We start from the raw sequence: 454556 nt of genomic DNA, 5'->3' as shown, positions 1-454556 counted from the left end.
TAGGCGACCGTGCCCATCATCCCGGCCCCCGCGTCCTCCTCGTCCTCGTTGCGATCCTTCGCATCGTCGACGGCGGTGTAGAAGTCGTATTCAGGGGTCGCCTCGTGCACGCTGATCGCGTGGGCCACCTGGCACGCGGCGTCCACGTTCAGGTCGGAGGAATCGGCGATCATCCGGCCGAAGAGCGCGATGTCGATGGAGTGGTCGGCGTCGACGAGTTGCTTCACCTTCGCCGCTTTCATCGCGTTCAGGGGGTCGGCCTCGTCGCTCACGGCGACGGCGGCCTCCGCGAGCGACTCGATCTGGCGCTGAGATAGGAAGACAAGATACCCGGTCTCCGGCTGTCCCTCGGACTCACCCTTGCGACGAGTCTTGGGCACCGGCCTCTTGAAGCCCGCGGCCTCCATCGCCGCCACCGCCAGGTCCTGCGCGCGATCGGACAGGTCGGGTCGACGCTCCTCGATGGCGGTTGCGATCGAGCCGACGATCATCCGGCTGCGCGTGCCGACCTCAAGCGGATCCAGCGTCTCGTTGAAGTCCTCGCGGATCGCCCGCTTCCAGGACTGGCTGGAGACGCGTGAGCGGGTGGCCCCGCCATAGACCGCCGTCTTCGGTGCCCCGGAGTCGTCGCGATTAATGTTCGATGGGGGGACGGTCTGGAGGGCGTGGAATTCGATGTAAGTGGTCATGTCAGTTGTCTCCTTCGACGGCGGTGGAATCGGTGGTGGTCTGGGTAGGGAGGCGGTGGAAGTCACGACCCCAAGTGCGGCGGACCTCGGCGTTGCGGCCGGCGTCCTGCAGCAGGAGCAGGTTCCGAGTGAAGCGACCGTAGTCGAATGCGATGTCGTAGCTGCGCAGCTGCGTGACGAGGCTGCCCAGCTGGCTCCGGATGCCCGGCAGGTTGGTCGTGGTCGACAGCGTCGTGAACCGGCGGTAGACCGGGCTTTCGTACGGCTCCGAGCCAGGCGACGTCGCCTCGGCCAGTCGTCTGATCGCGCGGCCGAAGGGCTGTCCCGCGTCGTGCATGCAGTGCGATCGTGCCTGTTGATGCACCGCGAACTGTGTGAGGGCCATGTGGATGGCAGTCTCGATGCGGTTCAGCTGCAGGCCGGTGATGTCGTCCGGGATGCCCTCGCTAGTGATCGGCCAGATCGACGGGACGGTCCCGGGCTCCTTGTCGGCCGCCTGCCGCAACTGCGCCAGCTGCGCGCGAGAGGCGGGGCTCAGGTTGGTCGGATCCTTGCCGACCAGGCGATAGATGCGTTCGGTCACGAAACGGCTGGGGGAGAACTTCTCCTGTTCGCTCATGCTGACTCCTCCTTCTTGGTCGGGTAGGCAAGGGGAAGCTCCTTGCGCAGGGTGTGGCGGAAGAAGCCCTCCGCCTTGCCGACGGTCATGAACCCGTTCCTGGTGTTCCTGCCCGCGTAGGCCGCCGGTGGCGCCGCATCGGCGACGGCGTCGGCGATCGGTTCGAGGGTCGACCGCACGAGCTCCTGCCAGGCTCGGTTCTCCGCGATCGTGTCCGAAGAGCTCGTCAGCTGGGCGATCCAGCGGGGCGCTACCTCGTCGAGGGCTGCCCATGCTTGGAGACGTGCTCGTTCCGCCGCCCCCTCCAGCCCGTCGAAGTCTCCGGCCGACGCCGCGACGTTGCTTGCCATGCGGCCGAGCGCCCACACGCAGGTATCTGCCGTCCGTACCGAATCCTGGATCATGACGGCCACAGCCCCCGCGTCGGGCCCCAGCATCGAGACTCTCAGGTCCACCGCGTCGCTGACCAATTCGGCGACGGTGGCCTCCTGTGGCCCGTAGTCGATGCCCACGGCCTCCAGGCGCACCTGCTCGAGGGCAGCTGGCAGGAGGTCCTCCACCTGGCTGAGGTGTTCAGCGACGCGCGAGCGCATCGTTGCCTCGTTGCCGTCGATGTCGGTGGGGTGGCTGGGCAGCTGCGCGGGGAGCCCGCGCCAGAAGGCGCGCGTCGGGTCGTGCTTCTGCGGCATGTAGACAGCCATCTTCAGCTTCGCGGACTGCGGCTTGGAATACCGCCACCCCGTCATGGGTTCGAGGTCGTGCCGGTTCTGCGGCGTCATCCGATCGCCCTGTGCAAGGACGACGCCGGTGACGCCGTCACGGTCGCCCACCAGCCGCACGCGGCGGGTCTGCCACACCAGCAGTTCGACGGGCCCGTTCGGGCGCGGCTCGAGCTGGCGCTGCTCGGTCTGTGGCTTCTCGTGCGCCCAGACGGGACGATCCGCGTCGTTGCGCTCCGTGGGGACGATGTTGAACGCGAGGGTCTGGGCCAGGGAGTCGCCGTGATAGAGCAGCCCGCCGATCTGGCCGGCCCACCCGGGGCCGATGGGGTAGCCCTTCCCGCCCTTGGTCTCCGGGTCGCCGACGGCCGCCGAGCGGATGCCGCTCGGGTCAAACGCATGGACGTGGATCAGCCATCGCGCGGCCTCGGCGGCGGAGATCCGCTCGAGTCCCCGCCCGGTGCGCACGGTCAGGAACGGCGTCCCGTTGGGCACGTCGCTGATCAGCTTCTCAAGGCCTGCCACCTCGCCCTTGGCTGTGCGCAGGTCAGCTACCTGCATGAAAGGCCGCTGCGGGTGGAAGAGTTCGAACCGGTCCGCGTAGTCGTCGAGATAGGCGAGCACGCGTGCCGTGTCGAGCCCGGTCCTGAGCAGCTGCTTCGTGTCGGCGAGCGAGTGGAAGCCGATCGCGTCGTGGCAGATCGCCAGGAGTACCCGCAGGATCGCGAAGCCCTGCGTGGGCAGGTCGCCATTGATCCGGCGCACATCGTCGGCGCGCGTGAAACAGTCGCGCAGCGACAGATCGGCAGCGGTGCCGTCGCGGACGAGCACGGGGATCCACGGCTCGTCAAGCAGGTTGTAGCTCATGCGTCGCTCACCTCCAGTCCGCGTGTGGGCGAGTAGGTCAGCCGGTAGTGCTTCCTGCCCGCGGAGAGTTCGGTCATCAAGGTGGTGCTCCCTTCTTCGGGTTGGTTCATGGGCAAGAACAGCTCGCCCTTGAGGAGGGGGTGTTGCCGCCAGGCCCATCTGCGGGTGGCGGGGTCTCGATCGAGCGCGGTCACCACGTCGTCGAGGTCCCAGCGCGTCATCGCGGTGGGGAGCCGCACCGCCCAGCCGGCGACCTCGCGCGCCACCTCGTCGGATGGCCGCGTGGACGTGTCGAGGGTCTCCACCTGGCTGGGGTTCTTGGTGAGCCACGGGGGCCGAACGGCGGAGCCCGCGGGGGCGATCGGAACGACGATGACCTCGAGGGTGGGGTCGGTGTCGCGGACAGCGATCCCCATCGCGATTTCGCTGCTATCTGGAGCAACGGTCAGCCAGTCGCCCAGCGAGGTGCGCGGGTCGCCGTCGGGGTTCCACGGCACGACACACCATTTTGCAGCTTTCTCGCGCTGCTTCTCGATCTCGCGTTCGTGGTTCGCCCTCGCCTCACTCAGCATCGCTTGCCAAGCCTCCCGACCGACGTGCCCCGATCCGAGCGCGCGCTCGACGAGGCGCGCGACGTCGTCCGGGATGCGAATCGTGGGGCCGTGCTCGACGAGCGTCGCAGCCGTGCGGAGCAGCAGATGGGAGCCGTATACCGCCAGCGAGCCGGGCGTCGCGGAAGGGAGAGCGTCATCGGAGGGAAGATCGGCTAGGAGGAAGAGGCGTGCGGTGGCGTGCCTGTGCGGGCGGATACGGGCGTGGCGATGCAGCCGACCTACGCGCTGCAGCAGCAGGTCGACCGGGGCGAGATCGGTGTAGAGGACGTCGAAATCTACGTCGAGGCTCTGCTCGACCACCTGGGTGGACACCACCGCGATCCGATCGGGACGCTCTACGCCGTCCTTTCCGAAGAGGTAGCGCAACTCCTCGTCGTTGCCCGCGCGGTCGACTGCGAGGAAGCCCGCATGGGTCAGCAGCACGGCGATACCCGCCTCCTCGAGCGCCGCGGCGGTGGCCTGGGCATCCTTGACCGTGTTGCGCACGACAAGGGCGCAGCCGCCATGGGCGAGGTCGTCGCGCACGCTGGCCACGATCCTGTCGAGGGCCGTCGGGTGCCATGTCCATTGCACCGATCTGCCGGGTCTGTTCTCTGCGACCACCCTGGCCGTGATCGGTGCTTCGTCACGCGGCAGGATGGTGAGCAACGGGTAGTCGTCCTCCGCGAACGACAGCTTCTCGGCCTCGGCCGCCCTGCCGGGGCGATACGCGGAGAGGAAGCGGCGGCGGCGCTCGGCGGTCAGCGTCGCGGACAGCAGGATCACGGGCACGTCGTAGGCGCCGAGCCAGCTGAGTGCCGAGTCCAGGTAGACGTTCATGAAGTCGTCCGACGCATGCGCCTCGTCGATGATGACGACCTTACCGCCGAGCGCCAGATGATCGAGCATGAGGTGCTTGCGCTGCAGCGCCGCGCGGAGCACCTGGTCGATGGTCACCACCGCGAAGTTCGACAACAGCCGCCGTTTCGCGCCCAGGAACCACTGATGGACGACGGCGTTGCAGAGGGCGGGCGTCTCCTCGCCTTCGAAGATCGGCGCGTGCTCCTCCGTACGCGCGAGTCTCCGCTCGAAGGCCTTCACTGCCTCGTTCAGCTTCGCGAATTCCTGGTTCAGCTGGCTCTTCCCGTGGCCGAGAGTGAGCGCCCACGCGCCGACCTCCGCCGGCGGCTCGGGCAGGTCGTCGATCCAGCGCGCGACCCTGCTGAACATCGCGTTGGTCGTGGCCTGCGTGGGCAGCGCGATCACGATGCCCTGCGATCCCCGCCGGCTCGCGATGGACTCGGCGGCGGCCAGCGCGGCCTCGGTCTTGCCGCCGCCCGTCTCCGTCTCGATCAGCATGAGGCCGATGTCGACGGTGCGGGCGGCGTCCAGGGCCGCCGTCTGCATCGCGTGAGGCGTGACGGTGGGCTCCCAGCCGAAACGCGAGCGGAAGAAGTCTGGCGCGGGTGAGTCGTCCCGCGGCGGCTGCCATGGCGGGGGCATCGCGATCTCGCCCCACGCGACTGCGGTCCGGGCGGGCATGTCGGCCTCGACCTCGCCGCTGCGCCCCCGCGGCCGGAGCGGAAAGAGTGCGGTGTTGGACGCCAACCAGTCCGCCACGATGACGAAGCCGGTGATCTCGATCAGCGTCGGCAGGGACACGGAGAGTTGGCCTCCTGCACGTAGCAGCTCGTCGAAGCCGGTCTCACGGGCCTGCCAGTCCAGCAGGCCGAACCGCACCTTCTCCCAGGCGTCGCGCCCCATCCCATTGGGCCGCTTGCTGTGAAGCCGGGGCGCATGCTGGACGGGGCGGCCGTGGTGAGCGCCGATGACAGAGGCGAGGCCTTTGGCGGCGTCCTCGTCCACGCCCTTCGTCTCCAACCAGCGCGTGGCGGCGTGCTGTCCGATGAGCGAGTGAGGCAGCTCCCTCCTGTCATCGCGCAGCTCCTGGATGGTGTGACACGTGAGCCCGGTGTCCCGCGCGAGTTGGGCCAGCGGCTCCGATTGGGCCACGAACGCCGGAGCGGCCTTGCCCACGTCGTGCGTCGCGGCCAGGAACAGCGCGATTGTGCGCATACCGTCCGCGCCAGGAGGCTCGGCCACCCACCTCTCCTTCACGGACCTCGACAGCCAATGCTCGTAGAGCAACTCGGCCACCGTACGTGTGTCTGCGAGATGCTGGGGGAGGGACTGCCAAAAGTCAGCGCCTCCGGTCTTAGCCCAGACCGAGGTTGAGAGCGGTGGTGGGTGCGTGATGTTTGGAGCCGATCCCCACCCGTCGGTGGCGAGTCCTGAGGTCATGGCACGACCTTAGGATGTTGGGCCGACAAAAACGCCGATGTACGCAGAGGTGGGTAGCTCTGTACCCTCCGTGATGAGGACCGCCCCTCATTACAGAAGCGTGAGGCCCTGACCTATGGTGTCACCCCAGGGCGATGTCCAGGGCCTTCCAGTCGATGTCGGCCGGGGCCAGGGACAGGACCGAGGCGAGCAGGGACTGGCGCGCTGCGCGCACCGACTCGTCCTCAGCGTTGACCAGGATCTCGTCGAAGAACCGTGCTGCTGCTGCGACCACGTGCTCGGTGCTGCCCAGGATGACCTTGATGGGTTGTGCGGCGGTGTCGGGGTCGACGGCGTCGACAGCGGCGGCGAGTTCCAGCTCGGCAGCCTCGGTCAGGACCTTTCGAGACGCTCCTTCGTCGCTCCTCAAGGAACGGTTGTCATCGACCTCGGACAAGACGTTTCGAGACGTCGCTCGTTCCTCCCTCCTCCTCAACGAGCGGTGGCTGGCCCCTTCCTCGCTCCTCGCCGAGTCGACAACGTCGTCGGGGAGGATCCGGGTGATGCGGACGAGGGTCGCGACGAGGTTGTGGAGGCGGGAGTCGTCGGACGTAGCCGACAGCTCGGACAGCAGGCGGGCGGCGCGGCCGGGGGCGTCGGCGGCGGGGAGGATCGCCGACACGAGGTCCGCGGACGTTCCCTCGTCGCGCAGCAGCTGCGCGAAACGGCCGACGGTGAACTCCAGCGCGGCGTCGACCGCGTCCGGGGCCACGTCCACGCCTTGTTCCGCCAGGCGCGCGACGGCGTCCTCCAGGCCGGCGCGGATGGTCAGCGACTCCAGCGGGGTGCCCGCCGACTCGCGCAGGATCCGCACCACGCCCAAGGCCGCGCGGCGCAGGCCGAACGGGTCCGAGGAACCGGTGGGCTTGGCGCCCAACGCGAACATCGCGGCGAGGAGGTCGAAGCGGTCGCCGAGCGCCAGCAGCGCGCCGGGAACGGACGCGGGTACCGGGTCGGCGGACGTGTGCGGCTGCTCCATCTCGAACAGCGCGTCGGCCACCGCATGGGTCTCGCCCATGCGGACGGCGTACTCGCGCGCGATGAACCCGGCCAGCGAGCTCATCTCCACCACCATCTGCGTGGCCAGGTCGAACTTCGCCAGCTCGCCGGCGCGCTTCAGCGTCACCAGGTCCTCGCCGGAGACGCCCACGCGCTCGCCGAGCCGGGTCGCGACGTCGGCGATGCGCCGCGCGCGCAGCCCGACTGAGCCCAACCGGTCCTCGAATGTCAGCTTGTCCAGCCCGGGCACGAACTCGTCAGCTGCGGCGGTCTGCAGATCGGCATTCCAGAAGAACAGCGCGTCCTCGTAGCGCGCGCGGATCACCGACTCGTTGCCGGCACGCACCGTGTCGTCGTCGCACAGGCCGTTGGCCATCGTGACGAAGTGCGGCGCGAGCTTCCCGTCGCGGTACACCGGCAGGTAGCGCTGGTGCTTGCGCATCACCGTGGTGAGGATGCGCTCGGGCAGGTCGAGGTAGCGCTCATCGAAGTTGCCCAGCACGCCGTGCGGATCCTCGACAAGGTTGGTGATCTCATCCACGACGGCGGACTCCGCATCGAACGCGATCGTGCCGCCAACGCCGGACGCCAGCGCGGTGGCCTGCTCGATGATGGCCGCACGCCGCGCGTCGGTGAACAGCTCGATAGAGCCCGCGGCGATGGTCGGCAGCAGGTCGTCGGCAGAGGCGACCTCGACGCGCCCGACCAGCGCGCCGTCGGAACGCCTGCCGGACTCCTCGCCGGCTACGGGCCGCTGCAGGTAGGTGGTGCGCCCGGCGGTCAGCTCAGAGACCTGAACAGGGACGACGATGTCGCCCCACAGCGCGACGATCCACCGGATCGCGCGCGAGAACGACAGCTTCGGGTCGTTCCAGCGCATGTTCTTCTCCGCGCGCAGACCGGAGACGACGTCGGCGAGGATGACGCCCATGACGTCGAGCACGTCGCGCCCCTTCACGGCGACGCGCACCACGGCATGCTCGTTGCCGCCGAAATCGGCCTTCTCGATCTGCTCGACGGCAGCGTCCTGGCCGCGCATGAAGCCCTGGAGCGCCTTGGTCGGGTTGCCGTCGCCGTCGAACGCCGCGGCCCACTTCGGCCCCTTGCGGAGTTGCTCGGTGTCGGGCTCGCTGGCCGCGAGGTCGGCGATGGTGGCGACGATGCGGCGCGGGGTGCCTTCGACGGTGATCTCTCCGTGGGCCAGTCGGGTGGCAGCCAGCTTCTCGGTCAGCGCGGCGCGGACGGCGTCGATGGTCTGCGGGACTACGTGGGGCGGGAGTTCTTCCACGCCGATCTCGAACGCGAGGGTCTGGGGGGCGAGATTGCGGTCGGCCGCGGGACCTTTCGACACGGACCCGGGCGCTTCGCGCCGGGGGTCCGGCTCAAGGAACAAGGTCTCCCGGTTCAGGGGGAAGCCCAGCTCTTCGCGGCGCTCGATCCACAGGGCGGCGGTGTCGCGCATCAGGCGGCGCATGGTGGCGAACGCCTTCGCGCGCTCCGTCGTCGAGATGGCGCCGCGGGCGTCGAGCACGTTGAACGCGTGGCTCGACTTCAGGATGTAGTTGTGTGCAGGCACGGGCAGGCGCTTCTCGACCATGCGCGTCGCCTCGCCGACATACGTCTCATACAGGCGGCGGTTGGCCTCGACGTCGGCGTCGTCGAGGTAGTACCGGCTCATCTCGTACTCCTGCTGGCCGAGCGCCTCGCCGTACGTGACGGGGCGGCCGTCGGAGGCGATGGAGTAGACGATGTCCTTGAAGTGCGTCACGCCCTGCTGTGCCATCAGGATGCGCTCGACGCCATAGGTGAGCTCGACCGGAATCGGGTCGAGGTTCTGCCCGCCCACCTGCTGGAAGTAGGTGAACTGCGTGATCTCCATGCCGTCCAGCCACACCTCCCAGCCGAGGCCCCACGCGCCGATGGCCGGCTGCTGCCAGTTGTCCTCGACGAAGCGCACGTCGTGCTTGGAGAGGTCGATGCCGAGCGCCTCGAGCGAGCCGAGATACAGCTCCTGCGGGTCCCCGGGCTCCGGCTTCAGGATCACCTGGAACTGGGTGTGCGTCTGCAGTCGGTTCGGGTTCTCGCCGTAACGGGAGTCGTCCGGGCGCACCGACGGCTCGACGTAGGCCACGTCCCACGGCTCAGGCCCGAGCACCCGCAGCACCGTCGCGGGATTCATCGTGCCCGCGCCGACCTCCGTGTTGAACGGCTGCCACGTCAGGCAGCCCTTGTTGGTCCAATAGTCGGAGAGTCGTCGCAGAGCGTCTTGCATCGTCAGCACCCGCGCATTGTATCCACGCACGCATCGGGCGTCAGATCGGCGACGGTGTGCCATGCTGGGGAGAACCGATTCCTGCGGAGGTGTTCCCATGAAGGTCCTTGTCCCGGACACGTACAAGGGCGCGTTGCCCGTGATCGAGGGCGTTGAGATCGTCGTCCTCCCCGCGCGCGAGCTCGTTCCGGAGGAACACATCGACGCCGACGTGTTCGTCGCCTGGGCCCAACCGGAGGAGGTGCTCCGCGACGCGGCGGCCCGGATGAAGGACCTGCGGCTGGTGCAGGGCTTCCAGGCAGGACCTGACGGTGTGCTCGCCGCCGGCTTCGACCCGCGCGTCCCCATCTGCTCCGGCGTCGGCCTGCACGACGGCCCCGTCGCCGAGCACGCGCTCGGCCTCACCATCGCGCTGCTGCGCAACCTGCCCCTCGCGCTCGCCCGCCAAGCTGAGCGCCAGTGGGACGGCAGGCTCGGCGGGACGCTGCGGCCGCGCGCCTACGACGGCCGGGTCACAACGCTCGACGGCGCCAACGTCGTCATTTGGGGCTTCGGCTCCATCGCCGCGACGCTCGCCCCGCTGCTCACCGCGCTCGGCGCGCACGTCACCGGCGCGGCGCGCACGGCGGGGGAGAGGCACGGCTACCCGGTCGTCGACGACGCCGGCCTCGCCGAGATCCTCCCCACCACCGACATCCTCATCATGATCCTCCCGCACTCGACCGAGACCGCCGCAGCCCTGAACGCCGATCGGCTGGCGCAGCTGCGGCAGGGCGCGCTGGTGGTGAACGTCGGTCGCGGCACGACCATCGACGAGGAGGCGCTCGTCGCCGCCCTTGAGTCTGGTCACGTCGCCGGGGCCGCGCTGGACGTCACCGCCGTCGAACCGCTGCCTGCGGACTCCCCGCTGTGGTCGGCGCCGAACCTGATCCTCACCCCGCACACCGCCGGCGGCCGCCCGCGAGGCGCGGACGTGTTCCTGGCCAACCAGATCGCCGCCCTCCGCGCCGACCGTCCGCTGAGGAACTTCATCCCGCGCTGACCGCCTCCCCAGACGCCAGCGCTGCGCGCTTGCACGCCGCGACGCCAGCCTTCCATCGCGTCGCCTGGCTTCCACTTCGCGATGCCTGGCGTCCACCGCGTCGCCTGGCTTCCACTTCGCGATGCCTGCCCTTCACCCGTAGCGCCAGTCATCCGCCGTAACGCCTGCCCTGTCACACCTTGTAAGGCAGGCGACACGATGTAGGGCTGGCGACGTCGTCAGGAGGCTGGCATCACGGGTCATTAGGCTGGCGTCGCGGTGGACGGCTGGCGTCACGGGTCATTAGGCTGGCGTCGCGGTGGACGGCTGGCGTTACGGGCTATAAGGCAGGCGTCACGGGCGGGCACAGGCCCTCGTGGCGGACTAGTGCAAGGATGGGGCGGTGAGCTCGACCCGTACCGATCTGACCAAGTTCGCGTGGCTGTCCATCGCGGCCGCCCTCGTGACCATCGCCTTGAAGACCGGGGCGTGGCTCATCACAGGATCGGTCGGCCTGGCATCCGACGCGGCGGAGTCCGTCGTCAACCTCGTCGCCGCGATCGTCGCGCTGATCGCGCTGCGCGTCGCCGCGAAGCCCGCCGACAAGAACCACCACTACGGACACACCAAGGCGGAGTACTTCTCCGCCATCGTCGAGGGCGTCATGATCTTCGTGGCCGCCGCCGCGATCCTCGTCATGGCCGTTCAACGACTCCTCGCCCCGCAGCCGTTGGAGCGCGTCGGGATCGGCCTGCTGATCACGGTCGTCGCATCCCTCATCAACGGCGCCGTCGCGCTCGTCCTGCTCCGCGCGGGAAGGCAACACAACTCCATCACGCTCCGCGCCGACGGCCACCACCTCATGACCGACGTCGTCACCTCAGCAGGCGTCCTCGTCGGCGTCGGCCTCGTCGCGCTGACAGGCTGGCTGTGGCTCGACCCGGTGATCGCCATCATCGTCGGCCTCAACATCATCGTCACCGGATGGCGGCTCATCGCCGAGTCGTCCCGCGGCCTGATGGACGAGTCGCTGCCGAAGGAGACCAACGACCGCCTCCGCGAGATCCTCGCCGAGCACACTTCCGACGGCGTGGAGTTCCACGCCCTGCGCACCCGCGTCTCCGGGGCTCGCGCGTTCATGGAGATGCACATGCTCGTCCCCGGTGAATGGACCGTCAAGCGCGGCCACGATGCCCTCGAGGACCTGTCCGACCTGATCCGAGCCGAGTTCCCGGAACTCCACGTCACCGGCCATCTCGAACCCATCGGCGACCCGCGCAGCTACGAGGACGAGCACCTGGACTGACGGGACCTTTCGACTCGGCGCTCGGCTGGCGCCTCGCGGCCGGCTCAAGGAACGGTGTGGCGGGCGCTCGGCCGGCGCCTACGACATCAGGGCAAGGAGGACGCCACCGGCCACGACCGAGGCGACCTGGCCCGCGGCGTTGGCGCCCATCGCGTGCATCAGCAGGAAGTTGTCGTGGTTCTCGCGCTGCCCCTCGCGCTGGACGACGCGCGCCGCCATGGGGAAGGCCGAGATGCCCGCGGCGCCGATCAGCGGGTTGAACCGGCCCCGGGAGAACACGTTCAGCAGCTTCCCGAACGCCACACCCATCACGGTGTCGAGGCAGAACGCGACAAGGCCCAGCGCAAGGATCAGCAACGTCGCGGTGTTCAGGAACGTCGGGCCCACCATCGTCGAGCCGATCGCCAGGCCCAGGAACAGCGTCACCACATTGGCGAGCTCGTTCGACGACGCCCCCACCAGCCGCTCGACGACCTTCGACTCGCGCATCAGGTTGCCGAGCATCAGCATCCCGATCAGTGGCGTCGCGAACGGCACGAGGACGCCGACGACGATCGTCACCACGATCGGGAACAGGATGCGGGTGCGCTGCGAGATCTCGCGGCTTGTGTAGGGCATCACGATCGCGCGCTCCTTGCGCGTCGTCATGAGCCTCATGATTGGCGGCATGATGATCGGCACGAGGCTCATGTACGAGTACGCCGCCACGGTGATCGGCGCCAGGAGCTCCGGAGCGAGCTTGTTCGCCACGTAGATCGACGTCGGCCCATCGATGGCGCCGATGATGCCGATCGACGCCGACTGATCCCGCGTGAACCCCAGACCGAGCGCCAACAGCAGCGTCAGGAAGATGCCGAACTGTCCGGCGGCGCCGAGTAGAACCATCTTCGGGTTCTCCAGCAGGGGGCCGAAGTCGGTCATGGCGCCGATGCCGATGAAGATCAGCAGCGGGAACAGCTCGTTGCCGACCCCCATCTCGTACAGCAGCGTCAGCATCCCTTCCTCGCCGACCATCGGCGAGAACGGCAGGTTCGCAAGGACCGCGCCCGCACCGATGGGCAGGAGGAGCAGCGGCTCGTACTCCTTCTTGATCGCCAGCCAGATCAGCGTCAGTCCGACGGCGATCATCACGCCGCCCTGCCATGTCAGCCCCGCGAGGCCCTGCAGCAGGTAAGAGAAGGAGTCAGGGCTCACGGCGCGTCCTCGATCCTGGCCAGCGCGTCGCCGTAGCTCACCTGATCGCCGGCGGTCACGTGAACCTTCGTGACCACGCCGCCCCGCGGCGCCCGCACCTGGTTGACCATCTTCATGGCCTCGAGGGTGATGATCGCGTCGCCGCGCTCGACGGTGGCGCCGACCCCCGCGTCGATGGCCAGCACCAGCCCCGGCATCGGCGCGGTCAGGTCTATCGGACCCGACGGCGCGGCCCCGTCCTGCGGCGACGACGCTGGCTCTGCAGGACGGGGCGTGTCAACGGAGCGCACGGCGACGACGGGGGTGATCGTGGCGGGACGGCCGTCGCGGCCTAGCGTCACATCCACCATCTTCCCGTCGAGCTGCGCGCGGTAGCGGCGGCCGCCGAGCGGCCGCAGGTCGATGACCAGTTCCTTGTCGTCGACGGCGATCGTGTAGCGCCGCATTCCTGCCGGCGTCGGGTGTTCGCGCCCCTTCGTCGGCTCGGGTTCCCGCGCCGGGGTGGCGCTGTCGTCGGCCCCGGCGGGTGCGCGCCGGGCATCCCAGCGCCCGAGGAGGAGCAGGACGGCCATCAGGATCAGCAGCAGTGCGAACACCGTGCCCATACCGACGGCCATCATGGTCAGGCCCCACGTGAGATCGGCCATGACTCCAGGCTATCGGGTGGGTCAGTCGAGCCGACGGGCGGGTCCCCCTGGGCGCGTGACGAGCGTCGACGCGGTGTCGGCGACGGCGGGGAACTCCCCGAGGTAGCGCTCCAGCCAGCGCGCGGCAAAGGCGTCGGCGTCGACCGCGGGGACCAGCGCCCACACCGAGCCGCCGAACCCGGCGCCGAAGCCGGCGGCGGCGAAAGCTCCCATCTCGCGCGCGAGTCCCTGGAGGCGGTTGGTCTCCGGGATCTGGTTGCCGAGGGCCTCGTCGGCGCTGCGGTGGGACAGGTCGGCGGCGCGGCCGAACGCCGCGAGGTCGCCGTCGGCGAGTGCCGCGATGGCCTGCGGGATGGCGACCTCGGACTCCGTCACGAAGGCGGTAAGGCGCGCCGCCAGCGCGGGGTCGTGCGCGGCGACGGCGCGCAGCCCCTCCCAGGCGTCCTCGTCGCTGGCGAGGGCGTCGGCAAGGACCGGGTGCGCGCTGCCGGTGGCGGCATTCCACGCGTCGACCAACGCGCGTGCGGTGAGCGACGCCCGGTTGTACGACGCGAGCGCCGCGCCGGTCTTCTCCGCGAGGACACCGCTGACGGCGACGACGAACGCGAGATCGTCGGGAAACGGCACCTCACGGCGCCGCACGATGGGACAGAACGTGAACTCGGTCAGCGTGTCGGCCGCGCAGCACAGCATCGCCGTGTGGTCCTCGGACCCGCCGAACGTGCCGACCCCGCGCAGGCCGGGAAGGTCCTTGAACGTGAGCCCGTTCTCGATGGTGGCGAGGTAGCCGGCGAGGTCGAGGTCGTCGTGGATGTTCGCCTTCCACGCCGGGTGCTCGCGCAGGTCGTTGTCGTCGACGACGGCCAGCGCCGCCGCGACGACCAACGCCGACGACGAGCTCATACCGGATGCCAGCGGGAGGTTCGAGTCGAAGGTGATCCGCGCGGGCTTGAGGGCACCGAAGTTCAGCGTCAGCCGGTCCAACGCCGCCTGGACGTAGTTCCCCCAATGCCCCGCGGGCAGCTCGGGGTCGACCCCAGGAACGAGCGTGAGCTCCCCGGGGATCGCCGTGGTCGAGATTGTGAACGAGGCGCGGGACCTTTCGTCACGGGCTACGGCTCCATCGTCGCCGTTGCCTCGGGATCCAAGGAACGATGTGGGGCGCTCCGCGCGGGGGACCGGCTCACCCAGGGGGGTGAGCGTGATGGTGATCCCGCGGTCGACCGCGGCGAGCAGCGAGCGGCCGCCCATGTAGTCCGTGTGCTTGCCCAGCACCTCGAGGCGGCCGGGGACGAACCACTTCACAGCCGTACCCCGCGGTCCTCGAGCGCGGCCGCGACCGAGGCGATGTCGCCGCGGGCGCTCATGTCCAGCACTCCTTCATCCGAGACGACGACGGCGTAGGGGTCGCCGGCGGCGATGGCCGCGCGCACGGCGTCTGTGATCTCGTACTCGCCGCGGGCTGACTTCGGGATGGTCCGCGCGGCGGTGAAGATCGCGGGGCCGCACAGCCAGCAGTTCATCGAAACGACGGCATCAGGACCGAGGCGCGCCGCGGTCTCCGCGTCGGGTTTCTCGACCAGCTCCGCGAGGTTGCCCGCGTCGTCGGCCGTCGCCAACGCGAATGCGGCGATCTTCTCCGGGGCGATGTTCGACCTCGTCAATAGCCCTTCGCGGGTGAAGCCGACGAGCGCGGAGCCGGGGACGTCGGCGAGGAGCCGGAGCGCCGAGGAGGGGTAGTAGTTGTCGGAGTTGATGACGAGCACGCGGTCGTCACCGGCGAAGTCCTCGGCGGCGAGGACGGCGTTGGCCGTGCCCAGCGGCTCGACCTGGACGGCGTAGGCGATGTTCACGCGCTCCTTGGGAAGCGCGTCGTAGTAGTCGCGGATCATGTCGTGCTCGGGGCCGATCACGAGGCAGATGTCGGTGAACCCGGCGTCGGCGAGCGCGGAGATGACATGGTCGAGAAACGGCCGCCCGACGGAGATCATCGCCTTGACACCGGAGTCTGCGGCTTTGGCCTGTTCCGCGCTCAGTGCGACACCCTCGGCCTCCTTCCGCATTCGCGAACCGAGTCCGCGTGCCAGAATCACTGCCTTCGTAGGTGCGCCATAGGTCATGCGGGAAGAGTATTGAACGCCGCCGCGCGACACACGGAGAGCCATCGATCCGCGCGGAGTCCGTGCGCGCTAACGCAGGCCGCGGAGGAAGTCCTCGTCGTCGTCTGGGGCGCGATCCGTGTGGTGGGGGCGGGTGTGTCCGCTGACGGGGCGGCCGAAGAACAGCCACAGCACCGGGCCGACAACCGGGACGCAGATCACGAAGAACGCCCACAGCCAGCGAGGCATGGCACGCACGACGCGTCCCCGTGACTGGGCCACTTCCACGACGCAGTACACGGTGAGCATGACCACGGCGACGATCAGCAGCACCCGTAACATGCCGCCATTCTACCGCTCGCCACGCCGCTCCCAACCCCGCGGATAGGCTGATCTCGTGCAACGCGTCCAGGATCTGCTCAGCCGCGGGGTCGGGTTGTGGCTGGCCGACGGCGCAGGAGCGGCACCGGCGGGAACGGCGGTCGTGGGCACGTCCGGATCGACGGGCGAACCGAAGCTCGTCGTCCTCCGCAGGGAGGCGCTTGTGGCCGCGGCGGAGGCTGCTACCGCGCGGCTCGGGTTCACAGCCACGTGGCATCTCGCTCTCGAACCGCGCTACGTCGCGGGGCTGATGGTCCTCGTCCGCGGGCTGCTCGGCGACGGCGTGGCCGAGGCAGGAGGAGACCTGAGCCGCCTCCGGCCCCGCGACGGGCGCAACGCCGTCTCCGTGGTGGCGACCCAGCTCTACCGCGGGCTGCGCGTGCCCGAGACCAGGCGGGCGCTTGCCGCCATGGACGCGGTCCTCGTCGGGGGAGCGCCGCTCGGGGCGAGCCTCCGCGCCCGCGCCGAGGCCGCAGGCATCCGAGTGATCGAGACCTACGGCATGAGCGAGACCTGCGGCGGCGTCGTCTGGGACGGCGTGCCCCTCCCGGGCGTCTCGGTGCGGCTGGGGAAGCGCGGCGTTGGCGTCCGGGTCGGGGAGTGCGGCCGCATAGAGCTCGCCGGCCCCACGCTGTTCGACGGCTACCTCGGCCGCCCCGAGCTCACCGCCGCCGTGCTGCGCGACGGCGCGGTCCTGACCGGCGACCGGGGCCACTTCGCGCCCGACGGCCGCCTCGTGGTGGACGGGCGCTTGGACGACGTCGTGATCAGCGGCGGCGTCAACGTCGACCTCGCCGCGGTGCGCGCGGCGGCAGTCGCCCTCGATCCCGAGACGGCCGTGCTCGCCGTCGACGACGAGGAGTGGGGCGCGCGCGTGGTCCTCGTCGCCACCGCGGGGACCCTCGGCGACTGGCGGGAACGCCTGCGAACCGCGCTGCCGGCCGCATGCCTGCCCCGGCAGCTGACCATCGTCGACCGCATCCCGCGGGGAGCGGGCGGCAAGCCGGACCGCGCGTCCCTGGCCGCGCTCGTCGCCGCCACGGAGGGCTAGAGTGACCCGGTCATGAGTACTTCCCTCTCCGCCTGGATGGCGGGCGCCCGTCCCCGCACGCTGCCCGCCGCCGTCGCCCCCATCCTCGCAGGCACCGCCAGCGCCGCGGCCGGGACCGGCATCATCGGCCCCTGGGACGACGGCACCGTCACCCTCGGGCCGCGCGAGATCCTGATCGCCGCGCTCTGCCTCGCGGTGGCGCTCGCGCTCCAGGTGGGCGTCAACTACGCCAACGACTACTCCGACGGCGTCCGCGGCACCGACGACGAGCGCGTCGGGCCGACGCGGTTGGTGGCCTCCGGCCTCGCCTCGCCCCAGGCCGTCAAGGCGGCGGCGTTCGTCTCGTTCGGCGTCGGCGCCGTCGCGGGAGTGGGCGTGGTGGCGCTGAGCGGGCAGTGGTGGCTGCTGCTGGTCGGCGCGGCGTGCATCGTCGCGGCCTGGTTCTACACCGGCGGGAAGAAGCCGTACGGCTACCTCGGCCTCGGCGAGCTGATGGTGTTCGTCTTCTTCGGGCTGGTCGCCACCGTCGGCACCGCCTATGTGATCTGCGGGGCCGCGCCGCTCCACGCCTGGCTGGCGGGCACCGCCGTCGGCGCGCTGGCCAGCGCGATTCTCGTGGCCAACAATCTGCGCGACATCGAGACGGACCGGGTAGCGGGGAAGATGACGTTGCCGGCGCGCCTCGGCGATCGCAACGCGCGCCTCTTCTATGCGGGGCTGTGTGGGCTGGCGGGGCTGGCTGTCGTCGTGTTCGCCGCGCTGACGACGTGGTTCGCTCTTGTCGCGTTGGTGGCGGTGGTGCTGCTCATCGACCCGCTGCGTCGCGTGCTGGGCGGTGCGCTGGGCCGCGATCTCATCCCGGTGATCCAGGCGACAGGGTTCGCGGAGATCGGCGTGGGGCTCGGGCTGCTCGTCGGGGTGCTGGTGGGATGACCGTGCATGTGTTCGACATCGCGTTGATGGTCCCGTTCCGGGGATTGACGCGGAGGTCGGGCGTGCTGGTCGAGGGCCCGGCGGGCTGGGCCGAGTGGAGCCCGTTTCCCGAGTACGACGATGAGGAGGCCGCAGCTTGGCTGCGCGCGCGGCCCGTGAGGTCGCGGAGGCTGGCCTGCCCGTCCCGGTGCGCGGAGCCGTCGAGGTGAACGGGATCGTTCCCGCGCTCCCGCCTGCTGAGGCCGCGGCGCGTGCCGTCGCCTCGGGATGCGCGACGGTGAAGATCAAGGTGGCCGCCATAGGACAGTCGCTGGACGACGACGTGGCCCGCGTTGCCGCGGTGCGGGAGGCGCTGCCGTCGGCGCGGATCAGGGTCGACGCGAACGGTGGCTGGGAGCTACCGGAGGCGGTCGACGCGGTGCGTGAGTTGGGGGCGTTCGGGCTCGAGTACGTCGAACAGCCCTGCGCGACGGTCGAGGAGTTGGCCACGCTCCGGGCCGGGGACCTCGGCGTCCCGATCGCGGCGGATGAGTCCATCCGGCGCGCCGCCGACCCGCTCCGGGTCAAGGTCGCAGGGGCCGCGGACATCGCCGTGTTGAAGGTGCAGCCGCTGGGCGGGCCGCGGGCGTGCCTGCGGCTGGCCGAGGAGTTGGGGTTGCCGGTGGTGGTGTCGAGCGCGGTGGAGACGTCGGTTGGGCTGCGCGCCGGCGTCGCGCTGGCCGCGGCGCTGCCCGACCTGCCGTACGCCTGCGGGTTGGAGACCGCGCGGCTGCTGGCCGGGGACGTGGTGCGCGCCCCGCTGGCGCCGCGTTCCGGGGAGATTCCCGTACGCGACGTCGAGGTGGACGCCGACCTGCTGCGGGAACACGCGGCAGGGCCGCAGCTGACGCGGTTCTGGTTGGATCGGTTCGAGCGGGTGAGCCGGGTCCTGGAGGGAGAGCGGTGAGCAGTATCGAGCTGGGCGCGGTCGTCGTCGACGCGCTACGCGGCGCGGGCGTCACCGACGTCGTGCTTGCGCCGGGCTCGCGCAGCGCCGCCCTCGCGCTGGCCGCCGACCGCGCCGACCGGGCGGGCGACCTGCGGCTGCACGTGCGGATCGACGAGCGCGTGGCCGGCTTCACGGCCTTGGGTTTGGCGAAGGCGAGCGGTCGTCCCGTCGCGGTGGTCACCACCTCGGGAACCGCCGTCGCGAACCTCGGACCCGCGGCCATGGAGGCGACCGCGGCGGGCGTGCCGCTGCTGTTCGTCACCGCGGACAGGCCCGCGCACCTCGTCGGGACGGGTGCGAACCAGTGCGGAGACCAGGCCGGCGCATTCGGCCCGGCGGCGTTGGCCGTCATCAGGCTGTCGTCCGAGTCGGGCAGTGCAGCCGCGTGGGCGGCGGGGGTGCACCGCGCGCTCGCCGTCGCCTCCGGCGCCCGGACCCGGCAGCCCGGAGCCGTGCAACTGAACATCGAGTTCGCCGAGCCGCTGGTGGGCGAGCTGCCGGCGCCCCGGGAGTTCGCGTTCGAGATCGCGGAGTCGTCGGGGCACCGCGTCGCCGAGCTCGACGCCCGCCGCACCGTGGTGCTCGTGGGCGACGCCACGCCGGAGGTGGGGGCCGAGGCCCGGGCGCTCGCCGAGGTGAGCGGCGCGCCGCTGCTGGCCGAGCCGTCATCCAACGCGCGGGCCGGCGCGAACGCCGTCGCCGACTATCGACTGCGGCTTGCCGATCTCGGACCGCGGATAGAACGCGTGATCGTGTTCGGGCACCCGACGCTCTCCCGCCCCGTCTCGCGGCTGCTCGCCCGCGACGACGTCGAGCTCGTCGTCGTGACCGACCGCGCCACGTGGCCCGACCCCGGACACCGGGCCGCGCTCGTCGCCGACCGCGTGCTGCTCGCCCCCCAGGACGCCTCCTGGCTGGGGGAGTGGACCAACCGTTCCTTGGATCCCGAGGCCGCAAGCGAAGCGCCCGCCCGTGTGATCGCGCTTCGCGCGGCAACACCTTCCTCGGCCTCGGCAATTGAGCAAGCTCGATTGCCCTCGGCCTTCGTCGGTGTCGAAAGGTCCGAAACCCTCACGCAGACTGTCCTCGCCGCGACTGTCCTCGCGGCCCTCGGACCTGGCGACGACCTGGTGCTCGGGGCCAGCTCCATCATCCGTGCCGCCGACCTCGCGCCCGTCGCCGAACGACCCCCGCGCATTTTCGCCAACCGGGGCCTGGCGGGCATCGACGGCACCGTCGCGACGGCGACCGGGATCGCACTGGCCACCGGCCGCCCGACGACGGTGCTGCTCGGCGACCTGACAGCTCAGCACGACCTCGGCGGCCTCGTCCGCCCGCCGTCGGAGCCGTGGCCGCGCCTGCGGGTGGTGGTGGCCGACGACGGCGGCGGCTCGATCTTCCGCACCCTCGAGCAGGGTGCTCCCGAGTACGCGGCCAGCTTCGAGCGCGTCTTCGGAACGCCGCAAGGCCTAGACCTTGCCGCCGTCGCCGCGGCCATGGGGTGGCGGACGACGGTGGTCGAGACGGCCGCCGAACTCACCGCCGCGCTGGAGGGCGAGGCCGGCTTCGTCGTCGCGAAGCTGGTCCCGCGCTTGGGCCTGTTGCGGAAGCGGTGGCCGTAGCGAGCAGTGTCCTGGTGCGTCGTATGCACGGCGCAGGAGGAAGACGCTAGTTGGCCCTCCCGTCGACGAGTGCAACGAAGCAGACGGCGTGCCAGGGCGCTGCGTAGTAGGCCATCTTCCGCTTTCGTAGCAGGTCCTAGATCGTGACGGAGGTCCCGCCCTGCATGTCGGTGATCGGGTCGTACGGGCCCGGCACCAGGGGAGGGAGCAGGTCGCTCTTCGCCGAGACGAGGTAGACCTCGAACGGGCCGTACAGGCAGCGCCGCTCCTTGTCCGGGTTCCATTCGCAGGGGCGCGGCGTCGGTACATCAGGCAGGCAGGGCCGCGGCTGTCGGATGTCCGACGGCGACGCCGGCTTGAGGCAGGGGCGCGGCGCGGGGACGATCCGGTCGCCGGGAGATCCGCTGCCCGGCCCGGTGATCGTCGCGCTCGCGGGGCCTGCGATCAGAGCCATCGCGGCAGCCGTCGTGGTGACGAGCGCCAGTGTGACGCGCAGTCGTGTTGTCATGGGTTCCTCCTCGGATAGCTGGTGCATCCAGCTTCCCGGAGGGCGAGGGGCCGGCGCGTCGGCCGGTGACGGTCATCGCGGTACCGCATCGGGATGACTGCTCAGGAGGGAATGGGATCCTCCGGGTGTACGAAGCCGCTGCGATAGGACAACGCGACGGCCGCCGCGCGGTCGCGTGAGCCGGTCTTCAGCAGGATCCGGGCGACGTGGGTCTTCACCGTCGCCTCGCTGAGGACGAGCCGGTCCCGGATCTCGGCGTTCGAAAGGCCGGCGGCGACCATCCGCAGCACCTCTTGTTCCCGCGGAGTCAGGAGCGCGGCCACGTCGGTCCGGTCGGCGCCGCGCGGCCGCAGCCGCTCGACCAGCCGCGTCGCGGCGGTGGCGTCCAGCCAGGTGTCGCCGGACGCGACCCGGCGGACGGCGTCGGCGATCTCGGTCGGCGAGGCATGCTTGAGCAGGTAGCCGCTGGCCCCCGCCTGGAGCGCCTCGACCACGATGTCCTCGTCGTTGAAGGTGGTCATCACCAGCACCCTGACCAGCTGATCCGACCCCGTGTCGGCGACCAGCTCACGGGTGGCGGTGACTCCGTCCATGCCGGGCATCCGCACGTCCATCAACACGACGTCGGGCCGCAGCTGGCGCACCCTCGGAAGGGCTTCGATCGCGGACGGCGCCTCGCCGACCACTTCGATGCCCTGCTCCCCGGAGAGCAGCATGGTGATGCCCGCCCGGACGAGTGGCTGGTCGTCGACGATGAAGACGGTGGTCATGGGCGCTCCTTGGAGGCGTGTCGGGTGTTCGTCGGCAGAGTGGCGTGTAACAGGTAACCGTTGGCGGTCGGGCCGGCCTCCAGGGTGCCGCCGCTGACGCTCACGCGTTCGCGCAGACCGACGAGGCCGAAGCCGCCGCTGGGCGCGGAGGAGGAACCGAGGCCCGCGCTGTTGCGTACCGTGACCGCGAGGGCGTCCGGGAGCCAGTCGCAGGTCACCTCGATCCTCGCGCCGGCGCCGCCGTGCTTCATCGCGTTCGACAGGCCCTCCTGCACCACCCGGTACACCGTGTGCGCGATGCTCGGGTCCAGCTCGACCGGCTCGCCGGAGGCCTGCGACACGACGTCGACCCCCGACATCCGCGCGGCGTCGATCAGCTGGCCGATCTCGCCGATCCCGTCGCCTCGCGCCTCGGTCTCATCCGTCTCCCGCAGCATGCCCAAGAGGCGGTGTAGCTCGCGCATGCTCTGCTCGCCCGCGGACTGGATGCTCTCGAGCGCGCGGTCGATGTCCTGCCTCGACGCCGTGTCGCGCGCGAGGCCCGCCCGCGCGCCCGCGGCCTGCAGGACGATCCCGGTGAGGCTGTGCGCGACGATGTCGTGGATGTCCCGGCTGATCCGCAGCCTTTCGACGGCGAGCGCCTCCGAGCGGGCGTCGTCGGCCCATTGACGCTCGGTCGTCAGGCGGCGGTCGCTGCGCGCGAGCACCCGGCCGATCGTCCAGGTGGCGAGCATGAGCAGCGTCCACAGGCCGGCATTGGTCAGGAGGAAGACGAGGTCTGCGCCGGGGTGGAAATGGGAGGCGGTCAGGGTATTGACGGCGATCGGTGCCGCAGAGCCGACGAGCGCCATCAGCGCCACCGGACGGGGCATGGTCCGTGCCATCAGGAACAGCGCCACGAGGTAGCCGGCGAAGGTGTCGATGGAGGGCACGAGCATTCCCGCGAAGGACAGCGGCCACAGGGCGAGGTAACCCGGCAGCGCCGAGCGCCACACGGCGAGGCAGGAGTAGGCCGCGACGGCGACCGCGACGATCACCGCTGCCGAGGCCTGTCCACCCGAGAACATCTCGGTGTCGCCGCCCCATACCCAGAGGTCGACGGCCAGCGCGCCCGCGGCGACCGCTGACCGGACCAGGTGCCATCGGGTGGCGCCTGGTCCAACGGTCAGTGGCATCCCCTCAGTTGCGGGAACACGAGGCACCAGAACGCGACCCGGGCTCCCAGGGTCCGCACGCGGTCGCCGTCGCCGGGCGGCGCGGGCCGCGGCGCTGCGGGAAGCGTCGGCGGGTGGTACTCGCCGACGACGTCGAGCGTGCCGTCGGGGAGTTCGAGCGCGGTCCACGGCTGGTCGTCGGCGGGGTCCCGTGTCGTCTCGTGGACGATCTCGGCCTGTACCTGGACGCCGTCGACCGTCACGCTGATCGGCTGCTTCAGCCCGCCCGCCTGCACCACGACGAGATCTCGGCGCACCACCCAGCCAGGGACGCGAACCCCGTCGACAGTGGTGACGGGGACCTGCGGGGCCCGACCCGGCGCGTCGATCTCTGGCATGTGTGACCTCCTCGAAGGACCAGCCCCGCCAACCGGGGTGGATGCGACACTATCTTGAAGGTCGCGTCGGGTTTCCGCATCGTCCGAACGCGGTATCTCAGGTAACGCCGAGGGGGGACGACGGATGCAGCAGCGCCGCGTAGTGCCCGCCGCGGGCGACGAGCTCCGCCGGGCTTCCCCGTTCGACGAGGCGGCCACGGCGGTCGATCATCCACAGCTCGTCAGCGTCGGAGACCACGCCGAGGCGATGGGTGATGATCACGCGGGTGATCCGGAGGTCGGCGAGCACGGCGTCGATCAGTCGTTCGGTGTGCGCGTCCAACGCGCTGGTGGCCTCGTCGAGGATGAGGATCGCCGGGTTGGAGAGGAGGGCGCGAGCCAAAGCAAGGCGCTGGCGCTGCCCGCCGGAAAGACCCTGACCACCGGACGACAGCCGGGTCTCAAGGCCCAGCGGCAGGCAGGCCAGCTCCTCTGCGATCTGCGCCTGGGCGAGCGCGCGCCAGACGTCGTCGTCGGAATAGCGCTCGCGTCCCGCGAGCACCGCCTCACGGATGGTCCCTGAGCAGAGCCAGTTGTCCTGGAACACCACCCCGACCTGCCGGCGGACGGACGCGAGGTCGAGACCGCTGAGTTCTCTGCCGTCCAGCAGGATCGTGCCGGCGGTGGGCTCGTAGAGGCCGCACAGCAGGTGTGCGAGGGTGCTCTTTCCGCAGCCGGTCGGCCCGAGCACGCCGATCTTGGCGCCCGGACGCACGTCCACGTCGATCGGGCCCAGCACGTCGTCGGAGAAGCGGTCGTAGCGGAACCGGACGCCGCGCAGGGAGAGCCCTCCACGGAGTTGATCGGGGGACGCGCCGCCGCGGCGATCGCCGTCGGCCGTCTCGAGGTCCTCGATCCGGTCGAGCATGGGGCGGAGGTCCGCGGCCTGGACGAGTTGCGCCGCGAGCGAGCTCACGGGCGCGAGGGTCGCGCTGGCGAGCGCCATCAGGCCGAGCGCGGCGCCCGCCGTGAAGCCGTCCGACGAGGACGCCACGACCAGCACGACCAACGGCGTGCCGACGATGACGCCGGATAGCAGGCTGAGCGACAGCGCGCTCAGTCGCGCGCGTCGCCTGGTGAGGGCGAGGCGGCGGTCCAGCAGCGCCGTCCACCCCGCGAGGATGTGCGGCTCCGCGCCGTATGCGCGCAGTGTCGCGATCCCGGCGATGCTGTCGACCATCGTGGTCGACGCCTCGGCCGCGACGAGGATTTCCTCGCGGCGTAGGCTCGCACAGGCCCGGGCGATGGCCAAGGTGACGAGGAGGGAGACCCCGACACCCGTCACTGCGATCCCCGCAAGGGTCGGCGCGATCACGGCAAGGGCCGAGAGATAGCCGATTGTGAGGACAGCGTCGAGGACCGTGCCGAGTAGGGTGACGCTGAGGAGGGCGTGCACGGCGTGCGCCGACTCGACCCTCCCGAAGAGATCTCCCACCGAGCGGCGGTCGAAGAACCGCAGGTGTCGGCTGAACAACGTGCCTGCGACCCGCGTGCTGAGGGAGCCTGCGAGCCGCTGCTGCAGGCGGGCGAGCACGAGATACCTGGCCAACGACAGCAGCCCCACCACGAACGCCAGCGCGATGCCACCGGCCAGCCACGTGCCGTGCCCGGATGAGTCAGCGACCACCCCGTCGACGATCAACGCGGTCATGACGGGCAGGCCGAGCCCGCTGAGGGCGAGCAGCGTCGAGAGGGCGCCGGCGCCCGCGAGATCGCCGCGGGCGGTGCGCAGCACCTGCAAGAGGGTCGCCGGTCGCTTCGGCGGGACGGGCGGGGGATCGTGGACCTCCGACGGCTCCGCCACAAGCACGAGGCCGCTCGCCTGTTCCCGCAGCTCGTCGCGGCCGAATGTGCGCCGGCCGACGGCAGGATCCATCACGCGAACGCTCCCGTCGCGCCGGACCTTGTCGGCCACCACGTAGTGCTGCCGGGAGAGGTGGATGACCGACGGCAGCGGCAGCTCGCCTATCCTCTCCGCCACCTCGTCGGGCGTTGCCAGGAGGGCATTCAGCTGCACGCCCCATGGCCCGGCGGCGTCTCTCAGCGCGAGCGCGGTCGTGCCGTCCCTGCCGGGGTCCAGTTGCGTGCGTAGCTGCGGGAGCGCAGCGCGGTGCCCGAACGCGCGCGCGAGCGCGGCGAGGCAGGCCGGGCCGCAGTCGGTTTCGGCAGTCTGCAGGACGACGGGTACTCGGGGCATGCGGGCTCCTCCTCTCGACCGGGCAAGAGGCCCCCGCGCCCGCGGCGCGAGAGCCTCTTGCCCCGGGTACGTCAGGCCTGGACGACCACGTTGACGTTGGAGCAGGTGGTGCCGCTCGTCTCGACCTTGATGACCTTGCCGTTGTTGTCGCGGGTGATGGTGACGGTGCAGTAGCCGCCGCTGAACTCGGCCAGCTCGGCGTCGGTGAGGCTCTTGCCGAAGGCGATGTTGCTCATGGTTTTCTCCTGTCGGGGAATTGGGGCGACCCTTTGTCGTCCGCTGAGGCAATCGTTTCCGGTCCGTGCATCGCGGTCATCGGCCCGACGGGGACACCTCGCTACCGCATGTGCGGTAGGCCGAATACCTTCAGAGACGATCGACGGTGACGGGCACCGGGCGCGAAAGAGGCCCAGGCGCCATCCGCGCCCGGGCCTCGTGGTGCAACGCTCAGCGCTCCTTGATCACGACGTCCTTGCAGTCGCCGCTCTTCTTCACCTCGCCCTCCTTGGTGATGGTGATGGTGCACGTGCCGCCGTGGAACGTCGCCAGTTCCTTGTCTTTCAGGTCTCGGCCGAATGTGTACGTTCCCATGTCAGGTCCTCCTCTGGGATTGCGGCGGCCCGGTGCCGCCGTCTACTGGATAGGTTGTCTCGTCTCGCGGCCGTGGTCATCGGCCTGGGGCGGTCGCCGTCGTACCGCATCGGATGTACAGCACGACGGGCCACTAGGCTCGGTCGGACACACGGCTTCAGGAGGATGCATGGTCGACATCGGGATCATCGGCACCAACTTCATCAGTGACTGGTTCGTCGAGGCGTGTCGGCGCGGGTCCGGGCGGCTGCGGCCGGCGGCTGTGCTCTCCCGTGACCCGGATCGGGGGCAGGAGTTCGCGCATCGCAACGACGTGCCGCGGGCATTCACCGACCTGGCGGACATGATCGATGCCGTCGACGCCGTCTACGTCGCCTCGCCCACATCGGCCCACCACGGGCAGGCGATGGCGGCGATCGAGGCGGGCCGGCACGTCCTGATCGAGAAGACGATGACCTCCTCAGCCACGCAGGCCGAGGAGATCTTCGCCGCGGCGTCGGCGCGCGGCGTCGTCGCGATGGAGGCCGCGCGGCACGTGCATACGCCCGCGTTCCGCGCGTTCGTCCAGGCGATCGGGGAGCTCGGCACCCTGCGCTACGCGCACGTCGAGATGCTGCAGTACTCGTCGCGCTACGGCCGCTTCCTCGCGGGCGAACACGTCAACGCCTTCGATCCGACGCTCGGCAACTCAGCGCTGATCGACATCGGCTTCTACCCGCTCACGGCGGCCCTGGCGTGCTTCGGCACTGCCCCGCGGGCACAGACCGGCGGCAGCTTCCTCCTGGACAACGGCTTCGAGGCCGGCGGCGGCATCCAGCTGGACTACGACGGGCTGCTGGTCGACGTCGCCTACTCCAAGATCGTCGCCGGGGTCGGCCCCTGCACGGTGCACGGCGAGGAGGGCACGGTGACGATCAACAGCGTCGCGGAGCCGTCGCGCATCGTGCGCTATCGCCGCGGCGCCGAGCCGGAGTTCCTCCTCGACGAGCCGGCCGTCACCCCCGTCGACACGATGGTCCACGAGCTCGATGTCTTCGCCGACCAGGTCGACTCCGGTGCCGTCGACCCCCGCTGGCGCGATCTGAGCCTCGCCGTCCGGCGGACCATGGACATTCATCTCGACCGGCAGTAGGTACTCCGGGGATGGCTCGCCTTCGGGGGGAGGGCGCTAGGAGCCGATGCGAGGGAACGGGCGCAGAGCGAACACGATCTCGACAGGAACCTCGAAGTACTCGGCGATCTGCAGCGCCAGCGTCAACGACGGGGAGTACTCGCCACGCTCGAGGTAACCGACCGTCTGGTAGTGCACGCCGAGCGCATCCGCCAGTTGGCGACGCGAGATCCCCCGCTCCATGCGCAGCATGGCGATCCGGTTGTAGATTGCGTCGCTCACCGGGATAGTCTCTCAGTCCGTCGCCGCATCAGTAGCCCTGGGTCAGGAGACGTTCGCGCGCCGCCGTCACCTTGGAGCCGGACTCGCCGTGAATCATGCGGCGCAGCACGACCGGCGCGAGCAGGAGGCCAACGACGGCCCATGCGCCGAGGACCGCGAACGTCTCGACGAGACGCCACGACTCGCCGATCTCGATGACAGCCGCAGCGTCGGGCAGCAGGGCGGCGCGCATGCCCAGGGCGAGCCAGTACGCGGGCAGCGCCTGAACGATCACCTGAACCCAGACCGGGAACACCGTGATGGGGAAGAAGACGCCTGAGACGATCAACAACCCATAGACGCCGAGCACAGGCAGCATCAAGCCCACGGGGGTCTTGACGGCGGCGCCGACGATGGCGCCCCACGGCACCGTCGCCGCCATTCCCAAGAGCCCGAACGCGACGAGCAGCACCCAGCTGCGCAGGCCGGACGGCCCGATGCCCTCGAAGAGGAGGCTGCCCAGCACGAGGGTCGCTCCGACGAGGAGGAAGGTGGTGAGGGTCGTCGAGATGGTCTTACCCGCCAGGTAGCCCATGAGGCCGCACGGCACGCACTTCATCCGCAGGACCGTGCCCTGGTCGCGTTCCTGGTACAGCTCGCCGGCCACGCTGGAGAATCCGCCGATCAGGAGCATCGCACCCAGCAACGACGGCACCATGAGCTGCGCGAGGCTGACGGTGGACTCGTCGATCAGCGAGTTGCGCTGGAACCAGGCGATCACCAGCAACACGATCGGTAGCGAGAGGGAGAGGAGGACTTCCGGTGTCAACAGCGTGGTGCGCAGGTCGATCTTCGCCTGCGTCCACGCGCTGCGCAGTGTGTTTCTCATCGCTCCTCCTCCTGGGGCGATCCTGCAGCCAGCCGGGCCGCGGAGCGCTCAGGTGTCTCGGTCTCATCGCCCTGCTCGACTCGCCGCACAAGGCTCAGGTACACGTCCTCGAGGGTGGACCTCCGAACCTCCAGATCATCCATCCGCGCGGTCGGATCGGCGAGCTGCGAGCGGAGGAACGCGGTGGGATCCACGCCGACGTGGACGTGGCGGCCGACGTCGTCGGTCCACGTGATCTCGGTGGTGCTGTTCAGCCGCGACCGCAGTCGGTCCGGCGAGCCGTCGGCGACGATGCGGCCATCGGCGAGGATCAGGATGCGGTCTGAGATCTTCTCTGCCTCGTCGAGGTCGTGCGTGGTGACAAGGATCGTCGCGCCCTCGTCTGCAAGACGGCCGATGAGATCCTGGAAGTCCCGCCGAGCCTCGGGATCGAAGCCGGCGGTGGGCTCGTCCAGGAAAAGCAGCTCCGGGCGCCCGACGATGCCGACGGCGACATCGAGTCGGCGGCGTTGACCGCCGGAAAGCCGGCGCAGCTGCTTGTCGCTGGAGTCGGCGAGCCCGACGATCTTCAACAGCTCATCCGTCGGCCACGGGCGGACGGTGTCGGTTGTGGCATAGGGGCGGTAGTAGGAGCCGAGATAGTTCAGGAACTCCTCAACCCTCCACTTCGCGTGGTCCCGCCACGACTGCTGCACGATGCCGACGCGCGCCCGCCACGCCTCGTCCCCGGAGGTAGGTGCCTCGCCCAGCACGCTGACCTCGCCGGAGCTCGGCCGCCGGAAACCCTCCAGGATGTCCATGGTCGTCGTCTTGCCTGCGCCGTTCGGCCCGAGAAGGCCCACGACCTCGCCGCGATGCACCGAGAACTCGATGCCGGTGAGGACCTGGGTGTCGCCATACGCCATGTGTAGCCCGCGCACGTCGATCAGTGGAGTGCTCATGCCCCAAAATATAGTAGATGTACTACAGACCGACAAGGGTGTGCTGACTAGCGAGTCCAGATTGGCGCCGTCGATTCACTGACTCGACCTCAGCCCCGCCGTCCGGCGGACCATGGACATTCACTTGGGCACGCTCCTAGGCGCCGCCCAGACCCGACGAGGAAAGGCCGTCGATGAACCGCCGCTGCAGCGCGAGGAACAGCAGGAGCATCGGGGCGATCATGATGAAGCCCGCCGCGCTGATCAGCGTGTAGTCCTGCGAGAACCCCTGGCGGAACGAGAAGAACGTCGTCGATAGCGGCATGAGCGCGTCGTTCTGGATGAACGTGACGGCGAAGAGGAACTCGTTGTACGCGCTCAGCCCCGTCGTCAAGGCGATGGTCAGGAGACCGGGCAGCGCGTTGGGCAGGATCACGCGGAAGAGCACGGCGAGCTCGCCGGCACCGTCCATCCGAGCGGCCTCCTCGAACTCCTTCGGGATCGTCAGCAGGAACGAGCGGAGCAGCAGGGTGGCGAAGGGCGAGAAGAGCCCGCAGTAGATGACGATCAGGCCCAAGTAGGTGTCATACAGGCCCATCCGCGTCCACAGGAAGAAGAGCGGGACGAGGAACATCTGCGCGGGCAGCGAGCTCGCGACGAGCAGGTAGGTGATGAAGACGCTCCCGCCCCGGACCTCGAGGCGGGCGAGACCGTAGGCGGCGCACCCCGCCACCAGCACCGTCAGCGCCACCGTGCCGCTCACGATGACGACGGAGTTCTTGAGGCCCGCCGCCATGTTGGCCTGCGTCCAGGCGGTCAGGAAGTTGCCCCACTGCCAGCTGCTCGGCAGCCCGATCGAGTCCGCGGCGTACTCGGCCGGGGTCTTCAGCGCGTTGAAGGTGAAAAGCAGGATCGGGCCGACGGAGAAGATCGCCAGCAACGTGAGCAGCACGTAGGTGACGGTTCCCGCGGACCGGAAGGACCGACGCCGCGAGGCCCGGCTGGGCTGGGTCAGGCTCATGGCGGTCACTAGATGTCCCACTTTCTGACGTGGCGGATGGTCAGGTAGGCCGCGACGACGATCCCGCTGATCGGGGCCATAACGACGCTGATCGCGGACGCGTAGCCGGCCTCGAGATCCTGGAATGCGCGCCGGTAGAGCACCGTCGACAGCAGGTCGGTCGAGCCGGCGGGACCGCCCTGGGTCATGATGTAGACGTAGTCGAAGGCCAGGAACGACCAGATGATCGTCATCAGCCCGAGGAACGCGAACGTGGGTCGGATGCTGGGAAGCGTGATCGCGAAGAACTGGCGCCACGGGCCCGCGCCGTCGAGAGCCGACGCCTCGTACAGGCTCGGGTTGATCCCCTGCATGGCGGCGAGGAAGACGACGACGAGGAAGCCCCACCAGGCCCAGTTGTTCACGAAGGCCACGCCCCAGAGAGCCGTGTCCGGATTCCCCAGGATGTTGATCCCGGTCAGCTGGCCCAGGCCGCCCGCGGGCGAGAGGATGGACTGCCAGATCGCGGCGTTCACCACGCTGGCGACGATGTAGGGGATGAAGTAGAGCACGCGGAACAGCAGCCGGAAGCGACGGATGCGGGTCAGGGCGTACGCGCCGTATAGGCCGAGGCCCATCGGGACGATGAGGAAGAACAGTGTCCAGAGCAGGTTATGGCCCAGCGCGTTCAGGAACTCCGGGTCGCCGAGCAGGCGGGCGTAGTTCTCGAGGCCGACGAACTCCGCCTCCCCGATCCCCGACCAGTCGGTGAACGAGTAGTACACCGAAGAGAGGCTCGGGACGAAGACGACGAGTGCGTTCACCACGATCAGCGGCAGCACGAACAGCCACCCCTTCACGCGCCAGTCCCGCAGGGGCGGGCGCCGACGCCTCACCGCCGGAGGGGCCGTGGCCAGCGCGCTCACTCGCTGTGCCCCGTCGGAGCGGGGATCGGCGGCACGGCGCCCGCCGCGAACTCCTTCGCGAACTGCTCCTGGATGCCCGCGCAGTAGTCGGCGGGCGAGAGCTTGCCGGTCAGCACCTGCTCGAAGTAGTCGATGAGATACGTCTCCGTCTTGGGCGGGAAGAACGTCCAGGTGGTGTACCCGATGGTAGTCGCCTGGGACATCGACGAGTACAGCCGTACCGTGCGCTCGTCGGCAGCTGCGCTGAAGTCGGAGGCCTCGATATGGATTGGGCTCGGCTGGAAGTTGACGGCCTCCACGGCGGCGATGATGGTGTCGACGTCGGTCGTCAGCCAGTTCAGGTACTCGGCCGTCGCGTCGAGGTCGCTCGCCTTCGCGTTGATGCCGAGCGACTGCCCGATGGCCAGGTCCCAGATGTCCGACGGCGTGTTGTCGCCCAACGCGGGGATCTGCGCGAAGTCCCACGTCGCCTCGTTGCTCGCCGCCTCGCCGAAGTACGGGGCGAGATTCGCGAAGTCCCACGTGCCTGACATCATGCCCCCGGCGGTGCCGTCGGCCAGCTGGCCGTAAGCCATCGGGAAGGTGGTGGTGAAGTAGCTCTCGACACTGCCGCCGAACCAGCCGTTCGCGAAGTAGCCTGCCATCCGCGTGATCGCGTCGACGAACGCCGCGTCGGTGAACGGAGTCTCGCCCGTGAGCGCGGAGTACACCGCCTCGGGCCCGGCGCCATGGTTGAAGGCGTGGCCGACGTACCACTCGTTCGCGCCCTTCCAGTCCGCGTTGCCCGCCGCGACCGGGATCTTGCCCGCACCCTTGAGGTCGGTGCAGAAGGCCTCGAACTCATCCTTCGTCGTCGGAACCTTCAGGCCTGCCGCATCCAGCGTGCCGGGGTTGTAGAAGAAAACCATCGTCTCGTAGGCGGTGGGGACGGTGACCAGCTTGCCGTCGACGCGGGACGTGTCCAGCGCCCAGCTGGCGAAGGCGTCGTCCCAGCCGAACAACTCCTCGTAGGGGGTCAGGTCGGCGAGGAAGCCGGCCTTGTTGAACTCGGAGACGGCTGTCGAGGGGCCGGGGGTCACGATGATGTCCGGGCCGCTGCCGGCCGCAAGCGAGGTCTGAGTGAGCCGGTCCAGGTTCGGCTTCTGGGTGAAGACGACCTTCGCGCTACCGGGATACGCGTCGACGAAGTGCGCGGTGAAGTACTTCAGCTGCTGCTCGTCGGGCAGGTTGTTCCAGAAGACGATCTCCTTGGCCGCCGCCGTGCCGGAAGACCCGGGGGAGGGCGATCCGGAGCACGCGCTGAGCGCGGCGACGAGGCTGGTGGATCCGGTTGCGGCGAGGAAGCCGCGACGTGTGAATGCCATGTGAGTTCTCCTATGAAGTGGTGGCGGTTAGCGGTTGAAGTCGGAGGCGACGCGGATGGTCCGGGCCGCCAGATCGGAGATGGAGGAGTTGTCGAATCCGAAGAGGGCAGATCGGGTCCGGTCCTGCAGGGGATCGATGAACCGGGCGGGAAGGCCCGGGGAGCCGGCGAGGATCGCGGCGACGGAGCCGACGGTCGCGCCGTTGGAATCTGTGTCCCACCCGGTCATGACGACGCGGGTGGTCGCCGTCGTCCAGTCGTCCTCGCCCCACAACAGGGCGGCGACGACGGCAGCGGCGTTGTTGATGGTGTGCACCCACGAGTAGACGGCGAACTGCTCCCGGATCTCAGAGACGGCCGCCTGCCAGGAGACGCCCGCGTCGCGCAGCTCGGTCACGAAGGTGACGGCATCCGCGAGGCGGGATCGGCGGGGGACGACGGTGAGCGACAGGTCGACGGCCTCCCGCGCCGTCGATGCGGTGAAAGCGCCCGCGACCAGCGCGGCGGCCCACATCTCGCCGTAGATGCCGTTGCCCGTATGCGAGAGCGCCGCGTCACGGTAGGCGAGACGTGCGGCCGACACGACGTCGCCTGGGTGCACGTAGCCGAAGATGTCGGCGCGGATCTGGGCGCCGATCCACTCGCGGTAGGGATTGCGGCGGCGGGCCGTCTCCGGGGCGCGGAAACCATCGACGATGTTGATGTAGGCGGCGCGCTCCGCGGTGTAGACCTGCTCGAGCGGGAAGAGCGTCGTCCAGGCGCGGGCGACGTCGTCGGTTGCAAGAGCAGGCCCGTGCCGCTCCAGCAGGTGCAGGCCGAGGATGGTGTAGTCGATGTCGTCGTCGCGGGCCGACCCGGCCACGTTGCCGCGGGTGGTCTCCGGCCAGTTGTCGACCAGCTCGAACCCGTCGGGCATGGGGTCGAGCCGGGGCACGTAGTCGGCGAGCGGGTAGGCGTCCGCGAGCTCGAGGTACTCCCGGATGCGTTCCGGCGTCCACGTCCAGCCGAACTCGATCGGCTTGCCTAGGTTGCAGCCGGCGATGCGCCCGTACCAGGCGGCTCGGATGCCGTCGGCGACGACGGCCTCGCTCACCTGCTCAGCCGGTGCCGGGTCGCCCGCGGACGCGAGGATGTCCTCCAGGGCGTCGGGCTCCTCGTATTCCCAGCTCTTCGTCCGGGCTGCGCCGGCCATCTCGTCGACGAGGGTGAGGAGGGCTCCGCGGTCGCCCGGGTCGGTGTCGTTCGCGGAGCGGACGAACCCCTCGACATCGTGGCCGGTCTCGCGGAGCTGCTGGATCTCGTCGGCCACCAGGTCGGCAGGGCGGAGGGCGTCGAAACGGCTGTTTTGGTAGGCCTCGGCCAGTTCGAGGCGTGGGGGAAGCGTCATGGGTGCTCCTTGCGGATGTGCGACGGGTGTCGTGAGGGAGGCCGCGAGCGGGTGCTTGCGGGCGGAGTGCGGCTTAAGCCGTGCCGCGGACGATGAGGCGGGTAGGGATGTCGATGCGCAACGGCGGCGCCGCGCGGTCATCGATGCGGCGGATGAGGGCTTCGGCGCAGGCGAGCCCGGTCGCCACCGCCGGGTTCTCGATGGTGGTGAGCTTCGGCGAAACGAGGCGTGCGAGGTCGATGTCGTCGAAGCCGATCACCGACAGGTCGTCCGGCACCGTGAGCCCTGCGGCGCGGGCGGCCTCGACGACGCCGACCGCGATGAGGTCGTTGGCGCACATGATCGCGCGGGGCCGTCCGGTGGGCGCGCCGAGCAGCGTGCCACCGCCGACGATGCCCCCGTCGTGCGTGAACGGGGTATGCGTGATCCACTCCTCGCGCACCTCGATCCCCGTCTCCCCGCACGCACGACGGAAGGAGTCGAGCCGGACGACGCTGGGAAGCTCGCCTTCCGGGCCGCTTACGAACCCGATGTCGCGAATGCCGCGGCCCGCGAGGTACTCGACGGCATGCAGGATGCCCCGGGCGTCGTCGCTGCCGACGTGGTCAGCGCCGACGTCCGACGCGTCGGTCCCGCCGCCGATGATCGGCAGGTCGGGACCGACGATCTCGCGGATCCGGGCGCTGCCGAGCGCGGTCACCGTCATGATCATCCCGTCGACGCCGCGGGCGACCATGTCCTGCAGGAAGCGTTCCTCGGTGGCCGCGTCGCCATTGGTGTTGCAGATGAGCGTGACGTAGCCCTCAGGGTCGAGGCGGTCGTGAATGGCTCGGGCGAGCGAGGGGTAGTAGGGATTGGCGATATCGGAGACGATCAGCGCGACCGAATAGCTCTTCCTGCTGCGAAGGCTCTGCGCCGCGATGCTCGGCCGGTAGTTGAGCTCCTTGATCGCCTGGTGGATGCGCTTCTTCGTTTCCTCGGCGACGGCGCGCCTACCGCTGAGCGCGTGGGAGACGGTCGTTGTGCTGACGCCTGCCGCTGCGGCGACGTCCGAGATGCGGTAACCGGCCATTCACGCCTCCTCTGGCTGCCGACTAGGGATACAAATCGATTTGCATTCCGGCAATACGATTGCAAATCGATTTGCGGGTTTGCGTTGGGTTCATCGAAACACAGCCGCAAGAGGCCAGTCAATAGATTCGATAATGCAAAGATATTTGCATGCCGAGACCGCCGGAATGGGCACAGCGCTAGTGGTCTGTCGCTCCTAAGGCTTGGGATAGGGAGCGGCGGTGTGCGGAGTGCCAGGCGAGGCGGAGGAGTGAGGCGATGCGGTGCCATCGTCGATCGACGACAACGAAGCATGGTGCCCGCACGGCGTCGCGAGCCCAGGACTGAGGGGCGACAGGCCACTAGTGACCGGCAGATGAGTCCTGGGCGGTGAGCCAGCGGCGGACGGCGAGCGTGGCGCGGACATCGTCCTCGTTGTAGTCGAGCACGCGCGCGCGGGCGGCGGCGCGGGCCGCGTCGGTGGAACCGGAGACGGCCTCGTTGAACCACGATTGCGAATTCAGGCCGCCTGCCTCCTCGTCGCGCCAGTGGAATCCCACGCCCCGCGACGCGACGATTTTCAGCCCCAGGCCGTCCACACCGACGAAGTTGTCGCGCACATACCCGAAGAGGTCGACAAAGTGGTCCCGGATCAGGACGCTTGCCGCGACGAGAGACGGGTGGTCGCTGCGAGCGGCGAGCCGACGCAGGTGGACCGTCTCGTAGTCGCTGTAGTGGTAGACGCGGAGATCAGGGTGCCGCTCGGCCAGGTCGAGCAGCCAGTCGGCGAACTCGACGGCGAGCTCGATCTCCGCCGCCTGGTTCAGCCGCTCGAACCGGCTGAAATGACGGAACTCGCCGTCGGACTCACCGCCGACGAGCACGCCCCACAGGTAGATGGTGCCGTCGTCGGCCGTCTCGATGTCCAGGTCGACCTCGACGGGTGACCGCGGGACGGCGATGGGATCCACGCTCACGCGTTCGAGGTCGACGCCGTGCGCGAGCATCCGCGCCCGCCGCGCCGCCTGGCGCAGCCGATCCTCGGACCGGTCGCGGTGCCCGGTCTCGGGCAGGTAGCGGGGGAGGATCTCGTCGACGTCGGCCTCGGCCAGCTCCGCGACGGTCTTGATGCCCAACGAGAGCAGCGTCTGCAGCTCGCGGACGTCGAGCGGCGCCTTGGAGATCCGCAGGGAGAGGTCGTCGTCGTCGATCTGCGTGCGGCATACCTCCCACCAGGCGCACCACTCGCACTCCTTGACACGGATCGGACGCACGGCCGGCTCAGGGTCGTCGACGCCGGTGCGGGCGGCGGCCTGCTCGGCCACATGCACGCGGAATCGGTGCTCGTGGTCGTAGCGTTCGAGCGGCGAACGGAGCTTGTGGCCCGCGGTGCGGGAGAACGTGCGGATGAACTTGTACGAGAGGTCGACCCACGTGGCCGTCGGTTCGCCGCCCGGGCTGCGGTCGTCGCCGACCACGGCGGCCACCGGCGCGCCCGCCGCGAACCCGCACGACTCGAGCAGCCGCCAATGATGGGCCAGCTCCAGCAGCGTTCCCTCGCGGAAGACGCGGTAGCGGAGGTCCGGTAGCGGCGCGAGGTCGCCGATGGCCGCGAGCCGCGAGGTCCGCAGGGAGGTGCTGCCCGACTGCTTCTCCCGGACGCGGTACGGCTTGACCTTCAGCGGCCAGTAGCCCGGCGCGCCCGACGCGGTGTCGTCGCCGCGGACCAGCGCGTCGGGCCGGCCGCTGCGATGCCCATCGAGGTCCAGCGGCAGCACGCCCCCGAGGATGACGGGCGCGCCCGCACCCATCTCCGCAAGGCACGCGGCCTCCCGCTCCTCCCAGGTGAGGCCCGCCTCGTGCTGGCCGCGCAGGTCGACGGCCCCGGGTGTCTTCGCGATCCGGTCGAGGACTCCCTGCCGGAAGTCCGACCCGCCCTGGAAAGACTCGCGCAGCGACTCGTCCAGCGGCTGGTCCGGCTTTCCGAGGGTCGGGTCGAACGCGTTGAAGGTCTTCACCGGGCAGCTACGCGCGGCGTAGGCATCCAACACGAACTGGTTCATTCGGCCTTCCAGCCCCGATGGACGGCGACGATGCCGCCGGCGTGGTCCTGCCACTCGACGTCGGCCCAGCCGCACGCGCCCATGAGATCGGCGAGGCCGTGCTGATCCGGCCACGCCAGGATCGACTCGGCGAGGTAGCCGTAGGCGACGGGGTTGCTCGACAGCTTCGCGATGCGCGGCAGCGCGGCCATCAGGTAGTTGTTGTAGATGTGGCGGAACGGGCCCCAGGTGGGTGTCGAGAACTCCGCGATCACCACGCGCCCGCCCGGCCGGGTCACCCGCAGCATCTCGGTCAGCGCCGCACCGGTGTCCTCGACGTTGCGCAGGCCGTACGAGATGGTCACCGCGTCGAAGGTGTCGTCGGGGAAGGGGAGCGCGAGCGCGTCGCCGGCCACGAAGTCGATACCGGGCTGCTGGATCCGGCCCTGCTGCAGCATCCCCAACGAGATGTCGCTCGCCACCACGAACGCGCCGTGCTCCGCGAGCGCCGCCGCCGACGTGCCCGTGCCTGCCGCGAGATCGAGGATGCGCTGACCGGGACGCGGCGCGACGGCGGCCACCGTCGCGCGCCGCCAGCGGTGCACCTGGCCGAGGCTGAGGACGGTGTTGAACAGGTCGTAGCGCTTGGCCACGCCGTCGAACATCGCCGCGACATCCGCGCGCTGCTTGTCCAACCCGGCACGTTGCTGGTTTTGCATGCGGGCCAGCCTAGTAGGAACCACCGACAGCCTGGGGGGCGAGTCAGATCGTCAGTGCTTCGGCGATAGGGGACAATGGCGCCGTGGCTAAGAAAGACGTCGTGCTCCAGGTGGACAACCTCAAGAAGGGCTATGGGCCCGTGACCATCGTGGAGGGCTTCTCCATGAAGGTCCACGCGGGAGAGGCCGTCGCTCTGACCGGGCGCAACGGCGCGGGCAAGTCGACCGTGCTGCGGTGCCTCGTCGGCGCCGACCGGCCGGACGAGGGCAGCGTCACCGTCAAGGGAGTGAAGGTCAGCGAGACCAATCCCAACATCCGCCGCGACGTGGCCACGGTCATCGACGACCTCGACTTCTTCCCCGATCTCTCGGTGGTGGAGCATCTCGACCTGCTTGCCCGCGCGCACGGGCTCGTCGACCCGGATGCGCTGGTCGACGAGGTGCTCGAGGAGGTGCAGCTCGTGCCGCAGGCCGGCCAGCTGCCCTCGACCCTTTCCTCCGGCCAGCGCCGGCGCCTCGCCCTTGCGACGGCGTTCGTGCGACCTCGCTCGCTGCTGGTGCTGGACGAGCCCGAGCAGCGCCTCGACGTCGAGGGCGTCGAGTGGCTCGGCCGTCGGCTGAAGCAGGAGATCGACGGCGGCCTTGCGATCGTGCTGGCCAGCCACGAGCCGAGCCTCCTCGAGGCCATCGGCGCGCGGCAGATGCGGCTGGGCGTCTGATGTCGGTCTCGGATCCGCGCTTCGGCGAGTTGGGCCAGGTCGACGAGCGGCAGCTCGCGCTGCTGATGCGCGACTGGCGCCGTGGCCGTGCCGACCGCAACCTCTGGCAGGCCCTCTCCGACGGTTATGTCATGGTGTTCTCGCTCGTGATGATCGGCGCCATGCTGGTGTCGTCCATCGTGCAGGCGCAGCAGGTGGTCGCGGTCTGCGACACCGCCGGCTGTCTCGCCGCGCGGGGCTTGCTGCCCTGGGCGTCGGTGGCCGGCATCCTCGCGTTCACGATCGTGCTCTCGCGCATGTTCGGGCCGGTGCTGGCGTCGTCGGCGGAGGGTTTCTGGCTCATGGACGGCCCCACGGATCGACGGCGCATCCTCGCCAAGCGACTCCTGGCGGCCATCGCGCTCGCGTTCGTGGCCGGGCTCCTCTTCGGTGCGCTCATCGCCGCACTGACCGGCTCGCCGCTGATCCAGGTGGGCATCTGGGCGCTGGCCGGCGGCTTCGGGGCTGCGGGTCTCGTGGCGCTCGCCGCCGCGGAGCAGGGCGCCGACCGGCGCTGGATCCTGCTCACCATCCAGTGGCTCATCGGGTTGGCGGCGATCGGGACCATGGTCCTGCTCGTCGGCGGCGCCGCGGGCTGGTTCGCGCTGGGCGGCCTGAGCGAGCTGTCCGTCGAGCTCGCGCTCATCATCGCCGGGGTGGGCGCCGTCCTGATTCTCCTCGCGGGTCTCATCGCTCGGGCCCGGTTGAATAACATCCGGCGCCAGCGCCTCACCTCCGGGGGGTCGCTGCTGAGCGGTCTGCAGGGCGCGGCGTTCGCGCTGGAGTTCGCGCTGATCCGCGACATCCTGATCGAGGCCAAGTCCAAGGAACGCGGCCACGTGAACCCCACCCGTGGCGTGGGCTCGGGCATGCAGGCCCTCGTGATGCGCGACGTTCAGCGCCTCTGGCGCCAGCCGCTGCCGCTGCTCACGCTGGCCGGCAGCGCCGTCGTTCCTTACGCCGTGCAGGCGTTGGGACTGACCAGCCTCAACCCGCCGATCTCCGCGCTCGTGCTCATGGTCGCGCTGATCCCGTTCATGAACTCGCTGCGCGTGCTGACCCGCACCAAGGGCCTGCAGCGGTGCTTCCCGTACAGCGTGGCGCACGTCAAGCAGGCAGCCATGGTCGTTCCCGCCGTCCTTGCTCTGCTGTGGGTGATCGCGGTCTTCCCGGCGTTCCTCGGCCTCGCCGGGGGAGTGAAGGTGCCGCCGGTCGACGCCGCCGGCGCGGCGTTGGTGACCGGCATCGCGGGCATCCTCGCCGCGGTCCGCTGGGTCGCTGCGAAGCCGGCCGACTATTCGGGTCCGATCGTCGCCACCGGCATGGGCGCCATGCCGCCCGGGCTGATGTTCTCGCTGCTGCGCGGCTTCGACATGGTGGCGCTGATCACACTCCCGATCGTGTTCAACCTCCCCATCTGGGTGTCGCTGGTCATCGCGCTCATCGCGTTCTCGTTCCTGCGCAGCGGCTTCGACCGCGAGGCGCTGATGGACCAGCAGGCGGAGCAGAAGCGCCTGCTCGACGAGGAGAAGGCCCGCCGCGCAGGCGCGACCGCGTCCCCGGCGGCGAAGCAGAAGGTCCAGATCCAGCGCAAGAAGCGGTAGTCCTGCGGGTTGAGCCGACGCGCGAGCGCGCGTTCGCCCGCCCGCCGATCGGCAGCGCAGTGGGTTGGATAGAGTGCCCGTGCCGCGCTGACGATCTGAAAGTGACTCCATGAGCGATCCAGACGAGTACCCCGCGCCGCCGCGCCCGGAGGACCTGCCGGAAATGGGGACGTCACGCGGCCCGAGGGCGAGATGGGCCTGGGTCTGGGTGGCTCTAGGGTCGGCGCTGGTGACCGCGCTGGTCATGTTTCTGATCATGCGCCCCTACCTGACGCTGCCTTCGTCGAACGCCGGGCAGACGACCGTCGCGCCCACGCCCGTTGCCGAGACCTCAAGCGCGTCACCCTCTGCGGCTCGGTGGACCGCTCCGCCCGCTGCTGCCCCGCTGCCGAGTGATCCGCCGACGCCGACGCCGGAGCCGGCGACCTCCCAAGACGCGGCGTGCCCGGAGCTCGACGGGAGGTGGGTCACGGATGAAACGGTCATCTGGGAGCCGGAGCATCTGGACGAGCTTGTTGACGCTCCGGATGGCTTCGCCGCGTTCGTCGAAGCCCAGTTGGGCGTCGATGACTACGGCTGCACGACCCAGTTCACGATCCTCGGGACGCATCCGGAGGGATTCGCCGTCGGCACGATGGAGTCTCCCGAGTGGGACGATGGCTGCGGAGGCGGTGCCTGGTTCATCTGGAGCGACCAGGGTGGAGAGTGGGGCGAGCTGTTCATGATTCAGGACATCCTGGACTGCAGCGACCTCGCCGACGCCGAGGTACCGGAGAACTCGGGCCTGATCGAGTGCTTCGCCGACGACCAGACCTGGTGGTGGTGATCACGCGACATCGGTCTGAGGTGACAACCACCGCTCGTTGAGCCGGGTGCGTCGACGGAGTCGACCGCGACCGTGTCGAAGCGGCCCGCGCCCGGTTTGAGGACTTGGTCCAGGACCGCTGAGCGTGGGCGTGCGCTCGGTGTGTCAACTGCAGCTCGCCGGGTCCCGGGACGCCAGTCCAGGATCAGTGTGGCTGCAAACGTTCGATCTGGCCGAGCGACGGCGTCATTGTGGCGGCGAAAGTCAGCGTGCTGACTCTGACGTACACGCTAAGCGGTTCCGTGGTGTGGATCGAACGTTTGTAGCCATGTTGACGCTGGTGGGCGTCGGCGCTGCCCGACGGTGAGGTGTGGCGCTCGCCGCTGGGCTCCGCTGAAGGAGTGCGTCGTCGCTCGTTGGCCGATTCCGCGGGGGGCGCTCGGGCCGTGGCAGCCGTTTCTTGAGCCGTGCCGAAGGTGCGGCGGTCGTCGTTCCTTGAGCCGCGCTCTAGGAGCGCAGCGACGCAGCGCGCGTCGAAAGGTCCCGCGCTTTCCGCAGGTTCGTGCCCACGGTTTCGGGCCTTTCGACGCGGGCCCGGCGCTGCGCGCGGGGGCCTGGCTCAAGGAACGGGTGGGTGCTCCGCGCCGGGGGACCGGTGGGCGAGCGGGGTCGTGTCGTCACTTTCGAGGACACAGGCGCTGGTTGCCGCGTGAATGTCCTTGTCGGGGGTGTACGGAGTCGTATGGACTGGTCGATTTGTTGCGGGGTCGGGGTGAGCGTCTGGGAGAGTGTCAGGCGGTACCCGCAGGTTGGGTCGTTTGATGAAGGGGTGGGACATGGTCAAGGTTGACGACGACGTTGCGGTCGAGGGCCGGCGGCGAGGGGTGGTGAGTCGCTGGGTCGCGGTGTGGGTGGCGCTGGCGCTCGCGCTGGTGGGGAGCATCGTCGCTCCCGCAGTTCCCGCGGTCGCTGCCTCGGGAGACTTCCTCGCGAAGGGGCAGCAGTACTGCGCCGATACCTACAGCGCCCACAGCCACGATGGGCGGCCGGCAACGTGGTTGGTGGATATCAACTTCCCCGGTGACGGCGGAGCGCCGCTGTACGCGCCCGGTGCTGGCACCGTCACATCGGGCTGGGCTAAAGGCCCCGGGAACTTTGTGTGGTGGACGAGTGCCGACGGGGTGGAGAGTATCTATCTCGGTCATCTCGCGACGTTTGGCAAGACGGGCGCCGTCAACGGCGGCGAACAGATCGGCACGATTGGCGACACCGGAGATTGGGCGAGCGGTGCGCATCTTCATGTGCACCGCAACGTCAACGGCAAGGCTGCGCCCGTGGTCCTCTCGGGCGTCACGATCAATCCAGTCCTCGATCCCGGCGTATACGGAAAGTGGCCGTGCAACGGCACGACCTACACGTCGGCTGGCCCGTCGGGAGCGGCTCCTGCTGTGATCGACTCTGATGGCGACGGCGTTCCAGACGCTGTCGATCAGTGCCCGTTCAAGAATGGTGAGGGCAGCGACAGCGGGTGTCCTGACCGTCGAGTGTTGCTCAAGTCGAAGTGGGGGCCGGCGGACTGCAGCCGAGTGGGTACGACCTCGTCCCAGAAGTTGCTCTGTGAGATCCAGACATCCTCAGGGTGGATCAAGTTCGCGAGTCCAGCAGGTGACTGGGGATACGCGCATACCCGTGGATGGCTAGCTAATGCTGATGGGACGGTGTCCCACTGTGGTGCGGTGGGCACGGGGAATCAGGTTCGCTGTGACACGTTCAACGGGACTGGCTGGGAGTCGAAGACGTCCAGTGCGACTGATCTCGGCTATCGCGACCAGGCCGATGGTCGGGTGTTTTTGCCGACGAAGTGGGGTCCGGCGCAGTGTGGCCGTGCGGGGGATCAGGCGAGCCAGGCGTTGGTGTGCAACATCCAGACCTCATCGGGATGGAAGCGATACTCGAGTCCCCGTATTGACTGGGGCTACGACCACACTCGCGGCTGGGTAGCGAACGTTGATGGCACGGTCTCTCACTGCGGTGCCGTAGGTACGGGGATTCAGGTTCGCTGTGACACGTTCAACGGGACTGGCTGGGAGTCGAAGACGTCCAGTGCGACGGACCTGGGTTACCGCGACCAGGCCGATGGTCGGGTGTTTTTGCCGACGAAGTGGGGTCCGGCGCAGTGTGGCCGCGCTGGGGATCAGGCGAGCCAGGCGTTGGTGTGCAACGTCCAGACATCCTCGGGGTGGAAGCGGTACTCGAGTCCTCGCATTGACTGGGGCTACGACCACACTCGCGGCTGGGTAGCGAACGTTGATGGCACGGTCTCTCACTGCGGCGCCGTCGGCACGGGGAACCAGGTGCGTTGCGACACCTTCAATGGGACCGGGTGGGAGTCGAAGACCTCCAGCGCGACGGACCTGGGTTACCGCGAGCAGAACGATGGTCGGGTGTTTTTGCCGACGAAGTGGGGACCGGCTCAGTGTGGCCGTGCGGGGGATCAGGCTGTCCAGGCGTTGGTGTGTAACGTCCAGACGTCGTCGGGCTGGAAGCGGTACTCCAGTGGCAAGGGCGACTGGGGTTACAGCGACACGCGTGGCTGGGTTGCCAACTCTGATGGAACAGTCTCCCACTGTGGCGCGGTGGGCACAGGGAATCAGGTGCGCTGTGACACGTTCAATGGGACGGGCTGGGAGTCCGAGACCTCGGTGACCAACGCCGCGAGCTTCGCCGGTTGGGTGAAATCCGCGACGCCGACGCTCGCGGGGACCATGACCGTAGGTAAGACACTGACCGCCGCCCCCGGCGCATGGGCGGACGGCGCGGCCTTGAGTTATCAGTGGCGTGCCGATGGGAAGGTGCTGGAGGGAGCGACGACCTCAAGTCTGGCGTTGGTGACTGCTCACGTCGGAAAGAAGCTCTCCGTTACAGTCACGGGCTCGAAGTCGGGATACGTGGCCGTGAGCAAGACGTCGGCGCAGACCGCCGCTGTGGCCGCGGCGCCGTCGCCGAAGCCACCCGCACCGTCGCTGAATCCAACACCTACGCCGTCGCCGGTGCCGACCACGCCGTCGCCGAGTCCGGAGCCTACGACGCCGTCGGTGAAGAGGCTGACCGCGACTCCTGTTCCGGTGATCACTGGGTCCGTGGAGGTGGGGAAGAAGCTCACCGCCGCAGCGGGGGAGTGGAAGTCTTCCGGGGTGGTGTTGTTGTATCAGTGGTACCGGTCAGGGCAGAAGATCGCGAAGGCAACCGGTCAGACATACAAGCTGACGGCGGCGGACAAGGGCGCGACGATCTCGGTGAAGGTGAGTGGGAAGAAGTCGGGCTACATCACAGTGACGAAGATGTCGGCTGTGACGAAGAAGGTTGCGGCGGGGACGTTGTCGGCGACGCCGAAGCCGAAGATCAGCGGGTCCGTGAAGGTGGGTGAGAAGCTGATCGTGAAGCCGGGGTGTGGAAGCCGGTGACGGTGAAGCTGTCGTATCGGTGGTTGCGGAACGGGAAGGCTGTCAAGGGGGCGGCGAAGTCGACTTACAAGCTCAAGAAGGCGGATAAGGGCAAGAAGATCACCGTCAAGGTGACCGGCAAGAAGTCCGGCTACACCACCGTCGCGAAGACGTCGAAGGCGACGAAGAAGGTCGCCTGAGTCGTCGGCCGTCTGCGAGGTTAATTCCGTTCAGTTGCTCGACTGCTCGGGATTGCGCAGGTTACGGATGTCAGCATGCTGACATCCGTAACCTGGCTGACTGGCTGGGACGCCTGGATGTGACGGATAGAACCTGAGAGACCGTTCCGGCTGACCGATACAACCTTGGTAAATCGCTCCGCCCCACCCGTCAGCGGAGCCGCGGCGCCGGGCGGGCTATCCGCCTGTGACGCCTGTGTTGGACCGTGGCGCCTGCCATCCGACGGTGACGCCAGCCTTGGGCGGTGGCGCCTGCCGTCCGACTCGTGGCGCCAGCCCCGAGCGGTGGCGCCTGGGTTCCGACTCGTGGCGCCAGCGCTCCCACCATGTCGCCAGCGTTACGTCGTGACGCCTGCCCTTTCGGGCCTTCAAGGGCAGGTACCACGGTGTAACCCAGGCGTCTTGCTCCGGGGGCAGGCGTCACGGTGCGGACGGCAGGCGGCATGACACAGAGCAGGCGTCACGGTGGCGAGGGCAGGTGTCACGGAGTGGGGCAGGCGTGACGGGGGAGGGCAGGCGTCAGGGCTCGAGGCCGAGGGCCTGGAGCATCGGAATGAACTTCGCCGCTGTCTCCTCGAGCTCGACCGCGGGGTCGGAGTCGGCGACGACACCGGCGCCGGCGAACAGCTGGATCTCGTTCGGCGTGTCGGGACGGACGCAGCCGCCGCGAAGCGCGATGGCCCACTCGCCGTCGCCGCCCATGTCGACCCAGCCGACAGGGCCGGCGTAGCGGCCGCGGTCCATCGACTCCAGCTCGCTGATGATGTCCATCGCCAGGTGTGTCGGCGTCCCGCACACGGCGGCGCTCGGGTGAAGGGCCGCGGCCAGCGCGACTGAGCTCGCCCCCGGCAGCGCCACGCCCGTGATGTCGGTGGCCAGATGCATGACGTTGGGCAGCTTCAGCACCGACGGCGCCTCGGGCACGTTCATCGCGGCGCAGTACGGTGCCAGCGCGTGGGCCACGGACTCGACGGCGAACTCGTGCTCCGCGCTGTCCTTGTGCGACTGCGCCAGTTCGGCCGCGAGCAGCAGGGGGTCGCTGCCCTCGGGGTCGTGCCAGATGGTGCCTGCCAACACGCGTGAGGTGACCAGGCCGCCCTGACGGCGTAGCAGCAGCTCGGGCGTCGCGCCGACCATCCCGTCGACCAGGTATGTCCATGTCATGGGGTAGCGATCGATCAGCCGCGACAGCAGATAGCGCAGGTCCAGCGGTGCGTCGGCTCGGACCCTGAGGTCGCGCGCCATCACGACCTTGCTCACCTCGCCCCGCCTGATGAGGGACACGACCTCGCCGACGATGCGCTGCCACACGCCCTCGCCCATGGCGCCGCCCAGGGAGGCGACACCCGACGGCGCGCGCGTCGGTTCGCCGACGGGTGGAACGGTGGCCGCGAACGGGCCGTTGCCCAGCTTCGTCATCCAGGAGATGTCGCCCCTGCGTCCGAGGATGACCTCGGGCACCGTCAGGACGGAGCGTTCCTCGGAGCGATCGGGGTCGAACGTGAAGGAGCCGACGGCGAGTGGGCCGGTGCCGAACTCGCCCGGCATCTCGGAGTCGTGGTCGATCTGGCTGGAGATCTGGTCCCACCAGACGTCGGCGGCGGCCAGGCGGTCGGTGTCGAAGCGGGCAACCTCGCCGATCGTCACGAATCCCTCGCCGCGGCGGATGAAGGCCCCGCCAGGTCCGCTCTCCGGAAGGAAGCGCTCCAACGGCCCCGGGTCGTCGATCGCGACGGTGGTGGCACGCAGACGCGCGGAGCCGAAGTCGAGGATCACTCTCGCGAGCATAGCCATGGCGCGCGGGATGGGCTACTCGCGGCCACTCAGCCGCCAGTCTCCGTTTCGGGCTCCCGCGAACTGACCCCGACCCCGATTTTTACGCAATGTAGTAGTGACGAAATTAAGGCCAAAAGCCCTTGTCGCTTGCCAGTAGCGGAAGCGTGGGTTGGGTTGGCCGAACTGTCGGCGCACCCCTAGACTGACCCGGAGAATTGCCCCGCGCATATGGAATAACAGGAGACCGAATGTCGTTCGCCAAGCCCAAGGGCGAGGGTGCTGCCGAGTCCGACGTCGTCGTCGTCGGGGCCGGTCCCGGCGGATCGACCGCCGCTGCGTACCTCGCCAGGCACGGTTTGAACGTCACGCTGCTGGAGAAGTCTCACTTCCCGCGGGAGAAGGTGTGCGGCGACGGCCTCACCCCGCGCGCGACGCGCGCCCTCACCCGCCTCGGCATCGATACGTCGAAGGAAGCGGGCTGGATCCACAACTACGGCCTGCGCGTCTATGGCGGCCGCACCGAGCCATTCGAGCTGCCCTGGCCGGACCTGACCGACTTCCCGCCGCACGGCCTGCAGCGCCCGCGCGCCGATTTCGACAACATCCTCGCCCAGGAGGCCGTCCGCAGCGGCGCGAACCTCGTCGAGGGGGCGAACGTCGATGGCGGCATCCTCGACGACCGCACGGGCCGCATCACCGGCGTCACCACGAAAGACGGCCGCAGCTTCACCGCGCCGATCGTCGTCGCCGCCGACGGCAACTCCTCGCGCCTCTCGATCTCCCTGGGTCTGAACAAGCGCGACGACCGGCCCATGGGCGTGGCGGTGCGCACCTACTACACGAGCCCGCGCACGAACGACGACTACCTCGAGAGCTGGCTGGAACTCTGGGACGGCAAGCCACACGAGTCGACGCTGATGCCCGGCTACGGCTGGGTCTTCGGCATGGGCGACGGCACGAGCAACGTCGGCCTCGGCGTCCTCAACACCTCCAAGAGCTTCGGCCAGACGGACTACCGCGCGCTCCTGAAGCGCTGGGTCGACAACACGCCGGAGGAGTGGGGCTTCCGCGATCAGAACATGGTGGGCAAGGTGCAGGGCGCCGCGCTTCCCATGGCCTTCAACCGGCAGCCGCACTACGGCCGCGGGCTGGTGCTGGTCGGCGACGCCGGCGGCATGGTCAACCCGTTCAACGGCGAGGGCATCCCTTACGCGATAGAGTCAGCGGAGATGGCCGCGGAGGCCATCGCGGAGGCGCGGTCGCGCGGCTTCGGCACCACTTCGGCGGAGAAGGCGATGCGCGCCTACCCCGAGCGGCTGAAGGCGGAACTGGGCGGCTACTACCGCCTCGGCACGATCTTCGTGAAGCTGATCGGCGACCCGCGGATCATGCATCTTTGTACCCAATATGGCCTGCCGCGCAAGACGCTCATGCGATTCGTGCTTAAGTTGCTAGCCAACCTCACCGACAAGCACGACGGTGACGCCATGGACCGCATCATCAACGCGCTCTGCAAGGTCGCCCCGTCGGCCTGACCGGAAGGAATGAGTAAACGATGAATCCTTACATCCCGATCCTGGGCATGGTGCTTCTTGCCTCGCTGTTCGTCCTGGTCTCCATGGGGCTCAGCGCGGTCGTCGGTCCCGGCCGCTACAACCGCGCGAAGTACGACAGCTACGAGTGCGGCATCCAGCCCACCCCGCAGCCCGTCGGCGGCGGTCGGTTCCCGGTCAAGTACTACATCACCGCAATGATGTTCATCGTCTTCGACATCGAGGTCGTTTTCCTCCTGCCCTGGGCGGTCGCCTTCAACCAGCTCGAATGGTTCACGAAGATCGCGATGGTCATCTTCATCGTCCTCTTCTTTGTCCCCTACTTCTACGTCCTGCGCCGCAAGGGCCTCGACTGGGAATGATTGGAAGTCACTGATATGGGTATCGAAGACAAGCTCCCCAGCGGCATCCTCTTGACCACCGTCGAGGGGATCTTCGGTTGGGTGCGCAAGGCGTCGTTCTGGCCCGCCACCATGGGTCTCGCCTGCTGCGCGATCGAGATGATGGCCTACGGCACGCCGCGGTTCGACGCCGGCCGCTGGGGCCAGGAGGTGTTCCGCGCCTCGCCGCGCCAGGCCGACCTCATGATCGTCTCCGGCCGCGTCTCGCAGAAGATGGCGCCGGTCGTTCGCCAGGTCTACGACCAGATGCCGAACCCGAAGTGGGTCATCGCGATGGGTGCCTGCGCCTCCTCGGGCGGCATGTTCAACAACTACGCCGTCGTCCAGGGCTGCGACCACTTCCTTCCCGTCGACATGTACCTGCCGGGCTGCCCGCCGCGCCCCGACATGCTGATCGACGCCATGTTCAAGCTCCGCGAGCGTGTTCAGCACCGCCCGATCGGCCCGAACGAGGCCGCGGCGATCGAAGAGGCAGAGCAGCTGGCACTGGCCGCGCCTGCCAAGATCGAGATGAAGGGCCTCATGCGATGAGCGAGCAGACCCCCGACAACCTCCCGGTCGCCGACGGCGCCTCCGTCGAGCGCCCGGTGATCCGCACCAAGCAGGGCATGTGGGCGGCCGGCGGCCCCGGCGACACCTCCGGTTACGGCGGCCTCGTCCGCGAGTACGCGATGCCCGGCCAGACCGTCGGGCCGTTCGGCGATCCGTTCGACGCCATTCACAGCCGCGCGCTGCAGGTCGTCCCGGAGCTTGAGGGCCAGCTGGTCCTCTTCGACCGCGGAGAGCTGACCATCTACGTGCCGCGCGAGCACCTCTTGAAGACGGTGCAGGCGTTCCGCGACGACCCGTTCCTTCGCTTCGAGATCTGCGTGTCGGTCTCCGGCGTGAACTACCCGGGAGACACCGGCCACGAGCTGCATTCGGTCTACCACCTGCTGAGCTACACCCACAACCGAAGGGTGCGCCTCGAGGTGAGCTGCCCCGACGATGACCCGCACATCCCCTCAATCGTTGCCGTGTACCCGATGGCGGACTGGCACGAGCGCGAGACCTGGGACATGTTCGGGATCCTCTTCGACGGCCACCCGTCGCTGACCCGCATCCTGATGCCGGACGACTGGCGCGGACACCCACAGCGCAAGGACTACCCGCTCGGCGGCGTCGACGTCGAGTACAAGGGCGCGAAGGTGCCCGCTCCCGATCAGAGGAGGAACTACTCCTAATGAGCACGCACGCAGCTACCGAGGACATCTTCGCGGGGACCGGCGACGAGAAGGTCGACCGCGTCTACCTGGCGCAGGGCGGCGACTGGGCCGACATCGCGAGCGAGCAGGCCGAGCGCGGCGACGAGACCGTCGTCGTCAACATGGGCCCGCAGCACCCGTCGACCCACGGCGTGCTCCGCCTCATCCTCGAGATGGACGGCGAGACCGTCGTCTCCATCCGCCCCGGCATCGGGTTCCTCCACACCGGCATCGAGAAGAACATGGAGTACAAGACGTGGACCCAGGGCGTGACGTATTGCACGCGCATGGACTACGTCGCCCCCCTGTTCAATGAGGTCGCCTACTGCCTGGCCGTCGAAAAGCTGCTCGGCATCACCGACGATGTCCCCGAGCGCGCCAGCATCATCCGCGTGCTCGTGATGGAGCTGAACCGCATCGCGTCGCACCTGGTGGCCATGGGCACCGGCGGCATGGAGATCGGCGCGCTGACCGTCATGACGATCGGCTTCCGCGAGCGCGAGATGATCCTCGACTACCTTGAGGGCCTGACCGGCCTGCGCATGAACCACGCGTACGTACGGCCTGGTGGCGTGGCGAACGACCTCCCTGAGGATGGCCTCAGCCACCTGCGCATCGTCATCGACTGGCTGAAGAAGCACCTGCCCGAGTACGCGCTGTTCTGCAACGAGAACCCGATCTTCATCGGCCGTCTCTCCGACGTCGGCGTCCTCGACCTGACTGCCAGCATGATGCTCGGCACGTCCGGACCGCCGCTGCGCGCCACCGGCTACGACTGGGACCTCCGCAAGATGCAGCCGTACTGCGGCTACGAGACCTACGACTTCGACACGGTCACCTGGGCGTCGAACGACGCCTACGGCCGGTTCCGGATCCGCCTGCAGGAGTGCTGGGAGTCGCTGAAGATCGTCGAGCAGTGCTACGAGCGCCTCGAGCGCACCCAGGGCCAGCCGGTCATGGTGGCGGACAAGAAGATCGCGTGGCCCGCGCAGCTGTCGGTCGGCTCGGACGGCCAGGGCAACTCCAACGAGCACATCAAGCACATCATGGGCGAGTCCATGGAGGCGCTGATCCACCACTTCAAGATCGTCACCGAGGGCTTCAAGGTGCCGGCCGGCCAGGTCTACCAGGCGATCGAGTCGCCCAAGGGCGAGCTGGGCGTGCACCTGGTCTCCGACGGCGGCACCCGCCCGTTCCGGGTCCACTTCCGGGACCCGGGCTTCAACCACCTGCAGTCCATCCCCGCCATGTGCGAGGGCGGCATGATGTCCGACGTCGTCGTCGCGGTCGCGAGCCTCGACCCCGTTCTTGGAGGTGTGGACCGATGAGCGGCCACTTCGAAAGTCACTTCCCCGAGTCCGGCTCGGTCGACTACTCGGATCAGTCGACCAACATCGACGACGCCGCGATCGCCGATCTGCGGGAGCTCGCGGACCGCTACCCGCAGGCGCGCTCGGCGCTGCTGCCGATGCTGCACCTGGTGCAGTCGGTCGACGGCCGGGTCAGCCCGCGGGGCATCGAGGTGTGCGCCGAGATCCTCGGCATCAGCACCGCGCAGGTGTCCGGCGTCGCGACGTTCTACACCATGTATAAGCGCCGCCCGGCGGGCAAGCACCACCTGGGCGTCTGCACCACCGCGCTGTGCGCTGTCATGGGCGGCGACATCCTGCTGCAGCGCGCCAAGGACCGCCTCGGCATAGACGAGGGCCAGACGACGCCGGACGGCCAGGTCTCCCTGGAGCGCCTCGAATGCAACGCGGCCTGCGACTTCGCTCCGGTCATGATGGTCAACTGGGAGTTCTTCGACAACATGGACCCCAGGAAGACCGACGAGCTGATCGAGCGGCTGCTGAACGACGAGGAGGTCGTCTCCACACGCGGCGCCGTCCTCACGTCGTGGAAGGGCGCCGAGCGCGTGCTCGCCGGCTTCCCGGACGGCCGCGCCGACGAGGGCCCGTCCGCGGGCGACGCCTCGCTGCTCGGCCGGCGCATCGCGGCGGAGAACAACTGGACAGCCCCGGACGCTGAGGAGGAGAAGTGACCGACCTGCTTACCCCGGTCCTCAGCGCCCAGTGGGGCGAGGACAAGTCCTGGAAGCTCAGCCGCTACGAGGCAACCGGCGGCTACCGGGCCCTGCGCAAGGCGCTCGACATGCACCCCGACGAGCTGATCACGCTGGTCAAGGATGCCAACCTTCGCGGCCGTGGCGGCGCGGGCTTCCCGACCGGCATGAAGTGGTCCTTCGTCCCGCAGGACAACCCGAACCCGAAGTACCTCGTCGTCAACGCCGACGAGTCGGAGCCGGGCACCTGCAAGGACATCCCGCTGATGATGGCCACGCCGCACACGCTGGTCGAGGGAATCATCATCGCGTCGTACGCCATCCGCGCGAAGCACGCCTTCATCTACTGTCGCGGCGAGGTCCTCCACGTGATCCGCCGCCTGCAGCAGGCGGTGCGCGAGGCCTACGCCGCCGGCTACCTCGGCCGCAACATCCTCGGCACCGGCTACGACCTGGACATCATCGTCCACGCCGGTGCGGGCGCCTACATCTGCGGCGAGGAGACGGCGCTGCTCGACTCGCTAGAGGGCCGTCGTGGCCAGCCGCGGCTGCGGCCGCCGTTCCCCGCCGTCGCGGGCCTCTACGCGTCGCCGACGGTGATCAACAACGTCGAGTCCATCGCGTCCGTGCCTGCGATCGTCGCCAACGGCGCGGCCTGGTTCTCGTCGATGGGCACCGAGCGGTCGAAGGGCTTCACGATCTACTCGCTGTCCGGGCACGTCAAGAGCCCCGGCCAGTTCGAGGCGCCCATGGGCATCACGCTGCGTCAGCTGATCGAGCTGGGCGGCGGCATGCGCGAGGGCCACGAGCTGAAGTTCTTCACGCCGGGCGGCTCGTCGACCCCGATCCTGACGGCCGAGGGCCTCGACATCCCCCTCGACTACGAGGGCATGGCAGGCGCGGGCACCATGCTGGGCACGAAGGCCCTGCAGGTGTTCGACGACACCACCTCGATCGTGCGCACGACGCTGCGGTTCGTCGAGTTCTACAAGCACGAGTCCTGCGGCAAGTGCACGCCCTGCCGCGAGGGTTCGTGGTGGCTCGCGCAGATGTTGATGAGGTTCGAGGCGGGAACCGCCGAGGAGGGCGACGTCGACAAGATGCTCGACGTGTGCGACAACATCGGCGGCAAGTCGTTCTGCGCGCTGGCCGACGGTGCGGTGGCGTGCGTGACCTCCGCGGTCCGTCACTTCCGCGCGGAGTTCGAGCAGGGCTACCACACGCCCGCCTGGGAGCTGTTCCCCTACGAGAAGAGCGCCCTGTTCAACGTGGAAGGAGACCTGTGATGAGCGTCGACGCGAAGACGACCTCGGCGGAGGTGACGCCGAAGCCGGACCTCGTCACCCTGACCATCGACGGCACTCAGGTCAGCGTCCCGAAGGGCACGCTGATCATCCGCGCCGCCGAGATGATCGGCACCGCCATCCCGCGATTCTGCGACCACCCGCTGCTCGACCCCGTCGGCGCGTGCCGCCAGTGCATGGTCGAGATCCCCGATGCCGGCAACGGCCGCGGCTTCCCGAAGCCGCAGGCCTCCTGCACCATGCCGGTCGCCGAGGGCATGAAGGTCAACACCCAGCTCAGCTCCGCCGTCGCCAAGAAGGCGCAGGAGGGCATGCTGGAACTGCTGCTGATCAACCACCCGCTCGACTGCCCCATCTGTGACAAGGGCGGCGAGTGCCCCCTGCAGAACCAGGCGCTCAGCAACGGCCGCGGCGAGAGCCGGTTCACGGACCTCAAGCGCACGTTCCCGAAGCCGGTCAGCGTCTCGGCGCAGATCCTGCTCGATCGGGAGCGCTGCGTGCTCTGCGCGCGCTGCACCCGGTTCTCTGAGCAGATCTCCGGCGATCCGTTCATCGCGCTCGTCGAGCGCGGCGCGCTGCAGCAGGTCGGCATCTACGAGCAGGATCCCTACGACTCGTACTTCTCCGGCAACGTCGTCCAGATCTGCCCGGTCGGCGCGCTGACGTCGGCCGCGTATCGCTTCCAGTCGCGCCCGTTCGACCTCGTGTCGACGACGACGACCTGCGAGCACTGCGCGTCCGGCTGCGAGCTGCGCACCGATCACCGGCACCACCAGGTCAAGCGTCGCCTCGCGGGCAACAAGCCCGAGACCAACGACGAGTGGAACTGCGACAAGGGCCGCTTCGGCTTCATGTACGGCCGCGGCGACGACCGGGTCACCCGGCCGCTCGTCCGCAGGAACGGCGTCCTCGAGCCGGCGTCCTGGCCCGAGGCCATCGACGCCGCCGTCCACGGCCTCCGCGCCGCGGGCGCATCTGTCGGTGTGCAGACCGGCGGCCGACTGACCGTCGAGAACGCCTACGGATACGCCAAGTTCGCCCGCGCGGTGCTCGGCACCAACAGCGTCGACTTCCGCTCGCGTCCCGGCTCCGGTGAGGAGGCGGGATTCCTGGCCGCGCGCGTCGCGGGCAGGGGCCTGATCGAGTCGGTGACCTTCGCCGACCTCGAGGCCGCCTCCCGCGTTGTGCTCGTCGCCTTCGAGCCCGAGGACGAGGCGCCCAGCATCTTCCTTCGCCTCCGCAAGGCCGTCCGCAAGAACCGCCTGCAGGTGACCACCATCGCTCCGTTCGCGTCCCGTGGCTCCGCGAAGCTCTCGGCGACCGTCGTGCCCACCGCCCCCGGCGGCGAGGCCGCGGCCCTCGGGTCGCTCCCCGACCTGGACGCCGGCACGATCATCCTGGTGGGGGAGCGGGCCGCGGTGCTGCCGGGCCTCCTCAGCGCCGCCGCCGCGAAGGCCGACGCCACGGGCGCCCGCCTCGCATGGATCCCGCGCCGTGCCGGTGACATGGGCGCCATCGAGGCCGGCTGCCTCCCCGGGCTGCTGCCCGGCGGTCGCCCCGCCACCGATGCGGCCGCCCGCGTCGACGTCGCGTCCCACTGGGGCGTCGACTCGCTACCGACGGCTCCTGGCCTCACCGCCGACGAGCAGTTTGCGGCACTGACCGACGGTTCGCTCGCGGCGCTCGTCGTCGCAGGCGTCGATCCGTCGGACCTCGCCAACCCGGCCGCAGCCCTCGCGGGCCTTGAGGCCGCGGACTTCGTCGTCAGCATCGAGCAGCGCCAGAGCGCAGTGACCGAGCGCGCCGACGTCGTGTTCCCCGCCGCGCTCCTCGAGGAGCAGGGCGGGCACTTCCTCAACTGGGAGCACCGCGACGGCAGGGTCCGCATCATCAACAAGGCGACCCCTTCGCCGATGACAGACCTCCGGATCCTCGCCGCCCTCGCCGACGCCCTTGGCTCCGACCTCGGCTTCCGCAACGCGACGCAGGCCTGGAACGACTTCACCGAGCTCGGTGCCTGGGACGGCGACCGCCCCGCGGCCCCCGCGGTCACGTCCGACGGCCCGGCCGACGGCCTGCTGCTCGCCGGCTGGCGCGAGCTGCTCGATGCCTCGCAGGGCAACGACTACGAGATCGCGCTGCGCGCCACGGCCCGCCCTGTGGTCGCGCGGGTGTCGACCGCCACCGCCGAGCGCCTCGGCCTCGGTGAGGTCGTCGCCGTCGGGGTGGGCGAGCGGTCCGCGCTGCTGCCCCTCGACGTCGTCGACGGGATGGTCGACGACGTGATCTGGGTGCCGCTCAATCCAGGCCCCGAACAGCGGCTCTACACGGTCCCGGGCACCCCCGTGGCCGTCTCGCCTGTCTCCGTGGACGAAGGGGAGTGACTCCAATGGGCATCTTTCTGAACGACCCGTGGTGGCTGGTCCTGATCAAGGTGGTGGCGCTCTTCGTGGTGCTGCTGCTGTGGACCATCTTCAACGTCTGGTACGAGCGCCGCCTCGTCGCCAAGATGCAGCACCGCCTCGGCCCCATCATGAACGGCCCGTTCGGCCTCGGGCAGGCCCTCGCGGACGGCGCGAAGCTGATCGCCAAGGAGGACTTCCGGCCGAAGAACGCCGACAAGTGGGTCTTCAACCTGGCGCCTCTCCTGACCGGCGTCGCCGCGTTCACCTGCTGGACGGTCATCCCGTTCAGCGGCGAGCTCGAGCTGTTCGGCGTGACCACCCGGCTGCAGGTCTCGGACCTGCCCGTGTCGGCCATCTTCATCCTGGCCTCGGCCTCGATCGGCATCTACGGCATCGTGCTCGCCGGCTGGGCGGGCAACTCCACCTACTCGTTCCTCGGCTCCATCCGGTCGACGGCGCAGATGATCTCCTATGAGATCGCGATGGGCCTCTCCATGGTGGCGGTGTTCCTGATGGCGGGCTCGATGTCGACGTCGCAGATCGTCGAGGCGCAGCGCAAGCCGATCATGTTCGCGTTCCCCTGGGACCGCGCGTCCTCCATCGAGGTCGGCATTCAGGGCTGGTACTTCCTGCTGCTTTTCCCGTCCTTCATCATCTACGCCATCGCGATGGTCGGTGAGACGAACCGCGCCCCGTTCGACCTGCCTGAGTGTGAGTCCGAGTTGGTCTCCGGCTACCTGACCGAGTACTCCGGCTTCCGCTACGCAATGTTCTTCCTCGCCGAGTACATCAACATGGCCACCGTTTCGGCCGTGTGCACGACGCTGTTCCTCGGCGGCTACCTGGCGCCGTGGCCGCTGAACCTGATCCCGCTCTTCCAGAACCCCTGGTTCGGCCCGATCTGGTTCATGCTCAAGGTGCAGCTGCTGATCTCGGTGTTCGTCTGGCTGCGCGGCACGCTGCCGCGCCTCCGCTACGACCAGTTCATGGGCTTCGGCTGGAAGATCCTGATCGAGGTCTCCCTGCTCTGGATCATCATGGTGGCGCTCGCGCCGCAGTACACGCTGCCGCTCGCCGTCGTCCTCGTCGCCGTGTTCATCCTGATCTTCGGCAACACGAAGGCAGCGGCGACAAAGCCTGAGGTCAAGGTCTCGGCGGACTTCGATCCGTTCGCCGGCGGCTACCCCGTTCCCCCCATGCCGGGGCAGGTCCTGCCCGAGTTGGTGGGCGTCGTCGCGGGTACGCCGCAGGCGGATCAGGACGACGAGTCCGACGCCGAAGAAGCGCAAGGGAAGGACGCCTGATGGGATTCCTCAAGCAGTGGGCCGGGTTCGGCGTCACGTTCAACACGATCTTCCGCAAGACCTTCACCCAGGGCTACCCGGAGAAGGGCAAGGAGAAGGTCACGATGCCGCGCTTCCACGGCCGGCACCAGCTGAACCGCTGGCCCGACGGCCTGGAGAAGTGCGTCGGCTGCGAGCTGTGCGCGTGGGCGTGCCCCGCGGACGCGATCTACGTCGAGGGCGCGGACAATACCGAGGAGGACCGCTTCTCGCCCGGTGAGCGCTACGGCCGCGTCTACCAGATCAACTACCTGCGCTGCATCTTCTGCGGCCTCTGCATCGAGGCCTGCCCGACGCGCGCGCTGACCATGACCAACGAGTTCAAGCTCGCCGACGAGACCCGCGCCAGCCTCATCTACGAGAAGCAGGAACTGCTCGCCCCGCTGCTGCCGGGCATGGAGCAGCCCCCGCACGCGCGTCGCCTCGGCGACGACGAGAAGGACTACTTCCTCGGGCTGCCCGCCACCGGGCAGCCCGATACCCGAACCGCCTCGACCTCAGGAGCGGCCAAATGATCCCCCTGATCCCGCTGGTGACCGCCAGTGAGGTGGCCTTCTGGGTGTGCGCTCCGTTCGCGGTGTTCTGCGCCCTCGGGCTCCTTTTCTCGCGTAAGCCGGTCCATTCGGCCATCGCGATGGCCGGGGTGATGATCGCCATCGCCGTGCTGTACGCGGCGCAGGACGCCCCGTTCCTGTTCGTGGTGCAAATCGTCGTCTACACCGGCGCCATCCTGATGCTGTTCCTGTTCGTGGTCATGCTGATCGGCGTCGACGCGCAGGACTCCGTCGTCGAGACGCTCAAGGGTCACCGCATCGCGGCCTCGCTCGTGGCGCTGGGCGTCGGCATCCTGCTGATCTCCGCCGTCGGCCAGTTCACGCAGGGCGGCATGCCCGCGGGCCTCGCTGACGCCAACGCGGAGCATGGCGGCAACATCGAGTCGATCGCCGCGATGCTGTTCAGCAAGTACGTTTTCCTGTTCGAGGCGACCGCCGCGCTCCTGATCACCGCCGCCGTCGGCGCCGTGGTGCTCGCGCACGGCGAGGAGCTGAAGAAGAAGGTCACGCAGCCCGAGCAGATGCTCCAGCGGACCCGCGACTACGCCGAGCTCGGCGAGCATCCCGGACCGCTGCCGAACTCGGGCGTGTTCGCGCGGCACAACGCGATCTCGACGCCGGCGCTGCTGCCCGACGGCTCGGTCGCCGAGAAGTCGGTGTCTCAGACGCTCGCGATGCGTGGCGTGATCGTGGACGTCGACGAGCTCCGCGCCCCCACCACCTCGGCCTACGCGGCGCTCGACGCCCGCGACGAGGAGATCGAAGGAGACGACGAATGAACCCCGAGGGTTTCCTGGTCCTTTCGGCGATCCTGTTCGCGATCGGCATCGCGGGGTTTCTGCTCCGTCGCAACGCGATCATCGCCTTCATGAGCATCGAGCTGATGCTGAACGCCACCAACCTGGCGTTCGTCTCCTTCGCCCGTTTCCACGGCAATCTCGACGGGCTCATCGCGGCCTTCTTCGTGATGGTCGTGGCGGCCGCAGAAGTGGTGGTGGGTCTGGCGATCATCGTCGCCGTGTACCGCGCCCGCCGCTCCGCCTCGGTCGACGACGCCAACCTGATGAAGTTCTAAGGGGACGAGAAGCGTGCAACTCCTCGAGACTTATTCCGCCCTCTCCGGCCAGGGGATGATGATCTGGCTGCTCATCGCGGTGCCGTTGGCCTCTGCCGCCCTCCTGCTGCTGGCAGGGAAGGCGAGCGACGGCTGGGGCCACCTGCTGGGCACTCTCGCGCCCATCGTCTCCTTCGTGCTCGGGCTCGTGCTGTTCGTGATCCTGCTGGGCTCGGCCCCCGAGGCCCGCTCGATGGGCGTCGCGGTCTACGAGTGGATGGCCACCGGCGCCTGGTCGGTGAGCTTCGGCCTGCTCGTCGACCCGCTGTCGATCCTTTTCGTGCTGCTGATCACCGGCGTGGGTTCGCTGATCCACGTCTACTCGATCGGCTACATGTCCCACGACGACCGCCGGCGCCGGTTCTTCGCCTACCTGAACCTGTTCGTCGCCGCGATGCTGACGCTGGTGCTTGCCGACAACTACCTCGTGCTGTTCCTCGGATGGGAGGGCGTGGGCCTCGCCTCGTACCTCCTGATCAGCTTCTGGGCGCACAAGCCGTCGGCCGCCCGCGCGGGCAACAAGGCGTTCATCGTCAACCGCGTCGGCGACCTCGGCCTGATGATGGCCATCTTCACGATGTTCGCGATGTTCGGCTCGGTCAGCTACGCCGACGTCAACGCGGGCGCGGAGGGCCTCACCCCGTTCTGGGCGACGATGATCGGCGTCTTCCTGCTCGTCGGCGCGTGCGGCAAGTCCGCGCAGGTCCCGCTGCACTCCTGGCTGCTGGACGCGATGGAGGGCCCGACCCCCGTGTCGGCGCTCATCCACGCAGCCACGATGGTCACCGCGGGCGTCTACCTCGTCGTCCGCTCCAACGTGATCTACGCGCAGTCGGAGTTGGCGCTGACGGCCGTCGCGATCGTCGGAACCGTCACGCTGCTGGCCGGCGCGATCATCGGCTCGGCGAAGGACGACATCAAGAAGGTCCTCGCCGGCTCGACGATGTCGCAGATCGGCTACATGATGCTGGCGGCGGGCCTCGGCCCGATCGGCGCCTCGTTCGCGATCTTCCACCTGATCACGCACGGCTTCTTCAAGGCCAACATGTTCCTCGGCGCCGGCTCCGTGATGCACGGCATGGGCGACGACGTGAACATGCGTCACTACGGTGCCCTTGCCAAGCCGATGCGGATCACGTTCCTGACCTTCGCGATGGGCTACCTGGCCATCATCGGGTTCCCGTTCACCGCGGGCTTCTACTCGAAGGACCACATCATCGAGGCCGCCTTCCACCACAACACGGTGATCGGCGTGCTCGCGCTCATCGGCGCCGGCGTGACCGGCTACTACATGACGCGCCTCATGATGATGACGTTCTTCGGCGAGAAGCGCTGGGAGGACGGCGTGCACCCGCACGAGTCCCCGCGGGTGATGACGGTCCCGCTCATCGTGCTTGCCGTGCTCTCGGTTATCGCGGGCCTGCTGATGAACGGCTGGATCCAGGGGTGGCTGGAGTCGTCCACGGGTCAGGACGCGCATGAGACCCCTCTGCTGAACTTCACCCCGGTCGGCCTGCTGACGCTCGGCGTCGTCGCCGTCGGCGTGCTGCTCGGATGGTGGCTGCACAAGGGCCGCATTCCGCGGGACGAGCCGGCCACCGGCAACCTCCTGCTGCTCGCGGGCCGCAACGACCTCTACGGCGACGCGTTCAACGAGCACGTCGTCATCCGCCCAACGGTCGGCCTGGCCGCCGGTGTCGCCGCGTTCGATCGCGCCGCCGTCGACGGCGTCGCGATGGGATCGGCCACCGCGGCATCCGGGTTGGGGGAGTGGCTGCGCAAGGCCCAGAACGGCAACGTGCGCACCTACGGCCTCATCCTCGGCGCTGGTGTGATCGTGCTCGCCCTCGTCGCGTTGCTCGGGCAGCTGGGCTAAGGAGTAGGAAACAACAATGTCAATGCTTCTGACCATCCTGGCCCTCGTGCCGATCGCCGGCGCGGTGGTGGTGTTCTTCCTGAAGGGACACGTCGCCAAGCTCGTCGGCTACGGCGTGGCGCTCACCACCGCGGTGCTCGGCGTCCTGGCCTTCGTCCTGCACACGCAGGGCGCAGTCCTCGCGCAGAACGTGCCCTGGATCCCCGCCGTCGGCGCGCACTACGCGCTCGACCTCGACGGCATGGGCGCCATCCTCGTCCTGATGACCGTGGTCCTCGTTCCTGTCGTGCTGCTCGCGGAGTGGCACGTGGGCGACGCCGAGACGGCGCGCTGGGGATCCTCGGTGTTCTTCGCGCTCGCGCTGCTGCTCCAGGGCTTCGCGCTGTTCGTGTTCATGGCCTCGGACGTGCTGCTGTTCTACATCGCTTTCGAGGCGACGCTGATCCCGACATACTTCCTGATCGCCGGCTACGGCGGCCCGAAGCGCCGCGCCGCGGCGCTCAAGTTCCTGATCTACTCGCTGGCCGGCGGCCTCGTCATGCTGGTCGCGGTCGCGGGCCTCTACGCGGTCACGTCCGCGCAGGGGACGCCGAGCTTCCTGCTGAGCGATCTGCAGGGCGTCGAGATGTCGCAGGGAATCGGCCGCTGGCTGTTCGTCGGCTTCTTCTTCGCGTTCGCGGTGAAGGCGCCGATGGCGGGCCTGCACACATGGCTGCCCGACGCGGCCGAGCAGTCGACGGCGGGAACGTCCACGCTGCTCGTCGGCATCCTGGACAAGATCGGCACCTTCGGCATGATCAAGATCTGCCTGCTGGTGTTCCCGGAGGCCAGCGCCTGGGCCACCCCCGTGATCCTGGTCTGGGCCATCGTCTCGGTGCTCTACGGCGCGCTGATGGCGATCAACGCCCGCGATCTCCTGCGGCTGGTTTCCTACACGTCCATCAGCCACTTCGGCTTCATGGTGTTCGGCATCTTCGCGCTGACCACGCAGTCGCTCAGCGGCTCCATCTTCTACATGCTGAACCACGGACTCTCGACGGCGGCCATGTTCCTCGTCGTCGGGTTCATGATCCGGCGCCGCGGCTCCGCCGACATCGACGCCTTCGGCGGCGTGCAGAAGGTGGCCCCGGTCCTGGCCGGCGTGCTGCTGACCTCCGGCCTCACCGCGCTGGCGCTGCCCGGCATGGGCAGCTTCGTCTCGGAGTTCCTGGTCATGGCCGGCGCGTGGGGCCGCTACCCGGTCCACACCGCGATCATCACGATCGGCACCGTGCTTGCGGCCGTCTACGTGATGCGCATGTACCTGCGCACCATGACCGGACCGGTCACAGAGCAGGTCTCCACCCACGTCACCACAGACCTGACGTCTCGCGAGAAGGCCGTCATCGCCCCGCTCCTCATCCTCCTGATCGTGTTCGGCTTCTTCCCGAAGCCGGTACTGGCCGTCGCTGACGACGCGGCGACCCAGGTGATGGCGATCGTTGGCGCGGTCGATCCCGCTCCGCAGGTTCAGGAAGGCAAGTGATGAGCACCTTGTTGGAACTTCCCACGGCGACCATCGAGTGGGCGCTGCTGTCGCCGCTCATCGTCCTGTTGGGCGTCGGCTGTGTCGGCATCGTGCTCGAGGGCGTCGTCCCGCGTGGGTGGCGGTACCTTGCGCAGACGGCGCTCACCGCCGTCGGCCTCATCGTCGCTCTCGGCTTGACCATCCTCGACTGGGTGAAGGGCGAGAAGCGGCTGACAGCTGAGGGCCTCCTCGCGCTCGACGGTCCGACCTACGTGTTCTGGAGCCTCCTCCTGGTCGTGGGCCTCGGCGGCATGGCGCTCTTCGCGGAGCGCCAGCTCGGCGGCGGCCACTCCGCCTTCGCCGCGTCGGCGTCGACGGTGCCCGGCTCGCCCCTGGAGCGCGAGGCGGAGCGCCTGCGCCGCGAGCACACCGAGGTCTTCCCGCTGCTGGTGTTCGCGATCTTCGGCATGATGCTGTTCTCCGCGGCCAACAACCTGCTCGTGCTTTTCGTGGCCGTCGAGATCCTCTCGCTGCCGCTGTACCTGCTGACCGCGATGGCCCGCCGTCGCCGCCTGCTCAGCCAGGAGGCCGCGCTGAAGTACTTCCTGCTCGGCTCGTTGGCGTCGGCCATCATGCTCTACGGCATCGCGCTGCTCTACGGCTATGCCGGCAGCCTTGGCCTCGCCCAGCTCGACGCGGCCATCACGGCAGACAAGGGAGCCCACGGCCTGCTGCTGGCCGGCATGGTGCTGACCTCGGTCGGCCTGCTGTTCAAGATCGGCGCCGTGCCGTTCCACGCCTGGACCCCCGACGTGTACATGGGTGCCCCGACCCCGGTCACCGGCTTCATGGCCATCGCCACGAAGACCGCCGCGGTCGCTGCGCTGCTGCGCGTGTTCTACGTGGGTCTCGGCGGTGCCGCGTGGACCTGGCAGCTGGTGTTCGCGATCGTCGCCATCGCATCGATGGGCCTCGGCTCCGTGGTTGCCATCGCGCAGAACGACATCAAGCGCCTCCTGGCCTACTCGTCCATCGCGCACGCCGGCTTCATCCTCGTGGGTGTCGTCGGCGCGGTCGCGGCGGGCACGAACGTCCGGGTGTCATCGGTGAGCGCCATCGCGTTCTACCTGCTGACCTACGGCATCGCCACCCTCGGCGCGTTCGCCATCGTCACGATGGTGCGGCGCGCGGGCGGCGAGGCGAACTCGCTGGACGCCTGGAAGGGCCTCGGCAAGCGCAACCCGGTCATCGCGCTTGTCATGACGCTGTTCATGCTCAGCTTCGCGGGCATCCCGCTGACCGCCGGTTTCGTCGGCAAGCTCGCGGTGTTCGCCGCGGCGTGGGCCGGCGGCTTCGGTTGGTTGGTGCTGGTCGCGGTCGTGATGAGCGTCATCGCCGCGTTCTTCTACCTGAAGGTCATCGTGGCGATGTGGTTCCGTGACGAGGACCCGGAGGTCGTCGGCACGGTGGAGTCGCCGTCGCTGTGGACCTGGAGCGTGCTGGTCATCTCCGCGGTCGCTACGCTGGTGCTCGGCCTCATTCCGGGCGGCCTGCTCGAGCTGCTCGGGAGCGCGGCCCAGTTCATCCGCTGACCCTGACCTTTTAGGAGTAGCGCCGTGGCGGCAACCCCGCTCGACGAGACGTTGACCACGCTCCTCGACCAGTTCGAGGAGCGTTTGGTCGACGTCGCCGTCGCCTCGTCCCCGTTCGTGACCGAGGCGGCTCGGCACATCATCAACGCCGGTGGCAAGCGCTTCCGCCCGTTGCTGGTGTTCCTCGCCTCGCAGTTCGGCGGTGAGGCAGATGTCGACGACGTCATGCGGGCCGCGATGGTGATGGAGCTGACGCATGTCGCCAGCCTCTATCACGACGACGTCATGGACGACGCGGACCTGCGCCGCGGCGCGCCTTCCGCGAACCGGCTGCTGGGCAACTCCGTCGCCATCCTCGTCGGCGACTTCCTCTTCGCCCGCGCGTCGTCGACGGTCGCCGAGCTGGGCGTCGAGTACGTCTCGCTTCAGGCCGAGACGTTCTCGCGCCTCGTGCAGGGTCAGATCGCCGAGACAAAGGGCCCGGGGGAGGACGACGACCCTCTGGCGCACTACATCCAGGTGATCGCGGACAAGACCGGCTCGCTGATCGCGGCGTCGGCCCGCTTCGGCGGCATGGTCGCAGGCGCGACGCCGGAGATCCTCGACGCGCTCGCCGCGTTCGGCGAGGAGGTCGGCCTGGTGTTCCAGCTGTCCGACGACCTGATCGACATCACCTCGACCACCACGGGTAAGACCCCGGGCACCGACCTCCGCGAGGGCGTGCCGACGCTGCCCGTTCTCATGCTCCGCGCTGAGAAGAACCCCGCCGACGCCGAGCTTCTCGCTCTCATCGACGGCGACCTCAGCTCCGACGAGGCGCTCACCACGGCCTTGGAGGGCTTGCGCGCCCACCCGGTCCTTGCCCGCACGAAGGCGGAGGTCGAGCGCCACGCAGAGATCGCCCGCGCCCATCTCGCCCCGCTGCCCGATGGCCCGGCGAAGGACGCCCTGCTCCGCGTCTGTGCGGAACTCGTCGACCGCACGACATGATCGATTACTCCCTCACGCGCGACGATTTCCTCTCCGCCTTCGCAGCCCTCGCAGCGCAGAGCCCCAAAGGCAAACTGGCCGGAGCCGCTATGTATGGCGGCCCAAGGCAGCAGGTGGGGTTCGCAACGAAGGCAGGCGTGTTCCCGGTCGGCAGGCGAAGGGTCTGGGCCGACGACGCAGGACTGCACGAGCAGTGGGACGGGGCCGAGCAGGTGTACCGCTGGCCTGCGTTGGGCCGGAGCATCGACGTCGGCGACTTCATCGGCGTCCCGCTCGCGGGCCTTGCCGACGACGCTCCTGCGTTCGCCTCCTTCGCGCTGTTCATCCCCCGCGCCACGCCCGGGCTGGCTGAGCTCCGCGCCGAACTCGATGCGCGGGCGCTCAGGTCAGCCGACGAGGCGCTTCCCCCGCCCGGCGAGGAAAGGCCGTCGGGCGCCGCCGGCCACAAGGACGTGGTTGCGCCCGATGACTACCTGACGGTGAACCGTGCGGCGTACAGCACCCGCGCGGGGTGGATGCCGCTGGTCGTCACGGTCGTGGTGGGCTTGGCGCTCGGTGTCGTCGTCGGCCTGCTGCTGGCGAGCCTCTCCTGGTTCCCATTGCCGCCGCTCCTTTCGGCGGTGCTCGGCGCGGCGGTCGGCGCGCTGGGAAGCACGGCGCTGCTCTTCGTGATCGTGAAGCTCACGGCGCGGAGCCTCGTGGAGTCCGGCGTCTACAAGATCGGTCCGGGTGCGTGGTGGTGCGGTCGGGACGGGTTCCACGAGGAGATCGGTGGCCGGGTCTACTCCGTAGCCTGGAGGAAGATCGAGCGCGTCCAGAGGGCCGACGACATCGCGATCCTGTGGTTGGACAGCGCCTCGGCCATCCTCGTCCCATGCCGCGACGACTGCGGCCGCGCGTTCATCGACGCCGTTGAGCGCTACGCCGCCCGTGAGTCTCCCAGCGTCAGATGAGGTGACGCGCGGCGTCGCGCCAGCGTGGCCGGAAGGCATAGACGCAGGCCAGGCGTGCCGCGGTCGCGCACTCGTAGGCCCGTACCCGGTCGTGGTCGATTCCGGCCTGCTGCGCCGCGTCGTCGACCTCTCGGCGCACGGCGTCGGCCTCCTGCGGCGACCATAGCCCTTGCATGGCGCGCCAACGCGCATGGGCTCGCAGGTTGCCGAGGTCCACGCCTGGGTCGCCCTCGCACACGGTGTCCAAGTCGATCACGCCGGGGCCGGACTCGGGATGCCAGAAGAGCTGCTTGTCGTGCAGGTCGCGATGGATCACGGCATAGCGATCGGCGTCGACGAGCTCCGCGAGCATCCGTGCGGCGGCGGCGCATGCCTGCCGACGGCGCGGGTCTGGGACGGTCTCGTCGGCCCGTTGGGCCCACTGCTCGAGCACGGCCCGCTCCGCGTCGTGGTCGTGCGGCTGGGCCGTCGTGGCCGCAGCCGGTTCCACGGTCACCACCAACCAGGCCTGCAGCGCCGCGTGCCAGGCCTCTTGCCAGGAGTCCGGGGAGAAAGCCGCGGGCATGTGGAGGTCGTGTCCCGGTACGACGCTGAGGGTGACGGCGTCGTCGTCGGCGGCGAGGATCCGCGGCACCTGGAACGTGGCGGCGAAGCGCTCACCACGTCGGGCCGCCGCGACGACATCACTTCCACGCCCGCGCCGGACCACCTTCACGAAGGTGCCGTCCGCTCGCCTCAGAACGGCGCGCCGCCCCGGCCGATGCGAGAGGACGACCGCGCCTTCATCGACGGCGCGTGCCAAGCCCGGCAGCCGGGGATCGGTGCCGGGCGGGAACAGCCGCACCCTTCCACGGTCGATGCGCGCTCCTCGGATGATGCCGGCCTCGTCGACGAGTTCCAGCGACAGTCCGTGCGCGTCCAGCGGCCAGGCCCGGCGGACACGCAAGGACGCGCCGTCGGCCTGCACCTCGGCGGGAATCTCGACGCTCATTCGTCTCGCTCCTTTGCACCGGCCGGGTTGAGAGCCCGCTCGGCACGCGCGAGGCACTCGGCCACCTGGACCGGCCAGGAGACCTGACACGACTTCAACGGCTCCAGCGCCCGGGAGAAATGGGCCCGCGCCACCCAGTAGCGCCGCTCATCGGCCGGGACGGCGCCGTAGCCGGCGCGGAACGCCTCGGCCAGTTCCGGCGTGCCGAGCTCCTCGCATGCGGCCTCCCATGTGCCCAGGTCCGCGCCCGCGGGTCCGAGCGCGGCACGGTCGAAGTCGATGAGCCTGATCGACCGCTCGTCGTGCAGCACCTGATCGGGGGAGAGGTCGCCGTGCAGTGGCACGCCCGGCCCCCGGACGACGGGCGTCCGCGCGCTCAGCTCCTCGTACAGCGCACGCACACGCTCCTCCCACGCGGGCCGAACGCCGACGAGCTGCCTGGCGACGGGAAGGAGGTCGGGGAGTGGGCGAGCGGCCGGCCACGCGGCGGGATCGGCGGCGTGCAGCGCGGCGATCGCGCGCCCGGCCCTCCGCGCGCCCTGTGCCATCCGGGTGCGCGCGAGGTCGCCGTCGCCCCAATGCGGGGTGGCCGTGACGGTGTTCCGATGCCCCCAAGGCGTGACGTCGAGCGTCGGCACCGACGCATCTCCACATGCCTGAGCGATCCTCGTCAGCCGGGTCATCGGGGAGCCGGCCACCCGCAGCACCACGCCCCGCCGGGGAAGGTGCACCGTGGCGCGGACCGCGGGCTTGTAGGCGAGCACACGCATCGCTTCATTCGGAGCCGTGCGGTCTGACACCACCGTGAGCGGACGAGTGAGCTGCGGGTCGGAGCCCAGCCCGCCCGCGAGCACCGCGGAAGACGCGCTCGGATGCGCGAGGAGCGCGGCTCCGGAACGCTCGGCGCGCCGGATCGCGCCGCGCACCTTGTCAGCCGAGGAGTACAGCGCCGCCCAGCCGTGGTTCGAGGGTGCTTCCGCTCGCTCGTCGTCGGACCGCAGGCCCGCATGCCGCCAGGCCACCGCCACGCTCGCGCCCGGCTTGACCCTCAGCCGGAGCAGGATCACGGGGAAGCCGCAGAGCGTGCCAAGGCTGTCAGGATCGAGGATTCGCTCGGCCTCGTCGAGGCCCGAGTAGCGCAGCAGGTCGGGGGTGATCACGCGGATGCCCTGCGCTGCCGGGCGAGCCACCGCGCATATGTGCTCCGAGGATCCGCGGCCAGCGCCGCGGGGCTGCCATCCTCTCTGATCCGGCCATCCTCCAACCAGACGATGCGGTCAACACCACCCAGCGTCTCGAGATCGTGCGCGATCACGATCGCGGTTCGCTGAGCGGTCAGCTCGCCGAGGGAGTCGAGCACCTGCCGCTTCGAGACCGGGTCGAGCCCGGCCGTCGGCTCGTCAAGGATCACGACCTCGGCATCGCGCACGAGAGCGCGTGCGATCGCCAGCCGCTGACGTTGGCCGCCGGACAACGTGTCGCCGCGCTGTCCGAGCACGGTGTCGTATCCGTCCGGCAGCGCCGTGACGAAGTCGTGGGCCCCCGCGCGTCGGCACGCGCGTTCGATCTCGGCATCGCTCACGTCGGGGAGGCCGAAGCGAATGTTCTCCCGGACCGTGGTGGCGAACAGCACCGACTCCTGCAGCACGACGGCGACGTGCGCGCGCAGGTCGGAGCGGCGCACCGTCGTCGTGTCGTGTCCGCCCACCCGGATCGTGCCATGGTCAGGGTCGGCGAGACGCAGCAGGTAGGAGGTGAGCGTGGTCTTCCCGGATCCGGACGGCCCGAGCAGACCGACCTTCTCACCCGGGCGAATGTGCAGGTCCAGACCGCGGAACAGCGGTTCGCCCCGACCGTCGCGGGCGTGCACGTTCACGACGTCGACGGAGCCCTCGATCTGCCCCATCGGCACGGGGCGCGCCGGATCGGGCAGCTCGTTCGTCTCGTCCATCAGGTCGGCGATTCGTTCGCCGCTCGCGGCCGCGCGCGCGATGCGTCCGGTGTATTTGGCCATGTCGCGCAGCGGCTTCATGGCGATCTTCAGGTACATGAGGAAGAGAACCAGGTCTCCGGGTGTCATCCGCCCGTTCAGCACCTGATATCCGCCGAAGGCCAGGACGACCGCCTGGGCGAGTCCCACGAGCACATCGGTGGACCGCTCGAGGCGCGCCGCCAGCCTCCTCGCCCTGATACCTGCCTTCATGGCGCGCGCGTTGCCGTCGGCGAAGTCCTTCGCGACGGTGTTCTCGAGGTTGTACGCCTGGACCACGCGGATCGCGGCGAGCGCTTCGGCAGCGGATCCCACGAGTTGCCCTTCGCCGCGGCGGGTCGAGCGCGAGGCCTGAGTGATTCTGGGGGTCGCCAGGCGGGAGATCAGGAGATAGAGCCCGGCTGTGGCGAGGACGATGAGGCTCAGGATCGGGTCGAGGATGACCATCACCGCGAGCAGGACGGTGACGGTGGCGACGTTGCCCACCAGGGGGAGACCGGCCGTCACCGCCACCTCCTGCAACCTGCCGACATCGCCGACGAGCCGCTGCGAGGTGTCTCCGATCGATGCGCGGCCGTGGTACCGCAGCGGCAGGTCCTGGACGTGGGCGAAGACGCGGGATCGGAGTTCGGTCGCGACCCGCGCGCCGGTGAGGGCGAAGGCGACGGTGGCACCGTAGTTCGCAAGGGCGCGGCCTGCGATGATGATGCCGATCGCGAGCGCCGCTGTGACCAGCGTGGTCGCGGGGTCGGCGCTGAGGCCCGTGGCGTCGGCGAGGTGCGCGCCCAGCGCGACGGAGACGGCGTCGATGGCGAACTTGACCGGCCAGGGCTCGAGAACCCGGAGAACGACGTCGGCGCTGAGGGCGAGCAGGCCGCCCGCGATCAGCGGCAGGTGTTGCCGGAGGTGCGGGCGTAGGAGCCGCAGCGTGCGTCGCAGCGGCGAGACCTCGTGGGTGCCGCTCATGTCGTCCCCACCGCCCCGAGGAGTTGTTCGCAACGCGCGCGCCAGGTGTGCTGCGTCACGGCCGCCTCGCGGGCGCGCCGCCCGATCGCCTCCCGCCGGGCCGGGTCCCGGGCGAGCATGTCGAGCCGTCGCGCGAGCGCCGCTACGTCGCCGGGAGGGACGAGTTCCCCGAGCCGGCCCTGCTCCAACACCTCAGGCAGCGTCCCGATGGCCGAGGCGACCACGGGGAGCCCGGCGGCGAGGTACTCGTAGACCTTCAGCGGGGAGAAGTAGTGCGGACCGGCGGGGTACGGGGCAACAGCCAGATCGAACCCCTGCAGGATGCCCGGCACGTCTGCTGGCGCAACCGCGCCGAGGAACCGGACCCGATCGGCTATCCCGAGCTCGTCGGCCAGATCGACCAACTGGGCCAACTCGGGACCCGTGCCGAGGATCTCGAGCCGCAGGTCCGACGTCGTGCGGGCGAGCGCGCGCAGCAGGACATCGGTGCCGTGCCAGGGCTTCAGTGTTCCGGCGAATCCGACTGTGACAGGTCCTGATGTCGCGCTTGGCGGTGAGCGGCGCGGCCGGATCCGGTCGGTGTTGACCCCGTTGGGGAGGACGTGAATGCGCCCAGGCGCGGCGCAACGCGCCGCCGCCCAGGCGGCGACCGGCTCGCTGACGCACACCACGGCTGTCGCCGCGTCGAGCTGTCGGGCGGTCGCCTGCTCCGCGGCGGACGCGTCGACGAGGGTGCGGTGCGTCTGCTGCTCGTCGATCAGGGGCGAGTTGACCTCGAGCACGAGGGGGACGGCGACGCCGGCCTCCCTGAACCGTTCCCTCGCCTGGGCGCCGGCGTCGCTGAACAAGGAGTAGCGCTCGAGGAGCAGGTCGAAGCCGTCCCGGGTCACCGCTTCGGCCACGCGAGCGGCGGCCGCGGCGATCTCCTTCTCCCGCTCGGCGGGACCCGCGACGGACGGAAGGGGGAGATGCCTGACGTCGAGATCGCCCAGGTCGTCCGGCACGTGGGAACCGCGCCGGGTGCAGAAGACCGACACATGGTGTCCGCCCTCGCGGAGGGCCCGGACGATCTCCTGGACGTGCACCGACGCGCCCTTGATGCCGAACACCTCGATCCCCGGATCGAGCAGGAGGTAGCCGACTCTCATGCGGTCACCTCCCCGCCGAGGGCGGGGCCGACCCTGTCGAGGATCGTTCGCAACTGTCGCGCCTGGCGCGCGCTGTCGTAGTCCTCGACGACGAGGGCCCGCGCCCGGTCGGTGATCTCGGAGAGCCTCGCGCCGGAACGGAGCGCCTCTTCGATCGCCGCGGCGAGCGCCTCCACGTCGCCGCTGGGAGTCAGCCAGCCCGTCTCGCCGGATCGCACCACCTCGGACACGCCGGTCACGTCGGCCGCCACGCAGGGTATGCCTGAGGCCATGGCCTCAAGCAGCACCGTGGGAAGGCCGTCCGCGTTGCCGTCGGCCGCGACGATGAACGGCGCCACGAAGAGGTCGTGTCCGGCCAGGAGTTCCCGCACCTCGTCCTGGGTGTGCGGCCCGGCCAGGTGAACGACGTCGCCCATCTCCTCGGCGTCGATCTGCGCGGCGAGGGCGGAGTGCAAGGGACCGTCACCCACGATGTCGACCGTGCAGGGGACCCCGCGGTCGCGCAGCAGGCCGACGGCGTCGATCAGGAGGGCGAAGCCCTTCTTCTCGACAAGACGGCCGACCGCGAGCAGCTTCGGCACCGCGCGCCGCGGGCGACGGCCGCGGTACGGGAACCGCTCCACCTCGATCCCGTTCCGCACGAGGTGAAGACGGTCGCAGGCCGATGGGCCGAAGCGGTCGCGGAGGTGTTCGACGTTGTAGTCGCTGATGGTGATCGCGTGGTGCGCGTCGCTCAGCTTCTCCTGCAGGTCCGCTGCGCTCACCTCGTCGTGGAAGATGTCCTTCGCGTGTGCGGTGAACGAGTACGGCACCCCTGTCAGGAGGGAGGCCAACCTTGCGACGGTGGTGGCCACCGAGGCGAAGTGCGCGTGCAGATGGCGCACGCCGAGGCGCCGGACCTGGCTCGCCAGGAGGAGGGCCTGCTCGACGTCGTCGGAGCCCGCGTGAGCGAGGTGCGCCGCGGTGCTGCCGACCAGGGACTCATCCGTGAGGGTCTCCGTCCAGCTGCGCCAGAACCCTCGTGGGCTCGCCGAGCGCCCGATCTGGACCACCGGTGCGCGAACCTCCGCGAGGAACGGGTGGAAGCGCGGGTCGGCAGGCGGGCGCAGGGAGAAGACGACGATGTCCTCGCCGGCCCGTTCCCGGGCGAGGATCTCGGAGACCACGAACGTCTCCGAGAACCGGGGATACATCTTGAGCACGTACCCGATCGGGCCAGGTCGGGCGGACGGTTCATACGGCATGAGGGGCCTCCTGTCGGGCGTAGGTGGCGTCGAGCAGGTCAGCGGCGAAGCTCGCGGCGTGGCGCAGTCCGTCGCGGGCGATCCGCGATCGGTCCGCAGGCCGGCCCGCGGCCTGGCGCCACCAGCGGGAGATCGTCTCGGGGTCGAGGGTGTCGAGGGACCTGGTGTCGACCGCACCCGCCCGCGCCAGTGCGTGAGCGCGAACCCGCTGCTCCTGCCGGCGCCGCACGCGCGGCACCATCAGCGCCGGAGCCGAGGAGGCGAGCACTTCGCATGCCGTGTTGTATCCGCACATCGACACCACCGCCGCCGCGGAGGCGATCAGCTCGGGAACGTCGGGGGCGCTGTCGAGGACCCGGACCCCTGGCCGCGCCGTCGAGCGCAGAAGGCGGACCTGGGCGCCCGGCATCTGCGGCCCCGTCACGACGATGTGCTCGTGCCCGGCCGGCGGCTGCGCGACGACGGCGTGGCGGGCGAGTTCGTAGCCGTCGGACCCGCCGCCGAGCACCGTCAGTACGTACGGGCCGTCCGTCTCTGTGCGGGACCCCGCCCTTGCCGTGCCGCCGTCGGAGGCCGGGCGTCCCGACGCGAGGTAACCGGTGGGTTCGGCGATGGAGGCGAGGCTGGCCGGGAGCTCTCCGCTGCGCCGCTGGTCGTGGACGGCGGGGTCGCCGTACAGCCAGATCGCGTCGAAGTGGTGACGCACCTGGTCGACGATGCCCACTCGCTCCCATTCCCGCGCGGCCGCCTCCGGTGCGTCGAGCACGTCGCGGAGGCCGAGCACCGTCGCGCACCCAGTGGAGCGCAAATGACGCAGGGCGGGTAGCAACTCGCCGTGGACCCCGAGGGGATGCCTGTCGATGACGAAGAGATCGGGCCGCCACGCCCCGAGCATCGCCTGAATGGTGGCCGACCGCATCCGGATGACCTCTGTGGTCGATGCGCGGACGGATCGTGGCGCGTATCCGGCGTCGTGCGCGGTGACGCCGGGGAGGATCAGCCAGTCCCAGCCGATGGGCAGGGAGTCCCGGGCGACGTCGGGGCTTCCCGCGATGAGGATCCCGCGCGTCGGCATCCCGGTGTGCTCAGGCAGCCGCTCCGCGAGCGCGAACGCGAGAGCGCGGTTGCGGCGCGCGTGCCCCAGCCCCACGGAGTCGTGGGAGTACAGGGCGATCGTTGTCTCCATCGGGTCCTCCGTCGCATCGGTCGATCTACCGATCCTGTCCGGCGTCCGTGAGGAGGCGATGAGAGTTGAATGAGAGAATTCTCAGACTCAGCCTCGGAACCAGTAGAGCGCGCCGGCGAGCAACCCCGCCGCGGCGATGATCAGCAGCGGCATGGTCATCCCCTCGAGAAGGGGACTGCCGCCGGCGTCGCCGCTCGGACTCGGCTCGGGACTGGTGGCCGGTTGCGGCCCTGCGCTCGTCGGCCGCGGTTCTGGACTGCTCGGTTCTGCCGTTCCCGGGATGGGCGTCGGCTCGCCGAGCGCCGCGAGGGCGTACCCGTCGCCCTCGGGTCCGGTGCCACTGCACAGGTTGGTGTGCCAGCCCTCGCCGTCGTCAGTGGCGAACACCGTGATCACCATGCCTTCGGCGATGCCCTCGATCCCGCACGAGGCGCCGCTGATCGCGGACCGCACCGCGATCGTCCGGTCGGGCTCGCCCTTCCAGACGTCGGTCAGCTCCATCGTGTAGGTCGCGTCGGCGGCGCTCGACTGAGGGTTTGCGGGGATCTCGATCTTGACCACGGTGCCCTTGGCGACGAGTTCCGCCCAGCCGGCGTACTCCTCAGCGGTGCTGAGCGCGCAGCTACAGGCCACCGCGCGCGGCGCCTGCTGCCAGGAGATGACGACGGTTCCCGCCAGCAGCGCGAGGACCATGCCCCAGACCTTGAATCTCATCCCCCAAGTTTGTCCGTGCCGGGCAGCCCGCACAAGGGAATGTCCTGTCTCCCGCTCGTGAGCTTCAGAGAAGGACCAGGTGCGCGGGCGGCGCCCCATGGACCATCGAGGCATCGATGCGGCGGTCCAGCGTGACGAAGCGCCCGCCGTGTGCGACGGCGAGCGCGAAGAGGAAGACGTCGGTGATCTGATTCGGCCCCAGGATGCGCTCCTGAATGATCGAGGGGTCGGTGAGGGGTAGGTCGCAGGGCCAGAACTCGTGTCTTGGGTGCTGTGTGGCGCCGCGAAGCAACTCGACGGCCGCTGGCGTCGAGACCGCGTTCGGGTAGCGCGGCTGGCTCAGGATACGGACGAGGCCGTTCTGCGTGATGGCACAGGTCGACCAGCCGCCATCGAGCTCGTCGGTCGCCCAGTCGTGAACCCGGCCATGCTGCGTGTGGTTCGGATCCAGCAGCGCGATCAGAACGTTCACGTCGAGCAGCGCCGTGGTCACAGGTTCTCTTCCTCGCGCAGCTGGTTCACGAGGTCGTTGCTGACCACCTTGCCTGCCCGCGGCAAGAGAGGCAGGCCATTACGCGTGCGCGTGTCGTCTGCGGCGGGCTGCCGGGTGAGCTCACGTCGCGCCAGGGCAGAGAGCACGTCGCCCGCGCTACGTCCCTCCTGGCGCGCGCGTTCCTTGACGGCGAGGAGCACGTCGTCATCGATCGTCAATGTAGTGCGCATGCATCTGATGTTATCGCATCATTGACGAGTTATCCACAGGGAGGAGTTGGGTGGCTGTTTTGTCGGTGCGGTGTTGGTTTGGTGATGGCAGCGCGTTTGCAGATGCACGACGCAGAGGAGGAGAGCGCCATGCCCATCGTTCGTGAAGAGGGTCGTCGGCTTGCGACGGTCGAGCGGATCACCGGGTTCGAGCCGATCCCGGATGCCGACGCCATCGTCCAGGCCCGCGTGCGAGGCTGGACCGTCGTGGTGAAGCGGCCGAGCGATGGTCTCGGCGGCGTGGCCTGGCGCGACGAACTGGACGGCACCCGCAGTCGAGCCCGATGTGGCTGAGGATGGCGAACGGGTTTCGGCCGGAGACGCCGAACTCGCGGCCGAGCGCTTCACGGGTCTCCACCCGGTCGGGAAGTAGCCCGTCCAGGTAAGGCTGCACAACACGGTTCTTGTGTTGGCGCAGTGTCAGGGGCATGGAGAGCGAGACCGGGGTGCTGCCGGGGTCGTCTGAGTAGGTGAGGATATGCTGCCCTCCGCGGGTCTCTTCGAGGATGCCAGCCTGTCGTCCGTAGAGCAGTACAGCAAGCTCCTTGGCGCTCATCCCCGTCGCTCCGCGAGGAGTTGCAGCAGTTCGGCCTCCGATTGGTCAGGCTGGGGAAGCGCGGCGGGAGATAGACCCCGTCCCACGGCGGCGAAGACGCCGAACACCTTCGACAGCTCGGCCCCCGGGGTCTTCCCTGACTCGAACTGCACCACCCAACGCAGGGATACTCCTGCGAGGTCAGCAAGTTGTGCCTGGGTCAGCGCTGCGTCGAGCCGCAGCTGTCGCAGCGCAGCGCCCAACTCCGAGCCGTTCGTCGTCACCCTGTGCATCGTGATGTGATTGCACGTGCACATTCATGGATGTGCAAGATCCTGCGCATGTCGTGCTCTGGGTCGGTAGTAGCGCAAGCGCCGCCGGTCAGTCGACGAAGCCGATGCAGAAGGGGTGCCCCACCGGGTCGAGGAAGATCGTGTACTCCGGGTAGTGCTGCACGGGAGAAAGCGTCGCGCCGCACGCCACCGCGTGACGTTCCACGGCTTCCTTGTCGCCCGGCGAGGCGGAGAAGTCCAGGTGCATCATCTGCTGTTGCTTGCCCTCCTTGGACGGCCAGGCCGGCGGGATGTAGTCCTTCGACCCCTGGAAGAGGAGGGAGAACCGGCCCTCGGGAGGCGCAACGGCCAGCCACTCGTCGCTGATCCGGTTCTTGGCCCATCCCAGGAGGACGGAGTAGAAGTCGGCGAGCTCCTCCGGGTCCGGGCAGTCAAGGGTCACGTACGCGAGGTTGATCGTGGGTCCTGGCATTCCTGAGCGTCCCTCTCGACTCGCGGATGTCATCCGCAAGCCTACGTGTCGCTCTGCATGAAAAAGACAGAAAAACACAGCGAGATGGGTACTTCAGGCCCCGTTTGGGGCAGAGTGCCCGTCTTGCCGCACTTATCCGTCAGCGGCGGAGACGCAGGCGCGACCGGGTCGGCTCACCAGATGGTGACGCGGTCCTCGGGCGCGAGCCAGAGGCCGTCGTCCTCCGTGACCCCGAACGCGGAGTAGAACGCGTCGAGGTTGCGGACGATCTGGTTGCAGCGGAACTCCGCAGGGGAGTGCGGATCGACGGCGAGCAGCATCTTCGCCGCCTCGGGGCGGCGCTTGCCGCGCCAGGCCTGGGCCCAGCCGAGGAAGAGGCGCTGGGCCGGAGTGTAGCCGTCGATCTCCTCGCCGTCGGGGTCGCCGCCGGCCAGGAGCCAGGCGTCGTAGGCGATGCCGAGGCCGCCAAGGTCGCCGATGTTCTCGCCCACCGTCAACTCGCCGTTGACCGTGCCGTCGACGCCTTCAGGGGAGAGGCCGTCGTACTGCGCGACCAGACGCGCGGCGAGCGCCTCGAACGCCTCGCGGTCCGCGGGCTGCCACCAGTCGCGGAGGCGGCCATCGCCGTCGCAGGTCGAGCCCTTGTCGTCGAAGCCGTGGCCGATCTCGTGCCCGATCACCGCGCCGATCGCGCCGTAGTTGACGGCGTCGTCGGCGTCGGCGTTGAAGAACGGCGGCTGCAGGATGGCCGCGGGGAAGACGATCTCGTTGCGCAGCGGGTGGTAGTAGGCGTTGACCGTCTGCGGGTACATCTGCCATTCGTCCTTGTCGACGGGCTTCCCGACGCGACCCAGCGTCCAGTCGAGCTCGAACGAGTTGGCGGCCAACACGTTGGCGATGAGGTCATCGGTGAGCTGGAGCGCGGAGTAGTCGCGCCAACGAACCGGATAGCCGATCTTCGGCGTGAACTGCGCCAGCTTCCGCAGCGCCTCCTCGCGGGTCTCCTCCGTCATCCAGGACAGCTTCTCGATCGAGTTGCGGTACGCCTCCAGCAGACGGCCGACAAGGCGGTCCATCGCCTCCTTCTTCTCCGGCTGGAAGTGCCGCGCGACGTAGGCCCGGCCGACGGCCTCGCCCAGCACGCCCTCGACGAGCGCGACGCCCCTCTTCCAGCGCGGGCGCTGCTCCTCGTTGCCCGACAGCGTCTTCTCATAGAAGTCGAACCGCGCGTCGACGAAAGGGCTGGAAAGGTAGCCCGAGAGGCCGGAGATGGCCTTCCATCGCGCCCAACTGCGCCAGGCCTCCAGCGGCAGTTCGGTCAGCAGAGGCGCCGCGCCCTCGACGAACGAGGGCTGCGACACGATCAACTGGTCCAGCGTCGTGCGTTCGATGCCCGCGCCGTCCAGGTACGCGTCCCAGTCGAAGCCGGGGGAGAGGGCGACCACGTCGGCCAGCGTCATCGGGTTGTACATCGCGCGGAGGTCACGCAGGCGCACGCGGTCCCAGTGATGCGCGGCGATCCTCGTCTCTACGTCGAACACCGCCTCCGCCTGGGAGTCGCTGTCGTCGAAGCCCGCGAGCGCGAAGACGCGGGCGAGGTGCGCGCGATACTTCTCGCGGATCTCCGCGTGCTCGTCGAGGCGGTAGTAGGCCTCGTCGGGCAGGCCGAGGCCGCTCTGGTCGAGGAACGCGGCGTAGCGGGTGGGGTCGCCGGGGTCGGCCTCTTCCGCGAGGTGGATGAGCGGGCTCAGGCCGTGCCGCAGTGACCACCCGAGGTGCCGGGCCAGCGCGCCGGGGGAGTCGACGGCGTCGATGGCCGCGAAGATCGGCGCGAGCGGCGCGGCACCCAACTCCTCCACGCGGTCGGCGTCCATGAACGAGCCGTACAGCGCGGCGATGCGCCCCTCGTCATCCGCGCCGCCCGGCGCGCACGCCTCGATCAGGTCGCGCACGTCACGCTCCGCGGCGTTGTGCAGGTCCACGAACCCGCCCGCCGACGACTGATCCGGCTCGATCTGCGCGGTGCGCAGCCAGGCGCCGTTCATGAAACGGAACAGGTCGTCCTGGGGGCGAAGGGAGGTGTCGGCGTGCGCGAACTCGATGGCGGCAGTCATGCGCGCCAGCCTAGTGGTGCGAGGCAACCCCCGATACTGGCGGTATTCGCGCCGTTTCACCCCCATAGCGGGGGATCCGAGAGAGAATCCACGTGAGATCCGCGGGCAGCGCCCGGAAGAGCTCCCCGCGGCTCTCACGAAGGAGGCGCCACATGACGATCGCGGCGAAGGCGAAGTCCTGGGTCGCTGAACGCATGCCGTCGCGAAAGACGGCGAAGAAGGACGCGGTCGCAGGACTCGTCCTCGGGGTCGAGAGTGTCCCCGACGGCCTGGCTCTCGGGGTGCTGGCGGGCGTGAACCCGCTCGCGGGCCTGTACGGCTACATGTTCGGGACCTTCGGCGGCGCGCTGGCGACCAGCACGCCGCTGCTCGCGGTCCAGGTCACCGGGGCGACGGGCGTCATGGTCGCCGACGCCGGGCTTCATCGCATGGCCGATCCGGAGCGCGCCCTCTACACGCTCTCGGTCATGGTGGGTGCCATCATGATCGCCGCGGGCCTGCTCCGCCTCGGCAACGTGCTGAGGTTCGTGCCCCGCGCCGTCATGGTGGGGTTCATCTCCGGCATCGGTGTGAACACGGTGCTCGGCCAGTTGAGCAACTTCACCGGCTACTCCGCCGAAGGAGCGCACCGGTTGCTGCGCACCTTCGACCTGCTGACCCACTTCTGGCAGATCCACCTCCCGACCCTCGGCGTCGGGGTGCTCACGCTTGTCCTCATCGTGGTGCTGCAGCGCACGAAGCTCGGCGCGCTCGGGCTCGTGGTTGCCATCGTCGTCGGATCCGGTGTCGCCGTGGCGCTCGCGCGCCTCGGCTATCCGATCGCCGTCGTCGGGGACGTCGCCAGCGTGGGCGGCGGGTTACCCGCCCCTGTGCTGCCCGACTTCCGCCTCCTGCGGGAGCTCCTGATCCCGGCGGCCGCCATCGCCTTCGTCGCCATGGTGCAGGGAGCCGGGATCGCGACGGCGTTCCCGGACCCGTCGGGTCGCCCGGCCCGCCCGTCGAGGGACTTCATCGGTCAGGGAATCGGCGCGGTCATCTCAGGTCTGTTCCGCGGCATGCCGTCCAGCGGATCGATGTCGGCCACGGCCCTCAACGTGCAGGCGGGCGCCCGGACCCGGCTGTCGCTGTTCATCGCCGGAGTGGTGATGGCGATCGTCGTGCTCCTGCTCGGCCCGCTGGTCGGCCACGTCGCATTCGCGGCGCTGTCCGCGCTGCTCATCGTCGTCGGCGTCGGCACCATCCGCCCCGCCCAGATGCTTCTGGCGATCCGTTCGGGTGTCCGGCAGCGCGTCGTGCTCCTCACGACCTTCGTGCTCACGGTCCTGATCCCCGTGCAGTACGCGGTGATCATCGGCGCCGTGCTCGGGATCCTGCTCTTCGTCATCCATCAGGCCAACCAGCTCACCGTGCGGCAGCTCATCATCGGAACCCCGCACCTGCGCGAACTCGATCCGCCGGAGCAGGTGCCGCCCGACGACGTTCTGATCCTGCAGCCGCACGGGAACCTGTTCTTCGCCAGCGCGACTGCCTTCGCGACGCAACTTCCCGCCGTCACCGCGGACAGCCGCAACGCCGTCGTCCTCCTGCGGTTGCGCGACGTCGACGACCTCGGCGTGAGCGTGGCGCAGATCGTCGTTGACTACGCCCTCGAGCTGCGCGGAGTCGGCTCCCGGCTGATTGTCAACGGGGGAGCGAAGCTGCAGGAGAGGCTTCGACGCACCGGGTTCCTCGAGCAACTCGGCGAAGAGAACTACTACCGGAGCAACGAATGGCGCGGCAGCGTGCTCGCCGAGGCGAGCGAGGACGCCCGCGCCTGGGTGGAAGCCCACCGCGAGTCCCCGGATCCTGAGCCGCCGGCCACGCCGCCCTCAGCGGGCGACCGTGCTACGACGAGTGAGACCGTCAGGGCGACGACGACCGCATTGAAGAGGAACGCGAGCAGCGTGTGCGTCCGCTGAGCCTGCAGCGCCGGCCGCGTCCGGGGCGTCGCCGCCGAGCCGCCGAGCGTCGAGATCATCAACGAGTGCGAGAGGTAGTCGACGAACCGCAGCGGGCGCTCGACGACGAACTCGAAGCAGGCGCTCTGGGCATCGAGGCGCAGGTAGCGCAACGCGAATGCGTAGGCCATCGCGAGCCACGACGACACCGCCATGCCGATGGCCAGCAGCGGCGCGACGAGGTGAGGAAGCCGGTCCGAAAAGAGCATCAACGCGACGGACCCGACGACGGCGGTGCCTGCGGCGTTCACCGACCACGACGATGCCCCGCCCAAGCCTGTCAGCTCGTCGCTCAGCCGTGTCCGGGCCTGCCCCTGTGTAGCCGCGACGGCCTGCAGCCGGGCCGGTGACATGCGCGCGAAGATCCGGTGCGTCCACACGAGATACAGCCCGGCGAAGACCACCCACATCAGTGCGAACACCACGAGCAACAGGTCGACGACCGCGACCATCCGTGCAGCCGCGTCGGCGCCTTCGGCGCGGAGCCGACTCCCGGGGATCAGGATCGCGGGAGGCAGGATGAGCACGAGCGACGCCGCGGATGCCCACTGCGCGCGCATCGAGTCCTGGTACACGCGGGGCAACTGAACGTCGTCGGCCATGCCCCCACCCTAGTGCCGCGTGTCGTAAGTCCTCTTCTCCGCGTGAGCGGTGCCGAGGGTGCTGGTGCGGGCGCGGAGGACGGGCTCCAGGGTGATGCGGGCGTGCAGCATCGCGCCGCCCTTGGCGCGGGTCGCCAGCAGTTGGCCCGCCCAGGAGCCGAGTTCCTCGCTGGGCTGCTCGATCACGCTGACCTGCGGCTCGCCGCGGTCCTGGGCGCCCGGACGGTGGTCGCCGACTCGGGTGGCACCCTGAACGCCGCCCTCCTTCGCGCGGGTCTGGTCGACGAGATCGACGTCGTCACGCTGCCCGGCCTGGTTGGCGGCCTCGGCACCCCGTCGATCATGGACGGCGCACAACTCGACGACACCCAGCTGCCGATTCGGGCGGAGCTCATCGACTGCCAGGTCACTTCGGAGCGGCTCGTTCGCACGAGGTATCGAGTCATCAACCAGGCCGGTCCGAAGCGCCGGCGTCTTTGAATCGGGTAGTACGCGCTCACCGCTGGCTATTCCACCAGATTTGGTGGAATAGCCAGCGGTTAAGGGCTTCACTTCGGGCGGAGTGTTGTCCGATCGGCCATAGGTGTTGTCCGTGGCGCCGGAAAGCGTGCGCTTGGGGCCCGATGCTCAAAGACTGGCGGAATGCCATCACGACAGCCTCTGCCGCCCAGCGTGGCGCAGCTCCTCAACCATCAACATGGCGTGCTCACGGTCGCACAGCTACTCGACGCGGGCCTCACCCGACGGGTATGTGAGCGCGTCACGGCGGACTGGGACCGGCTGGCCCGGGGGCTCTACCTGGCGCGAACCCCAACGTTCGAGTCCGCCGCGTGGGCGGCATCGCTCTACACGGGGCCCAATGCAGTGCTCGGCTCTTCGGCCGCTGCGTATCTGAACGGTGTCCTGCGCGACCCGCCATCGGAAATCGTGGTGTGGGACGGCGGCGACCACGAACCGATCAACGTCGGGGCTTGGCGCACCCGGCCGCGGCGCGGGGTGCGGGCCGGGCGGGGAGCACCGGCAAGGCTGGCCGTCGAGCAGAGCCTGCTCGACCTGACACGTGACAACAGCGAGATAGGCACCGTCGACGCCGTTGCGCGCGCTCTCTCCCGCCGGCTCACGACGCCGGAGCGCCTGCTCGCCGCGCTGGACGACCGCACGCGCACGCGACACGGCGCGCGGATCCGTGGTTTGTGTTCGGCCGGCAAGGCGGGGATCGAGAGCGCGCTCGAATGGCTCTTCGGTGAGGTGGTGCTCGCCGCGCACCGGCTGCCGACCCCAGAGCGGCAGGTCACTTCCAGCGAGGGGCGCATCGACTGCAGGTTCAGCGAGTTCGGTGTGATCGTGGAACTCGACGGCATCCGCGACCACACCGAGTGGTCGAAGGACATGTTCCGCGACAACGCACACGCGATCCGCCTGGACTCGGTCACGTTGCGCTACGGCTGGCATGCGGTGGTGTATCAGGCTTGTCTCGCCGCGGAGCAGTTGGAGGAGGCCCTCGCGCTCCGTGGCTGGAAGGGGCGGCGACGTCGATGCCGTCGCTGTCCCGAGCGCTCACCGCTGGCTATTCCACCAGATCTGGTGGAATAGCCAGCGGTTAAGGACTTAGCGGCGAGCTACGCCTGGGAGCCGGTCTCGTCGGCCAGCCAAGTGGAGGGGCCGGTGATGATCGACTGCAGCGTCTTGCCGTTGCTGCCCGACTGCGCGAGCGCGATCTGGTCCCGGGTCAGGTCGTCGTAGGACGGGCGCTCGACGCGGCGGAAGATGCCGACAGGGGCCTGGTCGAGGTGGCCGCTCTCGGTTAGCCGCGAGATCGCGAAGGCCTGCGACGGGTCGGGGCGCGTCTCGTCGTGGATCACGATCTGCGACGGCTCGGCCTCGGCGGCGGGCACGATGGCCAGGTCGCCGTCGGCCTTCCGGATCAGGGCCCGGGGGTTCTCGACGCCCCACGTGACCGGCTCGCCGTGCTTCAGCCGGATCAACGTCTCCTCCGCACGGGGACCCTTCAGATCCTCGAAGGCGTCGTCGTTGAAGATGGGGCAGTTCTGGTAGATCTCGACAAGGGCCGCGCCGCGATGGTTGGCGGCAGCGGTCAGGATCTCGGTGAGCTGCGCCCGGTCCGAGTCGACGGTGCGGGCCACGAAGGTCGCCTCCGCGCCCAGCGCCAGCGAGATCGGGTTGAACGGCTCATCCAGTGAGCCGTACGGGCTCGACTTCGTGACCTTGCCGATCTCCGACGTCGGCGAGTACTGGCCCTTCGTGAGGCCGTAGATGCGGTTGTTGAACAACAGGATGGTGATGTTCACGTTGCGGCGCAGCGCGTGGATCAGGTGATTGCCGCCGATCGACAGCGAGTCACCGTCACCCGTGATCACCCACACGTTCAGGTCCGGCCGCGACATCGCGATGCCCGTCGCGATCGCCGGCGCGCGGCCGTGGATCGAGTGCATGCCGTAGGTGTCGACGTAGTACGGGAAGCGCGAAGAGCAGCCGATGCCGGAGACGATCACGCTGTTCTCGCGCCGCAGCCCCAGGTCGGCGATCATCCCCTGGAACGCCGACAAGACGACGTAGTCACCGCAGCCCGGGCACCAGCGGACCTCCTGGTCGCTGGTGAAGTCCTTGCGGGTCAGCGGCTCGATGGCGAGCGGGACGCCGGCCAGGCCAGTTGCGGTCATGACAGCTCCTCCGCGGTGATGGGGTCGATGACGTCGAGCTCGGCGATCAGGTCCGCCTCGAGGTCGACGATGGAGATGGGCAAGCCACGGATGCGACCGTAACCCGACACGTCGACAAGCGTACGCGCGCGCAGCAGCGCCGCCAGCTGGCCGAGGTTCATCTCCGGCACGATGATCTTCTCGTAGCCGCGCAGCACCTCGGCGAGGTTCGGCGGCATCGGGTTCAGGTGACGCAGGTGCGCGGTGGCGATCTTGCGGCCCGTCTTACGCACGCGGCGCGAGGCCGCGGTGATCGGGCCGTAACTCGAACCCCAGCCGATGACGAGGATCCTCGCCTCGCCGGAAGGATCCTCCACCTCGAGATCCGGGATGTCGCGCGCGATGCCCTTGATCTTGGCGTGGCGCGTCTTCGTCATCAGCTCATGGTTGTCGGGATCGTAGGAGACGTTGCCCGTGCCGTCGGCCTTCTCGATGCCGCCGATGCGATGCTCAAGGCCGGGCGTGCCCGGAATCGCCCACTCGCGCGCGAGGGTCTCGGGGTCGCGCAGGAAGGGGAGGAAGACAGGCTGGCCCTTCTCGTCCACGCCGTTCGGCCCCGTCGCGAAGTTGGGGTCGATGGGCTCGATGTCGTCCAGGTTAGGGATCTTCCACGGCTCGGCGCCGTTGGCCAGGTACCCGTCGGACAGCATGATCACCGGGGTGCGGTACTTGATCGCGATCCGGCACGCCTCCAACGCGGTGTCGAAGCAGTCGGTCGACGACTTGGCCGCGATCACCGGGACCGGAGACTCTCCGTTGCGGCCGTAGAGGGCCTGCAGGAGGTCCGCCTGCTCCGTCTTTGTCGGCATGCCCGTCGACGGGCCCGCGCGCTGCACGTTCACGACGACGAGTGGAAGCTCGGTCATCACGGCGAGGCCGATCGCCTCGGCCTTCAGCGCCATGCCGGGACCCGATGTCGTGGTCACGCCCAGCGCGCCCGCGAACGACGCCCCGACCGCGGCGCCGACACCGGCGATCTCGTCCTCGGCCTGGAACGTCATGACGCCGACGTCCTTGCGGCGCGACAGCTCGTGCAGGATGTCTGAGGCCGGTGTGATGGGGTAGGAACCGAGGAACAGCTGAAGCCCTGCCTTGTGTGCGCCGGCCATCAGGCCGTACGCCGTCGCAAGGTTGCCGGAGACCTGGCGGTAGCGGCCCTTGGGCATCGGTGCCTTGTCGACGTGGTACTGCACCTCGAAGGTCTCTGTGGTCTCGCCGTACGCGTAGCCGGCCTTGAAAGCCGCGGTGTTCGCGTCGCGGTAGAGCGGCTTGCTCGCGAACTTCTCCGCGAGGAAGTCGATGGTGCCCTCGACGGGTCGCGAGTACAGCCAACTGAGCAGGCCGAGCGCGAACATGTTCTTCGTGCGGGAGGCGTCCTTGCGGGTCAGCCCGAACTCGGCGACGGCGCCCGTCGCCAGCCCGGTGAGGTCCAAGGCATGCACGGAGTAGTTGCTGAGGGTGCCGTCCTCGAGCGGGTTGTGCAGCCAGCCGATCTTGGCGAGGTTGCGCTTGGTGAAGTCCGCCGTGTCGACGATGATCGTCCCGCCGCGCGGCACGTCGCGCAGATTCGCCTTCAGGGCCGCGGGGTTCATGGCGACCAGCACGTCAGGCACGTCGCCCGGCGTGACGATGTCGAAGTTCGCGAAGTGCAGCTGGAAGCTGGAAACGCCGGGCAGCGTGCCCTGTGGCGCGCGGATCTCGGCCGGGAAGTTGGGCAGGGTGGCGATGTCGTTGCCGAAACTGGCCGTCTCCGCCGTGAAGCGGTCGCCGGTCAGCTGCATGCCGTCGCCGGAGTCCCCGGCGAAACGGATCACAACTCGTTGTAGCTGATGCTGCTTGGGCACGAATAAAACCTTCAGTCCTGTCGATCGCAAACCTTGCCCATTCTAGGCCTGGCCGCCGGCCCCGAGGACCCGAGTTCCTTGCGCCATCGGTGAACGCCACCGCCGCAGACCTCTTGACCGGGGTGGGAAGGAGGGACACGATGGCCCCATGGCGCGCCGTGCGGCGCGCACCCGGGGGAGGGGCCATGGCCGAGCCGGATGCAGGGACGCCTCTGCCGGTCGAGCGGAAGGCGCCACGAAAGCGGCGGAGGGTGCTGCGCGTGCTCGCCTGGGTCGTCGCGGTTGTCGTCGTGCTCGCACTCGCGGGCGTCGGTTACGGCGTCTGGACGGTGCGGCGGTCGTTCCCGACGACGAGCGGAACCGTCACGCTCGCCGGCCTCACTCACGATGCGACGGTGCAGCGCGACGCGCGCGGCATCCCAACGATCACCGCCGAGACCTCCGAGGACCTCTTCTTCGCGCAGGGCTACGTGCATGCCCAGGACCGCTTCTGGGAAATGGACTTCCGGCGGCACCTGACCAGCGGGAGGCTCTCGGAGCTGTTCGGGGAGGGGCAGGTCGCCACCGATACCTTCCTGCGGACGCTCGGCTGGCGTCGCGTCGCCGAGAAGGAGGTCGAGGCCCTGCCGCCGGCGATCCGCGGCTACTACGAGTCCTATGCGGCAGGCGTGAACGCCTACCTCGCGGACCACGCGGGCGCCAGTCTCTCGCTCGAGCACGCGCTGCTCGGGTTCCAGAACCCGGGCTACGCGCCCGAGCCGTGGGAGCCTGCCGACTCTGTCGCCTGGATGAAGGCGATGGCCTGGGACCTGGTCTCCAACGTCGGAGACGAGGAGACGCGCGCGCTCGAGGCGCGGTTCCTCGACGCCGAACGGCTCGCCGAGCTCTACCCGGGCTATCCGTTCGACGAGCATCCCGTCATCCTCGCCGACGACCCCGCGGGCAGGAAGGTCCTGGCGACGGCGGTCGTCGAGGGCGGCGGCGCCACCGCGGGCGAACGCATCCGGTCCGCGATCGAGACCTTCCAGCGCACCCCGCTCGCCGAGCTCATCGCCCAGGCGGACAAGCTCCTCGGGAGCAAGGGTGAGGGCATCGGCTCCAACTCCTGGGTGGTCTCCGGGGCACACACGACGACGGGCCGGCCGCTGCTCGCCAACGACCCGCACCTGGGCGCGGCGCTGCCATCGGTCTGGACGCAGGCGCAGCTGCGCTGCAGGGCGGTCACCGAGGCGTGCCCGTTCGACGTCGCGGGCTTCAGCTTCTCGGGGCTGCCGGGCATCGTCATCGGGCACAACCCGCACATCGCCTGGGGCTTCACGAACCTGACCACCGACGTCGCCGACCTTTTCGTCGAGAACGTCGACGGCGACCGCTACCTCTACGACGGACAGTGGAAGGACATGGCCGTTCGGCAGGAGACGATCAAGGTCGCCGGTGGTGAGGACGTCACCATCACGATCCGCGAGACAGGGCACGGACCCGTGGTCTCCGACCTCGGCTACGGCTGGGGCGAGATCGCCGAGGGAGCGAAGGAACCCGCGAAGGCGGCGCTGTCGCTGCGCTGGACCGCGCTGGATCCCGGCACCACCACCGAGGCGATCTTCGGGCTGAACCTCGCGAGCGACTTCGCGGAGTTCCGCGAGGCCGCCGCGCTGTTCGCCGTTCCCGCACAGAACCTGATCTATGCCGACGCGGAAGGCAACATCGGCTACCAGACGCCGGGCCGGCTGCCGATCCGCGCCACCGGTCGGGACGGCTCCCTGCCCACGCCGGGATGGGGCAGTGAGTACGACTGGCAGGGCTTCATCCCGTTCGAGGAGCTGCCCTGGACGTACAACCCGGAGGCGGGCTACATCGTCACGGCCAACAACGCCATCGTGAACGACGACTACCGCTACCACCTGACCGACGACTGGGACTACGGCTACCGCGCCGCCCGCATCGTCGAGTTGCTGGAGACCAAGCTCGCCGACGGCCCTGTGAGCGCCGCCGACCTCGCCGCGATCCAGCTGGACAACCAGATGCCCGCCGCGGCCTCGCTCAAGAAGGCGTATGAAGGTGCCGCGCCCGGCGACGAGCGCCTGCGGACCGCGCTCGGCATGCTCGCCGACTGGGACGGCCAGAACGCGCCCGACTCGGCGGCCGCCGCCTTCGCGAACGTGCTGTGGGAGCACCTGACGGCCCGGCTCATGGAGGGCCACGGCGGCGAGATCGGGCGCGGGGACCAGGCCCGGCTGGCCCGCTTCCTCGAACTGCAGCTAGCCGCACCGGACTCGCCGTGGTGGACCCAGGACGGGGCGACGACCCGGCAACAGCTCCTCGACGGCGCGGCCGCGGACGCGCTCGCCGAGATCACCGCGCTGCAGGGGACGGATCCGGCCGGGTGGAACTGGGGTCGGCTGCACGCCATCACCCTGACTCATGCCACGTTCGGCACGAGCGGCATCGGCCCGGTCGAGGCGCTGTTCAACCGCGGCCCTTACCCCGTCGGCGGAGGCTCCAGCGTCGTGAACGCGACCGGCTGGAACCTCGGCCAGGGCTATGCGACGGTGACCGTGCCATCGATGCGGATGGTGGTCGACGTCGCGGACTGGGACGCCTCGACCTGGCAGAACCTCACCGGCCAGAGCGGGCATCCGTTCCACCCCGACTACGTGGACCAGACCGAGGGCTGGGCGCGCGGCGAGCAGTACCTGTGGGCGTTCACGCCGCAGGCGGTCGCGTCCACGACCACCGCGACGCTGACCCTTACCCCCGCGGATTGACCCCCGCTGGCTGAGCCGGGCCGCGACGAGGGAGCGCCGTGTCGAAGCCCATGACCGGCACATGTCCATGGACTGGATACGGTTCATTGGCGACGACCAGGAGACGCGGTCGACGTCGTCGACGCGTCTCGGCTCGACCAGCCGTGGCCTGGCTCAACCGGCGTCAGGTATCCAGCAGGCCGAGGATCTCGTCGGCCGAGAGCGGGGCGGCCACGTCGGAGCCGGTGCCGACGACGGCGTCGAACAGGTGGCGCTTTCGCGCCTGGAGCTCGACCACCTTCTCCTCGATGGTGTCGCTCGCGACGAGCCGGTAGACGTTGACGGGCTTGTCCTGGCCGATTCGGTGCGTGCGGTCGATCGCCTGGCTCTCCGCCGCGGGGTTCCACCACGGATCGAGGATGAACACGTAGTCCGCCTCGGTCAGGGTCAGCCCGAAGCCGCCGGCCTTGAGGCTGATCAGGAAGACGGGCGCGTCGCCCTCGCGGAAGCCGTCGATGGCGCCGGCGCGGTCGCGGGTGCGGCCGTCGAGATACTCGTACGCGATGCCGTCCGCGGCGAACCGCTCCCGGACGAGGCCGAGGAAGCCGGTGAACTGCGAGAACACCAGCGCGCGGTGGCCCTCGGCGATGACCTCGCCCAGCATCTCCACCAGGGTGTCGATCTTCGCCGACGCCGCGGGGTGCGCATCGTCGATCAGCGCGGGGGAGAGGCTGAGCTGGCGCAGCAGCGTGAGCGAGCGCAGGATCGTGATGCGGTTGCGGCCGAGGTCGCCGAGCAGGCCCAGCACCTTCTGGCGCTCACGGGCCAGGTGCCGGTCGTAGAGCCTGCGGTGGCCGGGTGACAGCTCGACAGGGACGATCTGTTCCTGCTTCTCCGGCAGCTCCGCAGCGACGGCCGCCTTCGTGCGGCGCAGGATCAGCGGACGGATGCGGCGGTGGAGCCGGGCCAACGCCTCGGTGTCCCCGCCCTCGATGGGGCGGCGGAACGCGGTGGTGAAGGCCTTCGGGTCCGGGAAGAGGCCGGGGGCCGTGATCGAGAGCAGTGACCACAGGTCCATCAGGTTGTTCTCCAGCGGCGTGCCGGTCAGCGCGATCTTCACGCCCGCGTTCAGCTTCCGCACCGCCTGGTAAGCCTTCGAGGCGTGGTTCTTCACGAACTGCGCCTCGTCCAGCAGCACGGCGCCCCAGCCGACCTCGCGGTACTGCTCCGACTCCAAGCGCAGCAGCGTGTAGGACGTGACGACGACGTCGGCGCCGTCGATGCTGGCGGCGAGGGGCTCGTTGCGCTTGGCCGCGGTCGCTGTCACCGTGACGGTGCGGAGACTCGGTGCGAACCGGGCAGCCTCCGCCGCCCAGGTGCCGATCACCGACGTCGGCGCCACCACGAGGATCGGTCCCTTCAGGGCTCCGCGCTCCTTGGCCGACAGGGCGAGCGCCAGTGCCTGGACCGTCTTGCCGAGCCCCATCTCGTCGGCGAGGATGCCGCCCAGGCGGGACGCGAGCAGGAAGCTCAGCCACTCGAAGCCTGTCGCCTGGTAGGGACGCAGCTCCGCCTCGAGGCTGTCTGGCACGGGCACCTCGGGCAGCGACGAAGGGTCGAGCAGCGCGCCGACGGCCGACCGCCACGACTCCGCCTGCTCGGTGATCACGCCCAGCGAGACGAGTTCCTCCCAAAGACCTGCGTGCTCGGGGCGCAGCCGGAAGGTGTCGCCGTCGACATCGACGATCAGCTTCGCCTCCTCGACGAGGATCCGCAGCTCGGTCAGCTCCGGCGCGTCGAGCGAGAACCAGGTGCCGGAGTCCAGCATCAGATGGTCGTCGCCGGCGGCGAGCGCGGCAAGCAGGTCCGCCAGCGGCACCTTCTCCTCGCCGACGGTGACCTCGACGTGGAGATCGAACCAGTCGCCGGCCTCGGCCTCGCCGACCGACAGCCTCACAACGGGGTCATCGTCGGCCAGCGTGAAGACCGGGGCGTCGCGGTTCAGCTCGAGGACGACGTCGTCGCGGCCCTCCAGCGCGGGCAGCACCTCGGACACGAAGGAGATCAGCGGGCGGCCGGTGAGGAACGCCGGGCGCAGCTCGGCGCCGGTCAGGCCTGTCTCGACCCACGGGCCGTGCGGGACCTTGTCGGCGAGCCGCGCCTCGGCGGCACGGTCGCGCGCGACGCCCGCGGCCGGGGCGAGCCCGACGTCGTGGCTCGTCGTCCCGACCTGGTAGCGGAAGCCCCACCGCACGCTAGCCGTGCGTTCGCCGAAGTCGACCCGGCACAGCAGGCGGGGAGGCTCGGGCTCGGGCAGGACGACGCCGTCGCCCAGCTCGACGGCGACCGCGCGCCGCAGCTGGGGAAGGTAGCCGGCGGCGAACGTCTCGGCCTCGTCCGTCGGGATGCGGACCTCGCCCTGGCGGAAGAGGCCTGCGGCGGCCGGGGAGAGCGCCCGGGTGAGCGGACCGATCAGCAGTTCGTCGTCCTGGACCAGCCACGCCCCGTGGGCAGGAAGGCCGAGGAACGACCGCCCGGGCAGGACGACGTCCCGGCCCTCCACGCGGGCGAGGGTCCGCACAGCGAGCGCGTCGCCGTCGAGAGAGATGCCCAGCACCGGCTCGATGCCGGACAGCAGTCGCGGCTCGGCCATCGGGCGTCCGGAGTAAGAGGTGCCCGGCAGCAGGGTCACTCCCGCGGCGACGGCGTCGGCGAGCGCCGCCCAGCCCGAAGGCAGCATCTCGGCCATCGAGAGGGTCTCGCGGCGGCCGTAGCCGTTGGCGTTGTCGGCGGCGCGGAGCGCACCCAGCGCGACGCGGTGTGCCTCCCTGATCCCGGCGTTGGGGTAGGCGACGTCGTCCCAGCTGATGCCGGAACGGATCCAGTTCTCGCGCTTGCCCGGCCGCAGCAGGCGCAGAGTCAGCGTGCCCACCTCCTCGGCGACCTGCAGCGCAAGAGGGGCGCCGTCGTCGGCCTTCGGGAGGAACTGGGCGAGTGCCGTCTGCCAGCGGATGACCCGCGGCTGCGCGCCCGGCTTCATCAGCGTGAGCACGAGAGCCACGCAGTGCTTGCAGTCGCGTTGCATGGGGCACGAGCAGGTGGCCCGCATGGTGGAGGGGCCGCCGTGGACCGTGCAGTGGTAGGAGCGGTAGTTGCTCCCGCGGACCGTCGCCGTGGCCAGCTCGCCGACGGTCTTGATCGACGAGACCCTCCCCAGGTTCGCGTACTGCCGCCCGCGCGCCACCGTCGCCGCACCGAAGATCCGGTTTAGGTCGGCGTCGGTCAGGCTCCCGACCCAGGAAGGTAGTTTCGTCATCGCGCCAAGGATTCTACGACGCCTCGCCGGCAAACCCATCCGGCAACGGCCACGTAGACTGAGCGGCATGCTCAGGGCGAGGGATTGGTTCGACGATGGATCGGTCTTCGTGGTCGACATCCCGCTCGCCTGCTGCGCCCTGGAGACCGAGGCCGCGGCGGAGGGCCGCGGCGAGCGCGACGCCCGCGACATCCCCGCCGACGCCCGCGTCGTCGTCACGCTCTCCGGCACCCTGACCACTCCCGCCCTGCCCGCCGTGCGGCACGCGCTCGACGGGCTCGGCCGGCCCGCCGTTGTCGTCGCCTTCGGTGCCTGCGCGTGTGTCGGCGGCCCCTACTGGGACTCCTACGCGGTGGTCAACGGGGCCGAGTCGCTGGTGGCGGTCGACCACTTCATCGCGGGATGTCCGCCTCCGCCGTCGGCCCTCGACGACCTCCTGGCGACCGTGCGAACTGAGGCGGTGTCGGCATGACCCGCATCGAGCAGGTGCAGTGGCGCGACGCCGTCGCGGGGGCGCTCGCAGGCGGGCACACCTTCCTCGCCAACCTCACCGCCGTCGACGAGGTGGGCAAGAGCGACCACATTCGCGTGCTGTTGCGCCTCCTGAACCCCGACACCGGAGCCGACTTCACCCTTGAGACGCTTACGGACCGCGACGACGCGCATCTCGCCGACATCGCGGACCTCCTTCCCGGCGCCGCCTGGCTGCAGCGTCAGGTCCATGACCTGTTCGGCGTGGTGTTCGACGGCGGGGACAACCGCCCGCTGATCCACCACGCGGGCGGCGCGCCGCTGCGCAAGGACGTCCTGCTCGCGGAGCGGTTGTCGACGCCGTGGCCCGGCGCCCTCGAGCCGGGTCAGTCGGCCCCGGGTGCCAGGAAGATCGTGCCGCCGGGCGTGCCCGACGCCGCCGTGCTCGCCGACCCGGAGGCGACGCCAGCCGACGTCGCGCTGTCGGCGACCGGCGCGAGGGTGCGGCGCCCGATCGGAGGGCCGCGATGATCCACGGCCGCATTGAGCTGATTGACGAGCGCTGCACCTCCTGCATGATCTGCGCCCGCGAGTGCCCCACCTGGTGCATCACGCTGACGTCGCACCAGGAGAAGCGGATCCCCGCCCCGGGCGCGCGGCCGCGCACCGAGAACGTGCTCGACACATTCGCCATCGACTGGGCGCTCTGCATGTACTGCGGCATCTGCATCGAGCAGTGCCCCGCCGACGCTCTGGCTTGGGGTGGCGCGCACGTGCCGTCCGCCGACCGGCTCGCCGACCTCCTGCACGGTCGAGATCGGCTCGCTCCCTCTGGCAGTGGCGGTGCGTAGCCGGCTGTCCCGAGCTCTCGCCGACCTGCGCGGGGCCGCGTCGTCGCGTGCCGTGTGGCTGGGTTTCGGCGGCAGCCTGCTCATCCTGATCGGCTCGCTGAGCCCCGCCTACCTGCCGCAGGCCTCTCCCATGTGGGACGTGCTGCGTAGCTGGGGCATCGACGGGCCGACGACGAAGTGGGTGGGGACGGGCACGACCCTGATTGGCCTCGGTGCACTCCTTGAATCCTGGTTCCGGCTCCGCCCTGCGGCGCGCCGGGCGCGCGGCAGGCAGGAGCTGCGGACCTGGCCCGTGCTGGGAATCATCGCGGCGCCGCTGCTGTTCGGCCCGCCGATCTTCTCGCACGACGCCTACTCCTACGCCGCCCACGGCTGGCTGATGGAGAACCACCTCAGCCCGTACCAGGTCGGCCCGGGAACGCTGCCCGGCTACTTCGCCGATCAGGTGGCCTGGGTGTGGCGCGAGACCACTGCGCCGTATGGTCCGCTCGCGCTCTGGCAGAGTCATGTCCTCGACGGCCTCGTCAACTTCGACCCGTTCCTGTCGGCCATCGCGATGCGGGTTCCGGCGCTGTTCGGCGTTGCGCTGATCGGGCTGTGCGTGCCGCGCATCGCGCGCCGGGTCGGCGTCGACCCGGCCGCGGCCAGCTGGTTCGCCGTCCTCAACCCCATCCTCGTGATCGACTTCATCGGCGGCGCGCACAACGACTCCCAGATGACGGGCCTGATGCTGCTCGGCATCCTCATCACCATGCGGTACCGCACCTGGTGGTGGGGAGCCCTCGTCGTCGGCGTCGCCGCGGCGGTCAAGCAGCCGGCGTTCCTCGTGGCGGTCGCGCTGCCGTTCCTGGTGACGCCGTGGACGTCGTGGAAGCTCAAGCCGACGGCGATCGCGGCGGCGAAGGCGCTGGCGTCGTTGGGCCTTTCGGCCGCCGTGTTCGCCGGGATCTCCGTGGCGTCCGGGCTCGGCTTCGGCTGGATCAACGCCATCAACGTGCCGGGCATGGTGGACACCGTCTCGCCGTTCACGGTCGTCGGCCACATCATCCAGTTCCCGGTGAACCTGGTGACCGGAGACCCGGACGGTCGCGCCGTCGTCGCGACGTTCAAGGGCATCGGCGCGGTCGTGGGCGCGCTCGGCATCATGTGGTACGCGATCCGCCACCTCGGGAAGCGCCCACTGCACTTCGTCAGCTACTCGTTCATCTGGTTCGCGCTCTGCGCCCCGGCCATCCACAGCTGGTACCTGCTCTGGGGCGCCGTCCTGCTGCCCATGACCAAGCCGTCGACGCGCGCGCTGCGGGCCGCGATCATGTTCACGGTCTTCCTGCTCGGGTTCAACGCCATGAACTTCGGCCTCCGCAACGGCATGGCGCTGATGGTGTTCGTGCTGTTCGGCGTCAGTTACTGGATCGTCCACACCCACGAGCTGAGTCAGCCGATGGAGCAGCCCGACGACGCCCGTGTGAGCGTCTGAAGGTCTGTCGGCATACCTATACCCGGGCAGCCGACACGTTTCGACAATAAGGCGCTGTTTTGGGAGGGATCTCGCCCGAACGGCCACGTTAGCGGTGGATCGGCGCGCCTGGCCGAGTAGGGCGGTGCCTACGGGCCGATCTCCCAGACTGCCGCGATGGGGCACGTATGTTCGTTTGGTCGTAGATTGTGTGTTCGTTTGGTCGCTCTATGAGTGAGCGTTTGGTCGCTGCTCAGCCGCGTCTGGCAGCGTGGACAAGCAGCGCGAGTTGGACGCGATTGGTCACGGCCAGCTTCTCGAAAATCCTTGCCAGGTGCGTCTTCACCGTGGGCAGGGAAAGGTAGAGGCGGGCGGCGATCTCGGCGTTCGTCAGGCCCTCGGCGACGAGGTCGGCCACCTCCGCCTCGCGCTCCGACAGCTGGGCGACCCGCTCGACGCCGTCGATGCGCGGGGCGTCGGCGGCGCTCAGCAGCGACGACGCCGCCTCAGGGGAGAGCGTCATCGTTCCCGCGGCGGCCTGCCGGACCGCGTCGACGAGCTGGCGGGGTGCGGTGTGCTTGAGCAGGAAGCCGGAGGCGCCGGCGCGGAGCGCTCCCAGCACGTAGGCGTCGGTCGCGAACGCCGTCAGCATCACCACCGACGGCGGGTCGGGAAGCGCGCGAATCCGTGCCGTCGCCTCCACGCCGTCGCGACGCGGCATGCGCACGTCCATCAGCACGACGTCCGGGAGGAGGTGGGCCGCGAGCTCCTCCGCCTCGACGCCGTCGGCCGCCTCGCCGACGATCTCGACGCCCTGCGCGCCGTCCAGCACCAACCGGAGCCCGGCCCGGATCAACGGCTCGTCGTCGACGAGCAGAACGGTCAGTGCGTCCACGGCACCCATGTCTCCAGGACGAAGCGATCGCCGCGCGGCCCGGCGTCGAACCGTCCGCCCGCGAGCGCGACCCGTTCGCGCAGCCCGATCAGGCCCACACGCGCGCCCAGGCCGTGCTCGGCTTCGCCTGCGAGGGGATTCCCGACGGCGAGCGTCGCTCCCTCGCCGGGGACCACATCGACGCGCACGGCGATCGGCTTGCCCGGCGCATGCTTGACCGCGTTGGTCAGCGACTCCTGCAAGACCCGGTAGAGGTGCGCGGTGACGCTGGGTGGGATCTCGACGTCGTCGGGGACGCGCACCTCGAGCGCCACCTCGGCGCCCGCCGCGCGGACGCCGTCGACCAGGTCAGTCAGGTCGGCGAGGGTCGGTGCAGGGCGGGTGTCGGCCGGGTCGGAGCGCAGCACCTGCAGGGCCGCGCGCAGCTCGTCGGCCGCCTCCTGCGCGCCCTGCCGGATAACGGCGGCCGCCTCGCGCGCCTGCTCGGGAGAGAGGTCGTCGCGGTATTCGAGCGCCCCGGCGTGCAGCGAGACGAGCGCGAGCCGGTGCGAGACCGTGTCGTGCATCTCGCGCGCGATCGCGGTGCGCTCCTCCTGGCGGGCCTGCGCCTCCCGGGCCTCCTGGCCGCGGTGGGCGGCGTCGGCCTCCTGGCGCAGCGACCGCAGCAGCGCGCGACGCCCGCCCCGGTAGAGGCCGATCAGCACGAGGACTGCCGCGAGCAGCACGGTGGCGATCAGCGCCTCGTACCAGGGGATGGTCTCGCCGGGGGAGAAGAAGTTCATGGCAACCGCCGCCGCGAAGGACAGCGCGGCCGCCGCGACCCAGGCGGGGCGCCGTCGTCCCGCGAGTGAGACGACGGCGGCGATCCCGGGAAGGAGGGCCGACCCCGCGATGCCCGAGAAGAGCACGACGACGGCGCCGGTGATCAGCGCCCGACGCTCCCACCGCGGATCCTGCTCCTCACCGGGCTGCGTCTCCCGGTTCAGGACACGCGGCAGCAAGACGAGGGCGAGCACGCCGAGGAGGGGATTGAGCAGCATGAGGACGGTGTTGGCCGGCTCGGGAAAGCCGGCATCGAGGTGCACGCCCCAGGAAACGAACAGCACTACCGGCATCAGGATGGACAGCGTCACCATCCACCAGCGCTGCGTTCGGGAGAGGGGCGGCATGGCCCCCAACATAGGCCACACGGCTGCCCCCGCGGTGTCGGCCGAAGGGATGAAAACGGGCCATCCCTTCGGCCGCCGACGACATGCCGACGCCCGATGGCGGGGCTCGGCAACCTTCCCGACGATGGAGCCATGACAGTCGTTACGCCCCAGACCCCGTCTCTCCCTCCCGCGCCGGAGACGCCGCAGACCGCCGCGCTCCCGTATCACCGGCTGGCGCTCGCAGGCCCACGCCCCAGGTGGTGGCGGCCCCTCGCCGCCGTGATCCTCAGCGTCGTCGCCTACACGGTCTTCCTGGTTCTCCTCGCCGTGGTCGCGGTGTTCGCCGCACCCGCATGGACGGAGCGCATCACGGCGGACCCCACCGACGCGTTCGACCTCGCCGACCCGGTGGCCGCGGCATTCTCGTCGGTGATGCTCGCCCTGATGATCCCCGCCATCGCCATCGGGGTCCGGCTCGCGGAGCGTCGACGCCTCGGCACGCTGTCGTCGGTCGCGGGGCGGCTGCGGGTGGGTCTGCTCGGCCGCTACGGCGTCTTCGCCCTTGTCCTCTTCGTCGCCTACACGGCCATGGTGCTCGTGATCGACGCCGCGACGGGGTCGGCACCGACGCTGGAGTGGGACGCGGCGTCGGCCGGCCTCCTTGCCGTCGCGTTGCTGCTCGTCCCCTTCCAGGCCGCCGCCGAGGAGTACGCGTTCCGGGCGCTGCCGCAGCAGGTGCTGGGCGCCTGGCTGCGGAGCCCGTGGTGGGGCATCGTGCTGCCGGTGCCGCTTTTCGTGTTCGGCCACGACTACACGCTGCCGGGGCAGCTCTCGATCGCGGTCTTCGCTCTCGCCGCCGGCGTCCTCACCTGGCGCACGGGTGGCCTGGAGGCCGCCATCGCCCTGCACGTCGTCAACAATGCGGCAATCTTCATCCTCGGCGCCATCGGGATCGCCGACCTCAGTGCGACGGACATCTCCTGGCTCGCCGCTGCCCTCGACGCCGCGATGATCGCGAGCTTCACCTTCCTGGTCCTCCGGGACCAGGGCCGGCGTCAGATCGCGTAGTCGACGACGACGGGCGAGTGGTCGCTGACCCGAGCCTCGTAGGTCGCCTCGCGGCCGACGAACGCGCTCGTCGCGGCCTTCGCGAGACCTGGGGAGGCGAGGTGGTAGTCGATCCGCCAGCCGGTGTCGTTGGCGAAGGCCTGGCCGCGCCAGCTCCACCAGCTGTAGGGGCCCTCGACGTCGGGGTGCAGGTGCCGGACGACGTCTATCAGCCTCCGCGGGCCGACGATGGACCCGAACCATTCGCGTTCCTCCGGGAGGAAGCCCTCCGACTTCTGGTTCGAGCGCCAGTTGCGGAGGTCCAGCTTCGTGTGGGCGATGTTGAAGTCGCCCATGACGAGGAACTCGCGGCCCTGGGCGGCGGCCTCCCGCTTCGACGCCGTGAGCGCCCGCGCGAGGCCTCGCATGAACCGCATCTTCCGCAGGTACTTCTCCTCGCTGCCCTCCTCGTAGGGCCAGGCCGCACCCTTGGGAAGGTAGAGCGACGCGACCCGCACCGGGGCGTCGGCCAGGTCGACCTCGACGTAGCGGCCCTCGTGGGAGAACGCCGCGAGGTCCCGGTTGACGATGCGCTCCGCGGACAGGTCTGTTGGGCGGCCGCCGGGGGAGATCTCGGTGATGACTTCGGCCAGCGAGCGGACCCGCTCCGGCGCGTGCCGGGTGAGGACCGCGACGCCGTTGCGACCGGCGAGCTGCCCGGCGTCGAGCGTGACGTGGAACCCGTCGAAGGCATCGAGGGGCAGGTCGTCGACGCGGCAGCGCACCTCCTGCAGCGCGATGACGTCGGCGGTCGTCTCGTCCCAGTAGCCGCGGAATCCGCGGCGCAGGGCCGCGCGGATGCCGTTGACGTTGTGGGTGCCGATCCGGATCATCGCACGATCTCGACGGTCGCGGTGGGCCACGGGTCCGTGGTGAGGCGGCCGTAGGTGAGGACGTCGACGCGTGCCCCGTCGACGAGGAACTTGCCCCTCTGACGCCCCTCGTGCCGGAATCCTGCCGCGGCGGCGACGTTGCCGGACAGCGGGTTGTCGGCGCGGTGCCCCAACTCGAGACGCTCGCAACCGCCCGAGCGCAGCGCCCAGTTCGACACCGCGGTGGCCGCCGCGGACGCCCAGCCGCGCCCGCGGTGGGAGGCGTTCATCCAGTACCAGAACCAGCCGACGCGGTTGACGGCGTCGACGGTGACCGCGACAAGCCCGACGAGCCGGTCGCCGTCGCAGATCGCGAACGGGCGTGTGTTCCCGGAGGGGTCGAGGAGCCCGTAGACGTAGGCTTCTGCCTCGGTGATCGTGGTGACGGTGCCTTGGCGGGCCATGCTGGGGTCGGAGTCGAAGGCGGCGAGCACGTCGGCGGCGTCGTCGGCGCGCAGCGGGCGCAGTGTCATCTCGGGCATGGGTTCACCTCAGGGCGTTTGGGATGTCGGGCGAGCCTACCAGCCGGTGGTCTGACATCCCCGCATGCGGTGCCTGGCAGAATGAACCGGAACACATACGTAATCTGACAGCATTTTGAGGAGCCCGACATGGCAGCAGACAGCTCATTCGACGTCGTAAGCAAGGTCGACCGCCAGGAGGTGGACAACGCGCTGAACCAGGCGGCAAAGGAGGTCTCGCAGCGCTTCGACTTCAAGAACACGGACGCGAAGATCGCCTGGTCCGGCGAATCGATCGAGATGCAGGCCGTCTCCGAGGAGCGCGTGAAGGCGGTCCTCGACGTGTTCCAGTCGAAGCTGCTGCGCCGCGGTGTGAGCCTGAAGTCGCTCGACGCCGGCGAGCCGCGCTCGTCCGGGAAGCTGTGGAAGATCACCGCGGCCACCAAGGAGGGCATCACGCAGGAGAACGCGAAGAAGGTCACGAAGCTGATCCGCGACGAGGGCCCCAAGGGCGTAAAGGCGCAGATTCAGGGCGATGAGCTGCGCATCTCCTCCAAGAGCCGCGACGACCTCCAGCGCGTCCAGGCCCTGATCAAGGAGCAGGACTACGACTTCGCGGTCCAGTTCGTGAACTACCGCTGACCATCGCTGGTTGAGCCGTCGCACGAGGCGCCAGCCGAGTCGGCGTGTCGAAACCAATCACTCAGCCCAACTGGCACGGGTATACCAGTTGCTGCACACCAGGCCTCTCAGTCGCGAAGTACTCAGCGGCTCTGGCTTGGCTTGGGCTCGATACCATCTCGACATGACAGACAAACCAGATGATGCGGTCGCCGGTCTATCCGAGGTCCTCCTAGCTCTAGGCGACCAGCTCCGACAGGCCAATCATGAGGTAGGGATACGCCGCGTCTATACAGCGGAAGACGATCCAGAGTTCGAGCCGGTGCTGTTCTTTGACCATGCCGAAGTCGAACTGACGGTGACCGCGACTACGTCGCTAGAGGGTGGGGTCAAGATGTGGGTCCTCGCAGGTGAGGGCTCGCGGAGCAACCAGCGCACGGATCCGGCTCACGGTTCACCTCAACGGCCCTCAAGGGCAAGAGGTAGGGGTCGGGGAATAGGGGAGCGAGGCTGCGGTGCATTCCCTGGCAGCGGGCTTCTCATGGGAGCAGGTCGAGCATCTGGTGCCGCGCTTTCATAGCGTGAATGACAAGTTCGTTTCCGCTGTCGAAGACAAGGACGACCATCTCCAGAAGCCGACCGTGCGTGTCGAAGCCCAGCCTTAACTGCCGGCTGGGGTTATTCTCGTCCAAGTCCTCGACCCATACAGCCCAGGTCGCCGCGTACCGGATGTCTTGTTCCGGGATGCGGTGCTTCCTCGCGGAAGCGTGGATGTTCACGACGCGTAGGCCACGAGCGCGTCTCGGATCGTCTCGGAGCGGGTCTTGTGCTCCTGCGCCGCGCGGGCGTCGATGGCGGCTAGCTCCTCGGTGGTGAGCCGAAGGGCGACCACCTGTGTCGGCGTAGCACCCCTGCCTGGGCGGCCGCGTCCGCGTGTCTTGAGTGCAGCGATGTCGTAGCCGCGTTCCGCCTCGTCGGCCCACGCCGCGATCTGCTCCTCAGTAACCGGCTGACCGTTGATCGTCTCCTGCGCTCCCATGGCTATATCGTATAACAAAAATTTGGGATCGACATGCATCTCCGGGCGCTGCGTGCGTTGGCTGGGTGCTACGCAGCTAGGCTGGGTGTCGCGAGCCAGCCTGGGCTGGTCGGACCGATCAGGGTCGGGTCCCCGCCCGTCAGACAACAGTTGTTGCTTTTCGAGATAGGGACAACTACTGGTGTTTTTGTGAGGTTCGCCGCCAAGCACAACATCGCTCGCGACTCTCCTGCCGAATGCAATCCCTTTGCCGTCTTTCCCGACCGTCGGCCATGTCGGTTGGGCGAGGGCGACGCGGTGGCTCTCGTCGCGCCGGCGAGTTGGGCCGACTCCGCGTGGATCGAGCAGACCGCCGGCGTCCTGGCTGGATGGGGATGGGAGGTTCGGGTTGGCAGGCATGCACATGACCGTCTGGGATACCTCGCCGGCACCGACGACGACCGGCTCGCTGACCTCAATGCGGCGATTCGTGATCCGCGTGTCCGGGCCATCGTGTGTGTGACCGGCGGTTGCGGCAGCTTCCGGCTGGTGCGAGGTGTCGACGTCGAGGCCCTGCGCGCCGATCCCAAACCCATCGTGGGGTACAGCGATATCACCGCCTTGCATCGCGTGTGGCAAGCGGTTGGGGTGCCGTCCCTTCATGGCGCGGGCGCAGGAGCACACGCCGAGACCGTACGGAAGCTGCTCATCGGCGCTCGGCCAGATCCGGTCGTCGCCGATCCCAACCGGTACGGCGCGATGCTGACAACGACCGGTGCTGCGACCGGTGTCCTCGCTGGCGGAAACCTGGAGCTGCTGGCTCGGAATGTCGGCGTCGTGGAGTTCGACTTGGAGGGGTGCGTCCTGTTGCTTGAGGCCAACCGGGCGGCTGGTCTCGGCATGGTTGATCGAGCGCTGACCCAGTTGATCGACTCCGGCTCGCTGGCGGGGATTTCGGGTGTTGCCATCGGCATTTTGGAGGGGTTCGAGGGCTACGAAGACCGCGACTGGGACGTCGTCGACGTGCTGCGTGAGCGGCTCGGCCTGCTGAAGGTACCGATTCTCGCGGGGCTCCCGGTGGGCCACGACCCGAATCCTGTCACGGTGCCGCTCGGTGTCGCGTGCGTGCTCGACGCCGACGCTGGCACCTTGGCGTGCGGGCCCGCGATGCGTTGAGACCGACTCGGTGCGGCTGCATGCGTCGGAATCGGAGACCTGACGGGATCAACGCGGCTGCGTGCGTCGGTAAGCATAGCGACGTAGGTAGCCGCAACGAGCAGGTTCGGAGTTATCCACAGATGGCGAGGGTGGGGTTCCCGGCTGATGTCGTGGCGGGCATCATCAGGTCATGGACAGACAGGCGTTGGCGGCGCTGGCCCGCGACAACCGGGGCGTCGCAACGCGTGCGGAATTGGATTCGGTCGGCATCAGCGCGGGCGCGATCGCCGATCGGGTCAAGAGCGGCGAGTGGCAGCGAGCCTTCCGCGGCGTCTATCTCCTGACATCTGGTGTCGCCAGCGTGGAGCAGAGACTCCTCAGCGTTCAGAAGTGGGCGGGGAATGTGGCTGTCTTCTCGCATCACACGGCCGCGTTCCTGCACGGGCTTCGCCCGGATCTGCCTGCCGTGGTCGAGGTATCGGTTCCTCCGACGGTCGGGTTGCGTTCCACAGAGCGTTGCAGGGTGTGGCGTCCCCGGACCCCGATCACGCGGGTCGGGAGCCCGCCGCGTACCTCGCTGGAGCAGACCGCGGTCGATCTCCTCGACGGCGCGGCGTCGGAGTCTGCCGTGCTCGAGATCCTCACTACCGCGTTCCAGCGTGGGATGGTGCCGGCGAGGTTCCTCAAGGAACTGGCGCGCCATGGCCGGGTCCGTCATCGTGGTTTCGCGGTTCAGGTGACTGAACTGACTGAGGAAGGTGTCGAGTCCCGCCTTGAGGCGGGGTATCGGAAACGGGTGGAACAGGCCCATGGGCTTCAGCGCTCGGTGCGACAGAAATGGGAACGGATCCGTGGGCGATGGATCCGATCGGATTGCTGGTATCCAGAGTTCGGGGTTCGGACGGAACTCGACGGCGAGCTCGCCCATCCGGGCAGGGCCAGCGATGACGATGTCGTCCGCGACAACGACGTGCGGCTCGCGCTCAACGAGATCACGGTTCGCTACCGGTGGACGCATGTCTGGAACGCGCCATGTTTGGCCGCGGGGCAGGTCACGGTGGCGCCGTGGGGCGGCGGCTGGCCAGAAACACCCACAAGGTGTTCGCTCCAGTGTCAGGTACTCGACATTGCGGGAGCCCTGACAACACCAGCAGCCTGAACCCGGGCAGTTACCGCGGCTGCTGCCGTCGGAACCAGACCGATCACGCGATTACTGCGGCTGCGTAAGTCGCTATGCCGAGGCACGCAGCCGCACTACCCCGCAAGTCCGTTCCGAAGCGACGCACGCAGCCGCGTTGTCAGGCGGCGGCGCGGGGGGCGTCGGTCAGGGCGAGGGCGTCGGCGTAGCGGTCGAGGATCGCCGCGGTGACGCCGTCGTGGTCGCCCAGCGGGGCCGCGACCCGGGCGCCGAGGCCCGCGATGCGTTCGCCCCACAGCCCGGGGGCCAGCGCGTAGGGGAGCACGAGCACGTCCGCGGCGTCGCGATGCAGCCGGGCGACGGCGTCGGAGACCGACGGCTCCGACTGGTAGATGTTGCCGACGGCGACCGGAACGCCGAGCGCGAACGACAGGCGCGCGGCGGTGGCATCGATCTCGGCGGTTGCCACCGGGCTCTTCGAGCCCGCCGCAGCGAGGACGACGGCGTCGCCCGGGCCGCCGGCCTCGCGGACCCGGTCCAGCAGGACCCGGTCGAGGGCGCCGTTCAAGTGCGGGGTGACGACCACGTCGTGCGGGACGGAGGCGACCGCCTCCGGCACGTCGTGCGTCGCGTGGTAGCCCGCGGCGAGGAAGCAGGGGACGAGCACGCAGTCGCCGACCTCGGCGAGGGTCTCTGCCAACTGGATCGGCTCGATGTCGACCCAGGCGACGCGCACGTCCACGCCGGGGAGGCGCCCGGAGACGCGCCGGGCGATCCGTTCGATGAGATCCCGCCCCGCGGGGTTGCGGCTCCCGTGCCAGGCGAGGATGAGGGTGTCGGCGGCGCTCAAATCGACCACTCCGTTTCCGCTGCTTCGCGCGCGGCCAGCTCGGCGCGGCGCCTCTTCTCGTGCCGCCAGGCGGTCCAGGCCGTCATCGCGATCCAGGCCGCGGCGAACAAGGTGAACCCGACAGTGACCTGCTCGGGCGACAACTGGCTCGCGTCGAAGAGAGTCTTGAGATTGGTCATGATGATGATCCCGCCGACGGCGACGCCCATGACCTGCGCGGGAATCCGCGACACCAGCCAGGCGGCGATCGGCGCGGCGACAAGTCCGCCCGCCAGCAGCGCGACCACGATGCCCCACTCGATGCCGAGCAGGCCGAGGTTCAACACGAACCCGAGGCTGGCCGCGAACGACACAAGGAACTCGGAGGTGTCGACCGAGCCGATAACGGTCCGCGGCGCGGTCTTGCCCGCGCTGAGCAGCGACGTTGTGGAGACCGGGCCCCACCCGCCGCCGCCCGTGGCGTCGACGAACCCGCCGGCCAGGCCGAGCGGCACCAGGAACTTCGCGGTGTGCGGCGAGCGACGCGCCTGCGCGACGGCAGGCGGCTTCAGCGCGTAGCGCAGCAGGATGTACATGCCCAAGGCGCCGAGGATCGCGGCCATCACGGGCTTGGCGACCGCCGTCGAGATCTGCGAAAGGAACGTCGCCCCGGCGAAGGCGCCGATGGCGCCGGGCACGCCGAGACGCGCGACGAGCCGCCAGTCGACGTTGCCCAGCTTCCAGTGCGAGAGACCGGACGCCACGTTGGTTCCCAACTCAGCCAGATGGACCGACGCCGACGCCATCGCGGGGCTCAGCCCCGCGATGAGCAGCAGCGACGTCGAGGTCACGCCGAAGCCCATGCCGAGCGAGCCGTCGACGAGCTGGGCCGCGAAACCGACGACGGCCAGCAGGAGGAGGCGGTGCATCAGATGGACCAGCTGAGGGTCTCAGCCTCGCGGGCCGCCTCGTCGAACGCCCCGAGCGCGCGCACCATCCCCGCCGCCAGCGTGCCGCCCGACTGCGGGTCGATCAGCAGGAACGAGCCGGTTCGGCGCGACGTCGTGTAGTCGTCGGCGGCGACGGGCGAGGCCAGCCGCAGCGTGACCCTGCCGATGTCGTTCAGCTCCAGCGTCTCCGAAGGAACGGGGGAGAGCGTGTCGAGGTCGAGGCGCCCGCCCAGCTCGCGGACCATGCCCTGCACCGTCCGGGTGCCGTGCTTAACCAGCACCCGCTGGCCAGGGCGCAGGGGCCGCTCCGACAGCCAGGCGACCAGTCCGCTGAGATCCTGCGACGCCTCCGGGGCGTCGAATGCCGCCGCGATCAGGTCGCCGCGCGTGATGTCGATTTCGTCGGCCAGCCGCAGCGTCACCGACTGCGAGGCGAACGCCTCCTCCAGCGGCCCGTCGGCGGTGTCGATCCCGGCGACCGTCGTCCGGCGGCCGGCGGGCAGCACCACGACCTTGTCGCCGACGCTCACGACCCCGGTGGCGACCTGCCCCGCGTACCCGCGGTACTCGCGGTATTCGGGAGCGGCGGCCTCCTGCGGCCGGATCGCCAGCTGCACCGGGAACCGGAACGGCAACTCGGTCAGCTCGGCGCCCGCGGGGAGCGACTCGAGCAGCTCCAGCAGCGAAGGCCCGTCGTACCAGGCCGTCTGTGCGGAATGGTCGACGATGTTGGCGCCCTCCAGGGCCGAAACAGGGATGGTCCGGATGCCCGCGACGCCGAGGTCGGCGGCGAGCGCGCGCACGTCGGCGGCGACGGCCTCGTAGGTGGCCTGGTCGTAGCCGACGAGGTCCATCTTGTTGACCGCGACGACGATCGTGGGCACCCGCAGCAGCTGCCCGACGGCGAGGTGACGGCGGGTCTGCTCCAGCACGCCCTTGCGCACGTCGACCAGCAGCACGAGCACGTCGGCGGTCGACGACCCCGTCACCGTGTTGCGCGTGTACTGCACGTGCCCGGGGCAGTCGGCGAGGATGAAGGTGCGGTTCGCGGTGGCGAAGTAACGGTAGGCGACGTCGATGGTGATGCCCTGCTCGCGCTCGGCGCGCAGGCCGTCGGTCAGCAGCGCGAGGTCGACGTGCCCGAGGCCCTTGGCGGCCGAGACCCGCTCGACGGCGTCGAGCTGGTCGGCGAGCACGGACTTGCTGTCGTAGAGGAGGCGCCCCACGAGGGTGGACTTGCCGTCGTCGACCGAGCCGGCGGTGGCGAGGCGCAGCAGCGTCGCTGTGGGTGATGCGGTGGCGGCACTCATCAGAAGTAGCCCTCCTTCTTGCGGTCCTCCATGGCGGCCTCCGTGAGGCGGTCGTCGGCACGGGTCGCGCCGCGCTCGGTGATCCGGGTGGCTGCGACCTCGGCGATCACGTCGGCGACGGTGAGGGCCTCGGACACGACGGCGCCTGTGCAGCTCATGTCTCCGACGGTGCGGTAGCGGACCTGGCGAGTGACGACCTCCTCTCCGTCGCGCGGCTGGCTGACCTCGCCGACCGCGAGCCACATGCCATCGCGCTCGAAGACCTCGCGGTCGTGGGCGTAGTAGAGCTCGGGCAACTCGATGTCCTCGGCCTCGATGTAGCGCCAGACGTCCAGCTCGGTCCAGTTCGACAGCGGGAACACGCGCACGTGCTCGCCGGGCCGGTGCCGCGGGTTGTACAGCGTCCATAGTTCTGGGCGCTGGTTGCGCGGGTCCCACTGGCCGAACTCGTCGCGCAGGCTGACCACGCGTTCCTTGGCGCGGGCCTTCTCTTCGTCGCGGCGCCCGCCGCCGAACACGGCGTCGAAGCGGAAGTCGGCGATGGCGTCGAGCAGCGGCTGCGTCTGCAGCGGGTTGCGCGTGCCGTCGGCGCGCTCGAGGAGCCGGCCGTCGTCGATGTAGTCCTGCACGGATGCCACGACCAGCCGCAGCCCGTGCTGTGCGACGACGCGGTCGCGGTACTCGATGACCTCGGGGAAGTTGTGGCCCGTGTCGACGTGCATCACAGGGAAGGGCACGGGGCCTGGCCAGAACGCCTTGAGCGCGAGATGGAGCATGACCACGGAGTCCTTGCCGCCCGAGAACAGGAGCACGGGGCGCTCCAGTTCGCTGACGGCCTCACGGATGATGTGGATGCCCTCGGCCTCGAGTTCGCGCAGGTGGCTGAGCTGCCGGTCAGGGGCGAGCGAGATGCCGCCGCCGGCCAGGGACAGGTCGATGTCGAGGCTCAAGGGTTCCTCCTCGGGATGGGTGTCGGTGACGTGCAGTCCGCACTCGGACTTTGCGAGCCCGGCCCAGCGGCCCGCGCGCGGGTCCTCCCCCGGCGCGACGGGGCGCGTGCAGGGGGCGCAGCCGATGGACGGGTAGCCCTGGGTGAGCAGCAGGTTGACGGGCACGCCGTGGGCGCCGGCGTAGTTGAGGACCTCGTCGAAGCCCCAGGCGGCGATGGGGTTGAGCTTGACCATCTGGTGCGCGCTGTCCCACTCAACAAGCGGGGTGTCGGCGCGCAGCGGGGAGTCTTCGCGGCGGAGTCCTGTCACCCAGGCCTCGTAGCTGGCGAGCTCGCGGTTGATCGGCTCCATCTTGCGCAGCGCGCAGCACTGCGAGGGATCGCGGTCGTGCAGCTTCGCGCCGAACGTCGCGTCCTGCTCCGCGACCGACTGGACGGGCAGCACGTCGACGATCGTGACGTCGGCCGACAGCGGCAGCGCGTCGCGGGTGCCGATGGTCTCGGGGAAGTGGTAGCCGGTCTGGAGGAACAGCACGTCGACGCCGGGGCTGTGCTGCGCCACGAGGTGGGGCACAACGGTGTCGCCGGCCATCGAGCAGGCGACGGCCAGCGAGTCCCCGAAGGTCGTGGCGGCCCAGGCGAGCACCTCGTCGGCGGTCGCATCGGCGAAGCGGACGGCGGCCTCCCTGGCGATCGCCTCCAGCTCGGCTGCCGAGCGACGGCGGCCGGGGCCATGCGGCGCGGGAACCGTGCCGAGGGCCGCGACGTCGATGCTCATCGCAGCGCCTCCTCTTCCGCCCTGTGAGCCCAGTGCGCGAACGACTCGCCGTCCTCGCGGTCCGCGGCGAACCGGCGGGTGACCCGCTCGACGTAGGTGGGCATTTCGTCGGCGGTGATCTTCAGGCCGCGCAGCGTGCGACCGAGCCCAGCCTCCTCGCGGTCGGCGGACGTCAACCCGCCGCCCAGGTGCACCTGGAAGGCGAACTCGTTCGTGCCGTCGGCGTTCTTGGCGATCTGTCCCTTGAGCCCGATGTCGGCGGTCTGGATGCGCGCGCAGCTGTTGGGGCAGCCGTTGACGTTGAGCGCGATCGGCACGTCGAGGCCGAGGTCGGCCAGCCTGTTATCGAGGGTGGCGACCGCGGCTGTCGCCGTGTCCTTGGTGTCGACGAACGCCAGCTTGCAGTACTCGATGCCGGTGCAGGCCATGGTGTGGCGGCGGAAGAGGCCGGGGAAGGCGGTGAGCCCGAGTTCCTCGGCAGCGGCCACCAGGCCGTCGACCTTTTTCGGGTCCACGTTCAGGACGACGAGCTTCTGATGAGCGGTGAGCCGGATCAGATCGCTTCCCGCGGCCTCGGCGGCGTCGGCAAGGGACAGCAGCTTCGTGCCGGACGAGCGCCCCACGACGGGAGCGAGGCCGACGTACTTGCGGCCGTCCTTCTGGTCGTGGACGCCCACGTGGTCGGCGTTGCCGCCGACGGCGACGGCAGCGGGGCCGTCGGGGAGTTCGTAGCCGAGGTACTCGTCCTGCAGCACCTGGCGGAACTTCGCGGGTCCCCACTCGGCGAGCAGGAACTTCAGGCGGGCCTTGTTGCGCAGGCGGCGGTAGCCGTAGTCGCGGAAGATCCGCACGACGCCGTACCAGACGTCTGCCGCCTGCTCGGGCGCGACGAAGGCACCGAGGCGCTCCGCGAGCCGCGGGGCGGTCGAGAGGCCGCCGCCGACCCAGAGGTCGTAGCCGGCGCCGAGCTCCGGGTGGACAACGCCGACGAGCGAGATGTCATTGATCTCGTGCACGACGTCCAGGCTCGGGTGCCCGGTGATGGCCGACTTGAACTTGCGCGGCAGGTTCGAGATCTCCGGATCGCCGATGTAGGTCTCGACGATCTCGCGGATCTGCGGGGTGGGGTCGATGATCTCATCGGCGGAGATGCCGGCGACGGGAGAGCCGAGGATGACGCGCGGCGTGTCGCCGCAGGCTTCGGTGGTCTGCAGGCCGACGGCCTCGAGACGGCGCCAGATCTCGGGGACGTCCTCGATCCTGATCCAGTGCAGCTGGATGTTCTGCCTATCCGAGATGTCGGCGGTGTCGCGGGCGAACTCGACGCTGATCTGGGCGACGACGCGGAGCTGCTCCAGCGTCAGCGAGCCGCCGTCGAGGCGCACGCGCATCATGAAGTACTCGTCGGAGAGCTCGTCGGCCGACAGGTCACCCGTGCGGCCGCCGTCGATGCCCTGCTTGCGCTGCGTGTAGAGGCCCCACCAGCGCATCCGGCCATGCAGGTCGTCGGCGGGGATGGAGGCGAAACCCTCGCGGGAGTACGTCGACTCGATCCGCTCGCGGACGTTCAGGCCGTTGTCGGCCGCCTTGAACTCCTCGTTGTGGTTCAGCGGGTCGCGGCCGCTGACGAGCCATTGCCCGTTGCTCCGGCCCTCGCGGGGAGGCCGGACTCGGGCGCCGGTGGGGGCGTCGGTGCTCATGGTGGGTTCCTTGGGCTTCGAGGGCCTCACCGAGCCGGGTCGCTTCAGGTGCCCGGGCGGCGCGGCCCGGTGGTCTGGAAGAGTGCGGGCGCGTCAGCAGCCGCGGCGACACAAGGAGGAGTGGACGCGCGCGAAGTCCACGTGGATACGACTCACGAGCAGCAGCGTCCAGTTCGACATGGCCGAAACGCTAACCCATGGGCGCGGCCGACCCGTAGCTTGTCAGCCAACAGCGGATTCGGGAATCAACGGCTCGCGCCGTAGATGCGACGGGTCGCCCACTTCCCGAGCTCGACGACGAGGAAGATGCCGGCGCTGAGGAGCAGCACGCCGAGCCACTGGTGCAGCCCGAGCGGCGCAGAGCCGAACCAGGAGTGCATGAACGGCGCGTACACGTAGATCGCCTGCAGCACGAGCAGCAGGCCGGTGGCGATCCACACCGCGCGGTTGCCGACCAACGCCCGCGGTGTCAGCGACGAGCTGTTCAGGAAGCGGCAGTTGAAGAGGAAGGCGAGCTGGCCGACGGCGAGCATGGTGACTGCCGTCGTCTGTCCGACGGCGTAGGTGTCGGCGTGCGCACGACCGTAGAGGTAGACGCCCAGCGTGGTGCCGCCGATGAGGACGGAGGTCCACAGCACCAGCGCTATCGCGCGGGGCGCCAGCACCTGCTCCTTGGGGGAGCGGGGCGGGCGCTGCATGATGCCGGGCTCGGCGGGCTCGCCGGCCAGCGCCAGGGAGAGCGTCAGGGCCGTGACCAGGTTGATCCAGAGGATCTGCACCGGCGACAGCGGCAGCGCCCAGCCGAACAGCACGGCGACGAGGATGACGAGCGCCTGCGCGCCGTTGGTCGGCAGCAGGAAAACCACCGACTTGCGGATGTTGTCGTAGATCCGGCGCCCCTCTTCGACGGCGCGCTCGATGGTGGCGAAGTTGTCGTCGGCGAGCACGATGTCGGCGGCCTCCTTCGTCGCCTCCGTGCCTTTGATGCCCATGGCGACGCCGACGTCGGCGCGGGTGATCGACGGTGCGTCGTTGACGCCGTCGCCGGTCATGGCGACGACCTCGCCGTGGGTCTGCAGCGCCTGCACGATGCGCAGCTTGTGCTCTGGTGACGTGCGGGCGTAGATGTCGACGTCGCGGACGACGGCCGCCAGTTCTTCCTGGCTCATCTCCTCGAGCTCCGCGCCGGTCAGGGCGGGGACGTCGCCATCGGCCGGCGCGATGCCCAGCTCGCGGGAGATCGCGACGGCGGTGCCCACGTGGTCGCCGGTGATCATCTTCACGCGGATGCCCGCGGTATGGGACTCGTGGATGGCGTCGCGCACCTCGGGCCGCGGCGGATCGACGATCCCGCAGAGGCCGAGGAACGTGAGACCGGACTCGAGGTCGTCCAGCGCGATGTCCTCGACGCCGTCGGCGGGCCGGGAGGCCGCGGCGAGGACGCGCAAGCCCTGGCCGGAGAGCACATCGATGTGGTGCTCCCAGGCGTCGCGGTCGAGCGCGACCAGCTCGCCATGGTGGTCCAGCTGTGTCGTCGCGCGGTCGAGGAGCCGGTCCGGGGCGCCGAGGGCATGGACGACGCGCCCGACGCCAGGGACGTCGTCGAGCGTCGCGGAGAACTTGTGCGCCGACTCGAACGGCACCTGCGCCTGCCGGGTGACGGCCTCGATGTCCGCGCCCGCCTTGGCGGCAAGCACGTCGAGCGCACCCTCGGTCGGCTGGCCGACGACGCGCCATCCCTCGGGCGTCTCCTCGACCCGCGCGTCGTTGGCCGCGCCGGCAGCCGTCACCAAGGCGGCGAGGTCCGGGTGCGCGCCGAGGTCCGCGGTGGCGCCGTCGGCCGTCTTCACACGCCCCTCCGGGCGGTAGCCGGTGCCCTCGACGTCGTAGCTGCCCTGCGCGGTGACCACGGTGCGCACCGTCATCTCGTTCTGGGTGAGCGTGCCGGTCTTGTCGGAGCAGATGGTGGTGACGGAGCCGAGTGTCTCGACGGCGGCCATCTTGCGCGTGATGGCGTTGCGCTTCGCCATCTGCTGCACGCCAAGGGCGAGCGTGATGGTGACGAGCGCGGGGAGGCCCTCGGGCACGGCGGCGACGGCGAACCCGATGGCGGCCGAGATGAGGTCGTCGGCGGCGAGGCGGTGCACGAAGTAGCCGATGGCAAGCATGGCGACGGCCAGGATGCCGATGAGGCCGGCCAGTTGCTTCCCGAGCCTGTTGAGCTGGCGCGCGAGCGGGGTGTCGAGCTTGTCCTGGTCGGCGACGAGTGCGGAGATCCTGCCGATCTCGGTGCCGCCACCGGTCGCCACCACGACCCCCTCCGCGGTGCCGGCGGTGACGATGGTGCCGGAGAACAGCATCGACGTCCGATCGCCGACGCCAGCCTCCGTCGCGACGGCGGCGACGTCCTTCTGCGAAGGGACGGACTCGCCCGTGAGGGCCGCCTCGTCGGCCTGCAGCGACGACGCTGTCAGCAGCCGAAGGTCGGCGGGGACGCGGTCGCCGGAGCGGAGCCGCACGATGTCGCCGGGGACGAGGGTCGCGGCGTCGACGATGCCCCAGGTTCCGTCGCGGAGTGCCTGGGCATCGTCGGACTGCATGGTCTGCAGGCCGGCGAGTGCCGACGCGGCCCTTCCCTCCTGGATGAAGCCGATCAGCGCGGTCGCGACGATGACGACGGCGATGACCGTGAAGTCGATCCAGTCGCCGCTGATGGCCTTCAGCGCGGCCGCGCCGATGAGAATATAGACGAGCAGGTCGTTGAAGTGGGCGAGGAACCGCAGCCACGCAGGCTTCTGCGGAGCCTCCGGAAGCTCGTTCCTGCCGCCCTCTGCGAGGCGACGCTCGACGTCGGAGGTAGCCAATCCCTCGGGGGAGGAGCGGAGCGACGCGGCGACGGCCTCGGCGTCCTCTGCCCAGGGCGTTGCGTCGGTGGGGGTGCTGATCACCAGGACAGCCTACGGCGCTTCTCGTTAGCGGCTTCAGGGGCGTGTCGGCGTTTTTGTCGCCGGACTCGCGCTGCTGCTAGGATCGTGCGTCGCCGGGAGACCGGTGAAGGCAAGTTGCCCGAGCGGCCAAAGGGAGCGGTCTGTAAAACCGTCGCGGAAGCTACGTTGGTTCGAATCCAACACTTGCCACCAGGCTCCGGATCGGATGGATCCGGAGCCTGTTGCTTTACGAGAGGTCGCAGCATGGCTACCCCACACATCTCGTGCGAGCCCGGCGACATCGCCCCGCTTGTCATCATGCCCGGCGACCCGCGCCGCGCGGAGCGCATCGCTCGCACCCGGCTCGACGGCGCCCACCTCGTCTCTGAGGTGCGCGGCATCGGGGCGTGGACGGGCGTCGTCGATGGCGTTCCCGTCACCGTCATGGCTTCCGGGATGGGCGTGCCTTCGCTGTCGATCTACGCTACGGAGCTGTACACGCAGTTCGGCGTGAAGCGCATCTGCCGCGTGGGCACCTGCGGTGGGATCACCCGCGGCGTCGCGGTCTCCGACGTCATCGTCGCGTCGTCGGCGCACACCAACTCGGCTGTCGCCACCTTCGGCATTCCGGGTGTGACGCTGTCGTTGGCGGCGAGCTTCGACATGCTCCGCGGCGCTGTCGACCAGGCCCGTGGATCCGGCGCCCGCGTGCACGTCGGCCCGGTGTTCACCAGCGACTTCTTCTACAGCTCGCGGACCGACGTCATCCCCGCCCTCGACCAGCTGGGAACGCTCGGCGTCGAGATGGAGGCCGCAGGCCTTTACGCCTGCGCGCTGGCCAACCGCGGGGAGGCGCTGACCGTTCTCACCGTCACCGACCACCTCCTCGACGGCTCGGGCGACCTCACGGCGGAGGAGCGCGAGACACAGTTCCAGGGCGCCCTCGACGCCGCCCTCGCCGGGCTCCTTGCCTGATTTGTGACCCCCCTCGCCCCTCGTGTATGTTTGTGCGTCGCTGGCCCCTATAGCTCAGTAGGCAGAGCGTCTCCATGGTAAGGAGAAGGTCTGCGGTTCGATTCCGCATGGGGGCTCTGTTCTTGCCTCGGGATCTTCACGGGGCTCGAACTTCGACGGGGTAGCTCAGTCGGTAGAGCAAGCGGCTCATAATCGCTGTGTCGCGGGTTCAAGTCCCGCCCTCGTCACCGAACCGAAGATCGAACAATTCGCTTGGCAGCGACCGAGTGCTTGAAGGAAGTGGCAGAAATGGCCAAGAAGGGCGCGGACATCCGTCCGAAGATCACGCTTGCCTGCACCGAGTGCAAGGAGCGCAACTACATCACCAAGAAGAACCGGCGCAACAACCCGGATCGTCTGGAGCTCAGCAAGTTCTGCCCGCGCTGCCGCACGCACCGTGCGCATCGCGAGACCCGCTGAACGCATAACACGTAGCCGACCGGTCGTCCCCATGGGGCGGCCGGTCGGTTTATGCCCGGTAGGCGTCCCACCGTCCGGCCGCGCCGCCCGGTAGTGTGAGCGCCATGCCGATCACCGCCGAACACGTGGGCCGCCGCTACCCGGCCGCCCCGCCCTACGAGGTCAGCCGCGCCAAGATCGCCGAGTTCGCCACGGCCATCCGCGACGAGAACCCCGCGTACCTCGCGCTCGAGCCGATCGCCCCGCCCACCTTCGCGGCCGTCATCGCCGCGCACGCCTGGGAGGCGCTGTTCGGCGACGAAGAGTTGGGCCTCGCGCTGAACCGCACCATGCACACCGACCAGGGCTTCACGTTCCACCGGCCGCTGCGCGCCGGTGACGTCGTCGAGGCCCAGCTCAGCATCGAGAAGGTGCGCAACCGCGGCAACCTCGACATGATCACCGTCGTCGTCGACCTCGTCGTCGACGGCGAGACCGTCTGCGAGGCCCGCTCCGGCCTCATGCATACCCGGGAGGACGCGCATGCCTGAGATCGTCAAGGGCGCGGAGCTGCCCGAGCTGCGCGTCGGCGTGACCCGCTCCGTCGTCGTCCGCTACTCCGGTGCCTCCACCGACTTCAATGAGATCCACTTCTCTGACCGCCACGCGCGCGCCATCGGCCTGCCGGGCGTCGTCGCGCACGGCATGTGGACGATGGGCGCGGCCCTGAGGATCGTCACGGACTGGGTCGGAGACCCGGCCCGCGTGACGAGCTACTTCGTGCGCTTCACGCGCCCTGTCGTCGTGCCGGACACGGACGAGGGCACCGAGGTCGTCTACCGCGCGACGGTCACGGACGTGACCGACGGGGTGGCGAAGGTCGCGATCACCGCCGCATGCGGCGACGACCAGGTGCTGGGCGCCGCCCGGGCCGAGGTACGCGTTGGCTGAGCTCCTGGCCGATCACACCACGCTGCGCGTGGGCGGCCCGGCGGACCGGTTCGTCGTCGCAACGACCGAGGCGGAGCTGATCGAGGCCGTCGCCGACTGCGACCGTCGCGGCGAGCCCGTCCTCGTGGTAGGCGGGGGATCGAACCTGCTCGTCGCCGATGAGGGCTTCCGCGGCACCGTCGTCCTGATCGCCACGCGGGGGATCGACGCGGACGTCTCGGCCTGCGCCGGGGCGTCGGTCCGGGTGGCGGCGGGGGAGAACTGGGAGGCGTTCGTCGCCGAGGCCGTCTCCCACGAGTGGAGCGGCGTCGAGGCGCTCTCCGGCATTCCCGGCAGCGTCGGCGCCACGCCGATCCAGAACGTCGGCGCGTACGGCGCGGAGGTGGCCCAGACCATCGCGTCGGTGCGCACCTGGGACCGGCAGCGGCGTGCGCAGCGCACGTTCGCGCTCGCCGACTGCGGCTTCGGATACCGCACCTCGCGGTTCAAGCGGGAACCCGGCCGCTATCTCGTGCTCGAGGTCGGCTTCCAGTTCCCGATCGCCTCGCTCAGCGCCCCCGTCGCCTACGCGGAGCTCGCGCGGACGCTCGGCGTGGAGGTGGGTCTGCGCGCGCCCGCCGCAGAGGTCCGCGAGGCGGTGCTCGCCCTGCGCCGCGGCAAGGGCATGGTGCTCGACGCCGCCGATCACGACACCTGGAGCGCCGGCTCCTTCTTCACCAACCCCGTCCTGACCGCCGAGCAGTCTGCCGGCCTGCCCGACGGGGCCCCGCGGTTCGCCGTCGACGGCGGCCTCGTCAAGACCAGTGCCGCCTGGTTGATCCAGCACGCGGGCTTCGGCAAGGGGTTCGGCGGTGCGCCCGCCGGCCTCTCGACCAAACACGCGCTGGCCCTTACCAATAGGGGAGGGGCGACGTCGGCGGACCTCGTCGCGCTCGCCCGTACGGTGCGCGACGGCGTGGCCGACCGCTACGGCGTCGTCCTCGTGCCCGAGGTGAACCTCGTCGGCGTCGAGCTCTAGGGAGGTACTGGTCAATGGGGTGCCGAGTGAGGACGTGCCAGGCGGGATGAGCTGGGCTCTCAAGATCTGAGGGTGCTATTGGACATAACGCCGAGGATGTTGAGAGTTCAGATCGCCCGATCTGGTGCGCCGCAGCCGGTGCTCGATTGATCAGTGCTTCCCTAGGCAGCAATCAACCCTGAACCTCAACCACAGCCTCAGCCCTGGCTGGGTGCCTGCGTCACCCCGCGGTTAGCCTTCCTGCCGGGGGATGACGAAAGGGCACATGGATGCGCTGGTTCAGATTCGGAACCCTCACTGTTGTAACGGCGATGATCGTCGCGCTCGCGGGCGTGATGCCTGCCGAGGCGTCGAAGAAGACAGACGACTTCATCGCGTCGCTGGTCAAGGCGGCTCAGAAGAACGAGAAGAAGACGGGCATCCCGGCCTCCGTGGCCATCGGCATGGCCGCGCTCGAGACGGGCTGGGGCGGGTCGAAGATGGCTGGGGAGTACACCGTCACGACCGTCGACGACGAGGGCAACGAGACAAAGAAGGTCTACCAGGTCAACACGCTCTTCAACATCAAGTGCACGGCCAAGGAGTCGCCGTACCAGACCGGCTGCGTGCCGGTGCGCACCGCGGAGTACCGCAAGGACGGATCGAAGTACTACATCGTCGACGAGTTCCGCACCTACGCCAGTTGGGGTGACTCCCTTCTCGACTACGGGCGCCTGCTGACCTCGCTTTCGCGCTACGCGTCCGCTTTCGACTACACCGATTACCCCGACCAGTTCGTGATCCAGGTGCACCGGGGCGGCTACGCCACCGATCCCAGCTACGCGACAACGGTCATTGGGATCATGAAGAAGTACGACCTCTACCGGTACAACGTCAGCGGCGCCGGCCCCGGCACCCCGGACGATGCTCCGCCCCCGCTCGCGCCGGCACCCAAGCCGACGCCGACGCCGACGCCGACGCCCAAGCCGACCCCGGAGCCCACCCCCAAGCCTCCGGCCAAGCCGAAGCCCCCGGCAAAGAAGCCGGCGGCGAAGTATCCGACGCTGAAGAAGGGCTCCCGCGGCGCATCCGTCGTCACGCTCCAGGCTCTGCTCAACTCGCGCAACAAGGCAGGGCTCGCGCGCGACGGCATCTTCGGCGCCAAGACCGAGAAGGCCGTCAAGGCGTTCCAGAAGAAGTCGAAGCTCTCCGCGTCCGGCAAGCTGAACGACGCGACGTGGGGCAAGCTGCTCCCGCTCCTCAAGCCCGGGCAGAAGGGTGCGTCGGTGAGGGCCGCGCAGGTCGAGCTGCGGGCTGCGGGCGGGAAGGTGTCGCTCACTTCCAAGATGGACGCCAAGACGGTGAAGGCCGTGAAGGCCTACCAGAAGAAGAACAAGATCCCGACCACGGGCAACGTCGGTCCGCTGACCTGGGCCTCGCTGCTCAAGAAGTAGTGGCAAGGACCGCGCCGCTGGCTGCGACGTAGCCGGCGGCGTAGGCCCTCGCCGCGAGGCGCAGCGCCTCGCGGTCCGGCAGGTACGAGCCGTGGTGCAGCCCGGCACCGTTGATCCTTCCCGTGCCGACGAAGCACATGACGGAGGCGGCCTCCAGGCCGTACTCGCCGAAGTCATCGGACCCGCACGATCTGAATGGCGTCTCCGCGACCGTGATGCCGAGGCGGGCGAGCATCGGGTCGAGCCGACGCACGAGGCCCGGGTCGTTGACGAGGGCCGGACCTCCGGTGCGGAACCGCACCTTCGCCGTCGCTCCCCGGGAACTCGCGATCGCCTCGGCCGTCGCCTCGATCGTGCGGTGCAGCTGGAACCGGTCGGCGTCGTTGAACGTGCGGATGGTGCCCTTGGCGCGGGCCTCGTCCGGGATCACGTTCGGCGCGGTGCCGCCGGAGATCAGGCCGAACGAGACGACCGTCGGATGTGTCGGGTCGATGACACGCGCGGGGAGGCCGGCGACGGCGTCGACGATGGCCGCCAGGGTCGTGATGGGGTCGACGGCGAGGTGTGGGTAGGCGCCGTGGCCCGCGCTGCCCCGCAGGATGATCTCGAACGAGTCGTAGGCGGCGTTGACGGCGCCGGCTCCGGTGGAAACGATCCCCGCCTCCACCTGCGGCTGGACGTGGACGCCGATCATCGCCTCGATTCCCTGGTCGGCGAGCAGCCCCGACGACACGACGTCGGCCGCGCCGGGGGGCGTGATCTCCTCGCGCGGCTGCAGGATCGGGATGAGCCCGGTGGGCAGGTCGAGTCCGCGGGCGGCGGCGAGCACGGCCCACAGCGCGGCCAGGTGCACGTCGTGCCCGCAGGCGTGCATGACGCCGTGCCGCGCGGAGCGCCACTGCACCGTCGTCGACTCGACGATGGGCAGCGCGTCCAGTTCCGCGCGCAGCCCGACGGCGGGGCCCTCGGGCCCCTGCCTTGCCCAGGCGCCGGTGTGGGCGACGGGCGACCAGTCGAGCCAGTCGGCGGCGTCCTGGACCAGGTCTCGTGTGGGCTCCTCCTCGCCGCTCAGGTGCGGGTCGGCGTGGATCTCGCGACGGAGGGCGACGGCATCGGGAAGCGCGCGGTCGATGCCCGCGGCGAGGTCGAGGAGCAGCCGGTCCGTCATGACCGGTGACACTACCGTCTCCTCGGGCTTGCGGCGCCGTCGCTGCGGCGGGATAGGGTGAAGCAATGCACCGCGCTCGTCATCGCATGCCGAAGCTGGCGCCCGCGAAGCCGGGCCGCCCCTCCATCGTCCGGTTCCTTCCGTATATCAAGGGGTACCGGGCCCAGTTCGCGTTCTCCTTCGCCATGGCGCCGCTGGGGGTGCTGCTCAGCATCTCCATCCCGCTGCTGCTCGGCGGGGTCGTCGACGGCCCCATCACCGAGGGCGACGCGGTCGGCGTGCTGTGGTTCGGACTGGCGCTGCTCGGCGTCGGCGCGCTGGACGCGTTCATCTCGTTCCTGCGTCGCTGGATCATGGTGAAGGCCACGTCCTACATCGAGACCGACATCCGGCTGGACCTGTTCGATCAGTTGCAGCGGCTCCCGATGCAGTTCCACAAGGCGTGGGAGTCTGGGCAGCTGTTGTCGCGCATCATGAGCGACCTCGGCACCATCCGCCGGTTCCTCTCCTTCGGCATCGTCGTCTTGTTCATGAACTCGATCCACATCGTCGTCGTGCTGGGGATTATGATCGCGACGCTGTGGCAGGTTGGCCTCGCGGTCCTTGCCCTCGTCGTCCCCGTCGTCGTCGTGACCTTCGCACTGATGGGGCGGTTCGGGCACCTCGCGCGGCGCGTGCAGGACCAGACGGGCGACGTCGCGTCCGCGGCCGAAGAGTCCCTGCACGGCGTGCGCGTCATCCGCTCCTTCGGGCGGTCGCACTATGTCGGACGTACCTTCGACGACCGTGCCTCTCGCCTTGCGGAGAGCGGCGTGAAGCGGATGGACCTGGCGGCGATCCTGTGGACGCTTCTGGAGATCTTCCCCTCGGTGCTGCTGCTGGTGGTCCTGATCGGTGTCAGCTTCGGGGTCGCCGGCGGTGCGCTCTCGCTGGGGGCCGCAGTGACGTTCGTCACACTGTTGCTTTCGCTGGCGTGGCCGGTGGGCAGCCTTGGCTGGCTGTTGTCCTTCGCGCGCGAGACCGCCACGGCGGCCGATCGCGTCGCAGAGGTCTTCGACGCGCCGCTCAGCATCGTGACCGGTGAGGTCGAGCCGGCGGACATCGGCGGCCGGCTTGAGCTGCGCGGCGTCACCTACCGCTTCCCCGATGCCGAAGCGGACACCTTGACTGACGTCAACCTCGACATCGCGCCCGGCGAGACGGTCGCCTTGGTCGGCGGCACCGGCTCCGGCAAGTCGACGCTTGTCTCGTTGCTGCCGCGGCTGGTCGACGTCACCGGCGGCCAGATCCTGCTCGACGGCGTGGACATCCGTGAGCTGGACCTCGTCGAGCTGCGCAGCCTGATCGGCACGGCCTTCGAGGACCCGATCCTGTTCTCGATGTCCGCGCGTGAGAACCTCACCCTCGGCCGCCCCGAGGCAACCGAACAGGAGATCGAGGAGGCGCTGCGCGTCGCCCGTGCCGAGTTCGTCCACGACCTGCCGTGGGGCTTGGAGACGCGGCTGGGCGAGCAGGGTCTCAGCCTGTCGGGCGGCCAGCGGCAGCGCCTGGCGCTTGCCCGCGCCATCCTGGTCAAGCCGCGCGTCCTCGTCCTCGACGACACCCTGAGCGCGTTGGACATCCACACGGAGGCGGAGGTCGAGGAGGCGCTGAAGTCGACGCTCGTGGGCGTGACGGGCATCGTCGTCGCCCACCGCGCCTCGACGGTGCTGCTCGCCGACAAGGTCGCGATGCTGATCGAGGGCCGGATCGCCCACGTGGGCACGCACCACGATCTGCTTGCGACGGTCCCCGAGTACCGCGAGCTGCTATCGGCCGACGACACCATCGCCGGCTGACTCAAGCCGGCTGAGCCGGGCCGTGAGGCACGAGCGCCCGTGTCGAAGCCAACGAACTGCACCCAGCTAGGCTGGCCCGCATGACGGCGACGCGGCAGATCCCCACCTGGGTGCCTGCCGTCGTCGTCGGGGTGGCGGCGCTGCTCGCCCTCTCCCAGTCCGGCATGGGGGAGTACCCACTGGAGTGGATCCTGGCGCTCGCGCCGCTGCTGCCCACGCTGCTCGCGCGCAGGTACCCGCTCGCCGCAGGGCTGCTGGTGTGGCCGCTCGCGGTCGCGGCGTTCTCCCACAGTCCGCTGCCGATGATTCCGCTGCTCCTGACGGCCATGTGGGTGGTGTTCCAGTCCGCGCGCCACGGCCACGTGTGGACGGTCGCCCTCTCGGGGCTCTCGATCGTGGCGGGCACCGGGCTGTTCCTCATCTGGGTCTCCGAGACCGGCATGGCGAATGGGCTGCGCCCCTTCATCATGGGGCTTGAGGGGTGGCGGCTGCTTTCCGTGCTCGTCACGCTCGCGCCCCTGGCCATCCCGTGGACGATAGGGCTGGTCCTGCGCATGCGCGAGGCAGGCGAGGCGCAGCGGTCCCGGACAGTCGCCGCAGAGGAGGCGCGCGCCGTCGCGGAGGCGGAGGAGCGCAGGCAGGCGCAGCTGGCCACCGTCGAGGCGCGCAACGCGCAACTCGCGCGCGACGTGCACGACGTCGTCGGCCACTCGCTCGCGGTGATCCTCGCGCAGGCCCAGGCGTCGCAGTACCTCGACGACACCGAGCAGCTGCACGAAAGCATGCGCGCCATCGCCGACTCCTCGCGGCGATCGCTGCGCGAGATCCGAGAGCTACTGGGCCAGGTGCGCGACGGCGAGCCGGCGGCCCAGGCTCCCGACGGCGGCCTCGACGCGCTCCTGGCCAGCGTCGCCGCCAGCGGCGCGCAGCTGCAGCTGCAAACCATGGGGCAGCCGCGCGCGCTGCCGCCGGAGCTGGAGATGGTCGCCTACCGCGTGCTGCAGGAGATGCTGACCAACGCGCTGCGCCACGGCGACCGCGAGGCGCCCATCGTCGTGACGAGGGTCTGGGCGGACAGGCTCGGCATCGAGGTGCGAAACGCGGTCCCCGATGAGGAGCCGACGGTCCCGGCGGGATACCGTGGTGCCGGCGTGCCCGGAATGACCAACCGCCTGGCGGCGGTCGGCGGCACGTTCGACCTCAGCCGGCATCATGTCGATGGGCGCGAGGTCGTCACCGCCACCGCGTGGCTGCCGCTGCGCGACCGAGGAGGAAACCCCACGTGAACCCGCCCATCCGAGTGCTCCTCGTCGACGACCAGAGTCTTTTCCGCGCGGCCATCAAGGTCATGATCGCCGTGCATCCGGACATGGAGGTCGTTGGGGAGGCGGGAACCGGCGTCGAGGCCGTCGCCGTCGCCGATCAGGTGCACCCCGACGTCGTCCTGATGGACATCCGCATGCCCGACATGGATGGCGTCGAGGCCACGCGTCGCCTCCTCGACCCGACACGTCCGCGCCGGCATCCGCTCAAGGTGCTCGTCCTGACCACGTTCAACCTCGACGACCGCGCGGCGACCGCCATCCGCCACGGCGCCAGCGGATTCCTGCTGAAGGACATCACGCCCGAGATGCTGGCCGACGCCATCCGCACCGTCCACGCGGGCAACGCCGTCCTCGCGCCGCAGGACCTGGCCGCGCTGCTCGACGGGACCTTCCGCGGCGACCCGGAGCCGCCGTCGGGTTTCGACGGTCTTTCCGACCGCGAGCGCGAGGTGTTCGGCCTTGTGGCGCGCGGGCTCTCCAACGCAGAGATCGGCTCCGGGCTCTACATGTCCGAGTCGACGGTGAAGTCGCACGTGGGCGCGATCCTCCGCAAGCTCGGGCTGCGGGACCGTGTCCAGGTCGTCGTCTCCGCCTACGAGCACGGGCTCGTCGGACGCGACTGACCGCGCGGGGAGCGTGCTGAACGACCCCCTTGATCATTCACGCCGGGTGATCGCGGTTTGCCGTCGGGACTCGTCAGGGGTTGGATGGGAACGATGAGCGATGCGCAGCAGACCCCGTCCTGGAGAGGGGTCACGCAGGAGGCGACCGACGAGGCGGATGCATCGGTCGGCTTGCGGGCCCCGTCACGCGCCCTCCTCCTCGAACTGATCCGGCCGTGGCGCGCGTGGCTGCTCTTCCTCGTCGCGGTGGTGGTCGTCGAGGCCGGCGCGCGCCTCGTCATCCCTGTCTTCGTGCGGCGGGTCCTCGATGACGGCCTGACCGGCGACACCGCGGTCCTCGTGCCCAGCCTCGTCATGATGGGCGTCGCGATCCTTGTGCAGATCGTCGCCCGCGTCGTCTTCCTGCGGCGCTCGGGAAGGGTCGGCAACGCCATCCTGCTCGACCTGCGCCGGCGCCTGTTCGCGAAGTTCCAGCGACTCGACATCGGGTTCCACGACCAGTACACGTCCGGGCGCGCCATCTCGCGCATGACCAGCGACGTGGAGGCCGTGCAGGAGCTGGTGCTGCAGGGCATCGACGTCGTCGTGATCGCGGTGCTGACCATCATCGGCTCCAGCATCATCATGCTCACGCTCGACTGGCGGCTCGCGCTCGTCGCCTTTCTCACCTACCCGCTGCTCGTTCTCGCGATGCGCTGGTTCGCCCGCGCCTCGACCCGCGAGTTCCGTGCGGTGCGGACGCGCTCGGCGCTGGTGATCGTCCAGTTCATCGAGACCATGACCGGCATCAAGGCTGTCCAGGCTTTCCGGCGTGAGCCGCGCTCGGCCGAGATCTACGAGCAGGTCGCCCTCGACTATCGCGACGCCAACGTGCGCGCCATGCGCGTATTCGCTCGCGCGATGCCGGGCATCCAGTTCATCGGAAACCTGGGCATCGTGTTCGTGGTGCTGGCCGGCGGCTACCTCGCCATCGGCGGCAGCGTCAGCATCGGCACGATGGCCGCGTTCGTGCTGTACGTGCGCATGTTCTTCGACCCGATGCAGGACCTCAGCCAGTTCATCTCCACACTGCAGTCGGCGTTGACGGGGCTCGAGAAGATCTCGTCGGTGATGGCCGAGGAGCCGGCGGTCGACGACCCGGTCTCACCGACGCCGCTGACGAATGCTCCCGGCAGGGTCGAGTTCGACGGCGTGAGCTTCGGCTACGTCGAGGGCGTCACCGTGCTGCCCGACCTCAGCCTGAACATCCCTGCGGGCCAGACGGTTGCCCTCGTCGGGACGACCGGCGCGGGCAAGACGACGATCGCCAAGCTCATCGCCCGGTTCTACGACCCGCAAGGGGGCGCGGTCGTGCTCGACGGAGTGGACGTCCGCCAGTTGGCCGACGAGACGCTGCGTCGGCACGTGACGCTGCTGACTCAGGAGAACTTCATCTTCGGTGGCTCCGTCGCTGACAACATCCGGTTCGGCCGCCCTGACGCCACGCGCGAGGAGGTCGAGGCTGCGGCCGCCGCCGTCGGCGCGCACGCGTTCATCTCGGCGCTTCCCCAGGGCTACGACACGGACACCGGTAAGCGCGGCTCGCGGCTGTCCGCGGGGCAGCGGCAACTCGTCGCGTTCTCGCGTGTCCTGCTCGCCGACCCGCGCGTGCTGATCCTCGACGAGGCCACCAGCTCGCTCGACATCCCCAGCGAGCGCCTTGTCCAGGCCGCGTTGTCGACCGTGCTCGCGGACCGGACGGCGGTCATCATCGCGCACCGCCTCTCCACCGTGGAGATCGCGGACCGCGTCCTCGTGCTGCAGCATGGCGAGATCGTCGAGGATGGACGCCCCGACGTCCTCGTCCTCGGTGGCGGTCGCTACGCCGACCTGCACCGCGCCTGGGTCGACTCCCTCGCGTGAGCGTTTCCGACGATTGCGCCCCCGGGACGACCCCTCCCTCGGTTCGACTCGTGGCCCGAAACCGCCTATAGTTGGGCGAACCGGTAACAAGTTGCCATGGTCGGAGCGTGCGCGAAACACGCCGAGACGGGCAGCGGAAAACCGCCCAAGGGTAGTAGCTCAATTGGCAGAGCAGCGGTCTCCAAAACCGCAGGTTGGGGGTTCGAGTCCCTCCTGCCCTGCGAGGTAGCCGAGTTTCTCGGTCACCTGCACCGCGCCTACCGGCCATGGCCGGAGGCATTTTGTTTGTCGAGGGAAGGAATCCAGCGTGAGCGACGAGTCGCGCGACGAGCTGGAGCAGCCGGCAGGCTCCGGCGACCCCGAAATCGCCCCCGAGGACGCCGTCGACGAGACGATCGCCGAACTCGAGCAGGAGTTTTCCGAGGAAGAGCTGGCCGCGGCCCCCGCGATCGCACGCACGACCGCGAAGGCGCCTGTTCGCAAGAAGGACCACGCCACGCGCAAGCGCAGCGAGGCCGAGAAGGCGCACGAGGATCCGTACAAGGCAAAGAATCCCGCGGAGTTCGTCCGGCAATCGGCTGGCGAGCTGAAGAAGGTCGTCTGGCCCACCTGGCCGGAGACCGTCAAGATGTACTCGGCCGTGCTGGTCTTCGTCCTGATCATGATCGCGATCGTGAGCCTCATGGACTACGCCTTTGGCTGGGGCCTACTGAAGATCTTTGGGAGCTGATAAGCGATGACTGACGCGGACAACAACGATTTCGAGATCGACCTCGGTGACATCGAGGAGACCTCCTCCGATGAGATCGAGATCGACCTCGGCGACCTGAGCGTCGCTCCCGCGGAGGAGGAAGACACCGTCGCGCTGACGGAGGACCCCGAGCCCGAGCTCGACGAGGCCGAGGAGGACCTCGACAAGGACGACGCCCTCGCGGTGGCCGTCGAGGAACTCCGCCAGGAGCTCGAGAGCAAGTACGGCGAGTGGTATGTCATCCACACGTACTCGGGCATGGAGAACCGCGTGAAGCAGAACGTGGACTCTCGCGCCCAGACCCTCAACATGGAGGACTACATCTTCGAGACGATCGTCCCCACGGAGGAGGTCGTCGAGGTCCGCAACAACGCGCGCAAGACGGTGACCCGCTGCGTGCTGCCGGGCTACGTCCTGATCCGGATGGAGCTGACCGACAACTCCTGGAGCGTCGTTCGGCAGACCCCTTCCGTGACCGGCTTCGTCGGACAGGGACAGCAGCCCGTGCCGCTGTCCATCGACGAGGTCCTCCACATGCTTACCCCGTCCGTGGTCGCGAAGGTGAATGCCGCCCAGGCTGGTGCCGCCGCGACGCGGAAGAGGAAGGTCGAGGTTGTCGACTTCGCAGTCGGCGACTCCGTCATGGTGGTCGACGGCCCCTTCACCGGGGTACACGCGACGATCACCGAGATCAACGCCAACACTTCCCGACTGCGGGCCCTCGTCGAGATCCTCGGCCGCGAGACCCCCGTCGACCTGGAATTCAAGCAGGTCGAGAAGGTCGTCTAGGATTGGCGATCGCCCGCCTTGCGGGCTCATCCATCCACACAGGTAAAGGACCCACCCATGCCTCCCAAGAAGAAGGTCGCGGCCCTCGTCAAGGTCGCCCTGAACGCTGGTGCAGCTACCCCTGCGCCGCCGGTCGGTACCGCTCTCGGTCCGCACGGCGTCAACATCATGGAGTTCGTCAAGGCGTACAACGCCCAGACGGAGTCCCAGCGCGGCAACGTCATCCCCGTCGAGATCACCATCTACGAGGATCGCACGTTCACCTTCATCACGAAGACGCCGCCGGCCGCCGAGCTGATCAAGAAGGCCGCAGGCCTGCAGTCCGGCTCCGCGAACCCGCTGAAGACCAAGGTGGGCAAGCTCACCAAGGACCAGGTCCGCGAGATCGCCAACACCAAGCTGCCTGACCTCAACGCGAACGACGTCGAGGCCGCCATGAAGATCATCGAGGGCACCGCGCGCTCGATGGGCGTCACGATCGACGACTGAATCACACACACATAAGAACGAGTGGCAGGGGAGTGCTCCCCACACCACGACTGGTGTCCGGGCCCCGGTCCGGCGAGAACTAAGGAACCAGAATGAAGCACAGCAAGGCATACCGCGCCGCCGCCGACAAGCGTGACGGCTCGCAGGCCTACAGCCCCGAGGAGGCCATCCGCCTCGTCAAGGAGATGGCAACGGCGAAGTTCGACGAGACCATCGACGTCGCCCTCCGGTTGGGCGTCGACCCCCGCAAGGCGGACCAGATGGTCCGCGGCACGGTCAACCTTCCGCACGGCACTGGCAAGACGGCACGGGTCCTCGTCTTCGCCGCCGGTGACAAGGCTGAGGCGGCGCGCGCCGCGGGCGCCGACGAGGTCGGCACCGACGAGCTGATCGAGAAGGTGGCCGGCGGCTACCTCGACTTCGACGCCGTCGTCGCCACCCCGGACATGATGGGCAAGGTCGGCCGCCTCGGCCGCGTCCTCGGCCCCCGTGGCCTGATGCCGAACCCGAAGGTCGGCACCGTGACCATGGACACCGCCAAGGCCGTGTCCGACATCAAGGGCGGCAAGATCGAGTTCCGCATCGACCGTCACGCGAACTTGCAGTTCATCATCGGCAAGGCCTCGTTCGCGGACGCGCAGCTCGCGGAGAACTACTTCGCGGTGCTCGAGGAGGTCCTGCGGTTGAAGCCGTCGGCGTCGAAGGGCCGCTACCTCCGCAAGGTCGCCTTCTCCGCGACCATGAGCCCGAGCGTCGCGGTGGACGTCTCCGCCACGAAGCCGGCCGAGTGAGCTGACTCACGACGTACACAAGACGGGTGGTGCCTCCGGGCGCCACCCGTCTTGTGTCATTCCGCAGTGGCGCCTGCCTCGTTGAGTTCCACGACGACCGCCGGGACGTTGTCCGGGTGGACAGCGGCCGTGAGGCCCACGAGCACCCGGGTGGCGAAGCCCTCCGCGGCGGCGTCGAGGGCGGTGGCGCGCACGCAGTAGTCGGTGGCGATCCCGCAGACGTCCACCTTCGTGATGTCGTGCAGGCGCAGCCAGGCGGAAAGGCGATCGCCGTCCGAATGGCCCCCGATCGTGCCCTCGAAGCCGCTATAGGCCGCCTCGTAGGAGCCCTTGTCGAAGATCGCGTCGAAGGTGAAGGAGGAGAGCGCCGGGTGCAGCGCCTGGCCGGGCGTACCGACGACGCAGTGCCTCGGCCAGCTGTCGACGTAGTCGGGATCGTCCGAGAAGTGGGAGCCCGGGTCGATGTGGTGGTCCCGCGTGGCGACCACGCGGTCGTAGCCGTGATCGCCGGAAAGGAGTTCCGCGACCGCGGTGGCCACGGAATTGCCTCCCTTCACGCCGAGGGCGCCGCCCTCGCAGAAGTCCACCTGCACGTCGACGACGATCAACGCTGTGCCCATCTCGGTCCCTCCTTGTGTTGGCCCTCCAAGATACCCTCCACCCCCTTGACGAGCCCCGCGGGGCCGTCGAGTGGGGCGTCCCGGAGCGGAGACGCCCTCTTGCAGCAATGGATGCGGCGCCTCGCTTCGTTCTCCTCAGTCGCGGGACCGCCACGTAGCACTCCTTCGTCGGCCTTGCGATGCATCCGCCCCAAGGCCGCCAAACAGCATCTCAGCACCGGGACACACCACTAAGGTGGCATCCATGCAGGAAGTCAAAGGCGTCGTCGCCCGCGCCAAGGGCGCCCCGGTCACACTCGAAACCATCATCGTCCCGGACCCCGGGCCCGGTGAGGCCGTCGTCGCCATCCAGGCATGCGGCGTGTGCCACACCGACCTCCACTATCGTGACGGCGGGATCAACGACGAGTTCCCGTTCCTCCTCGGCCACGAGGCGGCGGGGATCGTCGAAGCGGTCGGCGAGGGTGTCACCAACGTGAAGCCCGGTGACTTCGTGGTCCTCAACTGGCGCGCGGTGTGCGGCGACTGTCGCGCGTGCCGCCGCGGAGAACCCCAGTACTGCTTCTCGACCTTCAACGCCACGCAGAAGATGACGCTCGCCGACGGCACCGAGCTCAGCCCGGCGCTCGGCATCGGGGCCTTTGTGGAGAAGACGCTCGTCCACTCCGGCCAGTGCACCCTCGTCGACCCGGAGGCGCGCGCGGCCGCCGTCGGCCTGCTCGGCTGCGGCGTCATGGCGGGCCTCGGCGCAGCCATCAACACCGGCGGTGTCGCACGCGGAAAGTCCGTGGCGGTCATCGGCTGCGGCGGCGTCGGCTGCGCGGCCATCGCGGGCTCGGCGCTCGCCGGCGCGGGCACGATCATCGCCGTCGACCTCGACGACAGGAAGCTCGAGCGGGCGACGGATCTCGGCGCCACGCACACCGTCAACTCCGGCCGGGTTGACGCCGTCGAGGCCATCCGCGAGCTCACGGGCGGCTTCGGCGCGGACGTCGTGATCGACGCCGTCGGAATCCCGCAGACCTGGAAGCAGGCCTTCTACGCCCGCGACCTTGCGGGCACCGTGGTTCTCGTCGGCGTTCCGCACCCCGACGCGAAGGTCCCCGACATCCCGCTGATCGACGTGTTCGGCCGCGGTGGGGCGCTGAAGTCCAGCTGGTACGGCGACTGCCTGCCGTCGCGGGACTTCCCGATGCTCGTCGACCTCTACCGCCAGGGCCGGCTGGACCTCGACGCCTTCGTCACCGAGGAGATCGGCCTGGGTGACGTCGAGGAGGCCTTCGAGAAGATGCACGGCGGCGACGTGCTGCGCTCGGTGGTGCTGCTGTGACCATCACGCACGCTGTCACGAGCGGAACCTTCTCGCTGGACGGACAGACGTTCGACGTCGACAACAACGTCTGGATCGTCGGCGACGACCGCGAGGTGATCGTCATCGACGCCCCGCACGACGTCGACGCCATCCTGGATGCCGTCGGTGGCCGTCGCGTGCTGGCCATCGTGTGCACGCACGCGCACGACGACCACGTCCGGTTCGCCCCGGAGCTCGCCGACCGCACGGGTGCGCCCATCTGGCTACACCCGGCCGACGAGCCGGTCTGGCGGTTGACGCACCCGGACCGACGCTGGGACCACGACCTCGTCGACGGGCAGGAGTTCGCCGTGGGCCCCGCGACGCTGCAGGTCCTGCACACGCCGGGCCATGCGCCGGGTGCGGTGTGCCTGTACTCGCCGACGCTTGGCTGCGTCTTCACCGGCGACACACTGTTCAACGGCGGCCCCGGCGCCACCGGGCGCTCGTTCAGCAGCCGTCCACTGATCGAAGAGTCGATCCGGGCGCGCCTTTTCGCGCTGCCCGACGACACCGTGGTCCACACCGGTCACGGCGACGACACGACGATCGGCGCCGAGGCGGAGCGGCTGGGCCGCTAGGCCGCGATCCGCAGGCTGAGGCCGACCTCGATCGTCTCGCCCGCGGGAATACGGCGCCCGAGGGCGCCGTACTCGACGCACACGAAGCCTGCCCACTCCTCATCCGGGACCTTCGGGCTGCCCGGTCCCGGGTTCCACAGCACGACGGTGTCCGCGCCCGCGCCGTCGAGCAAGAGTCCCGCGTGAGGGAGCGTGACCGACCGCGCCCCGGCGTAGACGCGGTCGACGGGTCCGGCGGCCGGCACGGGCGCGGCGTCGACGCCGTCGGTCCCCGTCGCGTAGTCGTGGAACGGGATCCCTGCGAGGCTGTCGATCGTCTCCTCCCGCGCGTCCGTCGCAAAGTAGGGATGGAAGACGGCGTCGACGACGGCATCGGCGGTGGGGCTCGCGATCGTCAGGGTCAGGGTGAGGGCCTTCTCGTCGGCGGTGACGTCGAGGCGGTAGGAGAGGTCGCGGGGGAAGCGTTCCGTGCCCTGGAGGTGCGCGGTCGCCGTCGCGTCGGTGCGTAGCGCCACCCGCGCCCCCGTCGCGTCCGCGAAGGAGTCGACGACTTCCCACCGCGTGCGCGACACCAGGCCGTGGCCCCACGGGACGGTCCAGCCGCTGCCGACCGCCTGCCCGAACCACGGTGTGCAGAGGGGGATGCCGCCGTGCCACATCCGGCCCTGGGTGAGGTCGGCGTCGCGGCTGGTGAACAACCGCTCGACACCACCCGGTTGCCAGGACGACACCGTCGCCCCCTGTCGCTGCACGGTGAGGGAGCCCCAAGGGCCTGTGAGGCGGACGGCATCCTGAGTGATTGGCGTTGTCATATGGCAAACGTTGCCCTGCACCAGCACTAGGATGCAACGCATGCCGACCATTCGCCCCGCCCGTCAGAGCGATCTCCCGGACATCACGGCGATCTACAACGACGCCGGGGTCGGCACCACCGCCTCGTGGGCCCTCGAACCCGTCACCCTGGAGGACAGGAACGCCTGGTTCGCACGGTTGACCGCCGCCGACTGCCCGGTACTTGTCCTCGTGACCGACGACGGCGCTGTCTCCGGGTTCGCCAGCTACGGTCCGTTCCGTACGCTCGCCGGCTGGGCGCCGACGGTGGAACACAGCATCTATATCGCTGAGGGGAAGCGGGCCTCGGGCGGCGGCCGGATGCTGATGAACGCGCTGATCGACTACGCGAGCGGACGCGGCGTCCACGTCATGGTCGGCGTGATCGATGCCGACAACGAGAAGTCCATCGCCTTCCACCGCCGCCTCGGCTTCGAGGAGACGGGGCGACTGCCGCAGGTGGGCCGCAAGTTCGGCCGTTGGCTCGACGCGGTTTTCATGACGAGAGTCTTCGACGGACCTGCCCCCGACTGACGGGGACGCACCACTAGCATGACGCCATGGCTTACCACGCTGACTCGAGCGACCTGGACACCAAGGAGATCCTGACCTGGGAGGGACTGGGGACGGCGAACCGTGAGCTCGCACAGGACATCGCGAACTCGGGCTTCGAGCCCGACGTCATCATCGCGGTCGCGCGCGGCGGTCTTTGCCTCGCGGGCGCCCTGACCTACGCGCTGGGGGTCAAGCTCTCCGACGCGATCAACGTCGAGTTCTACACCGACGTCAACCAGACCCTTCCGGACCCGGTGCTGCTCGCCCCGATGCTGGACACCGAGTCCATCGCGGGCAAGCGGATCCTCGTCGTCGACGACGTCGCCGACTCCGGGCGCACGCTCGGCTTGGTGATCAAGCTGCTGCGAGGGTTCGGTGCGGAGGTGCGCTCGGCGGTTCTCTACTCGAAGCCGCGCACCCTCATCCAACCCGACTTCGTGTGGCGCGCCACCGACGACTGGATCGTCTTCCCCTGGTCCTCGGAGCCGCCCGTCACGAGGGAGGCGTAGGTACATGGCGGAGACACGCACGTTCGATCCCTCGGAGCCCGAGGGCATCCAGAAGCTGGTCCGCGAGGCGCTGGGAGAGTCCATCCGCCCCGTCGAGCCCGGTGGTCGGCAGAAGGGCGTCGGCGAGGACGATCGCATGGCGACGACGATCTCGGCCGCAGACCTGCCCGCCTCCTACGGCCCCAACATCATCTGGGCTGACGACGGCGAGTGAGCGTGACCGTTCACATCCCGTGTCCGAGGCATCACGGGGCTAGGGCCCTGCTCGCTACGGCCACCGCTTCCGCAACAGGCCCTGGTGCCGCGTGTCGGAAGTAGCTTGCGGTTTCTGGCGCCCCAGCGGCGCCTCGCTGCGTTCTCCTCGCTCGATGAACGACCAAGTGCTCCCTCGCTCGTCGGCCTTGCGATCCATCCACTGGGACACCAGAATCCATCAACCTACCTCCGACACGCGACACTAGGCCGCGATAGGGTTGGCCAAAACGAAGCAGTAAGGAAGAACACGTGACTATTGAGTGGACCGAACAGGACACCCGCGCGGTTGATACGGCCCGGATTCTGGCCGTCGACGCCGTCGAGAAGGTCGGCAACGGGCACCCGGGGACGCCGGTGTCGCTGGCTCCGGTGGCATATCTGCTCTATCAGAAGGTGATGAACATCGATCCTTCCGACGAGGGATGGATCGGCCGGGACCGGTTCGTTCTTTCGGCCGGTCACGCGTCGTTGACGCAGTACACGCAGCTGTACCTGGGCGGTCTCGGTCTTGAGCTGGGTGACATCGAGTCGTTGCGGACGTGGGGTTCGCTGACGCCGGGGCATCCGGAGTACGGTCACACGAAGTTCGTGGAGTGCACGACGGGTCCGTTGGGTGCGGGTATCTCGAACGCTGTGGGCATGGCGATGGCGGCCCGCCGCGAGCACGGCATCTTCGACCCGGAGACGCCGCTGGGTGAGTCCGTGTTCGACCACTACGTGTACACGATCGCCGGCGACGGGTGTCTTCAGGAGGGTGTCTCGTCGGAGGCGTCGTCGCTGGCGGCGACCCAGAACCTGGGCAATCTGGTGCTGATCTACGACGACAACCGCATCACCATCGAGGGCGAGACCGATATCTCGTTCACCGAGGATGCCGCAGCCAGGTACGAGGCGTACGGCTGGCACGTGCAGCACGTCGACTGGACCAACGGTGGGACCGAGTACAAGGAAGATGTCCAGGCGCTGTACGACGCGATCGAGGCGGCGAAGGCGGTCACGGACAAGCCGAGCTTCATCAAGCTGACCACGGTGATCGGATGGCCGCTGCCGAACAAGCAGGGCTCGCACTCGGTGCACGGCGCGAAGATCGGTGGCGACGAGATCGCCGCGATGAAGACCCTGCTCGGGTTCGAGCAGAAGCCGTTTGCCGTCGACAAGGATGCCGTTGCGCACGCGCGGGCGAGTCTTGCGGGCCGGGCCGCGACGGTGCGGGCCGAGTGGGACGTCAAGTTCGCGGAGTGGGCAGAGGCCAACCCGGAGGGCGTCACGCTGCTGCAGCGGGTTCAGGCCCGCAAGCTGCCCGAGGACCTGACGCTGCCGGTGTTCGAGGAGGGCAAGAAGTCGACCCGCGCCGCTTCCGGGGACGTGCTGTCCGCGCTTGCCGATCAGCTGCCGGAGTTGTGGGGTGGCTCTGCTGACTTGGCGGGGTCGAACAACACGACGATGAAGGGCGAGCCGAGCTTCCTGCCCGAGGTCCGTTCGACGAAGGAGTGGAAGGGCAACCCGTTCGGGCGGACCCTGCACTTCGGGATCCGCGAGCACGCGATGGGCGGCATCGTCAACGGGATCACGCTTTCCGGACTGACCCGGGCTTACGGTGGCACGTTCCTGGTGTTCGCCGACTACATGCGCCCCGCGGTGCGGCTCGCCGCGCTGATGGGTGTGCCGTCGATCTTCGTGTGGTCGCATGACTCGGTGGGTGTGGGCGAGGACGGCCCGACGCATCAGCCGATCGAACACCTCGCTGCGTTGCGCGCGATCCCCGGTCTTGACATCGTGCGCCCGGCGGACGCGAACGAGACCTCCGTCGCATGGGGCGAGATCCTGCGCCGCGCGTCCCGCCCGTCAGGCCTGATCCTTTCGCGCCAGGATCTTCCGACCATCGCCCGCGGTGACCGGTACGCCTCCGCCGAGGGCGTGGCCCAGGGCGCGTACGTGGTCAGCGAGGAACAGGGCGAGCTCCAGGTCATCCTGATCGCCACCGGTTCCGAGGTGGCCGTCGCGTTGGCGGCTCAGGACCAGCTCCAGGCCGACGGCATCGCGACCCGTGTGGTGTCGATGCCCTGCCAGGAGTGGTTCGACGAGCAGCCGGCCGAGTACCGCGAGTCGGTCCTGCCGGCCGCGGTCACCGCGCGCGTGAGCGTCGAGGCAGGCATCGCGATGGGGTGGACGAAGTACGTCGGCCCGGCCGGCGCATCGGTCAGCATCGAACACTTCGGTGCCTCCGCGTCGGGCAATAAGTGCTTCGAGGAGTTCGGCTTCACCGCCGACAACGTCGCCAACACCGCGAAGTCGCTGGTGAGCTGACCGCTGGTTGGGCAGATCGCGCCTCGGTGGGGATACTCACCGGGGCGCGATTGACGTCAGCGCGTGATGCCGGTTGAGTCGGTGGTGACCTGACCGCTGGTTGAGCCGGACCCGCGGCGCGAAGCGCCCAGGTCCGCGTCGAAACCAATGGACTTGTGGTCAGCTCTTAGCCATGCGGTGAACGGGATCGACACGACGAGTCCAACCACGAGCGTCGAGGTGCTCGAGCAGCGGGATGACGACGCGCCTCGTCGTGCCCAACGCCTGCCGGGCCTCGCTGGTGGTGAAGGGCTGGTCGAGTGTCGCCAGGCGTCGCATCGCGAGGGCCGGGCCCGTGGGCAGCAGGACTACCCGATCCGCGAGGCGGAGCAGGAGTCCGGCGCGCTCCGCGGCGGCGAGTTCGCGCGGTCCTAGGCCAAGCTCATCGAGTTCCTCGGCCTCTGGCGCGGCGAACGGGTCGGCGCGCAGCCGGCGTTCGACCTCGGCGACCGCGGACTCGGCCGATCCCAGGCCGACGATGTGGCCGTGTGGAACGAGCACTCCGCCCCGGGCCTCTAGCCCGGCGCGCTCGGCGACGAGTGGGAGCAGCACAGCGGCGGGCAGCGGCGGGATCTCGGACGGCGTGCCGAGGTTCTTCGACGGCGGCCTCAAGAGCAGATCGAGCGCGGCCCCCTGGGCAAGGCCGGGCGCAAGGGGGTCGTCCCGCAGCCGTGAGGTTGCGGCCGCCCACAGCGTCCTTGCCCAGCGGTCGAGCGTGACGGGGTCGACCCACCACGCGCCGTCGAGCGCGGAGACCAGGCCGTCGGGAACCTGCGCGAGCGCGGCGATGCCGAAGGCACGCAGCCGCTCGACGCGGATGGCGCCGCGGCGCCGCACCTCCGCGGCGGGATCGCCGGACTCGGCGAGGGCGGCAAGCGCCCGGGCCCGGCGCGCGCCGTCGCCGCGCCTGCTGAGGGCGGGGACGTCCACGTCGAGAACCAGGGCACCCGCGAGGACCGACGCGCTGCCTGGGTTGCGCAGCACGAACCGGTCGCAGAGCTGCAGGGGGAGCGGGCGGGCGAGTGTGAGCCGGGCGTGGTCGTCATCGAACGGGCGTAGCCGCGCCTCGACGGCGGCGGCACCGATGTGGGCGACGAACTGCCGGGGTGCCTCGGTGAACGGAGTGCCGAGGGTGCGGCGGATGTCGACCGTGTCGACGATCACCCAGGCATCCGGCGTGACCAGTGCATCACCGCGGTGCACGGAGGGGGCCTCGACGTCGCGCAGGTTGACCGCGACTCGGGCGTGCGCCACCACCGCGGTCTCGGCGGCGTTGCGGCTCTGCAGTCCCCGCACGCCTACCGCGCGGAGGCCGTCGGGGGCGACGAGGAGCAGGTGGTCGCCCCGCCGCAGCGCGCCTGCTGTGAGGCTGCCGGTGATGACGGTGCCCGCGCCCTTGATGGTAAACGAGCGGTCGACCCACAGCCGCACCCGGGCGGCGGGGTCGGGAGCTGGTGCCGCGGCCAACACGTCGTCGAGCCGGTGCCGGAGATCGTCGAGGCCGATGCCCGTCGTCCCGGAGACCACCACGACCGGTGCGTCCTCCAACGGCGTCCCGGCGAGAGCGGATCGCGTCTCGGCAACGGTGTGCGGGACCAGATCCGGGGCGCGGTCGGCCCGCGTGACGACGACGATGCCGTGCCGGATGCCGAGCGCAGCAATCACGTCGCGATGGTCCGACGACTGCTCCTGCCAGCCCTTGTCGGCGGCCACCACGAAGCAGACCACCGGCGCCGGGCCGACGCCCGCGAGCATGTTGGCCAAGAAGCGCTCGTGCCCGGGAACGTCGACGAAGGCGACCTCGCGGCCCGACGGCAGCGTGGTCCAGGCGAAGCCGAGGTCGATGGTGAGCCCGCGCCGCCGCTCCTCCTCCCAGCGGTCGGGCTCCATGCCGGTGAGCGCCCGGACGAGGGTCGACTTGCCGTGGTCGACGTGGCCCGCCGTCGCGACGACGTACACGGCTCAGCGCTCGCCCGCGACGGCGATCAGCGCGGCGAGGAGTGCGCCGTCCTGATCCTCCGGCACGCAGCGCAGGTCGACGAGGCAGCGGTCCTGGTGCACCCGGCCGACGACGGCGTGCCGGCGCAATCGCTCGGCGTAGGCCTCCGGCAACTCGATCGCCCAGCCCGGCAACGGCCGGCCTGGGGCGCCGCCGCCCCCGACCCTTCCGTCGTGCGGCACCACCCTCGCCTCGGTGCCGACGACGGCGTTGAGCCCGTCTGCGACGGCGAGCGCTCGGCGACCGAGGGCGTCGGGGTCGGCATGCAGGAAGGTGGCGACGGGGGTGGCCGGCCCTCGGAGGGTCGCCTCGAGCGCCGCCAGGGCGAGCTTGTCGGCACGTACGGCACGCGCGAGCGGGTGCGTGGCAAGGCGTCCGATCGCATCGGTCCGCCCCAGCAGGATGCCCGCCTGGGGACCGCCGAGCAGCTTGTCTCCGCTCGCGATCACGACGTTGGCCCCGGCGCGGAGCGCGCCGGTGATATCGGGCTCGTGGGGGAGCGCGGGGTCGGGGTCGATGAGCCCGCTGCCGAGGTCGACGACCAGCGGGATGCGGACACCGCGCGCCGCGGCGTGCTCGTCGAGCAGCCCCCGAAGGGCCGCGACGCCGACGTCGGAGGTGAATCCAGTGACGCGGAAGTTGCTGGTGTGCGCCTTGACGACGCAGCCGGTCTCGGGGCCGAGCACTCGCGCGTAGTCGGCCGGATGGGTGCGGTTGGTGGAGCCGACCTCGCGCAGGCGCGATCCCGTGGTCTCCATCAGGTCGGGCAGCCGGAACCCGGCGCCGATCTCGATCAGCTCGCCGCGGCTCACCACGATCTCGCGCCCGCCGCCGAGCGCCGTGACCGCGAGCAGCAGCGCCGCCGCGCCGTTGTTGACGATCAGCGCGGCCTCCGCCGCGGGACACGCCGCGAGCAGTGCCCGGTGTGCGCCGGCGCCGCGAGGCCCGCGCTTGCCGGTTTCGAGGTCGAGTTCGATGTCCGCGTAGCCTGCGGCCCTGGTGAGCGCCTCGGCGGCCGCGGCGGAGAGCGGGGCCCGGCCGAGGTTGGTGTGTACGACAACCCCGGTCGCGTTCAGCACAGGGGTGATGGTGTCGGGCCGGCGCGCGTCCAGCTCGCGCCCCAGCGCCGCCGCGGCCTCTTCCGCCGCCAACCGGCCTTCGCGTACGCGCTCCTGCACCCGAGCGACGGCGTCGCGGATGGCTTGCTCGGCGAGTCGAGCCCTGGCAACGGCGACGATGGGCAGCGCGAGCAAGTGGTCAGTGCGCGGCACGCGCCGTCGCGGATCGTCCATCCTCGCTCCTCACCGCAAAAGGTTGGCGGAGGCGGACGGGAATCGAACCCGCCAGACCGAGATCCTCGGCCTCACCGGTTTTGAAGACCGGGACGCCCACCAGGACGCAGACGCCTCCGGGTAGGAGGCTACTAGGCGTAGCCTCAGCGAATGGAAACTGCACAGGACATCGGACGGCTGACCGGGTACGCGAGGGGCGGCGGGTGCGCCTGCAAGATCCCGCCGGGCGAGCTCGAGGACGCCGTGCGCGGGCTTGTCGGCCAAACCTCGCCGAGCGTGCTCGTCGGCCTCGACGACGGCGACGACGCTGCCGCGGTGCGTGTCCGCGACGACCTCGCGGTGCTGTCGACCGCCGACTTCTTCACCCCCGTCGTCGACGACCCGTACGACTGGGGGCGGATCGCCGCCGCGAACGCGCTCTCCGACATCTACGCGATGGGCGGCACGCCGATCACCGCGATCAACCTGGTGGGCTGGCCGCGGGAGAAGCTGCCCATGGCGATGCTGACCGAGGTGCTGCGGGGCGGCCTCGAGGTCGCCGCCGAGGCGGGGTGCCCGGTGACAGGCGGCCACTCGATCGACGATCCGGAACCCAAGTACGGCATGGCCGTCACGGGGGTCGCGAACCCCGCGGAGCTGATGCGCAACGACGCCGCGCGGCCAGGGCTGCCGATCACGCTGACAAAGCCGATCGGCGTCGGCGTGCTGAACAACCGGCACAAGCGCACCGGCGAGGCGTTCCCGCACGCCGTCGCGCAGATGGTGGCGCTCAACCGTGATGCCGCCCGAGCAGCCGTCACCGCCGGGGTGCGCGCAGCCACCGACGTCACCGGATTCGGCTTGTTGGGGCATCTGTTCAAGATGTGCCGGGCCTCGAGAGTCGGGGCCGTCATCGACGTGGCGGCCGTCCCTGTCATCGACGGTGCGAGGGAGTCGCTCGCCGAGGGCGTCGTCCCCGGCGGGTCGCGCCGCAACCTCGACTGGGTGCGTCCGCACCTCCACGTCGCGGACGTCTCGGACGACGACCTGATCCTGCTCGCGGATGCCCAGACCTCTGGGGGCTTGCTCGTCGTCGGCGAGCTGCCGGGTTACCCGGTGATCGGCGAGACGGTCGCGGGCGCCGGCATCCGTATCCGCTGATTCCTGCTCGCCCCGGGACGCGCCGCTACTTGTCGAGCAGGCTCAACAGCTCGGGGAGGACGGCGGGTACCTCGCACTGCTGCATGTCCGGGTCCTCGTTTGGGACGCAGTTCCAGTCGACGGGGAGGTCGCCGTTCTGGGCGGTGGTGCTCGTCCACAGGACGCGGGGACCGGAGCGGAGGACGACCGTTTCGCTGAACAGGCCGGACTCGTCTTCGCGGTAGCCGCTGGCGAGCACGCTGCTGAAATCGGTGTCCTCGCCGCGATCGAAGTCAGCGAGCTTCGTCTGGTCCTCGATCCGCGGGGTCATGCTGTCCGCGGTCAGCTGTTCGTCGCAGCCCTTCGCGCCGTCGCGGATGGCCTCGAAGCCGGTGATGGCCTCGTCGACGCTGGGGTAGCCCAGCACAACGACCCAGCGGTAGGTCGCGTCCGCGGTGTCTCCGCCGCCGAACTCCCGCACGAGTACCCGGTTCGGTGCGCCGACGGAGTCCGGTGCGCAGGCGCCAATGGGGGCGCCCTCGAGGCTCTCGCGTTCGTTGCTGATCCTGTCGACGTAGTCCGGGTGGTCGAACGCGAACAGCTCGGGCTTCGGCAGGTTGTCCCACGTCGGGGCGGGCGGGCCGGGGTTGTTCGGGTCCGGCATCGGAATCTCGGACGGGTCCTGGCTGGGGGTGGTCATCGGGTTCAGCGGAGACTGTGTAGTCGGAGTCGTGGGCCCGGGGACCTGTTCTGCCCATTGCGGCGTGCGGATGTTGTCGAACAGCGGGCTGTTCCACACGGTCACACCGCCGACGCTGAGGGCGAGGACGGCGGCGATGGCGCTGGTGGTGTGGCGGGTGGCGCGGCGGCGGTCGCCGTGGCGTCGGATCTCTGCTGGGGACAGCATGGGGGTCTCCTTTGCGGCGGTGGCGAGGTGGTCGAGTTGGGGGATGCGGTCAGGCATGGTGGGCCTCCAAGTCGGTGTTGAGGAGGCGGGCGAGGGTGGTGCGGCCTCGGGAGAGTCGGGCTTTGATGGTGCCGGTGGGTGAGCCGACTTCGTGGGCTACTTCGGCGACGGTGAGGTCGCAGAGGTGGTAGAGGACGATGGCTCGTCGTTGGTCGGCGGGGAGTTGCGCGAGGGCTGCGGCGACGGCGACGCGGTCGGGGCTGGGTTCGGCGACGGGTTGGGCCTGCAACGCGCGGTCGGGGGGTCGGAGGGCGCGGATGGTTTTGCGCCAGCGGCTGATGGCGAGGCGGTAGGCGGTGGTGCGGATCCAGGCTTCTGGGTTGTCCGTGTGGTTGAGTGTTTGTCGTTTGTCCCAGGCGCGGATGAATGCTTCTTGTACGCAGTCTTGTGCTTCTGGCAGGTTGCCGCACATGGCGTAGATGTGTCCGACCAGGCGCGTGTATGAGTCGGTGTAGAGGTGGTCGAACTGTTCCTCGTTCATCTGGTTTTCCTCCCTTTGAGGAAGATACGCCTGAGCGACGAACCCGGTTGCATGCGAATTTGGGCACCCGCAGGGGGAGACGAGCTGCTACCCGGCCGTCGTGACGGAGTCGTCGACGACACCGGCGTCGCGGCGCTCCTTCAGGCGCTGCTTCTGGGGGACGACGACGTAGCGCGGATCCTTCGCGGAGTTCAGGCCCGCCTGGAGGACGCCGTAGCGGGTCAGCGCGGAGCCCGCGACTAGGGCGGCGCCGCTGATGACCGAAAGAGCACGGCTGCGGCCGGCGAACAGGGTGCCGATCCCGCCCGCGATCACCAGCCGCTTGCTCCATCGCAACAGCGCACCGGGCGTGCCGTCGTGCAGCGGCTCCGCCGCTACCTGGTCCATCCTGCGCTCCATCAGCTCGGAGGCGACCAGCTCCGCCGCGGCGCCCGTCACCGCGAGGATGCGGGCGGGGTGTGCGTCCTCGACGGGTGTGGTGATCATTGCGAGCCCACCGGAGGCGAGGCTGGCAGAGCCGACGAACACGAACGCGAGCTCGTCCTTCGCGGCGTTCCACGTCGGGTTCGCTGTGTCGGCCAGCAGCACGCCCGTGTAGGCGGCCAACGGCGCGGCGAGCGCGCCTGTGGCGACGCCGGCAGGCGTCGCCGCCCAGTGCAGCAGGCCACGCAGCGGGCCGAGCGGCGCGCGCCGACCGGTCATGTCGTCGACCTCTGCCGTCGCCGCGATGCCCGAAGCGGTCCCGAACGCGCCGAGGATCCAGGCGCCGACGCTCATCGGCGAGCTCACCTTGAACGTGCGGAACATGTTGAGGAACCGGGTGGGGCGGCCGAGGTCGCCGATCAGCGACGCAGACCCCCACACGGCCGCGGCCAACGCCGCGAGCCGCGAGTTCCGACGCAGCGTCTGGTTTCCGGTGAGCTGGCCGCCCACGCCGAGCAGCGCCGACCCGCCCGCGACCCCGCCGAGGAACAGGTACGTCGCGATCGGGTTGCCCCACGGCGGCGGCTTCACGATGGGCCGGTCGTAGTAGCTTTCGAACTCGGCCTCCGGCACCGTCGGCATCTCGCGCGAGCCGTCGGCAGCACCCGCGCCCCGGCCCGGCCCGCCGCGACGACGGCCCCGACCCCTGCGGCGGGCCTGCTCCGGTGGGCGGTAGGCGTCGAACTCGGATGTGCTCATCGTCGGCCTCCGGTCAGGAACGCAAGCGCCACCGCGCCCACCATGCCGAGCGCGGCGAGGCCCGCGCGTGCGTACATCCGCGGAAGATCCGCGGTCGCCACGCGCGGATCCGGCGGGAGGCCGTAGACCTCGGGCTCGTCCAGCAGCAGGAAGATCGAGCCGGTGCCGCCGACGCCGTCGTTCGGGTTCGCGCCGTAGAGCCGCGCCTCGGTGCGGCCCTGCGTGTGCAGCGTGCGCACCCGGGCGCGCGCCGCCTCGGCCAGCTCGTCGTGGTCGCCGAACGTGATCGACGTCGTGGGGCACGCCTTCGCGCAGGCGGGCGTCTCGGCGTCGGTCAGACGGTCGTAGCAGAGCGTGCACTTCTGCGCCACGCCGAGGTGCGGCGTCGGCGCCTGCGTCCCCGGCGTGAAGTCCGTGCTGCGGTCGTCGCCCTTGAGCTCGCGCAGCACGCGCAGGATGAGGCCCTCGTGCTGCCGCTCGACGACGCCCAGCTGGGTCCGGCCGTCGTCGCGGTGGCCGTCGGTGACGGGCGCCGCGATCCCGTCCGCGCGCCGTTCGATCACGCCGAACGGGCATCCGGCGACGCACGTGCCGCAGCCGTTGCAGACATCGGCCTGCACGACGACGGTGCCGAACTCCGTGCGGAAGAGCGCCCCCGTCGGGCACACGTCGAGGCATCCGGCGTTGGTGCAGTGCTTGCAGACGTCCGAGGACATCAGCCAGCGGAACTCGGGGGTTTCCGGCGGCGTCGTACCGGTAGGCGTATCCGGCCGTGCCGCGTCGTCGTCGGGGCGGAGCGTGGGCATGCCCAGCGCGACAAGCCGCCGCCCGCTCTCGCGTGCCGCCTCGATCTTTGCCTTGTCCTGCTCGATGAACGCGACATGCCGCCACGTGTCGGCGCCGAGCTGGCCCGTGTTGTCGTACGAGGACTCGGACAGCCGCCAGGTGGAGTCGGCCGGGTTGCGGTTCCACTCCTTGCACGCCACCTCGCAGGCCTTGCAGCCGATGCAGATCGACGTGTCGGTGAAGAAGCCCTTGCGGGGGTGCCTTTCGTGCTGCGCCGGCCGGTTCGTCGACTCCGTGAGGCTCATTCCGCGTCCCCCTCATCCAGCTTCTTCGCCTCGGCGGAGCCCTCGTGGGCCTGTACCGCGGAGGCCTCGTTCGGCGGGATGTCGCCGTGGTCTGCGTGCGGGCCCTCGTCGGCGTCGCTGATGCCGGTGGCGACCGTGAGGCCTGCGCGGCGCTGGTACTCGGCCACCAGTTCTGCCCGCGCCGCACCTCGGGGACGGCGCCCCGGCAGGACGGCACACGAGCCCACCTTCGACTCCTGGATCAGCACGTTCGGGTCCATGGCCATGCCGAGCAGGTCGTTGGCGGCGTCGCCGCTGACCACCGCGTCGCCGCCCACGCCCCAGTGGTACGGCAGGCCAACCTGGTGCACCGTTCTTCCGCCGATCCGCAGGGGCGTGACCCGGTCAGTGATCAGCACCCTCGCCTCGATGACGGCACGCGGCGAGACGATCGTCGCCCAGCCGTACGGCTCAAGGCCGCACTCCGCAGCCAGCTCCGGGGAGACCTCGCAGAACATCTCGGGCTGCAACTCGGAGAGGTACGGCAGCCACCGGCTCATGCCGCCCGCGGTGTGGTGCTCGGTCAGCCGGTAGGTGGTGAACGAGTACGGATAGACGTTCGCGCCCGGCTCCGCGCCGCTTGCCGCGCTGAGGTTGTCGGCGCTGTTCATGGTGATCCGCGTCGGCGAGCGCTGCTGGCCATAGACGGGGTTGACCACCGGAGACTCCTGCGGCTCGTAGTGCGTCGGCAGCGGCCCGTCGACCAGGCCCTTCGGTGCGAAAAGCCAGCCCTTGCCGTCGGACTGCATGATGAAGGCGTCGAGCCCAGAGAGCGCCGCCGGACCCCTCGCCCCGGGCTCCGGGCGGGCGTCGGGCGCGAGGCCGACGGGGAAGTCGGGCACGTCCGATCCCGTCCACCTCTGGCTCTCCTCGTCCCACCACACGTACCTCTTGCGCTCGCTCCACGGCCGGCCGGACGGGTCGGCTGACGCGCGGTTGTACAGGAGCCGACGGTTCGCCGGCCACGCCCAGGCCCAATCGCCGCCGTGTGGGTCCTGCGCCGTCTTGGCAGGGCGACGCGCCGCCTGGTTGACGTCGTCGGCGAAGACGCCCGCGTAGATCCAGCAGCCGCCCGACGTCGACCCGTCGGCGCGCATCTCGGTGAACGACGACAGTGGCCGACCGGCGGCCTCGCCGGTCAGGTGAGTGCCGTTGATCTCCCGCAGTACGGCCTCGGGGTCGGGATGACCGTGCTCGTCCAGCGGATAGTCCCAGGTGAGGTCGAGCAGCGGACGATCGCGCGGGTCTGTAGAGCCCGCCAGCCGTGCGCGGATGGCCACGCCCAGCTCGTAGAAGAACTCGAGCTCGCTCTGCGCCTGCCCCGGCGGCCGGACCGCCTGGTGGCGCCACTGCACCAGCCGCTGCGTCTGGGTGAACGTGCCGCTCTTCTCAACGTGGGTGGCGGCGGGCAGGAAGAAAACCTCGGTGGCGATGTCCTCGGTTCTGAGCTCGCCCGAGGCGATCTCGGGGCCGTCCTTCCACCACGTCGCCGACTCGATCAGCGCGAGGTCGCGCACGACGAGCCACTTCAGGTGCGACATGCCGAGCCGTTGCATCCGCCCGTGCGCGGAACCGACGGCAGGGTTCTGGCCCAGGAGGAAGTAGCCGTCGACCTCGTCGTCCATCATCCTGCCGACCGTCTGATAGGTACCCTGTGGGCCCGTGAGGCGGGGGAGGTAGTCGTAGGCGTAGCTGTTCTCGGGCGTCGCCGCCTCGCCCCACCAAGCCTTCAGCAGGCTGATGGTGTAGGCGTCGGCGTTGGCCCAGAAGCCCTTCTGCCCCGGCGAGGCCACGCCGTCGAGGTACCTGCGCAGCGTGGTCTTCTCGACGCTGGGCATGGGCAGGTAGCCGGGCAGCAGGTTGAACAGCGTCGGGATGTCGGTGGACCCCTGGATGCTGGCGTGCCCGCGCAGCGCCATGACGCCGCCACCGGGGCGGCCCATGTTGCCGAGCAGCAGCTGCAGGATGGCAGCCGTGCGGATGAACTGGGCGCCCATCGTGTGCTGCGTCCAGCCGACGGCGTACGCGAAGCATGTGGTGCGGTCGCGACCCGAGTTCTCGGTGACGGCGCGCGCGAGATATGCGAAATCGGCCTCGGAGATGCCGCAGGTGTCGGCGACCAGCTCGGGCGTGTACCGGGCGTAGTGGCGACTCAGGATCTGGAAGACGGTCCGCGGGTGCCGGAGCGTCTCGTCCCGGGCGAAGGCCTCGTCGGGCGTCGTGCCGTCGCCGGGCTGGTAGGCCCAGGAGGCGTTGTCGTACGTACCGGTGTCCGGGTCGTAGCCCGAGAAAAGGCCGTCGAGGTCCTCGGTGTCGAGGAAGTCCTCACCCACGATGGTCGCCGCGTTGGTGTAGGCGACCACATAGTCGCGGAACCAGAGGTCGTTGCTCAGCACGTAGTTGATCAGCGCGCCGAGCAGCACGATGTCCGAGCCCGCCCGGATCGGGATGTGCTTGTCGGCTACTGCGGAGGTGCGCGTGAAGCGCGGATCGACGTGGATGACCTTCGCGCCGCGTGCCTTGGCCTCCGCGACCCACTGGAACCCGACGGGGTGGCACTCGGCCATGTTGGAGCCCTGGATCACGATGCAGTCGGCGTTTGCCATGTCCTGGAGCGGCTGCGTCGCGCCGCCCCGGCCGAACGAGGCCCCCAAACTGGGAACCGTTGCGGAGTGTCAAATGCGGGCCTGGTTCTCGATCTGGATGGCGCCCGCCGCGGTGAACAGCTTCTTGATGAGGTAGTTCTCCTCGTTGTCGAGCGTCGCGCCGCCCAGCGAGGCGATCCCCATCGTCCTGCGCAGCGGCCGACCGTGCTCGTCGTGGTCCTGCCACCACTTCTTTCGCGCGTCGAGGAAGCGGTCGGCGATCATGTCGACGGCGCGCCTCAGCGGGATGCGTTCCCAGTCGGCGGCGTACGGCGCGCGGTACAGCACCTCGGTCTGCCGGTTCGGCGAGTTGACCAACTGCTCGCTGGCCGATCCCTTCGGGCAGAGGCGGCCGCGCGAGATCGGCGAGTCCGGGTCGCCCTCGATCTGGATGACCTTCTCGTCCTTGACGTAGACCTTCTGGCCGCAGCCGACGGCGCAGTAGGGGCACACGCTCTGCACGACCCGGTCGGCGGTCGCGGTGCGCGGTGTCGTCGCACGCGTCTGCGCGGACGTGACAGCCTCGCCTCGCCCGAACCGGTCGGACGAGCGCAACTGCCGAAACACCGGCCACTCGAGGGGTGTGAACCGCGCCATTTCGGCAGCCTAACGCGCCGTCGGCGTGGAGTCGAGGGTCGCGGACCTCGGATCTGGGCGTGCCCGCTCGGGTTGGATACGCTCCGTAAGCTGTCCGCATGGGCATCGCTGACGTGCTGGGGAAGATCGCCGGAGACAAGCCGGTCGTGCTGGAACTCGACCTTGCGAGGGGGGTGCTGGTCGCCAAGCCGTCGAACCCGTTCGAGGCCATCCAGGTCATCAACAGCCCGACGCTGAGTGCGCTGCGCACGAACCTGCGGGAGGCGGCCCACGACGACCGCGTCGTCGGCCTGATCGTGCACGCGGTGCCGTCCTCGGTGGAGCTGGCGCATCTCGAGGAGATCGCGGGGCTCGTCGAGGAGTTCGGCGCCACGAAGAAGACCATGGCGTGGGCCGAGTCCTTCGGGGAGCTGACCCATGGCCTCGCCGCCTACCTCGTCGCGTCTGCCGCGCAGGAGATCTGGCTGCAACCCACCGGCATGATGAGCGTGGAGGGCGTCGAACTCTCCCTCACCTTGCTGCGCGGCCTGCTGGAGAAGGTCGGCGTTGAGCCGCAGTTCGGGCAGCGCCACGAGTACAAGTCCGCGGCCAACACCTACGCGGCGGACCACGTCACCGGCCCGCACCGCGAGATGATGCAGCGGATCGGCCAGTCCCTCGTCGATGGCATTGTCGAGGCCATCGCGCGCCGCCGCGGCGTGGCCCCGGACATCGTGTGGGAGGCCGTCAACTCCTCGCCCGTCGCGCCCGACGACGCACTCCGGCTCGGGCTGATCGACCGCGTCGGCTACCGCGACGAGGCCTACACCTCCACCCTCGCCGAATGGGGAGCTGCTCCGGAGAACCTGCTGTTCACGCACCGCTACACCAGCCGCGCGCAGCTTGCCAAGAAGTTCAGGCCCGCGGGGGAAAAGGTCGCCGTTGTCACGCTGCGCGGCGCGATCGTGACCGGGCGTGGAGGAGGTTCTCCGCTGGGCGGGCAGGCCGCCGGGTCCGACGTCGTCGATGAGCACCTCCGCGCCGCGCTGCGCGACGACGACGTCAAGGCCGTGATCTTCGCCGTCGACTCGCCCGGCGGCTCCGCGGTCGCCTCGGACTTCATCCGCCGCTCCGTCGTGCGGCTGCGTGAGTCGGGCAAGCCCGTCGTCGCCCAGATGGGCACGGTCGCCGCCTCCGGCGGCTACTACGTCTCGATGGGTGCCGACGAGATCGTCGCGCAGGCTTCCACGCTGACCGGCTCCATCGGGGTGCTCGCCGGGAAGATGGTCACGGCAGGGCTGTACGACAAGCTCGGGCTCATCCGCGAGACCATCGACATCGGTGCCGCCGCCGGTACGTTCTCGCCGGCGCACCCGTTCTCTGACGACGACTGGGCCCGGCTGAACCGCTGGCTGGACCGCGTCTACCTGGACTTCACCACGCTCGCTGCCGGTGACCGCGGCATGGCCTACGACGATCTCGAGCGCCTGGCTCGCGGCCGGGTCTGGACGGGTGCCGACGCGCAGGAGCGCGGCCTCGTCGACCACATCGGTGGGCGGCGAGTTGCGCTCGAGCGCGTGTGCGCACTCGCCGGGCTCGACCCAGAAAAGGTCAAGGTCACCCGGGTCGGCGACCAGGGAATGCTCTCGATGCTGAAGCCCGCGGCGTCGAGCGAGAAGGCCCAGGGCGGCGCGAACGTGCCCGACGCCGAGTCGATGCTCACCGCACTGGCCGCGCGGGTCGGGATCGTCGGCACGGGAGCCCTCTCGATGGCCTGGCCGCTGCGGATCCGCTGACCGCCTTTTTAGGCTCTGGCTTGTCGCTTAAGTAGCATGAATGACCGATGCGGCAGCCGAGCCGCAAAGGGGTAGCTGTGAAGAAGTCTGGGAAGATCGCCGTCGGAGTGGGGATCGGAGTCGTCGCCGTGCTGGGCGCCGGCTACGTCGCGTCATACTTCGTCGCTGGCAATCAGGTCGCCGCGAAGGCGGCCGTCGACGGCGTCGCGATCGGCGGGCTCTCTCCCGCACAGGCCCGCGAGAAGCTCGTCGCGGAGCTAGGCGAGGCGGCTGAGCAGCCGATCACGCTGAAGACGGAGACGGCGTCCGCGCAGATCGTGCCCGCGGATGCGGGGTTGAGCATCGACTTCGACAAGACGGTCACCGAGGCGGGCGGCGGCTTCAGCTGGAACCCCTTCGAGATCATCAACACGCTTGCCGGGGGCCGCGAGACCACGCTCGTCCGTGTCGTTGACGACGCCGCCCTCACCTCCGCCGTGCAGGCGACGGCGGGGGAGTTCGCCGTCGACCCGCTCGACGGCACGCTGGCCTTCACGGACGGCGAGATCGACAGGACCGACGGCGTCGACGGCGTCGAGCTGAACGTCGAGGCTGCCACGGACGCCGTCGCCGACGCGTTCCGCGAAGGCCAGACGGAGGTGGCCGCCCCGACGGAGGCGACCCCGCCCGCGATCACCAACGCCATGCTCGACGAGGCCGTCGCCTCCTTCGCGGAGCCCGTTCTCAGCGGTCCGGTGACGCTGACGCTCGGTGAGAGGTCGATGGAGATCGCCCCGAAGACCCTCGCCGCGACCGCGAGCTTCGAGGCCGTTGACGGCAAGCTCGTCGGCTCGTTCGACGCCAAGGCCCTCTACAAGGCCACCGCCGACGATCGCAAGGACCTGAAACTCAAGGGTGCGAAGGACGCGGGCTTCACACTCAAGAGCGGCAAGGTCGTCGTTGTCCCGGCGAAGACGGGGCAGACCGTAGACCGGGACGCGTTCGTCGCCGCCGTCGAGACGGCAGCGGTCGCCACCGGCGATGCACGCACCGGCGAGCTCACGGCGGTCAAGAAGAAGCCGTCCTTCACCACGGAGGAGGCGGAGAAGCTGGCCGGCGACTTCGAGGTCATCGGCGAGTACACCACCTACTTCCCGCACGCCCCCTACCGCAACACGAACCTGAGCAGGGCCGCCGGGTCGGTCAACGGCACCGTGCTGATGCCAGACGAGATCTTCTCCCTCAACGACACGCTCGGCCCGCGCACCGCGGCCAACGGCTACGTTGACGGCTACGTCATCAGCGGCGGGCGCCTCGTGAAGGAGGCGGGCGGCGGCATCTCGCAGTCGGCCACCACGCTGTTCAACGCCGCGTTCTTCGCAGGATTCAAGGACATCGAGCACAAGCCGCACAGCCTGTACTTCGATCGCTACCCAGCCGGCCGCGAGGCGACGGTCTACTACGGAGCGCTGGACCTGCGCTTCCAGAACGACACCAAGTACCCCGCGCTTATCCAGGGCTACGTCAACCGCTCGTCGCCCGGCAACCGCGGCTCCATCACCTTCCGGATCTGGTCCAAGCGCACCTACGACAAGGTCGTCTCGACCGACCTCGTGAAGTCCGGCTTCTACAGCGGCCGCGAGCGCGTCATCACGGGAGATCCGAAGTGCGAGCCGCAAGCCCCCATCCGAGGCTTCACCGTGACGTGGAAGCGCTTGTTCTACAAGGACGGCAAGGTCGTTCGCTCAGAGCCGTTCTCGTGGAAGTACTCTGCTGGCGATCGCATCATTTGTGAGAAGCCGAAACAGGACTAGCAGGGGTAAACTGTGCTTGTCAGCCCCTGAAGGAGTGGAAACTGTGACCTACATCATCGGTCTGCCGTGCGTCGACGTGAAGGATCGGGCCTGTGTCGAGGAGTGTCCCGTCGACTGCATCTACGAGGGCAACCGGATGCTGTACATCCACCCCGAGGAGTGCGTCGACTGCGGCGCCTGCGAGCCGGTGTGCCCCGTCGAGGCGATCTACTACGAGGATGACGTGCCGGACGAGCAGGCCGAGTTCTACGACGTCAACGTCCAGTTCTTCGACGACATCGGCTCGCCCGGCGGTGCCGCGAAGCTCGGCGTGATCGACAAGGATCACCCTGTGGTGGAGGCGCTGCCCCCGCAGGCTGAGTGATGGCGCTCGCCGCGCGGCTTCCCGACTTTCCGTGGGACACGCTCGCCGACGCTCGTCGCGCCGCTGAGGCGCATGCCGACGGCATCGTCGATCTCTCGGTGGGCACCCCCGTCGACCCGACGCCCCGGCTCGCCATCGACGCGCTCGTCGCGGCAGGCGACTCGCCCGGCTACCCGACGGTGTGGGGCGACCCCGCGACGCGCGCCGCCATCCGCGGCTACCTCGAGCGCCGGTGGGCATCTGTCCCGCTGGCCGATGCCTCCGTCATGCCCGTGGTGGGTACCAAGGAACTCGTGGGGTGGCTGCCGACGCTGCTCGGCATCGGCGACGGCGCATCGGTCGTCTTCCCTGAGTGCGCGTACCCCACCTACGAGGTGGGTGCGCTGACGTCCGGCGCCCGCCCCGTCGCGCTGGACGACCCTGACGCTATCCCGGCGGACGCCCGCCTGATCTGGATCAACTCGCCGGCCAACCCCAGCGGCCGCATCCTCTCGCTGGACGAGATGCGCGCGTTCGTCGCCGCCGCCAGGCGCGTGGGCGCGGTGCTCGCCAGCGACGAATGCTACGGCGAGTTCGCGTGGGAGGCGGAGCCCTTCTCGGTGCTCGATCCCCGCGTCAACGACGGTGATCTCACAGGACTCCTGGCCGTCCATTCGCTGTCCAAGCGGTCGAACGCCGCCGGCTACCGCGCGGGCTTCGTCGCGGGCGATCCGGCGGTCGTGCAGGAACTTGTGGCCGCCCGTAAGCATCTCGGCATGATGCTGCCGCGCCCCATCCAGGCGGCGATGACCGCGCTGCTTGGCGATCAGGAGCATGTGGAGGAGCAGCGGTCGCGCTACCTGGCGCGCCGCGCGCTGCTGCGCCCTGCGCTAGAGGCGGCGGGGTTCCGCATCGATCACTCGGAGGGCTCGCTGTACCTGTGGGCAACGCGGGGCGAGGACTGCCGCGCATCGGTAGCCTGGCTGGCCGAGCGAGGGATCCTTGCAGCGCCCGGCGACTTCTACGGTCCCGCCGCCGCCCGCCATGTGCGGGTGGCGCTTACGGCCACCGACGAGCGGGTCGCCGCCGCGGCGGCGCGACTCACCGCTCCTTGATCCGACGCACGAGCGCCGGCGAGCCGTCGAGGCGAAAGGTCCGAGGCCGTTACCGCTTTCCGAGGAACAGGATCGCGGGCGCCTGATCGCCGGTGGTCTTTGCGGCTGTCCAGCCCTCACGGTCTGCGCGCCACTCGCGCCCGATGACCTGCGCCGACGAGATGCCGGCCGCGTAGCTGTTCGCGATCGCCATGTTGGCGGCCGACCAGATCCTGGCCTCGTCGTCGGGCGTGAGGATGGAGATAGCGGAATCGTCCACGGTGTACTCGGCGCCGATGGCGTCGAGCACGTCGGTCGCCGCCTCCGGGGCAGGCTCCCCGACGTCGAAGTTGACGCAGCTCAGCGACTCGGGAGCGCCGAGCAGCGACTGCGCGACGGCGGTGGCGTCGGGGACGTGCTTGCGATACGCCTCGGGGTGGCCGCTGCGCTGCACCTTCTGCGCGATGTCGTTGACGTCGGTGGTCTCCCAGTCGTCGAACTTGACCAGCTCCTCGTAGAAGCGGTTCGACGAGTACCAGGGGTCCATGATCTCCTCCTCGGTGCCCCAGCCGTAGGAGGGGCGCTGCTGGAACAGGCCGAGGGAGTCGCGGTCGCCGTAGTCGAGGTTGCGCAGGCCCGACTCCTGGTACGCCGTCGCGATGGCGACGATGGCCGCCTGCTCGGGGAGGCCGCGCTCGACCGACGCCGCGACGATGATCGACGCGTTGGTCGCCTGCTCCCGCGTCAGCGTCGTCGTCTGCTCGCCGACGGTCACGGTGCAGCGCTCGGGGGTGAACCGCTGGTAGATCAACCGGTTGGCGAGGAGGCCGCCGACCCCGAGGACCGCGATCAGCGCGAGGACGCCGACGATGACGAGGAGCTTCTTCACCGCGATCAGTTGGCGTGCAGGGCGGAGTTGAGCTCGACCTTCGAGCCGCGACGGTGGCGCACGATCACGCTGCCGTGGACGGAGTCGCGCAGGAACAGCAGGTCGTCCTGTCCGCTCAGCTCGCGGGCCTTGACGATGCTGCCGTCGGAGAGGGTCACCTTCGTTCCCGACGTGACGTAGAGGCCCGCCTCGACCACGCAGTCGTTGCCCAGCGAGATACCGACGCCCGAGTTCGCGCCGAGGAGGCAGCGCTCGCCGAGCGAGATGACCTCCTTGCCGCCGCCGGAGAGGGTGCCCATGATGGACGCGCCGCCGCCGACATCGGTGCCGTCGCCGACGACGACGCCCGCGGAGATGCGGCCCTCGACCATGGAGGTGCCGAGCGTGCCGGCGTTGAAGTTGACGAAGCCTTCGTGCATGACGGTGGTGCCGGAGGCGAGGTGGGCGCCGAGGCGGACGCGGTCGGCGTCGGCGATGCGGACGCCGGAAGGGACGACGTAGTCGACCATGCGCGGGAACTTGTCGATGCCGTAGACGGTCAGTTGCTCGCCGCGGGCGCGGAGCACGGCGCGGACGCGGGCGATGTCGGGCACGCGGACCGGCCCGAGCGTCGTCCACGCGTTGTTCGGCAGAACACCGAAGAGCCCTTCGAGGCTCAGGCCGTGCGGCGGCACGAGGCGCGAGCTCAGCAGGTGGAGCCGCAGGTAGGCGTCCTCGACGGATGCGGGAGCCTGGTCGAGCTCGATCGCGACGCGGATGGCCTTGATGGTGACCTGCCGGATCTCGTCGACGCCCTGCGCCTCCACGAGTGTCGAAGACGGCTCGTCGGCCAGGTCGGTGCCGAGGTGCGGCTCGGGAAACCAGGCGTCGAGGATGTCTCCGGTGGTGTGCACGGTGGCCAGGCCCCAGGCCCAGGCGGAACGGGTCGCGTCGGTCATGGGCCGAGTTTAGTGGACCCCGCCCAGCCGGGGCTCTTGTTGCCTCCATAGCGCGCGCCTCCCGGCAGGCGTTGGGCCTCGTGGTGGGGGCATACCGCGATAGGCTCGGCGCATGTCTGAGCTGGCGACCCTGCTGCGGGAGATCATCGACGTCGAGTCCGTGTCCGGGAACGAGAGGGAGCTGGCCGACATCGTCGCGGCGCGGCTCGCCGACGCGCCCCACCTGACGCTCGATCGCGACGGCGACTGCGTCGTCGCGCGGACGAACCTCGGGCGGGCCGAGCGCGTGGTCATCGCCGGGCACCTCGACACGGTTCCGGTGCTCGACAACCTGCCTTCGCGGCTGATCGAGACCCCCGACGGCGACGCCGCCTGGGGGCGCGGAGCGTCTGACATGAAGGGCGGAGTCGCCGTCATGCTTGCCCTCGCCGTCGAACTGGACGCGCCCAACCGCGACATCACCTGGATCTTCTACGACCACGAGGAGGTCGCCTCCGAGGTCAACGGGCTGGGGCGGCTCTCCCGGAACCGGCCGGACCTCGTCGCCGCCGACTTCGCCGTCCTCATGGAACCGACCTCCGCCCGGATCGAGGGCGGCTGTCAGGGCACCATCCGCGCAGAGCTGCACACCACCGGTGTCGCCGCGCACAGCGCCCGCGCGTGGATGGGCGTCAACGCGATCCATGCGCTCGCCCCCGCGCTGCAGACGCTTGCGGCGTACCGGAGCGAGGAGGTCGAGGTCGACGGCCTCGTCTACCGCGAGGGCCTGAACGCCGTCGGGATCGTCGGCGGTGTCGCGGCCAACATGATCCCGCCGTCGGCTGTGCTCACTGTCAACTACCGGTTCGCACCCGACAAGTCCCCGGAGGAGGCGCTGGCGCGGCTGGGGGAGTGGTTCGACGGTTACGACCTGCGGATCACCGACGTCTCGCCCGCCGCGCGCCCCGGCCTCGACCGGCCCGCCGCGCGGCAGTTCGTCGCGGCGATCGGCGAGGACGCCCACCCGAAGTTCGGCTGGACCGACGTCGCGCGGTTCAGCGCCGTCGGCGTCCCTGCGGTCAACTACGGCCCGGGGGACCCGTCCTACGCGCACCGTGCCGACGAGTTCTGCCCCGTCGCCGACCTGCACAGCTGCGCCGACGGCCTGCGCTCGTGGCTGAGGAGCTAGCCTCGCTAGCGCTCAGGTCGCGCTGAGAACCTGACCCCTCGGCGTGCGCCGAGACGAAGGGGCGTGGGCCTGCCCCTCCGTAGCATCGAAGACGGTTGCCCCGTGCAGCCACGTGTGGAGGAACCTGCCGGTCAGGACGCGACCGTCCGGCGAGCCGACCCTGGCGCGGCTCTCGCCCTTCTCGGCCACAGGGAGCATCGGGCGATCGGGCCCGAAAACCGTCAGGTTCGCCGATCGGCCGACGGCGATCTCCCCGGCACCCGACAGGCCTCCGACGGTCGCCGTCCCAGTCGTGAAGAGAGGGAGGATGGTTGAGAGCGGGATGCGTCGCCGCTTGGCCTCCGTCCAGACGGCGGAGAGCCCGGTCGGCAGCCCTTCAGCGCCGGCGTTCGTGATCGCGTCGATCGTGCCGTCAAGCAGCCCCCGCCAGAGGAGGTCCCGGTTGTCAGCGCCGTCGGGCGTCTCATCGGCGACCGGCGAGAGGTGACGCGCGCGGGTGTCGACACTGAGCGGAAACCCCTCACGCTTGGCCAGGCGGATGGCAGAAAGGGCGTTGCCGTCGATGAGGCGCGGGAGGTGGGTGCGGCAGTTCGTGTCACGAACGGCCTCGATCACCGTCTCGACGGCCAAGGGATCTGCGCTCACAATCAGCCGCGAGCCGAGCGCCGCAACCTCTGTCATCGCGCGCCTCATCTGCTCGACGTCCAGGCGCGGAGACTCGTCGGCCACGGCGGGGGAAAGGAAGCATGCGAAGCCGAAGACGCCAGCCTGGCGCAGCGCGGCGAGCGAGCCAAGGTTGCCTGGAACTGCGCGAGCCCAGTGGCCGACGTCCACGAAAGCGTTGCGCCCGGCGGCCTTTCGGGTGGCGCGCAGCGCCTCCGGTGTCGTCGTTGGAGGGAGCGAGTTCAGTGACATGTCGACGATGGTCGTGACGCCCCCTCCCGCCGCGGCGAGCGTCGCGGATCGGAGGGCATCGCCGTCGGCGCGTCGGGGCTCGCCGACGGCGACGCGCAGGTCCACGAGCCCGGGCAGGAGCACGGTGTCCTCGGGGAGACGGTAGACCTCGCCGCCGACATCGCCGGGCGGGCCGACGGGGAGGTAACGGCTGCTGAGCGGCACGACCTCGCTGATCACGCCGTCGCGGACGCCGACGCGCGCAGGCCGGAACGTGCCGCCCAGCCACACATGCGAGGCCACCACGGAGAAGGAGGAAGTCGCCATCTCGGCTCCGATCTGAGTCCGCCGTCTATCATCGAAATCGTGTCCGACCATAATCGGCTTATGTGTCACGCGTGTTTCAGATACATTGCCATTTCGGTGCGCCGCATTCACGCCAAAGACGGATTTACCGGGACCGTTTCCTTCCTTATACGATGCGCGCCATGAACTTGGATGACTTCAACAGGGCGGGGAAGGCCGAGGCGGCCCGCGCCGCGCTGGTGTGGGCGGCGATCCCCTCCTGGGCCGAGGCGCTGGCGGCCGGCCGGCCGTACGCCACCGTCGAGGAGGCAGCGAGGGAGGCCGAGCAGGCGTCTGCGGCGTGGACCCCCGCCGACCTCGACGACGCGGTCGCGCACCATCCACGGATCGGGCAGCGTCCGCACGGCGACGAGCCGGAGGTCCATGTCTCGCGGCGGGAACAGGCCGCCATGCGAACGGCCTCCGAAGAGCTGGCCGTGGCGATGGCCGAAGCCAGCGCGCTCTACGAGAGCCGGTTCGGCCGCGTCTTCCTGATCAGGGCCGCCGGACGAACGCCCGCGGAGATGCTTGCGGAGGTGCATCGCCGCCTCCACAACGACGACGAGACGGAGGCGGAGGAGGCCATCGGTCAACTCCGGCAGATCGCCGTGCGAAGGCTCCGGGGAGACTTGGGATAAGACCCGCCCTGACGAGAGCGCCCTGGATACGACGACTGGCCCTCAAGGGTTATGAATGTGTGCTATTCATCCATGACCACCAGGTCGGATATGACTCTCCGCGCGGTCTGGCCTAATCGTGATATGTCGCGGCGATATGTAGCCTCAATAATCGGGCGCGAAAAACTGGGAGATCGGTCGAGGATCGCGTATCTCACGCACCTGCCAAGCGGCGGAGACCTGGATCACGCGTCCGTCTGGCCCGTGAGTGCGCCAAGATAGGTGCATGACCGAACCGAAGCGTAGGCAGGGCGCCGTCGTCATCAGCGGACGCGAGCAGGAGATCAAGCCGCTCGCGGACCAGGCGCTCCTCGAGCAGCGCGACAGCGCCGACTGGGCGCACCGCGACCCGTGGCGGGTGCTGCGAATCCAGTCGGAGTTCGTCGAAGGCTTCGATGCGCTGAGCGGCCTGCCGCCCGCGGTTTCGATCTTCGGCTCGGCCCGCACGAGGCAGGACAACCCGATGTACGGCGCGGCCGAGGAGATCGGCCGCCGGCTCGTCGCGCGCGGTTTCGCCGTCATCACCGGCGGTGGGCCCGGCATCATGGAGGCGGGCAATCGCGGTGCTCACAGCGCCGACGGCACCTCCGTCGGGCTGGGCATCGAGCTGCCGCACGAGCAGGGCATGAATGACTACGTCACGCTCGGCGTGAACTTCCGCTACTTCTTCGCCCGGAAGATGATGTTCATCAAGTACAGCCAGGGATTCATCACCATGCCGGGCGGCTTCGGGACCCTCGACGAACTCTTCGAGGCCTTGACCCTCATCCAGACGGGCAAGGTCACCCACTTCCCCGTCGTCCTCTTCGGCCACGACTACTGGGGCCCGCTCGTCGACTGGGTGCGCCACACGATGGCGCAGGGCGGCTACATCTCCCCGGGAGATCTGGATCTGCTCACCGTCACCGACGACCTCGATGAGGCCGTCGACGCCATGGGCGCGCCCGGTCAGTTCGGGACGGCCTGACCGCCGTGTGGATCGTCATTGTCGCCGTCGGCCTCGCGGTGCTTGTCTTCGCGGCATACGCGGGCATGGGGCGCCTGGGCGAGATGGCTCCGCACGGGGTCATCGACCGTGCCCGGGGCATCGTCCCGGACGGCCCTGTCACGGAGGAGTTCCTCGCGCAGGCACGGCTTCCCGTGGCGGCGACGGGATACGCGAGGGCGGACGTCGACACGTATCTCCGTGCTCTGGCTGAGGGAACGGCAGCGCCCGCCGCCCAGACGTTCTTCCCCGTGGTGCGCGGTGGCTACGACATGCAGGTGGTCGACGCCCTCCTCGACCGGCCCGCGCCTCCCTTCCCCCGTGAATATTCCGACGCAGAGGCGCGGGAGTTTGGCGCCGTAAGCCATAATGGTGCGCAACCGCAGACGCGAATTCAGGAATGAGGGTGGCAGATGGCAGCGATGAAGCCTCGCACGGGTGACGGGCCGATGGAGGTCACGAAGGAGGGCCGCGGCATCGTGATGCGCGTTCCGGTCGACGGCGGCGGCAGGCTCGTCGTCGAGATGAACGCCGTCGAAGCCACGGATCTGCTGAACGCTCTCCAGGAGGTCGTCGGCTGACCCGACGCCAGACGAGAAAAGGCCGCCCCCGTGGGGCGGCCTTCTCTTTGTCTCGGCGGTCTCAGCCTCGGGCGCCGATCGCGCCCTCGTACACGGCGACGGTCTCGGCGGCGATCTTGGCCCAGGAGAACTCGTCGATGCAGCGCTGCCGCCCGGCGAGGCCCATGGCGGTCGCGGTCTGCGGATCGCGCGTCAGGCGATTGACCTTGTCCGCGAAGTCGGTCTCGAAGCCTGCCACGAATGCGGGATCGCCGGCCTGCGCCGGGTCGTAGGCGACGAGCAGGCCGGTCTCGCCGTCCACGACGACCTCCGGGATGCCGCCGACGGCGCTCGCCACGACGGGGGTCTCGCAGGCCATCGCCTCGAGGTTCACGATGCCCAGCGGCTCATAGACCGAAGGGCAGGCGAACACGGTCGCCTGTGTGAGGACTTGGCGCACGGAGGCGCGCGGCAGCATCTCCTGCACCCAGATCACCGGCGCGGTCCTCTGGGCCTCGAGTTCGGCGAACGCTGCGCTGAACTCGGCCGCGATCTCCGGGGTGTCCGGGGCGCCCGCAAGCAGCACGAGTTGGGTGTCGGGGTCGAACTGCTTGGCGGCGCGGACCAGGTGTACGAGGCCCTTCTGGCGCGTGATACGGCCCACGAACACCACCGAGGGGCGTCCGATCTCCATGCCGAGCGACTCGGCGACGTCGGTGCCGTTGTCAGGCCGGAACTCGTCCGTGTCGATGCCGTTCTTGACGACGAACACCTTGTCGGGGTCCAGCGCCGGGTAGCTGTCGAGGACGTCGCGGCGCATGCCGGCGCTCACCGAGATCACGGCGTCGGCGGCCTCGTAGGCCGTCTTCTCCGCCCAGGACGACACGCGGTAGCCGCCGCCCAGTTGCTCGGCCTTCCACGGACGGTGCGGCTCCAGCGAGTGCGACGTCACCACGTGGGGGATATCGAGCATCAGGGAGCCGAGGTGGCCTGCCATGTTCGCGTACCAGGTGTGAGAGTGGATGATGTCGACATCCGAACCGATCGCGGCGGTCATGCTGAGGTCCGCGCCCAGCACGCGCAGCGCGGCGTTGGCGCCGGGCGGAAAGTCCTCCGCGTGAGCCTGAGCACCGTCGCGCGGCTCGCCCATGCAGTGCACCTCGACGTCGATCAGTTTGCGTAGCTGCGGGACCAGTTGTGCGACGTGCACGCCGGCGCCGCCGTAGATGGCGGGCGGGTACTCGCGGGTCAGGAGAGAGAGCTTCATCGTCATGGGGGCATGCTGTCACGATTCGCTCACGGATTTCGTGGATTTGCTCGTGTCGGACCGCAAAAGGCAATAGGTTCTGGGCATGGTCAAGCGCCCTGAGATTCTGTCCCTCGTCCTTGCCGGCGGTGAGGGAAAGCGGCTGATGCCGCTCACCGCCGACCGGGCGAAGCCCGCGGTGCCGTTCGGCGGCACCTATCGGCTGATCGACTTCGTGCTGAGCAACCTGGCGAACTCCAACCTCCGCCAGATCGCCGTGCTTACGCAGTACAAGTCGCACTCGCTGGACCGTCACATCTCCAAGACGTGGCGGTTCTCGACGATGCTCGGCAACTACGTCGCGCCGGTCCCCGCGCAGCAGCGCCTCGGGCCCCGCTGGTACCAGGGCAGCGCCGACGCGATCTATCAGTCGCTGAACCTGATCAAGGACGCCAAGCCTGACTACATCGTCGTGTTCGGGGCCGACAACATCTATCGCATGGACATCTCGCAGATGATCGACGCGCACATCGACTCCGGGCTCGCCTCCACCGTCGCAGGCATCCGCGTTCCGCGGCACGAGGCCTCCGCCTTCGGCATCATCGACGCGGCCTCGGACAAGAAGATCAAGAGCTTCCTCGAGAAGCCTGCGGATCCGCCCGGTCTGCCCGATTCGCCAGACGAGTCGTTCGCCTCGATGGGCAACTACGTCTTCAGCGCGAAGGAACTCGTCGAGGCGTTGCGCGCCGACGGCGACGACGCCTCGTCGCGACACGACATGGGCGGCAACATCATCCCGTGGTTCACGGACCAGGGCGAGGCGCAGGTCTACGACTTCAAGGAGAACCGCGTCCCCGGGGCCACGGACAAGGACATCAACTACTGGCGGGACGTGGGCACCATCGACGCGTTCCACGAGGCCCACATGGACCTCGTCAGCGTCGACCCCGAGTTCAACCTTTACAACTCCCAGTGGCCGATCTTCACCGACCAGGTACAGGCGCCCGGCGCGAAGTTCGTGATCCGCGGCCGCGCCGAGGACTCGATCGTCACCGCCGGCTGCATCATCTCGGGCGGCGAGGTCGAGCGCACGGTGATGAGCCCGAACGTTCGCGTCGACAAGTGGGCACAGGTCTCCGACGCCGTGCTGATGGATTCGGTGCAGATCGGGCGTAACACCGTGGTGCGCCGCGCCATCCTCGACAAGGAGGTCGTCGTCCCCGACGGCGTGCAGATCGGCGTGGACCACGAGCACGACCGTGCCCGCGGCTTCGAGATCTCCGAGAACGGCATCACCGTGGTCGGCAAGGGCGTCACCGTCCCTCGCGACTGACAGGACAACCGAAAACGCCCCCGGCCGAGGCCGGGGGCGTTTCGATTTTGTCAGTCCTTGACCGCCACGAGCAGGCCGTTGCCGACGGGCAGCAGCGCCTGCGTGTAGGACTCGCTGGCGGTGACGGCCTCGAGGGCCTCACGGATGATGATGGTCTCGTCCGACTCATCGGCCTCGTCCGCGACGCGGTTGTGCCACAGCGCGTCGTTGACGATGAGTACGCCTCCGTGGCGCAGCAGGCGCAGGGCCCCGGCCACGTACTCGACGTACTCGAGCTTGTCGCCGTTGACGAACACGATGTCGTAGGCGCCGTCGCGGAGCTTCGGCATGACCTCAAGCGGCGAGCCCGCGATGAGCCGGAACTGTGCGGTGCGGTGACCCGCCTTGAGGAACAGCGAGCGCGCCGGGAGCTGGTTGTCGGCTTCCGGGTCGATCGATGTCAGTACGCCGTCGGCGCCCATCGCTTCGAGGAAGCTGAGGCCGGACGCACCCATGAGGGTGCCGACCTCGACCACAGCCTTCGCGGCCGTTGCGCGGGTGAGGACCTTGAGCGTGGCGGCCACGCCGGGGGAGATGGGGGCGAGGCCGGCGACGGTCGCGTCGTCGCGTGCCTCCGAGACCTCGGCTGAGGGATCGATGTGGTCCTCGGCGAAGGACCAGCTGGCGGCGGTAGGGGAAACGAGCTCGTGGTTCACGGTGCCCAGACTACTCAACGCGGCACCCCGATTGACCTAAGATGTCCGGCATGACTCCAGACAGCGACATGTCGCCCATCTTCGGCCGAGTCTTGACGGCGATGGTGACGCCGTTCACGCCCGATGGTTCGGAGACGGACTACGCGCAGGTGGCGCGGCTGGCCACGCACCTCGTCGACGATCTCGGCCATGACGGCCTGGTGATCAACGGGACCACGGGCGAGGCTCCCACCACCACCGATGCGGAGAAGCGGGCCATCCTCGACGCTGTCGTGACCGCCGTCGGGGACCGCGCCAGCATCATCGCCGGCGTCGGGACGTTCTCGACGAAGCACTCCATCGGACTCGCGAAGCAGGCCGCCGACGTCGGCGTCGACGGTCTCCTCGTCGTGACGCCGTACTACTCGCGACCCCCGGTCGACGCTCTCAGGGACCATTTCATGGCCGTGGCGGACTCCACAGAGCTGCCCGTCATGCTCTACGACATCCCGCACCGCGCCGGCATCCCGATCCCCGAGGAGCTCCTGATCGAGCTCGACGCGCACCCGCGCATCCGCGCCGTAAAGGACGCGAAGGGCAACATCGTCAGCAGCTCGGCCGTCCTTGCCAACACGAACCTCGCCTATTACGCGGGCGACGACGCGTTCCTGCTGCCGCTGCTGTCGGTGGGCGGCGTCGGCGTCGTCGGCACGTCGACCCACTTCACTGCCCGGGCCGCGAGGGAGATCATCGACCACTACCTGGCCGGCCGCGTCGCGGAGGCCATCGAGGCCAACCGGCACGTCATGCCTGCGTTCCAGGGGGTCTTCGCGACGCAGGGTTGCATGATGGTGAAGGAGACCCTCGCCCACCGCGGGTTCGACGTCGGCCCCTGCCGTGCGCCCATGGGCGTCGTGGCCGACGGCGTCGTCGAGCGGTACGCGACGCTCCTGGAGGAGCTCGGCTTCGAGGCCCTTTAGCCTCGATCCACCGGTCTGCGCCTCCTACGCGACCCCATCCAGGCACACTGGCTTCGCCCTGACCGCTCAACAGACGTATCCGGTATGCCTTCGCGTCCAGCGCTTGCCCCTGCACCCGTCTGGTGCCGCTCGCTACGGCACCCACCGGTGGATCGAGGCTAAGCCTCGATCCACCGATCCGCGCCCACTACGCGGCCCCATCCAGGCGTTCCGGGGAACGTTCCGACCGCGCCGCGCGTTGTACTCCTAGAGAGGATTCACAGGGTTCCCACAGGTTGCCCTGTCATGATGATGAGCATGGAGAAGCGTCCGGTGTTTCGAGCGAAGGCCCAGGTGACGGAGTCGTCATGGACCGCGCCCACGTGGCAGGAACTCGTCCGTGACCATTCCGCACAGGTGTATCGCCTCGCCTACCGGCTGACGGGCAACCGGCCGGATGCCGAGGATCTCACGCAGGACGTCTTCGTCCGCGTGTTCAAGTCGATCAATACCTTCCAGCCGGGCACCTTGGAGGGCTGGCTGCACCGCATCACCACGAACCTGTTCCTCGACCAGGCGCGCCGTCGTCAGCGCATCCGCATGGATGCGCTCAGCGCCGCCCCCGACCATGTCTGGGGTGCCGCGACGGGGCCTGAGGAACTCCACCTCGACGGCGAGCTCGAGGCCGATGTCGACGCCGCGCTCCGGGCGCTCAGCCCCGAGCAGAGGGTCGCCGTCGTGCTGTGTGACATCGAGGGTCTCAGCTATGAGGAGATCGCCGCGGTGCTCGACGTGAAGCTGGGCACGGTCCGCAGCCGGATCGCCCGCGGCCGCGCCGCGCTGCGCGAGGCCCTCTCCCACCGCGCCCCCACCGGCGACCGGACCAGGTACGCGGGGGTGTAGCCGATGGCCCGACCCTGCTGCGGTCGCCTTCGCGGCGATCTCTCCGGCTACGTCGACGGGACGTTGCCGCCGAAGCGGGTCGACGCTGTGCGGGCGCACATCGAGGGGTGCCCCGAGTGCGCGGAGGAAGCCGCGGCCCTTGCCGCGGTCTGCACTCAGCTGAGCGTCTGGCGCACCTCCCGGACTCCCGACGACCTGACCGAACGCCTGGCGTCCATCGCGGGCGAGGAGGCCGACCAGCCCCTCTACCTCAGCAGCGGCCCCGGCGAGCTGCCCTCGGCGCGCAGAATGATGGCCCGACGGCTGACGCAGACATGCGTCGCGCTCCTGGGCAGCGCCGCAGCCGTCGTCATCATCGCGGTATTGATCGCGCCCGAGCCGCCGCGCCTCGACGACCCGGTGCGCTCCGCGCGCGACCACTACATGGCCGCGCTCTCCGCAAAGACGACGGCGCAGCCCATCTCGCTTGCCGCTGAGACGGCCGCCGACGACGACCCGGATGACTGGTGCTTCGGGCTGCCGAGCTGCCCCTACGAGGTGGCCGGGATGCCGCTCGTCGACTACGTGCCCACGGTGCGCGAGGGCGTCAGCGCGCTGAGCCTCGTCTATTCCGACGGCGTCCACACGGCCGTCGTCGGGTGGACGGAGGGCCGCCTGGACGACGGCCTCGGCCGCACCGAGGAGGCGGAGGGGATGCCAACCGTGGCCGTATGGCAGTGCGGCGACGCCGTCGTGTTCGTCGCCTCGGACGGCGACGAGGAGATGCTGAACCGGATCATGGCGCAGCTGCCGGAGGAGCGGCCTTACGAGGACACGCTGCTCGACCGCATCTCGGCCGGGCTCGACCGATTGGTCCCGACTGGCTGAGGGGTCCGCGGAACCTCCATCAACCGGGTACCCTTGGCGTCGTGTTGTTCGGGATCGATGGTGTTGAGCTTGTCATGCTCATCGTGCTGGCCGTCATCATCTTCGGCCCGGAGAAGCTTCCGCAGTTCTCCCGCAAGGCTGCGCGGGTCTTCGTGTACCTGCGCGACATCGCAAACAACGCCAAGCAGACCATCAGCACCGAGCTCGGCCCGGACTACGCCGACATCGAGCTGAAGGACCTCAATCCGAAGACGTTCATCGCGAAGCAGCTACGCGACGAGGTGGCCCTCATCGACGAGACCAAGCGCGAGCTGGCCGCCACCGCCGCGACGCTGAAGACGAGCGCGAAGGAACTCGAGGCCTCCGCGAAGGAGATAGAGGCCTCCGTGAAAGCGGACGCTCCCGTCGTCGTCGAGGAGCCCCCGACGCCGTTCGACACCGAAGCGACCTGAGCCCGCCTCAGGTGTGGAGCGGGAGGCGCTGGCCGAGGAGGCCACGCTTGCGCTCGGCCAGCGCCCCGGCAAGAGCGGTGAGGGCCTGAGCGGACGGGTGATCCGGGTTGGTCTCGACGATCGGCGTGCCGCGGTCGCCGCCGGCGAGGAGGGCCTCGTCGAACGGGATCTGGGCCAGCAGCGGGACGTCGTAGACGAGCCGGTCCGAGAGCGCCTCGGCCACCAGCGTGCCGCCGCCGGCACCGAACAGCTCAATCCTGTGCGTCTCCTCGCAGTGCGGGCAGCGGGTCTCCAGCCAGCTCATGTTCTCGACGACGCCCAGCACCTTCTGCTCCATGATGTGGGCCATGGTGCCGGCGCGCTCCGCGACCTCGGAGGCCGCCGACTGCGGCGTGGTCACCACCACCACCTCCGACGTCGGGATCTTCTGCCCGAGCGACATGGCGACGTCACCGGTGCCGGGCGGGAGGTCGAGCAGGAGGTAGTCGAGGTCTCCCCAGTAGACGTCCGTCAACAGCTGCGTCAGGGCGCGGTCGAGGATGGGGCCCCGCCAGGCGACGACCTGGTCGCGTGAGGGCTTCAGCATGCCGACCGAGATCACCTTGAGGCCGCCGATGGCGGGAACCGGCATGATCATGTCGTCGACGACCGTGGGGCGGGCGTCGCCAAGGCCCAGCAGGTCGGGGACGGAGTGGCCGTAGATGTCGGCATCGAGGATGCCGACGGAGCGCCCCTGCTTCGCGAGCGCCAGCGCGAGGTTCACCGTGACCGACGACTTGCCCACGCCGCCCTTGCCGGACGCGATGGCGATCACCCGGGTCAGGTTGCCGGGTTGCGCGAAGGGGATCTGCTTGGCGGGCCGGCCGCCGCGCAGCATCGTGCGCATCGCGTCGCGCTGCTCGTCGTTCATGACGCCGAGGTCGACCGCGATCTCCCGCACCCCTTCGACCCCCCGCAGCGCCGCGGTCACGCGGTTGGTGATTTCCGAGCGCATCGGGCAGCCTGAGACGGTCAGGAGCACGCGAACCGCGACGTCCCCGCCGTCGGTGACCTGGATGTCGTCGACCATGCCGAGGTCGGTGATCGGGCGCCGAATCTCCGGGTCCTCGACCTCGTGCAGGGCCGCGCGGATATGGGGGACGAGGGGATGTTCGCTCACGGACTCGATACTTGCGCGCCGCTGGGGGATACGCAAGTCAGGAGGGGCTAAGCCTCGATCCATCGGTGGGCCCGCGGAGGACGCGCAGACAGGTGGATGGAGGCTAAGAGGCCGAGCGTTCGTTCAAGGCATCCCCCAAGATGAGGACGCTGGTGGCGATGAGAGCGAGCAGCCAGAGGTTGGCGAGTCCGCCGAGGACCAGCACGGCGGGGCCGACGACCAGCGCGATGGTCAGCCGTTCGCGGTAGCCGAGCCGCTGCCGGGAGCCGGGAGCAAGGAGGTAGCGCCAGAGCAGGATGTAGCCGAGCGCGAACAGCGCGGCTGCTGCGGCGCCGAGCCACCACCCGCCGGCGATCCGCCACAGGGCGACAGCGCCGATGACGGTCAGCGCGAGGTGACCGACGAGCAGCACCAGGCCGAACCAACGGATCTCGGTCTCGGCGCCCGGTGCCTCGGCGACGTCCCGGGGTTCGCTCATCGGGTCTTCTCCTCCGCGCCGTCGAGGCGTTCCGCCAACTCGCGGAGCTCGGATCTCAGTTCGCTGCGCACGAAGTCGCGCGTGGCCAGCTCGCCGAGGTGCATGCGGATGGCGGCGATCTCGCGGGCGAGAAAGTCCATGTCGGCGCGGGCCTGGGCCGCGATCTTCCTATCCTCCTCGATGCTCAACTGGTCGCGCAACTCCTGCCGGTTCTGGGCGAGCAGGATCAACGGCGCGGAGTAGGAGGCCTGCGTCGAGAAGAACAGGTTCAGCAGGATGAACGGGTAAGGGTCCCACTTCAGCCCGAACATGCCGACAAGGTTCAGCGTCACCCACACGATCACGAAGACGGTCATGTAGACGAGGAACTTCGCGGTGCCCATGAACCGGGCGAAGCTCTCCGCGAACGAGCCGAACGACTCGGCGTCCACGGAGACCTTCGGCAGCCAGCTTCGTTCGCTGGGCTGCGAGAGGGGGTTGCGCTCAGCCACCGGTCACCGCCTCGAACTCGTCCATCTGATCGCCGCGCCAGTCGTCGGGCAGCATGTGGTCAAGGACGTCATCGACCGTGACCGCGCCGACGAGGTGCCCGTCCGCGTTGACCACCGGCGCGACGACGAGGTTGTAGGTGGCGAAGAACCGGCTGACCTGGGCCAACGGGGCGCTCGGCGCGAGCGGTTCCAGGTTTTCGTCGAGCAACGTCGCGACGAGCGTCGTCGGGGGCTCGCGCAGGAGGCGCTGGGTGTGGACGGCGCCGACGAAGCGACCCGACGGCGTCTCCAGCGGCGGGCGCGTCACGAACACCATCGACGCCAGCGCGGGCGTCAGCGACTCGCGGCGCACGTTCGCCAGGGCCTGCGCGACGGTGGCGTCGGTGTCGAGGATGACCGGCTCTGGCGTCATCATGCCGCCGGCGGTGAACTCCTCGTAGATCAGCAGGCGGCGAACGTCGCGCGCCTCCTCCGGCTCCATCCGCTGCAGGAGGTCCTCCGCGACGTCGTCGGGGAGCTCGTGCACGAGGTCGGCCGCGTCGTCGGGATCCATCTTCGCGAGGACGTCGGCGGCGCGGGAGGTCTCGAGGTCGGAGATGAGGGCCACCTGCTCGTCCTCGGGGAGCTCCTCGAGCGCCTCCGCCAGCATCTGGTTGTCGAGCACCTCGATGACCGCGGAGCGGCGCTCGGGCTCAAGGTCGTGGAGCTCCTGCGCGATGTCGGCGGGCTTCATGTCCGAGAACTCGGCCACGAGGTGCGCGGCGGTGCGGCGACCCGTCTGCAGGATCAGGTCCGGCACCTCCTTCCACGACACCACCTCCGGTGTGCCGCGGCCGCCGAAGCCGAACCTGCTCGCGCGGGTGGAACTGCGCAGCGCGACCCGGGAGAGTTCCCATTCGCGGTTGCGTACCTGATGCATGGCGACGTCGAGGATCTTGGTGGGGCGGTCGCGGGCGATGCTGCGGTCGAACAGGTCGGCTGCAACAAGGACCTCTGCCTGGCGCCGCTGGAACCGGCGGGTGTCCACCTGCCCGAGGATCGCGACCTGATGCGGCGAGATGTCGTGCACGCGGACCATGGGAACGAAGATGCGGGCGCGGGCGAAGAGCTCAGCGACCAGGCCCTTGACGCGCGGCGCCTGGCCGTCGGCGCGCAGGTAGCACACGACATCCTTGACGCGGCCGACCTGATCGCCCTTGGCGTCGACGATGGGGAGGCCGATGATGCGCGAGATGAAGACCTGCGATTCCTTGGGTAGCACTGGTCAGTGCTTTCGCCGACGCGGGGCACTAGGGAAGTACTGGTCAATGGGGTGCCGAGTGATGACGTGCCAGGCGGGATGAGCTGGGGTCTCAAGGTCTGAGGGTGCTATTGGACATAACGCCGAAGATATTGAGAGTTCAGATCGCCCGATCTGGTGCGCCGCAGCCGGTGGCCGATCGATCAGTGCTTCCCTAGGTCGTAGTGTCGTACTGGACGTCCGGCACAAGACATAGGGACGACGGGGCGCCCGATCCAGTGCGCCGCAGCCGAGGAATGGCTGATCAGTGGTTCCCTTAGCGACCATGGGGCAAATCTAGCGGCAACGGGGCACTCTTCGGCGCGCCTAGGATGGGTGGCGAGCCACGAGAGAGGCCCGAGGAAGATGAGTCCGCAGAACCCGAACAAGCTGATGCAACTGTCCTATCCGCAGCACGTCGCGGAGTTCCCGACCTACGAGGAGGCGCAGGCCGCCGTCGACTACCTAGCCGACAAGCGCTTCGCCGTGCAGAACCTCCTGATCGTCGGCACGAACCTGAAGATGATGGAGCGGATCACGGGCCGACGCACCTGGGGAACGGTGTTGGGCCAGGGCGCGATCTCCGGCGTCAGCACGGGCCTGTTCGTTGGCCTCATGCTGCTGCTCTTCATCCCGAACGCGGGCCTGCAGATGCTGTGGGTCGGCCTGGCGATGGGCGTGGCGTTCGGCGTGATCGCCGGCGGCCTCGGCTACGCGTTGAGCGGGGGCCGGCGCGACTTCAACTCCGCCCGCCTCACCATCGCCACCAGCTACGAAGTCCTGGCCGAGCACAAGGTGGCCCAGGAGGCGCGCGACCTGCTGAACGAGCGCCCCGGTGCCCGAGCGGCGCTCTTCGAGTGAGCGCTGAGGACTGGGACGCGAGGTACGCGCACCCGAACCACGTCTACGGCTACCGCCCGAACGACTTCCTCGCCGCCAACGAGCTGATGCTGCGGCGCGGTTCGCGCGTGCTCTGCCTCGGCGACGGGGAGGGCCGCAACGGCGTGTGGCTCGCCGGCCGCGGGCACGACGTCGTCAGCCTCGACTTCTCGCGCACCGGCCTCGATAAGGCGGAGGCGTTCGCCGCGGAGAAGGGCGTCGCGATCGAGACCTGGCACGTGGACCTCGCCGACTGGGTGGACCTCCCGGCGCCCGATCGCCCGTGGGACGCCGTCGTCGCGATCTTCCTCCACCTGCCTCCCGCGCTGCGGCGGGCGGTCGCACGGACGGCGACCGCACAGTGCGCGCCCGGCGCCGTGCTCGTCCTTGAGGCCTATACGCCGGCCCAGTTGGCGCTCGGTACCGGCGGTCCGAAGGGCGAGGACCTGCTGGTGACGAGGGTGGACGTCATCGACGACTGGGTCGGTTGGCACCTGGACCTGCGGCTCGTCGAGCGACGCATCTTCGAGGGGATGGGCCACCAGGGACTGGGGTCCGTTGTGCAGGCGCTGGGTCTTCTTCGCTCCGTCTGACCCGCCCTCCCCAGGCCGCCGCCGCTCCGGTAGGTTGTGCCGTGGTAGAGCCTTTGTCCCATCCGAGGAGCGATTCATGAAGCTGAACACCACCGTCTACAACCGCACGACCGAGGCCGCGCGCGTGCTGCTCGTGGGTCCCAGCCTCGGCGGCAACTCCGTGCATCAGTGGACGAAGGTCGCCGCGGAGCTCCTGAACGACGCGCGCGTGGTGTTCGTCGACCTGCCGGGCACCGGCCTGGGCGAGGTGTGGGACGACGCCGACGAGCCGTCGCTCGACACCGTCGCCGCCGGGATCGCCGACGTGGCCCGCGGTCTCCGCGAGGAACTCGGCGACGTCCCGATCTACTTCGCAGGACTGTCGATCTCCGGCGCCACCGCGCTGCACCTGGCCCGCGACTACGGCGACCTTTTCGCCGGCGTCGTCGTCGTCGCGTCCGCCGCAACGGTCGGCGAGGGCCCCCGCTGGATCGAGCGCGCGGAGCAGGTCGAGGCGACCGGCACGCAGCAGTTGGTCGAAGAGACGACCAAGCGTTGGTTCACGCCGGCGTTCATCGCCGCGCAGCCCGCAGTCGTCGACGTCATCATGGAGGGACTCTCGGCCGCCGACGACCACTCCTACGCGCAGCTGTGCCGCGCGCTCGCCGTCCACGACGTGCGCGCCGACCTGCCGTACATCACCACTCCGATCCTGCTGATCGCCGGCGAGCGCGACGCGTCGACCCCCATCGCCAACGTGGAGCTCGTGGCCGAGACCGCGCCGCGCGCCGGCCTCCACATCGTCGAGGGCTCCGCGCACCAGGTCCCGGTAGCAGCCCCGGCCGAGGTCGCCGACCAGATCCGCGCCTTCATGGACCGCTCGACGCCTTCGCTGGTCGTCAGCGAGTCGAGCGACTGATCCCCGCTGGTTGAGCCGCCGCGTGAGCGCTAGCGAGCCGGCGTGTCGAAACCAATGAACCCGATCCGTCAGACCTGCGCCGCGCGAAGCCAGGCTTCGACGTCGTCAGCCCTCCGCGGCAGCGCCGCGGACAGGTTGACGGGGTCGCCGTCGGTGATCAGGATGTCGTCCTCGATCCGGATTCCGATGCCGCGGTACTCCTCGGGGACGAGCAGGTCGGTCGACCTGAAGTAGATGCCGGGCTCGACCGTGATCACCATGCCCGCGGCGAGCGTGCCCCCCTTGTAGAGCTCCGCACGGGCTTGCGCGCAGTCGTGGACGTCGAGGCCCAGGTGATGCGAGGTGCCGTGCACCATCCAGCGGCGGTGCTGCCCTCCGCCGGGGGAGATCGACTCCTCGACGGAAACGGGAAGGATGCCCAGCTCGGCGAGGAACTCCGCGACCACCGTGATCGCGGCCTGGTGGACGCCGGCGAAGGGAAGCCCTGCGCGGCACGCGGCGATGCCCGCCTCCTGAGCGGCGAGCACAGCCTCGTATACGCGGCGCTGCGCGGGCGAGAACGTGCCGTTGACCGGCAGGGTGCGGGTGACGTCGGCGGTGTAGAGCGTGTTCACCTCGACCCCGGCGTCGAGCAGGATCAGGTCGCCGTCGCGGAGGTCGCCGTCGTTGCGGATCCAGTGCAGCGTGTTGGCGTGGTCGCCGCCGGCCGCGATGGTGTCGTAGCCGACGGCGTTGCCGAGGTGGCGGGCATGCAGGCCGAAGATGCCCTCGACCCAGCGCTCCCCTCGGCCCGCGGCTACCGCCTCGGGGAGGGCGCGCGCCACGGCGGTGAACCCGACCGCGGTCGCGGCGCAGGCGCGCTCCATCTCGGCGATCTCGAACGCGTCCTTTGTGAGGCGGGCCTCGGACACGAAGCGGGCGAACGCGGCGTCGTCGCCCGTCGCTTCCTTGCCCCGGGCCTTGTCGACGAGCGCCGTGACCGCAGGGTCGGCCTCGCGGATGACGCGGGGGGCGGCCGCTGCCGCAAGGGCGGGCTCGAGCTCGTCGATGTGGGCGACGGCCAGGCCCGTGGCCGCGGACATCTCCTCGGCGGAGTCGCGGGTTCCCACCCACATCTCGCCGTAGCGGGCGTCGGCGTAGAACTCGCGGTCGGTGCGCGGCGCGCGCGGCCGGAAGTAGAGGGTCGCGTCAGCGCCCGCGACGACGAGCACGGCGTCCGGCTCCCGGTCCTCGCCCAGCCCTGTGTAGTAGGCGAAGGCGGTGTGCGGCCGGAACCGGTAGTCGGTGTCGTTCGAGCGCTGCTTCAGCGGTCCCGCCGGGATGACGAGCGTCGCACCCTCGTGAGCGGCGGCCAGGGCGGCGCGGCGGGCCGCGGCCCAGGGCACGGCAGGAAGCTCGGCCGGGAGGATGTCGGAATAAGGGGCCCAATCGCTGATGATGAACTTCTTGAACGCCTCGGAGAACGGATCGCGGCGGTTCGCCGACTCGTCGGGCGTTGCGGCAGCTTCCGTGCCTTCTTGTGCTTCGCTCATACGGCGAAGCCTAGTCCCGCCCTTTCGAGGTACTTCCCTAGACCTTGCGGATGCGGATCGAGTCGATCGCGTGGTCGGCGCTCTTGACGAGGATGGCGGTGGCGCGGTCGCGTGTCGGGGCGATGTTCTGGCGCAGGTTCGGGCCGTTGATGGTGTCCCACACCTTCGAGCCCCAGGTGCGGGCGTCGTGTTCGGACATGGCGGTGAACATCCGGAAGAAGCTGCGCTCGTCCTGGAACGCGGTCTCGCGCAGCGTCATGAAGCGCTCAAGGAACCACGTCTTGATGAGGCTCTCCTCGGCGTCGACGAACACGCTGAAGTCGAAGAAGTCGCTGACGGCGAGACTGAGGCCGGGGTCGTGCTCGGCGCGGGCGGGTTGGAGGACGTTGAGGCCCTCGATGATGAGGATGTCCGGGCGTTCGACGACGATGCTGCGGCCGGAAACGATGTTGTAGTCGAGGTGGCTATAGACGGGGGCCTCGACGCGCTCGACGCCCGACTTCACGTCCATCACGAACTGCAGCAGCGCGCGCCGGTCGTAGGACTCGGGGAAACCTTTGCGGTCCAGCAGGCCGCGGCGCTGCAGCTCCTCGTTGGGGTGGAGGAAGCCGTCGGTGGTGACGAGGTCGACCTTTGGGGCGCCGGGTGCGCGCCGCAGCAGTTCCTGCAGGAGGCGCGACACCGTCGACTTCCCGACGGCGACCGAGCCAGCCACGCCAATCACGAACGGGGTGCGCCCCGGGGCCACGCGGAGGAAGTCGTTGCTTTGCGCGAACAGCCGCCCCGTGTTGACCATGTACAGGTGGAGCAGCTGGGTGAGTGGGCGGTAGACCTCCGTCACGTCGAGGATCGATGTCGGGTCACCGATGCCGCGGAGTCGTGCGAGGGTGGTCTCGTCGAGGTCGATGTCCGTGTTGTTGGCGAGATCGGCCCACGCGCGGCGCTGCAACGTGATGAACGGGTCTGACACGAGACCTCCGGGGCTAAATGTCAAGAAACGCGCAAAAGTAATGTACGGTTTCCGGCGTGTGTGGAATCGTTGGATACCTGGGAAATCGTAGCGGCCTCGACGTTGTTCTGAGCGGCCTGCGCCGCTTGGAGTACCGGGGCTATGACTCGGCGGGCGTCGCCGTGCCGCACGACGGCGGCATCGAGTGGCGCAAGAGGGCAGGCAAGATCGTCAACCTTGAGTCTGAGATCGAGGCGAACCCGTTGCCGGAGAGCTCCGTCGCGATCGGCCACACGCGGTGGGCCACCCACGGCGCCCCGACCGACCAGAACTCGCACCCGCACGTCGCCGAGCGCATCGCCATCGTGCACAACGGCATCATCGAGAACCACGACCAGCTCCGCGCTGGCCTTCCCGGCGTCGAGTACCGCTCGGAGACCGACTCCGAGGTCGCCGCGCACCTGCTGCGCCGCGAGGTCGAGGCCGGGGCCGACCTCACCACGGCCATGCGCGCCGTCGTCGCCCAGCTGGAGGGGGCGTTCACGCTGGTCGCCGTCGACGCGCTGGACCCGGACCGCATCGTCGCGGCCCGCCGCAACTCGCCGCTGGTGGTCGGCGTGGGCGACGGCGAGTGGTTCCTCGCCTCGGACGTCGCCGCCTTCATCGCCTACACCCGCGACGCCGTCGAGCTGGGGCAGGACCAGATCGTGGAGCTGACCCGCGACGGCGTGACGGTCACGACGTTCGACGGCGCGCCCGCGCAGACCAAGGCCTTCCACGTCGACTGGGACCTCGAGGCCGCGCAGAAGCAGGGCTACGACTGGTTCATGCGCAAGGAGATCTTCGAGCAGCCGCACGCGGTCGCCGACACGCTCCTCGGCCGCCTGAACGACCGCGGCGAGCTGATCCTCGACGAGGTGCGGATCAGCCCCGAGGAGTTGCGCCGCGTCAACAAGATCGTGATCGTGGCCTGCGGCACGGCCTTCTATGCCGGCCTTGTCGCGAAGTACGCCATCGAGCACTGGACGCGCATCCCGTGCGAGGTCGAGTTGGCCTCCGAGTTCCGCTACCGCGACCCGATCATCGATCCGATGACGCTCGTGGTGACCATCTCGCAGTCCGGCGAGACCGCCGACACCCTGATGGCGATCCGGCACGCGCGCGAGCAGCACGCGAAGGTGATCGCCATCTGCAACACCAACGGCGCCACCATTCCGCGCGAGTCCGACGCCGTGATCTACACCCACGCGGGACCCGAGATTGGCGTCGCGTCGACGAAGGGCTTCACCTCGCAGATCGTCGCCTGCTACCTGCTGGGGTTGTACCTGGCGCAGGTGCGCGGCATGAAGTACGGCGACGAGATCGCCGCCGTCCTTGCCGAGCTGCAGCGCATGCCCGAGGCGATGCAGCACCTGCTCGACAACCAGCAGCAGGTGCTGGACCTTGCCAAGGAGCTGTCGTCGGCGACGTCGTTCCTGTACCTCGGGCGTCATGTCGGCTACCCGATCGCGCTGGAGGGCGCGCTAAAGCTGAAGGAGATCGCGTACCTGCACGCGGAGGGCTTCGCCGCAGGCGAGCTGAAGCACGGCCCCATCGCGCTGGTCTCCGAGGGCCTGCCGATGTTCGTCGTCGTCCCGCCGCAGGGCCGTGACCAGCTGCGCGACAAGGTGGTTTCCAACATCGCCGAGGTGCGCGCCCGCGGCGCGAAGACGATCGTGCTCGCGGAGGGCTCCGACCAGGACGCCCGCGCCGCCGCTGAGGTGTTCATCGAGCTGCCGAAGGTCTCGACGCTGCTGCAGCCGCTGGTCGCCATCGTCCCCCTGCAGCTGTTCGCCTGCGAGCTGGCCACCCTGCTGGGCCACGACGTCGACCAGCCGCGAAACCTGGCGAAGTCGGTCACCGTCGAGTAGTTCGTCGTTAGGGTGGGGCCATGATCGTGGGCATCGGCACCGACCTCGTCGTCATCGAGCGCTTCCAGGCGATGCTGGACCGACGACCCGGGCTCGCGGAGCGACTGCTCACGTCGGCGGAGCGGGAGCTCAGCATCGAGTCGCAGGCCGCCAGGTTCTCGGCTAAGGAGGCCCTCGCGAAGGCGCTGGGGTCGCCCGGCGGGATGCGCTGGCTCGACTGCGAGGTGGTCAAGAACGCCGACGGCGCGCCGAGGTTCCAGGCGGTCGGCTCGGTGGCCGCGCGGATCGCGGAACTGGGGATCGGCACGGTGCACCTGACCATCAGCCACGACGGCGGTTTCGCCACCGCGATGGTGGTGTGCGAGGCATGAGGACGATCGTCACCGAACAAGAGATGCGGGCCGCGGAGGCGAAGGTGTTCGCCGCCCACCCCGGGATTGACCTGATGGGCCGCGCGGCATCGGCCGTCGCGCGGGTTGCCAGGGACATGGCGCCGACTGGGCAGGTCCTCGTCATCGCGGGGCGCGGGAACAACGGCGGCGACGGGCTGTTCGCCGGGGCGCTGCTCGCCGAGCACCGCTCCGTGCTCGTCTGGTGCGCCTTCGGCGGCGCGCACGGCGCGGGGCTCGCGGCGGCGCGGGCAGCCGGCTGCCAGGAGGTCGACGCGCTCGGCGCCCTCGAGGCCCTCGCCGACTGCGCCCTGGTGATCGACGCCGTCGCGGGCCTCGGCTCGCGGTCCGGGCTGTCGCGCACGGTGGAGACCTTCGCCGACGCCTGCGCCTCCACCGAGGTGCTGGTGCTTGCCGTCGACCTGCCCAGCGGGCTGTCCGCCGACTCCTGCGCCGCCCATCCCAGCTTCCGCGCCGCCGCAACGGTGACATTCGCCGCGCCAAAGCCCTGCCATGTCCAGCAGCCCGCAGCGTCGCGCTGCGGGAGGCTACATGTCGTCGACATCGGCGTCCCCGTCCCCGCGACGACGGTGCGGCAGGCCGAGGAGTCCGACGTCGCGCGGTGGTGGCCGGTGCCCGGCGGGGAGTCGGACAAGTACTCGCGAGGAGTCGTCGCGATGGACGTCGGCTCGCAGGCCTACCAAGGCGCGGCGATCCTCGGCGTGACCGGAGCGCTGCACGCCGGCGCGGGCATGGTCCGCTACACCGGACGCGTCGCAGGTGGCCTGATCCTCACCCGCCACCCCAGCGTCGTGCTGGGAGAGGGAAGGGCGCAGGCCGCCGTCCTCGGCTCCGGATGGGGCGACGACGACCAGGCGGCCGGGCGCGTCGCCCACGCCCGCCAGGTGGGACTGCCCGCCGTGATCGACGCCGACGCGCTTTACGCGCTGCCGGGCAGCCGCCTCGACGGCTGGCTGCTGACCCCGCACGCGGGCGAACTCTCCCGGCTGTTGGGCTGCTCTCGCGCGCACGTCGAGGCCGATCCGATCTCGTGCGCCCGCGAGGCGGCCAGGTCGACGGGCGCGACCGTCCTGCTCAAGGGAGCGACGCAGTACGTGGCAGAGCCGGCGGGCAGGGTCACGATCGCCGTCGGAGGGCCGCACTGGACGGCGCAGGCGGGGTCGGGCGACGTGCTCGCCGGCATCTGCGGCGCGCTGCTCGCGGCGGGCCTGCCCGCTTGGCAGGCGGCCGTCGCCGGGGCGAGCATCCAGGCGATGACCGCAGCGCGGAACCCCGGCCCCTACCCGCCGGAACGCCTCGCGGCGCTGCTCCCGGAGACCATCGCCGCCCTCGTCGACCGCTGATTGAGCCGGGCGGCGAGGTACGAGCGACTGAGTCGAAATCCGTAGGCGCTAGTGAAGCAGGGTCTCGCCGACCCAGCCGCCCGACGCGTAGCCGGGCGGGATGGCGAAGACCGCCGAGCCGATCGCAGTGGTCCACTCGTTCAGCGCGTCCGACTCGTCGAGCGCGCGCTGCACGGGGATGAACTGGTCAGCGATGTTGGCCTGGAACGCGCAGAAGATGAGACCGGCGGTCGCGCGCGGCGTCCCGCTCGTCCAGTCCTCGTGGGTGTAGTTGACGGCGCGGCGCAGCATCCGGCGTCCGTTGTTGGCGTCGGGATGCGAGCGGCGGGCGTGGGCGTCGAGCGCGATGACGGGGACGCCGTCCTCGACGGCCGCGAGGTCGAGGTCGTCGGCCTCGCTCTCGCCGGTGAGCGGGGCTCCGTCGTCGAGTCTGCGCCCGATGGAGGCCTCCTGGCGGTCGCGCGTCGCCTCGTCCCAGGTGTCGAGGTTCATCTCGATCCGCCGAACGACGAGCTGGGTTCCGCCGGACAGCCAGTCGTCGATCGACCACAGCGCCGCGTCCAGCTGTTCGCCGTCGGGGTTGCCCGAGCCGTCGACCTGTCCGAACAGGTTGCGCCCCGTAACGGCCTTGCCCTCGCCGTCGAAGCCGCGCCACGACCCGGTCTGCGTCCACCGACGGCGGGCGAACGGGGCGGCGTCGGCGACGAGGCGGCGCACGGCGTAGTCGACGCTGGTGCCGTCGTCGGCGGAGACCCACAGCAGCAGGTCCCCGCCGTTCCAGCGCTCGTCCAGCCTGTCGTGGCTCATCGGCGGGATTTCCTGGAAGCCCGCGGGGCGTTGGGCTTCGAGCCCCGGCAGCGCAAAGACACCGGGCCCGTAGCCGACGAGGACGGACATCGAGACGGCCTCCTGCGCGAGGTCGGGGAGGGTATCGCCCGCCGTCGGCCGCCCCTCCATCAGCGCCTCGATCAACCCCGTCCACGACCGCATCAGCCGGCCGAGGGCCGCGGCGTCGGTGGTGGGCAGGAGGTCTAGAGCGACGAGCTGGTTGGACGCGGCCGTCGGGGTGAGGATGCCGGGCTGATGCGCGCCGTGCGCGGAATAGCGCTGGTTCAGCACCTGGTGGCGCTCCGCGACGGGCGCAGGTTTGGCCGCCCACCCGCCGGCGAATCCGGCCGCAGCGCCGACGCCGGTCGCGCCGGCGTAGCCGAGGAGGCCGCGGCGCGAGACGGTGGACATGGTCTGCAGCCTACCCCGCTACGACTCCGGCGGGTTGACCGGAAAAGTGCGTCGAGATGCTCTGCGGAGGTCTATTTTTTCGAGAGTCTCGTTATGACAGCACTTATCCGTCAGGCGGCACCATCGGGTGGGGGTAGGGTCCTGGGCGTGAGGCGTTGTGCGGTGATGGTTGTTGTCGGGATGCTCGGGCTGAGTGCGTGCGGGGGAGGCCCGGCGACGGCGGCCCCAGGCGTGCTCGCGGCCGACGCGTGGGTGCGGACGACCAACGGCGCCGAGCGCCCCGACATGACGGCGGTGTTCGTGAACCTGACCAACCCGGGGAAGGACGACCGCGTCCTCACCACGGCCGACTGCGGCGACGTCGCCGCGTCCACCGAGCTCCACGTGATGGAGAAGGTCGACGGTCAGATGGTGATGAAGATGGCCGAGGACGGGATCACCGTCCCGGCGGGAAAGCACGAACACCTCGCCCCTGGCGGCCCGCACATCATGCTGATGGGCCTGACGAGGGAGCTTCCCGCAGGCTCGGAGGAGCTGGCGTGCACGCTGACGTTCGACGACGGTCAGACGATCGACATCCTCGCGCCGGTGAAGGAGTTCACCGAGGAACAGGACACCTACCACACGCACGAGTGAGGGTCGGGTCCATCGGTTCGACTCGGGCGCTCGTTCCTCGCAGCCTCGCTCAACCAGCGGTGGACTATGCGACGAGCATCCCACCGCGGACGGACATTCCGATCGCCTTCTGGTAGTGGCCAAGGAGCTCGTCGCAGATCCGGCTCCAGGTGCGGCCCTCGACCGAGGCGCGGGCCGCCTCGCCGAACGCATGGCGCTTCGCGTCGTCGCCGATCAGGTCCTGCGTGTGGGCCCGCAGCGCGGCGAGGTCGCCCGGGCGGTACAGCCAGCCGGTGCGGGACGGGTCGACGAGGTCGATCGGGCCCCCGCGACGGGGGGCGATCACCGGCAGGCCGGAGGCCTTCGCCTCCTGGATGGCCTGGCAGAACGTCTCCAACTCGCCGGGGTGGACGAAGAGGTCGAGGGAGGCGAGAGCGACGGGCAGCTCGTCGCCCGTCAACTGGCCCAGGAACGCCGCACGGGGAAGCAGGGCCTCAAGCTGCGTGCGCTGCGGACCGTCACCGATCACGACGAGCCGGGTGCCCGGCAGGTCGGCGATGGCGGCCAGATCCTCGACCCGCTTCTCGGAGGCCAGCCGGCCCATGTAGCCGATGAGACGCTCGCCGTTCGGCGCGAGGCGCTCACGGAGCGCGGCGCTGCGGCGGCCGGGATGGAAACGGACGGAATCGACGCCGCGGCCCCACACGCCGACGCGCGGCACGCCTCGTCCGACCAACTGGTCGCGGGCGTAGGTCGACGGCGCGAAGTTCAGCGAGGCCAAGGAGTGGACGCGACGCACGCGGTGCCAGAGCAGCGGCTCGAGGTGGGGGAAGCCGTAGCGGGTCGCGTACGTGGGCACCTCGGTCTGGTAGATCCCGACCATCGGGATCCCCAGCCGCGCGGCCACGGACGCGGCCTTGAAACCCATGAGCAACGGCGCCGCAAGATGCACGACGTCCGGCTGAAACCCGGTGAGCAGACGCGAGATGCTGAGGGTCGACGTGGTGACCACGCGGACGGCATCGTAACCGGGAAGGCCGATAGATGTGACGGTCTCGACAGGGAAGCCGCAGTAGTGGCTGGGCGTACGCCCGCCGTCCTGTGGGGCGATCACCATGGCGTCGTGACCGGTCGCCTTAAGGTGCTCCAACACGCGGAGCACCGAGTTGGTGACCCCGTTGACCTGCGGGAGGAAACTCTCCGCAACGATGGCAACACGCACGGCACGGAGTCTACTCGCGTTCTTGTGTCGTCCAACTCGTCGCGCGGCCGGGCGCAGATGAAGCCTCGATGTACGTTTCGGTGATTCGGGACATCCCGCGTACACTTGACAGGCCCGGACGAGGCGTAACCGCCCGCGTGACACACATGAGCGGGCACCATTCAGCCCCTCACCGAGAGCTCTCTTCATGATGAAACCAGGCAAAAAGCCGCGCTGGTCCGCTGAAAAGCGGAAGACAAAGGGCGCCCAGCCCTCCCGCCGCGGCCACCACGACGCCGACGCGAAGCACCCGCTGAACCGCAAGCAGCGCCGCGCGCTCGAGTTCGGCGACAAGCCCTCCCAGCCCGCGACGAACGACCGCCAAGCCGATCGGCCCCGCGAGGACCGGCCGCGTGACGACCAGCGTGCCAGCCGCCGCTATCCCTCCGACGACCGCCGCGGCGGGCAGCGCTCGGACGACCGTTCCCAGGATCGTCGGAGCGACGAGAGGGGCGGGTACCGCCGCGACGATCGTTTCGGCGACCGCAACCGGGACGATCGCGGGGGAGACCGCCGCGACGTCCGCAGGGATGACCGGTTCGAGGACCGTCGGAGGGACGACCGCCGCGACGATCGCGGAGGTTTCCGCCGCGATGACCGGTTCGAGGACCGTCGCCGCGATGACCGGCGCGACGAAAGGGGCGGGTACCGCCGCGACGATCGCTTCGGCGACCGCAACCGGGACGATCGTGGCGGAGATCGTCGCGACGTCCGCAGGGATGACCGGTTCGAGGACCGTCGCCGCGACGACCGTGACTTCCGCGACCGTGACGACCGAGGCCGCCACGGCGACCGGCCAAAGCTGCGTGCCGGCGCCTCCAAGTTCGAGCCGCGCCGCGACCACGAGCCGCGCGGACACGTCGACAAGCGCAGGCACTTCGACCGCGATCGTGACCGTGACCGCGGGTTCGACCGTGCGCCGCGTGACGAGTTCGACGCCGAGTCGGACCAGATGAGCTGGACCGCCACAACGGCCGAGGCCGTCGAGGGCGACGTGGCATCGGGCTTCTTCGAGCTGGGCGTCGCCGAGCCGTTGGTGCGCGTGCTCGCCGGCCAGGGCATCACCGCGCCCTTCCCGATCCAGGCCGCGACCATCGGCGACGCGCTCGCCGGCCGCGACGTGCTCGGCCGTGGCCGCACCGGCTCCGGTAAGACGCTGGCCTTCGGCCTGCCGATGCTGACCCGACTGGCCGAGGGCACGCCCGTCGGCTCGCCGCGCGCAGTGATCCTCACCCCCACCCGCGAACTCGCGCTGCAGATCGCCGACAACCTGTCGCCGCTGGCAGCCGCTGTCGGCATCGACCTCACGCTGGTTGCGGGCGGCATGAGCTACGGCCCGCAGATCAAGGCGTTCGCGCGCGGCGTTGACGTCGTCGTCGCCACCCCTGGCCGCCTGATCGACCTGCTGGAGCAGGGCGTCGCCGACCTCAGCCAGGTGGAGATCGCCGTTCTCGACGAGGCCGACCACATGGCCGACCTTGGCTTCCTCCAGCCCGTCCAGACGCTGCTCGACGCCTCGGGCGACGGCCAGCGCCTGCTGTTCTCGGCCACGCTGGACAACGCCGTGGCCTCGCTGGTCAGGACCTACCTGCACGACCCGGCGACGCACGAGGTCGACTCGAGCAAGGCGTCGGTCTCGACGATGGTCCACCGGCCGCTGCTCGTGCACCCGCACCACAAGAACCAGGTGACCGCCGAGATCGCCAACCGCGACGGCCGCACCGTCCTGTTCGCCCGCACGCAGATGGGCACGGACCGTATCGCGACCCAGCTCCGCGAGGCCGGCGTCATGGCGGGCGCACTGCACGGCGGTCTGACGCAGGGCGCCCGGGCTCGCATCCTCACCGCGTTCCGCGAGGGCACCGTCCCTGTGCTCGTCGCCACCGACGTCGCCGCCCGCGGCATCCACGTGGACGACGTGACGCTGGTGCTGCAGGTGGACCCGCCGCATGACTCCAAGGACTACCTGCACCGTGCGGGTCGCACCGCGCGCGCCGGGAACGAAGGCGTCGTCGCCAGCATCGTGCTGCCGCACCAGCGCAAGATGTCGCGCCGTCTCCTCGGCCAGGCGGGCGTGTCCGCCGAGCCGATGCCGGTCGAGCCCAACTCCGACGAGCTGTTCGTCGCGACGGGTGCCCGCCCCACGTCCGGCGAGCCGATCGCCGACGCCGAGTACCAGGCCCTCATCGCCCCGAAGCAGCAGCAGCGTCGTCGCCCCGACGGCCCGCGCGGCGGCCACGGGGGTCGTGGCCGCGGAGGCCACGGACGCCCTGGGCGCCCGCGCCGCGACCGCTACTAGTATCGGCGGGCGATGGACACTGAGCTCACCTTGCGGGCGGCGATCCCGGAGGATGCGCCGCGCCTGCTGCGCGTGATCCGGGAGGCGTTCGCCGCGCGCCGGCCCGTCGACCCGCCCGCTGACGCGCTCTCCGACACGGAAGCCGACGTCGCCCGCGCCCTCGTCGAGGGGGCGGGCGTCGTCGCCGAGTTGGAGGGCGAGATCGTCGGCGGGCTGCTCATCGACCTCGACGGCGACGTAGCGACCCTGCGCCGCGTGTCCGTCCTTCCTGTTTACTCTGGGCACGGCGTGGCGCGCGCCATCGTGGAGGGGGCGCTCAGCCTCTCCTCCGACCTGGGCGCCGGCCGCGTGCGGCTCATCGCGCGCCGCGAGTTCCCCGAGCTCATCGCGTTCTGGCGTCACCATGGATTCGAGGTCGTCGGGGACGCTCCGAACGGTGTCTGGCTGGCCCGAGACCTGCCTGTGATCGTGGACGTGCCGACGGCCGACGACATGCGCGCCCTCGGCCGCGCCCTCGCGCGCGTGCTCGTCCGCGGGGACGTCGTCGTCGCCACCGGCGACTTGGGCGCGGGCAAGACCACCCTGACGCAGGGCATCGGCGAGGGGCTAGACGTCGATGGGCCGGTGATCTCGCCGACCTTCGTCATCTCCCGCGTGCACCCCGGCCGCGGCGACGGTCCTGCGCTCGTGCATGTCGACGCCTACCGGCTCGGCGACGCCGCGGAACTCGCCGACATCGACCTCGATGCTTCCCTTGCCGACGCCGTGACACTCGTGGAGTGGGGCGCGGGCCTCGTCGAGTGGTTGAGCGATGACAGGCTGGAGATCGACATCGTCCGCGGCTTGGACGACGACGGGCGCACCGTCTATCTCACCGGGATCGGCCCGCGCTGGGCCGGAGCCCTCGACCCCCTCAGGGAGCGGCCATGACCATCACGCTCGGCATCGACACCAGCGCGTTCGTCGCGGTCGGGGTCGCCGTCGACGGCGAGGCCCGCGCCCGCGTCGTCGTGGAGGACACGCGCGCGCACGCCGAGGCGCTCATGCCCGCCGTGCTCGAGGCGTGCGCGCAGGCCGGCGTCGCGCTGCGGGACGTCGAAGAGTTCGTCGTCGGCATGGGGCCGGGTCCGTTCACCGGGCTGCGGGTCGGCATCGCGACGGCGTGGACGCTCGCCCACGCGGCGGGGAAGACCCCCCACGGCGTGTGCTCGCTCGACGTCGTCGCCCGGCAATGGGCTGACGACGGAGCCTCTGAGGAGTTCGTCGTCGCCGCGGACGCGCGCCGCAAGGAGCTGTACTGGCGCCGTTACCTCGCCGACGGCTCGCCTGCGGGCGACCCGCAGGTGAGCGCGCCCGACCACCTGCCCGGCCTTCCCGTCGTCGGCACCGTTCCTGAGCAGCTCACGGCGCAGCTACATTCCCACCTGATGGTCGAGCGGAAGCTCGACCCGGGGGTGCTCGCGGCGCAGTGGCGGACTCTTGAGCCCGCGGGCGACGAGCCCTACTACCTGCGTGCCGCCGACGCGACGGTTCCGGGGGCTCCCAAGTCGGCGCTGCCGCGGCTGCGGGCGTCGCGATGATCGTCGAGCCTGCCGCGGCTACCGACCTCGCGCAGATCCTGGCACTGGAGGAACACTTCGGCGTGCAATGGTCGGAAGCGTCCTGGCGCGCGGAGCTGAGCGGCGAAGGGCGCCGCGTGCTTGTCGCTCGCGTCGACGGCGAGCTCGTCGGCGTCGCGTGCTTCCAGCGGCTCGCCGAGGTCGTCGACCTGCACCGCATCGTCGTCGCCCCTAGCCAAAGGCGGTTGGGGCTTGCGCGCGCCATGCTGGTGGCTGGGCTCCAGTGGGCCATAGGAGAGGGCGCGGCGCGGATGGTGCTCGAGGTCGAGCACGACAACGAGCCCGCCATCGCGCTGTACCGCGGATACGGGTTCCTGCCCATCGCCACCCGCGCCGACTACTACGGCCCCGGGGCGGACGCCGTCATCATGGAGCGCCCACTCGAGGGCGTCGACGCCGACTCCGTCGGCACCTGGATTCTGGACGAGGAGCAGCAATGAGCGAACCGTTGGTGCTGGGCATCGAGTCGTCGTGCGACGAGACGGGCGTCGGCATCGTCCGGGGCCGCACGCTGCTCGCCAACGAGGTTGCCAGCAGCGTCGACCTGCACGTCCGCTTCGGGGGAGTCGTTCCCGAGGTGGCGAGCCGCGCGCACCTGTCCGCGCTGGTCCCGGCGCTGGAGCGCGCCGCAGCGACCGCGGACATCGACCTCGCCGAGGTCGACGCCATCGCCGTGACCGCCGGGCCTGGCTTGATGGGCGCCCTTGTCGTCGGCCTTGCCTCCGCAAAGGCGCTGTCCGCATACCTGAACAAGCCGTTGTACGGCGTCAATCACCTCGTCGGGCACGTCGCGGTCGACCTGCTCGACCACGGCGAGCTGCCCATGCCGGCGCTCGCGCTGCTCGTCAGCGGCGGGCACACCTCGCTGCTCCACGTGCGCGACATCGCCACCGACATCACCGAGCTGGGCTCCACCATCGACGACGCCGCGGGCGAAGCGTACGACAAGGTCGCCCGCATCCTCGGCCTGCCCTACCCGGGCGGGCCGGTCATCGACAAGGCCGCGCAGGAGGGCGACCCGACGGCCATCCGTTTCCCGCGCGGTCTCACCGCCAAGCACGACCTGGAGAGGCACCGCTTCGACTTCTCCTTCTCCGGGCTCAAGACCTCGGTGGCCCGCTGGGTGGAGCGGCGCAGGCTCGACGGCCTGGACGTGCCGGTTGCCGACGTGGCAGCGAGCTTCCAGGAGGCCGTTTGCGACGTGCTCACAGCCAAGACGGTCGACGCCGCGCAACACCTCGGCGTCGACACCATCCTGCTGGGTGGGGGAGTCGCCGCTAACTCGCGGCTGCGGACCCTCCTGGAGGAGCGGGCCAACGCTGTCGGGGTCCAACTGCGGCGACCGCGCCCTGCTCTCTGCACCGACAACGGCGCGATGATCGCCGCCGTCGGCAGTGAGGTCGTCCGTGCAGGCCTCTCCCCGTCGGGCCTCGGCATCTCCGCGAACTCGGGTCTACCCGTGTCGACTGTGGTGGTTTCGGCAACAACTCCGTAACGATCTCGGGGCGTTAAGGCAGCCTGCTAACGCAAACCTCCACGGGATCGCTATCGTGCTGACCACTTGGCCGTTTTTTCGGCCACGCAACGTTGTCTCACGACAAGGAGTTCTCAATGAAGTTCAGGCGAACGAAGGCCGCGCTCGGCCTCGCGCTGACGGGTGCCCTGATGCTGGGTGCCTGCACCAGCCCGGAGGAGCCCGGCGGCACGACGGGGCCCAGCGGCCCCGCTACGGCCGGCCCCACGGAAACCACGCCCCCCGGCGGCAGCAGCACCGCGCCCTGCCTGCAGGACGTCGGCATCACCGCCACCAAGGACGGCGACGTCAAGTTCACCGCCGGCCCCGGCGACTGGAGCGGCTACAACTCGATCACGTCGAAGACGTACTCGACCTACAACTCCGCCGTCGCCGCGCACATGTTCTCCAGCTTCGTCTATTTCGGTGACGACGGCACCATCTGCGACAACACGGAGTTCGGCACGTACAAGATCCTCTCCGAGGATCCGCTGGAGATCGAGTACACGATCAGCGACGCGGCCGTGTGGTCCGACGGCACCCCGGTGACCATCAACGACTACCTGCTCGACTACGCCGCGCAGAACCCCGAGTGGATCGTTCCCGGCTACGCCAACGGCAAGGACCCCAAGGCGAAGGCCGTCTTCGATCACGTCTCGGCGTCGTTCCCGCAGTACATTCCGGACGGCCCTCAGGGCACGGTCGACTCCAAGACCTTCACCGTGAAGTATGACGCCCCGTACCCGGACTTCCGTCTGGTCATCGGCTCGACGCTGCCCGCCCACGTCGCGGCAACCAAGGCGGGCCTCGATCCGAAGGAGCTGGCGCAGGCGATCATCGACAAGGATGCGGAGACCGTCAAGAAGGTCGCCGAGTTCTGGAACACCGGCTGGATGTACAACCCGGGCGAGCTTCCGGACATGGCCGACGTCCCCTCTTCGGGCCCCTACAAGCTGAAGGAAGGCGGCTGGCAGGCCGGCAACGCCCTGACGCTCGAGGCCAATGACAAGTACTGGGGCACCCCCGCGGGTACCAAGAACCTGATCTTCCGCTTCATCAAGGACGAGAACCAGGCCCAGGCGCTGCAGAACGGCGACGTCCAGGCCATCTCGCCGCAGGCCGACGAGGCCGGGCTCGCCACGCTGCAGAACATCGGCCCGTCCATCAACATCCACCAGTACTCCACCCTGACCTGGGAGCACCTGGACTTCAACTTCCGCGACACCAACGTGTTCTCGGATGCCCAGGGCGGCATCAAGCTGCGCGAGGCCTTCGCCTACTGCGTGCCGCGCCAGCGCATTGTCGACTTGCTGATCAAGCCGGTCTCCCCGGACAGCGTCGTGATGAACGCCCGTGAGGTGTTCCCCTTCCAGGAGAACTACCAGGCCGTCGTCGATGCCGCCTACCATGGCCGCTTCGACAAGGTCGACATCGAGCAGTCGAAGGCCCTCATCGCCGAGTCCGGCGTGAAGACGCCGATCGAGGTTCGCATCGGTTACCGCGCAGGCAACAAGCGCCGCGCCGATCAGGTCGCCGCGATCGCCGCTTCCTGCAAGGACGCGGGCTTCGAGGTCAAGGACGTCAACGCGGCCGACTTCTTCGAGAAGGCGCTGCCGGATGGCGACTACGAGGTGGCCCTGTTCGCGTGGGCCGGCTCCGGCCAGATCGCCTCGGGTGAGAACATCTACGCCACGGGCCGTCCGCAGAACTACGGCCAGTACTCTAACGCGACGGTCGACGCCGCCTGGAAGACGCTCGGCTCGACGCTGGATCCTGCTGTCCACCTGGAGCAGGTGAAGATCATCGAGAAGGAGCTGTGGAACACGCTGTACGGCATCCCGCTGTTCGCGCACCCCGGCATCGCCGGCTCCGACGCCAAGATGCAGAACGTGCGTCCGACCGCTACCCAGGACGGCATCTCCTGGAACGCCCCGCAGTGGCTGAATAGCTGAGCCACTGATTAGCTGCCGTGGGGGCAGGCGGCACCCGCCGCCTGCCCCCACCGCATTTCGCACGCCATTCTCACTGACTCCGGCATGTTTCTTGGCGTAGGATCAGCGCCACGTGCCGGGGCTCTGCACCGCGGCCGACTCCACCGAAGGACTACTTAGTGATCAGATATATCGCGAGACGCTTGGGGATCTCGCTCCTCATCCTGCTCCTGGGCTCGTTCCTGATGTACGTGCTGACGATCAACTCCGGGGATCCGCTCGCGGATCTGCGCGAGTCGAACAGCCCCAACCGGGAGAACCTGATCCGGCAACGCATCGAGAACATGGGACTCGATGTCCCCTGGTACGAGCGTTACTTCACGTGGCTCGGTGGAGCCTCCAAGTGCCTCATCGGCCAGTGCGATCTCGGAAAGGACATCGTGGGCCGCGAGGTGACCTCGCTCGTCGTGATCGCCGCAGGATCGACCCTCAGACTCGTCGTCCTCGCCACGATCCTCGCGATCGTGGTCGGTGTCATTCTCGGCATCGTGACGGCTGTGAGGCAGTACAGCGGGTTTGACTACGCCGTGACCTTCATGGCCTTCGTCTTCTTCTCGCTGCCCGTGTTCTGGGCTGCCGTGCTCCTGAAGCACTACGCGGCCATCGAGTTCAACAACTGGATCGTCGACGCGAAATTCACGCTCCCGGAGATATTGATCATCTCCGGGGTTCTCGCCTTCATCCTGACGGCGGCCATAGGTGGCCCCGTGAAACGGAGGGCCATCAGCTTCTTCGCCTCGTTCGCAGTGTTCGTCGGGGCGATGTTCTACTTCGACGCCGTTACCTGGTTCCGCAGGCCGTCCATCGGGTTGCCGGTCTTCATCATCGTCATCGCCGCGGCTGCGGTGCTGATCGTAGCGCTGACCTCGGGCTTCAAGAATCGCAGGGTCGTCTACGCCGTCGGCACCACCGCGGTGGTCGGGATGGTCAGCTATGCGGTGCTGAGGCCCCTCCTCATGAAGCAACCGTCCGTGCTGCTGCTTCTCGGCTGCCTGCTGTTCGCGGTCGTCGCGGGGCTGGTGAGCGGATACGCCTGGGGCGGCTTCTCCCGCAAGCAGGCGATGTCCGCCTCGGCGATCCTCGCCGTCGTGGGATCGCTGATCGCGTTCGCCGACCTGATGCTCAGCAACTGGGCGGCCTACCTCAAGCTCCAGCCGCGCCCCATTCCCACCATCGGCTCCATGAGCCCCAACTTCGACGCGCCCTTCTGGGGACACGCCGTCGACGCGGCGACGCACCTCGTGCTCCCCACGATCGTCCTCACGCTCGTCTCCGTCGCGGGGTATACCCGCTACACCAGGGCGTCGATGCTGGACGTGCTCAACCAGGACTACATCCGCACCGCCCGCTCCAAGGGCGTATCGGAACGCAAGGTGATCACCAAGCACGCATTCCGCAACTCGCTGATCCCCCTGGCCACCATCGTCGCGTTCGACTTCGCGGCCCTGATCGGCGGCGCCGTCATCACGGAGTCGGTCTTCGGCTGGCAGGGCATGGGCAACCTCTTCATGGTCGGGCTTCAACAGGTCGATCCCAATCCAGTGATGGCGTTCTTCCTCGTCACCGGCACCGCGGCCGTGGTGATGAACCTCCTCGCGGACATCGCCTACGCCTTCCTCGACCCGCGAATCGCGCGCTAAGGAGCCTGCCATGAGTGATCCCAACAACTCGCTCCCCGCGATCGACCCCCACGACCAGTTCTCCATCGAGGACGACGTCGCGTCGACCACGACCAAGTCCTACTCGCAGGGCCAGCTCGTGCGCCGTCGGTTCTTCCGGCACAAGGCGGCCATGATCTCGATGATCGTCCTGCTGTTCATCATCCTGCTCGCGTTCACGTCGATCGGCTGGGGCCCCATTCCCGGCTGGTGGTCCAAGACGTATGTCGACGCCTACGACATCGTCAACGAGGCGCGCCCGACCATCCAGTTCTTCCCGCCGTCGCTGGGCGAGCACCCGTTCGGCCAGGACAGCATCGGCAAGGACTACTTCGCGTTGGTGATGCGCGGCACGCAGCAGTCGCTGTTCGTGGCGTTCACCGTCGGCATCATCGCCACCATCATCGGCACGATCATCGGCGCCATGGCGGGCTACTACCGCGGCCTCATCGAGGCCTTCCTCATGCGCGTCACCGACCTCTTCATCATCATCCCGACGCTGGTGCTGGCCGCGGTGCTCGGCCGCATGTTCGGCGCCAACATCGTGATGCTCGCGCTGGTGCTGGCGGTCGTCTCCTGGACCGGCCTCGCGCGGCTCGTGCGCGGCGAGGTGCTGTCGCTGCGCGAGCGGGAGTTCGTGATGGCGGCCCGGGCTCTCGGCACGCCGTCTCCCCAGATCATCGTGCGCCACATCCTGCCGAACGCGCTCGGCACCATCGTGGTCAACGCGACCCTGCTCATCTCGGCCGCGATCCTCACCGAGACCGCGCTTTCCTATCTCGGCTTCGGCGTGCGGGCGCCCGACACGTCGCTGGGCCTCCTGGTCTCCGAGAACCAGAACGCGCTCAACAACAGGCCGTGGCTCTTCTGGGTCCCCGGCATGTTCATCCTGCTGATCTCGCTGTGCGTCAACTTCATCGGCGACGGCCTGCGCGACGCGTTCGATCCTCGCCAGCAGATGGACTGAAGGGTTAGGACATGACTGAAATGAAGACCTTCACCGGCGAGAACGCGGCCCTCGAGTTCGACGACCTGAACGTGCGCTTCCGCACCGAGTTCGGCGTCGTCCACGCCGTCAAGGGCCTGTCGCTGACCGTCGAGCCCGGAGAGGTGATGGCGCTGGTGGGCGAGTCCGGCTCCGGCAAGTCCGTCACCGCGACCACCGCCCTCGGCCTGCTGCCGAAGACCGCCCGGATCGAGGGGCGCACCGTCGTCGGCGACAAGGTCGTCGGCGACCTGTCCGGCCGGGAACTGCGCTCGATCCGCGGCCGCCGCGTCGCCATGGTGTTCCAAGAGCCGATGACGGCGCTCAACCCCGTGATCAAGATCGGCGAGCAGCTGATCGAGTCGATGGAGGTGCATGGCGTCGCGTTCGGCCGCGAGGCCTGGCAGCGCGCCATCGACCTGCTGGCCGCCGTCGGCATCCCCGCGCCCGAGCGGCGCGTCAACCAGTACCCGCACGAGCTGTCCGGCGGCATGCGGCAGCGCGTCGTCATCGCCATGGCGCTGACCTGCGACCCGGAGGTGATCATCGCCGACGAGCCGACGACGGCGCTCGACGTCACCGTGCAGGCCGACATCCTCGACCTGCTGCGCTCGCTGAAGGACAAGCTGAACACCGGCATCCTGCTGATCACGCACAACATGGGAGTGGTCGCCGACATGGCCGACAACGTCGCCGTGATGTTCAAGGGCAACATCGTCGAGCGCGGCACGGTGGACGAGGTGCTGCTCAACCCGCAGCACCCCTACACCCAGAAGCTGCTCGCGGCGGTACCGCACCTGGGCGACGGCCACGGCCAGTTCGGCGTGGCGCCGAAGGACGTGGCCCCGGGCGCGGAGACGGCCCTTTCCGTGGAGAACCTGGTCGTCGAGTACCGCAGGCAGGGGAAGAAGCCGTTCCGCGCCGTCGACGACGTGAGCTTCGACGTCAAGCGCGGCGAGATCGTCGGCCTTGTGGGTGAGTCCGGTTCGGGCAAGTCGACGATCGGTCGCGCGCTGCTCGGGCTGATCCCTTCCGAGTCCGGCCAGGTGCGTGTCCTCGACCAGGACCTGCTCTCGCTGAAGGGCCCGGAGCTGAAGAGCCTCCGCAAGCGCGTCGGCGTCATCTTCCAGGACCCGGCGGCGTCGTTGAACCCGCGGTTCCCGATCGGCGACGTGATCTCCGAGCCGTTGTCGGTCCACGGCATCGGAACCCCGAAGGAGCGCGAGGCGCGCGTGCACAAGCTGCTGGAGGCGGTGCACCTGCCCCGCAGCGCGTACAACCGCTATCCGCACGAGCTCTCCGGCGGCCAGCGCCAGCGGGTGTCGATCGCGCGGGCGCTCGCGTTGAAGCCGGACCTGCTGATCGCCGACGAGCCGACCTCGGCCCTCGACGTGTCCGTTCAGGCATCGGTCCTCGCGATGTTCACGGACCTCCAGGTCCAGTTCGGATTCGCGTGTCTGTTCATCTCGCACGACCTCGCGGTCATCGACTCGCTCGCGCACCGCGTCGTCGTGATGCAGTTCGGCAAGATCGTGGAGGCGGGAACGCGCGAGGACGTGCTGCTCAACCCGCAGCAGGAATACACGAAGCGCCTGCTCGCCGCGGCCCCGGTGCCGAACCCGATCGAGCAGCGTCAGCGTCGCGAGGAGCGCCACGCCCTGCTCGAGTCGCTGGGCGACCGCGTCGTCGAGCTCGACACCCGGGAGCTGCTGTAGAACCGGACCCCGATAGCCTCGCCCGCGTGAGAGATCAGGCGCTGGCCGCGGCGATGCGAGAGCCGGACCCGTCATCGCTCGGCGCGGGGGAGAGGCTGCGGCGCAGCTTCGGGGCGGACGATGCCGCGTGGGCGCTCGGCCAGGCGGTGCTGCGTCGTCGGGCGGCGGCGAAGTTCGAGCGCGCCGACGAGATGCTGTTCACCCGCAACGGCCTGGAGCAGGCGACGCGACGGTCCGTGGCCCGGTGGCGGGCGCAGCGGTTCGCCGACGCGGGCGTGACGGAGGTGTGGGACCTCGGCTGCGGGATCGGCGCGGACGCCATGGCGTTCCTCGAGGCGGGGCTCCGCGTCGTCGCGGTCGACGCCGACCCGGAGACCGCCGCCGTCGCTGCACATAACCTCGCGCTGGTCGCGGGCGCTCCCGGCTTCTCGCGCACGCGCTCTCCCGACTGCCTGGCGGCCGGGCTGACGTACGACGTGCACGTCGGCCTCGCCGAGGAGCAGACCCCGCCGCCCGGGGCGGCGATCTTCCTCGACCCCGCGCGGCGCACCGCACGCGGACGCACCTGGAACGTCGCGGACTTCACGCCGTCGTGGGACTTCGTGCTCGCGCAGCTGTCCTCGGACCGGTTCGTGTGCGTGAAGCTCGGCCCTGGCGTTCCGAAGGAGATCATCCCCTATGGTGTCCAGGCGGCGTGGGTGAGCGAGTCGCACGACGTCGTCGAGGCGTCGCTGTGGAACCGGCTCTCGGAGGGACCCGCCGTCGTCGCGCTGGGAGCCGGCGGCGCCACGACGCTGGCCCGGACGGGGGGACGCCCCGGATTGGACGTTCGGCCGCTGGGCCGGTACCTGATCGAGCCCGACGGCGCGGTGATCCGCGCGGGGCTGTTCGAAGAGATCGCCCCCGCGCACGACCTGTGGCTGCTCGACCCGCACATCGCTTACCTGTCGAGCGACGAGCCGCTTGCCTCGCCGTTGGCCACCTGTTTCGCTGTCCGCGAGGTGCTCGACTACGACCGTAGGACGCTCCGACGCTGGGTCGCGGAGCACGGCATCGGCACGCTGGAGATCAAGAAGCGCGGGATCGACGTCGACCCCGCTGCCCTGCGCCGCGAGCTGAAGCCGAAGGGCACGGCGTCGGCGACGCTGGTACTCGCGAGGACGCTGGAGGGCACGAAGGCGGTCGTCGTCGAGCGACTCTCGTTCCTTGAGCCGCGCCCAAGGAGCGAAGCGACGTAGCGCGCGTCGAAAGGTCCGCAACTGTGGGCAGATCGCCGCGGAAGGCACGGAGTGCCACAATAGGGGTCGTGCGTGTTTGGAACTTTTCCCCAGGTCCTGCGATGCTCCCGACCAGCGTGTTGGAGCGTGCCCAGTCCGAGCTCCTCGATTGGCAAGGCGGCGGCATGTCCGTCATGGAGGTGTCGCACCGCGGCAAGCCGTTCGTGGCCTGTGCGGCGCGTGCCGAGGCGCTGCTGCGCGAGCTCCTCGGCGTCCCGGACAACTACCGTGTGCTGTTCCTGCAGGGCGGGGCGAGCGCGCAGTTCGACGCCATCCCGATGAACCTCACCCAGCCCGGCGACGCCGTCGGCTTCCTCAACACGGGGCAATGGTCGGCGAAGGCGATCAAGGCCGCCAAGCGCCAGGGGCTGGACGTGGCTGTCCTGGCCGACGAGGCCGCCACCAACTACACGACGGTGCCCGCCGCCGGCAGCTACGCCGTCGACCCCGCCGCGGCCTACGTGCACTACACCCCGAACGAGACCATCGGCGGCGTGGAGTTCGACTACGTCCCCGAGACCGGCGACGTGCCGCTGGTGGCCGACTTCTCCTCGACCATCCTTTCGCGACCCATTGACGTCGCCCGTTACGGCCTGATCTACGCCGGCGCGCAGAAGAACATGGGGCCGTCCGGCCTGTGCGTGGTGATCGTGCGCGACGACCTGGTGGGCAAGGCCCGCGCCACCACGCCGTCGGTCCTCGACTACGCGCAGATGGCCGCAAGCGACTCCATGCTCAACACCCCGCCGACGTTCAGCATCTACCTCCTTGGCCAGATCCTCGAGTGGATCAGCGACCTCGGCGGCCTGAGCGCCATGGCCGAGCGGAACGGGGCGAAGGCCGCTGAGCTGTACGGCTTCATCGACGCGTCGGACTACTACTCGAACCCGGTGGCGCCGAACGCGCGATCGTGGATGAACGTGCCGTTCCTCATCGCCGACCCGGCGCTGGACAAGACGTTCGTCGCGGAGGCCGCGGAGGCGGGGCTGACGAACTTGGCGGGTCACCGGTCGGTCGGCGGCATGCGTGCGAGCATCTACAACGCGATGCCGATCGAGGGCGTCCACGACCTGATCGACTTCATGGCCGACTTCGAGAAGCGGAACGGGTAGGCATGACCCACAACGAAGAGCGGCCGGCTGCGCCGTTCCAGATTCGCACGCTCAACGCGATCAGCCAGGCGGGCCTGAGCCAGCTGCCGAAGGAGCTGTACGACGTCGGCGGTCACGTCGAGGAGCCCGACGCGCTGATCCTGCGCTCCGCGAACCTCCACGGGATCCCGATCCCCGCATCGGTGAAGGCCGTCGCGCGCGCCGGCGCAGGCACCAACAACATCCCCGTGGCCGACTACACGGACCGCGGCATCCCGGTGTTCAACACCCCCGGCTCGAACGCCAACGCGGTCAAGGAGCTGGTCATCGCCGCCATCTTCCTGGCCGCGCGCAACATCGTCGACGCGGCTGCCTACGCCCACCGGCTGCGCGGCGACGCGGCGTCGATGGACAAGGAGGTGGAGGCCAACAAGAAGCAGTTCGCCGGGTTCGAGCTGCCGGGCCGGACTCTCGGCGTGATCGGCCTGGGTGCCATCGGCGTCGAGGTCGCCAATGCCGCCGTCGGCCTGGGCATGAAGGTGATGGGGTACGACCCGGGCGTCACCGTCAAGCATGCCTGGAAGCTGTCAAGCCGCGTCGAGCACGTCACCAACCTCGACAACCTGCTGAAGCGCGCCGACATCCTCACCGTGCACGTGCCGCTGATCGACGCCACCCGCGGCCTGATCGGCAGGGATCAGTTCGCGCTGATGAAGAAGTCCGCGGTGCTGGTGAACTTCGCCCGCGCGCCCATCGTCGACCTCGACGCCGTCGTGGAGGCCCTGGAGACGGAGCGTCTGCGCGGCTACGTCTGCGACTTCCCGGTCCCCGAGCTGAACACGCGTCCGCGCGCCGTCACGCTGCCGCACCTCGGCGCGTCGACGCATGAGGCGGAGGAGAACTCGGCCCGCATGGCCGCCAACGAGCTGCGGGAGTACCTTGAGCACGGGAACATCTCCAACTCGGTGAACTTCCCCGAGGCGGTGCTCCCGAGGAACGGCGGCACGCGGATCGCGATCGTGAACTCCAACGTGCCGAACATGGTCGGCCAGATCTCGACGCTCCTCGCGGAGGCGGGCCTCAACATCGAGGACCTGCTGAACAAGTCGCGCGGCGAACTGGCCTACACCTTGGTCGACGTGGAGGGCGACGTCTCCGACGACCTGCTCGGCCGCATCCTCGGCATCGACGGCGTCCTCACCGCCCGCCTGATCCGCTGAGCTCGGGTTGATACCAGAGTGGTATCATCGCGCACATGGCAATGACACTGCGGCTGACATCCGAGGATGAGCAGGCCCTGGCGCTTCTTGCGGAGGCGGATGGGGTCAGCAAGCAAGAGGCGACCGTGCGTGCGATCCGCGAGGCCTCGGCACGGCGCCTGCACGAGGGCAAAGTCCGTCGGCTGTCCGACGTCGCGCGTGTTCGCTACGCAGACCTGCTTGACCGTCTCGGCCAGTGATCCACTACCTCTCTCTGGAGGACTTGTTCACCCTCGCTGGGGACCTCGGAGTCGGCCCGGTACGCGACGTCGGACTCCTCGATTCGGCTGCGTACCGGCCGCAGGCAACAGTGTTCGGCGTTGAGGCTTACCCGAGTCTTGACGTCAAGGCCGCAGTTCTGCTGGAGTCCGTCGTACGCAACCATGCCCTGGGTGATGGCAACAAGCGACTGGGTTGGCTATCGATGGTGGTGTTCTGTGGTCTCAACGACGTCGTCATCGATGCCCCGGACGACGACGCCTACGCGTTGGTGATAGCAGTCGCAGAGGGCGCCGTCGATCATCAGGAGGTGGCGGCGAGACTCGCCTCCTGGAGCACGGCGACACCGTGACCTACCGTAAAAGTGCGGTGAGATAGGCCGAGTACCCCGGAGACTGGGTAAAAGCCCAATCTGTCTGGACTTTTCCGGCAACGGAGTCGGATACTCAGCCGGGGGCGAAGGTGGCGCGGCGGTTGGTGCGGCGCAGGATCCGCAGCAGCGGGCGGCCGACGATGGCGAGCGTCACGATCGTCGTGACGGAACGGCCGAGGTTCCAACCCATCGCCGTAGCCATGTTCCACAACAGGAATCGGTGGAGGTTCTCGCGGATCGGGGCGCCGGCGACGTAGCTCAGCTCCGTCGACAGCCCCAGGTTGAACGGCCAGAATGACATGTCGACCAGCGCGCCGTAGAGCGTCGTGGAGACCGCGCCATACGCGCCGAGCAGGGCGATCTCCGCCCAGCTGCCGTGCGCGGGCCGGGAGCCTTGCTTGGCGGCGTGGCCGCCCGGGAGCAGCCCGGCGCCCATGCCGACGAACGACGCCGCCATCATCTGGAACGGCAGCCATGGTCCCACGCCGCCCGTCAACAGCGACGACGTCATCAGCGTCGTGCTGCCGAGCAGGAACCCGAACGTCGGGCCGAACACGCGGCCGCCGAGGATCAGCGGGATGAACACGAACTCGATGCCCGCGGTGCCCGCCCCCAGCGGCCGCGACAGCGCGCCCAGCGCGGAAAGGACGCCCAGCATCGCCAACGTCTTCGGATCGATCGTGCCCCTGCTGAGCTGCGACACCACGATGCCGATCACGATCGGCAGCAGCAGCGCGAAGATGAACGGCGACAATGCGTTGCCGTCCAGCGCCGCCGACGGCGCCACGAGCAGCGGCCAGAAGAACGCGAGGAACGCGACGACCACCGCGATCCCGAGCATGACGCCGGAGGCCCAGTCGCGTTCCTGGCTCATGCGTACTGCCTCAGGCCTTGGGCCGACAGCGCATCGGCGACCTCGGCCACCGTCAGCACGTCGTGCGGGTGAAACACCTTCGCGACCTGGGGCGAGAAGCCGGGGGAGGCGCAGCAGACGACCCTGGTTGGGCCATCCGCGACGACGTCGCCGTCGGCCAGCACCACGCAGCGATCGGTCGCCTGCGCGGTGAATTCGACATCGTGCGTGGCGATGACGACGCAGGCGCCCTCGTTGGCGAGCTGCCGCACGATGAGCGCCAGCTCGTGCTTCATCTGGTAGTCGAGGCCGCGGGTGGGCTCGTCGAGGCAGATGACGACGGGGCGGGCGGCGAGCTGGATGGCCAGCACGAGGGCCAGGCGCTGGCCCTCGGACAGGTCGCGGGGGTTGCGGTCGTCGGGCAGATCCGCGCCGAGGCGAGTGAGGATCGCGCGCGTGGTGCCCTCTTCTGCGTGCGACTCGCGGTCGGCCTGGCTCAGTTCCTCGCCGACGCTCGGCAGGTACAGCAGGTCGGACGGCGTCTGCGGCACCAGCGACACGAGGCACCGGGCCTCGCCGTCGCTCACCCGGCGCGGGTCGGCGCCGCGGATGCTGAGGGTTCCCGTGCTGGCCACCGCGCCCTGTAGCGCCCACAGCAGCGACGACTTCCCCGACCCGTTGCGACCCATGAGCGCGATGACGGTGCCCGCGTGCAGGTCGAGGCTGGCCCCGACGGCACGTAAACGGCCGTAGTCGACGGCGAGGTCGCGCGCTTCCGCGACCCGGGTGAGCCCGGCATCGTTCCAGGCCACGGTGTCCTCCGGCAAGTCGGGCAGCACCACGTGCGGGCCTTCCTCGTGCACCTTGCGGCGCGCGTCGCGGACGCTGGTTGCCACCGTCGGCCAACCCAGCACGCCGGACAGCTCCACCAGCGGCGGCCGGACGTCGGCCTGGGCAAGCACGTCGGCGGTCCGGCCGAAGACACCGCTCCCGTCGCCGGGCAGCCAGAGAGCCGAGTCTGCGGTGTGCATGACGCGCTCCAGGCGGTGCTCGGCGAGCACGACGGTGAGGCCGACGTCGTAGACCAGGGTGTTGATCGCCGAGAGCACGTCCTGGGCTGCGTTCGGGTCGAGCGCGGAGGTCGGCTCGTCGAGCACCAGCACGCGCGGCTGGGCCGCGAGCACCGCGGCGATGGCGACCCGCTGCTGCTGACCGCCGGAGAGCTCGACGAGCGCGCGGCGGCGCAGCTCGGCGATGCCCATCAGGTCGAGGGTCTCCTCGACGCGCTTGCGCATGGTCGAAGGGGCTAGTCCGAGCTGCTCCATCCCGTAGGCCACCTCGTCCTCGACGACGTCGGTCACGAAGCCGGAGAGCGGGTTCTGGCCGACGTAGCCGACGAGGTCGGCGAGCTCGCGCGGGCGCGTGCCGGTGATATCGCGGCCGGCGACGCGGATCCGGCCGGACATCGTCGCGCCGGTCGCCCCGGGGATGAGCGAGTTGATCGCGCCCAGCAGCGTTGACTTCCCTGAGCCGGTGCGGCCGACGACGACGCACAGGTCGGACTCGCGGATCACGCCGGTGACGCCGCGCAGCACCGGGCGATCGGCGCCGGGCTGGGTGATGGTGACGTTGTCGAACTCGATCATGCGGCGATCCTGGAGGGCGGGGTGACGAAGCCCGGGAGCGCGAAGAAGAGGGCGCTGAGCAGGGCGAGCGGAGGAAGGGTCGGCGGCCGGAACGGCGTGACCGGCGGGTTCATCGCCTGGGGCGCGCCGAACTCGGAGGCGAGGTAGAAGACGACGGCCAGGCCCGCCAGTCCGCAGCCGAGCGTGACGTACTCGGGTCCGCCCCACGGTGCGGGGCGGTAACGCGTGACGCCGAGCTGGCGGCCCGAGGCGCGCATGCCCCACACCGTCAGCGCAAGCCCGACGCCGATCAGCGCCAGCGCGAGAATGGCGGGCCCGCGGAGCCCCAGCATGCCGTTCATCCGCGCGGGCACGCCGAGCAGCACGTAGATGCCCAGCGTGACCGCGAGCAGCGCGCCGAGCAGCGGCCAGGTGCCCCGACGACGTTCGCCCGCGACGCGGGTCCTGCCGTAGCCGCGGGCCTCCATCGACGTCGCGAGCTGGAGCGAGGACTCGACGCTGTCTTCGATCACGGGAATGAGGGTGGCGGGCACGGCCGACAGGCCGCGGCGCCGACCGCCCCGGAGCCGCTGCCCGCGCCGCACCCGGTGCAGCGAGCCGATCAGCTGCGGGATGAGGGCGAGCGCGATGACGACCGCGGTGGAAATGTCGCGAAGCCCGGCGGGCACGGACTTGAGAGCCGTGCGGGGGTTCGCCAGGGAGTTGGCCGCGCCCACGCACAGCAACATCGTCGCGAGCCGCAGGGCGTCGAACAGCGCGAACATGAGGCCGTCGACCGTCACAGGTCCGCCCAGCCGGATGCCGGCCGCCCAGTCGGGCAGCTGGATGGAGGGGAGGGTGAAGAGCACCTCCCCGGCGCGCGTGCCGCCGATGGTGATCTGGAAGAACATGCGCATGGCGACGATGAACAGCGCGAGGAAGAGGTAGACCTTGAGGGAGCGCGCCCAGGGCGCATCGGGGCGGCGGAGGATCACGACGGCGACCATCGCAGCCGCAATCAGGCCGATGACGAGCGGGTTAGCCGTCAGGCTCACCGCGGCGCCCGCGCTCAGCGCCCACGCCCACCACGCCCAAGGGTGCACGAAGCGCAGCCCGCGCTGATCGACGGCGGGGGCTGCGGCTTCGGGCGTGCCGTCGGCGACGGCGACCCTTGGCAGGAGGCGGGGCATGGGTGAGACCGGTTGGCTACCGTCAGCGGCCGCCGACCGCGCCGCCCTTGCCTGACTTCTTCCTGCTGACGAACACGGCGACGGCGACCGCGCCGAGGATGACGATGCCGAGGACGATCGGCAGAGTCCGAGAGGTGCTCGAGTCGGCGGGCTTCTCGGCCGGGGCGGTCGGGGCGTCGGTCGCCGTTGGGCTCGCGGTCGGGGAGGGGGCCTCACCGGTCACGGCCAGGTCTACCGTTGTGACGCCGTCGGGCGCGGCAACCTCGGCACCGTCCTTCACGATCTTCAGGTATGGCGGGGTGCATTCCTTCTCGTCGGCCTTGTTGTAGCACCACGCCTCGATCGTGCCGGGCTTCGGCTTGTTCTCGTCAGGGCCTACCTGGGCGTAGGCGTACGGCTCTCCGGGGACGCCCATGTAGGACCCCCAGTACTGGCCGGTGAAGGTGGCTGGGCACTGGGCCGGGTGCCCGCCGATGGCGCAGATGAAGTTGCCGTCATCGCGGGCCAGTTCGAGCCCGACGGAGACGAGCGCGTCGGTGCCGGTCGCGGGGGTGCCGACGCACTCGTTGGCGAGCACCTCGCCGGTGTCCGTGACGACGAGCAGCCACACCTTGTCGGCGCTCAGGCAGGAGCCAACGGCGTTGTCGTCCTCGGCGTGCGCGGCCACTGGGGCCGCGAGAGCGGTAAGAGCCAGCGCGAACGCGCCGATCAGCGGGAGAAGGATCCGGCGGAGCATGGGGCACCTCTCGGCTATCGGACCGCGGAAGGATGGTCCGAAATGCCCGTTCGGCCCTGCCCTCCCGTAGACCTCGACGGGTTGAAAGGTCTGCCGCGTTCGGTGCTCCGGCTGGGCCCTGAGAAGGGCGTTCACGGTTGCGGGTCAGCCCTGGAATCTCACCAGGTTCCCCTCGCGCGAGCTATCCGCACCCTATCAAACCGAAGGTCAACGGCCGCCGATTTCTCCGCCGCTCCGGCGGCGGGTCCGCTGCCAGACGACGAGCCCGGCGAACGCGACGACGATGACCGCGACCGTGACGATGACCCCCCAGGGGGTGCTGCTGGGCACCTCGACCCTCACGTTGGTGGTCACGGGCAGGTCGACGGTCTCCGCGCCGGAAGGCGCAGCCACCTCGACGCCGCCCTGTGAGATTCGCAGGTGCGGGGGAGCGCAATCCTTCTCCGCCGTCGTGTAGCACCACGCCTCGATGCTGCCGGGCTTCGGCTGGAACTGGCTGGCGCCGACGTCTGAGTAGACGTACTCCGCGCCGGGCCCTCCGTGGTAGTAGGCCCAGTACGCGCCCGTGAACGTCCGCGGGCACTGCGCCGGGTGCCCCGACAGCGTGCAGACGAGTCGACCCTTGCCGAACTGGATCTCCATCCCGCCCGTGGCCAGCGCCTCCTCGCCGTTGCCGGGGGTGCCGACGCACTGGTTGGCGAGCGCCTCTCCCGTCTCGGTCGTGACGAGCAGCCACACGTTGCCGGAGGACAGGCATTCGCCGATCTCTGCGCCGCCGTCGGCCCGCGCCGAGGCCGGGACGAGCCCCAGCGCGAGCGCGAGAAGGAGCGTGAGGATTCTCATGCGGCTACTTCACCTTCGCCGTGGCCTTGGAGGTCTTCGACGCGGTCGTGTAGCCGGACTTCTTGCCGGTCACTTTCACCGAGATCTTGGTGCCCTTGTCGGCCTTGGCGAGCTTGTAGCTGGACTTCGTCGCACCCTTGATCTTCTTCCCGTCGCGGTACCACTGGTAGCTGAGCTTCACACCCGAGGGCTTCCAGGTGCCGGGCTTGGCTGTGAGCTTCTTGCTGACCTTGACGGTGCCGGAGATCGTCGGCGTCTTCGTCGTGAGGGTGCCGGCCTTGACCGTGGTGGTCTTCTTCGACGTCTTCGACACCGTTCCGTAGCCGGACTTCTTTCCCGTCACCTTCACGGTGATGGTCGTGCCCATGTCGGAGGCGGTGAGGGCGTAGGTGGACTTGGTTGCCTTGGAGATCTTCTTCCCGCTGCGGTACCACTGGTAGCTGAATGCGGGCTTGGGCGACCAGGTGCCGGGCTTGGCGGTGAGCTTCTTGCCGACCTTGACGGTGCCGGAGATCGTCGGCGTCTTCGTCGTGAGCGACCCGAACGCGGCCGTGGCGTAGCCCTTGCCGACGACGCCGAGGATCGCCTGCGTGGTGGCGCGCACATCGTCGGTCGTCCCCATGTGCTTCTTGGACCAGGCGGCCTTCGACGACGTTGCGGCTTGCTGACGCTTCAGCGAGCGCCGCGGAGACTCGGTGTTCTCGCCCGCCTCGGCCAGCGCGGAGGCGACGACGCCGGTCGAGTTCGCCGAAGAGTAAGTGGCCCAGTAGTAGTCGTCGCCTGCGTCGCGCTTGCGGTTCGCCTCGTTCTTCGTCCAGCCGATGGCGCTCGTCAGCCGCGTCTGCGCCTGGGGCTTGACGCCGGCCGGCCCCTTCTTGACGAGGATGTTCATGGCGGAGATGCCGATGCCGGTGTAGTCGGCGTCGCCCTTCGCCGGGTTGGTGCCGAAGCCGAAGCCGCCGTCCTGCGCGACGATCATCCGACCCATCAGGTAGGTCAGGTCAGCGTCGGAGAGGTCGCCCAACTTGCCGAGGCGGCCGAGCGCGATCACGGTCAGGTACCCGCCCCACGCCTGCGTGACCTTCTTCGCCTTGACGAGGGCGATCAGTTCCTTGACGAGGTCGCGGTCCTTCCCGAAGAACCGCGCGGGGTCGGCGACGCCGGCGGCGTCGGCGGTGAGGATGATCTTGGCGAGCCGGTCGGCCCCGCCGTCGGCTCCGGCCTTCACCCAGGCAGGGCCGGCGTCGGGCTTCCGCAGGTCGGCGAGCATCTTGTCGATCGTCGAGCGGTGCAGCTGCGCCGCGGAGAGCGCGACGATCCCGTCGGCGAATACCCCGGTGTCGCTCTTCGGCGTGAAGGCTCCGGCGTCGTACTGCTTCTTCAGCCAGTCGGCGCCCTTCGCCGCGCTCTGCTTGTCGGAGATGAGGGTTTCCGCGTGTGCGGGCAGCGCGATGAGGATGGACGTCAGGAAGACGGCCAGCGCGGTCATCAGCGCCGCCGATGTCCGTTTGACTTGGGTGCTCATGGTCGACATGTGTCGCTCCTATCTGTGGGTTGGGTCTGGGGGTACGTCATGAGGGCGGTTACCACGTTTTCTGCCCCTCGTTCGACTCCGCGTTGGTGCCCTCGTCGATCACCTGCTGGCGCTGCTCCTGGGCTTGGCGCTCGCGGTCGGCGAGCTGGGATTCGCTCGGGTCGGGGGAGTCTTCGGGGTCGGCGTCGACGGGCGGGGCGCCGTCGGTCTTGTCCTCGATGCGCTGGCGCGTGTCGTTCCACTGGTCTTCCAGCGTGCCTTGGGGCGAGCCGGCGTCCTCGGCGGGGGAGAGCCGGCCGGGACAGGGCGCGGTGGAGAGCACGAGCTGAGCCTGCTGAAGCCGCACGATTGCGCCGATGACGTCCTCGGCGGCCAGCAGTTCGTCGGCTCCCGCCTCCAGCGACCAGGCCCAGTTGAGCCGGATCGTGCACTGCGGACCCGTGGGGGCCATCCCGGCGGCGCGCTCGAAGTCGCCGGCAGCGGCGTCCCAGAGGCGCAGGCGGTACTGGGCGGTGCCGTGGTCGAAAGCGGGGACCCAGCGCTCCACGGCGGCGACCCGCTGCGCGACCCCGAAGGCCCGTGCCGCCCCGGCGTAGTCGCCCTCGTGCGATCGCTGCACGCCCATCTGAACCGCGCCGAGCTGGACAGCGAGCCAGCCCGTTGTGCCCAGCAGCACGGCGGCGGGCAGCAGGGTCGCCCACAACCAGCGGCTGGCCCGCACGGCGCTCCTTGTCCTCATCTGCGGACCTCCCGGCGGGCGGATCGCCAGGCGCGCAGCGCCGCGAACAGCTCCCAGCCCAGCGGCGCGAGCGCGACGAGGCCCAGAATCCAGCCGAGGGCAAGGGCCGCGGCGTCGCCATCCTCCACTACCGCGGCGCTCGCGGCGGGCAGCGTAGCAGCGAACGGGCCCGGCGTCGTGCGGTGCTCGTAGCCGCCGCCCAGCTCGTCGGCGATGCGCCGCAGCGCCGCCTCGTCGATGTGCGACAGCTGCGGCTCGCCGTGACGCTCGACGAGCTCTTCAGAGGCCGGGCTCTGCCGCATCCGGCCGCCCGCCTCCGTGCCGTAGCCGAGTACCAGCGCGTCCTCGGCCAGGACGCGCAAGCCGGCGAACGAGCCGGGTTCGTCCTTTGCGGTCTGCTCGCCGTCACCGAGGTAGACGACGAAGCGCGCCGCGTTGGGCCGGGCCACGGCCTCCTCCGCAAGGACCTGCTGTGCGAGGTCGGCGGAGGCGGCGATGTCGCTGCCCGTCCCGTAGCTCTCCTCGCGCCACCCCATCGTGTTGGCGAGGCTGACGATGGCCGAGGCGTCGGTGGTCCACGGCGCGGAGACCCGGGCGACGTTGTCGCTGGTGATCGCGGCGTAGCGGGCCGCGCCGAGCCGCGTGACCAGCTCCTGCACGTCGGCCGCCACGCCGTCGATGCGCGGCTGCGTGCCGTTCCAGTCCTGGGCTCCCATGGAGGTGGTGCGGTCGACGATGAGCAGGACGCTGAGCGTCGCCGGCGGCGCGGTGCGGTCGTCGTCGGCACCGAGGCGCGCCTGAAGGGCCATCGCGGCCGCGAGGACGAGCACGAGCAGCCGACGCCACAGGGACCCGTCGCTCCAGGTCCATCGGCCCCTTCCCGCCACTCGTCCGGCACTGGCGATCACGATGCCCACCCCCATGAGCAGCGCCGTGGGCCAGATCAGGTCGACGTCGCGGGCGCGCGGCGATGCGGCCAAGGCCTTTGCCTCCTGCGATCGCACCGCCGTCTCGATCGCCCCTACATCGGTGCTCGGCGCGAGCAGCAGCACCTCCCCGCCTGTGCGTCGCACGGCCTCGGTCAGTTGCCGGGTGACGCTCGGCGTGTTGTCGGAGGGCACGATGCCGTGGACCAGCACGCCGCGGTCGACTGCGCGGCCGACGGCCTGGTCGAGGCTGAACAGGGGGCGGCCCGCCACCTGGTTGTCGGTCGCGAGCACGATGGTGCGGGACCGGTCCTGTTCGGGCACGTCGAAGCGCGAAACGCAGCTGGCAAGCCCGTCGCCGATCAGCGAACTGCCCTCCCCGATCTGGGTGCCGGGCACGACCCGCCCGTCGAGCCACTCCTTGGCCGCGGTCAGCTGTTCGGTGATGAAGGAGGCGTCGTCGGTGAGGGGGAAGACCGTGACGGCGGAGGCGTCGAAGGCGACGAAACCGATCCGCTCGCCGTCGAGGTTCGCGGAGAGTTCGAGATAGGCATCGACGATCTGCCGGTCGACCTCCGACATGGAGCCCGAGACGTCGAGGCACAACACGACATCGCGGTTGGTGCGCTGCTCGGGCACGTCCTGCGGCGCGACGGGCCGGGCGACGGCGAGGACGGCCCCGGTGGAGGCCAGGGTCAGGCCGAGGACCTGGACCAGCTGGAGGCGCGCCTTCCGTGCTGCGAGCGCGCGGAACCGGGGCAGCGCGCGGAGCCGGTCCGCCCCGGCGATGGGCGCGCCCGCGGCGCGGACGGCCCTCGGCGTCAGGGTCAGCGCGAGGGTGGCGAGGACGACGAGAACCGCGAGCGCGGCCGCGGCGAGCCAGGGCTGGGTCAGTGCCATGTCGACACCACGTCCTTCGCGGCGACCGCCAGCGCCGTCAGGTCGTCCTCGGCGCCGCCGAACGCGTAGGCCTCGATCCGCGCGGCGAGCTCCGCCACCGGCCCCAGCGATGGGTCCTTCAACGCCTCGACCCGCAACTGGTCGGCCGTTTGGTAGTCGGCGTCGCCGTCGCCGACGGTGCCGACGAACGCGCGCGCCACCCGCCCGATCCCGAGTGCCCGCTCGTGGCCGGGTAGCGGGGCTCCGGAGAGCTCGTCGATCCGGCGCAAGGCGTCTTCTCGCAGCTGCTGGAGGGTGTCGTCGGCGAAGGGCTCGCCGCCGTGGGTCAGGTCCCACCAACGCCATACGCCCCCCGCGGCGAGGCCGAGCGCGGCCACCCCGAGGAACGCTACGACGAGCCACCACCACCAGGCGTGGGCAACGGGGGGATGGAGCTCGAGGAGGGCGTCAACGGGCACGGCGCTGCCTCCTGATGAGGTCGATCACGTCGAACGCGACCCGGGAAGGGTCGGCGAGCACGGCCTCGGCGACGCCCAGCCGGGCGAGCGCGGCGGCGCGCCGGGCGGCTCGGTCAGCCGTCGCCTCCCGCAGCTCCCGCCGCAACTCGTCGTCGTCGAGCCAGTCGGGCAGGGGGTGGCCTTCATCGAGGTCGAGGAGCGCTCGCGCGGCCAGCTCGGGGGCGGTGGGGTCGGCGTCGGGCACGGTCAGCCACAGCACCTGGTGCTGGACGGCGAGGCGGCGGATGCGGGCCTCCACGTCTGCGGTGATCTCGACATCGTCGGAGACCACAGCCACGACGGCCCTGCGGCGCAGCGTCCGCGAGGCGGCGGTGAGCAGCGCGCCCAGGTCCGAGGGCGCGGCATCCGGGGAGACGGCGCGCTCGACCACGCCGAGTTGGTGCTCCAGCTCGACGAGCCGGGTGGAAGGGCGCGCGGCCCGCGTGTCGTCGCCGTCGCACCAGAGCATGCCGACGTAGTCGCCGAAACCGGTGGCCAGCACGCCGAGCGTGGCGGCGGCGTCGAGCGCGATCGCGGCCTTGTCCGTTGCCGGGGTGGCGAGGCCCGCGAGTCCGCGCCCGCTGCACACCGCGATCAGCAGGGTGCCGCGTCGCTCGGCGACGTGCCTGCGCACGAGCAGCGATCCGCTGCGGGCGGTGGCGCGCCAGTCGATGTCGGAGACCTCGTCGCCGACGACGTACTCGCGCAGGTCGTTGAAGTCGAGGCTGGGGCCCACCTGCAGCGACGCGTGGACGCCCTCCAGCGGATCCGACACTTTGTGCCGGATCGCGAGGGCGACCGTCGCGCGGATGCGGGTGATGCGGGCCATTTACGGAGTGGGCACCGCGGCGAAGATGGCGTCGACGAGCTCTTCGGGGCGGACGCGCTCGGCGAGGGCCTCGAAGGTGAGGATCAGGCGGTGCCGCAGCACGGCGTGCCGCAGGCCCGTCACGTCGCCGGGGACGACGTAGCCGCGGCCGTCGAGCAGCGCCGACGCGCGCGCCGCGTGCAGGAAGGCGAGCGCTCCGCGGGGGCTGGCGCCGTATTCGATCCAACGCGCCTGGTCTCCGGAGAGGAAGTCCGCGGGGCGGCGGGAGACGTTGACCAGCTCGACGATGTAGCGCTTGATCGCGTCGTCGACCCGCACGCGCTTGGTCAGCTCCTGCAGCCGACGCACCTCCGCGGTGGTGGCGCAGGCCGCGGTGGTGTGCTCGAAGGTGCCCTCCTCGCTGCGGGTCAGCACCTCGAACTCGTCGTCGGGGCTGGGGTAGGCGACGACCTCCTTGAGCAGGAAGCGGTCGAGCTGCGCCTGCGGCAGCACATAGGTGCCCTCCTCCTCGATGGGGTTCTGCGTGGCGAGCACGACGAACGGGTCGGGGAGCCGGTAGGTGTGCCCGCCGATCGTGGTTTGACGCTCCTGCATCGCCTCGAGCATCGCCGACTGCGTCTTGGCCGACGAGCGGTTGATCTCGTCGAGCAGCACGAAGTTGGCGTGCACCGGGCCGAGCTCCGTGGTGAACCCGCGGGTCGCCTGGTCGAAGATCTGGGAGCCGATGATGTCGCTGGGCAGCAGGTCCGGTGTGCACTGCACGCGCGCGAAGCTACCGTCGACGGCGCGGGCGAGCGTGCTGGCCGCGAGCGTCTTGGCAAGCCCGGGAACCGACTCGAGCAGGATGTGACCCTGGCTCAGCACGGTGACCAGGAGCGCCCTCAGCAGCTGCGGCTGGCCCACCACGGTGGCCTCGAAGGTGGCCGACAGCCGGTCGAGCGCGGCCTTCGCGCCGTCGATCTCCTCAGCCGTCAGGGGAGGGCGGGTGGGGTGAGCCTCAGTCATCGGGGTCTCCTAACGAGGGGTTCCACATGTTCTGGATGGTGCGGGCCGTGGCGCGGCGCGCGAGGGCGCGCGGCGGGATGGCCGGGGGGTCGGCGTCGGTGGGTTCGATGGGAAGCACGCGGGTGTCGTGGCTACGGCGCAGTGCACGGAGCAGCGGCAGGCCGATCAGCAGCAGGAGCAGGCAGGTCGAGACGCCGCGGACGAGGTCGTAGGCGAAAGAGGTCTCCCAGCAGTACTGCCAGAGCCGCACGGCCGACTCCCACGGGGAGAGCCCAGGCAGGAAGGTGCCGGCATCGGACTGGTCACCGGTCCAGCTGGTGAGGTTGAGCAGCAGGCCGGACAGCGGGCCCAACGGGATGCTGAGCAGCGCGCCGAAGGCCCACGCCGTCGCCGTGCCGAGCGGCCTGAGCAGCCCGCCGGCCACGCCCCATAGCCCCCAGACAAGGCTCTGCGCCACGAGGTGCTCGGCGACGGTGTCGGTGACCAGCGCGGAAAGCAGCGCCGCCGCAGCGCCGGTGAGGAAGCCGGCAGGCCCTCCCATCACGACCCCCGCGAGCAGCGGGAAGGCGTAGAGGAACTCGACGCCGCTCGTGCCCGGATGCAGGGCGGCCCGGGTCAGGATGGCGGCAGCCCCCAGCAGCGCGGCCGGTGCGAAGGGCCGGAGCCGCCGCCCCGCCGTCGTCCACAGGACGAAGCCGAGCAGCACGAGCAAGGAGGTGACGGCGGCGAGGACCCACGGCGCCTCGGCCTTGAGGGCGGCGCTGTCGGCCACGGTGCCTGACGACCAGATGGGCCAGGCCAGCCAGCCGAGTCCGACGGCGAGGGTCAGGAGCACGACGGCGCGAGGCCAGGTGCCGGTGGCGGCGGAGGTGGGGTTCATGCCGCTCCTCCCTCGAGAAGGATGGCCGACTCGATGACGTCGCCGAGGCGGGTCGGGGCCGTGCGGGGCAGGGCCTTGGCCGTCAGCGGCGCGGTGGGCAAGGCCCTCTGCACGGCGCTGGGCGACCCGAAAGCGACGATCTCGTCGCCGTCGATGACGGCGATCCGGCGGCAGGCGCGGACGAGGAACTCGACGTCGCGGGTGGTGATGAGGCGGACGCCCCGCGAGCCAGCGCTCAGCTCGCGCTGCGCGGTGATCTGCCCGGCCTGGTCGAGGCCGAGCTGCGGTTGAGGCAGCCAGACGGCGCCCGGGGTCACCCGGGCAAGCAGCAGCCGGAGGGCCGCACGTTCCCCCGAGGAGTGCGCGGCCAGCGGCGCCAGGCCCCGCACGCCGCGCAGGCCGCCCAGCGCCCCGAGGGCGCCGGTCCCGTGCCGGGCGTCCCAGGAGGCGAGCAGCTCCGCGGGGGTGAGAGCGTCGGGCAGGAGGCTGGGCACGCGCGACCCGCTGAGGCGCGCGGTCAGCCGGCGTGCAACCGGCTCGGCGCGTCCCGAGCGGTGGACGATGCCGATGGCCTCGCCCGGCAGAAGATCGAGTTGCCTACCGGAGAGGCCGAGCTCCGCGGGGTCGACGGTGACCTCGGGGGCGTGCGCGGTGCGCCGCGTCGAGGGCACCGCGTGCGAGAGCACAGGAGAGCCGACGAGCCGTCGCACCGACGATGGGGTACGGCAGCGGTCCGGCGGGAGCCGGAAGATGCGGGCGAGGGTGAGCAGCGTGGGCTCGCGGACGGTTGCAGGCGTCCAGGCGCCGACGGGCTGGGTGGGGAGACCGAACTCGGCGATCGCGTCGGCGAACTCCCACACCGCGTCCAGCTGATGCTCCGCCCACAGCACGTACGCGCCGTCGGCGGCCCGCGCCCTGAGCGCCACGCCTAGGTCTCGACGCAGCGCGGGGTCGGCCGCCGCCATCACCTGGTCGACAAGGACCAGCGGCCGATCCGGGCCGAGCCGGAGCTGCGCGAGGGCGAGCCGCGCGCGCTGATCGGGCGGCAGGGAGGAGACGGGACGGTCTTCGCAGCCCTCGAGGTCGGCCTCGACCGCGTCGGCCTTCCATTGCGCGAAGGCCTCCCGGACGGTGCGCGGGTCCGGGGCGGCAGGGTCGACTGCGAGGACGCGCCCGGCGACATCGCCGGGATCCGTCGCGAGCAGGTCGAGGCCGTCGAGGACCGCGCGGCCCTCGTAGCGCGCACCGAAGGGAGCGTCGCGGGACAGGAGCGAGAAGAGCGCGCTTGTCCCGCGGCCGCCGGGGCCGACGATCGCGGTCACCTGCCCGGCGTCGGCGGTGAGACGGAGGTCTGTGAACACGGTGCCGCGGCCGGAGAGGTCGAGGCGAAGGTCACGCAGGTCAAGCATCGCGGCTCCCCTCCGTCAGGAGGAGGGCGGCGGGTAACGCCGCGGCGGCGAGGAGCGCAAGGACGGGAACGTCGGGCCATCCGTCCGCGGGGTTCCAACGGAGCGCGTCGTCGCCAGGGAGCCATGCTCGACCGAGCCAGGCGACGCCCGCGAGGATGGCTGTGGTCGCGAGCGGCCACGCGTCGCGCCGGGCAGAGCCCGAGGTGGCGGCCAGCGCGATCAGGGCAAGGAGGGGGAGCAGCGCAAGGTCGAGCGGCGACCACGCGGCCCGCAGCGCGGCGGGTACGACCCCGGCGAGGAGGACCACGGGGAGCGCGGCGAGCCCCGCGAGCAGGATGCCGCGCAGCGCGACGCGCACGGCGGGGTCGTCGGCAGGCTCCGCGCGGTGGGCGGCCGCGCGGGCCAGCGCGAAGGTCTCGCCCCAGCCGCGCCGGGGGGGCCAGCCTTGCGCCGCCTCCGCCTGGCGGCGGTGCCGGGCGGCGACGGTGGCGTCGCCCAGGAAGCACCACGGACCGACCAGCTCCGCCCCGCGGCCGAAGGCGGACCGGGCAAGTTCCCACCAGCGCGCGCCGGGATACGCCTGCCAAGCGACGCCGAACAGCACGCACAGCGTGTAGGCGCGCAGGCCGCTCACGCCGGCATCGACGAGCCCGTGCAGCGTGAGGGGGCCGCCGATCGCCACGCCCGGGCTGAGGGCGAGCGACGGCAGCGGAAGCAGCACGGCGCCGCTCGACGAGCTGGGCAGGGCGACAGGGACCAGCAACCACCAGACAAGGACGAGGAAGCCGACGGACACCGCGCGGGTGTGGGGCAGGCGTCGCCGTCCGCCCGCAAGGGTGCCGCACAGCGTGACCGCGGCGGCGAGCGTCCCCATCAGCAGCGGATTGGTGGTGCCGAGCGCCATGGCCCCGAGCAGCAGCAGGGTCGCGGCCAGCAGTCCTGTGGCGATCATGGCGCACGCCGCCTTCGGGCACTGATCCCCGCGATCGTCAGCACTGAAGCGGCGGCGGCGATGGTCACGCCGGCTGCGACGCCCTGCACGGCACGGGTCGGGTGCACCGCCCCCCTGGCGGCGCCCTCCACCCGCTCGCCGACGGGGCTGGGTGCGGGCCAAGGGGCACGGGCTTTTTCTGTTCCGGTCGTGCCGGGGGTCGCGGTCCACGTGGTGTCCGCGGAGCCCGCGGTCACGTTGCGCAGCCGGAAGGCGTGGGGGGCGGCCGTCAGCCCGCGGGGCATCTGGTAGCGCACGATCGCGACCTCGTCGGGGCGTCGGGCCGGCTGGTTGCCCTCGGGCCCCTCGACGGTGGCGTCGTGCCATATGCCCTTGTCGTCGGCGTAGTCGACGGCGAACTGGGAGCCGGGAACGGTGCCAACCAGGTGGAGATCGAGGACTGCCCCCGCGGGCTTGACGTCGCCGTAGCCGTCGCCCAGCACGGTGGGGTTGCGAGTGCCGAAGGGGAGGAACCCGCCGATCGTCTCCGACACGTCGGTGCCGTCCACGCCCCCCAGACTGACCAACGCCCAGCCGCCGGCCGCGCCGTCGGTCACCGGGGGGATAGCGAGGGAAACCGTGCCGATCCCGCGCGCAGAGGTGAGCACCTCGCCGCCGGTGGTGAGGGGGGTGAGGCCCGCGAGCGCGCCGTCCTTCATCGTCGCGAGGTAGACGACCACCTGCACGCGCACGCCGGGGTTGCCGGTGACGATGACGGGGTAGGTGGCGCCGTCGCGCATCCAGTGGTCGTAGCGCAGCGAGCAGCCGTTCGGCGCGTCGTGGCAGAGCGCGGTGACCTGGGCAGGCGGGTCGGCGCGCGCGGTCAGCGGGAGCGCGGCGAGCGTCGCGGCGAACGCGAACGCGAAGGCGAGGGCGCGCCTCATTCGTCGTCCACCACCACAGGCTTGGGCGTGCGAAGCCCGGCGTACGAGGCGGAGATGAGGGCGCCGACGGCCGCGGCCAACCCGGCGACGGTGAGCAGCGGCGACCACGGGTGGACCGCAGCTCCGGCCGTGTCGCCGGGAGTGCGGGCGGCATTCTCCTGCCCCCAGATCGTTGGGGTCGGCGAGGGCGCGGCCGGAGGAACGGGGGCGACGGTCTCCCGTTGCGCCGCGCTCGTGGTGGGCGTCGTCGGCGAGATCGTCCTGCTGGGCGTGGGCGTGGGCGTCGGGGTCGGCCGCGACGGCGTGCGGGTCGGGGTCGGCGTTCGGGTAGGCGTTGCTCTGGGGGGACGCGAGGTGCGCGAGGGGGAAGGGCGCGGCGTCGCCGTCTTGGTTGGGGTTGCCGTCTTCGTTGGGCTTGCGGTCTTGGTCGCGCTCGGCTTCGGCGTCGGACTGGCCGTCGGCGTCTCGGTGGGCTCCGGCGGAACATACGTCCCCTCCGCGAACTCCGGGACGGGCCGTGGCTTGGGCGCGGGCTCGCCCCCGCTGGTGTCGAAGTACGTGAAGGCCCAGAACCCGTCGGTGTAGGGCGGATCCAACGTCCAGTCGTGATCGTCGCCCCACGCGCCGACCTTGCCCACCCGCGAGTGCCAGTACGTCTGGTTCTCCGGGGGCGCGATGCCGTTGATGCTGAAGACGATGCCGTCGTTCATCTCGTAGGGAAGCCCCGCGGACTTCACCACCGACTCCAACTCGTTTCCGCCGGTCTTCGGGAGGGTGTTCCCTTCGCCGCTGAGGGGAACGCAGCGCACGATCGACGAGTCGTCCTGGTTCCCCGGAACCAGCGGCTCGGGGTCCGGCGCGTTGGCCCAGTCGAGCACGACGGTCAGGCCCTCACCCTCCTGGCACCAGCCGTCGCGCCACGTGTCGTCGCCGCGCGCGGGCAGGCCGGAGACGGCGAGGACGACGGCGGCCGCCGCCGGCGCCGCCATCCACCTCCACTGCCTCGCGGTCATGTCCCCCCCTCGAAAGAACACGATTGGCGCGCCCCGCATCGGGACGCGCCAACCGCTGTGCCTCAGTTCCCGGTGCTCGGGAGGCCGGGCTTGTCCGTCGGCTTCGACGTGGGGGTCGCGCTGGGCGTCGGGGTCGGCGTCGGCGAGGGCTTCTCCGTCGGCGTGGGTGTCGGCGTCGGCGTCGGAGTGGGGGTCGGCGTCGGAGTGGGGGTCGGCTCGACCACCGGCTGGAGGTTCAGCTCGGTCAGCGGGGGGTGCGTCGCCTCCCAGTTGTCCCAGTCCTCCTGGAGGACGAGACCCAGAACGTCGCCCGCGACGAGCTTCTGCTGGTCCGCGCCGAACTCGGCCATCTCCCACGCGTCCGGGTACTCGCCGGTCTCCTCGTCCGGGAACTGCAGCCAGATCGACCACCATTCGCGGTTCTCGGCCTGACGGCCGTCGATCTTGGTGATGTAGGACGTGGGCGCCTCCAACAGGCCGGTTTCGACGAGGGCGTCCTCCGCCGTGTCGAACTCCGTGGCGCACGCGCCCTTGACGACGTCGTCGTACTCGACGTGAACCCAGACGAGGCCGGCGTCCACGCACTCCTGCGCGGTGGCAGGCGGCGCGGCGTGCGCAGGCAGGATGACGACGCCGAGGCCGACGGTCAGCGCCGCCGCGGCAGGGATGGACAGGCGCCTCAGAGCCGAGCGCTTGAGCATGGGGACCTCTATTCCCGGTAGGTCCGTCGGCCCGGTTCTTCCGCTTGCGCGACGGAGTGTTACACCTTCGTCCGGCAGCGGGTCCGACTCCCCGTCGAGGCGGGATCACGGTTGCGCGACAGTTCCGGGATCTCACCGGATTCGAACTGCCCGACGGCCAGATACTACAGGAGCCGTACCCCAAATCCCTTGTCGGGTAGCTCATGCGATCCGCGAGGGAAGATCCTCGAACAGGTCGATGAGTTGCCTGGTGTACACGTGCCGACCGGGGGCGAACAGCTGCGACCTTTCGAAGTCGTCAACGACCTTGCCGTCCTTCATCACGATCAGGTGCTGGCTGATGAACTGCACCGAGCTGAGGTCGTGCGAGATGAACAGGTACGACAACCCGAGCGCCTCCTGCAGGTCCTTCAGCAGGTTCAGCACGCGAGCCTGCGTGGAGACGTCCAAGCTCGCCGTAGGTTCGTCGAGGACGATGAAGCTCGGCTCCGTGCTGATCGCGCGCGCGATCGACACCCGCTGCTTCTCGCCGCCGCTGAGTTGGGCCGGCATCTTGTCGAGGTACTCGGCGGGAAGCCGCACCAGATCCAGCAGTGCGGCGGCCACCCTCCGGGGGTCGTCGCCAACCTGCAGGAAGCTGGGGGAGCGACGCCCTACGCACTCCAGCGGCTCCATCAACGACTGGATGATCGGCAGCCGCTCGTTGAACGACGCGTTGGGGTTCTGCAGCACCAGCTGCATCCGCTGCCGGGCCGTGCGCAGCGCGGGCCTCGCCAGCGCGTTCAACCGCTGGTCGTGGAGCCAGACGTCACCGTCGGTGATCGGCTCAAGGGTGAGCAGGCACCGGGCCAGCGTCGACTTGCCGCTGCCGGACTCCCCGACGACCCCGAGGCACCGGCCGTGCGCCAGCTCGAGACTCACCCCGTCGACGGCCCGGGTGCCGCCGTCGTACACCTTGACGAGACCCTCGGCCCGCAGCACCGGGGTCGCCGCCGACGCAATGTCGACGGGCCTCACCGTCATCAGCCGGGTCAGTGCCTGCTCGTCCCGCACGGGCAGGCGTGCAGTCGTGCCCCGAAGCGGTGGAATCGAGGCCAGCAGGTCGCGCGTGTACGGGTGCTCGGCGTGCAGGACGATCCGGTCCTTTGGCCCGCGCTCCACGATCTCGCCCCGCTGCATGATCGCGACCCGGTCCGCATAGCGGTTCATGATGCGCAGGTCGTGCGTGATGAACAGGATGGCGCAACCCGTGGTCGCCTTGATCGAGGCCAGCTGCTCCAGCACGACGCTGGAGCTCCACGAGTCCAGCGCGGTGGTGGGTTCGTCGGCGATCAGCAGCTTCGGCTCCAGGAGCATGGCCGACGCCAGCGCCAGCCGCTGGAGCTGCCCGCCGGAGACCTGGAACGGATACCGGCGGACGAGGGCCGGGTCGAGCCCGACCGCGCGTACGCCGTCGTCGATCCGCGCCTGCCGCTCATCCTTCGAGAACCGGCGATGCGCTTGGAGCAACTCGTGCATCTGGTTGCCGACGGTGTAGTACGGCGTGAAGGCGCTCTGGTAGTTCTGGAAGACGTAGGCGATCTGGTCGCCGCGCACCCTCCTGAGCTCCGCTTTGTCCATCGAGAGCAGGTCGGAGCCGTCGAAGCCGATCACGTCCGCCGTCCGCCGGAGCGAGCCGGCGAGCAGATTGGTGATCGCGCTCGCCGTGATCGACTTGCCGCTGCCGGATTCGCCGATCAGGGCGAACCACTCCCCGGGCTCGACGGCGAAGTCGATGCCCGTGACCAGTTCGCGTCCGTGTCTGGTCGCGATTCGGAGATTCGAGACCTCAAGCAGCGACATGGGTAAGCCTCTCGTCGTCGGCGGAGATGGTGTAGCGCCTCATCAGCTGGTCGCCGAGCCAGCTGACAAGGGCAACCACGACGAAGATGGCAAGGCCCGGAACGATCATCAGCTCCGGCGCCTGCGCGAAGTAAGCGCGGCCGTCGTTCAGCATCGCTCCCCACTCGGGCGACGGCGGCTGCACGCCCATGCCGATGAACGACAGCGACGCGACGAGCAGGATCACCTTGCCGATGTCCATGGTGGCCAGCGCGAGCGTGGGCCCGACGATGTGCGGGACCATGTGCTGGCGGAGTATCCGCCGGGTGGACCCGCCGGCAAGCGTGGAGATCATCAGGTAGTCGCGGGTCTTCTCCTGGATCACGAGGCTGCGGGTGAGGCGCGCATAGCCCACCCACTTGACCACGACGATGGCGATCAGCATGTTCACGAACCCCGGCCCCAGCAGGCCGCTGAGCACGATGGCCACGATGTAGTCCGGCAGCGCCATGAAGGCGTCGACGACCCGCATCACGGCCCAGTCGAACCGGCCGCCCACCCAGCCGGAGAGCAGGCCAAGCGGCACCCCGATCAGGATGGAGAGCGCCAGTGCCAGCAGGCTGAGGCCGACGGTGACCTGCGCGCCCGCGAGCACACGGGAGGCGATGTCGCGGCCGAGGTTGTCGGTGCCCAGCCAGTGAGCGGCAGAGGGCCCCTGCAGCCGGTTGGTCAGGTCGATCAGCTCGGGATTGTGTGGCGCGAACAGCGGTCCGAGCATCAGGATGGCGACCCGGATTCACACCGGAGTTCCAGGCCCCTGAGTTTCAGGAACCACCAGCTCGCGAGAGCAACTCTAGCCATCGGTACTACACGGCGTAGTGAGGGGGTGGCTTAGGCCTCGCCGCGTCCCGGGCCGGCCACGGGTAGGGTCGTCGCATGCCGATTCGCCCTGAGTTGACGACGCTCGCCTATGTCACGACGCCGGACCGTTCGCGGGTGTTGCTCGTGCACCGGGTTGCGCGTGAGAGCGACGAGCAACTGGGCAAGTACAACGGCCTGGGCGGCAAGGTCGAGCCCGGTGAGGACGTCGTCGCCGCCATGCGCCGCGAACTCCGCGAGGAGGCGGGCATCGAGGCGACCTCGCTGGAGTTGCGCGGCACCGTCTCCTGGCCGGGGTTCAACGGCCGCGACGTGTTCGGCTTCGTCTTCCTCGTCACCGCGTTCGATGGCGAGGTGCCCCCGGCCAACGCCGAGGGCACCCTCTCCTGGCACGATGTCGCCACCATGATGGACCTGCCCATGTGGGATGGCGACCGCCACTTCCTCCCGCTCGTGTTCGATGCCTCCGTCGGTCAGTTCCACGGTGTCATCCCTTACGACGGCGGACACAGCGTGGGCTGGCAGGTGTCGATGCTGCCCGCCTAGCGGCTGCGAATCCGAGGGCAGATGTACTGCGAATCCCGGCCGAGCGATCGAACGGATGTGACCTAGCCGGCCGTGGCCCGGACGCGGGCCGCGGCGTCGACCAGGTTCCTGAGCGCGGGCTCGACCTCGGCGTAGCCGCGGGTCTTCAGGCCGCAGTCCGGGTTGACCCACAGTCTCCCGGCGGGCAGCGACGCGAGCGCTGCGCGCAGCAGCTCCTCCACCTCGTCCGTGCGCGGCACGCGCGGGGAGTGGATGTCGTAGACGCCGGGGCCTAGCGCGCCGCCGAAGCCGCGTTCCTGGATGTCGGCCAGCAACTCCATCCGTGACCGCGCCGCCTCGATGCTCGTCACGTCGGCGTCCAAGGCGTCGATCGCGCCGATGATCTCGCCGAACTCCGAATAGCAGAGGTGCGTGTGGACCTGGGTCTCGGCGCGGACGGAGCTGGTTGCCAGGCGGAACGCGGCGACGGCCCAGTCGAGGTAGGCCGCCTGTCCCGCCGCCCGCAGCGGCAGCGTCTCACGCAGCGCCGGCTCGTCGACCTGGACGATGCCGATGCCCGCGGCCTCCAGGTCCGACACCTCGTCGCGGAGGGCCAGAGCCACCTGGTCGGCCGTCACGGAGCGCGGCTGATCCTCGCGCACGAACGACCACGCCAGCATCGTCACCGGGCCGGTGAGCATGCCCTTGACCGGCTTCGGGGTGAGTGACTGCGCGAACGCCGCCCACTCGACGGTCATCGGGCGGGGGCGGTGGACATCGCCGAAGAGGATCGGTGGGCGCACGCACCGGGAGCCGTAGGACTGCACCCAGCCGTGCACCGTGGCCGCGTAGCCCTCCAGCTGCTCCGCGAAGTACTGCACCATGTCGTTGCGCTCGGGCTCGCCGTGCACGAGGACGTCGAGGCCGATCTCGGTCTGCAGCGCGATCACCTCCCGGACCTCCTCGCGCATCTGGCCCTCGTACGCAGCCTCGTCCAGGCGCCCGGCGCGGACGGCGGCACGGGCGGAGCGCAGGCGCTGGGTCTGCGGGAACGAACCGATCGTCGTTGTGGGCAGCAGCGGGAGTTCTAGCCGTGCGGTCTGGGCGACGGCGCGCTCCGGCCGGTGCTCGCGCGTGCGGTCCGCGTCGCTCAGACCCGCCAGGCGCGCCGCGATGTCCGCGTTGACGCGGCCGGGGATGGCGTCGCGCTCGGCGAGCGCGACGTCTGAAGCAGCGAACGCCGCCGCCGATTGATCGGTGCGGCCGTCGAGGGCGTGCTGCAGCGCCACCACCTCGGCGAGCTTCTGGTCGGCGAAGGCCAGGTTTGCGCGCAACGCCTCCGGCAGAGACGTCTCGCGCTCCGAGTCGTAGGGCACGTGGAGGAGCGAACAGGTGGTACCCACGCTGCGCGCGGCCCCCACGCCGTCCCAGTCCCGAAGCCGGGCCAGGGTTGCGGTGAGGTCGGCGCGCCAGATGTTGTGGCCGTCGACGGCGCCCAGGACCAGCTCGACGCGGTCGATGCCGGGAACCTCGCGCGCCGCCTCGAGGGAGGGGCCGCGCAGGATGTCGAGGCTGACGGACTCGACGCCAGAGGCCACCAGCGCGGGGAGACCTTCAACAGGGTCGGCGAAAGATGTGGTCACCAGGATGGCGGGGCGCTCGGTGATCGCCGCGAGCTGACGGTAGACGGCGCCGAGTTGCTCGGCCTGCGTGGGGGAGAGGTCACGGACGGCTGCGGTTTCGTCGAGCTGCACCCACTCTGCCCCGGCGACGGCGAGTTCGCCGAGAAGCCGGGCGTACACCTCCACCAGGTCATCCAGGCGCTCCAGCGGGTCGTAGCCCTCCGGCGCCTCGTCGGACGCCTTTGCCAGCGCCAGGAACGTGAACGGGCCGACGATGACCGGCCGGGCGCGCACGCCGCGCGCGGTGGCCTCGGCAAGCTCCGCCAGCGGCTTGGCGGCGTTCAGCGTGAACGCGGTCTCGGGGCCGATCTCGGGCACGAGGTAGTGGTAGTTCGTGTCGAACCACTTGGTCATCTCCAGCGGCGCGACCTCCGCGTTGCCGCGCGCCATCGCGAAGTAGCGGGCGGCGTCGAAGCCTGCAAGCACGTGCTCCCCGGAGATGGCCCGGTAGCGCTCGGGAACGGCGCCCACGAGCACGACGGTGTCGAGCACCTGGTCGTACCAGCTGAAGGTGTTGACCGGGACGGAGTCGAGGCCGGTCATCGAGTCGACGGCATCCAGGCGAACGGCGGTGGCCGCCGCCTCGAGCGCGGCGGCGTCGATCCTGCCGGCCCAGTACGCGTCAAGGGCCAGCTTCAGTTCGCGGTTCCTGCCGATACGTGGGAACCCCAGCGCGGTGGCACCGATGGGTGAATGGGTGGTTGTCATGTGCTCATCCCTCGCGAGCTCGTCGGTGGACGGCCCACGGCCGAGGAAGGGAGGACGACTGAGGGCAGGGCACGGCCCTGTTCCGTCGGGACCCCTCCCGCGAGGGCCGCAGACCAACCGCGCCCGTCGGGCGCGGTGCGGCTGGCAGGTCTTCGGACTCGCGGACAGGCCCACCCGGGGGTGGAGTGCCTACTGGCCGGCGCTTCCCAGGCTGGTGCCCAGTGCTCAATGCCGACGGTCGTTTCCGCATACCGCTGCGGGGCAGTCCCGGACTCTCACCGGGTTCCCTCTTGCGACGCCGCGGCCGATCGGGACTCGATCTGCCGCCGCGAACCAGCTGCAAGGCGCAAGTCTCTCACGTTCTCAAGGCTGCCGGTGACGCGTTTCGGTGCAGGTTCACAATGGGCGAAAACGCGGGCGCACGCAGCGGCCGGGTCTGTCGACCCGACCCCGCAGCGCGTATCGCGAGGGAAGCACTGAACCAATTCCTTCTCCGGGCGGGGACATGCTGGCTGGGCGCCCGATCCAGTGCGCCGCAGCTCGCAAGAATGAGTGATCGGCGGTCCCTATATCTCAAGCAGCAGATCACCACCCTCAACGGCCTGAGCCCCACCGATGGCGACCCGGCGCACAGTCCCCCCGACGGGAGACGTGATCGCGGCCTCCATCTTCATGGCCTCGATGGTGGCGACCTGGTCGCCCGCGGCGACCTCGTCGCCCACGGCAACCGTGAGCGTCACCACGCCGGCGAACGGCGCGGCGACCTCGCCGGGGTTGTCGGGGTTCGCGCGCTCGGCCTTCGCGACGGTGGAGGCGACCGACTCGTCGCGCACCGTCACCACGCGCAGCTGCCCGTTGACGGTGCACATCACCTGGCGCATGCCGCGGTCGTCGGGTTCGCCGACGGCCTGGATGGAGAGCAGCAGGGCGCGGCCGCGCTCCAGCTCGACCTCGATCTCCTGGCCCTGCGCAAGGCCGTGCAGGAACTCCCTCGTCGGGACGACCGACAGGTCGCTGTACGCCTCGACCGCCTGCTCGAAGTCCGCAAGCGGGCCCGGGAAGAGGAGCCGGTTCAGGGCGCGGCGAGGTTCGGCGGCCAGAGCCGCGGCATCGTCGTCGGCGAGCGTGGTGATCACCGGCTTTGTGACGCGGCCGGCGAGGGCCTTGGTGCGGAACGGCTCGGGCCAGCCACCGGGTGGGTCGCCCAGGTCGCCGTTCAGGAAGCCGATCACCGAGTCCGGGATGTCGTGGTTCTGCGGGTTGGCCTCGAAGTCCGACGGGTCGGCGCTACGGCCGACGAGCGCCAGCGCGAGGTCGCCCACCACCTTCGACGACGGGGTCACCTTGACGATGTTGCCGAGGATCCGGTTCGCCTCCGCATACATGTCGGTGACGGCCTCGAACCGGTCGCCGAGGCCCAGCGCGTTGGCCTGCTGGCGCAGGTTCGACAGTTGCCCGCCCGGGATCTCGTGGTGGTACACCGAGCCCGTCGGGCCCGGCAGGCCGGACTCGAACGGCGCGTAGATGGCCCGCATGGCTTCGAAGTACGGCTCGAGGGCCTGCACGGCCGCGAGGTCGAGCTGGGGCGCGCGCTCGGTGTCCTCGAGGGCGGCGACCAGTGCTGACATCGAGACCTGCGACGTCGTTCCCGCCATGGGCGCAGACGCGACGTCGACGGCGTCCGCGCCCGCGCCGACGGCGGCGAGCAGCGTCGCCAACTGTCCTCCTGCAGTGTCATGCGTGTGCAGGTGCACTGGAAGGTCGAAGTTCACGCGCAGCTCGGTCACCAGCTTCGCGGCCGCGGGCGCGCGCAGCAGGCCGGCCATGTCCTTGATCGCCAGGATGTGCGCGCCGGACAGGACGAGCTGCTCCGCTAGGCGGAGGTAGTAGTCAAGCGTGTACAGCTTCTCCTTCGGCGAGGTCATGTTGCCCGTGTAGCAGAGCGCGGCCTCGGCGACGGCGTGGTCAGTCTCCAGCACCGCCTCCACCGCGGGGCGGATCTGATCGATGTTGTTCAGTGCGTCGAAGATCCGGAAGACGTCCAGGCCGGAGCGCGCGGCCTCCGCCACGAATGCCTTGGTCACGGTCAGCGGGTAGGGGGTGTAGCCCACAGTGTTGCGGCCGCGCAGCAGCATCTGGAGCGGCAGGTTCGGCATCGCCGTGTGCAGCGCGTCCAGCCGGGCCCACGGGTCTTCCTTGAGGAAGCGCAGAGCGACGTCGTACGTCGCTCCGCCCCACGCCTCGACGCTGAACAGGCCGGGCAGCGTGCGCGCGACGACGGGCGCCGCGGCGAGCAGGTCGCGCGTGCGCACCCGGGTGGCGAGCAGGGACTGGTGCGCGTCGCGGAACGTCGTGTCGGTGACGGCGACGGCCCTCTGGGTTCGCAGCTCCGCCGCCCAGCGGGCGGGCCCCACCTCCAAGAGGCGCTGCCGGGAGCCGGCGGGCGGCGCGGCGGCGGCCATGTCGGCGGGCAGGTCGGGAAGCTTCGCGCGCGGCCGGACGGTGGCTCGCGCCTCGCCGTGCGGCTTGTTGATGCTGACCTCGGCGAGGTAGGTCAGCAGCTTGGTGCCGCGGTCGCCGGGGATGTGGTGGTGCCGCAGGTGCGGGCGGTCGTCGATGAACGACGTCGTCGTGTTGCCCGCCAGGAACTCCGGGTCCGAGATGACGGCCTCGAGGAAGGGGATGTTGGTGGCAACTCCCCGGATGCGGAACTCGGTCAGGGCGCGGTGCGCGCGCTTGGCCGCCGTCGCCAGGTTCGGGCCGTGGCTGGTCAGCTTCACCAGCATGGAGTCGAAGTGGGCGCCGATCGTGGCGCCACTGAACACCACGCCCCCGTCGAGCCGGACGCCAGTGCCGCCCGGGGTGCGGTACACAGAAACGGTGCCCGAGTCGGGACGGAAACCATTGGCTGGGTCCTCGGTGGTGATGCGGCATTGCAGGGCTGCGCCCCGTACCTCCACCTCGTCCTGCGAGAACCCCATTCCCGCGAGCGTCTCGCCCGCGGCGATGCGGATCTGGGCGCCGACGAGGTCGATGTTGGTGACCTCCTCGGTGACGGTGTGCTCCACCTGAATGCGTGGGTTCATCTCGATGAACACGTAGGAGCCGTCCTCGCCGAGCAGGAACTCGACGGTGCCGGCATTCACGTAACCGATGTGGCGGGCGAACCGGACCGCGTCGTCGCAGATCCGTTGCCTCAGTTCGGGATCGAGGTTGGGCGCTGGTGCGATCTCGACGACCTTCTGGTGGCGTCGCTGCACCGAGCAGTCGCGCTCATACAGGTGGATGACGTCGCCGGTGGCGTCGGCGAGGATCTGCACCTCGATGTGCCGCGGCCGGATGACGGCCCGCTCCAGGTACATGCGCGAGTCGCCGAACGCGGACTCGGCCTCGCGCATGGCCTCCGTCAGCGCATCCTCCAGCTTTTCCCGGTCCTCGACGCGGCGCATGCCGCGGCCCCCGCCACCGCTGACGGCCTTCACGAACAGCGGGAAGCCGAAGTCGTCGGCCTTCGCCAGCAGCTCCGCCACGTCGGAGCTGGGGTCGCTGCCACGCAGCGTCGGCAAGCCCGCGGCCTCGGCGGCGGCGATGGCGCGCGCCTTGTTGCCGGTGAGCTCCAGCACCTCCTTCGGCGGGCCGATGAACGCGATGCCGGCGTCGCGGCAGGCACCCGCGAGCTCTGGGTTCTCCGAGAGGAAGCCGTAGCCGGGGTAGATGGCGTCGGCGCCGGCCTCCTTGGCTGCCGTGACGATGCCATCGATGTCCAGGTAGGCGCGAACCGGCCGCCCGCGCTCGCCGATCTCGTAAGACTCGTCGGCTTTCAGCCGGTACTCGGCGTGGCGGTCCTCGTGAGGGAACACAGCGACCGTGCGGACGTCCAGCTCCGTGGCCGCCCGGAAGGCGCGCACGGCGATCTCGCCGCGGTTGGCCACCAGGATCTTCTCGAACATGATCGTTTCTCCTTGTCAGGGTGGGTTGAGTTAGCCGATGAGGACCAGCAGCTGGGAAAGCAGGATCTTTCCCACCATGGCCACGGGGTAGACGAGCGCGTAGCCGAGGGCAACGCGAGTGTCGAAGTTGGTGCGCGTGTTGGCGAAGGCCATCACGGCGGGCTGGGTCTGCGCGCCGCCCAGTTGCCCGGCGAGCTGCACCCAGTCGGTGCGGTGGAAGAGGCGCGCGGTGGCAAGCAGCCCGACGGCGGCGACGACGGTGACGACGAATCCGAGCACCGCGACCTTCCAACCGATGTTGGACGAGATGGCGCCCGCGAACTGCGTTCCGGCGCGGGTGCCCGCGTAGGCGAGGAAGGTGAGCATGCCGAGCCCGGAAAGGGAGTGCGCTGCCGCCGTCGACATGGACACCGGCATGGGGCCGATGCGGCCGAGTCGCCCGAAGACCAGTCCGACGATGAGGGTTCCTGCCGCGGAGCCGAGCGTGAAGTGGCCCATCGGGAGAGGGAGCGGGATGGTCCCGATCCCGATCCCGACGAGCAGCCCGAGCGCGAGGCCGACCGGGTTGATGTCGGAGAAGCCGCGCTCGGAGTCGCCGAGGAAGATCCGGATCGCGCGCATCTTGTCGCGCGGGCCGACGACGCGCAGACGGTCGCCCATCTGCAGTTGGAAGTCGGGGTCCGGGATCATGTCCACGTCGCCGCGGCGGACCCGGGACACCTGAGCCCCGAAGCGGTTCCAGAGGTCCAGCTCCGCGACGGCATGCCCGGCCAGCTTCGACGCCGACAGCGTCACGCGGTTGGAGTCCAGCGAGGTGCGGTCGCCGATGATGTCGACAGACGACGTATGGCCGAGGTCGTTGGTCAGCTGGGCGAGCGCGTCGGCGGGCCCGACGACGCTCATCAGGTCGCCCACCAGGATGGGCTCGGTGGGCGCGGGAACCGTGGCCCGGGCGGCCTTGTGCTTGAGGCGGGTGATGCTGACCGTCGCGGGATAGGTGGCGAGGACATCGTCGATGGTGAGCGCCTCTCGCGTCTCCACGCGGATGGTGGTCTGCTCCAACACGGGGGCGGCGGCTGCGCCGTCGGTTTGGCGGTGGCGCAGCGCCCACGCCGCGGCCAGCATCATTCCGACGACGCCCCACAGGTAGCTGATGGAGTAGCCGACGGCGGGGAGATCGGCGCTGCCGGCAGCCTGGCTCGCGGCGGCAAGGCCGGGGGTGTTGGTGAGTGCGCCCGCGAACGTGCCGGCGGTCACGGGCGCCTCGAGGCCGAGCGCCCTGCCGCCGAGCCCCGCGACGACAGCGGCGATGACGAGGACGCCCAGCGTGCTCAGCATCACGGGCCAGCCCCGCTTCAGCGAGCCGAAGAAGTTGGGCCCGGAGATGATGCCGATCATGAAGGTGAAGAGCACGAGGCCGAAGCTCCCGAGCACTTCGGGGATGAGCAGCTCGGCGCCGTAGGACTGCCCCCAGGCGGTGAGGCCCAGGGCGACGAACAGGACGGCGGCCGGGCCGAGGGAGGCCCCAGCGACCCGGACGTGGCCGAGCGCGGAGCCGACGAACAGGAGGAGGCCGAAAAGCAGCAGGGGGTGCGCCGCGAGAAGATCAAAGATGGGGGCCATACGCCCAGGCTCCTTGCTCGAGGATGACCGAGACAGCAGGCGGTCTGACTTAGCGCCTCTCGGACGCATCACAGTTGCGGCACAGCGTGGAATCTCACCACGTTTCCCCTGCTCGAGCCGGGATCCGAACCCCGGTGCCTCGAGAGCCGCTGTCGGGCGGCTCGAAAGGAGCGTATCAGCCGGGATTTTCGGCCTAAGCTCGACCCATGCGAATCGACCTCAACGCCGACGTCGGGGAGTCGTTCGGCCGCTGGAGGCTGGGCGACGATGCGGGGATGCTGAGTCTGGTGACCAGCGCCAACGTCGCCTGCGGATTCCATGCCGGCGACCCGCTGACGCTCACCGAGACGTGTCGGCTGGCGGCCATCAACGGCGTCGCCGTCGGCGCACAGGTCAGCTACCGCGACCTCGCGGGCTTCGGGCGCCGGTTCGTCGACGCGTCGCCCGCGGAGCTGGCTGCTGATGTCGTCTACCAGATGGGGGCGCTGGACGGGATCTGTCGCGCGTTCGGCACTCGCGTGAGCTACGTGAAGCCGCACGGCGCGCTGTACCACGCCGTCGTCGGGCACGAGGGCCAGGCTGCGGCCGTGGTGGACGCGGTGCGGTCCTTCGACCCGTCGATCGCAGTCCTCGGCGCGCCGAGATCCGCGCTGTTGCGCCGCGCCGCCGAGGCCGGGCTGCGCGCGGTCACAGAGGGTTTCGCGGACCGCGGCTACCTGCCCGACGGCGGGCTCGTCCCACGGTCCCAACCCGGTGCTCTCCTCACCGATCCCCTGGAGGTCGCGCGCCGCGTCGTCGTCCTGGCCACCCAGGGCGTCGTCGTCGCCGTGGACGGGTCGCTCGTCCCTCTCGACATCGAGTCGGTGTGCCTGCACGGCGACACCGCCGGCGCGGTCTCGCTCGCGGCGGCGGTGCGGACGGCGCTTGTTGAGGAGGGTGTCGAGGTCGCCGCGTTCGCGCCGGCCGGGTCGTCCCGCTCTCTTGCGCCGTGAGGGTCTTACCCTGCGGCCCGCACGCGGCGCTGCTGGAATTCGAGACGCTCGACGACGTGCTCGCCGCGCATGCGCGCCTGCGGGGGTTCCGCGGAGTGACCGACGTGGTCCCCGCCGCGCGCACGCTGCTGGTGATCGCACCGTCGGTGGCGGGCATCGAGGAGCGCGTCGGAGCGGCCATGGCCTCGCACCTCGCGCCGTCGGGCCGGGCGGGTCGCGAGGTCGAGGTGCCGGTGGCGTATGACGGCGAGGACCTGAAAGAGGTCGCGCGGCTGACCGGGCTCGACATCGACGAGGTGGTCGCCGCCCACACCGGGACCCCGTGGCTGGCGGCCTTCGGCGGGTTCGCACCCGGCTTCGTCTACCTCGTCGGCGGCGACGCAAGGCTGCGCGTGCCGCGATTGGCGTCACCTCGGACCCGTGTCCCCGCGGGCGCGGTGGCGCTCGCCGACGAGTTCAGCGGCGTGTACCCGACGTCGTCCCCGGGCGGCTGGCGGCTGATCGGCAGCACCGACGCCGCGCTGTTCGACCCCGGCGCCACCCCTCCCTCGCTGATCGCTCCGGGGGACACGGTGCGATTCGTGGCCGTCGAGCGCAGGGCGGCCGCAGATCTGACGGAGAGGTGCGGCCAGACAGACGTTCGGGCTCCTGGAGGGCCGGAATCCTCATCTCTCCGCGCTTTTCCGTCAGATCGCCGCCGGCACCTCGTCGTGGAGCGGTCGCTGCTGCCCGTGCTGGTCCAGGACCGCGGCCGTCCAGGGCTGGGCGCCATCGGGGTCTCCGCGAGCGGGGCCGCCGACCGCGGCGCCTACGAGTTGGGGCAGCGCATGGTCGGCAACGAGCGCGGAGAAGCCGCGTTGGAGATCACGATGGGTCAGGTGGCGTTCACGGCTGCCGGCACGATGACCGCGGTGCTGACGGGCGCACCCTGCCCCACCCGCGTGGCCCCTGCGTCGGGGGAGCGCGGTGGAGGTGCGCTGAGTTCGGTCCCGCGCGCCTCGCGCGCGGTGTCGCACGCGACGGTGTTCACCATCGGCGACGGCGAGACGCTGACGCTCGGGACACCGACCGCTGGTCTGCGCACCTATCTCTCCCTGCGGGGCGGAGTGGATGTTGCACCGGTCCTCGGATCCCGCTCGCGCGACACCCTCGGCGGGCTCGGCCCGGAACCGTTGCGCACAGGCGACGCGGTCCGCGTCGGGCGCGGCGCGCCCGGGTGGGCGCCTGCCATCGACCACGTGCCGCAGGCGCCGTGGCCCGACCTCGTGGTGCTCCGCTACCTGCCCGGCCCGCGTGGCGACTGGGTGGAGGGCCTCGCCGGGTCGGCGTGGACGGTCGGTGACGCCGTCGACCGAGTAGGCGCGCGGCTCGTCGGGAGCCCGCTGGCGCGACGCGGGGGCGAACTGCCTAGCGAGGGCGCGGTCCGCGGCGCGATCCAACTCCCGCCGTCGGGTCAACCCGTGCTCTTCCTGGCCGATCATCCGCCGACCGGCGGCTACCCCGTCGTCGGCGTCCTCACCGACGACTCCGCCGACCGCGCGGCCCAGCTCCGCCCCGGTGACCGCCTCCGCCTGGACCCAGCCTGAGCCTCGATCCACCGGTCTGCGCCTACTACGCGGCTCCGGGAGATCGAGGCTCAGCCATCCCAGAAAGTGACGAAGTAATTTTGTGGGCGGACCCCGCGCGCGGCCGACGCGGTGCAACACTGTGCCATGGCGAAGAAGAACCCGCGGATGAACAAGGAACTCTACGAGGCTGAGCTGCTAGCCCTCCAGGCGGAGTTGGTCGAGATGCAGGAGTGGGTCAAGGCAACCGGAGCTCGCATCGTCGTCGTCTTCGAGGGCCGCGACGCCGCGGGCAAGGGCGGCGCGATCAAGCGGATCACCGAGTATCTCAACCCTCGCGTCGCGCGCGTCGTCGCGCTCCCGGCGCCCACCGAGCGAGACCGCACGCAATGGTACTTCCAGCGCTACGTCGAGCACCTTCCCGCCGCCGGTGAGATCCGCCTGTTCGACCGGTCCTGGTACAACCGCGGCGGCGTCGAGCGCGTCATGGGGTACTGCACCGCCGAGGAGCACCGTCGCTTCCTCCGCCAGTGCCCCATCTTCGAGCGCATGCTCATGGAGGACGGCATCATCCTGCTGAAGTACTGGTTCTCCGTCTCGGACAAGGAGCAGACGAAGCGGTTCAAGTCGCGCCTCACCGATCCGATGCGCCGCTGGAAGCTATCGACGACGGATCTCGAGTCCATCACCCGCTGGGAGGAGTACTCGCGGGCAAAGGACGAGATGTTCGTGCACACGGACATCAGCGGGGCGCGCTGGAACGTGGTCGAGTCGGAGGACAAGCGCAAGGCGCGGGTCAACATGATCCACCACCTGCTGAGCTCCATCCCTTACACGCACGTCGATCGCCCGCCGCTGAAGTTCCCGAAGCGCCCGCCTTCGACGGGGTACCGCCGTACGGACCGCGCGCTGCAGCTCGAGGTCCCGGACTTCGCATCGACGCTGAAGGTCGAGGAGGTCCCGCCGCCGTACGTCGACGTCGAGGACGAGCCGTTGCCGAACGGCATCGACCACGAAGGCGTGGATCACGACGGCCTGCCGCTGCCCGAAGGGGTCATCGAGGAGGTCGCGACCAACTGAGGGACGGACACCTCGATTGGCACTCGGCTTGAATGAGTGCTAACTCCACGCTAGTTTGTCCTTTAGCACTCGGCATGCCCGGGTGCTAACGACCAGGCGGCACCCGCGACGACGCCCGGCCACACGATAGGACAACTCATCCGGGGTCTCCCGGAACGCGAAGAGAAAGGTGTTTGACGTGGCAACCACGATCAAGCCGCTCGAGGACCGCATCCTCATCAAGCCCCTCGAGGCCGTTCAGACCACCGCCTCCGGCCTCGTCATCCCCGACACCGCCAAGGAGAAGCCGCAGGAGGGCGAGGTCGTCGCCACCGGCCCCGGCCGCATCGACGACAAGGGCAACCGCGTCCCGCTCGACGTCGCCGAGGGTGACGTCGTCATCTTCTCGAAGTACGGCGGCACCGAGGTCAAGTACGACGGCCAGGAGTACCTGCTCCTGAACGCGCGCGACATCCTCGCCGTCGTCACCAAGTAAGGGGCACTCGTTCCATGGCAAAGATTCTCGCTTTCGACGAGGACGCCCGCCGCGCGCTTGAGCGCGGCGTCGACACGCTCGCCAACACCGTCAAGGTGACGCTCGGCCCCAAGGGCCGCTACGTCGTCCTCGACAAGAAGTGGGGCGCCCCGACGATCACCAACGACGGCGTGACCGTAGCCAAGGAGGTCGAGCTCGACGATCCGTACGAGGACCTCGGCGCTCAGCTGGCCAAGGAGGTCGCGACAAAGACCAACGACGTCGCCGGCGACGGCACCACCACCGCCACCGTGCTGGCCCAGGCCATGGTGCATGCCGGCCTGCGCGCGGTCGCCGCGGGTGCCAACCCGATCGGCCTCAAGCGCGGCATCGACAAGGCCGTTGAGGCTGTCGTCGACCAGCTGCGCGAGAACGCCCGCCCCGTCGACACCACCGACGACATGGCTTCGGTCGCCACGATCTCCTCGCGCGACGAGCAGATCGGCGCCCTGATCGCCGACGCGTTCGACAAGGTCGGCAAGGACGGCGTCATCACCGTCGACGAGTCCAACACCTTCGGCACCGAGCTCGAGTTCACCGAGGGCATGCAGTTCGACAAGGGCTACCTCTCCCCGTACTTCGTGACCGACGCCGACCGCATGGAGGCCGTGCTCGAGGATCCGTACATCCTCATCAACAGCGGCAAGATCTCCTCGATGAACGATCTGCTCCCGCTGCTGGAGAAGGTCATCGCGGCCAAGGGCACGCTGTTCATCGTGGCCGAGGACGTCGACGGCGAGGCGCTGTCGACGCTCGTGGTCAACAAGATCCGCGGCACCTTCACCTCCGTCGCGGTCAAGGCCCCGGCCTTCGGCGATCGCCGCAAGGCGATGCTCGAGGACATCGCGATCCTCACCGGCGGCATGGTCGTCGCGCCCGAGGTCGGCCTCAAGCTCGACCAGGTGGGCCTCGAGGTGCTCGGCCGCGCGCGTCGCGTCGTCGTCACCAAGGACAACACCACCATCGTCGACGGTGCTGGTGAGCACGAGGAGGTCGCCGGCCGCGTCGCGCAGCTGCGCGCCGAGATCGAGCGCACCGACTCCGACTGGGATCGCGAGAAGCTCCAGGAGCGGGTCGCGAAGCTCGCCGGCGGCGTGTGCGTGATCAAGGTCGGCGCCGCCACCGAGGTGGAGCTGAAGGAGAAGAAGCACCGCATCGAGGACGCCGTCTCGGCGACCCGTGCCGCCATCGAGGAGGGCATCGTCGCCGGCGGCGGCTCCGCTCTCATCCACGCGGGCAAGGTGCTCGAGGGCAACCTCGGCCTCGACGGTGACGAAGCGGCGGGCGTGAAGGTCGTCGCCAAGGCGCTGGTCGAGCCGCTGCGCTGGATCGCCGAGAACGGCGGCGAGGCCGGCTACGTCATCACGACGAAGGTCGCGGAGCTTGAGGTCGGCCACGGTTACAACGCCAAGATCGGCGAGTACCAGAACCTCGTCGAGCACGGCGTCATCGACCCGGTGAAGGTGACGCGTTCCGCGCTCGCCAACGCCGCGTCGATCGCCTCGCTGCTGCTCACCACCGAGACCCTGGTGGTGGACAAGCGCGAGTCCGACGACTGATCTCTGGTCGGCAAACGGCGGCGCCCCGGGTTTCACCCGGGGCGCCGTCTTCTGTTCATGGCGTTGATCCAGGGGCCATTCTCACTCGACCTCCGCCCCTGACGGAATCAGCCTCGACGACCGTCAGCCGCCCTGAGACGCGAGTCGTGTTTCAGGGGAGCGGACCTGGCGCGGGTAGAATTGAGTGTCACTCCAGGTGCCGTGACGAGGCGGCGCCGACACCGTCAGGAGGGACCATGGACAGCGCACAATTCGAGCGGATGGGCACCGGGCACGGCTTCATCGCGGCCCTTGACCAAAGCGGCGGCAGCACCCCCGGCGCGCTCAAGCGGTACGGGATCGCGGAGGACCGTTATTCCGGGGACGACGAGATGTTCGCCCTCGTGCACGCGATGCGCGAACGGATCGTCACGAGCCCCTCGTTCTCCGGGAAGCACATCCTGGGCGCGATTCTCTTCGAACAGACGATGGACCGCACCTTCGACGGCATGCCCGCCGGCGACTTCCTGTGGGAGCGCAAGACCATTCTTCCGATCCTGAAGGTCGACAAGGGGCTCCGCGAGGAGGCCGACGGCGTCCGGCTCATGAAGCCGATCGACGACCTCGACGGCCTGCTCGCCCGCGCGAAGGCCGCGCGGATGTTCGGTACGAAGATGCGCTCCCTCATCCAGGGTGCGGGTCCGGCGGGGATCACGGCGATCGTCGCGCAGCAGTTCGACATCGGCCACCGCATCGCGGCGACAGGGCTGGTGCCGATCCTTGAGCCCGAGATCGACATCCACTCGCCCGACAAGCACGAGTGCGAGCGGATACTGCTCGAGGAGATCCTCCGCAGGCTGCACGAGGAGACCTTCGAGGTGCCGATCATGTTCAAGCTGACGCCGCCGACAGAAGACGACTTCTACCGGCCGGTCATCGAGCATCCGAACGTGCTCAGGGTGGTCGCCCTCTCCGGGGGCTACTCCCGCGCCGACGCCGTCGAGATCCTCGCCCGCAACCACGGGCTCATCGCGAGCTTCTCTCGCGCGCTGACCGAGGGCCTCACGGAGACGATGACCGAAGAGGAGTTCGACGCCACGCTGGCCGCGTCGATCCAGGCCATCTACGACGCCTCGATCACATAGCGGAACGTGATCCGAGCCAGTCGAGGGCGGCGAGGACGCGCAGGTTGTCGTCGGGGTCCGACGCGAGGTCGAGCTTGGCGAAGATCGAGCGCAGGTGCGCGTCGACCGTGCGCCGGGAGATCACCAGCGCCGATGCGATGCCTGCGTTGCTGCGGCCCTGGGCGACAAGGCGCAGCACCTCGACCTCGCGGGCGGTGAGGTCGGCGAGCCGTCCCGCGCTGCGGCGGAGGTAGTCGTCGATGACGACCGGGTCGATCGCGGTTCCGCCGTCGGCGACGACGGCGAGCTGGTCGAGGAAGACGGCCGTGTCCAGCACGCGGTCCTTCAAGAGGTAGCCGAACGCGGCGACCTCGCCGTTCATGACGGCACTGATCAGCCTCGGATCGATGACTTGCGTCAGCATCACGACGGGCAGCCCGGGCCAGCTCTCGCGGAGCAGGAGGACGGCGGCCGACCCCTCGTCTGCGTAGAAGGGAGGCATGCGAATGTCCGCGATCACCAGGTCCGGGCGGTGCAGGTTCACCGCCTCGATGAGCGCCCGCGCGTCGCCGACCTGCGCGACGACGGTGTGGCCGGCTCCCTGCAGTAGGCGCACGACGCCGTCGCGAAGCAGGACCTGGTCCTCGGCGATCACGACCCGCATGGCAGCCTGGCCTCCACAACGGTGCCGTGCGGGGCGGCGTCGCCGACGACGAGCAGCCCGCCGGACGCAGACACGCGCTCAGCAATGCCTCTCAGGCCCGAGCCGGCCCGAGGGTCGGCTCCGCCCACGCCGTCGTCGACGACGGCGACGAGCACGGTGTCCCCGGCATCCCTCACGGTGACGCCGATGTTGTCCGCACGGGCGTGCTTGACGGCGTTGGCGAGCGCCTCGCTCACCACGAAGTACGCCGTCGCCTCGACATCCGCGGCGAACCGTCGTGTCGGAAGGCTGAGCGAGGTGACCCGAGACAGCGGGCGCACGAGGTGCGCCACGGCGGGGCCGAGTCCGCCCTCGGCGAGGATGCCGGGAACCCTGCCCTCGCTCAGGGAGCGCACCTCGTCCACGGCGTCGCGCAGCGCGCTGACCGTGTCGTCCACGAGGAGACGGGCCGCGGGGTCGGCGAGCTGCGCGCCCGAGAGCTGCAGGTTGAGCGTGATCCCGAGCAGGCGTCCCTGGAGCCCGTCGTGCAGGTCACGGCTGAGGCGCTGGCGCTCGGCGGCGATCGCGGCCTCAGTCCGCGCCGTCAGCTCGGATGCGACCACCGGCGGAGGATCCACCTGCAGCGCGACCCACGAATGCAGTCGCGCGGCCGGGATGCCGACGCTCGCCGTCACCAGCACGCCGGCGACGACGGCGACGGGTGCGCCGCCGCCCGCCGCCGTGATCGCGAGGCCGACGCCGAGGGCGACGATCACCGTCGCGGCCGCGAGCGTTGCAGCGAGCAGGCCGACGATCACTGGGGCGCGCCGCGCCCACGTCTCGCGGGAGGAGGCGGCTCCGCGGGCGAGCGCCGCGGTGCTGAGCGTGCTGGCGGAGAAGCCGAGCATGAGCGCGGTCACGGCCGCGTCGCCGTGCCCGACGACCTCCTGGGCCTCGCCGAGGGTCAGACAGAACGAGATGATGACCACGGGCACGACGGCCGCCAGCCCGCACACGATCGTCCGACGGCGCACGTCGCCGCTGGTGCCTCGCACCGCCGGCCAGGTCGCGGCCATCGGAAGCCCGAACGATGCCAGCCATGTGAACGACCCGATGCTGAGGAGCAGCGGCGATTCCCCGGCGCCGAACTGGCCCGCGGCGCTCGCCGCGGTGCTCACAAGGACGAGAGCCGCGAGCGCCACGATCCAGCCCGTCCTCGGCTTTCCGGTGACCGCGCCGGTGGCGAGGATAGGCAGGAGACTTGCGGTCGCCAGCGGGAGGAGGTGGCCCGTCGTGGCGAGGAGTTGCAGCGCCTCTCCGCCGCGGCCAGCCATGGCGAGGCCCAGGAGGAACGGGTAGGCGAACACGCCGATCCCGAGCACGGCGGTGGCCACCCGCACCACGCGGTTCGCCGTCGACCAGACCGCGAGCACGAGGATCGCCGCGCCGGCCAGCGCCATGATCCCGAGCGTCGCAGGCCCGAGCACGATGCCTGTCATGTGCCCATCGTCGTCCTCGAGAGGCCTCAAGGAAATAGGCGATCTCACCGATGTTCGCCGGCCGGGCTCACGCCTAGCCTCGGATCGAAGTCACGAGAGAGGACCTGACATGAGCTCGATCTCCACAGCATCCCCGACGGCGACCCAGCCGCCGGCCTTGGGGGCGCCCCGCATCGTCGGGCTGATCGCCCTGCTCCTCGTCACGATCGCACTGCCGCTGATCTTCCTGCCTATGGAAGCAAGCTGGGGGCACCTCGTCTTCCACCTGCTGGGGATCGCGACCTGCGTCCTCGCTGTGCTCCTGCTGCGCGACGTGCGCCGTCTCAGCCAGGGCAAGGCCGTGCCCGTGCTCACGTGGGTGACCACGGTGTTCTTCGCCGCGTGGCTGGTGGGGCACATCGGCGAGCTCTTCGTCGTGCTGACCCACGGTGGCGCCCACGCGGACCACGACGTGTTCGACCACCCGACCCACGTGTTCTTCGCCTCCATCGCCGTCCCCGGCTGGATGGCGAGCGTGGTCACGACGCTGATCCTGCTGATTGCGGTCGTCGTCTCCGTGGTTCGCCGCGCCCGCGGGTAACCCGTCAAGCCGCCCGACCCGCCGCCGTGTGACCGGCCGATAGCGGTACATACACATGCTAGTGTATGTGTATGAGTGTGATGGAGAGAAGGCTCCAGTTGCTGCTGGATCAGGAGCGATTCGCACGGGTTGACTCGGAGGCGAAGCGCTCCGGGCGCAGCGTGTCCGCGGTCATCCGCGGTGCGATCGACATCGCCTATCCCAGCGAGGCCGTTTCCCGTGCGGTGGCGCTGACGTCGCTCGTCGAGCTGTGCAAGGCTCCGCGGGAGCGTCCAGAAGACGACTGGGAGGCGATCAAGGACGCTTACGAGGACGATGTCGCCGGGGTCGGCCGGTGAGCCGCGTCTTCATCGACGCCAACGTGCCCATCTTCGCGCTGGGCGGGGAGTCACCCCATCGCGTCGCCTGCCTGAACCTGCTGGAGCGGGCAGCGCGCGGCGAGGTCGTCCTGCACGCGAGCGTCGAGATGGTGCAGGAGGTGCTCTTCCATCGGTTGCGCCGGGGCGATGCCGCGGACGCGGTCGCCCAGTCCCGGCTCGTCGCGGCCTCGTGCGTGCTGCACCCGTTCGACGGGGAGGTGCTGCAGGCGGCGATCGAGCTCGTCGAACGGAGCGGAATGCGCGGACGCGACGCGGTGCATGCGGCGACGGCGCTCGAGCAGGGGTTTGACGAGATTGTCACCGTGGACAGCGACTTCGACCGCTGCCCAGGGCTCGCTCGGGTCGACCCCGGGTCCGTTGCCGTGCGTTGACGACCAGCAGGGCTCATCCGGTTCGTCCGGCCCATTGGTTTCGACGCGGGCCCGGCGCTTCGCGCGGAGACCCGGCTCAACCAGCGGTTTTCAGACGATCCGATGGGTCCAGCCGTGGGGGTCGGGGCGAAGGCCGTACTGGATCTCGGTCAGCGCCGTGCGCAGGTCGAGGGTGACGGGGCCCGGGTCTCCGGAGCCGACGACGTGGCGGCCACCCGTGTTCTTCAGCGAGGCCACGGGAGTGATCACCGCGGCGGTGCCGCAGGCGAACACCTCGGTGACGGTGCCGTCGTCGATGCCCGCGAGCAGCTCGTCCAGGGCGATGCGCCGCTCGACGACGGAGAGGCCGGCATCGCGGGCGAGCTGCAGGATCGCGGAGCGGGTCACACCCTCGAGGATGGTGTCGGTCAGCTCGGGCGTGATCAGCTCGCCGGCGGTGGTGACCGCGAAGAGGTTCATGCCGCCCAGTTCCTCGACGTAGCGGTGCTCGACGGCGTCGACGAAGCCCACCTGGCTGCAGCCGTTCGCCTCCGCCTCGGCCTGCGCGAGCATCGACGCCGCGTAGTTGCCGCCGCACTTCGCGAAGCCGGTGCCGCCCGGGGCGGCGCGCGAGAACTCGGTGGTGAACCAGATGTCGACGGGCGTGATGCCCGAGCCGCCGAAGTAGGAGCCGGACGGGCTGGCGATCACCGCGTAGGTCACCGACGTCGACGGCTTGACGGCCAGGAAGGGGCTCCGCGCGAACGCGAACGGGCGCAGGTACAGGCTCTGCTCCTCGCCGGTGGGCACCCAGTCGCGGTCGATCCGGACCAGCTCGTCGATGCTGGCCAGGAAGTCGTCAACGGGCAGTTCCGGCAGCCCGAGCCGACGACACGAGCGGCGGAACCGCTCGGCGTTGACCTCGGCACGGAACCGCCAGACGGAGCCGTCCGCGCGCGCGTACGCCTTCAATCCCTCGAAGGCCTCCTGCGCGTAGTGCAGGACGGCCGACGCCGGGTCGAGTTCGAACGGGCCGTACGGCACGACGCGGTGGTCGTGCCAGCCGTCGGCCGCGGTCCAGTCGATCAGCGTCATGTGGTCGCTGAACTGGGCCCCGAAGCCGAGATCGGCGAGGACCGCTGCGCGCTCCTCGGCGGTGCGCCCGGTGGACCTCTGGATGTCAAATGCAGTCATGAGTGGTGTCGATTCGATCGTGAATTATGGGGTGGTGTGCACAGTTCTCTCTATACGGGAGGCCAGGGCCATATACGGCCTGGCTCGACGTATAGAGAGATTTGTGTCGGGGAGTCGGGCGTGTGCATGGGAGTTCAGGAGTAGCGGCCCATGCCGCCGGCGACGTCGATGCTCGCCCCGGTGATGTAGCTCGACCGGGAGCCGGCCAGGAACGCCACGACGCCGGAGACCTCGTGGGCCTCGCCGAACCGGCCGAGCGGGATGTCGGCCTCGGCCATGTCGGCGAAGAACTGCTCGGCGGTCTTCTCCGGCGCCCGCTTGGCGTGGATGTTCGCCCACTGCGGGGTCTTCACGCACCCGATGTTCACCGAGTTGACCAGCACGCCGTCGGTGGCGAGCTCCTGCGCGAGGGCCTTGGTGACGTTCTGCCCCGCCGCGCGGTTGACGGTGGTGGAGAAGAATCGGAAGTCGGGCATGCGGGCGTACACCGAGCCGATGTTGATGACGCGCGGGGCGTCGCTTCGCCTCAGCCAGGGGAGGGCCAGCTTCACGGCGCGGAACCAGCTCAGCACCTTGATGTTGAAGTCGGCGACCAGCGCCTCCTCGTCAAGCGTCTGGAACGTGCCGGGGTGAGCGCCGCCCGCGTTGTTGACCAGCACGTCGACGCCGCCCATCGATTCGGCGGCCCACTCGACGAAGGCCGCCAGCTGGGCGGCGTCGCGCACATCGACGGCGCGGCCATCGGCCCGCTCACCCAATCCGGCCACGGCGGCGGCCACCTCGTCGGCGTCGCGCGCGCAGATGCGCACGGTGGCGCCCTCCGCGACCAACTCCTTCGCGATGGCGAGGCCGAGGCCCTTCGACCCCCCGGTGACGATGGCCTTCCGGCCGTTCAGTCCGAGATCCATGGCCCCTCCTCAGCAGAAGCACTCGTCGACGGGAACCTGCAGGCCGACGGCCATGCGGTTGGTCTTGTTCGCGGCGCCGACGATGCCGTGCAGCTCGGCGATCTGCTCGTCCGTCGCGCCTTTTGCGCGCGCCGCGGCGGTGTGCGAGCGGACGCAGTAGGTGCACCCGTTCACCGTCGACACCGCCACGTAGATCAGCTCCTTGGTCAGCGGGTCGAGCGAGGTGCCCGGCCCCATGATCGCCTTCAGCTCCGCCCAGGTGCGCTCCAGGTTCTCAGGATCGTGGGCGAGCACGCGCCAGAAGTTGTTCACGAAGTCGGTTCCGCGCGTCTCGCGGATGTCGGCGAACACGGCCGCCGCGCGGGGACTCAGTTCGTCGTCGGCGAGCACGGGGAGGATCGGCGAGTACTGCTCCATGAATGCGTCCTTGGAGTCGGGAGTGGCTTGGTCCAACGTAGCCCACAGGCTCCGCCCGGTGTGGCGGCGGGCGCGGATATCTCGGACGGCACTTCGGGCGTTCGGCGCTGTCGGCGGGCCGGGATAGACTCGTGCCCGCACGCCAGAACCCGAGCGAGAGGTGCCCCTGTGCAAGACGAGCTGACCGGATCCGGAGTCCCCGCCCCGTTCGCCGCCCTCGGCCTCACCTACGACGACGTGCTGCTGCTGCCGGGCGAGACCGATGTCATTCCCTCGGAGGTGGACACCACCACGCAGGTCACTCGGGGTTTGAGCCTGAAGCTCCCGTTGATCAGCGCGGCGATGGATACGGTCACCGAGTCCCGGATGGCCATCGCGATGGCCCGGGAGGGTGGCCTCGGCGTGCTGCACCGCAACCTGTCCATCGAGGACCAGGCCTACCAGGTGGACCTCGTCAAGCGCACTCAGACGGGGCGGATCACCAACCCCGTCACCATCGGAGCGGACGCCACGCTGGAGCAGCTCGACGAGATCTGCGGCCAGTACCGGGTCTCGGGCCTGCCTGTCGTCGACGGCGACCGCCGGCTGCTTGGCATCTGCACCAACCGCGACCTCCGCTTCACGCCCGTGGCCGAATGGGCCACCACCCTGGTGCGTGACGTGATGACGCCCGTGCCGCTGATCACCGCGCCGGAGACCATCTCGCGCGAGGATGCGACCACACTTCTCCGCCAGCACAAGCGCGAGCGTCTGCCGCTGGTCGACGGCGACGGCAGGCTCACGGGCCTCATCACCGTCAAGGATTTCGTGAAGTCCGAGCAGTTCCCGCTCGCCTCCAAGGACGCCGACGGGCGCCTCCTGGTGGCCGCGGCCGTGGGGTTCTTCGGGGATGCCTGGGAGCGGGTCACCGCCCTGGTGGACGCCGGCGTCGACGCCCTCGTGGTGGACACCGCCAACGGCCACGCGAAGCTCATGCTGGAGATGGTGAGTCGGCTCAAGAACGATCCCGCCACGCGGCATGTGCAGATCATCGGGGGCAACATCGCTACCCGCGCGGGCGCGCAGGCGCTCGTCGACGCCGGCGCCGACGCCGTGAAGGTGGGCGTCGGGCCCGGCTCCATCTGCACCACCCGCGTCGTGGCGGGGGTCGGCGTGCCCCAGGTGACCGCCGTCTACGAGGCGGCGCTCGCCTGTCGTCCCGCCGGGGTGCCCGTGATCGCCGACGGCGGCCTGCAGTACTCCGGCGACATCGCGAAGGCGCTGGTGGCGGGCGCCAACAGCGTCATGGTGGGGTCCTTGATGGCCGGCTGCGAGGAGTCGCCCGGCGAGACGGTGTTCTTCAACGGCAAGCAGTACAAGCGGTACCGCGGCATGGCCTCGCTGGGCGCCATGACCTCGCGAGGGGATCGACGCTCCTACTCCAAGGACCGCTACTTCCAGGGAGACCTGAGCGACGACGAGATCACCACCGAGGGCATCGAGGGCCAGGTGCTCTACCGCGGCCCGGCCGCCTCCGTCGTTCACCAGCTGATGGGGGGCCTCCATCAGTCCATGTTCTACTTGGGCGCGCGCACCGTCCCGGACCTGCAGGAGCGCGGCCGCTTCGTCCGCATCACCGCCGCGGGCCTGCGCGAGTCGCACCCGCACGACGTCCAGCTGACCGCCGAATCCCCGAACTACTGGTCGCGCTAACACCCACCCCTCAGGAGAATCCGCATGTACGAGCTCGGACGCAGCAAGCGCGCCAGCCAGGCCTACAGCTTCGACGACGTGGCCATCGCCCCCACGCGCCGCACGCGTGGCGAGAGCGAGGTGGACCTCAGCTGGCGGATCGACGCGGTGACGTTCGACGTGCCGATCGTCGCCGCCCCGATGGACTCGGTGATGTCGCCGGCGACGGCCATCCGCATGGGCCAGTTGGGTGGCCTCGGCGTGCTGAACCTCGAGGGCCTGTGGACCCGCTACGAGGACCCGCAGTCGAAGTACGAGCTCCTGACGCAGGACTGCGACCGGGTCACGGCGACCACGCGGCTGCAGGAGATCTACTCCGAGCCGGTCAAGGCCGAGCTGATCCGCGACCGGCTCGCCGAGGTGCGCGCCGCGGGCGTCCCCGTCGCGGGCGCGCTGTCGCCGTCGCGCACGCAGGAGTTCGCCGACGTGATCGAGAAGGCCGGCATGGACTTCTTCGTCATCCGCGGCACGACGGTGTCGGCCGAGCACGTCGGCGGCGAGGACACGCTGAACCTCAAGGAGTTCATCTACCGCTTCGACATCCCCGTGCTCGTCGGCGGCGTCGCCACCTACCGCGCCGCACAGCACCTGATGCGCGCGGGCGCCGCGGGCGTGCTCGTCGGCTTCGGTGGGGGCGCGACGCACACGACCGCGTCGGTGCTGGGCATCGAGGTGCCGATGGCGTCCGCTGTGGCCGACGTCGCGGAGGCCCGCCGCGACTACCTCGAAGAGAGCGGCGGCCGTTACGTCCACATCATCGCCGACGGCGCCGTCGGCCGCTCCGGCGACATGGCGAAGGCCATCGCGTGCGGCGCGGACGCCGTCATGGTCGGCTCGCCGCTGGCCCGCGCCACCGAGGCTCCCGGCCGCGGCTGGCACTGGGGCAGCGAGGCGTGGCACCAGCTCCTTCCCCGCGGCGAGCGCTCGTTCTTCGAGCAGGTCGGCACCCTCGAGGAGGTCGTGCTCGGCCCCTCGCGCGTGCCCGACGGCACGATGAACCTGGCCGGTGGCCTCCGCAAGGCCATGGCGCTGACCGGCTACACGGACATCAAGTCGTTCCAGCGGATCGACCTGATCGTCCACTGAGTCGAAGCGGACCGACCCCGATCCTCACCCCGAGCTGAATCGGACCGACCCGACCCTCACCCCGAGCTGAATCGACCCGACCCGACCCCGAGCCCCAAGGAGCGCGCCATGGCAGCCGCGGACCCGACCCTGCAGCAGGAGGCGTGGGCCGAGCTCGCGCGCCTGCGCGGCAGTATCGACAACATGGACTCGGCGCTGATCCACCTTCTCGCGGAGCGGTTCAAGGTCACGCAGCGCGTGGGCGAGCTCAAGGCCCGAGCAGGCCTCCCCGCCGCGGACCACGACCGCGAGGCGCGCCAGGTCGCCCGCCTGCGAGCCCTCGCCCTCGACGCCGACCTCGACCCGGAGCTGGCCGAGAAGTTCGTGACGTTCATCGTCCGCGAGGTCGTCCGCCACCACGAGCAGATCGCCCGAGAGCAGCGCTAACCGCCGCTGACCGCTGGTTGAGTCCCGCCGCTGGTTGAGTCGGAAATACCGCTGGTTGAGCCGGACCGCACGACCGCTGGTTGAGCCGAGGTGCGTCGACGAAGTTGACCGCGACTCGTGTCGAAACCAATGACTGGCGCCTTGTTCGAGGACTTGCCCCCAACCCGTGTGGACGGTCCTGGCTTCAGGGCGGACGGTGGAGGTGGGGAGATGGTCCGTCTCGCTGCCGCCAAGACCTCTGTGCTCGTTCCCGCGCCTGCTTCGGTGCATGGTTTCTCTTACGCTTCGACGAACCATCTCCCCACCTCCACCTTGGTTTGCCTTCCGGGCGGCGCTCAAGCCCACTAGCCGAGCAGAAGCTGGTTTTCCACGACCATCGGCTGGAGTTCATCCACGCGACGACTTGACCTCACCCTAAATACTCATATAGAGTAAAAGTCATGAACGAGGCAGCCACAGCGATCGAGACCATCCTCGGCGCGACCGCGCCGGAGGACCTGTTCGACGGCGCCCCCGCCGATGGCGACGCCGCGCGGAGGGCACGGCGGAGGTACCGGACGCTTGTGGCGCTCGTGCACCCGGACCGGGCCGCGGCGAACGGCGTCGACCCCGCCGAGGCGCAGCGGGCCATGGCCGTGCTCACCGCCCTCTACGACCGCTGGGTCGACGCCAAGGTCGACGGCGGCGAGCCGCACGTCGTCGGGCGCGACCGCGCCTACCCGATCCGGAAGCGCCTCCGGCAGGCGCCTCGGCTCAGCACCTACGCCACCGACGAGGACGACCTCTTCATCGCGATCAGCAGGAGCGTCGACAACGGCGTGAGGCCGCTGTTCCGGGCGGAGCAGCACCTGTCCGACGTGCACATGTGGGGCTTTGGCCCGCGGATCGTCGACTGGGGCGAGGCCGCGGGGCGCCGGTGGGCGGCCTACCGGCTGCCGGAGGGGCTCCGTTCGCTCCGCGAGGTGCGGGCCGCCTACCCCGGCGGGCTCGACGGGCGCGACTGGGCCTGGATGGCCCGCCGCCTGCTGATGGTCTTCGACGCCGTCGATGTGACCAACGGCGCGCTCGGCCTCGACTCGGTGCTGATCCATCCCGTGGAGCACGGCGTCGTCGTCACGCACTGGGGCGAGGGGGCCGCGCCCGACGCTCCGGCCATCACGCAGCTGTTCGACGACATGCTCGCGCCCGACGAGGACCGCCAGCGCCGCTTCGCCGCGTCGTCCGATGGGCTCAGCCCCAGGCAGCGCCTCTACGAATACGACCTGTTGCTCCGCGCGCTCTACGGCCCGCGCCGCTTCCGGCCCTTCACCCTCTGACCAATCATCCTTCAAAGGAGCCCATCATGGGAAACGGATACTGGAACACCACCGCCTACACCAACGCCGCGAGCGCCCGCCGCAAGGCCGGCATCGACGACTTCGGCTACACCTCGGTCATGCGCGGCGTGGCGCGCAACCAGCGCAAGCCCGCGCCGAGCCTCGATCCCTTCGGCGCGACCGTCCGCGAGGCGAGGGACAGCGACGAGCACCCGGCAAGCACGCCGATCGCCGTCCTCTTCGACGTCACAGGCTCGATGCTGAACGTGCCGCAGACCCTGCAGAAGCGGCTGCCGGACCTGCTCGGGCTGCTGACCCGCGGCGGCTACGCCCAGGACCCGCAGATCCTGGTCGGCGCCATCGGCGACGACGTGTTCGACGCGGTGCCGCTGCAGATCGGCCAGTTCGAGAGCGACATCCGCATCGACGAGCAGCTGCGCGACATCTACCTGGAGGGCGGTGGAGGCGGCGACCGCAAGGAGGGCTACGCGCTCGCCTCGTGGTTCCTCGCCACCCGCGCCGAGCTCGACAGCCTGGCCAGGCGCGGCCGCAAGGGGTACTGCTTCATCGTCGGCGACGAGGCGAACAAGGACATGCTGAGCGCGGCCTCGATCCGCCGGTTCGTCGGCGACAAAGTGCAGGGCGACCTCACCATCCGTGAGGTCTACCGGCTCCTGGAGGAGAAGTTCCACGTCTACTTCGTGGTGCCGAACCTCACCTCGTACTACGACGAGCCCTGGCTGGAACAGCACTGGCGCGGCATCGTGGGGGAGCGGTTCCTGAAGCTGGAGGATCCCGCCGCGGTCTGCGACCTGATCGCGGTCACCGTCGGGATCATGGAGGAGTCGATCACCCTCGACGAGGGCCTCCAGGACCTGCACAACCTCGGCTCGGCCGGCGGCCGCGCCGTCGGCAAGGCGCTCGCGACCCTCGGCGCCGGGTCCGGGCTCGCCACCGGCGGCGTCCTCCCCGCCGACCTGTAGCGCCGCTCGTGCACAAATCTCTCTATGCGGCAACCCAGGCCCGATATGGGGCTGGCCCGCCGTATAGAGAGGCTTGTGCCGGAGAGAGGCGATGGGAACACGTGAAACCGATGAGGAGCGAGGGATGAGGACACTCGGGCGAGGAAGACAAGCGATCGTCGTGGTCGGCCTCGGCTACGGCGACGAGTCGAAGGGCGCGACGGTCGACTACCTGGCCTCCGCGCTCGACGACACCGTCGCCGTGGTGCGGTGGTCGGGCGGCGCGCAGGCCGCGCACAACGTCCGGCACGGGCCGCGGCACCACACGTTCCGGCAGTTCGGCTCCGCCTCGCTGCTCGACGTGCGCACCATCCTGCGCGCGCCGATGCTGGTCAACCCGCTGCTGCTCGACACCGAGGCCGACGAGCTGGCCGCGCTCGGCGTCCACGACCCGTTGGGCCTGGTCGCGGCGGACCCCGCCTGCCTGGTCACCACGCCCATCCACGCGGCGATGAACCGGGCGCGCGAGATCCTCCGCGGCGCGGCACGCCACGGCTCGACCGGGCTGGGCATCGGCGAGACCGTGGCCTACGACCTGGCCGTCCGGTCGCGTGCCCGCCGTGGCGACGTCGTCGGCAACTTCCCGTGCCCCGCCGACGCGCCTGCGGTGCCCGCGCTCCGGGTCGGCGACCTGCGCGACCGCAAAGCCACCATCGCGGCGCTGGACGCCCTCGCGGCGTTCGCCGAGCCGCTTCTCGGGCTGGTTGATATGGCTGGGTCGATTGGTTTCGACACGGACACTCGGCTGGCGCCTCGTGGTCCGGCTCAACCAGCGGAATCTTCGGGGCTCGCTCACCCAGCGGAATCTTCGGGACTCGCTCACCCGCTGGTTGAGCCGGGCCCCCGCGCGAAGCGCCGGGCCCGTGTCGAAACCAATGAGCCGAACCACCAGGACCTCCCAGCCATCGACGACCTCGCCGATCGGCTGATGGCGGTCACGCGCGAGATCGAGATCCTCGACGACGCGGACCGCGCCCTGGGTGCGGCGCTGGATGCGGGGACGGTGATCTTCGAGGGGTCGCAGGGCGTCTTGCTCGACGAGTGGCACGGGTTTCACCCGCACACCACGTGGGCGACGGTGACCCCGCGCCACCTCGTCGCGGAGCTGGAGGCCGCGGGCCGCGATCCGTACGTCCTCGGCCTGACCAGGCCGTACGCGACCCGGCACGGCGCCGGGCCGATGCCGACCGAGGACCCGGCCTTGGAGCTACCCGAGCCGGACAACGGCCCGGGCCTCTACCAGGGCAGTTGGCGTGTGGGGCACCTGGACCTGCCCGCGCTTCGATACGCGTCGAAGGTCGCCGGCCGCGTCGACGGCGTCGGCGTCTCCCATCTTGATCTCCTCCCCGGATCGGCAAAATGGCCCGTGACGGGCGATGCGGGACGGGCGACGCTTCATGTAGCACGGTCCTGGTCCGGCGATCGCGATCCCCTGGTGCTCCCTGGCCAGCGCGAGCTCGACGCGCTTGAGGCGCTGACCGCGCGGGCGTTCGATGCCCGTCCGGACCTGGAGCCGCTGCCCGAGGGTGAGGGTGAGGTCCTCGGGCTGATCGCCGACGCCGTCGGCGCCCCCGTCATCCTGACGGCCCACGGCCCGCAGCGCTCAGATCGTCGCCTCGCGGGCGATGCTGGCGGAGTCGGTCCCGTGCGAAGCGCCGACCGAAACCAGTGAACTGTAGGGTGCCCGTCATGACAGAGGGCATCTTCAGCGTCGTGTCGGTCGACGTCGTCGCGGTGGCGTACGACAGGGGGCTCCGTCGGGTGCTTTTCGCGAGCCACGCGCGCACGGCGCCGCCGTTCGAGGGCGACCTCGCGCTCCCGGGGGTCGTCGTGCTGAGCGGCGAGCGCCTGGAGCACGCCGCGGGCCGTGCCCTGGCAAAGCTGGGGCTCCCGGAGGCGCCGACGGTGATGGGGCAGCTGCGCACGTTCGACGAGCCCGCTCGCGACCCGCGCGGGCCGTCGCTGTCCATCGCCATGTGGGCCGCCTTCCCCGTCGCGAGCGAGGCGTCGCCCGCGACGTGGTCCCCGCTTGATGCCGCCCCGCACCTGTCCTTCGACCACGATCACATCGTCGCCGAGGCGCGGGGGATCCTCGCGGGCATGCTCTGGCGCGACCTGACCTTCACCCGCGCCCTGACCGGCCCGCAGTTCTCTGCCGCGGACGCGGTGGCGATCACCGCGCAGCTCAGCGGTCGCGAGGTGCACCGCGCCAACCTCAACCGCGACTTGGCGAAGACCCCGGGCCTCGTCGAGGCCGGCCTCGCGCCCGCCACAGGCGGCCGCCCCCCCAAGCTTTGGCGCTGGGAGGGCGGCGAGTCCTGAGACGGCTCGGCTCCTCAGTCGCCGGGGAAGACCACCCCGATCTGGGAGCGGATCTCGTCCATGGTGACCGCGAGTTCGATCGTCTCGCCGAGCGGCATCAGCGGGCTTTCCGGTAGCTCCGCGCGGATGATGCGCTCGAATTCGATTGCCTCATACTGCATTCCTCGTCCCGCTACCTCCATCGAGAAGCGCTCCCGCACGCTGCCGTCGGGTGCAACGACGCTGAATGAGGTCGCGTTGTACCACCAAGGGTCGATCTCGATCCGCGCCTCCGTGCCGATGACGCTCGCCCGAACCGCGCTCGGCGTGGCGAGCCCGGAGTAGGAGACGCCCTGGCGGCCACCGGCATGGACGGTTAGTACCGCCGTCTGTCCGTCGACTCCCGTCCCAGTCAGGTGGGCGTGCGCGAGAGTGCGCTCGGGAGCCCCAAGCAGGTCGATCGCGAAGGCGAGGGGATAGACCCCCAGGTCGAGCAGTGCGCCGCCACCGAGCGCCGCCGTGTTGACCCTGTGGGCGGGATCGGTGGACAAGAACTGGCCGTGGTCGGCAAGAACCGCGCGCACGTCTCCCAACGCTCCTCCGCGGGCGAGTTCCCGGACGCGTCCCATGTGGGGAAGGAACCGCGTCCACATGGCTTCCATCGCGCTGACCCCCGCGGTGGTTGCGGCTGTTGCGATTTCGCGGGCCTGGGCCGCATTGAGGGCGAACGGCTTCTCGACGAGGACGTGTTTGCCGGCCCCGATCGCGAGCAGGGCGTGCTCCAGGTGAAGGGAGTTGGGGGTCGCGACGTACACGATGTCTACTGATGGATCGGTCACAAGTCCGGCGTAGTCGCCGTGTGCATGGGGCACGTCATGGGCGTGGGCGAAGGCCCGGGCTGACGACTCCGTTCGGGAACCGACCGCCGTCACCCGTAGGCCCGCCCTCCGCAGGTCCTCGGTGAAGATACCCGCGATGAGTCCTGTGCCGAGGATGCCCCAGCCCAGCGTGCCGGTCACGCCGGCGCCGTTCGGTAGACCCGCACTTCCCACGGCTCGAGGGCGTCACCAGGGACGTCAACGTTACGGAGGATCAACTCGCCGACCACCAGCGACTCATCGGGAATCGTCACGACAGCGCGGCTCATGTTTCCGACCAGAACCAGTTCCGTGCCCCTGTACCGGCGACGGAACGCGATGAGCTGCTCGTGGTCGCGCAGTTCCATGGTGAAGTCGCCGTGCGCGACAACGGGATCGTCGTGTCGTAGCCGGATGAGCGTGCGATAGAACTGAAGGATCGAGTCCGGATCTTCCAGTGCCTGGGCAACGTTCACCTCCTTGACGCCGGCGTTCACGCGCATCCACGGAGTGCCGGTGGTGAACCCGGCCGTGCTTCCCTCAGCCCACTGCATGGGGGTGCGTGCATTGTCTCGGCTGATCGCGTTCAGTGCGGCCATCACGTCAGTCTCGTCCGCCCCTGCAGCCATCGCGGCTCGGTAGTGGCTGAGCGACTCGATGTCTCGCATCTCGTCGATCGATGAGAAGTGCGCGTTCAGCATCCCGATCTCTTCGCCCTGGTAGAGGTATGGCGTACCTCGCTGCAGATGCAGCACGGCGGCGAGGAGCTTGGCCGATGCCACTCGGTACTGCTCGTCACCGAATCGCGACACGGCGCGTGGTTGGTCGTGATTGTTCCAGTACAGGCTGTTCCAGCCGCGCTCGGCCAGCCCGGCCTGCCAGCGATCAATGGTGTCCTTGAGCGCGTCGAGTCGTAGCGGCCGCACATCCCACTTGCTGTCTCCCTGATCGAGCATGACGTGTTCGAAATGGAACACCATGTCGAGCTCGCGGCGCTCCTGATCCGTGAAGAGGACGGCTTGCTCGACGGTCGCGCCCAGCATCTCGCCCACGGTGAGGAGGCGCTCGCGTCCCGCGAACACCCGCTCGTGCATCTCCCTGAGGAACTCGTGGTTACGCGGTCCTGCCGTGTAGAAGGCGCTCCCGTCGCCCCAGGGCGGGACGACGACGGGGCCGTCCGGGAAGCCTTGGTCCTTCGAGATGAAGTTGATGACGTCCATGCGGAACCCGTCGATCCCGCGATCGAGCCACCAGTTCATCATCTCGTAGATGGCCTCGCGGACCGCGGGATTCTCCCAGTTGAGGTCGGGCTGCTTGCGGGAGAAGAGGTGGAAGTAATACTCATCCGTCGCCTCGTCGAACTCCCACGTGGACTCCGAGAAGAAAGAGCCCCAGTTGTTGGGTTCGTGTCCTCCGGTCTCCGGCCGGGCGTCTTCGGCAGGCGCGCGCCAGATGTACCAGTCTCGCTTCGGATTGTCGGCGCTCGAGCGAGACTCGAGGAACCAGGGGTGCTCGTCCGAGGTGTGATTGACGACGAGGTCCATGATGAGGCGGATCCCGCGCTCGTGCAGGGCCTCGACCAGTTCGTCGAGATCCGCAAGGGTGCCGAACAGCGGGTCGATGTCCCGGTAGTCGCTGATGTCGTACCCGTTGTCATCCTGCGGTGAACGGTAGATGGGGTTCAGCCACACGACGTCGATCCCCAGCGAGGCGATGTAGTCGACCTTGTCGATGATCCCGCGCAGATCGCCCACGCCGTCACCGTCGGAGTCCTTGAAGCTACGAGGATAGATCTGGTACACGACGGCAGAGCGCCACCAGGGGGCAGCGGCCTCGGCGAGGCCGGTTTCGGTTTCTTTCACTTGACTGCTCCCACGGTGATGCCCTTTGTCAAGGTGCGCTGGAAGATGAGGAAGAAGATGAGGGTCGGGAGGGTGCCGAGGAGGGAGGCCCCCGCCGTCGTGGTCGGGTCGCTCGTCATCTCGCCTTGGAGCGTGCCCAACGCGAGCGTGACCGTCTGGTTCGCCTCCGACACGAGCAGGACGAGGGGAAGGAAGAACTCGTTCCAGGTCCAGATGAAGAAGAACGTTGCGAGCACCATCAGGGTGGGACGCAGCATCGGAAGCACGACCGACACGAGGATGCGAAGTCGTCCGGCGCCGTCCATCCTCGCCGCCTCCAGGATCTCCCGGGGGAAGGCCGTGAGTACCGAGGAGATGAAGTAGGTGCCGAACGCGCTCTGGAGCACCGCGAACAGAATGACGATCGCTATCTTCGAGTCGTAGAGCCCGACCTGCTTGGAGAGCGCGTACAGGGGATAGACCAGCGCCTCCTGAGGGAGCGTCAACCCCACGATGAACAGCGCGAGCAGGATGCCGCTGCCCCTGATCCTGCCGATGCCGATCGCGTAGGCGCTCAGAACGGAGAGGGCGACGCCCAGGAGGGCGACACAGGTGCTGATCACGATGCTGTTCCAGAGCTTCGTGCCGAAGTCGACGCTCCGCCAGAAGGAGACGATGCTGTCAAGCGTGAAGCTCGTTGGCCACGCGACCGGGCCGCTCGCCGCGTAGTCGGCGGGCGTCTTGAAGGCGTTGAGGAACGCCAAGCCCAACGGGAGGAGGGTGCCGAGCAGGAGCAGCGCCAGCAGCGTGAGGACGATCCAGCGCACCGGGCGGGGGTGCCGATGATGGGTGGCGACGGGGCCGGATAGTTGTGCGGTTGACATGACCTAGTCCTCCTGTCCGCGAGACTGCGCGCGCTGGAAGAAGAGCGCGAGCACGATGATGATGACCGTCATGACAGTGGAAACGGTTGCGCCATATCCGACGTCGTTGCGTGAGAAGAAGGCCTGCCAGGCGAGATAGGACGGCACGGTGGTGGCCGTCCCCGGGCCTCCCTTCGTCAAGACGTAGATGGGAGCGAAGACCTTGAGCGCCGTGATCGTGGTGGTAAGGAGCACGACGTAGATCTCGGGCTTGAGCTGCGGGATGATCACATGGAAGAACCGCTGTCGCCAGGTCGCGCCGTCCAACGAGGCTGCCTCAGTGAGGGACGGATCGGTGCGAGCGAGGCCCGCCATGAACATCACAAGGCAATAGCCGATCTGAAACCAGATGAGCACCACCATCACGGACGGCAGCGCCGTCGTCGGAGAGCCGAGCCAGTTGTAGGTGAGGTTCCCCAATCCGATCGACTTCAGGAAGCTGTTCACCACGCCGCCGGTGGGCATCAGCATCCATCCCCAGAGGATGCCGACGACCGTGATGGGGATGATCTGGGGGATGTAGAAGCCTGCGCGGAAGAAGCTCGCCAGCTTGGGGCCGAAGGCGGTTCCCACGTAGTCGTAGAGGGCGGCGGCGAGCACGAGGGTGATCAGCGTCGGGATGACCGCCATCGCGATGATCATCGCGAAGCTGTTGAACAGCGAGACCCAGAATGTCTCGTCGCCGATGAGCCGCGCGTAGTTGTCAAGCCCGATGGGGCGTGGATCGCCGATGCCTGCCCAACTGGTGAAGCTGAGGCCGAGGTTCGTGAAGAACGGGATCGCGATGATCACCAGGTACCCGAGCAGCCCGGGGACGAGGTAGGGCAGGTAGCCGAAGTCGAGGCGTCGTCGCCCGGTGCGGGCGGTTTGCGTGGTCGGTGTCGTCATTGATTCTCCTTTCGACGGGTGGACGCGCGGCCACGCGCGCCCACCCCGCGAATCAACGGATCTGGGCCGCGTAATCCTGGTAGAACTTGGCGATCGCGTCGTTGAACTGCGCGACCGACATGGTTCCGGTCAGGAGGCTCTGCAGGCTCTTCACCTGGAAGTCGTAGAAGCCGGGCGCCGGCCAGTCCGCGTAGTAGGCGAGGCCGTCGGACTCGGCGATCCCGGAGAACATGACCGCGGACTCCTGCGCGTGCGGGTCGGTCACCTGGGCGGGATCCGCCGCGACCGCCACCGCTCCCGCGTTAGCGAGAATCAGCTGCGAGGACGGCTGCAACGTGAAGTCAATGAACTCTTCGGCGAGTTCCTTCTGTGTCGACTTCTCGGGGATGACCCAGATGTTGCCGCCGCTTCCGGAGATGTAGTCGGCACCGGGGAAGGAGAACTTGCTCCAGTTCAGGTCGGTCGCCGCTGCGAGCTGGCCGTCGAACCAGGTTCCCGAGACCATCATCGGGTTCTGGCCCGTGGTGAACTCGCTGAGCATGTCCGTGGCCTTCAGGCCGGTGGCGTCCGTGCTGAAGTAGCCCTTCTCCTGCCAGTCGAGCATCGTCTGCGCGGCGAAGGTCCAGGCCTCATCGTGGAAGTCGACGTCGCCCTCGAAGAGCTGGAAGTTGTTCACCCAGGTGCGATCTGCCTTCGTCAGTGCGAGCTGGTACCAGAGGTGGTTGGCGCCGTACTCTGCGCCGGCAACCGAGAGCGGAGTGACGTCGGCGGCGACGAAGGCATCCATGGCGCTTTCGAACTCCGACATTGTGGTGGGCACCTGCACGCCGTGCTGGTCGAAGAGGTCTTTGTTGTAGTACACGCTGACGAACTCGCCGTAGTTCGGGATGCCGAAGAGCGATCCGAGGCCCAGCACGCCGCGCTCGTCGTAGTGGCCCACCGCCGAGACGCTCGGCGGCATGAGGTCGTTCCAGCCGCGCTTCTCGGCAACCTCGGTCAGATCGACGAGCAGCCCGGACTTCGCGGCCAATCCCGCGGTGGCCGATCCCTTCGTGAACTCCATCACGTCGGGTGCGGTGTCGGAGTTCAGCACCATGGTGCCGGTCTGCTGCATCTGCTCGAAGCTCTTCTGTTCGAAGACGACGTCGATGTCGGGGTGCGCCTTCTTGAACTCTTCGAGTGCGTGTGCGGAGGCGATGCCCATCGCGCTGTCCGGAGTGTCGAACCACCACACGGTGAAGGTGCTGTTCGTCTCGGCGGGCGCGCTGCCCCCGGAGCAGCCGGAGAGGCCGAGCGCAAGGGCGAGGGTGGCGGCGGCTCCTCGGAGTGCGAGCCGGATACGTGGTGAGGACTTCACAGAGTTTCCTTCCTTGGAATGTCACACGGCGTCGTGCCCTGTGTCGCGGCGCATATACGCAAACGCTTGCGGATAATGCTAAGTCTGTTGCGCAATGGTGTCAAACCGCTAGGCTCTCTGTGAGATGAGAGAGCCCTGACGTCAGATGCAGGGGGAGGGGAGTCGTAGTGGCTGGACCGGTGAGCCCGCGCGCGTCGGCTATGTCGTCGGATGAGCGCAAGCCGGTGCATATGGCGGACGTCGCCTCCGCTGCGGGCGTCGCGCTCAGCACGGTCTCGCGCGCGCTGTCGGGAAACCCAGGGGTCTCGGCGCAGACCCGTGCCCGGATTCGCCGGATCACCGAAGAACTGGGCTACGTCGTGAGCCCCGAGGCTTCGAAGCTGAGCGGTGGACGCACCGGCCGGGTGGGCTTCGTAACCCCGACCATCGACGAGTGGTTCTACGCCAGCGTGATCGCCGGGGCGACCCGGGTGCTCGCGGCCCATGGGATCGACGTGGTGCTCTATCCCGTGGCGGACAGCGCTGCGCGGGCGAGGTTCTTCGAGGATCTCCCGGCTCGACGCAAGGTCGACGCGATCATCGTGATCGCGTTTCCGTTGAGCGGCTACGAGTGGGAGCGGCTCGATTCGATGGACGTGCATGCAGTGGTGGTCGGCATCGTCACGCCGGATCGGCCTTCGGTGGGTGTCGTCGACGAGAGCGTCGGCCGCCAGGCGGTGGATCACCTGCTCGCGCTCGGGCATCGTGAGATCGGCATGATCACGTGCGTTGATCCGGAGGGCTTCCACTATTCGTCTGACGTCAGCCGTGAGCAGGGGTTCCGTGCGGCGCTCGCGGAGGCGGGAGTTGCAGTCAACGAGGACTTCGTGGTTGCTGTCCGGTGGGGCATAGACGGAGGCTCCATGGGGATGAGCGCGTTGTTGGCGCTCCCTCACACTCCGACTGCGGTCTTCGCCTTCTCGGATGAGGTGGCTTTCGGGGCCTTGCGTACTCTGCGTAGGGCGGGTCTGAGCGTGCCCGAGGACATGTCGCTGATCGGCGTTGATGACCACCCGATGGCCGAATCCATGGACTTGACGACGGTCGCCCAGTCGCCGCGTCGTCAGGGGGAGATCGCGGCTGAACTCTGTGTCGGACTTCTCGAGAATGCCGATCTGCCGCAGCAAGTGTCGCTTTCTGCCAACTTGACGATCCGCCGTTCCACCACGCCCCCGCGGCCGGGCAGGCGGGCCAACGCCGCGCGGTATCCGAACGACCAGGTGGAAACGGAGCCTATACAGACGTATAGCAAGTGATACGCTCGTATCATGGCTGTGGATGACAGGACGGCGAAGGCGAGGCTGCGGGACACGGCGGTCGAGATCGTCGCGGAGGAGGGGGCGAGGGCGCTGACCGCCCGTGGCGTCGCCGACCGCGCCGGACTATCGGCCGGCCTCATTCGGCACCACTTCGGCTCCATGGCGGATCTCCTCGTCGCGTGCGACGAGCACGTCGCGGCCACGATCAAGCAGCTCAAGGAAGAGGCCATCCAGGGCGGTCCCTCGGTCGACGTCCTCGCGGCGGTGCGGCAGAGCGGCGACACGCACATCATGGGGTACCTCGCCATGCGCCTTGCCGACGACAGCCGGCACATCAACGACCTCGTCGACGCGCTCGCCGCCGACGCCGCCGAGTACATGGCCGACGGCGTGGAGCTCGGGCTGTTCACGCGCACGCCGAACGAGCGGCGCCGCGCCGCCATGATGACCATCTACGCGCTCGGCTCGCTGGTCATGTACCGGCACATGCGGCGCCTCCTCGGCGTCGACATCCGCGCCGTCGACCTCGCCGCCCAGCCCGGGTTCGGCGACTACGTGCGCCTCCAGATGGAAGTGTTCTCGGGCCTCGTCACCCCCGCCGTCCTCGACCAGTACGCCGCAGCGCTCGCTCACCTCCAGGAGGAAGAGAAATGAACCCCATCCAGACCGCCGGCCTGACCAAGCACTACGGCTCGTTCCCTGCGCTCGTCGACCTCGACCTCGACGTCCGCCCGGGCGAGATCTTCGGCTTCCTCGGCCCCAACGGTGCGGGCAAGTCGACCACGATCCGCGTGCTGATGGGCGAGTTGAACCCGACGGCGGGGTCGGCGACGGTGCTCGGCGCGGCCCCGCGCGAGGTCGCGCACCGGCGGCGACTGGGCTACCTGCCGCCGGACCTCGCGCTCTGGCCGTCGATGACGGGGCAGGAGACGCTCAGGTTCTTCGCGGGGCTGCGCGGAGGCGTCGACTGGGGCTACGCGCTGCAGCTTGCCGAGCGCCTGGGGGCGACCCTCGACAAGCGCGTGGGCGAGCTGTCCACAGGCAACCGCCAGAAGATCGGGCTGATCTCGGTGTTCATGCACAAGCCGGAGCTGCTCATCCTCGACGAGCCGAACGCAGGCCTCGACCCGCTCGTGCAGCACGAGTTCTGGGCGATGATGCGGGAGGTGGTCGACGACGGCCGCTCCGTCTTCCTCTCCAGCCACACGCTGTCCGAGGTCGAGCGGGTCGCCGACCGCGTGGGCATCATCCGGCACGGCCACCTGATCGCTGTCGAGGAGGTCGCCGCGCTGCGCAGGAAGAAGATGCGGCGCGTCGAGATCGACGTCGACGGGGTGCTCGCGCCCGCGGACCTGGCCGCCGTGCGGGGGATCAGGGACCTCGACATCCACGCCGACCGCGTCGAGCTGAACTTCGACGGCGACATGGCGCAACTGCTCGCCGCGGTGACCGCCAAGGTGCGGCTGCGCGACATCCACACCCAGGAGGCCGAGCTCGAGGACATCTTCCTCACCTACTACAAGGACGAGTCGTGAACGCCGCCGTCCTCAGGCGCGGCCTGGCGACGGGGTGGAGGGGGCTGCTGATCACGGCTGCGGTCGTCGCGGGCATGCTGGCCCTGGGCCTCGCCGTCTACAGCGACCTGGACCTCAGCATCTACGACAAGCTTCCGGAGGCGGTGCGCGCGCTGATGGGCGTCCCGGTGGGGGCCGACCCCGCGATCCTCGCCTACAACGAGATGCTCGCCTCGATCGGCGCGCTCGCGTTCGTCGGCGTCGCGATCGCGATCGGCGCCCAGGCCGTCGCCGGCGAGGAGCAGGACCGGACGCTGCACCTCGTCTTGGCCGCGCCGGTCTCCCGCGTCGCCTACCTCCTCAGCCGCGCCGCCGCCATGATCGCGCTGCTGGCCGCCGGCGGCGCGCTGCTGTTGGCGGTCGCCGAGGTGGCTCCCCTGATGGTGGGCACCGAGGTCGGCGACGCGCGCCTGTTCGCGCTGGTCGCGCACCTGACGGCCAACGCGGTCTTCCACGCGTCGCTCGCGCTCGCCGTCGGCGCCGCGACGGGGCGTAAGGGCCTCGCCGCGGGGCTGGCAGCCGCCGTCATGGTGCTCGGCTGGCTCGGCTCCGGCCTGCTGCCGCTGTGGCGCGAGGGCGCGGCTGACTGGATCCCTTGGACCTGGTTCAACGGGACGAAGCCGCTGGTCAACGGGGTCGACGGCGGGCACCTCGCGCTGCTGCTCGGCGGGGCGGCGGCCCTGATCGCGCTCGGCGCCCTGGGATTCCGCGTGCGGGAGCTGCGGCTCGCGCAGGCCGGGTCGTCGCTGTCGGCGAGGATCGAGGCCCTCCGCCGCGCGCCTCGGCGGGCTGCGCGGACCGGTGCCAGCCCCGCCCGGCACGCCGCCCCTGAGGCGGGCGACCCGCCGCGCGCGAGCAGGACGCCGTCGCTGCTCGGGCTGCGGCTGCGCGCGCAGCGAGGGCTGCTCGTCTCCGTCGTCGTCATCATGGCGCTTCTGATGGGCATGTCCATGCCGCTGATGTACGAGGAGCTGAGCACGGCGATGGGCGACTTCGCCGTCACGTTCCCGCAGACGATGCTCGACCTCTTCGGCGGCGGAGACATCGCCGACCCCGCGGGCTTCCTGCACCTGGAGAGCTTCGGCATGATGCTGCCCGCGGCGGTGATCCTCGTCGCGACGGTCGCGGCGTCGTCGGGCATCGCGGGGGAGGAGCGCGCCCGCCGGATGTCGCTGCTGCTCGCCCAGCCGGTCTCGCGCGCCCGCGTGTACGCGACCGTTGCCGCGGCATCGGCGCTGTACGTGCTGATCGTCACCGTCACGATGTTCCTCGGCACCTGGGCGGGTATCGCGATGGCGGGCATCGACGTCTCCATCGTCAACCTCGCCTGGGCCTGCTCCCTCGCGACGCTGCTCGGCTGGTTCTTCGGCGCCCTCGCGCTGCTGCTGTCGGCGGCGGCGGGGCGCTCGTCGGTGGCGGTGTGGGCGACGACCGGGCTCGCCGTCGCGGGCTACTTCGGCTACACGCTGCTGCTCGCCGCGGGCAAGGAGGCCTGGGGCTGGTGGTCGCCGTTCCGCGCCTACCTGTACGGGCCGCCGCTGATGGAGGGCGCCTCGTGGTGGCAGCCCGCCTGGCTCGCGGCCGGCGTCGTGATCTTCCTCGCCGTCGGCCTCCCGCTGTTCCTGCGCCGAGACGTGCGGATCGCCGCCGGATAGCGGGGGCGTTCGCCCCTGGCGGATTTCGCGGGGATTTTCCCGGCCCCTCGGGAATACGGGGGCGCGGGCGCGGGTTGCGCCTGGCATGAGCATTTATCCCGACGTGACGGCCGTCATCGGCCGCACCCCCCTCGTGAAGCTGAACCGCATCGTCGGCGACAACGCCACCGTCGCCGCGAAGCTGGAGTTCTACAACCCGGCCAACTCCGTCAAGGACCGCATCGGCGCCGCCATCATCGACGCGGCCGAGGCCTCCGGCGAGCTGCAGCCCGGCGGAACGATCGTGGAGGGCACCTCCGGCAACACCGGCATCGCGCTGGCCATGGTCGGCGCCGCCCGCGGCTACAACGTCGTCCTGACGATGCCCGAGACGATGTCGCTCGAGCGGCGCGCGCTGCTGCGCGCCTACGGCGCCGAGCTGGTGCTCACCCCCGGCCCGCAGGGCATGCGTGGCGCCGTCGAGAAGGCCAACGAGATCGCGGCCGAGCGCGGCGGGGTCCTCGCCCGCCAGTTCGCCAACCCGGCCAACGTCGCCATCCACCGCAAGACCACCGCGGAGGAGATCTGGAACGACACCGAGGGCAACGTCGACATCGTCGTCGCGGGCGTCGGCACCGGCGGCACCATCTCCGGCGTCGGCCAGGTGCTCAAGGAGCGCAAGCCCGAGGTGCAGATCATCGCCGTCGAGCCGGAGGAGTCCCCGCTGCTGAGCGGCGGCCAGCCCGGTCCGCACAAGATCCAGGGCCTCGGCGCGAACTTCATCCCCGAGATCGTCGACCAGTCCGTGATCGACGAGGTCGTGCCGCGCAACATCACCCAGGCCGTGGAGTTCGCCCGCCGCGCCGCCACGGAGGAGGGTCTGCTCGTCGGCATCTCGTCCGGCGCCGCGCTGTCGGCTGCCGCTGAGGTCGCCGCCCGCCCGGAGAACGCGGGCAAGCTCATCGTCGTCGTCCTCCCGGACTTCGGCGAGCGCTACCTCTCCACCGTCCTCTTCGAGGGCCTCATCGACAACTGACCCTTCCACCTCTCCTCGCGCCCGGCAGGCCTCCTGCCGGGCGCGACCGCGTCTCTGGACAGTCCCACGTATCACCGGCCCGCGCGCGGACTCCTGGGGTGCAGAGGGCGACACATCTGGTCGTCCACGCACAAGGAGGAGACCATGAGAGTCCCGATTGAGAAGGTGCCGACGGAGGTCAGGCGGAGGGCCGCACGCGCGGTCGCCGCGATGACCGTCGAGCACCTGTATCCGCGCCTCGACCGGCGGCAGCCCGAGCCGCGGTTCGCGGAGGAGGCGACGCCCGTCTACCGCCCGGACCTCGACGAGGTCGCGTACTGGGAGTTCGAGCTGGAGGGCCTGCTGACGGCGCTTCCGGTGCCCGACGGCGAGGCCAAGGAGTACGACCGCGGCTTCATCCTGGTGGCGACCGGAGCCCACGACGTGCCGGTGCCCCATTTCAGCCTTGACCTCGCACCGCCGAGCCGGCAGCTCGAGGTCCTGGTTGGGGAGGTTCCTCGCCTGGTCAAGCTGGATGCGCTCTGCTACGCCGCCGAGGACGACCAGGGCGAGTACCTGGCGCACATCGGCACCATGCCGCCCAAGCTGCAGGGTCTGCCGGCCGAGCTGCCGCGGCGACTGACGACCGGGTACACCACGATGCCGGAGGGCGAGGCCGAGGACGGCGAGCGGATGAAGCCGGTGCGGGTGAGGCGCTCGCGGGAGAAGCCGCTTGAGGGATACGGGCCGTGGGATTCCTGGGCCGAGCTCCGCAAGGGGTACGGCGAGTGCTACCGGCTCCATCTTGCCGCTCTCGCTGAGCGGGCGCGCGAGCCGTGGGAGGTCGAGGCCCTGACCGAGAAGTTCGGCGAGGGCATCCACTCCGGCGAGACGCGGACCGTCTACCTGCTCCAGGAGGGCAAGTACGAGCTGCGGGGACCGGGCGCCGACTACGTGTCTGCCGAGCTCAACCCGCAGCCGCTGCCGCCCCGGCTGGTGCTCCAGCCCCGTGCCGACACGTCGGTGAAGGACACCAGCTTCGAGGTGGTGCTCCACTACGGACATATGTCTGAGACCCTTGCTTACTTCATCGTCCCCGAGGGGGCGCCGTCGATCGTCGAGCCGACTGTGAGCGGCCTGGGCCCGACTCTGTGTGGAGGTGTGTCGCGATGAGCTGGAACTACTTCTGGGCGGGAACCGCCGGGGATCAGCCCCGGTACAACCAGTTCGACTACCGCGGCTGCAAGGTCGGCTGCGGGCCGGTGGCCTGGGGGATCCTGATCGGCTGGGCCGACCGCCAGGCGGCGTTCGGCAACGCCTACTGGTCCGGGCGATGGGGCCTCTACCGGGAGAATGGCGGCCGCGGGGCCGACGCGGTGGCACCCATCAACCAGGACGGCGGCGTCAACAACGTGATCCGCGAGATCCGCGACGCCGTCGGCACCTTCTGCGCCTTCGGCTCGGGAGCGACGGCGCCGTGGGACATGGGCGGCGTGTGGCGCTACCTGAGCGGCAGGACGGGCGCCCGGGCGGACACGCACTACAACGTGCTCGGCATCCACGAGACCCGGCTGGCCAACTACGCGGCCAACTCGATCGCCTACCGCCGCACGCCCGCGGTGATCGGCACCGGTTGGCTGACCCACTACCCGGTGGCCTGGGGCTATGCCTGGCAGCGCCGGACGGTCCGCAAGTCGTTCCTGTGGTGGTCGTGGACCGAGACGGTCACCGACACCGCCTTCTACGTCAACAACGGTTGGGGTGGCGGAGGCAACGGCCAGTGGATCGACGCCAGCACCTGGTTCGCCGGGGAGCTCTATCCCTAGTGGCCCGACGGCGGGGGAGCGCGGGCCTGCGGCCATCCGGCCGCGGGCCTGCGCGCGTGTCACCTTCGCCCGGTTGGTAATACACTCTGGCGCATGACTGCCCACGAGACGGTACTCGTCGTCGACTTCGGTGCCCAGTACGCGCAGCTGATCGCCCGCCGCGTGCGGGAGGCCGCCGTGTACTCGGAGATCGTCAGCTCCAAGCTCGACGTCGACGCGATCCTTGCCAAGCGGCCCTCCGCCATCATCCTCTCCGGCGGACCATCGTCCGTCTATGAGGACGGCGCGCCGCAGATCGACCCGCGCCTCTTCGAGGCGGGCATCCCCGTCCTGGGCATCTGCTACGGCTTTCAGGCCATGGCGCTGGCGCTGGGTGGCACGGTTGCCCGGACGGGCCAGCGCGAGTATGGCCGCACGTCGCTGTCGATCAACGATCGCGGCTGCCTGCTGGGAAGCATGCCCAACACGCTGAACGTGTGGATGAGCCACGGCGACTCGGTCTCCAAGGCGCCAAAGGGCTTCAAGGTGCTGGCGCGCACCGCAGGCGCCCCGGTCGCCGCCTTCGAGGACCTCGAGCGCGGCCTTGCCGGCGTGCAGTGGCACCCCGAGGTGCTGCACAGCCAGTGGGGCCAGCAGGTGCTCGAGCACTTCCTCTACAACATCGCGGACCTGACGCCGGACTGGACGCCGGAGAACATGGTCTCTGAGGCGATCGAGTCGATCCGAGCACAGGTCGGCGACCGCCGCGTGCTCTGCGGCCTCTCGGGCGGCGTGGACTCCGCCGTCGCCGCGGCCCTCGTCCAGCAGGCGATCGGCTCGCAGCTGACCTGCGTTTTCGTCGACCACGGCTTGCTCCGCGAGGGGGAGGCGGAGCAGGTGAAGAAGGACTTCGTTGCCGTCACGGGCGTCGACCTCGTCGTCGCCGACGAGCGTGAACGCTTCCTCACGGCGCTGGCCGGCGTCAGCGACCCCGAGGAGAAGCGCAAGATCATCGGCCGCGAGTTCATCCGCACCTTCGAGGCCCAGGCCCGCGCGCTCGCCGGGGACCGGGGCGTCGACTTCCTCGTCCAAGGCACGCTGTACCCCGACGTCGTCGAGTCCGGCGGCGGCGAGGGCGCGGCCAACATCAAGAGCCACCACAACGTCGGCGGCCTGCCCGACGACCTGCAGTTCACGCTCATCGAGCCGCTGCGCCAAATGTTCAAGGACGAGGTTCGCTCGGTCGGCCTGCAGCTCGGACTCCCGGAAGAGATGGTCTGGCGGCACCCGTTCCCCGGCCCGGGGCTCGCCATCCGGATCGTCGGCGAGGTCACAGAGGATCGCCTCGTGACGCTGCGCCAGGCCGACGCCATCGCCCGTGAGGAGCTGGCGCTCGCCAAGCTCGAGCGCGACATCTGGCAGTTCCCCGTCGTGCTGCTGGCCGACGTCCGCTCGGTCGGCGTCCAAGGCGACGGCAGGACCTACGGGCACCCGATCGTGCTGCGCCCCGTGACCTCCGACGACGCCATGACCGCAGATTGGGCCCGCCTGCCCTACGAGTTGCTGGAGAAGATCTCCAACCGCATCACCAACGAGTGCGCCGAGGTCAACCGCGTGGCGCTCGACATCACGAGCAAGCCGCCGGGCACCATCGAGTGGGAGTGATGCCCGCAGAAACGAAAACGACCCCGCCGCGGCGGGGTCGTTTCGTTTCTGCTAGAAGGAGTCCCCGTGGGGGCCGTTCTTCTTGTCGTCGTACCACTGGCGGGCCTTGTTGAAGCCCTCCTCTGCGATGGTGCCGCCGTCGGACTCGCGGGGGATCACGAGCCAGAGGATGACGTAGATCAGGACACCGCCGCCGCCGAAGACAGCGAGCAGGGCGAACGCGATGCGGACGATGGTGGGGTCGACGTTGAGCGAGCGGGCGATGCCGGAGGCGACGCCGGCGATCATGCCGTTGCGGCTACGGGTGAGGCTCATGACTTTCTCTTTCCTTTCGGTGGGCGAACGCGGCTGAGGAGGAGTCCGAGCCCGCCGGCCGCGATCAGGATGGCGGCGAGGATCGGTTGGATGAAAGAGGTGAGGAGGGTGCCGGAGAACAGGAGGACGAGGCCGAAGCCGACGGCGGCCAGCCCGAGCGCGATCGCGCCGACGTCCAGTGTCGGCCGGCTCATGGTTGGCTCACCACCACGTGCACGTCCGACGCGATGGCGTCGATGATCAGCGTGATGTCGAACGGCTTCGCGTCCTCCATCGTCGGATCGATGGTGATGTCGGCGAGTCGCGTTGTCGTCCGGAGTTCCTGGAGCGCCCCCGGGACGATGATCTCGACGTCCGAGGCGACGGCCTTGATCTCGACGGCGCGCACCTTCGACGTATCGATGCCGGTCAGGTCGATGGTCTGCTCGCTGGCGACCACGGAGTAGGTGACGGCGTCGGGGGAGGGCAGCGGCGACGCTGCGGCCTGAGTGGCGAGCCAGCCGCTCAGGGCGAGGGGCACGGCGACGACCGCGAGGATCAGCCGGGGAAGCCTGCGCTGCCGGGCGAACAACGCGTAGCCGAGGACGAGCGCCCCGCCGACGACGGTTGTGATCGCGAGCGTGACCATCGGCGTGGTTCCGATTGCCCAGGCGCAGACGGCACCGACGCCGACCAACGCGGCGAGGATCACAAGGCCGGCGAGCCAGGCGGGGCGGGGCTTGGGGGCGGGCTCCGGCGTGGGCTCGGAGTACAGGTCCACGGCGGGGAGCTGCGGAGCGGATGCCCCGGTCGACCGCGCGGCCGTCGACATGCGCCGCCGCCACTGCGCGACTAAGAGCTCGTCGTCCTCGGGCGCCTCCGTGAAGTCCTCGGGAGGCAGGACGGCGCCCGGGTTCCGTCGGCGTAGCCACACCCAGGCGATCACCGCGAGCAGCCCCGCGGCCCAGGGCAGCGGCATGACGCGGCCGACGGTGGCCATCAGTGCGATGGTGGTGCCGACAACCGCACCCACCTGTCCCGCGACGGGCCACGACGCGAAGCTGGAGACCCAGTTGTCGATCGGCCGGGTGCCCGATGAGCTCGGAGTCAGCGCCGTGCCCCAGATGTAGAGGCCGATGCCGAGGCCACCGCACAGGATGAGCACGATGAAGGCGACGCGCACGAGAACGGGGTCGACGCCGATCCGCTCGGCGATGGCGCGGCACAGCCCGGAGCCGAGGCCCGAGGCGTCGCGACGGGTCAGGTCGCGCAGGCTCGGGTCGAGCCACGCCAAGTCAACTGCGGATGCCATGTGACCCATCTTGGCCGCCCGTGCCAACACCATCCATCAGGTGTCGCCCTGAACGCCCCCTGGGATGTCGCCCCTCGGCTGGCCCTGGCTTCCCTGGCATGTCAGGCTGGGGTCATGAGCCAGCTGCCCGTCGCGCCGGACGCGCCCGCACGCGCGCCACTCCGGCGCGCCGACGACGGGGCCATGATCGCGGGAGTCGCGCAGGGCCTGGCCACGCACCTGGGTCTCAGCGTCAACACCGTCCGGCTCGCCTTCGTGATCCTTGCGCTCTTCTCCGGCGCCGGCGCGCTCGCGTACGGCGTGCTCTGGGTGCTCGTCCCGCGCGCGACCGGCGCGGCGCTCCCGGCGGGGCTCGAGGCCGCGAGCCGGCGGGGCATGCGGCCCGCCGCCGCCCGGCCGGCCCGCCCGGACGACGGCGTGCTGATCGCGGGCGCGGTGATCGCCGTCGGGCTGCTGTGGCTGTTCGTGTCCGGCGGCGCGCTGCCGTCGCGGTTGTTCTGGCCCGCCGTGATCGGCGGCGCGGGCGTCGTGACGATCTGGCTGCAGGTCGATGAGCACGTCGCGATGCGCGACGACGCCCGCCGCGGCCTGTGGCAGAGGATCACGCGCGGTGGCGGCACGATGAGCGTTGTCCGCCTCGTCGGCGGGCTCGTGCTCGTCGGCCTCGGCGTGAGCTGGATCCTCGCCACGCAGATCGGCCTCTCGCAGCTGCCCGGCGTGCTGGGCGCCTCGGGGGTGCTGCTCGCCGGTGTCGCCGTCGTCGCCGCCCCCTGGCTGTATCAGCAGCGCGCGCGGGTGCGCCAGGCCGACGCGGCTCGCCTGCGCGAGGCCGCCCGCGCCGACATGGCCGCACACCTCCACGACTCCGTGCTCCAGACCCTCGCCCTCATCCAGCGCCAGGCCGACGACCCCGCCGCCGTCGCGCAGCTGGCACGCAAGCAGGAGCGGGAGCTGCGCACCTGGCTCTACGGGGAGACGGCACGAGCGGCGTCGCTGAGGTCGGCGCTGCGGGAGGTCGTCGTCGACGTCGAGGGGCGCTTCGCGGTGGATGTCGAGCTCGTCTGCGTGGGCGATGCCGACGTCGACTCCCGAGTCGAGGCCCTCGTCATGGCGGTCGGGGAGGCCGTGACCAACGCCGCGAAACACTCCGGCGCGCCGCGGATCGACGTGTACGCGGAGGTCGAGGATGGTCATGTCGAGGTGTTCGTGCGCGACCGCGGGAAGGGATTCGACCCCGACGTGGTACCGGCCGGCCGCATGGGCGTGCGAGAATCGATCAAGGCCCGCATGGAGCGGCATGGCGGCACCGCTTCGATTCGCTCCGAGCCCGGGCACGGTACCGAGGTGAGGGTGGAGATCGGCTGATGAGCGACGAGAGCGTTGACGTAAGCGTCGAGGACCTGAGGGTGGTGATCGTCGACGATCACGCGATGTTCCGGGCCGGGGTGCGCCATGAGATCGGCCAGCGCTGCACGGTCGTCGGCGAGGGCGAGGATGTCGACACCGCCGTGGCGGCGGTCCTGAAGACGGAGCCCGACGTCGTCCTCCTCGACGTGCACCTTCCGGGCGGCGGTGGCGCCGAGGTGATCAAGCAGGTCCATGCGCTGAAGCCCGGCGTGAAGTTCCTCGCGCTCTCGGTCTCCGACGCGGCCGAGGACGTCATCGGGGTCATCCGGGCGGGCGCGCGGGGCTATGTCACGAAGTCGATCAACTCGGAGGAGTTGCTCGAGGGCATGGCGCGGGTTGCCGGCGGTGACGCCGTGTTCTCGCCCCGCCTCGCGGGGTTCGTGCTCGACGCGTTCTCCGGCGCCGTAGACATCTCCAGCATCGACGAGGACCTGGACAAGCTGAGCGCCCGTGAGCGTGAGGTGCTGAAGCTGATCGCGCGCGGCTACTCTTACCGCGAGGTGGCGAAGGAGCTGTTCATCTCGATCAAGACGGTGGAGACCCACGTCAGCAGCGTGCTCCGCAAGCTCCAGCTCAGCAACCGGCACCAGCTCACCAAGTGGGCCACCGACCGCCACCTGGTGTGATCACTCCGCCATCCGCTGGAACACCAGAATCCATCAACCTCGCTCCGACACGCGCCACTAGAGCGTCGGGTCGACGAGGCCCTCGGTCCACGCGATCCGGCCGAAGTCGAGCTGGTTGCGCACCGTGACGCCGGCCGCGGTGTACTTCTTCTTCACGCGCTCCAGGTACTGCTTGGCGGTCTCGCGGCTGATGTTCATGGAGCCGGCGACCTGCTCGATGGTCAGCCCGGTGGCGTAGAGCACCAGCGCGCGCTCCTCCTGGACGCTCAGCTGGGGGCGTCTGGGGTCGCCGGCGATGATCCCTGCGAGCTCGGACGTCATCCACTCTTCCCCGTGCAGCACCGCGCGGACCGCTGTGAGGAGGTCCTCCTCGGAGTCCCGCTTGCCGACGATGCCGGTGACGCCCGCCTTCACGATCCTGCGCACCAGCGGGGGAGAGGCCAGCCCAGTGAGGACCACGATGCGCAGGCCCGCCTTGAGGAGCGCCTCCACCACGGCGACGTCGACGCTGGGCCGTCGGTCGACCAGCAGGTCGAGGATGAGGAGGTGAGGCCGGAGGCGCGGCGGTGTGGTGCGTAGCCACGCCATGAAGTCCGGAAGGGTCTCGGTGCTGGAGACGACGTCGAACTCGCCGGTGCGGCCCATGAGCTGCTCTGTTCTGAGCCGTTGCAGCATGTGGTCCTCGACGATCGCGACGCGGCATCTGGGAACGCTTCGCCTCATCGGTCTTGTCTCCTCGAGGTCAGTGTGTGTTCGGTCGTCGCGCGGCCTGGCCGCGCGTCAAGGGAAAAGCGGTGAGGGCGGCGACTCCTGGGAGAAATCGCCGCCCCCACCATTATTCCTGGGCTTTAGGGACTACCTGCAGACCCTTCACGCCTTGCGGCGTCGCACCAGGTACGGCAGGCCCCCACCTGCCGCCAGCAGAGCCAGGGCGAGCGCCACGACTCCAGCAGGACCGTTCGCCCCTGTGTCCGGCAGCGAAGGATTCGGGGTCGGATCCGTCGGGTCCGTCGGATCGGTGGGATCCGGGTCCGTCGGATCGGTCGGATCCGTGCATTCCTGGGTGAGGAACGGCTCGGAGATCTCCGACTCCGGCCCGTCGCCGATGCGCTGAGTGGCGATCAGGATCTCGTCGCAGGGGATGTCACCCTCGATGACCCAGTTGCCGTCCTCGTCCACGGTGACGGTGCCGATGACGTTGCCCTCAGAGTCACGCACGGTGACGACGGCGCCAGGCTCACCCGTGCCGCTGACCGCATCCTCGGTGACCTCGTCGATCGTCGGCGCCGCGGGGGCTTCGACCTCGCAGGCGCCGGTCGTCAGCGGCTCGGAGACCTCGGATTCGGGCCCGTCGCCGATGCGCTGAGTGGCGGTCAAGGTCTCGTCGCAGGGGACGTCACCCTCGATGACCCAGTTGCCGTCCTCGTCCACGGTGACGGTGCCGATGACGTTGCCCTCAGAGTCACGCACGGTGGCGACGGCGCCGGGCTCACCCGTGCCGCTGACCTCGGTCTCGGTGGCGTCCTCGATCCTCGGGGCCGCCGGGGCCTCCGGCGCCTTGGTGATCTCGGCGTGGCCGGAGTACTGCGACGAGTTGCCGTTCGCGTCGATGGTCTGCACGCGGATAAAGCCGTCGGTCTTGTCCGACTCGAAGCTGGCGGTGCCGGCCGCGCTCAGCTCGGCGGGGAAGCGGCCGAGGTACACCTCGGCGGCGTCACCGGCCGACCAGAAGACGTCGATCGTGACCGGGGTGGTCGGAGCGTTGTTCCACTCGAGCGGCGGGGTCACCGGGGCGACAGCCACCGTGATCTCGCTGCCGGTGGACTGAGCGGAGGTCGGACGCCAGGTCTGGACGAAGTTGTTCGCGCCGTTGTTGTTGTTCACGAAGTAGTGGGTGTTCCACTCGCTCTCCACGTCGTCACGGCTGTCGCCACGCGGGCTGTTGACGTTTGCGAACGTGTTCTTCTCCACGATGGTCTGGCCGGCGCCCGCGTTGACGATCGGGCCATTGGTGCCGCCCTTGTAGCCGTCGATGTGGTTGCCGGAGATGGTCCAGCCGGTGTTCGCATCGGCAACGCCGCCCGGGTTCCAGATCGCCCAGAAGTTGTGGCCCGCAGGCTCCGCGCCCTTCACCTGCTGGAAGGTATTGCCCGAGACGACGTTCTTGCCGCTGGTGTTGGCGGTGGTGCTGAGCCAGAAGGCGGTGTGGCCGCCGCCGGCCCAACGGATGTCGGTGATCTCGTTGTCCGCGAGCGTGACATTCGAGGCGGTGCTGGCGCCCAGGTTGATGACGTAGCCCCAATGGTCCCTGACCTTGTTCTTGGTGAACTCGAAGTCGTTGAACGTGGCGGAGTTCTCCATGAGGATCTGCCAGGTGTCGCTGAAGTCGTTCTCCGTCACTACCAGGTCGTTGAAGGTCACCGTCGAGATGCCGCCCTGGATGAGTTGGCCGATACCCGTGAAGGTCGAGCCCTTCACCAGGGTGTCGTTGAACTCGTAGGTGCCGCCCTCGAACTCGAAGGCGCGCTGACCGGGGCTCTGGAAGGTGGAGTCGATGAACTGGAGGTCGGTGAACGTGCCACCGGGGGTGTTGACGTAGAACAGCGGCTGAGCCGACGTCTCCTCGGGGTTGCCGAAGGTCGAGTTGGTGATCGTGAACCCGTTCACGGTGGAGTTGTTCTCGAATACGATGTGGCCGTAGCCCTCGACGCCGCGGCTCTCGACGTTGTCGACGGCGATGTCGCTGACCGTCGCGTCCCAGTCGACGAGCAGGCTTGCCCACCAGTTGCTCCAGAGCGAGGAGTTCGCCACGGTGACGTTCGACGCGCCGTCGAGGAACGCGACGCCGATCTCCTGGATCGGGGAGGCGTTGTCGATGAAGTTGACGCCGTCGATCGTCACGTTGCTGCCACCCACGGCAACGGCCGCGGCGCCTGCGCGGATGTTCTCCAGATTAGTAAGGGTGACGTCGTCGGACTTGACGTAGAAGCCCGCGTAGTTGAGGTCGTTGTCCTGCCAGACCTGGTTCACGCCCGTGAAGTCGATGGTGACGGAGCGCGGCGAGTCGATCAGCCACATTGCGCCATTACCGATCTCGCCCCACTGCGTGCCGACCACGTCGGTGTGCATCAGGGTTCCCGCGCCGGCACCGTAGTTCAGGTTGCCTGTCACGCTGAAGGTGATGTTCACCGCGTCGCCGGCCTCGGCGTAGGCGTTGGCCTCCTGGAGCGCCGCGGTCAGTGTGCACTCGTCGGTGGCGGTCGCGCAGATCCCGTCGCCGGGGTTCGCGTCGAACGCGCCCACGGTCGCGAAGCTGTCGACAACGAAGTTCGGCCCGGGCGACGCCGCGAAGGCGATCGGTCCTGCCGGCTCCTCGACCGCCTCGGGCTCGTCGGCGTCCGCGTCGGCGGCGGTGTCGTCCGCGGCCTCGGCCTCGGCGTCGTCGGCGGCGTCGGCTTCACCGGCGTCGTCCGCGGCCTCAGCCTCCTCGGCATCTCCGTCCTCTTCGGTCGACCCCGCGTCAGGGGCCTCGTTTTCGGATGCTCCGTCTTCCCCTTCGGAGCCTTCCTCGGCCTCGGTAGGCGCCTCGGGCGCCTCTTCCGATACCTCCTCGGCAGGGGCTGCGGGGGCGTCCTCGGCAACGACGACCGGGGTCGTCTCCTCGGGGGCCTCGTCCGCCGCCGCCATCGGGACGACCGCCCCGGCGAAGATCATCGACGCACCAGCCGCGATCGCGAGTGACTTCAGTGGACCGCGATTGCGCCCCTTGAGCCTCCCCGTCACGTCACTTGTCGCGTGACTCATGTATTCCTTCTCGCTTTCTCTCCCCCACGTTACGAAATGCGGACCGGACATGCGGGTCCGCGGCTATTCAGCCAGTGGTTTCGGCGGGCCTGCAACACGGCGCAACAAAAGACCCCCACGCGGGGGTCAGGGCTTTGAAGCGCGTCGCCGACGTAGTACTGTCGCGGGTCGAATAAGTCCTTATTGGCAAGGGAGAGTTCTCGCGATGGAGGGGGCCTCGAACGCCTATCCGGCAGCCGTGCCACGGCTTCCGCGCTTCCTCGTCCCCGCGACCACGGCCAGTTGGGCGGAGAACGTCGGCTGGGTGCGATCGATGGACACCAGCCTGCGCCAGATGACGCTCACTTTGGTTGTCGACTGGCAGGCCGCGACGGCCTTCGCCGCGATCGCCACGCTCGGGTGGGCTGGTTGGCCGCTTTTCGTCGCGAACTTGGCCACGGCGGGTTACGCGCTCTTTGCCTTGTATTCCCGCAGGGTCTTGCCGACGTCATTCCTGCCGCTGATCATGGGGATCCTCGGATTCTGCGGCTATTTGGTGAGCGGAAACCTGGACTCTTTGATGAGCTTCACCGCGAGCTGGCAGATCAACTTCGCGACGCTTTCCTGCGGCCTCCTCTTTCGAGGACGATGGGTGATTCCGACGGTGACCGGCGCAGCGGCGGCCCTGAGCCTGCCTGTCGCGCTGCTGCTCCCGCACTGGGGATTCCGGATCTCGGCGGTGATCGTACTCACCCAGGCCGCGATCATCATCGCCGTGCGGCTCGGCTACCCGTTGGTCGATGCGATGGCGCGGGTCACAGACGCGGACGAGGAGGCCACGGCGCGCGCCCTTCGGCGTGCGGAGGTGGCCAGGCGGGCCAGTTCCCAGGCGGCGGAGGAGGCCCGCCTGCTCCATGACACGGCGATCAACACGCTCGGCGCGATCGCCAACGGCGGCCGGAGCGTCTCCGACCTGGAGCAGGTGCGGCAGCAGTGCGCGAGAGACGTTGAGCGACTCAAGGTGTTGCGGGGCGAGCGGTCCGTGGCGGCGCGCGAGCACAGCCTCCGGGGCATCTTCGAGCCGGCCGGGTTCCCGGTCGTGCGCCGCGGACTCGACGACGACGCGCTCGCGGTCCTCGAGAGGCGCCTCGACCAGCGCGTCGTCGCGGCCATGGTGGGGGCGACGCACGAGGCGATCAGGAACGCGGCGAAGCACTCCGGCGCGCCCGCGGCAGACATCACGGTTTTCGTCGAGGACAACATGCTGAGGGTGGTCGTGAGCGACGAAGGGGTTGGCTTCTCCGGCGTGTTCCCCGACACGAGGGGGCTCGCCAACTCCGTTGTCGGGAGGGCGGAACAGGCGGGGATCGACGCGGTCGTCCGGTCGGCCCCGGCGGCAGGTACCGTCGTTGAACTCGTAGCGCCGCTGGACCGCGACCCCGACGCGCAGATCGCGGAGCCGGTCGACCCTGCGCAGGTGCCGGCGTTCGTCCTCGGCGTCGCGCGCCGTGCGGCATCGCTCTGGGCCCTCGGCGTGACGGTCGTCGGCCTGGTGCTGACCGTCGCGGGCGGCGGCGACCACACCCTCGTCCTCCTCCCGATGATCGCTCTGATGCTGGTGGCCTGGATCGGCGACAGGATCGTCCGGGGCACTCCAGGGCCGGCCATGCACGCGGGGCTTATCCTCCTCACCGGGCTGGTCTTTCTCTTGTCAGCGGCAGCGACGGATTTCGGCAGGGCAGACCCGTCGAGCTGGCAGGCGCTGGCGGCGACGGGTCCGTTCGTGCTCCTGCTCTCGTACGGCCCTCCGATGCGCGTGGCTGTCCTCTCCATGATGGGATGGGCGGCGTTGGCCGTCGCTCTCGCCAGCACCGTGGTCCCCGGTTCCCCGCACGCCGCTGGCATCATCCTCGCCGCCGCCTGGGTCGGCTTGGCGTTCTCGCTGTTCGTGGCCCGGCTTCGGGTCTACGTGGCGATCCTGTGCGCGAAGGCGGCCGATGCGCGCCGCGTCGCATTTCGCGCGGACGTGGAGGCGGAGGCGGAGCGTGCTGCCCAGGCGAGCTACCGGCGCTGGGTGGATGCGGGCCTCGACGAGGCGATCGCGCTGCTCGGGGACATCGCGGAGGGTGCTCGCGATCCCGAGGACCCGTCGACACGGGCGGACTGCGACATCGAGGAGCGGTACTTGCGACAGCTCGTCCTGATCAGCCCTGACCTCGTGCACCTCGGTCCGAGGTTGATCCCGGTGCTCAGGCACGCCCGCGAGCGCGGCATCGCCCTTGCGCTCAGGCTCGGCGGGCGCGACGCGGCCGACGACCAGACCGCGGAGGCGGTGTCGTCGGCCGTCATGCGGGTGCTATCGGCGGCGAGGCCGGGGACTTCGGTCGCGGCGTCGGTCTTCCCCGTCGGCGATGGCCTGCATCTCACGATCGCCGGTCCGCGCCGGGCGGTCGAGAGCCTGCCGGAGGCCTACGCCCAGGTCCAGATCCACGCCGAGTCGAGCGAGGATCTCAACCTTGCCGAGATGGCGTTTCCCGATGCGAGCCCCTCGCCCGACACGGTGAATCAATCGATGATGTGAGTCAGGCCTGCTTGCGCTTGGCGAGCCAACCTTGGATGGCGAGGACGATGACCGCGCCGACGGTGGCCCAGATCACGCTGGGGATGAAGCCGGAGGGGCTGGTATAGAAGAGGACCCTGCTCAGCCAGCCGCCGACGAAGGCGCCGACGACGCCAAGCAACAAGGTGGCGAGCCAGCCGCCGCCCTGGCGTCCGGGGAGGATGGCCTTGGCGAGCGCGCCCGCGACGAGTCCGACGATGATGAAGGCAATGAATCCCATACCGTCAGCCTGCCACGGGCGCCCTGCACCGTAAACCCGGACTCGCCCTGAGCCGACCCTGAGCATCGAGGGCCTCTCGGCGGATCGGATACGGTGAAGGCATGGATTTCCTGCACAGTCTGCTCGTCCTGCTTCACCTCGTCGGCTTTGCCGCTCTGTTCGGCGGGGCGTTCGTTCAGGCGAAGGCAAGCCCGCGGGTGATCAACAAGGCGATGCTGCACGGCGCCTACACCCAGGTGGCGACGGGGCTCCTGCTCGTCGGCCTCGCGGAGATGGGCGACGGCTCGGTCAATCACGCGAAGATCGCCGTCAAGACGCTGGTGCTCGTAGTGATCCTCGTGCTCGTCCTGATGAACAGGAAGCGCGACGCTGTTGCCGACGGCGCGTTCTGGGGCGTCTTCGGCCTAACGCTCGCCAACGCCGCGATCGCCGTCTTCTGGTAAATTACATAGCCCACACCGTACGACGCTCATCGAACTGGGTTCAATGCCGACTCCCGGGGCACTCCGCGACCGCCTCAGCGGTTGTGATTGAGCGCACGACGACGTTCTCACCGCCTCGCAGGTGGCTCAGCGCGACGCAAGCCCAGTGCTGCGAGGTCACCGTCGCGAACTTCCCGTCCCCGCAGACCCGCCGTTCAGGTCGTAGCCGTTCCTCCACAGCAACCCCTTTCCGGGCTAGCGGGGATGGTCAAACCCCATTGGATGGACCTCGGCCTACCGTCATAGCACCTAGCCTCGATGTTTCATGAGGGCCCCGTTTGGGGCTTGTCGGCGCCGGTGGCGTCGAGGCAGATCTGATTCTTGCAGGTGGGTGTGACAAGGCTCCGCGTGACGTCTGCGGTGCGGGTTTCCAGGCCGGGAGCTTCCAGGTTCGGGGGGGGGACGTGTGGGGGCCCGGGGGTCAGGTCGCGGGTGCCGGGAGGCTCCGTAGTCGGCCGATGCTGTCGATGATCAGGCTTGCCCAGCGGGACTGGTCGGCCAGGTGCAGCACGACGCGGCGGGCTCTGCGGGCCAGGGTCGCGGGGATGGTGTAGAGGCGGTAGCGCAGCCGTTTCGGTTCCCAACGTCGGGCTTCATGGCCGGCCAGGGCCAGCATCCCGCTCCAGGCCTGCAGTTCGGACGCCAGTGTGACGATCTGACACCAGATCCGGTTCTGGTCGAACCCGTGCAGGGGGAGGTTGGCCAGGCCGGTGTCTTTCGCGATCCGGATCCGGTCCTCGCAGCGGGCGCGGCGACGATGCCTGAGTTCCAGGTCCTGGAGGGTGCCTGTGGTGGTGTTGGTGGCGAACGCGGTCAACCGGTAGCCGTCGACGTCATCGAAGCGGAGCTGCGCGCCGGGGTGGGGCCGTTCACGTCGGACGATTACCCGCATCCCGGTAGGCCAGCCGACGAGGTTCAGCAGGCCGGTGAAGTCGGCCAGATCCGCTCCCTCCCGCGCCTGGCCATCGGCGTTGAGGGCTGGGACCCAGACCCAGTCGGGGACCTGCTGGTAGAGGGCTGTGGTGTCGAGCGGGAGCGTGAACCCCACCGAATACGACACCCGATGAGTCGCGAGCCAGGCGGTGAACTCCTTCGTGCCGCCGGCCCCGTCCGCGCGGACCAACACCTTCCGGCCGGGGCGGGGATTCTTCCCGGGGAGCTGCGCTAACGCGGCCTTGGTGACGGTGATGTGATCGGCGGCGGTGTTCGAGCCGGCGTTCCCGGGGCGTAGATGGACCACCAAGGCTTCGCCGGTGCCGTCGGGGCCGTGGTCGGCGAACGCCAGCAGCGGGTGGAACCCGAAGCCTCGTTTGAACGTCGGCGCCGCCTGCTGTTTCTCCGAATGCGCGGTGATCAGCGACGCATCGAGATCAATCACCAGCGGGCTGTCCGAACTGGCCTCATGATCGGGCGCATGCTTCCCGGCCAGTCCCCAAACCGTGGCGCGGGCCTGCTGCCTGGCTCCGGCGATCGCCTTGATGGCCTTGTCCGCGTCCTCGGCCAGGGCCGCGATCAGGCGCGACACGGTCGGGTCCGACGCCACCGGGCCGTAGACCCCTGGTTCAGCGCGCAGGGCAGCAAGGTCGCTCAACGCTTCACCCCCGAGTACCAGCGACAGGGCGAGATCCAGAATGACCTTGCCCGGATCATGAACAGCTGACGGGTTTCCGCCACCTGGCCAGCGCCTCCGACAGGGCTCGGTCGAGGCCCGCGGCGCGGATGGTTTCGGTCAGGAGGATCCCGCCGGCCTGGCCCACCGCGGCCACCTTGGCGGTATCGACATGAACCCTGGGATACGAGCCGGTACTCTTCACCTCGAAGGTGCTCCTCACTTGTTGGACGATTTGTTCTTCGCAAAACACATCATCCCAAGTCAGGGGCACTTTCGCTATCTCAGGCCGCTACGGTCCACCCACCGTCATGAAAGCGCGAGGCTAGGCCGAGGTAGCGGAGCAGCTCCCCAACTTCCTCATCCGCCACGGTCGAGCCCAGCTGGCGAGCGACGAGCACGCCATGGCCAGTGGCGGCATAGAGCCCTCGACACAGACGACCGGCGGCCGCGGGGCCTCAGGGGGTGGTGCCGCGGATGTAGGAGCTCGGTGGTATGGGCCCCACGGGTCTGTTCGGTCGGCAGGAGATCGGTGAGGCATCACCGCGCCGGCATGAACGCTGGGCGTCTCCATGAGGGGGTCAGAAGATCGGTCGCCAGGGGGAGAGGAGCGCCTCGGTCGCCTTCGCGGCGATCGAGCGGCCGTGCCAGCGCTCTGCGCGCAACTCGATGCAGTTCGACTCGTCGCGGCGGAAAACCTTCTCCATGAACGCAGCCACGTCCGGGTCGGTGACCTCAAGGTTCACCTCGTAGTTGCCCAGCAGGCTCACCCTGTCGAGGTTGGCCGTCCCGATCGTCGACCACACGCCGTCGATGGTGGCGGTCTTCGAATGCACCATCGCCTGCTGGTAGAGGAAGAGCCGGATGCCGGAGTCGAGCAGGTTGCCGTAGAAGCCGCGCGACAGCCAGTCGGCGACCACGTGGTTCGACTGCGCGGGGACGATGATCCGCACGTCGACGCCGCGCTGGGCCGCGTCGCGCAGGGCGGCGACGAAGTCGTCGTCGGGGATCAGGTAGGCGTGCGTCAGCCAGATCCGTTCGGTCGCGCGGTCGATGGCCTCGAGGTACATGTTGCGGATCGGGTAGACCGAGAGCCGCGGCGAGTTCCGGTGCACGCGCAGCTGCGACTGCCAGCCGCGGTGCGGATTGCGCTCGATGCGCTCGTGGCGCTTGCCCGCGTACATGTTCCAGAAGTCGATGAACGCGTTCTCCAACTCTGCGACGTCGGGTCCGGTCACGCGGCAGTGGGTGTCCCGCCAGCCCGTCGCGTACAGCGAGCCGATGTTGTAGCCGCCGACGAACCCGACCCTGCCGTCGACCGTCATCAGCTTGCGGTGGTCGAAGCCCCACGTCTGGATGGACCACGGCTTCGGCAGCGCAGGGTAGGCGAAGGTGTTGATGTTCTTCGGAATGGTGCGGTAGAACGACCGGGGCACCACCAAGTTCCCGAACTGGTCCCACACGGCGTACACGTCGACGCCGCGGTCGGCAGCGCGGGCGAGAGCTTCGACGAACCGCTGGCCGGCCTCGTCCCCCTTCCAGATGTAGGTCTCGAAGTACACGTGCTCCGTGGCGGCGTCGATGGCCTCGATCATCGCGTCGTAGAGGTCGGCACCGTAGGTGTAGACCGTCACCTCGTTCCGGTTCACGTGCACGGGTTCCGGTGCCGTCACCGGGAAGCGGCGCAGCGCGCGCCGCTTCTTCCTGAACGACTCGAGCACCGTGAGGAGGACCATGGTCGTGATCTGCGCGAGGAAAAGGCCCAGCGTCAGACGGTTGAGGAAACGACGGGCCGAGGCGAGGGTCCTTCGCATGGCCGCCAGCATAGCCGGGGTGCGCGGCCGGGTAGTCTGAGCCCCGACATGAGCGACTCCCTTTTTCCCGACCTCTCCGTCCTCTTCCAGCCCGCTGAGGCCGCGCCGCGCGCGCCGAGAGGCGACGGCGAGGCCCGGCCCGCCCGCGGGAAGAAGATCAGCGTCGAGGAGCTGCTCGACGGGCTGAACGGCCCCCAGCGCGAGGCCGTGGTCCACGAGGGCGGGCCGGTGCTCGTCGTCGCCGGCGCCGGCTCCGGCAAGACCCGCGTCCTCACCCGTCGCATCGCCTACCTCGTCTCTGAGCGCAACGTCCATCCCGGCTCGGTCATGGCCATCACCTTCACGAACAAGGCGGCCGCGGAGATGCGGCAGCGCGTCGTCGACCTCGTCGGCAACCGCGCGAAGCTGATGTGGGTGTCGACGTTCCACTCCGCGTGCGTGCGGATCCTCCGAGCCGACATCGACCGGTTCGGCATCTCGAAGACCTTCTCGATCTACGACGACGCCGACTCCAAGCGGCTCATGTCGCTGGTGGTCCGCGACCTGGAGCTCGACCCCAAGCGCTTCCCCGTCCGCGCGGTGATGACGGCGGTCAGCAACTTCAAGAACGAACTCGTCGACCACGAGACGGCCGCCTCGCGGGCGCAGACGCCGGTGCAGAAGGCGTATGCGGAGGCCTACGGCGAGTACCAGTCGCGGCTGGCAGCCGCCAACGCGCTGGACTTCGACGACCTCATCATGACCGCGGTACACCTCTTCCAAGCGTTTCCCGATGTGCGCGAGAAGTACCGACGGCGCTTCCGCCAGGTCCTCGTCGATGAGTACCAGGACACCAACCATGCGCAGTACGTGCTCATCCGCGAGCTGTGCGGCGAGCCGACCGTCGGCGTCGTCGACGGCTCCCCGTTGGCCGACCCCGCGGAGCTTATGGTGGTCGGCGACTCCGACCAATCCATCTACGCGTTCCGCGGCGCGACCATCCGCAACATCCTCGACTTCGAGCTCGACTTCCCGGGCGCGACGACGGTGGTGCTCGACCAGAACTACCGCTCCACGCACAACATCCTGACCGCAGCCAACGCGGTCATCTCGCGCAACAAGGGCCGCCGCGACAAGCGCCTCTGGAGCGACCTCGGCGAGGGCGACCTCATCGTCGGCTGGGTCGCCGACACCGAGCAGGAGGAGGCGCACTTCGTCGCCACCGAGATCGACAAGCTCTCCGATGCGGGCGTCAGCCAGTACGGCGACACGGCCGTGTTCTACCGCACCAACGCACAGTCGCGGGCGTTCGAGGAGGTGTTCATCCGGGTCGGCATGCCGTACAAGGTTGTCGGCGGCGTGCGCTTCTACGAGCGCCGCGAGATCCGCGACGCGCTGGCTTATCTGCGGGCGCTCGTGAACCCGGCCGACGACGTGTCCGTGCGGCGCATCCTGAACGTGCCGAAGCGCGGCATCGGCGACCGTGCCGAGGCCGCCATCGCGGCGCTGGCGACAGCAGAACAGATCAGCTTCTTCGACGCCCTGCAGCGCGCCTCCGAGGCGCCCGGCCTCGCCAGCCGCTCCCAGCGGCTCATCCAGGGCTTCGTCGACGTCATGAACCTGCATCGCGGCATGGTCGCCGCGGGCGTGGCCGCTGACGAGGTGCTCCTCTCGATCCTGAAGGAGTCCGGTTATCTGCCGGAGCTGCAGAAGTCGACGGACCCGCAGGACGAGACCCGGATCGAGAACCTCGAGGAGCTCGTGTCGGTCGCGGCGGAGTTCGTCGCCGGCGCCAACGCCGTCGACCTCGACGAGGACGCCGTCGCCACCGGTCTCGTCGCTGGCATGCCTGAGCCCGACGACTCGCTGGCGGCGTTCCTGGAGCGCGTGGCCCTGGTCGCCGACTCCGACCAGGTGCCGGAGCACGACGAGGGCAAGGGTGTCGTCACGCTGATGACGCTGCACACCGCGAAGGGCCTTGAGTTCGACACCGTTTTCCTCACCGGCCTGGAGGAGGGGATCTTCCCGCACATGCGCGCCCTCACCGACCCGGACGAGCTGGAGGAGGAGCGGCGCCTCGCCTACGTCGGCGTCACGCGCGCCCGCAAGCGGCTGTACCTCAGCAGGGCCCAGGTCCGGATCACCTTCGGGCAGCCGCAGTACAACCCGGCGTCGCGCTTCCTCGCCGAGGTGCCGCACCACGTCCTCGACTGGCGCCGCACCGGGGACGCGACGACGACCTGGGCGAGCCAGTCGGCGACCAGGAACAGGACGACGACGGCGTCGATGCAGAGCTTCGGGAGGGGCTCAGCCCCGGCAAAGACCGTGGCGAGCGTCGCGGTGGGGGAGCGTGTGCTGCACGCCACCTTCGGCATGGGGACCGTGCTGGCGGTTCACGGAGTGGGAGACGCCGCGAAGGCGGACGTCGACTTCGGCTCGGCGGGCGCGAAGCGGCTGAGCCTCAAGCACGCGCCGATGGAGAAGCTCTAGTCGTTCCTTGAGCGGCGCCGCCTCGCGAAGCGCCGGGCGCGTGTCGAAAGGTCAGATCCGGACGCCGAGCGAGCGGAGGAACGTGAGCGGGTTCGACGCCTTGTAGACGTCGCCCGGGGTCACGCCCGGCTGGTAGTACTCGAAGTGGAGGTGGGCGCCGAACGAGCGGCCGGTGGTGCCCACGTAGCCGATCAGCTGGCCCGCCTTTACCGTCGTGCCCGGCGAGACCAACCGGCTGCTCATGTGAGCGTACAGCGTCGCGCCGCCGTTGGAGTGCTGGATGACGACGTTGATGCCGGCCCAGCCGCCGTTGGTGGGGCTGAGGACGACGCCGGAGGCCGCCGCGTAGATGGGGGTGCCGACCGGGGCGGGGAAGTCCTGTCCGGTGTGGTAGCGCGACCAGGAGCCGGTGGCGCCATAGCCCGCGCCGACGCGGTAGTTCGACTTGACCGGCATCGAGCCGCCCTTTGACGTCAGGTTCGCGATGTCCGCAGCGGACAGGTCACCGAGGTCGCCACCGGCGGCGGCCTGGGCGGCCGCGAGGCGCTTGGCTGCCTCCTCGGCCTCCTTCTTGAGCTTCTTGGCTTGCTTGGCCACGAGCTTCATGTCCGCGTCCATGAGCTTGTCACGCTGCGCCGCGGCCTTCTCGGTCTCATCCTCGGCGACGGCGGTCACGGACGCGTCGAGCTGGTCGTTGCGGTCCTTTGCCGCGGCGTCGGCCACGGCCTCGCTCAGGTTCGCGCGGACGGCGTCACGGCTGACCTGCGCGGAGCGGTCGCCGAAGGCCTCGGCGGCGGCGGAGGCCGCGGCGGCAGGCACCGCGGCCTCGGAGGTGTCGCTCGACGCGTTGGCGTCGAGGCCTCGCGAGGCGAATGCGAAGGCGAAGACGGCGGAGACGGTGACGACGCTGGTGATGCCGAGGGCCACGATGCGCTTGCTGAGACCGGCGACCGAGCTGCGACGGGCGCGGCCGGCGGGGGCCTCAAGCTCGTACACGTCATCGAAAGCGGCGACGGCGCGACGTGCGCGGGGTGAGGCGTTGTCGTTCACCTGGCTCCTGACATTCCTGGAAAACTCCGGCCGTTCTGACCGTCCTGAGGAACCTTAACAGTTCTCAGGATTCTCTCAAAATCGGGGTCTGTGAGCGTGGCAATCGTGTTTCGGGCCTGATCGGCGGGGGTGGCGTCCAGCCGGTGGGGGTAGGGTGGCGACGAGAAAAACCCCGGGGAAGCATTGATCAGTGGCTCCCCAGAATCCGAGGAAACGACGTGGATCTTCTGGAGTACCAGGCGAGGGACCTCTTCGAGCGCTTCGCCATCCCCGTACTGTCTGGCAGGGTGGCCTCCACCCCCGACGAGGCCGTGGACGCCTACGAGCAACTCGGCGCTGAGGTGGCGGTGATCAAGGCCCAGGTGCGCGTCGGCGGCCGGGGCAAGGCGGGCGGCGTGAAGCTCGCCCGCGGCCACCAGGCGGTGGCCGAGACCGCGGCCCAGATCCTCGACCTCGACATCAAGGGCCATCGCGTGGAGCAGGTCATGCTGAGCCCCGCGGCCGACATCGCGGAGGAGTACTACTTCTCCGTCCTCCTCGACCGCGCCGCCGGCGGCTACGTCGCGCTGTGCAGCGTCGAGGGTGGCATGGACATCGAGACGCTCGCGGTGGAGCGGCCCGACGCGCTCGTGAAGCTCCCGCTCGACCCGGTCGTCGGCATCGACGCGGAAGTTGCCGCCCGCATCCTCGAGGAGGCAGGCTTCCGCGAGGAGGACAGGGCAAAGGTCGTGGACGTGCTCGTGAAGCTGTGGGAGGTGTTCCGCGCCAACGATGCGACGCTCGTCGAGGTCAACCCTCTGGTCAAGACCTCCGCAGGACGGATCATCGCGCTCGACGGCAAGGTGACGCTCGACGACAACGCGGCGTTCCGCCACCCCGAGTGGGCGCAGTACGAGCAGACCAGCGCCGACGTCGACCTGGAGCGCCAGGCGCGCGAGCTGGGCCTCGGCTACGTGAAGCTCGACGGCTCGGTCGGCATCATCGGCAACGGTGCGGGACTCGTCATGAGCACGCTCGACGTCGTGGCCGCCGCGGGCGAGGACTTCCCCGGCAGGCCGCGGCCGGCGAACTTCCTCGACATCGGCGGCGGCGCCTCAGCCGCCGTGATGGCCAACGGGCTGCGCATCATCATGAGCGACCCGCAGGTCCGGTCCATCTTCGTCAACGTCTTCGGCGGCATCACGGCCTGCAGCGACGTCGCCAACGGCATCGTCAACGCGCTCGAGATGCTGGGCGACGAGGCGCGCCTGCCCATCGTCGTGCGCCTCGACGGCAACTCCGTAGAGATCGGCAAGGCCATCCTCGCCGAGGCCAACCACCCGCTGATCACCGTCAAGAACACCATGGACGCCGCGGCCCGCACGGCCGCGCGCCTGGCCGCCGAAGGGAACTGACAAGTGTCGATCTTCATCAACGCCTCGTCGCGCGTCCTCGTCCAGGGCATGACCGGCAAGGAGGGGCGCAAGCACACGCAGCGCATGATCATGTCCGGCACCCGCATCGTCGGCGGTGTGACCCCGGGCAAGGGCGGCACCTCCGTGCTGTTCGAGGAGGACCCGGTCCCCGTGTTCGGGGCGATGGCCGACGCCGTCGCGGCCACCAATGCGGATGTGTCGGTCGTCTTCGTCCCCCCGGCCTACGCGAAGGCAGCGGTGCTCGACGCCGTGGGCTCGGGCGTCGGGCTGATCGTCGTGATCACCGAGGGCATCCCCGTACGCGACTCGGTCGAGTTCGAGGCCGCGGCCCGCGACGCAGGCGTGCGGATCATCGGCCCCAACTGCCCCGGCCTCATCTCTCCCGGCAAGTCGAACGTCGGCATCATCCCCGCCCACATCTCCGGCCCCGGCAGGATCGGGCTGGTGTCGAAGTCCGGCACGCTGACGTACCAGATGATGTACGAGCTGCGCGACCACGGCTTCTCGACGGCGGTCGGCATCGGCGGCGACCCCGTGGTCGGCACCATGCACATCGACGTCCTGCAGGCCTTCGAGGAAGACCCGGACACGGACCTGATCGTGATGATCGGCGAGATCGGCGGCGACGCGGAGGAGCGGGCGGCGGAGTACATCGCGGCCAACATCACCAAGCCCGTCATCGGTTACGTCGCAGGCTTCACCGCGCCCCCCGGCAAGACCATGGGCCACGCGGGCGCCATCATCACGGGCTCCAAGGGCACTGCCGCCGCGAAGAAGGAGGCCCTCGAGGCCGCCGGCGTCGTGGTGGGAGAGACGCCGTCGCTCACCGCGCAGCTCGCGCGCGACGCTATCGCGCACCTCCGCGTCAGCCTGGTCTGACGACCTCTCGCTCAGCCCTGGGCGGCGCGCAGCGCCGTCCGGGAGGCGAGGGCCTCGAGCTGGGCGTTGCTGAACCGGTAGTTGTCATCGACGGTGATCAGCGAGTAGGTCACGGTCGTGCCCACCTGGCCGACGATCAGCTGGTAGGTCACCGACTCCTTGGCCGTGATGGGCCGGTTGATGACAAAAAGCCGCGAGGTGACCTTGCCGTCCGGGGTCGTGGTGGTGACCTTCTCCAGCTCCTGGACCTTCGATCCGGTCGACCGCTTCTTGCAGGACTTGAGGGCGTCGCCGAGCTTCTCGGCGAACGCGTCCGCCGGCTTCTCCTTGCTGAACTCGAAGCGCATCTCGTCGAGGCCAAAGGTGTCCGGCGTCTCGTCGTCCTGGGTCATCAGGAACGTGGCCTGCGTGCGCGTCTTCGGGCCTCCCGTGCTGACCAGCGTCATGTTCTCGCAGCCCATGCCGGGGCTTACCAGCGGGCCGGGGGGTGTCATGTTCCACCGTCCGAGGCCCGCGCGGATGCGCGGCAGGTCCGAGGGGACGAGCCACCCAGCGGGGTCCGCGGGCGGCAGGAAGGTGGCTTTCACGGCGACGTCCGACGGCGCGGGCTCGCCCTGGCGCTCTGACAGCTGAGTCTGCGACCGGGTCAGCGCGGTGGCGAGCGACTCCGGGTCGACCGGGCTGCCGGCCTGGGTCACGTCGAGCACCTGCACCACGGCTCCGGACAGCGTCAGGAGCACCGTGTGATACCGGTCCTTGTTCTCCTGGAAGACGATCGTCAGTTGAGATGCCTCAGGGGCGAGACCGGTGACCTCGTCGGCGCCGCTCAGCAGCGCGGGAACCTCCGAGCAGTTGGCAAGGATCGCGAGCCGCGCCTCGTAGACGGCCTTGGCGACCGGTGCGCTGGAGTAGGCATCGACGCGGTGCAGCGCGGCCACGGGCTCCTCATCGGAGGTGGCCAGCGTGCGCTGAGCGCTGAACGTCGGGTTGGCGTCGTCCTCGTGCGTCTGGAAGCAGGCGACGCGGCCCTCGTGCTCGGCCGCGGCGTGGGTCGTGCCGGTGACGGACCAGGTTCCGGTCGAGATGCCTCCGAGATCCTCGGGCGTGAGGAGGTCGGAGGGAAGGACCGCGTCGGGAGGTGTCGAAGGGCTCGTGCTGACGGTCGGGCTCTGCGAGTTGGGCGTTGTCGTGGGCCGATTGCCGCGCACGATCATCGACACGACGACGGCGACCACGAGAGCGACCACCAAGCCTCCGACGGCCCAGACGAGGAGCGAACGGCGGTGCTCCCGGAACCATGGCGCCGCTGCGGCGACCGGCTCGGCCTCGACCGGCGTCGTCGACGACAGCGCGGACCGGCGCGGCGCCGGGCTGTGGGAGTCGGCGAACTCGCCGGAGGAGCGGGGGAACACCGGGGCCGGGATAGGCGTGTCCGAGATCGGCAGCACGGGACCGGGGATCGCCTCGCGCGCGGCGTCCGAGCCGGGCCGGGCGTACGGATTGCCCTGCGGCGCGGGAGCCTCGTCCGAGGACGCGCCGGTTTCGACGGCATCCTCGGGGAGTGCGCCGCGTCGCGCCGGGTCCGACGGCGGCTCTGGGGTATCGTCCGATGCGGCCGGGTCGTCGGGACCCTCGTCGGGCTCCCAGCCTCGACGGGGCCGGAGCGGTTCGCCAGTAGACATGTCAGCACCCCCTGTTCGCGCGAGAAATCCGTGTGTTCGGGGGCAACACTACCCGGGGGACCGAAGACCATGGGCCAGACCGCATCGGCAGAGGGCAAGGCGTGATGGCGTCGCGGAAGCCCCGAACCGTGGCGGTCGACGTGGATGCGGCCGCGGTTTCGGGTGGTCGCAGGATGCTGCTGCCCTGGTATCTGATGGCCGTCATCGGGCCCCTCGCGACGTTGGTTGCGGTGTGGCTGATCCTCGCCGCGCTCGCGACGATCGGCTGGCTCACCTCGCCGGCCGCCGACCTCGGTGCCGCACTCCGGCTCGCCACCCAGCTGCTGCTGCTCGCACACGGGGGCGCCGCGTCGATCGGGGGGCAATCCGTCACCCTCGCACCGCTCGGGGTCACCGTCCTCCTCGTCTTCCTCGCCCTGCCGATGGCCTCGATCGCCGCGCGCCAGGCCGCCGCGGACCGCCACGGCCCGGACGACACCGGCCGCGTCTGGGCGGATGCCGAGGCGTTGACGCTGCGCGTCGCCGCCGTGTTCGGCGGCACCTACGCCCTTGTCGTGATCGTTCTGGCGGGTGTCCTCGGCCTCCTGACCGCGGGGCTTCTCCTCGGCGCCGTCGTGGTGGCCGCCGTCGCCGCGCTCTGGGGCGCCAGCCGTGGCGTCGGCTATGACCCCACGGACTCCTGGCCCGGGTGGCTCCGCGCCGTGCCGCGGGCGCTCGGCGCGGCCCTGCTCGTGGTCGTCGCGGGGGCCGCCGCCGTGCTCGCGGTCGCGCTCTGGCAGGGCAGGGCGCGGGTGACGGAGATGGTGGCAGCACTCGACGGCGGATGGCCCGCCGTCGTCCTTCTCGTGGTGCTGCACCTGATCTACCTGCCAAACCTCGTCCTCGCGTGCGCGTCCTGGGCGCTCGGCGCGGGCGTAACGCTCGGCGACGGTTCCCTTGTGACGCTGAACTCGACGGACCTCGGCCTGCTGCCTGCCGTTCCCGTGCTCGGCGCCCTCCCGCAGCCGGGCCCCGTGCCCTGGCAGGCGATGCTGTGGCTGCTGGTAGGGGTGGCGGCTGGCGCCCTCGCGGGGGTCGTCGTCGCGGCGGCCCGGCCGAGGGCACGGTTCGACGAGACCGCCGTGGTCGGCGGCCTCGCGGGCACGGCCGCGGGGCTCCTCGTCGCCGTCGCGTGCGCGCTCGGCGCGGGCGGGCTGGGGACCGACCGGCTCGCCGCGATCGGAGCGCGTAGCCCCGAGATCTTCCTGTTCGCGCCCAGCATCCTCGGCCTCGCCGGGCTGGCCGCCGGGCTGGCCGTCGGCCTCATTCGGCGCCCGCCCGCGGCCGCCGTGGCGCAGGAGGCGGACGCGAAGGCATAGGCTTGCCCCCGTGACGACGAGGGTTTGTGTCCTGCTTTCCGGCTCCGGCACCCTGTGCCAGGCGCTGCTCGACGCCATCGCCGACGGCGGGGTAGACGCGGAGGTGGTGGCCGTCGTCTCCGACCAACGCGACGCCTACGGGCTCGAGAGGGCCCGCCAGCGGGGCATTCCCGCGGTGGCGCACCCGCTGCCTCGCGGCGGCGACCGCGCGCAGTGGGACGAGGAGCTGACGGAGATCGTCTCGGGCTTCGCGCCCGACCTCGTGGCTTCCGCCGGTTTCATGAAGCTGGTGGGTCCCGCGTTCCTCGCGCGCTTCGGCGGCAGGACCATCAACACGCACCCCGCGCTGCTGCCCAGCTTCCCCGGCATGCACGGCCCCCGTGACGCGCTCCGGGCGGGCGTCAAGGTCTCCGGCGCCACCGTCTTCGTCGTCGATGCGGGAGTCGACACCGGTAAGATCCTGCTGCAAGCCGCGGTCGACGTCCTGGACGACGACGACGTCGAATCGCTGCACGAGCGCATCAAGGTGGTCGAGCGCCGCCTCCTCATTCAGGCCGTCTCCGAATGGAAGAAGGAACACCCGTGACCGATCTGACCCCGCTGCGCCGAGCGCTCCTCTCCGTCTACGACAAGACGGGCCTGATCGAGCTGGGTCGCGACCTGGCCGACGCGGGCGTCGAGATCGTCTCCACCGGGTCCACCGCCGCCAAGCTGGCGGAGGCGGGCATCCCCGTCGTGCCCGTCGAGTCCGTCACCGGATTCCCCGAGTGTCTCGACGGCCGCGTGAAGACCCTGCACCCGATGGTGCACGCCGGCATCCTCGCTGATCGCCGCCTCGACTCGCACCGCGCGCAGTTGGACGAGCTGGGCGTCGCCCCCTTCGACCTCGTCATCACCAACCTGTACCCGTTCGAGGCCACCGTCGCCTCCGGGGCGAGCCAGGACGAGTGCGTCGAGCAGATCGACATCGGCGGGCCGACCATGGTGCGGGCGGCCGCGAAGAACCACCCCTCGGTCGCGGTCATCACCTCCGCGGAGCAGTACCCGGCCCTCCGCGCGGCACTGGCTGCCGGCGGCTTCACGCTGGCGCAGCGCCAGGCACTCGCCGCCGCGGCGTTCGTGCACACCGCCACCTACGACGTCGCCGTCGCCAGCTGGATGGGCAACGTGCTCACCGACTCCTCCGAGGGCACAGGGTTCCCGGCTTGGGTCGGCGGCACCTGGCGCAAGGTCGCGGACCTGCGCTATGGCGAGAACTCCCACCAGAAGGCCGCTGTCTACCGCAACGGGGACGGCCGCTCCGGCCTCGCCGACGCGACCCAGCTCCACGGCAAGGAGATGAGCTACAACAACTACGTCGACGCCGACGCCGCGCGCCGCGCCGCCTACGACTTCGACGCCCCCGCTGTCGCCATCATCAAGCACGCCAACCCGTGCGGCATCGCCGTCGGCGCCGACATCGCCGATGCGCACCGCAAGGCCCACGCCTGCGACCCGGTCTCCGCGTTCGGCGGCGTCATCGCCGCGAACCGCCCCGTGCCCGTCGCCATGGCTGAGCAGGTCGCGGAGGTCTTCACCGAGGTCATCGTCGCGCCCGGCTACGAGGAGGGCGCGGTCGAGGTGTTGGCCAAGAAGAAGAACATCCGCATCCTGGTCGCCGACGACGCCTCGAACGCCGGCGTGGGGCTCCGCCAGATCGACGGCGGCCTCCTCCTGCAGCAGGCGGACGCCATCGACGCCGCCGGCGACGACCCGGCCAACTGGCAGCTCGTCGCGGGCGAGGCGGCAGACGAGGCGACACTGGCCGACCTCGCCTTCGCCTGGCGCTCCGTGCGCGCGGTCAAGTCCAACGCGATCCTGCTCGCCGACGGTCGCGCCTCCGTCGGCGTCGGCATGGGCCAGGTTAACCGCGTCGACTCGTGCCACCTCGCCGTCGACCGCGCGGGTGAACGGGCCCGGGGCTCTGTCGCCTCCTCCGATGCGTTCTTCCCGTTCGCCGACGGCCCCCAGGTCCTGCTCGACGCCGGCGTCCGCGCGATCGTGCAGCCCGGCGGCTCTGTCCGCGACCAGGAGGTCATCGACGCCGTCGCCGCCGCGGGCGTGACCATGTACTTCACCGGCACCCGCCACTTCTTCCACTGATCGGAGTCTCGTGACCGCACAGAAGCTCGACGGGCTGGCCACCGCGGCTGCCATCAAGGCGGAACTGATGGAGAGGGTCGCGGCGCTGCGGGAGCGCGGCGTCGTCCCTGGCCTCGCGACGGTGCTCGTCGGCTCGGATCCTGCCAGCCAGAACTACGTGCGGATGAAGCACCGGGACTGCGAGAAGGTGGGCATCGCGTCGATCCAGGTCGAACTCCCTGGCGACGCGACGGCGGCCCAGCTTGAGGACGCTATCCGCGGCCTGAACGAGGATCGGGCATGCACCGGCTACATCGTGCAGCTGCCGATCCCGCGTCACCTCGATGAGAACTGGGCACTCAGCCTGATCGACCCCGACAAGGACGCCGACGGCCTGCACCCGATCAACCTCGGTCGCCTCGTGCTGAACGAGCCCGCGACGCTGCCGTGCACGCCGCGCGGCATCGTTGAGCTGCTGCGCCGCCACGGCGTGGAGCTGAACGGCGCGGAGGTGGTCGTCGTCGGCCGTGGCATCACCGTCGGCCGCCCGCTGGGCCTGATCCTCACGCGCCGCTCCGAGAACGCGACCGTGACGTTGTGTCACACCGGCACCCGCGACCTGGCCGCGCACACGCGCCGCGCCGACGTCGTGGTGGCTGCGGCGGGGGTGCCCGGCATGATCACCGCCGATCTCGTCCGCGAGGGGGCCGTTCTCGTCGATGTCGGCGTCAGCCGCGTGGACGGAAAGACCGTCGGCGACCTCGCGCCGGACGTCTGGGACAAGGCCTCGTTCGTCACGCCGAACCCGGGCGGCGTGGGCCCGATGACGCGGGCGATGCTGCTGAGCAACGTTGTCGACCGCGCGGAAGCGCTGCATGGCAGCTAAGCCGGACAAGCCGGTCGACTGGTACCCCGACAGCCCGTGGGCGTTGTCCGCGGCGCTGGCGTGCGTCGCCGTCGGCACCGTCTTCGCCGTGCTGGGTCACTGGCGCCGCGCCGCGGTGATGATCGCGGGCGGTCTGCTCGTCGCCGGCGTGTTGAGGTTGGTGCTCTCGCGCGAGGCCGCCGGCCTGCTCTCGGTGCGCAGCCGCTGGATCGACGTGACGGTCCTCCTCGGCTTGGGCGCCTCCGTCGCGGTGATGGCCTTCCTGGTCCCGCCTGCGCGGTGACCTCGTCGGAGAGCCCCGCCGCCCGGATGGCGACGGGGCCCCTTCCGACTCGTGAGCCGGCCGCTACTTCACGGGGAAGTGCCAGGCGTTCACGCCTCCCGAGCTCGACTCGTAGGAGACGACGATCGAGCCGCCCTTCTCCAATGCCGCCCTGGCGGTGCGCGAGAGCCGGAGCGCGACGGTGTCGCGTCCCCGCTTCACCGGTTCTTCGACGCTCGCCAGGAGCCGACCTCCCATGTCAGGAGCCCACGGCGCGGCCGACACGTCGGACGGCGAGCAGGTCGAGAAGCCGAGCATGTCGCCCCGGCAGCTCGTCGTCCACACCGGTATCATGCCGAAGTCGCCGTGCCATGCGTAGGCTCGTACCGTGCCCGCCTTCGTGCTGCGGACGCTGATCGTCGCTCTCTTGGCGTCGATCTTCACCTTTTCGACCTTCAGATCGCGGCTCCCAGGCAGTCCGGAGATGGTCACACCTCGTTTCGCCGACTGGTAGATCGTCTGCGGCGACTCGACGCCCATGAGCGCCGTCTGCGGGATGATGGGTGTTTCCGGTGTCGTCGGCCGGTCGGACGGGGCCGTGTATCCGTCGAGGTACGCGTGGCCCCAGCGGTAGGGCTCCGACTGCTGGCTGCCGAACGGCGACCAGGCCAGGCGGGTCTTCCCGATGTAGGTGTCTACGTCGGAGTCGTACGGCGTGACGTTCAGGCCCAGGTAGCGGGCGTCGACGTCGTTGGTCTCCTGGGAGCCGGTGGGCGCCGTGCCGGTGACGACGGCCGCGGGTAGGTTCGCCAGTGGGATCTTCGTCTCGATGGTATAGCCGCCGCCCTCGAAGGTGCCGTCGGTGTTGCGGGTCACCGCGACGGCGACCTCCTGCCCAGGCGAGTTCGGCCCCTGCTCGACCGTGTCCGCGAGCGGACCGGACGAGAAGCCTTGATGGTTGTCGGCGTCGCGGCTCCAGCACGGCCCGTCGGCACCGTTGCCCGCGCTACCGTCGGCATCGTCGGTGAACGGCAGGATGCCGGTCTTGAAGGTGGTCGACGTGTCGCGGGAACCACTCATAGGGTCCAGCAGCACCTCGACAGAATCCACAAGCCAGTGCCCGAAGCACCGCTCCGGCGGGGCCGCCGCGCTGGCCTTGTCGTCGACCACGTGCGCGAGCACGTACAGGTCGTCGCCGTGCCATGCGAGGCGCACGGTGCTGCCTTCGCCGCAGTCGACGCCGTTCGGGGCGCAGTCGGCGCCCTCCCACTTCCGGCTGATGTCGAGCTCTGGGCCGTAGTCGTCATCGGCGGCGCCGTCGACGGTGGGAGCCGTGACGGCCTGCGGGATAACGGTGGTGGGTACGACGTAAAGGGTCAGGTTCTCCGTGCTTGTCACGTCGCCCGCGGTCGTGGTGATCTCCACGGTTGCCCGATCGCCGCCTGCAGCGGTGGGATCGGTGTGAGTGACGACGAACTCGACGGTGGTCGTCTGCCCGCCGTCCAGCGCGTTGAACGGCTTCGACGCAGCATCGGCGGACATGCCGGACGGCAGGCTCAGTGCGACGTCACCCGACTGGCTCGTCGTGGTGCGGTTGCTCACTACGACGGGCACGGTGATCGACTCACCCGCGCCGATCTGCCGCTCGGCGGTGGACCGCCGACCGACCCAGGTGAACTGCTCCGCCCACTCCTCGTACTCGGAGAAGTTGCCCCAGCGCTGGAAGCGACCCTCGACGCCGCCGACGAGCTCGACGCGCGCGTTGTTGTAGGCCGTGACCTTGCCATTGCTGAACGTGGCGCCGATCTGATAGCGGTCGATGATCGCGTCGGACGGCGGCGTGACCGTGAGCGTGACGCTGGTGGCCCTCCCGGAAGTGATCGTGCCGAGCTTGTTCTTCCCGGACACCTTCCAGTCGTCGGGGACGGTGAGCGTCACCTTCCCCTGCTTGACCGTGGACCTCCCGGACTTCGCCGTGATCTTCACGGTGAAGGGCACGCCCGGGGCCTGGAAGTAGCTCTCCGGCTGAACCGTGAACGTGGATCCCAGGGGCATGCCGCCCGGGTCGGCGATTACAGATCCGAACAAGATGGCGTCGTCGCGCGCGTTCGCCGCGGAGCCGTTCGGCTGGAAGGGAACCTTCGACTCGGCGATGCCGTAGCGCTGGCACGCCGGCTGCTGGATCGTGGTGAACTTCGGGCGAGCCTGCGTGGCGTGGGCCATGAAGCCTTCGCGGCCAGTCTGGGCCCAGGTCATCTTGGATCTGGCCGGCTGTCCCTGCACGTTGCCCGCGAACCAGGTGTAGGGGGAGTTGTAGCCGGTCCACGTGCCGACGACGGTGAAGGGGTTGGTGGCGGCGGGGATGAAGTCCACGTTGCAGTTGGGGCCGGCGACGCCGCCGGTGCCGGTGGTCTGGCTGCCGGACGTGATCGTCTTCACCTGCCAGGTCTTGACAGCGTCGGGTCCACGGAGCTGGTCAGGGAACTTGGTCGGATCCGCGGCCATCGCGGCGGCTTCCCACACGACGCGGCCGGCGTACTGGTGGTTGCCATGGCCGACGGCGAGCGACGGCGAGAATCCGACGAGGATCTCCGGCCGCGTCTGCCGGATGACGTGCACGACCTGGCGCTGGATCCGTTCGGATCCCCAGATCTCCTCCGTCAGCGGGGCGCTGGTGTTGTAGAAGAAGTCCACGGCGTCGATGTTGTAGATGTCGACGGTGCCGGAGCGGTAGTGCGACGCCCGGTCCTCGTTCTCACGGCGCAGGCCCAGGTCGGGGCCGGCCTCGGCGCCGACAGAGTTGCTGCCGCCCTCGCCGCGGGTGAGCATGATGATGCCGCACTGCACGCCGTAGCGGTCGTGCCATACGCCGCAGGGGGTGATGAAGCTCGCGTCGTCGTCCGGGTGGGCCCACAGGCCCATCACGTCGATCTTGTTCGCCTTGACCTTTGTCGCCTCGGATGGCTTGCCGACCTTGGGGGGTTTTGGCGCCTTCGGCGGCTTGTGGCCTTTGGCGGGGACCTTGTGCGTGGGGGCCGGGGTCGTAGCCGGGTGGGCGACGGCGGGGACTCCCGGGGACAGCCCGACGGCGAGGGCGCTCGCGAGCGCGAGTGCGTATCTGCTGAGGCGTTGCATGGGGGGTGAACCTCCTCGGACATCAACGTCCGCTTGACTCATTGTCCGGGTTGGACGGCCCCACAGTAGGCAGAAATTGTCTGCTACTGCAATGATTTGCTTGGAAATGATCGGTATTGCTTACCGCTCCGCCTGGGCCGAGTGCGGGCTCAGTCGAGATGGGATGCGACGGCGAAGGTGCCCTCGGCGCGGCGCACGCCGTGGACGGCGTGGTGGGGGATGAGGTCGGCGAGGAAGCCGTAGTCGCGCGCGATGTAGGCGGCCCGGAGGTCGCCTGCCTGGGAGCGGCCCGAGACGTCGCGCCACCAGTCGGCGATGTCGCCCCAGCCTGGTGCGGCCAGCGAGCCGCCGAACTGCCGCACGGCCAGCGACGAGCTGAGCGACGCGAACCGCAGCCGCACCTCCAACGGCCATTCGGCGAGGGTCCCCAGCATCATCGACGCCGCGAACACGTCGCCGGCGCCCGTCGGGTCGATCGCCTCGACGGCGACCGACGGGCAGTAGACCTCCTCGCCCGTGGTGTTGTCGATGGCGAATGAGCCGCCCACCCCGTCGGTCACGACGGCGAGCGGCACCATGTCGGCGAACTTCCGCACGGCGTCGGTGGGGCGCTCCGTGCGCGTGTAGCCCATCGCCTCGACCGCGTTCGGCGTGAACGCGTGGCAGTACTGCAGCGGCGTGAGGTCGGCGGGATCCCACTTGCCGGTCTCGTCGAAGCCCACATCGGCGAACAGCAGCGTCCCGCGGTCGTGCAGCGTGCGCCACCATGGACCGACGCGCTTCAGGTCCAGCGTCGCTGCCCGCGAGGCAGGCGCCATCATGAGCGCGTCGTCCATCGACTCGGGGAGGTCGTGGGCATGGGTGACCATGCCGCGGTCGCCGCTGAACGCCATGGAGACCGTGATCGCGGAGTGGAAGTTCTCGAACCGGCGCGACGCGCTGAGGTCGATGTTCTCGTCTTCCGACAGCACCGCCCACATCCAGTCCGCGTAGGCGTCGTCGCCGAAGCCGGCCGCGAGCCCGGTGCGTAGCCCGAGCCGGGCCGCCGCTGTCGCCATATTGGCGATGCCTCCGGGGCACGACCCCATGCCGTCGCTGTACAGCTCCTCGCCGGGGAAGGGCAGCCGCGGCAGCCCGGTGAAGATCAGGTCGAAGAACAGCTGCCCGGTCGTCAGGACGTCGAGCGGGGGATCGTCGGGCGTGCGCTTCGCGGCGAGAGGGTCCCACATCCAGCAGGTGGGGCAGCGCCCCTCGTCGGGGTGTTCGTGTCCGGTCATTCCTTTGCCGCCCCTTCGAGCATTCCGGTGATGAAGTAGCGCTGAAGCAGGAGGAAGACCACGATGATCGGCGCGGCGATGATGACGCCGGCTGCTGCGAGTAAGGCGTGGTCCGCGGTGTACTGACCCTTGAAGATCGCCAGGCCGAGCGGGGCGGTGCGCCACTGGCCGCCCGGGCTCATCACCAGCGGGATGAGGAACTCATTCCAGGTCCACATGAACATCAACACCATGACGGTGGCGATGGAGGGCAGCGACGGCGGCACCATGATCCGCCACAGAGTTGTCATGCCGCTGGTGCCGTCAATGGCCGCGGCCTCGATCAGGTTCGGTGGCATCGCCCGGAACTGGCTGCGCATCCAGAACGTGCCGAACGCGACGGACTGAGCGATCTGGGGCAACGCAAGCGCCCAGATCGTGTCGGTGAGGCCCGCGGTGCGCAGGTCGAAGAACAGCGGGATGACGATGGCCTCGGCGGGTACCATCATGCCGAGCAGGAAAAGGTAGAACAGCACCGTCGACCCGCGGAAGCGCATCGTGCCGAACGCGTAGCCCGCGAGGATCGACAAGACGATGGCGGCGCTCACCACCAGCAGGGCGACAAGTACCGAGTTCAGCAGCGCGGTGCCGAAGTTGCCGATCTCCCAGGCATCCGCGAAGTTCTCGATGTGCAGCCCACCTCCCTGCACACCCGACTGGGGGCGCAGCGCGGTGAGGAAGATAGTGAGGATAGGTGCCAGCGCGTACAGCGCGAACACCGTGAGGATGACGTAGTTGACGCCGCGCTCGAACGGGGAGACCTTCATCGTGCGCGCTCCTGCCCCTGCTCGCCGATGCGGGAGACCGCGACGTTGATCGCGAAGACCAGCACCGTCAACACGATGGCGACGGCCGATGCGGAGCCGACCTCCTTCAGGTTGAACGCGCGGTTGTACACCTCGTACGACGGCACCGTCGTCGCCGTGCCTGGGCCGCCGCCGGTGGTGACGTAGACGAGGTCGAAGGTCTTCAGCGCCGCGATGATCGTGAGCACGAGGGCCGTGGTGATCTCAGCCTTCACGCTGGGCAGCGTGATCGCGAAGAACTCGCGCACGGCGCCGGCGCCGTCGAGCCGGGCGGCCTCGTAGAGGTCGTTGGGGATGCGGCCCATGCCCGCCAGGAGCAACAGCATGACGAGGCCGGTCTGCAGCCAGAATCCGATCATGCCGACGGCGGGGAGCGCGAAGGTGGGGTCGCCCAGCCAGCCGCGGGTCAACTCGCCGAGGCCGATGCTCTCGAGCACCTGGTTCAGCATGCCGTTGGGGGAGTAGATCTGGTGCCATGCGACGGCGACGACGACCAGCGCGATGACCTGCGGCATGAAGATCAGTACGCGGTAGATCCCCAGCCCTCGCACCTGTCCGCGCCGCAGGATGGCGGCCAGGACGAGCCCCACCCCCAGCGGCAACAGCGAATAGAAGAGGATCAGGGTCAGGGCGTGGGAGATCGCGGCGTGGAAGCGGCGGTCCCCTAGGAGATCGACGTAGTTGCCGAGGCCCACGAACGTCGAGGGCCCGAAGCCCGGCCAGTCATACAGTGAGAACTGGCCCGCCCGGATCAGCGGGAAGAGCAGGAATCCTCCGTAGACCAGGAATGCGGGGAGCAGGTAGAGGTAGGGGGTGGCCCGGTTTCGGACCACCGCCGACGGGATCGTCCGCCGCCGGGCCACCGTCGTCGTCACTGTCCCGTGAACGCCGTGTAGTCGGCCTCGAAGTCCTGCAGCACCTGCTCCGGCGTCCGTTGGGCGCCGAGCACCTCCTGCAGGCCCTGGCCCGCCGTGTCGGAGAAGGTCGGCGTCGCGTAGTCGAGGTAGGGCAGCAGCGTGCCCTCCGTGGAAACCTTCTCGAATGCCTCGAAGATCTCCTTGTTCACACCGGAGGCCGGCGCGTGCTGCGCCGTGTTGAGGACGGGGAAGCCGCCGTTCTCGGCGATCAGCTTCATGGCCTCCTCGGTCGTGATGAAGTCGATGTAGGCCGCCGCGGCCTCCTGGTTCTTGGCCTTCGCGGGGATCGAGAACGGGATGCCGGTACCGCCCGTGGTGGCGAGCTTGCCGTCGATGGCCGGCGGCGGGGCGATGAAGCCCAGGTCGTCGCCCATGGCGGCCTCCATGTCCGTGCCGAGCCAGGAGCCGCCGGGCAGGAAGACGCCGGTGCCCTTGGTGAAGTCGTTCCAGGCGGCGTCGTAGTCGGTGCCGTTGGGCGACTTCCCGAAGTAGCCGTCCTTGCCCCAGTCGGCGAAGCGCTGCATGGCGGCCTTGTTGCCGTCACTCAGCCAGGAGGCGCCGGCGTTGCCCATGCCGAGCGCCACGACCTCCTTCGGGTCCACGGTGTTGGCCTGGAGCGGGCCGAATACGTGCAGTGCGGGCCATTTGTCGATGTTGCCCAGGATCATGGGCTGCTCGCCGGCCTCCTTGGCCTTGGCGAGGAGCGCGAAGTACTCGTCCCAGGTCGTCGGCAAGGCGCCGAGCGGCTCGAGCTTCTTCTTCGAGTAGAAGATGCCGACGATCTCGCCGGTCTGCGGCAGTCCGTAGAGGTTGCCTTCACCGAACGTGGTGCCGTCTGCGCTGTACCGGACCTTCGACAGCACCGACGCGGGGAAGCGGGTCTCCCAGCCGTAGGTCTGCGCGTAGGGTGTGAGGTCGACGAGCTGGCTGGCCTTGACGAACTGACCCATGTCACCGCGGGCGTTGTTGACCTGGACGACGTCGGGGACGTCGTTGCCGCTGAGCGCCAGGCTCACCTGCGCCTTGAGGTCGTCGAACGACTGGCTGGTCCGCTTGATCGTGATGTTGGGGTACTTGTCCTGGAACGCCTTGTTCAGAGCGACGAGGGCGTCGTTCTGCGAACCGCGGACCTCCTGGTCCCAGACGACGAGCGTGATGTCGCCCAGCTGGCTCGGGTCCTTCGGGCCGCCGCTGGGGGCGGGCTGGCTGCCGGGCGCGGTGGGAGCGGCTTCTCCGGGGGCGCAGGCGGCGAGTGCGCCGGTGCCCGCCACGGCAAGGCTGCCGAGGACGAAGGAGCGGCGGGTGAATGGTCGAAGCGTCATGAGTCCTCCTTGACGATGTGCGATGCCTCCATCCTGCCATGAATTGCTCGAAATTGCGCGAAACTGCACAATTTGTGTGGAAGTCGCGTTAGGGTCTCTTCATGCTGACCGACGTGCGCCAGCGGCAGGTCGCGGAACTCGTGCATCAACGGGGTTCCGCCTCCGTGCCGGAGCTGGCAAGACAACTGGGAGTCTCGGAGGCCACGGTGCGCCGCGACCTCGGGCATCTTGCCGACCACGGGCTCGTCGAGCGCGTGCGGGGCGGGGCGTGCCGCCCGCGAAGTATCCGGCCGGAGGCCGACGCGTCGGCGTTTGACATCGTCGCGGGTCAGGAGCCCACCGAGAAGAGATCGATCGCTCGCGCCGCCGCCGGCCTCATCCGGGACGGCGACGTCGTGGCGCTCGACATCGGCACCACCGTCTTCGCGATGTGTTCCTTCCTCCGCGAACGCGACATCACAGTGGTGACGGCGTCGTTGGCGGTCGTGCAGGCGCTCGCCGACGCGCCCGCGGTGGACCTCGTCGTCATGGGCGGCGTGCTCCGCCCGAACTACCAGTCGATGGTGGGCGTGCTCACCGAGTCCTGCCTGCGTCAGGTGCGCGTCGACATCGCCTTCCTGGGCGCCGCGGGCGTGCGGCCCGACGGTGCCGTCGTGGACTCCACGCCCAGCGAGGTGCCGATCAAGCGCGCCATGATTGACGTCGCCACCCGCTCCTGGTTGCTCGTCGATCACAACAAGTTCCCGGGCACCGGATTCCTGGAGATCGCGCCCGTGACCCGCTTCACGGGCATGGTCACCGACAGCGTCCCGATTCCGGAGCGGCTCGCGCTCCCGCCCGACTCGACCTTGGAGGTTCTGGTCCCATGAAGCTCGCGATTCTCGGCGGCGGTGGTTTCCGCGTGCCGCTGGTCTACGAGGCGGTGGCTTCGAACGCCCTCGCGGCAGAAGGAAGGGCGGCCGTCCGGCTCGCCGATGTCGTGCTGCACGACTCGTCGACGGAGCGCCTCGCGGCGATGCGGCGGATCCTTGACGAGGACGCGCATGCTTTTGGAGAGCCGCCTCGGGTGACCTACACCACGGATCTGCGCGAGGCGCTGACCGGCGCCGACTTCGTCTTCTCTGCGATCCGCGTCGGCGGCGCGGAGGGACGGATCAGGGACGAAAAGGTGGCCCTCGACCTTGGGTTGCTCGGCCAGGAGACCATCGGCCCGGGCGGTCTCGCCTACGCGTTGCGCACGATTCCCGTCATGCGCGAGGTCGCCCGCACGATCGCGGAGGTAGCCCCGGCCGCCTGGACCATCAACTTCACCAATCCGGCAGGCATCGTCACCCAGGCGATGCGCGAGTTCCTCGGTGACCGCGTGGTCGGCATCTGCGACACGCCGATCGGGCTGGTACGGCGGGTGTCGCGCGTGCTCGGGGTCTCGTTGGAGGCCGACGGCGTGACCTACGACTACGTAGGCCTCAATCACCTCGGCTGGTTGCGTTCGGTCACCGTTGACGGCGTTGACCGGCTACCGGAGCTGCTCGCCTCCGACGAGATGCTGGACCAGATCGAGGAGGCGCGCGTCGTCGGCGAAGACTTCGTGCGGGCCCTCGGCGTGCTGCCCAACGAGTATCTCTATTACTACTGGCGCACCGAGGAGGCGATCGCCCGCATCCGCGAGGCCGACGAGACCCGCGGGCAGTACCTGGCCCGCCAGCAGGACTCGTTCTACACCATGCTCCAGGGCGCGGAGTCCCCATTGGCCTCGTGGCGCGCGGCGCTGCACGAGCGCGAATCGACCTACATGGCGGAGGCTCGCGACGAGGAGCGTCGCGAGCAAGACGTCGCCGGCGGCGGTTACCAGGAGGTGGCCCTGCGGCTGATGAACGCCCTGGCCACCGGGCACGGTGAGCGGATGATCCTCGACGTCGGCAACCTCACGCCGTCGGGCCGGATCGTGCCGGAGCTGCCGGACGACCTGGTCCTCGAGGTGGGATGCATGGTCGACGGCGAAGGGGTCCACCCGCTGCCCGTCGCGCCGCTCACCCTCGCACAGCTCGGCATGATGGCGCGGTTGCGGGCCTCCGAGAAGGCGATCGCGGACGCGGCCGCGACCGGGAGCAAGGAGAAGGCGTGGGAGGGGTTCTCGATCCACCCGCTGGTCGACTCGCCGCGCCTGGGCCGGGCGCTGCTCGACGGCTACGTCGCCGCGCATCCCAGCATCGCCGAGATGCTCGCCCCTGCTCCGTGAGTGCGCCGCCGCTTCGCGCGGTGGGGGTTCAGGCGAAGGCCGCCGCGAACGCGTCGAGGGCGGCGTCCGAGTCGGACCTCGCCCAGGCTTCCAGGCCGACGACGCCGTCGTATCCGATCTCCCTGAGGGCGCGTGCGACGGCGGGATAGTGGATCTCGCCGGTGCCCGGCTCGCAGCGGCCGGGGACATCGGCCACCTGCACCTCGCCGATCCACGGCTGGCACCGCGTGACCAGATCGACGAGGTTCCCCTCACCGATCTGGGCGTGATAGAGATCGAGGTTCATCCGCAGGTGCGGGGAGGCGACGGCCTCCACGAGGGCGCGGGTGTCGGAGGCCAGCGCGAAAGGCGTGCCGGGGTGGTCGACGGGCAGGTTCAGGTTCTCCAGCGTGAAGACCCGGCCGTGTCGTTCGCCCAGCTCCGCGAGCCGACGCAGCGTGTCTGCCGCGCGCAGCCACATCTCCGGCGTGACGACCTCGACGGGTCTCACCGGTAGGCCCCGGCCGTCGAGCCCGGTTCCGTGCACGTTGAGGCTCGGGCAGTTCAGCCGCTCCGCCACCGCGAGGGACTCTTCCGCCGTGGCCAGGAACTCGGCGATGGCGTCCGCGTCGGTCAGGTTGCCGCGCAGGTAGCCCGTCATCGAAACGATCTCAGCGTTGCTGGCGGCCAGTTCGTCGATGTCCTTGGTCGACCAGTCCCAGATCTCGACGAGGAAGCCGCGATCGTGGATCCGGTTTACCCGCTCGATGAACGGCAGGTCCTGGTACAGCATCTCCGCGCTCGCGGCGAGCCGGTAGCTCATCGGTCGACCTCCTCGATCAGGACGGCGCGTCCCTCTTGGACGCTCGCGATGCAGGCGAGCGCGATGGACAACGCCGTGCGGGCGGCGGCACCGGGGACCGGCGACGGCGCCCCGGAGCGGATGGCCTCGGCGAAGGCCTCGAACTCGCCGAGGTAGGCCTGGTACAGCAGCGAGGTGTCGGCGCGGGAGGTCTCCATCTCGATCCCTGCGGCCGTGTAGGCAGCCATGTCGCTAGTGCGCACCGAGCCGGCGGTCACCATGCCCGCGGATCCGAAGGCCTCGCCGCGCACGTCGTAGCCGTACAAGGCGCTGAAGCTCGCCTCGGCCACGCCGATCGCGCGATTGTCGAACTCGATGGTGACGACGGCGGTGTCCAGGTGGCCGCCGTCCTTCGCGTCGGGCCGGACGAGGGCGTCGGCGAGGGCCGTCACCCGCACCGGCCGCGCGCCGGGGTTCAGGAAGCACACGGCGTCGAAGTCGTGGATCAGGGTCTCGAAGAAGATGGTCCATTGCGGGATGCGGGCCGGGTCCGCGGTGAACGGGCCGGGGTCGCGCGTCAGGGAGCGCAGCAGCTGCGGCGTGCCGATCGTCCCTGCGTCGATCTGGCGGCGTGCCGCCGCCCATCCGGACGCGAAGCGCCGGTTGAAGCCGACCTGCAGGATGACGCCCGTCTCCTCGGCGGCCGCGATCGCGCGATCGGCGTCCTCGAGGGTGACGGCCATCGGCTTCTCGACGAACACGTGCTTGCCCGCCGCGGCCGCCGCGACGACGAGGTCGGTGTGCGACCGTGCGGGCGCCGCGATGACGACGGCGTCGATCTCGGGGTCCCGCCACACGTCGTCCAGGGACTGCGTCGCGACGGGGACGTGCAGGCTTTCGGCAAGGCGCGCCGCGGCACCGTCGACCGGGTCGAAGATCACCGCGAGCTCGACCCCGGGCACCCGGTTGGCGAGGATCTCGCCGTGGGTGGTCCCGATGCGACCCGCGCCGAGGAGCGCGACCTTGAGTGGCCACGTGGGGCGCGGCGTGACGTCTGTGTCTTCCATGTTCTTTCCTTGCTAGCACGAGCTATTAGCTCGTGCTAGTTTGCAGCCTAGGGGCTCGTCGCGTCAACTCCGGCGCGTCGCGCCGGGATAGGCTGTCGGGCCTGAGCTGCGTGTGGAAGGAGGAGCGCGGGATGCCGGAGACGCCGACGCCTGAGATGGCCGGCCGCCGCCCCACGATGAGCGACGTCGCCCGCGCCGCAGGGGTGTCGCGGCAGCTGGTGTCGATCGTCATGCGCGACGCGGCGGGCGCGAGCGAGTCCACCCGCTCCCGCGTGCTCGCCGTCGCCGCGGAGATGGGCTACGTCCCGGACGACCGCGCGCGCAAGCTGCGGCAGACCGAGGCCAAGCTGATCGGCATCACGTACGAGCTGCAGCAGCCGTTCCACGGCGATGTCGTCGAGCAGATCTACCTCGCCGCCGCTACCACGGGCTACGACGTCGCGCTCAGCGCCGTCGCGCCGACCCGGAGCGAGGCGGTGGCCGTCGAGTCGCTGATCCGCGCGCGGTGCGACGCCATCGTGATGCTCGGGCCGGAGAGTTCCGTGCCCGACATGAAGAGGTGGGCCGAGCGGATCCCGGTCGTCGCCGTGGCGCGGCGGATCAAGGCCCCCGGCGTCGCCGTCGTGCGGGGCGACGACGCGGCGGGCATGCGGGCCGCGGTCGAGTACCTCGCACAGCTGGGCCACCTACGGATCGCGCACATCGACGGCGCGGAGGCGCCCGGCAGCGCGGACCGCCGCGCGAGCTACCGCCGCACGATGCGCAGGCTCGGCCTCGGCGAGTTGGCCGATGTGATCGAGGGCGGCCCCGAGGAGAAGGACGGAGCCCGCGGCGTGCAGGCGCTGCTGGCGCGCCCGAAGCCGCCGACGGCGGTGATCGCGTTCAACGACCGCTGCGCCAGCGGTGTGCTGCAGTACGCCAATAGGACGGGCGTCCGGATCCCGGGCGACCTCTCTGTGATGGGCTACGACGACTCGCGACTCGCGGACTTCCCCCACGTGCAGCTGACAACGGTCTCGCAGGACGCCGCCGAGATCGCGCGGGCCGCCGTCGACATGGCGCTTGCCCGGATCGCGGGCAGGCCCGCACAGGAGCTCGTCGTCCGGCCGCGATTGGTGGTGCGCGACACCGCAGCCCCACCCCGGCCGCCGTTACCGGCCGAGATGGCCAGCACGTACGATGGCACGCATGCCGCTCCCCGAAGCTGACGTCGCCGAGACAGTAGACCCGCGCCCGACGCCGCCGCTGCGCTCCCGCTACTTCCTGTTCGGGGAGATGTTGCTGTTCGCGACGCTCAGCCTCGTCGCGTCCTTCGTCCTCTCCTACGACGCCCTCGTGCTCGCCGCCGATCCCGACGCGGCGCTCGGCTGCCAGCTCAACGCGACCTTCGACTGCGCGAAGGTCGCGCTCACCTGGCAGGCGAAGGTTTTCGGGTTCCCCAACGCGTTCCTCGGCCTGATCTCGGAGCCGGTGGTGATGACCATCGCCGTCGCATCGCTCTGGAAGACGCGCTTCCCCAAGTGGTTCATGTTCACGGCCAACGCGATCTATCTGCTGGGCGTGATCTTCGCCTACTGGCTGCTGTTCCAGTCGACGTTCGTGATCGGCGCGCTGTGCCCTTGGTGCATCCTCGTCACCGTCTCGACCACCTTCGTGTTCTGGTCAATGACGCAGTGGAACATCCTTGAGGGCAACCTCTACCTTTCGCCGAAGTGGCAGGAGCGGGCGCTGGCGTTCCAGCGCGACGGCTGGATGACCATCACGCTGATGGCATGGTTGGCCCTTGTCGTCCTCGTCGAGGTGCTGAAGTGGACCCTCGGGGTGCTCTGACACCCCGCAGCGCGCGCGTCGGTCCGGAGCGGTAGAGTCAGGGCAACCGGACAACCCCCTCCCGAGAGGACACCCAAGTGAGCACTGAGGCTCCCGTCAAGATTGCCGTAACCGGCGCCGCCGGACAGATCTGCTACAGCCTGCTTTTCCGCATCGCGAGCGGCTCGCTCCTGGGCGATCGCCCTATCGAACTGCGGCTGCTGGAGATCACGCCGGCGCTGAAGGCGCTCGAGGGCGTCGTCATGGAGCTCGACGACTGCGCGTTCGGCAACGTCGTGAACATCGAGATCGGGGATGACCCCCGCAAGGTGTTCGACGGCGTGAACCTCGCCATGCTGGTCGGCGCGATGCCGCGTAAGGCTGGCATGGAGCGCGGCGATCTGCTGTCGGCCAACGGCGCCATCTTCACCGCGCAGGGCAAGGCGCTGAATGACGTGGCGGCGGACGACGTCAAGGTGCTCGTGACCGGCAACCCGGCCAACACCAACGCGCTCATCGCGCAGCGCAACGCTCCGGACATCCCCGCAGAGCGGTTCAACGCGCTGACCCGCCTTGACCACAACCGCGCGCTGTCGCAGCTCGCGGCCAAGCTCGGTGTGTCAGTCACCGAGATCTCGCACATGACCATCTGGGGCAACCACTCCGCAACGCAGTACCCGGACCTGTTCAACGCGCTGGTCGGCGGCAAGAGCGCCGCCGAGGCCGTGGACGATCAGGCGTGGATCTCCGACACGTTCATCCCGACCGTCGCCAAGCGCGGCGCCGCCATCATCGAGGCCCGCGGGCTGTCGTCGGCGGCGTCGGCCGCGAACGCGACCGTCGAGCACATGCGCGACTGGGTGCTGGGCACCCCGGACAGCGACTGGGTCTCGATGGCCGTGCCGTCGGACGGCTCCTACGGCGTGCCCGAGGGCCTCATCTCGTCGTTCCCGTGCACCGTCGTCGACGGCAAGTACGAGATCGTCCAGGGCCTCGAGATCAACGACTTCTCGCGCGCGAAGATCGACGCCTCGGTTGCCGAGCTGGTCGACGAGCGGACCGCGGTCACCGAGCTCGGCCTGATCTGACCCACCGTTGGTGGCCCCGGGGACACGAGGCGCTAGCCGAGTGTCCCTGTCGAAACCAAGAGACGCGACCACAACGGCCCGCCCCAATCTCGGGGCGGGCCGTTGTGGCTGCGGTCAGTGGTCGATGGCGCCCTCGGCGCCGGCGCCGGTCATGGAGCGGACCTCCATCTCGGCGCCCTGGTCGGCGTAGGTGTCGCCGTCGGGCTTCAGCACCGACCCCAGCCAGCCGAGGAAGAAGCCGACAGGCACCGACACGATGGCCGGGGAGTCGATCGGGAACCACGCGAAGTCAGCGTTCGGGAACATCGCCGCCTTGTTGCCGGAGACGGCGGGGGAGAAGATGATCAGGCCGACGGCCGTGATCAGGCCGCCGAAGATGGACCACACCGCGCCCGCCGTCGAGAACTTCTTCCAGTACAGCGAGTAGAGGATCGACGGCAAGTTCGCCGAGGCGGCGACGGCGAAGGCCAGTGCGACGAGGAACGCGATGTTCTGGCCGTTGGCCGCGATGCCGCCGACGATGGCGATCAGGCCGATTGTGACCGAGGTCCAGCGCGCGACCTTCACCTCCTTGGCCGGGTCGGCCTTGCCGTCCTTGATGACCGAGTTGTAGATGTCGTGCGCGAACGAGGCCGACGCCGTGATGGTGAGGCCGGCGACCACCGCGAGGATCGTGGCGAAGGCGACGCCGGCGATGATCGCCATCAGGATGGCGCCGCCCAGCTCGAACGCCAGCGCAGGCGCGGCGGCGTTGGCCTTGCCCGGCATGGTCGCGATCTTCTCCGGGCCGACCAGCCACGCGGCGCCGTAGCCGAGCACCATCGTGAACAGATAGAACGCGCCGATCAGGCCGATCGCCCAGGTCACCGAGCGGCGGGCCTCCTTGGCCGTCGGGACGGTGTAGAAGCGCATCAGCACGTGAGGGAGACCTGAGGCGCCGAGGACGAGCGCGATGCCCATCGAGACCAGCGCGACGGGATCCTTGTAGCGTTCCATCGGGGCCAGCAGGTTGACGGTCGAGCCCTGCGCCGCCGTGGTCTCGATCGCGTTGCCGAGCAGCGTCGACATGTTGAACCCGGCGAGCGCCAGCACCCAGATCGTCATGATCGCGGCGCCAAGGATCAGCAGCACGGCCTTGATCATCTGCACCCAGGTGGTGCCCTTCATGCCGCCAATCAGCACGTAGCCGACCATGAGCAGACCGACGAGCGCGATGATCAGGTTCTGACCCACCGCCGAGTTGATGCCCAGCAGCAGCGAGACGAGTCCGCCGGCGCCGGCCATCTGCGCGAGCAGATAGAAGAAGGAGACGGCCAGCGTGGAGATGGCCGCCGCGAGCCGCACGGGCTTCTGCCGCATGCGGAAGCTGAGGACGTCGGCCATCGTGTATTTGCCGGTGTTGCGCAGCGGTTCGGCGACGAGCAGGAGCGCCACGAGCCAGGCGACGAGGAAGCCGACGGAGTACAGCAGGCCGTCGTAGCCGTAGAGCGCGACGGCGCCGACGATGCCGAGGAAGGAGGCGGCCGACAGGTAGTCGCCCGCGATGGCGAAACCGTTCTGGCGGCCGTCGAACTGGGCGCCGCCGGTGTAGAAGTCGCCCGCCTTCTTCTTGCCGCCACGGGTGACGCGGATGACCACGAACATCGTGACGACGACGAACGCCGCGAAGATGGCGATGTTGATCACCGGGTTGCCCATCTGGGTGGTCTCCAGGAGTCTCATCGGGCGCTCCTCTCAAGCTGGTCGCGCAGCTGCTTGGCTACCGGGTCGACCTTTCTGTTGGAGTGCCTGATGTAGAGCCACGTGATGAGGAAGGTGCTGACGAACTGCCCGATGCCGAAGAGGAAGCCGACGGTGACGTTGCCGAACACCGACATCATCATCAGGTCCTTGGCGAAGATCGATCCGAGCACGTAGGCGAGATACCAGATCAAGAAGACGGCGGTCATGGGGAAGGCGAAGGAGCGGAACACGCGCTTTAGGTGCGCGAACTCGGGAGAGGCCTGTACCCGTCGGAACTCCTCGGGAGGAATCGTGCCTCCGGGAGTGTCAAAAGAGCTTTTGTCCATGTTTTTCATGCAATCCTGTGATATAGTGCGCCGCGTTGCGCTATGGTCGACGTTATCAATGCGCGCCATTTTCTGCCGCCATTCGAGCAAATCGGTCCTGTCTGTGTCGCCCGTTACCATTGCCCCCATGCATCAGCTCGTCGTCACCCTCGACTGCCCGGACCGGCCCGGCATCGTCCACGCCATCACCGCGGGCATCGTCGCTGCCGGAGGCAACATCACGGAGTTGCAGCAGTTCTCGTCGCCGGATTCCGGCCACTTCTTCACGCGCATCGAGGTCGACGGCGCGCGCGCTGATGCGCTCATCCAGGCGATCGGGGAGACGACCGCGGGGTTCGACGCCCGACTGCGCGTCGACGACGCCCAGCGCCCCACGCGCACGCTGATCCTGGCGTCGAAGGCCGGGCACGCCCTGAACGACCTGCTCTTCCGCTGGCAGGGCGGGGACCTGCCCGTCGACGTCGTCGGCATCATGGCCAACCACGACGTCCTCTCGCCGATGGCCGAGTTCTACCGCGTACCTTTCACCAGCCGCGCCGTGACCCCGGACACGAAGGCCGAGTTCGAGGAGGAGGTGCGCAGGGTTGTCGAGGAGCAGGACGTGGAGCTCGTGGTCCTCGCGCGTTACATGCAGATCCTCAGTCCCGAACTGTGCGAGTTCCTCGCCGGCCGCGCCATCAACATCCACCACTCTTTCCTGCCTGGCTTCAAGGGCGCGAACCCCTACCGGCAGGCGCACACGCGCGGCGTGAAGCTGATCGGTGCGACAGCGCACTTCGTCACGGGCGACCTGGACGAGGGGCCGATCATCGAGCAGAACGTGGTGCGCGTCGACCACACGATGGACGTGGCGAAGCTCGTCCGCAAGGGGCAGGCCCAGGAATCGCAGACCCTCGCGGAGGCGGTCCGCCTGTTCGCTGAGCACAGGGTGCTCGCCGACGGCGACCGCACCGTCATCTTCCGCTGAGGTCTGTGCGGAAATGGGGGCAGACATCGCGCTGGTCTTCCTGTTCATCCTCGTGGGCGGCGTGTTCGCCGCCGCGGAGATGGCGATGGTCACGCTGCGGGAGTCCCAGATCCGGCAGTTGGCCACGAAGGGCACACGTGGTCGCGCGATCGAGTCGCTGACATCCAACCCCAACCTTTTCCTCTCATCCGTGCAGATCGGCGTGACGGTCTCCGGGTTCCTGTCCGCCGCGTTCGGCGGCGCGACGATCGCAGAGGCGCTGACCCCGGTGTTCGTGCGCTGGGGCCTGCCCGCGCCGGTGGCCCATCCGGCGGCGCTAGTGCTGGTCACCGTCGCCATCTCCTACTTTTCCATCGTGATCGGCGAGCTGACGGCCAAGCGCCTCGCCATGCAGCGCGCGGAGGCGTTCGCGCTAGCGTTGGCGCCGCTGGTCGCGGGCATCGCGCGGTTCACCCGTCCCGTCATCTGGTTCCTCGACCGCTCCACCAACTTCCTGGTCCGGCTGCTCGGTGGCGACCCCCACCTCGCGAAGGACCAGGTCAGTGACGAGGAGCTGCGGGCCATGGTGTCGTCGTCGGTGACGTTGGGTGCGGAGGAGCAGCGGATCGTCGACGAGGTGTTCGACGCAGGGGAGCGCACGCTGCGCGAGGTGATGGTGCCGCGCACGGAGGTCGACTTCCTGCCCGCCGACATGCCCATCGCGCAGGCGTACCGCGAGGTGCGCGGCGCGGCCCACTCCCGCTACCCGGTCACCGACGGCGGGGCGGACCGGATCGTCGGGTTCCTGCATATCCGTGACCTCATGGAGGTCGAGGGCCCGGACAGGAACCGGACCGTGCGCAGCCTCGCGCGCGAGGTGTTGTCGCTGCCCGAGACAGTCAAGATCCTCCGGGCGCTGTCCTCGATGCGCGCCGCGCGCTCGCACCTGGCCATCGTCCGCGACGAGTACGGCGGCACCGCCGGGATCGTGACCATGGAGGACCTCGTCGAGGAGCTGATCGGCGACATCACAGACGAATACGACGAGGACCCGAAGCAGGAGGCAGAGGTCGACGAGATCGACGGGCTCACCACGATCGAGGAGTTCGCCGACGTCGTCGGGTATGTGCTCCCGGACGGTCCGTACGACACGGTCGCCGGATACGTCATGGCTCGGCTGGGGGCGCTGCCACAGTTTGGCGACGAGGTCTCCGTCGTGCTGGCCCCGGACAATGACCCCGAGGGCGAAGGTGCCGTATTCACGTTCCGGGTGTCGGAGCTGGATGGGCGCCGCGCTGCGCGGATCGGCCTCGTCAAGAGCTCGCTCCCCGAGGCGGCGACCGATGTCTGACGACGGTTTGGCGCTTCTCACGGGGTCAGGGGTGGGGCCGCTGCTGCGCGCGGCCGTTGCCCATCAAGGCGGCGACCTGGTCAGCTGGACGCTTGAGCATGTCGACTCGGCGCCGGCGGCGTCGACCACCGCAACCTACCTGGCGGTCGTGGCCTGGCCGCACGGCGAGCGGACCGAGTTGCTGGGCGTGAGCGCTCGAACGGGGGAACTGTCGCCGTCGGACGAGCGCGCACACGTCTTCGAGGACGGGTCTCGTCGGGTGGCGGTGTGGTTGTACCCGAACGACCCGGACTTGCCTGGGTTGCCCCGCGCGGCCTATGCGGAGAAGATGACGGAGGCGCTGGCCCCGGTCTTCGGCGGCCTTCCTGCCGCGGAGCGGTTGAGTCTCACCATGATCGGCTATCGGCCGCGGCGCCGAGCCGTCGTGCGCGTCGACCTCGCAGAGCCGGCGGAGACGCTGTACGTCAAGGTGCTGCGGCCGCGGGTCTTCTCCGACGTCGTCCGCCGCCACACGCTGCTCCGCGAGGGCGGGGTTCCCGCTCCCGAGGTGCTACTCGCGACCGACGACCAGCTGCTCGTCACGCGTGAGCTGCCCGGTGTCCCGCTGGCACATGCCCTTTTCGACGGGGACGAGCCATGCCGGCCGGAGGACATCGTCGAGCTGCTGGACGCGATGCCGCCCGCGGTATCGCGACTGGAGCGGCGCCCGCCGTGGGCCGACGCCGTCGGCCACTACGCGCGGATGGTCACGGCGACCCTCCCCGAGTTGGACAACGAGCTGTCGCGGCTCGTCGAGCAGATTACGACCGGCCTCGCATCGTATCCCTTGGGCGACGAACCCACCCACGGTGACCTGCATGAGGGCCAGCTGAGCGTGGAACGCGGCAGGATCGTCGGGATGCTCGACGTCGACACCATCGGCCCCGGCAGGCGCGCCGACGACCTGGCCTGCCTGATCGGTCACCTCTCGACCATCCAGCGGATGAACGCCCGCCAGGAGAGCCGGGTCCGCGAGTTGCTCGGGCGGTGGGTGCCGGTGTTCGACAAGCGGGTCGACCCGGTGGAGCTGCGGCTACGGGCCGCCGCCGTCGTGATCTCGCTCGCCACCGGCCCGTACCGTGGCCAGGAGACCGACTGGCGTCAGCAGACCGTCGCGATGGTGCGCGCGGCGGGTGCGCTTGTGCGTCAAGTCGTCAGTTGAGCGGCCGAAGGTACCGTTTCCATAACGACCGCGCGCCCGGTATAACACGGCGCGTCGCGCACCGCTAGAGTCGAGACGTCAACTCAATACCAAGGAGGATCTTCGTGAAGAAGTCCATGCTGAGCTTCCTCGCGCTGGCCAGCGCTTCGGCTATCGCCCTCGCCGGCTGCGCGGAGCCGCCCGGCCAGACCACCAACTCTCCGGCGCCGGGTGCCACCAATACCAGCCAGAGCGCCCCGCCGGCCACCTCCGACTTCAAGGCCTGCATGGTCTCCGACGCCGGCGGCTTCGACGACAAGTCGTTCAACGAGACCGCATACAACGGCCTGAAGAAGGCCGAGAGTGAGCTGGGAATCGCCATCGGCGAGATCCAGTCCACCGCCGAGGACCAGTACGCGGGCAACGTCCAGGCGATGATCGACGCCAACTGCAACCTCGTGATCACCGTGGGTTTCGCGCTGTCTGGCGCCACCGAGGCTGCGGCGAAGCAGAACCCCGACGTCAAGTTCGCGATCGTCGACTACGGCAGCTTCGAGGGCGTCGACAACGCCAAGGGCCTGTTGTTCAACACCGCCGAGTCCGCCTTCATGGCCGGCTACGCCGCGGCCGCGATGACCAAGACCGGCACCGTGGGCACCTTCGGCGGCACCGCCTACCCGACCGTCACCATCTTCATGGATGGCTTCGCCGAGGGCGTCGCCTACCACAACAAGGAGAAGGGCACGACAGTCAAGGTCGTCGGCTGGGATGCCGACAAGCAGGACGGCCAGTTCATCGGCGGCAACGCGCCGTTCGATGACGTGCCCGGTGGCAAGAACACCGCGGCCACGCTGATCTCTCAGGGCGCCGACATCATCATGCCGGTTGCCGGTCCTTCGGGCTCGGGCGCGCTCCAGGCCGCCCAGGAGAGCAACGGCAAGGTCAGCGCGATCTGGGTCGACACCGACGGCTTTATCTCGCAGCCCGACTTCGCCTCCGTCATCATGACCTCGGTCGCGAAGGCGATGGACGTCGCGGTGTTCGACGTGATCAAGGCGGCCAAGGACGGCACCTTCTCCTCCGATCCCTACGTCGGCACCCTGGAGAATGGCGGCGTCTCGCTCGCCCCGTTCCACGACTTCGAGGCCGAGATGCCCGAGGGTCTGCAGGCGGAGCTGGATCAGGTGAAGGCCGACATCATCAGCGGGACGATCACGATCGCCTCGCCGAGCCAGCCGAAGTAGTACAAGAAAATGAGCAGGGGAGGGGCGCAGCGCGGCGCCCCTCCCCACATTTCTGCCCGGCATGTCGGATGGTGGCGTTAGGTTGATCGACACGCCATCGTCGGCGAAGGAGGATTGGTGACCGCTACGGCTACGAAGGCCCCGGTGCTGTCGCTGGACGGCATCACGAAACGCTTCGGCTCGCTGACCGCCAACGATGCGATCAGCATCGATGTGGTTCCCGGGCGGATCCACTGCCTGCTCGGCGAGAACGGCGCGGGCAAGTCCACGCTGATGAACATCCTTTTCGGCCTGCTGGCCCCCGACGAGGGAGAGATCCGGCTGGGCGAGCATGTGCTCACCCTCGGCAACCCGAAGCAGGCTATGGCCGCGGGCATCGGCATGGTGCACCAGCACTTCATGCTGATCCCCGTCTTCACCGTGGCCGAGAACATGGTGCTGGGCCGCGAGCCCGGCAGTGCCGGCCTGCTCGACCTGAACGCGGCTCGGGCGCGGGTCCGCGAGCTGAGCGACCGCTACAACCTCGACGTCGACCCCGACGCGCTCGTAGAGGACCTCCCAGTCGGTATCCAGCAGCGGGTCGAGATCCTGAAGGCGCTGGCCAACGATGCCACGTACCTCATCTTTGACGAGCCCACCGCGGTGCTGACGCCGCAGGAGATTGACGAGCTTATGCAGGTCATGCGGTCCCTGCGCGACGAGGGCCGCGCCATCGTGTTCATCACCCACAAGCTCCGCGAGGTGCGGGCGGTGGCAGACGACATCACCGTCATCCGCCGCGGCAAGGTCGTCGGCTCGGCCGATCCCGGCGCGCCGGAGGGCGAGTTGGCGGCCATGATGGTCGGCCGGTCCGTCTCGCTCCAGGTGGACAAGGAACCGGCGACCCCAGGAGACGAGCGGCTGGTGATCAGCGACCTGACCGTGGCCAGCCCCTCCGGCGCGGTCGCCGTCGACGGGCTGAGCCTCACCGTGTGCGGCGGCGAGATCGTCTGCATCGCGGGCGTGCAGGGCAACGGGCAGACCGAACTCGCGGAGGCCCTGCTGGGCACCATGACCCCGCTCAGCGGCACCGCGACCCTCGACGGTGTCGACATCACGCACGCCAGCCCCGCGAAGACAATCAAGGCCGGCCTCGGCTTCGTGCCGGAGGATAGGCACCGCGACGGCTTCGTCGGCGAGTTCAGCATCGCCGAGAACCTCGTGCTCAACAACCTCGACGCGTACTCGCGCGGCGGCTCGCTGCAGCTGAAGGCGATCGCCGACAACGCGGTGGCCCGCATCCAGGAGTTCGACATCCGCTCCGAGTCCTACGCGCAGCCGGTGAACGCGCTGTCCGGCGGCAACCAGCAGAAGGTGGTGCTCGCGCGGGAGCTGTCCCGCCCGCTCTCCCTGCTGCTGGCCAGCCAGCCGACCCGCGGCGTCGATGTCGGCGCCATCGAGTTCCTGCACAAGCGCATCGTCGAGGAGCGCGACGTGGGCACCGCCGTGCTGATCGTGTCGACGGAGCTGGAGGAGGTCGAGTCGCTGGCCGACCGGATCGCCGTGATGTACCGCGGCAGGATCGTCGGCATCGTCGGTCCCGACACCCCGCGCGACGTGCTCGGCCTGATGATGGCCGGGATCAGCCACGAGGACGCCGTCGCCACAGTGGAGGAGAGCCATGAGTGACAACGTGCGGGCCCGCCCCGCCTGGGTGCAGACGACCGTCATCACCGTGGCGTCGATGGTGCTGGCGTTCATCGTCGCCGCGATCATCATGGTGATCTCGGACGCGGAGGTCGCCGCGAAGTGGGCCTACTTCTTCCGCCGCCCGGGTGACGCGCTCGGCGCCAGCTGGAACAAGATCGCCACCACGTTCTACGCCATGTGGTACGGCTCGATGGGCAACTGGGTCAACATCACCAACACGACGGCGGAGGCCACTCCGCTGATCGCCGCTGGCCTCGCCGTCGCCATCGCGTTCCGCGCGGGGCTGTTCAACATCGGCGCGCAGGGCCAGGCGATGGTCGCGGCGCTCGTTGCGGCATACGCGGGGTTCAGCATCAAGGGGCTGCCGATCTTCCTCCACCTGCCGCTGGTCATCCTCGTCGGCCTCGTCGCCGGCGGGATCTGGGGCGGCATCGTCGGCGTGCTGAAGGCCCGCACCGGCGCGCACGAGGTCATCCTCACGATCATGCTGAACTACATCGCCGCCAACCTGCTCGCCTACCTGATGCTGCAGAAGGCCTTCCAGGCACCCGGCCGCAACGATCCCATCTCGCCCGTGCTCGAGTGGACCGCGACCATGCCGCGGCTCGCGGGGACGCGCCTGCACCTCGGGTTCTTCATCGCGCTGTTGGCGGCGTTCGTCGTCTGGTGGCTGCTGGAGCGGACGAAGTTCGGCGTGCAGCTGAAGGCCGTGGGCCTCAACCCGGACGCCGCCGCCGTCTCCGGCGCGAGCGTCCAGGGCGTCACCATCATCACCATGCTGCTGGCGGGCGCCTTCGCGGGCCTCGGCGGCGTCATGATGGTCACCGCGCCGCAGCTGCTCACCGGGACGCCCACGCAGATGACGGGAACGATCATCGGGACGCTCGGCTTCGACGCCATCACCGTCGCGCTGCTCGGCCGCTCGCGTCCGCTCGGGGTGGTCCTCGCGGGCCTGCTGTTCGGCGCGCTGAAGGCGTCGCGGCGCACCATGATCACCATGGCCGGGACGCCGGACAAGCTGACGGACCTGATCCAGGCGCTGATCGTCTTGTTCGTCGCCGCGCCGGCGTTCGTCGTCGCCATCCTCCCGTTCCTCCGGGAACGGAAACCGAAGTCCGCAGCCCCGACGGCAGCGAAGGCGGCCCAGGCATGAGCGTGGAAACCCTCGTCGTGGAGGCCCGGCGGGTCGAGTCGCCCGAGGCGCGCGCGCAGCGCCTCTCCACCGGAATCCTCGTCGTGGTGATCGGCGCCCTCCTCGCGCTGATGGCATTCACGGTGCAGCACGCCGGTGTCATTGCGCTGTCGGACGCGTTCGACGAGGTGCAGCTGCCGAAGGTCACTCTGCCGGGCACGCCGACGGTGCTCCTCGGCGCGCTGCTGGTGCTGGGCGCGGGGATCGGCCTGCTCAGCGGGCGGCTCGATCGACGGCTCCGCGTCGTCGCCGCCGTCGTCGCCGGGGTCGGAGTCCTCGTCGGCTTCATCGTGTGGGGGGCCGCAAGCTCGGACCTGCCCTTCACGCTCACCAGCCAGCTCAACCTGACGCTCGAGTACGCGACGCCGCTGTTCTTCGGCGTCCTCGCCGGCGTGCTCGCCGAGCGCGCAGGCGTGGTCAACATCGCGATCGAGGGCCAGTTCCTGACCGCAGCGTTCGCGGCCTCGCTGACCTACTCGCTCACGAAGTCGTTCCTCGCGGCGCTCTTCGCAGCGGCCCTCGCCAGCGTGCTCATGTCCGCCGTGTTGACGCTCTTCGCGCTGCGCTACCTCGTCGACCACGTGATCATCGGCGTCGTCATCAACGTGCTGGCGGCCGGGCTCACCGGGTTCATCTACCAACAGCTGGTGGAGAAGGACCCCGGCACCTACTCAGCGGTGCGGCCGATGCTTCCGGTGGGGGTGCCGGGCCTGGACAAGGTCCCGTTCCTCGGCCCGATCCTGTTCACGCAGCGCCCGCTGACCTACCTGGCGTTCCTGTCCGTGGCGATCGTGTGGTTCCTGCTCTTCCGCACGAAGTGGGGTCTGCGCGTCCGTTCGGTCGGCGAGCATCCCCACGCGGCCGACACCGTCGGCATCCCCGTGGTGCGCACCAAGACCGTCGCCGTGCTGCTCGGCGGCCTCTTCGCAGGGCTTGGCGGCGCGTACTTCACGATCGGCTCGGTGGGCGCCTTCCAGGAGGGCCTGACGGCGGGCAACGGCTTCATCGCGCTCGCCGCGGTCATCATGGGCCGCTGGCATCCCGTCTACGGCGCACTGACCGCGCTGTTCTTCGGGTTCGCCCGCGCGCTCGCGCAGACCACGAAGCCCATGCAACTGCCGATCCCCAGCCACTTCATCGAGATGCTGCCCTACCTGGCGACGATCATCGCCGTGGCCGGACTCGTCGGCAGGGTGCGTCCGCCCGCCGCTGATGGCGTTCACTTCGTGAAGAGCCACTGATGACGGTGGACTGGGAAATGCTGCGCGCCGCCGCGATCGAGGCCGCGACACGGGCGTACGCGCCGTACTCCAACTACCCCGTCGGCGCGGCGGCGATCGTCGACGACGGACGGGTAGTCACCGGCTGCAACGTCGAGAACGCCTCCTACGGTGTGGGCCTGTGCGCCGAGTGCGGGCTGGTGTCGGCGCTGGCCGCCACCGGGGGCGGGCGCCTGGTGGCGTTCACCTGCGTCAACGGCCAGTCCCAGGTGATCACGCCCTGCGGCCGGTGCCGTCAGCTCCTGAACGAGTTCGGCGGCCCGAGGCTGCTCCTTGAGACGCCAGCCGGCATCCTCACGCTGGACCAGATGCTCCCTCAAGCCTTCGGCCCAGCCGACCTTGACGCCGTTCCTTGAGCCGGGCCCGCGCGCGAAGCGCCGGGCCCGTGTCGAAAGGTCCGAAACCTAGTGGCCCGTCGCACCTAAATGCACCGGTACGCGGCGCCATGCGGGCGATTGACGTCGTTGTCGTCGGTCGACGTAGTGCCCCGCTATGACTCCCTCCTCCGCCTTGTCGCTCATCCCGCCTGACCCCGCGTCCTGATCGGTACCTTTAGGTGCGACAGACCACTAGCCGCCTCCTCCGGAAGGAAACTATGCTCTCGATTGACCAGATCCGTCGGCTGCCGAAGGTCGCCCTGCACGACCACCTCGACGGCGGGCTGCGGCCCGAGACCGTGATCGCGCATTGCGCGGAGGCCGGCCATGACCTTCCGACCACTGAGCCGGACGAGCTCCGCACCTGGTTCTTCGAGGCGGCGGACTCCGGCTCGCTCGTCCGGTACCTGGAGACCTTCGACCACACCGTCGCGGCGATGCAGACCAGAGAGCACCTGGCGCGGGTGGCGCGGGAGTTCGTCGTCGATCAGGCGCTCGACGGCGTGGTGTACGCCGAGGCGCGGTGGGCGCCGGAGCAGCACGAGTCGCGCGGGCTGACGCGCAGGGAGGCCATCGAGGCGGTTCGCGACGGCCTCGCCGAGGGCATGGCCGAGGCCGAGGCGCTCGGCCATCGGATCGTCGCGCGGCAGATCGTCACGTCCATGCGCCACGTCGCGCCGACCGTCGACACCGCACAGCTCGCCGTCGATTTCCGCGACGATTCCGTCTGCGGTTTCGACATCGCCGGCGCTGAGGATGGCTTCCCCGCATCCCACTGGCTGCCCGCGTTCGAGCTGTTGAAGCGCGCGAACATGTTCATCACCATTCACGCGGGCGAGGCCTACGGCCCGGGCTCGATCTGGGAGGCCGTGCAGCTGTGCGGAGCGAACCGCGTCGGCCACGGCGTGCGGATCGTCGAGGACATCGCGATCGTCGACGGTGTCCCAGTCCTCGGCCGCCTTGCGGCCTACGTGCGCGATGCGCAGGTTCCCTTGGAGGTGTCCCCGTCGTCGAACCTGCAGACGGGCATCGCATCCACGATGGTCGAGCACCCGATCGACCTGCTGAAAAACCTGGGCTTCAACGTCACGGTCAACTGTGACAACCGCTTGATGAGCCGCACGACCATGTCCCGCGAGTTCGCGCTCCTGTCGGAGACGTTCGGCTGGACCCTCGCCGATGTCGAGCGCTGCACCCTCGCGGCCATGAACGCTGCCTTCCTGCCGCTGCCCGAGCGCCGGGCGATCATCGACGGCGTCATCCGCCCCGGCTACGCCGCCATCGGTTGAGCCTACCGCTGGTTGCGCCGACCCCCGCTGGTTGAGCCGACGCGCGAGCGCTAGCGAGCCGTCGTGTCGAAACCAATGTCTGGCGCCCGGTCTCTGGACTTGGGCTGAGTCTGTGTGGGCGGCTTGGCGCCGCGAGTCCGGCCGCCAATAGGCTGACATCGTGACCATCATCCCAGCGCCCGGCCTTGACGCGACCCGGGTGAGCATCCGTCGGCGGCGTCCGTCGGGGGCGCTATCCGACGTCGTGGGGCACCTCGTCGCGGCCAACGACGAGTGGATGGTCGTCCTCCCCGAGGACCGCGGGGCCGAGTGGGTGCCGCGGGCGGAGGCCGAGGCCGTCCGCAAGGTGCCCGAGCGCACGGTGCTCCCGGCATCGCCGGCGGATGCGCTGCAGCGCGTGGTCGACCTCACCTGGCCGGGGCTCCGACGGGCGAGGCTCGGCGGGTGGACGATCAGGACGGGCCGAGGACGGACGCAGCGGGCCAACTCCGTGCTCGCTGTCGGAGACCCGGGGATGCCCTTCCTCGAAGCGGTGGCGGCGGCGAACGATTGGGCCGGTACGCAGCTTCTGCTGCAGGCCGTGGTCGGCAGCCGAGTCGCCGAAGAGGCCTTGGCGCTCGGGTGGCGCGCCGCCTCTCCGACCGTCGTTATGGTCGCCGACGCCGCGAGCCTCTCCTCATCGTCCCCGACTGACGCCGCGCCGGAGGATGCGCTGTCGGAACAGCTGGCCAGCGCCGGTTCGGCCCCGGCGGTGCTCGTGGACTCGCCTGACGAGGAGTGGCTCGCGGTCTACCGGGGCGGCGACGTCGACGCCGACCGGCTCGCGGAGATCACTGCGGCGCCCGCGCGGTACCTGCGGGTCGGCGACCAGGCCGTGGGGCGGGTGGCCCTGGCGCGCGGTTGGGCCGTCCTGTCCTGCGTCGAGGTCTCGCCCGATGCGCGGGGCGAGGGCCTCGGCCGGGCCGTGACCCGCGCGCTCGCCGTCGAGGCGCACCGCCTCGGAGCGCGGTATCTGGCGCTCCAAGTCGAGGACGACAACGTCGTCGCGCGGGGTCTCTACGCATCCGAGGGCTACGTCGAGCACCACACCTACGCCTATCTGTCGCCTGGGCGCGTCGTCGTTCCTTGAGCCGGGCCACGGCGACGGAAGAGCCGCAGCCCGCGTCGAAAGGTCCGAGAGCCTGGGCAGGAAACCGCGGCAGCGTCGGCTGGGGGAGCGTCTCAGTGCTTGGCGATGCAGAACTGATTGCCCTGCGGGTCCGCGAGGGTGACCCAGCGGAAGTTCTCGTCGCCGCGGTCGCCGATGAGGGTGGCGCCGGCCTTGAGCAGTTCGTCGAGTGTGGCATCCACGTCGTCGGTGTTGAGATCGAGGTGGATGCGGTTCTTTCCGTCGGTGGGATCTTCGACGTGCTGAACGGCCAGCATGGGCGTCGAGCCGATCATGACGAACCAGCCGTCGTTCTCCTCCACGATGGGGGCGCCCAGGCGTTCTGCCCACCATTTCGCGAGCGGGAGGGGGTCCGAGGAGTCGATGGTGACCATGCCGATGTTGAGGCTCATGAGATCACTCTAGGACGTCAGGCGAGGGTGAGGAAGAGGTCGGAGCGCAGCTGGGTGGGATCGCCGTCGGGCGTTGGCTCGGTGACGTAGATCTCGCCGTAGCGCGCGCCGGGAGTCACGCCCTCGGTCGCGGCCCAGGTCATGAGGCGGCCCCACGCGGCTCCCAGTTCGTCGTACGGGCCGACATGGGTGAGCATCGCAACGCGACCCGCAGGGATCTCGGACGGGGTGACGCTGAGGCCGTCGACCTCGGCGGTCGCAGGCAGCGGCCTGTCAACAGGGAAGCCGATCTCCACCGCGAACTCGGCCATCGGGTCGCCCTCGTAGACCGCGAGCGCCGCCCCGACCGGCATCAGGCCCGCGCCCTGGAGCGCGACCATCACCGGGCCGTAGGAAGAGTCGAACGCGGCCGGCAGCCCCTCGATTCGCATGCCCTCGTGCCGGACAACGGCAAGCGCGACGGCGTCGGTATCGACCACGACGGGTTCCGGCCAGGGGCCTGTTGTCATCACATCGGTGGTCATGGGTCGCTCCCTTGTTCGTCGTCGTGCTGGTGCGGTGAGCTGAGCCTACTCGGCAGAAGCCATCGCCTTCCTCCGGGGTCAGGGCAGGTAGTCGGCGAGGTGCTGGCCGGTGAGAGTTCCGGAGGCGGCGAGGTGTGCGGGTGTGCCCTCGAAGACGACGCGGCCGCCGTCGTGGCCGGCGCCGGGGCCGAGGTCGACCACCCAGTCGGCGTGCGCCATCACCGGCAGCGAGTGCTCGATCACGATCACCGAGTTGCCCTCGTCGACGAGGCGGTCCAGCATCTGCAGCATCGCCTCGATGTCGGCCATGTGCAGGCCCGTTGTGGGCTCGTCGAGCACGTAAATGCCCGCGCCCTCGCCCATCCTGATGGCCAACTTGATTCGCTGGCGCTCGCCGCCCGACAGCGTGGACAACGGCTGGCCGAGGCGCAGATAGCCGAGGCCGACAGCCTGCAAGCGCTGCAGGATCTTTCCCGGGATGCCCGTGGTGAACACCTTGACCGCCTCGGAGACGGGGAGGGCGAGCACCTCCGCGATGTTCAGGCCGTGCAGCGTGTACTGGAGTACCTCGTCGGTGAAGCGGCGGCCCTCGCACACCTCGCAGGTGTTGGCGATGCCGGCCATCATGCCGAGGTCGGTGTATACGACGCCGAGACCCTTGCAGTTGGGGCAGGCGCCCTCCGAGTTGGCGCTGAACAGGGCGGGCTTGACCTTGTTCGCCTTCGCGAACGCCGCGCGGATGGGCTCGAGCAGCCCGGTGTAGGTAGCCGGGTTCGAGCGGATCGAGCCGCGGATCGCGGTCTGATCGACGACACGCACCTCCCCGGCCTTCGCCATCGAGCCGTCGGCGATCGAGCCGTGGATGAGGCTCGACTTGCCGGACCCCGCCACGCCGGTGACAACGGTGAGGATGCCGAGGGGGATGTCGACGTCCACATCTTGCAGGTTGTGCGTCGATGCGCCCCGAATCGCCAAGGCGCCCGTGGGCGTTCGCAGCTTCGTCCGCGGCGTCGGCCGGGTGTCGAGGTGGTCGCCCGTCAGCGTGCCGGAGGAGCGGAGGCCATCCAGGTCTCCGGTGTACGTGATCTCGCCGCCGTGTGTGCCGGCGCCGGGACCGATGTCGACGATGTGGTCCGCCCGCGCGATCACCTGCGGCTTGTGCTCGACGACAAGCACGGTGTTGCCCTTGTCGCGGAGCCGGGCCAGCAGGTCCGTCATCCGGTTGATGTCGTGCGGGTGGAGACCGACGGTGGGCTCGTCGAACACGTACGTGATGTCGGTGAGCGCGGACCCGAGGTGGCGCACCATCTTGACGCGCTGCGCCTCGCCGCCAGACAGCGTGCCGGACTCGCGATCCAACGAGAGATAGCCGAGGCCGACCTCCACCAGCGAGCCGAGCAGATCGGAGAGCGACGTCAGAACCGGCCGGGCGCGGTCTCCGGCCTTGTCATCGCGCAACCGATCGACCCAGGGCCGGAGGTCGGAGATCTGCCAGCTGAGCGCCGTCGGCAGCGTCACGCCCTCGACCTCGGCGGTCCGTGCGGCCTCGTTCAGCCGCATGCCGTTGCACTCCGGGCACGGCCGGAACGTGCCGATCCGGTCCGCGAACTCCTTCGCGTGCTTCTGTCCCGGCGCCTTCTCAGGGTTCAGGAACATGCGCTTCACGCGCGGGATGACGCCCTCATAGGTCATGTTCATGCCCAGCGCCTTCACCTTGATGGGCTCCTGGTACATCAGGTAGGCCCAGTCCTCGGCGCTGAAGTCTTTGAGCGGGACGGTGGGGTTGAGGTTGGGATTCTCGGCGTAGCCCTTCCAGTACCAGGTGCCGACCCCCATGCCGGGTACGAGGATGGCGCCGTCGTTCAGCGACAGGTCGCGATTGACGATCTGCGACTCGTCGACCGCCGACACGCGCCCGTTGCCCTCGCACCCGGGGCACATGCCCTGCGGGGTGTTGAAGGAGAAGAAGAAGCTGGGGCCGACCTCGGGAGTGCCGAGGCGAGACCACACGAGCCGCATCAGATTGTTGACGTCCGTTGCCGTGCCGACGGTGGAGCGGGAGTTGGCGCCCATCCTCTCCTGGTCGACGACGATGGCCGCCGACAGGTTCTCCAGCTGATCGACGTCGGGCCGCGCCGGGCTGGCCATGAACGACTGCACGAAGGCCGGGTAGGTCTCGTTGATCAGCCGCTGGCTCTCTGCGGCGATCGTGCCGAAAACGAGCGAGCTCTTGCCGGACCCCGAGACCCCGGTGAACACCGTCATCTGGTGCTTCGGGATGTCGACATCGACGTCGCGCAGGTTGTTGACGCGCGCGCCGCGCACGAGGATCTTGTCATGACCGTTAGGCATGACGGGAAGTATGGCACCCACCACCGACAGTTCCAACGGCCGCTGCCTGACGACGCGGAACGAGGGCGCGGTGCCTCACGCCGAGTCCCCGCGTCGAAGGGTTGAGGCGCGATGACAGGCGGGGTAAGGTTGCAGGTAGCAAGATCTCGGCCCCGCTTCAGGTGAGCCGGATTGGCCCTCGGTGTAGCCACGGCAGCCGGGGGCTGCTTCATTTACGGCAACACCTGGCAGATGTGTTCGATGCGGTCGAACAACGTGGAGTCCCTCGCTGTGATCTGCTGGCGGTACGCGCTGCAGACGAGGTCAGGGAGATCCGCTTGCACGACGACAGCGGTCATGACGTAGAACTTCGCCCACCGATCGTCCATGCTGTAGGTCTCGTCGAGATAGGCCACCGGCTTGGATCCGTTCAGACGATACGCACTGGCAACGACATCTCGTCTACTCGTCATCCTCGCCGCCCTCCGCTGTACGTGATGAGGGTGAAGGTAGTGGAGACGTCTGACAGAAGGAGAGCAGTGTGTGTTGCGCTGCGCAGCTAGCGACCTTGGTGAGCATTGCGCTTTCGTGAGACGAGGTCCGTGAGGGCCCCGAGCGCTGCCCCTGCTACGGCCCACGCGAGGTCGAGTGGTGCGAAGGTCGAACCGAACACCAGCCTGGCGGAGGGCCATGCGTTGCCGAGGACTGCGGGAACTCCCGTCAGTTGCAGCAACTCGATCAGGACTCCGACCGCCGCAGTCGCCGTCACTAACGAGAGGGCGCGCGCCCGCGGGGCCACGAAGGCGGCCAGGAGATAGAGCAGGGTCGCGTAGAGAAGTCCACCTGCGGCATCGCCGGTAAGCCCCGGGAGCCGGCGGGCAAGCAACCCGATCCCGACCACCACCGGAATGAGAATGGCGATGCGGAGCCGGGAGCGGGTGACCATGTACTGAACCTAGAAGGAGGGAGGTGGAGGGGAGTCCACCTGTGGTCGCGTCGCGGTCGGCCCTGGGGCCAGGAAGTCAGTTCAGTGCGGCCCGAGCCGCGTCGTCGAGGGTGGAACGACGCTCCAGCCAGGTCTCGGAGCTTACCCATCCGGTGGCGTAGTCGAGGTCGCCGTCTGGGTCGACGATGGCGAGCACCTGGTCGCGCCCGAGGATCGACTCCGCCCGCTGCGCCGCGGCGAGGTCCTGCATGGCGTCGGCGATGAGGCGATGGCGCTGCGACTCCAGCGGCTCGAGGTCGGGCCCGGGGTAGACGATGAACGCGTCGCCGCTGAGGAAGCCGCCACCCGCGGCGGTGTCGACGAAGGGGTTGATCGCGCGACGTGAGAGAACGGAGTTGTAGAAGTTGAAGCCCCAGTGGAGGAAGCCGATGGCGCCGGTCTTGTACAGCTGCCAGCCGAGCGCTCGGGTGCGAACGCCATCCAGCGCGATGAATCGGTTCGAGAGCTCCCAGCTCTGCGAGATGCAGTAGTACACCCACCCCGGCTCCACGCCGGCCCTGCGGAAGCCCTCGACGGCGTTGGTCGCCACGATCGGGGTGGGTACGTGGGCCGCATACTCGTGCTCGGAGAGGGCATCGATCAGCCTGCACTCGTCCAGCAGCGAGCCGACAGCGCCCTTCGCCGCCAGGTAGCTGGCGAGATGCTCCTCGCTGGGCTCGTCGGACACGTGGAAGAACGTGTTCTCCAGACCGACGCGTGCCCCGAAGTACTCCTTCAAGAACGGCAGCGCCTGGGCCAGGAAGTCGACGTAGGCGGGGTCGTCGGCATGGGTGTGCCAGCCGAAGAGCTTCACGGGCGCGCCGTCGACCTCGACCCACACCTGCGGGGCGTACTTGGCGCCCCACTGGGTGAACAGGTGCGGCACCTCGACCTGGGCGATACCCGCGTCGGCGAGTAGGGCCATCCAGCGGTCGAGCCGCTCATGGCCGAAGTGGTAGACGCCGTCAGCCAGACGGATGTCGAGCAGCTGCGTGGTGCGGCGGTCGATGCCCTCATCCGTGTCGAGCGGTGGCGTCCACACCGGGGTGAGGGCCATCGTCGCGCCCAACCGCCGCAGTGAGCGGAGCTGACCGGCGATCGCCGTCCAGTGATCCTCGCTCCACGTGTCTACGCCGTAGTAGGTGGCGAGGCAGTCGGCGTGGAACCACTGCGCCACCGTCAATTCCGGCGGTGCTGCCGGGCGCTCGACGGTGTGCACCTCGATCCTGTGGTCGAGCACCAGGGTGTCGCCGTCGCGGACCGTGACCCGCAGGTCGTCGCTGGGGAGCACGACATCCACCCAGACGCTGTGCCAGCCGGTGTGCCGCGCCATGGTGCGGGCGCCGTCGGCCCGAGGGCGGAGCAGATCCGGCAACAGGCCGGGGCGGTCGGCGATGTACCCGGTGGAGTGCTCGGGCCAGCACGGCGCTTGCACCGGCACGAGCTCCACGTCGAACAGGCTGACGTGCCCAGCCCCGTCGACCTCGACCTCGACCCGGTTCTGCGGACCATGGCCGCGCGTCGACGGCGGCAGCCAGGCGACCTGGAAGGAGACGCGTTCGCCGGACCAGCCGGTGAGCGCTGTCAGTGGGGCGGTGGGCTTCCAGTCGGCGGTGACCTTCGTCAGCGAGTGGGTGACGACGGCGGTGACGGTGCTCTGCATACGGCCCATCTTTCCCTGTGTCGCGCGCGGAGACACGGCGCGCTCAGTCGCGCCGCGCACACACGAAGAAGGGCCCCGGAGCGATGTCCAGGACCCTTCTTGGCGACGGCGGTTCAGCTGAGCTTGGTGATCAGCTCCTGGCCCTCGGTGACCTCGGCGTCGATCGCCGCGATCACCTGGAGGGTCTCGGCCTTCGAATCCAGCACGATCACCGGGATGATCGGGTTGCGCTCGAGGCGCTCGACGGTGGGCACGTCGTAGGTGATGACCTTCTGGCCCGCGGCGACCTGGTCGCCCACACCGGCATGGGTGGTGAAGCCCTCGCCCTGGAGCTGCACCGTGTCGATGCCGAGGTGGACGAGCACGCCGACCTCGTCGGCGGTGGCGACGATGAACGCGTGGGGCCACAGCTGAATGATCGTTCCGCTGACCGGAGCCACCGCCTCGACGACCTCGCGCGGGGGGTCGATCGCGACACCCGAACCCATGATCTCGGCCGCGAAGGTCGCGTCAGGAACCTCAGTGAGGGCGACGGTACGTCCGCGGACCGGTGCGAGGATCGTCGTCGGGGCCTTTGCGGGGGCAGCGACCGCGGCCGAGGCTGCCGGGGTGACGGCCGGGGCCGCCACGGGCGCTGCGACCGGGGCGATCGGGGCGGGGCCTGCGAGCGCTGCGAGGATCTCGTGCTTGAGGCCCTCGGCTTGCGCGCCGAAGATCGCCTGGACGTTGTTGCCCACCTCCATCACGCCGGCGGCGCCGAGTGCCTTCAGCTGGCCATGGTTGACGGCTGCCTTGTCTGCGACCTCCATCCGGAGCCGCGTGATGCAGGCGTCCACGTTGACAAGGTTCTCGCGGCCGCCGAACGCGGCGATGAGCTGCTCGGCCCTCGCCGTGCCGCCGGCGGCGTGGGCGGCGCCGTCGCCGTCGGTCAGGTTGGCGGCCTGCTCAGCCTCGAAGTCGGCGTCCTTCATCCGGCCGGGGGTGCGCATGTTCCACTTCACGATGACGAAACGGAACATGAAGTAGTAGAGCACCGCGAAGGCGAGGCCCTGCAGGACGAGAAGCCAGATGTTCTGCGCTGCGGGGGCGGTGCCGTAGAGCAAGAGGTCGATGAGACCTGCCGAGAACGAGAAGCCCAGGTGGATGTTCAGCAGGTAGGCGACGGCGAGGGAGAGACCGGTCAGCAGGGCGTGCACGATGTAGAGCGGGAGCGCGACGAACATGAACGCGAACTCGAGCGGCTCGGTGATGCCGGTGAGGAAGGCGGTAAGGCCGGCGGCGGACAGGATGCCGATGGCTGCCTTCTTCTGCGCGGGCTTCGCGACGTGGATCATCGCGAGCGCGGCGGCGGGGAGGCCGAACATGAGGATGGGGTAGAACCCGGCGGTGAGGGCGCCGGCGGTCGGATCGCCCGCGGCGAAGCGGGTGAGCTCGCCGGTGAGGATGCCGGCATCGGTCGGGTACTCGCCGTAGATGAACCAGATGAAGGTGTTGAGGATGTGGTGCAGGCCGATGGGGATCAGCATGCGGTTGGCGACGCCGTAGACGAACGCCCCGAACGCACCCGACCCGCCGATGAGCGCGCCGACGTTGGTCAAGCCCATGTTGAAGATGGGGTAGAAGTAGGACATCGCGAAGCCGATGAGCAGGGTGGCCAACGACACGACGATGGGCACGAAGCGGCGGCCGCCGAAGAACCCGAGGTAGGTGGGCAGCTGGATGTTGTGGTACTTGTCGAACAGGTACGCGGTGACGAGGCCGACGATGATGCCCGCGAAGACGCTGTAGTTGATCATCGCCTGGTTGCCTTGGGCGTCGGTGACCCCTTCGAGCACGATCGGCGACATGCTCTTGAACACGGCGTCGATCACGAGGTAGCCTGCGACGGCGGACAGCGCGGTCGCGCCGTCGGCCTTCTTGGCGAAGCCGATGGCGACGCCGACGGCGAACAGGATGGGCAGGCTCGCGAACACCGAGCCGCCCGCCGCGCTCATGGCGTCGAAGAAGGGGCCGATGATGGGCCAGTCGATCTGGCCGAGCAGGTCCTCCTGGCCGAGGCGCAGCAGGATGCCGGCGGCGGGCAGCAGGGCGATGGGCAGCATGAGGCTCTTGCCCAGGCGCTGCAGCTGCGCGAAGCCGGGGAAGCCCGAACGCTTCGGCTTTTCCTTCACGGGTGCGGTCATATCTCTCCTCGTAGGTCGGTCGATTGGTATAGACCAGTGGCTGTACGTTCGCACGTGATCAAAATGCGCGTCAAGGATCGCTCACTTTGATTGGTCTAGTCCAATCGCGTAGGGTCGGAAGCGTCGGGGTCGTCGCCCGGGGAGGGTCGCCATGAAGGTTCCCAAGTACTACAGAGTCAAGCAGAAGATCCTGCGCTCGATAGCGGACGCGGAGCCGGGAACACCGGTGGCCCCCGAGCGAGAGCTCGCGCAGCAGTTCAACACCTCGCGCACCACCGTGCGGCAGGCGATCGCCGAGCTCGTGGTCGACGGCCGGCTCGCGCGCAGGCAGGGGAGCGGGACGTTCGTCGCGCGCCCGAAGCTGATGTCCGTGCGCCCCCTCACCTCCTTCTCCCAGGACCTGGACTCCGACGGCTGGCGCCCCGGCAGCGTCGTGCTCGACATCCGCGAGGAGTCTGCCGACGGCGACGTGTGTGCGCACCTCGCGGTACCGCCGGGCACGCCGGTCCAGCGCGTCGAGCGGCTGCGCACGGCCGCCGACGAGACAATCGCGCACGAGGTCGCCTACCTACCCGCCGTGTTCCCCGGGCTGGCGGACTTGCTTGAGGGCGGGGGCTCGCTCTACCGCGCGCTGCGTGAGCACTACGGGATCCACCTCGCCGGCGCGGAGGACACGGTGGAGACCGTGCTGGCCGATCCGGAGCAGGCGTCGCTGCTGGGCGTCGAGACTGGCCTCCCGATGCTGCTGGTCCATCGCACGGGCTGGGACGAGTCGGGCCGGCGGGTGGAGTGGACCAGCTCGGCCTTCCGCGGCGACCGGTTCCGGTTCATCTCGCATCAGCGTCTCGGGGACGCCGGAGAAGTGCGGCAGGATGCTTCGCAAGGGGTGTGAGTCCGCGGAACCTCTTGTCCGTCGTCCTGGTCGCACGCAGGGCATCTGGTTATCCTCTCCTGGTGATCATCGCGGCTGCTGACGGCTCCTCTCTGTCCAACCCCGGGCCGGCCGGGTGGGCCTGGTACGTCTCCGACGACATCTGGGCCGCTGGTGGATGGCCGCACGGGACCAACAACATGGGCGAGCTCATGGCCGTCCTCGACCTCCTGCGGTCGACGGCACACCGCGACGAGCCGCTCACCATCCTCTGCGACTCCCAGTACGTCATCAACTCGCTCACCAAATGGCTGCCCGGGTGGAAGCGCAAGGGGTGGAAGAAGGGCGACGGGAAGCCGGTGCTGAACGTCGAGCTGATGAAGGACCTCGACAAGGAGCTGCGCGGCCGCGACGTGACCTTCGAGTGGGTCAAGGGCCATGCGGGCCACCGCATGAACGAGGCTGCCGACGAGCGCGCCCGCGCCGCCGCCACCGCCTACCAGCAGGGCCGCGAGCCCGACGCCGGGCCGGGGTTCCCCGAGATCGCGCGCCCCGCCGGCCGCACGGACTTCGCCGTCGGCGCGGTCGACGAGCAGCCTGACCTGTTCTCAGACGCTCCCGACGCCGATGCTCCGCGCCCCGTCGCGGGATCCGCCGCGCCGCGCCAGAAGGCCGCCCTGGTGCGCGCGGCACGGGCCCTCTTCGACGACCCGTCGTCGGCGCCGCTGCACTCCGACTTCGTCTGCCACGGTGGCGGAGTCGAGGCGGACCGGCTGCTGTGGGAGGGCGCCGTCGACGGCGAGGTGCTCGCCGTCGACGGATTGGGCTCCGACGCCGGACTCGTGCGGGCGAGCATCGGCGGCTCGCCCGCCGCGCTGGTCTGGGTCCAGCTCCCCGCCGGCTGGCGGCTTCGGTTCGCTTCGCTGTTGTAAGGGTCCCGCCGCGGCCCCAGCCGCGGACCCGAAGAGTCGGATGTTGGTTCGTGTGATCGTGCTTCGCATTGCAACACCTTCCTTGGCCTCGGCAATCAAGCAAGCTTGAATTGCCCTCGGCCGTCGTCGGTGTATGAACCAGCATCCGATTCCTAAGGGGAGGCGTGCGCGGCACCTCGGCTCTTAGACCAGCGCGTGGAGGCCCGTGCGCATTTGCCTCGTCGCCTGGGCGTATAACGGATCGCCGGAGCGGAGGGCCTTTCCCTCGCAGTGGAGGCTGGTGAAGAAGCGCTCGAGCAACTCCCATGAGTCGCGGCGTGCGCGCAGGCGCGCGAGTGGCTCCGCCGCCAGCCCGGTCTGAGCCGTGCGGGCGGCGAGGTACTCGGCGAGGAGCCGGTCGATCGTCGCCTCGTCCATCGGCACGTACCAGGGCCCTCCGTGATGCGACCGCCGATGAGCGCGAGGTCGTTGGCGACGTCGCCGATGCGTGCCCACTCCCAGTCGATGAGCCGCGGTGTGCCCCGTTCGTCGATGAGGATGTTGGTGGCGACGAGGTCACCGTGGATGAGCGAGTAGGAGATGCCGTCGAATGCGGGCGCCGCCGCCACGATGTGCGGGCGGATGCGCAGCGCGAGGGCCGCGGCCTCGGGCCCGCTGGCGATCTCGGGGTCCGCTGCCTGCCACCAGGCGTAGCTGTCGTCGAACTCCCGGACGATGTCGAGCCGTTCGGCGGCACCGCCGACCGATCCGGCCAACGGGTACGTGCGTTCGTGCAGCACCGCGAGTCGGCCCGCGAGGGAGCCGAGCAGTCCCGCGTCCCAGGCGCTGGGCACCCGGAGCGAGCCCGGCGCGTAGGTGGCGACGATGTACGGCGTGCCGAGCGGATTGTCGGCTAAGTCGTCCATGGCAAGCGGGCGCGAGCCGATGTCGTCGGGGATGAGCGAGCCCGCGCGGAACTCGTCGATCATCGGACACGGCATGTCTTCTGGGCGACGCCGGGCGAGCCGAAAGACCAGCGACGCCGTGCCGTCGGTCACGAGCCAGGCGGCATAGCTCTCGCCGGTGCCGAGGAGGGATGCGGTGGCGTCGTCCACCCGGAGGGACGGGTCGGGGAGGGCGATCGCGCGGGACCTGAGCGCGTCAAGGAGGTGAGCCCCGGTGCGGGGGTCGGCGGGGTTCACTCGTGCACGCCGTCGACGTACAGCCAGCGGCCGTCGATCAGCGCGAAGCGGCTGCGCTCGCGCAGCGCGCCCTCGGTCCCGTCGGCACGCCTCCAGGACGCGGCGAATGCGACGGCCCCGGTAACGTCCCAGGCCTTCCCGGCCTCGGTCGCCTCGATGACGAGGCCCGTCCAGGTCGTGTCGTCGAACTCGAGGTGCGCGGGACGGGTGGCAGGGTGCCACGTGGTGAGCAGGTAGTCGGCGAGCCCACGCGCGAACGCAGCGTAGCGGGAGCGCATCAGGGCGACGGCGGTAGGCGCGGGGCGGCCGTCGTGGAAGCGCCCGCAACAGGTGGCGTATGGCTTCCCGGTGTCGCAGGGGCAGGGGTCGACGGTCATGGCGACAGCCTATTGGTCCGTCCTCGCATCCTTGCGCGGGAGATATTGTGCAACTAGCATCGTTGCATGGTTAGTTACTCTACTAACACACCAGCAGGGCAAGGGAGGATGTTCCCCTTTTCCAGCAGGTTGCGCGCCGGATTGCCGACGACATCGTCGATGGCACGCTCGCGGAGGGCGATCAGGTGCCGTCGATCAACGAGTTCGCCTCCTTCTGGCGGATCAACCCCGCCACCGCGCTCAAGGGCGTCGCGCAGCTCGTGGCCGAGGGGATCCTCTACAAGCAGCGGGGATTGGCACGTTCGTCGCCGACGGCGCGCGCCCGGCTGCTCGCACAGCGCCGCGCCGACTTCCACCAGCGGTTCGTCGGACCGCTGCTCGCCGAGGCGGCCCGTTTGGGCCTCACCCCGGCCCAGGTCATCGAACTCATCTCCCAGGAGGAAGCATGAGCAGTGTCGTCGTCGACAACCTGTACGTCACCTACTCGTCGTGGAGGGGAGCGACGTGGCCGGCCGTCCGGAGCCAGCCGGTGAGTCGGCGTTCGAGCGGGGCGACGTCGTCGCCGATGGGTGGGCGACGGCGACGATAGGATGACGCGCATGAGTCGTGTTCTTGCCGCCGTTGCATGGCCATATGCCAACGGTCCCCGCCATATCGGTCACGTGTCGGGCTTTGGTGTCCCCTCCGATGTGTTCTCGCGGTACATGCGCATGGCGGGCCACGACGTGCTGATGGTCTCGGCTCCGACGAGCACGGCACGGCCATTCAGGTGAAGGCCGACGCCGAGGGCCTCACCGCCCGCGAGACCGCAGACAAATACCACGCGCAGATCGTTGCCGACCTCCAGGGCCTCGGGCTGTCCTACGACCTGTACACCCGCACGACGACGCCCAACCACTACGCCGTCGTGCAGGAGATGTTCACGGCGCTCTACAACAACGGCTACATCGTCGCGAAGACGCAGATGGGTGCTATCTCGCCGTCGACCGGGCGCACGCTGCCCGATCGATTCATCGAGGGCACGTGTCCCCTCTGCGGCTACGGCAATGCCCGCGGGGACCAGTGCGACAACTGCGGCAACCAGCTGGACCCTGCGGACCTGATCAACCCGAAGTCGAAGATCAACGGTGAGACCCCGCAGTTCGTCGAGACGGAGCACTTCTTCCTCGACCTCCCGAAGGTCGCGCCCCAGCTGACCGAGTGGCTGTCCAGCCGTGAGGACTGGCGGCCGAACGTGCTCAAGTTCTCGCACAATCTCCTCAAGGAGATCCGCGAGCGCGCCATCACCCGCGACCTCGACTGGGGCGTCCCCATCCCGCTCGACGGCTGGCGCGACGCGCCGATGAAGCGCATCTACGTGTGGTTCGACGCCGTGATCGGCTATCTGTCGGCCTCCGTCGAGTGGGCGACGCGCCAGGGGCGCCCGGAGGCGTGGCGCGCGTTCTGGAACGACGCCGAGGCGCTCAGCTACTACTTCATGGGCAAGGACAACATCGTCTTTCACTCGGTGATCTGGCCCGGCATCCTGCTCGGCGCCAACGGCCAGGGCGAACTGGGCGGCGAGATCCGCCCGGCGCTGGGCGAGCTGCAGCTGCCTACGGAGGTCGTGAGCTCGGAGTTCATGACGATGAAGGGCTCGAAGGTGTCGTCGTCGCGTGGCGCGTCCATCTTCGTCGGGGACTTCCTCGCAGAGTTCGGCCCCGACGCCCTGCGCTACTACATCGCCGTCGCGGGCCCGGAGAACCAGGACACCGACTTCACGTGGGAGGAGTTCGTCCGCCGCACGAACTTCGAGCTGGCCAACGAGTGGGGCAATCTCGTCAACCGCTCGATCTCCATGGCGCACAAGAACAACGGCGGCATCCCTGCCGCCGCAGAGCTGACCGACGATGACCAGGCACTCCTTGACGCGGCCACGGCTGCGTTCGACGTCGTCGGCGAACACATCGCGGCGCGCCGCTTCAAGGCGGGCATCACCGAGACGATGCGCATCGTCGGCCTCGCCAACAAGTACGTCTCGGACATGGAGCCGTGGAAGCTGAAGGACGATCGGCGGCGCCGCGACACCGTGCTGCACGTCACGCTCCAGGTGGTGTCCGACTGCAACACGCTGCTGACGCCGTACCTCCCGCACTCGGCGCAGAAGGTGTTCGAGGCGCTGGGCGGCGAGGGCGTGTGGGCCGCGCAGCCGCAGATCGTCGAGGTCGTCGACGGTGACCTCGTCTACCCGACGCTGCAGGGCGACTACGCCGCCCAGCAGGCGACCTGGGCCTCGCGCCCGGTTGTGCCCGGGACGCCGCTCGACAAGCCGTCGCCGCTGTTCGCGAAGCTCGACGAGAAGCTGGGGGAGACCGGGCCGAGCTGGGCTCCCGTCGGCTGACCTTGGTCTCCGCGAGCTGCGTCCGCTACGCGATGGGCTCGTTGCGCCGGGCGTAGGATGCGGCGGCCTGGCTCGAGAGCGCAAGCAGGATCAGGATGTCGATGGCCAACGAGTAGATGGTCCCGGCGAAGGTGATGTCTTGCTCGCTCGTCGACCATGCGATGAACGTCGTGGAGATGTCGACGACGGCCGCGAGCATCACGAGCACGCGCGCCCAGTTGTAGCCGAAGAAGATGAGGATGCCGACCACGGCCTGGGCAAGCAGCAGCGTGGCACCGAGCGAGAACACGACCATGCGCAACAGTGGTGCGCCTTCGCGGGCGAAGCCCAGTACCTCGACCGCCGAGTCGACGGCGAGCAGCAGCCCGTCCCAGCCGCTCATCAACCCTGCCAATACGACGGCGCCGATCAGGGCGCGGAGGATCACGAGGCTTGCGCCGACGACGGTCGCCGCCGGCCGCGCCATGTTGGGGTCGCGCTGCTCGCGCTGCAGCAACCTCGCCCCCTGCCTCGAACGCGGGCAGCTTCTCAGGCATGTGGGTCATGCGATGCCCCGACGTCGATGACGGGTAGGTTCCCGTCGGTGTGGATGGTGTCGCCGCCGCCGTTGCGGGCGTGGTAGCCGGTCGAGAAGTTCTCGAGGACGCGGATCCGCACGGCGCTGTTGGCCTCGCTGACGGTGTCGACGATGTAGTCGCGCTCGATGTCGGTGTTCGCGTCGATGCGGTGGGTGATCTGGAGCGTGAAGAACGACAGGCCGACCGACGTGTCGAAGGTGCCCGCAGCGAGCCACTCCACGCGCTCCCCACCGGGGAGGAGCCAGCCGTCGGGGCAGGGCCAGAAGCGGACGTGGTGACGCTGCTTGGGGTTGCCGTCGACCTCCTGCTGGTACGCGAACGCCTGCTGCTTGCCGAACAGGAACAGCGGGCTGACGGGTGCCTCCGGGTAGCTCTCCTGGCGCAGGGTCGAGCGCACCATGCCCCAGGACGACTGAGCCGTGATGGGGTCGGCCTTGATCCACCCGCGCGCTCCATAGCGCGCTGAATCTGCTCGCCCGTCCCCATGAGGGCGAGGTTGACGGGGTCACCGAGGAGCCCGTCGCTCGTACGGGTGCGGCCGATGAAGTAGTTGGGGACGTAGACGGTGGTCAGGATGCGGTGCAGGCGAGGCAGCACGAGATACGCCAGCAGCCCCCAGAAGAGAACGACGAGGACGATGGCCCACCAGCCGGTGGCGAGGGTCTGGGTCAGGCTGAGCCCGGCCAGCCAGATCGCGGCGAGCCCGGCGAACACGAAGAAGAACCAGTCGAGGGCCACCCCGCGGGAGTAGCTGCGGTTCGGCGATGCACTCATGAGGCCCCCAGTGCGCGTGCGGTCTTGAGACACGGAACTCCGCGCTTGTTGGGGTGCGTTGTCACCGATGGTCAGATGCTACCGCGCCGAGGATGGTGCGAAACGCGCCTCGACGCCGTGTGCGCCGTCGATCCGTCGGTTCTGGGGGATGGGCGCGACGGGGAGCTCAGATGTGTACGAACTCGACACCCTCGGACAGGAGGTCGTCGACCGCGCGGAGCATTCCCTTCGCGGTGTCGGAGTCCGGGCGGTTGAAGTGGGCGATCACGATGCCGCCCGGCTTCGTCGCCCGCACCTCGGCGCGGACGGTGGCCGCGGCGAAGGTGGCGCCGGCGTCGCCGTTGGTGCTGAATCCGACGGGGGTCTCACCCAGCGCCTTCGCGATCGCGACGCCGACATCGTCGTAGTGGGCGGTGCCGGAGCGGAAGAAGCGGGGAGGGGAGCCGACAAGCGAGATCAGCCGCTCGTGACACTCCCACACCTCGTCTACGGCCTCGCGCGCGCTCGCCGAGCCAGCGATCCCGTACGCCTCGCGGCCGGTCACCGACAGCGGCACGTGCCGGGTGCCGTGGTTGCCCAGTTCGAACAGCGGTTCGGCGAGCAGATCCGCCACGATGTCCGGGTTGGCGTCGATCCAACGAAGGTTCACGAAAGAGTGGCAGGCACCTTCGCGGCGACCAGCCCTGAGATCAGCCGCTCGTCGAAGCCGGAACCGTGCCGGCCGCCGCACGCGTCGAAGGTGAGCGCGATCCTCGCCACGCCGTCGGAGGTGGACGGCGCATCCAGCGCGGAGACGATGCCCGGCAGATGCATGCCCCAGTCCTTCGGCTTCTTCTTCGCGAACCGGCGTGCGACGTCGGCGGGATCTGGGCCTTTCGGCGACGGCCCAGGCGTCGACGGGTCCTCGGAAGGTGCCGACGGCGACGCAATGACCGACGGCGACACGGACGGCCGCGGCGGTGCTGAGGGTGTTGACGGAGGGGGCTCAGGAGCGGCCGGTGGCGCGCACCCCGCCGCGCTCAGCCCCGCCAACGCCGTGGCGATGCCGAGCGTGCGACGACCGAAAACGGGGTGAGGTTCCCTCACCAGGAGCCGCCGCCACCGCCGCCGAAGCCGCCGCCGCCGCTGAAGCCGGAGAAGCCCGACGACCCGCCGGTCGAGGAACTCATGCCGTCCATCCGGGCGGCCTGCATGACGCTCGACATAGACGTCGTCAGGTTGCTCATCGCGTTGGCGAAGTAGGCCCCACGCATCAGGTCCGCGCCGACATACCAGGACGTGTCGGCCCGGTAGATGCCCTCGGCGCCGAGCTGTGCGAAGAGCGTCGCCCAACGGTCCGCGACTCCGAAAACGATCGCGTACGGCAGATACTTCGAGAAAATGTCCTGGCCCTCTTCGAACTTCAGCGTGTCCTTCTCCGCGGTGCGCAGGTACAGCTCGAATCCCTTGGCCTGTGCCAGGTACGCGGAGCCGGCGGCGGTGCGCTTGCGGAACTTGCTCGACATGGCCATCAAGCCGATGCCGAACACCGCGAACGGGATGGCCAGCAGGCCCCAGCCGAAGAATGCCCCGACGATCGCGACGCCGAGCGCCGCCATGAGGCAGAGCCCGCCGAGCACGAGCGGCCCGGTCTGCGCGAGCGTCGGGTTGCCCTTGAACCAGCCCAACTGGACGACGGCGTTGTACAGCCCCGATCGGGCGTTGGGCAGAACCTTCTGGAACTTCTCCGTTGACAGCTGCTTCGACGTGCGCACGGCCTTGCCCTTGAAGATGTCACCCAGCAGCTTCTCCTCATAGGGGCGCAGCCGCTCGCCTGCACGTGGCTGCGTGGCGTACAGCGTGAAGGTCTTCTTGCCCGTCGACTCGATCTTCAGGAACCCGCGCACAGCGAGGTCGACGATGGTGGCGGACACGTCGACGTCGTCGGCCGTGGTGTCCATCAGGGTCCCGATCTCGCCTGGGGACGCGCCCTTCGGCGGGTGGAACTGCACCGCGACGGGGAACTTGCCCGACTGGCGGCCGACAGTGGCGTCCTCACCGGGGCCGGGCACGATGCCAGGCGTGAGGCCGAGGTAGACGTCGTCACGGGCGTGTCGTCGGCGAATGGCCACGAGACCGGCGACGGCGGCGACGAGTCCCGCGCCAGCGGCGCCGCCGGTCACCGGGCTGAGCTCGAACGCATTGCCGAGGGTCTTGGCCCTCTCGCGGTGCTGCTGAACGCCGCCGAACGTGCCGGGGGGAAGCCCGCGACGATCTGGACGGGATTCCTCGGGGCAGCGTCTCGGCGTGGGCGAACGTGGCCGTGTCGCCCGACGACGACGCGTCGCACCTCTCCTGCGCCGAGTACGGGCCGTAGAAGCAGGCGACCCCGCTCACGGCGGTGGGGCCGGTCACCGTCACCGTGAGGTTGGAGATCTCCGACCTCCACGCGGGTCCGATGACGTCCCAGTTGAACTCGTCCAGCCCGCTCTTCGGGTGATCGGAGACGATGAAACCGGTGACGGAGTAGGTCAGCGTGTAGTCCTGCGGCGTCGTGTTCCAGCGGTTCTCGTCACCGATCCGGAGGGCCATCATGCCGCTCTCGTAGTCGCGGTTGACGTTGGCGCTCGCGCCGCTGGGGGAGCTGACCCGGACGTCGGAGTAGTCGAACACGTAGTCCCAGTCGGGATCCGCGCCGTCGGTCTGCCGGGTGGGGAGCAGCACGATCGGGCCGCGGCCGCGCACTGCCGAGAAGTCCATCGTGAAGTCGACCGCAACCTCGGCCACGCCCTCGGGCGTGAGGTTCACGACCACGTCGTAGCGGGTGATCGGTGCGCTGTCGTCAGCAGAGGCGGGAAGCGCGACCAGGAACGTTGTGAGCAGCGCGAGGACGACGGAGGCAAGAACGGCACGGAGCTTCGTCATGGTTCCAGGGTAGCGGTCGCGAAAACCTGAGGATTTGGTATTGATTCTGAGAATGCTTAAGCTCTCTCTCAGAGTTGTGACAGTCGCGCGGGGGGCGGCCGCTCAGATCGGTTCGAGACGGAAGAAGACACTGAGATGAAGATCAGCAAGACGATTGCGGGCCTGGCCTGCTCGACGGCCCTGCTCCTCGGCACGATCGGCGCTCCGATCGCCCATGCCGACGACGAGGCGCCCGCGGCACCGGTTGTTGCCGCGCCCGCAGCGCTGGCGGCAGACGCCCCGGCCGCTGACCAGCAGCTGCCCGCGGCTCAGCCGGCCCCCAAGCCGCAGCCGAAGAAGGCCACCGTCACGGTGAAGAAGGCCCCCAAGACGGTCCGGGTGAAGAAGAAGTTCACCGTGAGCGGCACCATGACCGCCAAGGGCGCGAAGGCCTCGCTGCAGCGCTGGACCGGCAAGAAGTGGTCGACCATCGCCAAGGACACCACCACCTCGAAGGGCAAGTTCTCCTTCTCGGCGAAGCTGACAAAGGCAGGCAAGACCAAGCTGCGCGTCGTCACCGCCGCCACCCCCAAGTACAAGAAGGCCGTCTCGGCCAAGAAGACCGTCAAGGTCCGCGACACCAAGGCGCGCGAGGCCATGAAGTTCGCGCTCGGCAAGGTCGGCAAGCGTTACGTACACGGCGCCACCGGCCCCAACGCCTTCGACTGTTCCGGCCTGACCAGCTACGCCTACGCCAAGGCGGGCGTGAAGCTGCCCCGCAACTCGCGGGCCCAGATGTCGGTCGGCAAGCGCGTGTCGAAGTCGAACCTGAAGCCGGGCGACCTGGTGTTCTTCTACAGCCCCGTGAGCCACGTGGCCATCTACATCGGCGACGGCAAGGTCGTGCACGCGGGCAACCCGCGCACCGGCGTCAACGTCACCAAGCTCAAGTACATGCCGTTCAGCGGCGCCCGTCGGGTCGGCTGACCTGACGGAAGTTGAGGAAGCAGCGCTCGGTCACACGCCGAGCGCTGTTGCCATTTCTGCCCGTACCGTTTCCAGCAGCGCCGACGCCGTCGCGCGGGCCGCGGGCACGTCCTGCGACTCGTCGACGCCGAGCCGAACCTCCAGGTAGCACTTCAGCTTCGGCTCCGTCCCGGACGGGCGCGCGACTACGTGCACGGCGCGGCCCGTGAACTCCACGCCGTCGGTCGGGGGCAGGTGGCCTCCGTCGTCGGCGAGATCGACGACGGCGACCGGCTCGCCGAGCAGCTCTGCAGGAGGGTTGGCGCGCAGCCGGGCCATGGCGTCGGCGATCAGCGAAAGGTCGGCGACGCGGACCGACAGCTGCGACGTCGCCGTCAACCCGTGGGCGCGGGCGATGTCGTCGAGCCTATCGGCGAGCGTGCGGCCCTCGGCGCGCAGCTCCGCGACGATCCGCAGCACGTTGACCGCCGCGGTGATGCCGTCCTTGTCCGGCACAGCGCGCGAGTCGCAGCAGTATCCGATGGCCTCCTCATAGCCGAAGGCGAGGTCGGGGACGCGGCCGATCCACTTGAACCCCGTCAGCGTCGTCTGGTGGTCGCGTCCCGCGGCGTGGGCCATGCGGCCCAGCAGCGTCGACGACACGATCGAGTTCGCGAACGTGCCGGGCACGCCGCGCCGAATGGCGTCGTCGCCCAGGATCGCGCCCAGCTCATCGCCTGTCAGCATCCGCCACGCGCCGTCGACCACCGCGGCGACGGCACACCGGTCGGCGTCGGGATCGTTCGCGACGACAACGTCCGCGCCGGCAGCCTCCGCGAGGGCGAGCGCCAGGTCGATGGCGCCCTTCTCCTCGGGATTCGGGAACGCGACGGTCGGGAAGTCGGGGTTCGGTTCGGCCTGCTCTGCGACTTCGTGCGGCGCAGGCAGCCCGACCGCCGCAGCCACGCGGCGCACGGTCGCGGCGCCGACGCCGTGCATGGCCGTGTGCACCCAGGTCAGCTCCCGCGGCGCCTCGGCCGCGTAGAGCGAGGCCGCGCGGGCCACGTACGCGTCCAGCAGCTCGGCCGTGACGTCCGTGCGGGCGTGCGACCGGGGGAGGACCGCCCAGTCGTCCGCGGCGACGCGGGCGATGTGGGTCGAGATCTCGCCGTCGGTGGGCGGCACGATCTGCGAGCCGTCGCCCAGGTACACCTTGTAGCCATTGTCGGCCGGCGGGTTGTGCGAGGCCGTGACGACGACGCCCGCGACGCAGCCGAGGTGCTGGATGCCGAAGGCGATGACGGGCGTGGGGATGGGGCCACTGGTCCACAGCACCTCGAACCCGGCGCCTGCCATGATCTCGGCGGTGTCGGCCGCGAATGCGTCTGACTTGTGTCGCGCGTCGTGCCCGACGATGACCTTCCCGCCCGCGAGGCCCTGCTCAGTGAGCCATGCCGCGAAGCCCGCGGCCGCCTGGGTCACGACGACTCGGTTCATCCGCGCAGGGCCTGGGCCGATCGGGCCGCGCAGGCCCGCGGTGCCGAACTCGAGCGGCCCGACGAACGCGCTGGCCAGCTCGTCCATCGCTGCCTGCGCGACGCCCTCGTCGTTGGCCTGCGACTGGACGATCAGGTGGTCCAGCTGCTCTCGCGTGTCCTGGTCGATGTCCGCATCCCGCCACGCGGCGGCCAGCGTCAACACGTCGCTCATCACAGTTCCCCGACGATCCCTGCCAGCAGCGCGGCGAGCCGCGGTCCGGCGTCGCGCCCGGCCTGCAGCACCTCCGCGTGGTCCAGGTTGCTGTCGCCCATGCCGGCGGCGGCGTTGGTGACGAGCGAAAGGCCGAGCACCTCCATGCCCGCCTCGCGCGCCGCGATGGTCTCCAGCGTCGTCGACATGCCGACGAGGTCGCCGCCGATGATGCCCGCCATCCGCACCTCGGCAGGGGTCTCGTACTGCGGGCCGCGGAACTGCACATAGACGCCCTCGGGAAGGTCGGCGTCGACGCTGCGGGCGGCCTCGCGGAGCCGACCGGAGTAGGCCTCGGACAGGTCGACGAAGTTCGCGCCGTGCAGCGGGGTGTCGCCGGTGAGGTTGATGTGGTCCTTCAGCAGGACGACGGTTCCCGGCCCCCAAGCGGGGTTGAGGCCGCCGCAGCCGTTGGTCAACACCATGGTCGTCGCCCCCCAGGCGGCGGCGGTGCGCACCCCGTGGGCGACGGCGTCGGCGCCGCGGCCCTCGTAATAGTGCGTGCGCCCGGTGAAGATCGCCGCGAGCTTCCCGGTCGCCGCGCGGGCCAGCAACAGCTTGCCGCCGTGCCCGGCCACCACCGGCTTGCTGAAGCCCGGGACGTCGCCCAGCTCGATCTCACCGAGCGTCTCGCCGATCTGCTCAGCCCCCGAGGACCAGCCAGAGCCCAACACGAGCGCGATGTCGATGCTGTCCGTCGCGAAGCGGTTCTTGAGGAAGGCGGCGGCCTCGGCGGCCAGGTCAAAGGGGGAGGTGCTCATGCCCCGAGCATACTGATCGCGTCCTCGTCGAGGGGGACTGTGGGAGGATGGCAGGCGTGACCAAGGTTGTGATCATCGGTGGAGGACCCGGCGGATACGAGGCGGCCCTGGTGGCCAATCAGCTGGGCGGCGAGGTGACGCTCGTCGAGCGCGACGGCCTGGGCGGCGCGGCCGTCCTCAGCGACTGCGTCCCCTCCAAGACCCTCATTGCGACCGCCGAGGTGATGGTGCGCATCGAGAACGCGCGCCAGCTCGGCCTCCACATCGCGGCCGCGGACGTGACCGACGTCGTCCGCGTCGACCTCGGCGAGGTGAATGAGCGCGTGCTGGAGTTGGCGCAGGCGCAGTCGCGCGACATCGAGCGCCGGCTGCGGACCGACGGCGTCGACATCGTGCGCGGCAACGCCCGGCTCGACGGCGCACACCGCGTGCTTGTCACCACCGATGCCGGCGAACAGGCCCTCGACGCCGACATCCTGCTGATCGCGACCGGCACGACGCCGCGCGAACTGCCCGCCGCCCTGTGTGACGGCGAGCGCATCCTCAACTGGAAGCAGGTCTACAACCTCTCCGAGACCCCCGAACGGCTGATCGTCGTCGGGTCCGGCGTCACCGGCGCGGAGTTCGCGTCCGCCTATGACGGCCTGGGCTGCGAGGTCGTGCTGATCAGCTCGCGCGCGCAGGTCCTTCCCGGTGAGGACCAGGACGCCGCCGCAGTGCTGCAGAAGGCGTTCGCGGACCGCGGTATGACCATCATGAGCGAGTGCCGCGCCGTCGCCGCGCGCAGGGAGGGCGACGGTGTCGTCGTCACACTGGCTGATGGGCGCGAGGTCGCGGGCTCGCACTGCCTTATGGCGGTGGGCGCCATCCCCAACACGGCGGACATGGGCCTGGAGTCGGCGGGGATCGAGCTGACCCCGTCCGGCCATATCGTCGTCGACCGGGTCTCGCGTACCACCAACCGCGACGTCTATGCCGCGGGCGACGTCACGGGCGTGTTCGCGCTCGCCTCCGTGGCCGCGATGCAGGGCCGCGTGGCCATGTGGCACGCATTGGGCGACGCCGTGACGCCCCTCGACCTGCGCAACGTCTCCTCGAACGTGTTCACCACACCCGAGGTCGCCACGGTCGGCATCTCCCAGGCGGAGGTGGACCGGGGGGACCTCCGCGTCGCGTCGGTGCTGCTGCCGCTTGGCTCGAATGCCCGAGCCAAGATGCAGGGGTTCACCGATGGCTTCGTGAAGCTGTTCTGCCTACCGACCACCGGAATCATCGTCGGCGGCGTCGTCGTTGCCCCGCGGGCCTCGGAGTTGATTCACGCGGTGTCGATCGCGGTGTCGCAGCGGGTCAACGTCGACGACTTCAGCCACGCCTTCACCGTGTACCCGTCGATGTCCGGCTCGCTGGCCGAGGCCGCGCGCCGGCTACACAAGCGCGACACCACGCACCTGACGACCTGACGAGAGGTCAGTCGTCGAGCAGCCCCATGAGCAGGGCGAAGCCGCCGATCATCAGCGCGCCGTTCGTGATGGAGCGCAGCGCGGGGTCGCCGCCGAAACGGCCGTAGTAGCCCTGGGCCAACGGGGCGTAGTCGCGATGGTCCCAGTAGGGCACCATTGCGCCCTGCGGACCCGCGTAGACCATCCGGATCGACGGGTCGTGCCCGGTCCGGATGCGAGACGCATCGGCGGCGCACGCGGGCACCTGGCGGGGTGCGCCGCCGGGCGGCGCCCAGGACACATCCGCGACGGAGACCCCGTGGGCGGGATCGAAGAAGCACGGAGGACGACGCTCCGGAACAGGCCGGCCGTTCACGCGCGCCCGGACGCAGGCCACCGAGTAGCGGCCGCCTTCCATGATCTCGGCGATCGTGCGCACGTCGGCGTTGGACCGGGCCCGGGACAGCTGCTGCTTCGCGCCGTCGTAGGCGTCGAGGGCCTGGGTGTAGTCGGCCTGGGTGGCCTCGTCCAGTTCGCGCCCGACGACGTCGAGATCGAGGTCGCGCAGTTCGTCGCCGAACCGGGTGATGTCCTCGTCGATAGCGCGTCGCGAGGTCTCCGAGATCGGCTGCTGCGCGGCGGGATCGTAGCCCGCGCCGTATCCCTGCTGTCCAAACGACGGAGCGTGGCCCTGCTGCAGGAAGGGGTTCGGCGGCTGGGGACCGTGCAGCATGCCGAAGGGCTGCGGCGCGCGGGGATCCAGCTGCGGCGGGTAGCCGCCGCCACCCAACGGGGGCCGGTTCCTCCGCGTCGCGCCCAGCACGAGCGACACCGTCAAAATGATGAACATCATCACGAAGATTCCGCTCATCTCACCACCTCATCCCTGCAAACTCCCCTCCAGGATAGGAGCGCGGGACAAGGGACCTCGGCTACCCGTCGACGATCTCGCACAGGACCTGGCCCGCGGTCACCGTCGACCCCGCCTCGACGGCCAGCGCGGTCACGAGGCCGGATCGGTGCGCGTTCAGAGGCTGCTCCATCTTCATGGCCTCGATGACCGCGATGGTGTCGCCTTCCGCGACCGATTGGCCTTCCTCGACGCTGACCTTGACGATCGTGCCCTGCATCGGAGTCGTGAGCGCGTTGCCGCTCGGGGCCGACACTTTGCTGCCGCCGCGGTCGCGCTTCGTGGGCCGCTTCGCCGCCTTCGCCTGCGCGGGGCGGGCGCCGAAGCCGCCCGGCAGCTTCACCTCCACGCGCTTGCCGTTGACCTCGACGACGACGATCTCCGGCTCCGGCGCGTCGTCGTCCTCGCCGAGCAGCCCGGTGTAGGGGGCGATCTCGCCGGCGAACTCGGTCTCGATCCAGCGGGTGTGGACGCCGAATGCACCGCCGGGGGCTGTGTAGGCGGAGTCGTCGAGCACGGCGCGGTGGAACGGGACGACGGTCGGCATGCCCTCTATCACCAGCTCCTGCAGCGCGCGGCGCGAGCGGGCGATGGCCTGGTCGCGGTCCGCGCCGGTGACGATGACCTTGGCGACCAGCGAGTCGAACGCCCCAGGCACCGTCATGCCGACGTGGTACCCCTCGTCCACGCGGACGCCGGGGCCGCTGGGCGCGTGCCACTTCACGAGCGTGCCGGGAGCGGGCATGAAGTTGCGGCCCGCGTCCTCGGCATTGATCCGGAACTCGATCGAGTGACCGCGCACGGCCGGGTCGTCGTAGCCCAGCTCCTCGCCGGCGGCGATGCGGAACATCTCGCGGACCAGGTCGATCCCGGTGACCTCCTCGGAGACCGGGTGCTCCACCTGGAGGCGCGTGTTGACCTCAAGGAAGGAGATGGTGCCGTCGAGGCCGACGAGGAACTCGCACGTGCCCGCGCCGACGTAGCCGGCCTCCCGCAGGATCGCCTTGCTGGACGCGTACAGGCGGGTGACCTGGTCATCGGTGAGGAACGGCGCGGGCGCCTCCTCGACCAGCTTCTGGTGACGGCGCTGCAGGGAGCAGTCACGCGTGGAGACCACGACGACGTTGCCGTGCGTGTCGGCGAGGCACTGGGTCTCGACATGACGCGGCTTGTCGAGGTAACGCTCGACGAAGCACTCGCCGCGGCCGAACGCCGTAACGGCCTCACGGGTGGCGGACTCGAACAGCTCCGGTACTTCCTCCAGCGAGCGAGCGACCTTCAGGCCGCGCCCCCCGCCGCCGAACGCGGCCTTGATGGCGATCGGAAGCCCGTGGGCCTCGGCGAACGCGACGACCTCCGCGGCGTCGGCCACCGGGTCCGCAGTGCCGGGCACGAGCGGTGCGCCCACCTTCTGCGCGATGTGGCGGGCCCTGACCTTGTCGCCCAGCGACTCGATGGCAGCCGGCGGGGGACCGATCCAGATCAGGCCCGCGCCCTCGACGGCCGCGGCGAAGGACGCGTTCTCGGCGAGGAAGCCGTAGCCGGGGTGCACCGCGTCGGCACCGGCGCGCTCCGCGACGGCCAGCAGCTTGTCGACGTTGAGGTAGGTGTCCGCCGGAGTCGCGCCGTTGAGGGCATAGGCCTCGTCGGCCAGTTTCACGAACAGCGAGTCGGCATCCGAGTCGGCGTAGACCGCCACCGACTCGATGCCCGCGTCCCGCGCGGCCCTGATGATCCTGACGGCGATCTCGCCGCGGTTGGCGATGAGGACTCGTCTGATGGCGTCGTTGCCCACGTCTTTCTCCTCCTGGATTGAGCTCATCGAGAGTCTAGTAGTCCGCAAGTTGTCGCACGGCGGGGACCCCGCAGGGCCCCGGCAAGGTTGTTGAGGATGCTCCTGGCTAGGGGTTTTGCTGGGTTTGTCGGCGTGTCGTGGACCAAGAGACGCGGTCTTCGGGTTGAGATCGGGGTGTCAACCCATCCGTTCTCGTCTCGAAGGACCGCGTCCAGTGACATCTTCCCCTGTCACGGCCGCCCATGTCGAACCTGGCATGCCGCACGCCGTTAACATCCTCGAACTACTCACCCAGGTCCCGGACCCCCGGCATCGGCGCGGTCGGCGGCATCGGCTGGAGGTGATCCTCACGCTCGCGGTTGCTGCCGTCGCGGCCGGTGCCGAGTCGCTGGTCGGGATCTGGGACTGGGCTCAAGACCTCGGCCCAGCCCTGCTGCGACGGGTGCAGATGTCGACACCGATCCCGTCGGAGAGCACGATCCGTCGGGTGCTGGAAGCCTGCGATCCGGTCATGTTCAACCTGCTGTGCGGTGCCTGGATGCGACAGCGCCACACCGGGGTCGGCGGAGCCCGGGCGGTCGCGGTCGATGGTAAGACGCTGCGCCGATCCGGCGGGACCGATGGTTGCCTACCGCATCTGGTCTCGGTGCTCAGTCACGACACGGGCCTGGTACTGGCCCAGGCACGGGTCGATGCCAAGACCAATGAGATCCCGGCATTACGGATCTACTAGGCACGATGGACCTGACCGGAGTGATCGTGTCCGCGGATGCGCTCCATACGCAAACCGCCACGGCTACCTTCCTCACCGACAACGGCGCCGACTTCGTCTTCACGGTGAAGAAGAACCAGCCCACCCTGCACAAGCAGATCGCCGCCCTGCCCTGGACCCGGATACCAGTGGGCTGTACTACCACCGAAGTCGGTCATGGCCGCAAGGCCACCCGCACCGTCAAAGCGATCGAGGTGCCGGCCTGGATCGACTTCCCTGGGGCCAGGCAGGTGTTGCAGGTCCGCCGTACCACCACCCGTAAAGGCAAGCGCAGCGTGGAAGTGGCTTACCTGATCTGCTCCAAGCCGATGTCACAGGCACAGCCTCGCGTCGTGGCCAACTGGGTGCAGCATCACTGGGGAATAGAGAACCGCCTTCATTGGGTCAGGGATGTCACTTTTGACGAGGACCGCTGCAGGGTCCACACCGGCACCGGCGCCGAGATCATGGCCACCCTCCGCAACATCGCCATCAGCCTGCTACGTCTGGCAGGCTGGGACAACATCGCCGCTGGCCTACGCTATATCTCCCGAGACATCAACCGGGCCGCCGACCTGCTCCTGACAACGTGAGATAGGACTATGCCGGGACCCTGGGGGACCCCGGGGAAGCTGTTCGGTGCCTCTAGCCGGTGACCTTCGGCTGCTCGCCGGTGGCGCCAAGCCGGCGCTCGGCGGCTCTTTCGCGTTCCGCCATGTCGGCCGCGCCAGGGCCGGCGAGCTGACGGTTGCGCTCCTCGGCCTCGGGCGAGCCGGAGTACAAGCGGGCCTCCGGGCTGCGTGAGCCGAGCGTCGTCTCGACGGGCGACTCGGCGTCGTCGTCGGCGGACTTGGGTTGGCGCCGGTGATCGATCCAGGACTGCAGCCAGCGGGGAGCGTCTGGTCCTCGCCGGTGTCGTCGAGCGCTACGGCGGGCTCCATGAAGCGTGTCTCCTCGGCCTGCTGTTCGCGTTCGTAATCATCGACGACCTGCTCGACGAAGTGCTCGCGTTCCTCGAACGACGGCGCAGTTGTCGTCTCGGGTTCCACCCGGGTCCGCGGCAGCGCGTAAACCGCGTTGCGCTGCACCCATGCGATCAGCTCCTCGCGCACGAAGCAGCGGAGGTCCCACAGGTCGCCCGATGTCGCGGCCGACACCACCGCGCGGATCCGCACGCTGCCGCCGACGGCGTCGGTTACCTGCAGGGACGCGTCGCGGCCATCCCACAGGTCGCTGGAGGTCACCAGCCGGATCAGCTCGACGCGCATGGCCTCGACGGGGATGAGCCAGTCGAAGTCGAACTGGACGTCCCCCAGCAGTCGAGGCTCGCGGCGGGTCCAGTTCTCGAACGGGGTCGTGGTGAAGTGATTGCTCGGCACGATCCACCGGCGGTCGTCCCAGGTGCGCACGACGACATAGGTGAGGGTGATCTCCTCGACGGAGCCGCCCTGCTCGTTGAAGACGATGAGGTCGCCCACGCGAAGCGCGTCGGAGAAGGCGATCTGCATTCCCGCGAACACGTTGGCCAACGACGACTGGGCCGCGAGACCCGCCACCAGCGACAGCACGCCCGCGGACGCGAACAGCGAAGCGCCGACGGTACGGAAGCCCTGGAAGGTGAGCAGCACGCCGGCGAGCGCGCACACCCAGACGACGACGATGAGGACGCGCGTGATGATCTGCATCTGCGTGCGGACGCGCCGGTAGTGGGCGGTCTCCTCGCCGTCGGGGCCGCCGCGGTGGATGACCGCGTCCTCGATGGTGCGCACGACCCCGGTCAACACGTAGGCGCCGGCGAGGATGAGCAGGATCACGAAACCGTGCCCGAACAGCTGCCGCCAGGTCGGCTCGGAACTGCCGACCGCCGGGGAGGTGGCGACGAAAACGGTCAATCCGAGGCCGAGGACGAGGCAGAAGACCCGCTGCGGCGCGCGCATCCGCTTTGTCAGACCCCGCATGCGGGGATGCCGACGGACGATGGCCCAGCCGGTGATCGAGAGGATCAGCGACGCGACGGCGCCGAAAAGCAGGCCGAGTCCGGCCCAGCCAGCGATGGCCAGCAGGTCCAGCGCGACCTCTTCGCCCTTCATCGCGTGCCCCGATCCGTCCGGAGCGTGAGCGCCGCGAGCGACCCTGTCGCGGTGAAGGCGCCCTGCCAGACACCGTCGGTGAAGGTGAGCGAGTCGTCGCCATCGGCGGTGATCTCAAAACCGACGGCGGGAAGGGCGTCGCGCAGGTAGGCGGCGGTCTCCGCGCCGGTCGGGCCGGTGAAGAGGACGGTGATGTTGTTGGCCGCGTTGGTGCCCTGGTCGATGATCGCCGAGGCCGGGATGGAGAATCCGGTGGGTGCGTTAGTGAAGCCCAGGCCGGTCAGGAAGACGCCGCCGTCGGGCGCCGCGGCCGGCGCGGTCCGCGGGGGCGGCGACGACGGTGCGGTCGTGGGAGCGCTCGAGCAGCCCGCGAGCATGAGCGCGGCGACGAGGCCGATCAGGATCCTGTGCACGCGCCCAGCTTAGTAAGAGGTCCCGCGGATAGGTGGCACCTACTGCGGCGCACTGGATGGCGACCTGGCTTCGTTGTCGAAATCACTGGCATGCCCCGGATCTGCCACACGGAGGGAACCGAACTGGGTGTATCCGGACATTCGAGGGTGTACCGCAACCTAAGGAGGGGCGAGGATGTATATGCAGTTCCGCCGACCAGAGGCACGAGATATGAGGGACACCCATGATGACGACGCGCTATGGGGCGCGCTGAGGGGTGCCGACGAGGCGGCCTTCCGTGAGCTTTTCGGGCGACACAACAAGGCTGTCTATAACGTCGCTTTCCGGCACGCCGCCTCCTGGACGATCGCCGAGGACGCCACCCAGGCCTGCTTCGGTGCCATCTGGAGGCAGGCCACCGACAACCGCCTTCCCGCGGTCCGCCCCGGCGCGGTCAGGGCCTGGCTCTGCGCCTGTGGACGCAACGAGGCCCGCAACCTGGTCCGCTCGGATCGACGACGGTTCCGCCTCGTCGGCCGCGTGACCGAGGAACCGGTGCTGTGGCAGCACGACAACATCGACGAGTGGCTCGCCCACGAGGAGTCGATGCGACGCATCAACGGCGTCCTCTCCTGCCTACCCGACGGGCAGCGCCGGGTCGTCGAGCTCGTCGTCTGGGGCGGCTGTTCGATGACCGAGGTCGCCGATGCGCTGGGCATCGCCGTCGGCACCGTCAAGTCGCGGCTCGCCCGCGCCCGCACCACTCTCGCGACCTCCGAGGTCGCTCACCTTCTCGGCAAGGAGAACTGACATGATGACCACCCTTCCCCCCGAACGCGACCTGCCCGGTGCTGACCGGATGGTCGACGACATCATCCTCGGCGCAGAGACCGCCGAGGCCGCGCCCGCCCGCAAGCCCTACCTTCCCTACCTTGCCCTCGCGGCATCGGTCACGCTGGTGGCGCTCGGCGTCGTGGCCGTCCAGATGATGGGCAACCGCCCCACCATCCCGGCTGGGCCTGGCCCTTCCTCGCCGTCGGCCCCGATCACCACGGTGCCGACAACGCCTGCGCCCACGACGTCGTCGTCCGGCCGCCCGACCGGCCCGGTGACCCTGACCGCACAACTCGGCGAGACGGTGAAGACCCGCTACTTCGACGTCACCGTGAGCGCGCTTGAGGCCGACGACGAAGGCCTTGCCTGGGGCGCGAAGGTCGAGGTCTGCTACGCGGCGACGCATCCCGAGCAGAACGCCGACGGCACCACCCGGACCAGCATCGACCAGTGGTACTTCTCGGTGCAGGACGGCGAGGGCGGCGGACCGGGCGAGTGGGTGAAGGTGAAGAACTTCTCGTCGTCGACCCGGTGGTCGCCGGTCTACAAGACCAAGCTGGTGAAACTAGGTCAGTGCAACACCGGCTGGGTGCAGGCCGAGCCGGGGAGCCCGGACCTGTTCTTCCCGAACCTGCGCTACGCGCCGGCCGACTTCGGCGACGACATCGTCTGGAACTGGCCAGGGACGACCGACCCGGGGACGCCCGACCGCCCCACCGGGCCGGTGAAGATGACCGCTGAGCTGGGCGAGACCGTGCGCACCCGCTACTTCGACGTCACCGTGACCGCGCTCGAGGCCGACGAGGACGGCTTGGCGTGGGCCGCGAAGGCGGAGGTCTGCTACGCCGTGCGGCATCCCGAGGAGCGTGCCGATGGCACGACCCGCACAAGCGTCGACCCGTGGTACTTCTCGGTGCAGGACGGCGAGGTCGGTGGGCCGGCGGAGTGGGTCAAGGTGAAGGACCTGCAGCCGTCGACCCGCTGGTCGCCCGTCTACGGGACCAAGCTGGTGGGGCTGGGTGAGTGCAACAGCGGTTGGGTGCAGGCGGAGCCGGGAAGCCCGGATCTGTTCTTCCCGAGCCTGCGCTACGCCCCCGCCGACTTCGGCGACGACATCCGCTGGGTCAGGCCGGAGCGCTGAGCCAGCCCCATCCGGCTCGGTCGCGTTGTCGCGGCCGCCCTGCGGTACGCGATATTCGACGGAACTCAGATGACTCTGCCAAGATGCCCGGGTGAGCGAAGTGGCGACGAGATCCAAGGTGACCATCCTGGCCGAGGCGCTGACGTCGGCCGGCTACAGCGTGAAGCAGGCGGCGGTGTGGACGCCGGGGTGGTTGGCGTTCTCGGTCGTCATCGAGCTGCTGATGGCGCTCAACCCGGCCATCCAGGTGCAGCTCGTCGCTCAACTGGTACGGGCGGTCGACGATGACCGACACGGGGTGTGGTTACCGCTCATCCTGCTCTCCTTCTTTGTCGGCCTTGCTCTCATCACCGGCAGCCTGATGGGGATACTCGCGGAGCGCTCCGCGATTGCCCTGGTCCGCGAGTATCAGAAGCAGCTGCTGTGGGCGATCACGGAGCTGCCGCCGCAGCGGCTCGCGACGGAAGAGGTCAACGCGAACATCCAGGCGTGCCGCGGCGCGATCTGGGACGTGAGCGTAAACGAGCGCAACGCGATCTCGGCCGCCAGCGCGATTATCGGCGCCGCGGCGCTGTGTTTCTCGGTCTGGACGATCGACCCGTTGGCAGGCGTCCTGGTCGTGATCGCCGTGCTGCCGACCATCGTCGCATCCTCGTGGACGGCCATCGCCGAGGACAAGCAGTGGCCGTTGATCGGCGAGTTCGAGCGCAAGAAGGGCTACTACCAGGAGCAGTTGGTGTTCGCCCGGACGGGAACCGAGCTGGCGACGCTGGGCTCCGGGGTGCGGATGGCGCGATTGACGGACGACGCGCAGGTCGAGCGCAACCGCCTGTTCGGCCGGCTCCTGCGCACCTACATGATCTCTGGGGTGCTGGCGGGCGCCGTCACGGCGGCGCTGATCGCAGGGGCGCTGGCCTCGATCGTGCTCGGCGGCGGGGGCGGTGCGGGTATTGCAGCGGGAACGCTCGGCGTGATCGCCGGCGTTGCGGCCATCAGGATGGCGGGTTACTCCTACGGCTCGCTGATGACTGACGCGCCCAAGGTCACCCGGTTCCGCGCGTTCATCGACTCCATCGAGCCGCACGAGCCGAGTGTCGTCGTACCCGTGGTGCACGAGCTGCGGGCTGCGGACCTTCAGGTGACCTACCCCACCAAGACGACCCCTGCGCTCGCCGGGTTCTCGTTCTCGGTGCGACGCGGCGAGACCATCGCGTTCGTCGGGGTCAACGGCGCGGGCAAGACCACAGCCGTCAACGCGCTGCTCGGGATCGTCGACACCGACGACGGCGAGATCGCGATCGACGGGCGCGACGTCGCGGGCATGACCCGGTTCGAGCGCCTCGGCTACTTCGGGCTACTGACGCAGGAGTTCGGCCGCTATGAACTGACGGTGCGTGAGTCCGTCGCGCTGGGCACGCCGGACCTCGACGTGTCCGACGAGCGGATCTGGGCGGCGCTCGACGCCGCGCGAGCCGGTGACCTGGTGCGGTCCTTGCCCGGGGGCCTGGATGCCCAGCTGGGCACGCAGTGGGGCGGAACGGGTCTGTCCGGCGGCCAGTGGCAACGCATCGCGCTGGCGCGGATCTACCTCCGCGGCGCGGGCATCTGGCTGCTGGATGAGCCGACGTCGGCCATCGACGCCGAGGCGGAGCAGGAGATCTTCTCGCAGCTGCGCCAATCGGCCGACGAGCGCATCACCATCGTGGTCTCGCACCGCGCGTGGACGCTGCGCGGCATGGATCGCATCTACGTCTTCGACGAGGGCCGCATCGTCGAGGAGGGCCGCTACGAGGACCTGCTCGCCGCCGGCGGCCGGTTCGCGGAGATCTTCAAGGAACAGGCCGGCTAGGGCCCGTTGCGAAAGTGGACGTGGCCTGCTGCGCGACGCCCTGGTGCGCCATCTACTTGCGTTGCCCTCGTCGCCGTTAGGCGTCCCTGAGGAGCAGCCCACAGCGGTCCCTGAGGAGCAGCCCCGCGCGCTGGCTTGCGCCGAGCGGGAATAGTGCGGGGCTGTGTCTCGAAGGGTCCGAAACCTTGGGCAGGGGGTACGGCAGCAGTGTCGTTCTTTGGGCTGACGGTGAGGTGTACCCGAACGCCGTGTCGAAAGGTCCCGCGCCTAGGGCAGGGAGTTGTGGCAGCGAGGTGGCGCATGGACTTTTGACGCACAAGTCCGCTTTCTATGCCCTGTAGGGCAGAGGAGGCAGAGTTGTGCGTGAAAATTCCATGGCCGGCAGACAGCTCACCTAGGAAGCCGTAGTTACGGGCCCTTCGAGACGCAGCCCCGCGTAGCCTGCACTCGGTGCCAGTCAGCGTGCGGGGCTGCTCGTCAGGGATCGACCGTGGCCCGGCCGTGGTGCCCCGCTCCGCTCCCGCAACACGACCTGACGGCTACACCTAGCTCGGGTGCCAGAGGGACTCCCAGCGGACGCCTGCGTCGATGATCATCTGACGCACGATCGGCAGGGCGAGGCCGACGACGTTGTACGGGTCGCCCTTGATGGCGGTGACGTAGGCGCCGCCGAGGCCGTCGATGGTGAACCCGCCGGCGGCTCGCCCGTGTCGACGTAGGCGGCGATCTCCTCGTCGTCCAGGTCACCGTGACGCACGACAGGTGGTGCGCGAACGGCTTCGATCGGTTCCTTGTGCTGGAGCGCGACGGCAGCGTCCGGGAGGTCGACAGACCCGACTGGCAGAAACTCTGAAGGGCTACGGCGCGGGACGTCTCGTCAGGCTCCGAGGAGAGCCAGTGGCACTACCGCGACGCCGTCGGGGCGGCGGTATGCATGAGCGCCGGTGGTGAGGACCACGAGATCCACCACGTCGTCAGGCAGCTGGTCACGGAGCCAGAGGAGGTGCCGCACATCTGCATCGTCGACTGAAGTAGCGAGCTTGACCTCGATGCCCACGACCTGGCCGTCCGATCCTTCCACGATCAGGTCGATCTCACGGTCGCCGCGGTTGGTTCGGAGGTGCCCGACCCGTGCCCTCTGCACCTGTGCCGCAGCTCGAATCGACAGGGTTGCCAGTGACTCGAACAACGGTCCTGTCATGGCGGCACCCCGGGCGGTCGTCAGGCTGCGGGCTGAGAGGTTGAGCAGCCGCGTCGCGAGCGCTGGGTCCGCGAGTTGGTGCTTGGGAGCCTGTTGGAGCTTGGTGAAGTGACTGCGGGAGTGGCTCCATCCGGGGACGGGATCCAGTAACCAGAGCTGGGTGAGGTGGTCGCGGTACGCGATGGTCGTGGTCTTGGCGGGCTGGGAGCCGTCTCCTGCGGTTGTCATGTCGAGTATTCGCGAGTATGCGGCCGTTGTCGAGGATGCCGCCGCGTACGCCGTCAGCCAGCGTCGGAGAGTCTCGGACCTGCGGACGGTGAGTCCCTGATCGCTCAGTTCCCGGTCGATGATTCGACGGAGGTAGGCATCCAGCTGCGCTTCGCGCAGTGGTTCTGGGAGTTCAAGGATCCCTGGCAGGCCGCTGCGGGTGATCTCGCCGGCGTAGTCGCTCAGTGTGAGGTGGCTGTCGCCGACGATCGTGCCCTGCGTCCCAGCGAGGAGATGCCGCATGCTCACCGTGGGCTCGACGACACCGCGCTCGAAGAGTGCCATAGGCCGCATCCTCAAAGAGAGAATCCGGCCTGCACCCGTGTGAGTCGTGGTGCCGGGCCGCGGAGTGGCGCTACCGGTGAGGAGGAAACGTCCCGGCGGTGCCCCGGCATCGACGCTGCGGCGCACCATGTCCCACACCTGCGGAAGGTGCTGCCATTCATCCAGGAGGAGAGTCCCGTCTTGGGCTGAGCCCAGGTAGGGGTCGGCCTCGACGAGAGCGCGTTGGTCCTTGTCATCGAGATACCAGGCCTGAGTTGCCCTCCGGAGCGCTGTGCCCGTCTTCCCGACGCCCTTTGGGCCATCGAGAGCGATGGCGGGCGCAAGGGGGAGGAGCTCGTCAAGCTCCAGGTCGATAGCCCTTGACCGGTACTGCATGTCGTTACGCTACCACTGCTCGGCGTTCTACGCTACCTTTGCTCGGCGTTCTACGCTACCTTTGCTCGGCGTTCTACGCTACCTTTGCTCGGTGTTCTACGCTACCTTTACTCGGCTGTCTGGGCTACCGATACTTGCCGTCTCGCGGCGCGACAGGAGCTCAGTGCCGACGCCAGAGGGACTCCCAGCGGACGCCCGCGTCGATGATCATCTGACGCACGATCGGCAGCGAGAGGCCAACGACGTTGTACGGGTCGCCGTCGATCGCCGTCACATAGGCTCCGCCGATCCCATCGATGGTGAATCCGCCGGCGACACGCAGCGGCTCGCCCGTGTCGACGTAGGCGCCGATCTCCTCGTCGTCCAGGTCCGCGAAGCGCACGGTGGTGGTGCCGAGCCTCGTCTGGCCGGTCGTCGTCCCGTCCCGCTGCACGACGACGTGGTGGCCGGTGTGCAGCAGGCCTTCGCGGCCGCGCATGGCCTGCCACCGCTCGATGGCCGCCGCGCGGGTGCCGGGCTTGCCGTGCGCCCGGCCCTCGAACTCCAGCACGGAGTCGCAGGCGATGATGATGGCGTCGCCCTCCACTTGCGGCACCACGACGGACGCCTTCGCCTCCGCCAACCGGCACGCGAGGCGGGCGGGAACCGCGTCGCGAACGGCGTGCTCATCGAAGCCGGAGACGAGCACCTCGGGGTGCAGGCCCGCGGCGCGCAGCACGGCCCGGCGGGCGGGGGACTTGGAAGCCAGGATCAGGCGCATGCGCGCAGCCTAGTCGGGAGCGGGTATGACGTGGTGCGCCACGTTCGATCTGCCACAAGGGCTCGACGGTGTGCTTGTGCCCGCGGCTCGTCACTTCCTGCCGTTGTTAGATGAGGAAAGTTGTGCTACCCTCCGTGGAGTATTGGTTGTGTTGACGACAATGGCTGCGCGAGGCGCAGGTCAGGCAAGGAGGCTTTGATGAAGAAGTTGATGGCGGTGCTGCTGGCGCTGTTGCTCTGTACGCTGGCGAATCCCGCGCGTGCTGACGAAATTTAGGAGAGTGACGAGGCTGAGTTGCGAGCCGTGATGACGGGGTACGGAGTTGACGAGGGGACCCAGGACCGGTTGATTGCCAAGCTTGTGGCCGGCGAAAGATGGGATTCGTTCCGCGAGGGTGTCGAACCAGTGGTGATCGAACGTTCGGGGTCGCAGGTGCGGGAGGTATACGCAGACGGATCGCTGATCGTATCGACGGTCGACCAAGGATACAAGGCGCGCCCGGGTGCCATTCAGCCCATGAAAGCGTCCAAGTGTAGAGGTGTATCGCAGATCTCGAGTGTCAAGTATGTCGGCTGTGTTGCCGCGCAGGACTCGATGCTCTTGATGATGTCTTTCGAGTTTGACTACTCGGTTCCTGTTAAGGGGACCTCGACGATCACTCGAGCTGATAACTGGGAAATCCGCCAGGTCGGTGGGACGTCCTCCAATGAGAAGATCACAAAGCCTGCCCACAACAAAGCAAAGTTTTCGGCAAATATCGAGTCTACGATCGGGTTCACTTTTGGCGGAACTACCATTGGTGTGAATTCGAAGAAGAATCTCTGGATCATGGTGGAGGTAGCTCGTCACAACGCCAACTTCAGCACCGCCTAGCCTCGATCTTTCATGAGGGGCCCGTTTGGGGCTTGTCGGCGCCGGTGGCGTCGAGGCAGATCTGATTCTTGCAGGTGGGTGTGACAAGGCTCCGCGTGACGTCTGCGGTGCGGGTTTCCAGGCCGGGAGCTTCCAGGTTCGGGGGGGGACGTGTGGGGGCCCGGGGGTCAGGTCGCGGGTGCCGGTAGGTCTCGGAGGCGGCCGATGCCGTTGATGATCAGCTCGGCCCAGCGGGATTGTTCGGTGAGGTGCAGGACGACGCGGCGAGCGCGGCGGGCCAAGGTCGCGGGGATGGTGTAGAGGCGGTAGCGCAGCCGTTTCGGCTCCCAACGTCGGGCTTCATGGCCGGCCAGGGCCAGCATCCCGCTCCAGGCCTGCAGCTCGGAGGCCAGCGCCACGATCTGGCACCAGATCCGGTTGGCGTTGAACCCGTGCAGGGGGAGGTTGGTCAGGCCGGTGTCCTTGGCGATCCGGATCCGGTCCTCGCAGCGGGCGCGGCGACGATGCCTGAGGTCCAGGTCTTGCAGGGTGCCTGTGGTGGTGTTGGTGGCGAAGGCGGTGAGTCGGTAGCCGTCGACGTCATCGAAGCGGAGTTGAGCGCCGGGGGTGGGGCCGTTCTCGGCGGACGATTACCCGCATCCCGGTAGGCCAGCCGTCGAGGTTGAGCAGGCCGGTGAAGTCGGCCAGATCCGCCCCTTCACGCGCCTGGCCATCGGCGTTCAGGGCTGGGACCCAGACCCATTCGGGGACCTGTTGGTAGAGGGTGCTGGTGTCGAGTGGGAGCGTGAACCCGACCGAGTACGACACCCGATGAGTCGCGAGCCAGGCGGTGAAGTCCTTCGTGCCGCCGGCGCCGTCCGCGCGGACCAACACCTTCCGGCCGGGGCGAGGGCTGCGGTCGGGGAGCTGCGCCAACGCGGCCTTGGTGACGGTGATGTGATCGGTGGCGGTGTTCGAGCCCGCGTTCCCGGGGCGTAGATGGACCACCAAGGCTTCGCCGGTGCCTTCGGGGCCGTGGTCGGCGAACGCCATCAACGGGTGGAACCCGAACCCTCGTTTGAACGTCGGCGCCGCCTGCTGTTTCTCCGAGTGTGCGGTGATCAGGGATGCGTCGAGATCGATCACCACAGGATCCTCGGCAGTGGCTGCGTGGTCGGGGGCATGCTGACCGGCCAGGGCCCAGGCTCTGGCGCGGGCCTGTTGCCGGGCTCCGGCGATCGCTTTGATGGCCTTGTCCGCGTCCTTGGCGAGGGTGGCGATGAGTCGGGACACGGTCGGGTCCGATGCCACCGGGCCGTAGACGCCTGGTTCGGCGCGCAGGGTAGCGAGGTCGCTCAACGCTTCACCACCGAGGACCAGTGACAGGGCGAGATCCAGGATGATTTTGCCCGGGTCGTGGACTGCCATCGGTTTGCGCCACCTGGTGAGCGCCTCGGACAGGGCCTGGTCGAGGCCGGCGGCGCGGATGGTTTCGGTCAACAGGATCCCGCCGGCCTGCCCGACCGCGGCCACCTTGGCGGTATCGACATGAGCCCTGGGATAGGAGCCGGTACTCTTCACCTCGAAGGTGCTCCTCACTTGTTGGACGATTTGTTCTTCGCAAAACACATCATCCCAAGTCAGGGGCACTTTCGCTATCTCAGGCCGCTACAGTCCACCCACCGTCATGAAAGCGCGAGGCTAGTGAGCCTTGTATAGTGGTGGGCTGCGGCGCTCTTCGTCGGTATGGGCGTAGCCGTACTGGTGGCGCTGGTGCGCGGGAGCCCTTCCGAGAAGCACGCCGCTGTCGGAGGTGCCCCCGGCATCCTGGCTGCGGTCCCGGGAGATGCCCGTCAGTTGGCGGCGGACGTCAAGGAGCGCTTCGGTGCACTGCGAATGGACACGGTCTGGGTGATCAGCAATCCGGCTTTTTCTCGACAGCGCCGTGCCCGAATCCGAGCGCTTCTTCGAGTGCTTGATTGCGTGGGACGACAACTACGACGTCATGACGCCGTTGGAGCTGTGGGACGCGGCGACGCGTCTGGAACGCGCCTTCGTCGAGGCGAAGAGAAACGCCGAGGAGCGCGGCATGACGTACTACCCTGACGGTGCGCTCGCCGACGCCGAAAAGGCCAAGCTCCTCGCGGTCAAGGCTGCCGCGACGAACAGGCATGAGGCTCTCGCATTGATGGTCAAGTGCGCTGCGCTCCTCGCCGACATACTGCCGTACTCGCTCCCCGCGATGCGTGAGCTCGAGGCGTGAACCTGGCTCAGGTCACAGCCGATGGTAGGTGCGCCAGGCCTCGCGGCCGGGCACCAGGGTGGGACGCAGCGTCCGGTAGTACGACTTCCAGCCGCCCGCGAGCGGCCGGTCGTCGGCCTGCCGGAGCTGCTCCTGCCGCGAGGCTGCGGCGAGCACCGTCGCGATCGCCGCGATTTCCTCCTCGCTGAGCCTGGCCTTGTCGAAGGACAGCGACTCACTCATAGCGGAATGTTTCCGTGCTTCTTCGGCGGCAGCGCGCCGCGCTTGGTGCGCAGCAACCGCAGCGCCCTGATCACCTGTGCACGCGTCTCGTGCGGGTAGATCACCTGGTCGATGTAACCACGGTCCGCGGCGACGTAGGGATTGGTGAGCTCGTCGTCGTACTCCTGGATGAGGCGGGCGCGCTCGGCGTCGGGATCCTCGGCGGTGGCCAGCTGCTTGCGGTAAAGGATGTTGACCGCGCCCTGGGCGCCCATGACCGCGATCTGCGCCGTGGGCCAGGCCAGGTTGATGTCGGCGCCCAGGTGCTTCGAGCCCATCACCAGGTACGCGCCGCCGTACGCCTTGCGCGTCGTGACGGTGAGCAGGGGAACGGTCGCCTCCGAGTAGGCATAGATGAGCTTGGCCCCGCGGCGGATGATGCCGTTGTGCTCCTGGTCGACGCCGGGCAGGAAGCCGGGGACGTCGACGAAGGTGAGCACCGGGATGTTGAACGCGTCGCAGGTGCGCACGAAACGGGCGGCCTTCTCGGCCGAGTCGATGTCGAGGCAACCGGCGAACACCGTCGGCTGGTTGGCGACGATGCCGATCGAGCGGCCCTCAATGCGGCCGAAGCCGACGATGATCGATCCCGCGAACAGCGGCATGACCTCGAGGAACTCCTCGTCGTCCAGGACGTTGCGGATGACATCGCGCATGTCGTAGGGCTGGTTCGCGGCGTCGGGGATGAGGGTGTCGAGCTCGCGGTCGTGGTCCGTGATCGTGAGGTCGACCTCCTCCTCGTCGTAGACGGGCGGGTCCTCGAGGTTGTTCTGCGGCAGGTAGGTCAGCAGCTCGCGCACGTACTCGATGGCGTCGTTCTCGTCCGCGGCAAGGTAGTGCGCGTTACCCGACTTCGTGTTGTGCGTCCGACCGCCGCCCAACTCCTCCATCGTGACGTCCTCGCCCGTGACCGTCTTGATCACCTCGGGGCCGGTGATGAACATCTGAGAGGTCTTGTCGACCATGATGACGAAGTCGGTCAGCGCCGGCCCGTAGACGTGGCCGCCGGCCGCCGCGCCCATGATCAGCGAGATCTGCGGGATGACGCCTGACGCGAGCGTGTTGCGTTTGAAGATCTCGCCGTAGAGCGCGAGCGAGACGACGCCCTCCTGGATGCGAGCGCCGCCGCCCTCGTTGATGCCGATGATGGGGACGCCGGTCTTCAGTGCGAAGTCCTGGATCTTGACGATCTTCTCGCCGTAGACCTGCCCCAGCGCTCCACCGAAGATGGTGACGTCCTGGCTGAACACGCACACCGGTCTGCCGTGGATGGATCCGGTGCCGGTGATGACGCCGTCGCCGAACGGGCGCCGCGCGTCCATCCCGAACGCCGTCGAGCGGTGGCGCGAGAACTGATCGAACTCGGCGAAACTGCCCTCATCGAGGAGGGCCATGATCCGCTCGCGCGCTGTCATCTTGCCTTTGGCGTGCTGCTTCTCCACGGCGGCGGCGGAACCGGCGTGCACTGCTTCATCGATGCGCACTCCCAGATTCGCGATCCGACCGGCGGTGGTGTGGATGTCGATCTCCATGATGGTCAGCGTAGCCCGCGTCTCGCCGGCGCATGCGGGTGCCCCAGAGTTTCGCGTGTGGCGGACGGATAAGCTCCGTGATCGTGAGCACCCAACCGCCCGACGCCGACCGCATCGCCTCCCTGCTGGGGGCGTCGACGCCGTGGCGCGACGTCAGCGTCGTGCCCACCACCGGGTCCACCAACGCCGACCTCGGCGCGCGCGCACGCGCAGGTGAGGCCGAAGGCGCCGTGCTCGTCTCGATGGAGCAAACGGCGGGCCGCGGACGGCTGGACCGCACCTGGGCGAGCCCGCAGGGCTCCTCGATCGCGATGTCGGTCCTCCTCCGCCCGCGGCCTGCGTTCCCGCAGTGGGGATGGCTGTCCATCCTGGCGGGGATGGCGGTGTCGTCGGCCCTCGCCGAGTTGGCGCCGAACCCGGACGACGTCACCCTGAAGTGGCCCAACGATGTGCTGATCGGCGGGCGGAAGGTCTGCGGCATCCTGTCCGAGCGGATCGAGCGTCCTGGCGGCGCGGTCGCCGTCGTGGGCATGGGCATCAACGTGTCGCTGACCGCGGACGAGCTTCCGGTTCCCACGGCCACCTCGCTGGCTTTGGAGGGGTTCCCGCTCGACCAGAGCGCGATCGTCGCGGGCGTGCTGAACCATTTCGCGCGCTGGTATGAGGCGTGGACCGCGCGGGGAAACCTGCGCGCCGAGTACGTGGAGCGTTGCGCGTCGATCGGCGCGGACCTCGCCGTCCGCCTCGACGGCGAGCCCCCCGTCCACGGCATCGGCCGCGGCGTCGACCAGTATGGGCGCCTGGAAGTGGCAACCCCCGACGGCGTGCGCGCCTTCGCCGTCGGTGATGTGGTCCACGCCCGCCTCGGCTCTTAGGAGGGAGATGTTTGTTGATAGACCAACGAACATCTCCCTCCTAAGGGCTGCGCCCGAGATCGGTCTGTCCGCGGGGCGCGCCGTGGAAGACTGGGTGCATGGCGATCAGCAGGGACCAATTGGGCAGCGACGAAGAGGTCATCGTCGAGATGCGCACGCACGGCAAGGCGCTCATCGTGCCGGTAATCAGCCTTTTCGCGCTGGCCTCGGTCGTCGGCGTCGCCATCGCGTTGTTTCCGCCGGAGTGGCAGCCGTGGGCCAACTACGCCGCCGCCGGGGTCGCGCTCATCCTCTTCATCTGGCTCGTCCTGCTGCCGTTCCTGCGCTGGGTGACGTCCACCTACACCATCACGGATCGGCGCATCATCACCCGCAAGGGCATCATCAACAAGGTCGGGCATGACCTGCCGCTGCGCCGCATCAACAACGTGAACTACGAACGTTCGCTCACCGACAGGATGCTGGGCTGCGGCACCCTCATCCTCGAGACCGCGGCCGGCCAACCCCTTATCCTGCACGATGTGCCGAAGGTCGAGCGGGTGCATGTCGCCATCACGGAGCTGTTGTTCGCCGACGACCGCGACAACGACCGCCGCGAGCTGGGGGAGTAGCGCGCCCACCCGTTAGGCTGCACCCGTGACAAGGCGCTACCGAGTGGGCATTGCGGGAGGCGGGCAGCTCGCCCGCATGATGCATCAGGCGGCGATCCCGCTGGGGATCGACGTACGGCTGCTGGCCGAGGGCCCGGACGTATCCGCCGCCCAGGTCATCCCGGACACCATCGTCGGCGACTACCGCGAGCTCGACATGTTGCGCCGCTTCGCCGACGGCTGTGACGCCATCACGTTCGACCATGAGCACGTGCCCACCAAGTACCTCGAAGAGCTCGGCGAGTTCGCGGTAGTGAGGCCCGGACCCACCGCCCTGGTCTACGCGCAGGACAAGGCCGACATGCGCGAGTACCTCAGCGACTTCGGTGTCTCCTGCCCTGTCTTCGCGGTGTGCGACGACGCCTCCCAGGCCATCGCTTTCGGCGAGGAGCAGGGCTGGCCGATCATCCTCAAGACCTCGCGCGGCGGCTACGACGGCAAGGGCGTGTGGAAGGTCGACGGACCCGATGAGATCCTTGAGGTCTTCGCGAACAAGCCGACGGTGTCGGCGGGGGAGCGGGTGCGCATCGTCGCCGAGGAGTTCATCGACTTCGTGCGCGAACTGTCCGCGCTCGTGGTGCGCGCTCCGTCGGGCCAGGTCGTCGCCTACCCGATCAGCCAGACCACGCAGGAGAACGGGATCTGCGTCGAGACCGTCACCCCCGCACCTGGGCTGGACGAGGAGCGCGCCGCGGAGTTGCAGGTGATGGCGATCAACGTCGCCACGGAGCTGGGTGTCGTCGGGGTGCTTGCGGTGGAGCTGATGGAGGCGCGCGACGGCCGCATCGTCGTCAACGAGCTGGCGATGCGCCCGCACAACACCGGCCACTGGAGCATCGACGGCGCCGTCACCAGCCAGTTTGAGAACCACATCCGCGCCGTGCTCGACCTGCCGCTCGGCTCGCCGGAGCTGCGCGACGACGTCGTGGTGATGCGCAACGTGCTCGGAGGCGCGGAGCCGGATCTCACCGGCGCGCTCCAGCACGTGTTCGCCCGCGACCGCGCGGTCCACGTCCACCTCTACGGCAAGACCGTCGTGCCTGGCAGGAAGGTCGGCCACGTCACCTGCACCGGCACCGATGTCGACGACGTCCTGCGCCGCGCCCGGCACGCTGCCGGCTACCTGATGGGAGACCCCGATGCCTGATGCCCCCCTCGTCTCGATCGTCATGGGGTCGGACTCTGACTGGCCGACGATGAAGGCAGCCGCCGATGCGCTGGCTGAGTTCGGCGTCGCCTTCGAGGCCGACGTCGTGTCCGCGCACCGCATGCCGGAGGACATGGTCCGGTTCGGTCGCGAGGCCCACGAGCGCGGCATCAAGGCGATCATCGCCGGGGCCGGCGGCGCGGCCCACTTGCCGGGCATGCTGGCGGCGCTCACGCCGCTCCCGGTGATCGGGGTGCCCGTGGCGCTGAAGTACCTGGACGGCATGGATTCGCTGCTGTCGATCGTGCAGATGCCGGCGGGCGTCCCCGTCGCGACGGTCGCGATCGGGAACGCCCGCAATGCCGGCCTGCTCGCAGTGCGCATCCTCGCCGCGAGCGACGCCGCCCTCCTGGAGCGCATGCTGGACTTCCAAGAGGAGTTGCGCGACGCCGCCCACGCCAAGGGCGCGATCGTGCGTGGCGCCGTTACCTGAACGCGACCCGGATGAGGGTCTCCGATTCGCCCGGGCCGGTGAGAGTGGCCGTCACGCCGAGGGCAGCGAACGGGCTCAGCAAGTCGGCGTCCTGGCCAAGCACTTCCGCGACCTCGGGCAGGTTCTGAAGCGCCGCCAGGTTTGCGAACAGCGCCATCTGGGCGCTGCCGTCGATGACCTTTTCGAACGACTCGACATCGCGGAGCCGGGTGGCCGGGTTCGTCACCTGGTCGACTCCCTGGCCGACGGCGACGATGCCGAGGCCGTCGACCTGCTCGACGGCGATCCCTTCGCCGAGGACCTGGGAGAGGCCGGCCAAGAGTTCCTGCTGGCGCGCGGGAGCATCCGACTGGAGCTTCGCGCCCACTACCGGCTGTCCGGACTGGAGGGCAAAGGTGAGCCCCCAACGGGAACCGAGCAGCGCGTACAGATCGGTGGCGTTCGTGATGCCGAGTTCGGCGAAAGCGTCGTAGATCTGCGTGAACTCGGGCATCTGCTTCAGCTGCTCCCAGTTCTGCTCCATAGCCTCTTCGGTGGCGCCGCCCGCGACGGCGATGAGCGAGTTCCCATCGAACTCCGGGAAGAAGTCGGAGACATCGGCGGCCTCTGGCTGATCCGGCGCATTGGGCACGACGGCGCGTGCCTTCATCCGAAGCAGGTCTTCGCTCACTTGCAGCGCCATGGCGCTCCGCATGCCGCGCATCACCTCGAGGCTCTCGGCGGGCGTTCCCGGAGCGACAGCCTCTGCGTTGCTGATGATCATGTCGGCGAAGGCCGGCGAGGTCCATGCGGTTGCCAGGTGCGTACCGGTGAGCTTGGCGATGTCGGCCTTGTAGTCGGCGTTGTCGGCGACCGACGAGCCCTTGATGGCGGCCTCCGTCAGGCCCGAGTCGGTGGGGGAGAGGACCATCACGTCGTCGACGAAGAACACCTGCGCGTCGCCGGTGCCCTCCTTCTTGACGAAGGCCTCGGCCTTCGCCTTGTCGGTGACGTGGATCGCGAAGACTGGCTCGGGCAGGGCGGGGTCGTCGCCGGCCAGCAAACCGATGGCGGCGGAGTCACCGAGCCACGGCTTGATCTCGGCGTAGTCGGGCTTGTCGTCGGCATCCGGGATGAGCTCCCAGAGCGCCTCCTTGAAGTCGGTGGTCTCCTTGACCTCGACCTGCGGGAACTTCGCCGCGATGTTCTTGAGCGCGAGCTGGTCGGCGGCCGCGGGGTTGAGGTTCAGCTCGAACACCATCGCGGCGGTGCCGGGGATCCCCTTCGCGGCGACCGCGGTCCCGCCGCGCAGCAGGTTCATCGCGAGGAGCGCGCCGCCGACGACCAGCGCCAGCGCGACCACGCCCGCGACGATCGCGGGGGTCTTCGACTTTTTCTTGGGCTCCTCGACAGGCAGGTACGCCTGATGCGGGTCGGCTGCGCTGGGCGCGCCGCCCACTGATTCCTGGCCAGCCGTGACGAAGTCCGGCTGGTCCGCGGGGCTCTGGGACACGATCATCTCCTTGATGGGGGGTATCGCGCCCTAGTGTATGTGGGCATCTTGAACGCATTGCGCCCGGCCCGCCGAGCCGCCGCGCGCGGGGCTGTGGCTAGGCGTGACGCGTGGCCTTGTCCGCGGAGCCCCTACTTGCGGTACTTCTCGAGCGGCGCGGTGTCGCCGTCGGCGATCGCGGCGAACACGGCGCTGGATGCCTCCTCGTCCCAGATCATGGTGGATCCGACGTCGGTCATCCGGTTGGCGTCGGCGATGGGAACGGTCATCGAGATGCCCTTACCCGCCATCACGCTCATGAACCCCAGGCCCACCTGGCCGAGCTCCCAGAGTCCGGTGCCCTCGCCGCGGCCGAGCGACGTGGCCGCGGCCTGGTTCACGTTCCAGTAGCGGACGGGGTTGAGGACGGTCGCCGGGCTGACAACGCTCTTCATGATGGCGCCGATGACCTCGCGTTGGCGCTCCATCCGGCCAAGGTCGCCGCGCGGATCGCCCTTGCGCATCCGGACGTAGCCGAGCGCGGTCACCCCGTCGACGGTCTGGCAGCCCTCGCCGAGCTTCAGGTGTGAGTCGCGGTCGTCGATGTCGAAGGCGGGGCACACCTCGATGCCACCGACGGCATCGACCATGTCGACGATCCCGAGGAAGCCGATCTCGAGGTAGCCGTCGACGCGGATGCCCGTGTTCGCCTCGATGGTCTCGACCAGCAGCGGTGCCCCGCCGAACGCATAGGCGGCGTTGAGCTTGTTCTTCTTGCGGCCCGGGATGCTGACCAGAGAGTCGCGGGGGAGGGAGAGGAGCACGGGATCTCCGCTCGTCGGGAGGTGCAGCAGCATCATGGTGTCCGTGCGGCGCCCCTCGGTGCTGCCCGTCCCGAGGCGCTTGCGCTCCTCCTTGGTGAGGTCCTCGCGGGCGTCCGAGCCGACAAGCAGGAACGTGCTGCCGGGTTGCGCCGGGAGCTGTTCGGCCGGGAACGCGTCGACGGTGTCGGACGTGCTCAGCGCATAGACGGGGGTGCCGATGAGGAAGACGAGCCAGGCGAGCACCAGCGCGATGACCGTCCTGAGGACGGGACGGCGGCGCTTCCGCTTCCTGGGCTGGTTCACCGACGACGCAGGCGGCGTGGGAGGGCGTCCGGCCGGGGGAGCGGTCTGCGTGCGCGGAGCCTGACCTTGGGGCGCGTACGGCGCCCGGGCCTGCTGCTGCGGGTATGACGATTGCCCCGATGCCGGCCAGCCGCCGGGCTCCTGTGGAGTCGGCTGGGGACGCGGGCCGGGCGCGGCGGCTTGCGGCCTCGTGGGCGGGTCGGTGACAGGCGGCATCACGCGCGTGTGTTCGAGCTGCTCCTCGTCGCGACGATAGAGCCAGTCGAGATCCCTGTTGTTGTCCGACATCGCGTCTCCCTCCGGCACGCAAGACTACGTCGGGTCCGCAAACCCGGACGGCGTCGGCGTGGCCTCCCGGGACCGTGGGGTGTGTGCGTGACACTGAGGTCGAACGTCGAAAGGGGAGCCGACCGTGCCCTCAGCCATGCCGGACACCGCCGAACAGGTGCAGGTGCGTCGCGCCGTCGGGTTCATCCTGATGTCCGCGCTGATGCCGGGCTCGGTGCAGTCGTTCGCCGGGAACCGGCCGATCGGACGCCTGGCGCTGAGGGTGTTCGGCACCGTCGCGGTACTCGTCATCCTCGTCATCGTCGGGTTGCTCGCCGCCCGCAGCTTCACCATCGGAGTCCTGCTCACGCCCCTTGTCGCGGCGACGTTGCGCGTGGCCGTGTGGGTGCTGTTCGGCGCGTGGCTGCTACTGCTGCTCGACTCCTGGCGGCTTGCGCGCCCGCTCCGGCTGGAGCGCAAGCCCCGGCTTGGACTCTCGGTCTTCGCCCTCGTGGCCGCGCTCCTGGCCGGGCTCCTCACGTCGGCGGCGGCGTCGGCCTTCACCGGCGCGGCCAACCTCGGCGGGGTGCTCAGCGGCGGGGGCGACACCAAGGCCAAGGACGGCCGCTACAACGTGCTGCTGCTCGGAGCCGACGCCGCTGCCCACCGCGAGGGGCTTCGGCCCGACTCTATCAACGTCGCCTCCATCGACGCCGCTACCGGCAGGACCGTGCTGTTCGGGCTCCCGCGCAACATGCAGCGCGTACCGTTCCCGACGTCGTCACCGCTCCACGCGCTCTACCCGGACGGATTCGTCTGCGACAACGGCGAGTGCATGCTCAACGGCATCTACACGCTGGGCGAGGACCACGCAGACCTGTACCCGGGCAAGGACGCGGGACTCACCGTCATCAAGGAGGCGGTCTCCGAGACCCTCGGCCTCGAGCTCAACTACTACGCCATGGTCGACATGGGCGGCTTCGAGGCGCTGATCGACGCCATGGGCGGCATCCGGCTCGACATCGCGAAACCCATCCCGATCGGCGGCGTGAGCACGAAGATCAAGGGCTACATCGAGCCGGGCAAGAACGTGCACCTCGACGGCTACCACGCCCTGTGGTTTGCCCGGTCGCGCGCGGAGAGCAGCGACTACGAGCGTATGGTCCGGCAGAAGTGCGTGATGTCGGCGATGGCGCAGCAACTGGACCCGATGACGGTCGCCACCAAGTTCGGCGAGCTGTCCGAGGCGGGCAAGGACCTGCTGCGCACCGACCTCGGCCGCGGCGAGGCCTACGAGCTGGCGGAGCTGGCGCTCAAGGCGAAGGGGCTGAAGGTGTCGTCGGTGAACTTCGCGCCGCCGCTGATCGTCTCCGCGCACCCCGACTTCGCGCTCGTCCGCGAGACGGTGAAGACGAAGATCGAGCAGTCCGAGGCGAAGGACAAGGCAAAGGCCGAGGGCGACAAGAAGGCCTCCGCCGCGCCCACCGACAAGGCCACCGGGGGAGCGGATCCGGAGCCCACGACGTCGATGAGGCCCAGCTCTGACCCGACGCCGAAGGAGTCGCAGGCGGCGCAGGAACCCTACACGGAGACCGAGGACCTCGACGCGGTCTGCACGGTCAGCAGCTAGTGGTCTGTCGCACCTTTAGGCGCGGCAGACCACTAGCTGCAACACTGTGACATCGTCCGTGTGCAACAAAAGGAGACCGCGGTGCAGGCTGGCGTCAGCGTGATCATGCCGGTGCTGAACGAGGAGCGGCACCTTGAGGCGGCCGTCGCGGGCGTCCTGAGTCAGAGATACGACGGCGAACTCGAACTCCTTCTCGCGGTCGCCCCGAGCAAGGACCGCACCCGCGAGATCGCCGACCAGTTGGCCGTCGAGGATCCCCGGATCGTCGTGCTGGACAACCCCGCCAGTGCCACCCCGTCTGGGCTGAACGTCTGCATCGCCGCGGCGCGGTTCGACGTCATCGTTCGCGTCGACGGCCACAACGAGCTGAGCGAGGGGTACATCGCGACGGCCGTGCGGCTGCTGGAGGAGACGGGCGCCGCGAACGTCGGCGGTCTGATGGATGCTCAGGGGTACACGCCGCTCTCGGAGGCGGTCGCGGCAGGCTACAACTCGACCTTCGGGCTCGGCGGCGGCGGATTCCACCTGGCGAAGACTCCCGCCGGCCCCGCCGACACCGTCTTCCTCGGCGTCTTCCGCAAGGACGCGCTGCAGGCCATCGGCGGGTTCGACGAGTCGCTGCACCGCGCACAGGACTGGGAACTCAACTACCGGCTGCGCCAGGCCGGCCACCTCGTCTACTTCTCGCCCGAGTTGCGGGTCACCTACCGCCCGCGCGACAGCGTCGGCGACCTCGCCCGGCAGCTCTACCGCACCGGCCAATGGCGCCGCGAGGTCATCCGGCGCCATGCCGACACGGCGTCGCCGCGGTACCTCGCCCCGCCGGTCACGGTCATCGGGCTTGTCGTCGGCCTGATCGGCGGGACGCTCGGACTTCTGCTGCGCAATCCCTGGTTGGTTGCGCTCTTCGCCGCCCCCGCCGTCTACTTAGCGTTCCTCGCCTTCGCGACCGCCACGACGCGCGGGCTCAGCCCCGCGGCCCGGCTGCGCTTCCCGATCGTGCTGACCGTGATGCACATCTCCTGGGGACTCGGGTTCTTGCGCGGACTCTGAGCGGGTCAGCGAGCGGTGGCGCGCTCGCTGACGGCGAGCGCGTCCAGACCCTCGGCGTCGTAGCCGACGGCGACGACGGTGGACCCGTCGCCCAGGACCGGCGCGACCAACGCCTGCGCCACCGTCTCCCAACCAGGGGCAGGGTCGGGCAGCAGCAGCCGCGTGTCGCGCGACTCCACGCTCCTTGAGCCGGACCTCCGGCGCGAAGCGCCTGGGTCCGTGTCGAAAGGAAGAGACCCCGCCTCTGGCGCCTCGTCGTGGGCGTCGGGTTGGACGAACACCTCTGCGTAGTCGACGACGCCCGGAATGGGCGGGCGGAACCCCAGGCCCAGCGGATGCAGCGAACAGGCGACGGTCAGCTCGGCGCGGCGGTCGTCGTCGGGACCGACGACCAGCAGGCCGGCCCCGGTCGTCGTCAGATTCACGGGACAGCCTCGCTGCCACGCGGCGGCGATCCACACCAGCGTCACCCAGTGTGCGGGGTGCGCCTCGGCGAGCGCGACGTCGATCGGCTCTCCGTCGTCGTGGCCGAGGTCGACGATCAGGTTGGCGGTCTTGTCCACCCAGTTCGCGAAGGTGACGGCGCTCAGTTCGGTGCGGGCGCCGTCGGCGGCCGAGTAGTAGGTGAGCAGGGGCTGCGCGCCGCGGCGGGCCACGCGCCGGGCGAGGGAGCGGGTGAACATGCTCCGGATGCTACTCGGGAGACGATTCCGCGAGACGCGACGGCGCCATGCGCCGGACCACTAGTGGCCCGTCGCACCTAAATGCGCGGGTACGCGGCGCCATGCGGGCGATTGACGTCGTTGTCGTCGGTCGACGTAGTGCCCCGCTATGACTCCCTCCTCCGCCTTGTCACTCATCCCGCCTGACGCCGCGTCCTGATCCGCACCTTTAGGTGCGACAGACCACTAGTGTCCTGCCATGCGTTACGTGGTGATCATGGCCGGTGGCTCGGGCACGCGGCTGTGGCCGCTCTCGCGCCAGGGGCGCCCCAAGCAGCTGCTGGAGCTCTTTGAGGGCAAGTCCCTGCTGCGGCTGGCCTTTGAGCGCCTCGACGGGCTCGTCGACGCCGACCGGGTACTCGTCTGCACCGGCCGCGCCTACACCGACGACGTTGCCCGGCAGCTTCCCGAGCTGCCTGCGGCCAACATCCTCGGTGAGCCAGAAGGGCGCGACTCGCTGAACGCTGTCGCCTGGTCAGCTGCCGAGGTCGACCATCGCGACCCCGGAGCGGTGGTCGCGATGGTCACCGCCGACCACGTCATCTCGCCGGTCGACGAGTTCCAGCGCACGCTCCGGACCGCGTTCGCGGTGGCGGAGGCGCGCCCGAAGGCCCTCGTCACGCTCGGCGTGGTCCCGACGTCACCCCACACCGGCTACGGCTATCTGCATCGCGGCGATCCGCTGCCCGGGTTCCCCGGCCTGCACCGCGTGGCGGAGTTCCGGGAGAAGCCGCCGAGGGACGTCGCCGAATCCTACCTCGCCACGGGCGAGTACTGGTGGAACGCGGGCATGTTCGTCTGGCGGGCGGCGACGCTCCTGAGTCAACTCGACCAGCTGCTGCCGGACACGGCGGACGCGGTCCGCGAGATCGCCGCGCACCCTGTCCTCCTCGACTCCCTCTTCCCGACGCTGACCAAGATCTCCGTCGACTACGCCGTCATGGAGCCAGCCTCCCGCGGGGAGACCGACGCCGAAGTCGTCACCGTGCCGCTTGCCGTCGACTGGCGCGACGTCGGCGGCTATCTTGCGCTGTCCGAGGTGCTCGGCAGCGACGTAGCGGGCAATGCCGTCGACGGGCCGGTGGTGACCCTCGACGCGAGCGGCTGCGTGCTGATCAACGCCGTGGGTGAGGGTCACGTGGTGGCGGCGCTCGGACTCACCGACTGCCTCGTGGTCGCCACGCCGACGGCGACGCTGGCCGCCCCACTTGCCGAAGCGGAGCGGGTCAGGGAGCTCGTCGCGCTCGTGCGCGAGCAGCGCGGCGCGCTGTTTTCTTGACCCTGAATCACTCCTGTGTAATTCTGGCTGGCGATGGAAGGTGGGGTCGTGGACGACAATCTGTTCGAGCTGTTCGATGACGGCGCGTACGCCTGGCAGGCCGAAGCGCTCTGCGCACAGACCGACCCCGAAGCCTTCTTCCCCGAAAAGGGCGGCTCCACCCGCGAAGCCAAGCGCGTATGCCAGAACTGCACCGTGCGCACCGAGTGCCTCGAGTACGCCCTCGCCCAGGACGAAAGATTCGGCATCTGGGGCGGCCTCTCCGAGCGGGAGCGTCGCAAGCTGAAGCGCGCCGCGGGGTAGTTTCCCGGCGACTTTTCCCGACGGTTCCCGGTGGTAGGGTCGGTGGCCTGTCGCACCTGAAGGTGCGGATCAGGACGGGGCGTCAGGCGTGCGACGGCCACGAAGCTCGACTCTCTTGGGAGGACCGGTGACCGACGAACCCCAACACGGGCATTTCGACGACGACCTCTGGTCGTGGATCGGCCAGGAGGAGTCCGACGAGGAGCTTCCCGAGATCGATCCGGCCTCTGTCACGGCCGTCATGGTCGTGTGTGGGGCGGACGAATGGCTCCCGCGGCAGTTGCTGAGCCTCGCCGGTCTCGCGCCACGGCCCGGCCGGCTGGTGGTCATCGACGCCGGATCGTCCGCTGAGGCGCGCGCCCTGCTGGTCCGCGCCCTGGACGAGGGCGTGTTCGACGAGCTGATCGAGGGGGAGGGGACCTCGTTCGGAGCCGCCGTGAACCTGGCCCTCGGCGACGCCGAGCCCGAGTGGATCTGGCTCCTCCACGACGACTCAGCGCCCCGTCGCGACACCCTTGCGCATCTGCTCGACGGCGCCCGGCGCGCCGACGTCGTCGTCCCGAAGCTGCTCGAACCGAAGCGCCGCAACTACCCGGAGACCATCTCCGAGGCCGGCCAGGCCATCACGGCGGGTGGCATCCGCGTGCCGCTGGTCGAGGAGGGCGACGTAGACCAGGGCCAGACCGAGGCACGCGACGTGCTGGGAGCCTCGACCGCGGGCCTGCTGGTGCGCGGCGACACCTGGCGCGAGCTGGGTGGTCTCGCGCCCGAGGTGCCGCGGCACCGCGACGGCGTCGACCTGGGGTGGCGCGCGAACGCGCACGGGTTCCGCGTGCTGACGTGGCCCGCAGCTTCGCTGCATCACCTGCGCGCGGGCCGGACAGGGGCGCGCGCCGCTGGCGACCACCCGCACGTCGCGGACCGGCTGGCCGCGCTGCGGATCGCCGGCTCGCGTGGGGCGAGCGGCTTCGGTCTGGGCGCGGCGACGCTCGCCCGGACGGTCGGCTTCCTTTTCGCGAAGGCCCCCGGGCACGCGAAGGCGGAGCTGTCGGCCTGGCGTCGGTACCGAGCCACCCCAGAGGAGACGGCCGCGCTGCGCGCGCGGCTGCCCGCGGAGGACATGACGCCCGACGACCTGCTGCCCAGCCGCTTCTGGCCTGTGCGCCACGCCGTCGACCGTTTCGGCGCGGGCATCGCGGAACGCTACCGCGGCCTTTCCGAGTCGTCGGTGGACACCTCCATCGACGAGCTGACGAGCGACGAGTTCGGCGCCACCGCGCCGCGGGCCACGATCTCGCCGGTCACGATCCTTGTGGTGGGCCTGATCGTCGCCTGCCTCGTCGCAGGGCGCACCCTGCTCGGCGCGGGACCGGTCTCCGGCGGCGGGCTGCTCGCGGCACCGCCGTCGCTGGGCGCCGCATGGCAGGCGTACCTCACCGGCTCGGCACCGTGGTTAGGGTTCTCGGCGGCGGCCTCGCTGCTCGGGCTCGGCAGCCCCGGCTGGTTCGCCTTCTTGGCACTGGTGCTTGTACCGGTGCTTGCCGGGCTGTCCGCCCTCGCGCTGCTGCGTCGGCTCCGCGTCCGTGCGTCCGTCGCGGCGGCCGCGAGCGCGGCCTGGGCCGCGGGGACCGTCCTGCTCGGGGTGGTCTCGGCGGGCGATGTGTCCGGGATGATCCTCGCCACCGCCGGGCCGCTGCTCGTGCGCTCGATCCATTCCGTGATGGTCAACGACGCCGGGGGCGCCGAGCGCCTCCGCGCCCCGGCGGGCGCCGCGTTCTGGCTGCTGGTGACTGCCTCTGCCTGGCCCGTGCTGCTGCTCGGCGCGACGGTCGCCGCCGTCATCCTGGCCGTGCGGCGGCGCTCCCGCGCGGTCGAGGCCGCGCTCGTCGTCGCGCCCGTTTGGTTGTTCTTCGTCCCTTGGCTGCCAACGCTCGCGCGCGATCCCGGCCGCCTGCTGACCGGGGCCGACCCCTTGGCCTGGCCGGACTATCCACCGGCATCGTACGCGGTGCTCCTCGGCCGGATCCTGCCGTCGGGGCTCCCGGTCTGGGCCAACGCTGCCTTCTTCGCCGTCGTCGGCTTGGTCTCGCTGCTGGCGATCGCCGGGCTGCGCCGCCGGGATTGGCTGCTCAGCTTCGGGTGGATCGGCGCGCCGCTGGTGACCGGGATCGTGCTGTCCCGGCTCGTGGTGCCGGTCGATGGCTCAGTCGTGCGGCCGCTGCTGTCACCGTGGGCGCTGCTCGTTCTCGCCGCCCTGCTCGCGCCCGTCGTCCGCCGCGCGAACGACGGCACGTTCCTGCGTGGCCGGGCGACCGTTGCATTGGGTCTCGTCGCCGCGCTGACCTTCGGCGTGTGGGGTTGGGTCGGCTTCGCGGGCCCGGTCCGGTCGACGCCCAGCGTGCTGCCCGGATACGTCCGCGACGTCCTGCGATCGCCGCGCGACACCCGCGCGATGCTCATCGACCTCAGCGTCCCGCAACGCGTGACCTGGAGCGTCGTCGACGCCCGCCAGCCGCAGTGGGGGACGGGTGAGCGCAACCCGGTCGGCTCCTTCGCGCCGCACCTGGGCGCCGTCGCCGAGGCCATCGCCTCGGGCAACCCGCCCGGCGACCTCGCCGAGCGCTTCCGCGCGATGGGCGTCTCGCACCTGTGGGTGCGCGGCCTCGATGCCGAGCGCCAGGCGGCCCTCGACAACCTGGAGTCCATGGTGCCGGCGCCGGCCGACGACCAGACGACGGTGTGGACGGTCAGCGGGCTGGTCTCGCGCGTCACGACCACCGCGGGCGACCCGGTAGCCACCGGCACGGTGCCCGCCGGCGCGGGCGGACTCGTGCTCGCCGACGCCGCCGGCGCGGCTTGGACGGCGACGCTGGACGGGCGCGCGTTGCCGCGGGCCGCGGATGTCCCCGTTCCGCTCCTCGGCGGCGAGACCGTCGTCGCCTTCGGGCCCATTCCGGCAGGCGGCGGGGTGCTCTCCGTGCAGCCGGCTGAGCGGTGGGGCCAGTCCGCCTGGCACGCGGTGCTGCTCGCCGCGCTGGTCACCCTCGCCGCGCCCACCTTGGGCGGGGCCGCGGTCGCACGAAGGGGACACGAATGATTCGCCGCGTCGCGCTCACCGTCCTTGCCTTCGTCGTGCTTGCCGGGTTGGCTGCCGGCGTGTCCCTGATCGCCCCCGAGCGCCGGCCCGCGTCCGCGGCCGTTGAGCTGCCGCGCACGTCCAGCGTCACCTGTGGCGTTGCGGGCGAAGTGTTCGCCGTCGCCGACTCCGCGTTCACGTCGCGCGCCCTGACCGGCGAGGCTGGGCCGAAGGGCACTTCGCCCTTCGGTGCGCCCATCGACGGCCCCACGGTGCTGACGACGGACGGGCGGGCAGCCGCGGGCGTGCTCACGCCGGACGACGCCCGCACGTTCCTGCCCTGTGCCGCGCCGTCGAGCTCCGGCGTCCTCCTCGTCCCCGACCCCGCCGAGCGGGAGCTGCTCCTGATCAACCCGGACGCGGGCGAGGCCATCGTCGACCTCACGCTGCTCGGCCCCAACGGCGAGGTCACCGCCGTCGGCGCCCGCGGCATCGCGCTCGGCCCGGGCGCCAGCCGTCGGGTCGCGCTGTCGGTGTTGGCGCCCGAGGGCCCGGTCGGCGTGGCTGTCGAGGCCAGCGTCGGGCGGGTGTCGGCCCTCGCCGTCGCTCTTGAGGGCCGGGGCACGCGCCTCGCTGTTCCCGCGGCCCCGGCGGTGGAGGCGGTCATCGCGGGCATTCCGGGCGGGGTGTCGTCGCCGAAGCTCCTGATCAGCAACCCCGGCGTTGACCGTGTGACGGTCACCGTCGCCGCCCTCGGCGAGACCGGCTCCTACGAGCCTGCCTCCGCAGCGGGTCACACCGTCGCGCCGTTGAGCACGATCGAACTCGACCTTGCCGACGACTTGGGGGGTGAGCCCAGCGCGCTGCGCATCACGGCCGACGGCGAGGTGGCGGCCGCCGTCGTGCTCGACACGCTCGAGGGCCCGCCCACGACGCTGACCGGCGGCGCGGAGTCGACGGAGCTCGCCGGCTACGGCCCGCCAGGCGGCGAACTCCAGCTGAGCAACCCCGGCGCTGCCGACGTGACCGCGCGGCTGATTGGTGCGACGGTGCGCGACGTCACGGTGCCCGCGGGCGCCACCGTCGGTGTCAAGGTCGCGCAGACCGACCGCGCCGCCGTCGCTGTCGAGGCGTCAGGACCGCTTGTCGGCGCGCTGGTCTCCCCGGGAGAGAAGGGCATCGCGGTGGCGCCGCTCGGCATCATCGGCACCACGGAAAACGACGGCGCCCTCTCAGTCGTCGACCCGAACCTCCGCTAATCGTCCCAACCGGGATCCCCGCCGAGGTCCTCGATGGACCGTCCGGTCAACGCGCTGAGCTGTTCGACGATGGTCTGGTGGACGAGGTCGCTGAGATCGCGGCGCGACATCGCGCGGTGCTCCAGCGGGCGCTGGAACAAGACGATCTGCGCCTTCCTTCCGCGGCTGGGCTCCAGCGCGGCGGAGAGGGGGACGCGGTCCCCGGACCACGCGACGTTCAGGTGCGGGACCTCCTCGACGCCTACCACGATCCCGTTGAGGGCGTCGGGGGCAGCGTCGGCGATGTCGGCCATCGCGGCGGTGACGCACGAGTTGAAGAAGGCGACCCTGTTGGGCCGGCTGAGCGGCACGGGGCGGCCCGTGAACCGGTTCGGACCGGCGAGGGGGCCGCGGATACCGCGCCCATGTCGGTCTCGTCTGCGTGGCATGCGGCCACTCTAGTGGCGCATCGGTTAGGTTGCCTCTCGTGCGCAGCTGCTCCCGAACCGCGTGTTCCGCCCCCGCGGTGGCGACCATGACGTACGCCTACACCGACCGGGCGGCGGTCCTTGGCCCGTTGTCGCCGGCGCCAGAGCCGGGCGCGTACGATCTCTGCCCCCGTCACGCGGAGCGCACAAGCGCTCCCCAGGGATGGCAGGTGCTGCGGCTCCCGTTCGACGGCGTGCCGGCGCCGTCAGAGCCGGCCACCGACGACCTTATGGCACTTGCCGACGCCGTCCGCGCGATCGGCCTACGCCACGACGACCCGGTCCCCGCGCCGCCCGATCCCTCCCCGACGACCCGCGGCGGTCACCTGCGCCTCGTGACCGGGGGGTAAGTTAGCCCGGTGCTGCACCCAAGGATCTTCAAGGCCAACGACATCCGCGGCGTCGTCGTGGGCGACGACCCGGAGTGGGACCTCGACGGCGCTCGGGCGCTCGGGATGGCGTTCGTCGCTCTCACAGGGGCCGACGAGTTCGTCCTCGGCCGCGACATGCGGGTCCTCGGGCGGGAGTTGTCCCTGGCCTTCGTCGACGGCGCCCGGCGCGCCGGGGCCTCGGTCGTCGACATCGGGCTCGCGTCCACGGATCAGCTGTGGTTCGCGTCCGGCTGGTTGGGTCTCCCGGGCGTGCAGTTCACCGCGAGCCACAACCCGGCCGAGTACAACGGCGTCAAGTTCTGCCTCGCCGACGCCGCGCCCGTGGCTGCGGACTTCACCCTCCGCCTGCGCGACCTCGCCGCGACGGTCGAGCTGGGCGACGACGTCGTTGGCGGCTACTGCCAGCTCGACGCGCTCGACGCGTACGCGGACAAGCTGGGCGACCTTGTGCCGCAGCGCGGCGAGCGACCGCTCACCGTCGTGATCGACGCCGGCAACGGCATGGCCGGGCATACTGCGCTCAGCGTGCTTTCGGGGCGGGAGCTGGACATCGTCGGGCTGTATCTCGAACTCGACGGCTCCTTCCCGAACCATCCGGCCAACCCGTTGGTGCCGGAGAACCTGATCGACGCGCAGCGTGCGGTGCGCGATAACGGCGCCGACATCGGGCTGGTCTTCGACGGGGACGCGGACCGGTGCTTCATCGTTGACGAGCGCGGCGACGTCGTAGACCCTTCGGTGATCACCGCGATGATCGCGGTCGCGGAACTGGAGAAACATCCGGGCTCGTGGATCGTGACGAACACCATCACGTCGCGCTGCGTCGCGGAGGCCGTCGAGGCGCGCGGCGGCAGGATCGCTGTCTCCCGCGTGGGACATACGGCGGTGAAGGCGACGATGGCCGAGCTCGGCGCGGTGTTCGGCGGCGAGCATTCGGCGCACTACTACTTCCGCGACTTCTGGTCGGCCGACACGGGCATGCTCGCGGCCCTGCACGTGCTGGAGCTGTTGCGCGCGTCGGGCCGGCCGCTGTCCGAGCTGGCCGCGGTCTATGACGGCTATGCGCGCTCTGGGGAGCTGAACTCGACGGTCGACGACGCGTCCGTCTGTATGGAGGCCGTGGCCGCGCTCTTCGCAGGGCGGGGCGAGGTCACCTGGGACGACGGCCTGCTCGTCCGCGACGCCGCCGCGGGCTGGTGGGTGAGCCTGCGCCCGAGCAACACCGAGCCGCTGCTCCGCCTGAACGTCGAGGCCCGCGACGGCGCCACGATGCGCGCCCTCCGCGACGAGGCTCTGGCGGCAATCGCGCTAGGCTCGGAGAGACATCCGAGGAGGAACCATGGCTGACGATCAGTTGAACCTGTCGCCCGAGTTCTTGGCGATCGCGGCGTGCCCGTCGTGCCACGCGAAGTTCGCCGTCGACTATGACGCGAAGGAGCTGGTCTGCACCAACCAGGCGTGTGGCCTGGCGTATCCGGTGCGCGACCAGATTCCCGTCCTGCTGATCGACCAGGCCCGCAGCACGCTGTGAGCGGCCCGGCGTTCGACGATGCGCGCCTGGAGTCGCCCGACCTGGCGTGGAACGAGTCGCTGCGGCGGCTCGCGACGACGGGCGCCCGGATTCGGCGCGCGGCGCTCAGCCAGCCGCTGGGCTATGCGGAGCGCGGTGACCGTCCCCGCGGCATCCTGGTCCTCGGCCACGAGGCGCGGCTGGTGCGCGCGGTGCTCGAACCCGCTTGTCCGGTCCCGTTCATGGCATGGCCGGGTCCTGGCCTTCCCGCGTGGGTCGGTCCGCTGGACCTCGCCGTGGTCCTCGGCGGCTATGACTCGCCCGAGTGGGTTCTGCAGTGCACCGCCGAGGCCGCGCGCCGGGGCGCGTCGCTGATCGTGGCGGCGCCCGAGGACTCCTCGCTGGCCGATGCCGCCTCGTCGTCGGCGACGACCCTGATTCCTACACCCGAGGCCGATCCCATGGCGGCCGCTGTCGCCGTTCTCGCGCAGCTGGGTGCGCTCGGCCTCGGCCCGACGGTGCGGCCGGAGCATGTCGCCGATGCCGCGGACCTGGTGGCTGAGTCGTGCTCGCCGATGCGCGATCTGTCGGTGAACCCGGGGAAGATGCTCGCGCTCGAGTTGGCGGACTCTTTGCCGCTGATCTGGGGCGGCACGGTGCTGGCGAGCCGCGCGTCGCGCCGGATCGCGGAGGCGATGCGCCGCGCCTGCGGCCGTCCCGCGCTGGCCGCGGACGCCTCCGAGATCGAGACGCTGCTGCGGGCCACCCCGGCCCGCGACATGTTCGCCGATCCCTTCGACGGTGGTGCCGACGACGCCCGCCCCGCCCTCGTGCTCCTCGACGACGAACTCCTCCCTGACCGCCTCCGCGAGACCGCAGACACCCTGCGTCGCCTGGCCGACGGCGTCGGCGCCCGCGTCGCGCGCATCTCCTCGGGCGACGACGAGTTCGAGGCCGGCGACGTCGTCCGCTACGTGACCCTCCTCCAGAAGGGCCTGTACGGCGCTGCGTACTTGGAGATCGGCCTCACTGTCGGCTGATTTTTCGGGCCTCTACTCGACGAGGCGCACGGATCCAGCACTACCTGGCCGATCCGGGAGACACTCCTCCCAAATAGGCGAGTTACCGTCGGATTCGTGCGGCTGCCCGAGTAGCGGCGGTGAGTCAACCAGCCGAAGGCCCATAGACTGCCCGCATGAAGAAGGTCCTCGTCCTCAATGGTCCCAACATCGGGCGGCTGGGCACGCGCCAGCCTGAGGTGTATGGCGGCACGACGTACGCGCAGCTGGCCGAGCACCTGGTGGGCACAGGCAAGGGGCTGGGCCTCGACGTCGACGTGCGTCAGACCGAGCACGAGGGACAGATGATCGAGTGGCTGCACGAGGCCGCCGACACCGACGCCGATGTCGTCATCAACGCCGGGGCGTGGACGCACTACTCGTACGCGATCGCCGACGCCGCGGCTCTCGTCGGCCGCTACGTCGAGGTGCACATCTCGAACGTGCACGCGCGCGAGGAGTTCCGTACGCACAGCGTCTTGTCCGCGAAGGCGGCGGGCATCATCGTCGGCTGCGGCGTCGGAGGCTACGACCTGGCGCTCGCTCACCTGGCCTCGGCGGCTGCCTGAGAGAGGGGTATGGTTGCCCGCGTGGATTTTCGCGTAGCTGACCTGACCCTCGCCGACTTCGGGCGCAAGGAGATCGTGCTCGCCGAGCACGAGATGCCCGGCCTGATGGCGATGAGGGCGCGCTACGCCGACGCGCAGCCGCTGAAGGGTGCGCGGATCGCAGGCTCGCTGCACATGACCATCCAAACGGCGGTGTTGATCGAAACCCTGGTGGCGCTCGGCGCGGAGGTGCGGTGGGCGTCGTGCAACATCTTCTCGACGCAGGACCATGCCGCGGCGGCGATCGCCGTCGGCCCCGACGGCACCTCGGAGCACCCCCGCGGTGTGCCGGTGTTCGCGTGGAAGGGCGAGACGCTGGAGGAGTACTGGTGGTGCACCCGCCAGATCCTCGACTGGCCGGACGGCAGGCTCCCGAACATGATCCTCGACGACGGCGGTGACGCGACGCTGCTCGTCCACAAGGGTGTCGCGGCGCAGCGGGCGGGCGCGGCGCCGGAGGATACCGACGGCGACAGCCACGAGTTCCGCGTCATCAAGGCGCTGCTGCGCGAGACGTTCGGCGAGGTCGACTGGGAGGCTGTCGCGGCGTCGATCAAGGGCGTGACGGAGGAGACAACCACCGGCGTGCATCGCCTGTACGAGATGGCGCGCGAGGGCACACTCCTCTTCCCGGCGATCAACGTCAACGACTCGGTCACCAAGTCGAAGTTCGACAACAAGTACGGCTGCCGCCACTCGCTGATCGACGGCATCAACCGCGCCACCGACACGTTGATCGGCGGCAAGGTCGCGGTCGTGTGCGGCTACGGCGACGTCGGGAAGGGCTGTGCGGAGTCGCTGCGCGGGCAGGGCGCGCGCGTCATCGTCACGGAGATCGACCCCATCTGCGCGCTGCAGGCCGCGATGGACGGCTACCAGGTGGCCGCGCTGGACTCCGTCGTCGAGACCGCCGACATCTTCGTCACCACCACCGGCTGCTGCGATGTCATCACCAACGAGCAGATGGCGCGGATGAAGCACCAGGCGATCGTCGGCAACATCGGCCATTTCGACAACGAGCTGGACATGGCGGGCCTCGAGGCGCGCGCCGACGTGACGAAGATCGAGGTCAAGCCGCAGGTCCACGAGTGGCGATTCGCCGACGGCCACTCCATCATCGTGCTGTCCGAGGGCCGCCTGCTGAACCTGGGCAACGCCACCGGCCACCCGTCGTTCGTGATGAGCAACTCCTTCACCAACCAGGTGCTTGCGCAGCTGGAGCTGTTCACCAAGACCGACGAGTACCCGGTGGGCGTCTACGTGCTGCCGAAGCATCTGGACGAGGAGGTCGCACGTCTGCACCTGGCCGCGCTGGGCGTCGAGCTGAGCGTGCTGACCGACAAGCAGGCCGCATACTTGGGCGTCCCCGTCAAGGGCCCCTACAAGCCCGAGGCGTATAGGTACTGAACTACCGACCCGGGTTCAGGGACTCCCAGATCTCTTTGCAGTCCGGGCAGACGGGGAACTTGTCGGGGTTCTTGGTGGGGACCCAGACCTTGCCGCAGAGCGCGACGACGGGGGTGCCGTTGACCATGGCGGCCATCAGCTTGTCCTTGGGCACATAGTGCGAGAATCGGTCTTGGTCGCCGTCCTCGAACTGTTGCGTGCGCTCGTCGAGGACTGTCTGAGAGCCCGGTGCCAGTTCAGTCATGCAGGCATGATACGCGGCTGTTAACAGCCAGGGAAGGGAAAGAGTAAGTGCGAGGAAGCGGAAGGGGCGTGCTGATCGTCGGGATCATGCTCGCCGTGTTCTCCGTGGCGTTCCAGTCCATCGGGATCGCGACGGCGCTGCCGACGCTCATGGCGTCGTTCGGCGCGGAGTCGCTGTATCCGTGGGCGTTCACGACGATGGTTTCTGGCATGCTGGCGGCGACGATCGTCGCGGGGCGCATCGCCGACCAGCGCGGTCCCGCCATCCCGATGTACGTGGGCTTCGCACTGTTCGGGCTGGGGCTCGTGCTGGGTTGGCTCGCGCCGTCGGTGTGGGTGGTGCTGCTGGCTCGGGTGGTGCAGGGGCTGGGTGCGGGGGCGTTGAACCTGACGCTGGGCGTGACGGTCGCGCACGGGTTCTCGCCGCAGCAGCGGCCGAAGATCATGGCGCTGTTCTCGTTCTGCTGGCTGTTGCCTGCGTTCGTCGGGCCGCCGTTCGCGGCGTGGTTGACGCGCTACGACTGGCGTCTTGTGTTCGCGACGATGATCCCGCTCGTCGTGGTCGCGTTCCTGTTCACGCTGCCAGGGCTGCGGCAGGTGCAGGACGCGTTCCGGCCCGGGGAGGACGAGGTGAGTCCTGTCGCAGTGTTGCCGACGCTGGCGATCACGCTGGCGCCGTCGCTCATCCTGCTCGCGGGGCAGCCCATCGGCTGGTGGGCGCTGGTGACGGGTGTTGTCGGCGTCGTGGCGCTGGGTTGGGGCTTGCCGCGCATCCTCGCGCCCGCCGCGCGCGGTTTCGGCCCGGGCATCCCGAGCGTCGTGCTGACGAGGTCCTTCCAGGCGGGCGCGTTCTTCGCGGGCGAGACCATCCTGCTCGTGACGTTGCAGAAGCTGCGCGGCTACACGCCTGTCGAGGTGGGCTGGGCGCTCACCGTCGGCTCTATCGGCTGGACGGCCGGGTCGTGGTTGCAGTCGCAGCGCTGGGTGCGGGTGAGCAGGAACGCGTTCCTCACCGTCGGGGCGGTGCTGTCGGCGGTCGGCTTGGCCGGGCTTGTCGCGTTCGCCTGGTTCCCGCAGATCCCGCTCGGCGTCGGGCTGCTGTTGTGGGTGGTCGGCGGCGCGGGCATGGGCCTCGCGATGCCGAGTTCCGCCGTCGCCGTGATGAGCCTGTCGTCCAGGTATGAGCAGGGGCGCAACCAGTCGTCGATGCAGGTGGCGGAGTCGGTCGGCAACTCCGTGGTGACCGCGGTGGCCGGTGGCATCTACACCGCGCTCCTCCTTACGGAGCCCGAGAAGCTGTCCTATGTCGCGTCCCTGGGTGCCGCGACGCTCGTGGCCTTCGCCGCCGCGCTGGTCAGCCGCCGCGTCGGCCATATCCGCAACGAGCTGTTCACCGCTGGTTAGGGATACTCTTGGGGGTATCGAGAGGAGTGGCCATGCAGTTGGACCCGGAGCCGATGGAAGCGGTTGTCAAGCGCCTGAAGCGCGCGCAGGGGCAGATCGGCGGGATCATCCGCATGATCGAGGACGGCCGCGACTGCCAGGAGATCGTCGGCCAGATTGCCGCGGTGTCAAAGGCCGTCGATCGCGCGGGCTTCGCGACCATCTCGGTCGGCCTGAAGCAGTGTGTCCTCGACGGCGAGTCCGGCGAGCCGGACCTCGCCCAGATGGAGAAGCTGTTCCTGTCGCTGGCCTGAGCCAGATGGGGAGTTTGAGGGCAGGCCAAGCGGGTAGTCAGCATCTGTCGGGCGCGTGCACAAATCTGCGTGGGTTGCCTCACCTGTACCTATTGCACAGCTCGAGCAACCTACGCAGATATATGTGCACGATGGCGGCTCAGGCGGAGGTTCCAGCGGCCCAGGTTTTGTAGCCGCCGTCGAGGTTGACGGCGCGGCGGCCCGCCTGGGTGAGGATCCGGGCTGCGGTGTGGCCGCGGAGGCCGACGGCGCAGTGGACGATCAAGTCGCCGTCGGGCAGGGAGTCCAGATTGTCGCGGAGTTCGTCGAGCGGGACGTTGATCGCCCCGGGGATGACGGAGCCGCCGGCGCGCTCGCCTGGGTTGCGGACGTCGAGCAGCGTGGCGCCTGCCGTCAGCGCGGCGTCGAGCTCGTGCCACTGGATGGACTCGGTGACGCCTTCGCGGAGGTTCTCGCCGATGAAGCCGAGCATCGTGACGGGGTCCTTCGCCGAGCCGAACTGCGGCGCGTAGGCCAGCTCGAGGTGTGCGAGGTCTCTGGCCGTGATGCCACCCGCCATAGCGGTGGCGATGACATCGATGCGCTTGTCCACGCCGTCTCGGCCGACTCCCTGCGCGCCGAGGATGGCGTCGGTCTCAGGGTCGACCAGCAGCTTCAACGACATCTGTTCGGCACCGGGGTAGTAGCCCGCGTGCGACGACGGGTGCGTGTGGATGGCGCGGTAGGGACGGCCGGCGGCGCGGAGGCGCTTCTCGTTCCATCCCGTGGCCGCGGCCTGCAGCCCGAAGACGCCGACGATGGCGGTGCCCAGCACGGGACGGCCAGGGGCGCGTCGGCCGGCGATGTGGTCGGCGACGCGGCGGCCCTGCAGGTTGGCGGTGTTGGCCAGAGGCACGAGCACGTCGGAGCCGTCCAGCGCGTCGCGCTTCACAACGGCGTCGCCCACGGCGTAGACGTTCGGGTCCGAGGTGCGGCAGTGCTCGTCGACGACGATGCCGCCGCGCGCCGCGACGGCCAGACCAGCGGCGTCAGCGAGCGTGGTGTCGGGACGGACGCCGATGGCGGCGACGACGAGGTCGGCGGGGAGGCGCTCGCCGTCGCCGAGCACGACATGGTCCTCGCCGATCGCGGCGGCAGCGGCGCCGAGCCGCAGCTCGACCCCGTTTGCGCGCAGTTCGGTGTGGACGAGCGCGGCCAGCTCCGGGTCGATGGGCGCCATGACCTGGGGCATCGCCTCGACCAGCGTGACGTCCAGGCCGCGGTGGCGGAGGTTCTCGGCCATCTCCACGCCGATGAACCCGCCGCCGATGACGACGGCGCTCTTGGCGTCAGCGACGGCGGCCACGAGCGCGTCGGTGTCCTCGACGTCGCGCAGGCTGAGCGCGCGCTCGATGCCGGGGATCGGCGGGCGGACGGGCCGCGCGCCGGGGGAGAGGATCAGCTTGTCGTAGGGGAGGACGTGCTCGTCGCCGGTGGCCAGCGTGCGCACGGTGACGGTCTTGGCCGCGCGATCGATCGCGACCGCCTCGGTGCCGACGCGCACGTCGAGCCGGAAACGCGCAGCGAGCGACTCGGGCGTCTGCAGCAGCAGCGCCGAGCGCTCCTCGATCACGCCGCCGACGTGGTACGGCAGCCCACAGTTGGCGAACGACACGTATCCGCTGCGTTCCACGACGATGATCTCGGCGTTCTCGTCCAGCCGGCGAAGCCGGGTCGCCGCGCTCATCCCGCCGGCGACGCCTCCCACAATCACGATGCTCATGAGAGGAAGAATATACCCCCGAGGGTATATGTGTCACGTGCCGAGGTGTGGGCAGTGGTGTCCCCCGCATAGGTAGTCTGCTGCCCAGGTTGTGGACTTCGCTACCCGGTTGCTCTCGATGCGGCGCTAAGCGGCACAGGCCGGTTGTAGGTTGCGCGGTAGACGGCGTGGCAGCCCCCACTCGGCGTCTTGGTTCCTCAGTGTGGAGGGTGTCTGTGATGGCCCGTTTGTGTGATCGTTGGCTGGTGCCTGCCTTGGGTATGGCGTTGGTCTTGTCGGGTGTTTCGCTGGTTGCGTCAGCGGACCCGGAGTTGCCGGATGACCCTGTCGCAGAGGCGATGGCGGACGCGGTGTCCTCGGGATCGTCGGTGGAGATACCCGAGTTGACCGATGAGCACAGCTTGAGTGTCGCGAATCCCGACGGGACTGTGACGTTGACGCTGGATCGTGCGGCTGTCCGGGTGCGCGACGGCGAGGAGTTCGGTCCCGTCGACACGACCGTGGTGGAGGCGGGTAACCGGCTGGAGCCGGCGGCGTCGGTGCTGGAGATGGACTTCTCTGCAGGTGGGGACACCGCCCTGGCGACGGTGCGCGACGGGGACCATGCGGTGACGATGCATGTTCCGTTTGTGCTGCCGGCGCCGAGCGTGGATGGCGATCAGGTGACCTATCCCGAGGTGTTGCCTGGTGTTGATCTCGTGGTGTCCGTGTCCGCGGAGTCGTTCTCCGAGGTGCTTGTCGTAAAGAACCGGCAGGCGGCGTCGAACCCGGAGCTGGAGAGCTTGGCCTTCCGGATCGAGGGTGATGGCCTGGACTATGTGGTTGCCGGGGACGGTTCCGCTGAGGCCGTCGATGCGGAGGGCGAGGCCGTGTTCACGTCTCCGTCGCCGGTGATGTGGGACTCGGCACCTACCTCAGAAGAGGACATCCCCGACGCGACGTCTCCCGCGGAGGTCGTGGCTCCGATCGAGGTGACCGAGTCAGCGCTGCCCTCGGATGAGGGCCTGGAGGTGGTGTTGTCGCCGGATCAGGATGCGTTGACGGGCGCGGATGTGGTGTATCCGGTGTTCATCGATCCGTCGTTGGGGAAGGATCGCAACAATTTCTTGGTTGTCCGTAGCACCGGGTCGAGTTACTACAACACCAACGACGTGTTCCGGGTCGGGTACTGCAACTGGACGGGGTGTTCTCCGGCATACAAGGCGAGGAGCTTCTTCGACTTCGATGTGTCTCAACTGAAGCCGAAATCGGACGGTTCGAAAGCCACTATTGCAGCCGCGGCGGTAACGGTTAAGCGGCTCTTCTGACGTGAGCGTGGGGTCAGATGCGTAAGCCGCCGCCGATGAGGAGCATTCTGAGGCGGTAGTTGTCGGGATCGCGGAACCCGCGGGCGACCCGGCGGGCCAGCTCGATCAGCCCGTTGATGGCTTCGGTTCCGCCGTTGTTCGCGCCCGCGGTGGTGAAGTAGCCGAGGAACGCGTCGCGCCACTGGTTCAGGGTGCGGCCGAGACGAGCGATCTCCGGGATCGGGCACGACGGGAACGAGTCCAGGATTCTCTCCGCGATCTGACGGCCTTCGGGGTGACTGGGCTAGTGGTAGACCGAGCGGAGTTGTTGGGCGCAGTGCCAGGCGACCTCGACCTCGACATGGCGCTCGTCTGTGCTGAACGCCGACTCCAGCCGGGTCTTCTGGCGGTCGGTGAGGTGTTCTTGTCCGGCGCGCAGGATGTTGCGGATCCGATACAACGGGTCGGTCTTGCGGCCACGGTGGCCGTGGATCTCCTGCTGGACGCGGCGTCGGACCTCGTCGACGGCCGCGGTGCCGAGCTTGACGACGTGGAACGCGTCGAGAACAGCCACGGCGTCCTCGAGCTGGTCATCGATAGCGCATCTGTAGCCGTGGAACGGATCCAGCGTGGCGACCTCGACCCTCCTTCGGAAGGTGTCGCCGCGGGCCTTCAACCAAGTCTTGTAGGCCTCCCCGGAGCGGCCCGGGACCAGATCCAACAGCCGGGATCGGACATGTCCATCCTTGTCACGGCTCAGATCGACCATGCCGGTGAACTCTTTGGGCCCCCGCCCGCCCAACTCGACGGGCTTGGTCGAGACGTGGTGCCAGATGTGTTCGTCGACGCCCAGACAGGTGACCCCCGCGAACCGCGACTCGTCCGCCGCAGCGGCCTCCAGCACCGGCTTCACGGCCCGCCACAGCGTCTTCCAGCTGCAGCCGAGTTGCCGGGCCAGACCTTGGACCGAGGCGTTCTCCCGCCGCATCTGCCCGATCGCCCACCTTGTCGCCCTGCTGGTGAGCAGCGCCCTGCGTGGCGCGATCGCCGGGTCTTGCTCCATGAACGAGGTCACCGGACACATCGGCTCGCGACATAGCCAGCGTCGTTTCCGCCACCACAGGCTGACCGGCGCTCCGAAACACGGCGCATCGGTCAGCTCGATCCTCTGCCGGCCATGGGCATGCGCGACAACACCGCAGGCGCGACAGCCCATCACCTCCGGCCGCACGGATTCGACCTCAACCCGAAGCCCTGCGTTATCGCGTTCGACACCGATCACGTGGAGCCCCGGCAGGCCGACCAGAAGATCGCAGCGCTGGCAGTAGCCGCCGACGCCACGGCAGCAGGAAGTAGGATCGGGCATCGTCGAGGTCCTCGCGAATCAGGTGGTGTGGTAACCCTCGACGGACGGCAACGCCCGCAACGGGACCCGGTCGAAGACCGTGACCACCAAGGCTGGCCCGATCGAGATTGATGTCCCGCGGGACCGGGCCGGCACGTTCGAGCCCCAGATTGTCGCGAAGCGGCAGCGCCGGCTCGGCGCGATCGAAGACATCGTGCTGTCGCTGTCCGCACGGGGGATGACACACGGCGACATCAGTGCGCACCTGGCCGATGTGTATGGGTCGGAGGTGTCGAAGACCACGATCGGGGCGATCACCGACAAGGTCCTCGACGGCATGGCCGCGTGGCAGAACCGGCCGTTGGATCCGGTCTATCCGGTGGTGTTCATCGACGCGATCCACGTCAAGGTCCGCGACGGCCAAGTCGCGAACCGGCCCATCTACGTCGCCCTCGCGGTCACCAGCGAGGGTAACCGGGACATCCTGGGTCTGTGGTGCGGTGACGGTGGCGAGGGTGCGAAGTACTGGCTCCAGGTGCTCACCGAGATCAAGAACCGCGGCGTCCAGGACGTGTTGATGCTGGTCTGCGATGGCCTGACCGGTCTCCCGGATGCCGTGAACACGGTGTGGTCGCAGACGATCGTGCAAACCTGCATCGTGCACTTGATGCGGAACAGCTTTAAGTACGCCGCCCGTCAGGACTGGGACAAGATCAGCCGGGCCCTGAAGCCTGTCTATCAGGCTGCGACCGTCAGCGAGGCCGAGGACCGGTTCCTCGACTTCCAAGACGCCTGGGGCGCCAAGTACCCGGCGATCGTCAGGCTGTGGGAGAACGCCTGGGCGGAGTTCGTCCCGTTCTTGCAGTTCGACCGCGAGATCCGCCGGATCGTATGCACCACGAACGCGATCGAGTCCGTGAACGCCCGGATCCGGAAGGCGGTGAAGGCTCGTGGACACTTCCCGAACGAGCAAGCCGCGCTCAAGTGTGTCTACCTTGCCGTGATGGCGCTCGACCCGACGGGGAAGGGCAGAGCCCGCTGGACCCAGCGATGGAAGGGTGCTCTCAACGCCTTCGACATCACCTTCAACGGCCGGCTGTCCGCCCACAGCCACTAACCATGACTTACACCGAAAACTTGACAGTCCCGATGGCACTCCTGCTGGCCGCGCGATGGTCTGGCTGGGGGCTGCTCGGCGTCCTGTTGAGCTGCCTTGTCGGCCTGGTTGCCGATCCGACAGGGCTCGGGTTCTCGTCCTACATCTGCGCCTGCGTCGTAACTCTGCTGGTCAGGAAAGGACAGTTCGGACGCGCGGCCGTCGCCACGGCCGTGATTGTGGCGACCATGGTGGTGCTCATGCGGCGACGCTCCGCAGATGTGTTGAATGTGCTCGAAATCGTCGTGGTGCCCTCAGTCGTGTTGTTCATCGCCTGGGTCATAGGGCTCGGGTTTCGCTGGGTGGCGCGGGTGGAGGCCGAGCGGGTCTCCAAGGAGTTCGTCGAGCGCCAGATGCGGATGGCCGTCGATATCCACGACTTCGTTGGGCGCAATCTCACGGGTGTGCTGGTCCGCGCCGACAGCGCGACCGCGGAGCAGCGGTCCGATCCCGCTTTCCTCGATGAACTGATCCATCGCGTGCGAAGCGCAGACGCGACGCTGCGCGAGGTCACCGCCGATCTGCAACGCGAGGGTAGCTCGCAGCCATTCGGGACGGTTGGCGCCGTCGACGCGGCGCGGGCAGGCGTTGCGGAACTGACCGCCACAGGGTTCGTGGTTGAGCAAGCTCCGGAGATGGACGTGCTGCTCGCCGAACTGCCACCCGAAGTGGATCTGGTGGTCAGCCGGATCATCGCAGAGGCCCTGCACAACGTGCTCAAGCACGGCGACAAGGCGCACCCATGCCGCGTCGGAGCCTCCCGGAACGGGGACCTCCTGACGGTCGTGGTCACCAACGTGGCCAAGGCCCGACGTGCGCGGGAGCGCCGGTCGCTGGGACTCGTCGGCATGCGCCGGCACGCTGCCCTAGCCGGCGGGACCGCCGCCTCCTCCCTGAACGGAGAAACATGGACGCTGCACGCGGACGTCCCGATCACGCGACGCGAAGGAGCGCTGACATGATTCGTGTAGCCATCTGTGACGACGACAGGTTGCTTCTGCATGGGCTCGAAGCTGCCCTTCGTGGTGACCCGGAACTGGATGTGGTGGCTGCCGTCACGAGCGGGGAGGCGGCCCTCGACGTCGAGGCGCCCGTCGACGTCTGGCTGATGGACGTCCGGCTTCCCGGGATGACCGGGGTGCAGGTTGCCGCCGCGATGCACGCCGCAGGCTCGCCGTCGAAGGTGCTCATGATGACGGCCTTCGACACGGGCGAGGTGCTCAATGCGCTGGAGGTTGGCGTCGGGGGCTTCGTGTACAAGGACTCGAACCTGGTCAACATCGCGGCGGCGCTCAAGGCGGTGCATGCGGGATACAATGTCGGCAACAAGGTCGTCGCCGACACGTTGACCCGGCACCTCGACCGGCTGGCGATCCTCGACCCCGAGCGGGCGGAAAGGGTCGCCCCGAACAAGGTGGATCGGCAGCTGCTCGAGCATGTGTTGCGGGGCGGCAGCGTTCGGGAGATGGCCGCCGACGTGCGCCTGACCAGGTCTGGGGTGCACAAGCGGCTCAAGAAGATCTTCCAGCGGGCAGGCGTGGTCAACCAGCGGGCGCTCACCGCGTGGCTCCACGGCTCCGGCGAGTCAGGGTAGGCGCGACATCCGCCGGTCACGGTAGATTCGGGGGCATGACACACACGCCCCAGCCACCGGCCGGTTGGTACCCCGACCCCGCCGGGTCCGACGGCGAACGCTTCTGGGACGGCGTGGCCTGGTCGCAGGCCACCCGGGACAAGCCCGCGCCGCCACCACCGGCCGAGTCGATGGCGCCGCCGCAGCAGACCTACGGCGCGCCCCCGCAGAGCTACCCTCAGCAGGATGGTCACCAGGGGCAGCAGCACGGGTACCAGCAGCCGATGTCGCACCAGCAGCACCCAGGCACGTACACCTACAACTATGGGCCAGGGCCGACGGTAGGCCCCATCGTTCGCATCGCCGCCTTCGGCTGGCGACTGCTGGGATACCTGATCGACAGCGTCCTGATCACGATCGTCGGCTGGATCGTCGCATCCGCGTTCGGCATCACCGGTCAGATGCTGGCCGTGTTCGACCGGTGGACGCGCGATCTCACGATGTGGGCGGACAACCCCGTCGGGGACCCGCCGCCGCTGCCCGACGCCGTGATCGCCCTCAACACCCAGCTGACCGTCGTGATGTTCGTGCTCTTCGCCGTCTACCGGACCGTCATGGTCGGCGCCGTCGGCGCGACGCTCGGGCAGCTCGCGGTCGGCTTGCGGGTCGTCAAGGTGGGCGACGGCCCCGAGGCAAAGCTCGGGTGGGGCGCGGCCATCGTGCGTGGCGTCCTCGGCGCTTTCGCGTACGTGTTGTGGTACGTGACGTTGCCCTCGGGAATTTGTCTCCTGGTCAACCGCAACCGCCAATCGCTGCAAGACTTGATCGCGCGCACGTACGTCCTCAAGGTCCGGTAAGACAGCCCACCTGACGGCGTCCAGAGAAGGAGCCAACCCTCATGGTGTCCAGAGTAGGAGCCAACCCTCATGGCTGAGTACAGCCCTGCCCTCGAGCGGCTCGCCGACCGCTTCGGGATCGCCCGCGAGTTCTGGGACTGGAAGGGCCGCTACGTAGCCATTCCTGCCGACACCATCGTGCGCGTGCTCGCCGCGTTCGACGTCGACGCCGCCACTCCCGAGGCCGCGGAGGCCGCGTGGGCACGACTCGAGGACGAGCGCTGGCGCCTGACGCTGCCGCACTGCACCGTGGCGGAGGAGGGGCAGGGGATCCACGTCGCCGTGCACGTCCCGGCCGGCTCCGAGGTCCAGGTGCACATTGAGCTGGAGACGGGGGAGACGCGCCCCGCGTGGCAGAGCGACAACACCGTCCCGGACCGTCTCGTCGACGGCGCGGCCCTCGGCGAGGCGACGTTCTGGCTCGGCGCGGACCTCCCCACCGGCTATCACGACGTCGTCGCGCGGACGGTCGACGGCGAACGCCGCGCGTCGCTGATCGTCACGCCGTCGTTCGTGGGCCTTCCGCCCGCGATGCGCGGCAAGCGGATCTGGGGCTACGGCACGCAGTTGTACTCGGTGACTTCAAGGGGCTCCTGGGGTATCGGCGACCTCGCGGACCTCGGCGACCTCATCACCTGGTCCGGCACCCGGCAGTTCGCCGGCTACGTGCTGATCAACCCGCTGCACGCCGCGCAGGCGGTGGCGCCCATGGAGCCGTCGCCGTACCTGCCGTCGAGCAGGCGCTTCATCAACCCCATCTACGTCCGTCCCGAGGCGGTGCCCGAGTACGGCGCCCTCGGCCGCGACGAACGCCGCCAGGTGCGGGCGCTGCACAAGCGCGCCCGGGCCGCGGGCGCGAAGGCGGGGATCATCGACCGTAACGCGGTCTGGCCGGCGAAGCTGGCGGCGTTGCGCCTGATCCATGCGGTGGGGCTCCGCCCCGCGCGTCGGATCGCCTACGACGACTTCCGCCGACGCGAGGGCGCAGGGCTGCGCAACTTCGCCGTCTGGAGCGCGCTCACCGAGGTGCACGGGCAGGAGTGGGCCGGCTGGCCCGCTGAACTGCAGCGCCCGAGCTCGCCGGAGGTCGCGGCGTTCGCAGAGGAGCACGCGCAGGAGGTCGACTTCTTCGAGTGGCTTCAGTGGGTGGCGCAGACGCAGGTGTCGGCCGCGCAGACCGCGGCGGCCGAAGTGGGCATGCCCGTCGGCATCGTCACGGACCTCGCCGTCGGCGTGAACCGCATGGGTGCGGAGACCTGGATGATGCCGGAGGTCTTCGCGCAGGGGATGAGCGTAGGCGCGCCGCCGGATCAGTACAACCAGCTGGGCCAGGACTGGGGCCAGCCCCCGTGGCGCCCCGACAAGCTTGCCGAGCTCGGCTACGCGCCGTTCCGGGCCATGGTGTCGGCCGCGCTCCGCCGCGTCGGCGGCGTCCGCATCGACCACATCATCGGACTCTTCCGCCTCTGGTGGGTGCCGATGGGCGGGCGCCCCGTCGACGGCACGTACGTGCGCAACAACCACGAGGCGCTCGTCGGCATCCTCGCGCTCGAGGCGAAGCGCGCGCAGGCGCTGATCGTCGGCGAGGACCTCGGTACCGTCGAGCCCTGGGTGCGCGAATACCTGTCGCGCCGCGGCATCCTCGGCACCTCCGTGCTGTGGTTCGAGGCCGGCATGCAGGGGGAGCCGCTCGACGCGCAGTGGTGGCGCGAGTACTGCATGGCATCGGTCACGACACACGACCTCCCGCCGTCGCTGGGCTACCTCGCCGGCGACCACGTCCGCCTCCGGGACCAGCTGGGCATCCTGACCGAGCCGCTCGACGACGAACTCGCCGCCGCCGCGCGTGAACAGGCCGAGTGGCTCGGCAAGCTGGTCGCCGACGGCGTGCTCGATGAGGCGAAGAGGGACGACCCGGTCGAGGTCATGCTGGCCCTGCACCGCTTCCTGCTCCGGACGCCGTCGAAGGTGCTCCTCGCGAACCTGACTGACGCCGTCGGTGAGCGCCGCACGCAGAACCAGCCGGGAACGATCGACGAGTACCCCAACTGGCGCGTGCCGCTGGCCGACCAGAACGGCCACCGGATGAGCCTCGAGGATGTCTTCGCCGCGGACCTGCCTCGCCGCCTCGCCGCCGTGATGAATGGCCTGCCCGAGCAGCCCGTTTCGCGCTGGGGCGGCCACTGAGGGTTGGCGGCCGCTACCCCAGTCCTCGACGACAGTCAGATGTTCGTGGCGATGGGGGAGGCCTGGTAGGGGTTCGTGGTCCGTGAGCCGACCTCGTCGAGGATGATCGTCTCGATCGCCGGGTCGCCCTTCGAGATGCGGCGGGCGGCCAGAGGGAGTTCGCGCAGCGACTCGGCGTGCCGACGGCGGGCGTCATCGAGCGTCGCGGTGTAGACCAGCTCGCCGCCACGGAAGATGGGGACCAGCAGGTCGCGGTCGTTACCGTCGTTTACCGGCGGTGCGCCGAGGCCGATGACCTCCGCCTCCGCGCCGTCGGCGCCGATCCTGCGCATCGCGAACTTCCGGCCGCCCAGCGTGTTCTTGCCCTTCGACCGCTTGCCGACAGGCACCATTTCCGCGCCCGGCTCGTCCGACGACGCCCGCGCCACCAGCTTGTACACGAACCCGCACGTCGGATGCCCGGAGCCCGTGACCAGCGACGTGCCGACGCCGTAGCCGTCGACGGGCGCTCCTTGCAGCATCGCGATCTGCCACTCATCGAGGTCCGAGGTGACCATGATCCGGGTGCTGGTCGCGCCCAAGTCGTCGAGGAGGTCGCGGGCCTGGCGGGCCATGATGGGCAGATCGCCGGAGTCGAGGCGCACGGCGCCCAGCCGACCCTCGGTCAGCTCGACGCCCAGCCGGATGGCCTTCTCGACGTCGTAGGTGTCGACCAGCAGCGTCGTGTTCTCGCCCAGCGTGTGCAGCTGCGCGCGGAACGCGTCCTCCTCGGCGTCGAACAGCAGCGTGAACGAGTGTGCCGCTGTGCCGATGGTGGGGATGCCGTAGCGCTGGCCGGCCGCGAGGTTCGAGGTCGAGGCGAAGCCCGCGAGGTACGCCGCGCGCGCAGCGGCGACGGCGGCCTCCTCGTGCGTCCGGCGCGAGCCCATCTCGACGCAGGTGCGGTCGCCGGCCATGGCGGTCATCCGTGAGGCAGCGGCCGCGATGGCGGCGTCGTGGTTGTAGATGCTGAGCAGCACCGTCTCCAAGATGCAGGCCTCGGCGAACGTCCCCTCGACCGACAGCACGGGGGAGCCCGGGAAGTACACCTCGCCCTCGGGGTAGCCCCAGATGTCGCCGGTGAAGCGGTAGCCGGCGAGCCAGTGGGCGAGGTCGTCGGTGAGGATGCCGCGGTCGCGCAGGAAACCCAGTTCGGCGTCGCCGAAGGAGAACTCGCCGATCGCGTCGATCACTCGGCCGAGCCCTGCGACGACGCCGTAGCGGCGGCCCTCGGGCAGGCGACGGGTGAAGAGGTCGAAGAGGCTTCGCCTGTTCGCGGTGCCCGCATCCATGGCGGCCCGCACCATTGTCAGCTCGTATTGATCGGTCAGCAGCGCCGTCGTCATGCCCGAGAGCGTAGTGCGCGCGGAGGCGATGCGTCCGAATGCCCGCGTCCGGTGGCGAGGTTTGTCCGAACGCGGCATTGTTGGACCCATGACCACACAGCCTGCCGGTGACACGAGCGTCGCCGAGCGTCCGGCGGATGCCCCCGCCGAGTTGCGGCAGTGGGTCACCATCGTCTGGGACGACCCCGTCAACCTGATGAGCTACGTCACCTACGTGTTCCAGGAGTACTTCTCCTACCCCCGCGAGCGCGCGGAGGAACTGATGCTGCAGGTCCATCACCGCGGGAAGGCTGTGGTGTCGTCGGGCAACCGCGAGGAGATGGAGCGCGACGTCCTCGCCATGCAGAGCTACAACCTCTGGGCCACCATGGAGAAGGCATGACCCTCCCCGGCGACGCGATCGTGTGGGCCTTCGATGGCTGCGACGGCAGGGACGGCGGGCTGCGCGCCATGATCGGCTTCTACCAGTCGCACCTGCGGGAGCTGCTCCCGCCGCCGAGCGACGATCCCTTCGAGCAGATCGTCGCCGACCTCGCCGACGACCCCACCAACCGCATGCTGGGCAACAACCGGCTCGCGCGCCTCTTCCCGCCTGCCGTCGCCGACGACAAGGCCGCCGATGAGTTCTGGCGCGACTCCATCCACGGCCAGGCCCGCGCCAGGATCGCGGCATCAGACCGCGTCATCGCCGACCTCGACACCTGGGCGGGGCATGTGCCCGTGACGCTCGACGCCGTCGACGACTGGGCGAAGACGCTCGGCGCGCTGCGTCTGTTCTGGTACGCGGAGGTTGCAGGCCCCGGTCGCCAGGCGCGGCCCAACGAGGAGATCATGCAGTCGAACCCCGGCCTCGTCGACCTGATCGAGTGGCTTGCCTACCTCATCGAGGATCTGCTGGAGATGCGCGCCGCGTGCCTGTCCGACGACATGAGCCTCGATCCCGACCAGTTCGAGCTCCGCGGGGCTGGGAGGTGACGGCGCTGGACCGGCCGATCGGCGTCTTCGACTCTGGCTTCGGCGGCCTGACCGTGCTGCGCTCGCTGGTCGAGCAGCTGCCCAACGAGGACTTCATCTACCTCGGCGACACGGCCCGCGCGCCGTACGGCCCCCGCAGCATCGCAGAGGTGCGCAGATTCGCGCTGCAGGGACTCGACCACCTCGTCGATCGTGGCGTCAAGGCACTGGTCATCGCGTGCAACTCCGCGTCGTCGGCCGTGCTGCGCGACGCGCGCGAGCGCTACGACGTGCCCATCACGGAGGTGGTCCTTCCGGCCGCCAGCCGCGCCGTCGCCGCGACGCGGAACGCGCGGGTGGGCGTGATCGCCACGCAGTCGACGGTCAGCTCGCTGTCCTACGAGGACGCGTTCGCGATCGCCCCGCATATCTCGCTGACCCAGAACGCGTGCCCCCGTTTCGTGGAGTTCGTCGAGGCCGGCATCACCGGCGGGGACGAGCTGCTCGCCGTCGCGGAGGAGTACCTGGCGCCCATCAAGCGGGCACAGGCCGACACCCTCATCCTGGGCTGCACGCACTACCCGCTGCTGAGTGGCGTGATCGGCTACGTGCTGGGCAATGGGGTGACGCTGGTGTCGTCGGCGGAGGCGTGCGCGCAATCGACCTACTCGCAGCTCACCCAGGCCGACCTGCTGCGGCACCAGCCGCGGGAGGCGACCCGCACCTTCCTGACCACCGGCGATGCCCACGACTTTCAGGGCATCGGCCGCCGCCTCCTCGGCGGCTTCGTCAGCAACGCCACCACCATCAGCTTGTAGCCAACCCCACTGTCACCCTGTAGAGAAGGAGAACACCATGTGCAAGAAGGTCACCTGCGAGAAGTGCGGCAAGCCCACCTGGGCGGGCTGCGGCGAGCACATCGAGGATGCCCTGCGCGACGTCCCAGTGCCCGAGCGCTGCGCCTGCCCTCGCTGAGGTACGTTGTTCCGGTGACTACACCTCGCATCGATGGTCGACGACCCGATGAGCTTCGCCCCGTCCGGATCACCCGCAGCTGGCTCGATCACGCGGAGGGGTCCGTGCTCGTCGAGTTCGGCCGCACCCGCGTGCTCGTCGCCGCCTCCGTCACGACCGGCGTTCCGCGCTGGCGTCGTGACTCGGGGCTCGGCTGGGTCACCGCCGAGTATTCGATGCTGCCGCGCGCCACGCACACCCGTTCGGATCGTGAGGCCGTCCGCGGCAAGATCGGCGGACGCACGCACGAGATCTCCCGCCTGATCGGGCGGTCACTGCGCGCGATCATCGACTACAAGGCGCTCGGCGAGAACACCATCGTCCTCGACTGCGATGTCCTCCAGGCCGATGGCGGCACCCGCACCGCCGCCATCACCGGCGCCTACGTGGCGCTGGCCGACGCCGTCGCCCACCTGCGGAAGCTCGGGGCGCTGAAGGGCGAGCCGCTGCGCGACTCCGTGGCCGCCGTCTCCGTCGGCTTCGACGCCGCAGGCCAGGCGCTGCTCGACCTCCGCTACGAGGAGGACTCGGCCGCGGAGACCGACATGAACGTCGTCATGACCGGCTCCGGGGCCTTCGTCGAGGTGCAGGGCACCGCGGAGGGCACCCCGTTCAGCCGCGCGGAACTGGATGTCCTCCTCGACCTGGGTGCCGCCGGGTGCGCCGAACTCACGCGGATCCAGCAGGAGGCGTTGGCGTGAGGCTCCCCGAGCGCATCGTGCTCGCCACGAACAACCCCAAGAAGCTCGCCGAGCTGCGCCGCATGGTGGAGGCCGCGGGCGTCGGCGTCGAGGTGCTCGGTCTTGCAGACCTGCCCCGCTACCCGGAGCCGGCCGAGACGGAGCGCACGTTCGAGGGCAACGCGTTCCTCAAGGCGACGGCCGCCGCCGCCGAGACCGGACTGGTCGCCGTCGCCGACGACTCCGGCCTCGAGGTGGCGGAGCTGAACGGCATGCCCGGCGTCCGCTCCGCGCGCTGGGCTGGGCCCGCCTGCGACGATGAGGACAACAACGCGCTCCTCCTCGCCCAGCTCGACGGCGTGCCCACCGCACGCCGTGCCGCCCGGTTCGTGTGCGCGCTGGCCATGGTCACTCCCGACGGTGAACGCCGCGTCTGGCACGGCCGCATGCCCGGCCGGATCGCCGAGGCACCTACCGGCGAGGGCGGCTTCGGCTATGACCCCCTGTTCATTCCCGCGGGCCTCGGCGTCAGCTCCGCGGAGTTGACGCCGAAGGAGAAGGACTCCATCTCCCACCGCGGCATCGCCGTCAGCGAGTTCGTCTCCTACCTCGCGGGACTTGAGGCATGAAGCAGTACCTGGACCTCCTGACCCACATCATAGAGAACGGGGTCGACAAAGGCGATCGCACAGGCACCGGGACGCGCTCGGTGTTCGGCTACCAGATGCGCTTCGACCTGGCGCGGGGCTTTCCGCTGCTGACCACCAAGAAGGTGCACACGCGCTCGGTGTTCGGCGAGCTGCTGTGGTTCCTGCGCGGCGACACCAACATCGGCTGGCTGCACGACAACAAGATCACCATCTGGGACGAGTGGGCCGACGAGAACGGCGACCTCGGTCCGGTCTACGGCTACCAGTGGCGCTCCTGGCCGACGCCCGACGGCCGCCACATCGATCAGTTGGCGGGCGTCGTCGCGTCCATCCGCGACAACCCGGACTCGCGACGCCACCTCGTGTCGGCCTGGAACGTCGCCGACGTCGATTCGATGGCACTGCCGCCCTGCCATGCGCTGTTCCAGTTCTACGTGGCGCCGTCGCCTGACGGCGGCCCTGGTGTGCTCAGCTGCCAGCTGTACCAGCGCTCCGCGGACGTGTTCCTCGGCGTTCCGTTCAACATCGCCTCCTACGCATTGCTGACGCACCTCGTCGCCCAGGTCACGGGCCTTCGGGTAGGGGAGTTCGTGCACACGCTCGGCGACGCGCACATCTACTCGAACCACTTCGAGCAGGTGGCCCTGCAGCTGAGCCGGGAGCCCCGCCCCCTGCCGACACTCCGCCTGAACCCGGACGTGACGGAGCTGGACACCTTCGAGCTGGCGGACATCTCCGTCGAGGGCTACGACCCCTACCCGGTGATCAAGGCGCCGATCGCGGTCTGAGTTTCCCGACCCACTACTCTGGGCCCATGAACGAGCAGTTACGGCCGTCGTTTGCCGAAAGGGACAAGTACCTCAACCTGCTCTCTGTCGCGTACGCGGACGGCCGCCTCGACGAGGAGGAGTTCGACAAGCGGACTCAAGGAGTCCTCTCCGCGCTGACCCACAACGATGCCCTCGCCCAGTTCGACGGTCTGCCGAAGCCGAACGTGCTGCCGGCAGCGGTCCGCCGGTCTCCCCGGCCGGAGGTCACGCCGTCGTCCTCGCTCTACAAGATCGATCCGCTGCCTGCGAAGCCGACGCCGCATTCGCCGTCCGACGGCGGGACCTCGCGACGCACCGTGCTGGTCGCTGCGGGCGCCGTCGTCGCTCTCGGCGGCTTCCTTGCCTGGGAAAGCGGATGGCCCCCGATCGGGAGCGCGGCTCCCGAGGCCACCGCTTCGCGCGGGCCGGACTATGACGGCGAGGCAGGGGAGGGAGGGGAGTACCCGGAAGTCTCCGTGGACCGTTTCTGGGAGGTGCAGCAGCGGCTTTCGGATGACGGCTTGACCGCCGTCGTCAGCCTGCGCATCACCGATGTCGCGGTGGAGGGAACGGCGATGTCGCCACGGTCTCCGCGCGAGGTCGCGCCGTTCTCCCAACGCGGCGACGGCCCGGTCGTCGTAGGGGAGACCGAGGGCATCGACGTGGACCACACGGTCGACCTCGACGAGCTCGGGATGATGCTCGATCAGGCGTTGATGAACGTCGTAGACGAGTTGCAGGGCATCGCCACGGAGGCGACCGTGGTCTGGACGACCAAAGGCAAGCCCGCCGTCGATGTGCGCTTCATCGACGGTGATGTCACCAAGACCGCCAGATACGACCTTGAGGGCAAGCTGATCAAGCTCGACGAGGAGTGACGCCCACGGAGTTGGGGAGCCCACTACTCTTGGTCCATGAACGAGCAGTTGCGGCCGTCGTTTGCCGAGAGGGACAAGTACCTCGACCTGCTCTCCGCCGCCTACTCGGACGGTCGCCTCGATGACGAGGAACTCGACAAGCGCACGCGGGCGGTGCTCGGCGCCGTCACGCACAGGGACGCGATCGCGCAGTTCGAAGGGCTGCCGGCGCCGAAGGTCTTGAAGCACGAACCGCCGCCGGCTCGGCCCGCGCCGGTCGCCCCACCGCCTCCGCGTCCCGAGCCTGTCGTGCCCCCGGCGTACACCCTGCCGGAGCCCACGCCGCCCGGCCCGCTCTACGCGATCGACTCGACCCCTGCCTCCTTCCTCCCCGCCAAGCGTTCGTCCACCGACGGGGCTGGCCTGGTGCTCAAGGTCGTGATGGGCGTGGCGGCCGCGGCCATCGGCATGTCCGTGATCGGCGGCTTCGTTTCGGCCAGCCAGAACGTGAACATCGTGGGACCATGGGACGGAGAGATCGTCAGATATGACGACCCGCCGGACGCATGGGGGGATCCGCTCGATGAGGACGGTCCGCCCATGTTCCAGAACGAGTTGACGACCGATCGCATAGACGACGTATGGGACGAGTTCGACAGCGAGGGGCTGACCGACATCGTCCGCTTGCGGGTGACCGAGGATACCGTTGACGGTGCCGCGCTCGAGACGCCCGGCGAGGTCGCGGTTTTCAGAGAGACCCCCGACGAGCCACTCTTCTTCGATACGCCATCCGAGGGCAATGTGACCCGCGCGGTGCCTGTGGACGTGGTCCGCGTCATGTTCGACAACGCGCTCTCAGGCGCTGTCGAGGGCATCCCCACCCTGGCCGAGCTCGTGTGGACCGAGCATGACGAGCCCGCGCTCGAAGTATTCTTCGACGTCGGAGACGTAAAGCAGATCGCCTGGTTCGATGGACTAGGCAACCTGGTGAGAGTGCAGGAGCGGTGATGAGAGTCGTGGCGATCGCGGCGGTGGCCGACAACCGGGTCATCGGCTCCGGCGATGACATGCTGTGGCATCTTCCTGAGGACTTCGCGCGCTTCAAGAAGGTCACCACCGGCAACACGCTGATCTTCGGGCGGCGCACGCACGAGCAGATCGGGCGCACGCTCCCGAACCGGCGCGTCATCGTCGTCACGCGGGACCCTGACTGGGCCGACGATGGTGTCGAGGTCGCGCACTCGGTCGAAGAGGCGCTGGAGCTGGCCGCAGAGACTCCTGACAAGGTGTGTTACGTCGGCGGTGGCGCCCAGATCTACGAGGCGGCCTGGCCGTACCTGACCGAGTTGGACATCACGGTCGTGCACCAATCGCCAGAGGGCGCCGCGCTGTTCCCGCCGATTGTCGCCCGCGAGTGGACCGAGGTCTCCCGCGAGCAGCGGATCGGGTTCGACTTCGTGCAGTACCGGCCCACGCCTGGCTAGACTCCGGCCATGTTCTGGTACCGGCTCTTCAAGTTCACGATCTTCCACCCGTTGGTGAAGTACGGCTGGGGCGCTGTGGTGATCGGCTCCGAGAACTACCCGCGTGAGGGCGGGCTGATCATGGCGAGTAACCATATCGGCGCGCTCGACTCGCTGATCATCCCCGCGATGCTGCCGCGGCCCCTGACGTTCCCCGCGAAGGCCGAACTGTTCGCCAGCGGCGGCGGGGCGGGTTTCCGCATCGTCGCGTGGTTCCTGAAGACCATCAAGATGGTGCCGATGGACCGCAGCGGAGGACGGGCCAGCGCAGACGCCCTGCAGCAGATCTCCGACCTGCTCGCCGAAGGAAGGGCGATCGGTATCTACCCCGAGGGCACCCGGTCTCCGGACGGCCGCCTGTACAAGGGCAAGACGGGCATGGCGCGGATCGCGCTGCAGAACCGCGTGCCGATCGTTCCCGTCGGCATCTCCGGCTCGAAGTCGTTCAAGGGCCCGCTTGGGATCCCGTGGGCGAGACGTCCCGTGGTCGTCATCGGAAAGCCGCTCGATTTCAGCGAGTTCGCCGATACCCCCGGCAACAGCAAAGTGCTGCGCTGGGTGACCGAAGAGACGATGGCTGCCATCCAGCAGCTCACCGGCCAGGAGTACGTCGATGTCTACGGCGCGCGCGTCAAGACCGGGGACCTGGCCGACGGCGGAGCCGACGCCTTCGTCCTCCCGCGCCCGGGCGGAGGAGAGAAGCCCGTCGTGGAGAAGCGCGTCCGCTGACCCCTGGCGGCTGGGGTACCCTTTCCCGCATGTCGAGCAACATTTCCCGGGAAGAACTGCGCGCGCTGCCCTTTGTCCAGCAGCCCACCTACCCGGACATCAAGGCCCTCGACCGCACGATCGACACGCTCGAGAAGCTGCCCCCGCTCGTCTTCGCCGGTGAGTGCGACGACCTGCGCGAGAAGATCGCCGACGTCGCCGAGGGGCGGGCTTTCCTGCTCCAAGGCGGTGACTGCGCCGAGACGTTCGAGGCGGTGACAGCCAAGGACATCAAGGGCAAGCTGCTCGTGCAGCTGTCGATGGCCGTCGTCATGACGTACGCGGCGCAAGTGCCCGTTGTGAAGGTGGGCCGCATCGCGGGCCAGTACGCCAAGCCGCGCTCCAAGGACACCGAGACGCGCGGTGACGTTACGCTGCCCGCGTTCCGCGGCGACGCCATCAACGGCTTCGAGTTCACCGAGGCCGCCCGCGCGCACGACCCGAACCGCCTCCTGCAGGTCTACAACTCGTCGGCGGCGACGCTGAACCTGGTGCGCGCGTTCGTGAAGGGCGGCTTCGCCGACCTCCGCGGCGTGCATAGCTGGAACGCGGCTTTCGTGCGCGACTCCGAGGTCGAGCAGGCTTACGAGGAACTCGCCTCCGAGATCGATCGTGCGCTGGCGTTCATGGTGGCCTGCGGGGTCCACGACGGCGCGCTCAGCACCGTCGACTTCTACGCGTCGCATGAGGCGTTGCTGCTCGAGTACGAACGCGCGCTGACCCGCGTCGACTCTCGCTCCGAGGAGCTGTACGGCTGCTCGGGCCACATGCTGTGGATCGGCGAGCGGACCCGTCAGCTCGACGGCGCGCACGTCGAGCTGCTGCGGCGCGTGCGTAACCCGCTCGGCGTGAAGCTCGGCCCGACGACGACCGCGGCGGACGCCATCGCTCTCGCGGACCGGCTCGACCCTGACCGCATCCCCGGCCGGCTCACGTTCATCACGCGCATGGGGGCGGGCAAGATCCGTGAAGCTCTGCCGCCCATCATCGAGGGTGTCGAGGCCACGGGCCGCAAGGTCGCCTGGGTGTGTGACCCGATGCACGGCAACACGTTCGAGGCCGCCAACGGCTACAAGACGCGCTCGTTCGCCGACGTCGTCGATGAGGTCAACGGCTTCTTCGACGTGCACGAGCAGCTCGGCACCTGGCCCGGCGGCCTGCATGTCGAGTTGACGGGCGACGACGTCACCGAGTGCGTCGGTGGCGTCAACAACCTCAGCGAGGACGACTTGGCCAGCCGCTACGAGACGGTGTGCGACCCGCGCCTCAACCGTAATCAGTCGCTGGAGATGGCGTTCACCGTCGCGACGCGGCTGCGCTCGGGTCGGCTGGGCCGGGTGAACCCCGTCCAAGAGTTCAGGGCGAAGGAACTGTGATCGATCTTCGCAGCGACACCGTCACGCGCCCCAGCGCGGAGATGCGGGCCGCGATGGCGGCCGCGCCCGTGGGGGACGACGTCTTCGGCGATGACCCGACCGTCAACCTCCTGGAGGCCGAGGTCGCCGCGCTGTTCGGCAAGGAGGCGGGCTTGTTCTGTGCGACGGGGTCGCTGGCGAACCTGCTCGGCGTCTGGCTGCACGTGCGGCCGGGTTCGGAGGTGCTCTGCGACACGTGGGCGCATATCGCCCGCGCCGAGATGGGGGCGCACGCCGCCCTGCACGGCGTCACCATGCGCACCTGGACCACGCCGCGGGGTCGGCTGAACGCCGACGCGGCGCTGGAGCTGATCGCTGTCGGCTGCGGCCCGTTCCTCGTGGAGACGGCATGCGTCGCCGTCGAGGACACCCATAACTTCGGCGGCGGAACGGTGCAGGACTTCGATGAGGTCGCCCGGTTCACCGCGGGGGCCCGTGCGCTGGGCGTGAAGACCCACCTCGACGGCGCCCGCCTGGCCAACGCCGCCGCCGTCACCGGCCGCGGTTTCGTGGAGTACGGCGCGCTGTTCGACACCGTCAGCCTGTGCCTGTCTAAGGGCTTGGGAGCGCCCGTCGGTTCGGTGCTCGTCGGCACGGCGGAGGACATCGCCCGCGCCCGGATCCAACGCAAGCGTATGGGTGCCGGCTGGCGCCAGGCGGGGCTGCTCGCCGCGGCGGCGCGGCACGCCCTTGCCACCAACCTCGACCGTATCGGCGACGACCACCGGGCCGCCCGCGCTCTGGCCCGCGCGCTGAACGAGGTGCGACCCGGCAGCGTCGATGAGGGCGGCATCGAGTCGAACATCGTGCTGATCCCTGCCGACGGCGCGCCCGCGGCTGCCGCGCGGCTGAAGGAACAGGGTGTGCTGATCTCCGTGCTCGGCCCGAATGCGCTGCGCGCGGTCACCCACCTAGACGTGTCCGAGGCCGACTGCGCGGTGGCCGGCCGCCTGCTGGCCGACATCCTGAGCTGACCCCGGCGAGCCGTCGTCTCTGCCGGTCAGAGGCGCGGGGCGTCGGTGAAGGTTACTTCGACGGCGTCGCGCTCGAACTCCAGGATCGTGACCGTGTTGCGGCCCTGCCTCAGGAGCGGCGCCGGGACATACAGGGTCTCCTGTGGGCCGACGGCCGAATAGCGGCCGAGGCAGAAGCCGTTGACGTAGGCGAGGCCGCGCCCGAGAGCCGAGACGTCGAGGAAGCCGTCTGCCGGGTCGTCGACGTCGAACGCGAAGGTGACGCACACCGGCGCGGCGTTGGCTGATGACGCGCCCTCCGCAGAGCCACGGTCGGCGAGCAGTTCACCGAGGTCGTCGAGCGGCAGCGGCGTCACCTCCCAGGTGTTCAGGAACCGCCAGCCGAGCCACGCGCCGACGGTCAGCCCCTTGGACTCGCCCAGGTCCGGGCCGAAGTTCACCCGCCCCTCGCTCTCGACGATGACGACGAGATCCACCTCACGACCCGCGGCGAAGGCCTCCAAAGACACGATGGGGTCGGCGTCTGAGCGATGTGCCGACCCGACGAGGACGCCGTCGACCAGCACCGTCGCCCGGTCGCGGAGCCCGTGGAACCGGAGGATCCTGTTGCCCTCAGGCAGGACGACCCGGCGGCGGAGGAGGAGCGCGCCGCGCGCAAGGCCCAGCTGCTCGAAAACGGCCGCCCGCGCGCAGGTCGCTGAGGGGAGTCCTTCGACCGTGTTGAGGAACGGGGCGGAACCGACCCGCGTCAGGGCGGTGGCGGGGAGGCACCGAGGAGCGGCCTCCAGGGCGGGATCGAGCGGGGGCAAGGGGTGATACCGGCCGATCACTTCCCGGAAGGCGTAGAACTTCGCCGTCAACGAGCCGTCCTCCGCGATCGGGGCGTCGTAGTCGTAAGACGTCACTGTCGCCGCGAACGGCTGACAGTTCGCGCCGTTCCACAGACCGAAGTTCGTGCTCCCCACCCCCATGTAGAAGTTGACCGAGGCACCCGCCGCGAGCATCGTGTCGAGCGCCGCCGCGACCTCGGCGGCGTCGCGGGTGTGGTGCTCCTCGCCCCAGTGGTCGAACCAGCCGTGCCAGAACTCCATGCACATCAGGGGCGTGCCGGGGAGGTCGCGCCGAACCCGCTCGAAGGCCTCCTCCGGGCGGCTGCCGAAGTTGACGGTCGGCATTGCTCCTTCCACCATGCCGCCGCTCCACCAATCCGCGGCGTCGCCGTCGGACGTGACGAGCAGTTCCACGACCCCGGCATCGAGCAGGAGGTCGCGGAGCCACTCCAGGTGTGCGGTGTCGTCGCCGAAGCTGCCGTATTCGTTCTCCACCTGTACGGCGACGACGGGTCCGCCGTGTGCGGCTTGCCGCGGCACCAGCACAGGGAGCAGCTGGGCGAACCATGCGGCGACGGCGTCCTGGTAGCGCGGGTCGGAGGTGCGGATCGCGATGCGCGGGTCGGCCAGCAGCCAACCGGGGAAGCCGCCTCCCTCCCACTCGGCGCAGATGTAGGGGCCAGGCCGAACGATGACGTCGAGGTCGAGTTCGCCCGCCAGGTCGATGAAGGCGCCCAGGTCGCGATCGTCGGTGAACAGTGCCTTGTCCGGCGTCGGGGCATGGAAGTTCCAAGCCACGTAGGTCTCGACGGTGTTGCATCCCATCGCGGCGAGTTTCGTCAGCCTGTCGCGCCACTGTTCAGGACGGATCCGGAAGTAGTGCATGGCGCCGGAGATGATGCGGTGGGGGCGGCCATCGCGGAGGAGGCCGCCGGCCGTCGGCGTGAGGATCACTGTCTACCTTCTTCTTCTGTGTGGCGGAGGACGACGACCTCCCGGGGGGACGGCGGCAGGGCCGAGGCCCCGGTGAACACGACCGTCCGGCCCACCATCATCGGCCGGACGAGGGACGGGCCCGCGGCGTCGACGCGAACGCCCAGCAGGGCAGGTACCAGTCGCTGCGCCCACCCCGTCTGCCGATCCACGCGTCAACCGTAGCGGTCCGAGGTGCCCGTAGGCTGAGGTCATGGGAGTTCATCTTCGCCTGGTCTGGCCGCAGTGGCAGGGGGCAGGCAGTAGCAGCGTCCGGGCCCTCGCCAGTGAGTTCCCGTTCGGCGTCGCCCGCCGCGGGTACGCCGTCGGGACGTCAGTGCTGCAGGCGATCCTGCCCGAGCATGAGGGCCCGACGGCGGTCGTTCCCACTGAGATGGGGGATCGGGGCCTCGCCGAGCGCGACGGGATCGAGGCGAAGGACGTCGTGCTCGAGCAGCTCGGCGCGGCGCTGCAACTCATCGCCGACCACGATCCCGCGCGCATCACGACGCTCGGCGGCGACTGCGCGGTGAGCGTCGCGCCGTTCGCGGCGCTGGCAGCCAGGTATTGCGCGGATCTCGCCGTCGTCTGGATCGACTCGCATCCGGATGTCGACACCGGCGACACCGCGTATGAGGGCTACCACGCGATGGCCGTTTCGGCGCTGGCCGGGCAGGGGGACGCGGACGTGCTCTCCGCTCTTCCGGCGACGCTTTCCCCAGACCGGGTGGCGCTCGTCGGCGTTCACCAGTGGGAGGACGATGCGCATGCCAACGTCGAGGCCTGGGGGCTGCCCGTCTTCACGCCCGACGTGCTGCGCGAGGACTCGGGCGCGCTGCTCGACTGGCTTCGCTCGACGGGGGCGACCCGGGTGGCGATCCACTTCGACGTCGACACCATCGACGCCGCCGAGGCCCGCCTCGGCTTGGGTGAGGACTTCGGCGGCCTCACGGTCGCGCAGGCGCGCAGGGTCGTGGCCGACGTTGAGGCCGCGGCCGAGGTCGTCGGCCTCACCATCGCGGAGTACGTTCCCCGGCAGGTCATGCAGTTGCAGGGCCTCCTCGACGGCTTCCCGGTCTAGGCGGCCCACGATGTGCTCACGCTACGGTCTCGACGCAACAGTGGAAGACCTGACGGGGATCTTCGAGATCGACCTGATCGGCGACGGTGTCCCTGCACCGCTGCCGGAGGCCCGGCCGACGGACGCGGTTCCCGTGGTGCTGGAGTCGGAGCAGGCGCCCGGCCGACGGCTCGAGGCCGCGCGCTGGAACCTGGCCCGGCCGGGGCAGAAGGAACTCCGACGCACGGGGCCGCCTCTGATCAACGTGCGTGCGGAGACGCTCGCCGGGAAGTTCGGCTGGGCCGTGCAGCGTCGGCGCTGCCTGATCCCGGCCACGGGCTACTGGGAGTGGACGGGGCCAAAAGGCGCCCGGCAGCCGTACTTCTTCCAAGGTCCCGATCTGCTGGCCTTCGCCGGGGTCTACTCCTGGTGGCGTGACCCGGCCAAGGACGACGTCGACCCGTCCCGGTGGGTGCTGACCGCCGCGCTGCTCACCATGGACGCCGTCGACCGCCTCGCCACGATCCACGACCGCAACCCGGTGATGCTCCCCGCTGACGCGTGGGACGACTGGCTCGACCCGACGGCGCTCGGCACCCAGGCGCTGGTCGAGGCTGCGGTGCGCGAGGGCCGCGGTGTCGCCGAGCGCCTGGACTTCGCCCCCGTGCCCCGCCTGGGCTAGTCGGTCGCATCGTGCTGCGTATGCGTGGAGCACTGTGTCATACGGCCAGTGCCCGGCGTATGCGCAGCACGGTGCGGCTGCGGTCGTTATCCACAGATGCGCCAAGCGGTGGGAAATCGGGCTGCGCCGTACACATAACAAGAATATGGGCAGTTTTGGCATCTACGCGGTCGAGGAACTACGAGCGGCCGGGCACAACCGGCGCGAGATCGCGAGGGCGGTGGAGCGTGGAGCGCTCCACCGCATCGCGCCCGGGTGGTATGCGGGAAAGGAAGCGCACGATGGCGTGGTGAGGGCCATCCGCGCCGGTGGCCACCTCGGCTGTCTCAGCGGCTGCGTCGCCTACCGTCTCTGGGTTCCTACGCACCACGAACTCCACGTCGTGTATGGCAGAGGCGCCCGGGTCAAGTGGGCACCCGGCATGTGCCTGCACGCTGCTCCCGGGCCGCGCCCTACGCGGCCGCTTTGGCCGGTGATCGACTGCCTATCCCACGTGGCGCATCGGCACGATGCGGAGTCTGCGCTGATCGTCCTGGAGTCTGCGTTGCATCAGGGGCTTATCCTCGCCTCGGATGTCGGCGATGTCCTCGCCCGGGTACCGGCATCGCGCCGGGGCTATGCGCAGTTCCTCGGCGCAGCCGAGTCAGGCACGGAGACTAGGGTTCGGCTCTTCTTCGCTCGTCGGCACGTGAAGGTCACGCCTCAGGCGTACATTCGGGGGATCGGAAGGGTGGATCTCCTGGTAGGTGACCGCTTGATTGTCGAGTGTGACAGCGATGAGCACCACCGCTCGAAGGAGGAGCACCGCAATGACCGGCGCCGCGATCTCTCCGCGCGGGACCTCGGCTACGAGGTTATCCGGCTGACCTACCACCAGGTGTGGAACGAATGGGGGGCCACCCAACGCAGCCTTTCCCACCAACTCGGCCGTCGGACCCATGCGGCTCGACGCTGAGCCCCGCGCATCGTGCTGCGTATACGTCGAGCACTGTGTCATACGGCCAGTGCTCCGCGTATACGCAGCATTCTGGGGATCCCGAGTGCGCGCTCGGACAACCTTTCGCATCGGTCGAAGCGTCGTAGATAACGAAGGCGGAACAATCCTTGCCGCGCCCTTCGACACGAAGCGCGGCGGGAGTAGGGTTCCGGCAAGTTGGCGCCGCGACGTTTGCCGCGGCCCGTCTGTCAGGAGGCAGAGATGAAGCGTGGTCAGCGGCGGAGAAGCCTCGCAGTGATTCTGCTGACAGTCCTCATATCGGCGCTGCTGAGTGCCTGTGGCGCGGGCGCCATGCCGACCGGAGGGGGCGAGCCTGCGATGCCCGCCGCCCCGGCATTGGACGCCGTTCAGGGTGGTGGCGCGGTCCCCGAGAAGGGCGGCGACGGGACCGGCGACGAGCGGATGGTGATCCGCTCCAAGGTTCTCCGGCTCGAAGTGGCAAGCACCCCCGACGCCGTCACGAAGGTGCGCGACTTGACGACGACGCACTCCGGCACCGTCGAGGCGATGCAGGTCGCCACCGACAACGACGAGTGGATCTACCGCAACGACGAGAACGGCTACGGCGACGGCACCGCGCTCCGCGGCTGGGTCACCGTCCGGGTGCCCAGCGCGTCCTACGAGCAGTTCGTTACCGACGTCGCCGCCATCGGCGCCGTCAAGTACCAGTCCGAGGCCACCGACGACGTCACCCAGCAGCACATCGACCTGTCCGCCAGGCTTGAGAACCTGCGCGCGCAGGAGAAGCGCCTTCGCGACTTCTTCGACGCCGCCGAGAACGTCAAGGAGATGCTGTCCGTCGAGCAGGAGCTGGGCCGGATTCGCGGGGACATCGAGTCTTTGGATGCGCAGGTCAAGCACCTCGAGCGCCAGGCGGCAATGGCCACAGTGACCATCGAGCTGTCCGAGCCGCGCCCCGTAATCTCCTCGGGCGGCCAGTCGTGGGGCTTCGTCCAGGCGATCACCGACGGCGTCCGTGGCGCTGCCGGACTCCTCACCGGACTGATCACGGTGCTCATCGCGACCTCCCCCCTGTGGATCGTCGCCATCGTGCTGTTCTTCCCCATCCGCGCCCTGATTCGTCGCCGTCGAGGCGCCAAGGCCCCCAAGCCGCCCCGCTGGAGCGTAAAGACGGGCTCTGTCGACGCCGGCGAGGATCCCCCAACAGCGACTGAGTGACGGCAGCGGTTATCCCGCGGGTTCGATCTCCGCGATCGGGCGCGGCCAGGCGCGCAGGTTCTGCCAGACGAAGTCCGGCACGCGCCCGAAGAAGCCATGGAGGAAGCGGAGGGCGAGGTCGATGTCGTCGGGCATCCAGTCGTTGCTGCCGCCTACCTGAATGCGGCCCTGGGAGATCTGGAACGACGGCGCACCGGCCCGCAACAGGAACTCCATCTGGCGCTGATGGATGACATCGGAGGCGAACTTCTGATCACGGGCATTCACCCGGACGCGCTTGTTGAACTCCTCCCACTCGAAGCGCTGCGAGCGGCCGAAAAGGCCCCAGTTGCACGAGATGTCGCCGAATGGGAACGTGGTGCGGAACTCGCACAGGTCCTCTGTGTGGTGCTGCGTCTGCGTCGTCGTGCGGCCCTCGGAATCGGTTGAAGTGCTCGTCGTCGTCCACTTGTGGGTCAGTCGCACGAACGGGACGCCCCCGCCGTCGCCGGTGATGATGTTGACGGCCTCATGACTGGACCCGCCTTCGTTGTGGTCGACGAGGTCCAGGTACCTGTCGTCCCGGGGGATGTAGGTCCAGTCCGGATGGTCCTGGAAAGCCAGATGCGTGGGTGGCGGCGGGCCGGTGAGCTGCGCATGTGACGACGCCAACAGCTCGCGCCGCGCTTGGGCGAGGGCGTCGACGTCGGCCTGCAACTCGTTGGCGTCTTTGCGGGCGCCCAGCATCACGAGCGACGCGTGGTCGACCTGGATCCGCTGCGCGCCCGTCGCGAAGGTCGAGGTCAGCGCGGCCGGCGGCATCGAATGGGGGAGCGGAACCACAGCCACGACCCCGCGCCAGCCGTCGGAGCGGTACTCGAACGACGCGAACGGCGTCCCGTCACTGGTGGTGCCGACGACCTGGTCCTTGACCGAGCGGTCGAAGCCGACGCCGAACGGCGCGACGTTGAGGCCGTGCGTGATGCTGATGTCCGGAGAGCTCAGGAAGCGCCACCCCTTTGCCTCGAGCGCGGAGACGTAGCGGTGCCGGAAGATGGCCCAGACGACCAAGCCGGCAGCGGCGAGGCCGAGCAGGACAACGAACAGTATTAGGAGAGTGGACAAGACGATGGCTCCTTCATCTCAGTCGTTCCAGTGTCTCAGGCGACAGGCGCGGGGCGGGGGTCAGGTCACGTAGAGGATGACGGTGGAGCCCTTGGGCGCTTCCTTGCCCTCTGCCGGGTTGGTGCCCGACGCGAGGTCGAGGGGGATGGGGAAGTCGGAGTTGCGCTCGATCTCCACCTTGAAGCCCGCGTCCTCGAGCAGCTTCACCGCCTCGTCCGACGGCTTCAGTCGCACGGTGGGGATCTTGATCATCTCGGGTCCCAGCGAGACGACGATGTTGACGATGTCACCCTTCTTGCCCTCGCCGGTCTTGGGGTCCTGCCGGATGACGCGGCCCTTCTCCACCGACGACGAGTGCTCCTCCGTCGACTTCACCTCGAAGCCCAGCTCCTCTAACTGCTTGGTGGCGTCGGCCGCAGGAGCGTCCACGAGGTCCGGGAACCGGATGGGCTTGGGGCCCTTCGACACGGTGAGGTCGACGGCGGTGCCCTTCTTGAGCGGCGTGTCCTCCTTCTCCGAAGCCTTGAGCACCTCGCCGATCGGTTTGGTCTCCGACCACGCCTGCGTCACCTTCCCGACGACCATCCTGCCGTCGACGATGGCCTTCTCGGCGGCCTCCTGCATCAACCCGATGACCCGCGGCATGGGGTAGCGCTCCGGGCCGCGCGACATCACGACCTCAACCTGCGAGTTGCGGAGCACGCGGTCGCCGGGGCCGGGGTCGGTGCTGATCACCTGGCCCTGTGGCACGGTCTCGGAGTACGCCTCGGAGAGCACCAGCTTGATCGCGTTGGCGGCCGCGGCCTCCTGCGCCTTGACCTCGTTCATCGCGGCCAGCGGCGGCACCGTCGTGTACCGGCCCGCTGTCCACCACCAGGAGCCGACGCCGAGGCCGGCGGTCACCAGGATCACCAGCGCCAGCAGGATCGCTCCGCGCCGACGGCGATGCACCGGGTCCTGCGAGACGTGCAGCTGCGGGAAGACGGGCGTGCGCTGGCTGCGCGGCTGGTCAGACGACGGCGACCTCGGCGAGACCGGGACGGCCTCCGGCGCGGGGATGGGCGTGGCCGACGGCACGGCCGCCCGCCACTGCTCCTGGCTGACGATCACCGTGTCGGGTGTGGGTCCCGAGGCGGGGCGGGGGCGATCCCCGGTCCGCGGGCGGACGGGCTGCGTGTCCTCCTCCGGTGGGGAGTCGGGCAGCAGCGCGGCAGCAAGCGCCGGGTTGTCGCGGCCGCCGCCGCGTGCCAACTCCAACTTGGCGCGGCGCACGGCGGTCAGTAGCTCGCGACCGTCGACGATCCGCGCGCGCGGATCGCGGGCGGTCGCGGCGAGGACGAGGGTGTCGATGTAGTCCGGGATGGGCCAGTCGGCGGCGTGGCCGATCTCCGCGAGCCGCTCCGACGGCTTCTCGATGTCGACATTCACGTGCCGGTAGGCGATCTGGTAGTTGTTCTCGCCCGTGTGCGGCTTCTTGCCGGTCAGCAACTCGAACAGCACGACGCCCGCCGAGTAGACGTCGCTGCGGCCGTCGGGCCGCGAATGCGTCACCAACTCCGGGGGAAGATAGCTCGCGGTGCCGACCAGCACACCGGTGGCCGTCATCTGCGGTGAGCCGACCTGCCGAGCCAGCCCGAAGTCGGCGACCTTGATCTGGCCGCGCTCCGCGATCAGCACGTTCTCCGGCTTGATGTCGCGATGGACGACGCCTGCCTCGTGTGCGGCGGCGAGCGCGGCGGCGACCTGCTCGAACACGTCGAGGGCACGCTCCGGCGACATCGGCGCCTCCCGCGAGATGACCTTGCGGAGGGTCTCGCCGTCGATGAACTCCATGACGATGTAGGGCTTCCCGTCGGAGGTGCCCTGGTCGAAGATGCTGACGACGTTGGGATGGCTGAGGACGGCGGCGGCGCGCGCCTCGCGATCGAACTTGGCCGCGAACTCGTCGTCCTCGCCGAGGTCGCTGCGCATCACCTTTATCGCGACCTGGCGCGAGAGCCGCAGGTCGCGAGCGCGGTACACCGTGGCCATGCCGCCGCGCGCGATCTTCGCCACGATCTCGTAGCGGCCGTCGAGCACCTGGCCGACCAACGGGTCGAAAGTGCTGTTCATGCCACTCCATGCACGGTCGGGGAAGGAGGCCGTGTGAGCCCGTCTGCGCGACGATTCTCCCACACGATCGGCCGCTCGCCACGAATCCTGGCCGTGATCCACCACGTCGCCTCGACGGCGGCCGCGGCAACGAGACCGATGACGACGCCGAACGTCACGGTCGCCGGGTCCGAGACATCGAGCACGAGAGGGCCGCGGAACGCGGGTATCGCGAACACCAGGAAGTAGAAGCCGTAGGCGAATGCCACGAGCGCCAGCCGCCACCACACGTACGGGCGCGCGACGACCGAAAGTACCCACGTCGCCGACATGATGAGGGCGATCAAGGTAGCCGTGGAGGCCTGCACCTGGACGTCATGCGGGATGTCGGCGAGGCCTCCCCGCGTCGCGAGGTAGGTGGTGAGGGCGGCCGTCGCGACGATCAGCCCGCCTGGCACCGCGACGGCGAGGGTTCGGGCAACGAAGCCGGGCCGCGCGCGCTCCCTGTTCGGCGCGAGACTCATCAGGAACGCGGGAATGCCGATGGTGAACCACCCCACGATCGTCATCTGCAACGGGAGGAACGGGTTCGGCAGGTGCAGCAGGCCGATGGCTAGCGCCAGCGTGACCGCGTAGACGGTCTTGGTGAGAAAAAGCTTCGCGACTCGTTCGATGTTGCCGATCACGCGCCGCCCCTCGGCGACCACGTAGGGAAGTGTTGCGAACTTGTCGTCCAGCAGCACGATCTGGGCGACGGCGCGGGTGGCGGCCGCGCCGGAGCCCATCGCGACGCCCAGGTCCGCGTCCTTCAGCGCGAGGACGTCGTTGACGCCGTCGCCGGTCATCGCGACGTGGTGCCCGCGGGCCTGCAGCGCGCCCACCATCGCCCGCTTCTGTTCGGGTGTGACGCGGCCGAAGACGTCGCCGTCGTTCACGGCGTCGACGAAGGCGTCGCCGTCGGGAAGGGTGCGGGCGTCGACGGCGCCACCGATGGGCACGCCCAGCGCGCGCGTGACAGCACCGACCGAGGCCGCGTTGTCGCCGGAGATGACCTTCACGGCCACCTGCTGTTCCTGGAAATAGGCGAGGGTCTCCGCGGCGTCGGGCCGCTGCACCTGGTCGAGGACCAGCAACGCGGCGGGCGTGATCATTCCGGGCGCCCCGGGATCGTCGACGACGGTGTGCGTGGTGGCGAGCAACAGAACGCGGCGCCCCGTGGACCCGATGCGTTCCGCGCGGGCGGCGACATCCGCGTCGGCGAGGATGTCGGCGGCGCCGATCAGCCAACTGCCCTCGCGCGCGAACGTGACGCCGGACCACTTCTTGGCCGAGGTGAACGGCGCTCGCGCCCGCACCTCCCAGGGTTCGACCGGAGCAGGTATGTGGCCGCCGATAGCGCGCATCGACGCGTTGGGCGCGGGGTCGGCGGCGACGAGCTGGCTCAGCACCTCGTCGATCCTCCCGCGCGGCACCCCGAGCGGGACCACCGTGCCGAGCGTCATGGCGTGCTGCGTCAGCGTGCCCGTCTTGTCCGCGCAGACGACGCTGACGCGCGCAAGCCCCTCGATGGCGGGAAGCTCCTGCACGAGGCAGTTGCGGCGGCCGAGCCGGATCACGCCCAGCGCGAAGGCCATCGACGTCAGCAGGACCAGCCCCTCGGGCACCATCGGAACGAGCGCCGCGGTGGCCCGCAGCACGGACGTCCGCCAGTCGGTGTCCGGCTGGCTGAACTGTACGTAGATGTTGAGCAGCCCGACGGGAATCAGCAGGTAGCCGACGACGCGCAGGATCCGGTCGATGCCCTGCCGTAACTCGGAGCTGACGAGCGTGAACTTCGCGGCCTGGGCGGTGAGCTGCGCCGCGTAGGCGTCGGAGCCCACCTTCTCCGCGCGGTAGATGCCGGTGCCGGACAGCACGTACGAGCCCGAGAGGACGCCGTCGCCGGGCGCCTTCGTGACCGGGTCGGCCTCGCCGGTCAGCAGCGACTCGTCGACCTCCAGGTAGTCGGCGGCCACCATCGCCCCATCGACCACGATCTGGTCGCCGGGGCCGACGGCTATGAGGTCGTCGAGAACGACGGCGTCGCGCACGATCTGGTGCCTGTGCCCGTCACGGATCACCGTCGGATGCGCCTCGCCGACGACGGCGAGATTGTCCAGCGTCCGCTTCGCGCGCAGCTCCTGCACGATGCCGATGACCGAGTTCGCGATGATCAGCAGCCCGAAAGCGCCCTGCAGCACGTGCCCCGTGACGAGGACGCAGCAGAAGAGGACGAAGAGGATGAGGTTGACGCGCGTGAAGACGTTCGCGCGGACGATGTCGGCGGTGGAGCGGCCGGAACGGGAAGGCAGGCGGTTGACGAGGTCGCGCTCGATCCGGTCGCGAACCTCCGCCGAGGTGAGCCCGGTGAGTTCAGCCTCGATCCACCGATCTGCGCCTACTGCGCGTCCCCATCCAGGCACACTGGCTTCGCCTTGACCGCTCAACAGACGTTCCGGTATGCCTTCGCGTCCAGGGCTTGCCATTGCACCCGTCTGGTGCTGCTCGCTACCGCGCCCACCGGTGGATCGAGGCTCAGCTGGCACGCCGGACGCTCATCTCGGCGAGGCGGGCGAGCGCCGCGCGACCCTCCCGCGTCATCCGAGCCGCCTCGAGAAGCGCGAGCGCCTCGTCGGTGCGCTCGTCGATCAGCCGCTCGACGTGGGCGCGCGCCCCGCTGGCCTCGATCAGCGCCGCGGCGCGGTCGACGTCCGCATCGGTCAGGCCGGGGGTGCCCAACAGAGCGTCCAGCTCGGCGGCCGCCGCGGGCTCCGCCGACGCGAGCGCCGTCAGGACGAGCACCGTCCGCTTGCCCTCCTGGATGTCGCCGCCGTACGGCTTGCCGGTGACGGCGGGGTCGCCGTAGACGCCGAGCACGTCGTCGCGCAGTTGGAAGGCCCGGCCGATGCGCGAGCCGAAGTCGCCCAGCGCCGCGAGGAGGTCGTCGTCGGCACCGCCGAGCGCCGCGCCGACCTGTGCGGGCCGCCGCACCGAGTAGCTGGCGGACTTGTACTCCAGCACGCGGCGCGCCACGTCGAGCTCCTCGGCGTAGCCGGACGCGCCGGTCACGCCGTACTGGGCGCTGACGTCGAGAAACTGCCCGGCCGTCACCTCCGCGCGCATGGCGGCCAGCAGGGGGAGCGCGGAGCCGAGCCTGGCCGCGCCCGAGCCGTCGGCCAGCTCGATGCTCCACATGAGCAGGAGGTCGCCCAGGAGGATGGCCGACGACGCCCCGAACTCCGATGCCGATCCCCGGCCCGCGCGGGCGGCGTGCAGCGCCTCGAAGCGCCGGTGGGCGGAGGGGACGCCGCGGCGGGTGTCGGCGGCGTCGATCAGGTCGTCGTGGACGAGCGCGCTCGTGTGCAATAGGTCGAGAGAGGAGGCGACGGCGAGCAGAGCTGTGTCGTCGTCCGGCTGACCGCCGGCGGCGACGTGCCCCCAGTAGCAGAACGCGGGCCGCAGCCGCTTGCCAGCGCCGACGTACTCGCGGGCGACGGGCAGCAGGTCGGTGGCGCCGACGGCCTCAAGCAGCGGTGTCTTCGCGGCGAGGAAGGTGGAGAGGGTCTCGCTGACCGCGAAAAGGAACTCCTGGCTGAGCGGGGAGGCGGGGTCGAGCGGTCTCACGGAGGCAGCTTAGTCGAGCGTGTGAAAGGTGGGGCCGGATAGGGTTCGCCCCATGCCCCAACCGCTCACGCGCCCGGCTACCGTCGGCGAGCTTCTCGCCTCGGCGGCTGGGCCCTTGTTCTCGTTCGAGTTCTTCCCGCCCCGCTCCGAGGAGGAAGAGCCCGTCCTCTGGGCCGCCGTCGAGGCGCTCACCCCGCACGATCCCGCGTTCGTGTCGGTCACGTATGGGGCGAACGGGTCGCGCCGGGACAGGACCGTGGCGGCGACGCGCAGGATCGCCTCGTCGGGTGGACCGCTCACGGTGGGCCATCTGACGTGTGTCGACCAGTCGAAGGCGGACATCGCTGAGGCGCTCGCCGCATACCGCGAGGCGGGCGTGACCAACATCCTCGCCGTCCGCGGCGACATGCCCGGCGGAGGGGAGTGGCAGAGCCACCCCGACGGCCTCGCCAACGCCACCGAGCTCGTGCGCTTCGTCAAGGAGCAGGGCGACTTCTGCGTCGGCGTCGCCGCCTTCCCGAACCCGCACGAGACGAGCGACGACGCGGACCTCGACGCCCGGATCCTCGTCGACAAGGTCGAGGCCGGCGCGGAGTTCGCCATCACGCAGTTGTTCTACGACGCCGAGCGTTACACCGAGCTGCTGGCGCGGATGCGCGCGCTGGGCTGCGCCATACCGATCATCCCCGGGATCATGCCCCTGACGGTCATCACGCAGATCGAGCGCTTCGCCGAGCTGTCCGGTCGCCCGCTACCCGACGACTTCGTCGCACGCCTCCGCGCCGCGGGCTCGAAGGAGGAGGTGCGAGAGATCGGCCTCGCACATGCCGTGGCCATGTGCCGCGACCTGATCGCCGCCGGAGCCCCCGGCATCCAGTTCTTCACCCAGAACCGCTCGAAGGCCACTCGCGAGGTCCTTACCGCCCTCCGCGCAACTCGCGCCCGTTGAGCCGCCCATCGCTCGTTGAGCCGCGCCCCAAGGAGCGCAGCGACGCAGGCGCGCCTCGAAAGGCCTGGCACCCGGTTCGTGGACTGTTCCCCGGTCTGTGTGGGCAGTCCTGAGAGAGTTGCCGGGCGGCGCGTGGAGCGCCCGGGCGGCGTTCACGTTCGCCGACGCGCGCGGTGCGGGCTTTCCTCGAAGCGCCGCCCGACAACTCTCTCAGGACTGCAAGCGTCGGCTTCCGCTGGGCGCGTCAACCGTGATCCCGACAGGTCTGGGCTGCTGGTCAGCCTCAAACGGCATGGACGAACGTTTGCAGCCACGCTAATCGTCGGCGATGTCGGTCATCAGTTCCGCCGCCGTGACGCCCAGCGCGGACGCATGGTCGAAGAGCGTCTTCATGCGAGGATTCGAGATAGGCCCGGTCTCTCGCGCGTTGAGCCCGGCCCGCCTCGATCAGCTGTACCTGATTCTTGGTGATACCCGCGCGGTAGGCGAGCCCCTCCTGAGACAGGCGCCGTGCTTGGCGATGCGTGCGTACGTTCGCACCGAACGCACGCGCAGTCTCCACATCCCAAGCCACCGTTCGATCATCAACATGAGACCCTGAGTAAACGACCCTATATACATGGATTTTCGGTAGTCTTGCCACGCAAATCCAGGGATAGGACGGGGTAATGAGCGACGAGGTTCAGATCATTGGTGACGGCGATGGTGTGGCGATCATCGGGCACTCGACCGCCGTCGAGCGCTTCCTCGTCTCCTACGAGGTGGCGCAGTCGAGAGAGCTGGACTTGAGCCGCCTTTCCCCCGCACTCAGCACGGGATCTACGCTTGCGCAGGCAGGGTCCGAGTTCGCAGCCAACTCCGGCAGGTGGATGAAGCTGACGGAGGAGTCTGCGTTTGCTGCACAACTGCTCCCCATGGTTGATCGCTCGGGAGGTAAGTACGTCCAGGCAACCCTGCGAGCGCCCAACGGTCAGTTCGCCAAGAACCTCCAGTTCGTGCGGAATCCGAATCTGCTCGGGAACCCGGCGATGCTGGCGGGTGTCTCAGGACTCATGGCTCAGGCCGCGATGCAGCAGGCCATGGAGGAGATCAAGGACTATCTCGCGGCAATCGAAGAGAAAGTCGACGATGTCCTACGCGCCCAGAAGGACGGCGTGCTGGCGGACATGATCGGGGTCGACTTCCTCATCGAAGAGGCGATGACGATCCGCGAGCAGGTGGGCCGGGTGTCGGAGGTGACGTGGTCGAAGGTGCAGGCGACGACGGCGACGATCGCGCGAACCCAGGCCTACTCCCTCCGGCAACTCGATGCGCTCGCGGAGAAGGTCGAGAGCAAGGCGAAGATCGGTGAGCTTGCCAAGTCTGCCAAGGAGGCCGCGGTGACTGTCCGGGAGTGGCTCGCGGTGCTCGCCCGGTGCTTTGAACTCCAGGATGCGATTGCGGTGCTGGAACTCGACCGAGTGTTGGATGCCTCCCCGGAAGAGCTGGATCAGCACCGACTGGGGCTGCGGACCGCGCGCGACAATCGGATGGCGCTCATCGCGCGGAGCACGGGAGGGCTGTTGGAGCGCATGCAGGCCGCAGCGGTGGCATCCAACGTGAAGGTCGTGCTGCACCCCGTCGCTACTCGCGAGGTCGTGAATTCAAGCAACCATGTCGCCTCAAGCGTGTCTGACTTCCACGTGAGCCTGGGGATCGAGTCGAGCCGAAGCGAGCTGGAGGCAAAGAGGTGGTCTGCGGCGGTAGGCGAGGTGAAGGACCAGGCCCTCGCGGCGGGTGCGGACGGGGTCGGTGCCGCGAGGCAGTTCGGTGACAACTCGTTCGACCGGCTTTTGAAGTTCGGATCTCAAGCAAGTGCGAGCTTGAGCGAGCGTCTGGACCGTACCCGCACGGATAGAGGAGCAGCCGAACGCAAGGAGCTGCTGTCCGGCGTTGACAAGCTTGGCGAAGCCCCTGGGGATGCCTTGGAGGACCTGGGCTGAGTCTGCGTGGCACCTACGCGAGATCCTCGGGGTAGACGATGTCGATCTCGGCGATCGTCTTCGGGAAGTCCTTCCGGTTGTTGGTGAGGAAGCGGTCGGCGCCGGCTTCGATCGCCGTCGCGAGATGTGCCGCGTCCGCGGCGCGAAGGCCGTAGGTCACCGCGAGCGCCAGCGCCGTGCGCGCCGTCGGCTCGTCGAGCGGGCGGAGGTCGAGTCTGCTGAGCATCTCGAACAGCGACGCCGCCTCGACGGAGCCGGGGTCGGTGCGCAGGGGCTTGCTCAGGGTCTCCGTGAGGAGGAGGACGGACCCGAAGCCGACGAAGCCGTCGACTGGGGTGTCCTCGAACAGCGCCCGGATCGGGGTTCCCCGAACGTTTCGGAAATCGGCCGCATAGATGAGGACGTCCGAGTCGAACGCGGTCCAGGTGCTCATCGCGCCCGACGATTGGCGTAGATGTCCTCGATCAGCTCAGCAGTTCGCTCAGGACCCAGGTGCGCCTCCGTGAGCGGCCTTCGTCGGGCCTCCTCCAGCATGACGCGAATCTGCTCGGCGCGCTCCTGCAGTGCCGCGGTTCGGGGCGAGCGGAGCACGCTTGGATGAACGAGCACGGCGACGATCTGGCCGTGGCGGGTGATCTCCACCCGCTCTCCCGCCTGAACGAGGTCGATCTGGGCGGGGAGCGTCCGGCGGGCGTCGCTCACACTGATGGTCGTCATGGTCAGATTGTACGTTGATGTACAAGGAGGTACAAGAAGTCGACGCAACTGTTCGTCGGGTGGGATGACGCCTGTAGGCTCGCGCGATGGAACCTTCGCAGCTGCTCGCGCTCCGCTCGGGGCGGGTGCCCGGGTGGAAGTACGGCCACCATGTCGTCGAGCTCGGGACGCTCCGGGTGCCGAGCGGGAGGCTCGAGGCGAGCGACCCGTTCGTCGGACTCGGCGGCCAGGACGAATAACGTGTACGTCAAAGTCAGCATGCTGACTTTCCAACCACGCTGATGCCGATGCCGGTTCTGCCCATGCAGGCTGTGTTCAGTCCAGTCAGGCGAGCAACGCGCGCCAGTCCTGGGTGTCGACGTCGAGCGTCACCATCTGCTGGGTGGCGCGCGTGAGCGCGACGTAGAGCACGCGGGCGCCGCCCGGGGCCTCGGCGATTATGGCGTCAGGAGAGACGACCAGCACGCCGTCGTACTCCAGGCCCTTTGCCTGCAGCGCGGTGACGACGATGATCCGGTCCTCGAACGCGGCGAGGCGCGGGTCGCGCATGGCGAAGAGCTGCACCTCGGCCTTCAGCGACGGCGGGCAGATCACGCCGATGGTGCCGCCGACCTTCGCCGCCAACTCCAGCAGATGGCCCCGCAGCGCGTCGTGGAACCCCTCCCGGTCGGTGAAGGCGAGCAGCGGCTCGATGCCCGTGGTGCGCACGGCGCGGGGGAGGTCGGCGTCTGGGAACACCTTCGTGATGACGCGCGCGGCGAAGTCGAACACCTCGCTGGGGGAGCGGTAGTTGGTGCTGAGAGTGAACGTGCGGCGGGGCGCGCGGCCGACCAACTCGTCGAGCGCGCGCGTCGTCTCCTCCTGGTCGGGGTAAGAGCTCTGCGCCGGGTCGCCGACGATGGTCCACGACGACTGCGGTCCGCGGCGGCGCAGCATCCGCCACTGCATGGGCGTCACGTCCTGGCCCTCGTCGACCAGGATGTGCGCGTAGGTCGTCTGGGGGTCGTCGTCGGGGTCGACGACGCGCTCGTGGCGCAGCAGGTCGGCGGTCGTCAGCACCTCCGCCACGCCGCCGCTCTCCAGGAAGAGGTCGATCTCGGGGTCGCGCTCCTCCGGGGCGGGCCCGAGGATGGCGGCCAACTCGTCGAGCAGGGCGACGTCGGCGACCGACCATCCTCGCGCGAGGTCGGCCTGGCCGTGGTCGAGCCACGCGTACGAGTCCACGAGCGCGGCCCGGTCCGCGCGGCTCAGCTCGGGAGCGACCCGGTCGACGACGGCGGGGTCGGCCAGCCGGGCGAGCGCCTGGGTCGCGGTGAGCGCCGGCCACCAGGCCGACAGGAACTGCGTGAGGTTGGGGTGCTCGCGGACGAAGGCCGACAACTCGCCAGGCTCGATCTCGACGTCGTCGGGGAACTTGGCGATGAGCGCCCGCGCGACGAGGTCGGTCGCCATGCCCCGGCCCCGGTTGAGCTTGGTCGCCGACAGCACCTGGTCGCGGATGCGGTCCAACTCACGGCCCTCGAGGCCCAGCACCTCGCCCTTGACCGTGACGCGCACGCGCCGGGTCGCGGGGCCGTCGCTCAGCGGGGTGCGGACGAGGCGCCGCAGCACGCGCAGCATGCCGAGCGACCCCTTGACCGTGGCCGCGGCGGCCTCGTCGATCCGCTCGCTGGTGAGGCCGAGCACGTCGCCGGCGACCGCGCCGATCGCCTTCAGGGCCACGGAGTCCTCGCCGAGGCTCGGCAGCACGCGTTCGATGTAGTTCATGAACACCGACGACGGCCCGACGACGAGCACGCCGCCCTTCTCCAGCCGCGCCCGGTTCGTGTAGAGCAGGTACGCGGCGCGGTGCAGCGCGACGACGGTCTTGCCGGTGCCCGGACCGCCGGAGATGATCGTCACGCCCTGGTACGGCGCGCGGATGGCCTCGTCCTGCTCGGCCTGGATGGTGGCGACGATGTCGCGCATCGTGCGGCCGCGCGCGCGGCTGAGCGACGCCATGAGTGCACCCTCGCCGACGATCGGGAGGTCCGTGGGGACCGTGGAGTCGAGCAGATCGTCTTCGAGGCCGATCACCTTGTCGTCGCGGCACCGCAGCACGCGCCGTCGGACCACGTCCATGGGCGTAGCGGGGGTGGCGCGGTAGAACGGCTCGGCGGCGGGGGCGCGCCAGTCGATCACCAGCGGCTCGTATTCGTTGTCGCGTACGCCGATGCGACCGATGTAGCGAGTCTCCAGGTCGGCCAGGTCGATCCGTCCGAAGACGAGGCCCTCGTGTTCCGCGTCGAGCGTGGCCAGGCGGCGCGCGGCCTGGTAGGCGAACGCGTCGCGCTCGAACAGCGCGGTGCTGTCCTCCTCGCGGAGGAAGTCGGTGCGGTCCGAGAGAAAGATCTCGCGCCCCTGCTGGGCGAGCTGCTTGGCGCTGGCCGTCGCACTGCCGAGGAAGAGGTATACGCGGTCGACGTGGGCCTGTTCCAGCGCGATCTCACGGGCTTGTTCGGAGCGCGAAGTAGTCAAGGTTGCGGTTCCCCCGGTTTTCAGACGGACGATCAAGTTTAGCCCCTCAGAGGTCCCGCGGATAGCTGGCACCTACTGCGGCGCACTGGATGGCGACCTGGCTTCGTTGTCGAACTCACTGGCATGCCCAATGGCAGTTTCGTTCTTCGCCTTGCCAGGTCATCCATCCAGTACGTCCTCGCTACGGCACCACCTACCCGCGGAACCTCTAGTCGCCGAACGCACAGGAAGGTGCTCTTTCGACCCCGGTTTGGTACCCGTGGGGGCATACGGCAGAGTGAGGACACATGACCGAGAAGCAGGCCTCCCGGATGGACGCGACGAAGTGGCTGGTGGTGGCGATGGCCGTGGTCATCGTGGCGCTGCTCGCTGTCCTCTCGCAGCAACAGGCGGCCCAGAAGGCCGGGTCGTCGGCGCCTGCGCCCGCGCCGTCGGCATCCACGCCCGCGACATCGACCGCGGACCCCGAAGCGGAAGCTGCGCGCACCGAGTTCCTGCTCTCGCTGCCGCGCAGGGAGGCGAGCGATCCGCTGGCTAAAGGCGACGTCGACGCCCCCGTCGTGCTGACGGAGTGGGCCGACTACCGGTGCCCCTACTGCTCGGTCTGGGCGGAGGAGACCCTTCCCGGTCTCCAGCCCCTGATCGACGACGGGACCTTGCGGGTCGAGTTCCGCGACCTCGCGATCTTCGGAGACGAGTCGATCAAGGCCGCGACCGCCGCCCGCGCCGCCGGCGAGCAGAGCGCCTATTTCGCGTTCCAGCACGCGTTGTTCGCCGCGCTGCCGAACCAGGGGCACCCGGACATCCCCGACGATCTCGTCTATGGCATCGTCACCGACCTCGGCCTCGACCTCGATCAGTTCACGAAGGACTGGGCCGACCCCACGCACGCCGCAGCCGTCAAGGCCGACACCGCGGAGGCGCAGCAACTCGGCCTTTCCAGCACGCCGGCGTTCGTGATCGGCACCGAGTTCGTGGCCGGCGCGCAGCCGCTCAAGGTGTTCCAGCAGATCATCGCCGAGCAGGCCGCTCTGCATTCCTGATGCTGATCGGCTACGGAGGGGCGTTCCTCGGCGGCATGGCGGCCATTCTCAGCCCGTGCGCCGCGTTGCTGCTGCCCGCTTTCTTCGCTTACGCGTTCGGCGACGACCGGCGGAGGCTGCTCGGCCGCACAGGCCTCTTCTATGTGGGGCTGCTGGTGGCCCTCGTGCCGCTCGGGCTGGGCGCTGGCGCGCTCGGCTCGCTCGTGACGGTGCATCGCGAAGCCCTCGCCCTCGTCGGCGGCCTGATCTTGATCGTCTTCGGGGTCGTTCAGGCGCTCGGTGCGCCGTTCCGTGTGCCTGGGGTCGAGCGCCGCGGAGACCCGCGCACCGCCGTCGGCGCCGTGCTGCTCGGCGTCACCTACGGCCTTGCCGGTGCCTGCACCGGGCCGCTGCTCGGAGCAGTGCTGACCGTCGCCGCGGTTGGCGGTAGCCCTGGCTACGGCGCGGTCCTGCTTGCCGTCTTCGCTGCGGGCATGGTGGTGCCGTTGCTCGTGCTCGCGTGGCTGTGGGACCGCTTGAAGCCGGGTGAGCGAGCTCGGCCGCGACATCTCGCTGTCGGCCCCTTCACTACCACGTGGTTCCAGGTCGTCTCCGGCGCCCTCTTCATCGCCATCGGCGTGCTATTCCTCGTCTCGGATGCGACGGCGTCGCTGGGCGGACTGCTCGATGCTTCTGCCCAGGCCAAGGTCGAGGGGTGGCTCCGCGGTGTCGCCGACGGCGTGCCGGATCTCGCGGTCGTCGGCGCGGTGGCGGTCGTGGCTGGGCTCGTCCTCTGGCGCAGGCTTCGTCGGCGGCCGGCGGACTAGCCTCGGGGCAGCCGCGGGAGCGTGAACTCCTTGTTGGTGGGGCGCGGGTCCTCGCCGGTGAGGCGTTCGTGCAGCGCGTAGACGGCCAGCGCGGCGCTGCCGAGCTGAGCCCAGGGCGCCGGACCCGCGGGGGAAGCACCCGATGCCCTCAGCACGCCGTCGGCTCCGACGATGGGCACCCGCCCCAGCCAGTCCTCCGCCGACGCGGTGCGGGCACGCCATCCCGCGGGTGGAACCGCGTCGATGTCGACGGCGCTCTCGGCTTGGTCGACGATCCGGACTCCGCGCTCGGCGAGGCGCTCGGCCAGCAGCCCGACAAGGCGTGTCGATGGCTGGGGCTTTCCCTCCGCGTCGGTCAGTTGCCAGCGGCCGAACGTTCGTTCCACCGACAGCGGCAGCGCGAGCAGAGCCGGCGCTTCGGGAACCTCAACGAGCGCCAGCACGCGCGTGGCGAGCGGTCCGCGCAGCCGGTCGGCGATCTCGCCGACGGTCCGGTCCAGCCACAGCGCGGACCGCTGTGGCGCCGTTTCGACGGGCGCGGTGCCCTCCAAGGCGTGGCGGCGGAACGCGGCCCAGACCTCGTCGAGGTCGTCGATGAGGTCGCGCCACCGGGCGGCCTCGTCCGCTCCGAACGCAGCGGCGACGGCGTGGTACTGGGCGCCGCGCTCGGAGGGCAACGCGAAGGTCGTGCCGTCGGGGAGGGGATGCTCGGCGGGCGGCGCGGACACCAGTTCAAGACCCTCGGCGTTGAGCGCGGTCACCAGGTGCGCGCCGGACTTCTTGAAAAGGTCCCGCCAAGCGGCGGGGAGGAGGAGGGGACCGTCGTCGGAACAGCCGTCACCGAGAGTCTCGCCCTCCGTGACGAGGGTCACGTCGTGGCCCAGGCGCGAAAGACGGGCGGCCGCCGCCATCGCGGACAGCGTCGCCCCGCGGACGATCACCATACGGTCAGGGCTCCGGTCAGCCCTTGTCCCCGCCCTCTTGACGGCGACGCCAGCGCTCCTCGAGGCGCTCCATGAAGTCGCTCGCGTGGTCCGTGGTGGGGCGCGGAGGGGTGGGACGGCTCCGCCCGACGTCCGAGTCATCGTCGCCAGCGCGGCGCCAAGAGCTGATGCCGATCAACGCGGCACCGAGCATCAGAAGGAAGCCGACGACGCTGACGGCCGGGTGGAACTGCACGCCGCCCAGCAGGACGGCGATGCCGACGACGAAGCCCAACCCCGCCAGCGCGGCGCGGCGACGATGGATGCGCAACTCGGCGTTGCCGCTCAGCGTGTCCGCCAGCTTGGGGTCCTCTGCCATCAGGGACGCCTCAAGCTGCTCGAGCAGCTTGCGTTCCTGCTCAGAAAGCGCCATGGCTTCTCCCTTCACTTACCAGACATTCTATGCCGGACGGCAATACCCGGAACCACCCGGGAGAGCAACGATAGGGGAAGCACGCGGGCAAGCAAACGGGTCCTCGGTTCCGCGGCCCTGTCGACCGCCACGCGGAGGGCCTTCACCTGCGCGGCGACCTGCGCCGTGCCCGTCTCGTCGCGGGCGTAGCGGCTGCGCTCCACCGTGTCGGCGACGGCGCCGAGAGCGGCCGCGCCCTGGGCAGGGAGCGAGGGTGCGGCGGCGGCGGCGGCCGGTCCCGGCGAGCCGTCGGGCCAGGTCAGGCGGTAGTCGGCGAACAGGGCGCGCACCTCCCGCCACGCGGCGTCGGCCGCCGCGTCCGCCGGTTGCCCGTGCCGGAGCCGGGACCTGCGCAGCAGTACGCGAAGGACAGCGGGGGCCGCGCACAGCGCGAGCAACAGCAGGAGCGGGAGGAGCCAGCCGAGCGGCGTCCCACTGTCGGTCGCGCCGCCCGGCGTCGGGGTCGTCGGCGCCGTAGGGGTGAGCGTGGGGGCCGCTGTGGGCTGCTCGGAGGGCTCGCCGGTCGGGGTGGCGCTGGGCGTGGCCGACGGCGTGTCGGTCGGCCGAGGACCGGCCGGGTCCGTGACCGCCGGGTTACCTGCATAGGCGGGCGTCGGCTCGAAAGGCACCCAGCCGAGGCCGTCGAGGTACAACTCGGGCCAGGAGTGCGCATCGTGCGCCGTGACCTCGTAGCTGCCGTCGTCCTGGAGATCGCCGGGTGTGAACCCGATCGCCATCCGCGCCGGGATGCCCTCGATCCGGGCCATGGTGACCATCGCTCCCGCAAAGTGGATGCAGTATCCCTTGCGGCTGTCGAGCAGGAACGCGCTGAGCGCATCCATGCCCGTGGAGGCCGGCGCGGAGAAGGAGTAGTCGAAGGCCTCGGAGCGCAGGAAGCGCTGAATCTCCAACGCGGCCTCACCCGCGGTGGTTGTCTCGGCGGTGACCTCCGCGGTGAGCTGTCGGACCCGTTCGTCGAGGCCGTCGGGGACCTCGACGGTCATCGGGTCGGCCCCGGACCCGGCGCCCGCCGCCGCGATGGTCGCGCGCGTCGCGGACGGGACGTTGGAGACCACCCGGTAGTCGAGGCCGATTGTCTGGTTGGCGCGGTCCTTGCCTGTTGCGACGATGCTGAGGGTCTGCAAGTCGTAGCTCCACGTGCCCTCCGCACGCACCTCGGTGGGCGCGAAGGGCGCGGGGAGGTACTCGGACGACGCCGACATCGTGACGGTCGTCTCCACACGCTCGCCCGGGAAGTCGTGCGCCCGGTCGAGCCCGGAGCGGTGCAGCTCCATGGGGACGAGCTTCGCGCCGCCGGTGGTCAGCAACGGCAGCGCGACGGTGCGCAGGTACAGCGGCCGGCCGTCGCTGGACGTGTAGGTGAGCACCTTCGAGTCGGCCGGTCGGCGGAGGTCGCGGTCGAGCTGCACCGTCGGGTCGCCCAGCTGGATGGGACCGTCCGGACCCTCGTCGCCCCATGTCCGCGGGTCGCCGATGGGGACCGCGAGCGCGAGCACGAACGCCAGCACCGCTGCCAGTCCGCCCATCGCGAGGCCGGTCACGGCTCGTGAGGCCTGGAACTGGCGCCGCCGCGACAGCCTTCCCGCGGCGTCGCGCCCGACCGGTGTCGCCGCGAGCAGGACGAGCACGTAGCCGGCCACGACGGGGAGGGCGTGCAGCCAGGGCAGGTCCGGGCGGATCAGCAGGCTGGCGGTGCCGAACGTGACGACGAGCGGCACGATCGTCCAGGCCGGCTGCTCAAGGGCGTTCGCAAGGACCTCGGCGGCGATCGTGAGGACGGCCGCGAGGACGAGGACGAGCCAGGTGAGGCCAGGGGTGCCTGCGACCGGTGCGGCTCCCGTGCGGATGGCGGCCATGCCGTCGGTGACCAGCCAGGTGAAGCCGGCTTGATGGCCGGTTCCCATGAGCCCGAGGCCCTCCCAATAGAGGACGCCGGCCAGCCCAGCCGCCTGGGCGAGGAGCACGAGGAGCCGGGAAACCCCGAGCGCCGCGAGGGCCGCGCCGAGCGTCGCGGCCACGCCGAGCAGGATGAGGAGCCGGGCGGGGGCCGCGGGGTCCTCGACGAGGAGACTCAGGGGGATGAGGGAGAGGCCGACGGCGAGCCCGACGGCCAGGTGCGCGAATGACCTCATCTGGCAACCCCCCGCCACACGTCGGGAATGGGACTGCCCGGCGCGTACGGCTGGACCGTCCACCCGCTGTTGCGCAGGAGCGAGCAGGCCGACGCATGCTCCGGCGACGGCGCGTCCCAGGCATCTGCATCCGGAACGAGGGCCACCCGGCTGCGGGCGCGGGCGCCGGCAGCCACGAGCGCAGCAGCGTCGCGGGTGCTCAGCAGCCCGGTCGCGGCCACGATCGCGGCGGCCGAGGCGAGGAGTTCTGCGTCGTCGACGGCGGATCCCAGCCAGGTCCTGCCCGACGCGGGAAGGTCGGTCAGGGCTTCGAGGACGAGCATCCGTGCGGCCTCGCCGCGCGTGTGTCCGGGGTCGCAGACCGGTCCGGAGGTGGCGATGATCGCCAGCCTGCTCCCCTCGGAGCAGAGCAGCGACGCCACCGAAGCCACGGCGGAAACGGCCCACTCCAGCGAGCCGTTCGCGCCCGTTCCGATGTGCGCGGAGAGGCGGTTGTCGAGGATCAGCGTGCTGGACGGGTCCCAGGGATGCTCTTCGAGGCGGACCATCAACTCGTCCTGCTTGGCCGTCATCTTCCAGTGCACGCGGCGGATGTCGTCGCCGTGGCGATGCTCGCGCACCAGCACGTCGTCGCTGCCGGCGTGCCCGATCCGCTGTGGTGTCGCGTCGCCCGCCGCGCCGAGACCCGCGCCGCCGGCGAGGCCGTCGAGCGCCCACACGCGGGGAGTCACCCGCAGCTGGGTGGGGGCGCCGGCGCCTGTGAAGGACACCTGGGCCAGCGCGAGGGCGTCGGTGGCGCGCGCCGTCAGCGGGCCGACGTCGAACCGTCCCCGCTGGGTAGGCGTCACGCGGTATCCGACGGCCTGGGACCATCGCCCGAAGCCGCGCGCGATCGTGAACTGGGCACCACCGCCGAGCGGCGCGGGCGCCTTGTCGGTGAATCGGAGCGCGGCGGGCTGCGCGGGCGACTCGTTGGTCAGCTCGACGACGACGCGAGCGGTCTCGCCGAGCGGAAGAAGAGGCGGGTCCGCTGCCCTTCGCGCCGACACTCGCGGCGGTGCGAGCATCAGGTGCGCCAGCGCGAGCAGGGGGAGCAGCACGAGTACCCCCGTGATCCACAGCAAGCTGCGCTCGCCGAGGATGGCGGCGGCGACCGAGGCCATCAGTCCGAGGGCGAGCAGCGTGAAGCCCCGGCCGGTCAGCCGAATCCTCCGCCGCACGGGCTACCTCCGCTCCGGAATGGGGATGGCCCCCAGCGCCGACGCGATGATGGTGCCGGGATCGCGGCGCGCGACCTGGGCCTCCACCGTCGGCAGGATGCGGTGCGCGAGCACGATGCCCGCAAGAGCGCTGACGTCCTCAGGGATCACATAGTCGCGCCCGGCAAGGGCGGCCGCGGCCCGCGCGGCGCGCATCAGGTGAAGGCTTGCGCGGGGGCTCGCGCCCAGCCGCAGTTCGGGGTGGTGTCGCGTGGCGTCGACGATGGAGACGATGTAGTCGTTGATGACGGGCGCGACGTAGACGGCGCGGATGGCGCGGATGGCGGCGGCGACGGTGTCGACGTCGGTCACCGGCCGCACGGTCGCGAGTTGGTCGCCCGCTCCGTGGCTCGTCAGCATGGCGATCTCGGACTGGCGGGCGGGATACCCCATGGTGACGCGGGCCATGAAGCGGTCGCGCTGGGCCTCGGGCAGCGGGTAGGTGCCCTCCATCTCGATGGGGTTCTGTGTCGCGATCACCATGAATGGGCTCGCAAGGTGATAGGTGTGCCCGTCCGCGGAGACCTGTCCCTCCGCCATGGCCTCAAGGAGGGCCGACTGCGTCTTGGGGGAGGCTCGGTTGATCTCGTCGCCGACGACGATGTTGGCGAAGATCCCGCCCTGCTTGAACTCGAACTCGCGGGTCGACTGGTTGAAGACGGACACGCCGGTCACGTCGCTGGGCAGGAGATCCGGGGTGAACTGGATGCGCTTGACGTTTCCGGAGATGGAACGGGCGAGGGCCTTCGCGAGCTGGGTCTTGCCGACGCCGGGAACGTCCTCGATCAGCAGGTGTCCCTCGGCGAGCAGCACGGTGACCGCGATGCGCAGCTGATCGGCCTTGCCCTCGATGACCTTTCCCATCTCCGCGACGACGGCTGCGGCGAGGTCTGCGACCTCGGGGAGCGAGGGCAGCGGGTTCTGGATCACAGGGGACTCCTCGGGTCGGGCGCGCGGCGCTCCCAAGAGTACCGAGTCCCGCCGCGGGCGCGGAGTTCGTCGGGGCGGCACGGACGTGCGGGGATGCTGCACAGAGTGCGGAAAAGGGTGGCGGGGGGAGCAAAGTGGGCTAAAGTGGCGGATAGTGGAGCAAAGTGGTGACCAAATGGAGGAAAGGGGGTGGCCGCGGTGTTTCTGGGGACGTACTTCCCGAAGCTCGATGACAAGGGCCGCCTCATCCTGCCCGCCAAGTTCCGCGATGCCCTCGAGGCTGGTCTCGTCGTCACAAGGACGCAGGAACGGGCGCTCGCCGTCTACCCTCGGGTGGCCTTCGAACAGAAGATGGCAACCCTCCTCAGCGCCCCCAGCACCGTCAAGCAGGTCCGCGACTACCAGCGCATGCTCATGGCCGGGGCCAGCGACGAGGTTCCGGACCGGCAGGGCCGGGTGACCATCCCCCCGCACTTGCGCTCGTATGCCGGGCTCGACCGCGACGTCGTCGTGATCGGGGCGGGTGACCGCGCAGAGATCTGGGACGCCGAGGCGTGGCAGAAGTACTCCGAGGCCAGCGAGGCCGGCTTCTCGGAGATGGACGACGAGTTCGCCGCAGGCGGGCTCTAGCTCCCCACCGGGTGGCTCCCGGCCGGACCGCTCCTGACCCCCCTTCCCCGGGGCCAGGGCCCGGGACCGGAAGGGAACCTCCGGGTGGGGAACAAGTAAGTGGAAGTTGCGATCGAAGGGGCGGGAACCGGCAGATGTCAGCGTTCGCGGATGTGCACGATCCGGTCATGCGTGACCGGATCGTCGATCTGTTGCGCCCCGCGCTGCAGCGTCCCGGCGCGGTCTACGTCGACGGCACCCTTGGCCTTGCCGGTCACGCGCGCGCGATCCTCGAGGCCTGCCCCGAGGCCCGCCTCGTCGGCATCGACCGCGACCCGGACGCGCACGAGGTGGCGCGCGAGCGACTGGGGGAGCTCGCCGACCGCGCGACGCTGGTGCACGCCGTCTACGACGAGCTGCCCGACGTACTCGCCGACCTCGGCATCGCGGCGGTCCAGGCGATCCTGCTCGACCTCGGGCTCTCGTCCCTGCAGATCGACCGCGCGGAGCGAGGGTTCGCCTACCGCGTCGACGCGCCCCTCGACATGCGGATGAACCAGTCCGCCGGCCCGACGGCGGCTGACTTCCTGAACAGCGCATCGGCCAAGGAGATCTCCCAGGTTCTCTCCTGGTACGGCGAGGAGCGGTTCTCGGATCGCATCGCCCGAGCCGTCGTCGCGGAGCGCGAGCACGCTCCTTTCACGACATCGGCGCGCCTCGTCGAGGTCATCTCCGGCGCCATTCCCGCGGCCGCGCGGCACACGGGCGGACACCCGGCCAAGCGCACGTTCCAGGCGCTGCGGATCGAGGTCAACCGCGAGCTGGCCGCACTTGAGGGCGCGCTGCCCGCGGCCGTCTCTGCGCTCGCCGTCGGCGGCCGCATGGCCGTGCTCAGCTACCACTCGCTGGAAGACCGCCTGGTCAAGCGCACGTTCGCGGCCGGTGCCGCTGACCGTGCCCCGCGGAACCTTCCGGTCGTGCCGGAGAACCTGAAGGCCGAGCTTCGGCTGCTCACCCGCGGGGCGGAGCGGCCGGACGAAGAAGAGATTTCTCGCAACCCCCGCGCCGCATCCGCGCGGCTCCGGGTGGCGGAACGAGTGAGGGAGGCAGCATGAGCGCAGAGGCCATCGTCCAGGAGCGGGCGGCCACGCCTCGGCTGCGGCTCGTCCAGGCGCCGACGGCGACCGTCTCGACGCTCGGCTTCGTGGGCATCGTCGTCGCGCTCGTCGTGGCAGGCCTCGGCGTCGTCATGCTCGTCACGACGCTCGTCGGGGCGCAATCGCGCGACCTCAGCGCACTGCGCAGGGAGGCGACCCAGCTCAGCTACCAGAGCGCTGCGCTCACCTCGCAACTGCAGCGCGTTTCCAGCGCCAACGCACTCGCGCTGCGCGCCAGCGAGCTGGGCATGGCCCCCAACCCGTATCCCGCGTTCATCAACCTGGGCGACGGCACGGTCACCGGCGTGCCGACGAAGGTGACCGGCGCCGAGTTGCAGTTCCTCCGAGGGAAGCCGCTGGCCCCGGCACCCAACACGATCGTCGTCGAGCCCAACCGCCAGGACGTCCCGTGAGCGGGAGCCGAATGGCTGCGCCCCGTCGGTACAAGCGGACGGTTCGTCTTCCCGTCGGCCGTTCGGCCGTCCGGATCCGGGTCTTCATGGTGATCATCGGACTCGTGCTGCTCGGGACCTGCCTGCGCGCCGTGCAGCTGCAGGGCCTCGACGCCAGCGCGTACGCCTCCGAGGCGGCGACCAAGATGCAGTCGACGAGGGAGCTCCCCGCGAACCGCGGCACGATCTCTGACCGCAACGGCGTCGTGCTGGCAACGACGGAGCCCGCGATGATCGTCTCCATCGACCCGGAGCAGGTGCGCACCAACGGCGCGGACAAGCGCTATCCGATCGGCCCGAAGAAGCAGCAGGAGATCGACGTCGCCAAGGACGCGGTCGCCGACATCCTCGTCAAGCACCTTGCAGGCAAGCGCGAGGACTACCTCAAGGCCATCGAGACGCCGGACACGCGCTACAAGGTCGTGGCCCGCAAGGTGCCCGCGGCCACGTTCAGCGCCATCCAGGCCGATATGAAGCTGGGCATCGACGGCGACGGCAAGCGTCCCTGGTACGGCGTCTACGGCGAGTCGGATCCCATCCGGGTCTACCCGAACCGCACGGTCGCCTCCAATGTGATCGGCTTCGTCGGCCACGACGACAAGGGCCTGAGCGGCCTTGAGTACGCGCTCGATGACACGCTGACCGGCACCCCGGGGAAGACGGTCTTCGACTCTTCGACGTACGGCCGCATCCCGCTGGGCACCAACATCATGACGCCGGCGGTAGACGGCGTCGCGTACACGCTGACCATCGACTCGGACCTCAACTGGATCACCGAGCAGGCCCTGGCCGACGGCCTGCGCACCTCGGGCGCGAAGACGGGCATCGCGGTGGTGATGAATCCGAAGAACGGCGAGATCCTCGCGCTGGCCAACGGGCCGAGCTTCGACGCCTCCAACCCTGGGGCGGCGAAGGAGGCCGACCGCGGCAACCGCGCGGTCACGCAGGCGTACGAGCCGGGGTCCGTGCAGAAGGTGCTGACCATGGCGGCGCTCGCCGACAAGGGCCTCGTCGAACCCGACACCCGGGTCAAGGTGCCGCCGAGCATCCCCTCAGGCGGACGTCTCGTGAAGGACTCCTTCTCGCACGGCACGATCAAGCTGACGGCGCGCGGCGTCGTGGCGCAGTCGTCGAACATCGGCACCATCATGCTGGCCCGTCAGATGGACAAGGCGACGCTGCGCGGTTACCTGGCCTCGTTCGGGCTGGGCGCCAAGACCGGCGTCGGCCTGCCGGGCGAGACCGCGGGCCGCCTGCCCGCGAAGGACATGCCGGACTACACGCGCGACCAGGTGTCGTTCGGCCAGGGCCTCAGCGTCAACGCCGTGCAGATGACCGCCGCCGTCGCGGCCGTCGTCAACGGCGGCGTCTACCACCAGCCGAGCATCCTCAAGTCGGCGACGTCCGCCGACGGCACGCCGGTCGAGCTGCCGACCCCGGCCAGCCACCGCGTCGTCTCCGAGGAGGCCTCGGCCGCCGTCCTCGAGATGATGGAGTCGGTGATCACGCTGAACGAGAAGCGCAAGATTCCTGGCTACCGCACCGCGGGCAAGTCCGGCACCGCGCAGCGCTACGACTCCAAGTGCAAGTGCTACAACGGCTACACCGCCTCGTTCGTCGGCGTAGCGCCCGTCGAGGACCCGCAGCTCGTCGTCTACGTGATGCTCGACCAGCCGAAGAACGGCAACCTCGGCAGCCAGCTGGCGCTCCCCGTGGTCAACAACATCCTCTCGATGGCGCTGCCGCGCTACAACGCGGCGCCGTCGACCGAAGAGGCCCCCGACCTGCCGCGCACCTACGAGGACTGATGGTGAGCGCCCTCCGTCCGGCAGGCGTCCCGCCGGTCCCGCTGTCTGCCCTCGTCTCCGGTCTGGGGCTGACGGGCGATACGGGTTCGAGGACGCTCGTCGTCGGGATCACGCTGGACTCCCGGGCGGTCGAGCACGGCTGGCTCTACGTGGCGCTCCCTGGCGCAAGGGCGCACGGCGCGCGGTTCGCGGCCTCCGCCGTCGAGGCAGGGGCCGCCGCCATCCTGACCGACGACGAGGGCCGCCGCATCCTGGGCGACGACCCGGGCGCACCGGTCGTCGGGGCGGAGGACGCGCGCGCGGCGATGGCGCTGGTGTCGGCGCGCCTTTTCGGCGAGCCCGCCGCTCAGCTCACGACAATGGCCGTGACGGGTACCAACGGCAAGACCACCACCGTCGCCCTCCTGCAGGCGGGCCTCGCCGCCGCGGGACGGGTGGCGGGCACCATCGGCACCATCGGGTTCCGGTTGGGGGCCGAGGAGCTTGTGTCGGCCCGCGGAACGGTGACGACACCCGAGTCACCGGACCTTCAGGCGCTGCTGGGGGTCTTCGTCCAACGGGGCGCCGACGCGGCGCTGCTCGAGGTCAGCTCGCACGCTCTCGCGCTCTCCCGGGTCGACGGCATCGCCTTCGACGTCGCGGCGTTCCTCAACCTGGGCCGCGACCACCTCGACTTCCACCGCGACCTCGACGACTACTTCGCGGCGAAGGCCCGGCTCTTCGAGCCGGGACGCGCGGCGGTCAGCGTGTTCTGGACCGACGACCCGCGTGGCCGCGAACTCGCGCAGCGCACGGGGGAGCACGGCATGAGCAGCGTCGTGACGGTGGGCACGCACGACGCCGACTACGTGCTCCGCGACTACCGCGACGTCGCCCCCCTCGGCGGCGCCGCGACGCTTCGCCGCGGCGGCGAGGAGTTCGCGCTCGCGCTCGCCCTGCCCGGCAGGTACAACATGATCGACGCGGCTGTTGCCTTCGCGATGCTCGAGGCCGTGGGCGTTGCGCCCGACGACGCGCTGCGCGGGCTGGCAGCCGCGCAGGTCCCGGGGCGCATGCAGCGCGTCGACCTCGGGCCCGGCGCGCCGGTGGTCGTCGTCGACTTCGCGCACACCCCTCAAGCCGTTGACGCCGCGCTGGACTCCCTGTCGGCCGTCGGACCCGTGGTCACGGTGCTGGGCTGCGGCGGGGACCGCGACCAGGCGAAGCGACCGGAGATGGGCGAGGCCGCGGCTGCGCGCAGCGCGCTGACCGTGATCACCGACGACAACCCCCGCTCCGAGGATCCGGCCACGATCCGGGCCCAGGTGCTCGCCGGGGCCCGCGTCGTGGCGGGAGCCGCGGTCGTCGAGGTTCCGGGACGGAGGGCCGCCATCGAGGCGGCGCTGCGGAGCGCGCCGGCAGGAGGCGTCGTCGCCATTCTCGGCAAGGGACATGAGCGCGGCCAGATCCTCAGCGATCACACCGCGCCGTTCGACGATGTGGAGGAGGCCGTCGCCGCGTGGCGGCGGCTGCAGGAGGAAGGAGCGCGCGGTGGATCCGAGCACGATGGCTGAGCTGGTCGAACTGATGCAGCCCGCCGCGGTGGAGTTGGTCGGCGCGGACGCCCCGATCGGCCCGGACGTGGTGATCGACAGCCGCGCAGCGACCCCCGGGTCGCTGTTCGTCGCGCTGCCGGGGGAGCGGGTCGACGGTCACGCCTTCGCGCCCGCCGCCGTCGCGAATGGCGCGGCCGGCGTGATCGGCATGGCCCTCACGGAGGCGGACGTCCCCCACATTCTCGCCGTCGACTCCGTCGAGGCGCTGAGCTGGCTCGCCCGTGGCGTCGTCCGCCGCGCCCGGGCGCGCGGCACGGTGAGCATCGGGGTTACGGGGAGCTCCGGAAAGACGAGCACGAAGGACCTCATGGCTCAGGTGTTCGAGGCGGCCGGTCCGACGGTGGCTCCCGTGGGTTCGCAGAACAACGAGATCGGCGTCCCGCTGACGGCCTGCCGCGTCACGCGCGACACGCGGTACCTGGTCTCCGAGATGGGCGCCCGCGGGATCGGTCACATCGCGTGGCTGACGTCGCTCGTCGGCCTCGACATCGGCGTCTGCCTGAACGTGGGCCGCGCGCATGTCGGCGAGTTCGGCGGCATGGAGGCGACAGCGCTGGCCAAGAGCGAGATCGTCTCAGGCCTCTCCTCTGACGGTTGGGCCGTGCTCAACGCCGACGACCCGCTCGTGGCCGCCATGGCCGCCGCGACGCAGGCAAGGATCGCGTGGTTCGGCGAGCGTGAGGTGCCGCCTGTCGGAACGGGCGGCCCGCTCGCTGCGGGTGCGCTGCGCGTCACGGCTCGGGACGTCGCCCTCGATGCGCGTGCCCGCGCCTCCTTCACGCTGGTTGCCGACGACGGCGCAGCCGAGCGCGTCGCGCAGGTCACCCTTGGCGTCATCGGGCGCCATCAGGTCTCCAATGCGCTCGCCGCGGCTGCCACGGCCCTCGCCGCCGGCCTCGACCTCGACGACGTCGCGGCGGCGCTCTCCGCCGCGGGCCCGCGCTCGCGATGGCGGATGGAACTGGAGACCCGCGCCGATGGTGTGTTGATCCTCAACGACGCCTACAACGCGAACCCCGACTCGATGGCCGTCGCGCTCGACACCCTCGCACGACTGTCAGCGACGTCCCGTGAGACGCATCCCGAGGCCCGTGCGTGTGCCGTGCTGGGCGACATGCTCGAGCTGGGTCCCGAGGCCGCGGAGCTGCACCGCGACCTCGGCCGTCGTGCCGCGAAGGCCGGCGTCGCCGAGGTGATCGCGGTCGGAGGGTTCGCAGGAGACGTGGCCGCGGGTGCCGCGGCGGGTGGGGTTTCCGCCCGCGTGGCCGCCAGGGAGACGGTCGCCGCCTCGCTTACGCTTAGGCCCGGCGACGTGGTCCTCGTGAAGGGATCCCGCGGCGTCGGGCTAGAGAAGGTGGCGGCTGAGCTGATCGCCCAGGAAGGAGGAGCCTCGTGATCAACATCCTGCTGAGCGGCGGGCTCTCGCTGGTTTTCGCGCTGATCGGGACGCCCCTGCTGATCCGGTTCCTGACCCGGAGAGAGTACGGACAGTTCATCCGCGAGGACGGGCCGACGGCGCACTACGTCAAGCGCGGCACGCCCACGATGGGCGGGCTCGTCATCGTCGGCGCGGTGGTGGCCGCGTATGCCGTCGTCCACCTCGTGCGGTGGCAGGCGCCCAGCCTCTCCGGCATGTTGCTCCTTGGCCTCGCGGTCGGCATGGGCTTCCTCGGCTTCCTTGACGACTGGGCCAAGATCTCCAAGGAGCGCAGCCTCGGACTCACCCCGCGCGGCAAGCTGATCGGCCAGGCAGGCATCGGCGCGGCGTTCGCGCTCGCGGCGCTGCACTTCCCTGACCACAGGGGCGTGACCCCGGCCTCGCCCGCCATCTCCTTCCTGCGCGACATCCCCTGGCTGACCCTTCCGCTGCTGATCGCCGTGCCCGTGATCGTCTTCCTGATCGCCGCCTGGTCGAACGCGGTCAACCTCACCGACGGCCTCGACGGCCTCGCCGCGGGCAGCGCGACGCTGGTCTTCGCGGCGTACACGCTGGTCAACATCTGGCAGTTCAACCAATGGTGCGGCCGCGCGTCGACCGCGGGCCCGCGCTGCTACGAGGTCCGCGACCCCAACGACCTCGCCATGGTCGCGATCGCGTTCGCCGGTGCCTGCTTCGGCTTCCTCTGGTGGAACGCCAAGCCGGCCAAGATCTTCATGGGCGACACAGGCTCCATGGCCATCGGCGCCGCGCTGGCGGGTCTCTCCATCATGACCCGCACCGAGCTGCTGCTCGTGATCCTCGGCCTGCTCTTCGTGATCGAGGTCGGCTCGGTCGCGCTGCAGGTCAGCTACTTCAAGGCAACGAAGGGCAAGCGCATCTTCAAGATGTCGCCCATCCACCACCACTTCGAGCTCAAGGGCTGGGAAGAGGTGACGGTCGTGATCAGGTTCTGGATCATCTGCGGCCTGTGCGTCGCGCTCGGCATGGGCATCTTCTACGCGCAGTGGGTGGTGGGGCAGTGACCCTCGACTGGATCCCCACGGCAACCCGCCTGTCGAACTGGCAGGAGGCCTCCGTCGTCGTCGCCGGCCTCGGGGTCTCCGGCTTCGCCGCGGCCGACGGCCTGATGTCGCTCGGCGCGAAGGTGACGGTGCTCGACGAGTCCGACGGCTTCGCGGACAAGGCGCTGCTGCTGGAGACGCTCGACGTCACCGTGCGGCTCGGGAAGGGCGCGACGGCACAGCTGCCCCCCGACACGGACCTCGTCGTCACCTCTCCGGGATGGCGCCCGAGCGCGCCGCTACTGCGTCAGGCACGCGCCGAGGGCGTTCCCGTGTGGGGCGAGACCGAGCTGGCATGGCGCATGATGCAGCCCGACCGCGTCATCCCGTGGCTCGGCATCACGGGCACCAACGGCAAGACAACCACCACGCAGATGCTGGAGTCCATGCTGATCGCCGACGGACGCAAAGCCACCGCCGTCGGAAACATCGGCCGCCCCATCGTCGAGGCGATCCTGGACGATGTGGAGTATGACGCGTTCGCGGTCGAGCTCTCCAGCTTCCAGCTGCACTGGATGAACGACGTCCCCCTGCACTCGGCGGTCGTGCTCAACCTGCACGAGGATCACCTCGAGTGGTACGAGGGCGACGACGGCATGGACCGCTACACCGCGGACAAGGCGAAGATCTACCACGGCGTGACTCACTCCTGCGTGTACAACGCGGAGGAGATCGCGACCGAGCGGATGGTCGAGGAGGCGGAGGTCGCGGAGGGGGCGCGCGCCATCGGGTTCACCACAGGGATCCCCGCCGTGTCGATGATCGGCGTCGTCGACGATCTCATCGTCGACCGTGCGTTCGTCGCCCAACGGCAGACCTCCGCGCTCGAACTCGCGAAGGTGTCGGACGTGCAGCCCTACGCCCCGCACAACATCGCCAATGCAACGGCGGCCGCCGCGCTCGCCCGCAGCGTCGGCGTGCGGCCGCAGGCCGTCGCGCAGGGGCTGCGGAACCTGAACCTCGCTGGGCACAGGATCCAGCGGATCGCAGAGGCCGACGGCGTCGCCTGGGTCGACGACTCGAAGGCCACCAACCCGCACGCCGCGAACTCCGCCATGAGCGCCTACCCGTCGTTCGTGTGGATCGCGGGCGGCCAGGCGAAGGGCACGACCTTCGATGACCTCGTCGTCCGTTACCGCGACCGGATGCGCGGCGCCGTTGTGATCGGGGTCGACCGGCAGCTGATCGCCGACACGCTCGCCCGACACGCGCCCGAGGTCCCCACCCACGTGTGCGACAACCCTCACACTGACGTGATGGACGAGGTCGTCGCCCTTGCCGGGGCGATGGCCAAGCCCGGCGACACCGTGCTGCTCTCCCCGGGCTGCGCCAGCTTGGACATGTTCGACAGCTATGCGGCCCGCGGCGAGCGCTTCGCCGAGGCGGTGGAGCGGTACCTGAGGTAGGAGGAGACCCGATGGCGACGAACGCTGCGGCCCCGGCGCGCGCCACCACCTGGCAGCAGGTGCGGGCGCTCGCCGCCTCTCCGATGGCCCCCTTCTACCTCATCGCTGCGTCCGTCGCGGTGCTCAGCGGCCTCGGGCTGCTCATGGTTCTCTCGTCGTCGTCGGTGATCGCCGCCTCTCGCGGCGTCAGCGACTTCTACTATCTCGGCAAGCAGGCGGGCGCCTTCGCCGTCGGGCTCGTCGGCGCGGTCGCGCTGGCGCTGCTGCCGCCGGACGTGCTCCGCCGCATGGGGTGGGTCGCATGGGGCGTCGCCGTCGTTCTGCTCGCCCTGGTGCTGACGCCACTGGGCGTGGACGTCGGCGGCAACCGTAACTGGCTCGGGATCGGACCGCTGCAGATCCAGCCGTCGGAGTTCGCGAAGCTCGCGCTCATCGTCTGGTGCGGGACCGTCTTCCACCTCAAGCGAGGCAGGATGCACGAGCCGTGGCAGCTGGTTGTGCCACTGGTGCCGTTCGGAGGGCTCATCGTCGCCCTCGTCCTCGCAGGCAAGGACCTCGGCACCGGCCTGATCCTCGGCTTGATCCTCGTGCTGATCATGTGGTTCGTCGGGTACCCGCTGCGGGTACTCGCGCCGTTGGGCCTCGCGGCGCTGGCGCTCGTCGGCATGCTCGTCTACGGCTCGGGCAACCGGATGAGCCGCATCTCGATCTTCCTCGACCCGCAGTCGAACACGGACCTCTCCAGCCAGCCCATGGCTGCGCTGTACGCGCTGGCCTCCGGCGGCTGGTGGGGGGCGGGCCTCGGCGCGAGCAAGCAGAAGTGGGGCGGACTCAAGACCGGTGCCCACACCGACTACATCTTCGCCGTCATCGGCGAGGAGCTCGGGCTGTTCGGCGTCCTGCTGGTGATCGGGCTGTTCGCGCTGCTCGGCTGGGCGGGCCTCGAGGTGGCGCTCCGCTCGGACAAGATGTTCAACAGGGTGGTCGCCGCCGGCATCACCGGCTGGTTCCTGGTGCAGGCCGTGATCAACATCATGGTCGTGATGCACCTGCTGCCGGTGCTCGGCGTCCCGCTGCCCTTCATGTCGTACGGCGGGTCGGCGCTGATCGCCTCCCTCATGGCCACCGGGGTTCTGCTGGCATTGGCCAGGGACACGCCCACCGCGCGCGCCTACCTGGCCTCGCGCAAGAAGACATCACGGCCGCGCATGACGAGCGTCATGGCCGCCTCCAAGGAGGACTGACCCTGTGAGCGCCACCAGCATCGTGTTGGCCGGCGGCGGAACCGCCGGACACACGTCGCCCCTTATCGCCACCGCAAAGGCGCTCGAGACCATGGCCGACGTCCGGCTGCTCGCCATCGGGACGGCCAAGGGCTTGGAGACCACCGTGATCCCGGCGGCCGGCCTCGAGCTCGCCCTTATCGACCCGGTCCCGCTGCCGCGCAGCGTCAACATCGACCTCGTGAAGCTGCCCTACACCCTGACGCGGGCTGTGCGTCAGGCGCGCCGCGTCCTGAAGCAGGCAGGGGCAGACGTGCTGGTGGGCGTCGGCGGCTACGTGTCGCTGCCCGCCTACATCGCCGCGCGGCTGTCCGGCATCCCCGTCGTGGTCCACGAGGCGAACAAGCTGCCCGGCATCGCGAACAAGGTCGGCGCGCGGTGGGCCCACTTCGTCGGCACCACGTTCCCGGAGACCGTCATGCGCAAGGGAACCCTCGTCGGCATGCCGATGAGCAGCGCCATCACGCACCCGACGGTGACGCAGACGGAGGCGCGCGCGGAGTTCGGCCTCGACCCCGATCGCCCGACCCTCCTGGTCAGCGGTGGCTCGCAGGGCGCGGTCAGCATCAACACCGCCGTCGACGGCGCCCGCGCCCGGATCCTCGCCGCCGGCATCCAGATCCTGCACGTGCTCGGCCCGAAGAACTTGCGCGAGGAGCATGTCGTCGTCGAGCACGCCTCGGGCGCGCGCTACGTGCCCGTTGCCTTCGTGTCCAACATGGCCGTCGCCTACGCGGCGGCGGACCTCATGCTGGGCCGCGCCGGCGCTGGCACCGTCATGGAGACCTCCGTCAGCGGCCTTCCCGTGATCTTCGTCCCGCTGCCCTGGGGCAACGGGGAGCAGGGGAGGAACGCCGCGGGGCTCGTCGAGGCCGGGGGAGGCTGGCTCGTCGAGGACGCGGAGCTCACCCCCGATAGACTGGCTTCGCTGGTCACCGAGGCGTTCGCGGACCGCGAGCGCCTCGCCCACATGGCGCAGACGTGCCGGGGGATCTACCCCTCGGACGCGGCCGAGCGCATGGCCCGCGCCGTCCTTGACGCGGCCCGAAGGAAAGGCAACTGATGCTCCTCACCCCCATCGAGGTCGTCCCCGCCACGGAGGTCGGCCCGGTGCATTTCATCGCGGCCGGAGGCTCCGGCATGAGCGGCGTCGCCCGGCTCTACGCCGAACTCGGCGTGCCGACGAGCGGCTCGGACCAATCGGACTCGACGTCGCTGCGTTCCCTGGAGCGCGTCGGGGTGAAGACCTTCGTCGGGCATGACGCCTCCCAGGTGGGCGACGCGCGCACCGTCGTGATCTCTTCCGCCATCCGCGCGGACAACGTCGAGCTGGTCGAGGCCCGCCGCCGCGGCCTGCGGATCTGGCACCGCTCGGCCGCCCTCGCGGCGCTCATGCAGGGCAAGCGTGCGGTGTCGGTCGCCGGTACCCACGGCAAGACCACCACGACCGCGATGACGGCCGTGATGCTGGCAGAGGCGGGCAGGGATCCCAGCTACGTCATTGGCGGGGCGCTGTCCACAAGCGGGGTCAGCTCCGCGATCGGCGTGGGCGACGCGTTCGTCGTCGAGGCCGACGAGTCAGACGCCTCCTTCCTGCAGTACCCCACCCAGATCGCCGTCATCACCAACGTCGAGGCCGACCATCTCGTGAACTGGGGGACCCCCGAGGCCTACGCCGACGGGTTCCGCGCGTTCGCGACGCGGCCGAAGGTGCGCCACGTCGTGATCAACGTCGACGATCCCGGGTCGCGGGCACTCGCCGATCAGCTCGTCGGCGAGGCGCGCCACATCATCCGCTACGGCGAGTCCGAGGATGCGGACGTGCGGATCACCGACGTCGTCGCCCACGGCCTTGGCGTCGCCGCGACCATCACGTACGGCGACGAGTCGGGCCGGATCGTCCTGCAGGTCCCCGGCAACCACAACCTCGCCAACGCCTCGGCCGCCTACGCCGTCGGCCGCCTGCTCGGCCTCCGCCACGACGAGGCCGTGACGGCGCTCGGCCGCTTCCAGGGGACGCTCCGCCGGTTCCAGCTGATCACGGACACCGCGGGCATCCGCGTCTACGACGATTACGCGCACCACCCGACGGAGATCCGCGCCGCGCTGACCGCCGCGCGCCGGGCGACAACCGCGGGCAACCAGGAGACGGGTCTCGACGGTCGGCTGATCGCCTGCTTCCAGCCGCACCTCTACTCCCGCACGCTCGACTTCGCCGACGAGTTCGGCGAGGTGATGACGCTCGCCGACATCGCCGTCATCAACGACGTCTGCGGCGCCCGCGAGGACCCCATCCCCGGCGTGACGGGGCAGCTGGTCGTCGACACCGCGCTGGCGCACGGCGCGAAGGAGGTCGTCTACGTCGTCGAGAAGTACGACCTTCCCGCCGCACTGAACGAGATCGCCCGCCCCGGCGACCTCATCATCACGCTCGGCTGCGGCGACGTCACGATCGTCGGCCCGCTCCTCGCGGCCCTCCTCAAGGAGCGCCCCGAGGCCGCGCAGTCGTGACGCAGCCGCTTCCCCCGGGCGCCTTCGCGAAGGCGCTGCAGGACAAGCGTAAAGCCGAGCGTCGGCGTCGCCTCCTCGTCTGGGGGATCGCGGGCGGGGTACTCGTCGCCGCCCTCCTCGTCGGCTACCTCGTCTTCTTCTCGCCGGCCTTCGCCGCGCGCCAGGTCGTCGTAACCGGCACCGACCTGCTCGATGCCGACGACGTCCGCACGGCCGCGGCTGTGCAACTGGACGTGCCGCTCGCCCGCCAGGACCTGGCGGGCATCGAGGCGCGCGTGCGGGCCCTTCCCCCGGTCAAGGACGCGAAGGTCGGCGTCGGCCTGCCCGACACCGTCGAGATCGCGATCACGGAGCGGACGGTCGCCTTCCAGCGACGCAACGCGGGAGAGATCGAGTGGATCGATGCAGAAGGGGTCGTGTTCCACCACTCGAAGAAGCCGAGCAAGAACGTGATCCAGGCGGAGGCGCCGCGCGCCGACGAGCGGCTGTTGCGCGACATCGCCACCGTCGCCACCTCGCTGCCGAAGGGCGTCGCCAAGGAGGTGGTCCAGCTCCGCGCCGCGGGCGTCGACCAGATCTCCCTTGCGCTCACCGACGGCCGCTCCGTCACGTGGGGCGACGCGTCGGAATCGGCACTGAAGGCCGAGGTGCTGGCCGCGCTGCTGACGCAGGAGGCGCGGGTCTACGACGTGTCCTCCCCGCGTACGCCCACCACGCGCGGCTGAACTCTGACCCTCAACCCTCGACCGCAAACCCTGAAGTAACGCTTGAGGTGAATCGGGGCCGAATTCGCCGCCTCGTTGGACGACGCGTTGAGGGCTCACCTAACCTTCACCCCATGGCTAGCGCATCTCAGAACTATCTCGCGGTGATAAAGGTCGTCGGCGTCGGCGGCGGCGGCGTCAACGCCGTCAACCGCATGATCGAGGCAGGACTCCGCGGAGTGGAGTTCATCGCCGTCAACACCGATGCGCAGGCGCTGCTGATGAGCGACGCTGACGTCAAGCTCGACATCGGCCGTGAGCTGACCCGCGGCCTCGGCGCCGGCGCCGACCCTGGCAAGGGCCGCCAGGCCGCCGAGGACCACTCGGACGAGATCGAGGAGGCCTTGCGCGGCGCCGACATGGTCTTCGTCACCGCAGGCGAGGGCGGCGGTACCGGCACCGGTGGCGCTCCGATCGTCGCGAAGATCGCCCGTTCGCTCGGCGCGCTGACCATCGGTGTGGTCACCCGCCCCTTCTCGTTCGAGGGCCGCCGCCGCTCCACGCAGGCCGAGTCTGGAATCGAGTCGCTGCGCGAAGAGGTCGACACCCTGATCGTCATCCCCAACGACAAGCTGCTGCAGATGACCGACCACCAGGTCGCCATCCTCGACGCCTTCAAGCAGGCCGACCAGGTGCTCATGCAGGGCGTCTCCGGCATCACCGACCTGATCACCACCCCCGGCCTGATCAACCTCGACTTCGCGGACGTGAAGTCGATCATGAGCCAGGCCGGTTCCGCCCTCATGGGCATCGGCTCCGCCCGCGGCGAGGACCGCGCCCGGGCCGCCGCCGAGATGGCGGTCTCCTCGCCGCTGCTGGAGGCCAGCATCGACGGCGCCCACGGCGTCCTGCTCTCGATCGCCGGCGGCTCCGACCTGGGCCTCTTCGAGGTCTCGGCCGCGGCTCAGCTCATCGAGGAGGCCGCGCACGACGAGGCCAACATCATCTTCGGTACGGTCATCGACGACGCCCTCGGCGACGAGGTGCGCGTCACCGTCATCGCTGCCGGCTTCGACGGCGGCCAGCCCCAGAAGCGGGTCAGCCGCCCCGTCGAGCAGCGTCCTGCGCAGCAGCGCCCGGCCGTCGCGGCTCCCGTGGCGAGCTCCGCGCCGCCCCAGGCCAGCCCGATGCCCGGGCAGCGTCCCGGCTTCAGCCGCCCGGTTGAGGTGGAGGACGACGACGAGCTGGATGTCCCTGACTTCATGAAGTGATTTGGTCGGTGCGTCGCGGCGTGCGCTGAGCGTGCGCCGCGATAGCCTGTCACCACTACTAGGACGTGAAGGAGGCACCGTGGGCGTTCGCAAGATTGCCGCATGGATGGGCCTGGTCGAGGATGGGCGCTATCAGACCGAGGACCCTATCGACGATGAGGAGGCCACCAATGAGGTCTACGTCGATGAGCCGAGCCAGGAGGTCACCAAGGTGTCGCAACTACCGACCAGGAAGTCCCCGTCGTTGACGCCGGTGAGCAAGGAAGTGGCCGACCTGAGCCGCATCGTCAGCGTTCGTCCGCGCTCTTACAACGAGGCAAGGGTGATCGGGGAGAACTTCCGCGACGGCATCCCGGTGATCATGAACCTCTCGGACATGGAGGACGGCGAGGACAAGCGCCTCGTCGACTTCGCGGCGGGCCTGATCTTCGGTCTTCGCGGCAACATCGAGCGCGTCTCGAGCAAGGTCTTCCTCCTCTGCCCGCACAACCTCGTGGTCGGCCCGGAGGACAAGGAGCGCATCGCTTCGGGTGGGTTCTTCAACCAGAGTTGATGCCCGCCCTCGTTCTGGCACGCCCGGCGCAGCTAGGCTAGCCTGACATCCACCCCGGTTCCCCGGGGCCAGGTTTATACCTTCGACGATTCTTGGAGCACACATGAGCTTGACGCTCGATGAGGTCCGGCAGATCCGCTTCCGCATGACGCGGCGAGGCGAGGTCGGCTATCAGGTTGGCGACGTCGACACCTTCATTGACAAGGTCGAGCTGACGTTCGACGAGTTCGAGAAGGAGCGCGAGCGCCTGCGCCGCGAAGTGGAGGCGGTTGGCGCGGCCGGCATCCAGGAGGTGGCTGAGTCGGACGGCGCAGATGCGGCCGCCCTCCAGGCAAAGGACGAGGAGATCGAGCGGCTGCGCGCGGAGGTGCGCACCCTCACCGAGTCCATCTCCCAGGGCGACAGCGCCTCGGCCGCGCAGGCCGCCGCCGATCGCCAGATCAGCGAACTGACCGCGCAGAACGAGCAGCTGAGCACGAAGCTCGAGCAGGTCCGCAATGACTACGACAAGCTGCGCTCCGAGCAGGTGACCTCTGTGGCCGGTGGCTCCGAGCACCTCGTCGTTACCGCGAGCGAGGACGCGGCGCCGGCCGTGACCCGCCTGCTGCAGATGGCGACGGACCAGGCGACCACGCTCGTCAATGAGGCCCAGGCCGAGGCGCAGCGCAAGATCGCGGAGGCCGATCAGCGCGCCACCGAGATCAAGACCGATGCGCGCACCAAGGCCGACCGCATCGAGTCGGAGGCTCGCGTTAACGCGGAGCAGGTCACCAACGACGCGCAGGCCCGCGCGGTCGCCGTCGATGCGGAGACCACCACCCGCCGCAGTGAACTCTTCTCCGATCTCGAGCGGGAACAGGGCGAGCTGGTCACGAAGGTGGACGCGCTGCGTTCGTTCGAGTCCTCGTACCGCGAGAACCTGGGCGGCACGCTGCAGAACCTCCTGAACGCGCTCAACGACTCGCAGCCGCAGCCGGCCGATGTTCCGGAGCTCGCTCAGCCGGAGTCGGAGACCCCGCGCCTCGACGCGCTCGCCAACGGTGAGTAATCGCCGCACAATCGGGTAACTCGCAAGGGGTCGACGCCAACCTGGCGTCGGCCCCTTGCGTTGCCCTCCCGTAGGAACCACTGATCAATCATTCTTGCGAGCTGCGGCGCACTGGATCGGGCGCCCCGCCGCTCCTCCATCTTGTGCCGGACGTCCAGTACGGCAATGCGGTCGAGGAGCGGCGGGGCATCCCGCCCAGCACGTCCTCGCCGGAGAAAGCCTTGATCAGTGCTTCCTTTGGTGTACCCTCTCCCAGACATCTTCTCGCCGAGAAAGGGCAGCGCTGTGCCGACGTCAAAGAAAGCCGCCGACCTCCCCGACCGGGTGCTCCCGGTTCTAGAGGGTGAGGAGCCGTGGACCCCTGAAGAGGTCGCGGAGCAGCGCGCTGAACTCCAGGAGGAGATGGAGCGCGTCGAGCGCCGCATCGCGGCAACGGAGGCGGAGCTCGAGTCGCTGCTGAAGGGCGGCTCTGACGGCGCGGGGCGCGACCCCGCCGACGTCGGATCCAGCAACTTCGAGCGCGACCAGGAGGTCTCGCTGATGGCCAACGTCCGCGAGATGGCCGAACAGTTGCGCCTCGCGATCCACCTGTTCGACAGCGGGGAGTACGGCCTGTGCGAGGTCTGTGGGAAGCCCATCGGCAAGGGCCGGCTCCAGGTGTTCCCGCGCGCGACCCTCTGCGTGACCTGCAAGCAGCGCGAGGAACGACGCTGACCGGGAGCCGGACGGGGATCCGGCTGCTCGCGCTCGGGATCGGCCTGTTCGGCCTCGCGCTGGATCAGCTCGTCAAGCTCGCCTCCGTCACCTTCCTCGAGACGGGCGTCCCCGTACCGCTCGTCGGTGATCTGCTCCAGCTGAACCTCATCCGCAACCCCGGCGCCGCCTTCGGGATGGGATCGGGCGCGACCATCGTGTTCAGCATCTTCGCCATCGTCGCCACGCTCGGCTGCCTGTTCTACGCGCTGCCGCGGATCACCCGCCCCTGGCATGGCGTCGTCCTCGGCATGCTGCTGGCGGGGATAACAGGCAATCTCGTCGATCGCATCTTCCAGCCGCCCGCGGCCCTGCACGGGCATGTGGTCGACATGTTCCAGTTGCGCGGCTTCGCGATCTTCAACGTGGCAGACATGTTCATCACCTTCGCGGCCGTCGCGCTCGTCGCGTTCAGCTTCTTCGGCGACAGGCGAAGCGAGGCCGCAGCGTCTGCATGAGCGTCTTCCTGATCCCTGACGCGCTCGCCGGTGAGCGCGTGGACGCGGCCGCCGCGCGCGTGACCGGCCACAGCCGGTCACGGATCCACGAGCTGATCGAGGCCGGCGGCGTGGAGCTCGGAGGAGCCGTCGTCGCCAAGGGTTCGCAGCGCGTCGCCGGCGGCGAGCTGCTCGAACTGATCGAGGCGCCGCGCCCCACGACGCCTGTGCCGACGGCGCGGATCGCCGACGGCGTTCAGCTCGCGTACGAGGACCGCGACATCGTGGTCGTCGACAAGCCCGCAGGGGTCGCCGCCCACCCCAGCCTCGGCTGGGAGGGGCCCTCGGTGACCGAGCACCTCGCCGCCGCCGGCGTCCAGGTCTCGACGTCGGGAGCTGCCGAGCGGCAAGGCGTTGTCCAGCGGCTCGACGTCGGCACGAGCGGGTTGATGGTGGTCGCCAAGTCCGAGCTCGCCTACAGCGTCCTGAAGCAGGCCTTCCGTGACCGGCGCGTCGACAAGATCTACCACGCCCTCGCACAGGGCCACCCCGACCCGTTCCAGGGCACCATCGACGCGCCCATCGGACGACATCCCAGCGCCGAATGGAAGATGGCCATCATCGAGGGTGGGCGCCGCTCCGTCACGCACTACGCGACGCTGGAGGCGCACCGGGCGGCGACGTTGCTCGAGGTGAACCTCGAGACCGGTCGCACCCACCAGATCCGCGTGCACCTCGCGGCCATCGGTCACCCGCTGGCCGGCGATCCGCTCTACGGCTGCGATCTCCGGTTGGCCGTGCGGCTCGGTCTCGATCGTCAGTGGCTACACGCCGTCGAACTCGGCTTTGTTCATCCGACGCGGGGGGAGTACGTGCAGTTCGCCTCCGACTACCCCGAAGACCTCTCTCAGGCCCTCGATCTCGTCCGTCAGAACTGAGGTCATTGCCGCGACCCTGTGTCGCGATACGCCATCGGTCCGGTAGGGTTTGCGTCGTGCGTAGAGCAAAGATTGTTTGTACCCTCGGTCCTTCTGCCGAGTCGGTCGACCGCCTGGTCGAACTCCTGAACGCGGGCATGAACGTGGCCCGACTCAACATGAGCCACGGCGACTACTCGGACCATGCCTCAAGACTGAAGAACGTGCGCGAGGCCGCACATCTCACCGGTAAGACGATCGGCGTCCTCGCCGACCTTCAAGGCCCCAAGATCCGCCTCGGCCGGTTCGCGGACGGCCTCAAGCCGCACCTCGAGGTTGGCGACACCTTCATCGTCACCACCGACGATATCCTCGGCGACGCCCAGCGTTGCTCGACAACCTACAAGGGTCTCCCCGGCGACGTGAAGATCGGCGACCAGATCCTGATCGACGACGGCAACGTCGGCATGCGCGCCGTCGAGGTCACCGAGACCGATGTGATCTGCGAGGTCACCGTCGCGGGCACGGTCTCGAACAACAAGGGCATCAACCTGCCCGGCGTCGCTGTCTCGGTGCCCGCGGTGTCGGCAAAGGACGAGGCGGACCTGCGCTGGATCCTGCATCAGGACATCGACATGGTCGCCCTCTCGTTCGTCCGCAGCGCGGACGACATCAAGCGGGTCCACGAGATCATGGACGAGGAGGGTCGTCGCCTTCCTGTGATCGCCAAGATCGAGAAGCCGCAGGCGCTCGCGAACCTGCAGGAGATCATCGACGCGTTCGACGCCTTCATGGTGGCCCGCGGTGACCTCGGCGTCGAGCTTCCGCTTGAGGAGGTTCCGCTGGTTCAGAAGCGCATCATCCGCGCGGCCCGTAAGTGGGCCAAGCCGGTGATCGTGGCAACGCAGATGCTTGAGTCCATGATCAGCAACCCGCGCCCGACTCGCGCGGAGGCCTCCGACGTCGCCAACGCGATCCTCGACGGCACCGATGCGGTCATGCTCTCGGGCGAGACCTCGATCGGCGAGTTCCCGGTCGAGACCGTCGCCACCATGGCGCGCATCGTCGAGAAGACCGAGCGCGAGGGCCACGAGCAGATCAACATCATCGACTGGGACCCCCACACCACCGGCGGCGTGCTCGCCAAGGTGGCCGCGGAGGTCGCCGAGCGCATCGGCGCCCGTTATCTGGTGGCGTTCACCAAGTCCGGGGACACGGGCCGTCGCCTGTCGCGCCTGCGTTCCCCCATTCCGATGCTGGTCTTCTCTCCGGAGAAGTCCACGCGCCAGACCATGACCCTCAGCTGGGGCGTCGACACGCTGCTCACTCCTGAGTTCGACACGCAGGAGGACATGGTGAAGGTCGTCGATATGATCTTGCGCGAGCGCCGCATGATCGAGGCTGGCGAGCGCATGGTGATCGTCAGCGGCTCCCCGATGGGCGTGCCGGGCAAGACCAACAACCTCCGCGTCCACAAGGTCAAGGACCTGGGCGAGGACCAGTAACACGGTAAAAGGCGGGGCCTCTCCACCAGGAGAGGCCCCGCCTTCTCGTATTCCTACGTATTCGGGCGCGAAGCGCCCGAGTGTTCGTGCTTCAATAACTTCGTCGGCCTCGGCCATACGAGCAAGCTCGATGGCGCTCGGCCTTCCTCGTTGCGCTCGCACACCTCAACGATCTTCAATCGCCTCGGCACCGAGCGCAAGCGCTCGTGCTCACGGCTCAATCGATCGTACCCGGAAGGGGATTTGAACCCCTACGGCCTTTCGGCCAGACGGGTTTGAGCCGTCCGCGTATACCATTCCGCCACCCGGGCTGGGCCGGGAAACCACCGATCGGTCATTTCCCACTGCGACGCACCAGTCTAGTGGCAACAGCGGAATGAAGCACACCCGCGGCCGGTTCCACGGATCCTTGTGAGCACAATTTGATTGCGCGAGCGGGCACGCCTCATCAGCGGGTAGGATCCAGCTTGGTTGACCAGTAGACATGCCTTTGGGTGTGTGGGAAGTGCCGGAAGATATGAAGAAGAAGCCAACTGTCCTTGTAGCCGAAGATGAGGCGCTCATCCGCCTCGATCTCGTCGAACTCCTCACTGAGGAGGGATATCACGTCGTCGGCGAAGCAGGGGATGGGGAAGAGGCCGTGAAGCTCGCCCGAGAGCTGGAGCCCGACCTGGTCATCATGGACGTCAAGATGCCGAAGATGGACGGCATCAGCGCCGCCGAGATCATCGCGGAAGAGCGCATCGCGCCCATCGTGATGCTGACCGCCTTCTCGCAGCGCGACCTCGTAGAACGTGCCCGCGACGCCGGCGCCATGGCGTACGTCGTCAAGCCGTTCGGCGCGTCCGACGTCGTTCCCGCCATCGAGATCGCGATGGGCCGGTTCCAGGAGATCACCGCCATCGAGGAGGAACTCGCCAACCTGGAGGACCGCCTCGAGTCACGCAAAATCATCGACCAGGCCAAGGGCATCCTGCAGCAGGACCTCGGCCTCACCGAGCCCGAGGCCTTCCGCTGGATTCAGAAGACGGCCATGGACATGCGCAAGTCGATGCGCGACGTCGCCGAGGGCGTCATCTCCCACAAGAAGAGGTAGTCCAGCTACGCGACCGGGCCGTCTGGCAGTGTGATCATGTGACACGTCAGGCGGCCTATCGCCGTCGTACGGCCCTCGTCGTCGACCAACTCCACCTGATAGGTCGCGATGCTGCGGCCCAAGTGGATGGCGGTCGCCGTGCCCGTCACGCGGCCAGAACGCACCGCGCGCACGTGGGTGACGTTCAGGTCGACGCCGACGCCGGCCCTTTCCGGGTAGCCGTGGGCCATCGCGCCCATGGACGCCAGCGTCTCCACCAACACGCCGGACGCGCCGCCGTGGAGCAGGCCGAACGGCTGCTGGTTGCCGTCGACCGGGATCGATCCGACGACGCGCTCGGGAGTGAGCTCGGTCATCAGGAGGCCGAGCTTCCTGTCGAGCGGGGAGAGGATGTCCTGGGCCCAGGCGGGAACGCTGTTCATGGTCGGCACTCTGCCACATCCCGGTGTCGGTCACATTGGGTAGGCTCGGCCGCGTGAATGACGCGGGCAAGCTGCTGTTGATCGATGGCCACTCGGTGGCGTACCGCGCGTTCTTCGCGCTTCCGGTGGACAACTTCGCCACCAGCACAGGGCAGCACACCAACGCGGTGTTCGGCTTCACGTCGATGCTGATCAACGTGCTGCGCGACGAGCGGCCGACGCACCTCGCCGTCGCGTTCGACGTCTCCCGCGAGTCCTTCCGCACCGAGCAGTACCCCGCGTACAAGGCGAACCGCTCGACGTCGCCGGAGGAGTTCAAGGGGCAGGTGAACCTGATCAAGGAGGTGCTTGACGCGCTGAAGATCGTGCACGTCGAGCTGCCCGGCTACGAGGCCGACGACATCATCGGCACGCTGTCCGCACAGGCGGAGGAGCAGGGCTACGAGGTGTTCATCGTCACGGGGGACCGCGACGCGCTGCAGTTCGTCGACGACCGCGTCACAGTGCTCTACCCTCGCAAGGGCGTCTCGGACCTTGCGCGCATGACCCCGGAGGCCGTTGAGGAGAGGTACCTCGTGCCGCCTGCGCGCTACCCGGAGTTGGCGGCGCTCGTGGGCGAGAGCAGCGACAACCTTCCCGGGGTGCCTGGCGTGGGGCCGAAGACCGCGGCGAAGTGGCTGACTCAGTTCGACGGGCTCGACAACATCGTGGCCCGCGCCGAGCAGGTGCCGGGTAAGGCGGGGGAGTCGCTGCGGGCGCACCTGGACGACGTCGTCCGCAACCGGCGCCTGAACCGGCTGCTGCGCGACCTCACCCTCGACCTCTCCATCGGCGAGACCGAGCGCCGGGACTGGGACCGCGAGCGCGTGCATACGCTCTTCGACGCTCTTGAGTTCCGCGTGCTGCGCGAGCGGCTGCTGGAGCTGGCGCCTGCCGAGCCCGCCGCCTCTGAGGCCTTCGAGGTGGCCGGTGAGCGGCTGGAGGCAGACCAGGTGGCCTCCTGGCTCGCGGAGCACGCACGGGCGCTGACCGCCGCCGAGTTCGTCGGGCACTGGGGGAGCGGCACGGGCGACGTGACCGGCATAGCGCTCGCGGCTGCCGATGGCGCGGGCGCCTACATCGACACCGCAGACCTGACGCCGACGGCCGACGCCGCGCTCGCTGCCTGGCTCGCGGACCCGGCCCGCGAGAAGGCCGTGCATGGCGCGAAGGGCCCGACCCTGGCCTGCTGGGCGCGCGGGTGGGACCTCATCGGCGTCGCGCGCGACACGCTGTTGGCTGCCTACCTGCTGCGGCCTGACCAGCGCACCTACGACCTGGCGGACCTCTCCGTGCGCTACCTGCATCGCGATCTGGTGGCCGCGCCGTCGGCAGCCGAGGAGGCGCAGGCCGCGTTCTCCTTCGAGGAGGAGGCCGACGAGGGTGTCGACGCCGCGCTGCTGCGCGCCCGCGCCGTCTTCGACCTGGCTGAGGCGTTGGAGGGCCAGCTGGCCGAACGCAACGCCGCGGCCCTGCTGACCGAGGTCGAGTTGCCGCTGCAGCGGACCCTTGCCCGGATGGAGCAGGTGGGTGTTGCCGTCGATGTCGCGCGCCTTACCGCGCTGCGCGACGAGTTCGACGCCTCCGTCGCCGCTGCGCAGCAGGCCGCCTATGACGTCCTTGGTCACGTGGTGAACCTCGGCTCGCCCAAGCAGCTCCAGGGCGTGCTGTTCGACGAGCTGGGGATGCCGAAGACGCGCAGGACGAAGTCCGGATACACCACCGACGCGGAGGCGCTGGAGGGGCTCTTCGAGAAGACGGGGCACCCGTTCCTCGGTCACCTGCTGGCGCACCGCGACGCGATTCGCCTGCGCCAGACCGTCGACGGGCTGCTCGCCGCCGTCGCACCGGGCGGACGCATCCACACCACCTATGTGCAGACGATCGCGGCGACCGGGCGGCTGTCGTCGACCGACCCCAACCTGCAGAACATCCCCATCCGCACGTCGATGGGCAGGCAGATCCGCTCGGCGTTCATCCCGGGCGAGGGGTACGAGGCGCTGATGTCGGCCGACTACTCGCAGATCGAGATGCGGATCATGGCGCACGCCAGCGGCGATGCCGGCCTGATCGAGGCTTTCGGTTCCGGCCGCGACTTCCACAACGAGACCGCCTCGCTGGTGTTCGGCGTCGAGCCCGAGGCAGTCACCGGCGAGATGCGCGCGAAGATCAAGGCGATGAACTACGGCCTGGCCTATGGGCTCAGCGCGTTCGGGCTCTCGAACCAGCTGAAGATCAGCGTCGGCGAGGCGCGCGAGCTGATGGACGCCTATTTCACGCGCGTTGGCGGCGTGCGCGACTACCTCGCGGGCGTCGTCGAAGAGGCGCGCCGTCGCGGCTACACCGAGACGATGCTGGGCCGGCGTCGCTACCTGCCAGACCTCACGACGACGAACCGTCAGCGCCGCGAGATGGCGGAGCGGGCCGCGCTGAACTCACCCATCCAAGGCTCCGCAGCGGACGTGATAAAGGTGGCCATGGTCCGCCTGGCCGACGCCTTGGCAGAGGCAGGCGCGAAGAGCCGCATCCTGCTCCAGGTTCATGACGAGCTCGTCCTCGAGCTGGCCCCGGGGGAGCGTGAGACGGTCACCGATCTGGTCAAGCGGCACATGGCGGGCGCCTTCGACCTCGCGGTCTCGCTCGACGTCTCCGTGGGCGTCGGCGACACCTGGCAGTCGGCGGCGCACTAAGCCATCACTAGGCCACAGGGACCCCGTGGAAAAAGATCCGCGACTCCCAGATCTCGGTCGACTTGTTGAAGTCCCAGCAGATGATGATCAGCAGCTGCGGGTCGCCATGGAAGTCGACCATGACGTCGGAGTCCGGGTCGTAGTCCTTCACCCAGATCTTGGTTGCGCCGGTGAACTCGTAGCACTGGACCTTGCCCTTGGCGCTCACGAGCCGGATGATGTCGCCCGGCTGCAGCGTCGGGCCGTCGTCGGAGTACATCTCGTTGCCGAGCGCGCCGCCATTGCGGTAGGTGTGGACGCTGAGCACGGCCTTGCCCGCGTCGCTGCCCGGCTTCGGGCCCGCGTTCCACCACGACGCGGTGTGGGGGAGGTCCTTGGGCGGGGCGGCGATGTTGCCGTGCTCGTCGACGTTCAGCGACATGACGGGGAACTCGTCGTCGAAGCCGTCCATGGTGAACGAGGTGGGCACGAACTCCTTCTTCGCGGTCGTGCACTTCCCCTCGCTCGGCGTCTCGGTCGGAACGGGGGAGGGACGGCGCGTCGGCGTGGATGGCGAGGCGGACGGGGACGACGGCGTGGGCGGCGGTGAGCCCTGCCCGAACAGCAGCCAGGCGCCGGTGGCGATCAGGGCGAGGGAGAGCAGCGCGATGATCGTCAGGAGGAGCGGGCGGAGGTACGGGTTCTTGCGTGGCGTGGCAGCGTGACTCACGGGGGCTAGCTTAGGTGGGCGGTCTTCCCGACGCCGACGCTCCGGCTGCGTTTGACCCCCATCGGTGGCCGCGGGTACGCTGATCGGGCACTGTGGCCTGTACTCCCACAGACGGAGCGGGGAGTGCGCTCATTTGGGCCAGGTGCGACGACAAAATTCCATCGGAGCCCTACTACATGACCTCCTCTACTGAGGCGTCGGCTGTCGCAGTCGACGACATTGGCACTCCCGAGGCCTTCCTGGCCGCGGTCGACGCCACCATCAAGTACTTCAACGACGGGGACATCGTGTCCGGCACCGTCGTCAAGGTCGACCGGGACGAGGTCCTGCTCGACATCGGTTACAAGACCGAAGGCGTCATTCCCTCGAAGGAACTGTCCATCAAGCACGATGTCGATCCGTTCGACGTCGTCCAGGTGGGCGACGAGATCGAGGCCCTTGTCCAGCAGAAGGAGGACAAGGAAGGGCGTCTGATCCTCTCCAAGAAGCGGGCTCAGTACGAGCGCGCCTGGGGCACGATCGAGAAGGTCAAGGAAGAAGACGGCGTCGTCACCGGTTCGGTCATCGAGGTGGTCAAGGGCGGCCTCATCGTCGACATCGGTCTGCGTGGCTTCCTTCCCGCCTCCCTCGTCGAGATGCGTCGCGTCCGCGATCTCCAGCCCTACGTGGGCATGGAGCTCGAGGCCAAGATCATCGAGCTCGACAAGAACCGCAACAACGTGGTCCTTTCGCGCCGCGCCTGGCTGGAGCAGACCCAGTCCGAGGTGCGCCACACCTTCCTCACGCAGCTGCAGAAGGGCCAGATCCGCAAGGGCGTCGTGTCCTCGATCGTCAACTTCGGCGCCTTCGTCGACCTTGGCGGCGTCGACGGCCTCGTGCACGTCTCGGAGCTGTCCTGGAAGCACATCGACCACCCGAACGAGGTTGTCGAGGTCGGCATGCCCGTCACCGTCGAGGTGCTCGAGGTGGACATGGACCGCGAGCGCGTCTCCCTATCGCTGAAGGCCACCCAGGAGGATCCGTGGCAGACGTTCGCGCGCCTGCATCAGATCGGCCAGATCGTGCCCGGCAAGGTCACCAAGCTGGTTCCGTTCGGCGCGTTCGTGCGCGTCGGCGAGGGCATCGAGGGCCTGGTCCACGTGTCCGAGCTGGCCGAGCGTCACGTCGAGATCCCGGAGCAGGTTGTTTCTGTCGGCGACGACCGCATGGTCAAGGTCATCGACATCGACCTCGAGCGTCGCCGCGTCTCGCTGTCGCTGAAGCAGGCCAACGAGGGTGTCGACGTCGCCGCTGACGACTTCGATCCGCTGCTCTACGGCATGCAGGCGTCCTACGACGACCAGGGCAACTACATCTACCCCGAGGGCTTCGATCCGGAGACCAACGAGTGGAAGGAAGGCTACGAGGAGCAGCGCGCCGCCTGGGAGCAGCAGTACGCTCAGGCCCACGCGCTCTGGGAGGCCCACAAGCGCCAGGTCGAGACGGCGGAGTCCGCGGACCGCGATGCGGCCGTCGAGGCTGGCACCGGTTACGTGACCGAGTCGCCGGTCGAGGGTTCGCTCGCTTCCGACGAGTCGCTGCAGGCCCTGCGCGACAAGCTCGCCGGCAACTGAGGCACACCGCCTGACGAGAGGGGCGTCGACCTTCGGGTCGGCGCCCCTGCGTCATACCTACCGCAGAGGAGCGCGACATGAGGGTGCTTGTCCCCGGCTCTTTCGACCCGATCACCGTCGGCCATCTTGACATCGTGCGGCGCGCGCACGCGCTGTTCGGTGAGGTCGTCGTCGCGATCGGCAACAACTCGACGAAGAACTACCTCTTCTCGTTCGACGAGCGGGTGGGCCTCGTCCGCGGGGCGACGGCCGACCTCGACGGCATCACCGTCGAGGGGCTGGATGGGCTGCTGGTCGACTTCTGCCGCGACCGCGGCATCACGACCGTGGTGAAGGGCCAGCGCTTCGGTGCCGACTTCGACTTCGAGCTTCAGCAGGCGCACATGAACGCCGACATGGGCGGCGTCGAGACCGTCCTTCTGCCTGCGGCGAGGGAGCACGTGTCGCTGTCATCGACGATCATCAGGCAGGTGTTCCGCCTCGGCGGCGACATCTCCGCGTATGTGCCCGAGAACGTGCGGTGGGCGCTCGACGCCAAGCGCGCGGCGGACACGGGGTAGCTTCCTTCGCACCATGCTCGTTTGGCCGCCCGACGGGTGGCCCGCCGTTTTGGCCCCGTGTCGGGGGCTGAGGTAGAGTTGGCGGTCGGTCATGACGAGGTTCATGGACGGTTAGCGAAGGGAATCCGACGTGTCACCCGTGCAGCACCACCCCGATCACCGCTCGCCCCTCGTGCTCGAGGTGCAGGAGCTGGGACGACGGGTCGGGGCTATCAAGCGGGTCACCACGACGATTCCGGCGCCGGCCGACCTGGATATCGGAGTGATCGGGGTGCCGCAGGACTCTGACGTGGAGCTCGATCTGACTCTCCAGTCGGTCTCCGAGGGCGTCCTGGCCTCGGGAACGGCGTTCGTGCAGCTGCGCGGACAGTGTGCCCGGTGCCTGGACGACATCGAAGACGAAGGGTCCTTCGACCTGCAGGAGCTCTACTTCTACCCCGGCAACGAGGTGGATGAGGAGGAGAGCGTCGTCGTCGACGACGCGATCGACATCGAGGACGCCCTGCGGGACGCCGTGGTGCTCGAGTTGCCGTTCACGCCCCTGTGCGAGGAAGATTGTCTGGGCCTGTGCCCGGACTGCGGGTTCAACCGCAACCTCGACCCGGAGCATGGGCACGGCGAGAAGGTCGATCCCCGGTGGTCGAAGCTCTCCGGCCTGGCCGGTGACACCAACAACTGACAGACAGTCTTGAGTCAAGACATAAGGAGAAGATCGTGGCCGTTCCGAAGCGGAAGATGTCGCGCAGCAACACCCGTTCGCGCCGTGCGCAGTGGAAGACGACCGTCGTTCCCACCGTCGTGTGCGCCAACCCCGCCTGCCGTGAGCCGCACCTGCAGCACACCGCCTGCCCGAGCTGCGGCCAGTACGGTCCGCGCGGCGCGCGCCGCCAGGTCCTCGAGGCCTGAGTTCGTCCCCGCGAGCCTCGCGGGTGAGCAGGCTCATCAATCGTCTGAAGGAGCTGGGTGTCGAGGTCGACGCCCAGCTCCTTGAGTTGTCTTTCACTCACCGCAGCTTCGCGTACGAGAATCCCGGCTACGTCTCCAACGAGCGTCTCGAGTTCCTGGGCGACGCGGTGCTCCAGATCGTGGTGACGGAACACATCTTCCGTACCTACCCGGAGCTCGCGGAGGGGCAGTTGGCGAAGCTGCGCGCCAGCGTCGTCAGCGCGGTAGCACTGGCGGACGTGGCGCGCTCCCTCGAGCTCGGCCAGCACCTCCTGCTGGGTAAGGGGGAGATCGGCACCGACGGCGTAAGCAAGACCTCGATCCTGGCCGACACCATGGAGGCCGTCATCGGCGCCATCCACATCTCGGCCGGTCCGGATGCCTCCGCGCGCTTCATTCACCGCACGTTCGACGAGCTCATCGCCGCCTCTGCGGCGGCGGGCGACTTCGCCGACTACAAGACCGTCCTGCAGGAGCTCTGCGCCGCACACGGCTGGCCCGCCCCGCGCTACGACGTGACCGGACGCGGCCCTGACCATCAGCGCGAGTTCACCGCTGTCGTCATCGTCGACGGCGGCCCTCGCGGCACCGGCGTGGCGCCGAGCAAGAAGCGCGCCGAGCAGATCGCCGCCAGGATCGCGGTCGCGGACCTCAGCGGTGCCTGAGCTGCCCGAGGTCGAGGTCGTGCGCCGCGGCCTCGAGACCCACGCGAAGGGCAGGACCATCGAGGCCGTCCGGGTGCTGCACCCGCGACCGGTCCGCACCCACGCCGTCGGACCCGACGGCTTCGCCCGAGATCTCGCCGGCCGCACCGTCGACCATGTCCGCCGTCGGGGCAAGTACCTCTGGTTGGAGCTGGGCGACGACGCGCTGGTCGTCCACCTGGGCATGAGCGGACAGTTCCGGATCAACGCGCCCGGGGATCCGCTGCCGCCCCACACGCGCGCACTCTTCCTCCTCGACGACGGAGCCGAGCTGCGTTTCGTCGACCAGCGCATGTTCGGCGGCCTGGACTGGCGCCCGGGGCAGGGCGCCTGCCCTGTCGGTCACGTGGCGCTCGACCCGTTCGATCCCGCGTTCGAGGCGGCGGACGTCGGTCGTCGGCTTCGGACGCGGCGCACCGCGGTGAAGCGCGCGCTGCTCGACCAACGGTTGGTGAGCGGGATCGGCAACATTTACGCGGACGAGACGCTGTGGCGCTCAAAGATCCACTTCGAGACCCCCTCCGACGAACTCGGCCCGCGTCAGGCGGTGTCCCTGATCAGGACCGCGACCGACGTCATGGCCGAGGCCTTGGCCCAGGGCGGCACCTCGTTTGACGCGCTGTACGTCAACGTCAACGGCGAGTCGGGCCACTTCGACCGCTCACTCGACGCCTACGGCCAGGAGGGTGAGCCGTGCCGCCGGTGCGGCACCGCGATCGTCCGCCGTCCGTTCATGAACCGCAGTTCCTTCTTCTGTCCCCGCTGCCAGCGGCGGCGCTGAGCGTGCTGGCCCAGCTGCCGAGGAGTTGGAGCCGTTCAGCGGTTTTCGACCCAGGCTCGGCACTGTAGATGGACATGGTCAGTCCCTCGTCGGCCGGCAGGCGCAGCGACTCCCAGCTCAGCTCCAGCGCGCCGACGCCCGGGTGGTGAAGGGTCTTGAGGCCGCCCCGGAACTCGCGGACGTCGTGTGCGGCCCAGCGGGCGCGGAAGTAGTCGCTGCGGGTGGCGAGCTCGCCGACGAGGTCGGTGAGCTTCTTGTCGTGAGGTCGCCTGCCGGCCTCGGCGCGCAGCACGGCCACCATCTCCGCGGCGATCGCTCCCCAGTCCCCGTAGAAGTCCTGCGCTTGCTGGTCGAGGAACACGAACCGGGCCGTGTTCGGCGTGCCGACGATGGTCTCCAGCATCGGTGAGAACAGGGCCCGGCCCAGATGGTTGGCGGCGAGGAAGTCCGACCGGCCGTTGCGGATCCAGGCCGGGGTGGCGATCGCGTCCAGCGTCTGCTGGAGTGCGGGTCGAACCCGGGAGGTCACGGTGCGTGTCCGTTCTGCGCTGTTCATGCTTCCCGCGCGGACGAGGTCGCGAAGGTGCGCGTGCTCGGCGGCGTCCAGTTGCAGGGCTCTCGCGACCGCGTCGAGCACGTGGTCCGAGACCCCGGTCAGCGTGCCGCGCTCAAGGCGCACGTAGTAGTCGACGCTGACGCCTGCGAGCATGGCGACCTCTTCGCGGCGCAGCCCGGGTACGCGGCGCTTGCGGACGCCGTGGGACACGGCGATGCCGGCCTGTTCGGGGGATATCCGGGCGCGACGAGACGCGAGGAAGCCGCGAACCTCGTCCCTGATACCCATGCCGCTCATCGTAGGTCGCTCTCCAGGCGCTAAGGGAGGGCCTGCGAAGCCCATGGATAAGCGGGGCTCTCCCTCCCTCGCCTGTTCCCGCGTTGACTGGGCGGCGTCGCGTCGAGACGCGCTTGCCGACCAAGCCATGAGAGGAATCCGCATGTCTGCTGACTCACCCGCGTCCGGGGGCCAACCCCCGGGCATGAGCGCGCCGCTGACGTTGCTGTTCGCCGTCGCCGGCGGCGTCGCGGTCGGCAGCCTCTACCTGGCGCAGCCGCTGATCGAGACCATCGCCGCCTCCCTCGGCGTCGACCCGACTGGGGCGGCCGCTCTCGTGACCGTGACGCAGATCGGTTACGCCGCCGGCATCTTTCTCCTCGTGCCGCTCGGCGACGTGGTCGACCGGCGCAGGCTCATCCCCGTGGTTCTCACCCTCTCGGCTTTCTCCCTTCTCGGTGCCGCGCTGGCGCCGACATACGGGGCGCTGCTCGCCGCTCTCGGCGCTGTGGGACTGACCGCGGTCGCGGCCCAGATACTCACTCCGCTGGCGAGCGAACTCGCCGATCCCGAGAAGCGCGGCCGGACCGTTGGCACGGTGGCGTCCGGGGTGCTGATCGGCATCCTGCTCTCGCGCACCGTCAGCGGCGTGGTGGCCGA

Annotated in this window: 411 protein-coding genes, 6 tRNA genes, 12 pseudogenes and 2 riboswitches (2 of these 431 running past the window's edge); of the genes and pseudogenes, 242 read left to right on the top strand and 187 right to left on the bottom strand. The window is 69.5% G+C overall.

Going from position 1 to position 454556, the window contains the following annotated elements:
- The 5 genes from cas7e to glyS form a co-directional block, all read right to left on the bottom strand.
- Positions 1-689, bottom strand: partial view of a type I-E CRISPR-associated protein Cas7/Cse4/CasC gene (gene cas7e / locus IPJ61_RS13135; RefSeq protein WP_297108062.1) — the 5' portion only. Its footprint begins 439 nt before the window's first position; 689 of the gene's 1128 nt are visible here — the first part of the coding sequence; it begins with the start codon at positions 687-689; the stop codon falls past the left edge of the window.
- A gap of 1 nt (position 690) precedes the next feature.
- Positions 691-1308 carry a type I-E CRISPR-associated protein Cse2/CasB gene (gene casB, locus IPJ61_RS13130; RefSeq protein WP_297108059.1) on the bottom strand — a complete coding sequence of 206 codons (618 nt, stop codon included), beginning with the start codon at positions 1306-1308 and terminating at the stop codon, positions 691-693.
- On the bottom strand, positions 1305-2894 hold the full coding sequence (gene casA, locus IPJ61_RS13125; RefSeq protein WP_297108056.1) for a type I-E CRISPR-associated protein Cse1/CasA: 1590 nt from the start codon (positions 2892-2894) through the stop codon (positions 1305-1307). Before casA ends, casB begins: the two co-directional genes overlap by 4 nt.
- Positions 2891-5788 carry a CRISPR-associated helicase Cas3' gene (cas3, locus tag IPJ61_RS13120; protein WP_297108053.1) on the bottom strand — a complete coding sequence of 966 codons (2898 nt, stop codon included), beginning with the start codon at positions 5786-5788 and terminating at the stop codon, positions 2891-2893. The genes casA and cas3 overlap by 4 nt, the downstream gene beginning before the upstream one ends.
- Positions 5789-5909: 121 nt before the next feature.
- Entirely contained in the window at positions 5910-9098 is a 3189-nt protein-coding gene (gene glyS, locus IPJ61_RS13115) for a glycine--tRNA ligase subunit beta (protein ID WP_297108202.1), read from the bottom strand.
- Between the two features lie 61 nt (positions 9099-9159).
- On the opposite strand from glyS, the gene IPJ61_RS13110 reads away from it, so the two are divergent.
- Both IPJ61_RS13110 and IPJ61_RS13105 read left to right on the top strand, forming a co-directional pair.
- Positions 9160-10140 carry an NAD(P)-dependent oxidoreductase gene (locus IPJ61_RS13110; RefSeq protein ID WP_459251288.1) on the top strand — a complete coding sequence of 327 codons (981 nt, stop codon included), beginning with the start codon at positions 9160-9162 and terminating at the stop codon, positions 10138-10140.
- A gap of 382 nt (positions 10141-10522) precedes the next feature.
- Positions 10523-11425, top strand: a complete 903-nt coding sequence (locus IPJ61_RS13105; RefSeq protein ID WP_297108048.1) for a cation diffusion facilitator family transporter — start codon at positions 10523-10525, stop codon at positions 11423-11425.
- A 78-nt stretch (positions 11426-11503) separates the two neighbouring features.
- Here IPJ61_RS13105 and IPJ61_RS13100 read toward each other — a convergent pair whose 3' ends face one another.
- From IPJ61_RS13100 to IPJ61_RS13080, 5 genes are all read right to left on the bottom strand, one after another.
- Positions 11504-12619, bottom strand: a complete 1116-nt coding sequence (locus tag IPJ61_RS13100; RefSeq protein WP_297108045.1) for a sodium ion-translocating decarboxylase subunit beta — start codon at positions 12617-12619, stop codon at positions 11504-11506.
- Positions 12616-13266 (bottom strand): OadG family transporter subunit, encoded by a 651-nt coding sequence (locus IPJ61_RS13095; protein WP_297108042.1) that lies wholly within the window; start codon positions 13264-13266, stop codon positions 12616-12618. The genes IPJ61_RS13100 and IPJ61_RS13095 overlap by 4 nt, the downstream gene beginning before the upstream one ends.
- 21 nt (positions 13267-13287) lie before the next feature.
- Entirely contained in the window at positions 13288-14571 is a 1284-nt protein-coding gene (locus IPJ61_RS13090; RefSeq protein ID WP_297108038.1) for a GHMP family kinase ATP-binding protein, read from the bottom strand.
- Positions 14568-15386, bottom strand: a complete 819-nt coding sequence (locus tag IPJ61_RS13085) for a nucleotidyltransferase family protein (RefSeq protein WP_297108036.1) — start codon at positions 15384-15386, stop codon at positions 14568-14570. Before IPJ61_RS13085 ends, IPJ61_RS13090 begins: the two co-directional genes overlap by 4 nt.
- Before the next feature lie 69 nt (positions 15387-15455).
- The gene (locus IPJ61_RS13080; RefSeq protein WP_297108033.1) at positions 15456-15707 is read right to left on the bottom strand and encodes a PLD nuclease N-terminal domain-containing protein; all 252 of its coding nucleotides are present in this window, start codon (positions 15705-15707) and stop codon (positions 15456-15458) included.
- Between the two features lie 55 nt (positions 15708-15762).
- On the opposite strand from IPJ61_RS13080, the gene IPJ61_RS13075 reads away from it, so the two are divergent.
- Genes IPJ61_RS13075 through menD form a run of 5 tightly spaced genes read left to right on the top strand, consistent with a single transcriptional unit; the run spans position 15763 to position 20340 of the window.
- Positions 15763-16797, top strand: coding sequence for an AMP-binding protein (locus IPJ61_RS13075; protein WP_297108031.1), 1035 nt, complete (start codon positions 15763-15765; stop codon positions 16795-16797).
- A 12-nt stretch (positions 16798-16809) separates the two neighbouring features.
- Complete coding sequence (locus IPJ61_RS13070; RefSeq protein ID WP_297108027.1) at positions 16810-17730, top strand: 1,4-dihydroxy-2-naphthoate polyprenyltransferase; 921 nt, start codon at positions 16810-16812, stop codon at positions 17728-17730.
- Positions 17727-17939 carry a hypothetical protein gene (locus IPJ61_RS22210; RefSeq protein WP_366505614.1) on the top strand — a complete coding sequence of 71 codons (213 nt, stop codon included), beginning with the start codon at positions 17727-17729 and terminating at the stop codon, positions 17937-17939. The genes IPJ61_RS13070 and IPJ61_RS22210 overlap by 4 nt, the downstream gene beginning before the upstream one ends.
- On the top strand, positions 17867-18676 hold the full coding sequence (locus IPJ61_RS13065) for an o-succinylbenzoate synthase (RefSeq protein ID WP_366505612.1): 810 nt from the start codon (positions 17867-17869) through the stop codon (positions 18674-18676). Before IPJ61_RS22210 ends, IPJ61_RS13065 begins: the two co-directional genes overlap by 73 nt.
- Complete coding sequence (gene menD, locus IPJ61_RS13060) at positions 18673-20340, top strand: 2-succinyl-5-enolpyruvyl-6-hydroxy-3-cyclohexene-1-carboxylic-acid synthase (protein ID WP_297108024.1); 1668 nt, start codon at positions 18673-18675, stop codon at positions 20338-20340. The genes IPJ61_RS13065 and menD overlap by 4 nt, the downstream gene beginning before the upstream one ends.
- Positions 20341-20476: 136 nt before the next feature.
- On the opposite strand, the gene IPJ61_RS13055 is transcribed toward menD, so the two are convergent.
- The 7 genes from IPJ61_RS13055 to IPJ61_RS13025 form a co-directional block, all read right to left on the bottom strand.
- Positions 20477-20848, bottom strand: a complete 372-nt coding sequence (locus IPJ61_RS13055) for a hypothetical protein (protein WP_297108020.1) — start codon at positions 20846-20848, stop codon at positions 20477-20479.
- Between the two features lie 101 nt (positions 20849-20949).
- The gene (locus IPJ61_RS13050; RefSeq protein ID WP_297108017.1) at positions 20950-21618 is read right to left on the bottom strand and encodes a response regulator; all 669 of its coding nucleotides are present in this window, start codon (positions 21616-21618) and stop codon (positions 20950-20952) included.
- On the bottom strand, positions 21615-22793 hold the full coding sequence (locus IPJ61_RS13045; protein ID WP_297108015.1) for a sensor histidine kinase: 1179 nt from the start codon (positions 22791-22793) through the stop codon (positions 21615-21617). Before IPJ61_RS13045 ends, IPJ61_RS13050 begins: the two co-directional genes overlap by 4 nt.
- Positions 22784-23170, bottom strand: coding sequence for a hypothetical protein (locus IPJ61_RS13040; RefSeq protein ID WP_297108012.1), 387 nt, complete (start codon positions 23168-23170; stop codon positions 22784-22786). The genes IPJ61_RS13045 and IPJ61_RS13040 overlap by 10 nt, the downstream gene beginning before the upstream one ends.
- Before the next feature lie 97 nt (positions 23171-23267).
- Positions 23268-25406: a peptidase domain-containing ABC transporter gene (locus tag IPJ61_RS13035; protein WP_297108009.1), complete on the bottom strand. Its 2139-nt coding sequence runs from the start codon at positions 25404-25406 to the stop codon at positions 23268-23270.
- A gap of 71 nt (positions 25407-25477) precedes the next feature.
- Complete coding sequence (locus IPJ61_RS13030) at positions 25478-25642, bottom strand: hypothetical protein (protein ID WP_297108006.1); 165 nt, start codon at positions 25640-25642, stop codon at positions 25478-25480.
- 211 nt (positions 25643-25853) lie between these two features.
- Positions 25854-25997 carry a hypothetical protein gene (locus IPJ61_RS13025; RefSeq protein ID WP_297108004.1) on the bottom strand — a complete coding sequence of 48 codons (144 nt, stop codon included), beginning with the start codon at positions 25995-25997 and terminating at the stop codon, positions 25854-25856.
- Positions 25998-26166: 169 nt separating this feature from the next.
- Here IPJ61_RS13025 and IPJ61_RS13020 point away from each other — a divergent pair, with 169 nt between their 5' ends.
- Positions 26167-27129 carry a Gfo/Idh/MocA family protein gene (locus IPJ61_RS13020; RefSeq protein ID WP_297108001.1) on the top strand — a complete coding sequence of 321 codons (963 nt, stop codon included), beginning with the start codon at positions 26167-26169 and terminating at the stop codon, positions 27127-27129.
- Positions 27130-27165: 36 nt separating this feature from the next.
- Here IPJ61_RS13020 and IPJ61_RS13015 read toward each other — a convergent pair whose 3' ends face one another.
- The 10 genes from IPJ61_RS13015 to IPJ61_RS12970 form a co-directional block, all read right to left on the bottom strand.
- Positions 27166-27390 carry a helix-turn-helix transcriptional regulator gene (locus IPJ61_RS13015; protein WP_297107997.1) on the bottom strand — a complete coding sequence of 75 codons (225 nt, stop codon included), beginning with the start codon at positions 27388-27390 and terminating at the stop codon, positions 27166-27168.
- A gap of 28 nt (positions 27391-27418) precedes the next feature.
- A complete protein-coding gene (locus tag IPJ61_RS13010) occupies positions 27419-28258 on the bottom strand; it encodes an ABC transporter permease (RefSeq protein ID WP_297107994.1) in 840 nt (279 codons plus the stop codon).
- Positions 28255-29199, bottom strand: a complete 945-nt coding sequence (locus IPJ61_RS13005) for an ABC transporter ATP-binding protein (protein ID WP_297107991.1) — start codon at positions 29197-29199, stop codon at positions 28255-28257. The genes IPJ61_RS13010 and IPJ61_RS13005 overlap by 4 nt, the downstream gene beginning before the upstream one ends.
- A gap of 136 nt (positions 29200-29335) precedes the next feature.
- A complete protein-coding gene (locus tag IPJ61_RS13000; RefSeq protein ID WP_297107989.1) occupies positions 29336-30199 on the bottom strand; it encodes a carbohydrate ABC transporter permease in 864 nt (287 codons plus the stop codon).
- Between the two features lie 8 nt (positions 30200-30207).
- Complete coding sequence (locus IPJ61_RS12995) at positions 30208-31038, bottom strand: carbohydrate ABC transporter permease (protein WP_297107987.1); 831 nt, start codon at positions 31036-31038, stop codon at positions 30208-30210.
- A 62-nt stretch (positions 31039-31100) separates the two neighbouring features.
- Complete coding sequence (locus IPJ61_RS12990) at positions 31101-32468, bottom strand: ABC transporter substrate-binding protein (protein WP_297107984.1); 1368 nt, start codon at positions 32466-32468, stop codon at positions 31101-31103.
- A gap of 27 nt (positions 32469-32495) precedes the next feature.
- Entirely contained in the window at positions 32496-33854 is a 1359-nt protein-coding gene (locus IPJ61_RS12985; protein WP_297107981.1) for an ADP-ribosylglycohydrolase family protein, read from the bottom strand.
- 73 nt (positions 33855-33927) lie between these two features.
- Positions 33928-34926, bottom strand: coding sequence for a LacI family DNA-binding transcriptional regulator (locus IPJ61_RS12980; RefSeq protein ID WP_297107978.1), 999 nt, complete (start codon positions 34924-34926; stop codon positions 33928-33930).
- 340 nt (positions 34927-35266) lie between these two features.
- A complete protein-coding gene (locus IPJ61_RS12975) occupies positions 35267-36967 on the bottom strand; it encodes a TM0106 family RecB-like putative nuclease (RefSeq protein WP_297107975.1) in 1701 nt (566 codons plus the stop codon).
- Positions 36964-37665 (bottom strand): demethylmenaquinone methyltransferase, encoded by a 702-nt coding sequence (locus IPJ61_RS12970; RefSeq protein WP_297107972.1) that lies wholly within the window; start codon positions 37663-37665, stop codon positions 36964-36966. The genes IPJ61_RS12975 and IPJ61_RS12970 overlap by 4 nt, the downstream gene beginning before the upstream one ends.
- 101 nt (positions 37666-37766) lie before the next feature.
- Here IPJ61_RS12970 and IPJ61_RS12965 point away from each other — a divergent pair, with 101 nt between their 5' ends.
- The 5 genes from IPJ61_RS12965 to IPJ61_RS12945 all read left to right on the top strand — a co-directional run bounded on the left by IPJ61_RS12965 (position 37767) and on the right by IPJ61_RS12945 (position 44475).
- Complete coding sequence (locus IPJ61_RS12965; RefSeq protein ID WP_459251302.1) at positions 37767-38384, top strand: ABC transporter ATP-binding protein; 618 nt, start codon at positions 37767-37769, stop codon at positions 38382-38384.
- Positions 38384-40027: a DUF6297 family protein gene (locus IPJ61_RS12960; RefSeq protein ID WP_297107964.1), complete on the top strand. Its 1644-nt coding sequence runs from the start codon at positions 38384-38386 to the stop codon at positions 40025-40027. The genes IPJ61_RS12965 and IPJ61_RS12960 overlap by 1 nt, the downstream gene beginning before the upstream one ends.
- A 109-nt stretch (positions 40028-40136) precedes the next feature.
- The gene (locus IPJ61_RS12955; protein WP_297107961.1) at positions 40137-40853 is read left to right on the top strand and encodes a hypothetical protein; all 717 of its coding nucleotides are present in this window, start codon (positions 40137-40139) and stop codon (positions 40851-40853) included.
- A gap of 890 nt (positions 40854-41743) precedes the next feature.
- Positions 41744-44296 (top strand): M23 family metallopeptidase, encoded by a 2553-nt coding sequence (locus IPJ61_RS12950; RefSeq protein WP_297107958.1) that lies wholly within the window; start codon positions 41744-41746, stop codon positions 44294-44296.
- On the top strand, positions 44293-44475 hold the full coding sequence (locus IPJ61_RS12945) for a hypothetical protein (RefSeq protein WP_297107954.1): 183 nt from the start codon (positions 44293-44295) through the stop codon (positions 44473-44475). Before IPJ61_RS12950 ends, IPJ61_RS12945 begins: the two co-directional genes overlap by 4 nt.
- Before the next feature lie 558 nt (positions 44476-45033).
- Here IPJ61_RS12945 and IPJ61_RS12940 read toward each other — a convergent pair.
- Positions 45034-46290 carry an isochorismate synthase gene (locus IPJ61_RS12940; protein ID WP_297107952.1) on the bottom strand — a complete coding sequence of 419 codons (1257 nt, stop codon included), beginning with the start codon at positions 46288-46290 and terminating at the stop codon, positions 45034-45036.
- 248 nt (positions 46291-46538) lie between these two features.
- On the opposite strand from IPJ61_RS12940, the gene IPJ61_RS12935 reads away from it, so the two are divergent.
- From IPJ61_RS12935 to IPJ61_RS12855, 17 genes are read left to right on the top strand one after another with little or no spacing between them, the layout of a single operon-like run.
- The gene (locus IPJ61_RS12935) at positions 46539-47825 is read left to right on the top strand and encodes a geranylgeranyl reductase family protein (protein ID WP_297107949.1); all 1287 of its coding nucleotides are present in this window, start codon (positions 46539-46541) and stop codon (positions 47823-47825) included.
- 20 nt (positions 47826-47845) lie between these two features.
- Positions 47846-48205 carry an NADH-quinone oxidoreductase subunit A gene (locus IPJ61_RS12930; protein ID WP_297107945.1) on the top strand — a complete coding sequence of 120 codons (360 nt, stop codon included), beginning with the start codon at positions 47846-47848 and terminating at the stop codon, positions 48203-48205.
- Between the two features lie 15 nt (positions 48206-48220).
- Positions 48221-48775: a NuoB/complex I 20 kDa subunit family protein gene (locus tag IPJ61_RS12925; protein ID WP_297107942.1), complete on the top strand. Its 555-nt coding sequence runs from the start codon at positions 48221-48223 to the stop codon at positions 48773-48775.
- Positions 48772-49467 carry an NADH-quinone oxidoreductase subunit C gene (locus IPJ61_RS12920; protein ID WP_297107939.1) on the top strand — a complete coding sequence of 232 codons (696 nt, stop codon included), beginning with the start codon at positions 48772-48774 and terminating at the stop codon, positions 49465-49467. The genes IPJ61_RS12925 and IPJ61_RS12920 overlap by 4 nt, the downstream gene beginning before the upstream one ends.
- Positions 49467-50816: an NADH-quinone oxidoreductase subunit D gene (locus IPJ61_RS12915; RefSeq protein ID WP_297107936.1), complete on the top strand. Its 1350-nt coding sequence runs from the start codon at positions 49467-49469 to the stop codon at positions 50814-50816. The genes IPJ61_RS12920 and IPJ61_RS12915 overlap by 1 nt, the downstream gene beginning before the upstream one ends.
- Positions 50813-51529: an NADH-quinone oxidoreductase subunit NuoE gene (nuoE, locus tag IPJ61_RS12910; protein WP_297107934.1), complete on the top strand. Its 717-nt coding sequence runs from the start codon at positions 50813-50815 to the stop codon at positions 51527-51529. Before IPJ61_RS12915 ends, nuoE begins: the two co-directional genes overlap by 4 nt.
- A complete protein-coding gene (gene nuoF, locus IPJ61_RS12905; RefSeq protein WP_297107932.1) occupies positions 51526-52836 on the top strand; it encodes an NADH-quinone oxidoreductase subunit NuoF in 1311 nt (436 codons plus the stop codon). The genes nuoE and nuoF overlap by 4 nt, the downstream gene beginning before the upstream one ends.
- Positions 52836-55238, top strand: coding sequence for an NADH-quinone oxidoreductase subunit G (locus IPJ61_RS12900; RefSeq protein ID WP_297107930.1), 2403 nt, complete (start codon positions 52836-52838; stop codon positions 55236-55238). The genes nuoF and IPJ61_RS12900 overlap by 1 nt, the downstream gene beginning before the upstream one ends.
- 5 nt (positions 55239-55243) lie before the next feature.
- Positions 55244-56563, top strand: coding sequence for an NADH-quinone oxidoreductase subunit NuoH (gene nuoH, locus IPJ61_RS12895; RefSeq protein WP_459251287.1), 1320 nt, complete (start codon positions 55244-55246; stop codon positions 56561-56563).
- Complete coding sequence (gene nuoI / locus IPJ61_RS12890) at positions 56563-57117, top strand: NADH-quinone oxidoreductase subunit NuoI (RefSeq protein WP_297107929.1); 555 nt, start codon at positions 56563-56565, stop codon at positions 57115-57117. Before nuoH ends, nuoI begins: the two co-directional genes overlap by 1 nt.
- Positions 57114-57935, top strand: coding sequence for an NADH-quinone oxidoreductase subunit J (locus IPJ61_RS12885; RefSeq protein ID WP_297107927.1), 822 nt, complete (start codon positions 57114-57116; stop codon positions 57933-57935). Before nuoI ends, IPJ61_RS12885 begins: the two co-directional genes overlap by 4 nt.
- Positions 57932-58231, top strand: a complete 300-nt coding sequence (gene nuoK / locus IPJ61_RS12880) for an NADH-quinone oxidoreductase subunit NuoK (protein WP_297107925.1) — start codon at positions 57932-57934, stop codon at positions 58229-58231. The genes IPJ61_RS12885 and nuoK overlap by 4 nt, the downstream gene beginning before the upstream one ends.
- A 13-nt stretch (positions 58232-58244) precedes the next feature.
- A complete protein-coding gene (nuoL, locus tag IPJ61_RS12875; protein ID WP_459251286.1) occupies positions 58245-60146 on the top strand; it encodes an NADH-quinone oxidoreductase subunit L in 1902 nt (633 codons plus the stop codon).
- A gap of 16 nt (positions 60147-60162) precedes the next feature.
- Positions 60163-61671 (top strand): NADH-quinone oxidoreductase subunit M, encoded by a 1509-nt coding sequence (locus IPJ61_RS12870; protein WP_297107923.1) that lies wholly within the window; start codon positions 60163-60165, stop codon positions 61669-61671.
- Positions 61671-63245: an NADH-quinone oxidoreductase subunit NuoN gene (gene nuoN, locus IPJ61_RS12865; RefSeq protein WP_297107921.1), complete on the top strand. Its 1575-nt coding sequence runs from the start codon at positions 61671-61673 to the stop codon at positions 63243-63245. Before IPJ61_RS12870 ends, nuoN begins: the two co-directional genes overlap by 1 nt.
- 24 nt (positions 63246-63269) lie before the next feature.
- On the top strand, positions 63270-64235 hold the full coding sequence (locus tag IPJ61_RS12860) for a polyprenyl synthetase family protein (RefSeq protein ID WP_459251285.1): 966 nt from the start codon (positions 63270-63272) through the stop codon (positions 64233-64235).
- The gene (locus tag IPJ61_RS12855; protein WP_297107920.1) at positions 64232-65188 is read left to right on the top strand and encodes a hypothetical protein; all 957 of its coding nucleotides are present in this window, start codon (positions 64232-64234) and stop codon (positions 65186-65188) included. Before IPJ61_RS12860 ends, IPJ61_RS12855 begins: the two co-directional genes overlap by 4 nt.
- On the opposite strand, the gene IPJ61_RS12850 is transcribed toward IPJ61_RS12855, so the two are convergent.
- From IPJ61_RS12850 to IPJ61_RS12810, 9 genes are all read right to left on the bottom strand, one after another.
- Positions 65181-66179: a phosphotransferase gene (locus IPJ61_RS12850; RefSeq protein ID WP_297107917.1), complete on the bottom strand. Its 999-nt coding sequence runs from the start codon at positions 66177-66179 to the stop codon at positions 65181-65183. The two genes, IPJ61_RS12855 and IPJ61_RS12850, sit on opposite strands and share 8 nt — an antisense overlap.
- Positions 66176-67369, bottom strand: coding sequence for a phosphotransferase family protein (locus IPJ61_RS12845; protein WP_297107915.1), 1194 nt, complete (start codon positions 67367-67369; stop codon positions 66176-66178). Before IPJ61_RS12845 ends, IPJ61_RS12850 begins: the two co-directional genes overlap by 4 nt.
- Complete coding sequence (locus IPJ61_RS12840) at positions 67336-69135, bottom strand: ABC transporter ATP-binding protein (RefSeq protein ID WP_297107913.1); 1800 nt, start codon at positions 69133-69135, stop codon at positions 67336-67338. The genes IPJ61_RS12845 and IPJ61_RS12840 overlap by 34 nt, the downstream gene beginning before the upstream one ends.
- On the bottom strand, positions 69132-70283 hold the full coding sequence (locus IPJ61_RS12835) for a glycosyltransferase family 4 protein (RefSeq protein WP_297107911.1): 1152 nt from the start codon (positions 70281-70283) through the stop codon (positions 69132-69134). The genes IPJ61_RS12840 and IPJ61_RS12835 overlap by 4 nt, the downstream gene beginning before the upstream one ends.
- Entirely contained in the window at positions 70280-71527 is a 1248-nt protein-coding gene (locus IPJ61_RS12830) for a glycosyltransferase family 4 protein (RefSeq protein WP_297107909.1), read from the bottom strand. The genes IPJ61_RS12835 and IPJ61_RS12830 overlap by 4 nt, the downstream gene beginning before the upstream one ends.
- Positions 71517-72713 (bottom strand): glycosyltransferase family protein, encoded by a 1197-nt coding sequence (locus IPJ61_RS12825; protein WP_297107908.1) that lies wholly within the window; start codon positions 72711-72713, stop codon positions 71517-71519. Before IPJ61_RS12825 ends, IPJ61_RS12830 begins: the two co-directional genes overlap by 11 nt.
- 87 nt (positions 72714-72800) lie before the next feature.
- Positions 72801-73427, bottom strand: coding sequence for a hypothetical protein (locus IPJ61_RS12820; RefSeq protein ID WP_297107907.1), 627 nt, complete (start codon positions 73425-73427; stop codon positions 72801-72803).
- 64 nt (positions 73428-73491) lie between these two features.
- Positions 73492-73920 (bottom strand): TA system VapC family ribonuclease toxin, encoded by a 429-nt coding sequence (locus IPJ61_RS12815; RefSeq protein WP_297107906.1) that lies wholly within the window; start codon positions 73918-73920, stop codon positions 73492-73494.
- A complete protein-coding gene (locus IPJ61_RS12810; RefSeq protein ID WP_297107905.1) occupies positions 73917-74150 on the bottom strand; it encodes a hypothetical protein in 234 nt (77 codons plus the stop codon). Before IPJ61_RS12810 ends, IPJ61_RS12815 begins: the two co-directional genes overlap by 4 nt.
- Before the next feature lie 129 nt (positions 74151-74279).
- Between IPJ61_RS12810 and IPJ61_RS12805 the strand changes: the two genes are divergently transcribed.
- Complete coding sequence (locus tag IPJ61_RS12805; RefSeq protein ID WP_297107904.1) at positions 74280-74483, top strand: hypothetical protein; 204 nt, start codon at positions 74280-74282, stop codon at positions 74481-74483.
- 37 nt (positions 74484-74520) lie between these two features.
- On the opposite strand, the pseudogene IPJ61_RS22205 reads toward IPJ61_RS12805, so the two are convergent.
- The 4 genes and pseudogenes from IPJ61_RS22205 to IPJ61_RS12790 form a co-directional block, all read right to left on the bottom strand.
- A pseudogene (locus IPJ61_RS22205) lies at positions 74521-74745 on the bottom strand (HipA N-terminal domain-containing protein); the annotation flags it as partial.
- Positions 74742-75008 (bottom strand): helix-turn-helix domain-containing protein, encoded by a 267-nt coding sequence (locus IPJ61_RS12800; RefSeq protein ID WP_297107903.1) that lies wholly within the window; start codon positions 75006-75008, stop codon positions 74742-74744. The pseudogene IPJ61_RS22205 and the gene IPJ61_RS12800, both read right to left, overlap by 4 nt.
- A 97-nt stretch (positions 75009-75105) precedes the next feature.
- Complete coding sequence (locus tag IPJ61_RS12795) at positions 75106-75489, bottom strand: VOC family protein (RefSeq protein WP_297107902.1); 384 nt, start codon at positions 75487-75489, stop codon at positions 75106-75108.
- Positions 75490-75662: 173 nt separating this feature from the next.
- Positions 75663-77603 (bottom strand): M13 family metallopeptidase, encoded by a 1941-nt coding sequence (locus IPJ61_RS12790; RefSeq protein ID WP_297107901.1) that lies wholly within the window; start codon positions 77601-77603, stop codon positions 75663-75665.
- A gap of 152 nt (positions 77604-77755) precedes the next feature.
- Here IPJ61_RS12790 and IPJ61_RS12785 point away from each other — a divergent pair.
- Positions 77756-79327 (top strand): annotated as a pseudogene (locus IPJ61_RS12785) (SulP family inorganic anion transporter); the annotation flags it as partial.
- A 29-nt stretch (positions 79328-79356) separates the two neighbouring features.
- Here the strand turns inward: IPJ61_RS12785 and IPJ61_RS22200 are convergent.
- On the bottom strand, positions 79357-80202 hold the full coding sequence (locus IPJ61_RS22200) for a DUF1345 domain-containing protein (protein WP_366505595.1): 846 nt from the start codon (positions 80200-80202) through the stop codon (positions 79357-79359).
- A 42-nt stretch (positions 80203-80244) separates the two neighbouring features.
- On the opposite strand from IPJ61_RS22200, the gene IPJ61_RS12775 reads away from it, so the two are divergent.
- Both IPJ61_RS12775 and IPJ61_RS12770 read left to right on the top strand, forming a co-directional pair.
- Positions 80245-80682: a dihydrofolate reductase family protein gene (locus tag IPJ61_RS12775; protein WP_297107899.1), complete on the top strand. Its 438-nt coding sequence runs from the start codon at positions 80245-80247 to the stop codon at positions 80680-80682.
- 162 nt (positions 80683-80844) lie between these two features.
- A complete protein-coding gene (locus IPJ61_RS12770) occupies positions 80845-81795 on the top strand; it encodes a hypothetical protein (RefSeq protein WP_297107898.1) in 951 nt (316 codons plus the stop codon).
- A 26-nt stretch (positions 81796-81821) separates the two neighbouring features.
- Here IPJ61_RS12770 and IPJ61_RS12765 read toward each other — a convergent pair whose 3' ends face one another.
- Together IPJ61_RS12765 and IPJ61_RS12760 are read right to left on the bottom strand one after the other, a co-directional pair.
- Complete coding sequence (locus IPJ61_RS12765; RefSeq protein WP_297107897.1) at positions 81822-82883, bottom strand: 2-oxoacid:ferredoxin oxidoreductase subunit beta; 1062 nt, start codon at positions 82881-82883, stop codon at positions 81822-81824.
- Positions 82880-84766 carry a 2-oxoacid:acceptor oxidoreductase subunit alpha gene (locus tag IPJ61_RS12760; protein WP_297107896.1) on the bottom strand — a complete coding sequence of 629 codons (1887 nt, stop codon included), beginning with the start codon at positions 84764-84766 and terminating at the stop codon, positions 82880-82882. Before IPJ61_RS12760 ends, IPJ61_RS12765 begins: the two co-directional genes overlap by 4 nt.
- 140 nt (positions 84767-84906) lie before the next feature.
- Between IPJ61_RS12760 and IPJ61_RS12755 the strand changes: the two genes are divergently transcribed.
- Entirely contained in the window at positions 84907-87531 is a 2625-nt protein-coding gene (locus tag IPJ61_RS12755) for a penicillin acylase family protein (RefSeq protein WP_297107895.1), read from the top strand.
- Positions 87532-87694: 163 nt separating this feature from the next.
- On the opposite strand, the gene IPJ61_RS12750 is transcribed toward IPJ61_RS12755, so the two are convergent.
- A complete protein-coding gene (locus IPJ61_RS12750) occupies positions 87695-90826 on the bottom strand; it encodes a DEAD/DEAH box helicase (protein ID WP_297107894.1) in 3132 nt (1043 codons plus the stop codon).
- Between the two features lie 67 nt (positions 90827-90893).
- Between IPJ61_RS12750 and IPJ61_RS12745 the strand changes: the two genes are divergently transcribed.
- Genes IPJ61_RS12745 through mptB form a run of 4 tightly spaced genes read left to right on the top strand, consistent with a single transcriptional unit; the run spans position 90894 to position 93625 of the window.
- The gene (locus tag IPJ61_RS12745) at positions 90894-91298 is read left to right on the top strand and encodes an NADH-quinone oxidoreductase subunit B (RefSeq protein ID WP_297107892.1); all 405 of its coding nucleotides are present in this window, start codon (positions 90894-90896) and stop codon (positions 91296-91298) included.
- Positions 91295-91828, top strand: coding sequence for an NADH-quinone oxidoreductase subunit C (locus IPJ61_RS12740; protein ID WP_297107890.1), 534 nt, complete (start codon positions 91295-91297; stop codon positions 91826-91828). Before IPJ61_RS12745 ends, IPJ61_RS12740 begins: the two co-directional genes overlap by 4 nt.
- Positions 91825-92148, top strand: a complete 324-nt coding sequence (locus tag IPJ61_RS12735) for a 4Fe-4S binding protein (RefSeq protein ID WP_366505592.1) — start codon at positions 91825-91827, stop codon at positions 92146-92148. Before IPJ61_RS12740 ends, IPJ61_RS12735 begins: the two co-directional genes overlap by 4 nt.
- A complete protein-coding gene (gene mptB, locus IPJ61_RS12730; protein ID WP_297107888.1) occupies positions 92141-93625 on the top strand; it encodes a polyprenol phosphomannose-dependent alpha 1,6 mannosyltransferase MptB in 1485 nt (494 codons plus the stop codon). The genes IPJ61_RS12735 and mptB overlap by 8 nt, the downstream gene beginning before the upstream one ends.
- Before the next feature lie 232 nt (positions 93626-93857).
- Here the strand turns inward: mptB and IPJ61_RS12725 are convergent, their stop codons facing one another.
- Positions 93858-94508 carry a response regulator gene (locus IPJ61_RS12725; protein WP_297107886.1) on the bottom strand — a complete coding sequence of 217 codons (651 nt, stop codon included), beginning with the start codon at positions 94506-94508 and terminating at the stop codon, positions 93858-93860.
- The gene (locus tag IPJ61_RS12720) at positions 94487-95668 is read right to left on the bottom strand and encodes a sensor histidine kinase (protein WP_297107884.1); all 1182 of its coding nucleotides are present in this window, start codon (positions 95666-95668) and stop codon (positions 94487-94489) included. Before IPJ61_RS12720 ends, IPJ61_RS12725 begins: the two co-directional genes overlap by 22 nt.
- A gap of 132 nt (positions 95669-95800) precedes the next feature.
- On the opposite strand from IPJ61_RS12720, the gene IPJ61_RS12715 reads away from it, so the two are divergent.
- Entirely contained in the window at positions 95801-96718 is a 918-nt protein-coding gene (locus IPJ61_RS12715; protein ID WP_297107882.1) for a CPBP family intramembrane glutamic endopeptidase, read from the top strand.
- On the opposite strand, the gene IPJ61_RS12710 is transcribed toward IPJ61_RS12715, so the two are convergent.
- Both IPJ61_RS12710 and IPJ61_RS12705 read right to left on the bottom strand, forming a co-directional pair.
- Positions 96706-97587: an exodeoxyribonuclease III gene (locus IPJ61_RS12710; RefSeq protein WP_297108181.1), complete on the bottom strand. Its 882-nt coding sequence runs from the start codon at positions 97585-97587 to the stop codon at positions 96706-96708. The two genes, IPJ61_RS12715 and IPJ61_RS12710, sit on opposite strands and share 13 nt — an antisense overlap.
- Positions 97587-98111: a GNAT family N-acetyltransferase gene (locus IPJ61_RS12705; protein ID WP_297107880.1), complete on the bottom strand. Its 525-nt coding sequence runs from the start codon at positions 98109-98111 to the stop codon at positions 97587-97589. The genes IPJ61_RS12710 and IPJ61_RS12705 overlap by 1 nt, the downstream gene beginning before the upstream one ends.
- Before the next feature lie 129 nt (positions 98112-98240).
- On the opposite strand from IPJ61_RS12705, the gene IPJ61_RS12700 reads away from it, so the two are divergent.
- Entirely contained in the window at positions 98241-98732 is a 492-nt protein-coding gene (locus IPJ61_RS12700; protein WP_297107878.1) for a YajQ family cyclic di-GMP-binding protein, read from the top strand.
- Positions 98733-99250: 518 nt separating this feature from the next.
- Here the strand turns inward: IPJ61_RS12700 and IPJ61_RS12695 are convergent.
- On the bottom strand, positions 99251-99490 hold the full coding sequence (locus IPJ61_RS12695) for a hypothetical protein (RefSeq protein WP_297107876.1): 240 nt from the start codon (positions 99488-99490) through the stop codon (positions 99251-99253).
- Positions 99487-99750 carry a ribbon-helix-helix protein, CopG family gene (locus IPJ61_RS12690; protein WP_297107874.1) on the bottom strand — a complete coding sequence of 88 codons (264 nt, stop codon included), beginning with the start codon at positions 99748-99750 and terminating at the stop codon, positions 99487-99489. Before IPJ61_RS12690 ends, IPJ61_RS12695 begins: the two co-directional genes overlap by 4 nt.
- Before the next feature lie 297 nt (positions 99751-100047).
- On the opposite strand from IPJ61_RS12690, the gene IPJ61_RS12685 reads away from it, so the two are divergent.
- Both IPJ61_RS12685 and IPJ61_RS12680 read left to right on the top strand, forming a co-directional pair.
- Entirely contained in the window at positions 100048-100905 is an 858-nt protein-coding gene (locus IPJ61_RS12685) for a S66 peptidase family protein (RefSeq protein ID WP_297107872.1), read from the top strand.
- 172 nt (positions 100906-101077) lie between these two features.
- On the top strand, positions 101078-102046 hold the full coding sequence (locus tag IPJ61_RS12680) for a type IV toxin-antitoxin system AbiEi family antitoxin domain-containing protein (protein ID WP_297107869.1): 969 nt from the start codon (positions 101078-101080) through the stop codon (positions 102044-102046).
- A gap of 139 nt (positions 102047-102185) precedes the next feature.
- On the opposite strand, the gene IPJ61_RS12675 is transcribed toward IPJ61_RS12680, so the two are convergent.
- The 7 genes and pseudogenes from IPJ61_RS12675 to IPJ61_RS12645 all read right to left on the bottom strand — a co-directional run bounded on the left by IPJ61_RS12675 (position 102186) and on the right by IPJ61_RS12645 (position 111489).
- Positions 102186-102875: a sirohydrochlorin chelatase gene (locus IPJ61_RS12675; protein WP_297107868.1), complete on the bottom strand. Its 690-nt coding sequence runs from the start codon at positions 102873-102875 to the stop codon at positions 102186-102188.
- Entirely contained in the window at positions 102872-103783 is a 912-nt protein-coding gene (locus IPJ61_RS12670) for a sulfite exporter TauE/SafE family protein (RefSeq protein ID WP_297107866.1), read from the bottom strand. The genes IPJ61_RS12675 and IPJ61_RS12670 overlap by 4 nt, the downstream gene beginning before the upstream one ends.
- Complete coding sequence (locus IPJ61_RS12665; protein ID WP_297107863.1) at positions 103783-105114, bottom strand: sulfate adenylyltransferase subunit 1; 1332 nt, start codon at positions 105112-105114, stop codon at positions 103783-103785. The genes IPJ61_RS12670 and IPJ61_RS12665 overlap by 1 nt, the downstream gene beginning before the upstream one ends.
- Positions 105114-106025, bottom strand: a complete 912-nt coding sequence (gene cysD, locus IPJ61_RS12660) for a sulfate adenylyltransferase subunit CysD (RefSeq protein ID WP_459251301.1) — start codon at positions 106023-106025, stop codon at positions 105114-105116. The genes IPJ61_RS12665 and cysD overlap by 1 nt, the downstream gene beginning before the upstream one ends.
- A gap of 120 nt (positions 106026-106145) precedes the next feature.
- A pseudogene (locus IPJ61_RS12655) lies at positions 106146-106841 on the bottom strand (phosphoadenylyl-sulfate reductase); the annotation flags it as partial.
- Positions 106838-108541 carry a nitrite/sulfite reductase gene (locus IPJ61_RS12650; protein WP_297107861.1) on the bottom strand — a complete coding sequence of 568 codons (1704 nt, stop codon included), beginning with the start codon at positions 108539-108541 and terminating at the stop codon, positions 106838-106840. The pseudogene IPJ61_RS12655 and the gene IPJ61_RS12650, both read right to left, overlap by 4 nt.
- 245 nt (positions 108542-108786) lie before the next feature.
- Positions 108787-111489 (bottom strand): cation-translocating P-type ATPase, encoded by a 2703-nt coding sequence (locus tag IPJ61_RS12645; protein ID WP_297107858.1) that lies wholly within the window; start codon positions 111487-111489, stop codon positions 108787-108789.
- Positions 111490-111597: 108 nt separating this feature from the next.
- Here IPJ61_RS12645 and IPJ61_RS12640 point away from each other — a divergent pair.
- The 9 genes from IPJ61_RS12640 to IPJ61_RS12600 all read left to right on the top strand — a co-directional run bounded on the left by IPJ61_RS12640 (position 111598) and on the right by IPJ61_RS12600 (position 116283).
- Positions 111598-111681 (top strand) — tRNA-Tyr (locus IPJ61_RS12640).
- 51 nt (positions 111682-111732) lie between these two features.
- Positions 111733-112443, top strand: a complete 711-nt coding sequence (locus tag IPJ61_RS12635; protein WP_297107855.1) for a purine-nucleoside phosphorylase — start codon at positions 111733-111735, stop codon at positions 112441-112443.
- Between the two features lie 43 nt (positions 112444-112486).
- A tRNA-Thr gene (locus IPJ61_RS12630) sits at positions 112487-112559 on the top strand.
- 38 nt (positions 112560-112597) lie between these two features.
- Positions 112598-112670, top strand: a tRNA-Met gene (locus IPJ61_RS12625).
- 61 nt (positions 112671-112731) lie between these two features.
- A complete protein-coding gene (gene rpmG / locus IPJ61_RS12620) occupies positions 112732-112902 on the top strand; it encodes a 50S ribosomal protein L33 (RefSeq protein WP_297107850.1) in 171 nt (56 codons plus the stop codon).
- Positions 112903-113006: 104 nt separating this feature from the next.
- A complete protein-coding gene (locus IPJ61_RS12615) occupies positions 113007-113432 on the top strand; it encodes an FAS1-like dehydratase domain-containing protein (RefSeq protein ID WP_297107848.1) in 426 nt (141 codons plus the stop codon).
- Positions 113425-113832 carry a MaoC/PaaZ C-terminal domain-containing protein gene (locus tag IPJ61_RS12610; RefSeq protein WP_297107845.1) on the top strand — a complete coding sequence of 136 codons (408 nt, stop codon included), beginning with the start codon at positions 113425-113427 and terminating at the stop codon, positions 113830-113832. The genes IPJ61_RS12615 and IPJ61_RS12610 overlap by 8 nt, the downstream gene beginning before the upstream one ends.
- Positions 113825-114850: a UDP-N-acetylmuramate dehydrogenase gene (locus IPJ61_RS12605; RefSeq protein ID WP_297107842.1), complete on the top strand. Its 1026-nt coding sequence runs from the start codon at positions 113825-113827 to the stop codon at positions 114848-114850. Before IPJ61_RS12610 ends, IPJ61_RS12605 begins: the two co-directional genes overlap by 8 nt.
- A gap of 269 nt (positions 114851-115119) precedes the next feature.
- Complete coding sequence (locus IPJ61_RS12600; RefSeq protein WP_297107839.1) at positions 115120-116283, top strand: peptidoglycan-binding protein; 1164 nt, start codon at positions 115120-115122, stop codon at positions 116281-116283.
- On the opposite strand, the gene IPJ61_RS12595 is transcribed toward IPJ61_RS12600, so the two are convergent.
- Positions 116273-117463 (bottom strand): M20 metallopeptidase family protein, encoded by a 1191-nt coding sequence (locus IPJ61_RS12595; RefSeq protein ID WP_297107837.1) that lies wholly within the window; start codon positions 117461-117463, stop codon positions 116273-116275. The two genes, IPJ61_RS12600 and IPJ61_RS12595, sit on opposite strands and share 11 nt — an antisense overlap.
- A 53-nt stretch (positions 117464-117516) precedes the next feature.
- On the opposite strand from IPJ61_RS12595, the gene IPJ61_RS12590 reads away from it, so the two are divergent.
- The 9 genes from IPJ61_RS12590 (at position 117517) to rplA (ending at position 125959) form a co-directional block, all read left to right on the top strand.
- Positions 117517-119289 carry an ABC transporter ATP-binding protein gene (locus tag IPJ61_RS12590; RefSeq protein WP_297107834.1) on the top strand — a complete coding sequence of 591 codons (1773 nt, stop codon included), beginning with the start codon at positions 117517-117519 and terminating at the stop codon, positions 119287-119289.
- An 80-nt stretch (positions 119290-119369) separates the two neighbouring features.
- Positions 119370-120575 (top strand): sensor histidine kinase, encoded by a 1206-nt coding sequence (locus IPJ61_RS12585; RefSeq protein WP_297107832.1) that lies wholly within the window; start codon positions 119370-119372, stop codon positions 120573-120575.
- The gene (locus IPJ61_RS12580; protein ID WP_297107829.1) at positions 120572-121237 is read left to right on the top strand and encodes a response regulator; all 666 of its coding nucleotides are present in this window, start codon (positions 120572-120574) and stop codon (positions 121235-121237) included. The genes IPJ61_RS12585 and IPJ61_RS12580 overlap by 4 nt, the downstream gene beginning before the upstream one ends.
- A gap of 93 nt (positions 121238-121330) precedes the next feature.
- On the top strand, positions 121331-123139 hold the full coding sequence (locus IPJ61_RS12575; RefSeq protein WP_297107826.1) for an ABC transporter ATP-binding protein: 1809 nt from the start codon (positions 121331-121333) through the stop codon (positions 123137-123139).
- Between the two features lie 148 nt (positions 123140-123287).
- A tRNA-Trp gene (locus IPJ61_RS12570) sits at positions 123288-123360 on the top strand.
- Between the two features lie 86 nt (positions 123361-123446).
- Entirely contained in the window at positions 123447-123869 is a 423-nt protein-coding gene (gene secE / locus IPJ61_RS12565; protein ID WP_297107823.1) for a preprotein translocase subunit SecE, read from the top strand.
- A 6-nt stretch (positions 123870-123875) separates the two neighbouring features.
- Positions 123876-124679 (top strand): transcription termination/antitermination protein NusG, encoded by an 804-nt coding sequence (gene nusG / locus IPJ61_RS12560; protein ID WP_297107820.1) that lies wholly within the window; start codon positions 123876-123878, stop codon positions 124677-124679.
- Between the two features lie 57 nt (positions 124680-124736).
- Complete coding sequence (gene rplK / locus IPJ61_RS12555; protein ID WP_297107817.1) at positions 124737-125168, top strand: 50S ribosomal protein L11; 432 nt, start codon at positions 124737-124739, stop codon at positions 125166-125168.
- Between the two features lie 92 nt (positions 125169-125260).
- Positions 125261-125959, top strand: coding sequence for a 50S ribosomal protein L1 (gene rplA / locus IPJ61_RS12550; protein WP_297107814.1), 699 nt, complete (start codon positions 125261-125263; stop codon positions 125957-125959).
- Positions 125960-126015: 56 nt separating this feature from the next.
- Here rplA and IPJ61_RS12545 read toward each other — a convergent pair whose 3' ends face one another.
- Positions 126016-126579, bottom strand: a complete 564-nt coding sequence (locus tag IPJ61_RS12545) for an isochorismatase family protein (protein WP_297107811.1) — start codon at positions 126577-126579, stop codon at positions 126016-126018.
- A gap of 244 nt (positions 126580-126823) precedes the next feature.
- On the opposite strand from IPJ61_RS12545, the gene IPJ61_RS12540 reads away from it, so the two are divergent.
- Positions 126824-127909, top strand: a complete 1086-nt coding sequence (locus IPJ61_RS12540; RefSeq protein ID WP_297107809.1) for an S-(hydroxymethyl)mycothiol dehydrogenase — start codon at positions 126824-126826, stop codon at positions 127907-127909.
- Entirely contained in the window at positions 127906-128511 is a 606-nt protein-coding gene (locus IPJ61_RS12535; protein WP_297107805.1) for an MBL fold metallo-hydrolase, read from the top strand. The genes IPJ61_RS12540 and IPJ61_RS12535 overlap by 4 nt, the downstream gene beginning before the upstream one ends.
- Here IPJ61_RS12535 and IPJ61_RS12530 read toward each other — a convergent pair.
- Positions 128508-129323: an aldose epimerase family protein gene (locus IPJ61_RS12530; RefSeq protein WP_297107801.1), complete on the bottom strand. Its 816-nt coding sequence runs from the start codon at positions 129321-129323 to the stop codon at positions 128508-128510. The two genes, IPJ61_RS12535 and IPJ61_RS12530, sit on opposite strands and share 4 nt — an antisense overlap.
- A gap of 40 nt (positions 129324-129363) precedes the next feature.
- Between IPJ61_RS12530 and IPJ61_RS12525 the strand changes: the two genes are divergently transcribed.
- The 4 genes from IPJ61_RS12525 (at position 129364) to tkt (ending at position 132968) form a co-directional block, all read left to right on the top strand.
- Complete coding sequence (locus tag IPJ61_RS12525; protein ID WP_297107798.1) at positions 129364-129876, top strand: GNAT family N-acetyltransferase; 513 nt, start codon at positions 129364-129366, stop codon at positions 129874-129876.
- Between the two features lie 26 nt (positions 129877-129902).
- The gene (locus tag IPJ61_RS12520) at positions 129903-130406 is read left to right on the top strand and encodes a phosphoribosyltransferase (protein WP_297107795.1); all 504 of its coding nucleotides are present in this window, start codon (positions 129903-129905) and stop codon (positions 130404-130406) included.
- 4 nt (positions 130407-130410) lie between these two features.
- Positions 130411-130620, top strand: a complete 210-nt coding sequence (locus IPJ61_RS12515; RefSeq protein WP_297107792.1) for a hypothetical protein — start codon at positions 130411-130413, stop codon at positions 130618-130620.
- Positions 130621-130910: 290 nt separating this feature from the next.
- Positions 130911-132968 carry a transketolase gene (gene tkt / locus IPJ61_RS12510; RefSeq protein ID WP_297107789.1) on the top strand — a complete coding sequence of 686 codons (2058 nt, stop codon included), beginning with the start codon at positions 130911-130913 and terminating at the stop codon, positions 132966-132968.
- Between the two features lie 159 nt (positions 132969-133127).
- Here the strand turns inward: tkt and selB are convergent, their stop codons facing one another.
- The 3 genes from selB to IPJ61_RS12495 all read right to left on the bottom strand — a co-directional run bounded on the left by selB (position 133128) and on the right by IPJ61_RS12495 (position 136416).
- Entirely contained in the window at positions 133128-134966 is a 1839-nt protein-coding gene (gene selB / locus IPJ61_RS12505; RefSeq protein ID WP_297107786.1) for a selenocysteine-specific translation elongation factor, read from the bottom strand.
- Between the two features lie 3 nt (positions 134967-134969).
- Entirely contained in the window at positions 134970-136298 is a 1329-nt protein-coding gene (gene selA, locus IPJ61_RS12500) for an L-seryl-tRNA(Sec) selenium transferase (protein WP_297107782.1), read from the bottom strand.
- A 23-nt stretch (positions 136299-136321) separates the two neighbouring features.
- Positions 136322-136416: transfer RNA gene (locus tag IPJ61_RS12495), tRNA-Sec, on the bottom strand.
- A 32-nt stretch (positions 136417-136448) separates the two neighbouring features.
- Between IPJ61_RS12495 and selD the strand changes: the two genes are divergently transcribed.
- Positions 136449-137438, top strand: a complete 990-nt coding sequence (gene selD / locus IPJ61_RS12490; protein ID WP_297107781.1) for a selenide, water dikinase SelD — start codon at positions 136449-136451, stop codon at positions 137436-137438.
- A gap of 25 nt (positions 137439-137463) precedes the next feature.
- Here the strand turns inward: selD and IPJ61_RS12485 are convergent, their stop codons facing one another.
- The 5 genes from IPJ61_RS12485 to fdnG form a co-directional block, all read right to left on the bottom strand.
- Positions 137464-138381, bottom strand: a complete 918-nt coding sequence (locus IPJ61_RS12485) for a hypothetical protein (RefSeq protein WP_297107779.1) — start codon at positions 138379-138381, stop codon at positions 137464-137466.
- On the bottom strand, positions 138374-138865 hold the full coding sequence (locus IPJ61_RS12480; protein ID WP_297107777.1) for an RNA polymerase sigma factor: 492 nt from the start codon (positions 138863-138865) through the stop codon (positions 138374-138376). Before IPJ61_RS12480 ends, IPJ61_RS12485 begins: the two co-directional genes overlap by 8 nt.
- An 87-nt stretch (positions 138866-138952) precedes the next feature.
- Positions 138953-140047 carry an NrfD/PsrC family molybdoenzyme membrane anchor subunit gene (gene nrfD, locus IPJ61_RS12475; RefSeq protein WP_297107775.1) on the bottom strand — a complete coding sequence of 365 codons (1095 nt, stop codon included), beginning with the start codon at positions 140045-140047 and terminating at the stop codon, positions 138953-138955.
- Entirely contained in the window at positions 140044-141138 is a 1095-nt protein-coding gene (locus IPJ61_RS12470) for a 4Fe-4S dicluster domain-containing protein (protein WP_297107772.1), read from the bottom strand. The genes nrfD and IPJ61_RS12470 overlap by 4 nt, the downstream gene beginning before the upstream one ends.
- A complete protein-coding gene (fdnG, locus tag IPJ61_RS12465) occupies positions 141135-144419 on the bottom strand; it encodes a formate dehydrogenase-N subunit alpha (protein ID WP_297107769.1) in 3285 nt (1094 codons plus the stop codon). The genes IPJ61_RS12470 and fdnG overlap by 4 nt, the downstream gene beginning before the upstream one ends.
- Before the next feature lie 98 nt (positions 144420-144517).
- On the opposite strand from fdnG, the gene IPJ61_RS12460 reads away from it, so the two are divergent.
- The 4 genes from IPJ61_RS12460 (at position 144518) to dapC (ending at position 149445) form a co-directional block, all read left to right on the top strand.
- Positions 144518-146194, top strand: a complete 1677-nt coding sequence (locus IPJ61_RS12460) for a S49 family peptidase (RefSeq protein ID WP_297107767.1) — start codon at positions 144518-144520, stop codon at positions 146192-146194.
- A gap of 77 nt (positions 146195-146271) precedes the next feature.
- Entirely contained in the window at positions 146272-147987 is a 1716-nt protein-coding gene (locus tag IPJ61_RS12455; protein WP_297107764.1) for a VanW family protein, read from the top strand.
- Positions 147988-148030: 43 nt separating this feature from the next.
- Entirely contained in the window at positions 148031-148351 is a 321-nt protein-coding gene (gene fdxA / locus IPJ61_RS12450; protein ID WP_297107761.1) for a ferredoxin, read from the top strand.
- On the top strand, positions 148351-149445 hold the full coding sequence (dapC, locus tag IPJ61_RS12445; protein WP_297107758.1) for a succinyldiaminopimelate transaminase: 1095 nt from the start codon (positions 148351-148353) through the stop codon (positions 149443-149445). The genes fdxA and dapC overlap by 1 nt, the downstream gene beginning before the upstream one ends.
- Positions 149446-149494: 49 nt before the next feature.
- Here the strand turns inward: dapC and IPJ61_RS12440 are convergent, their stop codons facing one another.
- A complete protein-coding gene (locus tag IPJ61_RS12440; RefSeq protein ID WP_297107755.1) occupies positions 149495-150313 on the bottom strand; it encodes a hypothetical protein in 819 nt (272 codons plus the stop codon).
- A 5-nt stretch (positions 150314-150318) separates the two neighbouring features.
- Positions 150319-151251, bottom strand: coding sequence for a 2,3,4,5-tetrahydropyridine-2,6-dicarboxylate N-succinyltransferase (gene dapD, locus IPJ61_RS12435; protein WP_297107753.1), 933 nt, complete (start codon positions 151249-151251; stop codon positions 150319-150321).
- Positions 151252-151363: 112 nt separating this feature from the next.
- Here dapD and dapE point away from each other — a divergent pair, with 112 nt between their 5' ends.
- Positions 151364-152419 (top strand): succinyl-diaminopimelate desuccinylase, encoded by a 1056-nt coding sequence (gene dapE / locus IPJ61_RS12430; RefSeq protein ID WP_297107750.1) that lies wholly within the window; start codon positions 151364-151366, stop codon positions 152417-152419.
- A 12-nt stretch (positions 152420-152431) separates the two neighbouring features.
- Here the strand turns inward: dapE and IPJ61_RS12425 are convergent, their stop codons facing one another.
- A complete protein-coding gene (locus IPJ61_RS12425; protein WP_297107747.1) occupies positions 152432-153640 on the bottom strand; it encodes an amidohydrolase family protein in 1209 nt (402 codons plus the stop codon).
- A 161-nt stretch (positions 153641-153801) separates the two neighbouring features.
- On the opposite strand from IPJ61_RS12425, the gene uraD reads away from it, so the two are divergent.
- From uraD to IPJ61_RS12405, 4 genes are all read left to right on the top strand, one after another.
- Positions 153802-154296, top strand: a complete 495-nt coding sequence (gene uraD / locus IPJ61_RS12420; RefSeq protein ID WP_297107744.1) for a 2-oxo-4-hydroxy-4-carboxy-5-ureidoimidazoline decarboxylase — start codon at positions 153802-153804, stop codon at positions 154294-154296.
- 265 nt (positions 154297-154561) lie between these two features.
- The gene (locus IPJ61_RS12415; protein ID WP_297107741.1) at positions 154562-155302 is read left to right on the top strand and encodes an LOG family protein; all 741 of its coding nucleotides are present in this window, start codon (positions 154562-154564) and stop codon (positions 155300-155302) included.
- A gap of 5 nt (positions 155303-155307) precedes the next feature.
- On the top strand, positions 155308-155724 hold the full coding sequence (locus IPJ61_RS12410; RefSeq protein WP_297107738.1) for a hypothetical protein: 417 nt from the start codon (positions 155308-155310) through the stop codon (positions 155722-155724).
- A gap of 9 nt (positions 155725-155733) precedes the next feature.
- Complete coding sequence (locus tag IPJ61_RS12405) at positions 155734-155901, top strand: DUF3117 domain-containing protein (RefSeq protein WP_297107736.1); 168 nt, start codon at positions 155734-155736, stop codon at positions 155899-155901.
- A 61-nt stretch (positions 155902-155962) separates the two neighbouring features.
- Here the strand turns inward: IPJ61_RS12405 and glgA are convergent, their stop codons facing one another.
- Positions 155963-157147: a glycogen synthase gene (glgA, locus tag IPJ61_RS12400; RefSeq protein ID WP_297108175.1), complete on the bottom strand. Its 1185-nt coding sequence runs from the start codon at positions 157145-157147 to the stop codon at positions 155963-155965.
- Between the two features lie 85 nt (positions 157148-157232).
- Between glgA and glgC the strand changes: the two genes are divergently transcribed.
- Complete coding sequence (glgC, locus tag IPJ61_RS12395) at positions 157233-158459, top strand: glucose-1-phosphate adenylyltransferase (protein WP_297107734.1); 1227 nt, start codon at positions 157233-157235, stop codon at positions 158457-158459.
- A gap of 50 nt (positions 158460-158509) precedes the next feature.
- On the opposite strand, the gene IPJ61_RS12390 is transcribed toward glgC, so the two are convergent.
- Positions 158510-159154, bottom strand: coding sequence for an O-methyltransferase (locus IPJ61_RS12390; RefSeq protein ID WP_297107731.1), 645 nt, complete (start codon positions 159152-159154; stop codon positions 158510-158512).
- Between the two features lie 50 nt (positions 159155-159204).
- On the opposite strand from IPJ61_RS12390, the gene dapA reads away from it, so the two are divergent.
- The 4 genes from dapA (at position 159205) to IPJ61_RS12370 (ending at position 162314) form a co-directional block, all read left to right on the top strand.
- Entirely contained in the window at positions 159205-160113 is a 909-nt protein-coding gene (gene dapA / locus IPJ61_RS12385) for a 4-hydroxy-tetrahydrodipicolinate synthase (protein WP_459251284.1), read from the top strand.
- Positions 160114-160410: 297 nt separating this feature from the next.
- Positions 160411-160995, top strand: coding sequence for an RNA polymerase sigma factor SigE (sigE, locus tag IPJ61_RS12380; RefSeq protein ID WP_297107728.1), 585 nt, complete (start codon positions 160411-160413; stop codon positions 160993-160995).
- A gap of 3 nt (positions 160996-160998) precedes the next feature.
- Complete coding sequence (locus IPJ61_RS12375; RefSeq protein ID WP_297107725.1) at positions 160999-161862, top strand: zf-HC2 domain-containing protein; 864 nt, start codon at positions 160999-161001, stop codon at positions 161860-161862.
- 41 nt (positions 161863-161903) lie between these two features.
- Positions 161904-162314 carry a sec-independent translocase gene (locus IPJ61_RS12370; protein WP_297107722.1) on the top strand — a complete coding sequence of 137 codons (411 nt, stop codon included), beginning with the start codon at positions 161904-161906 and terminating at the stop codon, positions 162312-162314.
- A gap of 7 nt (positions 162315-162321) precedes the next feature.
- On the opposite strand, the gene IPJ61_RS12365 is transcribed toward IPJ61_RS12370, so the two are convergent.
- From IPJ61_RS12365 to IPJ61_RS12350, 4 genes are all read right to left on the bottom strand, one after another.
- Entirely contained in the window at positions 162322-163473 is a 1152-nt protein-coding gene (locus IPJ61_RS12365; protein WP_297107719.1) for an Mrp/NBP35 family ATP-binding protein, read from the bottom strand.
- A gap of 103 nt (positions 163474-163576) precedes the next feature.
- Positions 163577-163951 carry a hypothetical protein gene (locus IPJ61_RS12360; RefSeq protein WP_297107717.1) on the bottom strand — a complete coding sequence of 125 codons (375 nt, stop codon included), beginning with the start codon at positions 163949-163951 and terminating at the stop codon, positions 163577-163579.
- A complete protein-coding gene (locus IPJ61_RS12355; RefSeq protein ID WP_297107714.1) occupies positions 163948-164442 on the bottom strand; it encodes a DUF1003 domain-containing protein in 495 nt (164 codons plus the stop codon). The genes IPJ61_RS12360 and IPJ61_RS12355 overlap by 4 nt, the downstream gene beginning before the upstream one ends.
- Positions 164435-165703, bottom strand: a complete 1269-nt coding sequence (locus IPJ61_RS12350; RefSeq protein WP_297107711.1) for a magnesium transporter MgtE N-terminal domain-containing protein — start codon at positions 165701-165703, stop codon at positions 164435-164437. Before IPJ61_RS12350 ends, IPJ61_RS12355 begins: the two co-directional genes overlap by 8 nt.
- Before the next feature lie 384 nt (positions 165704-166087).
- On the opposite strand from IPJ61_RS12350, the gene IPJ61_RS12345 reads away from it, so the two are divergent.
- The 3 genes from IPJ61_RS12345 to IPJ61_RS12335 all read left to right on the top strand — a co-directional run bounded on the left by IPJ61_RS12345 (position 166088) and on the right by IPJ61_RS12335 (position 168091).
- A complete protein-coding gene (locus tag IPJ61_RS12345; protein ID WP_297107708.1) occupies positions 166088-166582 on the top strand; it encodes a YflT domain-containing protein in 495 nt (164 codons plus the stop codon).
- Complete coding sequence (locus IPJ61_RS12340; RefSeq protein ID WP_297107705.1) at positions 166579-167193, top strand: SAM-dependent methyltransferase; 615 nt, start codon at positions 166579-166581, stop codon at positions 167191-167193. The genes IPJ61_RS12345 and IPJ61_RS12340 overlap by 4 nt, the downstream gene beginning before the upstream one ends.
- A gap of 76 nt (positions 167194-167269) precedes the next feature.
- The gene (locus IPJ61_RS12335; RefSeq protein WP_297107702.1) at positions 167270-168091 is read left to right on the top strand and encodes an alpha/beta fold hydrolase; all 822 of its coding nucleotides are present in this window, start codon (positions 167270-167272) and stop codon (positions 168089-168091) included.
- 68 nt (positions 168092-168159) lie between these two features.
- Here the strand turns inward: IPJ61_RS12335 and IPJ61_RS12330 are convergent, their stop codons facing one another.
- Complete coding sequence (locus tag IPJ61_RS12330; protein ID WP_297107699.1) at positions 168160-169623, bottom strand: aminopeptidase P family protein; 1464 nt, start codon at positions 169621-169623, stop codon at positions 168160-168162.
- A 37-nt stretch (positions 169624-169660) separates the two neighbouring features.
- Positions 169661-170617, bottom strand: a complete 957-nt coding sequence (coaA, locus tag IPJ61_RS12325; protein ID WP_459251283.1) for a type I pantothenate kinase — start codon at positions 170615-170617, stop codon at positions 169661-169663.
- Positions 170618-170649: 32 nt separating this feature from the next.
- On the opposite strand from coaA, the gene glmS reads away from it, so the two are divergent.
- The 3 genes from glmS to IPJ61_RS12310 are packed head-to-tail and all read left to right on the top strand — an operon-like array spanning position 170650 to position 174235.
- Positions 170650-172482, top strand: coding sequence for a glutamine--fructose-6-phosphate transaminase (isomerizing) (gene glmS, locus IPJ61_RS12320; protein WP_297107696.1), 1833 nt, complete (start codon positions 170650-170652; stop codon positions 172480-172482).
- 20 nt (positions 172483-172502) lie between these two features.
- Entirely contained in the window at positions 172503-172853 is a 351-nt protein-coding gene (locus tag IPJ61_RS12315) for a holo-ACP synthase (protein ID WP_297107693.1), read from the top strand.
- On the top strand, positions 172850-174235 hold the full coding sequence (locus IPJ61_RS12310; RefSeq protein ID WP_297107691.1) for a bifunctional ADP-dependent NAD(P)H-hydrate dehydratase/NAD(P)H-hydrate epimerase: 1386 nt from the start codon (positions 172850-172852) through the stop codon (positions 174233-174235). Before IPJ61_RS12315 ends, IPJ61_RS12310 begins: the two co-directional genes overlap by 4 nt.
- A 48-nt stretch (positions 174236-174283) precedes the next feature.
- On the opposite strand, the gene IPJ61_RS12305 is transcribed toward IPJ61_RS12310, so the two are convergent.
- Positions 174284-175474 (bottom strand): Dyp-type peroxidase, encoded by a 1191-nt coding sequence (locus tag IPJ61_RS12305; RefSeq protein ID WP_297107689.1) that lies wholly within the window; start codon positions 175472-175474, stop codon positions 174284-174286.
- A 165-nt stretch (positions 175475-175639) separates the two neighbouring features.
- Here IPJ61_RS12305 and IPJ61_RS12300 point away from each other — a divergent pair, with 165 nt between their 5' ends.
- A complete protein-coding gene (locus tag IPJ61_RS12300) occupies positions 175640-176110 on the top strand; it encodes a copper chaperone PCu(A)C (protein ID WP_297108169.1) in 471 nt (156 codons plus the stop codon).
- A gap of 64 nt (positions 176111-176174) precedes the next feature.
- Here the strand turns inward: IPJ61_RS12300 and IPJ61_RS12295 are convergent, their stop codons facing one another.
- Together IPJ61_RS12295 and IPJ61_RS12290 are read right to left on the bottom strand one after the other, a co-directional pair.
- On the bottom strand, positions 176175-177311 hold the full coding sequence (locus IPJ61_RS12295) for a glycosyltransferase family 4 protein (RefSeq protein WP_297107686.1): 1137 nt from the start codon (positions 177309-177311) through the stop codon (positions 176175-176177).
- A gap of 169 nt (positions 177312-177480) precedes the next feature.
- Positions 177481-178227, bottom strand: coding sequence for a hypothetical protein (locus IPJ61_RS12290; RefSeq protein ID WP_297107683.1), 747 nt, complete (start codon positions 178225-178227; stop codon positions 177481-177483).
- A gap of 75 nt (positions 178228-178302) precedes the next feature.
- Here IPJ61_RS12290 and IPJ61_RS12285 point away from each other — a divergent pair, with 75 nt between their 5' ends.
- The 14 genes from IPJ61_RS12285 to IPJ61_RS12220 all read left to right on the top strand — a co-directional run bounded on the left by IPJ61_RS12285 (position 178303) and on the right by IPJ61_RS12220 (position 193328).
- Positions 178303-179649, top strand: a complete 1347-nt coding sequence (locus tag IPJ61_RS12285) for a DEAD/DEAH box helicase (RefSeq protein WP_297107680.1) — start codon at positions 178303-178305, stop codon at positions 179647-179649.
- Between the two features lie 12 nt (positions 179650-179661).
- A complete protein-coding gene (gene tsaE / locus IPJ61_RS12280; RefSeq protein WP_297107678.1) occupies positions 179662-180579 on the top strand; it encodes a tRNA (adenosine(37)-N6)-threonylcarbamoyltransferase complex ATPase subunit type 1 TsaE in 918 nt (305 codons plus the stop codon).
- Positions 180576-181229, top strand: a complete 654-nt coding sequence (gene tsaB, locus IPJ61_RS12275; protein ID WP_297107675.1) for a tRNA (adenosine(37)-N6)-threonylcarbamoyltransferase complex dimerization subunit type 1 TsaB — start codon at positions 180576-180578, stop codon at positions 181227-181229. Before tsaE ends, tsaB begins: the two co-directional genes overlap by 4 nt.
- The gene (locus tag IPJ61_RS12270; protein WP_297107672.1) at positions 181226-181708 is read left to right on the top strand and encodes a GNAT family N-acetyltransferase; all 483 of its coding nucleotides are present in this window, start codon (positions 181226-181228) and stop codon (positions 181706-181708) included. Before tsaB ends, IPJ61_RS12270 begins: the two co-directional genes overlap by 4 nt.
- Entirely contained in the window at positions 181705-182763 is a 1059-nt protein-coding gene (tsaD, locus tag IPJ61_RS12265) for a tRNA (adenosine(37)-N6)-threonylcarbamoyltransferase complex transferase subunit TsaD (protein WP_297107670.1), read from the top strand. The genes IPJ61_RS12270 and tsaD overlap by 4 nt, the downstream gene beginning before the upstream one ends.
- A 116-nt stretch (positions 182764-182879) precedes the next feature.
- Positions 182880-184733, top strand: a complete 1854-nt coding sequence (locus tag IPJ61_RS12260) for an ABC transporter substrate-binding protein (protein WP_297107667.1) — start codon at positions 182880-182882, stop codon at positions 184731-184733.
- 182 nt (positions 184734-184915) lie between these two features.
- A complete protein-coding gene (locus tag IPJ61_RS12255; protein ID WP_297107665.1) occupies positions 184916-186412 on the top strand; it encodes an ABC transporter permease in 1497 nt (498 codons plus the stop codon).
- 10 nt (positions 186413-186422) lie between these two features.
- Positions 186423-187397: an ABC transporter permease gene (locus IPJ61_RS12250; protein ID WP_297107662.1), complete on the top strand. Its 975-nt coding sequence runs from the start codon at positions 186423-186425 to the stop codon at positions 187395-187397.
- 11 nt (positions 187398-187408) lie between these two features.
- Entirely contained in the window at positions 187409-189130 is a 1722-nt protein-coding gene (locus tag IPJ61_RS12245) for an ABC transporter ATP-binding protein (RefSeq protein ID WP_297107659.1), read from the top strand.
- Between the two features lie 26 nt (positions 189131-189156).
- On the top strand, positions 189157-190368 hold the full coding sequence (locus IPJ61_RS12240; RefSeq protein WP_297107653.1) for a THUMP-like domain-containing protein: 1212 nt from the start codon (positions 189157-189159) through the stop codon (positions 190366-190368).
- Positions 190369-190391: 23 nt separating this feature from the next.
- Positions 190392-191519, top strand: a complete 1128-nt coding sequence (gene serC, locus IPJ61_RS12235) for a 3-phosphoserine/phosphohydroxythreonine transaminase (protein ID WP_366505571.1) — start codon at positions 190392-190394, stop codon at positions 191517-191519.
- Positions 191520-191521: 2 nt separating this feature from the next.
- On the top strand, positions 191522-192718 hold the full coding sequence (locus IPJ61_RS12230; protein WP_297107649.1) for a phosphoglycerate dehydrogenase: 1197 nt from the start codon (positions 191522-191524) through the stop codon (positions 192716-192718).
- Positions 192719-192753: 35 nt separating this feature from the next.
- On the top strand, positions 192754-192957 hold the full coding sequence (locus tag IPJ61_RS12225; protein WP_297107647.1) for a CopG family transcriptional regulator: 204 nt from the start codon (positions 192754-192756) through the stop codon (positions 192955-192957).
- The gene (locus tag IPJ61_RS12220) at positions 192954-193328 is read left to right on the top strand and encodes a type II toxin-antitoxin system death-on-curing family toxin (protein ID WP_297107644.1); all 375 of its coding nucleotides are present in this window, start codon (positions 192954-192956) and stop codon (positions 193326-193328) included. Before IPJ61_RS12225 ends, IPJ61_RS12220 begins: the two co-directional genes overlap by 4 nt.
- Before the next feature lie 94 nt (positions 193329-193422).
- Here IPJ61_RS12220 and IPJ61_RS12215 read toward each other — a convergent pair whose 3' ends face one another.
- The 19 genes from IPJ61_RS12215 to nikC form a co-directional block, all read right to left on the bottom strand.
- Positions 193423-194223 carry an ECF transporter S component gene (locus IPJ61_RS12215; protein WP_297107642.1) on the bottom strand — a complete coding sequence of 267 codons (801 nt, stop codon included), beginning with the start codon at positions 194221-194223 and terminating at the stop codon, positions 193423-193425.
- Complete coding sequence (locus tag IPJ61_RS12210; RefSeq protein WP_297107640.1) at positions 194220-195848, bottom strand: ABC transporter ATP-binding protein; 1629 nt, start codon at positions 195846-195848, stop codon at positions 194220-194222. Before IPJ61_RS12210 ends, IPJ61_RS12215 begins: the two co-directional genes overlap by 4 nt.
- Complete coding sequence (locus IPJ61_RS12205; RefSeq protein WP_297107637.1) at positions 195845-197017, bottom strand: CbiQ family ECF transporter T component; 1173 nt, start codon at positions 197015-197017, stop codon at positions 195845-195847. The genes IPJ61_RS12210 and IPJ61_RS12205 overlap by 4 nt, the downstream gene beginning before the upstream one ends.
- Positions 197018-197039: 22 nt before the next feature.
- Positions 197040-197753, bottom strand: a complete 714-nt coding sequence (locus IPJ61_RS12200; RefSeq protein ID WP_297107634.1) for a hypothetical protein — start codon at positions 197751-197753, stop codon at positions 197040-197042.
- Positions 197754-197823: 70 nt separating this feature from the next.
- Positions 197824-197964: riboswitch (cobalamin riboswitch) on the bottom strand.
- A complete protein-coding gene (locus tag IPJ61_RS12195) occupies positions 197961-198596 on the bottom strand; it encodes a hypothetical protein (protein ID WP_297107632.1) in 636 nt (211 codons plus the stop codon). (Overlaps the previous riboswitch by 4 nt.)
- Positions 198597-198600: 4 nt before the next feature.
- Positions 198601-200130, bottom strand: a complete 1530-nt coding sequence (locus IPJ61_RS12190; RefSeq protein WP_297107629.1) for a hypothetical protein — start codon at positions 200128-200130, stop codon at positions 198601-198603.
- Positions 200131-200179: 49 nt separating this feature from the next.
- Positions 200180-200869 (bottom strand): hypothetical protein, encoded by a 690-nt coding sequence (locus IPJ61_RS12185; protein WP_297107627.1) that lies wholly within the window; start codon positions 200867-200869, stop codon positions 200180-200182.
- A complete protein-coding gene (locus IPJ61_RS12180) occupies positions 200866-202695 on the bottom strand; it encodes a VWA domain-containing protein (protein ID WP_297107624.1) in 1830 nt (609 codons plus the stop codon). Before IPJ61_RS12180 ends, IPJ61_RS12185 begins: the two co-directional genes overlap by 4 nt.
- On the bottom strand, positions 202686-203153 hold the full coding sequence (locus tag IPJ61_RS12175; protein ID WP_297107621.1) for a hypothetical protein: 468 nt from the start codon (positions 203151-203153) through the stop codon (positions 202686-202688). The genes IPJ61_RS12180 and IPJ61_RS12175 overlap by 10 nt, the downstream gene beginning before the upstream one ends.
- Positions 203143-204021, bottom strand: a complete 879-nt coding sequence (locus tag IPJ61_RS12170) for a DUF58 domain-containing protein (protein WP_297107618.1) — start codon at positions 204019-204021, stop codon at positions 203143-203145. The genes IPJ61_RS12175 and IPJ61_RS12170 overlap by 11 nt, the downstream gene beginning before the upstream one ends.
- Positions 204022-205026: an AAA family ATPase gene (locus tag IPJ61_RS12165; RefSeq protein WP_297107615.1), complete on the bottom strand. Its 1005-nt coding sequence runs from the start codon at positions 205024-205026 to the stop codon at positions 204022-204024. It lies immediately after the preceding gene.
- Positions 205019-205906, bottom strand: a complete 888-nt coding sequence (locus IPJ61_RS12160) for a hypothetical protein (protein ID WP_297107612.1) — start codon at positions 205904-205906, stop codon at positions 205019-205021. The genes IPJ61_RS12165 and IPJ61_RS12160 overlap by 8 nt, the downstream gene beginning before the upstream one ends.
- Complete coding sequence (locus IPJ61_RS12155) at positions 205903-207315, bottom strand: ATP-binding cassette domain-containing protein (RefSeq protein WP_297107609.1); 1413 nt, start codon at positions 207313-207315, stop codon at positions 205903-205905. The genes IPJ61_RS12160 and IPJ61_RS12155 overlap by 4 nt, the downstream gene beginning before the upstream one ends.
- Complete coding sequence (locus IPJ61_RS12150) at positions 207308-208267, bottom strand: hypothetical protein (protein WP_297107606.1); 960 nt, start codon at positions 208265-208267, stop codon at positions 207308-207310. Before IPJ61_RS12150 ends, IPJ61_RS12155 begins: the two co-directional genes overlap by 8 nt.
- Positions 208264-209190, bottom strand: coding sequence for a hypothetical protein (locus IPJ61_RS12145; RefSeq protein WP_297107604.1), 927 nt, complete (start codon positions 209188-209190; stop codon positions 208264-208266). Before IPJ61_RS12145 ends, IPJ61_RS12150 begins: the two co-directional genes overlap by 4 nt.
- The gene (locus tag IPJ61_RS12140; RefSeq protein ID WP_297107601.1) at positions 209187-210203 is read right to left on the bottom strand and encodes a hypothetical protein; all 1017 of its coding nucleotides are present in this window, start codon (positions 210201-210203) and stop codon (positions 209187-209189) included. Before IPJ61_RS12140 ends, IPJ61_RS12145 begins: the two co-directional genes overlap by 4 nt.
- Before the next feature lie 62 nt (positions 210204-210265).
- On the bottom strand, positions 210266-210904 hold the full coding sequence (locus IPJ61_RS12135; protein ID WP_297107599.1) for a hypothetical protein: 639 nt from the start codon (positions 210902-210904) through the stop codon (positions 210266-210268).
- 201 nt (positions 210905-211105) lie between these two features.
- Positions 211106-212746, bottom strand: a complete 1641-nt coding sequence (locus IPJ61_RS12130; protein WP_297107596.1) for an ATP-binding cassette domain-containing protein — start codon at positions 212744-212746, stop codon at positions 211106-211108.
- Complete coding sequence (gene nikC, locus IPJ61_RS12125) at positions 212733-213503, bottom strand: nickel transporter permease (RefSeq protein WP_297107594.1); 771 nt, start codon at positions 213501-213503, stop codon at positions 212733-212735. Before nikC ends, IPJ61_RS12130 begins: the two co-directional genes overlap by 14 nt.
- A 158-nt stretch (positions 213504-213661) precedes the next feature.
- On the opposite strand from nikC, the gene IPJ61_RS12120 reads away from it, so the two are divergent.
- Positions 213662-214150, top strand: a complete 489-nt coding sequence (locus IPJ61_RS12120; RefSeq protein ID WP_297107591.1) for an NUDIX hydrolase — start codon at positions 213662-213664, stop codon at positions 214148-214150.
- Positions 214151-214212: 62 nt separating this feature from the next.
- Here the strand turns inward: IPJ61_RS12120 and metE are convergent, their stop codons facing one another.
- The 3 genes from metE to IPJ61_RS12105 all read right to left on the bottom strand — a co-directional run bounded on the left by metE (position 214213) and on the right by IPJ61_RS12105 (position 222092).
- Positions 214213-216519 carry a 5-methyltetrahydropteroyltriglutamate--homocysteine S-methyltransferase gene (metE, locus tag IPJ61_RS12115; RefSeq protein ID WP_297107588.1) on the bottom strand — a complete coding sequence of 769 codons (2307 nt, stop codon included), beginning with the start codon at positions 216517-216519 and terminating at the stop codon, positions 214213-214215.
- Positions 216520-216645: 126 nt separating this feature from the next.
- Positions 216646-216872: riboswitch (cobalamin riboswitch) on the bottom strand.
- Between the two features lie 213 nt (positions 216873-217085).
- Positions 217086-220469: a pyruvate carboxylase gene (locus IPJ61_RS12110; RefSeq protein ID WP_297107585.1), complete on the bottom strand. Its 3384-nt coding sequence runs from the start codon at positions 220467-220469 to the stop codon at positions 217086-217088.
- A gap of 30 nt (positions 220470-220499) precedes the next feature.
- On the bottom strand, positions 220500-222092 hold the full coding sequence (locus tag IPJ61_RS12105) for an aspartate:alanine exchanger family transporter (RefSeq protein WP_297107583.1): 1593 nt from the start codon (positions 222090-222092) through the stop codon (positions 220500-220502).
- A 206-nt stretch (positions 222093-222298) separates the two neighbouring features.
- On the opposite strand from IPJ61_RS12105, the gene IPJ61_RS12100 reads away from it, so the two are divergent.
- From IPJ61_RS12100 to IPJ61_RS12075, 6 genes are all read left to right on the top strand, one after another.
- On the top strand, positions 222299-223084 hold the full coding sequence (locus IPJ61_RS12100) for a LamB/YcsF family protein (RefSeq protein ID WP_297107580.1): 786 nt from the start codon (positions 222299-222301) through the stop codon (positions 223082-223084).
- Positions 223081-224670 carry a 5-oxoprolinase subunit B/C family protein gene (locus tag IPJ61_RS12095; protein ID WP_297107577.1) on the top strand — a complete coding sequence of 530 codons (1590 nt, stop codon included), beginning with the start codon at positions 223081-223083 and terminating at the stop codon, positions 224668-224670. The genes IPJ61_RS12100 and IPJ61_RS12095 overlap by 4 nt, the downstream gene beginning before the upstream one ends.
- Positions 224671-224796: 126 nt before the next feature.
- Positions 224797-225729 (top strand): polyphosphate kinase 2, encoded by a 933-nt coding sequence (ppk2, locus tag IPJ61_RS12090; RefSeq protein WP_297107574.1) that lies wholly within the window; start codon positions 224797-224799, stop codon positions 225727-225729.
- Positions 225730-225907: 178 nt separating this feature from the next.
- A complete protein-coding gene (groES, locus tag IPJ61_RS12085) occupies positions 225908-226204 on the top strand; it encodes a co-chaperone GroES (protein ID WP_297107571.1) in 297 nt (98 codons plus the stop codon).
- 14 nt (positions 226205-226218) lie between these two features.
- Positions 226219-227802 (top strand): chaperonin GroEL, encoded by a 1584-nt coding sequence (gene groL / locus IPJ61_RS12080; protein ID WP_297107568.1) that lies wholly within the window; start codon positions 226219-226221, stop codon positions 227800-227802.
- 236 nt (positions 227803-228038) lie between these two features.
- Positions 228039-228926 carry a fructose bisphosphate aldolase gene (locus IPJ61_RS12075; RefSeq protein ID WP_297107565.1) on the top strand — a complete coding sequence of 296 codons (888 nt, stop codon included), beginning with the start codon at positions 228039-228041 and terminating at the stop codon, positions 228924-228926.
- Here the strand turns inward: IPJ61_RS12075 and IPJ61_RS12070 are convergent.
- The gene (locus IPJ61_RS12070; protein WP_297107562.1) at positions 228919-229569 is read right to left on the bottom strand and encodes a LuxR C-terminal-related transcriptional regulator; all 651 of its coding nucleotides are present in this window, start codon (positions 229567-229569) and stop codon (positions 228919-228921) included. The two genes, IPJ61_RS12075 and IPJ61_RS12070, sit on opposite strands and share 8 nt — an antisense overlap.
- Positions 229557-231047, bottom strand: a complete 1491-nt coding sequence (locus IPJ61_RS12065) for a sensor histidine kinase (protein ID WP_297107559.1) — start codon at positions 231045-231047, stop codon at positions 229557-229559. Before IPJ61_RS12065 ends, IPJ61_RS12070 begins: the two co-directional genes overlap by 13 nt.
- A 109-nt stretch (positions 231048-231156) precedes the next feature.
- Between IPJ61_RS12065 and IPJ61_RS12060 the strand changes: the two genes are divergently transcribed.
- The 3 genes from IPJ61_RS12060 to IPJ61_RS12050 all read left to right on the top strand — a co-directional run bounded on the left by IPJ61_RS12060 (position 231157) and on the right by IPJ61_RS12050 (position 232378).
- Complete coding sequence (locus tag IPJ61_RS12060; RefSeq protein WP_297107556.1) at positions 231157-231627, top strand: hypothetical protein; 471 nt, start codon at positions 231157-231159, stop codon at positions 231625-231627.
- A gap of 71 nt (positions 231628-231698) precedes the next feature.
- On the top strand, positions 231699-231965 hold the full coding sequence (locus tag IPJ61_RS12055; RefSeq protein WP_297107553.1) for a hypothetical protein: 267 nt from the start codon (positions 231699-231701) through the stop codon (positions 231963-231965).
- Positions 231962-232378 (top strand): type II toxin-antitoxin system VapC family toxin, encoded by a 417-nt coding sequence (locus IPJ61_RS12050; RefSeq protein WP_297107551.1) that lies wholly within the window; start codon positions 231962-231964, stop codon positions 232376-232378. Before IPJ61_RS12055 ends, IPJ61_RS12050 begins: the two co-directional genes overlap by 4 nt.
- A 90-nt stretch (positions 232379-232468) precedes the next feature.
- Here IPJ61_RS12050 and IPJ61_RS12045 read toward each other — a convergent pair whose 3' ends face one another.
- The 3 genes from IPJ61_RS12045 to IPJ61_RS12035 form a co-directional block, all read right to left on the bottom strand.
- Complete coding sequence (locus IPJ61_RS12045; protein WP_297107546.1) at positions 232469-233551, bottom strand: branched-chain amino acid aminotransferase; 1083 nt, start codon at positions 233549-233551, stop codon at positions 232469-232471.
- A gap of 134 nt (positions 233552-233685) precedes the next feature.
- On the bottom strand, positions 233686-234459 hold the full coding sequence (locus IPJ61_RS12040; protein ID WP_297107542.1) for an SDR family NAD(P)-dependent oxidoreductase: 774 nt from the start codon (positions 234457-234459) through the stop codon (positions 233686-233688).
- A gap of 9 nt (positions 234460-234468) precedes the next feature.
- Positions 234469-234876 (bottom strand): carboxymuconolactone decarboxylase family protein, encoded by a 408-nt coding sequence (locus IPJ61_RS12035; RefSeq protein ID WP_297107540.1) that lies wholly within the window; start codon positions 234874-234876, stop codon positions 234469-234471.
- Between the two features lie 168 nt (positions 234877-235044).
- Here IPJ61_RS12035 and guaB point away from each other — a divergent pair, with 168 nt between their 5' ends.
- From guaB to IPJ61_RS12000, 7 genes are all read left to right on the top strand, one after another.
- Positions 235045-236568 carry an IMP dehydrogenase gene (guaB, locus tag IPJ61_RS12030; protein ID WP_297107537.1) on the top strand — a complete coding sequence of 508 codons (1524 nt, stop codon included), beginning with the start codon at positions 235045-235047 and terminating at the stop codon, positions 236566-236568.
- Positions 236569-236592: 24 nt separating this feature from the next.
- Complete coding sequence (locus IPJ61_RS12025; RefSeq protein ID WP_297107534.1) at positions 236593-237693, top strand: GuaB3 family IMP dehydrogenase-related protein; 1101 nt, start codon at positions 236593-236595, stop codon at positions 237691-237693.
- 108 nt (positions 237694-237801) lie between these two features.
- Positions 237802-238119 (top strand): chorismate mutase, encoded by a 318-nt coding sequence (locus IPJ61_RS12020; protein WP_297107531.1) that lies wholly within the window; start codon positions 237802-237804, stop codon positions 238117-238119.
- 440 nt (positions 238120-238559) lie between these two features.
- Positions 238560-239435 carry a hypothetical protein gene (locus IPJ61_RS12015; protein ID WP_297107528.1) on the top strand — a complete coding sequence of 292 codons (876 nt, stop codon included), beginning with the start codon at positions 238560-238562 and terminating at the stop codon, positions 239433-239435.
- 26 nt (positions 239436-239461) lie between these two features.
- The gene (locus IPJ61_RS12010) at positions 239462-240418 is read left to right on the top strand and encodes a hypothetical protein (protein WP_297107525.1); all 957 of its coding nucleotides are present in this window, start codon (positions 239462-239464) and stop codon (positions 240416-240418) included.
- Between the two features lie 124 nt (positions 240419-240542).
- Positions 240543-242129 carry an adenylosuccinate synthetase gene (locus IPJ61_RS12005; RefSeq protein ID WP_297107523.1) on the top strand — a complete coding sequence of 529 codons (1587 nt, stop codon included), beginning with the start codon at positions 240543-240545 and terminating at the stop codon, positions 242127-242129.
- A gap of 17 nt (positions 242130-242146) precedes the next feature.
- A complete protein-coding gene (locus tag IPJ61_RS12000; protein ID WP_297107520.1) occupies positions 242147-242779 on the top strand; it encodes an NUDIX hydrolase in 633 nt (210 codons plus the stop codon).
- 14 nt (positions 242780-242793) lie between these two features.
- On the opposite strand, the gene IPJ61_RS11995 is transcribed toward IPJ61_RS12000, so the two are convergent.
- The 5 genes from IPJ61_RS11995 to IPJ61_RS11975 are packed head-to-tail and all read right to left on the bottom strand — an operon-like array spanning position 242794 to position 248624.
- Positions 242794-243777, bottom strand: coding sequence for a Gfo/Idh/MocA family protein (locus tag IPJ61_RS11995; protein ID WP_297107518.1), 984 nt, complete (start codon positions 243775-243777; stop codon positions 242794-242796).
- Positions 243774-245477, bottom strand: coding sequence for an alpha-glucosidase (locus IPJ61_RS11990; protein ID WP_297107515.1), 1704 nt, complete (start codon positions 245475-245477; stop codon positions 243774-243776). Before IPJ61_RS11990 ends, IPJ61_RS11995 begins: the two co-directional genes overlap by 4 nt.
- Complete coding sequence (locus IPJ61_RS11985) at positions 245474-246340, bottom strand: carbohydrate ABC transporter permease (RefSeq protein ID WP_297107512.1); 867 nt, start codon at positions 246338-246340, stop codon at positions 245474-245476. Before IPJ61_RS11985 ends, IPJ61_RS11990 begins: the two co-directional genes overlap by 4 nt.
- Before the next feature lie 3 nt (positions 246341-246343).
- Entirely contained in the window at positions 246344-247267 is a 924-nt protein-coding gene (locus tag IPJ61_RS11980; protein WP_297107509.1) for a carbohydrate ABC transporter permease, read from the bottom strand.
- Positions 247268-247319: 52 nt separating this feature from the next.
- Positions 247320-248624 carry an ABC transporter substrate-binding protein gene (locus IPJ61_RS11975; protein WP_297107507.1) on the bottom strand — a complete coding sequence of 435 codons (1305 nt, stop codon included), beginning with the start codon at positions 248622-248624 and terminating at the stop codon, positions 247320-247322.
- Positions 248625-248803: 179 nt separating this feature from the next.
- Between IPJ61_RS11975 and IPJ61_RS11970 the strand changes: the two genes are divergently transcribed.
- The 8 genes from IPJ61_RS11970 (at position 248804) to guaA (ending at position 257615) form a co-directional block, all read left to right on the top strand.
- Complete coding sequence (locus tag IPJ61_RS11970) at positions 248804-249919, top strand: LacI family DNA-binding transcriptional regulator (protein WP_297107504.1); 1116 nt, start codon at positions 248804-248806, stop codon at positions 249917-249919.
- A gap of 12 nt (positions 249920-249931) precedes the next feature.
- Positions 249932-250576, top strand: coding sequence for a TetR/AcrR family transcriptional regulator (locus IPJ61_RS11965; protein ID WP_297107501.1), 645 nt, complete (start codon positions 249932-249934; stop codon positions 250574-250576).
- Positions 250573-251457: an ABC transporter ATP-binding protein gene (locus IPJ61_RS11960; RefSeq protein WP_297107498.1), complete on the top strand. Its 885-nt coding sequence runs from the start codon at positions 250573-250575 to the stop codon at positions 251455-251457. The genes IPJ61_RS11965 and IPJ61_RS11960 overlap by 4 nt, the downstream gene beginning before the upstream one ends.
- Positions 251454-253151, top strand: a complete 1698-nt coding sequence (locus IPJ61_RS11955) for an ABC transporter permease subunit (RefSeq protein WP_297107495.1) — start codon at positions 251454-251456, stop codon at positions 253149-253151. Before IPJ61_RS11960 ends, IPJ61_RS11955 begins: the two co-directional genes overlap by 4 nt.
- 85 nt (positions 253152-253236) lie before the next feature.
- Positions 253237-254166, top strand: a complete 930-nt coding sequence (gene cysK / locus IPJ61_RS11950; RefSeq protein WP_297107492.1) for a cysteine synthase A — start codon at positions 253237-253239, stop codon at positions 254164-254166.
- Positions 254167-254310: 144 nt separating this feature from the next.
- The gene (locus tag IPJ61_RS11945; protein ID WP_297107490.1) at positions 254311-255318 is read left to right on the top strand and encodes a hypothetical protein; all 1008 of its coding nucleotides are present in this window, start codon (positions 254311-254313) and stop codon (positions 255316-255318) included.
- Positions 255315-255971, top strand: coding sequence for a hypothetical protein (locus IPJ61_RS11940; protein ID WP_297107487.1), 657 nt, complete (start codon positions 255315-255317; stop codon positions 255969-255971). Before IPJ61_RS11945 ends, IPJ61_RS11940 begins: the two co-directional genes overlap by 4 nt.
- Positions 255972-256064: 93 nt before the next feature.
- On the top strand, positions 256065-257615 hold the full coding sequence (gene guaA, locus IPJ61_RS11935; RefSeq protein ID WP_297107484.1) for a glutamine-hydrolyzing GMP synthase: 1551 nt from the start codon (positions 256065-256067) through the stop codon (positions 257613-257615).
- A 51-nt stretch (positions 257616-257666) separates the two neighbouring features.
- On the opposite strand, the gene IPJ61_RS11930 is transcribed toward guaA, so the two are convergent.
- From IPJ61_RS11930 to IPJ61_RS11920, 3 genes are read right to left on the bottom strand one after another with little or no spacing between them, the layout of a single operon-like run.
- The gene (locus IPJ61_RS11930; RefSeq protein ID WP_297107482.1) at positions 257667-257930 is read right to left on the bottom strand and encodes a PspC domain-containing protein; all 264 of its coding nucleotides are present in this window, start codon (positions 257928-257930) and stop codon (positions 257667-257669) included.
- Complete coding sequence (locus IPJ61_RS11925; protein WP_297107479.1) at positions 257927-258124, bottom strand: hypothetical protein; 198 nt, start codon at positions 258122-258124, stop codon at positions 257927-257929. The genes IPJ61_RS11930 and IPJ61_RS11925 overlap by 4 nt, the downstream gene beginning before the upstream one ends.
- The gene (locus tag IPJ61_RS11920; protein WP_297107476.1) at positions 258121-259221 is read right to left on the bottom strand and encodes a PspC domain-containing protein; all 1101 of its coding nucleotides are present in this window, start codon (positions 259219-259221) and stop codon (positions 258121-258123) included. The genes IPJ61_RS11925 and IPJ61_RS11920 overlap by 4 nt, the downstream gene beginning before the upstream one ends.
- A 114-nt stretch (positions 259222-259335) precedes the next feature.
- On the opposite strand from IPJ61_RS11920, the gene IPJ61_RS11915 reads away from it, so the two are divergent.
- Together IPJ61_RS11915 and IPJ61_RS11910 are read left to right on the top strand one after the other, a co-directional pair.
- Positions 259336-260586, top strand: coding sequence for an ATP-binding protein (locus IPJ61_RS11915; protein ID WP_297107473.1), 1251 nt, complete (start codon positions 259336-259338; stop codon positions 260584-260586).
- On the top strand, positions 260586-261254 hold the full coding sequence (locus tag IPJ61_RS11910; RefSeq protein WP_297107469.1) for a response regulator: 669 nt from the start codon (positions 260586-260588) through the stop codon (positions 261252-261254). Before IPJ61_RS11915 ends, IPJ61_RS11910 begins: the two co-directional genes overlap by 1 nt.
- A 57-nt stretch (positions 261255-261311) precedes the next feature.
- On the opposite strand, the gene IPJ61_RS11905 is transcribed toward IPJ61_RS11910, so the two are convergent.
- Positions 261312-261977 carry a response regulator transcription factor gene (locus IPJ61_RS11905; protein WP_297107466.1) on the bottom strand — a complete coding sequence of 222 codons (666 nt, stop codon included), beginning with the start codon at positions 261975-261977 and terminating at the stop codon, positions 261312-261314.
- A 147-nt stretch (positions 261978-262124) separates the two neighbouring features.
- Positions 262125-265058 carry an Ig-like domain-containing protein gene (locus tag IPJ61_RS11900; protein WP_297107463.1) on the bottom strand — a complete coding sequence of 978 codons (2934 nt, stop codon included), beginning with the start codon at positions 265056-265058 and terminating at the stop codon, positions 262125-262127.
- Between the two features lie 205 nt (positions 265059-265263).
- Between IPJ61_RS11900 and IPJ61_RS11895 the strand changes: the two genes are divergently transcribed.
- The gene (locus IPJ61_RS11895) at positions 265264-267618 is read left to right on the top strand and encodes a sensor histidine kinase (RefSeq protein ID WP_297107460.1); all 2355 of its coding nucleotides are present in this window, start codon (positions 265264-265266) and stop codon (positions 267616-267618) included.
- Position 267619: 1 nt separating this feature from the next.
- On the opposite strand, the gene IPJ61_RS11890 is transcribed toward IPJ61_RS11895, so the two are convergent.
- The gene (locus tag IPJ61_RS11890; protein ID WP_297107459.1) at positions 267620-267877 is read right to left on the bottom strand and encodes a GlsB/YeaQ/YmgE family stress response membrane protein; all 258 of its coding nucleotides are present in this window, start codon (positions 267875-267877) and stop codon (positions 267620-267622) included.
- Positions 267878-267978: 101 nt separating this feature from the next.
- On the opposite strand from IPJ61_RS11890, the gene IPJ61_RS11885 reads away from it, so the two are divergent.
- A complete protein-coding gene (locus IPJ61_RS11885) occupies positions 267979-268320 on the top strand; it encodes a hypothetical protein (RefSeq protein ID WP_297107456.1) in 342 nt (113 codons plus the stop codon).
- 460 nt (positions 268321-268780) lie between these two features.
- Here the strand turns inward: IPJ61_RS11885 and IPJ61_RS11880 are convergent.
- Both IPJ61_RS11880 and IPJ61_RS11875 read right to left on the bottom strand, forming a co-directional pair.
- Positions 268781-270173: pseudogene (locus tag IPJ61_RS11880) on the bottom strand (IS1380 family transposase).
- 376 nt (positions 270174-270549) lie between these two features.
- On the bottom strand, positions 270550-271782 hold the full coding sequence (locus IPJ61_RS11875) for a phospholipase D-like domain-containing protein (protein ID WP_459251282.1): 1233 nt from the start codon (positions 271780-271782) through the stop codon (positions 270550-270552).
- Between the two features lie 48 nt (positions 271783-271830).
- On the opposite strand from IPJ61_RS11875, the gene pcrA reads away from it, so the two are divergent.
- Complete coding sequence (gene pcrA / locus IPJ61_RS11870; RefSeq protein WP_297107451.1) at positions 271831-274251, top strand: DNA helicase PcrA; 2421 nt, start codon at positions 271831-271833, stop codon at positions 274249-274251.
- Between the two features lie 51 nt (positions 274252-274302).
- On the opposite strand, the gene IPJ61_RS11865 is transcribed toward pcrA, so the two are convergent.
- The gene (locus tag IPJ61_RS11865; RefSeq protein WP_297107450.1) at positions 274303-275301 is read right to left on the bottom strand and encodes a M23 family metallopeptidase; all 999 of its coding nucleotides are present in this window, start codon (positions 275299-275301) and stop codon (positions 274303-274305) included.
- Between the two features lie 218 nt (positions 275302-275519).
- On the opposite strand from IPJ61_RS11865, the gene sucC reads away from it, so the two are divergent.
- Positions 275520-276695, top strand: a complete 1176-nt coding sequence (gene sucC / locus IPJ61_RS11860) for an ADP-forming succinate--CoA ligase subunit beta (RefSeq protein WP_297107448.1) — start codon at positions 275520-275522, stop codon at positions 276693-276695.
- A gap of 3 nt (positions 276696-276698) precedes the next feature.
- Positions 276699-277595, top strand: a complete 897-nt coding sequence (gene sucD, locus IPJ61_RS11855; protein ID WP_297107446.1) for a succinate--CoA ligase subunit alpha — start codon at positions 276699-276701, stop codon at positions 277593-277595.
- Between the two features lie 11 nt (positions 277596-277606).
- Here the strand turns inward: sucD and IPJ61_RS11850 are convergent, their stop codons facing one another.
- A complete protein-coding gene (locus IPJ61_RS11850; RefSeq protein WP_297107444.1) occupies positions 277607-279277 on the bottom strand; it encodes a hypothetical protein in 1671 nt (556 codons plus the stop codon).
- Between the two features lie 104 nt (positions 279278-279381).
- Between IPJ61_RS11850 and IPJ61_RS11845 the strand changes: the two genes are divergently transcribed.
- The 5 genes from IPJ61_RS11845 to IPJ61_RS11825 are packed head-to-tail and all read left to right on the top strand — an operon-like array spanning position 279382 to position 283925.
- Complete coding sequence (locus tag IPJ61_RS11845; protein ID WP_297107441.1) at positions 279382-280635, top strand: cell division protein PerM; 1254 nt, start codon at positions 279382-279384, stop codon at positions 280633-280635.
- A 10-nt stretch (positions 280636-280645) separates the two neighbouring features.
- A complete protein-coding gene (gene purN, locus IPJ61_RS11840) occupies positions 280646-281221 on the top strand; it encodes a phosphoribosylglycinamide formyltransferase (protein ID WP_297107438.1) in 576 nt (191 codons plus the stop codon).
- On the top strand, positions 281218-282777 hold the full coding sequence (gene purH / locus IPJ61_RS11835; RefSeq protein WP_297107435.1) for a bifunctional phosphoribosylaminoimidazolecarboxamide formyltransferase/IMP cyclohydrolase: 1560 nt from the start codon (positions 281218-281220) through the stop codon (positions 282775-282777). Before purN ends, purH begins: the two co-directional genes overlap by 4 nt.
- Before the next feature lie 10 nt (positions 282778-282787).
- Positions 282788-283642, top strand: a complete 855-nt coding sequence (locus tag IPJ61_RS11830) for a bifunctional methylenetetrahydrofolate dehydrogenase/methenyltetrahydrofolate cyclohydrolase (protein WP_297107432.1) — start codon at positions 282788-282790, stop codon at positions 283640-283642.
- Entirely contained in the window at positions 283632-283925 is a 294-nt protein-coding gene (locus IPJ61_RS11825; protein WP_297107429.1) for a DUF3017 domain-containing protein, read from the top strand. Before IPJ61_RS11830 ends, IPJ61_RS11825 begins: the two co-directional genes overlap by 11 nt.
- A gap of 63 nt (positions 283926-283988) precedes the next feature.
- Here the strand turns inward: IPJ61_RS11825 and IPJ61_RS11820 are convergent, their stop codons facing one another.
- The 5 genes from IPJ61_RS11820 to IPJ61_RS11800 form a co-directional block, all read right to left on the bottom strand.
- A complete protein-coding gene (locus IPJ61_RS11820) occupies positions 283989-287039 on the bottom strand; it encodes a PIG-L family deacetylase (RefSeq protein WP_297107426.1) in 3051 nt (1016 codons plus the stop codon).
- A 149-nt stretch (positions 287040-287188) separates the two neighbouring features.
- Positions 287189-288316, bottom strand: a complete 1128-nt coding sequence (locus IPJ61_RS11815) for a carbohydrate kinase family protein (RefSeq protein ID WP_297107423.1) — start codon at positions 288314-288316, stop codon at positions 287189-287191.
- Entirely contained in the window at positions 288313-289122 is an 810-nt protein-coding gene (locus tag IPJ61_RS11810) for a carbohydrate ABC transporter permease (protein ID WP_297107420.1), read from the bottom strand. The genes IPJ61_RS11815 and IPJ61_RS11810 overlap by 4 nt, the downstream gene beginning before the upstream one ends.
- The gene (locus IPJ61_RS11805; protein WP_297107418.1) at positions 289119-290036 is read right to left on the bottom strand and encodes a carbohydrate ABC transporter permease; all 918 of its coding nucleotides are present in this window, start codon (positions 290034-290036) and stop codon (positions 289119-289121) included. Before IPJ61_RS11805 ends, IPJ61_RS11810 begins: the two co-directional genes overlap by 4 nt.
- Complete coding sequence (locus IPJ61_RS11800) at positions 290033-291400, bottom strand: ABC transporter substrate-binding protein (RefSeq protein ID WP_297107415.1); 1368 nt, start codon at positions 291398-291400, stop codon at positions 290033-290035. Before IPJ61_RS11800 ends, IPJ61_RS11805 begins: the two co-directional genes overlap by 4 nt.
- A gap of 101 nt (positions 291401-291501) precedes the next feature.
- Here IPJ61_RS11800 and IPJ61_RS11795 point away from each other — a divergent pair, with 101 nt between their 5' ends.
- Together IPJ61_RS11795 and IPJ61_RS11790 are read left to right on the top strand one after the other, a co-directional pair.
- The gene (locus IPJ61_RS11795) at positions 291502-292269 is read left to right on the top strand and encodes a DeoR/GlpR family DNA-binding transcription regulator (protein WP_297107412.1); all 768 of its coding nucleotides are present in this window, start codon (positions 291502-291504) and stop codon (positions 292267-292269) included.
- Complete coding sequence (locus IPJ61_RS11790) at positions 292266-293639, top strand: family 4 glycosyl hydrolase (protein WP_297107409.1); 1374 nt, start codon at positions 292266-292268, stop codon at positions 293637-293639. Before IPJ61_RS11795 ends, IPJ61_RS11790 begins: the two co-directional genes overlap by 4 nt.
- A 28-nt stretch (positions 293640-293667) precedes the next feature.
- Here the strand turns inward: IPJ61_RS11790 and IPJ61_RS11785 are convergent, their stop codons facing one another.
- Positions 293668-294441, bottom strand: coding sequence for a TIM barrel protein (locus IPJ61_RS11785; protein WP_297107406.1), 774 nt, complete (start codon positions 294439-294441; stop codon positions 293668-293670).
- On the bottom strand, positions 294438-295487 hold the full coding sequence (locus IPJ61_RS11780; protein WP_297107404.1) for a Gfo/Idh/MocA family oxidoreductase: 1050 nt from the start codon (positions 295485-295487) through the stop codon (positions 294438-294440). The genes IPJ61_RS11785 and IPJ61_RS11780 overlap by 4 nt, the downstream gene beginning before the upstream one ends.
- A 131-nt stretch (positions 295488-295618) precedes the next feature.
- Between IPJ61_RS11780 and IPJ61_RS11775 the strand changes: the two genes are divergently transcribed.
- From IPJ61_RS11775 to IPJ61_RS11765, 3 genes are all read left to right on the top strand, one after another.
- Positions 295619-296695 carry a LacI family DNA-binding transcriptional regulator gene (locus IPJ61_RS11775; protein ID WP_297107401.1) on the top strand — a complete coding sequence of 359 codons (1077 nt, stop codon included), beginning with the start codon at positions 295619-295621 and terminating at the stop codon, positions 296693-296695.
- Complete coding sequence (locus IPJ61_RS11770) at positions 296676-297317, top strand: vitamin K epoxide reductase family protein (RefSeq protein ID WP_297107398.1); 642 nt, start codon at positions 296676-296678, stop codon at positions 297315-297317. Before IPJ61_RS11775 ends, IPJ61_RS11770 begins: the two co-directional genes overlap by 20 nt.
- A 77-nt stretch (positions 297318-297394) precedes the next feature.
- The gene (locus IPJ61_RS11765) at positions 297395-298384 is read left to right on the top strand and encodes a malate dehydrogenase (protein ID WP_297107395.1); all 990 of its coding nucleotides are present in this window, start codon (positions 297395-297397) and stop codon (positions 298382-298384) included.
- Between the two features lie 114 nt (positions 298385-298498).
- Here the strand turns inward: IPJ61_RS11765 and IPJ61_RS11760 are convergent, their stop codons facing one another.
- Both IPJ61_RS11760 and IPJ61_RS11755 read right to left on the bottom strand, forming a co-directional pair.
- The gene (locus IPJ61_RS11760; RefSeq protein ID WP_297107391.1) at positions 298499-300106 is read right to left on the bottom strand and encodes a solute symporter family protein; all 1608 of its coding nucleotides are present in this window, start codon (positions 300104-300106) and stop codon (positions 298499-298501) included.
- Positions 300103-300453: a DUF485 domain-containing protein gene (locus tag IPJ61_RS11755; RefSeq protein ID WP_297107388.1), complete on the bottom strand. Its 351-nt coding sequence runs from the start codon at positions 300451-300453 to the stop codon at positions 300103-300105. Before IPJ61_RS11755 ends, IPJ61_RS11760 begins: the two co-directional genes overlap by 4 nt.
- Before the next feature lie 118 nt (positions 300454-300571).
- Here IPJ61_RS11755 and purU point away from each other — a divergent pair, with 118 nt between their 5' ends.
- The 10 genes from purU to IPJ61_RS11705 all read left to right on the top strand — a co-directional run bounded on the left by purU (position 300572) and on the right by IPJ61_RS11705 (position 312130).
- On the top strand, positions 300572-301420 hold the full coding sequence (gene purU, locus IPJ61_RS11750) for a formyltetrahydrofolate deformylase (protein ID WP_297108166.1): 849 nt from the start codon (positions 300572-300574) through the stop codon (positions 301418-301420).
- Between the two features lie 13 nt (positions 301421-301433).
- Positions 301434-302750 carry a hemolysin family protein gene (locus IPJ61_RS11745; RefSeq protein WP_297107385.1) on the top strand — a complete coding sequence of 439 codons (1317 nt, stop codon included), beginning with the start codon at positions 301434-301436 and terminating at the stop codon, positions 302748-302750.
- On the top strand, positions 302743-303951 hold the full coding sequence (locus tag IPJ61_RS11740; protein ID WP_297107382.1) for a phosphotransferase: 1209 nt from the start codon (positions 302743-302745) through the stop codon (positions 303949-303951). The genes IPJ61_RS11745 and IPJ61_RS11740 overlap by 8 nt, the downstream gene beginning before the upstream one ends.
- Before the next feature lie 104 nt (positions 303952-304055).
- On the top strand, positions 304056-305174 hold the full coding sequence (locus IPJ61_RS11735) for a BMP family lipoprotein (RefSeq protein WP_297107379.1): 1119 nt from the start codon (positions 304056-304058) through the stop codon (positions 305172-305174).
- 117 nt (positions 305175-305291) lie between these two features.
- Complete coding sequence (locus tag IPJ61_RS11730) at positions 305292-306842, top strand: ABC transporter ATP-binding protein (protein WP_297107376.1); 1551 nt, start codon at positions 305292-305294, stop codon at positions 306840-306842.
- Entirely contained in the window at positions 306835-308016 is a 1182-nt protein-coding gene (locus IPJ61_RS11725; RefSeq protein WP_297107373.1) for an ABC transporter permease, read from the top strand. Before IPJ61_RS11730 ends, IPJ61_RS11725 begins: the two co-directional genes overlap by 8 nt.
- Positions 308013-309296 (top strand): ABC transporter permease, encoded by a 1284-nt coding sequence (locus IPJ61_RS11720; protein ID WP_297107369.1) that lies wholly within the window; start codon positions 308013-308015, stop codon positions 309294-309296. Before IPJ61_RS11725 ends, IPJ61_RS11720 begins: the two co-directional genes overlap by 4 nt.
- Entirely contained in the window at positions 309296-309691 is a 396-nt protein-coding gene (locus IPJ61_RS11715; protein WP_297107366.1) for a cytidine deaminase, read from the top strand. The genes IPJ61_RS11720 and IPJ61_RS11715 overlap by 1 nt, the downstream gene beginning before the upstream one ends.
- A 239-nt stretch (positions 309692-309930) precedes the next feature.
- Positions 309931-311001: an adenosine deaminase gene (locus tag IPJ61_RS11710; RefSeq protein WP_297107363.1), complete on the top strand. Its 1071-nt coding sequence runs from the start codon at positions 309931-309933 to the stop codon at positions 310999-311001.
- A gap of 160 nt (positions 311002-311161) precedes the next feature.
- A complete protein-coding gene (locus IPJ61_RS11705) occupies positions 311162-312130 on the top strand; it encodes a GNAT family N-acetyltransferase (protein WP_297107360.1) in 969 nt (322 codons plus the stop codon).
- Positions 312131-312222: 92 nt separating this feature from the next.
- On the opposite strand, the gene IPJ61_RS11700 is transcribed toward IPJ61_RS11705, so the two are convergent.
- From IPJ61_RS11700 to IPJ61_RS11670, 7 genes are all read right to left on the bottom strand, one after another.
- Positions 312223-312561, bottom strand: a complete 339-nt coding sequence (locus IPJ61_RS11700; protein WP_297107357.1) for a VOC family protein — start codon at positions 312559-312561, stop codon at positions 312223-312225.
- A gap of 17 nt (positions 312562-312578) precedes the next feature.
- Positions 312579-313085 (bottom strand): GyrI-like domain-containing protein, encoded by a 507-nt coding sequence (locus IPJ61_RS11695; RefSeq protein WP_297107354.1) that lies wholly within the window; start codon positions 313083-313085, stop codon positions 312579-312581.
- Between the two features lie 78 nt (positions 313086-313163).
- Entirely contained in the window at positions 313164-315437 is a 2274-nt protein-coding gene (locus tag IPJ61_RS11690; protein WP_297107351.1) for an excinuclease ABC subunit UvrA, read from the bottom strand.
- Positions 315438-315649: 212 nt separating this feature from the next.
- The gene (locus IPJ61_RS11685; RefSeq protein ID WP_297107347.1) at positions 315650-315832 is read right to left on the bottom strand and encodes a hypothetical protein; all 183 of its coding nucleotides are present in this window, start codon (positions 315830-315832) and stop codon (positions 315650-315652) included.
- A gap of 143 nt (positions 315833-315975) precedes the next feature.
- Positions 315976-316362: a DUF2809 domain-containing protein gene (locus IPJ61_RS11680; RefSeq protein WP_297107344.1), complete on the bottom strand. Its 387-nt coding sequence runs from the start codon at positions 316360-316362 to the stop codon at positions 315976-315978.
- 76 nt (positions 316363-316438) lie between these two features.
- Positions 316439-318064 carry a DUF4091 domain-containing protein gene (locus IPJ61_RS11675; RefSeq protein ID WP_297107342.1) on the bottom strand — a complete coding sequence of 542 codons (1626 nt, stop codon included), beginning with the start codon at positions 318062-318064 and terminating at the stop codon, positions 316439-316441.
- Positions 318065-318177: 113 nt separating this feature from the next.
- Positions 318178-320247, bottom strand: coding sequence for a PTS transporter subunit IIABC (locus tag IPJ61_RS11670; protein ID WP_297107340.1), 2070 nt, complete (start codon positions 320245-320247; stop codon positions 318178-318180).
- A gap of 151 nt (positions 320248-320398) precedes the next feature.
- Here IPJ61_RS11670 and IPJ61_RS11665 point away from each other — a divergent pair, with 151 nt between their 5' ends.
- Both IPJ61_RS11665 and IPJ61_RS11660 read left to right on the top strand, forming a co-directional pair.
- A complete protein-coding gene (locus IPJ61_RS11665) occupies positions 320399-321139 on the top strand; it encodes a GntR family transcriptional regulator (RefSeq protein WP_297107337.1) in 741 nt (246 codons plus the stop codon).
- Positions 321140-321201: 62 nt separating this feature from the next.
- Positions 321202-322050, top strand: a complete 849-nt coding sequence (locus tag IPJ61_RS11660) for a ribonuclease H family protein (protein ID WP_297107334.1) — start codon at positions 321202-321204, stop codon at positions 322048-322050.
- 152 nt (positions 322051-322202) lie between these two features.
- Here IPJ61_RS11660 and IPJ61_RS11655 read toward each other — a convergent pair whose 3' ends face one another.
- Both IPJ61_RS11655 and IPJ61_RS11650 read right to left on the bottom strand, forming a co-directional pair.
- Complete coding sequence (locus IPJ61_RS11655; RefSeq protein WP_297107331.1) at positions 322203-323231, bottom strand: aminoglycoside phosphotransferase family protein; 1029 nt, start codon at positions 323229-323231, stop codon at positions 322203-322205.
- The gene (locus IPJ61_RS11650) at positions 323228-323608 is read right to left on the bottom strand and encodes a YchJ family protein (RefSeq protein ID WP_297107328.1); all 381 of its coding nucleotides are present in this window, start codon (positions 323606-323608) and stop codon (positions 323228-323230) included. The genes IPJ61_RS11655 and IPJ61_RS11650 overlap by 4 nt, the downstream gene beginning before the upstream one ends.
- Positions 323609-323742: 134 nt before the next feature.
- On the opposite strand from IPJ61_RS11650, the pseudogene IPJ61_RS11645 reads away from it, so the two are divergent.
- The 3 genes and pseudogenes from IPJ61_RS11645 to metG form a co-directional block, all read left to right on the top strand.
- Positions 323743-324057 (top strand): annotated as a pseudogene (locus IPJ61_RS11645) (GntR family transcriptional regulator); the annotation flags it as partial.
- Complete coding sequence (locus tag IPJ61_RS11640) at positions 324054-324197, top strand: hypothetical protein (RefSeq protein ID WP_297107325.1); 144 nt, start codon at positions 324054-324056, stop codon at positions 324195-324197. The pseudogene IPJ61_RS11645 and the gene IPJ61_RS11640, both read left to right, overlap by 4 nt.
- A 10-nt stretch (positions 324198-324207) precedes the next feature.
- Positions 324208-325988 (top strand): annotated as a pseudogene (gene metG, locus IPJ61_RS11635) (methionine--tRNA ligase).
- Between the two features lie 25 nt (positions 325989-326013).
- On the opposite strand, the gene IPJ61_RS11630 reads toward metG, so the two are convergent.
- The 4 genes and pseudogenes from IPJ61_RS11630 to IPJ61_RS11615 all read right to left on the bottom strand — a co-directional run bounded on the left by IPJ61_RS11630 (position 326014) and on the right by IPJ61_RS11615 (position 328153).
- Positions 326014-326484 (bottom strand): hypothetical protein, encoded by a 471-nt coding sequence (locus IPJ61_RS11630; RefSeq protein WP_297107323.1) that lies wholly within the window; start codon positions 326482-326484, stop codon positions 326014-326016.
- A gap of 32 nt (positions 326485-326516) precedes the next feature.
- Positions 326517-327340, bottom strand: a pseudogene (locus IPJ61_RS11625) (LssY C-terminal domain-containing protein).
- A gap of 166 nt (positions 327341-327506) precedes the next feature.
- The gene (locus IPJ61_RS11620) at positions 327507-327989 is read right to left on the bottom strand and encodes a polysaccharide deacetylase family protein (protein WP_297107320.1); all 483 of its coding nucleotides are present in this window, start codon (positions 327987-327989) and stop codon (positions 327507-327509) included.
- Positions 327986-328153 carry a hypothetical protein gene (locus IPJ61_RS11615; RefSeq protein ID WP_297107317.1) on the bottom strand — a complete coding sequence of 56 codons (168 nt, stop codon included), beginning with the start codon at positions 328151-328153 and terminating at the stop codon, positions 327986-327988. The genes IPJ61_RS11620 and IPJ61_RS11615 overlap by 4 nt, the downstream gene beginning before the upstream one ends.
- On the opposite strand from IPJ61_RS11615, the gene IPJ61_RS11610 reads away from it, so the two are divergent.
- Positions 328152-328415: a hypothetical protein gene (locus tag IPJ61_RS11610; RefSeq protein ID WP_297107314.1), complete on the top strand. Its 264-nt coding sequence runs from the start codon at positions 328152-328154 to the stop codon at positions 328413-328415. The two genes, IPJ61_RS11615 and IPJ61_RS11610, sit on opposite strands and share 2 nt — an antisense overlap.
- A 7-nt stretch (positions 328416-328422) precedes the next feature.
- Here the strand turns inward: IPJ61_RS11610 and IPJ61_RS11605 are convergent, their stop codons facing one another.
- Together IPJ61_RS11605 and IPJ61_RS11600 are read right to left on the bottom strand one after the other, a co-directional pair.
- On the bottom strand, positions 328423-329502 hold the full coding sequence (locus IPJ61_RS11605) for a DUF2207 domain-containing protein (protein ID WP_297107311.1): 1080 nt from the start codon (positions 329500-329502) through the stop codon (positions 328423-328425).
- Positions 329423-330244: a DUF2207 domain-containing protein gene (locus IPJ61_RS11600; RefSeq protein WP_297107307.1), complete on the bottom strand. Its 822-nt coding sequence runs from the start codon at positions 330242-330244 to the stop codon at positions 329423-329425. Before IPJ61_RS11600 ends, IPJ61_RS11605 begins: the two co-directional genes overlap by 80 nt.
- A gap of 135 nt (positions 330245-330379) precedes the next feature.
- Between IPJ61_RS11600 and IPJ61_RS11595 the strand changes: the two genes are divergently transcribed.
- Positions 330380-331210 (top strand): C40 family peptidase, encoded by an 831-nt coding sequence (locus IPJ61_RS11595; protein WP_297107304.1) that lies wholly within the window; start codon positions 330380-330382, stop codon positions 331208-331210.
- A gap of 30 nt (positions 331211-331240) precedes the next feature.
- Here the strand turns inward: IPJ61_RS11595 and IPJ61_RS11590 are convergent, their stop codons facing one another.
- Together IPJ61_RS11590 and IPJ61_RS11585 are read right to left on the bottom strand one after the other, a co-directional pair.
- Complete coding sequence (locus IPJ61_RS11590) at positions 331241-332899, bottom strand: phospho-sugar mutase (protein ID WP_297107301.1); 1659 nt, start codon at positions 332897-332899, stop codon at positions 331241-331243.
- Positions 332899-333699, bottom strand: coding sequence for a purine-nucleoside phosphorylase (locus tag IPJ61_RS11585; RefSeq protein WP_297107299.1), 801 nt, complete (start codon positions 333697-333699; stop codon positions 332899-332901). Before IPJ61_RS11585 ends, IPJ61_RS11590 begins: the two co-directional genes overlap by 1 nt.
- Before the next feature lie 56 nt (positions 333700-333755).
- Between IPJ61_RS11585 and IPJ61_RS11580 the strand changes: the two genes are divergently transcribed.
- Positions 333756-335159, top strand: coding sequence for an NAD(P)H-quinone dehydrogenase (locus IPJ61_RS11580; protein WP_297107297.1), 1404 nt, complete (start codon positions 333756-333758; stop codon positions 335157-335159).
- Between the two features lie 7 nt (positions 335160-335166).
- On the opposite strand, the gene IPJ61_RS11575 is transcribed toward IPJ61_RS11580, so the two are convergent.
- Entirely contained in the window at positions 335167-336009 is an 843-nt protein-coding gene (locus IPJ61_RS11575; RefSeq protein ID WP_297107295.1) for a hypothetical protein, read from the bottom strand.
- 61 nt (positions 336010-336070) lie between these two features.
- Positions 336071-337870 carry an acetyl/propionyl/methylcrotonyl-CoA carboxylase subunit alpha gene (locus tag IPJ61_RS11570; RefSeq protein WP_297107292.1) on the bottom strand — a complete coding sequence of 600 codons (1800 nt, stop codon included), beginning with the start codon at positions 337868-337870 and terminating at the stop codon, positions 336071-336073.
- Between the two features lie 229 nt (positions 337871-338099).
- Between IPJ61_RS11570 and IPJ61_RS22190 the strand changes: the two are divergent.
- Positions 338100-339187 (top strand): annotated as a pseudogene (locus tag IPJ61_RS22190) (ISAs1 family transposase).
- Here the strand turns inward: IPJ61_RS22190 and IPJ61_RS11555 are convergent.
- Positions 339131-340684, bottom strand: coding sequence for a mechanosensitive ion channel family protein (locus IPJ61_RS11555; RefSeq protein WP_297107284.1), 1554 nt, complete (start codon positions 340682-340684; stop codon positions 339131-339133). The pseudogene IPJ61_RS22190 and the gene IPJ61_RS11555 overlap by 57 nt on opposite strands.
- Positions 340681-341097: a lipoprotein gene (locus IPJ61_RS11550; protein ID WP_297107279.1), complete on the bottom strand. Its 417-nt coding sequence runs from the start codon at positions 341095-341097 to the stop codon at positions 340681-340683. Before IPJ61_RS11550 ends, IPJ61_RS11555 begins: the two co-directional genes overlap by 4 nt.
- A gap of 211 nt (positions 341098-341308) precedes the next feature.
- Here IPJ61_RS11550 and IPJ61_RS11545 point away from each other — a divergent pair, with 211 nt between their 5' ends.
- From IPJ61_RS11545 to IPJ61_RS11535, 3 genes are all read left to right on the top strand, one after another.
- Positions 341309-341887 carry an RNA polymerase sigma factor gene (locus IPJ61_RS11545; protein ID WP_297107276.1) on the top strand — a complete coding sequence of 193 codons (579 nt, stop codon included), beginning with the start codon at positions 341309-341311 and terminating at the stop codon, positions 341885-341887.
- 4 nt (positions 341888-341891) lie between these two features.
- Positions 341892-343052, top strand: a complete 1161-nt coding sequence (locus IPJ61_RS11540; RefSeq protein ID WP_297107273.1) for a hypothetical protein — start codon at positions 341892-341894, stop codon at positions 343050-343052.
- Between the two features lie 91 nt (positions 343053-343143).
- A complete protein-coding gene (locus IPJ61_RS11535; protein ID WP_297107271.1) occupies positions 343144-344901 on the top strand; it encodes an ATP-binding cassette domain-containing protein in 1758 nt (585 codons plus the stop codon).
- 545 nt (positions 344902-345446) lie between these two features.
- On the opposite strand, the pseudogene IPJ61_RS11530 reads toward IPJ61_RS11535, so the two are convergent.
- The 3 genes and pseudogenes from IPJ61_RS11530 to IPJ61_RS11520 all read right to left on the bottom strand — a co-directional run.
- A pseudogene (locus tag IPJ61_RS11530) lies at positions 345447-345661 on the bottom strand (Maf family protein); the annotation flags it as partial.
- 117 nt (positions 345662-345778) lie between these two features.
- Positions 345779-347029, bottom strand: coding sequence for an ATP-binding protein (locus tag IPJ61_RS11525; RefSeq protein ID WP_297107268.1), 1251 nt, complete (start codon positions 347027-347029; stop codon positions 345779-345781).
- A gap of 160 nt (positions 347030-347189) precedes the next feature.
- Entirely contained in the window at positions 347190-347789 is a 600-nt protein-coding gene (locus IPJ61_RS11520) for a Maf family protein (protein ID WP_297107265.1), read from the bottom strand.
- Positions 347790-348095: 306 nt separating this feature from the next.
- Here IPJ61_RS11520 and IPJ61_RS11515 point away from each other — a divergent pair, with 306 nt between their 5' ends.
- On the top strand, positions 348096-348662 hold the full coding sequence (locus IPJ61_RS11515) for a hypothetical protein (protein WP_297107262.1): 567 nt from the start codon (positions 348096-348098) through the stop codon (positions 348660-348662).
- A gap of 167 nt (positions 348663-348829) precedes the next feature.
- Here the strand turns inward: IPJ61_RS11515 and IPJ61_RS11510 are convergent.
- Positions 348830-350222 (bottom strand): annotated as a pseudogene (locus IPJ61_RS11510) (IS1380 family transposase).
- A gap of 364 nt (positions 350223-350586) precedes the next feature.
- Between IPJ61_RS11510 and IPJ61_RS11505 the strand changes: the two are divergent.
- On the top strand, positions 350587-350904 hold the full coding sequence (locus IPJ61_RS11505) for a hypothetical protein (protein ID WP_297107258.1): 318 nt from the start codon (positions 350587-350589) through the stop codon (positions 350902-350904).
- Between the two features lie 12 nt (positions 350905-350916).
- Here IPJ61_RS11505 and IPJ61_RS11500 read toward each other — a convergent pair whose 3' ends face one another.
- Complete coding sequence (locus IPJ61_RS11500; protein WP_297107255.1) at positions 350917-351126, bottom strand: acyl-CoA carboxylase epsilon subunit; 210 nt, start codon at positions 351124-351126, stop codon at positions 350917-350919.
- Positions 351123-352697 carry an acyl-CoA carboxylase subunit beta gene (locus IPJ61_RS11495; RefSeq protein ID WP_297107254.1) on the bottom strand — a complete coding sequence of 525 codons (1575 nt, stop codon included), beginning with the start codon at positions 352695-352697 and terminating at the stop codon, positions 351123-351125. The genes IPJ61_RS11500 and IPJ61_RS11495 overlap by 4 nt, the downstream gene beginning before the upstream one ends.
- A gap of 83 nt (positions 352698-352780) precedes the next feature.
- Here IPJ61_RS11495 and IPJ61_RS11490 point away from each other — a divergent pair, with 83 nt between their 5' ends.
- The 4 genes from IPJ61_RS11490 to purE all read left to right on the top strand — a co-directional run bounded on the left by IPJ61_RS11490 (position 352781) and on the right by purE (position 355862).
- Complete coding sequence (locus IPJ61_RS11490; RefSeq protein WP_297107253.1) at positions 352781-353572, top strand: biotin--[acetyl-CoA-carboxylase] ligase; 792 nt, start codon at positions 352781-352783, stop codon at positions 353570-353572.
- 98 nt (positions 353573-353670) lie between these two features.
- A complete protein-coding gene (locus IPJ61_RS11485; RefSeq protein ID WP_297107251.1) occupies positions 353671-354183 on the top strand; it encodes a PH domain-containing protein in 513 nt (170 codons plus the stop codon).
- 25 nt (positions 354184-354208) lie between these two features.
- Positions 354209-355369, top strand: a complete 1161-nt coding sequence (locus tag IPJ61_RS11480; protein WP_297107248.1) for a 5-(carboxyamino)imidazole ribonucleotide synthase — start codon at positions 354209-354211, stop codon at positions 355367-355369.
- Positions 355362-355862, top strand: coding sequence for a 5-(carboxyamino)imidazole ribonucleotide mutase (purE, locus tag IPJ61_RS11475; protein WP_297107244.1), 501 nt, complete (start codon positions 355362-355364; stop codon positions 355860-355862). The genes IPJ61_RS11480 and purE overlap by 8 nt, the downstream gene beginning before the upstream one ends.
- On the opposite strand, the gene IPJ61_RS11470 is transcribed toward purE, so the two are convergent.
- Both IPJ61_RS11470 and IPJ61_RS11465 read right to left on the bottom strand, forming a co-directional pair.
- The gene (locus IPJ61_RS11470; protein ID WP_297107241.1) at positions 355855-357354 is read right to left on the bottom strand and encodes a DUF3352 domain-containing protein; all 1500 of its coding nucleotides are present in this window, start codon (positions 357352-357354) and stop codon (positions 355855-355857) included. The genes purE and IPJ61_RS11470 overlap by 8 nt on opposite strands.
- A gap of 131 nt (positions 357355-357485) precedes the next feature.
- Positions 357486-358748, bottom strand: coding sequence for an LCP family protein (locus IPJ61_RS11465; RefSeq protein WP_297107238.1), 1263 nt, complete (start codon positions 358746-358748; stop codon positions 357486-357488).
- 124 nt (positions 358749-358872) lie between these two features.
- On the opposite strand from IPJ61_RS11465, the gene IPJ61_RS11460 reads away from it, so the two are divergent.
- On the top strand, positions 358873-360357 hold the full coding sequence (locus tag IPJ61_RS11460; protein WP_297107235.1) for an LCP family protein: 1485 nt from the start codon (positions 358873-358875) through the stop codon (positions 360355-360357).
- 105 nt (positions 360358-360462) lie between these two features.
- Positions 360463-361410, top strand: coding sequence for a glycosyltransferase family 2 protein (locus IPJ61_RS11455; protein ID WP_297108164.1), 948 nt, complete (start codon positions 360463-360465; stop codon positions 361408-361410).
- A gap of 5 nt (positions 361411-361415) precedes the next feature.
- Here the strand turns inward: IPJ61_RS11455 and IPJ61_RS11450 are convergent, their stop codons facing one another.
- The gene (locus IPJ61_RS11450; RefSeq protein WP_297107232.1) at positions 361416-362093 is read right to left on the bottom strand and encodes a TIGR03089 family protein; all 678 of its coding nucleotides are present in this window, start codon (positions 362091-362093) and stop codon (positions 361416-361418) included.
- A gap of 238 nt (positions 362094-362331) precedes the next feature.
- Here IPJ61_RS11450 and IPJ61_RS11445 point away from each other — a divergent pair, with 238 nt between their 5' ends.
- From IPJ61_RS11445 to IPJ61_RS11430, 4 genes are all read left to right on the top strand, one after another.
- Positions 362332-363411, top strand: a complete 1080-nt coding sequence (locus IPJ61_RS11445) for a mannose-1-phosphate guanylyltransferase (RefSeq protein WP_297107229.1) — start codon at positions 362332-362334, stop codon at positions 363409-363411.
- 48 nt (positions 363412-363459) lie between these two features.
- Positions 363460-363714 carry a WhiB family transcriptional regulator gene (locus IPJ61_RS11440; protein ID WP_459251281.1) on the top strand — a complete coding sequence of 85 codons (255 nt, stop codon included), beginning with the start codon at positions 363460-363462 and terminating at the stop codon, positions 363712-363714.
- 127 nt (positions 363715-363841) lie between these two features.
- On the top strand, positions 363842-366811 hold the full coding sequence (locus tag IPJ61_RS11435; RefSeq protein WP_297107223.1) for a glycosyltransferase: 2970 nt from the start codon (positions 363842-363844) through the stop codon (positions 366809-366811).
- A complete protein-coding gene (locus IPJ61_RS11430) occupies positions 366808-368049 on the top strand; it encodes a DUF5719 family protein (protein WP_297107220.1) in 1242 nt (413 codons plus the stop codon). Before IPJ61_RS11435 ends, IPJ61_RS11430 begins: the two co-directional genes overlap by 4 nt.
- On the opposite strand, the gene IPJ61_RS11425 is transcribed toward IPJ61_RS11430, so the two are convergent.
- Complete coding sequence (locus IPJ61_RS11425) at positions 368046-368477, bottom strand: metallopeptidase family protein (protein ID WP_297107216.1); 432 nt, start codon at positions 368475-368477, stop codon at positions 368046-368048. The two genes, IPJ61_RS11430 and IPJ61_RS11425, sit on opposite strands and share 4 nt — an antisense overlap.
- On the opposite strand from IPJ61_RS11425, the gene IPJ61_RS11420 reads away from it, so the two are divergent.
- From IPJ61_RS11420 to ahcY, 6 genes are all read left to right on the top strand, one after another.
- A complete protein-coding gene (locus tag IPJ61_RS11420) occupies positions 368471-368866 on the top strand; it encodes a DUF3499 domain-containing protein (protein ID WP_297107213.1) in 396 nt (131 codons plus the stop codon). The two genes, IPJ61_RS11425 and IPJ61_RS11420, sit on opposite strands and share 7 nt — an antisense overlap.
- A gap of 9 nt (positions 368867-368875) precedes the next feature.
- Positions 368876-370255: a phosphohexomutase domain-containing protein gene (locus tag IPJ61_RS11415; RefSeq protein WP_297107210.1), complete on the top strand. Its 1380-nt coding sequence runs from the start codon at positions 368876-368878 to the stop codon at positions 370253-370255.
- On the top strand, positions 370248-370439 hold the full coding sequence (locus IPJ61_RS11410; protein ID WP_297107208.1) for a Trm112 family protein: 192 nt from the start codon (positions 370248-370250) through the stop codon (positions 370437-370439). The genes IPJ61_RS11415 and IPJ61_RS11410 overlap by 8 nt, the downstream gene beginning before the upstream one ends.
- Positions 370436-371458, top strand: a complete 1023-nt coding sequence (locus IPJ61_RS11405) for a phosphoheptose isomerase family protein (protein WP_297107204.1) — start codon at positions 370436-370438, stop codon at positions 371456-371458. Before IPJ61_RS11410 ends, IPJ61_RS11405 begins: the two co-directional genes overlap by 4 nt.
- A gap of 155 nt (positions 371459-371613) precedes the next feature.
- Positions 371614-372045 carry a type II 3-dehydroquinate dehydratase gene (locus IPJ61_RS11400; protein WP_297107199.1) on the top strand — a complete coding sequence of 144 codons (432 nt, stop codon included), beginning with the start codon at positions 371614-371616 and terminating at the stop codon, positions 372043-372045.
- Positions 372046-372054: 9 nt separating this feature from the next.
- Positions 372055-373491 (top strand): adenosylhomocysteinase, encoded by a 1437-nt coding sequence (gene ahcY, locus IPJ61_RS11395; protein ID WP_297107196.1) that lies wholly within the window; start codon positions 372055-372057, stop codon positions 373489-373491.
- Between the two features lies 1 nt (position 373492).
- Here ahcY and IPJ61_RS11390 read toward each other — a convergent pair whose 3' ends face one another.
- Positions 373493-373735 (bottom strand): DUF3039 domain-containing protein, encoded by a 243-nt coding sequence (locus tag IPJ61_RS11390; protein ID WP_297107192.1) that lies wholly within the window; start codon positions 373733-373735, stop codon positions 373493-373495.
- 68 nt (positions 373736-373803) lie between these two features.
- On the opposite strand from IPJ61_RS11390, the gene IPJ61_RS11385 reads away from it, so the two are divergent.
- Together IPJ61_RS11385 and IPJ61_RS11380 are read left to right on the top strand one after the other, a co-directional pair.
- The gene (locus tag IPJ61_RS11385) at positions 373804-375138 is read left to right on the top strand and encodes an MFS transporter (protein ID WP_297107189.1); all 1335 of its coding nucleotides are present in this window, start codon (positions 373804-373806) and stop codon (positions 375136-375138) included.
- A 32-nt stretch (positions 375139-375170) separates the two neighbouring features.
- Positions 375171-375431, top strand: a complete 261-nt coding sequence (locus IPJ61_RS11380) for a metal-sensitive transcriptional regulator (protein WP_297107186.1) — start codon at positions 375171-375173, stop codon at positions 375429-375431.
- A 139-nt stretch (positions 375432-375570) separates the two neighbouring features.
- Here IPJ61_RS11380 and IPJ61_RS11375 read toward each other — a convergent pair whose 3' ends face one another.
- Complete coding sequence (locus IPJ61_RS11375; protein WP_297107183.1) at positions 375571-377193, bottom strand: FAD-dependent oxidoreductase; 1623 nt, start codon at positions 377191-377193, stop codon at positions 375571-375573.
- Positions 377194-377453: 260 nt separating this feature from the next.
- Between IPJ61_RS11375 and IPJ61_RS11370 the strand changes: the two genes are divergently transcribed.
- A complete protein-coding gene (locus tag IPJ61_RS11370; protein WP_297107180.1) occupies positions 377454-378500 on the top strand; it encodes a hypothetical protein in 1047 nt (348 codons plus the stop codon).
- 13 nt (positions 378501-378513) lie between these two features.
- Here IPJ61_RS11370 and IPJ61_RS11365 read toward each other — a convergent pair.
- Positions 378514-379845 (bottom strand): annotated as a pseudogene (locus tag IPJ61_RS11365) (ISL3 family transposase).
- A 46-nt stretch (positions 379846-379891) separates the two neighbouring features.
- On the opposite strand from IPJ61_RS11365, the pseudogene IPJ61_RS11360 reads away from it, so the two are divergent.
- The 5 genes and pseudogenes from IPJ61_RS11360 to malQ all read left to right on the top strand — a co-directional run.
- Positions 379892-380941 (top strand): annotated as a pseudogene (locus tag IPJ61_RS11360) (IS256 family transposase); the annotation flags it as partial.
- Positions 380942-380943: 2 nt separating this feature from the next.
- Positions 380944-381942: a sensor histidine kinase gene (locus tag IPJ61_RS11355; protein ID WP_297107177.1), complete on the top strand. Its 999-nt coding sequence runs from the start codon at positions 380944-380946 to the stop codon at positions 381940-381942.
- Positions 381939-382574, top strand: a complete 636-nt coding sequence (locus IPJ61_RS11350; RefSeq protein ID WP_297107174.1) for a response regulator — start codon at positions 381939-381941, stop codon at positions 382572-382574. The genes IPJ61_RS11355 and IPJ61_RS11350 overlap by 4 nt, the downstream gene beginning before the upstream one ends.
- Before the next feature lie 35 nt (positions 382575-382609).
- Positions 382610-383410: an RDD family protein gene (locus IPJ61_RS11345; RefSeq protein WP_297107170.1), complete on the top strand. Its 801-nt coding sequence runs from the start codon at positions 382610-382612 to the stop codon at positions 383408-383410.
- 69 nt (positions 383411-383479) lie between these two features.
- A complete protein-coding gene (gene malQ, locus IPJ61_RS11340) occupies positions 383480-385636 on the top strand; it encodes a 4-alpha-glucanotransferase (protein WP_297107167.1) in 2157 nt (718 codons plus the stop codon).
- Positions 385637-385671: 35 nt separating this feature from the next.
- Here the strand turns inward: malQ and IPJ61_RS11335 are convergent, their stop codons facing one another.
- Positions 385672-387021: a nicotinate phosphoribosyltransferase gene (locus tag IPJ61_RS11335; protein WP_459251280.1), complete on the bottom strand. Its 1350-nt coding sequence runs from the start codon at positions 387019-387021 to the stop codon at positions 385672-385674.
- 88 nt (positions 387022-387109) lie between these two features.
- Between IPJ61_RS11335 and clpS the strand changes: the two genes are divergently transcribed.
- From clpS to IPJ61_RS11275, 12 genes are all read left to right on the top strand, one after another.
- Positions 387110-387403, top strand: coding sequence for an ATP-dependent Clp protease adapter ClpS (clpS, locus tag IPJ61_RS11330; protein ID WP_297107162.1), 294 nt, complete (start codon positions 387110-387112; stop codon positions 387401-387403).
- On the top strand, positions 387400-387996 hold the full coding sequence (locus tag IPJ61_RS11325) for a DUF2017 family protein (RefSeq protein WP_297107159.1): 597 nt from the start codon (positions 387400-387402) through the stop codon (positions 387994-387996). The genes clpS and IPJ61_RS11325 overlap by 4 nt, the downstream gene beginning before the upstream one ends.
- A complete protein-coding gene (murI, locus tag IPJ61_RS11320) occupies positions 387993-388793 on the top strand; it encodes a glutamate racemase (RefSeq protein ID WP_297107156.1) in 801 nt (266 codons plus the stop codon). The genes IPJ61_RS11325 and murI overlap by 4 nt, the downstream gene beginning before the upstream one ends.
- Before the next feature lie 171 nt (positions 388794-388964).
- Positions 388965-389690: a ribonuclease PH gene (gene rph / locus IPJ61_RS11315; RefSeq protein ID WP_297107153.1), complete on the top strand. Its 726-nt coding sequence runs from the start codon at positions 388965-388967 to the stop codon at positions 389688-389690.
- Positions 389687-390298, top strand: coding sequence for an RdgB/HAM1 family non-canonical purine NTP pyrophosphatase (rdgB, locus tag IPJ61_RS11310; protein WP_297107150.1), 612 nt, complete (start codon positions 389687-389689; stop codon positions 390296-390298). Before rph ends, rdgB begins: the two co-directional genes overlap by 4 nt.
- On the top strand, positions 390295-391107 hold the full coding sequence (locus tag IPJ61_RS11305; protein ID WP_297107147.1) for a thymidylate synthase: 813 nt from the start codon (positions 390295-390297) through the stop codon (positions 391105-391107). The genes rdgB and IPJ61_RS11305 overlap by 4 nt, the downstream gene beginning before the upstream one ends.
- 26 nt (positions 391108-391133) lie before the next feature.
- The gene (locus IPJ61_RS11300; protein WP_297107144.1) at positions 391134-392006 is read left to right on the top strand and encodes a DUF1707 SHOCT-like domain-containing protein; all 873 of its coding nucleotides are present in this window, start codon (positions 391134-391136) and stop codon (positions 392004-392006) included.
- Between the two features lie 36 nt (positions 392007-392042).
- Positions 392043-392993: a DUF1707 SHOCT-like domain-containing protein gene (locus IPJ61_RS11295; RefSeq protein ID WP_297107141.1), complete on the top strand. Its 951-nt coding sequence runs from the start codon at positions 392043-392045 to the stop codon at positions 392991-392993.
- Positions 392993-393469, top strand: coding sequence for a dihydrofolate reductase (locus IPJ61_RS11290; RefSeq protein WP_297107138.1), 477 nt, complete (start codon positions 392993-392995; stop codon positions 393467-393469). Before IPJ61_RS11295 ends, IPJ61_RS11290 begins: the two co-directional genes overlap by 1 nt.
- 9 nt (positions 393470-393478) lie before the next feature.
- On the top strand, positions 393479-394237 hold the full coding sequence (locus IPJ61_RS11285; RefSeq protein WP_297107135.1) for a lysophospholipid acyltransferase family protein: 759 nt from the start codon (positions 393479-393481) through the stop codon (positions 394235-394237).
- A 29-nt stretch (positions 394238-394266) separates the two neighbouring features.
- The gene (locus IPJ61_RS11280; RefSeq protein ID WP_297107132.1) at positions 394267-395652 is read left to right on the top strand and encodes a class II 3-deoxy-7-phosphoheptulonate synthase; all 1386 of its coding nucleotides are present in this window, start codon (positions 394267-394269) and stop codon (positions 395650-395652) included.
- Positions 395649-396665 carry a threonine aldolase family protein gene (locus tag IPJ61_RS11275; protein ID WP_297107129.1) on the top strand — a complete coding sequence of 339 codons (1017 nt, stop codon included), beginning with the start codon at positions 395649-395651 and terminating at the stop codon, positions 396663-396665. Before IPJ61_RS11280 ends, IPJ61_RS11275 begins: the two co-directional genes overlap by 4 nt.
- Positions 396666-396691: 26 nt before the next feature.
- On the opposite strand, the gene IPJ61_RS11270 is transcribed toward IPJ61_RS11275, so the two are convergent.
- On the bottom strand, positions 396692-398449 hold the full coding sequence (locus IPJ61_RS11270) for a glycoside hydrolase family 35 protein (protein ID WP_297107127.1): 1758 nt from the start codon (positions 398447-398449) through the stop codon (positions 396692-396694).
- A gap of 232 nt (positions 398450-398681) precedes the next feature.
- Here IPJ61_RS11270 and IPJ61_RS11265 point away from each other — a divergent pair, with 232 nt between their 5' ends.
- The 4 genes from IPJ61_RS11265 (at position 398682) to IPJ61_RS11250 (ending at position 402385) form a co-directional block, all read left to right on the top strand.
- Positions 398682-399548 (top strand): arginase family protein, encoded by an 867-nt coding sequence (locus tag IPJ61_RS11265; RefSeq protein WP_297107124.1) that lies wholly within the window; start codon positions 398682-398684, stop codon positions 399546-399548.
- A gap of 10 nt (positions 399549-399558) precedes the next feature.
- Positions 399559-400209, top strand: a complete 651-nt coding sequence (locus IPJ61_RS11260) for an SOS response-associated peptidase (RefSeq protein ID WP_297107122.1) — start codon at positions 399559-399561, stop codon at positions 400207-400209.
- A gap of 145 nt (positions 400210-400354) precedes the next feature.
- On the top strand, positions 400355-401164 hold the full coding sequence (locus tag IPJ61_RS11255) for an endonuclease domain-containing protein (RefSeq protein WP_297107119.1): 810 nt from the start codon (positions 400355-400357) through the stop codon (positions 401162-401164).
- 276 nt (positions 401165-401440) lie between these two features.
- Positions 401441-402385 carry a DUF4349 domain-containing protein gene (locus IPJ61_RS11250; RefSeq protein ID WP_297107116.1) on the top strand — a complete coding sequence of 315 codons (945 nt, stop codon included), beginning with the start codon at positions 401441-401443 and terminating at the stop codon, positions 402383-402385.
- A gap of 9 nt (positions 402386-402394) precedes the next feature.
- Here IPJ61_RS11250 and IPJ61_RS11245 read toward each other — a convergent pair whose 3' ends face one another.
- The 4 genes from IPJ61_RS11245 to IPJ61_RS11230 all read right to left on the bottom strand — a co-directional run bounded on the left by IPJ61_RS11245 (position 402395) and on the right by IPJ61_RS11230 (position 409243).
- Positions 402395-403489 carry a hypothetical protein gene (locus IPJ61_RS11245; protein ID WP_297107113.1) on the bottom strand — a complete coding sequence of 365 codons (1095 nt, stop codon included), beginning with the start codon at positions 403487-403489 and terminating at the stop codon, positions 402395-402397.
- A gap of 60 nt (positions 403490-403549) precedes the next feature.
- The gene (pknB, locus tag IPJ61_RS11240; protein ID WP_297107110.1) at positions 403550-405601 is read right to left on the bottom strand and encodes a Stk1 family PASTA domain-containing Ser/Thr kinase; all 2052 of its coding nucleotides are present in this window, start codon (positions 405599-405601) and stop codon (positions 403550-403552) included.
- Positions 405598-408042 (bottom strand): HAD-IC family P-type ATPase, encoded by a 2445-nt coding sequence (locus IPJ61_RS11235; protein WP_297107107.1) that lies wholly within the window; start codon positions 408040-408042, stop codon positions 405598-405600. The genes pknB and IPJ61_RS11235 overlap by 4 nt, the downstream gene beginning before the upstream one ends.
- 112 nt (positions 408043-408154) lie before the next feature.
- A complete protein-coding gene (locus IPJ61_RS11230; RefSeq protein WP_297107103.1) occupies positions 408155-409243 on the bottom strand; it encodes a polyprenyl synthetase family protein in 1089 nt (362 codons plus the stop codon).
- Between the two features lie 52 nt (positions 409244-409295).
- Here IPJ61_RS11230 and IPJ61_RS11225 point away from each other — a divergent pair, with 52 nt between their 5' ends.
- On the top strand, positions 409296-410192 hold the full coding sequence (locus IPJ61_RS11225) for a methylenetetrahydrofolate reductase (RefSeq protein WP_297107100.1): 897 nt from the start codon (positions 409296-409298) through the stop codon (positions 410190-410192).
- Positions 410193-410475: 283 nt separating this feature from the next.
- On the opposite strand, the gene IPJ61_RS22185 is transcribed toward IPJ61_RS11225, so the two are convergent.
- Positions 410476-410754 (bottom strand): helix-turn-helix domain-containing protein, encoded by a 279-nt coding sequence (locus IPJ61_RS22185; protein WP_366505628.1) that lies wholly within the window; start codon positions 410752-410754, stop codon positions 410476-410478.
- A gap of 106 nt (positions 410755-410860) precedes the next feature.
- Here IPJ61_RS22185 and IPJ61_RS11220 point away from each other — a divergent pair, with 106 nt between their 5' ends.
- Positions 410861-412174, top strand: a complete 1314-nt coding sequence (locus IPJ61_RS11220) for a hypothetical protein (protein WP_297107098.1) — start codon at positions 410861-410863, stop codon at positions 412172-412174.
- Positions 412175-412187: 13 nt separating this feature from the next.
- Here IPJ61_RS11220 and IPJ61_RS11215 read toward each other — a convergent pair whose 3' ends face one another.
- Together IPJ61_RS11215 and IPJ61_RS11210 are read right to left on the bottom strand one after the other, a co-directional pair.
- On the bottom strand, positions 412188-412607 hold the full coding sequence (locus IPJ61_RS11215; RefSeq protein WP_297107096.1) for a type II toxin-antitoxin system VapC family toxin: 420 nt from the start codon (positions 412605-412607) through the stop codon (positions 412188-412190).
- A complete protein-coding gene (locus IPJ61_RS11210) occupies positions 412604-412891 on the bottom strand; it encodes a type II toxin-antitoxin system Phd/YefM family antitoxin (RefSeq protein WP_297107092.1) in 288 nt (95 codons plus the stop codon). Before IPJ61_RS11210 ends, IPJ61_RS11215 begins: the two co-directional genes overlap by 4 nt.
- An 86-nt stretch (positions 412892-412977) precedes the next feature.
- Here IPJ61_RS11210 and IPJ61_RS11205 point away from each other — a divergent pair, with 86 nt between their 5' ends.
- Positions 412978-413130, top strand: coding sequence for a hypothetical protein (locus tag IPJ61_RS11205; protein ID WP_297107089.1), 153 nt, complete (start codon positions 412978-412980; stop codon positions 413128-413130).
- A gap of 85 nt (positions 413131-413215) precedes the next feature.
- On the opposite strand, the gene IPJ61_RS11200 is transcribed toward IPJ61_RS11205, so the two are convergent.
- Positions 413216-415408 (bottom strand): HelD family protein, encoded by a 2193-nt coding sequence (locus IPJ61_RS11200; RefSeq protein ID WP_297107086.1) that lies wholly within the window; start codon positions 415406-415408, stop codon positions 413216-413218.
- A gap of 287 nt (positions 415409-415695) precedes the next feature.
- Here IPJ61_RS11200 and IPJ61_RS11195 point away from each other — a divergent pair, with 287 nt between their 5' ends.
- Both IPJ61_RS11195 and IPJ61_RS11190 read left to right on the top strand, forming a co-directional pair.
- Entirely contained in the window at positions 415696-416451 is a 756-nt protein-coding gene (locus IPJ61_RS11195; RefSeq protein WP_297107083.1) for a DsbA family protein, read from the top strand.
- Complete coding sequence (locus tag IPJ61_RS11190) at positions 416451-417257, top strand: cytochrome c biogenesis CcdA family protein (protein ID WP_297107080.1); 807 nt, start codon at positions 416451-416453, stop codon at positions 417255-417257. Before IPJ61_RS11195 ends, IPJ61_RS11190 begins: the two co-directional genes overlap by 1 nt.
- On the opposite strand, the gene IPJ61_RS11185 is transcribed toward IPJ61_RS11190, so the two are convergent.
- Genes IPJ61_RS11185 through IPJ61_RS11165 form a run of 5 tightly spaced genes read right to left on the bottom strand, consistent with a single transcriptional unit; the run spans position 417254 to position 422928 of the window.
- Positions 417254-418201 carry a hypothetical protein gene (locus IPJ61_RS11185; RefSeq protein WP_297107079.1) on the bottom strand — a complete coding sequence of 316 codons (948 nt, stop codon included), beginning with the start codon at positions 418199-418201 and terminating at the stop codon, positions 417254-417256. The genes IPJ61_RS11190 and IPJ61_RS11185 overlap by 4 nt on opposite strands.
- 16 nt (positions 418202-418217) lie before the next feature.
- Positions 418218-418613 (bottom strand): DUF3040 domain-containing protein, encoded by a 396-nt coding sequence (locus tag IPJ61_RS11180; RefSeq protein ID WP_297107077.1) that lies wholly within the window; start codon positions 418611-418613, stop codon positions 418218-418220.
- A gap of 11 nt (positions 418614-418624) precedes the next feature.
- Positions 418625-420805: a transglutaminase family protein gene (locus IPJ61_RS11175; protein WP_297107075.1), complete on the bottom strand. Its 2181-nt coding sequence runs from the start codon at positions 420803-420805 to the stop codon at positions 418625-418627.
- On the bottom strand, positions 420802-422025 hold the full coding sequence (locus IPJ61_RS11170; RefSeq protein ID WP_297107072.1) for a DUF58 domain-containing protein: 1224 nt from the start codon (positions 422023-422025) through the stop codon (positions 420802-420804). The genes IPJ61_RS11175 and IPJ61_RS11170 overlap by 4 nt, the downstream gene beginning before the upstream one ends.
- A 3-nt stretch (positions 422026-422028) precedes the next feature.
- A complete protein-coding gene (locus IPJ61_RS11165) occupies positions 422029-422928 on the bottom strand; it encodes an AAA family ATPase (protein WP_297108161.1) in 900 nt (299 codons plus the stop codon).
- 264 nt (positions 422929-423192) lie between these two features.
- Between IPJ61_RS11165 and mraZ the strand changes: the two genes are divergently transcribed.
- The 19 genes from mraZ (at position 423193) to pyk (ending at position 443505) form a co-directional block, all read left to right on the top strand.
- Entirely contained in the window at positions 423193-423624 is a 432-nt protein-coding gene (gene mraZ / locus IPJ61_RS11160; protein ID WP_297108158.1) for a division/cell wall cluster transcriptional repressor MraZ, read from the top strand.
- 134 nt (positions 423625-423758) lie between these two features.
- The gene (gene rsmH / locus IPJ61_RS11155) at positions 423759-424718 is read left to right on the top strand and encodes a 16S rRNA (cytosine(1402)-N(4))-methyltransferase RsmH (RefSeq protein ID WP_297107070.1); all 960 of its coding nucleotides are present in this window, start codon (positions 423759-423761) and stop codon (positions 424716-424718) included.
- Entirely contained in the window at positions 424715-425173 is a 459-nt protein-coding gene (locus IPJ61_RS11150) for a hypothetical protein (protein ID WP_297107068.1), read from the top strand. Before rsmH ends, IPJ61_RS11150 begins: the two co-directional genes overlap by 4 nt.
- A gap of 11 nt (positions 425174-425184) precedes the next feature.
- Entirely contained in the window at positions 425185-427020 is a 1836-nt protein-coding gene (locus IPJ61_RS11145; RefSeq protein WP_297107065.1) for a peptidoglycan D,D-transpeptidase FtsI family protein, read from the top strand.
- Positions 427020-428573, top strand: coding sequence for a UDP-N-acetylmuramoyl-L-alanyl-D-glutamate--2,6-diaminopimelate ligase (locus IPJ61_RS11140; protein ID WP_297107062.1), 1554 nt, complete (start codon positions 427020-427022; stop codon positions 428571-428573). Before IPJ61_RS11145 ends, IPJ61_RS11140 begins: the two co-directional genes overlap by 1 nt.
- A complete protein-coding gene (locus IPJ61_RS11135) occupies positions 428497-430011 on the top strand; it encodes a UDP-N-acetylmuramoyl-tripeptide--D-alanyl-D-alanine ligase (protein WP_459251279.1) in 1515 nt (504 codons plus the stop codon). Before IPJ61_RS11140 ends, IPJ61_RS11135 begins: the two co-directional genes overlap by 77 nt.
- A complete protein-coding gene (mraY, locus tag IPJ61_RS11130; protein ID WP_297107056.1) occupies positions 430008-431078 on the top strand; it encodes a phospho-N-acetylmuramoyl-pentapeptide-transferase in 1071 nt (356 codons plus the stop codon). The genes IPJ61_RS11135 and mraY overlap by 4 nt, the downstream gene beginning before the upstream one ends.
- Positions 431060-432523, top strand: a complete 1464-nt coding sequence (gene murD, locus IPJ61_RS11125; protein ID WP_459251278.1) for a UDP-N-acetylmuramoyl-L-alanine--D-glutamate ligase — start codon at positions 431060-431062, stop codon at positions 432521-432523. Before mraY ends, murD begins: the two co-directional genes overlap by 19 nt.
- A gap of 11 nt (positions 432524-432534) precedes the next feature.
- Positions 432535-433767 (top strand): putative lipid II flippase FtsW, encoded by a 1233-nt coding sequence (gene ftsW / locus IPJ61_RS11120; protein WP_297107050.1) that lies wholly within the window; start codon positions 432535-432537, stop codon positions 433765-433767.
- 4 nt (positions 433768-433771) lie between these two features.
- Entirely contained in the window at positions 433772-434869 is a 1098-nt protein-coding gene (gene murG, locus IPJ61_RS11115; protein WP_297107047.1) for an undecaprenyldiphospho-muramoylpentapeptide beta-N-acetylglucosaminyltransferase, read from the top strand.
- Complete coding sequence (gene murC / locus IPJ61_RS11110) at positions 434866-436317, top strand: UDP-N-acetylmuramate--L-alanine ligase (protein WP_297108156.1); 1452 nt, start codon at positions 434866-434868, stop codon at positions 436315-436317. Before murG ends, murC begins: the two co-directional genes overlap by 4 nt.
- Positions 436314-437042 carry a cell division protein FtsQ/DivIB gene (locus IPJ61_RS11105; RefSeq protein ID WP_297107045.1) on the top strand — a complete coding sequence of 243 codons (729 nt, stop codon included), beginning with the start codon at positions 436314-436316 and terminating at the stop codon, positions 437040-437042. The genes murC and IPJ61_RS11105 overlap by 4 nt, the downstream gene beginning before the upstream one ends.
- Before the next feature lie 113 nt (positions 437043-437155).
- Positions 437156-438292 carry a cell division protein FtsZ gene (ftsZ, locus tag IPJ61_RS11100; RefSeq protein WP_297107042.1) on the top strand — a complete coding sequence of 379 codons (1137 nt, stop codon included), beginning with the start codon at positions 437156-437158 and terminating at the stop codon, positions 438290-438292.
- Positions 438293-438398: 106 nt separating this feature from the next.
- Positions 438399-438845, top strand: a complete 447-nt coding sequence (locus IPJ61_RS11095) for a cell division protein SepF (RefSeq protein ID WP_297108153.1) — start codon at positions 438399-438401, stop codon at positions 438843-438845.
- A gap of 103 nt (positions 438846-438948) precedes the next feature.
- A complete protein-coding gene (locus IPJ61_RS11090; protein ID WP_297107039.1) occupies positions 438949-439893 on the top strand; it encodes a DivIVA domain-containing protein in 945 nt (314 codons plus the stop codon).
- A 285-nt stretch (positions 439894-440178) separates the two neighbouring features.
- Positions 440179-440607: a TraR/DksA family transcriptional regulator gene (locus tag IPJ61_RS11085; RefSeq protein WP_297107036.1), complete on the top strand. Its 429-nt coding sequence runs from the start codon at positions 440179-440181 to the stop codon at positions 440605-440607.
- On the top strand, positions 440508-441104 hold the full coding sequence (locus IPJ61_RS11080; RefSeq protein ID WP_297107033.1) for a signal peptidase II: 597 nt from the start codon (positions 440508-440510) through the stop codon (positions 441102-441104). The genes IPJ61_RS11085 and IPJ61_RS11080 overlap by 100 nt, the downstream gene beginning before the upstream one ends.
- Positions 441101-442021, top strand: coding sequence for an RluA family pseudouridine synthase (locus IPJ61_RS11075; protein ID WP_297107030.1), 921 nt, complete (start codon positions 441101-441103; stop codon positions 442019-442021). Before IPJ61_RS11080 ends, IPJ61_RS11075 begins: the two co-directional genes overlap by 4 nt.
- Positions 442022-442077: 56 nt before the next feature.
- A complete protein-coding gene (pyk, locus tag IPJ61_RS11070) occupies positions 442078-443505 on the top strand; it encodes a pyruvate kinase (RefSeq protein ID WP_297107027.1) in 1428 nt (475 codons plus the stop codon).
- A gap of 228 nt (positions 443506-443733) precedes the next feature.
- Here pyk and IPJ61_RS11065 read toward each other — a convergent pair.
- A tRNA-Leu gene (locus IPJ61_RS11065) sits at positions 443734-443816 on the bottom strand.
- A 206-nt stretch (positions 443817-444022) separates the two neighbouring features.
- On the opposite strand from IPJ61_RS11065, the gene IPJ61_RS11060 reads away from it, so the two are divergent.
- On the top strand, positions 444023-444601 hold the full coding sequence (locus tag IPJ61_RS11060) for an ANTAR domain-containing response regulator (protein WP_297107024.1): 579 nt from the start codon (positions 444023-444025) through the stop codon (positions 444599-444601).
- 5 nt (positions 444602-444606) lie between these two features.
- On the opposite strand, the gene IPJ61_RS11055 is transcribed toward IPJ61_RS11060, so the two are convergent.
- Positions 444607-445023, bottom strand: a complete 417-nt coding sequence (locus IPJ61_RS11055; RefSeq protein WP_297107021.1) for a PaaI family thioesterase — start codon at positions 445021-445023, stop codon at positions 444607-444609.
- A 53-nt stretch (positions 445024-445076) separates the two neighbouring features.
- Here IPJ61_RS11055 and polA point away from each other — a divergent pair, with 53 nt between their 5' ends.
- Positions 445077-447752 (top strand): DNA polymerase I, encoded by a 2676-nt coding sequence (gene polA, locus IPJ61_RS11050; RefSeq protein WP_297107018.1) that lies wholly within the window; start codon positions 445077-445079, stop codon positions 447750-447752.
- Between the two features lie 7 nt (positions 447753-447759).
- On the opposite strand, the gene IPJ61_RS11045 is transcribed toward polA, so the two are convergent.
- Positions 447760-448461, bottom strand: a complete 702-nt coding sequence (locus tag IPJ61_RS11045) for a class F sortase (protein ID WP_297107015.1) — start codon at positions 448459-448461, stop codon at positions 447760-447762.
- A 176-nt stretch (positions 448462-448637) separates the two neighbouring features.
- Here IPJ61_RS11045 and rpsA point away from each other — a divergent pair, with 176 nt between their 5' ends.
- The 6 genes from rpsA (at position 448638) to mutM (ending at position 453064) form a co-directional block, all read left to right on the top strand.
- The gene (rpsA, locus tag IPJ61_RS11040) at positions 448638-450074 is read left to right on the top strand and encodes a 30S ribosomal protein S1 (protein WP_297107012.1); all 1437 of its coding nucleotides are present in this window, start codon (positions 448638-448640) and stop codon (positions 450072-450074) included.
- A 77-nt stretch (positions 450075-450151) separates the two neighbouring features.
- Positions 450152-450634 carry a pantetheine-phosphate adenylyltransferase gene (coaD, locus tag IPJ61_RS11035; protein WP_297107009.1) on the top strand — a complete coding sequence of 161 codons (483 nt, stop codon included), beginning with the start codon at positions 450152-450154 and terminating at the stop codon, positions 450632-450634.
- 130 nt (positions 450635-450764) lie between these two features.
- On the top strand, positions 450765-451313 hold the full coding sequence (locus tag IPJ61_RS11030) for a YceD family protein (RefSeq protein ID WP_297107006.1): 549 nt from the start codon (positions 450765-450767) through the stop codon (positions 451311-451313).
- Between the two features lie 35 nt (positions 451314-451348).
- Positions 451349-451540 (top strand): 50S ribosomal protein L32, encoded by a 192-nt coding sequence (gene rpmF, locus IPJ61_RS11025; RefSeq protein ID WP_219083756.1) that lies wholly within the window; start codon positions 451349-451351, stop codon positions 451538-451540.
- A 23-nt stretch (positions 451541-451563) separates the two neighbouring features.
- Complete coding sequence (rnc, locus tag IPJ61_RS11020) at positions 451564-452244, top strand: ribonuclease III (protein ID WP_297106997.1); 681 nt, start codon at positions 451564-451566, stop codon at positions 452242-452244.
- A complete protein-coding gene (mutM, locus tag IPJ61_RS11015) occupies positions 452237-453064 on the top strand; it encodes a bifunctional DNA-formamidopyrimidine glycosylase/DNA-(apurinic or apyrimidinic site) lyase (protein ID WP_297106994.1) in 828 nt (275 codons plus the stop codon). The genes rnc and mutM overlap by 8 nt, the downstream gene beginning before the upstream one ends.
- Here the strand turns inward: mutM and IPJ61_RS11010 are convergent.
- The gene (locus tag IPJ61_RS11010; protein ID WP_297106990.1) at positions 453015-453908 is read right to left on the bottom strand and encodes a helix-turn-helix domain-containing protein; all 894 of its coding nucleotides are present in this window, start codon (positions 453906-453908) and stop codon (positions 453015-453017) included. The genes mutM and IPJ61_RS11010 overlap by 50 nt on opposite strands.
- Before the next feature lie 151 nt (positions 453909-454059).
- Here IPJ61_RS11010 and IPJ61_RS11005 point away from each other — a divergent pair, with 151 nt between their 5' ends.
- Positions 454060-454556: the start of an MFS transporter gene (locus IPJ61_RS11005; protein WP_297106987.1), read on the top strand. The gene runs 709 nt beyond the window's last position; 497 of the gene's 1206 nt are visible here — the first part of the coding sequence; it begins with the start codon at positions 454060-454062; its stop codon lies beyond the right edge, outside the window.

Source organism: Tessaracoccus sp., from assembly GCF_016714275.1.
In the GTDB taxonomy this organism is placed as follows: domain Bacteria; phylum Actinomycetota; class Actinomycetes; order Propionibacteriales; family Propionibacteriaceae; genus Arachnia.
Note: the sequence above shows the minus strand (reverse complement) of the source record. Positions and strands in the feature narration are given on the sequence as shown.

Bases quoted from the DNA above. Each gene is read 5' to 3' on its own strand.
- casB (WP_297108059.1), bottom strand. From the start codon at position 1,308: ATGAGCGAACAGGAGAAGTTCTCCCCCAGCCGTTTCGTGACCGAACGC.
- casA (WP_297108056.1), bottom strand. From the start codon at position 2,894: ATGAGCTACAACCTGCTTGACGAGCCGTGGATCCCCGTGCTCGTCCGC.
- cas3 (WP_297108053.1), bottom strand. From the start codon at position 5,788: ATGACCTCAGGACTCGCCACCGACGGGTGGGGATCGGCTCCAAACATC.
- glyS (WP_297108202.1), bottom strand. From the start codon at position 9,098: ATGCAAGACGCTCTGCGACGACTCTCCGACTATTGGACCAACAAGGGC.
- IPJ61_RS13110 (WP_459251288.1), top strand. From the start codon at position 9,160: ATGCTGGGGAGAACCGATTCCTGCGGAGGTGTTCCCATGAAGGTCCTT.
- IPJ61_RS13095 (WP_297108042.1), bottom strand. From the start codon at position 13,266: ATGGCCGATCTCACGTGGGGCCTGACCATGATGGCCGTCGGTATGGGC.
- IPJ61_RS13085 (WP_297108036.1), bottom strand. From the start codon at position 15,386: ATGACCTATGGCGCACCTACGAAGGCAGTGATTCTGGCACGCGGACTC.
- IPJ61_RS13080 (WP_297108033.1), bottom strand. From the start codon at position 15,707: ATGTTACGGGTGCTGCTGATCGTCGCCGTGGTCATGCTCACCGTGTAC.
- IPJ61_RS13070 (WP_297108027.1), top strand. From the start codon at position 16,810: ATGAGTACTTCCCTCTCCGCCTGGATGGCGGGCGCCCGTCCCCGCACG.
- IPJ61_RS22210 (WP_366505614.1), top strand. From the start codon at position 17,727: ATGACCGTGCATGTGTTCGACATCGCGTTGATGGTCCCGTTCCGGGGA.
- IPJ61_RS13055 (WP_297108020.1), bottom strand. From the start codon at position 20,848: ATGACAACACGACTGCGCGTCACACTGGCGCTCGTCACCACGACGGCT.
- IPJ61_RS13050 (WP_297108017.1), bottom strand. From the start codon at position 21,618: ATGACCACCGTCTTCATCGTCGACGACCAGCCACTCGTCCGGGCGGGC.
- IPJ61_RS13045 (WP_297108015.1), bottom strand. From the start codon at position 22,793: ATGCCACTGACCGTTGGACCAGGCGCCACCCGATGGCACCTGGTCCGG.
- IPJ61_RS13040 (WP_297108012.1), bottom strand. From the start codon at position 23,170: ATGCCAGAGATCGACGCGCCGGGTCGGGCCCCGCAGGTCCCCGTCACC.
- IPJ61_RS13035 (WP_297108009.1), bottom strand. From the start codon at position 25,406: ATGCCCCGAGTACCCGTCGTCCTGCAGACTGCCGAAACCGACTGCGGC.
- IPJ61_RS13030 (WP_297108006.1), bottom strand. From the start codon at position 25,642: ATGAGCAACATCGCCTTCGGCAAGAGCCTCACCGACGCCGAGCTGGCC.
- IPJ61_RS13025 (WP_297108004.1), bottom strand. From the start codon at position 25,997: ATGGGAACGTACACATTCGGCCGAGACCTGAAAGACAAGGAACTGGCG.
- IPJ61_RS13020 (WP_297108001.1), top strand. From the start codon at position 26,167: ATGGTCGACATCGGGATCATCGGCACCAACTTCATCAGTGACTGGTTC.
- IPJ61_RS13010 (WP_297107994.1), bottom strand. From the start codon at position 28,258: ATGAGAAACACACTGCGCAGCGCGTGGACGCAGGCGAAGATCGACCTG.
- IPJ61_RS13005 (WP_297107991.1), bottom strand. From the start codon at position 29,199: ATGAGCACTCCACTGATCGACGTGCGCGGGCTACACATGGCGTATGGC.
- IPJ61_RS13000 (WP_297107989.1), bottom strand. From the start codon at position 30,199: ATGAGCCTGACCCAGCCCAGCCGGGCCTCGCGGCGTCGGTCCTTCCGG.
- IPJ61_RS12990 (WP_297107984.1), bottom strand. From the start codon at position 32,468: ATGGCATTCACACGTCGCGGCTTCCTCGCCGCAACCGGATCCACCAGC.
- IPJ61_RS12985 (WP_297107981.1), bottom strand. From the start codon at position 33,854: ATGACGCTTCCCCCACGCCTCGAACTGGCCGAGGCCTACCAAAACAGC.
- IPJ61_RS12980 (WP_297107978.1), bottom strand. From the start codon at position 34,926: ATGGCCGGTTACCGCATCTCGGACGTCGCCGCAGCGGCAGGCGTCAGC.
- IPJ61_RS12975 (WP_297107975.1), bottom strand. From the start codon at position 36,967: ATGAACCAGTTCGTGTTGGATGCCTACGCCGCGCGTAGCTGCCCGGTG.
- IPJ61_RS12970 (WP_297107972.1), bottom strand. From the start codon at position 37,665: ATGCAAAACCAGCAACGTGCCGGGTTGGACAAGCAGCGCGCGGATGTC.
- IPJ61_RS12960 (WP_297107964.1), top strand. From the start codon at position 38,384: ATGTCGGTCTCGGATCCGCGCTTCGGCGAGTTGGGCCAGGTCGACGAG.
- IPJ61_RS12955 (WP_297107961.1), top strand. From the start codon at position 40,137: ATGAGCGATCCAGACGAGTACCCCGCGCCGCCGCGCCCGGAGGACCTG.
- IPJ61_RS12935 (WP_297107949.1), top strand. From the start codon at position 46,539: ATGTCGTTCGCCAAGCCCAAGGGCGAGGGTGCTGCCGAGTCCGACGTC.
- IPJ61_RS12930 (WP_297107945.1), top strand. From the start codon at position 47,846: ATGAATCCTTACATCCCGATCCTGGGCATGGTGCTTCTTGCCTCGCTG.
- IPJ61_RS12925 (WP_297107942.1), top strand. From the start codon at position 48,221: ATGGGTATCGAAGACAAGCTCCCCAGCGGCATCCTCTTGACCACCGTC.
- IPJ61_RS12920 (WP_297107939.1), top strand. From the start codon at position 48,772: ATGAGCGAGCAGACCCCCGACAACCTCCCGGTCGCCGACGGCGCCTCC.
- IPJ61_RS12915 (WP_297107936.1), top strand. From the start codon at position 49,467: ATGAGCACGCACGCAGCTACCGAGGACATCTTCGCGGGGACCGGCGAC.
- nuoE (WP_297107934.1), top strand. From the start codon at position 50,813: ATGAGCGGCCACTTCGAAAGTCACTTCCCCGAGTCCGGCTCGGTCGAC.
- IPJ61_RS12900 (WP_297107930.1), top strand. From the start codon at position 52,836: ATGAGCGTCGACGCGAAGACGACCTCGGCGGAGGTGACGCCGAAGCCG.
- nuoH (WP_459251287.1), top strand. From the start codon at position 55,244: ATGGGCATCTTTCTGAACGACCCGTGGTGGCTGGTCCTGATCAAGGTG.
- nuoI (WP_297107929.1), top strand. From the start codon at position 56,563: ATGGGATTCCTCAAGCAGTGGGCCGGGTTCGGCGTCACGTTCAACACG.
- IPJ61_RS12885 (WP_297107927.1), top strand. From the start codon at position 57,114: ATGATCCCCCTGATCCCGCTGGTGACCGCCAGTGAGGTGGCCTTCTGG.
- nuoK (WP_297107925.1), top strand. From the start codon at position 57,932: ATGAACCCCGAGGGTTTCCTGGTCCTTTCGGCGATCCTGTTCGCGATC.
- IPJ61_RS12870 (WP_297107923.1), top strand. From the start codon at position 60,163: ATGTCAATGCTTCTGACCATCCTGGCCCTCGTGCCGATCGCCGGCGCG.
- nuoN (WP_297107921.1), top strand. From the start codon at position 61,671: ATGAGCACCTTGTTGGAACTTCCCACGGCGACCATCGAGTGGGCGCTG.
- IPJ61_RS12855 (WP_297107920.1), top strand. From the start codon at position 64,232: ATGATCGATTACTCCCTCACGCGCGACGATTTCCTCTCCGCCTTCGCA.
- IPJ61_RS12850 (WP_297107917.1), bottom strand. From the start codon at position 66,179: ATGAGCGTCGAGATTCCCGCCGAGGTGCAGGCCGACGGCGCGTCCTTG.
- IPJ61_RS12840 (WP_297107913.1), bottom strand. From the start codon at position 69,135: ATGAGCGGCACCCACGAGGTCTCGCCGCTGCGACGCACGCTGCGGCTC.
- IPJ61_RS12835 (WP_297107911.1), bottom strand. From the start codon at position 70,283: ATGAGAGTCGGCTACCTCCTGCTCGATCCGGGGATCGAGGTGTTCGGC.
- IPJ61_RS12830 (WP_297107909.1), bottom strand. From the start codon at position 71,527: ATGCCGTATGAACCGTCCGCCCGACCTGGCCCGATCGGGTACGTGCTC.
- IPJ61_RS12825 (WP_297107908.1), bottom strand. From the start codon at position 72,713: ATGGAGACAACGATCGCCCTGTACTCCCACGACTCCGTGGGGCTGGGG.
- IPJ61_RS12820 (WP_297107907.1), bottom strand. From the start codon at position 73,427: ATGAGATTCAAGGTCTGGGGCATGGTCCTCGCGCTGCTGGCGGGAACC.
- IPJ61_RS12810 (WP_297107905.1), bottom strand. From the start codon at position 74,150: ATGCGCACTACATTGACGATCGATGACGACGTGCTCCTCGCCGTCAAG.
- IPJ61_RS12805 (WP_297107904.1), top strand. From the start codon at position 74,280: ATGCCCATCGTTCGTGAAGAGGGTCGTCGGCTTGCGACGGTCGAGCGG.
- IPJ61_RS12795 (WP_297107902.1), bottom strand. From the start codon at position 75,489: ATGCCAGGACCCACGATCAACCTCGCGTACGTGACCCTTGACTGCCCG.
- IPJ61_RS12790 (WP_297107901.1), bottom strand. From the start codon at position 77,603: ATGACTGCCGCCATCGAGTTCGCGCACGCCGACACCTCCCTTCGCCCC.
- IPJ61_RS22200 (WP_366505595.1), bottom strand. From the start codon at position 80,202: ATGGCCGACGACGTTCAGTTGCCCCGCGTGTACCAGGACTCGATGCGC.
- IPJ61_RS12770 (WP_297107898.1), top strand. From the start codon at position 80,845: ATGCCATCACGACAGCCTCTGCCGCCCAGCGTGGCGCAGCTCCTCAAC.
- IPJ61_RS12765 (WP_297107897.1), bottom strand. From the start codon at position 82,883: ATGACCGCAACTGGCCTGGCCGGCGTCCCGCTCGCCATCGAGCCGCTG.
- IPJ61_RS12755 (WP_297107895.1), top strand. From the start codon at position 84,907: ATGGCCCCATGGCGCGCCGTGCGGCGCGCACCCGGGGGAGGGGCCATG.
- IPJ61_RS12750 (WP_297107894.1), bottom strand. From the start codon at position 90,826: ATGACGAAACTACCTTCCTGGGTCGGGAGCCTGACCGACGCCGACCTA.
- IPJ61_RS12745 (WP_297107892.1), top strand. From the start codon at position 90,894: ATGCTCAGGGCGAGGGATTGGTTCGACGATGGATCGGTCTTCGTGGTC.
- IPJ61_RS12740 (WP_297107890.1), top strand. From the start codon at position 91,295: ATGACCCGCATCGAGCAGGTGCAGTGGCGCGACGCCGTCGCGGGGGCG.
- IPJ61_RS12735 (WP_366505592.1), top strand. From the start codon at position 91,825: ATGATCCACGGCCGCATTGAGCTGATTGACGAGCGCTGCACCTCCTGC.
- IPJ61_RS12725 (WP_297107886.1), bottom strand. From the start codon at position 94,508: ATGGGTGCCGTGGACGCACTGACCGTTCTGCTCGTCGACGACGAGCCG.
- IPJ61_RS12720 (WP_297107884.1), bottom strand. From the start codon at position 95,668: ATGCCGCCCCTCTCCCGAACGCAGCGCTGGTGGATGGTGACGCTGTCC.
- IPJ61_RS12715 (WP_297107882.1), top strand. From the start codon at position 95,801: ATGACAGTCGTTACGCCCCAGACCCCGTCTCTCCCTCCCGCGCCGGAG.
- IPJ61_RS12705 (WP_297107880.1), bottom strand. From the start codon at position 98,111: ATGCCCGAGATGACACTGCGCCCGCTGCGCGCCGACGACGCCGCCGAC.
- IPJ61_RS12700 (WP_297107878.1), top strand. From the start codon at position 98,241: ATGGCAGCAGACAGCTCATTCGACGTCGTAAGCAAGGTCGACCGCCAG.
- IPJ61_RS12690 (WP_297107874.1), bottom strand. From the start codon at position 99,750: ATGGGAGCGCAGGAGACGATCAACGGTCAGCCGGTTACTGAGGAGCAG.
- IPJ61_RS12680 (WP_297107869.1), top strand. From the start codon at position 101,078: ATGGACAGACAGGCGTTGGCGGCGCTGGCCCGCGACAACCGGGGCGTC.
- IPJ61_RS12670 (WP_297107866.1), bottom strand. From the start codon at position 103,783: ATGCACCGCCTCCTCCTGCTGGCCGTCGTCGGTTTCGCGGCCCAGCTC.
- IPJ61_RS12665 (WP_297107863.1), bottom strand. From the start codon at position 105,114: ATGAGTGCCGCCACCGCATCACCCACAGCGACGCTGCTGCGCCTCGCC.
- IPJ61_RS12650 (WP_297107861.1), bottom strand. From the start codon at position 108,541: ATGAGCACCGACGCCCCCACCGGCGCCCGAGTCCGGCCTCCCCGCGAG.
- IPJ61_RS12635 (WP_297107855.1), top strand. From the start codon at position 111,733: ATGGCTACCCCACACATCTCGTGCGAGCCCGGCGACATCGCCCCGCTT.
- rpmG (WP_297107850.1), top strand. From the start codon at position 112,732: ATGGCCAAGAAGGGCGCGGACATCCGTCCGAAGATCACGCTTGCCTGC.
- IPJ61_RS12615 (WP_297107848.1), top strand. From the start codon at position 113,007: ATGCCGATCACCGCCGAACACGTGGGCCGCCGCTACCCGGCCGCCCCG.
- IPJ61_RS12610 (WP_297107845.1), top strand. From the start codon at position 113,425: ATGCCTGAGATCGTCAAGGGCGCGGAGCTGCCCGAGCTGCGCGTCGGC.
- IPJ61_RS12600 (WP_297107839.1), top strand. From the start codon at position 115,120: ATGCGCTGGTTCAGATTCGGAACCCTCACTGTTGTAACGGCGATGATC.
- IPJ61_RS12590 (WP_297107834.1), top strand. From the start codon at position 117,517: ATGCACCGCGCTCGTCATCGCATGCCGAAGCTGGCGCCCGCGAAGCCG.
- IPJ61_RS12585 (WP_297107832.1), top strand. From the start codon at position 119,370: ATGACGGCGACGCGGCAGATCCCCACCTGGGTGCCTGCCGTCGTCGTC.
- IPJ61_RS12575 (WP_297107826.1), top strand. From the start codon at position 121,331: ATGAGCGATGCGCAGCAGACCCCGTCCTGGAGAGGGGTCACGCAGGAG.
- nusG (WP_297107820.1), top strand. From the start codon at position 123,876: ATGACTGACGCGGACAACAACGATTTCGAGATCGACCTCGGTGACATC.
- rplK (WP_297107817.1), top strand. From the start codon at position 124,737: ATGCCTCCCAAGAAGAAGGTCGCGGCCCTCGTCAAGGTCGCCCTGAAC.
- rplA (WP_297107814.1), top strand. From the start codon at position 125,261: ATGAAGCACAGCAAGGCATACCGCGCCGCCGCCGACAAGCGTGACGGC.
- IPJ61_RS12545 (WP_297107811.1), bottom strand. From the start codon at position 126,579: ATGGGCACAGCGTTGATCGTCGTCGACGTGCAGGTGGACTTCTGCGAG.
- IPJ61_RS12540 (WP_297107809.1), top strand. From the start codon at position 126,824: ATGCAGGAAGTCAAAGGCGTCGTCGCCCGCGCCAAGGGCGCCCCGGTC.
- IPJ61_RS12530 (WP_297107801.1), bottom strand. From the start codon at position 129,323: ATGACAACGCCAATCACTCAGGATGCCGTCCGCCTCACAGGCCCTTGG.
- IPJ61_RS12525 (WP_297107798.1), top strand. From the start codon at position 129,364: ATGCCGACCATTCGCCCCGCCCGTCAGAGCGATCTCCCGGACATCACG.
- IPJ61_RS12520 (WP_297107795.1), top strand. From the start codon at position 129,903: ATGGCTTACCACGCTGACTCGAGCGACCTGGACACCAAGGAGATCCTG.
- IPJ61_RS12515 (WP_297107792.1), top strand. From the start codon at position 130,411: ATGGCGGAGACACGCACGTTCGATCCCTCGGAGCCCGAGGGCATCCAG.
- selA (WP_297107782.1), bottom strand. From the start codon at position 136,298: ATGGACGATCCGCGACGGCGCGTGCCGCGCACTGACCACTTGCTCGCG.
- selD (WP_297107781.1), top strand. From the start codon at position 136,449: ATGGAAACTGCACAGGACATCGGACGGCTGACCGGGTACGCGAGGGGC.
- IPJ61_RS12485 (WP_297107779.1), bottom strand. From the start codon at position 138,381: ATGCCTGACCGCATCCCCCAACTCGACCACCTCGCCACCGCCGCAAAG.
- IPJ61_RS12480 (WP_297107777.1), bottom strand. From the start codon at position 138,865: ATGAACGAGGAACAGTTCGACCACCTCTACACCGACTCATACACGCGC.
- nrfD (WP_297107775.1), bottom strand. From the start codon at position 140,047: ATGAGCACATCCGAGTTCGACGCCTACCGCCCACCGGAGCAGGCCCGC.
- IPJ61_RS12470 (WP_297107772.1), bottom strand. From the start codon at position 141,138: ATGAGCCTCACGGAGTCGACGAACCGGCCGGCGCAGCACGAAAGGCAC.
- IPJ61_RS12460 (WP_297107767.1), top strand. From the start codon at position 144,518: ATGGGCATCGCTGACGTGCTGGGGAAGATCGCCGGAGACAAGCCGGTC.
- dapC (WP_297107758.1), top strand. From the start codon at position 148,351: ATGGCGCTCGCCGCGCGGCTTCCCGACTTTCCGTGGGACACGCTCGCC.
- dapD (WP_297107753.1), bottom strand. From the start codon at position 151,251: ATGACCGACGCGACCCGTTCCGCCTGGGCCTGGGGCCTGGCCACCGTG.
- dapE (WP_297107750.1), top strand. From the start codon at position 151,364: ATGTCTGAGCTGGCGACCCTGCTGCGGGAGATCATCGACGTCGAGTCC.
- IPJ61_RS12425 (WP_297107747.1), bottom strand. From the start codon at position 153,640: ATGGCGACTTCCTCCTTCTCCGTGGTGGCCTCGCATGTGTGGCTGGGC.
- uraD (WP_297107744.1), top strand. From the start codon at position 153,802: ATGAACTTGGATGACTTCAACAGGGCGGGGAAGGCCGAGGCGGCCCGC.
- IPJ61_RS12415 (WP_297107741.1), top strand. From the start codon at position 154,562: ATGACCGAACCGAAGCGTAGGCAGGGCGCCGTCGTCATCAGCGGACGC.
- IPJ61_RS12405 (WP_297107736.1), top strand. From the start codon at position 155,734: ATGGCAGCGATGAAGCCTCGCACGGGTGACGGGCCGATGGAGGTCACG.
- glgA (WP_297108175.1), bottom strand. From the start codon at position 157,147: ATGAAGCTCTCTCTCCTGACCCGCGAGTACCCGCCCGCCATCTACGGC.
- glgC (WP_297107734.1), top strand. From the start codon at position 157,233: ATGGTCAAGCGCCCTGAGATTCTGTCCCTCGTCCTTGCCGGCGGTGAG.
- dapA (WP_459251284.1), top strand. From the start codon at position 159,205: ATGACTCCAGACAGCGACATGTCGCCCATCTTCGGCCGAGTCTTGACG.
- sigE (WP_297107728.1), top strand. From the start codon at position 160,411: ATGGAGAAGCGTCCGGTGTTTCGAGCGAAGGCCCAGGTGACGGAGTCG.
- IPJ61_RS12375 (WP_297107725.1), top strand. From the start codon at position 160,999: ATGGCCCGACCCTGCTGCGGTCGCCTTCGCGGCGATCTCTCCGGCTAC.
- IPJ61_RS12360 (WP_297107717.1), bottom strand. From the start codon at position 163,951: ATGAGCGAACCCCGGGACGTCGCCGAGGCACCGGGCGCCGAGACCGAG.
- IPJ61_RS12345 (WP_297107708.1), top strand. From the start codon at position 166,088: ATGAGTCCGCAGAACCCGAACAAGCTGATGCAACTGTCCTATCCGCAG.
- IPJ61_RS12335 (WP_297107702.1), top strand. From the start codon at position 167,270: ATGAAGCTGAACACCACCGTCTACAACCGCACGACCGAGGCCGCGCGC.
- IPJ61_RS12330 (WP_297107699.1), bottom strand. From the start codon at position 169,623: ATGAGCGAAGCACAAGAAGGCACGGAAGCTGCCGCAACGCCCGACGAG.
- IPJ61_RS12315 (WP_297107693.1), top strand. From the start codon at position 172,503: ATGATCGTGGGCATCGGCACCGACCTCGTCGTCATCGAGCGCTTCCAG.
- IPJ61_RS12310 (WP_297107691.1), top strand. From the start codon at position 172,850: ATGAGGACGATCGTCACCGAACAAGAGATGCGGGCCGCGGAGGCGAAG.
- IPJ61_RS12305 (WP_297107689.1), bottom strand. From the start codon at position 175,474: ATGTCCACCGTCTCGCGCCGCGGCCTCCTCGGCTACGCCGGCGCGACC.
- IPJ61_RS12300 (WP_297108169.1), top strand. From the start codon at position 175,640: ATGGTTGTTGTCGGGATGCTCGGGCTGAGTGCGTGCGGGGGAGGCCCG.
- IPJ61_RS12285 (WP_297107680.1), top strand. From the start codon at position 178,303: ATGAGCTGGACCGCCACAACGGCCGAGGCCGTCGAGGGCGACGTGGCA.
- tsaE (WP_297107678.1), top strand. From the start codon at position 179,662: ATGGACACTGAGCTCACCTTGCGGGCGGCGATCCCGGAGGATGCGCCG.
- tsaB (WP_297107675.1), top strand. From the start codon at position 180,576: ATGACCATCACGCTCGGCATCGACACCAGCGCGTTCGTCGCGGTCGGG.
- IPJ61_RS12270 (WP_297107672.1), top strand. From the start codon at position 181,226: ATGATCGTCGAGCCTGCCGCGGCTACCGACCTCGCGCAGATCCTGGCA.
- tsaD (WP_297107670.1), top strand. From the start codon at position 181,705: ATGAGCGAACCGTTGGTGCTGGGCATCGAGTCGTCGTGCGACGAGACG.
- IPJ61_RS12260 (WP_297107667.1), top strand. From the start codon at position 182,880: ATGAAGTTCAGGCGAACGAAGGCCGCGCTCGGCCTCGCGCTGACGGGT.
- IPJ61_RS12250 (WP_297107662.1), top strand. From the start codon at position 186,423: ATGAGTGATCCCAACAACTCGCTCCCCGCGATCGACCCCCACGACCAG.
- IPJ61_RS12245 (WP_297107659.1), top strand. From the start codon at position 187,409: ATGACTGAAATGAAGACCTTCACCGGCGAGAACGCGGCCCTCGAGTTC.
- IPJ61_RS12230 (WP_297107649.1), top strand. From the start codon at position 191,522: ATGACCCACAACGAAGAGCGGCCGGCTGCGCCGTTCCAGATTCGCACG.
- IPJ61_RS12225 (WP_297107647.1), top strand. From the start codon at position 192,754: ATGGCAATGACACTGCGGCTGACATCCGAGGATGAGCAGGCCCTGGCG.
- IPJ61_RS12215 (WP_297107642.1), bottom strand. From the start codon at position 194,223: ATGAGCCAGGAACGCGACTGGGCCTCCGGCGTCATGCTCGGGATCGCG.
- IPJ61_RS12210 (WP_297107640.1), bottom strand. From the start codon at position 195,848: ATGATCGAGTTCGACAACGTCACCATCACCCAGCCCGGCGCCGATCGC.
- IPJ61_RS12205 (WP_297107637.1), bottom strand. From the start codon at position 197,017: ATGCCCCGCCTCCTGCCAAGGGTCGCCGTCGCCGACGGCACGCCCGAA.
- IPJ61_RS12200 (WP_297107634.1), bottom strand. From the start codon at position 197,753: ATGCTCCGCCGGATCCTTCTCCCGCTGATCGGCGCGTTCGCGCTGGCT.
- IPJ61_RS12195 (WP_297107632.1), bottom strand. From the start codon at position 198,596: ATGAGAATCCTCACGCTCCTTCTCGCGCTCGCGCTGGGGCTCGTCCCG.
- IPJ61_RS12190 (WP_297107629.1), bottom strand. From the start codon at position 200,130: ATGTCGACCATGAGCACCCAAGTCAAACGGACATCGGCGGCGCTGATG.
- IPJ61_RS12185 (WP_297107627.1), bottom strand. From the start codon at position 200,869: ATGAGGACAAGGAGCGCCGTGCGGGCCAGCCGCTGGTTGTGGGCGACC.
- IPJ61_RS12180 (WP_297107624.1), bottom strand. From the start codon at position 202,695: ATGGCACTGACCCAGCCCTGGCTCGCCGCGGCCGCGCTCGCGGTTCTC.
- IPJ61_RS12170 (WP_297107618.1), bottom strand. From the start codon at position 204,021: ATGGCCCGCATCACCCGCATCCGCGCGACGGTCGCCCTCGCGATCCGG.
- IPJ61_RS12165 (WP_297107615.1), bottom strand. From the start codon at position 205,026: ATGACTGAGGCTCACCCCACCCGCCCTCCCCTGACGGCTGAGGAGATC.
- IPJ61_RS12160 (WP_297107612.1), bottom strand. From the start codon at position 205,906: ATGAACCCCACCTCCGCCGCCACCGGCACCTGGCCTCGCGCCGTCGTG.
- IPJ61_RS12155 (WP_297107609.1), bottom strand. From the start codon at position 207,315: ATGCTTGACCTGCGTGACCTTCGCCTCGACCTCTCCGGCCGCGGCACC.
- IPJ61_RS12150 (WP_297107606.1), bottom strand. From the start codon at position 208,267: ATGATCGCCACAGGACTGCTGGCCGCGACCCTGCTGCTGCTCGGGGCC.
- IPJ61_RS12145 (WP_297107604.1), bottom strand. From the start codon at position 209,190: ATGAGGCGCGCCCTCGCCTTCGCGTTCGCGTTCGCCGCGACGCTCGCC.
- IPJ61_RS12140 (WP_297107601.1), bottom strand. From the start codon at position 210,203: ATGACCGCGAGGCAGTGGAGGTGGATGGCGGCGCCGGCGGCGGCCGCC.
- IPJ61_RS12135 (WP_297107599.1), bottom strand. From the start codon at position 210,904: ATGCTCAAGCGCTCGGCTCTGAGGCGCCTGTCCATCCCTGCCGCGGCG.
- IPJ61_RS12130 (WP_297107596.1), bottom strand. From the start codon at position 212,746: ATGTCGCTGCTTGAGGTCTCGAATCTCCGAATCGCGACCAGACACGGA.
- nikC (WP_297107594.1), bottom strand. From the start codon at position 213,503: ATGCTCGGACCGCTGTTCGCGCCACACAATCCCGAGCTGATCGACCTG.
- IPJ61_RS12120 (WP_297107591.1), top strand. From the start codon at position 213,662: ATGCCGATTCGCCCTGAGTTGACGACGCTCGCCTATGTCACGACGCCG.
- metE (WP_297107588.1), bottom strand. From the start codon at position 216,519: ATGACAACCACCCATTCACCCATCGGTGCCACCGCGCTGGGGTTCCCA.
- IPJ61_RS12110 (WP_297107585.1), bottom strand. From the start codon at position 220,469: ATGTTCGAGAAGATCCTGGTGGCCAACCGCGGCGAGATCGCCGTGCGC.
- IPJ61_RS12105 (WP_297107583.1), bottom strand. From the start codon at position 222,092: ATGGCCCCCATCTTTGATCTTCTCGCGGCGCACCCCCTGCTGCTTTTC.
- IPJ61_RS12100 (WP_297107580.1), top strand. From the start codon at position 222,299: ATGCGAATCGACCTCAACGCCGACGTCGGGGAGTCGTTCGGCCGCTGG.
- ppk2 (WP_297107574.1), top strand. From the start codon at position 224,797: ATGGCGAAGAAGAACCCGCGGATGAACAAGGAACTCTACGAGGCTGAG.
- groL (WP_297107568.1), top strand. From the start codon at position 226,219: ATGGCAAAGATTCTCGCTTTCGACGAGGACGCCCGCCGCGCGCTTGAG.
- IPJ61_RS12075 (WP_297107565.1), top strand. From the start codon at position 228,039: ATGGACAGCGCACAATTCGAGCGGATGGGCACCGGGCACGGCTTCATC.
- IPJ61_RS12070 (WP_297107562.1), bottom strand. From the start codon at position 229,569: ATGCGGGTCGTGATCGCCGAGGACCAGGTCCTGCTTCGCGACGGCGTC.
- IPJ61_RS12065 (WP_297107559.1), bottom strand. From the start codon at position 231,047: ATGACAGGCATCGTGCTCGGGCCTGCGACGCTCGGGATCATGGCGCTG.
- IPJ61_RS12060 (WP_297107556.1), top strand. From the start codon at position 231,157: ATGAGCTCGATCTCCACAGCATCCCCGACGGCGACCCAGCCGCCGGCC.
- IPJ61_RS12055 (WP_297107553.1), top strand. From the start codon at position 231,699: ATGAGTGTGATGGAGAGAAGGCTCCAGTTGCTGCTGGATCAGGAGCGA.
- IPJ61_RS12045 (WP_297107546.1), bottom strand. From the start codon at position 233,551: ATGACTGCATTTGACATCCAGAGGTCCACCGGGCGCACCGCCGAGGAG.
- IPJ61_RS12040 (WP_297107542.1), bottom strand. From the start codon at position 234,459: ATGGATCTCGGACTGAACGGCCGGAAGGCCATCGTCACCGGGGGGTCG.
- IPJ61_RS12035 (WP_297107540.1), bottom strand. From the start codon at position 234,876: ATGGAGCAGTACTCGCCGATCCTCCCCGTGCTCGCCGACGACGAACTG.
- IPJ61_RS12025 (WP_297107534.1), top strand. From the start codon at position 236,593: ATGTACGAGCTCGGACGCAGCAAGCGCGCCAGCCAGGCCTACAGCTTC.
- IPJ61_RS12020 (WP_297107531.1), top strand. From the start codon at position 237,802: ATGGCAGCCGCGGACCCGACCCTGCAGCAGGAGGCGTGGGCCGAGCTC.
- IPJ61_RS12015 (WP_297107528.1), top strand. From the start codon at position 238,560: ATGAACGAGGCAGCCACAGCGATCGAGACCATCCTCGGCGCGACCGCG.
- IPJ61_RS12010 (WP_297107525.1), top strand. From the start codon at position 239,462: ATGGGAAACGGATACTGGAACACCACCGCCTACACCAACGCCGCGAGC.
- IPJ61_RS12005 (WP_297107523.1), top strand. From the start codon at position 240,543: ATGAGGACACTCGGGCGAGGAAGACAAGCGATCGTCGTGGTCGGCCTC.
- IPJ61_RS12000 (WP_297107520.1), top strand. From the start codon at position 242,147: ATGACAGAGGGCATCTTCAGCGTCGTGTCGGTCGACGTCGTCGCGGTG.
- IPJ61_RS11985 (WP_297107512.1), bottom strand. From the start codon at position 246,340: ATGTCAACCGCACAACTATCCGGCCCCGTCGCCACCCATCATCGGCAC.
- IPJ61_RS11980 (WP_297107509.1), bottom strand. From the start codon at position 247,267: ATGACGACACCGACCACGCAAACCGCCCGCACCGGGCGACGACGCCTC.
- IPJ61_RS11965 (WP_297107501.1), top strand. From the start codon at position 249,932: ATGGCTGTGGATGACAGGACGGCGAAGGCGAGGCTGCGGGACACGGCG.
- IPJ61_RS11960 (WP_297107498.1), top strand. From the start codon at position 250,573: ATGAACCCCATCCAGACCGCCGGCCTGACCAAGCACTACGGCTCGTTC.
- cysK (WP_297107492.1), top strand. From the start codon at position 253,237: ATGAGCATTTATCCCGACGTGACGGCCGTCATCGGCCGCACCCCCCTC.
- IPJ61_RS11945 (WP_297107490.1), top strand. From the start codon at position 254,311: ATGAGAGTCCCGATTGAGAAGGTGCCGACGGAGGTCAGGCGGAGGGCC.
- IPJ61_RS11940 (WP_297107487.1), top strand. From the start codon at position 255,315: ATGAGCTGGAACTACTTCTGGGCGGGAACCGCCGGGGATCAGCCCCGG.
- guaA (WP_297107484.1), top strand. From the start codon at position 256,065: ATGACTGCCCACGAGACGGTACTCGTCGTCGACTTCGGTGCCCAGTAC.
- IPJ61_RS11930 (WP_297107482.1), bottom strand. From the start codon at position 257,930: ATGAGCCTCACCCGTAGCCGCAACGGCATGATCGCCGGCGTCGCCTCC.
- IPJ61_RS11925 (WP_297107479.1), bottom strand. From the start codon at position 258,124: ATGAGCCGGCCGACACTGGACGTCGGCGCGATCGCGCTCGGGCTGGCC.
- IPJ61_RS11920 (WP_297107476.1), bottom strand. From the start codon at position 259,221: ATGGCATCCGCAGTTGACTTGGCGTGGCTCGACCCGAGCCTGCGCGAC.
- IPJ61_RS11915 (WP_297107473.1), top strand. From the start codon at position 259,336: ATGAGCCAGCTGCCCGTCGCGCCGGACGCGCCCGCACGCGCGCCACTC.
- IPJ61_RS11910 (WP_297107469.1), top strand. From the start codon at position 260,586: ATGAGCGACGAGAGCGTTGACGTAAGCGTCGAGGACCTGAGGGTGGTG.
- IPJ61_RS11905 (WP_297107466.1), bottom strand. From the start codon at position 261,977: ATGAGGCGAAGCGTTCCCAGATGCCGCGTCGCGATCGTCGAGGACCAC.
- IPJ61_RS11900 (WP_297107463.1), bottom strand. From the start codon at position 265,058: ATGAGTCACGCGACAAGTGACGTGACGGGGAGGCTCAAGGGGCGCAAT.
- IPJ61_RS11895 (WP_297107460.1), top strand. From the start codon at position 265,264: ATGGAGGGGGCCTCGAACGCCTATCCGGCAGCCGTGCCACGGCTTCCG.
- IPJ61_RS11890 (WP_297107459.1), bottom strand. From the start codon at position 267,877: ATGGGATTCATTGCCTTCATCATCGTCGGACTCGTCGCGGGCGCGCTC.
- IPJ61_RS11885 (WP_297107456.1), top strand. From the start codon at position 267,979: ATGGATTTCCTGCACAGTCTGCTCGTCCTGCTTCACCTCGTCGGCTTT.
- IPJ61_RS11875 (WP_459251282.1), bottom strand. From the start codon at position 271,782: ATGCGAAGGACCCTCGCCTCGGCCCGTCGTTTCCTCAACCGTCTGACG.
- pcrA (WP_297107451.1), top strand. From the start codon at position 271,831: ATGAGCGACTCCCTTTTTCCCGACCTCTCCGTCCTCTTCCAGCCCGCT.
- IPJ61_RS11850 (WP_297107444.1), bottom strand. From the start codon at position 279,277: ATGTCTACTGGCGAACCGCTCCGGCCCCGTCGAGGCTGGGAGCCCGAC.
- IPJ61_RS11845 (WP_297107441.1), top strand. From the start codon at position 279,382: ATGGCGTCGCGGAAGCCCCGAACCGTGGCGGTCGACGTGGATGCGGCC.
- IPJ61_RS11825 (WP_297107429.1), top strand. From the start codon at position 283,632: ATGGCAGCTAAGCCGGACAAGCCGGTCGACTGGTACCCCGACAGCCCG.
- IPJ61_RS11820 (WP_297107426.1), bottom strand. From the start codon at position 287,039: ATGCAACGCCTCAGCAGATACGCACTCGCGCTCGCGAGCGCCCTCGCC.
- IPJ61_RS11815 (WP_297107423.1), bottom strand. From the start codon at position 288,316: ATGACCGGACACGAACACCCCGACGAGGGGCGCTGCCCCACCTGCTGG.
- IPJ61_RS11810 (WP_297107420.1), bottom strand. From the start codon at position 289,122: ATGAAGGTCTCCCCGTTCGAGCGCGGCGTCAACTACGTCATCCTCACG.
- IPJ61_RS11800 (WP_297107415.1), bottom strand. From the start codon at position 291,400: ATGACGCTTCGACCATTCACCCGCCGCTCCTTCGTCCTCGGCAGCCTT.
- IPJ61_RS11795 (WP_297107412.1), top strand. From the start codon at position 291,502: ATGCTGACCGACGTGCGCCAGCGGCAGGTCGCGGAACTCGTGCATCAA.
- IPJ61_RS11790 (WP_297107409.1), top strand. From the start codon at position 292,266: ATGAAGCTCGCGATTCTCGGCGGCGGTGGTTTCCGCGTGCCGCTGGTC.
- IPJ61_RS11785 (WP_297107406.1), bottom strand. From the start codon at position 294,441: ATGAGCTACCGGCTCGCCGCGAGCGCGGAGATGCTGTACCAGGACCTG.
- IPJ61_RS11780 (WP_297107404.1), bottom strand. From the start codon at position 295,487: ATGGAAGACACAGACGTCACGCCGCGCCCCACGTGGCCACTCAAGGTC.
- IPJ61_RS11775 (WP_297107401.1), top strand. From the start codon at position 295,619: ATGCCGGAGACGCCGACGCCTGAGATGGCCGGCCGCCGCCCCACGATG.
- IPJ61_RS11770 (WP_297107398.1), top strand. From the start codon at position 296,676: ATGCCGCTCCCCGAAGCTGACGTCGCCGAGACAGTAGACCCGCGCCCG.
- IPJ61_RS11760 (WP_297107391.1), bottom strand. From the start codon at position 300,106: ATGAGACTCCTGGAGACCACCCAGATGGGCAACCCGGTGATCAACATC.
- IPJ61_RS11755 (WP_297107388.1), bottom strand. From the start codon at position 300,453: ATGGACAAAAGCTCTTTTGACACTCCCGGAGGCACGATTCCTCCCGAG.
- IPJ61_RS11745 (WP_297107385.1), top strand. From the start codon at position 301,434: ATGGGGGCAGACATCGCGCTGGTCTTCCTGTTCATCCTCGTGGGCGGC.
- IPJ61_RS11740 (WP_297107382.1), top strand. From the start codon at position 302,743: ATGTCTGACGACGGTTTGGCGCTTCTCACGGGGTCAGGGGTGGGGCCG.
- IPJ61_RS11725 (WP_297107373.1), top strand. From the start codon at position 306,835: ATGAGTGACAACGTGCGGGCCCGCCCCGCCTGGGTGCAGACGACCGTC.
- IPJ61_RS11720 (WP_297107369.1), top strand. From the start codon at position 308,013: ATGAGCGTGGAAACCCTCGTCGTGGAGGCCCGGCGGGTCGAGTCGCCC.
- IPJ61_RS11715 (WP_297107366.1), top strand. From the start codon at position 309,296: ATGACGGTGGACTGGGAAATGCTGCGCGCCGCCGCGATCGAGGCCGCG.
- IPJ61_RS11710 (WP_297107363.1), top strand. From the start codon at position 309,931: ATGCTCTCGATTGACCAGATCCGTCGGCTGCCGAAGGTCGCCCTGCAC.
- IPJ61_RS11700 (WP_297107357.1), bottom strand. From the start codon at position 312,561: ATGAGCCTCAACATCGGCATGGTCACCATCGACTCCTCGGACCCCCTC.
- IPJ61_RS11695 (WP_297107354.1), bottom strand. From the start codon at position 313,085: ATGACCACCGATGTGATGACAACAGGCCCCTGGCCGGAACCCGTCGTG.
- IPJ61_RS11690 (WP_297107351.1), bottom strand. From the start codon at position 315,437: ATGCCTAACGGTCATGACAAGATCCTCGTGCGCGGCGCGCGCGTCAAC.
- IPJ61_RS11680 (WP_297107344.1), bottom strand. From the start codon at position 316,362: ATGGTCACCCGCTCCCGGCTCCGCATCGCCATTCTCATTCCGGTGGTG.
- IPJ61_RS11675 (WP_297107342.1), bottom strand. From the start codon at position 318,064: ATGCAGAGCACCGTCACCGCCGTCGTCACCCACTCGCTGACGAAGGTC.
- IPJ61_RS11670 (WP_297107340.1), bottom strand. From the start codon at position 320,247: ATGACCGCACCCGTGAAGGAAAAGCCGAAGCGTTCGGGCTTCCCCGGC.
- IPJ61_RS11665 (WP_297107337.1), top strand. From the start codon at position 320,399: ATGAAGGTTCCCAAGTACTACAGAGTCAAGCAGAAGATCCTGCGCTCG.
- IPJ61_RS11650 (WP_297107328.1), bottom strand. From the start codon at position 323,608: ATGACCGTCGACCCCTGCCCCTGCGACACCGGGAAGCCATACGCCACC.
- IPJ61_RS11640 (WP_297107325.1), top strand. From the start codon at position 324,054: ATGAGCAGTGTCGTCGTCGACAACCTGTACGTCACCTACTCGTCGTGG.
- IPJ61_RS11610 (WP_297107314.1), top strand. From the start codon at position 328,152: ATGCCCCAGTCCTTCGGCTTCTTCTTCGCGAACCGGCGTGCGACGTCG.
- IPJ61_RS11615 (WP_297107317.1), bottom strand. From the start codon at position 328,153: ATGCATCTGCCGGGCATCGTCTCCGCGCTGGATGCGCCGTCCACCTCC.
- IPJ61_RS11600 (WP_297107307.1), bottom strand. From the start codon at position 330,244: ATGACGAAGCTCCGTGCCGTTCTTGCCTCCGTCGTCCTCGCGCTGCTC.
- IPJ61_RS11595 (WP_297107304.1), top strand. From the start codon at position 330,380: ATGAAGATCAGCAAGACGATTGCGGGCCTGGCCTGCTCGACGGCCCTG.
- IPJ61_RS11590 (WP_297107301.1), bottom strand. From the start codon at position 332,899: ATGAGCGACGTGTTGACGCTGGCCGCCGCGTGGCGGGATGCGGACATC.
- IPJ61_RS11585 (WP_297107299.1), bottom strand. From the start codon at position 333,699: ATGAGCACCTCCCCCTTTGACCTGGCCGCCGAGGCCGCCGCCTTCCTC.
- IPJ61_RS11575 (WP_297107295.1), bottom strand. From the start codon at position 336,009: ATGAGCGGAATCTTCGTGATGATGTTCATCATTTTGACGGTGTCGCTC.
- IPJ61_RS11570 (WP_297107292.1), bottom strand. From the start codon at position 337,870: ATGAGCTCAATCCAGGAGGAGAAAGACGTGGGCAACGACGCCATCAGA.
- IPJ61_RS11555 (WP_297107284.1), bottom strand. From the start codon at position 340,684: ATGAAGGGCGAAGAGGTCGCGCTGGACCTGCTGGCCATCGCTGGCTGG.
- IPJ61_RS11545 (WP_297107276.1), top strand. From the start codon at position 341,309: ATGAGGGACACCCATGATGACGACGCGCTATGGGGCGCGCTGAGGGGT.
- IPJ61_RS11540 (WP_297107273.1), top strand. From the start codon at position 341,892: ATGACCACCCTTCCCCCCGAACGCGACCTGCCCGGTGCTGACCGGATG.
- IPJ61_RS11525 (WP_297107268.1), bottom strand. From the start codon at position 347,029: ATGCAGTACCGGTCAAGGGCTATCGACCTGGAGCTTGACGAGCTCCTC.
- IPJ61_RS11520 (WP_297107265.1), bottom strand. From the start codon at position 347,789: ATGCGCCTGATCCTGGCTTCCAAGTCCCCCGCCCGCCGGGCCGTGCTG.
- IPJ61_RS11515 (WP_297107262.1), top strand. From the start codon at position 348,096: ATGACGGGGTACGGAGTTGACGAGGGGACCCAGGACCGGTTGATTGCC.
- IPJ61_RS11500 (WP_297107255.1), bottom strand. From the start codon at position 351,126: ATGAGTGAGTCGCTGTCCTTCGACAAGGCCAGGCTCAGCGAGGAGGAA.
- IPJ61_RS11495 (WP_297107254.1), bottom strand. From the start codon at position 352,697: ATGGAGATCGACATCCACACCACCGCCGGTCGGATCGCGAATCTGGGA.
- IPJ61_RS11485 (WP_297107251.1), top strand. From the start codon at position 353,671: ATGGCGATCAGCAGGGACCAATTGGGCAGCGACGAAGAGGTCATCGTC.
- purE (WP_297107244.1), top strand. From the start codon at position 355,362: ATGCCTGATGCCCCCCTCGTCTCGATCGTCATGGGGTCGGACTCTGAC.
- IPJ61_RS11465 (WP_297107238.1), bottom strand. From the start codon at position 358,748: ATGTCGGACAACAACAGGGATCTCGACTGGCTCTATCGTCGCGACGAG.
- IPJ61_RS11455 (WP_297108164.1), top strand. From the start codon at position 360,463: ATGCCGGTGCTGAACGAGGAGCGGCACCTTGAGGCGGCCGTCGCGGGC.
- IPJ61_RS11450 (WP_297107232.1), bottom strand. From the start codon at position 362,093: ATGTTCACCCGCTCCCTCGCCCGGCGCGTGGCCCGCCGCGGCGCGCAG.
- IPJ61_RS11445 (WP_297107229.1), top strand. From the start codon at position 362,332: ATGCGTTACGTGGTGATCATGGCCGGTGGCTCGGGCACGCGGCTGTGG.
- IPJ61_RS11430 (WP_297107220.1), top strand. From the start codon at position 366,808: ATGATTCGCCGCGTCGCGCTCACCGTCCTTGCCTTCGTCGTGCTTGCC.
- IPJ61_RS11425 (WP_297107216.1), bottom strand. From the start codon at position 368,477: ATGCCACGCAGACGAGACCGACATGGGCGCGGTATCCGCGGCCCCCTC.
- IPJ61_RS11410 (WP_297107208.1), top strand. From the start codon at position 370,248: ATGGCTGACGATCAGTTGAACCTGTCGCCCGAGTTCTTGGCGATCGCG.
- IPJ61_RS11400 (WP_297107199.1), top strand. From the start codon at position 371,614: ATGAAGAAGGTCCTCGTCCTCAATGGTCCCAACATCGGGCGGCTGGGC.
- ahcY (WP_297107196.1), top strand. From the start codon at position 372,055: ATGGTTGCCCGCGTGGATTTTCGCGTAGCTGACCTGACCCTCGCCGAC.
- IPJ61_RS11390 (WP_297107192.1), bottom strand. From the start codon at position 373,735: ATGACTGAACTGGCACCGGGCTCTCAGACAGTCCTCGACGAGCGCACG.
- IPJ61_RS11380 (WP_297107186.1), top strand. From the start codon at position 375,171: ATGCAGTTGGACCCGGAGCCGATGGAAGCGGTTGTCAAGCGCCTGAAG.
- IPJ61_RS11375 (WP_297107183.1), bottom strand. From the start codon at position 377,193: ATGAGCATCGTGATTGTGGGAGGCGTCGCCGGCGGGATGAGCGCGGCG.
- IPJ61_RS11370 (WP_297107180.1), top strand. From the start codon at position 377,454: ATGGCGTTGGTCTTGTCGGGTGTTTCGCTGGTTGCGTCAGCGGACCCG.
- IPJ61_RS11355 (WP_297107177.1), top strand. From the start codon at position 380,944: ATGACTTACACCGAAAACTTGACAGTCCCGATGGCACTCCTGCTGGCC.
- IPJ61_RS11350 (WP_297107174.1), top strand. From the start codon at position 381,939: ATGATTCGTGTAGCCATCTGTGACGACGACAGGTTGCTTCTGCATGGG.
- IPJ61_RS11345 (WP_297107170.1), top strand. From the start codon at position 382,610: ATGACACACACGCCCCAGCCACCGGCCGGTTGGTACCCCGACCCCGCC.
- malQ (WP_297107167.1), top strand. From the start codon at position 383,480: ATGGCTGAGTACAGCCCTGCCCTCGAGCGGCTCGCCGACCGCTTCGGG.
- IPJ61_RS11335 (WP_459251280.1), bottom strand. From the start codon at position 387,021: ATGACGACGGCGCTGCTGACCGATCAATACGAGCTGACAATGGTGCGG.
- clpS (WP_297107162.1), top strand. From the start codon at position 387,110: ATGACCACACAGCCTGCCGGTGACACGAGCGTCGCCGAGCGTCCGGCG.
- IPJ61_RS11325 (WP_297107159.1), top strand. From the start codon at position 387,400: ATGACCCTCCCCGGCGACGCGATCGTGTGGGCCTTCGATGGCTGCGAC.
- IPJ61_RS11305 (WP_297107147.1), top strand. From the start codon at position 390,295: ATGAAGCAGTACCTGGACCTCCTGACCCACATCATAGAGAACGGGGTC.
- IPJ61_RS11300 (WP_297107144.1), top strand. From the start codon at position 391,134: ATGAACGAGCAGTTACGGCCGTCGTTTGCCGAAAGGGACAAGTACCTC.
- IPJ61_RS11295 (WP_297107141.1), top strand. From the start codon at position 392,043: ATGAACGAGCAGTTGCGGCCGTCGTTTGCCGAGAGGGACAAGTACCTC.
- IPJ61_RS11290 (WP_297107138.1), top strand. From the start codon at position 392,993: ATGAGAGTCGTGGCGATCGCGGCGGTGGCCGACAACCGGGTCATCGGC.
- IPJ61_RS11285 (WP_297107135.1), top strand. From the start codon at position 393,479: ATGTTCTGGTACCGGCTCTTCAAGTTCACGATCTTCCACCCGTTGGTG.
- IPJ61_RS11280 (WP_297107132.1), top strand. From the start codon at position 394,267: ATGTCGAGCAACATTTCCCGGGAAGAACTGCGCGCGCTGCCCTTTGTC.
- IPJ61_RS11265 (WP_297107124.1), top strand. From the start codon at position 398,682: ATGGGAGTTCATCTTCGCCTGGTCTGGCCGCAGTGGCAGGGGGCAGGC.
- IPJ61_RS11260 (WP_297107122.1), top strand. From the start codon at position 399,559: ATGTGCTCACGCTACGGTCTCGACGCAACAGTGGAAGACCTGACGGGG.
- IPJ61_RS11255 (WP_297107119.1), top strand. From the start codon at position 400,355: ATGGGCAGTTTTGGCATCTACGCGGTCGAGGAACTACGAGCGGCCGGG.
- pknB (WP_297107110.1), bottom strand. From the start codon at position 405,601: ATGAACAGCACTTTCGACCCGTTGGTCGGCCAGGTGCTCGACGGCCGC.
- IPJ61_RS11225 (WP_297107100.1), top strand. From the start codon at position 409,296: ATGCCCCAACCGCTCACGCGCCCGGCTACCGTCGGCGAGCTTCTCGCC.
- IPJ61_RS11220 (WP_297107098.1), top strand. From the start codon at position 410,861: ATGAGCGACGAGGTTCAGATCATTGGTGACGGCGATGGTGTGGCGATC.
- IPJ61_RS11215 (WP_297107096.1), bottom strand. From the start codon at position 412,607: ATGAGCACCTGGACCGCGTTCGACTCGGACGTCCTCATCTATGCGGCC.
- IPJ61_RS11210 (WP_297107092.1), bottom strand. From the start codon at position 412,891: ATGACGACCATCAGTGTGAGCGACGCCCGCCGGACGCTCCCCGCCCAG.
- IPJ61_RS11205 (WP_297107089.1), top strand. From the start codon at position 412,978: ATGGAACCTTCGCAGCTGCTCGCGCTCCGCTCGGGGCGGGTGCCCGGG.
- IPJ61_RS11195 (WP_297107083.1), top strand. From the start codon at position 415,696: ATGACCGAGAAGCAGGCCTCCCGGATGGACGCGACGAAGTGGCTGGTG.
- IPJ61_RS11190 (WP_297107080.1), top strand. From the start codon at position 416,451: ATGCTGATCGGCTACGGAGGGGCGTTCCTCGGCGGCATGGCGGCCATT.
- IPJ61_RS11185 (WP_297107079.1), bottom strand. From the start codon at position 418,201: ATGGTGATCGTCCGCGGGGCGACGCTGTCCGCGATGGCGGCGGCCGCC.
- IPJ61_RS11180 (WP_297107077.1), bottom strand. From the start codon at position 418,613: ATGGCGCTTTCTGAGCAGGAACGCAAGCTGCTCGAGCAGCTTGAGGCG.
- IPJ61_RS11175 (WP_297107075.1), bottom strand. From the start codon at position 420,805: ATGAGGTCATTCGCGCACCTGGCCGTCGGGCTCGCCGTCGGCCTCTCC.
- IPJ61_RS11165 (WP_297108161.1), bottom strand. From the start codon at position 422,928: ATGGGAAAGGTCATCGAGGGCAAGGCCGATCAGCTGCGCATCGCGGTC.
- rsmH (WP_297107070.1), top strand. From the start codon at position 423,759: ATGTCAGCGTTCGCGGATGTGCACGATCCGGTCATGCGTGACCGGATC.
- IPJ61_RS11150 (WP_297107068.1), top strand. From the start codon at position 424,715: ATGAGCGCAGAGGCCATCGTCCAGGAGCGGGCGGCCACGCCTCGGCTG.
- IPJ61_RS11145 (WP_297107065.1), top strand. From the start codon at position 425,185: ATGGCTGCGCCCCGTCGGTACAAGCGGACGGTTCGTCTTCCCGTCGGC.
- IPJ61_RS11140 (WP_297107062.1), top strand. From the start codon at position 427,020: ATGGTGAGCGCCCTCCGTCCGGCAGGCGTCCCGCCGGTCCCGCTGTCT.
- IPJ61_RS11135 (WP_459251279.1), top strand. From the start codon at position 428,497: ATGTGGAGGAGGCCGTCGCCGCGTGGCGGCGGCTGCAGGAGGAAGGAG.
- ftsW (WP_297107050.1), top strand. From the start codon at position 432,535: ATGGCGACGAACGCTGCGGCCCCGGCGCGCGCCACCACCTGGCAGCAG.
- ftsZ (WP_297107042.1), top strand. From the start codon at position 437,156: ATGGCTAGCGCATCTCAGAACTATCTCGCGGTGATAAAGGTCGTCGGC.
- IPJ61_RS11095 (WP_297108153.1), top strand. From the start codon at position 438,399: ATGGGCCTGGTCGAGGATGGGCGCTATCAGACCGAGGACCCTATCGAC.
- IPJ61_RS11090 (WP_297107039.1), top strand. From the start codon at position 438,949: ATGAGCTTGACGCTCGATGAGGTCCGGCAGATCCGCTTCCGCATGACG.
- IPJ61_RS11075 (WP_297107030.1), top strand. From the start codon at position 441,101: ATGAGCGTCTTCCTGATCCCTGACGCGCTCGCCGGTGAGCGCGTGGAC.
- IPJ61_RS11060 (WP_297107024.1), top strand. From the start codon at position 444,023: ATGAAGAAGAAGCCAACTGTCCTTGTAGCCGAAGATGAGGCGCTCATC.
- IPJ61_RS11055 (WP_297107021.1), bottom strand. From the start codon at position 445,023: ATGAACAGCGTTCCCGCCTGGGCCCAGGACATCCTCTCCCCGCTCGAC.
- rpsA (WP_297107012.1), top strand. From the start codon at position 448,638: ATGACCTCCTCTACTGAGGCGTCGGCTGTCGCAGTCGACGACATTGGC.
- coaD (WP_297107009.1), top strand. From the start codon at position 450,152: ATGAGGGTGCTTGTCCCCGGCTCTTTCGACCCGATCACCGTCGGCCAT.
- IPJ61_RS11010 (WP_297106990.1), bottom strand. From the start codon at position 453,908: ATGGGTATCAGGGACGAGGTTCGCGGCTTCCTCGCGTCTCGTCGCGCC.